Here is a 461,373-nt window from a genome sequence, read left to right as displayed (position 1 = left end):
GAGTTAATTCAGAATACTGAAAAAGCAGTAAAAAAAATTAACGACACTATTGAAGGAGAAGGTTGGAAGACAAAAGGGACAGTTTCACTTTTATTAAATCAATCGAGTTTTAATAACTGGATTGCAGGTGGAGAAGATAGCTTTTCCGGAACTTTGGGAATCAACTATGATTTCAATTACAAAAAAGATGACATAACCTGGGATAACAAAGTATTAGCTTCCTACGGATTATTGCAAACTAAAAACGCTGATTTCGAAAAAAAGACAGATGACCGCTTTGAACTGAATTCAATTGTTGGTAAAAAAGCTTTTGGTCAGTGGTATTACTCTTACTTTCTAAATTTCAGAACCCAATTTACAACTGGTTATGTTTATGGTCAGGATGCAAACGGAAAAGAAATCAGAACAGAAAATACCAAATTTATGTCTCCGGGTTATCTAACTACAGGTCCTGGTATTTACTGGACTAAAGATGCCAATCTTAAAATTAACTTCGCACCATTAACTTCAAAATTTACTTTTGTAGACAATGCCTATACTTCAGGAATCGACCAAAATACTGGTTTACCTTATGTTGATGGAACCTATTTTGGTGTCGATGAAGGCAAAAGTATGCGTTACGAATTAGGTTTCTACGCTTCGGTTTACTACAAGCTAGCGATTATGACCAACGTAACGGCAGAAAACACTTTAAATCTTTACTCTAATTATCTGGAAGATCCTCAAAATGTAGATATTGATTACTCGTTGAATATCATCATGAAAGTAAACAAATATTTATCAGCCAATTTTTCTTTCCAGGCTATTTATGATGACAATGCTTATCAGGGTTTTCAAACCAGAGAAGTTTTTGGTTTAGGTGTTAATTTTGGATTCTAATCTGTCCATTTTACCGTAAAGAGCGTAAAGTTTTTTTTGAAAAACTTAATAAATAAAAAAGTTCGCAAAGCTACATGTTGATTTAGCTTTGCGAACTTTCTGTTTTATGATACCTGAATATAAAAATCTTTGTGCCCTTTGTGGTAAAAGTTTTTATTATTCCTCATCTTGTTCTTCTTCCTTCTCGATTGCATCTTTATAATCCGGATACAAGAATTTATTATAAGGGAATCTGGTAATATGAATTTGACGAACTGCTTCGTAAACCCTTTCTCTAAATTCCTCAAAGTTTTGTTTATTGGTAGCCGAAATGAACAATGCATTTTCTTCTCCCAAACGATGCATCCAGGTTGATTTCCATTCGTCAAGCGTATAATGCCTTGGCGTTTTTTCCGTCATTAAATCATCTTCATCAATCGTTAGATGTTTGTAGGCATCAATTTTATTGAAAACCATGATTACTGGTTTTTCATGTGCCTTAATATCCTGTAACGTCTGATTTACAGATGCAATATGATCTTCAAAATCAGGATGTGAGATATCCACAATATGCAAAAGCAAATCGGCTTCACGAACCTCATCCAATGTACTTTTAAAAGAATCTACCAATTGCGTTGGCAGTTTTCTAATAAAACCTACGGTGTCAGAAAGCAAAAATGGTAAGTTCTTTATCACCACTTTTCTAACTGTTGTATCTAATGTTGCGAACAATTTATTCTCAACAAAAACATCACTTTTACCAACCGCGTTCATCAAAGTCGATTTTCCAACATTGGTATACCCTACCAACGCCACACGTACCATCGCACCACGATTACTACGCTGAACACCCATTTGTTTGTCAATGGTTTTGATTTTCTCTTTCAATAACGAAATTCGGTCACGAACAATACGTCTATCCGTTTCAATCTCCGTCTCTCCAGGTCCACGCATACCAATACCCCCTTTTTGACGCTCAAGGTGTGTCCATAAACCAGAAAGTCGAGGCAATAAATAGATACATTGCGCTAATTCAACCTGAGTTCTTGCATAAGAACTTTCAGCTCTTTGCGCAAAAATATCCAGAATCAAATTGGTTCTGTCTAAGATTTTACAATCAATAATTTTAGAGATATTTTTTTGCTGTGAAGGCGACAATTCATCATCAAAAATTAAAGTCGATATGTCGTTTTCTTTTACAAAAAGATTGATTTCTTCAATTTTACCCGTTCCCATAAATGTCTTAGGATTCGGGCGTTCCATTTTTTGCGAAAAACGTTTGATCACCTCACCACCAGCGGTGAAAGTTAAAAACTCTAATTCGTCAAGATATTCGTTAAGTTTTTCCTCACTTTGATTTTGAGTCACAATACCAACAATGGCTGTTCTCTCAAAATTTATAACTTCTTTTTCTAACATAGCTTTGAATAAGGTGCAAATTTAATGATTTGTAGCACACTAACCCTTATAGAATATTCTTTTTAAGTTCTATTTAAGAGATTGTTGCTTTTTTTAAAAAACAAAACCATTTAGAAATTACTCTAAATGGTTTCATCCAACTGAAGATACAGTTTTTTATTCGTAAATAAATGTTTTTTCCGTTTTTACAATTCCGTTCTCTTCAATCTGAGTACAGAAAATTGGAAAGTTCAATTTGTTGTATTTATACTTTCTGCTTACAGCAACCAAAGCACTAGATGACGGACTAAAATTCAATTCGTTATTATAAGATATTGCTTCAAAGCTAAACTCCTCTTCGTGATAAGAAATCATCGGCACAATTACTTTGTAGTTATCCCCAAACAAACTTTGAACAATAAGTTGATCTACTGATTTCTTATCGTCAAAAGTATAAGTTTTAGAGATTTTATCTCCTACCAAACCTCTGTGTTTTATTACATTATCATTAGTATAAACATATTCAATTTTACCAATAATAGCTTTGTTTCTGTCACGTGAAGTACGTCTTACAATAATACCGTTTTCAACAATATATTCAATGTCATCAACTAAATTTTGATGGTTCGTACTTTTTTTAGTTGTCACTTTTATCCTTGCTCCTTCATATCCAAAAGACACCACTTTTGTAATATAATCAGGGCCTTCCTGATATTTTTTTACAAATTTCGTAATGTTGTTGTCTGCATCATAAGTGTAGTTTACGACTTCTTTCCAGTCGCTTCCCACTTTGTCCTTTACAGTCATATCCAACAATCCTGCTTTGTTATAAAAGAAATGCTGCACAACGTCTGAAGTGGTAATGGTGTGTATTTTACCGTCTTTAAATACTACAGTTTTATTGATAATTTCACCATCTGTAGAATTCTGATAGTTTGTTTTTATAATATTAATTTGCTTTAAACGGACAGGTGCAGTGTTGTCCTGGCTATGCACTAAGCATGGAAGTACCATCATCAGGATGGCGATCAAGTAGGTTTTCATAATTTTTAATTTGTATTTGGGATGACCAAAATACAAAATTCCATCAAATTTTAACAGTTTAAATCTCAAAAAAAATATACTATTAAATTATTCTCCAAAAAATCAATACTTTAAATTACCATCAAAAAAAGTAAACCCTACTTTTCTCCAAAAATTTTAATGTCATCCACCATAAAAGCGCCGTTTAAAGTTTTATCTTTTCCAGACCCGATATATTTAAACGCAATATGAATATTTCCTGAATAAGCTGATAAGTCTACTGCACCCGAACTTATAAATACGCGTGCTGGTGTGGATAAAGAAGGAAATTTTGCTTCTAATTTTGTCCATTTCGCTTTGGCAATATTTGAGCCATCAAAATTTTCTGAAACATACACTTCTAAAGAATTTAATGGCGAATCCATCTTTAAATCATGTTGTGCACTTCTAAAAGATAATATTGCATTTTTATAGCCTGCCATATTAATTTTAGGAGAAACTAACCAGGCAATATTTTCTGCAGCTGTTGTACTGGTCGTATTAAACTCGGCATAACCATTCCCTCCATACACCATACTTTTCCATAATTTTGCAGCCTTTTCAACAATATTACTCCAGCCGGGCAGCGCAAAATTTACATTGTTTTTTACCGTTTGAAAATCTTCAGCAAAAAATGGAGTATTTCTTTTTCCGTTCATGGCAACATCCTGCTCTGAGCGAATCATCATTTGATAATCAGATCCAAACTTTGTTATAATTCCTCTTACTGTTCCGCTTCCTTCGGGTACTAAATGATCTGAAAAACTGGCATAACTGCTGGTTCTAAAAATAATCTGATTTCCTGTTTTATCACGCAAATTCCAGTTTGTTGAACCTCCTACATTATTCGTTTCCTCAAAATAATGACGACCCAATGCTCCTTCGGTAAACTCTACATCGGTTAGCTCTATCAACGTATTTAATTTAGTATCGTCTATTGCTTCTTCAATAGAAATTTTCTTAACCAATAGATTTTCATCAATCACAGTACAGGAAGCGTTCAAAACATTTTTATAATCATTCTGCGAAATCCTGCCAATGGTTGGATCTCCGGCATTACTCACATTTAGACTTCCTATTCGTAATCCACCATAAAATAAATCTGTAAACTGATTTTTTAATTTCACATACACTTTGTTTCCAACACGATAATCAATATAAGTGTTCGACGCATCTACTGGTACACTGAAACCTGTTGCAGGAACTCCCTCTTTCGGTAAAGTTTGAAATGAAATGGTTTTAAAAAAATTCCCGTCTTCATCACTTGATACTACATAGGCTTCTATAATATCATCATAAACATATTGTTTTGCAACAGGACCAGCAAGTTCATGTACCTTTTCGACTGTTTTATTCACTGTCAAATCGGGTTGCGTACATTCTAATTTGGGTGTTTCAACATCATTATTACATCCGTAAATAAGCAATAGAGAAAGTCTAAAAATTGACTTTAAAGCTATTTTTTTCATAACAATTGTATTTTTCAAGTTTATAAACCGATCGTTAGATTTACAAAATAAGTGCGACCGTATCCGTAATAATATTTAGGACCGAACGATGGCGTTTTACTAGAAGTGTCCTGGTTTAAAGCTCTAAAGTTGGCATTTCGTGCCTGTTCAAAGCCACCGGTTTTATATATGGAGTTCAGGACATTATTTACACTTGAAAAAAGTCCGATATATTTTCCGTGAACACGCCAGGATTTTCCTCCCGAAAAATTCACTAATATAATCGGCTTAAATTTTTCTTGTTTTAGCAATGCATCTCCACGTTCTTTTGTTGCTTCCGGAAAAGGAAAACCATTCGCCGGATTAATATAAAATTGTGCCGTTCTGGCAATCGGAGAAATATCAATATAACTATCGGAGAGAGAATTTATGTTTGCACCAATCCACCAAAATTTGGAGTCTCTGTATTCTAAACCAAATGAATAAGCTTGCTGTGGCATTCCGGCCTGTTTGTAGTTTTTAATTAAGGCCTTCCCAAAATCAAAAGAGGTTGGTTTGTTTGCTATTGCAGCATTTGCATCATTTGTGATTAAAACATCAGGATCACTATTGTACGTGTAATTACCATAGGCAAAAGCTAAAGTTGCTTTTAAAGTAGACGAAATTTGATACTCAAAACTCAATTCTGCTCCAACATTTTTCTTGTCTAAATGGGTTAGCGTCTGGCTTACAAATGCGTCTGTTGCATCGTAGCCGGCACCGTTATCAAAGATACCTTCAGCATAAAAAAAGGAAGTTTTGGTACTGTTTTTAATCAAAGTGTAGTAACCGGTCAAACGCATTTTTAGTTTAGGCGAATGATAAACATAATTAGCTTCAGCACTTGAAATATTCTCGCTTTCGATTCCGTTAACAACTGAATTATTTAAGCGTGAATTGGAGAAGGTATTTCGGAGTGAAGGCGCTCTGGTTAAATGTTCTCCATTAAAAAACAAAGATTGTCTGCCCGAAATTTTATAAGTAAATCCGCCTTTAAAGCCAAAATTCTCAAAATTTACTTTTTGACTTTTGCCGAGAGAAGTTGTGGGATAAATTCCGTTTTGATATAAACCTTCCCGTTGATAATTGGATACTGAATAGGATTGTGCTAAATAGAAATCTGTTTTTTTATAAGAAAGCCGAAACTGAGTAAAAGCATCAATTGTGTTGGCTAAAAAATTATAATTGTAACCATAAGCATCCCCGACTCTTACTTTCCGATTTGGATTTTGCAAATCAGATTGCGACTGGTTTCCTTTATAAAATGGATCGATATCTTCAAAATATTCACCTCCAAGTAAGTCTAAAAGATATTGAAAATTATGTGATTTCAGGTTTCGAAAAGTAATTCCTCCATCAAAAAAAATATTCTGTGTCAGCTGTGAATTCAAAATAGAATTTACAGCAAAAGTTTTATCATCGGTTCGATCTTCATATAAAACATAACGGCTTTGAACTGGCTCATAATCGCTAATTGTACTATCGGAATTTGCCATTTGTTTTTGATTGGCACGATACATGGCATTCCAATCTATTTGCGAATGCTCTAGAAATAGGGTTTTGTTTTTTTCTGCATTTTCATAATCGGGAGTAAAAGCACCTGAAAATTCTCCTTTGTCTTTTCCGTAAAGCGAACTGAAATAACTCGGTAATTTTCGGTAGTAAGTTGGATCCGGACTGTCTGCTTTTTGATAATCAATAGAACTGTTTCCAACTTTCCCAAACTGATACATTACACCTGAATTGAGATTTGTTTTTTCATCAATTTTAAAATAATGATTGAGCATCAAGAGTGGTTCTTCCACTTTTTTAATTCTTGCATTTCGCTTTTCTCCGTTCTGAAAACCCCAATACGAATTGTATTTTTCGTTTGTTAATTGTGTTACTTCAGCTGTGTTTGCCGAATTTTTTCCTCGGGAATTGGGTGTATAAAAACCTGTAAAATTCAAGGATTGTTTTGCATTTAGTTTCTTTTCAACACTGATAAAAAGAGACTCCGCCTTGAAATTTGTTCCCTCAAAAAAACCTTCATCTGACCAGCGTTTGCCCGCTGAAATCGCATAGGCCCAACCGGAAGCATTCATTCCGGAAGCATACGTTCCAATGGCGCGCCAGTTATATGAAGTATTGCTTCCAGAAAACATAAGCTGTCCTCCCTTTCTATACATTGAGGCTTGTGTAAAAATTTGCTGTGTCCCTAAAATGCCTCCAAAAGTATAAGTAGAAGCTGCAGTACCAACAGAGAATTCCTGATTTCTGAGTACATTATTCAAACCTCCCCAATTGTTCCATTGCGGTCTTCCATCATAAAGTTTGTTCATGACCATACCATTGAGCATCATGGTTCCGTTTTCGCTATCAAGGCCTCGAACCCTAAATCGGGCCTGACCCCAATTAAAAGCCGAAGCCTGCATAAAAGCATCTTTTGAAGATTGCAAAAGCCCTGAAGTCATTTCAGATGAACTATTATCATCTGTTAGATCACTTTCCAATAGCGATATTAAAGCAGCAGGAGTTTCATCTGAAAAATTATCTTCGAGCTGTAATATGCCGAGGTTCACTTTAAATCCAAAATTGGATTCCAGTTTTAAAAGTAAATCTTTGTAACCCTGACTGTGAATCAAAAGCAGTTGTTCTCCTTTTATTTGAGAATGAAGTTCGAATCTTCCGTTGGCTGATGTAAGTTGTGTTAGGGAAGAATTTTGAATAGAGACCACCACATTCTCAATAGGATTTTGTGTTTTGGCATCAATCACAAAACCAAAAAAGGTCGTTTCTTCTTGTGCAAAGACGTGAATAAAAGGCAGAAAAATAAAAAACAGCAGGTACTTTTTTGTCATAAAACACAATTTACTTTGAATAATGATTTAAATTAAAATGGTTAAACATTTCAATTCTGATTCAAAGGATAAACTGGTTTTGGTTCATTTAAAACCTGTTGAGACAAAAGTTTTAAAATTCAAATATAGACAAAAAATTATATTTATAAGTTATTTCCTATAAATAAATATGTGTTTTTAAAAAGAGTTGAAAGAATTTTTATTGGGTAACTCTAATTTTAGAAACCATAAAAGCAATCAGAACCCCAAAGATTCCGATAAAGGCAAACGAAAATTGAAGTCCAAAATTTTGAGCAATATGCCCAATGACAGGAGGTCCCATTAAGAATCCGAGGAAACTAACACTAGAAACTATCGTCAAAGCTTCTCCCGGCGGAACAGTCGGATTTTTCCCGGCCATGCTATAAACAGTTGGAACAATAGTCGCAACACCCAAACCAACAGCCATAAAAGCAATCGTACACGGAATAATATAAGGAAGAAAAACGGCAGTGAAAAGCCCGGCAGAAATCATAACTCCGCTAATTTGCATCACGCGTTCACGTCCAAATTTGTTGATTAAACCATCCCCTAGAAAACGTCCGCTGGCCATCATAATCATAAAAGAAGTATATCCTAAAATTACCAATGGTCCGGGTGCTTGTACGATATCTTTAAAGTAAACGCCGCTCCAGTCAAACATAACTCCTTCGCTCGCCATACTACAAAAGCCAATTACACCAAGCCAGATTAAAGTGCTGTCTGGCTTGACAAATAACTTTTTGCCTTCAGAGGTTTTATGTTTGATTTTTTCTTTGGCTCTGACCAAAAATTTAAAATTAAAAGCAACCATTATTATTACAATTATGCCAACAATAATAAAATGATGTAATGGAGAAAGATTTAAAGCTAACATTCCCAAGCCAACCAATGCTCCTGTGAATCCGGCGAAACTCCACATGCCATGAAACGAAGACATGATTGTTTTTTTGAAAAGTACTTCTGTATAAACACCTTGCGTATTTACAGCAATATTAGCAAGATTCCCAAATAATCCAAACAAAAACAAACCTACAGACAATTGAAAGGCTGTTGTTGCCAAGCCTAAATTGGCCAAACACAAAACATACATTATTAAGGAGAAAACTAAAATCCTGTGACTACCAAATTTGGTTACCATTTTTCCTGAAAAAGGCATAATGACCAATTGCCCCATTGGGAGCGCAAAAAGTATAGAACCCAAATCACCTTCGGTTAAATGCAAAGCGGTTTTGATATCCGGAATTCGGCTTGCCCAAGTTGCAAAACTTAACCCCATTCCGAAATAAAACATTCCCACGGCAAAACGAATTCGGTTTAAATAAGAAGCTTTTGCTTCTCTGTAGACTTTCTTGATTTTCCCTTTTGTTTGGAATAGTGATAATGGATTGAAGTTGATCAAAATGATGGATTTTTGGATTGCTAGTATAAAAATACAAAAAATGTACTTTACACACTAGCAAAGACTAGTAGTTCCTCAATTTATAACGTTATATGTTTATAAGTTACAACGCTACAAAAGTTTTAAACACATAGAAACATAGATTTATTCTCCAACTATAAAAAAGGCGTTTCACTTGTAAAAAGACACATAGCTATATGTTTTTAAGCAAGTGAAACGCCTTCTATAGACACAGAAAACTATGTCTCTATGTGTTTAAATTTATAAGTTAATTACCCTCTGCTGTGCATTACTCGCAATAGCAGCTTCAATAATCTGCATTACTTTTACGCCATCCTGTGCCGTAACGGGTTCTGGTTTGTTGTTTGCAATGGAATCATAAACGCCATCAAAAAAGGAAAAGTAATTTCCCTGAAGGGTTGGTATTTTTTCACGGATCACTTCGCCGTTGATTTCTGTATGTAAAAGTCCTTGTAAGGCTTCCGATTCAGTTCCCCACGATTCTAAGTTTGGCTTTTTGCCGAGTTTTAATTCGTCTTCCTGAACATCACCGCGCGGTTTTAAGAAAGAACCTTTTATACCGTGAATCGTGTAAGCAGGATTGGCTTCTCTCACAAAGAAACCTGCTTTTAACCTCACTCTCAAATTATCATAAATCAACACCAAATCGATCCAGTCGTCTACTAAAGAATTTTCTCTGGTGTAACGAATATCTCCGAAAACCGACTTTGGAGATCCAAATAAACAAACTGCCTGATCTATTAAATGCGGACCTAAATCTTTCAGGATTCCGGCTCCATCATTGGCTGTTTCTTTATGCGCTTTTACACTTAATAACGGATTGTATCTGTCAAAATGGAATTCGGCTTCGACCAAATCTCCCAAGACACCGTCTTTAATTACTTTCTGAATTGTTTTAAAATCACTGTCCCATCTTCTGTTTTGGAAAACGGCTAATTTTAATCCTTTTTCTTTTGCGATTGAAGCTAGTTCTTCAGCTTCAGCCACAGTTGTAGTAAAAGCTTTTTCGACCACAGCATGTTTTCCGGCTAAAAGTACTTTTTTAGCATATTCATAATGGGTTCCAACCGGTGTGTTTACGATTACCAAATCGACATCGTCTGCTAATAAATCGTCGATTGAGGGATAACTTTTTACATAGGGATAATCTTCCTGAATGAGGTTTTTACTTCTTTCCCAGGAACCTAATAATTCAAATCCGGGATGAATGTCTAAAAATGGAGCGTGAAAAACTTTTCCCGACATTCCGTATGATAATAGTGCTGTTCTTATTTTTTGCATTTTGTATGTTTTTTTACCATTAAGAGATTAAGAAAATTAAGTTTAGCTGCTTAATTTTTTTCTAATTATTAAGAAAAATTAAGTTCAAAGCTTAATGAAACTTAATGTCTTAATGGTTCAAATTAAAAAACCTTATGGTTTATTTTTTTATTTAATTTTAGCGCGTTCGTATTGTTTTGGCCATTGGATGTCTTCGTTCAAGTCTTTGGCGAAATCTAAAGGCAGGTTAGGATTTCTAAGTGATTCTCTGGCGAATAAAACCAAATCGGCCTGGTTGTTATTTAGAATTTCTTCGGCTTGTATGGCGTGTGTTATTAAACCAACCGCTCCCGTTAAAATATTAGCTTCTTTTTTGATTTTTTCTGCAAATGGAACCTGATAGTTGGGGTGCAACGGAATTTGCTGATGTGAAACCAATCCGCCAGACGAAACATCGATTAAATCTACTCCTTTTTCTTTTAAAATTTCCGAAAGTCTTACTGATTCTTCAGGGCTCCATCCGCCTTCTGCCCAATCTGTTGCTGAGATTCGGACAAATAAAGGTAAATCTGAAGGCCATTCGGATTGAACTGCTTCTATAATTTCTAAAGTAAAACGGATTCTGTTTTCAAAACTTCCTCCGTAGGCATCGGTTCTGTTATTCGTTAAAGGAGAAAGAAACTGGTGCAGTAAATAACCATGTGCACCATGAATTTCTACAACCTGATAACCCGCTTCAACTGCTCTTTTGGTTGCAGCTTTGAAATCAGCAATCACTTTTTGTATTCCGTCTTTATCTAAAGCTGTTGGGAGAAAAGGTTCGTCATCGTGGTACGGAATCGCGCTTGAAGAAACCGTCTGCCATCCGCCATGAGCGAAATCTAACTTTTTATTGCCTTCCCACGGAGCAGAAACACTTGCTTTTCGGCCGGCATGCGCCAACTGAATTCCGGGAATTGAATTTTGAGAAACTATAAATTGATTGATTGTTTTTAATTTCTGAATGTGTTCGTCTTTCCAGATTCCTAAATCGGCTGGAGAAATTCTTGCTTCAGGAGAAACGGCTGTAGCCTCCTGAATAATCAGGCCCACGCCTCCGCTGGCACGACTTCCTAAATGAACCAAATGCCAATCGTTTGCAAATCCGTCCACTGCTGAATATTGACACATTGGCGAAATAACGATTCTATTTTTTAAAGTGATTTTTTTTATTGTGAGTGGAGAAAATAATAATGAAGCCATATAATGTAACTTTTAATGGTTTTTGGCTACCAATTAGGTACGATAGCCTATAAAAAAGTAAAGTTACAGCATCTTAATAAAAGGAGAAATCTAAATGTTTATTAATTAACAAACATTTAAAACCTTATGTCTTATATTGCGCTATCAAATTAAAATAGAAACGTTACTTTTGTGCGTTAAATTACGAACTAAAAATACAAAATGGATATAGTTATCAAACTCTCTCAATTTCTATTGAGTTTATCTTTACTTATTATTCTTCACGAATTAGGGCATTTTATCCCTGCTAAATTATTTAAAACCAGAGTCGAAAAATTTTACTTGTTTTTTGATGTTAAATATTCGCTTCTAAAAAAGAAAATTGGCGAAACAGAATACGGAATTGGTTGGTTACCGCTTGGAGGTTATGTAAAAATCTCAGGAATGATCGACGAAAGTATGGACAAAGAACAAATGGCGCTTCCACCTCAACCGTGGGAATTCCGTTCTAAACCGGCCTGGCAACGTTTGATCATTATGTTGGGTGGTGTTACGGTAAACTTTATTCTTGCTTTTATTATATATATAGGAATGGCGTTTGTTTATGGTGATACTTATGTAGCCAATGCTGATCTGAAAGATGGTGTTTGGGTAACCAATCCTGCAATTGAAAATGCGGGGATTAAAACAGGTGATAAAATCATTGCTGTTAACGGTAAAAAAATAGATCGTTACGACGATATCGCTAAAAACCTATTCATGGCTAGCGAAGTTACTGTTGAAAGAAACAACGAAATCAAAACAATTAAGTTTCCTATTAATATTATTAATAAAATCAGTAACTCCGGAGTTAAGCGCTCTTTGGTAGAAATGAGAATTCCTTTTGTGGTTTCTGGCTTCGAAGAAACTTCACCCAATACCAAAGCAGTAAAACCAGGCGATATATTAACTCATATTGATGGAGTTCCTGTTAAATATGCTGATGAAGTAGCCGCTCGATTTAAAAATTTTAGTGGAAAAACGATTCCAATAACTATAAAAAGAGGAGATCAGGTTGTTCAGAGTGCTTTAAAATTCAACAAAGAATCTAAATCGGGAGTAGCTTATGCTTCAAGATTACCCTATTCTAATCTGGAGAAATTAAATCTTTATACGATCAACCGTCAAAAGTTTAGTTTTGCGGAGTCAATTCCGATTGGAATTGAAACTGGTGCTAACGGATTAGTTGAGTACGGAAATCAGCTTAAAACAATCTTCAATCCAAAAACAGAAGCTTATAAAGAAGTTGGTGGATTTGCGGCAATTTTCAACATTTTTCCAAATACCTGGAGTTGGGAAGCGTTCTGGACAATCACTGCTTTATTGTCAATTATGCTTGGAGTTATGAATTTATTGCCAATTCCGGCTCTTGATGGTGGTCATGTGATGTTTTTATTGTACGAAATAATTAGTGGTAAAAAACCAAGTGACAAATTCCTTGAAAACGCCCAAATGGTTGGTTTCGTTCTACTTATAGCACTGCTTTTATTTGCTAACGGAAATGATATTTACAAAGCGATTGTCAAGTAAAAAAAATAATTAAAAAAAGAGTTAAAATATTTTTGGTAAATTAAAAAATCGACTATATTTGCACTCGCTAAAAAGAGCAACAACTTCCTCCTTAGCTCAGTTGGTTAGAGCATCTGACTGTTAATCAGAGGGTCCTTGGTTCGAGCCCAAGAGGGGGAGCAACTTTTTTTAGCAAACATATTTACCTTTAAGGTGATTCCTCCTTAGCTCAGTTGGTTAGAGCATCTGACTGTTAATCAGAGGGTCCTTGGTTCGAGCCCAAGAGGGGGAGCTTATTAAAAGACTATCATTTTCATGATAGTCTTTTTTTTTGCTCAAAAATAAAAAAAAAAACAAAAAGACTACTTTACAAGCCCCATTATAAGAAATTATTTATGCCAAACTATATTTCCTTCTCTAACAAAAAAATGGCTTTTACAACCAACAATCCTATCTATAGATGGAGTTATAGTTATTAAATTATCATGGATTTCATAGTTCCAATATGGATTATAATCATCCATTAAGTTCATATGCAACAAAGAACTACACCCACAAGGACATAACATCACAAATTGCCAATAACACCCTTCCTCACCAATAAAATATAAAATATTTTTTTTGGGTATGTCTGGCAATTCATTTACAAATTGAAACCTATATCGTTTATCTGCATCAAACTCTTTTTTAAAAAAAAGCTTGACAAACCAATTATATATTTTCTGTAACATTTTTTGAAAATTCAGCGTATCCTAATAGCGGTTCTACATCTCCTCTTCCAGCATTTTTTTCAAAAAATAAGCATGGACCTGAGGTTTCTTCTGGAAAAGTTGTGCTTTCAGCAAAATTTACTCGCATTACTTCAAATTCTCCATTTTCAAAATTTCTATATGGATGAATTCTAGCCAATAATTCATTTACAGCTAAGGCTGCCACTTGCATATTAACACTTATAACTGCAGGATTGGATTCATTAACATTAGCTAAATATTGATTCCTACCGTATTCTTCTTCATCTATACGCTTTGTTTCCTCAGCTTTAAGCTTTTCAATACTATACTGCTTTCTACTCAATAAACTAGAACCAAAAGGTTGTACGTAATGAACGGAACCAAAAATACCATTAATACCTCCTATTCCATCAGCATCAAATTTAACCCCAACATCAATAAATGAAATTAAATAATATGAAGAAATAAGATTCAAAACATGCCTCCCTTCCGCACCATCGACACATCCAATTAAGACATCGCAATCCGCCAATTCCTTAACAACATCGACATGAGTTATATGCTTAGAAAAACATGTTGTCTTTGTTCCAATTCCCAACGTGTCAATTCCGTTTTTCATAACATCAACTTTCAAGGTTTTTTTCTTAGAATCGAGATCTGTCGAACCAATAATTCTATTAAGATTTACCGAGTCCACAAAATCAGGATCTACCAAAACAAATTCACCGACCCCTAATCTTTTAAGCTGCTCAATCACTGGACTTCCTGTCCCTGAACAACCTACTATTCCAACTTTTAATCTATTTAAAAGACCTATAGTTTTTTGCCCAAAAGCTTGTTGATTTCTTAGCTGTGAAGCTGATTCTATAGAATTATCACTTTCCATATAATACCAATTCAATATATCATTTCCCGCTATTGAAAAGTGATGAATTGGCTGTTGCGACATATCATCAAAAAAGAATCTACCAAAAAATCTACCATCCGGCAACATTACACAGCTACCATTTGGCAAACCATCATCTAACCAAGAATTAATACTAGTAAACAAAGATTGATCAGATTCATTATCAATTTCTGAAAATTTATCATAACCACCAGGATGACAATGAATTTTCAATACAGCCATCCCTTTTTTTGAAGCCTTTTCTAAAATAGGATTAATAAATTCTGTAGGCCAATGAACAAAATCCTCTCTTCTCTCGAAACACTTCTCATATGGTATTGGATAAACTTCATTTACAAGAAGAGAATAACTTCCTTTATAAAAGCTTCTACCACACAAAGCTATAGCAACAGCTTCTTTACCATCTCCAGGAAATAGATGCTCCTGTAATTGCTGAAAATGTTTTCCCGATATTCTGACTCTATTCATAATTATCGTTTTAAATCGTTAAATAACCAATTATCAACAAGAGATAAATGCGTTGCCAGATTATCAATACCTGGTTTCCAATCTCCTGGCTGTCTATGACGTGACCATCTTTGAAAAATTTTCCCATCTAAAGGCTGATCTGAAATCGCATTTATTGACTTACTGTTATTTTTAACTAATGGAGGAAAAAAATACGCCATATCAATTTCCGTCGCAGGATAACTTGAAGTAATTGTTAAAGCTAGATCTACATTTTTTACATTATAACCATCGGGAATAGGATAATTATAAATCACCAACCACATACTTGGAGACAAAAGAGTCTCCCATTGGAGACTCATTTTTTCTAAAGTTTCAATATCTTCTTCTGGTAAGATGAAATTTTGACGACTACCTCTACCATCTTGCTGTTCTTTTGGTTGCAAAACAAATCTAACTAAACATTTTTCGGTTAAATCAACTGTTTCATCATCCAAAATTTTGATGGGCTTCGGATTATTATTCAAAACCTTGTATGCATCATATATTACCTCCGGCTTACCTTCTAATGCAATAATCTCAGCTTTAGTAATATCCTTCTCTTTTACAATATGATAGTTTTTGTCAATTTTAATTCTAAAGCTCCTAGCAGGAGGGATTAATTCACACTTTTTCCCATATTGTTCTACATCTGCAATATCAAGCCACTCTTTGGTAATAAAAACAAGACCTTTACAATTCATTTCAATTTTTTCATCGTAAGAGTATGCATAATTCTTTTCACTTCCATCCTCAAAGAACTGAATCAAATAGAATTTTTCTGAATCAACCGCCCCAAACTCGAGAATTTCCCTTGCAGTTAATACCTTTTTATCAGTCATTTCATGTTCACCATTTAAAGTGTAAACAAATGTATCCGAATCTTTAGTTATAAAACTTTCAATTCCGGGTTTAGATAGATCAACAGTTTCATCTAAGGAAATTTTTTCAAAGTCATGACCTTTCAACTTCTGGTACAGAACAAAACAATTAGAATTTTCTATTCCTCCTAAAGTAAAAATCTCTTTTCCAGAAACTACCTTTTTATAAGAGGTCAATTTTATCTCATTAAAGGTAAACTTATAGCTTTCTTTAACGAAAAAGTACTCCTTATCCGGTCTTGCCATATTAACCGACTTATCATTCTCAATAAGCTCATCTTTATATGGTTTTGTGATAGAAAGATATAGTTCCGTTTCTAAAGGAATACCTTTGAAATTTTTAAGTTCAGCACCAGTAAGATATTGTTGAAAAGTTTCGAATTCTTGTCCCTCTATTACGAATTTAAGAGGATTTTTTAATTTTTGGGCATCCATAGCCCCATTGTTATTTTCCATGATATATGGGTTTTTAAATTTTTAAAATAAGTAACCTGTATCGCTTATCATTTCAGCGATAATAATTGAAAATCAATACTTTGACTACTAGTAAATTGCTTATTTTAAATTTTTAATTACACAAAACAGAGAGAAAACATTTATTTAAGGTGATTTCATCGAAATTAACTTAAAAAACTTGCATAATAATTTTGAAGAAGTTACTTTTGAATTTCGACATCTAAAGGAAACTCAGGAGCTTAGCAGGCTACTGTATGTTTTCAAAAAAATTAACAAGTCAGGTTTAATCCTGGCTTTTTTTATTTATATAAATTCCTATTTAATAAATAACATTACAAAGATATTAAATTAATTCAAATGTACAATAATACAAACAATAAAAATAGTATAATATCACAAACAGTTTGCGATACTTTACATTATTTTAATTACCTTTGTTTTTTACCATCATAAAAATGACAGAAGACGAACAACAACTTTTCTATATTAAATTAGGAACCATGATAAAAATTGAAAGACTAAAAGCCGAAATCAAACAAGAGGCTTTTGCAAGTTTTTTAAATCTTAGTCGTGCCTCTATAGTAAATATTGAAAAAGGAAGACAGCGCCCTCCAATTCATTTACTTTGGAGCATTGCTAAAATTTTAAACATAGAAGTAACGGAATTATTACCACAATTTAATGCTTCAGATGTTTCTCTTAGTGAATGGAAGAAAAAAATATCTACACAAATAAAATCTAACAAGGAAAATACAAGTAAAATATTAGATTTTATAGAGAAAGCAAAAGATTTAAACACTATTAAACATGTTAAATAAAAGAATTGAAAAGATTACAATTAATATCTTGGAAGAATTTAACATCACAAAATTACCTATACCTTTAGAAAAAATTATAGAAAAAAAAGGGCTAAATATCCAATATGATGACTTAGGAGAAGGAGTTTCTGGAGTCTTATTAATTAATAAAGGTAATGGAGTTATTGGTGTAAATAACAATGATCCATTAGTACGTCAGCGATTTACTATTGCACATGAATTTGGTCATTATGAACTTCATAGAAGCAACAAGGAACTTTTTATAGACAAAGGCTTTTCCGCTCTATATAGAAATAAAAACTCATCTACGGGAGAAATTAAAATTGAGCAAGAAGCAAATGCTTTTGCAGCTGCAATACTTATGCCTGAAAGCTTAATTATCAAAGAAATACGCAAAAACAAGTTTGATCTTTCAGATGATGAAACAGTAAAAAATTTGGCAACTTTATTTGATGTTAGCACTGCTGCGATGACTTATAGAATTGGTAACCTAAATTTATTTTTTAAATACGGCTATTAATTATCTAAATCACCTATCAAAAAAGATCGCCAATCTTATTTACTATTTTTAAGCTTAAAGGTAAATAAGGAAAACGCTTTAATAAATAATCGAGAACTTTTAGAAAGACCATAAAAAAAAGACTATCACTTCCATGATAGTCTTTTTTCTTGCTCTGAGAATACGTGGAACTATTCTTTCGCAATTCTGTTATTCGCGTTTTTACTTTCAAACAGCACCATCATCTCATTGGCTTTTTCTGTTTGGCCGGTTTCCTTCAATGACTGTGCATATCTATAATAATAAGACGCCTCTGAATTTGGAGCCATTTCCAATAACTGCGCATAAAATTTGGCAGCCTCCGTCATGTCGCCATTAAAATAGTGTTTGTCTGCAACCTTTTTGAGCATATCTGCCGAAGCATAACCTTTATCTACTACCTTCATATACGTTTTGGTGAGATCTACCGTAAGGTATTTTGCTTTTTGGGCTGGTGGAATCACCTCAACTTTGACTGGTTTAATAGTCATAACAGTATCTTTAATGGTTTTAGCCAGCATTTTAATTTCTGTTGGTTTTACTTTTGCTTTTCTATATACAGCCGTAACGGTTCGGACGTTATTTGGTCCGAGATCATAGGTATTTACCATATCCAGTTTTGAAACATCGTACTTGGTCACTCTTCTTCCAAAAGACATATTAATGGTTTCTTCTACGTGATAGTAATCCAACACAAGATCATCACCAGATTTGTTGTCAGTTTGTGAATGTGCATTTGCTATTGGCGCAATGACAGGAGCGTTTGAAGTGGCACGCTGTGCAAAACAGCTCAAAGAAAAAACACATGCAATTGTTGTAATTTTAACTGCATAAGTTTTCATGATGATTAGATTAATTTATCAAAGGTACTTATAGTTCTTTTTTTTATTTTATTATACCCATAAACAACCTTAAAAATCGTTAAAGTGCTGTTTTTCAGATAAAAAAACTCGTCAAACGGTAAAGAAATTAAAAATAATAGGAAAAGCTTATGCTTTTATTCTTTTGGCGGCTTTAACTAAAACAAAAAAAGCGCCGCAATTTCTTGCAGCGCTTTTTCTATATTTTTAAAATCGGTCTAAAACTTAAACTCCTAATTTCTTAGCAAGATCCGTTGGAATTCCGCCTTTGTTTACCATTAAGGCAGTTGTTTTATATTTCACAAAATTTTTGGTTACAAACAAGAAACCTTTGTAGTCGTTTGTTTCTCCCCAAGAATTTTTTACGATATAATATTCTCTTCCGGTTTGATCTTTTGCAAGACCAATAATATGCATTCCGTGGTCGTCTGTTGTAGTGTAATTATCAAAAGCAGCCTGACGCATCTCCGGAGTAATTTCCGGCTCTGGTTTCGGTCCGTTGAACATGTCTGCTTTTTCTTCAGCCGTCATCTCATCAAATTTCTTTGTCGGAACATAGGCTACACCATTTTTCCAGCTAAAGCTTTTCTCACTTACGTCAGTTGCCCAGGCTACAGTGTATCCTTTTTTCAATGCATTATCAATAACATCGGTCATGTCATTTACTTTTACGTTGTAAACCTGATCGAATGACCAGTTGTCCGGTACCATCATGGTTGTTTTTTGGTAGTATGGAGCAGTTGTAAACGAAGACATTTCTACATATTCATCAGGATTAATTCCAACAACTTCTTTAGCAAAAGATTGTGGCGTATAATTTTTTCCTTTGTATGTAAAGTTATCCGGCACTTTTCCTAAATAAGAATCGATTACTGCAGCATATGCTTTTTGCCAGTTTGGTGTTAATTCTCCATTTGGATTTTTAACTACCGCAGCCAAAACACCTTCGATAAGCGCTGCCATTTCGCCAAATTTATTTTTATCTGTTCCGTAGTTTAATCCTGTATACACTTCTCTTGGAACGGCTCCGTATTTTTTATACATGTTCGTTACATCGTGCAATGCACCTCCGTCACCTAAAGTTACAGCACCATGCATACGCACATAATTAATCCCTTTTTCTACATACACATTTCTCGCTGAATAAATCTGAGATAATTCTACAGGCTGTTTTCCTAAACGAATCATTTCTGATTCTAAAAATGAGTTTGTAGCATAACTCCAGCACGTTCCTGAAGAACCTTGTGTTTTTACCGAAGTTGTCCCCAGGTTAATTTGCTCTGTGAATTTAAAGTTCTCTTTACTTTTATCACTCGCATTCATTTTTAGTGAATTCACTAAAACGTCTTGTGCAAAACAGCTGCTCACACCAACCAAAAATGCTGATGCTACGAAAACTGATTTCATCGTAATTTTATACATAATCAATGATTTAAATAGTTAACTTATTAGTAACCTTTAATTAATTTTTGTTACAAATCAATTAAATATTAACTAATAAAACTATCCCTTTGCCGTTAATTTTTACACAATATTTTTATTAATCTATAAAACCTTACAAAATGTGCAATATGTTAATTAGATAATGTGTCAATTAGATAATTAGATAATTTGTCAATTAGAAAATGTGTGAATTAGAGAATGAGATAATTAGATAATTCTACTGATTTCAAGTAAACACTCATACTTCTTACTTATTGTTGTACTTATAATCATACCAGTAAATTAACTTCAAACAAAAACCCCGATGCTAATTATTTCATCGGGGTTTTGTTTTTGATTTATTCTAAAGATGTATCACATCCAATTACTTCCAAAAAAAATATAATAAGTCCATTGTTCCGGTCCTTTGACTACATCAACACCATCAGATCTTTCTCTTGTCTCTTTTTTCTATGTTCTATTCTCTATTCTCTATTCTCTATGTTCTATTTTCTATTCTCTTTTCAGCATCTATCGCATCCAGTTACTTCCAAAAACAATATAATAAGCCCATTGTTCTGGTCCTTTTGCTACATCGACTCCCATTCGTAATTTGAATTTGCGGGCTAATAAATATCTAAAACCTGTTCCATAGCTATACACCACCGGTTTTGCAAACGCCTGATCCCAATCGTTAAAGGCACTGGCAAGACCTCCATACCCCATTAAACTCCATCTTCGGTACAAATCCCATCTAAATTCGGCTTCTGTAACTAAACTTGTTTTTCTCATGTACCTGGCAGCCGGAATTCCTCTTAAATTAATTCCCGGTAAAAGATAAAATGGCGGACTCCCAAAAGCCTGTTCACCTTCAATCCTAAGACCTCCGATTAATTTTTTCGAAAGTGGATAATAGCCAATTGCCGATAAATTGACTCGCCAGGCATCATAATCAGATCCGATGGAATTATCAGACCAGAAAAAATCGGATTGTACCCGAATTCCTTTATCGGGAGTAAAGATATTATCGCGACCATCAAACTGAAGCGCACCTCCCAATTGACTCACGGTACTTTTTACATCTTTTGGCTTAACAAAAGAAGGCGGAAGGTTCAGGTTTAAATCAGGTAATGTTATATCTGAGTTTAGAAATAAATATTGCGGCCCGGCGCTCCATTTTGCATTTCTAAATTGTTTTAACCATTGGGTATAAAACATAGTGGATCTAAAATTAAGTTTAAATTCTAAATCTTTTCCATTTGGCATATTTTCATAAAAAGAAAGATTCAAATCGCCATACGCAGCAAATACACGGTATAAAATTTTTGGCTTTATTAAAGTACTGGAACGAAATGCTCCTGCCATCCAGCTTTTATTTCCGGTATACATCCCAAGTCCTCCGGTAATATCAGGATTTATAAATCGTTTTTTACCGTTTTCATCAATTACCGGCGCATGCTTTTTAAGAAAAATAGGGGCTACTGCCCCTCCAATTCCACCCAAAGCAGGTTCCGTTATAATCGTCGGAATCACAATAAAACCATGTGCATAAATGATATAGTCACTTAAATCGACTGCGTGATCTAAAGAATCTCTTAAGCTAATATGCTGTTTTTGTCCCATCATCACATTGAATGATAAAAGAAAAAAAACATTTACGAGAACCATTTTTCGGAAGAGCTTTGTGTTTTTCATATTTAGAATCTCGATATTTAATATTAAACCAACCTTAGATTTTATTCGCATTCGATAAAAAACACTATCAGATTAAAAACAGTTTCAAATTATTTCAACTATTCTTTCTTCAAACTAAACACATGTGCCAGTGTAAGGAAAAAAGTGTTTCCCTGGAATCTGTTAATAGCGTCAACCTCAGCCAGCCATCTAAATCCTGCAGAAGTTTTACAACCAATATGAAAATAGTTGATCTCGGCTCCTATTGCTCCCACACTATCTTTATCGCCTTCAACGATTCCAATTACAGGAACAGGAATTTTATCATCAGTCACTTTATATTGTAAATAGTAAATTAAACCCGCGTTCAATATTCCTGTTGGTGCTGTTTTCTCACTATTCATCATATAAAATGTTTTTCCCAAACCACCTTCAATACTTAAAATATCTCCGGTTTTAATATCAGTATCTTTCTTTTTTCCGTTGATTTCGTAAGAAGCTAAAGTCGCAAAATGAACTGTTTTTTTATCATTAAAATATAATGTGGTTCCTGCTGAAAATTCGTTCATGAACATTCCTAAACCAGTATTATCAGATGCTCCGGCTGTAAATTTTCCGGTTGGCAAATACATTTGGTAACTTGCTACGAAATCCGCTCGTTTGTTGTGCCATCCTAATTGTATCGGCTGAATATAGGAATCTGTCAAAGCAAGATCATTATCGACATTAGCATTGTTTCCCTGAATTGTATTTGAAGCAAAAGCCAACAAAGCAGTTGCTCCGTAATTGGCTCCTAAAATCTTAAAATCACTTACCCACGTCACGCCGGCACCGGTGATAACCATGGTAAGATCCGGATTTGCAAGCGCTTTATCTCCGTTGGCATCTTTTAAGGATGAAGCCGAGTATATGTATCCGGGAATATAAACACTAAGCGTATTTGCCGGAGTTTGAGTTCCGGATTGCAGTCCCATAGCACCCAAAATATGACCGCCTTTGAGCTGTGCTTGCCCTATATGGCAAAAGAAAAAAATAAGTAGCGTAATTATTGATTTTATCGTTTGTCTCTGTTTAAATTTCGTTTTCATTACTACTGCTTTAAAAATTAATAAGACCTAACAAACCGCTCTTCAAACGCTACATTTTTCAGTTTGAAGATTGTTTTAAATAATAAGTAGTTGCTTTTTCAGGATTGATTCTGATTACTTTAAAATACTCTGAAGGCGATTTTCCGGTATGCTTAATAAAAGCTCTGAAGCAGGTCGTTCTTGATTTAAAACCAGAGCCCCATGCCATTCCTTCAAGTGATAAATCTTTCCACTCAGGATCGTTTATTTTTTCTTTGAAATATTCAATTCTTTTCAGGTTTACGTAATCCTGAAAGTGAAGGCTAAATTCTGAATTGATTAAATTGGAAAGATGATGCACCGATATTCCGGTCTCTTCAACAATATCCCGAATCACTAAATCTTTCTTCAGAAAAAGCTCTTTTGTAGCAAATATGCTTTCTAATTGGGCGAGATATAATTGTTTTTTTTCTGTCGTTAATTCTTTCACTACCGGCAGACTATTTTTTGTCTCATTTGTTTTAATGATCACCAGGTGACTTTCTTTCTGATCAAAGTCAAAATTCTCATTTACTTCATTGCTATCATTTACCTCTTCTATTTCATTTGCATCATAGAAAATTTGCGGCTTAAAATAAAGCCATCCCACAGTAAAAACAAGCACTGAAGAAATCAGGATATAACATGAAAAGTCGATACTATCAACACGGTTTACTAAAAAATAATGTACAAAAAGCGTCGAAAACAAAAACAAGATCATCAAATTATAAAGTCGGATCCAGCTTAAAACTTTTATTCTGTTAAAGTGATCTACTTTGAATTTTTTTAAATCATAATTTAAAATCATCATAGTCTGGCAAAAAGCATACATCAGCCAGATTGTTAGACTTAGCATTGAAAAAGGACTTTCTATTCTAACAGCCAAATTATTAATAATAGGAAGATCGAAATAGCTGTCCACCCAAACAATTAGTGTTAAACTAAAATAGAAGACAAAAGGCAGGAAATGCATCCAGTCGTACTTTCTAAATATCCTGTCCGAAAACAAAACACTTCTTACATATAAGAAAGCAGAAGGAGCTACTAAAAACATAAAAGATTTTGTGATCATAAACAGATCTGGAAAGGTCTTGAAAGTATTGGCCGACATGTAAAAATTGTAAACGCTCACAACTGCAAGACTGAACAAAAACAGCCCTAAAAAGAAACTTTTTGAATAGTTTTTCTTTGAAAAAAGAACCATAAATGATGTTGCAAAACCAACTATTGTGGCTACAAAAAAGAAAAGAGAGAGTACTATATCGAGCATATTTTCCGGCTTAAATTTTAAAAGGTATTTCTTTTAATGTCACTTAAAAGAACAGACTTGGGGAGTCATTTAAAAGGCTATACTTATTTGCCGAAACAAATAAGTATAAAGGCCTTTATACATTAAATTTATAGCTATAAACTGGTCAACTATTTTTTGGCTAATCCCGGAGGAAAACCTTCCAATATTTTTTTAATTGCACCATTGATAAATTCTTCCGGATTATCAGGTTTGCTGTCAATTTGAGCATTCCCAATTCCCTGCCAAACCAGTTTGCCTGTTTTAGTAGATACGATATCAATTATCAATGAACCATCAACATAATCGTAAGTATTAAATGTTGTTGAGCCTCCACCCATCATGGCACCACCACCCCAATATCCATAAGGACGGTACATACCGCCATAACCATAGAAATTAGTATCGGCTGTAACTTGTGTTTTATTTTTTAGGATGGATACTGCATTTACTTTTAGATCCGGATTAGAAGATGATTCTGTAAAGCCTTTTGCAGTCATTTCAGCACGAATGGCTTTTGCAACACGATCAACATTAAGTTGATTTACCTGACCTTCCTGAGCTCTCAAATCATAAACAGTGAAAGTTCTGTATTCGCCAAAATTAGCAGAATGGTCATAATCAGTAGTTACTTTAACAGTTGGAGAACAACTGATAAGCAATCCCAATAAAAAAAATGGGATAATACGAAGATTCTTTCTTTTGAAATTCATTTTGTGGTATTTAGATTAATGATTAAATTCGTTTAATGTGACATTATTAAAATCATGATCAAATCTAGTATGAAAGGCAAATCATGTTAAACAGTTATTAAAAAAATACAACTCCTTATATAACAATTACTTACTATACACTCAAAGATAAATCATTTTGTTTAATTAACACAACAGAGTGGATAAAATTCTTACTTATTTTAGCATACTTTATTTTTATTCATTCTAAGTACCCTCAAAGCCTATATCATCATTTTTAGCGTAACAATACTATCTTTAAAGAGATCGTAATGGTATTTCTTATTCATAAATTCAATTTTACTAATTATTGAAAGTTATATATCTTCTGAAATTGGTAATCTTCCTTCTTTAATTGCTTCCAGCATTTTATAGTAGTCTGCCTCATTTTGATTCGCATACGAAACCGAAAATTTTGCAATAGCATTGGCAAATTCATCTCCTTTGCCAAGATAGCCTGATAAGATGGAAGGATCTCCGGTACGTGCATGTGATCTTGCCAGTGCCCAACCGCAAGCTTTTGCATAAGAGGCCATATTTTTGGGCTTCATAATTTCAAGAATCGGTTTTACTTTGGCATCACGAAGCTGACGGATGTAAAAGAACTTATCTTCACTATCATTTGTCCATCCTAAAAACATATCCGAAGCGGATTGCATCAACTTTTGCCCTCTGACAATTCGTTCTCCCTGATGACTGTATTTGCCTTTTGTTTTTACATGAGCTTCTAAAACACTTTGTCTGGCTTCTTTAAACTGCAAAAAGATAGGTTCGGCAGTAGCCGACATCAATAAACTAATACCGCAAAGTGTTCCTACACTTCCTACTCCTACTACTTTAATGGCAAAATCATGCAAAGCATACCGGCTAAGAAGTACTTTTTTCTCATCAGATAATGTTTCCATATACCTTTTATGTATAGTCGTAGCTTCTCTTTCAAGTCGTTGCCATTCTTCTCCTATCGGATGAAAAATTAAAGGCGGTTCATCTTTTATTCTGGCACGGTTACCTTCCATATAAGTCATTTTAGCAAACTCTTTTTCATGGGCTGTAAACTCTGATGCTTTTTTTAATCTCTTTTGCTGAAATTCTTTGAGTTCTTCATCGTCTCCTTTTTCAATTAGTTCGGCAAGATCAATATCAGCATACCAAATTTGAAGTGCCGATAATTGACTATAATCCAACATATTTCTCTTGTAACTATCCGCAACATGCCAGGCAAACTCTTTACAGTTTTTACTGGAGAATTTTCTCGATCGACCGGCAATTACAAAACTTGCCGCCAGTCTTTTAATATCCCACTCCCAAGGTCCCGGAAATGTTTCATCAAAATCATTAATATCAAAAACGATTTTTCGTTCGGGTGTTGCAAATCCTCCAAAATTCATCAGATGACAATCGCCACAAAGCTGAAGTTCAATTCCTGTATTTAGAGTATTTTCTAAATCAGCAGCCATAATTGCAGCGGCACCTCTGAAAAATGTAAACGGGCTTTCCATCATTCGACTGTATCGTAATGGCACTAAATTCTCCATTCTTCCGATACTGGTTTTGATCAAAATTTCAACAGGGTCTTCACGATTTTCAGACGGATTCCATTCAGCATGACTTGAGCGGGGCACCAATTTTCTAATAGCCACGCCTTTATCAAACCGCGCTGCTTTTGATGCTGCGGGATTAAATAAATTGTCGTCTTTATCTGTCGATTTTTCAGCCATAACGGATGATTTATTATTTAATTTTTACAACTGCAGGCGGTGTCCAGTTTCCTTTAATAACTTCCTCTTTTGGCCAATATAATCTCATTGCTAATTGAAATTGGGCATTTGGCGCAGGCAGCCAGTTATTTTCTTTGTCTTTCCCAGGATTATCTTTTTGGATATAAATATCAATTGAACCATCGGCATTTTTTTTCAGTTTATTTCGATCTCCAATTGCAAAACGATTAATTGGATTTGCAACCATAAAATCATCCAGTCCGTACATGGTTAAGCTCCAAAAAGCATTTACCGGAGGCAGTTTACCTGCATCAAAATGAAGAACATATTTATATTTACTGCCATCGTATTTTTCACCTTCGGCATCTGCAGTAGACATTGGGTAAATCGCATCGGCATCTAAATTGGCTCCTAGGCCACCCATAGCGATCACTGCACGCGTCAAATAGTTTGTCTTATAATCTCCTAAACCATGATTTATGTGCCATCCATTTACTGGTTTTGCTGTTTTTGTGGCCATCTCGGCAATATATTTATTTGTAGCGGCAGGCACTGCTTTTAAGGAATCCTCAAGTGGTCCTGAAAATTTTGAAACATCAAAAGGTTTTCCCGGTTCTAATCCTATTTTTTTCATTCTGGCCACTATTTCAGCATCTGCTGGTGCAGCGGGATTTTCTACCATCAATTCATTTAGCTTGGTAAAAAAAGCATCAGCACTCATTTCTTTTACAAATTGTGCAGGAGGTATTTTCGAAACACTTGGATCATTTACCGCTTTAGGCGCTGTATATGCTTTACCATAAGCGCTTAGTGGTGTCAGTGTAATCTTTTCCTGGATTTTTTTTACGGCTGTCGCGCCATCTTCTTTACTGTTTACTTGTGTACGGCCAATCATCCAGGCCATATCAGTAGGCGATTTTAATTGTTCCATTCCGGCTGGTACAGTTCCATTCCAATTTGGTCCTGTGATTAGAAATGTTTTCTCTGCGGTTCCAGTTGTACGTTTACCCGGAGATGCAAAAACATTAGTCCAGGCATCCAATATTGGTAGTAAATAATAACGTCCATTCGTATTTGGCGCTTTAAGCACTAATGGCTCTTTGCCAAGGTCCAACCATGCCATTGAATAATAAGTATCCGCATTGGGTTTTACCACATCATGAAATTTATCATCTGGAAATTCATTCAGACTTTGTATCTGATTTACAGCTGCATTCTTCGAGTTTGTCGTAAATGCATTTGTCATGACTTTTTTAGATGCATCCATCAATACAAGCGGATAACCGTATATATAAGCTTCTTTTGCTATCTGAATAATTTCAGCATCGTTTTCTCCTGTTGCTACGGTTGTAGCATCATCATTTTGTTTTTGCTTTCCACAAGCTACACACAAAAAAATAATCATTAAACTCACTAGATTCTTTTTCATTTTACTAATATTTAAATTAAACATCAAGATTTAATTTCCGGCAACAAGCACTTTAATTATTTAACTTTTACAACTGCAGGCGGTGTCCAAACGTCTTTAATTACGCGATCTTCCGGCCAATAACATCTTACATAAAGAGAAAATGTTTCTTTTGGAGCAGGCAGCCAGTTATTTGTTTTATCCGCTGCTGGTGGTGTATTTTGAACGTAAAGCGTCAATGAACCATCAGCATTATACTTTAGATTTTTATTCTTGGTTCCTAAAGAAAATCGGTTAACCGAATTTGGAGAAAAGAAATGATATTGATTGTATAAGGTAAGCGACCAAAATCCTTTTACGGGAGGAACTTCGCCTTTGGCAAAAGTCACAGTGTATTTGCTGTTACCATGTAATCTTTGTCCTGAAGCATCTTTATCCTGATAGAAATACTTCGTTTCATTAGGTTTATTCACAAAAATATTGGCTTTGGCGCAAGCCGTTCTTGTTAAATAATCCAATCCAAATTGCGCTCCGTTTCCTTGTGTTGTCCAATTATCTTTTAATGGATAACCAACATTCGAAAATTGAAATAAAGGGGTGATCAATTTTTGGTCAGCATCAATTGCAGCCTGTTTTAAGATCGCTTTTATTTTCGGGTCTTTTTGGGCAGCTGCCAAAACAGATTGTATTTGTCCATAAATTGCTTCTTCACCCGGAAGTGGCGGAACTTCTTTTAGAATAGCAGGCAATTCGTCAAAATAAACTTCAGGTTTTACCCATTTTGTTTCTTCATTCCCTTCTTTTTCAGGTGACGGTAAAACAGGGATTTTTGTCCAGTCTTTTGTTTTCATTTTTCCATCAAACTGACTCAACGGATACATTATTATTTGCTGAATAAGTGGCTGAATCGATTTTTTATCTGCAGGATCATCCGTTTGGAAAACTCTTGGAATTACAATTCCTAAATCAGTATCACATTTAAAAACTCCTGTAATTCCATCCGGCACTTTCCCATTCCATTTTGGTCCGGTTAACAAATAAAATCCCGGTTTTGTTCCATACATTTTTCCTAAACCGGCGTATCCATCAGTTCGTTGATTACACACCTGATAAACCCAAAAGCGGTCTCCAAAATCCGGAACCTGAACCACTATTGCATCTTTAGTAAAATCTGTTATACCAAATCCGTAAACTACATCCTGATTCGGACAAGCCACTTCTCTTTCACCTGGTTTAATATAGTCTGTCAGCATACACAATTGATTTGGCGGACTCAATGGTACAATTCCTCCTTTATAACTTGGTTCGGGAAGTTTTTCGAACATTACTTTTCTATTATGAATATTAACCATTGGCCATCCCCATAAAAAAGCCAAAGATCCAATATGCTTCACATATTCTTCGGTCATTATTGTATTGGCCGCCGGACCAGCAGGCAACGCTTTTACCGAAGAAGAATCTCCAGCAGCAACATCATTACCTGAAGTTTCTCTTATAGTGGTTTCTTTTTTACAGCCAACGCTTAACAATAAAGAGACTGAAGCTAAAATTACAAGACATTTATTTTTCATAATATTGTTTTTGGTCATTACGTGCTATTACTTTTTTTCTTCAATTGGAGCAGGAAACCATTGGCCATCCTGAACAATTTTCTTAGGGACATAAGTTCTGAAATTAAGCGAAAAACCTTTTCCCGGTGGTGTTGGCAGCCAGTTGCTTTCAATTGCTCCTTTAGGCAATGATGAAGCCAGCCAGATACTCAAAGAACCATCAGGATTTTTCTTTAGACCGGAAACATTATTTAGATTATAGCGTTTTAATTTATTGTCTACTACCCTGTAATCTGGCACACTATATAAAGTTGTTGACCAAAACGCATCAACTGCAGTATCTGGCAGAGCGTCTTTTGGAAATCTGATTTCATATACTTTATCGCCGCTTAAAGGTTGATTTTTACTGTCTATCAAACCAATAAAATAAACGGCTTCTTCTTTTCGATTAGCCCATAAACCACCATAATTTATAATATCGCGAGCCAGAATATCATCACCAAAATTACCTGCAGCATAAGATACTGACCAGCCTCCTTTTTGAGTACCGAAACCTTTTGCGCCGGCTAGAAATCCCGGAATCGCTTGTGTTTTTACAACTTCATCCACATGTGCTTTTGCCTTATCATCTGTTTTACGATATTGCTCTATTACAATTGCTTTGTCCTGATATTCTTTTGCCTTTGGCATAACGTCAGGATACGAAGCTGCCACTTCTTCTACTTTATCAAAAATTTCTCCGCCAATTGGTGCTTTAGGAGTAAACTCAGGAATGGTTAACGGTGGTGCTATTTTAATTCCGTCAGGAACAGTGAATGTAAATTGCTTTTGTAGTTTTTGAGCAATATCTGGAGTACCTTTTAATTCAACACGAGCCAGCATTTTTGCTTTTTCTGATGGTAATTCGATTTTTACAGCATCTGCAGGAATCGTTGGATTTGTTCCTTTTAGAACTAATGCAAATTTTCCATAAGGTGTTTTAGGAAAATTACGATTGTTGATATTGACAATTACTTCTCCCCAACCGTCTAATAATTCTGCAGTGTAATAACGTCCCTCGATTTTAGGGACATTCAGAATAACAGCGTGGTCTTTATCAACTGCAATCCAAGCTTCAAGATAAGCAACATCCAAATTTGGATTCACAAATTGAGCCGTACCGAGCGGATTGTATTTAATTTTATTATAGCCCACTTTCTCTACATTGATGTCATAATTCTCTTGTTGAATTACCAGATATCTGCCATACAGATAGGTATAAGCATCAACAATATCTTTATCTGTTGGAACTGCATTATTTTCTGTTTTGGACGTTTCAGTTGTCGTTGTTGTTTCTTTTTTACAGCTAACAAATAACGATAGGGCAACCAAAATAAGAAGTGATTTTTTCATCATAATAATTTTAAGTTTGAAATTGATTTACTGAGGAAATATAAAAGCGACAACCGCTCTCAGTCCCCAATCAGGTCTTATGTCTGAGTGGCCCACAATTGGGATTAAAGGCATAACCGCAAATTGCATGGTCTGTCCTCCTAATTTGGTAATCGCTCCAACATTTGGGCTTACTGTAATAAGCGTTGTATTTCCTTGCCAGTTTTGCGTAATTTCTGAAGTAATTCCTAAACTTGCACCACTTTTGTAACTGTGAGTAAGAAATATTTGGGTGTAAAATTGGTTGAAATCTGCCCGATCTGAACTACCAGCTACTGACCAGATTTGATTGGCTAAAAAACCTATAGAAAGTCCTTTTCCCTGATGCATAACCAGGACACTGGGTCCGATACCAAATTTTTCTGTTCCTAAAAATTTTTCGGTAGCAGTTGGAACCAAAAAAGCGGGACCAACTCCCAGAATAATTCCTTTAGTTTTAGGAGCAAAAAAAGCTGTTACAGTAGCATCGCTTAAACCAAATTCATGGGTGTTTTCGCCGGTAACGTCCTGCTGATCTACCACCGGAAGAATATAACGGGTAATTAAATTTAAATTTTCACTTAATTTAAAAGGAACTACGGGCTGTATGTTGATCTGATATTTTGAGCCGTTATAAGGACCAATTCCGTAAGTAAGATTATTTTGCAACGGCACACTAATTAAGCTCGCCACCGGATTTGCCATTTTATCTGCCAGTTCCTGAGCACTTGTTCCGGCTTTTTCTTCTTGTGCAAACACATTAAAATTTAAAAGAAAAACAACTGCAATAAAAAGAGATTGAATTGAAATGGAATACCTTGGAAGTTTCATGGTTATTTTCTTTTAAAAGATTTTTACTCAGCTTAAAATCAAAAAGAAACAACCTTTATAAGTTGAAAGTTGTTTCTTTTTCTAATAACTAACTCAAAATTATTTACTTGGGAAATATGGTTTTCCAATCATCCTTCATGCTTACTACATGATATTTGTATTTCGCAGCAGTATTTAAGGACAAATTATCTTTTTCCTGATAATTGTACTCTCTAATAGAATCGTTATGATTTACGATCATTTGAAAAGAAGGATATTTGCTTCCTGAAGAATATCTTAACATGGCAAGATCTCCTGCTCCACCTTCATTTCCGCAAGCAAAAACAGGTCGTTGACCAATGTGTAATTGTATTCCAACTGGTTTTCCTGCTTTATCATCTAAAAGATCTAAAGCTGGTTCTCTTTTGATGCTATTAGTTGCATCATCAAAGGAGTATTTAAAAGACGTTCCAACAACTTGTTCTTTTGGGATACCGTAAAAATCAGCTGATATTGCTCGTACTAATTCGATCGTTCCACCGGTTACAATGAAAGTTTTGAAACCATTTGCACGCAAATAATTCAAAAGCTCCAATTGTGGCTGGTATCTGATTTGTTTTAGAGGAACATTTTTACCAGGATATTGGGCACCCGCAAAAAACTCTTTTGTGGAAGCTTCAAATTCATCTTCGGTCATACCCGTATGCGTTGCCGCAATCAATTCGATTAAGGCTTTATCGCCTCCTTTTTCAAAAAAAGTTTTGTCTTTTTCTACAACAGCTTTAAAAGGTTGTTTTTGAGCTAAAGCAGGATTTTTTTCAATCATTTTTTTAACTCTGTAAAAAGCAAATAATTCCTGAACATATGGTTTTTCAGCCCAAAGCGTTCCGTCATTATCAAACGTTGCAATTCTGCTTTCAACCGGAATAAAATCGGGACTTCCTTCTTTAGTTACTTTAGTTACATAAGCAATAATATCGCTTTTGAGTACTCCGTCATTCCAGCTTGGTAGTGGGTCTCCGCTAGTTGCTACTGTTGTTGTACTGTCTTTAGGATCTGCAGTAGTGACAGTATCCGATTTTTTACAAGAAACCAGTAATAATAAAAACAGAGGCACTACATATATTTTCTTATACATAATTATAATATTTAAATGAAAAGAAACAGGACTGTTTAAAATCCTGTTTCCTTACAGCATTAATTATTTTTTCTTTTTTGCATCTGCTGCTTCCTCCTCTTTTAACTTAGGAAGAACATTTTTCTCAATATATTTCTGTGCTTTAATATCTTTCATTGCCTCTTCCATAATAGTGTAAGCTGAGAAGCTTGGCGGAATTGATCTTGGAGGATAATCTTTGAATGTTTCTGCAAATACGACCACATCTTGTATGGCTCCATACATTAGCTGAACGTGATTCAACTGCCATTCCCAAAAACTATTAGAAGTAATATCGGCTCTTTCAAAAGGATCCTGGTACAAATTGAATATTTTTTGTAAACGCAGTTTCGTAAATGGTTCTGCCCAAACTCCCATTGTACCGCCCAATCGTTGTTCTGCAAAAACATATTTATAGTCACCTTCTCTCAAACCAACTAATAAGCCATCATCATCTGTATAAAAGAATTTGTCTCTCGCACTTTTTGGTGTTTTACCACGTAAAAAATTACTTTGATCAAAGCCATCTAAATGTACTTTGTAACTTTTTCCATTAGCAGTATATCCTTTTAACAGTTTGTTTGTTAAATCAGGTTCTCCTGCAATTGATGCTAAAGTTGGCATCCAGTCATTATGACTCATTAACTCAGTAGTAACTTGTCCTGGTTTAATTACTCCCGGCCAACGTACTATACAAGGTACGCGGAACGCACCTTCCCAGTTCGTATTTTTTTCTGAGCGGAAAGGTGTCATTGCACCATCAGGCCATGTATTCATATGTGGACCATTATCTGTAGAATAAACTACAATAGTATTATCTGCAATTCCTAAATCATCTAGCGCTTTTAAGATATCTCCAATTGTTAAATCGTGTTCGATCATACCATCAATATATTCACTGTCTCCATGAGTATATCTTCCTCTATGTTCTGCTCTAACGTGCGTACGAAGATGCATACGTGTAGCATTAAACCAACAGAAAAATGGCTTTCCGGCAGAAGTTTGTCTTTTGATAAAATCAATAGCTGCTGCAGATGTTTCATCATCTATAGTTTCCATTCTTTTTTTAGTAAGAGGACCTGTATCTTCTATTCTTTGTTTTCCAACTCTGCCAAAACGAGGGTCAGTAGTTGCATCATCCGAATTGGTTGCCGTACATTTTAATACACCTCTAGGGCCAAATCTTTTCAAATATTCAGGATCTTTAGGATAATCAGGTAATTCTGGTTCTTCTTCAGCATTTAAGTGATACAGATTTCCAAAGAATTCGTCAAAACCATTTACTGTCGGCAAACTTTCGTTACGATCACCAACGTGATTTTTACCAAACTGACCTGTAACATAGCCTAAGTTTTTCATTATACCACCAAGAGAAGGATCTAATTGACTCATTCCCATAGGTGCTCCCGGGAAACCTACTTTTGTAAGACCGGTTCGAAGTCCATGCTGTCCTGTTAATAAAGCAGCGCGTCCGGCAGTACAGCTTTGCTCTCCATAATAATGTAAAAAACGTAACCCTTCGTTTGCCAGACGATCAATATTAGGTGTCGTATATCCCATCACTCCATCACTGTAAGCACTTATATTAGTGGTTCCAATATCATCGCCCCAAAGTATAAGAACATTGGGCTTCTTCGTACTTTGAGCATTCACTTGTATCGTGAAGCATGCAAATGCGGAAAGCATTATTGCATTTTTAAAAACACATTTTAGTCTAACTTGTTTCATGGTAATAAAATTTGTTAATAGTTCTTTGTATAAATGATATGCGTATAGAATATATAAAGCGTATTATTTCATTTTTTCAATAAGAATATTCCCTCCTCTCATGAACATGTTTCAAATTTTAATTTCTTTTTCCGGGGCGAATTTGAAACAAGTTTCTTGTTAACTTTTTTTTAAGTTTCTCAAAATTAACTAATAAAAAACCGAACTATAGTAATTATAAGCCCTGACATTGTTTCATTTTATAAAATGAAACGTTAAAAATGTTTTATTTTGCTCCATGTTGTTTCATTTTATAAAATGAACCATCTAAAAAACATGAAACGAAGGAGTTAGATTTTAAATTTTATTTTATAAAAATGTAATTTTTAGTATAAAATTCTTTTTTTTGGAAGGCATTTTTGCAGAATTATTCAAAAAACGCATTGAATTTAGCATGTAATTCTTTTTGCAGATAACAATTGTTTAATATTTTATGCCAATCAATTAAACAATTCTATATGATGGTACAGAAAAAACCTATTTTATATGTTTATTCAGAGACAGATTTTTTCTAAAAATCTTAAATAAGAGCGGAAAATTTAGGGCAAAAAAAAAGCCGTCAAAAATAATTTTGACGGCTTTTTAATATTGGTAAGTTAAACTATTCTATTTCAGAAACTCTCATGGTGTTAACCATTCCTTTATCTTTAATTGGCATTGCTGCAAGGTTGATCAAATAATCTCCTTTTACAACATACCCTTTTTGTTTTGCAATTTCGTTAACATCAGTTACAGTATCATCTGTACTTTCGTCTTTATCGTAGAAGTATGATTTTACTCCCCATAATAAATTCAATTGTGTTAAGATTCTTTTGTTTGAAGTAAACACCAAAATATGAGAAGATGGTCTCCAAGCCGAAATCTGGAAAGCTGTATAACCACTATTTGTTAAAGTACAAATTGCTTTTGCTTTGATTTCATTTGCCAATAAAGCTGCCTGGTGACAAACTGTTTTAGTAACAAAACGTTTTGTTTTAATTTGTGGTGTGTTTTGTGGAACCTGAATAAGCGGAGAATCCTCAACTGCCTCACAAATTTGAGTCATTTTTTGGATAACTTGTACAGGGTAATTTCCTGTAGCAGTTTCTCCTGACAACATTACAGCATCAGCACCATCCATTACCGAGTTGGCAACGTCATTTACTTCAGCTCTTGTTGGAGTCAGACTTGTAATCATTGTTTCCATCATTTGAGTAGCAACGATAACCGGGATTCTAGCCGTTTTAGCTCTGCGAATCAAATCTTTTTGTACCAATGGTACTTCGTGAGCAGGAAGTTCAACTCCTAAATCTCCACGAGCAACCATTAAACCATCACAATATGCAATAATTTTATCGATGTTTTCAAGAGCTTCCGGCATTTCAATTTTAGCAACGATTGGAATTTTAACATCAGAATGCTTAGCGATCAATTCTTGTAAATCTTGTAAATCGCGAGGTGTTTTTACAAACGAAAGTGCAATCCAATCTACTTTTTGTTCGATAGCAAAAATAGCATCTGCAATATCTTTTTCAGTTAAAGCCGGTAACGAAATTTTTGTATTTGGAAGATTAACTCCTTTTTTAGATTTTAATTCTCCACCCTGAATTACCTTAGCAACAACTTCTGTCTTTTTATCTGTAGAAATAATTTCGAAAATAAGTTTTCCGTCATCAAGCAAAATACGCTCTCCAACATTTACATCATTTGGAAAATTTTGATATTTCATGAATGCTTTTTGAGCTGTTCCGATAATATCTTCTGCAGTTGTAAAAGTTATTAGATCACCATCATTTACTACAGTTCCTTCTTCCATTACACCAACTCTAAGTTTTGGTCCCTGCAAATCTCCAAGGATTGCAGTTGTATAACCAAACTCTTCGTTAAGGCCTCTAATAATATTAATTTTATCTTTTACTCCTTCGTAATCAGCATGCGAAAAATTGATTCTAAACACATTAACCCCTGCTTCGATCATATCCTTGATAATCTCTCTCGTACTACATGCAGGCCCTAGCGTAGCAACAATTTTGGTTTTCTTGTTTGTTAACATTTTTTTTAAAAAATTAGATTGTTTTTTGATTTTATTTTGTTGGTATCCACAGCATATATTGCTGCAATACTTTCTATTGAATTTAGTTGTTGCTGAATTTCTGAAAAATCGACAGCCTCATCGCTATTGTCTATTTTCAGGAAAAAATCTACCTTTTTGAATTCAGGAAGTAAATGAATTGTTGTCGAAACCTCACTTGTTTCGCTGGAAAACAAATTCTGGAAATCATTTGTACTCACAGAAATGATTTCATTTTTATTCTGAATCAAATTCCAGGAAATGGCTTTTTCAGAATCATAGTAATAAAATCTGGAAAAATTTGCCTCGCCTTCCTTAGTCTGAGCATGGATCTCGTTTTTGCTCTTACTTAAGTTAATCGGAAGGTTTTTATTGATAAAATAGGCCAATCTATAATCTTCTAATGAAGTATGAATTGCCATTAAATAATAATCAATCTCGTCAAATTCGTCTAAATCCAATCTATGAATAGCCATATCATGAAAAATCAAGGTGTAAATATACTATTTCTAACGGAGCATCAATAGTTAAGATGTGGATGTTTTTGTTAATTTATAAACGAAAACGTTATAGCTTTAAGAAACTAACCGTATTTTTGTAGTTATTTCTTATCTATTTTTTCCTGAAATGCAAAATAAGCTCTTTGTGAAGCTTTTTCTTCTGCCTTCTTTTTTGAAGTTGCTCGCGCTCTTGCGATTACTTTATCGTCTATACTTAATTTGACACCAAACAAGCGTTGTCCGTCAATACCGTTATCCTCAAAAATGTCATAATGAAAGATCCTCTTCTCTTTCTGACACCATTCGATAACTAAACTTTTATAACTAATTACTTTTCCTTCCAATCGTGCGATATCGACATAAGGAGTAACTACTCTTTTTTGTATAAATTTTTCGCAAAAAGCATATCCTTTATCCAGGTAGATAGCTCCAATAAGCGATTCGAAAATATTACCATGAATATTTTCACCAAAATGCTGAATAGGCACTTTACTTTCTACGAAACGAACTAAATTCAAGTCTTTGCCTAATTCATTCAAATGCTCACGACTTACAATTTTAGAACGCATTTTTGTCAAATAACCTTCGTCGCCATTCGGCGCTTTGTTAAATAGGTGCGCTGCAATAACAGCACTCAACATAGCATCTCCTAAAAACTCCAGTCGTTCATAATTAATTGGGTTTCCAGATTCATCAAGTTTGTTCGAAGACCGGTGCGTAAATGCTTTCTTATAAAAATCAATATTTGCCGGCGGAAAACCAAGTATTTTCTGAATAGTGTCAAAAAAAATCCCGTCTTCTAGAGAACGGGATTTAGAAAATATTTTTTTGATAATATTCATATACAGAAATTAGTCAACTAATTTTTTAAACAATACACAAGCATTGTGACCACCAAAACCAAAAGTGTTACTCATCGCAACATTTACTTCTCTTTTTTGAGGTTTGTTTAATGTAAGGTTTAATGCAGGATCAATTTTTTCATCAACAACAGTATGGTTAATCGTTGGAGGAACAAGACTGTGTTGCATAGCCAAAATCGAAGCAATTGCTTCGATCGCTCCGGCAGCTCCAAGTAAGTGACCTGTCATTGATTTTGTTGAATTGATATTGATATTTTTTGCATGCTCACCAAATACAGCACTAATTGCTTTTAATTCAGCTACATCTCCTAATGGAGTAGAAGTTCCGTGTGTATTGATATGATCAACATCTTCAGGATTCATTCCAGCATCTCTTAGTGTATTTTTCATTACTGCAATAACTCCAATTCCTTCCGGATGTGGGGCAGTTAAATGGTAAGCATCAGATGACATTCCGCCTCCACCAACTTCACAATAAATTTTTGCTCCTCTTGCTTTAGCATGTTCGTAATCTTCAAGAACCAAAGCTCCTGCTCCTTCTCCTAAAACAAAACCGTCTCTGGTTGCATCAAAAGGTCTTGAAGCCGTTTCCGGGCTTTCATTTCTTGTAGATAAAGCGTGCATAGAGTTAAAACCTCCCATACCAGCAATGGTAATAGCAGCTTCTGAACCACCTGATACAATAACATCACACATTCCTAAACGAATGTAGTTGAAAGCATCAATTAATGCATTTGCAGAAGATGCACATGCAGAAACCGTAGTATAATTTGGACCCATATAACCATTACGCATCGAAATATGCGCAGGAGCAATATCGGCAATCATTTTAGGTATAAAAAACGGATTGAATTTTGGAGTTCCGTCACCTTTAGCATAATAAATTACTTCTTCCTGGAAAGTTTCCAAACCACCAATTCCTGCTCCCCAGATAACACCAACTCTTGTTTTATCGATATTATCATTTGTAAGTCCAGCATCTTTAATAGCTTCGTCACTGGCAGCAATAGCATATTGAGCAAATTTATCTAATCTACGAGATTCCTTGCGATCCATGTAGTCTTCAATATTGAAGTTTTTTACTTCGCAGGCAAATTTCGTTTTATGCTTCTCTGTATCATAGTATGTGATAGGAGCGGCTCCGCTAACCCCATTCACAAGTGCATTCCAATAATCCTGGATATTATTCCCGATAGGAGTAAGTGCACCTAATCCTGTTACAACAACTCGCCTTAATGCCATAAATATGTATTTTGTACTTTAAACAAATAAAACCCACGCTTTCTTAACAGTATTGTTACTTAAGAGCCATGGGCATTACAATATAAATATATCTTATTGATTGAAAATCAATCGAAATTTAAATTTTAAAAAAAATAATAACACCCGATCCTTAGAAATTACAAAAATCAAAAGTCAAATTCCAACTGGAATTTGGAATTTCAAAAATTGGTATTTTTAGAAACCGGGTGCAGTATTATTATTTTTTAGCTTCCTCGATATAAGAAATAGCTTGACCAACAGTAGCAATGTTTTCTGCTTGATCGTCTGGAATTTGAATATCAAATTCTTTTTCGAATTCCATAATAAGCTCAACAGTGTCTAATGAGTCAGCTCCTAAATCATTAGTGAAGCTTGCTTCTGTTACAACTTCGTTTTCGTCAACACCTAATTTGTCTACGATAATCGCTTTTACTCTTGATGCAATGTCTGACATAATCTTTAATTTTAGAATTTAATTTGTTGGCAAAAATAAAAAACTTTATTTTAAAACAACTATTTAGTTTATAAATGTGATACTAATTTATAAAATTAATTTCAAGAAAGCCCTTTTAATACTATTTATTTTCGATTTTTATTCCGTTTTTTGCATTCTCAAAATAAAGTCGATTATGAAAAAAATTATTGTTTTTGCCTCAGGATCAGGAACTAATGCGGAAAATATTATAAAATATTTTGCAAAAACTCAAATTGCAAATGTGGTTTCTGTATTTACCAACAATGCTTCGGCAAAAGTCATCGAAAGAGCAAAAAATCATCAAATTCCAGTCGAAATCTTCTCAAAAAACGAACTTTTAGAAAGAAATGTATTACAAAAAATACAAGAAATCGACCCGGATCTAATAGTTTTGGCTGGTTTTCTATTGAAATTTCCAGAAAATATAATCGAGAAATATCCTAATAAAATTATAAACATCCATCCGGCACTTTTACCTAATTATGGAGGAAAAGGAATGTACGGAATGCATATACACAGGGCTATAGTCAATAATAAAGAAAAAGAAACCGGAATTTCAATTCATTATGTAAATGAAAATTATGATGAAGGCGGTATTATTTTCCAGAAAAATGTGGCCCTCACGGAAGATGATACCCCAGAAACCGTAGCCGAAAAGATTCACGAATTGGAACAAAAGTATTTTCCGGAGATAATTCAGGCAGTACTAGAGGATTCAGCAAAAGAAAATTCCAACTAAAAAATTATTAAACCATATAAGTCATATAAGTAAATATAATAGAGGGTGTAAATCTTACTTTATCTTAAAAGAAATATAAGAAACATTACGCAATCCTAGATTATTACGTAATGAACAAAGTTATATAGACAAAGTTTAAAATGAACTTATACAACTTATATGGTGGAAAAATTATTAAACCATATAAGTCATATAAGTAAATATAATAACAGATGTAAATCTTACTTTATCTTAAAAGAAATATAAGAAACATTGCGCAATCTTGCATTACTTATATAAAGAACAAAGTATAGACAAAGTTTAAAATGAACTTATATCACTTATATGGTGAAAAAATTATTAAACCATATAAGTCATATAAGTAAATATAATAACAGATGTAAATCTTACTTTATCTTAAAAGAAATATAAGAAACATTACGCAATCTTACATTACTTATATAACAAACAAAGTATAGACAAAGTTTAAAATGAACTTATATCACTTATATGGTGAAAAAAAAACAACAATGACTCACGAAGTACACATATATACAGATGGCGCTGCAAAAGGAAATCCCGGAAACGGCGGTTATGGTGTGGTAATGGAATTGGTTGGAACGCCTCATAAAAAGGAATTTTACGAAGGTTTTCGTTTGACTACTAATAATAGAATGGAACTTTTGGCCGTAATTGTCGGTTTGGAAAAACTAAAAAACCCGAATATGAAGGTTTTAGTTATTTCAGATTCTAAATATGTTGTCGATTCTGTGGAGAAAAAATGGGTTTTAGGCTGGGAGAAAAAGAAATTCGTTGGAAGAAAAAATGCCGATCTATGGAAACGGTTTTTAATTGTTTACCGCAAACACCAAGTCAATTTTAAATGGATAAAAGGCCACAACAATCATCCTCAAAACGAGCGTTGTGATCAATTGGCAGTTATGGCATCCATGCAACCAAAGCTTTCTATTGATGAATATTACGAAACCATCGGTTCAAAAATGGAATAAAAAATAAAAACGCATCAGGAAAATATTCCTCGATGCGTTTTTTTTAAGTACTGACTTAAAAATCTTATTCCTCTTTATCCAGATCTTTTGCAGTTCTAAATCCAGCCAACAAGCCAATTCCTGCCATAATGAAAATGATAGAAGGAAAAACTGCTTCATCATTTAAAGAAGTATAAGTTGTAATTAATAAAGCGATAAAAATTCCAACCCCACTTCCTATTAATAAGAAAGCCAAATTCACAACAAAAACTTTCCAAGAAGAACTTTTTCCCGCTCCTTTAAAAAAGATACTGGCATCAACGCCTTTTTCTATAAGCGCCATACGCTCTCTGTTTCTGGTTGAGAAAAAAAGATAGACAATCCCGAAGATCATCAAAAACATGCTAATTGGTATTAAAATTTCTGGTCCCATAATAATTTTGTTTTATTTAATTGATTGATACTCCATATGACGACAGGTTTTAAATTCAGGTTACAAGAATTTGAAAATAAATTCCAAATTTTAAATTCCAAACTCCAAATGTTACTGATTATCAGTTAATTTTGAATTTGAAATTGTTTTCATAAAAATGTTTTTAGTCTAGTTTGTCATCTCGACGGAGGAGAGATCACACTAGAAAGTCCGCAAAGCAAAGCGCCAACCGTTGTCGAGTTTCGCGTGTGATCTCTCCTCCGTCGAGATGACAATATTGTGGTTAAACTTGCATTGAAAAATTGGAATTTGGAATTTTTATAAAAATTGAAATTTATTTTCCAATTTCTTGTAACCTAAACACAGAACGTGTCGTCCTATATAATATGAGTGCAATCAGTGATCAACATTATATCGATAAAATCCTACATGGCGAGACCAATGCGTTTGCCGTGCTGGTGGATCGTTATAAGGATATGATTTTTACTTTGGCATTAAAGATGGTTAAAAACCGTGAAGAAGCCGAAGAAGTTGCACAAGATACTTTTATTAAAATTTATAGTTCGCTGAACAAGTTTAAAGGCGATTCTAAATTTTCGACATGGATTTATAAGATTGCCTATAATACCTGTTTGGATCGTTTGAAGAAAAACAAAAAGGAAGAGCTTAATATATCAATAGATGAATTTTCGGCACATTTAATCAAAACAATGGATAATGCTTTGAGTGCTTTAGAAGACAAAGAACGAAAGCAAACGATTCAGAATTGCTTGAATTTGTTACCGAGTGATGAAAATTTCCTGCTAACTTTATTTTATTTTGAAGATCAGAGTTTAGAAGAAATCGGGAAGATTATGAATATTAATGCTAATAATGTCAAAGTAAAGTTATTTAGAAGCCGGCAGAAATTAGCTGTAATTTTAAAAAAGCAATTAGAACCAGAAATAGTAGCGTGTTATGAAATCAGTAAGATTCCAAAACAAAAACAAAATGAAGAGTACCGATAACATATTCCGTTAAAAACAAATATTAGCTACGTATGAAAGAGAGCGATAAAAATATAGAAAATCTTATTGATAAAATGATGGCCGAAGATACTTTGGAAACGCCATCTTTTGACTTTACTTCGAAAATAATGGCTCAGGTTTTAGTGGCTGAAAAAAGCAAAGTTAAAAGCTACCAACCTTTAATTTCTAAAACAACCTGGATCATTATTGGCTTTGGTTTACTTGGCCTGGCTGTTTATGCATCACTTTTTTCCGGAACCGAATACAATCTGGGAATAGACAAATCCTATACAGAAAAGTGCTCTGCACTATTTTCAGGAATTCATATTTCTAAAAACATCTTGTATGCTCTTTTAGTAGTTCCTTTTATGATTTTAATTCAGATTGGATTATTGAAGAATTATTTCGATAAGAAGTATCAGTTATAAAACTAAAATGAAAAACAAAACAGCCATTTTCAAACACATTCTAAGAGCAAAAAAAACATGGAGATATTCTTTATTAATATTATTGTTTTTTGTCACTAGTTATGCATCAGCAATCCCGCCAAACTTTACTACAAAGGAAATAAAATTTGTTAGTGAAGGAATTTCGCTCGCGGGAACTATTTTTACACCTAACAACGTACAGGCAGCCGTTGTGATTGTTCATGGATCTGGACAAGAAAAAAGAATGATGGACTTTGCGACAACCTTGGCGAACAATGGAATTGCAGTTTTAACGTATGACAAACGTGGAGTCGGAGAATCAGCCGGTGTATATGCAGGACCTGAAATAGGAACTAACAATGTTGATTTTTCCAATCTAAATCTTTTGTCTTTAGATGCCAGTGCTGCTGTAAATACTTTATCTAAATATTTATCAAATGATCAAATACGCATAGGTTTAATAGGAGGTAGTCAAGCTGGATGGATAATTCCATTAACTGCAGAGAAAAATGAAAAAGTCAAATTTATGACCATATTTAGCGGAGCTCTTATAACGGTTAAAGAACAATTGAGATTCCAATTTTATACAAATGGAGATATCAATTTTTGGGATAAGCACTCTGAGGAAGATACAAGAAAACATGTTTTCCATGACCCAGACAAATATGAGTTTATTGACACAAATCCCAATGACATTCTTTCTAAATTATCAATTCCAGGAATCTGGATTTTTGGAGGCAAAGACATTCAGGTTCCCGTTAAGCTATCAATCGAATATCTTGATATCTTAAAATCTAAAGGAAAAAATTATAACTATAAATTGTTTCCAAACCTGGGTCACAATACAGCATTTTCAGACTCTGAAGAGCCTATGAAAGATGCGATCAATTGGATTAAAAACATAAAATAAATTAAGGAATTATACGCAAAAGATTCTTCCTGTTTTAATCGGAAAAAGAAAAACCTATTCTTTTAAAGAACTCAGATAAAATTTAGACATTTTTCCAAAATAAAACTTGCAATTTAAAACCAAAAAACATATTTTAAGCACTCCACAAAACAAAATATAATTCATTCATTTACAATATAATTAGACCCGAAATCGATATTGTTTTTTTAAGAAAATTTTGAGAACTTAAACCGTTGCAATATTGCAACTTATGAAGTATCTTTGCACCCTAATTCGAAATTCATAAAATGAATAAATTATTGATTGTTGGAACGGTTGCTTTCGACGCGATTGAAACTCCTTTCGGAAAAACAGATAAAATATTAGGTGGTGCTGCAACGTACATTGGTTTATCAGCATCCTTTTTTAACTTGCAATCGGCCATCGTTTCTGTAGTTGGCGACGATTTTCCTCAAGAACATTTAGATCTTTTAACTTCAAAAAATATTGATATCTCTGGTATCGAAATTGTAAAAGGCGGTAAAACTTTTTTCTGGAGCGGTTTATACCACAACGATTTAAACTCTAGAGACACTCTTGTAACTGAATTAAACGTTTTGGCAGATTTTCAGCCAAAAGTTCCTCAAAATTATAAAGACGCTGATGTTGTGATGTTAGGAAACTTACATCCATTAGTACAAAGCAGTGTTTTAGATCAAATGGAGAAAAAACCAAAATTAGTAGTTTTAGACACTATGAACTTTTGGATGGACTGCGCTCTTCCTGAATTATTGGACGTAATTAAACGTGTAGACGTTATTACTATTAATGATGAAGAAGCAAGACAACTTTCAGGAGAATATTCATTAGTAAAAGCAGCAGCTAAAATCCAGGATATGGGACCAAAATACGTGGTGATCAAAAAAGGAGAACACGGCGCGCTTTTATTCCATAACAGAGAAGTATTCTTTGCTCCGGCATTACCATTAGAAGATGTTTTTGATCCAACAGGAGCTGGAGACACTTTCGCAGGTGGATTCTCAGGATTCATTGCACAAAGTGAAAACATCTCTTTTAACAATATGAAAAATGCCATTATTTACGGATCAAATTTAGCTTCATTTTGTGTGGAGAAATTTGGAACTGAAAGGATGGAAACATTAAGCAAAGCAGAAGTAGCGATTCGATTACAGCAATTTAAGTCGTTAACTCAGTTTGACATAGAAATATAATGCCCGAAAGCCTCGATAACACGGGGCTTTTTTTATTACGTTAATACACACAACTTACAACAACACAAAATACAAAACACAATGAGCGACGCTTTAAAACACGAATGTGGTATAGCCTTAGTTAGACTTCTTAAACCGCTTGAATATTACAAAGAGAAATACGGAACTGCTTTTTACGGGATACAAAAAATGTATCTGATGATGGAGAAGCAGCACAACCGCGGTCAGGACGGTGCCGGATTTGCAAGCATTAAATTAGATGTTGAACCCGGACAACGTTATATCAGCAGAGTTCGTTCGAATCATGCACAACCGATTCAGGATGTTTTCAAACAGATCAACGATCGTATCAATGAAGAATTGACTGCTCGTCCAGAGATTGCTGATGATGTAGCTAAACTTAAATCAGAGATTCCCTATATTGGAGAATTGTTTTTAGGACACGTTCGTTATGGAACTTTCGGAAAAAACAGCATTGAAAGTGTACACCCATTTTTACGTCAAAGTAACTGGATGCACCGTAATTTGATTTTGGCCGGTAACTTCAACATGACAAATGTTAAGGAACTTTTCGAAAATTTAGTAGAACTAGGACAGCATCCAAAAGAAATGGCAGATACTGTTACGGTAATGGAAAAAATTGGTCACTTCTTAGACAAAGAAGTAATGCAGCTTTACCAGGATTGCAAAACTGAAGGCTATTCTAAAAGAGAAGCTTCTCCAGTAATCGCAGATCGTTTGGATATTGCAAAGATATTAGCACGTTCAGCAAAAAATTTAGATGGAGGTTATGCAATGGCAGGTTTACTCGGTCATGGTGATGCTTTCGTATTTAGAGATCCTGCCGGAATTCGTCCCGCTTATTATTATCAGGATGACGAAGTAGTTGTTGTTGCTTCTGAAAGACCCGTTATTCAAACTGTATTTAATGTACCTTTTGAAAGTGTTCAGGAAATTGATCCGGGAAATGCTTTGATCATCAAGAAAAGCGGAAAAGTTTCAATGCAGCAAATTTTGGAACCAACCGTTAAAAAAGCTTGTTCATTTGAGAGAATATATTTCTCAAGAGGAAGTGATGCTGAAATTTATCAGGAACGTAAAGATTTAGGAAAACTAATTTTACCTGCTGTTCTTAAATCAATTGACAGCGATACAGACAATACTGTTTTCTCTTATATCCCGAACACAGCCGAAACATCCTTTTATGGTTTAGTTGAAGCAGCTCAGGATTTCTTAAATCAGAGAAAAAACAATTATATCTTAGAAAACAGAAATACACTTACAGCCGAAACGCTTCAGGAGTTATTGGCGGTAAAAATCCGTACGGAGAAAGTGGCTATTAAAGATGCTAAACTTAGAACCTTTATTACAGAAGACAGCAGCCGTGATGATTTAGTAGCTCACGTTTACGACGTTACTTACGGCGTAATCAAACCAACTGATAATTTAGTTATTATTGACGACAGTATTGTTCGTGGTACAACTCTTAAAATGAGTATCATTAAAATGATGGATCGTTTGAAACCAAAACGTATTGTAATTGTTTCTTCGGCACCACAAATTCGTTATCCTGACTGTTACGGAATTGATATGGCAAAGCTCGAAGGTCTTGTTGCTTTTAGAGCGGCTTTGGCTTTATTAAAAGAAAGAAATCTATATCATATCGTAGACGAAGTTTACGCTAAATGTAAAGCTCAGGAGAACTATTTAGATACTGATGTTGTAAATTATGTAACGGCAATCTACGATCAATTTACACCGGAAGAAATCTCAGATAAAATTGCAGAAATGTTAAGTTCACCTGAAATTAACGCTGAAGTAAAAATAATATTCCAAAAAGTAGAAGATTTACATATTGCATGTCCTAAAAACTTGGGAGACTGGTACTTTACCGGAGATTATCCTACCCCTGGAGGAAATCGTGTAGTGAACCGTGCATTTATGAATTTCTACGAAGGAAAAGACGCAAGAGCATACTAAAAGTATTAACAAAAGGTTAAAATGTGCATTTAATCGGTTTTTTTTGCCGTTCATCCTATATGTTTGGCAAAACCGAAATGCTAAATTACTTTTGGAATACCATAACATTAGTAGGTTAAGTTTATGGTAGATTTGGGGCAAAAAGGGTGGAAGCAATTCCACCTTTTTTATTGGAATAAAGTGAACGCTAGTGCTTTAACAATTTTAACACACTTAATCGGATATATTTACCTTTCGTCTATAAAGTTTTTAAAATAAATATAACTATCCTATATTTACTAAACCATAACATTAGTAGGTTAAGTTTATGGTAGATTTGGGGCAAAAAAGGTGGAAGAGATTCCACCTTTTTTATTTTTATTTCTAGAACAAAGAAAATAGAATATAGAGTAGAGATTGTTGAACATACTTTTATAGACGATAACAAAAGAGAAAAAGAATAGAATAAAGAATATAGATTGTTGAACATACTTTTTATAGACGACAACAAAAGACGGACAGCCTATCAAGCCATCCGTCTTTTTTATTTCCCTATACTCTATCCTTCCATATTCTATCCTCTATATTCTATTCTCTATTCTCTATACTCTATACTCTATACTCTATACTCTATACTCTATACTCTATACTCTATACTCTATACTCTATACTCTATACTCTATACTCTATACTCTTTGCTCTTTGCTCTTTCATCTTTGCTCTTTATTCTATTCTCATACTTACTTAATCGGATTTATTTGCCGTTCGTCTGAAAAATTTTCTATATAAATACAACTGCCATACATTTACAGAACCATTAACATTAGTAGGTTAAGTTTATGGTAGATTTGGGGCAAAAAAGGCGGAAGAGATTCCGCCTTTTTTATTTTTATTTCTAGAGAAAGAGAATAGAATAAAGAGCAAAGAAGCAAGAAGCAAGAGGAAAGAAAATAGAATAAAGATTGTTGCGCATATTTCAACTCTATAACTACAAACAAAAAAGACGGACAACCTATCAGGTCATCCGTCTTTTTTCTTTATTCTTTATTCTATTCTCTCTTAAGACTATTTGTCTAAAGCATATCTTCTTGCCACTTCTGTCCAGTTGATTACACTGAAGAAGGCTTCGATATAATCCGGTCTTCTGTTTTGGTAGTTTAAGTAGTAAGCATGCTCCCAAACGTCCATTCCTAAGATTGGAGTTCCACCGTTACCAGCAACTTCTGGCATTAATGGATTATCTTGATTTGGAGTACCTACAACTTCTAATTTACCTCCTTTTTGCACTGTTAACCAAGCCCATCCTGAACCGAATTGTGTAGCTCCAGCTTTAGCAAATTTTGCTTTAAACTCTTCAAAAGTTCCAAAAGAAGACTCGATTGCAGCTAACAAATCACCTGTTGGCAATCCACCACCGTTTGGAGTCATTACAGTCCAGAATAAATTGTGGTTGTAGAAACCTCCACCATTGTTACGAACTGCAGCGTTTGATTTATCTAAGTTAATTAAGATGTTTTCGATTGTTTTTCCTTCCAAATCTGTTCCTGCAATAGCTGCATTAAGATTTGTAGTATATGCATTATGATGCTTAGTATGGTGAATCTCCATTGTACGTGCATCAATATGTGGTTCTAATGCGTCATATGCATAAGGTAATTGTGGTAGTTCAAAAGCCATGATATTATGATTTTATGGTTTATAATAATTTATTCCAAATTTAAACATTTAACTTTGGAATAGAAAATACTATTTCGTTATTATTCCATTTAATTAATTGATAATCTGATTTTTTAAGTCCTAAATAGTTGTAAATCTTTATTTTCCGTTAAAAGTGGTCATAGTATTTTCTAATCCGGCGGTTCCGAATGTCTTAATAATTTCTGAAGATACTTCTAAACGTTCCGGTAATTTTGCCTTTTCTTCTTCGTCCCAATCACCTAAAACATAGTCAACTTGCTGTCCTTTTTTGAATTGATCACTAATACCAAAACGAAAACGAGTATATTGCTGTGTGTTTAAAACGAGATTGATGTTTTTAAGTCCATTATGGCCGCCATCGCTCCCTTTTGGTTTGATTCTGATGGTTCCGAACGACAAGTTTAAATCATCTGTAATAACCAGAATGTTCTCTAACGGAATATTTTCTTTGTCCATCCAGTATTTTACGGCTTTACCGCTTAAATTCATGTAGGTGTTTGGCTTAAGCAGAAAAAAGGTTCTTCCTTTAAATTTATATTCGGCAAGCGCTCCCAACTTTACGGTTTCGAATGAAAGGCTTTCTTTTTTGGCTAAAAAATCCAGGACTTTAAATCCGATGTTGTGTCTTGTATTTACGTATTCGGCTCCAATATTACCTAGTCCTACGATTAAATATTTTTTACTCACGCTTTTTATATTGTTTTTTGGATGTTCGTGAACCTCCGGTTTCCTATTATCTATGTTCTCTTCTTTTTGTGTTGATGAAAACAGTTTTGTTATCCATTTTATCATGATGCAAAAATAAACTTAATTGGGGAATGTGGCAATTGGTTAATTAGATAATTAGAGAATGTGGCAATTAGATAATTTAATCTTAACCGCAAAGTACACAATCCCGATAGCTATCGGGATACGCAAGGTGCGCTAAGAATGGGACGCGGATGACGCAGATTTGAACTGATCGACGCAGATTTGCTTTGCACCTTTGTCTCTTTGTGCCTTTGAAACTCTTTCTTATAGAAATGAATCATTATTGCTAGCCCTGACAGCAGCGGTATCCTTTTTCTGGCTTCTTTAGCCAGGAAAAGATATAGCGGATGGCAGGAACGTTGCGTCTTGAAAAACCCAAAAGCGTCTGCTTCTAAAAAATTTGAAAATTAGATAATTAGAAAATGTGTCAATTAGATAATTACATCTAACCGCAAAGTTCGCGATGGTTTTACGCAAGGTGCGCTAAGAATGGAACGCCTATGACACGGATTTATTTGCATAGTTTCCCTTTAGTTTGAGTACACCAAAAAGCCCTTTGCACCTATGAACCTTTGTACCTTTGAGCCTTTCCTTAGAACCTCAGCACCTTAGCAACTCAGAACCTTTAAAAGCAAAAAAAAAGCACCAATCTTTCGATTGATGCTTTTTGTATTGATTTGAAAAAAATTATTTTTTCTTTCCTTTTGCAGGAGCTTTTGCAGCTTTTGCAGCTTCTTGAGCAGCTTTCATAGCAGCACGAGAAATTCTTACCTGAGCAACAACAGTGTTGTCTGGGTGCATTACTTTGTATTCTGGTTGTCCAACTTTAGTAACGTACAATTTGTTACCCATTTCAAGTGGAGTAATGTCAGCTTCAACAAAATCAGGAAGATCTTTAGGTAAAGCTTTAACTTTTAATTTACGAGTGTTTAAACGTAAAACACCACCTGCAAGAACACCTTTAGATGTACCAACGATTTTTACAGGAACTTCCATAGTGATTTCTTTATCATCAAATAATTGAAAGAAGTCAATGTGTAAAATTTTATCAGATACCGGGTGAACCTGAATGTCTTGCAAAATTGCATTGAATGATTTTCCTTTTCCAAGCTCAATCACAACTGTGTGTGCGTTTGGAGTGTAAACCAAGTTTTTGAATGCCGCAGCGTCCGCTGAGAAATGTACTGCCTGATTTCCTCCGTATAACACGCAAGGAACCGCTCCAGCATTACGTAAGGCTTTAGTTGACACTTTGCCCACGCTTTCTCTTTCTGATCCTTTAATTGTAATCGATTTCATTGTAAAAAAATATAGTTATTAATAAATATTCTAATTTGCTTTAAGCTGTAGGCCGTAGGCTTTAGGCTTTTTTTGTATTTGCATAGCTTAAGGCTTATAGCCTAAAGCCTACTGCTTCTACATTATAAATTTTCCACTAATGGAATTATTGTGGTGCACCATGTGCATAACTTCAGCAAAAAGAGGCGCACAACTCACTACTCTAATCTTGTTTGATTCTTTCTTTAATGGGATTGAATCGGTAACTATTAATTCGCTCAATTTTGAATTTTCAATTTTTTCGTAAGCGCCACCTGATAAAATAGCGTGTGTACAAATTGCCCTAACGCTTAATGCTCCTTTTTCGATCATTAAATCTGCTGCTTTCGCTAATGTTCCACCTGTATCGATCATGTCGTCTACTAGTATTACGTTACGGCCTTTTACTTCACCAATTAGCTCCATAGTGTCGATAACGTTGGCTGCTTTTCTTTGTTTGTAACAGATTACTACATCTGATTCTAAAAACTTAGAGTAAGCATATGCTCTTTTTGAACCTCCCATGTCTGGTGATGCAATGGTTAAATTCTCTAAATTTAAACTCTGCACGTATGGCAAAAAGATTGTAGATGCAAATAAATGATCTACTGGTTTTTCAAAGAATCCCTGAATTTGATCTGCGTGCAAATCCATTGTCATGATTCTTGTTGCTCCTGCAGCAGTTAGTAAATTAGCTACTAACTTTGCCCCAATCGGAACTCTTGGTTTGTCTTTTCTATCCTGTCTTGCCCAACCAAAATAAGGCATAACAGCTGTAATATGTCTTGCTGATGCGCGTTTTGCTGCATCGATCATTAGTAACAATTCCATCAAATTATCGGCAGATGGAAAAGTTGAACACACGATAAAAACGCGTAATCCTCTTATTGATTCTTCGTAAGATGGTTGAAATTCTCCATCACTATACGTTGACATCGTTACTTTGCCTAACGGAATTCCGTATTGTTCGGCAATTTTTTCTGCAAGATAGACACTTTGTGAACAAGCAAAAATTTTAGCTTCTGGTTCTAGGTGCGACATTATAATTTGTTGTTTTTACTCGCTGCGCTCCGTACAATTCGGCTTGACCATTTTTGGTAAAACAAAACGTGTATAAATGCCTCGGGTGTAGTTAGTTGTGTGTGCGTCGTTTTAACGAGGTGCAAATTTAGAAAATTTATTGGACACTGAAAGGAAAAATTTAAGTATTTTTAGTAGAACATTTAATTTTATTTTTTACATTTGCACCGTGTTAAAGGAATAAGCACAGTTATGGCATCATAATTACTTATTCTATTGCGTTAAAATAACTGATTTATTAGTTGTTTTTTCGTCTGCTAAGCCCGGATGGCGGAATTGGTAGACGCGCTGGTCTCAAACACCTGTGGGAAACCGTGCCGGTTCGACTCCGGCTCCGGGTACTTAAAAAGTCTGTAATCACTTGTTTTTCAAGTATTACAGGCTTTTTTTTATTCAAGTTACCCAACTCTTCCCTTGAAAACAAGTAATAATTATAGCTTACAAAATCCGATTTTAAAAGAAGACCTTTACTTTTATAGCTATACATGTAAAATAAAAAAGCAACTAAAGTATTTAAAAAATCACTTCAGTTGCTTTAAAAATAAAATGGTTTGATTTTACTAAAAAAGAGTATAGCCAAATATAAAATCTATCGCGTTATACTTTACAGAATAAACTTGGTAGTTCATAAGTTCTTTTTTGGTATTAAACCTTGCTTCGACTGTAAATTTGTTTTTAAAACTATAACCTAAACCAAAAGCAAAATTAGTATCAGATTCACTTTCAAACTCTCCTGTTGCAATACTGCCTGGCGCCAAATTCTTATAAGTTATTTTCGTATTACCATTTATCTCGAAAGAATATAAAGCATTTATGAAAATTTTTGAAGTTTGATTTAAAAACATATAATGTCTTATTCCTATTGGCAACTGTACCGAACTGTAATCTATTTTTACATTATAAGGTATTTGAGAACCTCCAACTCCCCCTACATTAGAAACCATATATTCCTTTTCGTTTGTATATTTTTGATATGTTGGATTGGCAAATAGACTCCATTTATTTTTATTAAAAGGAAATACATATTCTAATTCAGCACCTATTTTGAAAATCATTTTATTATCAAAATCAACATTAAGATTTGAATTTCCTGCATTTCTTGCAGATACCGAAACAAGACTTGCTCCTGGCGTTACTTTAACAAAGAATAATTTTTCACTTGTTTTTGCAGCCTTATTTTCACCGGCAGCAGACTGAATGTTATTGTATTTTGTAAAATACTTAATAAGGTCAGACTTTTTGTAATTAAGATTTTTAACATCTTTGTCTGCAATGTTTGATGACTTAACATTGTTTGAAAGCTGCATTATATAGCCACCATTTTCACCATTTTTAAGATAACTGACACGCACTAACTCCTCTGTCGGAACTGTTTGTGTAGAATAGAAGAATTTATTCCCGCTTGTCTCAGTATAACCATATAAAATCGCATCACCTTCTACAAGTACTTTCAAGAATACTGTTTCTTCCTTCCATTCCGGATTTCTTTTTCCTGTAGCTTCTTTTTGATCATCATTTGCGCGATCTATTTTTACTTTTAATCTTTTGTATTTGCATTCGTTATCAATACTAAATTCTTGTGTAGTTTCGATACTTTCTGTTTTAATATCTGAATCGTTTAATTGTAATTTGTACTTGAAATTTGTTGGATTGTTCATCCAATCTAAATTTCGAATATAACAATCGGTTTTCTTTCCGTCATTTGAAATAAAATATCCTTTTTCAAATGAGATTTGAGCATTAATAAAAGTACAATAAAGTAATAATGTAAATAGTAAAATTCTCTTCATAAAATGGGCTTTGTTTTTTTAGATAAAAATAATCAAATGAATTAATCTGCAAATAAAAAGCTACATTTTTATAACTAATCTGACTAATTTTTCACTTAACATTCTGATATTCAAAACACAACATTTTTATCAATCTCAATAACATGTGTATAGCCCTACGTAAAAACCCTTGTTTATTAAATGAACTTGTATCTTTTATATCTTGTTAACCTCACAACTTGCATTATGCAGCACCAGAAAATTGCAGGAATTAGCAATAAAACACAATTGATTTGCTTTAAAATGTAAATCCAAAGCCAATTCTATTTGATCCGGATTTGAAATTTTTACTTTTGGATATAATCTAACCTCAACAAAACGCCCGCTTCCGTCAGGAGTAACTTCTAAAGTGGCTTCGGCATTGTCTGAATATTCTAGAACTTCTATTCCGTTTTGAGAACATACATATAAATAGGACATCATGTGGCAGGAAACTAAGCTGCTCAACAATAAATCTTCGGGATTGTATAATTCAGGATCACCTTTGAAAGCTTTTGCTGCTGAAACATTTAAAACAGGTTTTCCTTCGATTTTGATTTTATGGCTTTTGCTGTAAATTCTCTTCGTTGAATCTTCCTGAATTTGATTTGAAGTCCATTTTGCTTCTGCTTTAAAAAGATGTTTCATTTTGCTAAAGTAAGATTTTCATAAATTCTATAAAATTAATCGCCCAAAGACACGAAGTTGCCCAGAAAATAAAACTTTTATTTACCCCCTTTAGACAAATCTGAATCTGGTCTTTTAAACGGTTCTGATAAAAACTTATTAGCTAATGAATTAAATACTTCGGGACTTGAAGCCGGTGCAAAATGGGTTTCGCCAGGCATAATACATAACTGTGCCTTAGGTAGGTTTTCAAAAATTTCTACCGAATGTTCATTTTTAATAACGTCTTTATCTCCTGCCATTATAAGTACTTTTGCCTTAATTTTTGATAAATCTTTAGTTGCAATGCTAGGTTGATCTACCAAAAGTCCGGTAAGTTGTTTCATTAGATTCCAATTCTCGCTAGTATCTTTTTCTTTAATTTTTGAGATAATCATTTTTCTCATGTTCTGAACATCTTTTATAGCCCACGAATTAACAGCTGTAGAATCAGGTCTTAAATTTGCCCCCATCGCCACGATTTTCTTTATTTTTGATTTACCTGAAATACCCATTTGCAAACCCACAATTCCTCCATCACTCCATCCAATAATACTTATCGAATCTAGTTTCAATCGATTAACTAATTCCTCTGTATCTTTTGCAATCTGAACGTATGTCAACGAATCCGTCTTCAACTCCGATTTACCTTGCCCCCTACTATCAGCAACGATAACTCTATATTTACTTTTAAAGTAATCGATCTGATTTCCCATTGATTCAATATTTCCTCCATTTCCATGAATCAATAACAAAGGTTCCCCTTTTCCATATTCTTCATAATATATTTTAGCTCCATTGATTTCAGCAAATTTTCCAACAGCGGTATTTTTACCATAAGGTGTGTCAAATTTAAAATTCATCTGAACCTGAGCATTTCCTATTTCACATATGAAACAGGTTAATAACAGAAGTAATAATTTAATTGGGTTTTTCATAAGTAAGCGCTTTGTTTTCGATAGTTATCTTCCAAATGTAAGAAAAATTTCCACGAATTAACAAGATCGATTTTCTACTTATTTTCATAATTATTTATAAATAAAAAACCTCGAAAGCATAACTTTCGAGGTTTCTTAGAGAATTACTAAACTAATAAACAAAATCCTAAAACTATTTTTTTACAGAGAATTTAAAAGTAGTTTTAGTTTTATAATTTTCTCCCGGGTTTAAAACCGTTGTTGGGAAATTTTTCTGGTTTGGAGAATCAGGATAATGTTCTGTTTCTAAACACAAACCTGTTCTGTGTGCGTATGTTCCGCCTTTTGGCATTGGTAGAGTTCCGTCAAGGAAATTTCCCGAGTAAAACTGAATTCCAGGTTCATCTGTTGTCATTTCCAAAACTCTTCCACTTGCTGCGTGATACACTTTTGCAATGATTGTTTTTCCTTTTTCAGGATTGTTCAATACCCAGCAGTGATCGTATCCTTTTCCTCTTTCTAATTGTTCGTTTTTAACGTCGATGTCTTTTCCAATTAATTTTGGCGTTCTGAAATCGAAAGGTGTATTAGCAACATCATCTAATTTTCCTGTCGGAATTAAAGTCGCATCAACCGGAACTAATTTATCCGCATTCAAAGTCAATTCGTGATCTAAGATTGTTTTTGTGAAATCTCCGGATAAATTGAAATAAGAATGTTGTGTTAAATTCACAACCGTTTTCTTATCTGTAGTCGCTTCGTATAAAACTTCTAACTGATTATCATTAGTCAATGTATAAGTCACAAAAACCTTCAAATTTCCAGGATAACCTTCTTCCATATCTTTACTTAAGTAAGATAATTTCAAAGATGCCGCATCTCCGGATTTTGCCTCATCCGCTTTCCAAACCACATTAAAATATCCTTGCGGTCCACCGTGCAGAGCATTTGGAGCATTGTTTATGGCCAATTGATATTCTTTTTCATCTAAAGTAAATTTTCCTTTCGCAATTCTGTTTCCGTATCTTCCGATTAAAGCTCCAAAAAATGGATTTTCTTTTTCGTATTGTGCCAAATTATCAAATCCGATAACTACATTTTCAGAAACACCTTCTTTATTAGGCACTTTCAAATCTGTAATTCTTCCACCAAAAGTGATGATATCAACTTCCATCCCATTTTGGTTTTTCAGCTTATAGCTGTCTACTTTTTCTCCTTTTGCGGTTGTTCCATAAGAAGATTTTTCAATTGTAACTGTAGCTTTTTCGTCCGTCGAAACTGTTGTAGCATCCATTTTTTTATCGCTTTTGCATTGAACTGAAATTGCGGCCAAACTCATAAGGCTTATTCCAAAAATACAACGTTTTAATACATTCATAATTGATATTTTTTTGGTTTGTAAAAAGTTAAATGTTAGAAGTAAAATGTTAGACGTGAAATTTAATCATTTTATAAATGTAAAAATTACCTTTTTAAGTTTTTTCACATTTTACATCTTACAAATTACATTTTACCGGTTTAAAGGCCGTGTTGAAACAAATGATAATAAGCTTCATTTGCATTGATTCTATCTTTAAAATCTCTTATGGTAGTTTTTTCGTCAATCACTAATAATTCGATTCCGGCGATATCAGCAAAATCTTCCATATATTCAGTTGTTAGCGACTGGCTGTAAACTGTATGATGCGCGCCACCAGCCAAAATCCACGCTGTTGCAGCAATGTCAAGGTTTGGTTTACAATCCCATAAAACTCTGGCAACCGGTAATTTTGGTAACTCAGCCATTGGTTTAATCGCTGTAACTTCGTTTACGATTAAACGGAAACGCGTTCCCATATCTACCAAAGAAACGTTGATTGCCTCTCCCGCAGGTGAATTAAATACCAAACGAGCCGGATCTTCTTTTCCTCCAATTCCTAAAGGATGTACTTCACAAGAAGGTTTTCCGTCAGCAATTGATGGACAAATTTCCAACATATGAGATCCTAAAACGTATGATTTTTGAGGTGTGAAGTGGTACGTATAATCTTCCATGAAAGAAGTTCCTCCTTCAAGACCCACGTTCATTACTTTTAATGCACGAACCATAGCAGCTGTTTTCCAGTCTCCTTCTCCACCAAAACCGTAACCATCAGCCATTAATCTTTGTGTTGCAATTCCAGGTAATTGTTTCCAAACACCTAAATTTTCAAACGTATCTGTAAAAGCGCCAAAACCTCCTTCTTCAAGGAAAGCTCTCAAACCTAATTCAATTTTTGCCGCTTCCGCTAAAGAACTTCTTTGCGCTCCGCCTTCTTTTAAAGCATCAGTCAAAGTATAAGATTGTTCGTAAACAGCCAATAAATCATTTAATTCTTTGTCTGTAACTTTCTCAATATATTTGGTAACATCTGATGAATCAAAACCATTAACTGACATTCCGAAACGAATTTGAGCTTCTACTTTATCTCCTTCTGTAACGGCAACTTCACGCATATTGTCTCCAATACGAGCCACTTTTAAATTTTGAAGTTCATCCCAACCCAAAGCTACTCTTGTCCAGATACCTAATTTTTTCTGTACTCTTTCGTCTTCCCAATGTCCAACAACAACTTTGCGTTTTTTACGCATTCTAGACATGATGAAACCAAATTCACGATCTCCGTGAGCTGATTGATTTAAGTTCATGAAATCCATGTCGATAGTTCCCCATGGAATTTCAGCGTTGTATTGTGTATGTAAATGACATAATGGTTTTTTCAGAATACTTAATCCGCCGATCCACATTTTTGCAGGTGAAAAAGTGTGCATCCAGGCAATAATTCCGATACAGTTTTTAGCTGAATTTGCCGCTAAACAAACATCTAAAATTTGTGAAGGTGATTTTACCACATCTTTATAAACCACTTTTACCGGAATATTAGACGCTCCATCTAATCCTTTTGCAATTATTTGAGAATGTTCTGCTACTTTTCTTAAAGTTTCTTCACCGTATAATTCCTGGCTTCCTACTACAAACCATACTTCTTTTTGAGATATATCAATCATGTCTTTTATTTTGTTTCAAGTTTTCTTTGTTTCAAGTTTCAAGTTTTGAATCGTGGAAAATCTTTGTTATCTATTGTTTTGTTATTTTTCGTTTCAGGTTTGCTTCGCCTGTTCGAGCATAGCTCTCGAGTCAGGTTGTTGGAATCTGAAAATCTTGAGTTGTTATTTTTGTTTTATTTTTCTTTGTTTGAAGTTTCAGGTTTCACGTTCCAACAACTTGAAACAAAAAAAACCTGAAACCTGAAACAAACCTTCTACTGTCCGTAATACGAATCTTTTCCGTGCTTGCGGTTGTAATGTTTCTTTATTAGGGAATCTTTTAATCTTGGTGCATTCGGGTTTATTTGTAAAGTCAGATACGCCATTTCGGCTACGACTTCTAAAACTTTACTGTTGTAAACCGCTTTTGCGGCATTTTTTCCCCAGGCGAATGGACCGTGGTTTCCTATCAAAATCATTTCTACTTCTTCGTAAGAAAGATTTTTTTCTTTGAAGCAATCCAAAATCTGAATTCCGGTATTGTGTTCGTAGTTACCTTCTATCAGCGAATCTGCCATCGGTGGCGCACACGGAATATCAGCTGTTAAATGGTCTGCGTGTGTTGTTCCGAAAATCGGAATATCCTGTTGCGACTGTGCCCAGGCAACCGAATAAGTCGCGTGCGTATGTGCCACACCACCAATATTTGGCCAGTTTTTATATAAGTATGCGTGAGTCTTTGTATCCGATGACGGACGCATGGTTCCTTCAATAACATTGTTATCAAAATCAACGATAACAATATCTTCTGGTTTTAAATCTTCATAAGGAACGCCGCTTGGCTTGATGGCAAAAACACCGTTTTTTCTATCAACTGCACTTACATTCCCAAAAGTATATACTACCAAATTCAATGCATTTAACTGCATGTTGGCTTCGTAGCATTCTTGCTTTAAATCTTTATAAAGAGAACTCATGTTTTGCTGTTTTTATAGTTGGATCTTCAAAAGCACTTAATTGATCGTAAGCGATTAACAATTTGTTATACGCTGCTACTTTGTCTAATTGAGGGAAATATTCTCCATCAAAATCACTTCCTATTTTTTGGCTTGCTTCAATTACATTTGGATAAATTCCGGCTGCAACTGCTGCATAAATCGCTGCTCCTAAAGCAGGAGTCTGATCTGATGCTGCAATTTTAATTGGCTTATTTAAAACGTTAGCCAAAGTCTGCATGATAAAAGGTGATTTTCTGGCAACGCCTCCAATTCCGATTACGCTATCAATTTTTACTCCCTCTTCTTCAAAACGATCCACGATTTTTTTCGCTCCAAAACAAATAGCGTTTACTAAAGCTTTGAAAATATGTGGTGCTTTTGTTCCTAAAGATAAATTGGATATCGCGCTTTTTAATTCCTGATTGGCATCGGGCGTTCTTCTTCCGTTGATCCAGTCCAATGCAATTGGAAGACTTTCAGAAACGGGTATTTTCTCTGCTTCTTTAGTTAATTCCACAATTAATTTATCGCTGAATTCTTCTCTTAATTGTTCTTTTTGAGTATCATTTAAAACAGCTGAAGAAGTCAATAAATGATCTGTCGGCCACATTAACAATTCTTTGTACCAGGCCAATAAATCTCCAAAAGCAGATTGTCCTGCTTCAAGACCAATAAATCCCGGAATCACAGATCCATCCACTTGCCCGCAGATTCCGCGAACCGTTTTTGTACCTACTTCATCATAAGAACCAACCAGAATATCACAAGTTGAAGTTCCCATAACGCGAACTAAAGTGTTTTCACCAATCTTAGCTCCAACAGCTCCAGAGTGTGCGTCGAATGTTCCAACAGCAATAACTGTATCTGTTGAAAGTCCTAAACGGTCTGCCCATTCTTTGCTTAAATTTCCGGCAACTAAGTCAGAGGTATACGTTTCATCGTATAAATTTCCGCGAAGTTGTGCTAAATACGGATGTAGTTTTTCTAAGAATTCAACTGGTGGAAGTCCGTTCCAGTCTGCATGCCACATCGCTTTGTGACCCGCAGCGCAACGGCTTCTTTTGAAAGTTTTTAAATCTTTATCTTCGATTAATAAATACGTCATTAAATCGCAGTGCTCCATCCAGGTATGCGCTGCATTTCGAACGGCTTCATCTTGTCTGGCAATGTGCAAAATTTTTGCCCAAAACCATTCTGATGAATAAATCCCACCTACATATTTTGTTACGTTTTCTCCGCCCCAGCTTACTGCCAACTCGTTAATCTCGTTTGCTTCGTTTATTGAAGTATGATCTTTCCACAACACCATCATCGCATTTGGATTTTCCTCAAAACCTTTTGTCAAAGCAAGAGGAGTTCCATCTTTTGTAACCGGCACCGGAGAAGATCCGGTTGTATCAATACAAATTCCACGCACTTGCGAAGGATCTACTTTACTTTCTTTTATAACGGTTTGAATCGTAATTTCTAAACCTTCTATATGATCTAAAGGATGCTGACGAAACTGATTTATCGAGGCATCACAATATTGTTTGTTTTTCCATCTTTTGTAATGAGAAACATTTGATGCTAATTCCTGCCCATTTTCAGTATCTATTAGCACCGCTCGAACAGAATCTGTTCCGTAGTCCAATCCTATAACGTAATTTTTCATTCGAAATTCATTTTTAATAATGACAAATATAATTATAATTCATCTATAAGTGTACAATAAACACTTAATAAAAACAGGCACTTGAATTTTTACAAATAATGCATCAAAACAAGGATTTAAGGTCAAAACAAAAAATAAACGTAGCTTTTACATTTATTCTGTTGCGATTATTTCATCTTAATTTTCAAAACCGTAACCGAGTACGCTGGAAAATCATATTGAACTTTGCTTCCGCTTACTTTAAATTCGCTTTCTTTCGGGCTAATTTTAGTTGGAGCATCAAAAGAATTCTCATCATTTATTCCGTCTCCTTTTAAAATTATTGCTGTTCCTTTTGTATCTAATTTTACTCCTTTTACATCAATTGAAACATTTTGAGCTGTTGCAGCAGTGTTCACAATTTTCAGAATTACTTCTTTCGAATTCACATCTTTTACTGCAGATGCAAACAAATCGTTTTGACCTGTAACAGCTTTTCCGTCTTTTGTAATATTGATTAAATCTGTTCCTTTATTGTTAGAAAACAATTTCTGAACATAGTAATTTGGAGTTCCATATGACTGTAAATTGTTGAACCAAATCATATCCGGTGTCCATTGCCAGCCTTCTACGTGTGCCAATAAAGGTGCATAAGAAGTCAGGTGAACAACCTCAGCATTACGCTCCATTCCTGTCATGAAAGCTGCTTCAGAAAACGCACATTCCCAGTTGTTTTTGTTATCCGGACTTGCGATTGCCACACTTTGCGCTGCATATTCTCCAGCAAAAATTTTCGGTCCTTTGCGGTCGTAATTATCGTAACGCGTTACGTTTTTACGGAACCATGCCGGATCTTTATAATAATGTTCGTCAACAATTTCTGCATTCAGTTTTTTAAGTTCTTTCATGCCGTAATCAAAATAATCTCCGTCAGGAAAAGGTCCTGTTCCGGATACAATCGTAATGTTTGGATATTTTGCTTTAATGGCTTTTTGAAACACTTTGAAACGCTCGATATAATCTGGTCCCCATTGCTCGTTTCCAACTCCAATGAATTTTAAATTGAATGGTTTTGGATGTCCCATATCAGCTCTCACTTTCCCCCAAGCAGTAGTTTGATCGCCATTTGCAAATTCAATTAAATCTAAAGCGTCTTGTACATAAGGATCAATTTGATCCATTGGAACCAATTCTCCAGTGTTGAATTGACACGCCATTCCACAGCTTAAAATCGGCAATGGAGAAGCTCCAATATCCTCAGAAAGTTGAAAATATTCATAGAATCCTAAACCAAAACTCTGGAAATAATCGGGTGCTAGTTTATGTGCAAATTCTGTATTCCAACGGTTGATCATCGTTTCTCTGTCCTCAACATTTCCAATCGATTTTTTCCATTGGTAACGTAATGCCAATGTTTTTCCTTCCACAATACATCCACCAGGAAAACGTAAAAATCCCGGTTTCAAATCATATAATAATTGTACTAAATCAGCACGCATTCCATTTTTTCTTCCTTTCCAGGTGTCTTCCGGAAACAGCGAAATCACATCCAAATCGATTACCCCTTTTCCTTCAAAAGTGATTTTAATTTGTCCTTTTGCTTCTGTTGCTGTTGCCGTTAATTGTGCTGTATAATTTGTCCAGTCTTTAGCTGTCGGTGCAATCAAAGTTTCGCCTAAAACCTTTTTATTTTTATCAATGAACTGAATTTTAATCTTCGAAATATCTCCGGATATTTTTGAAGCTCTTAGCGACAAATTATACTTCAGGTCTTTTTTAATTCCCATCCCCCTGAAACCTTCATTGATCAACTCATAACCATTTGCATCGTTGATTGTAACTCTGCAATAATTATGATTGGTTCCTTTTTGAGAATACTGAATAATTTTTGCGATTCCGGATTGCTCGTTTAATTTATGTCGGTCGCTGTTTGGTTCGTTCCAGCCCATCATTGGCATTTCAAATTCAAACGATCTGTTTTTAATCATTTCGGCATACAGACCTCCATCAGCAGCAAAATTGATATCTTCAAAAAATACTCCGTACATCGTCGGTTCAATTTTGGTTACTGTTTTGGCAGCATCAACCTGAAGATTATTTTTTTGTGCCGAAGCATAAAAGCCGTTAAGCAATAAACCGCAAAGGGTAATTTTGGTAATTAAATTGGACTTCATTTTTTTATAATTAATGTGTTTTATGGCCCGCGGATTACACTGATTCATTAAAGTGAAAACGCGGATAAAAACGGATTTTTATTTTTATAAACTTTAACTTTATTTTTTTAAACACATAGAGACATAGAATTTGATAGCTTAAGAAAAGGCATTTCATTTGCTTGAAGACACATAGCTATGTGTTCAAATCTAGATTTGTTTAAAACTCTTTTTATTCATTTTAAATTCTATGATTCTATGTGTTTAATTTTTTTCTCGCAGATTCCGCAGATTGAGGAGATTTAATTCTCTAATCTTAAAATCTGCAGCTAAATCTTGATTCTTTCTTCTTGCCTCTATTTTCTATGTTCTATTCTCTATATTCTATTCTCTATATTCTATTCTCTACTTATAATCCAACCAAACTTTCATTTTTCCAACGCCTCGATTTGACCAGCTGTAATATGGAATTGCTTTGAATTTTGAATTCTCGATTACGTTTACGCCTTGCAACAAATTGGCTTCTTTTTTTACTTGGAAAGTATCTGAAGAACTCACGTTTATTTTATCGAAATTGGTTTTGTTGTCAATTTCTTCGACTGCGTAAACGATTGGACCGTATTCTAAAGAGACTTTATTTTTGTTCGTTTCTACTTTTGAATTGGTTTCTACTTCCTGAACTTCCATTGGGAAATTAAGATTGATTTTATCTCCTTTTTTCCAATTTCTCGTCACAACGAAATAACCATCTTGTGCCTGAATCGCCAAGGTTTCGCCGTTTACATTAATAGTAGCTTTTTGAGTGGATGCTTTTTTATAAGAATATAAATCGCCTGGCAAAACTTCATTTCTTGCCCAACCCGGAACACGAAGTTTAATCGTGAACTGACTGTCTTTTTTCGGATTAACTGAGATTGCTACTTTTCCGTTCCAGGGATATCCGGTTTGTTGCGAAATCTGTAAATCTGTTTTTCCAACTTTGAAAGAGGCATTGTTTGATGCGTATAAATTCACATACAAAACATCATTCGATTTAGAGTAAATCAATCCTGGAATTGAAGGTATAAAACGAATTAAATTCGTTGGACAGCAAGAACAGTCAAACCAGGCCTGACGTGTACAAGAGCCTCTGTTTGATTTAAAAACACCATCAGCTTCTAAGGCATTTGGATAGAAAAATTGTTTTCCGTCTAATGAAATTCCGGAGATTAATCCATTGTACATTGTTCTTTCGATTACATCAAAATATTTCGAATTTCCAGATAAATTATGCAATCTGTGATTCCAATACACATCTCCAATTGCGGCACAAGTTTCATTGTAAGCCGTCAGATTTGGCAATTCGTAATTCGCTCCAAAAGCTTCGCCGTCATGTCTTGATCCGATTCCGCCTGTGATGTACATTTTCTTGTTGACCATATTATTCCATAAATTATTTATGGCATCGGTATAACCTTTGTCTTTGGTCATCGCAGCAACATCGGTCATTCCTGCGTACATGTAAACGGCTCTTACGGCATGGCCTACCACTTCATTTTGCTGTACCACCGGAATATGATCCTGTGCATATTCTCCGTATAATTTATGATTGTTTGGGTTTCCGCGATTGTCTAAAAAGTACTTCGCCAGTTTTAAATAATCTTCTTTTCTAATAATTTGATACAATTTAATCAAACCCGTTTCTACTATCTGATGTCCCGGAACACCTTTTACCTGACCAGGGCCATCTCCAAAAGTTTTCACTAATAAATCGGCATTTTTGATGGCGATGTCAAGGAAATTTCTTTTTCCTGTAGCTTCATAATGTACGACAGCAGCTTCTATTAAATGTCCGGAATTGTAGCATTCGTGACTGATTTGTAACGATTCCCAACGTTTCCCTTCAATAACGGGAACCCAGGTACATGGCGGTTTTGCCGGATTTATAGTTCTCCATGTTGTTAAATAACCGTCTTTTTCCTGACCAATTTTTACAATGGCAATCAACGAATCCAGAACACGTTCTAATTTTGGATTTGGAGCACTGATTAAAGTATTCGATGCGCCTTCAATAATTTTATAAACATCGGTATCGTCAAAAGGCATTTCTCCTCTTACTGTTCCTGTTTTTTGTTTTCCTGCGATTAAAAAGTTTTCAAAACGGCCTTCTTCATTGCATTTTTGAATGGCATAAGCAATCGTAATTTCCTGTACTCTTTTGATAATTGGCAGCCAAAAAGAATCGGATAATTTTACATTTTGAATGTTCACCGGTTCTATTTGATAACCCGCTTTTAAAACTGAAGTTTTATCGCCAGGCTGCACCACCTCGTTTTTGGTTTCTTTACAGGAAATCAAAATCAGAAGTGAAATGAAAATCGTTAGTATCGGAAAATTATATTTTTTCATTGTATTGGTATTCTATTTTAAAACGGGCCATAAATTGGCGTCCCACTGCATTTCTTTAACCACTAATCTTGGTGTTCCGTTGGTTTTCTTTTCGTAAGCATGGTAAAAAATATAATCTTTGCCATCAAACGTGTAAGCGCTGTTGTGGCCTACGCCAAAGTAATTCTCGTCGCCCTGAACGACTAAACTTCCACCACCTTCATTTAATGGTTTTCCGTCTTTATCGACATAAGGTCCGGTTACGTTTTTTGATCTTCCAACGACAACCTTATAAGTGCTTTTTTCTCCGCGACAGCATAAATCCCAAGAAAGAAATTGGTAGTAATAACCGTTTTTCTTGAAAATAAACGGAGCTTCCAATGCACCATCTCCCGGATCAGAATCTGCTAATTCAAAAGTTCTTTTGCGTTTCGAAATCGTATGCCATTCCTGAGGTTGTGCAATCGATTTTAAATCCGGATTTAGTTTTACCAATTTTAATCCTTCCCAAAAAGAACCAAAGGATAACCATGGCGTATTGTTTTCATCAAAAATTAAATTTGGATCTATGGCATTCCACATATCACGGTTGGGTTGTGACTGAATAACAATTCCCTGATCGACCCATTTGTATTTTTTATCTTTTGGATCTAATGTTGTATTGGTCGCTACACCAATTGCCGATGTATTTTTGGCGAAAGCCGAAACGGAATAATACAGATAATACATATTGTTGTGAAACGAAATATCCGGCGCCCAAATATGGTTTTTGAAATCGGCAGCAACACCATCTGCCCAAACTGGCTTATCGGCAAAAACCTGCGGCTGCTTATCCCATTTTTTTAAATCTTTGGAACTAAAAACACTAATTCCGTTACCTGTACAATACAGATAATAAGTGTCTTTTTGTTTGATGACAACCGGATCGTGCACGACAATTTCCTGCGCAAACGAAGCGGAAGCGGTCAGCATCATAATAATATAAAAAGTATAGATTATGTTTTTATGCATGGATTGTGTTTTTTTCACCATATAAGTGATGTAAGTAAATTTAAGTTTGGCTCTTTTAGGAACGTTTTAAGTTCATATAAGTTATAAGTTTTTCTAAGTCCAGTTTTACATGAACTTATATAACTTATATGGTGAAAATTTGTTCCTACTGAATTCCCTCAGATGTCATGACCACTCGTTTCATCGTTCCGTCTTTGTTATAATATAATTTATCGACACAGACTGATCTTCTGAAACTTCCTCCGTCTGGTTGGGTTGCACCGTTGTGATAAATAAAATACGATTGCCCTTTAAATTCAATTATTGACTGATGATTCGTGTTACTGTTTCCGGCAATTTCATTCAAAATTCCTTTGAATTCCCATGGACCCGTAATTGACTTACTCATGGCATAAGCGATTTTCTCCGGAAATTCATAAGCATAGGATAAATAATACCAGTTTTTATGTTTGTGAATCCAGGGTGCTTCTGTAAAATGAGGCAATTCTTTTATATGATGAATCGGTCCATCTAATTCGATCATATTGTCTTTTAATTTAGCATAATGGCAGGCTGTATTTCCCCAAAACAAATAGGCTTGTCCATCTGTGTCGATATAAACTGTCGGATCGATATCGTCCCAGCTTATATCGCTGAATTTGGTCATATCGTTTGTGATCAAGGCTTTTCCTAAAGCATCTTTAAATGGTCCGGTTGGGCTGTCAGAAACTGCAATTCCAATTGATTTTCCATCTATAGATCCGTGATGAACCGTTACATACCAATAAAATTTTCCGTTTTTTTCGATTACTTGCGAAGCCCATGCATCACCTTTTGCCCAAGCAAAATCAGTAACTTTTAATGGCACCGGATGTGATTCCCATTTTTTCATATCTGACGAAGAGTAAACGACCCATTCGTTCATTTTATAAAAATGAAAATCTTTTGGTGCTTCGTCATGACCGGCGTATAAATACACTTTATCCTTGTAAACCAATGCCGCAGGATCTCCTGTATATTGATCTTTTATAATTGGATTATTGAATTTTGCCGGATCAATTTGAGTAGATTGCGCGACAGCTGTCTTGCAGGATGCAATCAAAACTAAAATTGAAAGGCTTGTAATTAGGTTTTTCATTATGATTCTTTTAAAATGCGTTAAATATTTTTTCACGCAGATTCTGCAGATTTGAGCAGATTTATATTTTTAATCCTTTATTCTCTATGTGCTTTTTAATTTTTGGAATTTAAAAATTGGAATTTTCTAATTCACTTTCTTGCCCCAAACAGGTAATCCTCCAGCGGTCAAACCAGAATAACTCAAGGTTACTTTTCGCGTTGCTGATTCCCAATCCCAGGCATCCGTAACGTTGCATTTTACCCCATTTACGGTTAAGATTTTTTTGGCGCTGTTATACGACCAGGTTCCAGTTGCATCTCCACTTACTTTTTTGTCAGCAGTTAAATAAATTGTTCCTGCTTTTTGAATCGTTTTGTATTGGTAATTCATCGTGATCTGTTCCCAGGTTCCAATGAAATTTGCTTCTGAAATAGTCGTTGTTGGTACTCCGGCATAGCGTTCTGCTTCAACAACTGGCCAGCCATCTTCTGTCCATTCGATACCACGAACATGACCCATCATAATCGCATTTGAAGCTGCAATTCCTGGAACTCCTTCCGGTAAACGGGCTTGCGACGCGTAAAACCATTTTTTTGTATCCGGATTTTGAAAAACAGCACAATGTGCAAAACCAACCCAGCCTGTATGATTTTTAAATTGATAGGGATGCGTTAGCATTGGAAAACATTCTGCTCCGGTTGTAATACTCATTCCGGTACTGGTAAGGTATGGGCCTAAAATGCTTTTGGATCTTGCAACACGAGTGTTATACGCCACTGATAATTCGTCATAAGCCAGGAATAAATAGTAATATTGAGTTTCTGGATTATACATGATTTCTGGTCCTTCAAGTGCCTGCCAACGGTTTGAATTGACATTTCCACGACCAGCAATTCTTACTCCGTAATCCTCAATTGTTTTTAATTTATCTGGTTTTCCTGTTGTCGGATTCAGTTTTAAAGCTGCAATTCCGGAATGCCAGGAACCGTAAATTAAATATTGATCACCTTCCGGGGTTTCAATAAAACTTGGATCTATAGCGTTAAATTTAAAATAAGCATCCCAGTCATTTCCTCCATTTCTAACATAACTTTTTACCCCGTCAGGCTCAGAACAAACAACCATTCCTTTATCAACCCAATTATTTGAAGCCAAATCATCTGTTTCGGCTAAGCCAATAAAAGCACGTTCTGACCAGGAAGTATTGGTATCTGTTCCTACAATTGGATTCGTTACAACGATACTGTAATACATTCTGAATTTGTTCCCCACTTTACGAACACATGGTGCCCAATATCCATAATTTGGATTTTCGATTGGAGGCAAAGCCGGAGACATTCTCGCTCTTTTATTGTTCAAAGAATCTTTTACCCAAGCCGGAGCCTGCGTCATTGAAGATCCCATGAATTCCCAATTGATTAAATCTTTTGATCTTCTGTAGAAAAAATGTCCATTACCTTCGTGTGCATTTCCATAAGAAGCATCGGTTTGGTACATATAATAATATTCACCCGATTTTTCTACAGATGGATCGTGCACGTTAGCCAAATTCCATTGCTTTCTGCTGCCCCAACTTGAAATTGAAGTATAATTATCGGCATAAGTTGGCCCTGGAAAAGCAGGTGTAACTACCGGGGGATCAACCACCGGACCCGGATCTGGGGTTACAGGTGTGTCTGGATCACTGGAACAGCTGACAAATGCAATTGACAACAGACCGATGTAGGCAATTTTTAAAATGGAATTGGATTTTTTCATTTTTTCTATATTTTATTTTCCTTCTAAAACAACAACTGAGAAAGGAGGAATAGTAATTTCAAGTTTTCCTTTTTTGTTTTCGAAACCTTTAAAAACTGTTGGTACAATTTTGTTTGGTGTATCAAATGAATTGTAATCTTGTAATTTTGCTGATGTTACAATCGTTCCTGTAAAGTTTTTTACTCCAAGATCTTTAACATCAATTTCTATTTTGTTTTTGTTTTTAGCGTCAACATTTACCAATGAAATATGAACTGCTCCGTTTTTATCTTTTGAAGCTGAAGCTGATACCGCAGGAAGTGTTTCTCCTTTAAAAGTGTACAATGGCGATTGGAAACTTAATGGTAATAATTTAGCATCCTGATGAACGCTGTACATTTTCATTACACTATATGTTGGCGTAGTAATCATTTTTGCTTTATCAGTTAAGATTACGGCTTGCAACACGTTAACACATTGTGCTAAATTTGCCATACGAACTCTGTCTGCGTGATTATTGAAAATATTCAACGTTGCTCCGGCCAAAACAGCATCTCTCATCGTGTTTTGTTGGTATAAAAATCCAGGATTTGTTCCTTGTTCTACTTCGTACCAGCCTCCCCATTCGTCAACAATCATAGCAACTTTTTTCTCTGGATCGTATTTATCCATAATAGCCGAATGTTTGGTAACCAATTCTTCCATTTTCAAAGCAGACTGCATGGTTTTGAAATAACCTTCTTCAGTAAAATTTCTGTCATCTCCTTTTTTGCCCCAGTCGATTACGGCGTAGTGATGCACTCCAACTCCGCCTAACATATTTAGGGGAATGTTTTTCATTAAAACTTCTGTCCAATTATAATCGGCACTATTTGATCCAGATGCGATACGGGTAATTCCTCCGGTATTTTCCCAATCTGACATGAAAGTGGCGAATTTTCTATATTCTCCAGCGTAATATTCCGCTGTCATATTTCCTCCGCATCCCCAGGCTTCATTTCCAATTCCCCAGAATTTAACTTTCCATGGTTCTGTTCTTCCGTTTTTTTTACGTAAATCACTCATCGGACTTTTACCGCTGAAATTGGTATATTGTACCCAGTCAGATAATTCCTGAACCGTTCCGCTTCCAACATTTCCTGACAAGTACGGTTCTGCTCCAAGCAGCTCGCACATATTCAGGAAATCATGGGTTCCGAAACTGTTATCTTCAGTTACACCACCCCACCATTTGTTTACAATAGTTGGTCTTTGTTCCTGAGGGCCAATTCCGTCTTTCCAGTGATACGTATCGGCAAAACATCCGCCAGGCCATCTTAAATTTGGAATTTTTAAATCTTTTAAAGCAGCGACTATATCATTTCTAACTCCTTTTGTATTTGGTATTTTTGAAGTATCTCCCACAAAAAAACCTCCATAAATACAGCGCCCTAAATGTTCCGCAAAATGTCCGTAAATGTTTTTGTCGATTGTTGGCGCATCTGCATTATTTTTTATGGTGACTACTGTCGTTTCGTTTTGAGCGAAACTTGCCTGATTACAAAGGGTAATAAGAAATGTGATTAAAAGTGCTTTTTTCATAATTTGTTGTTTATAAGATTATAAAGAGGAAGGCTTTATGGAACCTTCCTCTCTATATTAAAATTAATAAGAAAGTGTAGGCCATCCTGATGACCATGTAAAATATACAATTTCTAGTTTTGGATTTCCATTGTCAGCTCCATCATAATAATGAACTGCTCCTTTTTGTGTTCCGGTAATTCTGGACAAATGCCCTGGTCCGATATAATTTCCTTGTGTTGCCAAAACTGTTGTTCCGCCTCCACTTTTTAAATTGACTCCATTCTTATCCGTAAAAGGTCCAAACGGACTTGTTGAACGACCCACTACAATATAATAGGTACTGTTTACGCCATTGCAGCAGTTGCCCCTGTTTACGAACATATAGTAATAACTTCCTTCTTTGATTAAACAAGGCGCTTCCCATGAAGCACTGCTTCCTCCGGCAACAATAGTTCTTGTTCCGGTTGGTTTACCTGTTGAAACGTTAATCTGAACTACACCAATACCAGCATGCCAGGAACCATACGCCATATAAACATTACTTCCGTCTACTAAAATAGAAGGGTCAATTGCATTTACATCTGAGGCAGATGAAGAAGCCACAACAAGACCTCTGTCTGTCCAATTTGTTCCGGCACTTTGCGAAATAGAAGGAGCCGTTACCAATCCGATTGCTGAAGTCGCAGATCCAAAAGTCGAGCAGGAATAATACATATTCCATCGATTGTTAAACCATGCTAAATCTGGCGCCCAAAATGTTTTGGTAAAACCCGGAACATAACTTGTAATCCAGCTTGGAGTCGAAGTGAACACTGATGTTCCCCAAGTCCAGCTTGTTAAATTTGTTGAATAGGTCATGGGTATATTATCACCTGTTGTGAACACATAATAATTAACACCACTTTTTATAATTGTGCTAGGGTCGTGTGACGGAACATTACCGCTGACCGTTTTAGCTGTTACATTTTTTACCTGAGAATTTTGAGTTGTCTCAACTGAGACTGCCTCATCATTCGAAGGGATTATAGTATCTTCATTCTGGCAACCTACTAATAATACTGCTAACAAAACCAAACTTGTAATTGTTTTCATTCGTGATAAAATTTTAGTTACGGTAAAAAATTCATTACTCTATAATCGTATTCTTTTTTAAGATAATATCATATGACAGATTTTTTTCCTGCCATATGATATTAGGTATTCTAACTAATTCAATAAATCTTAGTCTCAGTTTTCAGTCACACTGTGAACTGAGACTGAAAACTGTTTTTAATAACTATCATTTTGAGTTACCGGAAATTCGTTCGTGTCGATTTCTAATTGCGGAATTGGAAAAAACTCTCTTCCTTTTGCAAAAGATTCAAATTCAGCATCTCTTGATTTTAACCAAGCTAATTTTGCAGGATCATCCAGCCATCCCCAACGACGAATATCATCAAATCTATGGCCTTCAAGAGCAAACTCCAAGAATCTCTCATGCCCAATTTGTTCTCTCATTCCCTCTTGTGACAACCCGGGTTTTACAGTCGCTAAATTTGGTAAATTAGCTCTGTCTCTTACCATTTGAATATAGGTGTAAGCTCCTGGAGTATTACCTGTTTCGTTTAAACATTCAGCATACATTAAAAGGACATCAGCGTATCTCAACAAACGCTCATTGATTCCGGAACGCCAGTCCATTTCATTTGCAATTGCACCATTTCCGTTTTCATATTTTCTACAATAAATATCATTTAAATCTGCTGGAGAATCTTTATAAGCTATTTCAAATGTAGTTTGATAAAGTGGAGTGGCTCCTCCTGGCTTTCTATAAAAAATAGTAGCATCTAAACGAGGATCAATAGCACCTGTTTTTGTTTTTTCATCTTGAAATTCATTAAATAATACAAATGTTGGCTGCACATCTGTAAAACCAAATGCTCTTGGTCCATAAGTAATAGCTCTTGCTGAAGTTTTTCCCCAATCTGCAACAGGAATACCACCCCAACTTAAACCAACACCTCCGGCTTCTCTAGTAAATTGTACTTCAAAAAGTGATTCAGCATTATTTTCATTTGTGTCGGTAAAATTATCTGCATAATTAGGTACTAACGAATAAACCCCTAAATCAATAACTTTTTTGAAAGTATCCCTTGCATTTGTGAAATCCTTTGTAAACAAATAAGCTTTTCCTAAATAACCTAAAGCAGCTCCTTTAGTTGCACGTCCTAGTCCTTTTCCAACTTCTTCAGTAGTGTCTATACCTGAAATGCCATTATAACTTACAGGCAATAAATCTGCGGCTTGCTTAAAGTCGGAAACAACCTGTGCCCACCCTTCTGCCTGAGTTTTTTGTGCATGATAAACAGACAAATCTAAAGGAACTGGTACATTCTTAAACATATTTACTAAATGAAACAAGTATAATCCTCTTAAGAAATAAGCCTGTCCTAAAATTCTGTTTTTAAGTGCTCCGTCAGCAAAAGCAATATCAGGTACATTTACTAAAACCTGATTTGCTCTATTAATTCCTTGATAGTATTCTCTAAATGCCCAGCCATAAATTGCAGGATCTGAAACATTTGAATTAAAGTACCCTACATTTTTCATAGATCCCCAAGGGCTATTACTGCGTGTATCATCTGCTTTCAGGTCTAATAATAATGGGGAGCTTCTCATGTAGGTTCCCTCATTTAACAAACTGCTGTATGCAGCATTTAAACCTTTTAATGCATCAGCATCCGTTTTCCAAAATGACTCTGATGAGCCTTCGTTTGGATTAACTTGTTCTAAATCTTCATCTTTTACACAACTTATCGTTGTAAAAGCTATGGAAAGAAATAAAATTAAATATTTTATATTTTTATTTTTCATATGTAGATATGTTAAATTTTATTGTATTTATTAAAAATTAGCCTGAACTCCCATTGAGATCGTTCTTGGATTTGGGAAAGACCCACCATCATAACCTCTTGATAACAAACCGTCATTACTATTAAAGTCCGGATCATATCCTCTGTAGTTTGTTATTGTAAATAGGTTTTGTCCGTTTGCATAAAGTCTAATTTTTTGTATTGGGCTAGTTTTGCTTAGTGGCACTGAATACCCAACTTCAAAATTTTGCATTCTGATATAGTCTCCATCTTCTACGAAGCGATTAGAATCTCTTCTGTTTCCATTTGGATCACCAATAATTGGTCTTGGAACATTTGTATTCGTATTGGTTGGCGTCCAGTAATTTAATTCATCAGTGCTATGATTACCATAGTCACCTGCCATCAAATTGCGATACATTCCGTTAAATACTTTATTTCCTCCAGCACCCTGAAATAAGAATGACATATCCCAATTTTTATATTGTGCGTCAAAATTGAAACCGAAATTATATTTAGGTATAGTTACACCTTGGTATACTCTGTCTTTGTCATTAATAATACCATCTGCCTGATCAAATTTGCCATCACCATCAGTATCTACAGTTAATTGATCCTTGAATTTGATATCTCCTACACCTGCATTTGTCTGTGTAGCTGAAGATGCAATTTCACCAGCGTTTTGAAATATTCCAACAGTTTCATAACCATATATTTCTCCGACAGAACGCCCTACTTCTGTTTTAGATGCCGCCCCGTAAATAGGTAAATTAGTTTTACCTAAACTCAACACTTTGTTTTTTAAGAAACTAATATTAGTTGAAATACCATATTTAAATGCATGATCACTATTTCTGTACGATGCAGTAAATTCTAATCCCTTGTTTTCTATAGAAGCTGCATTTGTTTCGATGTCCGGATTAGCAAATCCATTATCTACATATGAAATAGAACCTGTTGAATAGGGAATAGGAAAATTAAGAAGTAAATCAGTTGACTTTTTAATGTAATATTCTCCCGTAAATTGTAATTTATTATCAAAGAAGGCCAGATCTATAGCAACATTTGTTGTTGCTGTTGTTTCCCAACTAATGTCAGGATCCGTCGTTCTTATTGAAGTTGTACCATTTGCCAATTTACCATTAAAATTGTAAGACGAAAAACTATTAAGAGTTGATGCATATGCATACAGACCAATGGTGTTGTTACCTAATTCTCCATAACCTCCTCTTAATTTTATCGTGTTAAACCATGTTGGCAAATGCATGAATTTTTCGTTGCTCAATTTCCATGCTCCTGAAACACCATAAAAATTACCAGTATTGTTTGCTGGTGCAAATTTTGAAGATTTATCTTGTCTGAAATTTCCAGTTATAAAATACAAATCATTGTAGCTATAATTTAATCTGCCAATGTAAGATTTAGCTGTTTCCTTACTTTTATATTCTCCCGCAGAAATACCATTTGTTGCCTGAGCATATTGAATTTCAGGAATTGTTCCGGTTGGATAGCCTACACCTCTTGAATAATGATTATAAAAATCTGTGTTTTGTTGGATATATCCTGCCAAAGCATCTACTTTGTGATTTCCCAGCGTAATATCATAAGTAAGAAGATTGTCTAAGATTGTTTTAGTTAAATTTGAATTTGATACATCTAATGATGCTTCTGCAGCTTCAGTGACATAATACCATCCTAAATCACTTTGAGGTATATATTTTCTGTTTTGAACATCTAATCTGTCAAAACTTCCGGCGATTTTATATTTCAGTCCTTTAAGTATTTCAACCTGAAGCCATAGATTTCCTAGTATATGATTTCTTTTTGTTGTGTTATCTATTAAATTATTATACCCTATAACGTTCATAGATATTGCTCTTTGTGTAGCATTATCTGTTCCTCCATATCCTCCTAATCTATTACTGTCATAAACAGACATAGTAGGTATTGCTCCAAGCAAATCACTAATAGGAGATTGTCCCGCATTATATTCGTTAAAAGATGCCTTGTTTGCTTGCGTGTAAGCAACTTTAGTTCCATAACTTAGTATTCCTTTTTTACCTTGCAAATTCAAATCTGTTGAAATTCGCTCGTAGTCCTGAGGGGTTTGTAAATAACCTTTATTTTTAAAGTAATCAACATTCATACTATAACCCATGCCTTCTGTCCCTCCATTAAGGTTCAGCGCAGTATTCTCAATTGTACCCGTTCTGAAAGCAGCATCTTGCCAATCAGTATCAACATCATTGATGTATGCAGGGCTTGTAGGATCATTTCCGGGAGCCACTGTTAGCCCCAGGTTTTTTTCTGCAGCACTTGTAATTTGTTGATATTGTTCTCTATTTGTTAAAGACCATTTTTTACCTACATTTTGTACACCAAATAGTGATTTAAAACCAATATTCAGTTTCCCTTCCTTACCTTTTTTGGTTGTTATAATTACGACTCCATTGGCACCACGAACTCCATAAATTGCAGCGGCAGAAGCATCCTTCAAAACTTGCATAGTTTCAATATCTCCCGGAGCAAAATCATAAGGATCATCAACAAGAATTCCATCTATAATAAAGAGAGGATTGTTATTTTTGAAAGAAGATATTCCGCGGATTTTAATATTTACAAATCCTCCCGGTTCACCAGATGATTGTACAGTAACTCCAGCAGCCTGACCCTGAAGCATTTTTGCCACATCATAAGAAATCGTTTTTTTAGCGTCATCGACATCTACAACACTAACTGATCCTGTAAGATCCGATTTCTTTTGTGTACCGTAACCCACTACTACTACTTCATTTAACTTATTGGTATCTTCACTTAAAGTAACATTTACTTTTGATTGACCTCCAACTGCGACTTCCTGATTTTGAAATCCGATAAACGAAAAAACTAATACATCATTTGCTGATGCTTTAATAGTATACTCTCCATCAAATCCAGTTACAGCAACTGTTTTTGTTCCTTTTATCATAATGTTCACACCCGGCAATGGTAATTTATCTTGTGCCGAGGTAACAACTCCGCTAATCTCTTTGCCTTGGGCCGACATTTGATTAACGGAAAATAATAGCATCATTAATGCTAATAGCCATTCTTTTTTTGGCAATAAAAAATTGCAATAAAAAAATAATCGTTGGTTTGTTATCATATTGGTTTTTTTAAGGTTGGTTAGTTGTGTAATTATAAGTGTTAATTCTACATTTGTAAATTTAAATAAAAAAAAAGCTTAAAAACAAATTAATATCCCAAAAAAAAGCGATAAAAAAAATACATATCGTAAATTAAGTGTCAAATGAACATTTAAAATTTGGTGTTTCTTTCAAAAAAAGTGTTTTTTTCGAAAGTTAATTGTGTAAAATTTACACTTTTTACAAAAAAGCAACTTTTTAAGCAAAAATTTACACCTTCTAAAAAAAACGAAAACGTTGTAATTTTGAAGAATTTAAACAATAAAAAAAGCTGTTTTTGTAAATAAAATCTTGTTTTTGATTACAGATTTTTGAGTATTTAGATAACATTCTTTCAAAAAACCATCCTGTAACTGCCCTGTTTCGTCTTAAAATATTCTTAAAAGAGAAAAAAGAGTGTTATTTTTTTCTAAAAAGTCTTTTTTTTAACGTTACTTTTGAGTAGTTAATTATATAAGTGTAAAAAACACATTAATAAATTATGAAACATATTAAGAAGTTCATATATTTACCATAAAAAATTTAATATGCTAAACAGTTATAGCTCTGCAGATAAAGTCCTATTAGCAGTAGATTGTATCATTTTTGGATTTGACCATGAGGGGCTAAAAATTCTTTTGATTAAAAGAGATTTTGAGCCTGAAAGAGGAAAATGGTCTTTAATTGGAGGGTTTCTAAAACGTGATGAAGTACTCGACAACGCGGCCATAAGAATATTGCATACCTATACCGGGTTACACGATATTTATATGGAGCAGTTACATGCCTATAGTGAAATTGATCGTGACCCTGTTGAAAGAACTATTTCAGTATCTTATTATGCCTTAATCAATATTGAAAATCACAATACCGAACTTATTCAAAATTATCATGCGCAATGGTTTAGCATAACCGATGCTCCAAACTTGATCTTTGACCACAACGAAATGGTAGATTATGCCATTAAAAGATTACGTTACAGAACTTCAATAAAACCAATTGGGTTTGAATTATTGCCGGAGAAATTTACCATGCGTCAATTATTAGAATTGTATGAAGCAATTTTGAGCAAAGAATTAGACAAACGTAACTTTATCAGTAAAATTAATTCATTAGAAATTCTGAATAAATTAGAAGAAAAAGACATGCAATCCTCCCGAAAAGGTTCGTATTTGTATACTTTCAATAAAGAAAAATATGAAGAAAAATTACTAAATGATTTTGTGCTGAATCTTTAGGATAAAAGTTTCACGCAGATTTTGAAAGATTTAGGCAGATCAAACAGATTTTCTTCATCCTTTTATTCCTTTAATCTGTGACTGTTTTTTTCTTATAAAATAAAAAACCCTGAAAACTAAAAGCTTTCAGGGTTTTTACTTCAATAAAACTACTATTAAAAACTAAACAAATTTTCTTTTTTGAAAAGATAATCTCTCGCAGATCCTGCAGATTCAGCAGATTTTATTTCAATCTTGATCATCTGTTAAATCTGCTCTCGATAGCTCTCGGGACTGCGTGAAAAAAATCTTAGCTATTTCCTTTTTGATAATCTGCTAAAAAGGTGGCTAATCCAATATCCGTTAAAGGATGTTTTAATAAACCTTCAATTGCACTTAATGGTCCCGTAATAACATCTGCTCCGGTTTTGGCACAATTGATAATATGCATTACGTGTCGAACTGATGCTGCCAATATTTGAGTTTCGTAACCATAGTTATTATATATCAATCTGATTTCTTCAATCAAATTCATTCCGTCAGTCGAAATATCATCCAGACGTCCAATAAAAGGTGAAACATAAGTTGCTCCCGCTTTTGCAGCCAACAACGCCTGACCTGACGAAAACACCAAAGTACAATTGGTTTTTATTCCTTTATTAGCAAAATATCTGATTGCTTTTACACCGTCTTTTATCATCGGGATTTTCACAACAATCTGCGGATGCAAAGCTGCCAGTTTTTCTCCTTCAGCAATCATTCCTTCAAAATCAGTTGAAATCACTTCGGCACTAACATCGCCATCAACCAATTCACAAATTTTTATGTAATGATCCAGAATATTCTGCGCTCCTGTAATTCCTTCTTTTGCCATTAATGACGGGTTTGTGGTAACACCATCTAAAACTCCCAAATCATTGGCTTCTTTAATATCTTTTAAATTTGCTGTATCTATAAAAAATTTCATTTTTCTTTTATTTTGAAATGTTATAATTATTCTGCTCTAAATATTTGATAATCTCTTCGCAGGCATTTTTACTTGTAAATCCGAATTTCTGATCCAAAACTGAAGCCGGAGCTGAGTATCCAAAATGATCCAATCCGAAAACTTTTCCTTTGCTTCCCACTAAATTTTCCAGGTTAACCGGAAGTCCTGCCGTAAGGCCGAAAACCAGTTGATTATGCGGAATAACACTTTCCTGATACGCTTTTGGCTGCGATCTGAAAAGTCCTTCTGAAATTATAGAAGCAACATTTATTTTTATTTTAATGATGTGTTCCAACTCTTCTGCAGCTTCAATAAGTGTCGCTACTTCAGATCCATTGGCAACTAAAGTAATCACAGGATCTTCACTTGATTTTACTAAATACCCTCCTTTTTTGGCATTTAACGCATCTTCAAATCTTGAGTTCCCAATTGCTGGAATAGAAGTAATTTCTTGTCTGGAAAGAATTAAACCTGTTGGTGTTTTCTTGTTTTCCAGCGCCATTTGCCAGGCAACAGATGTTTCAATAGCATCAGCAGGACGAAGCGCTAATAAACTTTGATCGCCAGAATGGTTTTTAATTTTTTCTAACAATCGAATTTGTGCTTCCTGCTCAATTGGCTGATGTGTTGGTCCGTCTTCACCAACGCGGAAGGAATCATGTGTCCATACATATTTTACCGGCAATTCCTGAATGGCTGCCAAACGAATAGCCGGCTTCATATAATCAGAAAAAACAAAAAAGGTCGCCACTACCGGAATTACACCACCGTGAAGTGCGATTCCGTTCCCAATTGAAGCCATTGTTAATTCAGCTACTCCTGCCTGTAAAAAGGCTCCGCTAAAATCATTTTTCTTCAAAACGGATGATTTTTTTAGGAAACCATCTGTTTTATCACTGTTGGATAAATCGGCAGAAGAAACAATCATGTTTTCTACATTTTCAGCCAGATATCCTAAAACTGCCGCAGAGGCATCTCTTGTTGCTGCATTTGCTTTTTGAGCAATTGAACCGAAATCTAAAGCTGGCAAATCGCCATTAAAAAACTGTTTTATCTTTTGAGACGCTTCAGGATTTTGAGCTTCCCAAGTCGAAAATTTTGCTTTTCTTTCAGCAGATTCTGCCGTTTTCTGATCTAAAATAGTTTTGTAGTGCGCTTCAACTTCTTTATAAATAGCAAATGAATCTTCAGGATTTGCTCCCAGGTTCAATAATGTTTTTTCAAAATCAGCTTTAGTGCCTCCAATTGGTTTTCCGTGAAGTTCGCATTGTCCTTCGTACATTGTTCCATCAGCAGTTACACAACCTTTCCCCATAATGGTTCTTCCAATAATTAGGGTCGGTTTTTCTGTTTCGTTATGCGCATCAGTCAAAGCTTTACGAATCTGAGCGTGATCATGCCCATCAATTGTAACCACTTTCCAACCCCATGATTCATACTTCATAGCGGTATTTTCTGTCGTTACCTCATCGGTCATAGACGAAAGCTGCACATCATTTGAGTCGTAAAACATGATGAAATTATTCAGTCCCAAATGTCCGGCAATACGTCCGGCACCTTGAGAAATTTCTTCCTGAACACCCCCGTCTGTTATGAATCCGTAAATTTTATGATCGAATAAATTCTCAAATCTTGCCGACAGAAATTTTGCTGCAATTGCCGCTCCAACTCCCATCGCGTGTCCCTGACCCAGTGGTCCGGAAGTATTTTCAATTCCTCTTTTTACATCAACCTCAGGATGTCCTGGAGTTACAGAACCCCATTGTCTGAAGTTTTGAAGATCTGTTTTTTCGAAATTTCCTAACAAATAATATTGGGCATACATTAGTGCCGAAAGGTGGCCAGCATCCATAAAAAAACGATCTCTAAAAATCCAGTGCATATCACTCGGATCGTATTTTAAATATTCAGTATATAAAATATGCATGAAATCAGCACCTCCCATGGCGCCCCCAGGATGGCCTGAATTCGCTTTTTCAACCATCGAAATGGCTAAAGCACGAATATTATTTGCGGCTAATTGATCAATTTTGTTGTTCATTTTTAAATATTCTAAGTGGTTTGTGGTTAACAGCGGTTTTAAAATTTGCTTCGCAGTATTACGAAAAGAAAAAAATCCATTCCATTAAAATCAAAACAAATAATAAGTGTAAAATTTACATTTGCAAATGTAAATAAAAAATGATCAGGAAAACAAAAAATTATATCCTTATTTTTTTTACTAATAAATTATGCATTTAATAACCAAAAATAAGTTTAATTATGATTTGATTAGCGTTTAGTCAAAAAGACAAAAGAAAAACTACAAAGAATTTCGCATAATAAGTGCCGACTTATTTTCGATTTGCACATTGTTTCCTTTAATAACCATCTCGGCTAATATTTTACCCATCATTTCAAAATGGGTTGAAATAGTACTAATACCGTTGGCTACCACTTTTTTCAAAGGTGTTTCGTTATAAGATATGATTCCAAAATCAGTACCTAATTTCAAATTCTGATTTCTTGCATTTTCAATTACACGAACCAGATCACGGTCATTCGGAATAATATATAAATCTCCTAAAGTAATTTCGCGGTCGGTAAATTCGGTTATAATTTCAGACTCAAAATGATACTCGGAACAAAAAGCTTCAAACCCTAATTTCATTCCGAGCGGTTCTCTAAATCCCGGGAAAATTAAAATCAATTTTTTGTATTTGCCTACCCTTGCTTTTCCTTTTACTAATCCTTCAAAAATGTCCTTTTCATGATTTTGATAAATCGCCGGATATGATTTTAAATCAGGATTGGTCTGGTCCAAAATAATAACATCATTCACTGGTAGGGTTTTTATCAAATTGACTATATCGTTTAAATTGGTCGGCATGATAATGTATTTCGTATAATTTCCATTACTGTCATTTATCAGTTTTTGAAATACCTGAAAATTGAAATGATGAAAGAAAATATCGACCTGAACATTTTTTCCAATGTTTTTTAAAAATGAATTATAGATGTCTTCCTTGAAAATATTCAATTCATCAAAAAGCAAAAATATCTTCTGTTTTATAGCAATTTCAGTGCTTTTGACGTAATATCCTTTACCTGGAATTGCGTAAATAATTCCTCTTTTTTTCAATTCGTCGTATCCCAGCAAAACAGTATCGCGCGACAAAGAAAAAGCCAGACAAACTTTATTAACAGATGGAAGTCGGTCACCTTTTACCAATTTACCTTCTTCTATCGCTTTTTCAATTGAAAGAATAATCTGTTTATATTTTGGCAAACCGAGATTATTTTGGATAGAAATTATGTTCATGAAAAATAGATTTTTTGCGCAATATACAAAAAACTGGTAGGTACTGGTATGTAAACGTAAAGAATGTTTCTATTTTTGAATTTCACTTTTGGTAAAAATAATATGGAAATAAAACACATATCGCATTTTGAAGATCAGTCTGATTGCAAATTATTTGGTTTAATGCCTGATAACGAAGAAATTCATTCTTTTGAATTGACAAATAAAATCGGAATGAAAGTGCAGCTTATTAATTATGGTGCAACGGTTACTTCTTTAAAAGTTCCAACATCAAACGGAAAACTGGTAGATGTTGTTTTGGGTTTTGATTCTTTAGAATCTTATTTATCTTCTTATAATTTACCAAGTGCGCCTTATTTCGGAACCACAGTGGGCCGTTACGCAGGAAGAATCAGCAAAGGAACTTTCACTTTAAATGATGAAACATTTCAGCTTGTTGGTAATAATAATGGAAATACTTTACACGGTGGGAATATAGGTTTTGGAAGAAGAGTGTGGAATGTAAATGATATTACTGGTGGAGAAAATCCATCTATAACTTTTGGACTTTTAAGCGAGGATTCAGACGAAAATTTCCCCGGAGAATTACACGTTTATCTGACTTATACTTTAACAGAGAAAAATGAATTAAAGCTGGAATACAAAGCGACTACCACAAAAGATACCGTAATTAATTTAACCCATCACAGTTATTTTAATCTTGACGGACACGATACTGCAGTCTTAGATCAGCAAATGTATATCGATGCTGATAAAATGTTAGAAACAGATGCTGAAGGTATTCCAACAGGGAAATTCACGGATCTTTCTAATCATAATTTCGATTTCAGAACAGCTAAAAACTGTCCTTCTTCTATTGACAATTCTTTTGTAATTGATTCAAAAGATAAGATTGCTGCTCAATTGTTCAGTGAGAAAAATAATTTGAAAATGGAAGTCTATACAGATCAGCCAAGTGTACATATATATGTAGGCGGAAATTGTTTTGATATCCTTCAGGGAAAAGAAAACACAAAATATCATACGACCAGCGGAATTTGTTTTGAAACTCAAAATTTTCCGGACGCACCAAATCAGGCACATTTCCCGAATTCAGTTTTGAAAAAAGGTTCAGAATACCATCAAACAACAGTTTATAAATTTGATCGCATCAATTAATTAGCTTAAACTATATTTTATCTGATTCTTATGATTTTTCATTCGAATTAAAGACAACACTATTACAATTACAAAATAATGAATGACATTTTAATACAAAACACCTCAGCCTTTTTTGAGAAATCGTTCGGATCTGTTCCTCAAAAAATTGTGCTTTCTCCAGGAAGAATCAATATTATTGGAGAACATATTGATTATAACGACGGTTACGTTTTACCGGCCGCAATTGATAAAGTAATTTGCTTTGCTTTTGAGAAAAACAACACTCAAAAATCTAAAATAATCGCCATCGATTTAAATGAAGAATTTGAACTTGATTTAAATGAAACAATTCAACTAAGCGATGTCGTTTGGACCAACTACATTCGTGGCGTTGTAAAACAACTTCAGGACAACGGATTTTCATTTGAAGGTTTCAATTGTGTTTTCAGCAGTAATATTCCGGTTGGTTCTGGTTTGTCTTCTTCGGCAGCTTTGGAGTGCGGAACACTTTTCGGCATCAAAGAGCTTTTCGATTTAAAAATTGAAAAAGTGGATATCGCCTTAATGGGGCAAAAAGCAGAACATTGGGTAGGAATCAATTGCGGAATTATGGATCAGTTTTCAAGCGTTCATGGACTTGAAAACAAAGTAATAAAATTGGATTGCAATACTTTGGAATTTGAATATCACGATGCCGACTTCAAAGATTACTCTGTTATTTTATTTGATAGTAATGTAAAACATTCTCTTTTTACCTCTGAATACAATACAAGAAGATTAGAATGTGAGGAAGGATTATCAATTATAAAGAATCATTTTCCGGAAGTAAAAAGTTTCAGAGATTGTTCTGAAGCACAACTTTTAAGTATTCAGGATCAATTTTCTCCGGTTGTTTTCAAGAGAGTTCATTTTGTGGTTAAAGAAATTAACCGTGTTATTAAGGCATGTGAGGCTTTAGACAATGGAAATATAGAACTTTTAGGACAATTACTTTTTGAGACGCATTACGGTTTATCTCAGGAATATGAGGTAAGTTGTGCCGAGTTAGATATGCTTGTAGATACCGCAAAAGCTGACGATGCCGTTATTGGAGCACGTGTGATGGGTGGAGGATTTGGTGGTTGTACCATAAATTTAGTTAAAAAAGGAAATGAAAATGAGGTAAAACGTAAATTTTCAAAACTTTATTTAGATACATTTGGAATTGAATTAAAATTCTATGATGTAAAAATCTCAAACGGAACAACATTACTTTAATACCTCAACCAGAATACAATGAAAAATTTTGACATTAACGAAGACCCTCACAGACGCTTCAATCCCTTACTTAACGAATGGGTATTAGTTTCACCGCATCGCGCAAAACGCCCTTGGCAGGGACAAAATGAAACAATTGCCACTGAAGCTTTACCAAAATACGATCCAACTTGTTATTTATGTCCAGGGAATGTTCGTGCCAACGGTGTGAATAATCCTAAATATGATAGCAGTTTTGTTTTTGAAAATGATTTTGCCGCCATGAAGCAGGAAGAAATTATTTTTGAAGAAGACATTAAACATACCTTTTTTAAAGCAAAACCAGAACAGGGAATTTCAAGAGTGGTTTGCTTTTCGCCAAGACATGATCTTACGTTACCGGAAATGGATCTTGACGGAATTGAGAACATTATTAGAACCTGGCAAAAAGAATATACTGATTTAGGAAGTATAAAATACATTAATCACGTTCAAATTTTTGAAAACAAAGGAAGCGTTATGGGTTGCAGCAACCCGCATCCACATGGACAAATATGGGCGCAATCATCATTGCCAACACAGGTTGAAAAAACGCATCACAACCTAAAAGCCTATTTTGATAAAAACAAAAGAACGCTTCTTCAAGATTATCTTCAGGCCGAATTAAAAGCAGGAAGCCGTATTGTAATCGAAAACGATGATTTTGTGGCATTAGTTCCTTTCTGGGCAATCTGGCCTTATGAAACGATGATTTTAAGCAAAAGAGCCATCTCAAAAATTACTGATTTTACAGAAGGAGAAGTAAGTTCTTATGCCAAAATCTTAAAGCAGTTAACCATTAAATACGATAATTTATTTAGTACTTCTTTTCCGTATTCATCAGGAATTCATCAGGCACCAACAGATGGTTTAGAACATCCGGAATGGCATTTCCACATGCATTTTTATCCGCCTTTGCTTCGATCTGCAACAGTTAAGAAATTCATGGTTGGTTACGAAATGTTAGGAGAGTCGCAACGTGATATCACACCTGAAAAAAGTGCAGAAATTTTAAGACAACTGCCAGATGTGCATTACAAAAGTAAAGCAGCTGTTAACGAAAAAGTCGAAGCAAAATAAGAGCCTGTTTAAAATTTAACATAATAATTCATTTATAAATGTAAAAAATACATTTGTTCGTGATGTAAATATAGATTTTTATTATACTTTTGGCTTTCGTTCTTATTTTGACAAAAAAATAACACAAATAAAACACATATCCTATTTTTAGTCAGATAAAACCACTAAAAAGCTGATTTTATAATTTATTAAACAATCAATCACCTATACTAATTTTTAAAATACTACTAACAATGAACCAGAACCTTGCTTTCGCAGATTATGCGGTTTTTATTATTTATTTCATCGTAGTCTCGGTCTACGGTTACACAGTTTACCGCAAGCGTAAACAAGACGAACAAGATGCTAAAGCGTACTTTTTGGCTGAAGGAAATTTAACGTGGTGGGCTATTGGAGCTTCGTTAATTGCCTCAAATATTTCAGCTGAGCAATTTATCGGAATGAGCGGTGAAGGTTTCTTCTTAGGAATTGCCGTTGCAGCATACGAATGGCTTGCTGCTATTGCGCTTATTATTGTAGCAGTTTGGTTTATTCCTGTATATCTTAAAAATAAGATTTACACCATGCCTCAATTCTTAAAAACACGTTATAACGAATCTACTGCTTTGATTATGGCAGTTTTCTGGTTGTTTTTATATGTATTTGTAAACTTAACTTCTATCCTTTATTTAGGAGCTGTTGCTATTAATGGTCTTGCCGGTGGAGAATATCTTCACGTTATCATGGTTGGATTGGCTGTATTCGCTTTATTTATCTCTTTAGGAGGAATGAAAGTGGTAGCTTATACTGACGTTATTCAGGTTGCCGTTTTAATCATCGGTGGTTTAGTAACTTCTTATATTGCATTAGTAACTGTTGGAGAAAAGTTAGGAATAAGTAGCAGTGCAATTGAAGGCTTCAAAGTATTAATGACAGAAGCTCCTGAGCATTTCAAAATGATTATTCCAAAACCAACTGCTACTTCATCTCAACTTGAAATCGATAAATATTTGACTTTCCCAGGTTTAATGTCATACCTTGCCGGTATCTGGATTATCAACTTAAACTACTGGGGATGTAACCAATACATTACACAAAGAGCTTTAGGTGCCGACTTGCAAACTGCCCGTACAGGTATTTTATTTGCTGGTATGTTAAAATTATTAATGCCATTAATCGTAATGTTGCCTGGTATTGCTGCTTACGTTTTATATGAAAACGGACATTTACCACAATTAGTTGGAGGAAAAGACGGAGCTTATTCTGCTGTATTGACATTCTTGCCAACTGGTTTAAAAGGACTTTCTGTAGCAGCATTAACTGCTGCAATTGTAGCTTCATTAGCTGGAAAAGTAAACAGTATCTCGACTATTTATACGTTAGATATTCATAAAAAATACATCCAAAAAGAAGCAGGTGAAAAACAACAGGTAAACATTGGTAGAATTGCCGTTTTTGCTGCAATGCTTTTAGCGGTATTATTTACATGGAATGATATTTTAGGAATTGGTGGTGTTGGTGGATTCACTTACATTCAAAAGTATACAGGTTTCATTAGCCCTGGTGTATTTGCTATGTTCTTCCTTGGTATGTTCTGGAAAAGAACTACTGGAACTGCTGCAATTGTGGGTGTAATTTTAGGATTTGTATTGTCAGTATTATTCAATGAATATGCTCCAATCTTATTCGGAAACGAAACATTGTTATACACAGCTTATCCTAACGGAAAAGGTGCATTCGAAATTCCTTTCCACATTTGTATGGGATTATCATTCTTCTTCACTATGTTGGCGATGATCGGAATCAGTTTCGCTGGTCCTAAAGTAAATCCAAAAGCGTTTGAAATTGACGCTGAAATGTTTAAAGTAAAACCACAAACTACAGTTTTAATTGTAATTACATTATTGGTAATTGTGGCTTTATATGTTAAATTCTGGTAGTATAAATTTTTTACTATATTATTTTTTGAAGACAAAAAGAGGATATCAAATTGATATCCTCTTTTTTTTTTCATCGCTTCTCTAGAAAATAAACCTTTCTTGAATGATTAAATTTTTTTCATAATAAATCAATTTCGAAATGAAGCCAAGTAAGTCTTTAAAGAATCTAACCCCACTTCTTTTCTTAATTTCTCAACTTTCTCCGGATATTCTAATTTATAAGGAACCACATCCCAACCACTATATTCCACTTGTGTTCCATAAAATTGAGGCAATCCTTTATTTTTTTTTACTCTATCAAATAAATATGCGTAATTCTGACTTGAAACATCTCCAGCTTTTAATCCCTTCTTCATTTCTTTCAATATTTCTTCTTGAAAATCCACATCATGATCAGAATGCTGGACGATTAACCAAAAATGTTTCCCTGCCACTTCTCCATCCTTTTTATTTCCAGGAAAACCAAAATCTTTATTATACTGTTTAACAACTTCGCAATTTTTTCTTATAACATTATTGAATAAAACATTCATTGAATCAATATATTTCTGATCTTCCAATCTTTTAGGATCCCAATTTTGATATAATTGATCCTTATCAAACATAGCTTTTAATTCTACTTTCATACTATCAGTATATGCTCTGGGAGTAGAGCAAGAACTTAAAACACCTAATAAGCAAACAGAAGCTATAATGCTTTTCATAATTTAGTTTTTTTCATTTAAATATCTTTCTAGTCTGCTAGATTACGATAAAACATATTATTATTCAGCGCTTTGTTCTTTTTGCATATTCAGTAAATAGGCCATATTCTGGATCACATGATCGTGTTTTTTTACAAAAGGATTTTCTTCATTCCAAACATATCCCGCTAATACCGCACAAATTTTTTCTTTTACATCGAGGTTTTCAGGCTGATGAAAAAACAAAGTCTGAAGGTTTCCGGTGTACCATTCTTTCACGTAAGTGGTAAAAACAGCAATTCCCTTTTTCATGTAACCCGTAAATTCGGTTTCCCAATCGACTTCAATTCCCTGCGATTCTTTGATGTATAATTTTGCAGCCAGCATTCCGGATTCGGTCGCAAAAGCAACTCCCGAAGAAAAAACCGGATCTAAGAATTCCGAGCTGTTTCCTGTCAATGCAAAACCATCGCCATACATTCTTTTAACTGCTCTTGAATAATTTTCGAGTTTTACCGGTTCAAATAAAAACTCGGTTCCTTTAAATCTTTTGATATAATAATCCGATTTTTGAATGGCATTTCGCAACGCTTCAGCATTATCTTTATTTTCTGAAAGCGAATTGATGAAATCCGTCGGACCCACAACACCTAAACTGGTGTTTCCATTTGAAAACGGAATAACCCATAACCAAACTTCGGTTTCCAGAATATCAAATGAAATCTGGGTTCCTTCCTCGCCTTCCGGTCTGTTTATATCTTTTACGTGGGTAAATATCGAAGAATGAGGATCTAGTTTTGAAGGCGTATCCAAATCTAAAAGTCTTGGCAAAACACGTCCGTATCCGCTGGAATCAATAATAAACTTAGCGTGAATTTCTTTTAAATTTCCGTCTTTGTCTTTTACAATGGTTTTTGAATTTTTCCCTTCAAAAGAAACTTCCAAAACCTCCGATTCAAATTCTAAGTCAATTCCTTTTCGAACAATCTCCTGCGCCATCGTGTTGTCAAAATCAGCACGTGGTACCTGCCAGGTCCAATCCCAGCCTTCTCCAAATTTCTGACTGAAATCAAAAACACAAATTTCTTCTCCTCTGATAAAGCGAGCGCCCAGTTTTTTCTCAAAATTCATCTCATCAAGACATTCAAAAAGTTCGGCTTCGGCAAAATGATCCATTACCCGCGGAATAAGGCTTTCGCCGACCACAAGTCTTGGAAATTTTGCTTTCTCCACCACCTTTATCTTTATATTATTCTTATGAAGATACGATGCCGAAACGCATCCTGAAGGTCCTGCACCAATCACTAAAACATCAACAAACTCCTTTGTCATAATAAAAATGTTATCGATTATTAACTTACATTTGCCTTCATCAAAATAACTACATTTATTTTGATAAATAAAATTAAATTAGCACAATCAAAACCGATTTGATGAATACAATTAATGAATATTTAAGTTTAGCAGAATTCGAGTCTATCATTTTTGGAAATAATAAAGTCGCGATCAGCGATGTAGTTTTAAATCGAGTAAACGAAAGCTTTAACTTTCTGAAAGAATTTTCAGGAAACAAAGTAATATATGGTGTAAATACTGGTTTTGGACCAATGGCTCAATATAGAATTAAAGAGTCAGACCAAATCCAGCTGCAATATAATTTAATTAGAAGTCACTCTTCAGGAACTGGAAAACCATTAAGTCCCGTTTGTGCAAAAGCGGCAATTTTAGCTCGTTTGAATACGCTTTCCTTAGGAAATTCCGGAGTTCATCCTTCAGTAATCCACTTGATGGCTGAATTAATCAACAGAGATATTACACCTCTTATTTTTGAACACGGCGGCGTTGGTGCGAGCGGCGATTTAGTACAATTATCACACTTGGCTTTGGTCTTAATTGGTGAAGGTGAAGTTTTTTATAAAGGACAAAGAAGACCAACTCCGGAGGTTTTCGAAATTGAAGGTTTAAAACCGATTCAGGTAGAAATCAGAGAAGGTTTGGCTTTGATTAACGGAACTTCGGTTATGACCGGAATTGGTGTTGTCAATGTGCATCACGCCAATAAATTACTAGACTGGTCTTTAAAATGTTCTTGCGCCATCAACGAATTGGTTCAGGCGTATGACGATCATTTTTCTGCAGAATTAAACCAAACCAAACGTCATAAAGGGCAGCAGGAAGTGGCAGAAAGAATGAGAAAAAATCTTTCTGACAGTACTTTAATTCGTAAAAGAGAAGACCATTTATATTCTGGAGAAAACACCGAAGAAATCTTCAAAGAAAAAGTTCAGGAATATTATTCTTTAAGATGTGTACCTCAGATTTTAGGTCCGGTTTTAGAAACAATCAATAATGTAGCTTCTATTTTAGAAGACGAATTTAACTCGGCAAACGACAACCCAATTATCGACGTAAAAAACAAACACGTTTATCACGGAGGTAATTTTCATGGCGATTATATTTCGCTTGAAATGGACAAGTTAAAAATCGTTATTACCAAATTAACGATGCTGGCAGAACGTCAATTGAATTATTTACTGAATTCAAAAATCAACGAAATTCTTCCTCCATTCGTGAATTTAGGAACATTAGGATTTAATTTCGGAATGCAGGGTGTTCAGTTTACTGCAACCTCAACAACGGCCGAAAGCCAAATGTTGTCTAACCCAATGTACGTTCACAGTATTCCGAACAATAATGACAATCAGGATATTGTAAGTATGGGAACAAATGCAGCCGTAATTACATCAAAAGTAATCGAAAATGCATTTGAAGTTTTAAGTATCGAAATGATCACCATTGTTCAGGCAATAGATTATTTAAACCAAAAAGATAAAATTTCATCGGTTACCAAAAAATGGTACGACGATGTTCGCAATATAATTCCGGTATTTAAGGAAGATCAGGTAATGTATCCGTTTGTACAAAAAGTAAAAGATTATCTGATCAACAGTTAAATTTTAATTTTCACATTATTAATATTGAACCTTTAATCATGAAAAAAACACTTATTTTTTTATTTGCATGCTGTATTCAATTTGTTAATAGTCAAGAACTGGCTTTAGTTAAGAAAAATTCTAAAATTGGATATATTTCCAAAAACGGAGATTTTAAAATTGAGCCAAAATACAAATCAGCAAGAAGCTTTTCTGAAGGTTTAGCTGCAGCAGAAGAAAATGGAAAATGGGGATTCATAGATACAAAAGGAACTTTTACAATTCCGGCAACTTTTGATGATGCAAAAGATTTCAACAGCGGTATTGCCATTGTTAAAAAAGGTAAGGAATGGGTTTATATTGATACAAAAGGAGAAATTCAGAAAGCACCAGCTTCTGAAAAATTATTTGATTTTAAAGATGGCGTTGCCTTCTTCAGACAGAATAATAAAGTGGGATTGATAAATCCAAAAATGAACGTAGTTCTGGAACCGAAATACGATCAGATTAAACCTTTTGAAAATGGTTTCGCCAGAGTTGAAAACAATAAAAAATGGGGCATTATTAATACTTCAGGAAAAGAATTAGTAGAGCCTGCTTATGATGAAATAGGCAATTATTTTAAAAATACAACCTGGGCAAGAAAGGATAAAACTTTCGGAATTGTTAGCGAAGGAAAATTTATTCCGGTCGACGGAGCCGAAAAAATCTGGGATTTTGAAACACAGGATTTAACTTTTGCCAAAAAGAACGGAAAAATTGGATTCATTGACTTAAAAGGAAACTGGGTCATTACGCCTATATATGATAAAGCAAAAGCTTTCTCAAAAAATTTAGCTCCGGTTTGCGTGGGTTCAAAATGGGGATACATCAACCCAAAAGCAGAATTTGTAATTGAACCAACTTATAGTGATGCCGAAGTTTTCAGCTCAAACGGACTGGCTCCGGTAAAAGAAAAAAACTGGGGATTCATCAACGAAACTGGAAAAATAATCATCCCCACACAATACGGAATCACGGCAAACGGAATTATAGCCATGTTTGTACAGCAGGATAAAGGATTTATTGGTGGTGTTGCAAGAGTAAAAAACGAAGGAAAATGGGGATTTCTTAACCCTGACGGCACTGTTGTAAGCAATCAATGGTTTGAAAACGCCGAACTATTTTCTCAAACAGAAAAAAAAGAGGCAATCGAAATTGCAGCTGAAAAGCCAAAACAGGAAATAAAACAGGCTAAACCTGCAACCAAAACCGCAGCTAAACCTGCAGTAAAAAAGAAGAAATAACATTTTCTTCAGTAAAAAATAAATTCCATCTATATAATATGAAATGTGTATTAGTAACAGGAGGTTCGAGAGGAATTGGAAGTGCTATTTGTAAAAAACTAGCCGTCGATGCCAATTATCATATTCTGATTAATTATCATTCGAATAAAACAGCTGCCGAAGCAACACTTCAGGAAATACAAAAATTAGGTGCAACCGGAGAAATCTTAGGTTTTGATGTTTCTAATTTTGAAGAAGTTCAAAGCGTTTTAACAAAATGGCAGGAAGCCAATCCTGAAGCACTTGTTGAAGCTATTGTAAATAACGCCGGAATTACAAAAGACGGTCTTTTTATGTGGATGACTCCCGAAGACTGGAACGGAGTGGTAAACACAAGTGTAAACGGGTTTTTTAATGTGACGCAGTTTTTTATTCAAAAAATGCTTCGTAATAAATATGGCAGAATTGTAAATATGGTTTCTGTTTCGGGCGTAAAAGGAACGGCTGGACAAACCAACTATTCAGCTGCAAAAGGCGCCATTGTTGCCGCAACAAAAGCATTAGCTCAGGAAGTTGCTAAACGTAATATTACGGTTAATGCTGTCGCCCCCGGTTTTATCAGAACGGACATGACAAGCCAGCTGGACGAGAAAGAATTATTAAAGCTAATTCCGGTGAATCGTTTTGGCGAAGCCGAAGAAGTAGCAGATTTGGTAAGCTTTTTGATTTCTAAAAAATCAAGCTATATTACCGGCGAAATTATCAATATAAACGGAGGTATTTATTCTTAAAATATAATTCGGAACTAACTTAAAAAGATGAAGATAGCTAAATATGTAATAATCACTTTTTTCTCAATTTTACTTCTATTATTCATTATTACAAGATTAACCAAACCTGAAACGGTAATGATTTTAGGCGAAGAAGTTTCTCTTGAAAATCCCTGGAGAAAAACAACAGAAGATGAAAATTATAAATTTAATCGTTTAACCGATGAATGTGAAGAATTATATATGAAAGATATTGGTCGTGGCGATTTTATTTTAGCATGCCTAAAGAAAAATAAAAGTTGGGATTTTTATTGGGCGATACCCAAAAAGAATGAATTAGTACCTTTGGCTGATGAAATAAAAGAGGAAATTACTCCTCCAAAATAAAATTGATAACGATGGTTTACTATTTCTTAACCAAAAGTTAGATATTAAAAACAATTACACGAGGTTTAAAAAATCACATTAAAAAACGATGAATAAGAGAGTTGTAATTACTGGAATGGGAATTTATTCTTGTATCGGAACTTCTTTAGATGAAGTAAAGGAATCTTTATACAACGGAAAATCTGGTATTCAGTTTGATGCTGATAGAAAAGAATTTGGTTTTCAATCGGCTTTAACGGGCGTTGTTCCAAAGGCAGATTTGAAAAATTTATTGACCCGAAGACAACGTATGAGCATTGGTGAAGAAACCGAGTATGCTTATATGGCAACCATCGAAGCATTGAAAAATGCCAATATCGACGATGCATTTTTTGATGCCCGTGAGGTGGGAATCATGTACGGAAATGATAGTGTTTCTAAAGCCATTATTGATGCTACAGATATTGTTCGTGAGAAAAAAGATACCGCTTTAATAGGATCCGGAGCAATTTTCAAGTCGATGAATTCGACGGTTACAATGAATCTTTCAACCATTTTTAAACTTCGAGGCATCAATTTAACGGTAAGTGCAGCTTGCGCAAGCGGTTCACATTCTATTGGACTAGCTTATTTCTTAATAAAAAGTGGTTTTCAGGATATTATTATTACAGGCGGTGCACAGGAAATCAACAAATATGCGATGAGCAGTTTTGATGGTTTGGGCGTTTTTTCAAACAGAGAAAACGAACCTGCAAAAGCGTCAAGACCTTTTGATTCAGACCGTGATGGGTTAATTCCGTCCGGCGGAGGTGCCACTTTAATTTTGGAAAGTTATGATTCTGCTATTGCCAGAGGTGCCAATATTATTGCAGAAGTAGTAGGTTACGGATTCTCTTCAAACGGCGGCCACATCTCAACACCAAATGTTGAAGGCCCGTCTATAGCCATGCAACGAGCACTTGACGACGCAAAATTAAAAGCAACAGATATCGAATATATTAATGCACATGCCACTTCAACTCCGGTTGGAGACGGAAATGAAGCTAAAGCCATCTTTGAAGTTTTTGGAGAAAAAAATCCGTATGTAAGTTCCACAAAATCAATGACTGGCCACGAATGCTGGATGGCAGGAGCTAGTGAAGTCATTTATTCTATTTTGATGATGCAGCATGATTTCATTGCGCCAAACATCAATTTAGACAATCCGGATGAAGATGCTTCTAAATTAAATTTGGTCAAAACTACTTTAAACAAAAAATTTGACATATTTTTGTCCAATTCTTTCGGTTTCGGAGGAACCAACTCTGCGTTGGTGGTTAAAAAGTTTAAATTGAACAATGAATAAAGAAGAGATTATAACGAGAATTAATGGTTTTTTGGTTGATGAATTTGAAGTAGATAATGATGAAATTGAACCAGATGCTAATTTAAAGGATACACTTGGGTTGGATAGTTTGGATTATGTTGATTTAGTAGTTTCAATTGAATCTAACTTTGGTGTAAAACTAGTTGAAGCTGATTTTGTTGGGATCGCGACTTTTCAAAATTTTTACGACCTTATTGAAACCAAAATAAAAGCAAAAACTGCTTAATGAGTCAATGGGATGGCAAATCAAAAGGAACAGTTTTAGGCTATAGAATATTCGTTTTTTTGATACAAAAAGCGGGTGTAAAGTCTGCTTATGTCTTACTTTATTTTGTTGCTTCTTATTATTTTTTTTTTCTAAAAAAGAGCAATCGCGCTATTTTTTATTATTTTAAAGAAAGGCTCCACTACTCCAATTTCCAGGCAAAAAAAATGGTTTTCAAAAGTTACTACACTTTTGGACAGACTATTATTGACAAAATTTCGATTTCGGCAGGTATGCGAAACAAATTCACTTATGAATTTGACGGCATAGAAATCCTGAAAAAACTTTTGGCCGAGAAAAAAGGCGGGGTTTTAATCAGTGCCCATGTTGGAAATTTTGAAATTGCTGAACACTTTTTAGGCGATATTGATCTTGAATTTCAAATCAATCTGGTTACTACAGACTTAGAACATTCGGCCATTAAAAATTATCTGGAGAGTGTTACCCAAAAACCTACCGTAAAATTCATCATCATCAAAGACGACTTGTCTCATATTTTTGAGATCAACGCCGCACTCGCTAACAACGAATTAGTTTGTTTTACCGGAGATCGTTATTTTGAAGGAACCAAATCGCTTTCAACTGAAATTCTCAGCAAAGAAGCCAACTTCCCCGCAGGACCATTTTTAATTGCTTCAAGATTAAAAGTACCTGTTGTTTTTGTTTATGTAATGAAAGAACCAAATCTTCATTATCATTTGTATGCACGAGAAGCCACCGTAAAACATCGCGATGAAAAAGGATTATTACAGGAATATGTAAAAAGTGTTGAAAGCATTCTGCAAAAATATCCTTTGCAATGGTTTAATTATTTTGATTTTTGGAATGAGTTGAAGTGATAAAAAGGTTGCCACAAATTTCACGAATTTTCACGAATTTTTTTAGCATTAATGCAACATAGCCCGAGGTTTTAACCTTGGGAGACTGATATAGATCGTGGTTACATTTCTTTGCGTCCCAAGGTTAAAACCTCGGGCTATGCTAGATACATTTAATCTAATTTTTTGCACGTTTGATTTTTAATTCGTGAATTACTTCGTCTATTCCCTTAGGTCGGGTCGTGACGAAAAAACATTCCATTAAACAAGAAAATTCGTTTAAATAAATTTACTTATTTTTGTTTGCAACCAAAGCTTCCTAATCAAATGAAAAATGTCCTCGTTATTTTTTATTCTCAATCTGGGCAACTAGAATCGATTGCGCGAAATATTGCGAAACCCTTTTTAAATTCAGAGGATATAAAAGTAACTTTTCACGAAATTCAGTTAGAAAAACCTTTTCCTTTTCCGTGGAATAAAACCACTTTTTTTGATGCTTTTCCGGAATCCTTTTTACAAATTCCCACGGCCTTAAAACCAGTTTCTGAGGAAATTCTAAATACAAAATACGATCTTGTTCTTTTACATTATCAGGTTTGGTATTTATCGCCATCCATCCCGATGAACTCTTTTCTAAAAAGTGCTGAGGCCAAAACCATTCTGAACAACACACCAGTTATTACCATAAACGGATCCCGAAATATGTGGATTATGGCGCAGGAAAAAGTCAAAGTCTTATTACGTGACGTGAATGCAAAATTGGTTGGAAATGTAGCTTTGGTCGATCGTGTTGGAAATTTAATTAGCGTGATTACGATTGTAAACTGGATGTTTTCCGGGGTAAAGAAAAAATATTTAGGCTTTTTTCCATTGCCAGGCGTTTCGGATAAAGACATACAGGAATCGGATAAATTTGGAGAAGTAATGCTTTCCCAATTTAAAGAAAATAATTTAGACGATTTACAGCCAAAATTAGCAGAAATTGGCGCTGTAAAAATCAGTTCATATTTAGTTACCGTAGATAAAACTGCGAATAAAATTTTTAATAAATGGTCTAATATCATTCATAAAAATCAAAAAAACAGAAAAACACTTCTTAAAATATTTTATGTTTATTTATTCTTAGCTATATGGCTAATCTCGCCAATAGTCTATATATTGCATCTTATTACCTATCCATTTAAGTTCAAAAAAATAAAAAAGGAAACTCAATATTATCAGGGAGTTTAGAAGAGGAAATTAAATTATGTTTGACGTATATATTACCAAAGCCGCAAAATATTTACCCAACGATGCTGTTTCAAACGATGAAATGGAAAACTATTTGGGACTTATAAATGATACTGCCTCAAAGGCAAGACGTATTATTTTGCGTAATAATAAAATTACAAGCCGCTATTACGCTGTCGACAAAGAAGGTAAAAGTACACACAGCAATGCCGAATTGACGCGAAATGCCATTGTACAATTATTTGATGAAAAATTCTCAGATCAGGATGTAGAAGTACTTTCCTGCGGAACTTCATCACCTGATCTTTTTGCGCCTTCACACGCCGCAATGGTTCACGGTTTGCTAAAAAATAAATCGGTTGAACTGAATTCTTCAACCGGAATCTGCTGTTCTGGAATGAATGCCCTGAAATATGGCTTTCTTTCAGTACGATCTGGAAATTCTAAAAATGCTATTTGTACAGGATCTGAAAAAGTTTCGACCTGGCTTTCGGCACAAAAATACAATCACGAAATCATCAACCTAAAAAATCTGGAAGCTCAGCCCATTATCGCTTTCAAAAAAGATTTTTTACGTTGGATGTTATCTGACGGAGCTGGTGCTTTTTTATTAGAAAATAAACCAACCGGAGATATTTCTTTAAAAATCGAATGGATGGAATCATATTCCTATGCCTTCGAATTAGAAGCTTGTATGTACGCAGGAGGAGATAAATTAGAAAACGGAGAAATCAAACCGTGGAGCGATTACAAACCAGACGAATGGTTAAACGAATCTGTTTTTGCTGTGAAACAGGATGTAAAATTATTGGATGAATTCATCTTGCCAAAAGGCGTTGAAAGTATGAGCGATGCCATGACAAAGCACAACGTTACAGCAGAAGATGTTGATTATTTTTTACCTCACGTTTCGTCTCACTTTTTTGTTGAAGGATTAAGAAATGGCTTAAACGAAAAAGGAATTGTAATTGCCGATGAAAAATGGTTTATGAACCTTTTGAGAGTTGGAAATGTAGGCTCAGCATCGATTTATATCGCTGTTGAAGAATTAATGAATTCCGGTAAATTAAAAAAAGGCGACCGCATTTTATTGTCTGTTCCTGAAAGTGGAAGATTCTCTTTTGCGTATGCTTATTTAACCGTTTGCTAATGAAAACTACTATACTTTTAGAAAAAGAAGCGGTTGGGAATTTATTACCACAGAAGTTTCCTTTTGTAATGGTAGATCGAATGTTTTCTTATTCTGAAACTTCATTGGTTGCAGGATTGAGAATTGAGAATGACAATATTTTTTTAGAAGAAAATACTTTTCTCGAAGCAGGTTTAATCGAACATATGGCGCAGTCTGTGGCATTGCATACCGGTTATCAGTTTTTTTTGAAAAACGAAATTGCACCAACGGGCTATATCGGTTCGATTAAAGATATCGAAATTAAAAAACTGCCAAAAATCAACGATACGATTCAATCGACAATTACAATTTTACAGGAATTTGGCGGAATCACTTTGGTTGATATTGTGACTTTTTTAAATAATGAAGAAATTGCAAGCGGGCAAATGAAAACCGTTTTAGCCAAATAAACAAGAATATGAAAGTGGGAGTTGACATCCAAAATTACTTGCCTCATCGCGCTCCGATGCTGATGGTCGATTTGATTTTAGATATCGATGCCAATTTCGTAAAAACCATATTTTTGATCAAAGAAGACAATATTTTTGTCGATAAAAACATTTTTACAGAAGCCGGTTTAATCGAAAATACAGCTCAGACTTGTTCGTCAATCGTAGGCAAAAAGTATTTTTTTGAGGATGATGGCACAGAAAATGAGAATATTAACGTTATAGGTTTTATCAGCGCCTTAAAAAATCTAAAAATATATTCATTGCCAAAAGTTAACGACACAATTACAACCAAAGCAACTTTGGTATCAAAATTTGTTGGCGACGATTATACTTTATGCACGATGAGCTGTGAAAGCTTACTCGAAGACCAAATACTTTTAGAATGCGAAATTAATTTGTTTATTCAAAAGACGATTTCTGCAGCAACTTAATGCTAAATCGAAAATAAAATCCCGTCATGGAAAAAGAAAATGTACCTCAGCACGATGGAAATTTAAGCAAAAAGAACCTCAAAGAATTGGTTTATGCTACCGATGAAAACGGCAATTATACAACCGCTTTAAGTACCGGCTGGGAACCGAAAGCCATTGCCCTTTCGAATGCAATTGACGATATAAAAGAACGTGCCGAAGAAGCCAAACTAAAAGTTCAGATTGGAGAATTAAGTCCGATTTGCTATTATATGGAACTCAACAAAATGGACCTTACGATTCTTGCCGGCTACGTAGACATGTGGAAATGGCGCGTAAAAAGACATTTTAAACCAGCTATTTTCGCTAAATTGAACGACAAAACTTTACAAAAATATGCCGACGCTTTTGACATTTCAATAGCCGAATTAAAAAACTTTAAAACAGATTAATGCAAGTTACTTTTACACACCATCAATCTGCTCATTGTGAAAATGGAGTAGCTTCAAATTTGCTAAAAAACAGCGGACTGAATATCAGTGAGCCGATGGTTTTCGGAATTGGTTCCGGACTTTTGTTCGTGTATTTGCCTTTTATAAAAGTAAATCACGCGCCTGCCATCAGTTACAGAACTTTGCCGGGACAGATTTTTAATAAAGTCGCAAGCCGTTTAAATCTTAAAATAAAAAGACAAAAATTTTCTTCTGTTTCAAATGCCACTCAGGCTTTAGACGAAAATTTAAAAAATAATATTCCAACCGGATTACAAGTTGGCGTTTACAACCTTACTTATTTTCCGGATGAATACCGTTTTCATTTCAACGCGCATAATTTAGTCGTTTACGGAAAAACCGAAACCGATTATTTGATCAGTGATCCTGTGATGGAAACCGTTACAACTTTGACGCATAATGAACTAGAGAAAGTACGTTTTGCCAAAGGGGCTTTTGCACCAAGAGGCCAAATGTATTATCCAATTCAGGTTCCGGGTGAAGTTGATTTTAAAAGTGCCATCATCAAAGGAATCAAAGATACGTGTCGCACTATGCTGGCGCCAATGCCAATTGTAGGTGTTCGCGGAATAAAATTTGTTTCCCGCCGAATCAGAAAATGGCCGGCAAAACATGGTGTCAGAAAAGCCAATCATTACCTGGCGCAAATGGTGCGCATGCAGGAAGAAATTGGAACTGGAGGCGGTGGTTTTCGTTTTATTTATGCTGCATTTTTACAAGAAGCTTCCGTTATTTTGGGTAATGAAGAATTGAAAAATCTGTCGAAAGAAATGACCCAAATTGGAGATTCCTGGAGGGATTTTGCTGTTGAAGCTTCCCGAATTTACAAAAACAGAAGCGCCAAAGAAGACGCTTACAATGCCATCGCTGACGAACTTTTGGACATTGCGAATCGCGAAGAAATCTTTTTCAAAAAACTAAAAAAAGCAATCAGCTAACTATATTTTGAATTCCATCATAAAAATAGAATCCCTTTCGAAAAAGTACAAAGACGCAGAAATGTTTTCTTTGAACGACGTTTCGCTGGACATAAACGAAGGTCAGATTTTTGGATTATTAGGTCCGAATGGTGCTGGAAAAACCACTTTAATTTCCATGCTCTGCGGATTGATAAAACCAACTTCAGGACATTTTACCATTAATGATCTCGATTATTCGCACCATTCATCCAAAATCAAAAAAATCATTGGTGTTGTTCCTCAGGAATATGCCTTATATCCAACTTTGACAGCTCGCGAAAATCTGCATTATTTTGGAAGTATGTACGGTTTGAAAGGTTCTGATTTAAAAGATAAAGTAATCGAAACTTTAGATCTTTTGGGACTTTTAAAATTCGCCGACAAACGCATTGAAACCTTTTCGGGTGGAATGAAACGAAGAGTCAATTTGATTGCGGGAATTCTGCACAATCCCAAAGTTTTGTTTTTGGATGAACCAACCGTTGGTGTTGATGTACAATCTAAAAATGCTATTTTGGATTATTTGAAAGTATTAAACCAAAACGGAACTACGATTATTTATACTTCGCACCATTTGGCGGAAGCTGAAGATTTCTGCGACATGATTGCCATTTTAGACCAAGGCCGAATTTACGCCCAAGGCACGCCGTCCATTTTGATTGCGTCTGTTGAAGAAGCGAGAAATCTCGAAGAAGTTTTTATTTCATTAACCGGTAAAGACTTTAGAGATGCTATATAAAATTTGGATGTCGGTCGTAAAAGAATTTTTACTGCTTAAACGCGATTTAGGTGGATTGATTATTCTATTCATCATGCCTTTGATATTGGTAATCACGGTTACTATCATTCAGGATAGTACCTTTAAAACCGTAAGCGACAATAAAATTCAGATTTTATTGGTAGATAACGACAAAGGTTCGGTTTCAAAAACCGTTTTTGATAATCTGCAAAAGAACAATGCATTCGATGTTGTAACACAAATCGACAATCAGCCAATTACAGAAGAAGTTGCCAAAGAAAATGTTTACAAAGGAAAATTTAAACTGGCGATTGTAATTCCGAAAAATCTAAGTGTCGATTTACAAGCCAAAGTAGATCAGAATGTGCAGAACATTGTGAGCAAAATGGGTTTTACAGATTCTGTTGCCGAACCGAAAACTTCGAAAGTTTTACAGCAAAAAGAAGTTAAATTGTATTTTGATCCGGCTGTTCAAATGAGTTTCAAAACTTCGGTTATGAACGCTATTGACAAAATGATTTCTCAGATTGAAACCAAGTCCATTTATACAACTTTTCAAAATCAATTGGGAGAAGAAAATGCGCAATTCGAACAAAAGAGTTTTATCACTTTCAAAGAAATAATTCCAAGAATAAACAACAAAGAAGTATTGCCCAATTCGGTTCAGCACAACGTTCCGGCCTGGACCCTTTTTGCGATATTTTTTATCGTGATTCCGTTGTCCATCAATATTGTAAAAGAAAAATCACAGGGAACATTTGTGCGTTTGTTGACCAATCCAACTTCGAATTTAATTATCATCATCGGAAAAACAATTACGTATTTAATGATCTGTATGATTCAGTTTTATATGATGGTTGCGGTGGCGATTTTCCTTTTTCCGCATATTGGCTTGCCATCTTTAAATGTTGAAGGACATTTGTTTTTAATGAGTGTTGTGGCTTTATTTTCTGGTTTTGGTGCCATTGGTTTCGGAATTTTATTGGGAACTATTGCGAGTACACAAGAACAATCAGCTCCGTTTGGCGCAACAAGTGTAATCATTTTAGCCGCCGTTGGTGGTGTTTGGGTTCCCGTTTTTGCGATGCCAAAAGTCATGCAAATCATCGCCAAATCATCGCCTATGAATTGGGGATTAGAAGCTTTTTATGATGTGTTATTGCGCAACGGATCTTTCGTCGAAATCATCCCAAAAATAAGTTTGCTATTTTTGTTCTTTATAATCACAACTTCCATTGCCCTATTTTATGACAAAAAGAAAAGAACAGTATAACGAAGCCACTTCCCTAACCGTTTCGCACGAAATCAGAATTCGTTTTAACGAAACTGATCCGCTTGGAATCGTTTGGCACGGACATTATATTACCTATTTTGAAGATGGAAGAGAAGCCTTTGGACGAAAACACGGACTTACGTATTTAGATATTGGCAATACCGGTTACACCACACCCATTGTAAAATCAAAATGCGAACACAAATTGTCTTTGCGTTACGGCGATGTTGTAACGATTGAAACCACCGTTGTCGATACACCAGCCGCCAAAATAATTTACCGCTTTAGAATTATTGACGCGCAAGGCGAAGTTGCCTGCACTGGCGAAACTGTTCAGGTGTTTTTAGATAAAGAAGGTAATTTGATGTTGACGAATCCTCCTTTTTATGAGGAATGGAAACGAAAAGTTGGGCTTTTAAAATAAACGCAAAGTTCTCCTGCAAGGTTTTCAAAACCTTGTAGGTGTAAATTCTAGACAGACCTACAAGGTTTTGGAAACCTTGCAGGAAAGAAAAATCACAAAATGACAAGAGAAGTATATATAAATGAAACCAATTGTATCACGCCTTTAGGTTTTGATGTTGCCTCCAACATCGAGGCGATTTTGCGTGGCGATTCCGGAATTCAATTGCATCAGGATATTTCTCTGATGCCGAATCCCTTTTATGCTTCTGTAATTGCTGATGAAAAAATAAACAGTGCTTTTAAAAAAATCAGCACTGACACCAAATATTCCCGTTTAGAGAAAATGATGATTTTGGCTTTAGAGCCGATGATCAAAAATTCCGGAGTTGAATTAAATTCGAAAACCGCTTTTATACTTTCGACTACAAAAGGAAATGTTACGGCTTTAATAGAGCATTCTGAAGTCAATTTTCAAAACGCACATTTAGATGTTTTGGCTCAAAATGTTGCCGATTTCTTCGGATTTGAAACAACACCAATCGTAGTTTCGAATGCCTGTGTTTCCGGAATTTTAGCGATTTCAGTTGCTAAAAGAATGATTCAATCAGAGCTTTATGATACCATTTTTGTTGTGGCCGGCGACGAAGTTTCAGAATTTGTTTTGTCTGGTTTTAATGCTTTTCAGGCGATGAGCGATTTGCCTTGTAAGCCGTATTCTAAAAACAGAACCGGCGTAAGTTTGGGCGAAGCAACAGCGGCAGTTTTAGTTTCGGCGGAAGCCAGAAATGCTAAAATAAAAGTTATTGGAGACAGTTCGATAAACGATGCGAATCATATTTCGGGTCCGTCAAGAACTGGCGAAGGTTTGTTCAGAAGTATTCAGAATGCGATGAAAGAAGCAAAAATCAATTCCAATCAAATCGATTATATTTCAGCGCACGGAACCGCAACTCCGTTTAACGACGAAATGGAAGCAATTGCATTAAATCGTTTGGATTTACAAAACGTTCCGGTCAATAGTTTGAAAGGATTTTATGGCCATACTTTGGGTGCTTCAGGATTATTGGAAACCGTAATCGCAATTGAATCAGCGAATCAAAAGATGCTTTTTGAATCGAAAGGTTTTGATGAAATCGGCGTAAGCGAAAAGATTAATGTTATTGAGAAAAATGAAGAAGCGAGTATTGGAATTTTCCTGAAAACGGCTTCTGGATTTGGAGGTTGTAATACGGCTGTAATTTTTGAAAAAATGAAACACTAATTACACTAATTTTCACGGATTATTTTATCTTAAATAAATGAAACTATCGAAATTCATATTTATAACTCTAATTCTTCTTTCCTTTTTCGGATGCAAAAAGAAAGAAGTGTCCGATTCTGATTTTGAAAAAGATGTTTTAAATAGCGTTTTCCTCGAAATTGTAGATTCAATTTATATGGATCGAAGAACTATGGATCCTCCGCCATTTCCAAGAACAGTTGATTTTAAAACTGGTAGAAGAGATACTGTTGGATATCAAGCAATATTAAAAAAATATTGGCATGATCAAGATAGCATTAAAAAAGATAAACACAGAATTCTAATTGGTGTTCATGATTTTGTAGTAAGCAACGGAATTAATGATAGTAAATTTGATTTAACGCCTTTCAAAAGCAACAAAAAATTTGATTTTCAATATGCCTCAAAATTTCCCGATGAAATATATTGGGACGTAAACGACAAAAAAAGCAAAATGCCTGTTGGAATTATTAAAGTTCACAGAATTTATTTTAATAAAACCAAAACGTTTGGAACTTTGTCTGCCTGGGCTTCTTGCGGAGGAGGAAAATGTGGGCAAGGTTTTACAATTACAATAGAAAATAAATCTGGAGAATGGCATATTAGTAAAATTGATGTGACTTCGATTTCTTAAAAAGAAAAACACAATTACCCTATTTTAACGAATTAATTTATCTTAAATAAATGAAAACATTAAAATCCATATTTATAACTCTAATTCTTCTTTCTCTTTTTGGATGTAAAAAAAAGGAAATTGAGAAGGTAGACGAACTGCGATTCGAAAAAGATGCAATGAAAAGTGTCTTTGTAGAAATTGTAGATTCTATTTATATGGATCGAAGAATTATTACTCCGCCACCGCCACCAAGATTTAATTCGGAAACAAACAAAGTAGATACTACAGGCCGTCATAAAGAATTAAAGGAATATTGGCATTATCGAGACAGCATCAAAAATGATAAAACAAGAATACTTCTTGGTGTTTATACCGATGTAGAGAAAATTAGTTCTTTTGAAACTGAAATGATCGAGAAACAAATTAATACTTCAGCATATACTTATGACATTTCAAAAGAAACAGACAAATACAATTTTGATTTAAAGCCTTTTGAAAATAACAAAAAGTTTAATTTTCAAAACACATCAAAATATCCTCATGAAAAAAATTGGAATTTAAATGATATTAGTAATGTACGATTTCCCGTTGGAACAATTTGGGTATCAAGAATTCAATTCAATAAAACAAAAACAAGAGGAATTTTAACCGCTGGCGCTTCATGCGGTGGCGGAAGATGTGGAAGAGGTTTTTTAATTATAATTGAAAACAAATCTGGAAAATGGAAAATTGCCGAAGTTATTCATACTTGGGAGTCTTAAATTATAAAACTAATTTTCAAAGATTAGTTGGTGTAATTTACAAACCAAAATCAATTTGTGTTAATTAGTGGAATTAGTGTTAAATTAAATAAATGACTCAAAAAACCTACATACAATCCTACCTCACCATCCAAAACAACGAAATTGTTTTGAACGGAACTTCTGTATTCAAAATTGAACCAACCGAATTTGCTGATTTCTCCAAACAAGCCTATCGCAATTTTGACATTCAATATCCGAAATTTTTTAAAATGGATGCTTTGAGTAAATTGGCTTTTTTAGGTGCCGAATTACTTTTGAGTCCGATAACTTCTTCTGAGGAAGAAAATAATATCGCTTTGGTTTTGGCCAATAAATCTTCGAGTTTGGATACCGATGTAAAATATCAGGAATCCATTTCAGACAAAGAAAACTATTATCCGAGTCCGGCGGTTTTTGTTTATACGCTGCCAAATATTTGTTTGGGCGAAATAAGTATCCGCCATCAGTTGAAAAGCGAGAATTCTTTCTTTATATTTGATGTTTTCAACAACGAATTTATGTCGAATTATTCGAATATTTTACTAAATTCAGATAAAGCAGATGTAGTACTTTGCGGTTGGGTAGAATTTTTTAATGACGATTACAAAGCGTTTCTTTGCACGATAAGCAAGGAAGAAAACACAAAATATACGAACGAGACTATCAATACATTATATAATAACTCATCATGGAAGCATTAAAAGAAGAATTAAAAAATAAAATCATAACGACTTTAAACTTGGAAGATATAGCAATCGAAGACATTGCTGATAACGATCCTTTGTTTGGAGACGGTTTAGGTTTAGACTCGATTGATGCACTTGAATTAATCGTGATTTTAGATAAAGATTACGGAATTAAATTGGTGGATCCGAAAGAAGGAAAATCAATTTTCCAGTCAATCGAAACTATGGCGGCTTACATTAGCGCGAACAGAACTAAATAAATTAAAAAGTTATTTTTAACACATAGAAACATAGCTTAGCAAGCTGTTAAAAAAGACATTTCATTTACATCAAGTCACATAGCTATGTGTTTTTAAACAAATGAAATGCCTTCTTTTAAGTTTTCAAAATCTATGTTCCTATGTGTTTAATAATTACAATCAGAGAATCAACTTTGTCAAAGTTGTAAGAATCTAAAATCTAAAATTGCATGAAAGGCATCGCAATAACCGGAATGGGAATTATCTCTTCGATTGGAAATTCAGTCGAAGAAAATTATATTTCGTTGATCGAAAATAAAATTGGTATTTCCAAAATCCAAAATATTCCGACTGTTCATGCTGATGTAATTAAAGTTGGAGAGATCAAAAAAACCAATGAAGAATTGGTTGCCGAATTGCAGCTTTCTGAAAATAATAATTTTTCGAGAACGGCAATGATCGGAACTTTGGCGGCGAAACAAGCAGTTGAAAATGCCGGAATCACATCGATAAACGAATTTAGAACCGGACTTATTTCGGCTACAAGCGTGGGCGGAATGGATATGACCGAAAAACATTATTACGATTATTTCGAAAATCCGGAACTTGTAAAATACATTTCCTGTCATGACGGTGGCGATGTAGCTGAAAAAATCGCTTCAGAATTAGGTTTAAAAGGAATGGTTACGACAATTAGTACCGCCTGTTCATCGGCAGCGAATGCGATTATGCTGGGTGCGAGATTGATCAAAACCGGAAAATTAGATCGTGTAATTGTGGGTGGAACTGATGCATTGGCAAAATTTACCATCAACGGATTTAAGACTTTGATGATTTTATCTGACGATTACAACAAACCTTTTGACAATACCCGAAAAGGATTAAACCTGGGCGAAGCTGCTGCTTTTTTAGTTTTAGAATCAGATGAAATGGTTCAGAAATATGACAAAAAAGTGTTGGCCAGAGTTTCAGGTTACGGAAATGCAAACGACGCTTTTCATCAAACTGCTTCTTCAGAAAATGGAGACGGCGCTTATTTGGCAATGAAAAAAGCTTTTGAAGTTTCGGGTTTAAATCCTTCTGAAATTGACTATATTAACGTTCACGGAACGGCAACTCCCAATAATGATTTATCTGAAGGTAGAGCTTTACTCCGCATTTATGAAGATGGAAAAGTTCCTGATTTCAGTTCGACCAAACCGTTCACAGGACACACATTAGCAGCTGCAGCAGCAATTGAAGCCGTTTACAGTGTTTTGGCGATTCAGAATAGTGTGGTTTATCCCAATTTGAATTTCGAAGTTCCGATGGAAGAATTTGAGTTGCAACCACAGACCTCTTTAAAAATGAAAAATATCGAACACGTTTTATCTAACTCTTTTGGTTTTGGAGGAAATTGTTCAACCCTTATATTTTCTAAAAGCTAATGATAAAAAAAACATATATAAATGGAGTAGGCTGTATTTCGACTCAAAAAACATTTGATACTGTTTTTTTAGAAGAAGCGGTTGTTAATACAAACGAAACAGTACTTTCGATTGTTCCTCCGGTTTACAAAGATTACATTTCTCCCGCTGCAATTCGAAGAATGGCAAAAGGCGTAAAAAACGGAATCGTAGCTTCGGCATTGGCCATGAAAGATGCTAACGTTGAAAATGTAGATGCGATTATTACCGGAACGGGTTTGGGATGCATTGAAGATTCTGAAAAATTCCTAAAAAATATTCTCGATAATAATGAAGAGTTTTTAACTCCAACATCATTCATTCAATCGACGCATAATACCGTTGGTGCTCAAATTGCTTTGTCGTTGCAATGTAAAGGTTATAATTTTACGTATGTAAACGGAGCGGTTTCTTTTGAGTCGGCACTTTTGGATGCTAAAATGCAGATTGAAGAAAACGAAGCCAATTCGATTTTGGTTGGCGGAGTGGATGAAAATGGAGAATATACTTTATCCCTTTTCAAATTGGCTGGAAGAATCAAAAAAGAAAATGATCTTCCCTCCAACATTTTAAATACAACCTCAACTGGAGTTGTTTATGGCGAAGGCGCGAGTTTTTTTGTTTTAGAAAACGAAAGAAAAGATTCGACTTACGCTGAAATTCTGGATGTTGAAATCAGAAATACACTGGAAGAAAACGAAATTGAATCGGAACTAATTGCTTTTTTAAAGAGCAACGATTTAGAAATTTCAGATGTTGATGCTGTCGTTTTTGGACTCGACGGAAATATCGAATCTGATGTGTATTATAAAAATCTGGCTAAAAATGCTTTCGAAGAAACACCTCAATTGTATTACAAACATTTGAGCGGAGAATACGATACTGCTTCGGCTTTTGCTTTGTGGATGGCATCTAAAATTATAAAAACACAGGAAATTCCGGAAGTTATAAAAGTAAATTCGGTAACAAAACCAGCTTATAAGACCATTTTATTATACAATCAGGTAAATGGAAAAAATCATAGTTTTACGTTACTTTCAAAATGATAACGCATAAAAACATTTCGTTATTCTTTCTCATTTTATTGCTTTTACTGCTTCTTCTGAAACTTTATACAGCGATTAATTGGTTATGGTTTATTGGAGTAATTTTAATCTGGATCGGGATAAATGCTTTTGGCTCTGCCCGAATTTCTTCGAACTATCATGTAAAAGCGTTCTGTCATAATCCATCGGAAACAGAAAAAAAAATTGCGCTTACTTTTGATGACGGACCAAGTGTTTTTACTTTGGAAGTTTTAGATCTTCTGAAAAAATACAATGCAAAAGCGACTTTTTTCTGCATTGGGAAAAACATTGAAAAACATCCTGAAATCATCAAAAAAATTATTGCTGAAGGTCATTTGGTTGGAAACCATTCTTATTCTCATTCCAAATTTTTTGATTTTTATAATGCCAACAAAATCACGGAAGAAATTCAGAAAACAGATGAACTTCTTGAAAAATTCACTTCAAAAAAAATAAATTTCTTTCGTCCTCCCTACGGAGTTACCACACCCTCCATTCGCAGAGCTTTAAAAACTACCGGACATACAGTGATTGGCTGGAATATCCGTTCGCTTGACGGCGGTACAAAAGACCTAAATTTAATTTTCAATCGTATAATAAAACGAGTTTCTCCCGGTGGAATCGTACTTTTGCACGACACGGGATTGCACTCTGTTTTAGTATTGGAACAGTTTTTGCAATTTTTACAACAAAACAATTACAAAGTGATTTCTGTGGAAGAACTTTTGAATCTTAAAGCTTATGAAAATTGAACGCGGATGAAACGGATTCGCTAAAGCGAAAACGCGGATAAAAACGGATTTTTTAAATAATCTGTGCAAATCATTTATCCCGATAGCTATCGGGAGTGGCAAAAATTTTAAAAAATATGAAAACTAAAATAGCACTACTAATTCTATTTATTTCAGGCAATTTGTTTGCTCAGGAACAAAAAATGACCGATGCAGAAATTGCTTCATTTAAGCAAGACGTCAATGTGGTTTCTAAAAAAATCAAAACTTTAAGTACGGATTTCGTTCAATATAAACATATGGATTTTTTATCCAAAGACATCGAAACATCTGGAAAAATGATTTTTAAAGAACCGAATCTTTTGCAATGGCAATATAAAAAACCATACAATTACAGCATCGTTTTTAAAAACGGAAAAATCCTGATTAACGACGAAGGAAAGAAAAGCGCCGTTGATATTGGCAATAGCAAAATTTTTGGCCGTATCAATAAATTAATTGTGGGGAGTGTGAGTGGCAATATGTTTGACGATAAAGAATTTGCCATTTCTTACTTCAAATCAAAAGGACAAAATATTGCGAAATTTGTTCCAAAGGATGCAACGCTAAAAAAATACATCAAACAAATCGAATTGACTTTCGATAAAGAAGAAGCAACAGTTGTTCAGGTAAAACTTTTAGAATCATCTGAAGATTATACCCGAATTGTACTTAAAAATAAAGTGATCAATGCAAAAATCGACGATTCCCTTTTTTCTAATTAATTGCTTTCTTGCAATTGTTTTGGTTTCTTGTGGCTCGGTCACTAAAAATTATACGCCTAAAAAATTAAACAAAACAGCTGTAGAAGTTCCTTATTTTTCTGAACCAAAAACCGATTATGTTTACAAAACCAACATCACGGTTTACGGTCATGAAATGTCTGGAATTTTCATTGCCAAGAAAATAAATGATACAACACATCGGGTTGTTTTTACAACCGAATTTGGCAATAAATTGTTCGATTTTGAAATTTCTGAAACGACTTTTAAAGTAAATTCTATTGTATCAGAATTAGATAAAAAAATCCTGATCAATACATTGAAAGAAGATTTTAGACTGCTTCTTAAAAAAGAGTATCTGATTCAGGAGCAATTCGAAAATGAATCGGATAACATTTATAAATCAGCAGACGGGAATCGTGACAATTATCTTTTCGTCTCTAAAAATGAGCATAAATTAGAAAAGCTAGTTCGTTCTTCTAAAACAAAAGAAAAAATAACAATTACTTTTACTTTAGAAAACGATATTTTTGCCAAAAAAGTTGTCATTTTACATCAGAATATCAAATTGAGAATTGAGCTAAATTATTTTAAATCAGAGTAAAATTCACCTTAACTTAAATTAAACCAAAATGAAAAAAATAACCTTAATTGCATTCGCTTTATTTATTGGCCTTGCAACTTCACAAGCACAAATGAAAGTTAGTCCGGGAATTCGTGGCGGTTTGAATCTTTCAACCTTAACGAATATCGACGATAACAGTATGAAATCTGATTTTTATGTGGGTGGTTTAATTGAAATGAAGTTCAATAAATATTTTACACTTCAACCTGAAATAACGTATTCAAGACAGGGCTCTAACGGACGTGAATATTATTTGGGTGCTCCCACTCAAGATGTAAAATATGAATTAAATTATGTAACGCTTGGCGCTGTTGCAAAGTTTAACTTCGGAGGACAAGGTTTTCACGTATTAGCAGGCCCGTCTCTTGACATAAAAACTGATGATAATTTTGGAAGATATGGCTATGATCCAATTGGTACAGACTTATCTTTTGTTGGTGGAATTGGTTACAGCTTGCCAAACGGATTAACATTTGAAGCCCGATTTAAACAAGGATTAATTGATATTTACGGTTACGATGGTATTGATTATGATGACTATTATTATGATCAGGTTATTTTAAATCAGGTGTTGCAGTTTGGTATTAGCTATACATTTAAAGTAAAGTAAGACCCTTGAAGTATAGATCTTTAGTAATCGTTGCACTAGCATTTTTGGGATTCCAGAAAGGGCAGGCACAAACTTCTTTTAAACCAGGTTTGAGAGGAGGTTTTTCGTTTTCAACTATTTCAGAAACGCGCTCCAGTTATAAAACAGATTTTTATATAGGTGCATTTGGAGAAATAAATATTACGAAAATATATGGGCTTCAGCCTGAAATAACGTATAGCAGGCAGGGGTCTGATAATGTTGGCTATTATTTTTATGATAATAATCAAAACGAAATTGTAAAATCTCGTGATTTACAATTGGGCTATTTATCTTTTACGCTTCTTAATAAATTGACATTTGGACCTGGAATTCAAATACAATTTGGACCTGCGGTTGATGTTCTTGTAAATGATAATTTAGACACAGTAGAAATGTATAATGACTTAGCCCTTATAAGTGGCATTGCTTATCGTTTGCCTTCAGGTCTTACGTTTGAAGCCAGACTAAAAAAAGGAATATTAGATGTATTTGATAGTTCTTATTATAATGACCGAAATGATTATTATTTACTAGGAAGTTATAATACCAATGTCAATTTTCAATTAGGACTTTCTTATGCCTTTGGAGGAAAAAAATAAAAAAATGGTTTTAAAAGATTTTTACAAAGTTCTTTCGGAAGAAAAAACAAGCGATTCTAAATATAATATTACGATTTTGGTCAATGAAAAACATGAAGTTTTCAAAGGCCATTTTCCGGGAAACCCAATTATGCCGGGTGTTTGCATGATTCAGATTATTAAAGAACTTACGGAGAAAATTACGAACGAAACTTTAATGATTCAGACGCTGGCCAACGTAAAATTCATGGCGCTTATTAATCCGGAAAACAATCCGGAATTGCGCTTAGAACTTGATATTACAAGGACTGAAGATAATTTGGTAAAAGTAAAAAACACCACTTATTTTAACGAGACTGTTGCTTTGAAACTAAGCAACGTCTATAAAAAATTAGAGATATGAAACTGCTATTAACATTACTTTTATGGGTTAATTTTGCTGGTACGCCAGACTTGGCTGCTATCAGAAAAATGTATACTGGCGTTACAAAATCAGAAAGCAACGCTAAAGAATTCTCAGAAAAATTATCTGGTGTTTCGGATTCAGACGATAAAACTTTAGTGGCTTATAAAGCAGCTTCCATTTTATTGGATTCTAAGTTTGAAAAGAAATTAAATGACAAAATTGCTCGTTTTAAGGAAGGTGCAAAATTGCTTGAATCAACCATCAAAAGCGAACCAAATAATATTGAATTGAGATTGATCCGCTTAAGTATTCAGGAAAATGTCCCTGGAATTACGGGTTACAAAAAGAATATTAAAGAAGACAAAAAATATCTTACGGATCATTATGCTGAACAAAATAGTGCTTTGAAAGAGTACTTAAAAGACTTTATTTTACAATCGAAAAGTTTCTCTGAAAAAGAAAAACAATTCGTTAAGTAAGCGAAAGCAAAACTCCAAATGAAACCTACTTTGTCACAGCAAGATCTTTTAAATTCCACGTCCTTTTGTGTTATTGTACCAACTTACAATAATTACAAAACGCTGCGAAAAGTACTCGATTCCGTTTTAGATTTCACATCAAATGTCATTATCGTTAACGACGGATCTACAGATGAAACTATCGAAATTCTACAATCTTATTCACAGCTTACGCAAATTCATCATCCTAAAAATTTAGGAAAAGGGCGTGCACTAAGAAATGGATTTCGAAAAGCAATCGAAATGAAATTCGAATATGCCATTACAATTGATTCTGATGGACAGCATTTTGCTTCTGATATTCCAGGTTTTATTGAAGAGATTCAAAATGAACCCAATTCATTATTGATTGGAAGCCGCAACATGACACAGGAAAATGTGCCGAAAAAAAGCAGTTTTGGAAATAAATTTTCGAATTTTTGGTTCAAATTTGAGACCGGAATAAAGCTTGACGATACACAATCTGGTTTTAGACTGTATCCTTTAAATTTAATTCCGAAGAAATTTTACACCAATAAATTTGAGTTTGAAATTGAAGTTATAGTTCGTTCAGCATGGAAAGGGATTACAGTAAAAAATATTCCGATTCAGGTTTTATATGATCCGGCAGAACGTGTTTCTCATTTTCGCCCCTTCCGGGATTTTACCCGAATCAGTATCTTAAATACGGTTTTGGTAACGAATGCTCTTTTATACATCAAGCCAAGGGATTTCCTTCGAAGAGCAAAAAAAAAAGGTTTTAAAAAATTCTTTCTTGAAGATATTTTAGAAAGCAAGGATTCCAATTTAAAAAAATCGGCGGCCATTGCTTTGGGCGTTTTCATCGGGATTTCTCCTTTTTGGGGCTTTCAGACTATTTTGCTTTTTACATTTGCTGCCTTGTTTAAGCTTAATAAAGTCATTGCTTACTTATCTTCAAATGTGAGTTTTCCGCCTTTCATTCCTTTTGTCATCTACGGTTCTTTAAAAATGGGAAGTTATTTTGTATCTACTGATGCTCCCTTAATTTTAGATAGTTCGATTACACTTGATGATATTCAAAAAAATGCAACACAATATATCGTCGGAAGTCTTATTTTAGCATCCGTTTCGGCGCTGTTTTTTGGTCTGTTGAGTTATTTGCTTTTAACGGCTTTTACCAAAACACGCGTTGAATAAAAATCTGGAAAGTTTTGCCACGGATTAAAAGGTTAAAAAGGATTTTTTTTCGCCACGACCCGAGCGATAGCGAACTGGCGAAGCAATTCACGAATTATTTTAAGCTAATTCGTGAATTCGTTGCGAACTGACAAAGATTTTAAATCAATTTAATCTCTTAATCTGTGGCAAAAAAACAATAAATAATAATTATGCATCACTATTTCTACGCCATTCATATGTTTGTCAACCGAAGAAAATCTTTGTCGGTTGTATTGGCGCTTTTGATGCTATTTGTATTTGGCTTTTTTGCTTCTCAAATTAAATTTGAAGAAGATATCACGAAACTTATCCCAACAAACGATAAGGCTGATGTCACGGCAAAAGTTTTAAAACAATTAAATTTTGCCGATAAAATTACCGTTATTTTCAAACTCGAAAAAAATGGTTCTGACGAAGATTTAAAAGAAATGGCAACTGCTTTTTCAGATAGCGTTGCAAAATCCTGCAAACCTTACGTAACCGGAATTCAAGGAAAAATTGACGAAGAAAATATTCAGGAAACTATTGATTTTGTTTACGGGAATTTACCTCTTTTTCTGGATAATAAAGATTACGAAACGATTCAGACTAAACTGCAAAAAGACAGTATTGCCGCAACGGTTCAGGGAAATTACAAATCAATCATTTCACCATCCGGATTTGTTACGAAGGATTTTATTCTCCAGGATCCACTTGGACTTTCGTTTATCGCTTTAAAAAAATTACAGCAATTAAATGTTGGTGACGATTTTACGCTCGACAATGGTTTTGTCATGACCAAAGACAAAACAAAATTATTGCTTTTTATAACATCCAATCTTCCGTCGAGCGAAACCGAAAAAAACACCATTTTCGCAACAAAACTCCAATCGATTCAGGAAAATTTAAATCAGCAATTTAAAGGCAAAACATCTATTAGTTATTTCGGTTCGGCTTTGATTGCCGTTGCCAATGCCAATCAAATTAAAAGTGATATTGTTTTAACGACAACAATCGCAATGATTACGCTAATGCTGATTTTGATTTTGTTTTATAGAAAAATATTAATTCCGCTGATTATTTTTCTCCCAACCGTATTTGGTGCTTTGTTTGCCGTTGCGTTTTTGTATTTTGTCAAAGAACAAATCTCCGCCATTTCACTCGGAATTGGTTCTATCCTACTCGGAATTACTATCGACTATTCTCTTCATATTCTCACGCATTACAAGCATAATAGTGACATCAAAACGTTGTACAAAGACATTACAATGCCAGTTATTATGAGCAGCTCCACAACTGCGGTTGCGTTTTTATGTCTGCTTTTTGTGAAATCTGATGCGTTGAATGATCTTGGAATTTTCGCTGCCGTAATCGTTATGGCTTCGGCATTTTTCTCGCTTTTGATTGTTCCTCATCTATACAAACCGAAAGAAAACAATTTTGAACACAAGAAAAATGTGATTGATAAATTGGCGCATTTCTCTTTTCACAACAACAAAATCTCAATTGGTTTTTGTATCTTAATTACGATTATTTGCTTTTTTACTTATAACAATGTCGGCTTCAATAACGATTTATCACAATTAAATTTTGTTCCGAAGGAAATTAAAGCAGCCGAAAAAGAGCTGGAAGAAAGCACAAGTTTAACTTCTAAAACTATTTACGTTGCTTCGTACGGAAAAAGTATGGAGGAAGTTTTGCGAAATAATAGCCAGCTTTTTTCTGATTTATCAAAGGAAAAACAACAAAACAAAATTTTAAATTTCAGTTCCGTTGGCGGAATTATGCTTTCGCAGGCAGCACAGCAGCAGAAAATAGACAAATGGAATTCGTTTTGGAATGCCAATAAAAAACAGTTTTTGAAATCAGAATTAATTGCTGAAGGTTCAAAACTCGGCTTTAAGCCAACCACTTATTCTACTTTTTACGATCATTTAGATTTTAATTTCAAACCGATTTCTGCTCAGGAATATTTAAAAATTCAGGCTTTACAGCTGAAAGAATTTGTAAACGAAAAAAATGGTTTTTACACGATTTCGACTTTGGTAAAAGTGAAACCGGAACAACGGGATGCTTTTGTAAAATCGGCTTCAGTCAAAAATAATCTGATTGCGATTGATCGCCAGCAAATGAACGAAACGTTTTTCAGCACTTTGAAAACCGATTTCAATTCGCTTGTCAATTATTCGTTTGTTGCTGTAATTCTGATTCTGTTTTTCTTTTTCAGAAGAATTGAATTGGTTATTGTCAGCTGTATTCCGATTGCTTTAACCGGAATTGTAACCGCAGGAATTATGGGCATTTTTGGCATTCAGATGAATATTTTCAGCATGATTGTCTGTACTTTGATTTTTGGACACGGTGTAGATTTTAGCATTTTCATGACGAGTGCGCTTCAAAAAGAATATACAACAGGCAAAAACGAAATTGCCATTTACAGAACATCCATTATTCTGGCCGTTATCACAACCATTTTAGGAATTGGGGCGATGATTTTTGCCAAACATCCAGCTTTGCGATCGATTTCATCCGTTTCCTTAATTGGGGTTTTTGCAGCGCTGATTATTACGTTTATTTTCTATCCGATTCTCTTCAAGTTATTTTTATCGAATCGCCCAAAAAACGGAAATGCTCCTTTTGTATTCCGTACTTTTTTACATGGTGTAATTTCTTTTTTTTACTACGGACTTGGCGGAATTGTAATGTCAATTTTCAGTTTAATCATCATGCCAATTCTTCCGATAAAAGCCGAAACAAAAATGAAAGGATTTCGATATGTGATTTCAAAATTCATGAAATCAGTATTGTATTCAAATCCGTTTATTCATAAAAAAGTCATTAATAAATACAACGAAACTTTCGAGAAGCCCGCGATTATTATTGCGAATCATTCCTCTTTCATCGATATTTTGGTGATGGGAATGCTGAGTCCTAAAATTATATTTTTAGTAAATGACTGGGTTTACAACTCCCCTATTTTTGGTGCTACGGTTAGAAAAGCTGGATTCTATCCGGTTTCTGAAGGGCTTGAGGGCGGTGTTGAACATTTACGCCAAAAAGTAAAGGAAGGCTATTCGCTGATGATTTATCCGGAGGGAACCCGCTCAGAAAGTAATCAGATTAAACGTTTCCATAAAGGAGCTTTTTATCTTGCCGAAGAATTTAATTTAGATATTCTCCCAGTTTTGATTCACGGTGCTTCAGAGGCAATTCCGAAAGGTGATTTTGTCATTCACGATACGACGCTTACCGTTTCAATCTTAGAAAGAATTACACTTGAAAATCTTTCGTTTGGAAAAAATTATACAGAAAGAACCAAGTTAATCAGTACCTTCTTTAAAGCTGAATTCCGTAAAATCAGACAGGAATTAGAAGGCCCGGATTATTTCAAAAAAATGCTTCTTCACAGTTACGATTACAAAGAAATTGAAGTCGTAAAAAGCGTCAAACAAAATATCGAAAATCATTTAGAAACTTATTTTAAGCTCAATCACCGCATTTCGGCGAAAGCCAAAATATTTCATCTGGCTAATGATTACGGCCAACTGGATGTTTTACTGACATTGCAGGAACCGCAACGAAAAATACAGTCGTACATCACGGATGAAGAAAAGAGAGATGTTGCCAATACCAATTATTTCCTCAGAAAAAGAAAAATTTCTTATGTTGAAAATCTTGAAGCGATTCACCCAAATCAATATGATGTTGTTTTAATTTCAGATGAAATATATGAAGATGAAATTGAAAAAATTAGTGCTATAACTTCTGTTGTAATTTTAATCGATTGTTCGCGATTAAAGTACACTTTACTTAACTTTGGTTTTGAATCTATTTTAGAGGAAAACGACTTAATCGTGTTTAAGAAAAATTAAAAATGAAGGAGCATTACGATGTAGTAATTGTAGGCAGTGGTCTCGGAGGATTAGTTTCGGCTATTATTCTGGCAAAGGAAGGCTACAGCGTTTGTGTGCTCGAAAAAAACAATCAGTACGGCGGAAATCTGCAGACTTTTGTTCGGGACAAAACTATTTTTGATACTGGCATTCACTATATCGGAGGTCTCGGCGAAGGCCAAAATCTACATCAATATTTTAAATATTTAGGAATAATTGACAAACTAAATCTAAAGCAATTAGATGAAAATGGTTTTGATATTATTTCTTTTGAAGACGATAAAACGGAGTATCCGCATGCGCAGGGTTATGAAAATTTTGTACATCAGCTAGCCAAATCTTTTCCGGAAGAAAAGGAAAATATTGAAAAATACTGCGAAAAATTAAAATCGATTTGTGATTTATTTCCACTTTATAATTTAGAATGGGAAGGAAAATACGACAACGAAATTTTGACTTTAAACGCCAAAGAAACTATTGATGCGTTTACTCAAAATGAAAAACTAAAAGCCGTTTTAGCGGGTTCTAATTTTTTATATGCCGGAATTCCGGACAAGTCCCCTTTCTATGTTCACGCACTAATTGTTAACTCTTATATCCAGAGTTCCTGGCGTTGTATTAATGGCGGAAGTCAAATTACAAAACAGCTTTTAAAACAACTTAAAAAACACGGTGGAGAATTTTACAAACACAAAGAAGTTACTCGTTTTGAGGTTGAAAATCATAAGGTAAATTCGGTTGAAATGAAAGACGGAACCCAGGTTTCCGGAACGTATTTCATTTCGAATATCGAACCAAAGACTACTTTGAAAATGGCCGGTGAAGAAAACTTCAGAAAACCATTTTACAATAGAATTCAGAGTTTAGAGGGCGTGCTTTCTGCTTTCAGTTTGTATATTGTTTTTAAACCGGAAACCTTCAAATATATTAATCACAACTATTATCATTTTAAGAAGAGTAGTGAAGTCTGGACGGCTCACGAATACGATGAAAATTCATGGCCAAAAACCTATATGGCCTCAATGAATGCTTCTAAGGAAGATGAAATCTGGGCCGATGGAATGACTTTTATCACCTACATGAAATTTGATGATGTTTTACCCTGGGCAAATTCGTTTAATACAACGGTCGAAAAAAATGACCGCGGTGAAAGTTATGAAGAATTTAAAGCCAGAAAAGCTGCTAAATTTTTAACCGAAATTGAAATTAAATTTCCCGAAATTAAAGATTGCATTCAATCGATTTATACTTCGACTCCACTCTCTTATCGTGATTATATTGGTGGCGATAATGGCAATATGTACGGTTACGTAAAAGATTCCAACAATCCGATGAAGACTTTGATTCCGTCCAAAACCAAATTAGAAAATTTATATCTGACAGGTCAAAGCATTAATATGCATGGCGTTTTGGGTGTAACGATTGGTGCTGTTGTGACCTGTTCTGAAATTGTTGGAAAAGAATATTTGATTACGAAAATTAATCAGGCAACCGAATAAATGAATCATGAAAAACCGAATTACATATTTTCTCTTCATCGGTTTTTTAGGAATTTTGATTTCCTGTGGTACTTCTAAATCAAAAAATCATCAGCCGGATATTTCCAGTTATAATGCGACAAAACCTGTCGTAACCAAATTTTCTGACAGCGTTTTTATCTCCGGAAAAAATTCACTTTTAAAAAATAAACAAGGCCTTTGGGAATTATATGTTGAAGGCGATCCATTAGAAATTGGTCTCAACACAGGTGCTTTATCTGATTCGCTTTTACAACGGCAACAGCAAATATTTTTCTCAAAAATAAAAGATTTAGTTCCGTCAAAATTCGAACAAAAAATACTGCGGCAATTTTTAAAATGGTACAATCGAAAATTATATTCGAATGTTACGGCAGAATATCAAACCGAGATTTACGGGCTTTCACAATACACTTCACATGATTTTGACAATATTGCACCTCAATATCAACGCGGTCTTTATTTGCATGCAGCACACGACATTGGGCATGCCTTGCAGGATTTGGCTTTGGTTGGCTGTTCGTCTTTTGCGGCCTGGGGAGAAAAATCTGAGGATGGAAATTTAATTCTTGGACGCAATTTTGACTTTTACGTTAATGACGCTTTCGCGGAAAATAAAATCATTGCCTTTATAAAACCGGAACAAGGTTACAATTTTATGATGGTAACCTGGCCTGGCATGATTGGTGCAGTTTCCGGAATGAATCAGCAAGGTTTGACGGTTACAATTAATGCATCAAAATCAGAAATTCCGCTGAGTGCAAAAACGCCTATTTCAATTTTGACCCGTGAAATTTTACAGCATGCTGCAACTATTGAAGAAGCAATTGCAATAGCTAAGAAAAGAAAAGTTTTTGTTTCTGAATCGATTATGGTTGGAAGTGCCCAGGATAACAAAGCCATTTTAATTGAAGTTTCTCCAAAAAAAATAGACGTTTATGATACTCCTAACAGTAATCAATTACTTTGTTCGAATCATTTTCAGAGTGAAGCTTTCAAAAATGATGAACGAAATCAGATTCAAATTAAAGACAGTCATTCACAATATCGCTTTGACAGAATGCAGGAACTTTTAGATGAAAATCCAAAAATGAATCCGAAAATTGCTTCTGAAATTCTACGAAATAAAGAAGGTTTAAAAGATATATCATTGGGTTATGGAAATGAAAAAGCGTTGAATCAATTGCTGGCGCATCACGGAATTATATTTAGACCAAAAGAAAAATTAGTTTGGGTTTCGGCAAACCCGTTTCAACTGGGAGAATTTGTTTGTTATAACTTAGATTCTATTTTTAACAGAAAATCAAATTTTGCTGTTTCATTCGAAGAGGAAAATTTAAATTTTGCTAAAGATCCATTTATAACCACTGAAGCTTTTCAAAATTTTAAAAAATTCAAAGCTGAAAATCATCAATTTGATTTGTATCTGAAAAAGAAAGAAACTATTTCATCTAACTTTATTCAGCATTATCAATCTTTAAACCCGGATTATTGGGTTGTATATTACAAAGCAGGGTTGTACTTTTATCAAAAAAAAGAATTCCGCGCTGCTCAGGTTAATTTTGAAAAAGCCCTGAACAAAGAAATTACTACCGCTCCTGAAAAAGCAAAAATTGAAAAATATTTAAAAAAACTCAAAAGAAAATTACAATGATTCCAGCAATAGAAAAAGATTCTTTAGACGAAATTAAAATTTTTCAGGAACAAAAATTAGCGGAACTTTTAACCTATATCAGTGAGAATTCCCCTTTTTATAAACGTCTTTTTGCCGGAAGAAATATTAATATTTCGATTATAAAAACGCTCGAAGATTTACAATATTTACCCATAACAACAAAAGAAGATTTACAAAAATATAATGATGATTTTTTGTGTGTGCCACAACATAAAATTATTGACTATGCCTCGACTTCAGGGACATTAGGTGATCCGGTCACTTTTGGCTTAACCGATTCTGATTTAGATCGATTGGCTTATAATGAAGCTATTTCGTTTGCCTGCGCCGGAATTGCAGAAGGTGATGTCGTGCAGTTAATGACGACAATCGATAGAAAATTTATGGCGGGTTTGGCATATTTTCTAGGCTTACGAAAATTGAAAGTTGGCGTTATCCGAGTTGGAGCCGGAATTCCGGAATTGCAATGGGATTCAATTCTAAAATACAAACCTTCTTATTTAATTACGGTTCCGTCTTTTCTTTTGAAATTAATTGAATATGCCGAGATCCACGGAATTGATTATAATAATTCAAGCATAAAAGGTGCTATTTGCATTGGAGAATCTTTACGAAATGAAGATTTTTCGATGAATACTTTATCCAAAAAAATCATAGAAAAATGGAATATTAAGTTGTTTTCAACTTATGCTTCAACCGAAATGAGCACTGCATTTACCGAATGCGAACACGGAATTGGCGGTCATCATCATCCGGAATTAATTATTATCGAAGTCCTTGACGAAAATAATATGCCAGTAAAAAATGGCGAAGTTGGCGAATTGACTTTTACCACTTTAGGAATTGAAGCCATGCCCTTATTACGTTTTAAAACAGGCGATATTGTGCAGCTTCACAACGAACCATGCTCCTGCGGAAGAAATACTTTGCGTGTTGGTCCCGTAATTGGTCGCAAAAAGCAAATGATTAAATACAAAGGAACAACACTTTATCCACCAGCGATGAATGATGTCCTGAGTGGCTTTGACAATATCGAAAATCATATTATTGAGATTTCTACCAATGATTTAGGTACAGATGAAATTCTGATAAAAATTGCCGTAAAAAATCAAACACCTGAATTTCTTCAGGAAATCAAAGATCATTTCAGAGCCAAATTACGAGTTACTCCAAAAATAGAATTCGCCTCAAAAGAAACTTTAAATCCCTTAGTTTTTAATCCGATGAGTAGAAAACCAATTCGGTTTTTTGACTATAGAAAAACGACTGTTTAAAAATATTTACATAAAAAAGCCTAGTTTAACAACTAGGCTTTTCATTGATTTTTTTATGACTAAAGAGCTTCTTCTAATACTCCGGTAGATTGAACTACCTGCGGTTGAGTTGAGAATGACTGACCATTAGAATCTACAACTCTCAGATATAAATTATAATAAGTTGATTTTATTGATGTTTTCGTCAATAAATATAATTCAGACCCCGTACCTATTTGAAGATAGAATGAATCTGGATCCTGCTGACGCTTAATCCACCAGCTATAAGTATAAGAACCAGTTCCTCCAGAAGCTGTTCCTGTCCAAGAACCCATCGAAGTTTTTGTTACATAGCTTGAACCTGTAAAACTAGCTGTAGGTGTAATTGAAGCCAGACTAAAGCTATATAAATTAGTAATTTCTTTCGGAAGTGAGGTAGTATTGAATATTACACCTCTTTGATGTGTTGCTTTTAAAGTAACACTATAGCTCTTTGCAACGGCATTAGTTTTCACTTTTAGTGTAATTCCAAATCCAGTTCCCTGATAAGAAACTTGTTCTAAATTGTCATGATCATAATCCCAAGTGTAAATTGTCGGTAATTCTGATGAAAAATGTTTAAGCGAAACAGTAAAAGTTTCATTCCTTTTAGGAGCAACAGCGGGCTTATTCAAATCCATATTTAAAGCATAAGTTCTATGGTAAAGAACTCTGCCTGGTATATAATAATAGTCGATACAATTTCTAAACAGAGCACCACCAGCACCTTGTTTAGAATATACAGTATTTCCACTTGAAATAACTGCTGCGTGCTCAACTCCTACAAAATTTCGATTATTATAATCCGTTACATTATTCCAATAGATAACTTTCGTTGCTTTACTGGAATTATCTTCTTTAAATATACTGTCTTTAATGTATCTGTTATATAGTACATAATTATCTAATTGTTCATTTCCCAGGCCTTCACTTACAGAGAACGCCAGTCCAAAACAATTGTATAAATCATTAGCTACGGCAATTTGGGTAGGTGTACCGCAATCTTCGGATGCTATTTTTTTTGTACTTGCAGTATTTTTTACCACTGCAGTCTCATCATTTTGTTTCATGGTTTCTTCCGAACATGAAAAGAATGTTAAAACAATAAATGACATCATAAAAAGTGTTACTTTTCTCATAGTTTTTGATTAGATTTAGGGTTTTTATAACATATATTGTCAAATATATACATAATTTTAATACAAATACTACATTATTATTTAATCTCGTACTAATATTTTTACTTTATGTCTGTTTGAAAAATTTACTCTCTTTAAAAACACAAAATACCTAAACCACTGCCTTTCTGCTCTTTAAATCTTCGATTGCATAAATTCGATTAAAAAGTTGTAATTTTGCACAAAATATTGAAGATGGTCAAGATTGGCAACATAGAATTACCCGAATTTCCTTTATTACTAGCACCGATGGAAGACGTGAGCGATCCGCCGTTTCGCAGATTATGCAAAACGCATGGCGCTGACCTAATGTATTCTGAATTTATTTCGTCGGAAGGATTAATTCGTGATGCTATCAAAAGTCGAATGAAGCTGGATATTTTTGATTACGAACGTCCGGTTGGAATTCAGATTTTTGGTGGAGATGAAGAAGCAATGGCGCTTTCGTCTAAAATTGTTTCTACCGTAAAACCAGATTTAGTGGATATCAATTTTGGATGTCCGGTAAAAAAAGTAGTTTGTAAAGGAGCCGGAGCCGGCGTTCTGAAAGATGTCGATTTGATGGTGCGTTTAACAAAAGCCGTTATTAGAAGTACCGATTTACCTGTTACTGTAAAAACGCGTTTAGGCTGGGACGATAGCTCTATCAATATTGATGAAGTTGCTGAAAGACTTCAGGATATTGGAGTTCAGGCTTTGACTATTCACGCCAGAACCCGTGCTCAAATGTACAAAGGCCACGCTGATTGGTCGCACATTGCACGTGTAAAAAACAACCCTAGAATTACAATGCCTATTTTTGGAAATGGCGATATCGACAGCCCTGAAAAAGCATTAAAATATAAAAATGAATATGGAATCGATGGTATCATGATTGGTCGTGCTGCAATTGGTTATCCCTGGATTTTTAATGAAATAAAGCATTTCTTTAAAACCGGAGAACACTTACCTGCTCCAACAGTTATTGATCGTGTAGAAGCTGCCAGAAATCATTTAATGTGGTCAATGGAATGGAAAGGCGAACGCTTGGGAATTGTAGAAATGCGCCGTCATTATACCAATTATTTCAAAGGAATTCATTCGTTTAAAGAATACAAACAAAAATTAGTTACAACCGATGCACCTGAAGATTTGTTTGCCGTTATGAAAGAAATCGAACAGGTTTATGCCGGATATGAATTTGCTTAAAAACATAAAAAAAGACCTTCGATTGAAGGTCTTTTTATTTAAGTATTTTTTACTTTACAGCTTCTAGTATTTTGGCGGCAATTTCGTCCTGCCCTTTTTCACTGCTTATGTAATTTCTATCGTTTTGATTAGACAAATATCCTATTTCTAAAGTCACTGCCGGACAATTCGAATTTTTTAGAATATAAAATGGGGCTTCTTTTACTGTTCCTTTTACCAAAAATTCAGTTCCAATTTTTTCCATTATAGCTTCAGCATTTTCTTTTGATTGATTGTAAAATACTGTTTTTGAAGAAATATAGGCATCTACTCCATTTTTAGTCACATCTCTGGAAGCATTAATGTGCACTGAAATCACTAAACTCGGATTTAGATTGTTTATAATTGAAACTCTTTCAGATAATTCCATCGAATGATCTCCATCACGAAGCAAGACAATTTCTAGATTGTCACTCTTATTTTGAGCTTTAATTTTTTTAGCAATTGTCTCTACTATTATTTTCTCCTGCAAACCATTTATAGTTGTGCCATGATCATCTCCACCATGACCGGCATCAATAACGATTAACTTTTTAGTATCTAATGACTTAAAAGCAAAAAGTCCAAACACGGCTGCACTCAAAATTACCAGTACTTTAATCTTAGTTTTCATATCAATTTGTTTTTGGTTATTAATAATCAACGATATTTTTTAAGAAATATTGTACAAAAAAAACCTAGACCTGAATGCGTTTCCATTTTCCTCTCTTATAAAGGACAATCCCTGCTAAAGTAATAGCAGTTTCTGCAACTGGAATCGCAATAAAAACACCTGTTGGTCCCATATGAAAATGCTTTGCCAATACATAAGCTAAAGGAATTTGGAACAACCAAAATCCGAAAAAATTTATTCCTGTTGGTGTCCAGGTATCTCCTGCTCCATTGAATGTATTGATCAAAACCATTCCGATTCCGTAGAAAACAAATCCAACACTCATAATCTGTAATGCTTCAACGGCTACTACTCTTACCATTTCATCATTCGTGAAAAACGATATAATGTACTTTCCAAAAACTAATGTAATAACCATGATGGTCGCCATAAAAATGACATTGTATCTTGCTGTTGTATATACTGATTTTTCAGCACGTTCAATTTGTTTTGCACCTAAATTCTGTCCAACTAAAGTCGCGGCTGCATTACTTAACCCCCATGCCGGAAGGATAAAAAACATCATAATTCTCAATGCGGTCTGGTAACCTGCAGAACCATGATCACCACCCGTAGTAGCAACCAATTGCGCCAGAAAAATCCAACTGCATGACGCTATTACGAATTGTAAAATTCCAGGAGCTGCAATTTTCACCAAAGCTTTTATCTGCTTAAAATCCGGAATAAAGTAAGAGACATAAATTCTCAAAACGCCATTACCAAAAAACAAATGATATACTTGGTATAATACTCCAATGCTTCTTCCCAAGGTTGTTGCCAAAGCAGCACCCACTAATCCAAAAGCCGGAATAGGTCCTAACCCGTTAATCAAAATTGGGCATAAAATAATATTGCAAATGTTGGCTAGCCACAAACTTTTCATTGCAATTGCGGCATTTCCAGCACCTCTGAAAATTCCGTTAATCAGGAACAAAAGCATAATACATAAACTGCTTCCGATCATGATTTGTGTAAATCTGAAACCGTGTTCGGCGGCTTCAACAGATGCTCCCATCAAAATCAGTATATCTTTAGCATAGATAACACCCAGAACACTCATTACGCTATTAACTGCACAAGCAATAATAATAGCCTGCATTCCGGCTTTTGCAGCAGCGATTGGATCTTTTTCGCCAATGCGCCGCGCTACAACAGCTGTCGCTGCCATACTCATTCCGATTGCTAAAGAATATATAATTGTCAAAACCGATTCAGTTAAACCAACGGTTTGAATGGCAAAACTGGAGTGCTTCAAATGGCCAACGAAATATAAATCGACTAAAGCAAAAACCGATTCCATCATCATTTCTAAAACCATCGGAATGGCCAATAGAATAACGGCTTTTTTAATGCTTCCGGCAGTGTAATCAAAAGATTCGTCGCCTTTTATAGCTTGTTTTAAAGTGGTAAAAATTTTAGAAAAAAAACTTTTTTGTATTGTTGTTTCTGTCATGATATATTAGGATAAATGATAAAATTGGTCCAGATTGAATTATCTGAACACGAGAAAAAAACGGAGGTATCCTAATTATTAAAAAAATAAAATAGGATTAGGCAGAAACAATCATATGCTGTAGATTTTTAAGACAATAAATATAGGTAATATTTTTTAAGAAGAAATATTATTCTAACAGCTTTTTACTCACTCTGCTACTGGCAATTAAGGACGCCAGAAAACCAAGTGAAACGATTGTTGCCATCACGATAAGTACGTTTTCTAAAGTAAAAACGACAGGATATGCCAAAGTTGGTGTCAACATAATCAGGTTGTATTTTTGTTGTAAAACAACCATAATAATTCCAAGAGCAAGACCTATAATTCCACCGAAAACACTTAACAAAGTTCCCTGAAGCATGAATATTTTTCGAAGGCTTTTAATTTCTGTACCAAGATTGAAAAGGGTTTTTAGATTTCCTTTTTTATCTAAAATCATCATAATTAAAGCACCAACCAGATTAAAAAGTGCAACAATAATGACCAACGTAAAAATCAAATAAACCGCAATATTTTCAGTGTTGAGCATCTTATATAAGGACTCGTTCAATTGCGCTCTGTTTTTGATTGTGATTTTATTTTTGAAAATACTTTGAAGTTGAGATCTTATAGCATCTTCATTGGCATTTTCTTTTAATTTGAATTCTACTCCCGAAACCTGATTGGGTTTGTACATTAATAATTCTTGTGCCAAACTTAAATCGGCAAAAACATATTTCGAATCTAAATCTTCACTAATCGAATAAATTCCGACAGGCAAAACATCGGTTTTATTAAAAGCTTCTTCCGGATTTTCAAAAGCCCCTTTTCCGGGTTTTGGTGCGAATATCTGCAATGGATTTTCGAAATCTAAAACTCCCATCGAAAAATCTCTGGCAATTCCGTAACCAACGACAACCTGATAAGTATCCGGTTTTACCCATTGACCGTTAAAAAGTTTTTTCCTGATATCGTTTACAACTGGATAAAGACTGTCAACTCCTTTTAGATAAGTAACTTGTTGTTTGTCTTTAAATAAAAACAAAACACGTTCTTCGATAATTTTGGTATACGAAGCAACGCCTTCTATTTTTTTAATTTTACTTTCCTGATCCGGTGTAATGAAAAAAGATTTTCCAAATGTACTCGTAATTTTTAAATCCGGATCAATTTCATTAGTGAAGGAGAGGCTGAATACTTTTAGTCCGCTAAAAACAGACAAAACCACAAACAAAGCCATTGTGCCAACAATAATTCCCATGCTGGCAATGCGATTAATAATATTGATAGCATTGTTTTTACTTCTGCTAAAAATGTAACGTTTGGCTATGTAAAGGGGGAAATTCAACTTATGATTTTCTTCTTTTTTCTAAAAGATCACGGTTTTCAATTGGGTTTTCTCTGTTTGATAAAGCGTTGTCAATTTTTTCGATATAATCTAATGAATCATCGATAAAAAATACCAGGTTTGGTACACGACGCAATTGCAAACGAACACGTTGTGACAAATCGTGTTTAATTAAGGTTGTATTCGATTTGATACCTTCTAACGTTTCCTTTGCTTTTTCTTGTGGAAAAATGCTTAAATATACTGTTGCCACAGATAAATCTGATGTAACGCTAACTTTGGATACGGAAATTACCAAATTATTAATTCCGTTTTTTCGCACTTCACCTTGCAAAATATCAACCAAATCTTTTTGGATGACACCGCCTATTTTTTTCTGTCTATTTGTTTCCATAGTGCAAAAATACTATTTTTAAATTTCACTCGATACAATTTCCATTGAACAATAGAATGATTTTTACATTCTTACCTCTTTTACCTTCAACTTTGGTTCTTTTTTTGATGAAAACCCAAGAAATAAGCTCATTCTTCTGAGGTCCCAATGCTGATAAAAGTCATATTTTTTATTGGAAATATTCTACATATTTGATAGAACCATATTAACAAATCAATTATGAAAAAAAGAGAACCAATCAGTCATATTATGACCAAAACCGTAGTGACTGCAAACGACAATGATGATCTTAAAAAAGTTGTTGAGAAGCTAAAGAAAAATACGATTCGCCACATTCCGATTGTGAAAGGGAAAGAAGTTGTTGGGATTATTAGCCGAACTGATATTAACCGATTGACTTTTGGAGCTTTGTTTGAAGGACAGGAAGGTGCAGATGAAGCCATTCTGGATATGCTGACTATTTCACAAGTCATGACTTCAAAACCCAAGACAGTTTCATCAGATACTATAATTAGAGATCTGGCTGAAATTTTTGCCAAAGAAGATTTTCATGCTTTACCTGTTGTTGACAATGGCGAACTTAAAGGAATTGTAACGACAACCGATGTTGTGAAATATTTTTTAGAGCAATATGACTAAAATAATTTTCAAATTTTAAATTCCAAATTCCAATCTTTGGAGTTCACGAATTAATTAAAGGGAGCTCAAATTGCTCCTTTTTTTATTCAAAAAACTGATTAACAGCTCTCTTTCTTCTTAATTCACATTTTCTTCGCTACGAAATATCAAAAAAACGTACCTCTAAAAAGTCATATTTTCAAAATAAAAACTTCAAAAAATGAATTTTACATAAATTACAAAATTCAAATTGATTGCAAACTTTAAAGAAAAATAAAATCGTATTTTAGATTAAAAAATGAATATTTTTTATTAAAAAGTCTATAATTCAGTTTATTTAATAATTAGAGTATGGCGAAATTAGCACCAAGTTTAAATCATAGTGGATGGGATGAAATGTTTTCCAAAGAAGGTGTTAGGGATTCCTACAGTCAGGTTTTTAAAACTTTACAAAGTTTAAGTCATAAAAATTTAACCAACAAGCAACAACAGGCTTCTGACTTGTTCATGAATCAGGGAATTACCTTTACCGTATATAGTGATGATGATAATGGAATTGAACGAATCTTCCCGTTTGATATTATTCCGAGGATCATTACACAAAAAGACTGGCTCGAAGTAGAGTCAGGGATCAAACAGCGTTTAATGGCTTTGAATTTATTTTTAGAAGATATTTATAACGAACAGAATATTATAAAAGAAGGTATTATTCCAGCAGGTCTAATCGCTTCATGCCCACATTATATACAGGAAGTTCAGGGAATAAAAGTACCTCATAATATCCATGTTCACATTGCGGGAATTGATTTGATTCGAGGATCAAAAGGTGAATTTTATGTTTTGGAAGATAATCTCCGGTGTCCGAGCGGTGTCAGTTATATGCTGGAAAATCGGGAAATTACCAAACGTATTTTTCCGGATATGCTTTCGTCAAACCATGTAAGTATGGTCAGTAATTATCCAATGATTTTTCACAGCATTTTGGTTTCGCTTTCGCCGAGAAATGTTTCTAATCCAAATGTGGTTTTAATGACACCCGGCGTTTATAATTCAGCTTATTACGAACACACTTATTTGGCACGTCAAATGGGAATTCCCTTAGTTGAAGGAAGAGATTTGGTTGTTAATAATAATCGTGTTTATATGAAAACCACTTCTGGTTTACAGCAAGTCGATGTTATTTATCGCCGTTTAGACGATGAATATCTTGATCCTTTGGTTTTTAAACCCGACAGCGCACTTGGTGTTCCGGGATTAATCAGCGCGTATCGACAAGGAAATGTTGCCTTGGTAAATGCTGTCGGAAATGGTGTTGCTGATGATAAAGCCATTTATGCCTACGTTCCGGATATGATTAAATATTACCTAAACGAAGAACCAATTCTGAAAAATGTTCCAACATACAGAATGGAAAATTTAAACGAACGCGAACACGTTTTTGCCAATATGGAAACAATGGTTATTAAAGAAACCAATCAAAGCGGTGGCTACGGAATGATAATGGGCAATAAAGCAACGCAGGAAGAAATGGACGAAGCCAAAATTGCGATTACCAAAACGCCTCGAAATTTTATTGCACAGCCTATAATCCAATTAAGTACTGTTCCATGTTTGATTGATGGTGAACTAAAATTACGTCACGTCGATTTGAGACCTTATGCATTATGCGGACCAAAAGGAATTCAAATTGTTCCCGGAGGATTAACACGAGTTGCCTTAACGGAAGGTTCTTTAGTCGTTAATTCCTCTCAAGGCGGCGGAAGTAAAGACACCTGGATTATAAAATAAATTACTTTTTCTAACCTCAAAAAACATTCAAAAATGGGAGTAAATATGCTTAGCCGGGTTGCCGACGGAATGTTTTGGCTCAACCGATACATGGAACGTACAGATGGAATGTTGCTTACTCTGAACACTTCTTATATTTTATCTTTTGATAAAGAAATTAATGATTCTCAGGGATACAAACCGTTATTGGAATATTATACCAATTTGTCCAAAGATAAAATTCATGCGATACAATATGACACCACTTATGTGCTGAAATATATTATCTGTGACAACCAAAATGATAATTCGGTTAAAAATTTAGTAGTGAAAGCTCGTGAAAATGCCCGCGGTTCTCAGGATAAAATCACCAAAGAATTGTGGGAACATATCAATTCGATGTATCATTATATGAACTCGCCAGATCTTCCAAAAAAACTGGAAACCACTGACGCACTAAAAATTATTACCAAACTCAATAAAGATTTATTGCTTTATAACGGAATCCTTCAGGTTACAATGCCAAGAGGTTTGGGCTGGTGTTTTTCGAGCATTGGCAAACATATCGAAAGATGTTTACAAACCATTTCGATGACACAAGCTTACTTTGCCCCTATTAATTATAATCTCGAAGGCGAAGAAGATTTAATGTATTGGCGCCGTTTATTGCTGTCTCTGTCCGGATATGAATTATATCTCAAAAGTTACAGCAACATTTCGCACAATCGAAAAGTAGTGCATCAGGTTATTTTTAATATGGATTTTGCTCATTCTGTAATTTATACTTTAGACTTTATAAACACCTATTTAAACTGTCTTTTCAAAGATAATGATCTGAGTGAAGCACGTACTTTAATGAACCAGTTTGGCCGATTGAAAAGTTATGTTGCCTATACAGATTATCAACATTTGACTAATCAGGAATTAGAAGAAGTCTTGCGAAATACCAAAAACCAGCTCATTCAATTTTCAACAGATTTTTCAAAATTATTCTTTTCTTATACTTAAAATTATGGCGGTTTTCAAAATAGTTCACCTTACAAAATATCAATATAATCATCCTATAAAAGAAAGTATTAATGAAATCCGGCTATTCCCACATCATTTTGAAAATCAGGAAGTATTGCAATATCAGCTCTTAATTACACACAATCCTGATGTCGAGATTTCTGAAGATTATTATGGAAATCGAGTTGGCAATTTCAATGTTTTGGGGGCTCATACCGAAATGATAATTGAATCCCGAATGTTGGTTCGGGTGAATCATTCTCTTAAAATTCCGGAGATTGATGCCACTTCCGTGGAAGATATTCAGACAGAAAAAGAAAAAAGAATTATGCTACTGCGTCTTTGTTATCTGGATGATATTCAGAAACAAAATGAAATTGAAGCTATATTGAAAAAAATCAAGATTGAAGACAAATCCATAATTGAAATAGCGCAACAATGCAATGCTTACGTTTATGATAATTTCATTTACACTAAAGGAATTACCAATATTGAAACAACCGTTGATGAAATTCTAACGCTAAAAAAAGGAGTCTGTCAGGATTTTGCTCATATTCTTTTACAGCTTTTACGTACCGCCGGAATTCCATCTCGTTATGTTAGTGGTTACATTTGCCCCAATGAAAGCGGACTTCGAGGTGAGGGCGCAACACATGCCTGGGTAGAAATTTATACACCAAAGCAAGGTTGGTTAGGTCTTGATCCGACGAATAATATCTGGACAATGGACAATCATGTTCGTCTTTCTGTTGGAAGAAATTTTAGTGATTGTACACCCATTAAAGGAACTTTTAAAGGATTAGCGAGACAGACTCTTTCCGTTTGTGTTTCGATTGGTTATGAAGACGGAAGACAGTTCGAAGAAATTAATGATGTCAAACTTCAGGAAGTTTCATCACGCGTTCAGGAGCAACTCGATTATATGGATCATTTACAACAGCAACAACAATAAAAAAGGGAGCTCATAGCTCCCTTTTTTATTATCTGTTTTGTAACCATCCTTCCGGATTGTTATTTGATGTATTTTGAAGAATCAAAAACTTAATTACTGTTTTTCCGGTATCACCACTGGTTCTTACTTTTCCGAGACTTTGTTTGATACTTACTTTATCGCCTTTTTCCACAAATACCTGACTTAAGTTTTGATACACAGTGAAATAATCTCCATGCTGAATCATAACTGCTCTGTTAATTGGAGATAAAACAATAACACTTGAAACCGTCCCTTCAAAAACGGCACGTGCTGTTGCACCTTGCTCTGTTGTAATCTCAACTCCAGAATTGTGTACTGTAATTGACGGATGAAGCGGGTGTGGCTGATCACCATATCCTAATGAAATAAATCCTTTTTCAACTGGCCAAGGCAATTTTCCTCGGTTGGCTTTAAAGTCAGCAGCAAGGATTTTTCCTTCTGGTGTTAAAGCAATTTTTGAAGAGGAAACCGGAGCAGTAGATGCCGTCGATCCCGGATTTTCTTTTGCTCTTTCTGCAGCAGCTTTTCTATTTGCTTCGGCAATGGCTTCACGTATCAAACGATCGATTTGTCTGTCGATTCTTTTTGCTTCTGCTTGTTTAGCTCTGGTATCAGCAATAATTTTATTTTTATCTTTTTTGATTGAATTAACCAATTTTTGCTGTTCCTTCTTTTCAATTTCCAAGCTTTGCTTTTCCTTTTGATTTTCAGCAATAATTTTTTTCTTGACCTGTCTTTGCCCATCCAATTTTGCATTGAAATCAACCAACTGAGCTGTTTTAGATTGAATTTCTAAACCTTGGTTTTTTCTGAAATTAGTATATTGTTTTAAATACTGTGCTCTTTTATAAGCTTGCAAAAAACTTTCAGAAGACAAAATAAACATTGCTCTACTTTGCTCTGAACGGCTTTTGTATGATTTCAAGATCATTTTTGCATAATCTTCTTTTAATACTTTCAATTCTTTTTTTAACTTATTAACCTGAACCTGATTAATATACATGTCATTGCTTAAAAGTCTCTCCTGCTTTGCGGTCGTATTGATTAGCTTTTCTTTCAGTTTAATTTTATTTGCCTGAATTAAAAAGACATTTACAGCCGACTTTTCTTTTTTCTTTACAGACTGCAGCATTTTTTCATTGTCTCTAATTTCCTGCTGGATTTGAGCTTTTCGCTGCTCCAGTTTTTCTTGTTGCGAATCCTGCGCCCACATAAAAGTTGTGGCACAAATAAAAATTAGGCTGAGGAGAAATTTTGGCATGTTTCTTTTTTCTTTTTGCAAATTTAATTAATTATAACTTTTTTATACCCACTTGGAACACTATATGGAAAAGAAAGTTCTTCATTAAACGTAATGTTATTATATTCCAAATTAATATCGGTCTTCCCTTTTGGCTGAACAGCATTAATTTCGATTTTGGTTGGTAGTATTCCCTGATCAAAAGTTTTACTATCAGAATATTTTATTGCTAACATTCTGTTTTCTGCAGGTTGCGAAATCTCTTCTTTTTGAATCAGATATTTTTCAGAGTCTAAATAGAATGCCTTTTTTATTTTTGCTTCTTTTTCATCTTCTAACCTGAAAAGATTTTCTACAATTGTCTGTGTGTATTTTCCTTTTCTTAAATCATCTAAAGCTTCTCCAACTAATAAATTTTGAACTTTACTATAATCCAATTCAGTTCCCAGCCATTTGCTTAAACTTGTAAAATCACCTTCGTAATAAGTTCCTTTTATTTTTTCATAGTAACTTACTGTAGTCGGCGTAATCAAGGCCTTTGCCATTGTGATTCCAAGAAAACGAACGCTTACTAAAATTTGCTTGTCTCTTTCAATTTTAATATCTGCAGTTACATTCTGACTTTGTTTTTCATCTTCATATTTAGCACTTGCCTTTATATTTAATGTTTTGAAATCTAATTTATTGTCGTAATGTTTTGAAATTGCTTTTTTATCTTCTTTTGGTGCTTCTACCGTTTTGTCTGTGTTTTGTACTGCGACGGCTTTCGATTTACATGAAATCACAAAAACCGACAGCAATACTAATGCTATATATTTTTTCATTTTCTACTTCTTTTGTTTTAATAACTCATTTGCTCTCAAAAAGTATTCCTCTTTTTTCTTAGCGTCTCCTAACCCATTATATGCCTCTCCAAGCTGAATATTAAAATTTGCTTCAAGTGTTTTATCATCGACCACATAATCGAGTCCCATTTCTAAAACGGTTTTTGCATTCTTAAATTGTTGTAACTTATTGCTTCCCAAGCCTGCATAATAGTAAAATTGAGGCTGGCTGGGATAAACTTCAATCATAGTCATCGCTCTTTTTGTCATCGGCTCAAACTGTTTTGCCTGCGTATAGGCTTCAAGCAAAAGCAAATTGGTTTCGCGATCTGTATCTGAATTTGCCTTTAAATCTTTTTCGTAATATTTAATTGCATTTTCAAACTGACCTTTGCTGTGATAAAATTTCCCTATTTCTTTTGCAACATCAACATTCTGATCGTTGTCAAAATAAGCAATCGCTTTCTCTAAATCAGGAGCATATTGCGGGTTTTTATTCACATAGATCAAAAACTCATTCAGCGTTCGATGTTTTATTTTTGAATCAATTTTTGAACTTGATAAAATCACATTCATCGACTTAATCGCCTGATCCGCTTTATTGGCATCCAAATATCCTTTGAACAAGCTAACTTGTGCCCATTCCGAATTCGGAATTTCTTTCGCCAACTGTTTTGCAACATCCAAAGCTTTATCTGTTTCCTCATTTTTTGAATACAAAAAAATCAGGTCGACATAGTTTGATTCTTCCTTCGGATTTTGCTTAATCTGCGCAATTAAATTTTCAATCTCAGAATTTTGATATTTTCCCTGCGATAAAATCTGTAATTTATATCTCTCTCGATCTTCAGATTTTCCGAATTTATCGTTCATCTCATTGATTGTCGAGAGCGCTTTATCATACTGATTTGTTAACATGTACAACGAAATCAAATCATCCTTGTATTCTTCGTCAAACGGAATAATTTTTTGAATTGTTTCGATTGCCAAAGGGTAGTTCTTGGTTTCATAACTTACATCATAAATTCCAAGCCAATACCATTTATTTTTCGGATCTAGCTGTGTTGCTTTTTCAAACGAACTTTGAGCACTGCTGTATTGTTTCAGGAAAAAGTAATTTTTTCCCAATTCAAAATAAGCTACTGCATCATTAGGTTTTAGCTTAATGCATTTTTCTAATGATACGATGGCTTTATCATAGTTTTCAATTCCTTTTTGTTTTAATGATTCATAAAAAGAGTCTTGGTATTCATCGGTTGCCATAGCAATATCTTCCGGTTCAGTCTGTGCTAAAACCGATGCTGAATTGCCAAGCAAAACGAAAAATAAAATTACAAAAACTCCTCTTTTCATCATTTACATAATTTTATTTTAAACTTCCATTTATTCCAAAACAGAATAGTCGCCAATGCTGATACTTGTAAATTTTCCATCATAACTAACATGGTTTCCAATCATCGCATTATCTAAGTTAGCATTTTTTATTTGAGAAAACGTCTGAACTAAACTGTTTTTTATAGTACTATCTGTTACATGACATCCTTTTCCTAAAGATACGTTTGGTCCTACGGTTGCATTTTTCAACACAACATTCTCTCCAATATAACAAGGAGGAATAATTGTCGAATTCTCTAATGTCACATCATAGTCAACTAAATGCTCTCCATCATTATGCAAAAACCCAAGCATTCTTGAATTGGTTTCAACGGTAACATCTTTATTTCCACAATCCATCCATTCGTCAACACTTCCGGTTTTGAAAACTTTTCCGTTAACCATCATTGCTTTAATACCATCATTGATTTGATATTCTCCACCATTCTGAATATTATTATCCAAAACTCCCTGAAGCTCTTTTTTCAAATCACCAACTTCTTTAAAATAATAGATTCCGATAACAGCTAAATCGCTGACAAATTCTTTTGGTTTCTCAACCAATTCTATAATTTCATTATTGTTATTTAATTTTACAACCCCAAATGCTTCTGGCTGATCTACCTGTTTTACCCAAATTACAGCGTCTGCCGCCGGATCTAATTCGAAATCAGCTCTGATCAATGTATCTGCGTAAGCAATAACTGCAGGCCCAGATAAAGATTCTTTGGCACACATAATTGCATGACCCGTTCCTAATGGTAAATCCTGACGGTAGATCGATGCTTTTGCACCTAATCCTTTTGCTAAATCTTCTAAACTTGCAACAACATCATCTCCAAAAAAAGCTTCATCCCCTAAGATAAAAGCCACTTCCTCAATAGGCTGCTTTAAAATTTTAGCAATGTCTTCGACTAAGCGATGCACGATTGATTTTCCTGCAACCGGAATTAATGGTTTAGGAACAGTTAAAGTATGTGGTCTAAGTCTTGAGCCGCGGCCGGCCATTGGAACTATTATTTTCATTTTTATATTTATTTTTTATGGAAAGATTACAAAAATCTTCCTGAGTTGGTTCTTGATTTAATTTTTAACCGCAAAGAGCGCAAAGAATTTACGCTAAGTTCGCTAAGGTCGCAAAGTTCAAAACTGATTACTTAACTGCGACTGAAAACTTACTTAACGCCTGTACTTCCAAATCCGCCGGCGCCTCTTGAAGTTTCTGATAATTCTTCAACTGCAATCCATTCTGCTCTTTCGTGTTTCGCGATAATTAATTGAGCGATTCGTTCACCGTTTTCGATTACGAATTCTTCATTTGATAAATTTACTAAAATTACCCCTATTTCGCCTCTGTAATCGGCATCAACGGTTCCGGGTGAATTTAAAACGGTTACTCCTTTTTTGGCAGCCAATCCACTTCTTGGTCTAACCTGTGCTTCGTATCCAATTGGTAATTCAATAAAAAGACCGGTTTTTACGATCGTTCTTTCTAAAGGTTTAAGCGTAATTGATTCTGTTAAATTAGCACGTAAATCCATTCCTGCCGAAGCAATTGTTTCGTAGTTTGGTAAATCGTGCTGTGATTTATTTATAATTTGTATTTTCATTTTTATTTAAAAAGCTTAAAAAGTAAGATTACTTTCTATTCATAATTCCTTTGATCGTCTCTTTTTCGTTATGATAAACAAAATACATAAAGCCTAGTAATAACGGAATTCCGACAAAATAATTTTCTCTAAACCCATAAAAAGAAATAGCCGAGAATACTATTGAAATTCCAAGATAAGCTCCAATTTTGTTCATATCATAAGGTATTGGGTAATATTTATTTCCTAAAACATAAGAAATCAACATCATACTTCCGTAAGCAGAAATAGTGGCAATTGCAGAACCGTAGTAACTGTATTTTGGAATTAAAAAATAATTTAAAACCAAAGTTACGATTGCACCAACAATTGAAATATAGGCACCAATTTTTGTTTTGTCTGTCAATTTATACCAGACCGATAAATTGTTGTAAATACCTAAAAAGAAGTTCGCCAAGATAATTAATGGGACCACTTTCATGGCTTCCCAATAGGATTTATTATCAAGCAGCAAAAACTTTAAAATATCTGCAAAAACAATTACTCCTAATAAAATTAAGGATCCTAAAATCACAAAATATTTGGTGATTACGGCATAAGTTTGTGGAGCATTTTCATTTTTAGCATGACTGAAAAAGAAAGGTTCGATTCCTAATCTAAAGGCCGTTGCAAACAAAACCATAAATAAACCCAGTTTATAACAGGCAGAATAAGCTCCAACTTCAGACTTCGCTAAATTCTCAGGTAATAAATATCCTAATAGAATTTTATCGAAATGTTCATTAACGGCAAATGCAAGTCCGGCAACCAAAATTGGCAGACCGTATTTCATCATTTTTTTCCAAAGTACGGGATCGAATTTTCTTCCCAGTGAAAGATAATTCGGAGATAGCACAACAAAAGTGGCCAAACTCGCCAATAGGTTTGCAATGAAAATATAAGCAATCTGGAAATTCTCTACATATAAATTATCCCAAACCGAATTAGGATTTGAAGCGGCCAATTTTGGCAAGTACATTAAAAAGAAAATATTCAGCAATAAATTGATTATAACATTTCCAATTTTAATTGCTGCGTAAACCATTGGTCTCTGATTGGCTCTAAGTTTAGAGAATGGCACTAGTACCAAAGCATCTAAAACTAAAATCCAAACCGAATAGGTAACATATTGTGCGTCTACTTCGGCAAGGCTTGCCAACGTATTTCTAAAAATTAAGGCAACAAACAAGAAAATTATCGAAGACCAAAATATCGAAATTGTAGAAGTAGCAATTACATTTTTCTTGTCCTCTTCAGCGCTGTAAAATCTGAAAAAGGCGGTTTCCATTCCGTAAGAAAGGACAACATTGAAGAAAACCATCCAGGATAAAACAATCGAAACTTCACCGTATTCTGCAGTTGGTAAAATACCGGTATACAATCTTACTAATAAAAAACTCAGCATTCGCGGTAATACCGTTGCTAGTCCGTAAATCGCAGTTTGCTTGAATAGATTTTTATATAATCCCAAAATAATTTAATAATAAGGTTTGTAAAACAAAAATAACCAATTCTTTGGTTTAATACTGATTTTGCAGGTTCAATAAAAAAAGTAAGATACTTTTTTATTGCGTTAGTTTATTTTCATCCAAAATTTTAACAAAATGAAATCCTTTTGGCCCGTAGCCCTGATTGTAGTAAAAACGGTGTGCGGCAAAATTTCCTGTAAAAGCATCCAGAACAATACTGCTACAGTCGAGATCAATGGCTTTTTGTTCAATATAATCTGTCAGTAATTTTCCGATTCCTTTTGAACGTTGTTCTGGATTAACTACAAAATTATCGATCTCAAGATATTTTCCTGTCCATAATTTAGTGGAGGACCAACAGCCTGTTATGCCTAAACAAACGCCCGCTTCAAAAACACCAATCTGAATATAATTGTGCGGAACCATCTCTGAAAGAAATGATTTGTATTTTTCGATAGAAAGTTTTGGATATAGAAAACGCATCGTATCAATTTGAGCCAGCATTTCTTCTATTGTAATCAGTTCCTGAATTTGTAGTCCCATTGTAAAAAGTATAGACTTCAAAAATACTCATTTTTTTTCATTGCCTAAATATTAGTTAAAATAATGGACATGTGAAATCTATAAATAAAAGTTAATAATTATGTAACTATTAATTAATAGTCTGTTCTTAAATTTGTTATCACAGGGATTGAGAAAAGCTAGAAATACAACCCTTATAAAAAAGAAAAGCATTGGGACTAATAAAGCTAGTTTGTTCCCACAAAAGACAAAGCACATAGGGAGTGATTCTGCTGAAATGTAACCCTTAAAAAAACAGAGCATTGGGACTAATAAAGCTAGTTTGTTCCCACAAAAGACAAAGCACAAGGGATTGATTCTGCTGGATTGTAACCCTCAAAAAAACAGAGCACTGGGATTGATAAAGCTAGTTTGTTCCCATAAAAGACAAAGCGCTGCAGATGGATTTCTGCCTGGTAAATTTATAAAATGGTATTGATTCTTGGTTTTTGAGTAATTCCAGGAATCACCATTTTATAACTCAAATAGAAAAAGATAAAAACTACTATATTTTAAAAAGAGCTGACAATTGGGGATGTCAGCTCTTTTTGCTTTTAAGATTCTTTATTTTTCATTTCTAAGTTAACATTTTGCTCCGTTTCCTTTGGTTCCGGGATATCTTCTTCGGTCAATGTTTTCAATACTTTGTTGGTGATTTTTTTTAATTTCACAATTCGGTTTGCCTGATTCTGGACACATTTTTCAAATAGATTCCTAACCACTCTGGCATTTCCAAAACTTTCATTTTTACTTTCGTAGAGTAAATCAAAAGTATCTGCTAGTTTTTCTTTTGCATCATCAGAAATAATAAAATCAGATTTTGAACAAAAGGATTCAAAAATTTGAAATAATTCACTCGGAGTAAAATGATCAAAATGAAAATAGCGATTAAAACGAGAGCGTAATCCAGGATTAGATTCTATAAAAATCTTCATTGGTTCAGTATATCCCGCAACTACAACTGCCAGATCTTCGCGATGATCTTCCATTCTTTTTAAAAGCGTATTTACAGCTTCAGCTCCATAATCATTCCCAAATGCATTTTGCGATAACGCATAAGCTTCGTCCACGAATAAAACTCCTCCAAGACTCGATTCTACAGCATTGTCAACTTTTGTCGCTGTTTGCCCAACATAGCCCGCGACAAGTCCTTCCCGATCTGTCTCATACATTTGACCTTTAGATAAAAAACCCAAATGTTTAAAAATTCGACTTAGAAGTCTCGCTACAGAAGTTTTTCCGGTGCCGGGTGGCCCAAGAAAAACGGTATGCAAAGTTATTTCAACATTCTTTAATCCTTGGGCAGAACGCTTTTTTTGTATTTCAAGTAAATTGATTAGTTCCGAAACGTCTTTTTTTACTTCTGCTAAACCAACTAATTCGTTTAATTCTTTTAGTACTTTTTCGAGCGTATCTTCTTCCGGAAGATGATCTATCTGCTTTTTGTCAATTTTTGATTTGTCTAAATTTAAACCCATATAATTCTGAAAAGCTTTTATGTTTTCAAATTTTCTATCAAATGCAAAATGAATGAAATTTTGGTATTTTAATAAAACTTCTTCTAATTGATTATGCTTTTTTTCAGATAAAACTTCAGGAACTAAATATTGATTTTGATACGCATTTGAAGCTACTATCTTGTTTTCCTTTTTTATTTTTAAAAGGTGATTTTTGAATTCCTGTGTAAAAATCAATTGATTCAATTCATTTGCTGAAGTTGCATCTGCGAAATGTTTGTTGCGTAATACATCATAATAATAGGCCAGAACAAACTCTTGCTTTTCAGTTTTTTTTGCAGGTTCTCTTTCATAAAGATCTAAAATGTCTGAAAGAAAAAAATGTTCTGCTTTAAACAATAAACCTTTTGAGGAAACAGGATTTACAGCCTGATTTATTTTCTGAATAAAATCTGTGTCCTGATTTAATGCATTGCAAATTTCAAGAATGTCTTTTGTTTCTTTTTGCAGATCCATAATAAATGAAGCCGTAAAAACGGCTTCATTAGAATTTATATTTGTTTCTAAATATTTTTTTAGAGACAAAAATGATTCTTCAATAATCGATATCGGATTGTTCTTTTTTGACATACGCTAATTTAAGAAATCATCATTTGATGAATAATTTCTTTTGATAATTTTAAGTGATCGTCACAATAATCTTTCCAGGCCAAGCCCATATCTCTCAGGTCATATTTCGCTACAATTGTTCCGTAGTGTTCCTGTTTTCCATTTATAGTTGGATAACCAATAACGTAAATAGTCTGCGCCAATTCAATAGCCAATTCAATATCATGCGTAGAAAAAATAACAGTATTAAAATCTGATGATTGTCCAAGAAGTTCAAAAGACTTTTTTACTTCCTCAATATTTCCAACATCCAATCCGGAAAAAGGCTCATCCAAAACAATAAATTGATCCGATGAAAATAACTGTTCAATAATCGCCGTTCTTTGTCTTTGCCCGCCAGAAAGTTCGTTAGGATATTTGTCTTTACAGTTTTCCAACCCCCATTCTTTCAGGTATTTTTTTATCTTTTCCTCTTTTTCAGTATTTGACAATGTTGTTTTTCTTAGTGAAAACCGCAAAGCCTGAGTAACTGTTTTATGTCTAAACAAAGTATATTTTTGATCCACAAAACCTATGTCTCCTTCGTTTACCGATTTAGCGGCATTAGGTTCTTTATTTTCAAAATCTCTAATGAGAATTTTTCCAGAATTCGTCGGAATCAAACCAGTCAATGCTTTAAAGAAAGTTGATTTTCCTCTTCCCGATCTTCCAACAAAAGCTACAACTTGTCCAGTACAATGAACTCCATCTCTAACAACGTCTTTTTCTATTAGGGTTATATCTTTTATAATAACAGTATCATCGTAGGCAACACTAAGATTTTCTACATATAAAAGCGTCTCTTTATATTCGTGTTTCATGATTATATTTTTGAATATCTAAATAGTGCTTTTCTTAAGAAGTTTATTCCTGCATCTAAGCCAAGACCTATTAATAAAATGATAATTTGAAGTGCAATGATTCGTCCGGTATTCATGAATTTATCCGAGTTTTTAATTAAAAACCCTAATCCACCAGAAGCTACCACAATCGATTCAACTGTTACCAGCATCATCCATGTGATGGCAAGATTTTGTCTGATGACATCAATTACATAATCTACCCTTCCTAAAATGATAACCTGCCAAAGCACCTCTAACCGAGTACATTTCAGCATTTTTGCATGATCAAATTCTTCCTGTGGAATGTCTTTGATAACGGCAATTAATGAAGTTGTTAAGAAAGTAGTCAGAAAAATGACCAAGATCCAAACCTGCATTGCTCGTGCATCATGAACTACCATTGTAATATAAAATGAAAGTCCGGTAAAAGGCAAAAATCTAAATTTTGTAACAAATTCAGCAACTGGCTTCAATAAAGGAATTGGCCAGGCATAAGCAAATAATAAAGAAATTATCGTGGCTAAAAAAATCGAAATAAAACATAAAGACAACGAATTGAAAATATGTACCACTAAACCTTCTCTATACAAATCAGAAAATCCAGTTAAAACCTGAGCAGGAGATGGGAAAAGATGTTTTTCGCCAGCTGTTGTCGCAAACCAAATAACAATCAAAAGAACTAACCAGCCTATTAAAATAAGCGTTTTGTTCATTTTTGATATTTTTTCAAAGGGAGTTAAAAGTTTTATCATAGTTATTGTAAAAGGCTATCCGTTAAGATAGCCTTTTAATATTTTTTATTTTAATAAAGTGATAACCACACGTCTGTTTGATGCTTTTCCTGAAGCAGTATTATTATCTGCAACCGGATCGCCTTGACCTTTTCCATCTACTAATTGGAAACGGCTTGCAGGAATACCTTTTTGTTTCAGGTAATTTACAACTGCCTCTGCTCTGCTTTTTGATAAAGCCAGGTTAGCATCTGCATTTCCAACATTATCTGTGTGACCAACAACCGTTAATTTTGTATTTTCCGCTTGTATTAAAAGATTGTAGATTTTTTCTACTTCTCTACTAGAAGAGTTTGAAATCTCAGCACTTCCTGTATTAAAATTAATTTTCCATTCTCCAGAAGCTACAACTTCTTTTGCCTCTGAACTATAATCTGCTTTATCAGCTGAAGTAGATTCGATATCATTGATGTTTTTCAAGAAAAACAAGTTTACAGCCTGATCGTAAGGAACTACTGCTCCAACATTTTCATTAAATCCAAACGGATTCAATTCTGTCAAATATCCGGAAACCTGATTATAAACCGATTTGTATCTGTTCACACCGTCTGATAAACCAAAATATTGCATTACGTCAGCATAATTAAATACTTTAGATCCACCCATATTATAAGTCAATCCCGCTTTTGTTCCTTGTTGTCCTTTGAACATTTTGTACCAATATTCAGGAGTTTCAAGTTTATAGGTATCAGCAACCGCTTGTGAAGCTCTCACTTTCCAGTCTTCATAGTTTTTCATTTGATTTGAAGCCGTCAATGCCGATTTCAAAATATTAGAAACAATATCCGGATTTTTCTCAGCCCATTCTTTAACTCCAATAAGAGCAGTTGGCATTTGGTTATTGAATTCTTTTGTAGAAACAATATCAACAAAACCAGTAAGTTTATCAAAAACTGTTTTATCTCCAGGTGTCCATGTCGCACAACCATCGATTTTTCTGTTTACAGATTTTCCTGTTAATTTTCCGTTTACTACTTCTTTCAAAGTAACCGTCCATCCAGTTGTCTGAGATTTGATTAATTCTTCTGCCGATTTAATATAATCATCATTTTCAGATGGATAAATATTCACCGCATCTGCATCATAAGTAGTTGGATCAGGATTTACTTTTAATCCGTTTGCAAAACAATAGTTTACAGTAGTAACCCAGTCACCATCTCCAAGAACTGCAGAAATAACAGAACCTTTCATCGTTTTTGGATCAGACTTCCAGCTTGGTGGCCCGATTAATTTATCTTCACCATAACTCATACCGACAACACCCATAACTTGTAAATGGTATTTATCTTTTCCGTATTTTTCGTCTAATGATTTTTGAACAGAGCTAATGTAAAATGGCGCACCGTCACCCATAATCATAACAGCAAAAACACTTTTATCTGAAGAAGGGAAAGCTTCACCTTTATCAAATTCCTCGATAAATTTCATTTGCATATTACGCAATTCTGAAAGCCAGTCCTGACGAATAATTTCAAGATTAACTCCGTTTTTTTCCATCAATGATCCTTTTGTTGTTTTTGGACCACCATTCGAAACAATAATTCCAGACTGCGCATTCCATGCATAAGCACCAATTTTCACTAAAGGTTTGTCTGCAACTTCTGAAGATATTTCTGTCGAAGGAAGTGCAATTTTTTCGGCATTCGTAACATTATTAACATCTGTCTGGTTCAGCTCAATTCCGTTTAATTGTTTTGAAACTGCAGTCTTAATTCCAGGAGACAAATAATAAACTCCTCCTAAAATTGCACCAATTCCAGCAATAACTATTAATAATTCAGAAAACGTCGTTAACTTTTCTGTTCTTAAAATTTTTCCCATTTTATTTATAAAATTTAATTTATTGTGTTAAAAAATATCTCCAAAACCACCACCAGACATTTTATCATCTTTGGTCATTTTATAATTTGGATTTGTATATTTTGTTGAATCCGGAATTGTATTATCACCTGTTTTAATTTCATCTGCCAATGAATCTAACCTTGAATAAAGTTCGTCGTTATCAACAGAATATTTAGAAGTCAGTGCATCAATGTCAATTAAGTTTTCAGAAGTTTTAGCAATATCCTGAGCAATTGTAGATGTTACAACTTCCAGAGCATACTCTAATTCCCAGTCTTTCGTAAACAACATAGCGCTTTTTGCACTTTCTGTTGCTTCCTTAGCATTCTTTGCAAATTCATATTCTTTTTGAAGCATTTTAACTGTCACATCAAAATCAGCAATTTTAATGTCGATTGCTGTTCCTGCTAAAGTCAATTTACGGTCCATCTTCCCTAATACATTAGCACGAACACCGTATTTTTGAATGAAACTTTTGCTTTGCTCATATTGAGTTGAAACCCTTTGAGAATCGCTAAGCTTTCTGGCCAACTCACTTTGTAGGGCTACATATTCATCAGTATCCTTTGCAGCAACGCCGTTTTGTTTCACCATTTCATCCATCGCAGATTTCAATTTTTCTGACTGACGTTGTAAGCTTAAAACATCTTCCTGAAATTCTTTTGCCTCTTTTTCAGATTTATTGGCTTCTATTTCCATTTCATTTTTAAGACCTTTTAGCTTCGCTTTTGTATTCTTAAAAACTTCACGGTTTTTAATCATTTTTTGTTTTTGCTCTTCTAACTCATTAAAAGGGTTACTCTGAATTAATGCTTTATGAAGATTTTTTGTCGCAAAACGAAGCCCTTTCATAATAACAGGAGCCATCATAACCAAAAAAACCAGAAACACTCCAGTAGCAGACAAAGCAATGGCCTGACCCAACATTGTAAATAATGGCGGAATAATATATGTCCAGATTAAATAACCACCAACTCCTAATAAACCAAGTGCCAAAGCCAAAAATAATGACTTTTCACCTTTTTTAAGCGCGCCTGATTTTAAAGCAATTTCTCCTTTAGACTCGTCAAAGTGTTTTAAAATTGGTAATGTCAAAAGAGTACTTCTTTCTTGTTCGTATTTATCCATTATAAATATTGATTAATTCCTGTTATTACAGTATTGATTGAGGTTAATATTTTTTGTTTTGCTAAATTGTTAGCATCCATTTTTAATTGAATTTCTGAAAGCTGCTCCATATTAACCGGATCAATCTTTTGAAGTTCTATTTTTTTAGCTTCCAATTCTTTTTGAAGCTCGATAATTTTGGCTTCCAGATCAGAAATGCTTTTAGATAAATTATATTTTTCTTTAGTTATCGTATTATCTAGCTCGGCTTTTTTTGTTTTCCCAATTGTATCATATTTGGTATAAACCTTTTCGATTTCAGCAATATAAAAACTACCTTTTTGTAAAAGGAATTCTTTAGTCAGGTCAGATTTGATCGATTTACCCATAGTAAAAGCCATCTGATAACTTTGCGGATTTGTAACTCCAACCGCCATAACAGATTTATAAAGTTCGAAAAAATCAAAGCCAGACTCATTCAATGACTCAAAACCTTTATCGTAAACTTCAAAAATTTCGTTTAAAAAAGGATTTGTCAACGAATTAGTTGGAAATGCTTCTGTAGCTTGATTCGGAAACTTCTTGTCAGTAGTTGTTGAAATGGGTGCTGATGGTTGAGTAGCCGCTGTACCCTCTGAATTATTTGTCTCATCATTAATGAAGAGACTTTTCCAATTGAAACTTTCTTTTGCCATTGTTTTAGGTTAAACTATTTTTAATAACTTTTTGGTTGTTAAATGTTATACGCAGAAAGTGTTAAAAAGTTACTAATTATAAAGGCATAAATATATATATTTTTAAAATCAAATTGTAACTATTTAATTACCAAATAAGTTAATTCTCATAAATTCTCTGAAAACGAAAAAAAAATTTCACGAATTTTATTAATTTATTGGACATCAAAAATAATTGTCAAAAAAAAAGAGCCAACAATAAGTTGGCTCTTTTTAGCTATTTTCTTAAAATACGTCTTATCCATTCAAAGCTTCTGCTCCACCAACGATCTCTAAGATCTCATTAGTAATAGATGCCTGACGTGCTTTATTGTATGTTAATTTCAATTGGTTTCTCAATTCAGTTGCGTTGTCAGTTGCTTTGTGCATAGCTGTCATACGCGCTCCATGTTCTGAAGCAAATGAATCACGAATACCTTTGTATAATTGTGTTTTCAATGATTTAGGAATCAAAGTTAACACGATTTCTTCTTTTGAAGGTTCGAAAATGTAATCTGCAGCTGAAACTGGTACATCAGATTTAATTGGAGCTAACGGTAAAAATTGTTCTGTCTGAACAATTTGAGTCGCAGCATTTTTAAACTGATTGTAGATTAATTCGATTCTGTCATATTCTCCAGATAAGAATTTTTCAGTCAAATTATCTGCAATTCCGGCAACATTTTCAAAAGTCAAATGATCAAAAATGGCATTATGATGACCGTGAACTTTAAAAGTTTTACTTAGCACATCATTTCCTTTTTTACCGATTGGAAAAACATCAACTTGTTTTCCAGCGTAAAAAGCAGCACGATTTTTAATCTCTTTAATTACGTTAGAATTGAATGCACCACATAAACCTCTATTAGAAGTTATAGCTACAAGCAATACTTTTTTTACTTCACGTTGTGTCGTGTAATCACCTCCAACTTCACCATCAAGTGTAGCAGAAAGATTTTGTAACAACTCCGTTAATTTCTCGGCATAAGGGCGCATCGCAGTGATTGCATCTTGTGCTTTCTTAAGCTTTGCAGCAGAAACCATTTTCATAGCCGATGTAATTTGCATCGTCGATGAAACGGAAGTAATTCTATTACGGATTTCCTTTAAATTTGCCATTTGTCGATTAAAAAATGTGACAATTTGATAATTAGATAATTAGAAAGTTTCCTGAGATATTTTCTAATTATCTAATTAACGAATTATCTAATTAGATATATTTTGCTGAAATTTCTTTTGCTGCTTTTTCGATAACATCAGTAATGTTGTCATCTAATTTACCAGCTTTCAACGCATTAAGCGTATCTTTATGTTTACTGTTTAAGTAAGCTAAGAAATCAGCTTCAAATTCTTTTACTTTATTTACAGGAACGTTTTTCAATAAGTTTTTAGAACCAGCGTAAATAATTGCTACTTGATTTTCAACTGTATAAGGATCGTTTAGACCTTGTTTCAAGATTTCAACGTTTCTTCTTCCTTTTTCAATTACGTTTAAAGTAACTGAATCAAGATCAGAACCAAATTTAGCGAAAGCTTCCAATTCACGGAATTGAGCCTGGTCTAATTTTAAAGTTCCAGAAACTTTTTTCATTGATTTAATTTGAGCATTACCTCCAACACGAGATACAGAAATACCTACGTTGATCGCAGGACGAACTCCAGAGTTGAACAAATCTCCATCAAGGAAAATCTGACCATCTGTAATCGAAATTACGTTTGTTGGGATATATGCAGAAACGTCACCAGCCTGAGTTTCGATAATTGGTAAAGCAGTTAATGAACCACCACCTTTTACGATAGACTTGATAGAATCTGGTAAATCGTTCATGTTTTTAGCAATTCCATCATCAGCAATTACTTTACAAGCACGCTCTAATAAACGAGAGTGTAAGTAGAAAACGTCTCCAGGGTAAGCCTCACGTCCTGGTGGTCTTCTTAATAAAAGAGAAACCTCACGGTAAGCAACAGCTTGTTTAGATAAATCATCATACACAATAAGTGCAGGACGACCTGAATCTCTAAAATATTCGCCAATTGCAGCACCTGCGAAAGGAGCGTAAACTTGCATTGGAGCCGGATCAGAAGCGTTAGCTGCAACAATAACTGTATAAGCCATTGCACCTTTTTCTTCTAACATTTTAGCGATTCCTGCTACAGTTGAAGCTTTTTGCCCAATTGCAACATATATACAGAATACAGGTTTTCCTGCATCGTAAAATTCTTTTTGATTTAAGATTGTATCGATACAAACAGTTGATTTACCTGTTTGACGGTCACCAATTACAAGCTCACGTTGTCCACGTCCAACCGGGATCATAGCATCTACTGCTTTTACTCCTGTTTGTAATGGCTCAGTAACTGGCTGACGGAAGATAACTCCAGGAGCTTTTCTTTCTAAAGGCATTTCGTATAAGTCTCCACCAATTGGTCCTTTTCCATCAATTGGAAAACCAAGAGTGTTTACTACACGTCCTACCATTTGCTCACCTACTTTAAGAGAAGCAATACGTTGTGTTCTTTTTGCTGTTGATCCTTCTTTGATTCCAGTTGATGGTCCTAAAAGTACCACACCAACATTGTCTTCTTCAAGGTTCAGTACAATAGCTTCAAGTCCGTTTTCAAATTCAACTAACTCACCATATTGTACATTCGATAGCCCGTAAATACGAGCAATACCATCTCCAACTTGAAGTACCGTTCCTACTTCCTCTAGCGTAGCACCAGATTCAAAACCTTCTACTTGCTTTCTTAATATTGCTGAAATTTCAGCAGGTTTGATTTCCGCCATCTTAATTTATAATTTAGACACTTTTATGTGTAATAAAACTAATTACTTAACTCTCTTTTTAATACTTGTAATCTGTTTGCAACAGAAGCGTTGTATTGTTGATCACCTATTCTTAAAATAAATCCTCCAATAATTGCTGGATCTACTATATTTTCAATTGTTATTTTTTTATCTGATAAAGTTGAAACTTTTGCTAAAACTTTAGCTTCCAAAGCTGCATCCATAGGAATAGCTGTGGTAACTTTTGCTACTTCAATTCCATTACTTTCATCAAAAACTCTACTATATTCTACTGCGATTGCCTCTAGAATTTCGAATCTTTTGTTTTCGAATAATAAATGAAACAACCCTTTAGTTACACCATTTACACTAGCAAAAACTTCTAAAAGAGCACTTTCTTTAACTTCAACTTTTGTAGTTGGGTTTTGAATAAAAGTACTTAATTCTAAATTGCTTTCAATTGTAGAAGCAATTAACTTCATATCGTTATTTACAGCTTCGGCAACACCTTTAGAGTTTGCTAAGTCTAGAATTGCTTTTGCATAACGAATTGCTGCTCTTGTACTTGCCATAATCTTAGTTTAACTTTACGTCACCTAACATTTTCTCAACTAATTTAGTTTGAGATTCTTTGTTAGATAGTTCTTCTTTTAACAATTTTTCAGCAATGCTTAATGATAAAGTCGAAACTTGTAATTTCAATTCAGCCATAGCAGCATTTTTTTCACTTTCGATAGCCGCTTTAGCTTGCTCGATCATTTTTTGACCTTGTGCTTGTGCTTCGTTTTTAGAATCAGCAATCATTTTCTCTTTCATTTCGCGAGCTTCTTTCAACATCGCGTCACGTTCTGCACGAGCTTCGTTCAAAATTCTTAAATTATCAGCTTGCAAATTTTCCATTTCTTTTCTTGCATTTTCAGCCGAAAGTAATGCATCTTTAATACCTTGCTCTCTATCATTTACTGCATCAAGAATTGGTTTCCAAGCGAATTTTTTCAACAAAAGAATTAATCCAACAAATATTAGTATTTGCCAGAAAAACAAACCGAACTCAAACTGATATATTAACTTATCCATTATATATAATTATAAATTTTAAATTATGTCTTTTTAAATTGTTCCTATAAAAAACAATTTTAATGTTTTAATTTTTAAAGAATAGTTGCAACCAACCGTTGCAACTATTTCTTTTTTGTGTTTTAATTAAGCAGCGAATAACGCAGCGAAACCAATACCTTCAATAAGTGCAGCTGCGATAAGCATAGCTGTTTGGATTTTTCCTGAAGCTTCTGGTTGACGAGCAATAGCGTCCATTGCTGAACCACCAATTCTACCAATACCTAATGCAGCTCCGATTACGATTAATCCTGCTCCTATGAAATTTAAACCGTTCATATGTATATATATTAAAAATTAAACATTCAATTTGATTTTAGATTTTTGAATTCAGATTTTTAGATTGACAATCTTTTTACCTGAGATCTTGAATCTAAGTTTTAATGATGAGCTTCCTCTTCATGGTGATGCTCTTCTACAGCAGAACCAAAGTAAAGTGCAGATAACATTGTAAAAATATAGGCTTGTAAAAAGGCAACTAAAATTTCAAGAATAGAAAGTACAAATGATAATCCAAAAGACAAACTGCTTCCAATCCAGCTTTTAAAGATAAACATTAATCCGATGATACTCATTAAAACAATGTGACCTGCAAAGATATTTGCATACAAACGAATCATTAATGAAAATGGTTTGATGAAAACTCCTAACAATTCAATTGGTGCCAAAATAATACGCATTGGTTTTGGCACACCTGGCATCCAGAAAATGTGTCCCCAATAATTTTTATTTGCCGAAAGATTTGTAATTAGAAAAGTAACTAGTGCTAAAGCAAATGTAATTGTTAAATTACCTGTAGCATTAATTCCTAGTGGAGTTAATCCGAAAATATTTAAAAACAATACAAAGAAAAATATCGTCAATAAATAACTCATGTATTTCTTATAATGTTTCTCTCCAATATTTGGAATTGCAACTTCGTCACGAATGTAAACTACTAATGGTTCAAAAATTCTTCCAACTCCTGAAGCAATACCTCCGTTTTTAGCATACGATTTTGCAAGGCTTGAAAACAACCAAAACATTAATAACGCTGCTGCAAAAATAGACACTACAGTTTTTGTAATTGAAAAATCTAAAGGACGAACATTTGTCGGATTTCCTGTCTTTTCATCTTCAGTAATTGTTCCGGCAGCATCTGTTTTGTAGATTTTACCATTGTGGTGATTGATAGCATAGAAGTTTCCGTTAGATTCAGCTACACTATGTCCATGGTTGAATTTTGATGAAGAAAAAATTTGCAAACCATTATCCCAAAGAATTACAGGTAAAGGGAAGCCATAATATTTTCCTGTCTCATCATCCTGAGTCAAAGTAAAATCATGTGAATCTAAAACGTGGTGACCAATAAAGCCTTTAATTTTAGATTTTACATCAGTTGGCTCTGCATGATGGCCTTCTGCAGCAGCTTCATGAGCTACTTCAGTTTGAGTATGTGCAGCGTCTTTTTCCGAATTAGCAAAGCTTATTACCGGAAGACATGCTACTAAAGCTACAAGAATAAATCTGAGTGGTCTGTTTGAAATCACCATATCTGTTGAAAATCTGATTTTTTACGTTTCTAAAATTTGGTGCAAAGGTACATTTTTTATTAATATTCAAAAGGATATGAAAAATTATTTTTGAACCTTGTTTTACAGAATCGTTATTTTAACGCTTTTCATTTAATAATCGGATAGTTAAAAGCGTTTCAAATAACAAAAATAAAATAAATGTTATAAAAAAATTGATTTTCTCAATTGCCATATTTGGGAGCTTATCTGTCAAAATAGGTCTCAAAACAAAATAGAAGAAAAACATTTGAATAAAAGTTCCTCCCATAAAAAGCATTCCGATATTATCAAAATGACTTATTTTGAACTTTAATAATATCATGAAAAAAACAGCTGCAAATGCAAAAAAAATCAAATACAACGATTCTATACTATAATGAAAATTTTGATTTGGGACATCAAAAAAAATAAATACAGCTTTGTGCACTATATAGGATGCTAAAGCAAAAAAGAATAAATGTAAAATTGTTTTGTCTTTAAAAAGCATTTTGAAATAATTTTATGCAAAGATGCAACATTTATTTAAAGCTCTTTTAAAAGTAAAACTACTTTGTTTTATTGATTTCGTTTACCTGGCGGTATACATTATATAAAGCCAGAAAAACACCAACCATGACTAATATCTTATTATAGTAGATTTTTGGACTTGGATGATTTTCATCTAACCAGGTTCCTAAATAAGAAAACAAGAAAATAATAACGCCCATTTGAATGGGGATGTTAATAAGTGCTATCCACTTATTCCTTTGATTTTTGTTCGGCTCCTTTTCCATCTTTCAAAGTTACTTCTTTTGTGTTTGCGAGCATCGAACAGGTTGCAGTAAATTCTGCTCCTGGTTCTATTGACAGTTTCCCTACTAATACTTCTCCCTGAATGTGGGCTGTGGCTTTGATATTAAGGACTTCTAAAACTTTAAGTTTTCCCTGAAACTCACCTTCAATATCGGCATTGTGGCAAATAATTTCGCCCTTTACAATTCCTGATGCTCCTATAACCAGTTTTCCCTGTGAAGTAAAATTCCCTATCAATTCTCCATCTAATCGAAAATCGGCTTTCGAAACAATATCACCTATAATAGAAGTTCCTTCTACTATTCTATTTGTCTTTCCTAAGAGTTCTGTGCCGGTTTTTTTTTCTTTCTCAAACATGGTTTATGGGTTTTTAGGCGCTAAATACACTTCAAGATTTTTTTTGATTTGAATCACTTTGTAATTATCACTTGATATGATAATGGCAGGATGTGTGATTTTGTACTTTTTATCGTCTCTCAAAACTCCCGAAATATCTCTGGCATATGCCTCAGATTTTATTCCATGGATAACTACAAAACTTTCGGTTTTATTGTATTTGTCTAACGAAGTTGTTAGTTTTTCGAAGTTCTCAACTTGTAAAAATACTTTAATCGATTCTTCAATTTGTTTCGCTGTTTTAGTATCTCCTTTTGGAATAGCATAAATGATTTTCCAATTTTTTTCGTCAACTGCCGTAAAATCAAGCTTTTCTAAACCTGGGATTTGTTTTTCTAAAATTTCACGGGCATTTTTACCTTCTTCACTGTTTGGATAATTATCTGCTACTGTTTCTAAGCCTTTTTTATAAGCAGCTAGTCCGTTTACTTTTCCTAAAGTATTGGCTTTCAATAATTCATATTTAGAAACAATTTCCTCTCCGGCATATTGATTAATCAAATTATCAATATTATCTAAAACAACATCAAATTGTTCTTCTTCATATAATTTATACCACTTTTTATATTCTTTATCCGGTGATGTCAAATCGCTTGTATTGGTATTATTTAAAAGTTGGGCATATCTTGAAGTTGGATAATTTCCTATTATATCCGATTTCACTTTTTCTGCCTTAGCCGGATTTGTAATCTGATATATTTTATACAAATTATACATCGACGGCAATACTAATTTTTCTTCAGGATTATTTTTCAGTAATTGCTCCAGTTTGTCACTCGCTAAATTGTATTCCTTGAATTTTTCTTTATAAATAAGACCCAGTTGGTAATAAGCAAAGTTTCTTTCTTTACCAATACTATCCATTACAACCTGACTGGTTGGAAGTTGTTTTTCGTAAAATGCCGTGGTATACTTCTCAACGACAACAGAATCCTGCAAAGCATTAAGAGAATCCTGACGCATACTTAAGGAATCTTTTAGTACCGGATTAACAATTGTTTTTGAAGAAGCCAAACGCCAGTTACCGGCTAAAGATCGATTTCCCCACATTTTTCTGAATTGCAATTTTCCATAAGCAACAGTTGTTGGATTGTAAAAATAGAAAGTACTCGCCTGGTCATTTGCTCCAGGAGGATTCATTGCTCCTCCACCCGGCAAATCAGTAGGTACTGGTGCTTGTGGATTTACAGCAGTTGGTAAGTTCCCGGCATTTGAGTTACGCTCGATATTTGCTAATTTCTCCTGTTCTATTTTTTCCGCAATACGTTTTGCATCGTCTTTCTTTTTAAGCTCAGTAATATAATTTTCGAAATAAGATTTTCGTTCTGTTTCTGGTAAACCATACACCATTATAATACTATCATTGCGTTTTGCAATTGCTTCGTATTTAATGACGTTGTCTAAGTTTTTTCGGTTTTTTTCAATAAACGCAAACTCTCTGCTTTTTGGATCTAATTTTACTAATGTACTATCATAATATTTGGCAGCCATAGTATAATCTGTATTCTTAAAATACATGTTTCCAATGTTTCTGTAGGTCGAAGCTACCAAATAAGGATCTTTAGATTTTCTGGCTAACGATTTATTATAAAATTCAAGTGCGTTTTCCTGTTCTTTATAAGTGTCGAAAAAAACACCCATCTCGTAAAATAGAATATCGTAGTACGGTCTGTTTTCGCGATCATCTACCAATTTATTGTAGGTTTCAATAAACATATCCTGATCGCCATTTTCATAATCAAACATTTGTGCCTTTCTGGCATACGCGTGCATCATGTATTTTCGATCCGCTTTGCGGTTCATGTCGATCACAGCATTATAAAAATAAATCGCGCTGTCTCGTACTCCGATTTCCTGATACATCTGTCCCAAAATAAAACGATAACGCGCTTTGTCTTCATTTATACGCGAAAAATTTTCAGCAATTCTAAGTTTCGCTACAGCACTATCTTTTTTCTCCAGATGCAAAAAAGCCTCTGCCAATAATGCATTTGCATCTGAAAATGTTTGTTTATTTAGATCGGTATTTTTTAATAACAGATTAATGTTTTTTACCACAATGGCATCATTTCCTAAACGCATATTGGTTTTTTCGCGCCAGATTTTTGCTGTGTAAATATTACTGCTGTTTGGGTATTTATACAAGATATAATTGAATGCCTCCAGAGCCGGAATAAAACGCTGATCATAATACCTTGCTTTCCCAAGCATTAAATACGCTTCATCAATCTGAGTGTTTTTTTCTCTTCCGCCAATATTCATGGAGTGTTTCTGAATCGCCTTTGTAGCTTTTGTTTCAGCTAATTCAAAATCGGGATTTTTAGCTTTTTCTTCTCCTGCATAATTTTCGTCAACCTGCATTTTTTCAATAGGCAGCATCTTCCAAAAATTATCCTGATCATTTGCCTGAATAGACTTCAAACCTTTATCAAGACCAATGCCTCCATTGTACAAAATATTATATTTTGTACTTAAAGCATGAGAATTTCTAGACAAAAACGTGTTTTTTTTGGTAGAACAAGCTATCAAAAAAAATAAAAACACGAACGGAAAACAATATTTTAGAGTATTCTTTTTCAATAGAAAAGAGTTTAAATCCATTAACTTCTAAAAAGGCTTTTTAGTATAATGACGTGTAAAAATACGCTTCTTTTTGAAATATAGAAACTTAAACGGCAAAAAACGATTCCAGCTCCTGAAGAGTCTCTTTTGATGTCTGAATATCTTTCACTATTTCCCCTTTGTTTAATGCTACAATTCGGTCGCAAACCTCGACAGTATGCTGCAAATCATGACTTGAAACTAAAACAGTAACATCTGGATTTTCTGCCAAATCTTTAATAATCTTTTTTAATCGGCTAACTGTTGTTGGATCTAAATTTGCAAAAGGTTCATCCAAAATTACAACTTCAGGGTTACCGATAAGTGTCGCAATTATTCCCACTTTTTTCTGGTTTCCTTTTGATAAATCTCTAAGATATTTTTTGTTATTCAGAATCTCTCCGTTAAAAAACTCTTCGTGTTGCGCTAACAATGCATCGATATCAGCTTTATTTTGATGACGCAAATCGCCAATAAAATAAAAGTATTCTTCTGGAGTTAGGTACCCAATAAGGAAACTTTCATCTAAAAATGAACCTGTAAAAGATTTCCAGTTTTCATTCTCATTAACCTGGATATTATTGCTTGTAATATGCCCGGTTGAAGGCTGAATCAAATCTAATAACAAACTGAAAAAAGTTGTTTTTCCCGCTCCGTTATTCCCTACTAAACCAAAACTCTGTCCTTTTGGAATTTCAAGATTGTTAATATTTAAAACTGTAGTTCCGTTATATTTTTTTGAAAGTTGATTTACTTGTATCATGGTAATTTTAGATTTTAGATTGTTGATCTTAGATTTTGCCAATAGAAGTGAATTATCAAATTGACACATTTTCAAATTGACTAATTAATTCTTTTGCTTGTAAGCGCTGATCGTGCTGTATTTCTCTAGCTTATATCTTTTTTCAATAAGAGAAAAAACTTTTTCTTTAAAGATAAATCCTAAAACTCCAGCTCCGGCAACTAAGGCCAACGCAACCGTTTTGTCGGCAAAATGAAGTCCAAGCCAATACAATAATAATGGTAAAAATATCTTTGGTAATGAAAGCAGCATCGCGCTGGCATTAAATGCTTTTTTATCTCCAAAAGCTCCACCGGCATTGCTCAGGTCAATTGGCGTTTTGGTAAATGCACCACCTAAAAGAACTAAATGAGAATTAACTCCAATATTATAAATTGCACCGACAACTATTGTTAAATACACTTCCCAACCATACAAAAGATAAAATGAAGCGATTATTGTTGATATAAAAGTCGCGATAACGATCAGCCACCATTTTGAAGTAATGTAACCACGATACGGAATATTTTGTGTCATCATTAATTGGTAATACGAACTATCCCAACTTGGTACAAATTGTCCGAAAACAAATAAAAACCCACCTGATACAAATATTCCCGCAAAAATATGCATTGCCTCTGGCTGATGCGTGTTTCCAAAAAAGATCAATCCATAAAACAAAAAGACAACACTCATAACAATAGTCGTTTTAGATCTTTTATTTCTTCGGATTAATTTGATGTCATTTTTAAGAAACGTTCCCAGTGTTCCAAATTGATTTAACCAAACTAAATTTTCAGTTTTTGCGACATCTTCTTTTTTAGAAAGTCCTGCATCTAAAAATAAATTTTTCTTAAAGTACTTAAACGTAAATTGATACAGTCCGATCAACACTAAAACCGGAATTAAAAATAATCCCTTCTGCGCATACAGTCCCTGAAAAAAAGGTGTTGTAAAAATGGTAATGTCAAATAATTTATAATATTGGGCAGCACCCAAACCAATTGCAATTCCTACAAAAACAACAAACAATTTATCAATATTACTCAGAATAATATTTAAAAAATTATTGATGTATATTAAAGAGAAAATCGCCAGAAGCCACATTATAATTCCAATAACATCATAACCTTCTAATGCCAGCACGATCGAAAAAGGCACAAAGAAAAGTGCATGAACCCAATTAAAAAAAGACAATGCTGTTTTTCCTAACGAAAAATGAACAATCGTTGGTTTTTTGAAAGGTAAAACCAATAATGGTTTGATGTTTAATACTGGAATTGACTGCATCAGCAAACGAATTACCAAATCAAATAAGAAATAATAAATCAAAAATTTATTAATCGTTACTAATGGTTCAAGATTCATTTCTTTTAATATGTAAAATGCTCCAACTCCTGCTCCAATAAAAATCAGCGAAAAATAAATCATTAAAAAACCTAGTAAAATTTTCATTGCCAGGTTTGCTCCAAATGAAGCCGATCTTGTAAAGGCTTTCCATTCGAGGTAAATAAACTTTTTAATCATGGTTAATTGGTTTTGAGTTTTGTAGTAAGAGATCAAATGTAAGAAAACGTTACAAAAAAAGTTAAAAATAATCGTTTAGTGTCTGTGAATTAACCGCCGTTTGCTACTTTTGCATAAAATATACAATCATGCCTTCATTCTTAAAACTGATAATTAAAGAGGTAAAACGTGAAACCAAAGATGCCGTTTCTGTACTTTTTAATGTTCCCGAGGAACTAAAACCAGACTATAAATTTATTGCGGGACAATATATAAATTTAAAATTAACACTTGACAATCAAGAGATTAGGCGGGCTTATTCTATTTGCTCCGCGCCAGAAAGCGGTGAATTGCGAATTGCTGTAAAAGCGGTTAAAAACGGTTTGTTTTCTCAATTTGCCAATACAAAATTGAAAGCCGGAGATGTTCTTGAAGTAGGTCATCCCGAGGGAAAATTTACCTTTGAACCGGATGCTGAAAGACAAAAAAATTATGCTGCTTTTGTAGCAGGAAGCGGAATTACTCCAGTTCTTTCTATCATAAAATCGGTTTTAAAAAGCGAGCCAAAAAGTTCTTTTGTATTGGTTTACGGAAATAGAACTCCAGAAGAAACTATTTTTCATCAGGAATTACACGATTTACAACTTAAATATGTTGGCCGTTTTTTCGTGCATTATGTATTTAGTCAAGCTAAAGCCGAAAATGCATTGTTTGGAAGAATCGAAAAATCAGCAGTAAATTTTGTGTTGAATAATAAACATAAAGAACTTCAATTCGACAAGTTCTTCCTATGCGGGCCAGAAGAAATGATCAACACCGTTTCTGGTATTTTGAAAGAGAAAAACGTAAAAGATTCGGCTATTAAGTTTGAACTTTTTACTTCTTCATCTCAGGAACATGAAATCAAAACTTCGCTTGAAGGACATACAAAAATTACCGTTTTAGTTGATGATGACGAAGTTTCTTTCGAAATGTCTCAAAAACAAACTATTCTGGATGCAGCTTTAAAACAAGGAATTGACGCTCCTTATTCTTGCCAGGGCGGAATTTGCAGCAGCTGTTTGGCTCGTGTAACTTCTGGAACTGCAGAAATGACAAAAAACTCTATTTTAACAGATAAAGAAATTGCTTCAGGATTAATTTTAACCTGTCAGGCACATCCAACATCAGAATCTATTTATGTGGATTATGATGATGTTTAGAATCTGAAAATTCCAATAAAAAAAATCCAAATCCCACTTGTAAAGATGGAATTTGGATTTTTTTATGGAACTTATCTAAACTTTAATTTAAAAGCTGAGCTTCTATCTTAGCAATTATTTTCTCTGGAGAAATACTTCTCATCGCGTCCTCATACCCTTCTACAATCTTATTTCCGTAAACAGATGTTGGTAACTTTGGATATTGATTTCTGTCTGAAGTTAAAGCATCTTCTAAACTTTGATTGAATGGTAAAAATCCCGCGAACGGATGCGTAGCGCCCCAAAGCGTAATTACTTTTACGCCCAACATAGCCGCAATATGTGCATTTCCTGAATCCATAGAGAGCATGACATCAAGATTGCTTATCAACTGTAATTCTTGCTGAAATTTAATTTTTCCAGCCATATTAATTACATTTTCAAAGGGTTTTGAAAGTGAATCTAAAACATCAATCTCTTTCTTTCCTCCGCCAAAAAGCAATATTTTATAGTTTTGATTTTGCGCTAAAGTTGATACAACTTCAGTCATTAAATCGATCGGATACACTTTAGAATCGTATTGTGCAAAAGGAGCAATTCCAATAAACTTTTGATTTTGACTGCCAATGATTTCTAAAATAGCTGAATCTAATTTTGCTTTCTGTGGAAATTCAGGATTCGATAAATCTAAAGAAAAACCGAGTTCTTCAAACACTTTGGCGTGTCTTTCAAACATGGTTGGTAACTGCTTAAAAATCTTATTTTCCGCACGGGTTAATTCTTTTTTTTCTTCTCTTCCTTTATCAACGGTAGCACGTTTTTTTCCGCTTAAAGCGAAAAGTAAACTCACAATTTTAGATCTTAAAACATTATGAAGATCTGCAAAAGCATCAATTTTGAACTTTTTGACATCTTTATATAATCTTAAAAGTCCCCGAAAACCTTTGTGTCTTTCTTTTTCATCAAATGCAAAAAAGTCCAGATTTGGGATTCCATCAAAAAAAGGTTTAAAAAAAGGGCGGGAAATTACGGTTAGTTTTACTTCTGGATACTGTTTTACAAAAGCGCGTAAAACAGGAACCGTCATGGCGACATCTCCCATTGCGGATAGTCTCATGACGGCTATATGCTTAATTTTATTGGACAATTCTGCCAATTATTTTTTATTTTGATATAAAACAGGATTCAAATCATCGTCGTTGTACATTTTCATTTGTTTGTACACTTTCATGAATTTATCTCCATTTTCAATGTCAGTCAACAAATCATCAATCGCTGTAGACAAATCACTTCTTTGCTCTAAAAGAACATTTAATTTTTCCTGACATTTATCTCTGTGCTCTTGTGAAGCCTCTGCACGAGTTGCTTCTTCATGCATATGATAGATTTTCAAAGCCAAAATTGACAATCTGTCAAAAGCCCATGCAGGACTTTCGGAGTTGATTTTTGCACCGTCTTTTGCTTTTACAGTACTGTATTTTTGCAAAAAGTAGCTGTCGATATATTCAACCATATCCGTACGTTCCTGGTTTGAAGCATCGATTCTTCTTTTTAAAGTCAAAGCTGCAACCGGATCAATTTGTGGATCACGAATAATATCCTCAAAATGCCACTGAACAGTGTCAATCCAGTTTTTTAGATATAATAAATGTTCAAATTTATCTTTTGGATAAGGATTGTTTATAGGCTGATCAACGTTATCAAACTGGTGATAATCTTTGATACTTTGTTCGAAAACAGAATAAGCTAATTTTGAAAACATGTCTTTAATTATTAGAGAGACAAAGATACTTTTTATACTTTTATAGTGTGAAAAAAACGGTTGTTTTTTCATTTTAGTATCGCAAATCATTGATAATTCTAATAACTCCTCATGAAAATTCATTATATATCTGAAAACAACAGCGTATTAAACCACTTTTTAGGTCAAATCAGAAATGTAAATGTTCAGAACGACAGTATGCGTTTTAGAAGAAATATCGAACGTATTGGCGAAATTATGGCCTATGAATTAAGCAAAAATTTATCTTATAAAGATGTTGAAATTCAAACACCACTTGGTGTTAAAAATACTACAGAAATAGAAAGTGATTTGGTTTTATGTTCTATTTTAAGAGCAGGATTACCGCTTCATAATGGCTTTTTAAATTATTTTGATCATGCTGAAAATAGTTTTGTTTCGGCCTGCAGATATCATCCAAATAACGATCATGAATTTGAAATTAGGGTCGAATATCAAGCACTTTCAGATTTAAATGATAAAACGGTTTTGCTTCTGGACCCCATGTTAGCAACTGGTCAGTCTATCGTTGCAGTTCATGAAAAATTAGTTCAGAATGCGGTTCCAAAAGAAATTCATATTGTCGTAGTCATCGCTGCTCCGGAAGGAGTTGCCTATCTTGAACAAAATCTACCTGACAACTGTCACTTATGGGTTGCCGCCTTAGACGAAAAATTAAACGAGAAAAACTACATTGTTCCCGGACTGGGTGATGCCGGTGATCTTGCTTATGGAAGTAAATTATAACTGAGAGAAAAACGTAAATAAACTACAGCAAATAAGTACGTAAAACACTATTTCATTGTTTAGTTTTTGCTGTACGTATTCAACATGACTTGCTGCCATGATGGTTAAAGGCGTAATGCTGAAAATCAATAAATCATTGCTTTTGTTAGGTGAAAGAATAAAAACAAAGACTGCAATAAAAAAACAGGCCACCACTTTTTTATACGATGTGTGTACAATTTGAGGTCTGTTTGATAAGGTTGTTAATATCGAAACCACAAAAAATAAAGCTACTGCGACATATATTGAAAGTGCTCCGTTTTCATAATTGTTCTTAAAATAATCAATCCTTAAATCAATTACGGCTCGTTTTTCAAAAAATTCAATGATATTGAAATGAAAAATTAAGGATACCAAAAAAAAGATGATTGCGACCGCCAGGAGTGCTATAAAGGGTAAAACCCAGTTTCTATAATCTCTCGAAACGTGAAAAACAATGGAGATAAAAACCAAAATAAGGAAAAGAATACACCAAAATTGAAACAAAGAAGCTACTAAAATCCAAAAAGAAGCATCAAATATTTTTTCTTTTGAGGCCTTTAATGACTGAAGTGAAATCAATCTTCGAAGCGCCAATAACAGAAAAAAGTTGGCGTAGATAACGTTTGGGTTATTAAATATCGTCGGGAAAAATAAGATAAATAATAAATAGAAAAATATCGCGTAACCATTGTCTTTACTGAGTCCGTTCTTTTTAACGATAAAGTTTATCAGAAAAAAAGAAGCCGAAATGAAGCATAATAAACTTATTTTTTGAAACGCCAAAAAATAAGAACTCATCCATGATGGTTCCTGAATTTGAAACAGAAAAAAGAAAACCAGTATTAAAATTACGACCAAAGAATAATTTAATGGTGTAGATTTTTTAAAAACACTTGTTATCATAAGGATATTTTATACTTTTGTGATTGTAAATATAATACTTGTTTAAAAGGAAAAACCCAACAAGTTGAAAAAAGATTCTATTACCTGAATTTTGTCTTCAATGCGTTACAAAACAATAAATAACATATAATTTTTTAAATTATGACAGCTTTTTTCGAAGGAATACAATACTTATTCGTTAACATTTTATTTGCTCCACTAGACTTTTTACGTCGTTTGGAACTTGTAACTTGGTTTGGTGCAAACACAATTAACTGGATTTTTATGATCATCTGTTCATGTGCAATCGTTTATTGGATTAAACAATTACGCATTTTTGATGATGCCGGAACAGAAAACCAAGATACAACGGCTCACTCTTTTTTAAAATAAAAAATATCTAACCCTCCGAAAAGGGTTAGAGGATTTATTTATATTAGATCGAATCCAATATCTTTTCTAAAATACATCTTATCAAAGCTTAGTTTATCTATGTTTTGGTAAGATTTTTTTATGGCTTGTTGGAAATCGTCTCCATATGATGTTACAGTTAATACACGTCCTCCATTACTAACGACATTTTCGTTATCTAATTTTGTCCCCGCATGAAAAACGATAGAATCTGTAATATTTTCTAATCCTGTAATTACTTTTCCTTTTTCAAAATCTTCAGGATATCCACCAGAAACAACCATAATTGTAGTCGCACTTCTTGAGTCAACTTCTAATTCAAAAGTGTCTAACTTTTGATCTGCCACAGACTGAAACAATGCTACTAAATCAGATTTTAATCTTGGCACCACAACTTCAGTTTCAGGATCTCCCATTCTTACGTTATATTCAATAACAATTGGTTCGTTTTTTACATTGATCAAGCCAATGAATACAAATCCTTTATATTCGATTCCGTCTTTTTGGAAACCTTCAATAGTTGGTTTAACAATACGGGTTTCGATTTTTTCCATTAAAACAGCATCAACATAAGGAACTGGAGAAACTGCTCCCATTCCACCTGTATTTAATCCTGTATCTCCTTCACCAATTCTCTTGTAATCTTTTGCTGTTGGAAGGATTTTATAACTTTTTCCGTCTGTTAAAACGAAACAGCTTAATTCGATTCCGTCCAAAAATTCTTCAATAACTACTTTTGAACTTGCAGCACCAAATTTTTCATGAACCAACATATTTCTTAATTCCGTTTTAGCTTCTTCAAGATCCTGAATAATCAAAACTCCTTTTCCAGCTGCTAAACCATCTGCTTTTAAAACGTATGGCGGCTGTAAAGTTTCTAAAAAAGCACATCCGTTTTCAACAGTCTCGGCAGTAAAACTGTCATAAGCTGCTGTTGGAATATTGTGTTTCATCAGGAATTCTTTAGCAAATTCTTTACTTCCTTCTAATTGAGCACCCAATTTTGATGGCCCAATTACCGGAATATGATTTAAACTTTCGTCGTTTTTAAAATAATCGTAAATACCTTTTACCAACGGATCCTCAGGTCCAACGACTACCATTTTTACATTTTCTTTTAGTACAAATGCTTTTATGGCATCAAAATCGGTTGGAGACATGTCAACATTTGTAGCAATTCCGGCTGTTCCTGCATTTCCTGGTGCAACAAAAAGTTTTTCGCAAAGCGGACTCTGAATCATTTTCCACGCAAAAGCATGCTCTCTTCCGCCTGATCCCAATAATAAAATTGTCATGGTATAGTTGTATTTAGTTGTGGTGCAAAAATAATTGCTTTTACACGTAAAAAATAATTAAATCTTAAAAAGTTCGTGATTCTTCTCTGTTAGTACTCGGATAATATTATTTTTGATGAAAAATACTCTTCAAAAATGATTTCTCTTTTCGATATTTCGCTTCAATTAAATGGTTTTCCAATAAAGAAAGCAAAAGCCGAATTGGGCCGAATTGTGAATTTATCTGAAGAAGATTATGCTGTTTTCCTTCAAAATAAAAAAGAAGAAATTGTTGCTTTTCATTTGCAAAACAACTCCTTTTATCAGGAATTAGTTGGAAATAAAACGACTCCAACATGGGAAGATTTACCTATTCTGAACAAGCAAAATCTACAGAAACCACTCAAAGAAAGACTTTCAAAAGGATATACTTTAAAGAACGTTTACCTCAACAAAACATCGGGATCCAGTGGAACTCCTTTTGTTTTTGCCAAAGACAAATATTCGCATGCTTTAACCTGGGCTTCGAATATTATGCGTTTTGGTTGGTTTAACATCGATTTTAATCATTCGTATCAAGCTCGTTTTTATGGCATTCCAATGGATTTTGTTGGCTATCAGAAAGAACGTTTTAAAGATTTTTTGAGCCGCCGTTTTCGTTTTCCGGTTTTCGATTTGTCTAATGAAATTCTGGAAAAATTTCTACAGAAATTCAAAACCAAAAAATTCGATTACCTCAACGGTTATACGAGTTCTATTGTTTTGTTTGCTAAATATTTAGAGCAAAAAAATATTATTTTAAAAGAAATTTGCCCGACTTTAAAAGCTTGTTTTGTTACTTCGGAAATGCTTTTTGAATCGGATAAAAAACTCTTAGAAAAACAATTCCGTATTCCTATTATTAATGAATATGGCGCTTCAGAATTGGATTTAATTGCTTTTGAAAATCCAAGAGGCGAATGGCAAGTTAATGCTGAAACTTTATTTGTAGAAATTTTAGATGAAAATAATAAAGTTCTCCCTTACGGAGAAGAGGGCCGAATTGTGATTACTTCTTTATTCAATAAATCAAATCCTTTTATCAGATATGAAATTGGCGACATCGGAATTTTAGATGAAAAAAGCACGCTACAAAAACCAATTTTAAAGAAATTAATTGGAAGAACAAATGACGTTGCGATTTTGCCAAGCGGAAAAAAATCACCAGGATTGACCTTTTATTATGTAACCAAAAGTATAATTGAAGACGATGGAAATGTCAAAGAATTTATCATCAAACAAACTAAATTAGATACTTTCGAAATTGAGTATATTTCTGAAAAAGAACTAGATTCAAATCAAATTCAAAAAATAGAAGACGCAATTTCCTTATATCTTGAACCCAATTTAAACTTCACTTTTACCCGAAAAAAAGTCTTAGAAAGAACCAATCGCGGAAAATTAAAGCAATTCAAATCTTACCTATAATATAAATAAAATCTTACATTTGTTTTACTAATTAAAACTTATGCAAGATCAATCTTTACTTTCAGAAGAAACTATTTCAAACAAAATATATTTTATCCGCAATCAAAAAGTGATGCTTGATCGTGATTTGGCTTTATTATATGGAATAGAAACTAAAAGATTAAAAGAACAAGTAAAAAGAAATATAAATCGTTTTCCCAAAGACTTTATGTTTGAACTTACTAAGGTAGAATTTGAAAATTGGAGGTCGCAATTTGCGACCTCCAAATCTGAAAAGATGAGTTTACGCTATTTACCAATGGCATTTACAGAACATGGCGTTTTAATGTTATCTAGTATTCTAAAAAGCGATAAAGCAATTCAAACCAACATTCAAATTATGCGAATTTTCACGAAAGTGAGACAAATGTTTTTAGATACAACTGAAATCAAGGTTGATATCTTACAGATTCAAAAGAAGTTAGAGAATCACGATAAAAATATTGAATTAGTTTTTTCTTATTTAGATGAATTGACAGAGAAAAAAGAAAACGAGAGTGAAAGAGTAAAAATTGGATATAAAAAATAATTGAAGGTCACAAATTGTGACCTTCAATTTTTAAGTATGATTTGTAAGGTCAAGATTTAACAAGCCATATTAAAATTCTAAGGTCACAAATTGTGACCTTAGAGAATTAAATCGCAATCATGAAGTCGCAAATTGCGACTTCATGATTAAAAAATAAAAATGACTAAATTCTTCAAGGTCACAAATTGCGACCTTGAAGAACACTAAATCTTCTTTATATATCTACGCTTTATAATTAACTGCGTGAATAAAAATCGCACCATCAACAAAACAGAAAACACAAAATTAAATCCGTGAAATTCTCGGTAAACTCCAAAGTTGTGTTTGATCAACTTGAATTTTGATGATGAAATAGAATCTTTTCTAATTCTATAAAAGGCTAAAGGTTCTGGAACTGGTTTTGTAACCTGAATTTGTTTCAAAATCGTAAGCCACAAACGCCAATCTTGTCTTTTTTGTGTGGCTTCAATTACAATTTTACCGAAATAATCTGCGTCGTAAATGGCGGTTAAATTGCCAACGTAATTGCAAAAAAAGAGTTCGTCGTAAGTTAAATTTACTGGTGCTTCTACTCTTCTGTTTAAAGAATTTCCTTCTTCATCAATACAGTCGTAAAAACTGAACGTAAAATGTAAATTATTCTCTTTTAAAAACTCAATCTGTTTTTCTAATTTATTCGGAAACCATAAATCATCAGCATCTAAATAAGCAATATATTTTCCCACTGCTTTTTCTAAAGCTATATTTCGTGCAAAACCGTTTCCTGAATTTTTTTCTAATTTAAACAGTTTTATTCTACTGTCTTTTTCGGCAAAATCAGAAATAATCTTTACAGTTTTATCCGTCGAAGCGTCATCAACCAAAATCATTTCCCAATTCTGGTACGTTTGATTTTGAACTGATTTTAAAGTTTCTGTGATGAACTTTTCAGCATTGTAAGTTGGCGTTATAATCGAAACTAATTCACTCATTAACGCTTGCGGTTATTTTATATAGCTTGAAAAATCTTTGTGTTCTTCTTTTGAAAGTTCTTCGGGCGACAATGATCTGAAATAATCATACGTAATTTTCATTCCTTCAGAACGGCTTACTTTTGCTTCCCAACCTAAAAGTTCTTTCGCTTTTGTAGTATCTGGCTGACGCTGTAAAGGATCATTTATCGGCAATGGATGATACACCACTTTCTGGTTCGTTCCAGTTAATTTGATGATTTCTTCAGCAAAGTCTTTAATCGTAATTTCGTCCGGATTTCCAATGTTCACCGGATATACATAATCAGAATGTAATAATCTGAAAATACCTTCTACCTGATCGTCAACATAACAAAAAGAACGTGTCTGCATTCCATCTCCAAAAATAGTTAAATCTTCTCCACGCAAAGCCTGTCCAATAAAAGCCGGTATTACACGTCCGTCATTTAATCGCATTCTTGGTCCATACGTATTAAAAATACGCACGATTCTGGTTTCTACACCGTGAAAAGTATGATACGCCATTGTGATCGATTCCTGAAAACGCTTGGCTTCGTCGTAAACTCCTCGTGGGCCAATTGTATTTACGTTTCCGTAATATTCTTCCGTTTGTGGATGAACCAATGGATCTCCATAAACTTCAGAAGTTGATGCAATCAGGATTCTTGCTTTTTTAACTCGTGCTAATCCTAATAAATTATGCGTTCCTAACGATCCAACTTTCAAAGTTTGAATTGGAATTTTTAAATAATCAATTGGGCTTGCCGGTGATGCAAAATGCAAAATATAATCTAAATCACCAGGAACGTGAACAAACTTGGTTATATCATGATGGTAAAATTCGAAATTTTCTAACTTAAATAAGTGCTCAATATTTTTAAGATCTCCTGTAATCAGGTTATCCATTCCAATAACAAAATAGCCTTCTTTAATAAATCTGTCACACAAATGCGACCCTAAAAAACCTGCTGCTCCGGTAATAAGTATTCTTTTCATAATTGATTTAATTGGACCTTTCAGGTTTTATTTAATAGTAAAACCTAAGATAGAGGCACAAATGTAATAAATTATCCGTCCTTTGAATTAGACTTGAAATCATATCTTAAAAGAAGTTTCAGGTTTTTAGATAATTTCTAAACACATTTATCTATTTTTACCCCTAATTAAATCCCCTGTTTTGAAAGTTGTACATATTATAGAAGCTCTGGGCGGCGGCGTTTATACTTATTTTCGTGATTTATCGACTTACTTTGGCGATACTGAAATAAACAAAAACACAGAAACCATTATTATTTACAGTGGCAATCGAAAAGAAATCGATCCGGCTAAAATAAAATCTGAATTTTCAGATGGAGTTAATTTAATTGAAATAAATATGGTTCGGGAATTTTCTCCTGTTCAGGATTTAAAATCAACTATCAATTTAATCAGAGCACTTCGAGAAATAAATCCCGATGTTGTTCATCTTCACTCCTCAAAAGCTGGCATTTTGGGTCGCATTGCTTGTTTTTTCTTATTCAAAAAAACAAAACTCTTTTATACACCACACGGTTATTCCTTTTTACGAACAGATATTTCAAAAACGACCTCCAATTTCTATTGGCGAATTGAGAAAACCTTTCAACGTATTTTTGGAGGAACAACTATTGCCTGTGGTGATACAGAACTTGAAATTGCCAGAAAAATTGGCAAGGCTAAATTAGTCCGAAACGGAATAGATATTGAAAATGTCCTTGAACATTTTGTACCTCATCAAAATGAAAAATTAACGATTGGTATAATGGCCAGAATTACGGCTGCAAGAAACCCTGAAATGTTTAATCAAATTGCCTTAAATTTTCCAGATTATAATTTTGTCTGGATTGGAGATGGTGAATTAAGGCCTTTAATTACTGCGCCAAACATCAGAATTACAGGCTGGATTTTAGATCGAAAAACGGTTTTAAAAGAACTGAATAATATTGATATTTATATGCAGGTTTCCCTTTGGGAAGGATTACCAATTGCCGTTCTTGAAGCGATGGCATTACAAAAGCCAGTTATTGCTACAAATATCATTGGAAATAAAGATGCTGTTTTACATAATGAAACAGGGTTTCTTTTTAATGATATAAACGAGCTCGAAAGCTTTTTTGAAATTCTAAAAGATCCACAAATAAGAGATTCTTTCGGAAAAAATGCTTTAGCAAGATGTCGTAATTTATTCGATAAAAATAAAAACTTTAAACAGCTTCTGAAGCTTTATCAATAATAAGTTTTTGCTGTAGCCAATAACTTCCGAAAACAGAAAACCAAAATCCGCTAAAGGCGATTCCATCAAAACGGAGTAAAAAATCATCGGTTAGGTTTGATGTAAAAAAGATTAGAAAAAACGAAAGTATCATCGCATTTTTTAAATCATATCCCAAATAACCGATCGTTAAAATATAAAGGAAAACTACAATGGGTCCCAGTATTCCAAACTTCAATAAAAAATCCAGAAACTGATTGTGCGTAGGGAATTCATATTTGGCTAGAAATTGCTGATTGGTTGCTTTATAATATTTATTTAATTCCGGTTTTCCATCAGAAGCACCAACGCCAAAAGGAAGATTTTTAACAGACAATTCCCAAGCCGATTTCCAGATCGAAACCCTTGTTACCAGTGAATTAAAAACCTTAATTTCAGGATGATCGATTTCGTCTAATTTTCCCACTTTATCCATATAGGCAAAAGTTACTGAAGAATATTTTTCTTTCATGTATGGATTCTTCTGAACAAAGAAAAATGTAATTCCGCCTAATAAAACAAGAACCGCCGCAACAGTCAAACCAATTTTTTTTGTGCTGAATTTTGATCTGACTTCGAAAAAGAAAACAATCAAAAATCCAGCTAAAACATTGATCAACGCCATTCTGGTATTGACAAAAAGCACAAAGAAAAACGACAGTAAAAAAACCATAAGACGCCCCAATTTAAGTACTGCTTTTTCATGATTTCTGAAACTTTCAAATACAAAATATAGCGCACAAACCGATATAAAAGCCAAATGCATGTTTAAAGCCGGGGCATGAATGCCAATACTGTCTGCAAATTGATAACCCATTTCCCATAAATCAATTCCATTCAAATACTTATCCATTAATTCAGGATGAATAATTAGAAATCTCAAAAAGAAAAACAACATAATTATGGTTGTTCCAATTACATAGTTCTGAATTATTTTAAGAAAATTGATGCGCTTATAATTTCCAACAATAAATATTGGAAATATCAATAGTGAAGTACTTTTTTCAATTGCTTTTAGTCCTTTTGCAAAAGAATCATTGTTCCAAAACATTAATAATTCCAATAAAATTGGCGAAGAAATACAAGCGATTAAAATTAAAGCTGTTTTAGTGAATTTTAGCTTTTTAATGAAAATCAAATTAAAAGCGGCAAACAAAATAATCAATAATGAACATGGTTTTCTGAAAATCATCGCAACGGCGATCAAACACAAAAAAACATGAAATATTTTATTGAAGTTCTTTTCGGAAATGTTCATAGTATAATGCAAAATAAATTAAAGGAAAAATGCCTATTTTATGTCGAATTGCCGAACCTAAGTCGGGTTCAAAAACGCCCTGAAGAATGAAAAAGGAAAATAAAATGAACATAATCAAAAGTTCATAACTGTACTTTTTTCTTTCTTTTAAACATTTAGAAAACCGGACTAATAAAATGTAAAACAATAAAAGCTGCCATATTATAAAAACAATAATTTGAGGCGAAAGTATATGTTTTAAACCATTTAATGGAATATTGACCGTGAAAAAACCATAAAAAACACCAACGATTTCCCCATACCAGGTGTCTGTTTTTATTGGCGATGTAATGATCGAATTGGCATCTGAGGAAACCATTCGCGTACTGTTTACCACTTCCCTGCTGATTTCTGAAAAATATTTACCTTTTAAAACACCATAACTTAAAGACAGAAAAACTGCAATAAGTAAACCATAGAAAATCGTCATTACTGTTTTGTTTTTAAAATCAACGAAACTGATCAAATACATTCCGCCGCCAACAACAGGAATTAAAGCAAAATAAGGACGGTATAATGCTCCAAAAACAATTAATAGTAAAGAGGCAATGATTATGGTTTTTCTATAGGTAAAACGTTCGTTTTTACAGAGAAAAACAAGTATTGCAATAAACAAATAAGTAATAAATTCCTTTGATGGCATTGATATGAAAATCGCAATCATAAAAATGCCCAAATACACTAAAAGGTTTTTAATATTTACCTTTTCGAAGTTATCCGGAATTCCTATTTTATATAAAATATAAATTAAGATGGGAAACTGAATCAACGCAATTATCGGGAAAGGGAGATACCTAAACCCGAAGATTTTATAGAACAAAATAGTTAACGGATAACTTCCAAAATAGCCTATTTCATTGTATTTATCATAAATAATTATGGCAGTATCGTAGAAAAACTTAGGCGGTAAAATAAAAAAAGCACAAAATGCCACAACTAAATTAGCCATAGCGATTAACATAAATGTTGCTGTACTTTTTTTAACTAAAATCTGCATAAATTAAAGTATAATGCTTGGAATAATCTATTGTTTTTTGGCTCTATATTTTTTATGTAAAGCAGTTTTAATTCTATATGCATTTAAAAATAAAATCATTGTTCTAAATGGCATAATTTTATAAAACACCATCACTTTATCAACTTTTAAGTTTCGTCCTTTTTTTAATAAATGTTTCCACGAAATAATATCTGCCCATATACTATTTCTTCTTTTAGAAGAAAGTACATAAAAATCCTTTAATACTAATACATAATAACATATCCAGTAATTTTGTATCGCTTGGTTCAAAATTTCCGATTCCAAGTGTGGAGAATTTAAACCATTTCTTACCATTTGGTACACATCGTATATGTGTTTTTCGTTTACTATCGAGGTCGATGAATCCAGTCTTCCTTGTCGGTAGTTATAAAATGACTTAGGATAGATACTAAAAGTCTTTACACGGCTTATCAATTCTCCACACCACTCGATATCTTCTGATTTTTTTCCAACAGGAAAAAATAGTTTATTATCTATTAAAACTGATCTCTTAATAACCTTGTCCCAAGGGCTTGCAACAAATAAGTCATAATAAACCAAATTCAAAACTTCATCTTCGAATTTCCCTGATTTATTAAGAATAAAGCGCTGATTATTTTTATATATTAAATCATTATTCGTAAAAAATCGAGTTTCTTCATGTATAATTAAATCTGGATACGACTCTTGTATTAAATTATTTAACTCCTCTAAAACTTGCTCTCCAGTCCAAAAATCATCAGCATCTGTAAATATAATATAATCTCCCTTGGCTTTTAGTAATCCATAATTTCTTGCCGCAGCTGCTCCTTCATTTTCTTTATCAATAAGTTTTATGGAAGCTGATTTTTCTTGATATTCTAAACAAATTTCTAATGAAGAGTCTTTGGAACCATCATTTATTAAAACAATCTCAAAATTAGAATAGCTTTGACATAAAATACTATCCAAACATTGTTTTAGATAGTTTTCGACATTATAAACAGGAATAATTACACTAAAAAAAACATTTTCTTTTTGAATACTCATATTGATATTATTAATTCAAAAAAATTTTTATTTTATCTTTCTGATAAACAACTATTGCTACGGAAACATTCCAGAAAAAAGAACTTGAAACAAACGTAATGGCTGCTCCCGTCATTCCGTATTGCGGAATTAAAAATCGGTTTAAAACAAAATTAATTACGACGGCCAAAATTAAAATAATCTGAAAAGTATGTTGTCTTCCGGTCATATTCAAATAAACAGATGCAGAACCAAATGCAGAACAAATTCCCTGACCGATAACTAAAATTAGAAAGGCTTCTTTGGCCGCCACATACTGATGTCCAAAAAAAGATAAAATATATTCTGAAAAAATACTGATTAAAATAATTACCGGAAGTGTAATTCCGAAAATTAAACGGGAACAATTTTTTACAATTTTGGTTAACTCTAACTTATTCTGACTTGCAAAGTACTCCGAAATCTTAGCCGAAACCGTTATGTTTATGGTTAAAATTACAACTGAAATAATCGTCATCAACTTGACACCAACTGAATAAAAAGCAACTGTTTCATCATTTCTGTATTTTTTGAGAAACATAATATCAAAACACATTAATAAAAACAAGGCCATACCACTAATTGCGATAGGATAGGATTTTAAGAAAACTTCTTTATGTGAAAACCCTTCAATAGCTTTTACTGTTGCCGTTTTATTGAAATAACTAAAAACTAAAATGGTACTAATTAAAGCAATAAATACAAATCCGATTAAAAATACATCAACCAAATAAGTTTCTTTATGCCAATAAAATAAAGCTATTGAACCAATAATCAGCGGAATATATTTGATGACATTTCTAAATAATTCTGCGATATACAGCTTATCTAAAGCTCTTATAACTTCAACATTTAAAGTTGACAATCCGTAAAAAAATAACGTTACAGCTCCCTTTAAAAAGATGGGATACACTTCAGAATCCCCAAAATACGTATTGATTATTTTTTCATCAATCATCAAAATTATAATCAGGCCCAAAACAGAAGTTGCACAGAGCATTGCAATCATTTTCAGATAGATTTTTTTCAGCTCTTCGAGTGCATTCAGGCTTACTAATTTTCCTTTAAAATATAATATAGACTGATCAAAACCCAACAAACAAACTGTTCCTACAGCTAAAAGAAATGATCTGGCAAAATCATATTGTCCAACTAATTTCGGGCTATAGGATTTTGTTAAAAACACAGTAAAACCAAACAACAAAAGAACTCCTAAGATTCTTAAAAACAAAGTATTAAAACTTTGCCTTAAAAATATATTTTGTGAAAGTCTCTCAAGGATAGAATTGGTTTTCAATTGTTCTACTGTTGATTTGCGTTTGAGATTGCAAGTTGCTTTCTGTAAAATTTACGGAACAAGCTCACCAAAACAAAAAGGAAAATAAAGAAAATCGGTAGCCAGATTTTAAAATTTCCGTTGACTGTTTTGTTTTCATTTATATTCAAAGTTGTATTAATATCTTTAATTGTTTTATCAAAACTTATTAATCTAAATCTGTTTTTTCCTTGTTCTGTAACTAACTTTTGTTTCGTTTTTATAATGTCGTTTAGCTGCAAATTCTCACTGTAGTAAACCAGTTTATCATTTTTTAAACTGTTTTTTGCAGTACTCGAAAGTCCATTTAAAACATGATCGATCTGAGCTATTATGGTGTTATTTTGAGCGATTTCACGTTCCAGGTTTTTATACCCTATCTTTTGAATTGAATTAAAATAAGCCGAATTGTTCAGATATTTCAATAACGGCTCTACAACTTCTTTTTCGTTTATTAATCCATTTGAAAGAAAAGAAATAGTATGATAGGTGTAATTTTTACTAGTAACATTGTCTTCCAAAACCTTTTTTACTTCGCCAACCTCAGCCATTAATTTAATAAGTTCAAAGTTTTGTTCTTTGTCTTCTATAAATTTATAAACATCTGCAATAGGTTTGATTTCAATTTTTCGAATAGCTTTTGGATCTGTAATTCCAACTGTATTTCTAAGGAAATCTACATCTCCGGAAACAATTTTGGCCTGTATCAAATCGACTTTGGCATATAAGTAATCAACACTCTCAAAATTTGGCGTTACAACAACCTGATTGTTATATGATTTTTTACTGGAATCTAAATAAAATCCGAGTACAGCACCAAGTACAACCAAAACCAGTACCACAATCCAGTTTCGAATAAAAAACTGAATCGCTCTAAAAATAGAACTGTTTACACGATCAAAAAAGCTGTTTATGCTTCTTGAAAGCTGAAAAATATCTATTTCCTGATCTGAATTTTGGGGTACTTTTGTACTCATTTATTGTTTTATTTTACGTTGAAAATTTGTTCCAAAATTTTAATGGTAATCAAATAAGTTGGCTTTACACCAGTCGTTCCTAATCCACCTGAAGCTAGTGTACTTCCGGTTTCCAAAGGATTATCTGAGGCATAATACGCATAACGAACCTTAATATCGTGCGGCACACTTTTTCTAATTTTTGATGCTGACTGAATTGCTTTTTGGTAATAAGAACCTTCCATTTCAAGACCAATTACGCCCCACGTTGATTCATGGAAAAATTTCAACAAATCCCTGTTTTGTAATGATGTTCCCAAAACGGTAACCATGGCACCTTCAAAAACAGCAATGTCGTTTCCTTCAAACATAGCGCCTGTTAATTCATTTTCAAAGAAATAATTATCAGCTGTTCCTTCGTTGATATGTGCTGTCGGAATCATGATATCGCCTTTTCCGCCTTCCAGGATTCCGGCTTTTCCCATAATCGAAACCGATCGTACATTCAATAAAGTATCTTTTTTATACGGTTTCAAAAGCTCGTCTATTGTTTCGTAGGCTTGTTCTCCAAACGCATAATCCATAACAATAATAACCGGTGCGGCTTCTTCAATAACCGCTTTTGGAAATCCGGTTTTTGCCCAGTCAATTTTGGCAGTATCAAAAATCTGAACATCGATATTTGTTCCAGATGTATCCGGTAAAGAAATCATTCCGTTTTTTAAAGCTAATTCTTCAACTACACCTCTAATCTCTTTTGCACCAGATTTGCTCAACTCTTCATAAATAAAGAAATCTGATTTGTCTTTGAATTTCGTTTTCAACAAAGGTGTTGCAAAAATCGAATTCATCACACTATGCATGTTAGCACTTATTACGTGAATTGGACGCTTTAAAAGATTGTTAGTCTTTAAAACCTCCTTGATGTTCGTTGCCCAGATTTCACCGTGAATGTGGTGTCCTAAACGCTCTCTTAAAACCGGACTGAACGTAATTGTTCTTTTATTGTTTTCGATTACTTCTTCGATTGCTAATTTTCCTAACCAATAAATCACATGCAGAAAACGATCAGGAGCATTTTCAGATCCGAAAGAATCGTAAATATCCAACACCTCTTCAAAAGTTCTTCCTAAAATATTAGCAACATGCGAGATTGCTTTTTCTTTTTCTATTAAAGCCAGTTTTTTAGTTTGCGTTACCGCTTGTTCCAATTTCAGCCAATCGCGTGAAACCTCTCCTCCGTCATCTAATAAAACCCTGTTTTTAATTTTATGTGATTCGATAAAAATGAAAGTCAAATGCGTCAAAATATCGTAGATGTCAGAACGTCCACGTGTGATTTCAACATTCATTTGTTCTTCATCGATTCTGTAACAGTTTCTTCTTCTTTTTGGAGGAACAATCGCCTGAAAATGTGATTTAGAATATCCTTCGTCTGAAGTTAAATTGATAAAACGGCATTGTTCAATTCCTATCGGAAGACGTTCTATAACGTACAAAAGACCATTTAGTTCTACTTTTTCTTCACCTATATTTCCGTAAATCTCAGGGCGTAATGCCAATAAAGATTCACGTAAACTGTCGCCTGAGACTCCCATTGGTTTATAAAAACCACGGTTGAATAAATGGCGCATTGTAATGTACATTTTTTCAATAGCTGCAGATGATTCCTGCGCTCTTGATCTTGATATATGTTTGGTTTCTTTCATTCTTTTTTATTTTGTAAACTCAAATTTAAGCAAATACAAGGCATACCTTGTATCTACCACATAATTTTTTAAAAAATCATTTTTATTTATCTTCTCCTTTAAACTTATCCTTTGCCCAATTTTCCGGATTTGAAACAATATAATCAGAAATTCTTTGATAATCATTATTGTTTCTAATGATATTGTCATAAAATAATTTTTGCCATTGATGTGGATACCCTAATCTATTAGCATGTTTGGTTACCGCAGATTTATATGACCCAACAATTGACGAAATGGTATTTTTTCCAATATTTTGAAAACGTTGAGAACCTGGTTTTGGTAACGACGGCAACGGTGGTGGTGATGGTAGAGACAGGGCATGCCCTGTATCAACATGCCCTGTATCTACATTATCAACATCTATATTATCTGATTGTTTATCAATAATCAAAATTCCGTGAATATGATTTGGCATGACCACAAAATCACCCAATTCAACGTTTTTATGATGTATTGGAATTTGATGCCACAATATATCAGCAATAATACCAACCTCTGACAAAACCATTTTATCATTTTGAATTTCTCCAAAATAATGTTCTCTGTCTTGTGTACAAATTGTTATAAAATAGGCTCCGTTCCAGCCATAATCCCACCATTGAGCTCTTATAGAAGAAGTACGGTATTTATTTTGAAACTTTCCCTGACTCATTAATTTTAATAACTCTGCATCCTATTCATAGGGATGATAATAATTTAACCTTCGAAATATTTCTTAAGTTATTTCAAATTATCTGCAATCTTTCTGTCATTAGATAACCTCGGCGTTTTATTCTGTCCCCCCAATTTTCCTTGCGATTTCATATACTCCTGAAAACCATTTTTAGAAACTTTGGTTACCACCACTTTTCTTAAAACACTTCCTGTAATCAAATCGTCGTAATAGATGTTTTGTTTTCTCATAGAGTTGTCAATTGCTTCTGCAAAAACTTCCATATTCTCCGGTTCGGTTTCGAATTCTACAAACCATTCATGATACGGCAATCCGCTTGACGGATTAATTTGTGGCGCCACTGTAAATTCGTTGATAACAATTTTGGTTCCTGCAGTGGCTTCTTTCATAGCATTTTCGACTTCATTCGCAATGACATGTTCTCCAAATGCAGAAATATAATGTTTAATTCGGCCCGAAACTATCACACGATGTGGAAACAAAGAAGTAAACTGCACTGTATCACCAATATTATAACGCCAAAGTCCCGCATTTGTAGAAATAATCAAAGCATAATTTATGCCAACCTCAACTTCTCCAATAGTATAGCTTTTTGCATTTGGTTCGAAAAATTCATCTGCTTTAATAAACTCGTAGAAAATTCCGGAATTCAATAACAGCAACATTCCTTTCGTTTTTTGAGAATCCTGATAAGCAAAAAATCCTTCAGAAGCCGGAAACAATTCGATACTATCAACTTTTCGTCCGATCATGTTTTCGAACTTTGCCCGGTATGGTTCGTAATTCACGCCTCCGTAAATAAACAAATTGAAATTTTTAAACAAGTCGCCTATTTTTGTGCCGCCGCTTTTCTCCTGCAAACGCTCAAAATACATTTGAACCCAGGACGGAATTCCGGAAATTATCGTCATATCCTGTTCGATAGTTTCCTCAACAATGGCATCGATTTTGGTTTCCCAATCTTCAATACAATTCGTTTCCCAGGATGGCATTCGGTTTTTTTGGAGATATTTCGGGACGAAATGTGCTCCAATTCCCGAAAGTCGTCCAAATTTGATTCCGTATTTTTCAACTAAAATCGGGCTTCCCTGCAAAAAAATCATTTTTCCATCAACAAAATCGGCATTTCCGGTTTCGTATATATAATGCAGAATCGCATTTCGCGAAGCTTCAATATGAAATGGCATCGATTCTTTCGTCAGGGGAATATATTTTGCTCCCGATGTAGTCCCGGAAGTTTTAGCAAAATAAAGCGGTTTTCCTTTCCACAAAATATTCTTTTCGCCCATTCGAACTTTGTCGATATAAGGCTTTAAATCTTCGTAATCGCGAATAGGAACACGTTTTTTGAAGTCGTGAACTGTTTTTATTTTATCAAAATGATGATCAGCTCCAAACTGAGTTTCTTTTGCGCTGTTTATTAAACCCTTAAAAACTTCTTGTTGTGTTTCTACCGGTTTATTGGCCCAAGCCTGCGTTTTATAATATATTTTGCTGGCAAATAATTTTGCTGCTACAGATTTAATCGACATTTTTTATACTATTATTTCTTGTCACTTTTGTTTTTACCAGATGTTTTTTCGCCAGACTCCTTCTCTATTTTCGCAACCTCTTCTCTTAATTTCATTTCCTCTTCAGTAGCTTTCATATTTACTTCTGAAGGTTCATCAACTTCTGCTAAAATCGAATCCTTATTGAATTTTGCGTAGTCCAGTTCTCCTCTTAAAACTTTTTGAATTCCATGAATATAGGCTTCGTTTTTCTTCAGAGCTGTTTCTAATGAATCTGATTTTATCGCCAATCTGGTCGCGTCTCTTTTTAATTTAGAAGAAGAATATCCCGGAATAAACTCGCGTAAAGGCGTAAAAGCAATTATAAAAGTGGTAATTAAAATTAAGAATATACTTCCTAAAGACAACACAACAAAAACATTCATTAGATTGAGTTTGAGCGAAAACGTTTCTTCAAAAGTGTCTTCATTCAAAATTACCAGTCGGTTTTTAGTGAATAATTTTCTTCTGAAATTATGTTTCTTCTTAGTCATTTCTGTTCTTTATATGAGCAAATATAATAATTAATCGCCTTGTTGATGCCGGTCAGATTTGAACGAATCTGCTTAATTTACGATTTTATAAAATATTTAACGTTGCTAAGGACAAATATTTTAATCCAAAAACACTTCTTCTTCGTATATTTCTATATACCTTTGCGGTACAATTAGAAAAACAATTTGCTTCGGCATTAAATATACAATCATGGGAAGATTAGGTCTTACAGAAATCCTTGTAATAGTAGGTATTGTGATTTTACTTTTTGGAGGTAAAAAAATTCCAGAATTAATGAAAGGTTTAGGAAGCGGAATTAAGGAATTTAAGAACGCTGCCAAAGACGATCAGCCTGCTGCTGCCAAAAAAGAAGAGGAAGAAGTAAAATAATAATTACAACTTTTAAAATTTAAAAATGCCTATTTACGATTGTAGATAGGCATTTTATTTTTTATAGTTTTTGATTTCGAATTTTTATAAAACCATCGTCAACTGTATACGTTTTCTGTCTTCATCAACCTCAGTAACCTTCACATCAACATGTTGATGCAATTTTACAACCTCATTTACATCGCTTACGAATCCTGCTTTTAATTGCGAGATGTGAACCAAACCACTTTCTTTAATTCCGATATCAACAAAACAACCAAAGTTGGTAATATTATTCACAATTCCAGGTAAAATCATTCCGGTTCTTAAATCCTTGATCGATTTTACATTTGCATCAAATTCAAAAACCTTCGCTGACTTCCTTGGGTCTAATCCAGGTTTTTCAAGCTCTTTAATGATGTCTTTTAGCGTAAGTAAACCAATTTCAGGTGTAATATAGTTTTCGGCTTTAATAAGCGCTGTTTTCTCTTTATTGGCAATTAAGTCGTTTACAGACAATTTCAAATCTTTTGCCATTTTCTCCACAACCGGATACGCTTCCGGATGCACTGCTGAATTATCCAACGGATTTTTAGCATTCGAAATTCGGATAAAAGCCGCACCTTGCTGATACGCTTTATCTCCTAAACGAGGTACTTTTTTCAACTGTTTTCTATCCTCAAACGGCCCGTTTTCTGAGCGATACTGAACGATATTTTCGGCCAGCTTCTCTCCGATTCCACTCACATAACTTAGTAAATGTTTACTTGCCGTGTTGATATTGATTCCAACCGAGTTAACACAACGAATTACCGTATTATCTAATTCTTCTTTTAGTTTCGTTTGATCAACATCGTGTTGGTATTGGCCTACGCCAATAGCTTTTGGATCAATTTTAACCAACTCGGCCAAAGGATCTGAAAGTCTTCTTCCAATAGAAACCGATCCACGAACCGTTACATCATAATTAGGAAATTCTTCACGAGCAATTTTTGATGCTGAATAAACCGATGCTCCAGCCTCAGAAACTATGAAAACCTGCAGTGGTTTATCAAATGCGATTTTTTTGATGAAGAATTCCGTTTCTCTCGATGCTGTTCCGTTTCCAATAGAAATAGCATCAATATGATACGCATTTACCATCGAACGGATCTTCTTGATTGCCATTGCTTCCTCATTTTGAGGCGCGTGAGGATAAATGGTTTCGTTGTATAACAAATCGCCTTTTTCATCCAGACAAACTACTTTACAACCGCTTCTAAAGCCGGGATCAATCGCTAAAATTCGTTTTTCTCCGAGAGGCGGAGCCAATAATAATTGTCCTAAATTGTTAGCAAAAACCTGAATCGAGTTCGCATCTGCTTTTGCTTTTGCTTCCTGTAAAGTTTCATTTCCAATCGCCGGATTTAATAATCTTTTATAACTGTCCTCAATCGCTAATTGCAAATGTGCTGTCGTACTGTTTTGTTTTTTAATGATAATTTCATCAATAACATCGTAAGCTTCATCCAAATCAACATCAACTTTCATCTTCACAAAACCTTCATTTTCTGCACGAAGCATCGCTAATAAACGGTGTGATGGTGCTTTTGTCAAAGGCTCTTCCCAATCAAAATACTGACTGAATTTTTGTGCTCCTTCTTCTTCAGCTTTCTTTTTTACAACTTTAGTTCCGATGGTTGCTTTTCGCTGAAATAATCTTCTCAATTGCTTACGAACGTAAATATTCTCGTTGATCCATTCTGCAACAATATCGCGCGCGCCTTGCATGGCAGCTTCTTCATTAATTACATTTTCATTGATATATTGCGTCGAAATAAAATCGACATCAACATTACTTTCAGATATGATAATTTTCGCCAATGGTTCTAAACCAAATTCGCGCGCCACATCTGCTTTTGTTTTTTTCTTCTTTTTGTAGGGAAGGTAAAAATCTTCAATTTCCTGCAAATCAAAACTAAGCTCAATTTTTTGTTTCAAGTCAGGTGTAAGCGCTTTTTGCTCTTCGATAGATTTTAAAACCGCTTCTTTACGTTTTACAATCGTTTCATACTCTTTCTGAAGTTTTGCAATTTGCTCAATTTGAACTTCGTCCAGGTTTCCGGTTGTATCTTTTCGGTAACGGGAAATAAACGGAATCGTACAATCTTCCTCTAATAATTTTACCGTGTTTTGAATGTTGATCGGTGCTGTTTGTACCGACTTGGCAATGAATTGTATGTTAGTCATTTTATTAATGAGATAATGTGTCAATTTGAAAATTAGATAATTATGTTCCTCTTTTGCACTCATATAAAGGGATTAATTATATCGCTAAAATAATATCTTTGTTTCTAATTTTAAGCCAATGGAAATTTTATTATTGTATTTTTTATTAATAAGTATCGTCGTTTTTATTCTTGCTGCCTATGACAAATATTTAGCCCGCAAAAACAAACGAAGAATTCCTGAAAATACATTGTTTTTTCTGGAAGCTATTGGCGGAACTATTGGTTTATTACTCGCCATGCTACTCTTTAAACATAAAACGAGTAAAACCTCTTTTATTGTAAAGTTTTCCGCAATTTTTTTTATTCAGATCCTTTTAGTTTATCTTAAAATAACTGATAAGATTTAAATAATTGGATTGTTAATAACTACACAAATACTTATCTATCAAATAGTTATTTAATAAATTTTACTAACATTAAACAAAAAACCGGATGAATTTAAAAATCCGCCCGGTGTGTTTATTTCTATTGGTGCGAAGCACCCGATTTTTTTGACTTTTTACGAACAGGCGATTTTATTTACTCTGTTTTGGTGTCTTCCACCTTCAAAAGCCGTTGTTAAAAACGTTTCAACAATTTCTACTGCTTGTGGAACCGACGTAAAACGCGCCGGAATACTTACAATGTTTGCATCATTATGTAAACGTGTTAAATACGCAATTTCTTTAGTCCAGCATAAACCAGCTCTTACTTTTGGATGTTTGTTCACTGTCATTGCAATTCCGTTTCCACTTCCGCAGATAACTATTCCAAAATCAGCTTTTCCTTCAGATACATCATTGGCAACCGGATGTCCAAAATCCGGATAATCAACAGAATCTTCAGAATCTGTTCCGTAATTCGTTACTTCATATCCTTTTGCTTTAAGCATGGCAACAATTGCTTTTTTATAATCTGGTCCTGCGTGGTCGTTTCCTATCGAAATTTTCATCGTAAATACTATTTAGTTGTGTTATGCAAATTTAACCAAACAATTACAAACATGTTTAAAAAGGAAATTAAATTTTTTTCGCCACGAATTCACGAATTTTTAGTTTTATAAAATTCGTGAATTCGTGGCGAAAAAACTGCTTATATGCATTAACCTTTGTGAACTTTTGGACACATATTACACATTCATATAGATCCAAACTTTATTAACTTTGTGTAAAAACTTTGTGTTCTTTGTGGTAAAATACAGCGCATTCCCAACAAGCTTTATATCAAAAAGTTAGCGTTATTAACAATTTTAATATCTCTATAATTAGCTGAAGATCAATTAGAAATAAACATATATTTTGTTAAAATTTTAGAATGTTAATACCAAAAGCTAATTCGTTGATATTCAGTTAACTTTAAATTAACATTATTTGTTAATAAGTTCAGATAGAAAATTAGAAGTTTTTTTTGGTCGTGTCATAAAAAAGCCTAATCCAAAACCCGAATCAAAAAACCTAATAAAGTTTGATGAATTTTTAGAAAAGTTATCAATATCAAAAATGCCATTTTCAACAAATATCAACATATGAACTTATCTACAAAATGAATTCATTTTTGGTTGTCAACCGTTGTTAATTAAAATACAAAAAGTCTTATAAATTAATCTTTTAGCTAAATATAAGTATGTTGATAACTCTATATAACTAAGCAAAACTTCATTTCAATACATTTAAAAATAAAATTATTGCACATATTAACAAGCTATAATAACAACCATAAATTAATTTAAATTAAATTTTTCTTTTTGTTGTATTTAATATATGTTGACAACTTTGAAAGTTTGAAAAGAAAAAAAAAATTTGAAATTGAAAAATTAGAACTGTTTAAACGATTTTGAGTGGACTATTGAGATTGTCCAGAATTTGCTGAACTTCTTCGAAATCGTTTGGATGAACTTTGAGTTTGATTCCACCCAATGCTGCCGAATACATTGGAGCCACAGAGAGCGTCATTTCGTTTTCAAAAAAATACGGAATCTCTTCTTGTTCTAGTAAGTGTTTCAGAACAACAGTTTCGTGCTGATAATTGAATATGGCGATGGTTTTAAAGCTTTCCATACAAGGTCTTTTTATAAAGATACGAAAGTTATTTTTTTAATAATTTATTTGTTAAAATCTATAATCTGATATCTTATTTGTAATTTTAACTTTTTAAGAAAAGATATATGAGTAAGAAAATTAGAAAGCCGATAAAAAATGAGAAAGATTTCTCTAGTAAGATAGTAAAAATTTTATCGCAAAGCCCAAATAAAGCATTCAACTACAAACAAATAGGAGCAAAGTTAGAACTTGACGATACAAAAAGCAGAAACCAGATTATAAAAGATTTAAAAATTCTGGCTGCTTCAAAGAAAATTATAGAAACGGAACCTGGTAAATATTTAGTTAAAGCCGAAAGTCAGGATTATTACGAAGGAACAATTGATATGACCAGCAGAAAAACGGCCTATTTTGTTTGTCCGGATTTTACAGAAGACGTTTTTATCCCGACCAATAATTTGAATCGTGCCTTAGACAAAGACAAAGTAAAAGTTTACGTTTATAACAGAAGAAAAGGAAAAAGACCTGAAGGAGAAGTAATTGAAGTTATAGAAAGAAATAAAACAGAGTTTGTTGGTGTAATCGATATTCAGGCTAATTTTGCTTTTGTATCGACAGCAAATCCTAAGATGTATACGGATATTTTTATTCCGAAAGATAAAATTGGAGAAGCAGAAAATGGTGATGTTGTATTGGTTACCATTGAAGATTGGCCTAAAAGAGCTGATAGTCCATTTGGATCTGTGATTAAAGTTTTAGGAAAACCTGGAGAACATAATACTGAGATTCATGCCATTTTAGCCGAATACGGTTTACCGGCAGATTTTCCGGTAGAAGTAGAGGTGTATGCACAAAAAATAGATACTTCAATTCAGGAATCTGAAATTGCAAAACGTCGTGATATGCGAGATACGCTAACGTTTACGATCGATCCAAAAGATGCAAAAGATTTTGATGATGCCTTGTCTTTCAAAAAGTTAGAAAACGGAAATTACGAAATAGGTATTCATATTGCCGATGTTTCTTATTATTTGGAAGAAGGAACAATCCTGGATGATGAAGCTTATCAAAGAGCAACTTCGGTTTATTTGGTAGATAGAGTAGTGCCAATGCTTCCGGAAGTTTTATCTAATTTTGCTTGTTCATTGCGTCCAAATGAAGAGAAATATACATTCTCTGCAGTGTTTGAAGTTTCTCCAACATCGCAGGTTATTAATCAATGGTTTGGTAGAACAGTAATTTATTCAGATCAGCGATTTGCTTATGAAGAAGCACAATATATCATTGAAACAAAAGACAATACGATTCCGGTTGATATTTCAATTACAGGAGAATCTTATGTTGTTTCAGATGAAATTGTGGAAGCAACTTTAAAATTAGATGAGTTAGCGAAAATTCTAAGAAAGAAAAGAATGGCTAATGGTGCTATTTCTTTTGATAAAGTAGAAGTAAAATTCAACTTAGATGCTGAAGGAGAACCAGAAGGAGTATACTTCAAAGTTTCAAAAGATGCCAATCATCTTATTGAAGAATTTATGCTTTTAGCTAATAGAAAAGTGGCGGAATACATTGGAAAACAAAAGAAAACATTTGTTTACAGAATTCACGATGAACCAAATGAAGACAAGTTAATTGCGATGCAAACTGTAATTGCTAAATTTGGTTATAAAATTGATTTCAGAAACAAAGGAGATATTTCGAAATCACTGAACGCTTTGATGGAAGAAGTGAATGGTAAAAAAGAGCAAAACTTAATTGATACTCTTGCTATTAGAAGTATGAGCAAAGCCAAATATTCAACAGAAAATATTGGCCATTATGGTTTAGCTTTTGATTATTACAGCCATTTTACTTCGCCAATTCGTCGTTATCCTGACGTTATGGTACATCGTTTGCTGCAATTTTATTTAGATGGAGGAGCTTCTGTAAATGAAGAAATTTACGAAACAAAGTGTTTGCATTGCTCGAATATGGAAAGTTTAGCAACCAATGCTGAACGCGACAGTATCAAATACATGCAGGTTAAATACATGCAGGATCACCAGGACGAAGAATTTTTGGGAGTTATTTCAGGAGTTACAGAATGGGGAATTTATGTTGAAATCGTTTCGAACAAATGCGAAGGAATGGTGAGAATCAGAGAAATAAAAGATGATTATTATACTTTCGATGAAAAGCAGTATGCGTTGGTTGGAGCTACTTCAAACAGCATATTGCAATTAGGAGATGAAATTTATGTTAAAGTAAAAAATGCCGATTTAGTTAAAAAACAACTTGATTTTCATTTTTTAAGAAGAGCAGAATAGTTATTAAATTAAAATAGAGAGATATGAAAAAGTTATTAATTGGTGTTGCAATTTTATTTGTACAAATGTCATTTGCACAGGTAACGAAAGAAGTAGGAGATTTTGATGAAGTAAAAGTTTTTGATAAACTACATGTTAAATTAGTAGCGTCTTCAGATAATAAAGTGGTCATTAAAGGAGCTCGTGAATCAGAAGTAGAGGTTATCAATAAAAAAGGGATCTTGAAAATAAGAATGACTATGTCTAAATTATTATCTGGAGATGATTTAGATATTACCTTGTACTACAAACACATAGAACTTATTGATGTTAATGAAGGTGCTGTAGTTACGAGTACAGAAGCCGTAAAAGCGACTTCTTTTAAAGTAAGTGCTCAGGAAGGTGGTAAAATTAATGTAGATTTGGATGTTGATAAACTAAAAGTAAGCTCTGTTTCAGGAGGAGAAATTACTTTAACAGGTAAAGCTTCTAACCAAGATGCAAGTCTGGGAGCTGGTGGTTTTTTATTAGCCAGTAAATTAGTTACCTCTCAAACTACAGTAAGCGTTTCTGCGGGAGGAAAAGCAGATGTGAATGCTACTACGCTTGTTGATGCAAAAGTGAGCGCAGGAGGCTCTATTTACATTTACGGAAAACCTAGACAAATTAATCAAAAAACGGTTTTTGGAGGTAAAATCGAAGAAGTGAAATAATAATTCTATTTGAATGATAAATGATATTTTGGCTGGACTGCCATGGGGACTTTTTTTAAGTTTTATGGTAGGTCCAGTATTTTTTATATTACTAGAAACCAGTATTACAAAAGGATTCAGAGCTGCGATAGTCTTTGATTTTGGTGTAGTATTAGGTGATATTTTTTTTATAGCCATTGCGTATTTAGGAAGTTACAGATTAATTCAGAGCTTAAAAGATAAACCCGCACTCTTTATTTTTGGTGGAATTATTATGCTCGCGTATGGTTTAATTTCATTTGTAAAATTAAAGAAAGAAGAAAAAATAAACGATGAAGAAATTGATCGTGATATCATCAAAAGAAACTATGGTAGTTTGTTTGTAAAAGGTTTTTTACTGAACGTTATCAACATTGGAGTATTGGGATTTTGGCTGGCTGTTATCATTTCTGTCGGACCAAAATTAGAAATGCAAAACTCCAGAATGATTACTTTTTTTACATCAGTTATCATAACTTATTTATTGGTTGATTGTCTTAAAATAGTATTAGCCAAACAATTAAAATCTAAAATGACACCCAATAATATTCTTAAAATAAAGAAAATTATAAGTATTGTTTTAATGGTTTTTGGATTTGCTTTAATGATCCAGGGCTGGTTTCCAAAAGAAAAAGAAATGGTTAGAAATGCTTTTGAGAAGATTGAGAAGTAATCAGATGTAATTATATGAAAAGACTTTTACTTATTTTAATTGTGATTTTTGTTAGTTGTAATAACTCTAATAAAACTGAAATTAAAAAGGAAGAAGTTGTAAAGAAGGATCTAGAATCTTTTTTTATTGCAGATAAAATTGATCACTATTATTTAGATATTTCTGATTTTTCGGTTTATGACATTCTCAGAAAAAAGATAGTTGTTGATGATCAAATTAAGTTAAGTAGTTTATTAAGTGGTAATTATCCTCAAACTATTTCAGAACCAAATTTTGAATCTGATTTATTAAAATTTCATTTTGTTAAAACAGAATTAACTAAAGAAAAGAAGAAAGAAGTAGAGGCAATTTTTACACAAAATGATTCTTTATCACCAGATGTAGCAAGCTGCATTCCAAAATATAGGGATATATTTATTTTTAAAAGAAATGATTCTATAATTGGTATTGCCAAGATTTGTAATGGTTGTGGAGAATCTCAATTTTTAGGAACTAAAGTTGACACTCATACTTTTGGTTTACCATCAGAGCTTGAAAAGCTTTATAAAATAGTAAGATAGTAATACTTGAATTATATTTTAAACCTCTCTAAAGCAGAGGTTTTTTTATGTTTAAAAATTAGAAATTAACATTTAGAGAAATGACAAGACTGTGGAAAAAACAAGTATTAAAGCTGTAAATTGCTTTAACGATTTTAAGGCATCGTCCGGATTCGATTATAAACTTTATCTAATTTTTTTTTTTAATTAACCATAAAAAAAAAGATATATATTTCTGTAGGTTTTTAAAGGCATTGTCCGGATTCGAACGTAAACTTTATCTAATTTTTTCTAAAAATTAAACATAAAAAAACCTCTAAATTGCTTTAGAGGTTTTTGAGGCATCGTCCGGATTCGAACCGGAGTAGGAGCTTTTGCAGAGCCCAGCCTAGCCGCTCGGCCACGACGCCATTGCTTGAACGGATGGCAAAAGTAACTAAAATCTTTAAAATTCAAAACTTTAAAAGTAACTATTTTAAAAAATTAGTTTTTATGCTTAAAAGAATTACTTTCTAACTTCCGTCATTTTTATAGTAACTGATTCAACATCACCACCAATAGGAGGATTTATTTTGGAAACCCAAACCGTAGTTTTTTCTATCATTTCAATTTCTGCAAGTACGCGAATATTGATTCTTTTTGCCACATGTTCCAATAAATGTGAGCGAATCGCCATTTCTTCCGTAACAATTTTGTTCAAATGTACATAATCAACAGTGTCAAGAAGATGATCTGTTTGTGCTGATTGCTGTAAATTAGCTTTAATTTTTAGATCAACAGTATAGTCTGATCCAATTTTTCCTTCTTCAATTAAACATCCATGATAGGAAAAAGTGCGGATGTTTTTTAGTTTTATAACTCCCATTTTCTTATTGTTTAAAGTTTAAAGTTTCAGGTTTAATGCCAGTTAAGTAACTTTAAACCTGAAACCTGAAACCTTTTTTTTATCTTTGCTAAAATTACTATAAAATAATGGCATCAGAAGAGAAATCACTCAATTTTATTGAACAAATCATAGAGGAAGATTTAAAATCAGGTCTTTCACAAACTAAACTTCATTTTCGTTTTCCACCAGAACCAAACGGTTATTTGCACATCGGACACGCGAGTTCTATTGCTTTAAATTTTGGTTTAGGAATTGATTATCAGTCACCTGTAAATTTACGTTTTGACGATACAAATCCAGAAAAAGAAGAACAGGAATTTGTTGACGCTATTAAAAAAGATGTAGAGTGGCTAGGGTATACATGGGCAGAAGAACGTTACGCTTCGGATTATTTTCAACAATTGTACGATTGGGCCGTTTTATTAATTAAAAAGGATAAAGCCTATGTTGATAGTCAGTCTTCTGAAGATATGGCAATTCAAAAAGGGACTCCGTCTACTGTTGGAACAGATAGTCCGTACAGAAATCGTTCTGTTGAAGAGAATTTAGATTTATTCGAAAGAATGAAAAATGGTGAATTTGAGGCTGGAACTCATATTCTTCGTGCCAAAATAGACATGAAATCTACCAATATGCTGATGCGTGATCCTATCATGTACAGGATTTTACACAGACATCATCATAGAACCGGAGACGATTGGAAAATTTATCCAATGTACGATTGGGCACACGGACAAAGTGATTATTTAGAAGAAATCTCACACTCCTTTTGTACACTAGAATTTTTGCCGCATCGTGAATTATACGATTGGTTTTTAGACCAGATTATTGATGAAAATCAGATTCGTCCAAAGCAAAGAGAATTTGCAAGACGTAACTTATCACATACTGTTGTTAGTAAAAGAAAATTGCAGCAACTAGTTAAAGAAAAGCATGTTAACGGTTGGGATGATCCTAGAATGTCAACTATTTCCGGATTAAGAAGACGTGGTTATACAGCTGCTTCATTACGTAATTTTGCGAATACAATTGGTATTGCAAAACGTGATAATTTGATCAATGTATCAGTTTTAGAATTCTGTATTCGTGAAGATCTGAACAAAATTGCACCTCGTGTAATGGCTGTTTTAGATCCTGTAAAATTGGTAATTACAAATTATCCTGAAGGAAAAGAGGAGTGGTTGGAAGCAGAGAATAATCAGGAAGATGAGAATGCTGGTTTCAGAAAAGTTCCTTTTTCCCGTGAATTATACATAGAAAGAGAAGACTTTTTAGAAGAAGCTCCGGCAAAGTTTTTCCGTTTGACTTTAGGAAAAGAAGTACGTCTTAAAAATGCATATATCATTAAAGGAGAAAGTGTTATAAAAGATGCGGCAGGAAATATTACAGAAATTCATGTTACTTATGATACCGATTCTTTAAGCGGAAGCGGAACAGAAGCAAGTCAAAGAAAAGTATCTGGAACTCTGCATTGGGTTTCTATTCAGCATGCCGTTGAAGCAGAAGTTCGTATGTACGATCGTTTGTTTACAGATGAAGCTCCGGACAGTTATAAAGACAAGAATTTCTTAGATTTTGTGAATCCAAATTCATTAGAAATCATCAAAGGATTTGTAGAACCAAGTTTGGCAACTGCTCAAAATGAAGATAAATTTCAATTTCAACGTTTAGGTTATTTTACTGTTGATAAAGATTCAACTGCTTCAAAATTAGTATTTAATAAAACTGTTGGATTGAAAGATGCCTGGGAAGAAAAAGGTAAAAAGGAAGAAAATAGTATCAATAATTCTTTAAAAGATATTAATAAATATTTTAAAGTTGAAACTAAGCCGGAACGTATTGCAATTGAAAGTGCAATAGGGGAGAGCATCAAAAATGTTTCAAGTTTTTCGTTGTTACAAAATTCATTAAAGAAAAATATTAACAATAATAAAGCTTCGTTGTTATTTGCTCAGTTTATTTTGAAATATTCTCATTTGAAATCTGCTGATTTTGAAGAAGAGGATATCAAAAAATTATATACAATGTCATTAAGAAGTGAATCAACTTATGTTCGATCAAAAGCACTTTTGAATTTAAGAGATTTAGAAAATCAAAGTTTAAAAAGTCAGTTTGAAGATGAAATTTTAAAATTATATTCAAATCCTCCAAAAAATGCTTCAGAGAGAGAAATTGAAATTCTTTCTGAAATGGTAAAGAAATAACATCATTAAAATCTATTGAAAAGCGCTTTTTATAAGCGCTTTTTTTATTATTTATATTTTCTATTTAAAATTAAATTTTTATAAATATTTTATATTAAAAGTGACCTATATAAATTGCTTTTAAACGCTTTTTTTACTTCTTCCCATACAGAATTCATCTTTTAAAAAATAATTAAAATAAGCGTCTTATTTTAGTTTTAGGTCTCGTTTTAGCCTTCTTTAGAGCTTATTAACAACGAAATGTTTATAAAGTTGTTATTTTAAATAAAGTTTTTAGAAATCTATGAATTTCTTCAAAATTAAAAATGAAATTTCATTAAATCAATTTTAATGATCATTTTTAATAATTTAAAAGTTTATAATTATTATATATAAAATCTATTGTATTTCATTTTTTAATAGATAATTTAAACTAAAAGTGACCTCTATAATTTAATTTTAAGGCCTTTTTTTACTTCTTCCATCTCTTAACTCATCTTTTGAATAATTGTTGATTTTTAAGCTTTATTTAAGTTTTAGACATCATTTTTGTGAGTTTAACGGGTTATTAACATACAATTGTTTATAAAGTTGCTATTTTTATCCAAAGGTCAAATCTGAAATTTTTTAATTTTAAAAATGATACTTGAGGAATCAAATCTGAGTTTATCTGAAAATTCAAAAATTACGTTTTTTGTTTTTAGATTTTATTCTAAGCCTGCATTCCGAAAATTGGTTTTATGGTCAATTCTAATTGTGTTTGTGTTTTGATAATACTTCAGTAAAAGTATTTTTCGATTTATTTCATAATTTTCAAATTTCATGAAATTGGTTTTGTGATTTATAAATTTTGATTTTCATTTTTGATCAAAGAAATTTTTTAAACCTTAAATTTAATTATCATGAAAAATGTATTTTTTACTCTGGCTATTTTATTTGCAAACATTGCAATTTCTCAAACACATCAAATCTCAAAACACAATGGAGAAGAATTGGATGCTAATTTTATCAAACAAGAAAACGGTTTAATTTATTACTCTTTAAACGGAAGTGCTGAAGAACATAAAATCACCAAGTATGCTGTTTCAAAAATTACCAATAAACAGACGAATCAAACTAAAAAAATATCTGATAGAGTAGTAGTAGATTCTAAATCAGATTACAAAATGGTAACTGTTTTATCTCAGGAAAAGACAATAGGTTTAAAACAAGCTGCTAATTTTTCTGGAATATCGACGAAGACAAAAGGAGAGCCGCCAATTGCAAATCAAAACCAAACTGCTTTAAGGATCAAAACGCAGTCAGCTTCAAAGGGTTATCCGTTTGTAAGCATAGTTGAAAATGATGGTAAATACGAAGCAGTAGCTTACATGTATTAATTGTATTGTTAAATTACAGTAAATATCATTTAATCAATATATTATATTTCAAAAAAGCAGTACCTTTATTAATCATTTAAATTTTAACATTATGTCAAAGAACTTAAATACTATTGCGGCAATATTAGCTGGCGCCGCTGCAGGTGCAGCAATTGGAATTTTATTTGCTCCGGATAAAGGATCAAAAACCCGAGCGAAATTGAAAGAAGGTATAGATGATGCAGCACATAATTTGAAGGATTCATTATCAGCAAGCTCTGAAGTTCTTCGTGAAAAATTCACAGGAGCTACTCAAGGTCTTGACGGTACTTTTGATGAATTGCTTTCGAATGTAAGTCATAAAACAGAAGAAGTAATTACGTTTTTAGAATCTAAATTAGCCGATTTAAAAGCACAGAACGCTAAACTTCAAAAATAATAAATACAAGAAGCACAAAATTTGATTACTTTTAAAAGTAATTTTTTGTGCTTCTTTTTTTTAATTTAAACTACAATTATGGCTTTTGAAGAGTTAAAAGAAAATACTGAAAACATTCAGGATCAGGCTAAAGTATATTTAGACAGTCACTTAGCGTATTACAAACTTTGGGGATTTAAAGTTGCCATGAAATCGACCACTTTAATTTTCAAGTTTACTCTGATTTTATTGTGTTTTAGTATGGTTTTAATTTTCGGATCTTTTGCTGCAGCTTATGCTTTTGGTGCATTATTTGAAAGTACAGCACTTGGATTTTTAGCAGTAGGAGGGATCTACCTTTTGTTTACCATTTTACTTTTCTTTATTAAAGATAAGTTTGTTGAAGGTCCAATTTTAGAAAAATTCTCAGAAATCTTTTTTAACGACTAATTTATGGAACCAAAAAAATACGCATCATACGCTGAAATCGAAAGAGATTTGGAAATTCTGAAATTAGAAAAGGAGATTAATTATCAGAAATTGGTCTTAAGTTTTCAGAGAACCAAAGAAGGAATTACACCGCAGAAAATTGTTAATGGATTCTTTTCTTCTTATAAAGATTATTTTTCCAACAACTATCCTAAGATTTTGCAATCCATTTTACCACATATTATCAGTTGGTTATTCAATAAAAAAAGAGGCAATTAAGCCTCTTTTTATTTGTATTATTCTTTTATTTCGGGTTGAATATCATCTTCATAACCAGATTGAAGTGGTTCAATCTTTTTAGGTTTTTCTAATTTTTTATTATTTTTCTTCATCATTTCTCCAACCTGATTCGATGCTGAGAACGATGCAACCATATTATTCAGCATATCACTTCCGGCTTGCGGAGAATTCGGTAACAAAATTAAATTTGAATTGGCGTCTGCACCAATTGCCTGTAATGTATCATAATGCTGTGTAACTACAATTAACGCAGAAGCTTCTTGTGAATTGATTCCCACACTGTTCAAAACTTCAACACTTTCTACTAAACCTCTTGCAATTTCACGACGTTGATCTGCAATACCCTGACCTTGTAAACGTTTACTTTCAGCTTCTGCTTTTGCTTTTGCAACGATTCTGATTCTTGAACTTTCAGCTTCAAATTCGGCAGCCGTTTTTTCTCTGTCTGCGGCGTTGATTCTGTTCATAGCATTTTTTACCTGGATATCCGGGTCAATATCTGTTACCAAAGTATTGATAATATCATAACCGTAAGTGGTCATGGCTTCGTTTAATTCTCTTTTTACTGCAATTGCGATATCATCTTTTCTTTCAAAAACATCATCTAATTTTAGTTTTGGAACTTCGGCACGAACAACATCAAATACATAAGCCGTAATCTGATCGTGTGGATATTCCAGTTTATAAAAAGCATCGTATACTTTTTCCTGAATCACTTTAAACTGAACTGAAACTTTCATTTTAATAAAAACGTTGTCTTTCGTTTTGGTTTCAATGATAACATCTAACTGTTGAATTTTAAGATTTACACGTCCGGCAATTCTGTCGACGATCGGAATTTTTAGTTGTAAACCTGAATTTCTTACGCTTAAAAATTTACCAAATCTTTCGATTACAACAGACGATTGTTGTTTGACGGTAAAAAAAGAAGACATGAAAATAAAGAATCCGAAGACTAAAAGGATAATTAATGCTGTGTTCATGGTGATATAGTTTAGTTTTTATGATTGGGTAAATTACGAATATTCTTCCAATTTAAATTTTTTAGACATTAAAAAAACGCTAAGAACATTTTATAGATGTTTCTTAGCGTTTGATATTTTAAAGTAAATTATTTTATAATGTACTTATGGCTTTCTGAATTCTCGAAATTGTTTCTTCTTTTCCGATGATTTCAACAATGTCAAATAGGTGAGGACCTTTTAAAGCGCCAACCAAACTCAAACGGAAAGGCTGCATTACTTTACCCATTCCAATTTCATTTTTAGTTAACCAATCTTTTACGATGGCTTCGATATTTGCTGAATCAAATCCATCAATATATTCAAGAGTCGAAATCAATTCCTGCATTAAAGCCGGAGTTTCTTCCTTCCAGTTTTTGCTTGCTTTTTCATCATACGATGTTGGAGCCTGGAAAAAGAAATCAGTTAAATCCCAAAATTCAGAAACGAAATGCGCTCTTTCTTTAATCAGGGAAACGATTCTTGTGACATCATATTTAGAAACATCAACGCCTTTTTCAACTAAAATAGGAGTGAAGTCCTTCGCTAAATCAGCATCATTTTGTTTGATTAAATATTGGTGATTGAACCATTTGTTTTTCTCAGGATCAAATTTTGCTCCCGATTTATGAACTCTGTTCAGATCAAAAGATTCCACTAATTCTTCTAAAGAAAATAATTCCTTATCCGTTCCGTCATTCCAACCTAACAAGGCTAGGAAGTTGATAACAGCTTCCGGGAAAAATCCTTTTTCTCTGTAACCAGATGAAACACCTTCTTCGGTTTTCCATTCTAGTGGAAACACAGGAAACCCTAATTTGTCACCATCTCTTTTTGATAATTTTCCGTTTCCAACCGGTTTTAAAATCAAAGGTAAATGTGCAAATTCCGGAGCATCCCAACCAAAAGCTCTGTACAATAAAACGTGAAGTGGCATCGATGGCAACCATTCTTCTCCACGAATTACGTGTGAAGTTTCCATCAAATGATCATCAACAATATTGGCCAAATGGTAGGTTGGCATTCCGTCACTTTTAAATAAAACTTTATCATCAAGTAAATTCGTTTCAAATTTTACATCGCCACGAATGATATCTTTTAAATGCAAAGTTTCATCAACCGGAGTTTTAAAACGGATTACATAATGTTCTCCATTAGCAATTCTTTTAGCAACTTCTTCTGCGGAAATTACGAATGACGTATCTAACTTTTCACGGTTGTGATGATTATAAATAAAAGTTTTTCCTTCTGCTTCGTGCTGTTTTCTATGAGCATCTAAAGCTTCCGGAGTATCAAAAGCATAATACGCCCAACCCGAATTGATCAATTGATCGGCATAAGATTGGTATAAATCTTTACGATCACTTTGTCTGTACGGACCAAATTTTTCATTTTTACCAACGGTTTCTTCAGGAGCAATTCCCAACCATTCTAATGCTTCCATAATATAAGCTTCAGCACCAGGAACAAAACGAGTCTGATCTGTATCTTCAATTCTTAAATAGAAAACACCATTGTTTTTTTTGGCAAATAAATAATTAAATAGGGCAGTACGAACTCCGCCAATATGTAAAGGTCCTGTTGGACTTGGTGCAAAACGCACGCGAACTTGCTTTGACATTTGTTTAAATTTTGATGCAAAGATACAATTCTAATTAGAGAATTAGAAAATGAGTTTTAATTAGATAATGCCTTGCTTGTAGCTTAATTGACTAATTTTCTCATTGAGAATTATCTAATTAAAATTACTACTTTTATAGGTTATAATCAAAAGAGATTTTATTTTGAAAACGACATCTGCTATATATCAAAAGTTAGAAGCTTTTATAAAGAAATATTACACGAACGAATTGATAAAAGGAGCACTTCTTTTTATTGGTTTTGGATTATTGTATTTTCTGTTTACGCTTTTTATTGAGTATTTTCTTTGGTTAAAACCAGTAGGAAGAACGGTTTTATTTTGGTTATTTATTGGAGTAGAAGTTTTCCTTTTGTTCCGATTTATCTTGTTTCCAATTTTCAAGTTGTTCAAACTTCAAAAAGGAATTGATTATAATGAGGCTTCTAAAATTATTGGAAACCATTTTACAGAAGTAAGTGATAAACTAACGAATTTTTTACAATTATCTTCTTCTGAAAATTCAGCAGAAAGTTCTGAATTAATGTTGGCTTCGATAGAACAAAAAGCGAATTCGTTGCAGCCAGTTCCATTTGGGAATGCCATCAATTTTAAAGCGAATAAGAAATATTTGCCATTGGCTTTGGTTCCAGTTTTACTTTTTGCCGTGTTTTATATTTCTGGAAATAGCAATATCATTTCTCAAAGTTTAAATAGAGTGGTGCATTTCAATGCTACGTTTTTACCACCAGCTCCTTTCAAATTTGTGGTTTTAAATTCGAATTTGCAAACAGAACAAAACAAAGATTTTGTTATCAAAATGGAATCGGTCGGAAAGGTAGTTCCGGAGAATGTCATGATTCATATTGGAGATGAAAGTTATTTTATGGAATCATCTCAACCGGGAAAGTTTGAATTCAAGATTGAAAAACCAGTTGATAATGTTCCCTTTTCTTTTGAAGGAAATTCAGTTTCATCTGATGAATATGAATTAAAAGTTATTACAGTTCCATCAATTGCGAACTTTGAAATGGTGTTGAATTTCCCATCTTATTTAAAAAAGAAATCAGAAACTATCCAGGGAACAGGAAATGCAATTGTCCCGGAAGGAACTTTGGTAACCTGGAAAATGAATACACAATCGACTCAGGAGATTGTTTGGAAGGATGAGAATGCAGTTTTTAAGTTCAATAAGGCTGAAAACGAGTTTAAACTAGCTAAAAATATCAGTCAAAATACAGAATATCAAATTCTTACTTCAAATAATAAGGTCAAAAACTACGAAAAATTGGATTACCAGCTGTCTGTTATCAAAGATCAGCATCCAACGATTACCGTTTCGCCTGCACCGGACAGTTTAAAGTTGGATAAGAATTATGTGTTGGGAAGATTGGGTGATGATTATGGTTTGTCGAAATTGCAGATTGTATACTACGAACGTAACAAGCCAAACACGGCTAAGCGTGGAACCATTCCTGTAAAACAAGCTGTATTTGATCAGTTCGTTTTTAACTTTCCAAGTAATCTTGCTGTAGAAGAAGGAGTATCTTATGAATACTATTTTGAGGTTTTCGATAACGATGCGCCTCATCATTTTAAGAGTACAAAGTCTTCTGTTTTTTCAGACAGAGTTTCTACTACAGATGAAGTTCAGGATATGGAATTGCAACAACAAAACCAGAATATAAATAGTCTTGAAAAATCTTTAAAGAATCAGAATAAACAATTTTCTGAAATGGATAAGATTCAAAATACCGGAAAAGAAAAGGATAATTTAGAGTTTAAAGATCAGCAAAAAATCAATGATTTTATCAAACGTCAAAAGCAGCAAGACGAATTAATGAAACAGTTTGCTGAGAAAATGAATCATAATTTAGACAAGTTCAAAGACGAGAAGAAAGATAAAACAGCTGAAGATTTACAAAAGCGTTTAGATAATGCAGAGAAAGATTTGGAGAAAAACCAAAAACTTTTGGATGAACTAAAGAACCTGAATGATAAATTGAATAGTGAAGATTTGTTTGATAAGATGGAAAAATTCAAACAGATCAGTAAGAACCAATCTCGCAACTTAGAACAATTGGTTGAGCTGACAAAACGTTTTTATGTTGAGAAGAAAGCAGATCAGGTTGCGGAAAAATTAAATAAGTTAGCAGACCAACAAGAGAAGCTTTCGAATAAAGACAGTGAAAACACAAAAGACAAACAAGATGAAATCAATAAATCTTTTGACAAAATTCAGGAAGATTTAAAGGATTTAAAAGAAGAAAATAAAACATTAAAAGCTCCTTTAGATATTCCTTCTGATGCTTCAAAAGAAAAAGATGTTGATTCTGATTTACAAAAAGCTTCTGAGGAATTAGCTAAAAAGAATACTTCTTCGGCTAAGCCAAAACAAAAAAGTGCTGCTCAAAAAATGAAAAGTATGGCACAACAAATGGAGTCGAGTATGGAGGGTGGCGATCAGGAACAATTAGAAGAAGATGTTGCAATGCTTCGTCAGGTACTAGATAATCTTTTAGCTTATTCTTTATCTCAGGAAGATGTGATGAAACAATTTAAATCAATGAAATTAGGTTCTTCGGCTTATACTAAAAACATTAAAGTACAACAGAATTTGAAACAACAGTTCAAACATGTAGATGATAGTTTGTTTGCTTTGTCTTTGAGAAACCCAAAAGTAGCTGAAGATGTAACGAAGGAAATTGGTAACGTACAATATAATGTAGACAAAGCTATTGAATCTTTGACAGACGTTCAGGTTCCAAAAGGAGTTTCACATCAGCAATATGCTGTTTCGTCTGCCAATAAATTAGCTGACTTTTTGAGTGACTTATTAAATAATATGCAAATGTCAATGTCGAAACCAGGATCTGGAAAACCAAAACCGGGAGAAGGACAAGGAATGCAATTGCCAGATATTATTCAAAAGCAAAAAGGGTTGGGTGATAAAATGAAAGAAGGAATGAAGGAAGGAAAGAAACCCGGAGAAGGAAAGGATAGTAAAAGTGGTGAAGGTAAACAGCAGGGTAAAGAAGGACAAGGTAAAGACGGGCAGGGAAATAAAAATGGTGGAAAAGGAAATGAGAATAAAGAAGGTAATGATGGAGAAGGAGATGCTGAAGCGATTATGGAAATATATAAGGAGCAGGTAAAACTTCGTGAAGCTTTGCAAAAAGAGTTAGCAAAACAAGGTTTGGATTCTCAGGGTAAATCTGTAATTGATCAAATGAAACAATCTGAAAAGCAACTTTTGAATAAAGGTTTTAAGAATGAAAACCTTCAAAGGATTTTAAATATTCAACAAGAATTATTAAAATTAAACAACGCAGTTCAGCAACAAGGCCAAGATACAAAGCGTCAATCTGAAACAAATAAAGCTGAATTTTCTAATCGTTCGAATGCTTTACCAAGTTCGCTTTTGGAATATTTAAACAGTGTAGAGATTTTAAATAGACAATCACTACCTTTGCGCTCGAATTTTAATCAAAAGGTTCAAGAATATTTTAATACAAAATGATCAATTTTAATTACGAAACTGAATTCACTTTAGATAACGAACAAGCCTTTTCTGATTGGTTAAGTGCTGTAATCGTTTCTGAAAATAAAAACGAAGGAGAGATAAATTATATTTTTTGTGATGATGAATATCTTCATAAGATAAATGTAGAATATCTGGATCACGACACGCTAACAGATATTATCAGTTTTGATTATACAGTTGGGAACGAATTAAACGGAGATATATTTGTTTCTGTAGAAAGAGTAGAAGATAACGCAAAAGACTTTAATGTTTCTTTCGAAGAAGAATTGAAGCGTGTCTTGGCTCACGGTATATTACATTACTGTGGTTATAAAGATAAGTCAGATAAAGATGCTGAATTAATGCGTTCCAAAGAAGACGAAAAAATCGCAATGTTTCACGTGGAACTGTAGAGGAATTGTTTTAAGTTTTTTTTGGTTTCAAGTTTCAGGTTAAGAAAGTGAATTAAATGTTCCACGTGAAACACGTTTAGATTTTGTAATAAGAAACTTAAACGTTCCACGTGAAACATTTTTTAACAAGGAAAATTAAAACGTTCCACGTGGAACGATTGGTTTGAAGTTTTATTTTGAAGTTTTAAGCAGGGATTAAGATGTTCCACGTGGAACTTTTGTAAAGCGTAAACATGAAACCTGAAACTCGAAACTTTTAACACGTTCCACGTGGAACAAAGGGATAAAGAATTTAATTCTGAGAGCCAACTTAAACGGTTTCCCAGAGAATAGAAAATAAAATGTTTTTAGAAGAATACGATGTTATAGTAGTTGGTGCAGGTCATGCCGGATCTGAAGCCGCGGCAGCGGCCGCAAATTTGGGATCGAAAACCTTATTGGTTACGATGAGCCTGCAGAACATTGCGCAGATGTCTTGCAATCCAGCGATGGGTGGAATTGCAAAAGGACAAATCGTGCGTGAGATTGATGCGTTGGGAGGATACTCTGGAATTGTTTCAGACCGAACCGCGATTCAATTTAAGATGTTGAACAAATCAAAGGGGCCTGCAATGTGGTCGCCGAGAGTTCAAAGTGACCGAATGCGTTTTGCTGAAGAATGGAGAATGATGTTGGAGGGAACTCCAAATTTGGATTTCTACCAGGAGATGGTAAAAGGTTTGATTATCGAGAACGGAAAAATAAAAGGAATCAGAACTTCGTTGGGAGTAGAGATTCGATCTAAATCTGTTGTCCTGACAAACGGAACTTTTTTGAATGGTTTGATTCATATTGGAGAAAAACAATTTGGAGGAGGAAGAGCAGGAGAAAGTGCCGCAACCGGAATTACCGAAGATTTGGTGAAAGCAGGTTTTGAAGCTGGAAGAATGAAAACAGGAACGCCTCCGAGAGTGGATGGACGTTCTTTGGATTATTCTAAAATGAATGAAGAAAAAGGAGATGCAAAGCCGGATAAGTTTTCTTATTCTGATTTGACAACTCCATTGACGCATCAAAGATCTTGTCACATGACGTACACGTCTTTGGATGTTCATGATATTTTGAGAGAAGGTTTTGATCGTTCGCCAATGTTCAACGGAAGAATAAAAAGTCTTGGTCCAAGATATTGCCCTTCGATTGAAGATAAAATTAATCGTTTCGCTGATAAGGAGCGTCACCAACTTTTTGTTGAACCGGAAGGTTGGAATACTTGTGAAGTTTATGTGAATGGATTTTCAACTTCGCTTCCGGAGGATATTCAATTTAAAGCGTTGAGTTCTGTTGCTGGTTTCGAGAAAGTGAAATTTTTCCGTCCAGGTTATGCGATCGAATATGATTACTTTCCACCAACGCAATTGAAACATACTTTGGAAACAAAGTTAGTGGAAGGTTTATATTTTGCCGGACAAATAAATGGAACGACAGGATATGAAGAAGCAGCTTCGCAAGGATTGATGGCTGGAATAAATGCGCATTTAAAAGTGCATGAAAAAGCGCCATTAATTTTAAAACGTGATGAAGCGTATATTGGAGTATTAATTGACGACCTAATTACGAAAGGAACGGAAGAGCCTTATCGTATGTTTACGTCAAGAGCAGAATATAGAACATTGTTGCGTCAAGATAATGCGGATTTCAGATTGACTCCAATGTCACATGAAATTGGTTTGGCTTCTGAGGCTCGTTTGCGCCGAATGGAAAAGAAATTAAATGAGTCTGAAAAAATGGTTGCCTTCTTCAAAGAGACTAGTGTTTCGGTTGCTGAAACAAATCCAATTTTAGAAGCAAAAGAAACGGCTCCAATTACACAAGGTGATAAAATGTTCAAAGTTTTTTCTCGTCCGCAAATTGATTTAGAGGATATGATGAAATTTGAAAAAGTAAAGGAGTATATCGAAGCAAATGACGTTGATCAGGAAATTCTGGAACAAGCAGAAATTCAGGTCAAGTATTCTGGTTATATAGAAAAGGAAAGAAACAACGCTGATAAGCTTACTCGTTTAGAAGAAGTGAAAATTCCAGAGAATTTCGATTACGATAAAATCAAATCAATGTCAATTGAAGCAAAACAAAAATTGAGCAGAATTCGTCCTGTCACAATTTCACAAGCTTCAAGAATCAGCGGAGTTTCTCCGAGTGATATTTCGGTGCTTTTGATTTACATGGGAAGATAAATGTAGAGACGTACTTTAGTGCGTCTTGATCTGTTTCAGATTTCAGGTTGTTGGAACTCGAAACTGGGAGGGAATTTTAGTTTGAGGATTTAACCTGAAACTTGAAACAAGAAAAACTTGAAACAAAAACGAATTGTTCCACGTGAAACTATTTTAGTAATCTAAAATCTAAACTCTGAAATCTAAAATTTCGTTATATGAAGATTGTAGAAAAGGAAATTCTGTCTTTGGAAGAAAAAGAAGTTTTACGTGAACTTTGGAACGAGGAATATCCCGCGAGATTGCATTTAGAAAATAGCGAGGATTTTGATTTGTACTTAAACGGACTTTCAAATACAAAACATTATTTGCTGTTTGATGATTCAAATAAAATTAATGGCTGGGCATTTACTTTTCTGAGAGAAGGAGAAGATTGGTTTGCTATAATTTTGGACCATCAAATACAAGGAAAAGGAAATGGTTCACTTTTGATAAATGAATTAAAAAAGAACAATACGAGTTTGAATGGTTGGGTTATTGATCATGAAAATGAAATAAAACAGAATACAAAACATTATAGATTTCCAATGCCGTTTTATATAAAAAACGGTTTTACAATCTTGGCAGATATAAGAATTGAAAATGAAAAGATGTCGGGTGTGAAAATAAATTGGAAACATTAAAGAATATATATTAAAGCCTAAAATTAAACCCAAATACCTACTAATTATAAAATGGACGTTTTAAACAAAAAACATTTTCTTACTGTTAAAGATCATTCTGTTTCGAAAGAAATTTTCGAATTGTACCACGATGAAACTTTAGACATGTTGATTACATCTCCGCAACCATCTTTGGAGAATCTTGGAAGATATTACGAAAGCGAAGATTATATTTCGCATACAGACAACAAACGATCTTTATTTGAAAAAGCATATCATTTTGTAAAAAATATTGCTTTAAAGAATAAACTGAATTTAATCAATTTAGAGCAATCTCAAAAAGGAAGAATTTTAGACATTGGTGCCGGAACAGGAGATTTTTTGTTGACCGCAAAAAATGACGGTTGGGAAACTGTTGGAGTGGAACCAAGCGAGCGAGCAAAAAATATTGCGATACAAAAAGGAATTTCTTTTGTGAACGAAATTGACGCTCTTGAAAATAATTCGTTTGACGTGATTACAATGTGGCACGTTTTGGAACATGTTCCAAATTTAGAACTTCAAATTCAGGAATTGAAGCGTTTACTAAAACCAACTGGAACATTAATTGTTGCGGTTCCAAATTTTAAATCATACGACGCAAAATATTATAATGAATTTTGGGCAGCTTATGATGTACCAATTCATTTTTGGCATTTCTCAAAAAAGGCCATTCAATCACTTTTTGAAAAAGTAGATATGAGATTGGAAAAAGTGCTTCCAATGAAATTTGATTCTTTTTACGTGAGTTTATTATCCGAAAAATACAAAACTGGAAAAATGAATTATATTAGTGCTTTTTTCGTCGGATTAAAATCAAATTTAAAAGCGAGCAGTACAAAAGAGTATTCATCCCACATTTATGTCTTAAAAAACAAGTAAAACGCAATTTAAGCGCATTTCTGCGGCTTTTTCGGCTTTACTGATGGTAATTTATGTCTTTTTTGAGAAAACGTTTCTAATGAAAGCTATTAAAGCCGGTTTTAATAGTGTTGAATTATTGACATTTTTCTTTCCATAAATAAAAACAATATCATAAAATTATAGCATTTTTTAAACTTTATGTTGGTGCTATTTATTTTTTTATATTTTTGTCTTCAATACATTAAAAAAATAGAAATTTAGAAAATGAAAAAAGCATTAGTAATTATCGCACTTTCAATTTTGGTTGTTTCGTGTAATAAAGCAACAGAGGTTAAGGAAGTAAAAACAGCTTACGTTGATACTTCAGTTTTAATGAAGGAGTACACTGAAGCGAAAGATCTTGAAGCAAAATACAAAGCTCAGGCAGAAGAAAAAGGAAGACAGCTACAAGCGGAAATTACTCGTTTTAAACAAGACGCTGCTAATTTTCAAAGTCAGGCACAAGCAAACGGACAAGCTTGGGCACAACAAAGAGGAGCTGAATTGCAAAAAAGAGAGCAACAACTGGGTTATGCTCAACAAGCATTATCTCAACAATTGCAACAAGAAAGTGGTGTTGAAATGGATTCTCTAATCAATGGAGTTAAAAAATTCATCAAAGATTACGGTAAGAAAAACGGTTATTCTTATATCTACGGTACAGGAGATGCAGCATCAATTTTATACGCTGAAGAGAAATATGACATCACGAAAGATATCATTAAAGCTTTAAACGATAAATATAAAGCTGAACCTAAAACGGAAGCTCCGGCTAAAGAAGAAGCTAAAAAATAATACCAAACAAACTAACTAAATTAAAAACCTAAATCTGTCAAGATTTAGGTTTTTTCTTTTATAAAAACGCGATACTTTTGGTATTTCAATACACGCCCAATGCAAAACGTTTCAGAAGCTGCTGCTTACACCTTACAATTCATTAATCAAACGCAAAAATCTATCTTTCTGACCGGTAAAGCAGGTACAGGAAAGACGACTTTATTGCGTGAAATCATTGCGACTACACATAAAAACACGGTTGTGGTGGCACCTACCGGAATTGCAGCACTAAACGCTGGCGGTGTGACCATTCATTCGATGTTTCAGCTTCCATTTTCAGCTTTTTTACCGACTTATGAAGAGAGTTCACAGTTTACAGAAACGGTAAAATTCGAAAATAAAGAGTCGCTGCGCAGGCATTTCAAAATGAACAATGTTAAGCGTAACGTCATCAGAAACATGGAGTTGCTGATTATTGATGAAGTGAGTATGCTACGTGCCGATTTGCTTGATGCGATTGATTTTATGATGCAGACGGTTCGCCGAAATACACGTGCTTTTGGAGGTGTTCAGGTGCTGTTTATTGGCGATTTATTGCAATTGCCACCCGTAATTCGGGATGAAGAATGGCGCACTTTGCGTAATTATTACAAAGGAAAATTCTTTTTCCATTCGCATGTAATTCAGCAAAATCCGCCCTTATACATTGAATTATCTAAGATTTATCGCCAGAGTGATGATAAATTCATTTCGGTTTTGAACAATCTTCGAAACAATCAGATTACCCCCCAGGATATTCAGATTTTGAACGAATATGTAAAACCGGATTTCGATTTAAAGAATAATCCGGGTTATATAACATTGACCACCCATAACGCAAAAGCCGATTCGATGAACGAGCAGGCGATAGGCGATTTGGCTGGAAATGAGCATGCTTATCAGCCTTTTGTGGTTGGGGATTTCCCTGAAAAAATCTTTCCGGTGGAGGAAAATCTAAAGTTGAAGGTTGGTGCACAAGTCATGTTTGTAAAGAACGATTTGTCATTTGAAAAGCGCTATTTCAACGGAAAAATGGGCGTTATCAAATCCCTTTCTCCGGAGGAAATTTTTGTTCATTTTCCAGAAGAGAATAAAACCATTGAAGTTGAGAAGTACGAATGGAAAAACATTCGCTACAAAGTAAACGAGCTTACAAAAGAGATTGAAGAAGAAGTTTTAGGCACATTTGCGCATTATCCGCTAAAATTGGCCTGGGCAATTACGGTGCATAAAAGCCAGGGACTAACTTTTGAGAAAGCTGCGCTCGATGTATCGCAAGTTTTTGTTCCCGGACAAGCATATGTAGCATTATCGCGTTTAACGTCTTTAAACGGTCTTATTTTGCTTTCTCCGTTGCAAATGAATGGTATTTCGAACGACCAGGATGTAATGGACTATGCTTTGAATAAAGCAACAGAAGAAGTACTGAAAAATTCATTGCACTTTGAAACCAAAAACTTTATTCATAACTATTTGATTAACAGTTTTAATTGGACAGATTTAGCACAAGAATGGCGAAATCATCGTTTTAGTTATAATGAAAATGCGGTTAATTCAGAAAAAGCGAAACATTCCGTTTGGGCGCACAAGCGTTTAGAAACGATTGATTCGTTGGTTGATCCCTCTCAAAAATTCGTTCAGCAGCTTAATAAGATTTTCAGTAAAGAAACTGTCGATTTGGTTTTTGTGCAGGAAAGAGTAGTGGCGGCTTATGATTACTTTTTCAAACCGATGGATAAGCTGGTAACCGATCTTTTGCAGAAAATGGCTGAAATTCAGAAGTTTAAAAAAGTAAAGGAATTTTATGAAGAACTGGCTCTTTTAGACGATTTGCAGACCAAAGCCGTTTTACGCTTAATGAAGGCCAAATTGCTCATCGAAATCGTCGTGGCAGGTGAAACCATCTGTAAAGAGAAATTGACGTCTACAGCGATTAAAAACTATAAAACAGACAAGGTTAATAAGATCCGTGAGGAATTTAATATGTCGAATACTGATATTTTTAAATTGGATGAACCTACAGTGCGTTATACAGCCAGAAAATTAGATAAAAGCGCGCCAAAAGAAGTAAAGAAAACTACGGTGGAAGAAACGCATGATTTGTGGTTGGAAAAAAACTCCATTCAGGACATCGCCAGAATCAGAAAACTTAATGTTCAAACTATTGAATTGCATTTGGTTAAATTAATTCAGGCGAAGAAAGTTGATATATCTGATGTTTTACCATACGACAAAATCCTGGCGTTGCGTGAGGCTTTTCAGTTTTACCAGGAAGAATCTCTGAATGGATTGAAAGAAAAACACGGGGATGAATTTACCTGGGATGAACTTAAAATGTTCAAAGCCAGCATTAATTGATTTTGTATTTTGTAACTTAGTGTTTGAAATGGACTTAACTATTCAAACATTATGTAAAATAGAAAATTATGAGAAAGATAATTTGCGTTATATTTATTGCGTTGTGCATTCAGAATATTTCTGGTCAGGATTTAAAACCAGCCTATCAAAAATTCGTCAAAAGCTTTATTGCCAATGTAAAAAGCAACAACAAAGAAGGAGTGGCGGCCCTTATTTCTTTTCCAATTGGAAGAGAATATCCAATTCCCACTGTCAAAAATAAAGCAGATTTTATAAAGCGGTATGATCAAATTTTCGATGCTACTTTGAAAAACGAAATCATAAAATCAAATCCTGCAAAAGATTGGACCGAAATGGGTTATCAAGGAATTATGCTCGGTCAGGGAGATATTTGGATGGATACAACCGGGAAAGTAATCACAATCAATTATCAATCGCAGGCGGAGAAAGATCTTAAAAACAAATTAATTGCAGGCGAAAAAGGAAAACTTCATCCTTCAATTGCCACTTTTAAAGCTCCGGTTTATGTTTTGGAAACTTCAAAATTCAGAATCAGAATTGACGATTTAGGTAACGATAATTACAGATACGCTTCCTGGTCGATTAAAAACCCGATGAGTCAAAAGCCAGATTTAATAATCACTAATGGAAAATGGATCTCTGATGGAAGCGGAGGGAACAGCCATTATGAATTTAAAAAAGACGCTTATTTGTATGAATGTTATATCATCGTAATCGGTACAGATGACTCTCCGCCAGCTTATTTATCAATCTCTCAGAATGGAAAAGAGATTCTCAATCAGAATGCAAAAATAGTGACCAAATAAGAAAAACCTGTTTCATGTGGAACAGGTTTTTTGGTTTTTATCAAAATAATAATGAGATGAATTAATGCGTTATAAACTTAAAGTTTTTATCTGAAAGCATAAATTAATTACTTTTATATTTAGAACTTAATAATCAGATTAATAATCAATTAAAGTGTTTTTAATGAAAAAAGTAAATCTGTTTTTGGTTTTACTACTGTTTGTGGGCCCTTTCGTTTCGGCTCAGACTGTAAAACCTGAGTATCAAAAATGTATCAAAAGTTTTATTGATACGATTAAAAGCGACAAGAAAGAGGCGATCGCTGAAATGGTTGCTTACCCTCTAAAACGCGAATATCCAATACTTGATGTTGCAGACAAATCTGATTTTATCAAACGGTATGATGAAATTTTCGATGCCACTTTAAAAAATGAAATTACTAAGTCAGATCCCGCAAAAGACTGGTCTGATATGGGTTGGCGTGGAATAATGCTGAATCAGGGAAATGTCTGGATGGATTTTGAAGGCCGTTTAACCAGCGTAAATTACCAGTCACAAGCAGAGATTGATCTCAAAAAGAAACTGATTGCCGATCAAAAAAAGGAATTAGATTCAAGTATTGCCTTTTTTCTAAAACCGGTCTGTGTTCTGGAAACGGAAAAATTCAGAATCAGAATCGATAATTTGGGAAATGAAAATTATCGTTATGTTTCCTGGCCAATTGAGAAGGCGATGAGTGAAAAACCTGATGTGATAATTTATAGAGGAAATTTTGTGGTAGAAGGCAATGGAGGAAACCATCAGTATGAATTTAAGAAGGAAAATTATACGTATGAATGCGCCTTTATAGTTGCTGGTGAAAAAAATGCGCCTCCGGCGAAACTAACTATTTATCAGGGAGGTAAAGTGATCCTTTCACAAAACGCTAAAATAATTGCTAAATAAAAACCTGTTCCACATGAAACAGGTTTTTTATTTTTAAATCTGAGCTTGTGCTTTTTCTAAAGCTTTTTGCTGATTGATTTGCTTTACTTTAAGTTTTTGAATTTCAAGTTCATTTTTTTTCATTTTGACTTGTTGTTTCTGAGATTCTTCTGTAGTAAGAGAACTCAATTTTGAATTAATCTTTTGATTTTCAGATTCTAATTTAGCTATTTTATTTTTGCTCTTTTGTAAATCTTTTTCTGAATTTTTCAAATCTTTTTGATGTTTCTCAACCGTTTTTTGCTCTTTTTTTAGTTTGTCCTGATTCTGTTTCAGTTTAGCATGTTCGTCATTTAGCTTTTTATGATAATCATCGGAGGATTTTTTAGCTTTTTTTTCTAAAGCAATTTGCGCTTTTGATGTCGTAGTAATTTGCTGAGCATAAAAGTATTGTGAACTTAATACTAAAAGAAAAGCAAAGAATAATTTTAATTTGTAACACATAATTTTTTATAGATTTATTTGAATCTAAAGTATGTGCTGCTGAGGATGTATATTAACGTAAAAGGCTTTTTTAAGAATAAAATAGGCCAAAAAAAAAGCCTAATCGAGAGATCAGGCTTTTAAGTTTTATAGATTTTCGACTAGAATCCAGGCATCTGGATTTTCACCTTTTTGTATTTCTTTTTGTGCTTTTGCAGCTTCAGCCATTGTGGCATAACTTCCGTATAAAACCGGGAATAAGCCATGTTTGTTTTCGCCAAGCATTCGCGCTTCGTAACCATCTTTAACCAATTGGTTATAAGCTTTTCTTGCATTTGCCTCACTTCTGTATGCACCTGCCATGATATGATAAGGCATTACTTTTACAGCTTCTGTTTTTGCTGAATCTACAGATAAAGTTACTGCAGGTAGCGGATTCTCAATAAAGAATGTAGCTTCCTGAATTTTGTTCTCTACTTTTTTCTGAACCGCATTTTCTACTACAAGCGTTTTTGTAGTGATCTGATTTTGGTATAAAGGATAACCAATGCTTCCTGTAATGCCAAGACCTAAAACAAAAATGGCTGCATATTTTAAGAAAGAATTTGAAGATTTTGATTCTTCTTCAGAATCGTGTAATTGATATACTTTCGATTCTTCGATTTCCTGTAATTTCTTCTCAAAAATTTCTCTTTTTACCATTGGAGCAACAAACGGACTAAGACCGAAAGAACTCGTTAGATAATTAGTTTGATCACTTGGAGTGAAAACCATGTTATTATCGGCATTAAGACGAATATCACCGATGTTTTTGATATTTAAAACACCAGATTCCTCTAACGTCTTTTGCCAGCTTAAAACTTGAAATGCAATAGCACTTACAGCAAATCCATAGGATGTTTTTTCTGTTAGCGCGATATGATTTGCCAACAAACCATCATTGTTTTTCAAAAGACTGTTAAATGCGATCGTTTTTCTCGGTGGAGTAAACGAATTTGTACTTGAATTAAGCTGCGCCGATTGAATTTCGGTTAAAAATGCTCCAAACCCTGGAACCGTTACACACTGATAACGATACAATAACTGTGCTATATAAGTTTCGATTTTCATAGTAACAAAGTTATACATCCAATATAGTTATCAAAATTTTATTCACAATTTTTATTAACAATTCTGATAATTTTATAGACAATTCGTTTTCAGTTAGTTAAATAAAATTAGCTTTTTGACTAAAGTAGTGCGAAATCTTTACTATTTATTTTTTTATAAGAATTTACTTCTAATTTATATATTTGTGCCACTTTTAATTGTACAAAAATTTGTTTTAAAAGATATTTTTTATCCTCTCAAATAACTGTTTTCGAAGCCATGTCAGACCAGGAATTATTTTATTTATTAGCCTTATTAAAAGTAGATGGCATTGGTGATATTATGGCCAAAAAATTGTTGACCCATTTTGGAAATCCTGAAGCCATTTTCAAAGTAAAAAGTAATCAAATTGCTGGCATCGATGGCGTTGGTTCGGTTTTGTTGCGGAATCTAAAAGCCAAGACGGTTTTTGAAAAGGCCAACAAGGAATTAGAATTTATTAAATCAAACGCTATAAATGTTTCTTTTTTTCAAGACGAAAGTTATCCGGATCGTCTCAAACATTGTATCGACTCGCCAGTTTTGATTTTTACTTCGGGAAATATTAATTTAAAAAACAAAAAATTAATTAGTATTGTCGGGACGCGGCAGATTACCTCATATGGAATGGAATTCTGCAAAAAGTTTATTGAGGATCTGGCACCGCTTGATCCCGTGATTGTTAGTGGTTTTGCGTACGGAGTCGATATTGTAGCGCATCAATTGGCGATGGATAATAACTTACAGACGATTGGAGTTTTGGCTCATGGCCTGAATCAGATTTATCCGAAAACACATAAAAAATACATCGCCAGAATGGAAGAAAATGGTGGTTTCATAACGGAGTTTTGGAGTTCATCAAATCCAGACAAAGAGAAATTTGTACGCCGAAACAGAATTGTGGCGGGAATGACCGAAGCAACTATTGTAATAGAATCTGCAGATAAAGGGGGATCTTTGATCACAGCCAATTTAGCCAACGATTATAACCGAGATGTTTTTGCCGTTCCCGGTCGCGTTACAGACAAATACAGTCAGGGCTGTAATGATTTGATTAAAACACAAAAAGCAAACGTCCTGACAAGCGCTGCTGATTTGGTTTATGTGTTGAATTGGGACATTGAAAACAAGTCAAAACCTGTACAGAAACAATTGTTTGTAGAATTAGAAGTGGAAGAGCAAAAGATTTATGATTTCCTGCTCAAGAACGGAAAGGAATTGCTTGATGTAATTGCGCTTCAATGTGATTTCCCCATTTATAAAATCTCGGGAATGCTTTTGAATATGGAGCTTAAAGGTGTTATTAGACCTTTGCCTGGGAAACTGTTTGAGGCGATTTGAAGTTATATGGTCTTATAACTTTTAAAAATAATTATAAAAAACAACGGTATCGATACCAAATAGAAAAGATTACTAATTGCATAATAGCAAACTAAAGTTCCTGTAATTGATAATATAATCAAACTAAAATGAGTAATGGAAAGCAAGTAATTTGTTTTCCTTCGCAGTATCATTAGTAATAAATATCCAACCAGAAAAAGGATAAGGCAAAACGGAAAAAGTATTGCATTATAATACATCTGGTTTGAAATATCGTATGCCCATCCAACAGTTTTATTTACCCCATAAGTACTTGTGTCTTCAAAATTAATTAGGTAAGTAAAAGAAACTAGGATTAGACCGTATGATGCAAGGAGCACCACAAACATGTATTGTGTAAATATTTTTTTCAATTTTAAATATGAATTAAAGCTATATTAAAAAAAGCGAAAGTTTTTTAAAATCTCTCGCTTTTAAATTATTTACTTTCCAAATCCAAGAATTTCGCGAACTTTGGCTAAGACACCATCCGCAACAACAGAAGCTTTTTCAGCACCTTTTTTTAATAAGGCATCGACTTCTTCAAGGTTGTTAATGTAGTAATTGTATTTTTCTCTTTCTGTTTTAAATTTTTCGGTAATCAACTCAAACAAAGCTTGTTTGGCATGACCATAACCATAATTTCCGCCTAAATAATTCGCTCTCATTTCCGCAATTTGTTCTTCAGTTGCTAATAATGAATAAATGGCAAAAGCATTACAGGTATCTGGATTTTTTGGTTCTTCAAGTGGCGTACTATCGGTTTCAATACTCATTACCTGCTTGCGTAACACTTTATCATCAAGGAAAATATTGATAATATTATTGGCTGATTTACTCATTTTTCCGCCGTTAGTTCCCGGAATCAACATACTGTCCTCCTGAATTTTAGCTTCTGGAATTACAAAAGTTTCTCCCATCTGATGGTTGAAACGCGAAGCAACATCACGCGTGATTTCTAAATGCTGTAATTGGTCTTTTCCAACAGGAACAAATTCAGCATCATAAAGCAAAATATCTGCAGCCATTAACATCGGATAAGTAAAAAGTCCGGCGTTAACATCGTCTAAACGATCTGATTTATCTTTGAAAGAATGGGCTAAAGTCAATCTTTGAAATGGAAAAAAACAGCTTAAGTACCAGGTTAATTCGGCTGTCTGCGTCACATCTGATTGTCTGTAAAAAGTAACTTTATCTGGATTTAAACCACAGGCAAGCCATGCCGCTGCGGTGCTATAAGTGTTTTCTCTTAATGTTTTTCCGTCTTTAATTTGCGTAATCGAATGTAAATCAGCGATAAACAAATAAGATTCATTTGCAGGATTATTCGATAATTCAATTGCAGGTATGATTGCTCCTAATAGATTTCCCAAGTGTGGCGTTCCAGTACTCTGAACACCAGTTAGTATTTTTGCCATTCTAGTTTTTATTTCTAAACGCAAAGTTCGTTTTTTTACCTCAAAGAGCATAAGTTTTTGTAAAGTTTTAGAACGTAAGTGTTCTATGTTAATGTTTTTTTACCACAGAGTGCACGAAGTTTTTCACAGAGATCCGAAGTTTTCACTGTTGTCTATAAAGTAAAACGTCGCTTAGATCACTGAGGGATTGTGTTAGTTGATTACTCTCCTAATTCCATTTTTTAGTAGAATTTCGTTGAAATTTATTAATAAACCAAGTTTATATTTTCCGAGTTTTAAGTAAGTTAGGGTTTGGGCTAAATGAATTTCATTTAGTGATTCAACACTTTTAATTTCTACAATAATTTTATTTTCTACTAACAAATCAAGACGATATCCACAATCGAGTTTTATTTCTTCGAAAATTACAGGCATACTCTTTTCTTTTTCTACTAATAAATTTCGTTGAACCATTTTATAAAACAAACATTGTTTATAAACATTTTCTAATAAGCCCGGACCAAGTGCCTTATGAACTTCGATAGCTAATCCAATTATGATTTTGGATAAATCATTTTCCGTCATTTTACTTTTATTTAATATAAGCGAATCTAAAATTAATAATTAATTTCTTATAAAATTTTAACTTAAAAAAGATCTTTTTTATATGACATAACGCTTAGTGAACTTCAATGCGTGCATTTTTGAAATTCTAACTCCTTTACTTTGTGAAATAACTTTGAGCCCTTTGTGGTAAAAAATCTTTCCACGCAGGTAATTCTTTATTAATATTCATTTCTGTTTTCTTACATTTGAAGCTATGAAAGGAATTAAGATTATTTTTTGGATTTTGTGGCGCATATGGTTTTACGTTGTGATGGCCATTCCGATATTGATTATGCTGCCGTTTCTGTTGATTTCTATTATATCGGAAAGCGGTTATCCCTATTTCTTTAAAATGGCCCGCATTTGGGCTAAATTCATCCTTTTTGGGATGGGTTTCTATTACTTAGTCGAGCGTCAACAAAAACTTGAAAAAGGAAAGAGCTATATGATTGTTGCCAATCATACTTCCATGACAGATATTATGCTGACATTGGCGGTGGTTAGAAATCCATTTGTTTTTGTGGGAAAGAAGGAACTCGTTAAGATTCCGTTGTTTGGATTTTTCTATAAAAGAACCTGTATTTTGGTGGATAGAAATTCTTCAAGGAGTAAAAATGAAGTTTTCAAAAGGGCACAAAGCCGACTTAATCAAGGACTTAGTATTTGCATATTTCCTGAAGGAGGAGTTCCGGACGATGAAAGTATTTTATTGGATGAGTTTAAAGACGGTGCTTTTCGATTAGCGATTGATCATCAAATTCCGATTGTTCCGATTGTTTATCCGGACAACAAGGAAAGATTCTCCTATACCTTTTTAAGTGGTAGTCCGGGGAAAATGAGAGTAAAGATATTCCCTTTTATAGAAACTAAAGGATTAACCGGAGAAAGTAGAAAAGAACTTCGGGATAGGGTCAGACAAGTGATCTACAAAGGCTTGCTTGAGTTTCAAAAAGTAAAAAATAAAGAATAGTTTAAAATTTAAAAGCCGGCTAATTACTAGAATTAGTCGGCTTTTCTTTTGAATTAAAACCCCCCATTTTATATTCAAAAAGTTATCTATGGATAATTTTTTCTGAAATAAAGCGTAATACTTTTTTAAATTTTAGTTTGGTTTTTTTACGGTTTTTATTCAACAACACTTCTAATTTTTCTTTCATAGTAAAAGACTTTAAGAGTTGATAATAAAGAGTTTGGTTAGAACTCAAGTTAACGTCATAATACTATAGAGAGCGAAAAATAAAAAAGGTTGCGTCGAAATGAAATATTTCTTTTAAAAAAAGAATAAAAACCCGTCAGCACCAAACAAGCCAACGGATTTTTATTTAAAACAAATCAACCAAATTTATTCTAAAAACCTTCGAATTGGATACTTATAACGATACCCAATTCTTATGTCTCTCTATAAGATGGAATTGTTTTAAAAAGGTTGCGTCATTTTTATTATTATTTTTAAAATAAAAAACCCGACAAGTTTTAAATCTTGTCAGGTTGTATGTAAAGCCTTGTTTTAAGGATATTTATATAAGATTTAAGCGTTTGCTAATTCTTTGATATGTGCTTTAATTTTAGCTTCTAATTCGTCAGCCAATTCTGGATTGTCTTTGATTAAAGCTTTTACAGCATCACGACCCTGACCTAATTTAGTATCGCCATAACTGAACCATGATCCTGCTTTTTTAACGATCTCAAATTCAACAGCCAAATCAAGAATTTCTCCTGTTTTAGAAACACCTTCTCCGTACATAATGTCGAATTCGGCAGTTTTAAAAGGTGGAGCCACTTTGTTTTTTACAACCTTCACTTTAGTTCTGTTTCCAATTACGTTTTCTCCATCTTTAATTTGAGAAGAACGACGAATATCTAAACGTACTGAAGCGTAGAATTTTAAGGCGTTACCACCCGTTGTAGTTTCAGGATTTCCAAACATAACACCAATTTTCTCTCTCAACTGGTTGATAAAGAAAACAGTACAATTTGTTTTACTGATTGTTCCTGTTAATTTTCTCAAAGCCTGAGACATCAAACGTGCATGAAGACCCATTTTAGAATCTCCCATTTCACCTTCGATTTCACTTTTTGGCGTCAAAGCAGCAACCGAGTCAATAACCACAATATCAATTGCTCCTGAACGAATTAAGTTTTCAGCAATTTCTAAAGCTTGCTCCCCATTGTCTGGTTGAGAAATGATTAAGTTTTCGATATCAACGCCTAATTTTTCAGCATAGTTTCTATCAAAAGCGTGTTCAGCATCTATAAAAGCAGCAATTCCGCCCGCTTTTTGAGCTTCGGCAATCGCGTGTAAAGTTAAAGTTGTTTTACCAGAAGATTCTGGTCCGTATATTTCGATAATTCTTCCTTTTGGATAACCGTTTACCCCAAGAGCTAAATCGACACCAAGAGAACCTGAAGAAATAGTTTCAACTTCTACAATGGCTTTATCGCCCATTTTCATTACGGTACCTTTTCCGTATGTTTTATCTAGTTTGTCAAGCGTAAGTTGTAACGCTTTTAATTTGGCATCTTTCTCTGAACTCATCTCTTTTTTTTCTTTTTCTTTCATCTAAATTTTTATAATTCTTTCATTCTCAAAATAAATCAGAAATTAAATAACGTACTGACTTAGATTTGTATCAGGCTTGTAATTTTGTAAAAATACTTCTTTTTTTTGAAGTTTATTGTTCCAAATTGTATCAAAATGTACTATAAAAATAAAGCCTTTAATTCTGTAGCTTCTTCTGGTTTTATTTTCCCTGCAAGCAGTAAACTCAACTGTTTACGACGTAAAGCAGCATCAAAACGCTGAATTTCTAAGTCGGTTTGTGGTATAATTGCCGGAACTTCGACAGGTCTTCCGCTATCATCCACCGCAACAAAAGTATAAATTGCTTCGTTGGCTTTTGTTCTGCTTCCGGATTCACGGTCTTCTACCCAAACATCAATAAAAGCTTCCATAGAACTTTTAAAAGATCTGGAAACCTTTGCTTCTATTGTCACTACGGCTCCAAGGGGAATGGCTCTGTTAAAAGCTACGTGATTTACAGAAGCTGTTACTACAATTCGGCGTGAATGTCTGCGGGCAGCAATACTGGCGGCGCGATCCATACGGGCTAATAATTCACCACCAAAAAGGTTGTTTAAAGGATTTGTTTCGCTCGGTAAAACTAAATCAGTTAATATAGTCAGCGATTCTGAAGGATGTTTTGGATTCATTTTTTTTGAAGTTTAATTGCTGTTTGCTATAGCAAACAATTTATTTTTTGCCACTGATTAAAAGATTTCAATGATTTTTTCAAATCTTTTTAATTTGTGAAATCTGTGGCATATTTTTTAATTCAACCAATAAACAGCCATAACGGCCGGAATAAAATAAATTACAATGGTTCTTGCGCCATCGTAATCTTTGGCCAAACGCTGACCAAAAAGCATCATTAACAAAGAAATACATGAAAAAATAGCGCCGTAAAAACCAAATTCACGACCACTATTTGTTAATAATTGTATCGCGCCAACAACACATAAAATTCCGGAAATTAATTCTAAAACTAAAAGATGTGCAAGGGCAAGCGGTACTTGGTTTTTTAATGGTGTTTTGGCAAAATGTCCTTTGAGCCATTCAACATTATCTTTCCAGTAAAAAATTTTTTCATAGCCTGATTGTAAAAAAGTTAAGGCTAAAAAAGCTAACAGTAAAATGGAGGCAACATTATTCATTTGGAAACTATTTTTTATGAATTAAACGAGTCAGTTTTATAGATAAATCAGTTAAAATTATTTTGGCATTTCCGTTTCTTTCAATGTGATACATCGCATCTGAAAGTTCTTTAAAAATGTCATGAATGTTGTTCCCGTTTACAAAAGGAGCAAAATTTTCTAGTTTGAATTTGTCAACTCTTGGTTCAATGTAAACTAAACTCGGAGCTTCATAATTTAGCAAAAGCGCCTGTCTGAACATTTCGATACAAAACTGAATGAATTTTTTCTGGCTTTCACGACCTAAACCTGCAATTTCTTCACTCCAGGTAATTAAGTCCTGAATCGCGGCTGCATTTCCTTTTGCCCTAAATGCGGCCCGTACCCAATTGACAAACCATTGCTCAAAAGGATACTCTGAATCGTCTTCTTTTAATAAAGAAAGTGCTTTGTTGAAATTTCCCTGAGCCTGGTGCGCAATTTTTTTGGCTTGGTTTGAATCGATATTTTCCTGAGAAACGAGTGCTTCAGTAATTACTTTCTCAGGTAAACCATTAAAGTGAATTACCTGACAACGAGATCGAATGGTTTGTATAATATCTTCTTCGTTTTCAGAAATTAGAATAAAAATAGTTTTATCTGATGGTTCCTCTAAGAGTTTCAATAATTTGTTTGAAGCGGCGATATTCATTTTATCGGCCATCCAGATAATCATAATTTTATAACCGCCCTCGTATGATTTAAGCGAAAGTGATTTTAAAACTTCCTGAGCATCTTCTACCCGAATTTCTCCTTGTTTGTTTTGAACGCCCAACATTTTATACCAGTCAAATAAACCTCCGTAAGGCATTTCCTGAATAAAAGTGCGCCAGTCCTGAATGAAATCCAGACTCTTTGGTTTTGTTTTTACATCTTCAGTGGTAACTGTCGGATAGATAAAATGCAAATCGGGATGTGAAATGTTTTGAAACTTGAGATTGCAGGAATCGTTGCCGTTTTCGTTTTCATTACCAGTGTTGTTGCATAAAATATACTGCGCGTAAGCAATGGCGGTAGATAATGTACCACTTCCTTCTGGTCCAATGAATAATTGTGCATGCGGAATTCGTCCTGAAGCAGCACTTTTTATCAAGTGACTTTTGATGTAATCCTGACCTAAAATTTGTGAAAATTGCATGAAGCAAAGATATAAGAAAATGATATAGTCAAAAATTTTCGTGAAAAAGTTTATTAGGCTACTTTTTATTTCTGTTTTTTATTTAGGTTTTTAACTTAATTTTTTTCGTTTTTGATGTTAGCTTTTGTTAATACAGGGATTAATTGAGAGAGATATTAAGAATATTTTGTTAATAGTTTTTTTGAAAAAGCGATAATTATGGTTTTTTTTTGGTTATAATTTTGTAAAAACCAATAATTGTTATGTGTAATATCTTACAGTTTTGGTTTTAACTATTTTAACAAAAAGCTCGTTAAAACGCAGATTTTCTCGACATAAGACTAGATTTTAAGTTTTTTTTAAGGATTTTTTTTGAAAAAAGAAATCAATAAAGTTGCAATTTAAGTTAATTTATATATTTTTGTTTTCATCAATAACAACTATAAATAAGAATCTATGAAAGGGAAAATTATTTTATTTAGTGCACTTTTTTTATTGACAACCGGAGGCATTTCTGCGCAGGCAAAAAATGCTCCGAGAAGTATAATTAGTACAACAGCTATCATCCGTAAATACCATGATCAAAAAGAACTGAGTGGTATGCAGAAAGGTGAGCTTTTGGAATTATACATTGAGCGTATAAAAGTTTTAGTGAAAACTCTCCCTTACATTGCTTTGGTGACTAAACCAGGCGTTACGATGGCCGACTTAGGTATTCCGGATGATTCTGAACACAAAAAAGTGTTAGACGGACAAGCAGTTGGTACAACAGCATTCTTAGATACAACAGTAGAATTTCAGAGAAAAATGATGCCTTATTCAGACAAAGGAAATTTGATCGCTGCTATTTTATTTTACGAAAGCACATTGAAATCTTTACATGAGTTCAACGATTTGAACGAAATGTAATAAAAAAATATTTTTTAAAACCTTTTTCAAAGTTTTTACGTAGATGAGCTAGATTTCATAAAACGTTATTTTGAAAGAGATATAAAAAACAACTCGTTCTCGATGTGTTCTGCGTAATATCAGAAAACCCGGGATGAGTTTTTATCATTTACGCATACCCAAATTTATTATTAACCGTAATACCCCCTTATCATGAAAAAAATTACTCAAATGATCTGCGTGCTTTTGACAGTTACTGCTATGAGTGCTCAACAAGAGAAAGGAATTATGGGCTACACTAATTGGTTGAATAACTGGACCGAATTTAAGCCTAACAAAGTAGAGTATGGAGAAGCAAACCAAATTTTAGCAGGAAACATTTCTGTTAATACTAAATTGCTGAAGAGGAATATTTATGTTTTGCAAGGAAACGTTTATGTTACAAACAACGCTGTTTTAACAATCGAGCCTGGAACTTTAATTATTGGTGATTTCGAAACAAAAGGAACATTGGTAGTTACAAAAGGTGCTCAAATTATTGCAGACGGTTTAGAAACTGACCCAATCGTATTTACATCAAACCGCAGCCAGAAAAAAGCTGGAGACTGGGGAGGTCTTGTAATTCTTGGTGATGCTCCAATCAATAAATTTGGAAATGTAGGTTCTTATAACTTAGATCTTGATCCAACGCTTACTACTTACGGTGGTGACAATGCTGCAGGAAACTCAGGGATTTTAAGATATGTAAGAGTAGAATTTGCTGGAAAAAAAGTAAAAGGAGCTGATACTTTCAATGGCTTAACACTTGCTGGTGTTGGAAGTAAAACTATTGTTGAAAACATAATGGTTAGCTATTCTGGTGGTGACTCATTCGCTTTCTTTGGAGGTGATTTTAACGCTACTAAATTAGTTTCATATAAATCAATCAACGACGATTACAAATTTACTCAAGGTGTACAATGTCGTTTATATAACTCTTTAGCAGTAAGATCTTCTTATTTATCAAGTAATAAAGACGGATCTCGTTGTATGGAAGTAAAATCATTCGAAAAGAAAAATGAAACTGATTTTACAAAAAAACAAACTTTAGTTGTAGCCACAAATATTACAATGCTTAACGACAGTGAGAACATCAAAGCTGATATTCAGGCTGGTTTAGTAAAAGAGGCAATTTATGTTGCTGAAACTGCTTCACTAGAAATGAAAAGAAGCGTAATCTCTGGATTTAATCCTGCTGTTTTATTAGACAGCAAAACAGAGATTAACGATGCTAATCTTAAGAAAATCAAAATTGAAGAAATGTATTTAAACCTATGTAATGGAAACATCTTTACAGAATACAATTCTAACAATGAAGATTTAGAAAGCTGGTACGGAAACCCTGTGTTTTTCAATGTTATGTCACAAAGTGATAACAAAGAAACATTCATTGACATCTACAATGCTAAAAAGCCGGATTTCAGATTACAATTAGGAAAAATCACAGCGTCGAGCGGCAACAAATAATTGATTTCGATTTTTATTTTAGAGCGTAAATTTTATTAATAAAGTCCCCAGACACAATTTATGTATCGTCTAATACCGGACTAAATAAAGATCAAAACATAATGGCCCCAACTATAAAAAAGTATTTTATTTATACAATATTTTTGGTATCTCCTATTGCTTTAAGTTTACATGCACAAAGTACAGAAGCCAGCAAAACTGCTTCTTTTGCTACTAAATGCAATACAACAGCGTCAATAGTTTTAAACCAAAATAATGATATAGCTGATAAACGTTTCAGCAAATTAGATGATAATTCTAATCAGTTAATAGCAGGGCTATCCATCCCCAAGGATAGCCTTTCTATAGCGACTGAAACGAACAATCAGTCTACTACAAATTGTCAGGAGAATTCATCGATTACAGCTTCTTATTCTGTTCTTGCAAAGGATATTATTGAGAACTATAAATATGACTTTTCTGAAACATTTATCGATATTCTGTTTTTTGAAGATATAGACTTAGCAAGAACTCGTACTATATGATTCAAAAAACTACTTTAACTTTTACTAATTTTTTCCTTTTATTTAGTATCCTTTTCTGTGCTAAATCAACTTTGCATGCCCAATCTATAACGCCAAGTATTTTAACTTTTGACAGAATTTGTGCTGGAGGTTCTACTAATCCAACGTACAAAGCATCATTTACTTACTCAGGTTATGCCGCAGGGACAACATTCGAAGTTGAATTATCAGACAAAACAGGAAGCTTCACGACACCTACGCCTGTAGTTTTTGTAGGTGAAATTGATGATGCGCCAGATAAGAAGACAATTACGTTCTCAATTCCATCAGATATTGTTGGATCAGATACGTACAGTTTAAGAGTTAAAAGTTCAGGAGGACAGCCTGCGAGCAGCAGTTTCTTTTCTTCAACAGCAAAAAGACAGTTCCCTGTTTATTATAAAATTCATGATAAACAATACACAATTAATAATTTTATTGGGGATGCTACTTTTTGTTCAGGAGGTAGTCTTGTATTGTCTATCGACCCGGATCGTACTAGTCCCGAAAATGATTCCCCTTTAAAGTACTCATCTTTATCATACAATTGGTATAAAGACAATGGACCTACTGTACTGCCAACTCTAATGGCCGGAGCTAGTGGACCATCATTTACTGTTACTGCTCCAGGAACGTATTATGTCGAAACTAATTACGGTACTTGTACATCTCTTTCTTATTCAAATCGTGTAATTGTTACTACTTCGGGATCTGGCTCTGCAGTAACTATCAATTCTAGTTTAGGAAACCCTTTTTGTGCTAGTGGATCAGGAACAGTCTTAACAGCTACTTCTGGAAATAGTTATGTATGGAAGAAAGATGGTGTAACTATTAACGGAGTTAGTACTCGTACTTATACAACTAATGAATCAGGAACATATTCTGTAGAAGTTGATTTTGGTGGTTGTAAAGCTTCAGGATCTATAAATCTAAGCAGTAATGGTTTTAATGCCAGTATTGATGTTGCAGATACGGTTTCACTTGATGAAGGTGAAACGATAAACGTTACTGTTACTACTGACGCAACAAGTCCGTCTTACGAATGGTATTTAAATAACAATCTTATTGACGGTGCAACGACAAATACCTATCTGGTAGCCGCAGTAGGTAATTATAAAGCTAAAATTTCTCAGGCCTCAGGATGTATTGCTACAAAGGAGTTTTCTTTTAAAGTTACCGGACCAGCCCCACCGACATCGGTAATTCCTAACATAGTAAATTTAAGTGGAAGTTATCCATATTGGAACATTCCTGATGCATATAGAACAGCGACTACCAAGTTGATAATTATTAGCTCAAACGGAGAAATCATGTTTGATGATGTTGGAAGTAATTATGATCCCCAGGTCAATTCGTTTATTAAAGATTTTAAAAATGTAAATCCAGTTTACTACTATGTCATTCAAGCAGACACAGGTGAAAAAAAAGGATCAATAACTGTGATAAAATAATATGAAGAAAATCCTACTATTCATAACTTTATTTTACGGTTTTTCAAATTCACTCTATTCCCAGGAAACTTCTGAGAATGGAGTTGTTTCGTTTTCATTACCTATCAGAAATTCATTAAAGTTTAATAGATATTTAATCAATCCAACATTTAGTTTTGTTCGCGAATCAAATCCTTATGTAAGTTTTTATAACAAAAGACAATGGGTTCAGTTTGATGATGCGCCAAATACTTATTTATTCAATTACTCCGGTCGTTTCAGAGAAAACGAAGCTTTTGCAGTTGGCTTATTTCAGCAAAATTATGGTCTTATGACCGTTTTTGGCGGAGTAGTCAATTTTGCTCATAACATCGTTTTACAGGAAGATAGTAACCTAACATTTGGACTAAACGCAGGAGTATATAAAAGTGGTTTAGACAAGGGAAAAATAGTTTCTGACGACCCAACTATTCTAAACGGTGATTATCCTTCAAATACATTACTTACAGTAAATCCGGGTATCAATTACGGTACTGCTCTTCTTGATTTCGGATTATCGGTAAACAATCTTATTCTTTACAATTTTGGTACAGGAGTAGTAAAAGATGATCCGGAAAGAGCGATCGAATTACACGCTATGTATACTGGATATCTTGATAGCTATGGCTTTTTTGACAGAAGTAAATTTTCAGGAATCATAAAAACAGAAATTAAAAAAGATAAAACAGTTCTTTCAGGACTTGCCATGATTGCTATTCCGCAGGGAGTATGGGCTCAGGCAGGATACAATACATTATACGGAATTTCAGCAGGGCTTGGTGTAAATATTTCACCAAGCATTGCTGTTGAATACAACTACGAAAGAGGAATGGGTGATTTGACAAATTTAGGGGGTTCCCATGAATTTGTAATTGCGTATAAATTCAAAAGTAAAAATTACTATTATGGAGATGATGATGAAGGTTCACTTATCGATCCTACTAAATCAAAACCTGTAATGGCCAAAAAAACGACTGCGCCAGTTACCAGAGTTGACGGAGCAGAGAAAGCAAAATTAGCTGCTGAAGCAAAAGCCGTGGCAGATGCAGAAGCAAAACAAGTAAGACTAGCCGCTGCTGAAAAAGCAAAAGCAGACGCTGAGGCTGCAAGAGTAAAATTATTAGCAGATAATAAAGCTAAAGTTGATGCTGCAGAAGCACAAAAATTAAAATTAGCTGCAGATGCTAAAGCGAAAGCCGATGCTGTAGCTGCTGCGAGAGCGCAAACAGCAAATGCGAATAAAGCAGTTTCAACAGAACAAAAGACACAAGCTCAATTAGCGGCCGATAAAGCCAGAGCCGATGCTGAAGCACGCAGAATAAAATTAGCTGCAGATAATAAAGCAAAAGTAGATGCTGCTGCTGCTGCGAGAGCACAAGCATTAACTGCAAGCAAAACAGCAACTGGAGAACAAAAAACAGCGGCACAATTAGCTGCAGACAAATCTAAAGCAGATGCTGAAGCCGCAAGAGCGAAAGCGGCCGCTGCTAAGCAAGAGCCACAAAAAACGGAGGCACAATTAGCTGCTGACAAATCTAAAGCTGACGCAGAAGCATTAAAAACAAAATTAGCGGCAGATGCTAAGGCTAAGGCCGATGCTGAAAATGCAGCGAAAGCAAAAGCAGCAAGTGTAGCGGTTACACCACAAAAAACAGCTGCACAATTAGCTGCAGACAAAGCAAAAGCGGATGCTGAAACACTACAGATTAAGTTAGCTGCCGACGCAAAAGCAAAAGCGGATGCTGCAGAAGCGAAAAGAAAAGCGGATATAAAAGCAAAAGCGGAAGCTGCAGATCTTCAATCCATTTTAGCCGCAGATGCAAAAGCAAAAGCAGATTCAGATGCGTATCAGGCAAAATTAGCTGCTGAAGCAAAAGCAAAAGCTGCTGCTGATTCAAAAACTAAAGCAAATATTGATGCTGCAAATAAGGCAAAGTTAGCTGCTGATGCAAAAGCAAAAGCCGCTGAAGAAGCTGCACTAAAAGAAAAATTAGCTGCTGATGCCAAAGCGAAAGCTGATGCAGAAGCAAGACAAGCGTTAATCGCTGCGGAAGCAAAAGCAAAAGCGGATGCCGAAGCATTGAAAATAAAACTAGCTGCTGATGCCAAAGCAAAGGCTGACGCAGAAGCACTACAAGCAAAATTAGCTGCCGATGCTAAAGTGAAGGCCGATGCTGATGCGCTACAAGCAAAACTTGTTGCTGATGCCAAAGCAAAAGCTGACGCAGAAGCATTACAAGCAAAACTTGCAGCAGATGCTAAAGCCAAAGCTGACGCAGAAGCATTACAAGCAAAAGCGGATGCAGAAGCACTACAAGCAAAATTAGCTGCCGATGCTAAAGCAAAAGCGGATGCAGAAGCATTACAAGCGAAACTAGTTGCTGACGCGAAAGCGAAAGCTGATATGGAAGCATTGCAGGCAAAATTAATTGCTGATGCAAGAGTTAAGGCAGATGCTGAAGCTACTGCAAAAGCAAAAGCTGAAGCAGAAGCAAAAAAATTACAAGAAGCTGAAGATGCGCGTCTGGCAAAACTTGCAGCTGATGCTAAAGCGAAAGCAGATGCAGAAGCACTACAGGCAAAATTAGCTGCCGATGCCAAAGCAAAAGCGGATGCAGAAGCATTACAAGCAAAACTTGCAGCCGATGCTAAAGCTAAAGCCGATGCGGAAGCACTACAAGCAAAATTAGCTGCCGATGCTAAAGCCAAAGCAGATGCAGAAGCATTACAAGCGAAACTTGTAGCCGATGCTAAAGCTAAAGCCGATGCGGAAGCATTACAAGCAAAATTAGCTGCCGATGCTAAAGCTAAAGCCGATGCGGAAGCACTACAAGCAAAATTAGCTGCCGATGCTAAAGCCAAAGCAGATGCAGAAGCATTACAAGCGAAACTTGCAGCAGATGCAAAAGCGAAAGCCGATGCGGAAGCACTACAAGCGAAATTAGCAGCCGATGCTAAAGCGAAAGCGGATGCAGAAGTACTACAGGCAAAATTAGCTGCTGATGCCAAAGCAAAAGCGGATGCAGAAGCATTACAAGCGAAACTTGCAGCAGATGCAAAAGCGAAAGCCGATGCAGAAGCTCTTAGAGTAAAACAAGAGGCTGATGCCAAAGCAAAAGTGGAAGAAGAAGCATTACAAGCGAAATTAGCTGCTGATGCAAAAGCCAAAGCAGATATGGAAGCTTTACAAGCTAAACTGCTTGCCGACGCTAAAGTAAAAGCGGATGCGGAAGCTACTGCAAAATTGCAAGCTGAAGCGGAAGCAAAACAATTACAATTAGCAGAAGAAGCTCGTTTAGCAAAATTAGCAGCCGATGAAAAAGCCAAAGCTGATGCAGAAGCCCTTCAGGCAAAACTTGCGGCAGATGCTAAAGCCAAAGCGGATGCAGAAGCATTAAAAATAAAACAAGCAGCTGATGCGAAAGCGAAAGCTGAGGAAGATGCTGTGAGAGCTAAACTTGAAGCTGAGGAAAAAGCAAAAGCCGATGCAGACGCTCTTCAATTAAAATTGGCTGCCGACGCTAAAGCAAAAGCTGATGCGGAAGCATTACAAGCCAGACTAGCTGAAGAAGCAGAATTGAAAGCTAAGTTAGCAGCAGATGCAGCAGCAGCAGCAGCAGCGTCAGCTCCAAAAGATGATTCGGCAAAAGAAATCGAGGCTTTATCAAAAGCTATAGATGCAGCAATTACATCACAAAAAGAGCTTTATGCACAGTTTACAACAACAGTGGCCAAAAAGCAAAAAGACCTGGATGATCTTAGGGAAGAAAATGATTTAAGTGAAAAAGGAATCTACAGAGAACCTAAGCCGTTTAAAAGTGTTGCTGCAGAAAATAGTCAGTTAGAGGCTTTCAAAGTACAGCTTGCTGATGCAAACAGAACATCAAAAGATGAGCTTATCAAGCTTACCAATTTATATAACCAAAGATTAAGAAAAGTTCCAAATAAAAATGATGCTTTAAACAAAGCTTATCTTGAAAAGATAAACCAATTAAAAGCGGCTCAATTACAAATGGAACAAGATAGTGCTGCGTTACTGGCGAATTTAGAACGTATCAAAGCGGAAACTGAGATCGAGAAAAAACGTAGAATTAAGCGTGCAGCTTATGAAAATGATGAAGGAAGATACAATCAGGATGTTGCAGCTCTTAAACGTATTAAGGAAAATACAAAAGTAAGTAGTACACCATTAACGGCAAGTGATTTTGATTTTGGTGAAGATCAGTCAAATATGCAGATCATCAAGAACATCAAAAATTCTGAAAATGGTTATTATATGATTATTGCAGTTCACAGCAGTGTTGAAAAAAGAGATGAATTCCTGACTAAAGCAGTTGCTGCAGGAAGATCAGATGTTAATTTCTTTTACAATATAGCGACAAGTAAATATTATATCTATTACGAGAAATTTGACGGTTTATCAGAAGCAACTAAAGCATTAGAAGCAAAAGGTAACAAGCCATATAACGGGAAAATGGCTATCGTTAAAGTGGAGAATTAATAAATAAGTTTAAAGAGTTGGTCCTTCTTAATTGTTAAGAAGGACACATTAAAATAAATATTTTAGAATACTAATTTTTTTATTGTCTAATGCCCCTTAGAGGATGAAATGTAAGTAAACAAAAAGATGACTATGGAAAAACCTACTACTTTTAAATCAGTTAAGACTGTTTTTACTTTTATCAAAAACCTGGTTTCTGATACCCAAAATCAGTTTGAAATGCCAGAGGCACCGTTTGTTAAAAAACAAATGTTGCAGCCGTTATTTTTGAAAGCAATACAAAACAGGAAAGCCTTTTTGGGTCTTGTGCTGTTTTTGTGTTTTAGTACTGCAAATGCACAGGTAGGAACAGCGTTTTCTCAAAGGCTTCCTGGCGGAAGCGTAAAGGTGAAAGGAGATATTATTTTAATTGGTAACACTGCTATCAATAAAGTAAATAATCGACCTTATTCAGGTAATAAACCACCGTCCGGTTATGTTGAAAATCCAGCAAATTTCAGTACACCACTTCAAGACGGTGTAAAATATACCGGAACAGTTACCAATTTGGCTGCTTTAACAACAGAGGCAAATCTGGATTTTAACGGTACAGGAAATAACAATGATTTTTATGTTGAGTACTCTGACATCGATAATGACAATAGTACCTTTAACTCCACTTCTGCTAACTTGTTCATAAACAATTCTTGTAAAAGTATTGTATTTGCTGGTCTGTATTGGTCTGCTATTTATCCTTATGAAAGAAGTACTGATACAGGGCAAAAGTATGCAGGTTCTTTAAGAGAAGATGACTGGAATAAAGTAAAGTTTAAAGTTCCAAATGGGAGTTATGTAGAGCTTACGGCTAGTAAAACAGATACCAAAGAAGTAATTTTTGACGGTTACAAAAAGAATGGATCAAACGTATCAGACTCGTTTAAAGACTCTCCTTATGTTTGTTTTAAGGATGTAACTAGTTTGTTGCAAAATGTAAAAAATGCTGCTGGCCAATTAGACGCTGATGGTACTTATACAGTTGCAAACGTTAGAGCAGCAAGAGGAAAACGTAATGGAGGAGGGGCCGGAGGATGGACGCTTGTTGTAATCTATGAAAGTCCAAGTCTTCCAAGCAAATATATTTCTGTTTTTGATGGATATGTAGGAGTTGATCCAGGTTCTACTGCAACAAAAACGGTTGATTATTCTGTTAGTGGTTTTCAAACTTTGCCTGTCGGTTTCCCTGTAACAGCAAAAATTGGCGTTGGAGCATTAGAAGGTGATAATCAGCTTAAAGGTGATGATTTTCAAATTAAAGCAAATACAGTAGCGACTTATACTAAAATAACTGATGCAGTAAATTTAGAAGGAAATTTCTTTGATGCTTCAATTACAAATAATGGTGCCAGTGTTCAAAATCGATCTCCCAAGAGTATCAATACGATGGGAATGGATATTGACAACGTTCTTATCAAAAATACAAATAATGCTGTTGTACCTAACAATGAAACAGGTGCTACATTAAGACTTAGTACAGACGGAGATGGTTATGGTGCCTTTGTTACCACTTTTGCAGTAGATATTATCGAACCAAAAATTATTTTAACAAAAGTTGCCAAAGGTGTCCGTATAGAAAACGGTGCTGAAGTAGAATATGATTTAGAAGGGAAACCTGTAACTTTAGGTCAGGAAATTAGATATATTCTTGGTTTCAGAAATCAAGGTAACGATGATGCAAAAAGCTTTACAATTACAGATGTGTTGCCTCAGAATGTAATTTTTGATATAGCAGATGTTTCATTACCAACTGGAGTTGAAATTGATTCTTATAATCCTGCAACAAGAACAATTGTATTTAAAATTGTTAATGAATTAGTTATAAAATCTGGGCCGTTAACTACTTTAAAATTTAAAGTTAGAGTGGTAAAAGATTGTAACGAATTGATCGATGCCTGTTCTAATATAATTAAAAACACGGCAACATCAAGATACTTTGGAGATAAGAGTCCTACCAATAATGGTCAGCCTTATGGGGATGGAAGTTATTCGTTTGACACTGGTTGTATCGTAGGTGACCCAAGTTCTACAAACTTTTTGGTGGGAATTGAGGACTGTCTTTTTAACAGAGAAGTATTCTTATGTGGAAGCGCACAACTTAAAGCTGCAAATGGATATACAACTTATGAGTGGAAAGATCCTAACGGAGTTGTCTTTGGTGGAAATAACCAAATAGTTACCGTTACAAAAGCAGGAAAGTACACTGTACAAACTGGAGGTAATCCGGATTGTAAGGGAATTTTGCAAACTTTTGACGTTAAGGATTCGGTTGCAGGAGCTAATGTTAATCCTATTAGTGAATATGCAAATAATATTGACCCTCTTACTAATCGACCTTATACCTGTACGAGAGATAATATTGAGTTTCCGAAGATCTTTTTATGTGGAAAAAATGATACAAGAGTACTAGACACCAAAATTACTCAGGCTATCAGTATTATTTGGCAGGAAACAACAGATGTTCCTCCAACAGGTTTCCCGTCTAGCTGTCCGTATGATACGGCGCCAAACTGGACCAATGTTGGTACTCCTGGAAGAACTTTTACAGCAAACAGACCAGGAGCATTTAGAGTTGTGATTACTTATGGTAATAACTGTGTAAACACATTTTATTTTAGTGTTTTCCAAAATCCATTAGAGCCAAAGGCAGATGTACAAAATATAGTTTGTGATACAAAAGGAAGTATAACGGTAACTACGCCTCCAATTAACTCAGATTACACTTATAGTCTAGATAATGTTAATGGAACTTATCAGGCTTCAAATGTATTTGCTAATGTTAGCGAAGGAGCTCACACAGTATACATCAAACAAAATCCTGCAGCAGGTGAAACTTCATTTTGTCCATTTCATGTTGATGTGACAGTTTATAAAGAAGTATTTAGTGGAAGAGTTGAGAAAACAGATCCTTTATGTTCACCTGGTTTAGGTTCGATGAGTGTTTTTGCTGAAGGCTTAACAAAAGGCGATTATCAGTTTATTGTTAAAAAAGCGGGAACAAATACCATAGTTGCAGATTCTGGAGTAATGACTTTTCCTGGTTATATTGTTTTTGACCAAAAATTTGCGCCAGGACTTTATGATGTAGAAATATTATCTCCTAAAAACGGCTGTAAAATAGTAAAAGAAGATATTGAAATACTTGATAAAGTATTAAAAGCTAACGCTACTGTTACCAAAACATTATCTTGTGGTGATGGTGAAATTACGGTTCAAACATCTGGAGGAACACCTATTCCAGGAGTAACACCATCTTACTATTATAGTCTGAATGGTGTAGATTTGGGACAACTTACAGAGCCTGTTATAATTCCTATAAAAAGACCATTACCTCCATTGGGAGAATATAAAATTGTAGTTACAGATTACAATTCATGTAAGGTTACTTTACCAACAATTAAAGTTGTTGATATACAAAAACCAACAGTAACTATCAACCATAAAAATGTAAGATGTTACAATTCCAGAGAAGGCGAGATTTCAATGACGGTTGCGCCAACAAATTCAGGATATGGAGTTTCTTATAGTGTAAATAATGGTGCTTATACAACGTTGCCAACTACTGGTTTAAACCCTGGAGAGTATTCTGTTGTTGTAAAATATACCTATGGTACAGAGGAATGTTTAGATGAAGCGAAAAAAATCACCATTACAGGACCAACAGATCCATTATCTGCTTCTGGTGGAGTTGCCGAATTATCGGGTTGCGGACCAACAGGTAATGAAGATCAGGGATTAGTAAGAATCACCAACCCTCAGGGTGGTGTGCCATTTCCTGCACCAAACTTGTACAGATATAGTTTTGATGGAATAACATATGGTATTTCTAATCAGGCGTATCTAAGCCCTAGAGCAACGCCATATACTTTGTATATTAAAGATGCTGCCGATTGTGTTTTTGAAATGCCAGGTATTGTTTTAAAACAAAGACCTACTGATCCTGTTTTTACGGTTTCTACACCAGCTTATACTTGTGATGGAAAAGGAACGGTAAACGTAACAGTACAAACGGATCCAAATGTTAATTACGCCTATAAGTATTTCTTAGGTAAATTTAATGGTACAACTTACGTATATACAGAAAATACAAATACACCGGCATCCACTTTTAAAGATATTCCGGTTGGCGATTATAAAATTAAAGTTGAGTATGATTTATTAAGTGCTGCAACGTATAGTAATTTATTAAAAGAAGATTTTGGAATCGATACTTTTACCTATACTGACACAGCATCTCCAGACGGCCAATCGCCGGGTATTAATCCTGCTTTTTGTTGGGAAAGACAAATAGATGCTACGATGTGTGGTCCTAATAGAAAATTTGATAATGGTGAGTATACCGTTACAAGTAGTTTACGAAATAATCCTTATAGTGGATGGCATAATCCAATAGATCATACGAGTGGTAGTAGAACAGGTGGTAGATATTTGGCGGTAGATGCAGGTACTGCAATTCCAAATAATGCAGTTCTATATAGAAAAACAATTAAAGACATTATTCCGAACCAGCCTATTCAGGTTCGATTCTTTGGTACAAACTTATTAAAAGTTGGAAATACGCAACCAGATGCTTCTCTTACTGTTGAATTGCAGAACAGTGCTGGAAGACCATTGTCATCACAATCTACCGGCGGAATCCCTAAAACCGATGGTTGGGTAGAATACAACAGAGAGATCAACCCGGGAACTAATACAACGTTAGATTTTGTATTGCGATTGGAAATTGCTCAGGTGAACGGAATAGATTTTGCCGTTGATGACATACAAGTATATCAAATACCAAAATCTTGTTTGGCTGATAAAATATTAGATCTTAAAGTAGAAGATAAAAAAGCATTTACAGCAAGAGTTGATAATATCAATGGCGTTAAATGTAAAGGTGATACAAATGGTTCTTTCAACATTGTTGCTGAAAATTTTGACACTAACAATGGATTCTTCTATACATTAAATGGGTCTGCGAACCCAGTTGTTTGGCAAAACTCTAAAGTTTCTCCTGTACTAGTTGATAATAGAGGTGAAGGAACATACGATATTCGAGTTCGTTATGCTAACGATGCAACGTCTTGTAATTTTACTATTGCACCAAAAGTTACTGCGCCTGAAGCTTTTATTGTAAATGCTATTGCTACGACAGCAACTTGTAAGGTTGGTGCTACGGTTACAGCATCAGCAGTTGGTGGAACTGGTGCTTATACTTTTACAATTAAAGATAAAAATTCAGCGTTTACTAAAACTTTCCCAAGCGATGGAATCTTAAAGGATATTCCGCCGGGAACCTATACTGTATCTGGAGTTGATGCAAACGGATGTAAGGATGCCAAAGATACTGATCTGATTATAGATAAACCTGAAAACCCTACAGCAGAAGTTGTTAAAGACGCAGGTTTATGTTTTGGTACAAATGCTAAAATCACTGTGAAAATCACAGGTGGAGTAGGTAAATATACGTATCAGGTAAGTACAAATGGAGGTGTTACCTATAGTAATCCTAGTGCACCTTTTGATGGGCCTACATTTACGTATATCGCAACGGCATCTGGTATTACATATGACTTTTTAATTACCGACAGCAATAATTGTGAGGCTGCAGCGGTAAGTCAAAAAATTGATAAAGCAATAACAGCTAAGGCAGATGTTACTGCTCCATTAACTTGTAAATCTGGAAATGCTGCAAATGCAACTATCGAAGTTACGATTGATGGAGGAACAAGTCCTTATACTTACACGGTTAAAAATAAAGCAACAAATGCTGTTTTATTTACAAGTGGATCTATTACAGGACCAAAATTTACATATTCTGCAGCAACAGCAGCAACTTATGTTTTTGATATTAAAGACGCAAACGACTGTTCTTTCCCTGTAGAAAAAACAGTTAGTACAAAAGCGGAACCAACGGCAACATATAAAGTAGAAAACGTTACTTGTTTTAATGCAGGTAATGGTTATATTGATATTACAGCAGAAAATGGTACTGCGCCATTTACATACCAGTTTAATGGTACAGGTGCTTTTACAGCTACAACACATTATGGTTCTTTAGCAGGATCTGTTGCAGGAATTGAGTATTCATTTATTGTAAAAGATGCTACACAATGTACTAAGGAATACAAATTCAAAGTATATCAGCCGACAGATATTACGGCTTCGGCTTCGATTACAACTCCATACACTTGTGAGACGAAAGCAACTATTACAGCATCAGCATCTGGTGGAAATGGAGGCTTTACTTATGTATTAAAAAATGGAACGACAACTGTAGCTACAAATACAGATGGTATATTTCCAAATTTAATTGCAGCAGGAACCTATACAGTTGAAATTACGGATAGCAAAGACTGTTCTAAAACAGTTTCTGCGGGAACAATTGTAGCATTGAATTCTCCGGCAGGAATGACACTTACTCCTACTGCAGTTACTTGTCCAAGTAATACAGCGAGCGTAACAATCACGAATGTTGTGAATGCTGCGGGAGTTGCAGTACCAACGGCAGGTCTTGAATACAGAATTAAATCTCCGACACCTCCTGGTACAACTACGTATCAGACCAGTAATCAATTTAATGGTTTAGCTGCAGGAAAGACGTACACTTTTGAAGTAAGAGATGCTAAAAAATGCGTTTACGAAAAAGACCTTGAGATAAAGGCATTATCTATTATTTCTATTGCAGTTAAATCTAAAATCAGTATTTCATGTTTAGGATCAGCTGATGGAAGTGCAATCTTCACAGTTTCAGGAATGGGTAATAATGTTGCTTACTCTTACAAAGTTGATGCATTAGCGGCTGTAACAGGAACATCTCCTGCAATAGGAGCTACATTTGATATTTCGGTACCAAACTTAAGTTCAGGAACACATACTATCGTAGTAACAAATACAGCTACAACTTGTTCTGATTCAGAACCTGTTACAATTGCTGCGCCAACTGCAGTATTGAAATTAAATGCTACAGATGTAACACATGTTACTTGTGATAAAAAAGGAACAGCAACTATTAACGCAGTTGGTGGTTGGGGATCTTTTACCTATACGGTAAAACCTGCAACAGGAGCAGCGATTGTTCAGACAACTAAATTGTTTGAGAATTTAGAAGCGGGAGATTATACTTTTACTGTTGAAGATTTAAGAGGCTGTAAAGTTGATGGAAATTTTACAATTAACGATAAAGTTTACCCGATTGCTGATATAGATGCTACTGCAACTGATTTATGTGCGGGATCAACAGGAGGAGCAACAATTAGAGTAACGCCAAACATTAAAACTAATTATGTGTACAGCATTAATGGCAGTACAACTACTCAAAATAACGGAACTTTTACAGGATTAATTCCTGGTGATTATATTGTTACGGTTAAAGATCTTTCTACGGGATGTTCTATTGATTTAGCGAAACAAATAGTTGCTAAACCAGTAGTAGTTTCGCAGCATAAAATAACTAAAATCTTAGATTGTAGTTCTAGTACAGATGCTACTATTGAAGTTACAATCGCTGACGGATATCCGGATTATAAATACAGAGTAAACATTAACAGTGCAGGCTTTCCAACTACTTACACAGCAGTGGGAGTAGGAGTAAAAACATTTACTTATCCGGCTAGTGTATCTGGTTCTTATGTGTTTGAAATTTTAGACAGTAAAGGGTGTATAACTGGTTTCACTGAAACTATTGCACCAAAAGTAACACCTGACTTTACAACTAATGTTACACACGTTAAATGTTTTGGAGACACTACTGGAAAAATTACGGTAAATGCTACTCCAGTTTCCGGAACTTACGAATACAGTAAAGATAATGGAGGTAACTGGCAATCATCTAATGAATTTACTGGTTTAGGTGTAGCTTCTTACTCTATAGTAGTTAGAGATACTAAGACTAAATGTATTATTAGCAAATCAGTACCAGTTAATGGACCAGCTGTTAAATTGGCGGCTTCAGCTAAAGTAACAGTTAAATTAACTTGTGGAACTAACAATGCGCCACAAGCTGCTACTATTACTGTAACCGCTACTGACGGAACTCCTTTTTCAGGAACAAATAAATACAGATATACTTATACACAGGGTGCTACCGTAGTTGGTCCAATCACTTCTAAAACTTTTTCAACAGACCAGCCGGGATTGGTAAGTATTGTTGTTACAGATGCAAATGGTTGTACTGTTCCTACTTCAGTGTCGATAGATGCACTAGACGCTCCATCGGCTTTAGCTTTTTCAGCTCCGGCTATTACTTGTGATGCTACGAAATTAAGAACTAATTTAAAAGTGGATGTTACCGGTGGTGTGTTGCCACTAAAATATGAAATTACAAGTCATACAGCTGCAGCTGCACCAACAGGAACTTTAGTTGCTATAAATCAAAATTCTAGTACTTATACCTTTACAGGTCTACTTCCTGGAACATATTACTTTAAAATTACAGATGCTAATGGTTGTACTAAAACAGGTGAGTATACTATAGCTCCTGTCGATCCAATTCAGGAATCAGGTTCAATCACTAAGAATGTTTCTTGTAAAGATTTAGCAGACGGAAAACTTGAATTCACAATTTCTGGTAATACCAACGGAACGAATGGTTATTCTTATAGCTTAACAGGTGCCGTTTCCGGATTAATTACGACAGGTATTTCAAAAGTTGGAGATGTTATAACATACTCAGGCTTAAAAGGAGATTCATATACTTTTACTGTAACAAATAATCTTACAACATGTAAAGATTCTGAAACTATAGTACTTGATAATCCTACTGCAGTTACCATTGTAAGCGCAAGTGGCCCAAAGGTTTTCTGTAGCAGAAATAACAGTGTGATCACTGTAAACGCGAGTGGTGGAACAGGAACATTATATTACGCTGTGGTAAAATTAGGAGCTGCTGCACCAACTTACCCTGCAGGATATACTACTGATAACAAATTTGACAAAAATACAGTTGCTGATGGTCTTGATTATGTTGCATACGTAAGAGATGCTAATGGATGTCCAATAACAAAAGATGTTAAAATTACCAGAGATGCTGTACCAACAGTTGATCCAATAGCAACTACTTGTTATACAGGTGGAAATCTTACTATTATCATGTCTGGAACTGTTTTTGCAGGTTCAGCAAAACAATACGGAGTAGATGGTAATTACAGTTCGAATGCAACTAAAACGATCAATGGACCAGGTATATATAAATTAACGGTTAAAGATGATAATGGTTGTATATCTGCTGCTTTTGATTTAGTTATAACAAACCAATTAAAATTAACAGTTACTCCAGTTAAAGATGTAACGTGTACAGTGATTCCTCCATTTACAAAAATAGATGCAAAAGTTACTTTGACTGCTGGAGGAGGAAATAGCACTTATACATACGAATATAAATTAGGAATAGGAGGAACATATGCTCCAATAGTTCCGGCAGGAAATGTTTTTGAGACGACAACCCCTGGAAGTTATTATTTTAGAGTTTCGTCTGCGGGATGTTCAGTAGAATCTACTGTTCCTTTTGTAGTGACAACTCCTGAAAAACCAGCGGCAAACGCTAATGTTACTGATTTAAGTTGTTATCAATCTGCCGATGGTGTTGTAACAATTGTTCCAACAGCCGGAGTAGGTCCGTTTACTTATACTTTTAATGGTGGTGCGTCAACGAGCACGCCTACATTTACTAATTTACCGGCTTCTACAGGTTTAGGATACCCATATACAATTACTGACAGTAAAGGTTGTATATCTGATATTGCTTACGCTATTGTGAAACAACCAGCTGAAATTCAGTTTACATATACTTCAGAAGACATGAAATGCCCTGGCCCATCTTTAGGATCTGTTACGGTTAGTACAGTTACCAATGGAGTTGGTCCGTATACATATGAATTAAGAAATATTGTTACAGGTACTAAAATTGTTGATAATCAGAATGGAATTACACCATATACATTTGATGATTTAAGTTATGGAGATTTCATATTGACAGTTTATGATAGTAACGGCTGTCCTAGTATTAAAAAAGATGTTAAAATTGTTGCTCCTCCAAGTGATTTAAATATTGATTTAACTATACCAGTAGCGACATGTGCTTCTGGTGCAACTATTATTGTGGATTTAAATCCACTTGTTTACCCAGCAAATCCTAATTATAAGTTTGGAATTGCTGATACTGAAGGTATACCATTTGCAAGTGTATTATTGCCGGCAGATCCAGGATTTCCGTTAAGACATACTTTTACTGGTTTAACTCCAGGTGTGGTTTATACTTTTGTTATTTATGATCCAATTACTGATTGTTATTACTTTAAGACAGCCAATGGCGTAGTTCCCCCGATAACTTCTTTAACTAGTGTAGCTACTACAATTCCAGTTGCTTGTAAAAATACGCCAACAGGAGGAGTATCTATTTCTCTAAATGGTACATCAGCTTCACAAGTTAAATATGAAATCTTTTTTAATAATTCAGATAAGAGTGCAGGTATTAGTGGTACGATAACAATGCCTACACCTATTCCTGTTGAAGTAAGAGGACTTAATCCTGGAACTTACTATGTGAAATTCACAGAACTAGATGGTTCAAGTATAGGTTGTACATCAGCGTCACTTCCTTTTGTTGTAACGGAATCATCTGTTGACCTTACTGTAACTGCAAATTCTCCTAAAAATGACAATTGTAAAAACAATGCTGGACAGGTAGTTGCTACTCCACACGGAGGAACAGGTCCGTTCAAGTATATTATTAATCAATCTGCAACACCACCGTTAGTAACTGCAGCGTGGGGTGCAAATAATGCTAATATATTTAATGTAGAAGCAGGCTCTTACTATGTTTGGGTTAAAGACGCCAACAATTGTATCAAATTTACTACTGTTAACGTTAATGCAGATCCAACTCCGGTAATTAATACTTTATCAATTGTAAACAAATGTGCTGCTGAAGGTGCGTTTGAAGTTACTGTTGCAATGACAACGCAAGGTGTTGCTCCATATTACATAAGTGTAAATGGTGGTGGTTTCACTGAAATTACAGATGCTGTACCTTTCCCTTATACTATTAAAGGATTAAGTTCTGGTCCAGTTAATGTCATTGTAAAAGATTTTAATAGTTGTCAGGATACAGATAATATTACAATTACACCTACACCTACAGCAACAGCTACGGTAACTAAAGTGTTAAACTGTTCTCCTGGTACTACTATTGTAAATGCTACGATAACAGTTAAAATAGAAAAAGGAACATTACCTTATGCTAAATATGAAGTTAAGAAAGGAACTGCTACTTATGCGGTTATTACACCTGCAACTACTGTAGCAGCCGGTGTAACGACATTTACTTACTCAGTTGCTGCTGCGAATGCAGATGTATATAAATTCAGAATAACAGATGCGAATGGTTGTCAAATTGAAACTACTGAAGTTACTGTTGACCCAATTAAACCAATCATAGTTTCATCTCTGGATGTTCAGCCAAAATGTTTTGGTGGAACAGGTTCTGTAGAGTTAGTTGCAAGTGGTGGTCAGGGACCTTATACTTATAAGTTTAATACCTCGGCATTTACTTCAACAACTATATATCCTGTAGCTGCAGGTCCTTATACCTATATAGTTAAAGATGCCTTAGGTTGCGAAGCATCTGGTTCAGGAACTTTATTACAGCCTTCAGCATTGGCTTTGGTTGCACCAGTTATAACGCCGCTTCAATGTGGTACTGGAAATGTGGCACAATCTGCAACGGTTGTTTTAGGAGCGACTGGCGGTACAAAAGACTATTTATATAGCTTTAAAGGAAGTGCTTTTACAAAGAAAACTACCTATACTGTTGATGATACTAAAAATGACCAGACTATTGCATATACCATTCAGGATGCTAATGGCTGTTCAGTTAGTAGTACGGTTACTATCTTGAAACTAGTACCTCCTACAAATTTCACAATTACGCAAGGAGCGGTGATCACTTGTACAACATTAAATACAAGTGCTACTATTTCAAATGTAATAGGTGGTATTGGTACGAAAACGTATCAGATGATTTCTCCAGCATTCTCAGATCAGGGAATTAATGCAACATTTACAGGCTTATTGCCAGATGTTGATTATGTATTCCAGGTAACAGATGCTAATAAATGTACGGTTCAAAAACCATTTAGAATTGCTAATGTTATCAATATTAAAGCAGTAGAGCAGTATACTACAGGTATTACATGTTCAACAGCAACAGATGGAAAAGCAAGTTTCCTTGTTTCTGGTTTCGCAGGTACATATCGTTATGTGCTTGATGGAGTAGCTTTTGCAGGCCCGTTTACTAGTTCAACGATTAATTTAACTGGATTAGCAAAAGGAGCTCATACAATTCAAATATTTGATAATGTAACAAATTGCTTTACGCCTGTAATAACATTTAATATTGCATCGCCAGCTTCAGCGTTAATTTTAGCAACACCTGTTGTTACACCATTAGGTTGTACAACTTCTGGTGCTGTAACGTTAACGGCAACCGGTGGATGGGGTGATTATACTTATACATTAATACAGCCAAATGGAACTACTTTGACTAATAATGATGGTATTTTCGTAAATCTTACACAAACAGGACCATATACTGTTTCAGTAAAAGATTCTAATAATTGTACGGTAGCGGTAGCAGCTGCATTTACTTTAGTAACTGCGCCTCTACCTGTGGCAACAATTGCAGCGATATCTGACTATTGTTATTATAATACAAATTCTACGACATTGGTTGTAACTGCAACAAAAGCAGTTCCATATCCGGTAACGTTCGAATATTCGATCAATAATGGTCAATCATGGCAATCAACAAATACATTCCCTAATTTAACTCCAGGCGCCTATTCAGTTATGGTGAGAGATAATTTCGGTTGTGTTTCGACTGCAGTAAGTACTACAATTAATGGACGTCTTTTTGCTTCAGCAGAAAACACAAAAGACATTTATTGTACAGGTATTCTTAACGGAACAATTAGAGTAAGTGCACTTGGAGGTTACCCAGATTACAGCTATACCGTTCAGATTGGTGCTGGTCCGGTTTCTGCTAAAATTCCATTTGCACCGAGCGCTACTTTTGTAGATTACAGTGTTAATGCTGCAACTCCTGGAACTTATACATTCGTAGTATATGATTCAAAAGGATGTTCTTATCCAGTACCTGCTGTTATAATGACAGCTCCAACTCCGGTTGTATATACTGCAGATCCGACATCTCCATATTGTTCTCCTTCACAAGGAAACGTAAACAATGGTTCGATCTTATTCACGTTAGCACCATCAAATGATAACCCTAAATATACGTACTCGATTCAGCGTACTATACCTGCGGGCGGTGCTCTAATAACTCAGGACACTCCATTATTTAGTAATTTATCTGCGGGTACTTATGCAGTAAATGTTACATCAGGAAGAAATTGTGGTGCTCCAACTACGGTGGTTATTGATAGCCCATCGTTAGTAGTGGCTAGTGCTTCTGCAAGTCCATTTACATGTTCAAGTCCGGCAAATACTTTAAATGTAACTGTAGTTACCGTTACTGGTGCTGGAGGTGCAGGTACAGGTGCAGTGGGTGATTACACTTATAGTGAAAATGGAACAGTTTGGGAAACAACAAATAAATTTAATGTGATTGATAACGGATCTGCGCAAAACTTAACCTATTATGTTAAGGATGCTAACGGATGTATTGATGATGTTATAGTACCAATTAGCCCTTTCCCAAGATTAATTTCTGCAAAAACAGCTTTAGTAACTAAAGCAGCTTGTAATAATGCTGGTGAAGTTATCAGAGTAACTATTGCAGGAGGATCGGTTCCTTATAATTTTGAATATCAGGTTTCAGTTGATGGCGCTGCCTATAGTACAACTGTAACTCCTGTGGCTGCCGGAACAAATACGTTCGATTATACAGCTACAGTACCTGGACATCTTTATCAGTTTAAAATAACGGATAAAACAACAGGATGTTTCATTATTTCTGATGCATACAAAGTGCCATTGTTCAATATAGCAGAAGTTGTGGCTACTGCTTCTTCAATGGTAAAATGTTTTGGAAGCAATGAAGGAAAAATCGCGATCAATATTACAGATTACAAAGGTCCATATACTTACCAAATTTTAAATGGTGGTGTTGCCATACCTGGTGCTTCCGGAACAGGAAATTCTAGCACGGTTAATCCGTTTATAATTCCTTTTGATTTGGTTGAAGGAAAAGCTTATACAGTGAGTATTACTGAAACAGCTTACCCATTCTGTACAATAGTTTCAGGTAATGTTATTATTACACAGCCTCCGGTATTAGATTTATCTGCTTTGGTAATTGCTAACGTAAACCAAAACTGTAAAACTGCAGGTGCGGTATTGACAATTGATGAAACAACTATTATTGGCGGAACTCCTGATTATACTTATGCTTTTGTTCCTGCCGGAACGACTCCAACAGCTGGAGATTATCAGGACGAGAATACTAAAACAATTCCGACGACGAAAATAGCTCCGGCTTTTGATGCTTGGGATGTTTATGTAAAAGATGCAAACGGATGTTTCCAACATGTTACGGTAAATATTTCATTAGACCCAATGCCAGCAATTACAAATGTTAGCGTTGCTAGTCAATGTTATAGTACAGCCGGATACAGAATAGACGTTGCTGCAACGGGTGTTGCTCCGTTACAATATAGTTTAGATGGAGTAGAATTCCAGGACGATAATTTCTTTATAGTTTCTTCTCCTGGAGATTACACAGTAACGGTGAGAGATAAAAACAAGTGTGAAGTTAAAGCAACTGCTCCTGTTACAATCTTAGAGCCATTAACATTACTTGCAGAGGTTACTAAAACACCAACGTGTACAGCTGCTGATGGAACAGTTACCTTAACTGCTGGCGGCGGAACAGTTGCTCCTGTAAGTTATGTTTATACGAGAGATAACTGGACAACAACTAGTGTGTCTCCAATATTTAGTGGTTTAGCTCCTGGTACTTATATCTTTAAGGTAAGAGATACTGGAACAACACCATCTTGTGAAAAAGAAGTTACGGTTATAATTGAAGATCCAAGACCTGTAACAGGAATTGTGGCAACACCTTCACCTGTATCTTGTAATGGAGGAACAGACGGAAGTATTGCTGTGATTTTAACAGGTACAAATGATAATCCGACTTACATGTACAGTCTTGCTGGACCTGTAAACAGAGTAGCTCAGGAATCGCCAATTTTCAATGATTTACCTTTCGGTACTTATACTGTAACGGTAACTTCAGGAAAAGGATGTTCTAACACTGCAACTGCTGTAGTAGCGCAGCCAAACCCTATTGCAGTTGGTGCACCAACTGTTACTCAATATCTTTGTAATGTTGGAACTAATACACCATTAAGTGCAACTATTACTGTAGCTCCTGGCTCTGTAACAGGCGGTTCTAACAATTATATTATCTATGAATTTGTAAGAGATGGTAAAACAGTTCAAAAAGATGATAGAAATACTTATACTGAAGTTGATAATTTAGGTGGAAGTTATGTGGTAAATGTATTTGACACTAACAATTGTCAAGGTTCATCTGTTGCTGCTATAATTAATCCATACGTAGGTATTGCGGATCTTGATCTTGATGTTACACTTATTAACTGTAGAAATGGTGAATCAGTTCAGGTTACGGCAATCGCTACAAGCGGAACATTGCCAGCCTTAACATACACAATTGAAGGAGTTAGTCCAACTGTTTATCCGCTTACATCTAGTCCAACAGGATTATTTGCAGGATTACAAATCGGTAGTTATAAAATTATTGTAACAAATACTGTAACAGGATGTAGTGTTGAAAGATTCCATACTGTTAATAATCCAAATACTTTTGATATAGTAGCTTCAGATGTGAAAAACATAACTTGTTTTAATGCTGCAAACGGAAGTATTACATTAACATTGGTAGATCAAATTATACCAGCAGACAACGCGGGTATATTTGATTACGTAATTACAGATCAATTAGGTAACGTACGTAGTGGCCGTTCAACATCTGTTGAATTAAAACTTGCGAATCTTACAGCTGGTAAATATGCTGTAGTTATGAATTTAGTTGGCGTACCATATTGTGAAGTTACAACTGAGTTCACAATTGAAGGACCTTCAACTGAATTAGATGTTAAAGGCGCTAAACAAGAAATTACTTGTGTGGCAAACAACAATGGTGAAATTACAGCATTAGCAACTGGAGGATGGATCGGTGACTATGAATATAAATTAGAAGGTCCGGTTTCTGTTCCATATGGTGCAGCAAATAATTTCAAGAATTTAATAGCTGGAACTTATAAAGTTTGGGTTAAGGATGTTAGTGGATGTGAAGATTTCGACACAGTAATCTTGAATAACCCAACACCAATAACTGCGACGATTGTTGCTGATAAAACGCTTCTTACTTGTTATAACAATCAGGATGCGACGATAACAGTAACTACTGTTGCTGGAGGTTCAGCGAATTATAAGTATACATTGCATGGAGTTTTAGCAGATGGTACTGTTATTACAAGAGATGCACAGCTTGATAAAGTATTTACAGATTTAGCTGCTGGAACATACTATGTAACAGTTTCAGATGACTGGACTTGTTCAGGTGATTCTAACAAAATTACAATTGGTCAGCCAGATGTAGTTAAAGTGTTATTAGCAATAGAGAGAAGCGAGACTTGTCAAATTTTACCTGTACTTAGATTAGAAGCTTCAGGTGGAACTGGTCCTTACTTCTATAGTGTTGACGGAATTACATATAACCCAGTATCATTTGCTAGTTATGTTGATATTCAATTACCACAAACAACAGTAGACCGTGATTATCAATATTACGTTAAGGATTCAAACAATTGTGCAAGTGTACTTTCTGGTAAAGTTCCTATGTTTGTGGTTCCTGCTTTAGAATTTGAGAAATTAGAGTCTAACGACGTTCCTTGTAAAGGAGGAGCAACTGGTTCAATCTATGCTGCTGCAAAAGGCGGATTTGGAAACTATGTGTATGTATTGCTAAATGAAGCTAAACTACCATTTACTCCAACTCCAACGCAGTTGACACCTGGAACTTTCTCTAATCTTCCGGTTGGTAAGTACTATGTTGAAGTAACTAGTGGAGATTGTGAGAAGATTTCTGAGTTAATTGAAATTACAGAGCCAGAATTGAATCTAACTGCAGTGGTTACACCATTTGATGTTACATGTGCTGGATTTAATAACGGAAGAATAACAATCGTTGCCAGCGGTGGTGGTGATGGTGAATATACTTATGCCATAACGCCTGAAATTGAGCAATTCTTTGATGTGCCTCTTTTCGAGAACTTGAAACCAGGACCATACACAGTAAGAGTTCAAAAAGGTTTATGTTATGAAGATTATCCTGTAGTAATTAATGATGCTATTCCTTTGGTAGCTCAGGAAATTACAGCATCACAAGTTCCGGAATTATGTTTTGGAGACAAAGATGGAGCGGCTTATGTTGAAGTAGAAGGAGGTAAAGGTCCTTATACTGCAAGTATAGTTGGTAACGGAGTTACTATAGATTTCAGAGCTCCGGATATTGATGCTAATACATTTAGTTTCTTAGGTCTTTCAGGAGGTGTTGAATACGTAGTAACAGTGAAAGATGCCAACGATTGTACGCAGGAAGTGTATATTAATCTACCGGAACCAGTTAAAGTGATTCCAACGATAGTAGAGAATTATACTTGTGAGAATGATCTTCCGGTAAATTCAATTACAGTATCTCTTGAAGGTAATATCGACGAGGCAAATTATCCTCAGGTTGTTTATACATTGTTTTTAGATGGTGTGTCAACCGGAATTACTCAAACAGGAAACCCTGTATTCAGAAACCTTCCTTCTGGTAATTACTCAGTAGAGGTGACATATGCAGGTTGTACAAAACCTTCTAACACAATTAATATCATTGCAGTGGAGCCTTTAGTAGCAGTTGATGCTACTCTTGAAAGCAAAGAGATCAACACAATTGTTGTGAAAGCTTCTGGTGGTGTGAAACCTTACGAATACAGTTTCAACGGTGAAGCATTTACATCTTCTAATAGTTATCAGATCTATAAAACAGATGTTTATAAAGTAATTGTTAGAGATAAAAATGGATGTCAAGTCTATTTAGATGTACCAGGAGAATATGTTAACATTTGTATGCCAAATTATTTCACCCCTGGTGGAGCTAATCCTGAAATTGGTCCGGATTGTGGTGCATTAGCATACAAAGACCTGACATTTAAAATCTTTGACAGATACGGTAGAGCTGTTGCTACTTACAGAGTAGGTCAAAAATGGGATGGAAAATACAACGGTGAAGAATTGCCATCTGGTGATTACTGGTATGTTCTTAAACTAAATGACGAGAAAGATGCAAGAGAGTTTGTTGGACATTTCACTTTATACAGATAACAAAATAATAGCCCCTTATGATGTTGTCTAAAAAAATTATTACAATGAAAAAATTAATTTTATCCTTAGTACTCATGGCTGTAACATCAGGTTACAGCCAAGAGTTAAACCTACCAGTGTTTACTCAGTATTTGGCTGATAACCCTTTCATAATTTCCCCTGCATACGCGGGTATTGGTGATAATCTTAGAATTAGAGCCAATGGACTGACCCAGTGGGTTGGAATCAAGGATGCACCGGAAAATCAATCGCTTTATGCTGATTTTAGAATTTTAGACCGTTCTGGGGTTGGAATCTCAGTTTATAACGATAAGAACGGTTATACAAGACAAACAGGTGCTAAGGTTTCGTTTGCGCATCACTTAATTCTTAATTATTATACAAAGCAATATTTATCTTTTGGTCTTTCGTATAACTTCAACAGTTTCAGAATTGATACGGATGAATTTAGAAACGATTCGCAGACCGGTGTTGGTGGAAATATAGATCCTGCTGTTGCTGATAATCGCTACAATGCTAATAATAACTTTGATATTAGTGCCTTGTACCGTAACAGGAATTTCTATGTTAGTTTTAATGCGAATAACGTTTTAAAGAAAAACACAGATAAATACCGTGGTGTAGAACCTAACTTGCTTTCAAATTATCAGGTTTATACCGGAATGATTTTTAAAGATGGAGAAAACAGTCGTATCGAATACGAACCGTCAGTTTTCTACCAGTATTTTGCTAGTGATAAACGTTCATCAACGGATATAAACTTTAAGTACAGACGCTATAATCGTTACGAAGATTATTACTGGATAGGAGTTTCCTATCGTATGTTAAACGATCAGTTTCCAAAACCATTATCTGTAAGCCCAATGGCTGGTTTCATGAAATCTAAATTTTACTTTGCATATTCTTATCAGGTAATGTTTAATGATATTGCTGCTTATAATAGCGGTACACACATGATTACTATCGGATTCGATTTCTTACAGTCTATTAGTAACTGTCCTTGTACGCAAGGTCCTGTTCACGACTAATAATTTGCAGTTAAATTACTGCAGTTTGGATTTCATTTTATTTTGAAGAAAATAAAGAAGATTTTTACTGCAGTATGTTTAACTTCATAATGGTATAAGCAACCATTTTTCTCTTTTTTAATTATTAATTTGTTTTTTTTCATAAATTACATCGTTTTCGTTGTTATTGATAGGTTATTTTTACATATTTCAAATTTAATACTACTCTAAAAGTTCTATATTTGTTATTCTTTCAAAAAATTAAAAAATTATCAAATGAAAACTTTAAACGATTTCGATTTTAAAAATAAAAAAGCGATCATCCGTGTTGACTTCAATGTGCCATTGGATGAGAATTTTAATGTAACAGATGCAACTCGTATCGAAGCTGCAAAACCAACAATTGACGCGATCTTAGCTCAGGGCGGAAGTGTTATTTTAATGTCGCATTTAGGAAGACCAAAAGGTGCTGAAGAGAAATATTCATTAAAGCATATTTTAAAAACAGCTTCTGAAATTTTAGGTGTTGAAGTTAAATTTGCTGCTGATTGTGTTGGTGAACCAGCTCAAACTGCTGCAGCAGCATTAAAGCCAGGTGAAGTTTTATTGCTTGAAAATTTACGTTTTCATGCCGAAGAAGAAGCTGGAGATGTCGCTTTCGCAAAAGAATTAGCGTCTCTTGGAGATATTTATGTAAATGATGCTTTTGGAACAGCTCACAGAGCACATGCTTCAACAACAATTATTGCACAATTTTTCCCAACTGAAAAATGTTTCGGGACATTATTGGCAAAAGAAATTGAGAGTTTAAATAAAGTTCTTAAAAATAGCGAGAAACCAGTTACTGCTGTTCTTGGAGGTTCTAAAGTTTCTTCAAAAATCACGGTTATCGAAAATATCTTAGATAAAGTAGATCACATGATTATAGGTGGAGGTATGACTTTTACTTTCGTTAAAGCTCTTGGTGGTAAAATTGGTGATTCTATTTGTGAAGATGATAAACAAGAATTAGCACTTGAAATTTTAAGATTAGCTAAAGAAAAAGGAGTTCAGATTCATATTCCGGTTGACGTTATTGCTGCAGATGATTTCTCAAATACAGCAAATACACAAGTGGTAGATGTAAAAGAAATTCCTGATGGATGGCAAGGTCTTGATGCAGGTCCTAAATCATTGGAAAATTTCAAAAAAGTAATTTTAGAATCTAAAACTATTTTATGGAACGGTCCTCTGGGTGTTTTTGAAATGGAAACATTTTCAAAAGGAACTATCGCTTTAGGCGATTATATTGCGGAATCTACGCAAAATGGTGCTTTTTCATTAGTAGGTGGTGGTGACTCAGTTGCTGCTGTAAAACAGTTCGGTTTTGAAGACAAAATGAGCTACGTTTCTACTGGTGGTGGAGCTATGCTTGAAATGTTAGAAGGAAAAATTTTACCTGGAATCGCTGCGATTTTAGACTAAAAAATCACAATTAACATTTTTTTGCATATTTTTCATTGGTAATCTATTTAAGTTTGCAAAAATACGATTACTATAATTGTTTGAATTATAGGATTTTAAAAAAATGTTATATGATTGTAAAGAAAATCTCCTTAGCGGTTACAGCTCTTTTTTCAATAACGATGTTTGCGCAGGAAACTGCAACAACTTCGCTGGATATTAAGCCAGAAGTAAAGCTGTCGTACTTAGATTCTGTAAAGAGTTCTTTTAAGAAGGACGAGGTGGCTACAAAAGTAGACAGTCTCTGGATGAAGGAATGTTTAAGTCTAGATATCTACAATGATTTTTCAACAGATATTCAGACCGTAAATACAGATCAGGATGTTAATGCCGAATTGCCAACCGAGCTTTTAAAACAGCGTTTGCAGGCAATGAATGAGAAATCTCCTTTTAATATTGAATACAATCAGGGATTAGAAAACATAATAAAATCATTTCTTAAGAACCGAAAAAAATCGATTTCCCGATTAATGGCTTTATCAGAATATTATTTCCCAATTTTTGAAGAAACTTTTGCCAAACAAAATATTCCTTTAGAAATTAAATATTTAGCTATTGTAGAATCTGCTTTAAATCCTAAAGCAGTTTCTAGAATGGGCGCCACAGGTCTCTGGCAATTTATGTACGGAACCGGAAAACAATACGCACTTAAAATCGATTCTTATATCGATGAACGCAGTGATCCATTAAAATCTACTGCTGCAGCTTCAGACTATTTTTCTAAAATGTATACTATTTTTGGTGATTGGGAGCTTGTTTTGGCTTCTTATAATTCAGGTCCCGGAAATGTAACCAAAGCGATTCGTCGCTCTGGAGGTCAAACAAAATATTGGGATATTCGTAGTAATCTTCCAAAAGAAACTCAGGGTTATGTACCGGCATTTTATGCAACAATGTATCTTTTTGAATACCACAAAGAACACGGAATCAATCCTGAAAGAGCTGTCGTTAAAAACTTCGAAACGGACACAGTTAATGTTAAAAGCGAAATGTCATTCAAACAAATTGCCGATTTGTTAGACATGCCACAATCTCAAATTCAGCTTTTAAATCCTTCTTATAAATTAAATGTTGTTCCTTTTTATCAGGGAGAAAATCATTTTATTCGGTTGCCAAAAGATAAAATCGCAACTTTTGTTAGCAACGAAGACAAAATTTATGCTTACGTGAGACACGAGGCTGAAAATAAAACAATGTCAAGTCGTTTGGCTTTAAAAGTAACGCCAAAGGCAAAAGTACAATTGAATAAAACAATTGATACAGATGTTCAGTTGTATAAAATTCAAAAGGGAGATAATTTAGGTGCTATTGCTGAGAAGTATGATGTAAGTATTAGTGATATAAAAAAATGGAATCATCTTAGATCTAATTCAGTTGCACTTGGAAGAACGTTAAAAATCAGATCTAATATTGATCCGCTTAAAGTTTCAAAAGAAGCTAAAACAAACGTTGCAATAGAGAAAAAAGCAGAAGAAGCTATTGCTGCAGTTGATGATAAAGAGAAAACTGTTGGTCAGGAGGCAAAAGAATATGTTGTAGTAGCCGGAGACAATTTAGGAAGCATTGCTAAAAAATTCGGTACGACTATTGCTGACCTAAAAGAGCTTAATAATCTAACATCAAATAATATTGGTTTAGGGAAAACTTTAGTGATTTCTAAAGAGATTCCGGCGATCGAAGAAACTGCTACAGTTAATACTGCCATTGCTTCAAATGCTTCAGTTGATTCTTTCAAAAAGAAGACTGCTTCTGCAAAAAGCATGGGTGAAGATTATTACGTGAAAAAAGGAGATTCTTTATATAGTATTTCAAAAAAATATCCTGGAGTTACAATTTCAGATATTAAAAAATGGAATGGTATTAAAAATGAAGATTTAAAACCGGGAATGAAGCTCAAAATAAACGGATAAAAAAAAATCATTTAAATTTGGGTTTTATTTCATAAATTAATAAAATGAATAAAACCCATTTTTTATTGGTACTAATCCCGTTTCTGTTGTTTTCGTGTTTAAAAACCGAAAAGCAACCTGAACCTGTTTCGGGTAAAACCAATACCATTTCTGTGATTATAGATGATCAGTTATGGTACGGAGAAGTGGGCGATAGCATTCGAAATAAATTTGCCTCGCCAGTTTGGGGTCTTACTCAGGAAGAACCTCTTTTTACAATCAATCAATATCCCGCCAGATTACTCGAAGGTTTTGTTACCGATAGCCGAAGTATTATTGTAGTGAAAAAAGCAGCTACAGATAAGTTCGAGATTATCCGCAGCAAAGCACTACCTCATAACACCTTTCGTATCTACGGAAAATCGGTGGAGGATATTATTTGTAGTCTCGAAATGAACGGATCGCAAATTATCAAAATGATTCGCGACGCCGAAATCGAAAAAATTCAGCAGGACAATAGTGAATCTTTATTAAATCCTGCCGTACTTAAAAACAAATTTCATATCGGGGTTCAAATACCGGTTGGATATGAATATATGCTGCATAAAAAGAATTTTATTTGGCTGAAAAAAGAGATTATTAGCGGTAATACAAGTCTTCTTATTTATCAGGTTCCCATTAAACAACTGACTAAAAGTTCAGACATTGTTGGGAACATTGTTAAAATGCGTGATTCAGTCGGACGCTATATCAAAGGTCGTGAACCCAATACACAAATGATTACCGGTGAAGCTTATGCGCCGTATTTTTCGACTATTACTTTAGACGGAAAAAAAACATTTGAAACCAAAGGAACCTGGGAACTGAGGAACGATTTCATGACCGGACCCTTTATCAATTACGCAATTGTCGATGAAGCTTATAATCGAATTTTAGTCATTGAAGGTTTTTGTTATTCCCCATCCAATCAGGAAAGAGATCTAATGCTGGAGTTAGAAGCTATTATAAAATCTGTCAAAATTGATAAAAGATAGTCTGCAATAATTTCATACTTTTGTTTTAACAAACATTAAATCAGTTAATTATGAAAAGTTTTTATGTAGGATTATCAATGTTGGTGCTGTGTTTTGTTTCTTGTAAAAAAGAAGTGAAACCAGAAACGGAAGCCGTTACAGTGACGGATAGCGTTAAAACTGAAGAGCCAATTGCCGAGCAGCCTTTAGATTCTGCAACGCAAATGAAATTGTGGATGGAATATGCTACACCCGGAAAAGCCCATAAAATGATGGCAGACGAAACCGGAACCTGGAAATGTGATATGACTTTTTGGGAAGAACCAAATGGCAAACCTAGTAACGCTACATCTACAGCAAATGTTAAAATGATCTATGGCGGACGCTATCAGGAAACCGATTATAAGGGAACTATGATGGGAGAACCATTTGAAGGAAAAGCTACGTTGGCGTATAACAATGCAAGTAAAGAATTTACCACCACTTTTATCGATAATATGGGTACCGGAATGATGGTTGCGACAGGGAAATACGATGAGGCAACCAAGAAGGTAGAATTAAAAGGTGAAATGGTTAGCCCATTGAATGGTAAAAAAACACCTTATCGAGAAGTATATACTTTTGTTGACGCCAATACCCGTAAGATGGAAATGTATGATACTAAAAATGGTACGGAATACAAGAGTATGGAAATTACAATGACAAGGAAATAAAAAGCCCTAATTACAATTAGAGATTAACGATATAAATCCCGATTGCATTTTGTAATCGGGATTTCTTTTTTACATGGCAGTAGTTTTGAATTTTAAATTTAATTTTGCTCTTACAAATTAAAATTGTTTGCAATGGAATTAAAATGGAAAATAAAGCCGTTTGAGGCACTAACTGTTCATGAGTTATATGATTTGCTTAAAGTTAGAAGCGAGATCTTTGTAGTGGAGCAAAATTGTGTTTATTTGGATATCGACGGCAAAGACAAGAAAGCATTACACTTAATTGGCGAATACGATGGGAAAGTTGTAGCGTATTCACGTTTATTCGATGCCGGAATTAGTTTTGATAATGCTTCCATCGGAAGAGTTGTTGTGGATGCCAATTACCGCGATAAAAAATGGGGTCACGATTTAATGCGTGAAGCTATCGCTGGAATAAAAGCAAATTTCGGAAAAGATAAAATCACTATTGGAGCTCAATTATATTTGAAGAAATTCTACGAAAGCCATGGATTTGTTCAATCAAGCGAAATGTATCTGGAAGATGATATTCCGCATATTGAAATGGTTAAGGAATAATTAGATTTTTATAATAATTCTAGTTTTTTCTAGACTTTAAAATTAAAAATATTAAGTTTTTTTCATTTTTATATATTATGTATAAATATATTATAAGTAATGAAGTGCCTAAATAATAGTTTTCTCTAAAACAATAGAACGAAATTATAGAAAACACTATAGATATGCTTAAATAAGATAATATTTTTTTCTTATCGTATGGTATAGGATAATATTTGTTTCCCAAATAATATGAGATGTACATCATGCTTCCATACGCAACTAAGGTAGCGATTGCAGATCCATAATAACTCATAGTTGGAATTAGTGCAAAATTTATAATTAATGTTAATATAGCTCCAATTATTGATATGTAAGCTCCGATATGTGTTTTATTAATGAGTTTATACCAAACGGAGAGATTAGTATAAATACCAAGAAAGAAGTTTGCTAAAATTATTAATGGAACCACTCCCATGGCTTCCCAATAAGAGGAGTTTTGTATCATTATAGTTTTTAAAATATCTATAAATACTATTACAAATAATAATATGAAAGAACCAAAAATGACAAAATATTTAGTTATTAATGCATATGTTTGAGGTGCATTTTCATTAGATGCATAGCTAAAAAAGAAAGGCTCGATTCCAAGAGTATAGGCTGTTCTGTATAAAACCATAAATAGTCCCAATTTATAACAAGCTGCATAAATACCTACTTGAGATTCCGCAATATTTATAGGTAATAATTTTGCCAATAGTATTTTATCAAATTGATCATTTATCGCAAAAGCTATTCCAGCAATTAATATTGGAAATCCATAACGCATCATTTTTTTCCATAAATTAAAATCAAAATTCCAATTAAGATTAAAATAATTCGGTATAAGTATTAGAAATGTAATGATACTAGATATTATATTTGATAAGAGAATGTAACCTATTTGAAAATTATCAAAATAAAAATTGCTTAAAATTCCATTAGAATGTGAACTAGAAATTTTTGGAAGATATTTTAGAAAAAAAACATTAAAAATTAGATTCATAATAACACTTCCTATTTTAATTATAGAATAAATTTTTGCTTTTTGATTAGCCCTAAGTTTCGAAAATGGAATTATTGATAACGTATCAAAAGTTAAAATCCAAATGGCATAGGTAATATATTCTACATCAATATCAAATATTTGAGAAATTGTATTTCGAAATAATAAAGCTGAAAATAAAAAGCATATAGTAGTCCAAAAAATTGAAACCATGCTTGTTTCAATAACATTATTTTTATCTGTTTCAGTATTATAAAATCTAAAAAAAACAGTCTCCATACCATAAGATAGAATAATATTAAAAAAAATCATATAGGCAAAAATTTCCGTTACTTCCCCATAAGAAGACTTAGGAAGGAGATCAGTGTATAACGGAACTAACATGAAACTGAACATTTTAGGAAGGACTGTAGCCAATCCATAAATTGCTGTTTGCTTGAATAATTTTTTATATAAACTCATTAAAATATAGTACTTGTTTTTATTATCGATAAAAATTTTAGTTACTTCAGTTTTCTTAATTTCTCTCTAAGATTTTTATTTTCTTTTTTTAATAATTCCATATGTTCCATGATAAAATCCGGAATATCAAAGTGATACATGTTTGTTGTGTTATTTAGTATTTGGCTTACTTCGTCAGGTTCATAAATAGCATCAATTTCTACTCCTAATGCTTTTGCAATTCTATTCCATTCGATGTCGGAAATGTTTTTTCGACTACTTTCTCTTCTGCTATAATTGGATTGTGTCATTCCAATTACATCTGCCAATTCCTCCTGTGAAAATCCTTTCGAAAGCCTTGTTTGTATAAGTTTTGTTTTGCTCATAATTAACATTTTTTCCTTACAATATTAAAAAATTTATATTTATAAAACAATATTTTGTAAGATATTATAACTTATTATTATTTAATATATATGTAAATTCGCATAAAAACGCATAAGGAATATTTTGATAAGTTAATAGTTTTGGCAAATAGATTCCTAAGTAGTTTATGTAGATACTAGGTCGACATAGTGGTTCTTACTAAATTATGATTAGAGGAAATAAATCAATGTATAACCATAAAAAATTTTAATTATGAAATTAAGTTTAGACGAATTAAAGGAAAAAGCAGAATTAGCTGTTTCAGAAGAATTATTAACTAGTATTTCGGGAGGAATGGCTCAATGCCATGAAGGTTCTTGTGGATACGCTAATGAATGGGCTGATAGATTCTGGCATTGGGTCGGATTTAGTTACTAAAATTATCATTTAGAATTTAGAGACTGCTATATAAGCAGTCTCTATTAAATTGAGTTTTAATTAGCACTTTTCATACATAATTTTATATACAAATGATGAGATTTAGTATTATAAACACCGAAATTATAAACACCATTAAAATGCTTATCTACAAGGAAGATCCTTTACTTTTAGAAAAGATTGATTTTGATGATGAGAATGTTTTTTTAGAACCGTTGTTTTTTGCTTATTTTAATTTGCCAAAATCAAGGCAAGCAAATTCTTCTTTAGAAGAAATTATGCAAGGTTATTTTTTATCACCTCAAAAAATATTTATAAATTATTCTTTTAATAATGATGGGATTGCTTATATAGCAAAAAAAGGATATTACAAAAAAGACCAAAGTGAGATTTTTGAGAAAATATGTCTTATTGAAAATACTGAGATAGAAATTTTAAAATATGAGATTAAATTTCTACAACATATTTATATAAATTATGATAATGAAGAAATTGTATCTAATGAAATTGAAATTAATGGAGCATATGAAAAAAATATATCCTTTTTAAGTAAGGCTTTTAAATTAATTAGAGAAAATGCTCCTGAACAATTTCAATTAATCGAATCAAACTGTAAAAAATGTGTAATTTTTAAATCGGATCCTAAACTTACTAATTCCTTCGCTGCGATTTCTGCTCACGGAATCGCATTTTTTAATGCTTATCAAGATGATTATGATGAAGTTTTTTTTGTAGATGATATTGCACATCAGACAGGTCATATAATTTTAAGTGCTTTGTTTTTTAACAGAAAAGATTTTTTTAAGATTAACGAAGAACAAAGTATTGGTAAGATATTATTAAATGAAGATAGTAGAACCATTTATGTATTAATTCATGCGTTCTATACCTATTATACAATTTTTACATGTTTGGATGCTTGTTTAAAAAATAATTCGTTTAGCGTAGAACAAAAAAATGAAGCTATTGCCAGAATTGGTTTTTATATTAATAAATGTAAAAAAGATATTCAGAATTGTAATAAAATAATAAATTATTTTGAATGTATTGAAAATGTTTTGACTCCAAGTGGTATTGAAATATATAGAAATATTCAAGATAAATATTTTAAAATTTTTGGCATATGGGAACCAATAACAAAAGGGTTTAAGTATATAAATCAACCATATAATTTCACATATTCAAAATTTACTGAATTAAATAAATCGATCACGATATGATTATTAAATCGAAGATAAATACCGTAAAAAGAATTTCAGTTGTATTCTTGTTGATGTTTCTAAAATCTTACAGCCAAGCTACTGAAGTAATTGATAAAACAAATCAACAAGAGAGTATAGTAAAGGAATTTGTTACTAACTGTGCAGAGAAGCATAATTATAATTATGAAATGACTGAATGGTAAAATTGTCTTGATAAAGGACTTCAAATAGATAGTACTATTGCTAATTTATGGCAAAAAAATCAATGCCGTATTTTAAGGCAAGAAAATACGAAGTTGGAATGAGTACATTAATAAGGCTGTGATATACGCTCCACAAGAATGGCAACCTTATAGGGCATTTATTAAATGTGTTTTTGCTAAAACATACAAAGAAGCCATAATTGATTTTGAAGATTATATCAAAAAATTTGGTAACATGTTATGGATCACACCTATAATTTTTACATTGGGTTGTGCTATTTGCAATTGAATGAATATGCGAAAGCAGATAAACTATTCAAAGAATATATTGATGACATTTTTAAAAATAGGGAAAGTTTGGAACATCCTACAGCTTTGTTTATTATGGTATAGCATTATATGAACAACAAATATGGAAAGAAGCTTTTGCTGAATTTGAGAAGGCATTAAAAATATATCCTAATTTTTCGGATGCAAAATATTTTAAATCAATATGTATGGCTAGATTAGGTACTAAACAGGAGATGTTAAGGCTTTATATATGCAAGCCAAAGAAGATGCGAAAATAGGTTATACAATAAATGAAGATAATACTATTTATGAAACTTACCCATATCAAGTAAGATGGAAGTTTTAATATTAAATAATTAATAAGAAATAAAATAATTATTAGCATTAGCTAAAAGAACATAATAATGATAAAAAAAGATTTTCCACATTTTAAACAATTGGACATAAAAGACTGTGGGCCTACTTGTTTAAGGATGATTGCTAAATATCATGGTAAAACTTTTTCAAGAGAATTTTTAAGAGATAAGGCAAGTATTACAAAGCTTGGTGTAACAATGGCAGGAATTGCAGAAGCTGCAGAAGCCATAGAAATGAGAACACTTGGGATGCGTCTTTCTATAGAAAGTTTAGTAAATGAAGCTCCAACTCCATTTATTGTTCCTTGGCGTCAAAAACATTTTGTGGTAGTATATAAAACCTCTAAAACAAAAATTTGGATCGCAGATCCAGCTGAGGGTTTGCTTACCTATTCAGTTGAAGATTTCAGAACTGCTTGGACAGACTCAATAGACGCAACAGGATTTGTTTTAATATTAGAGCCTAATACAAAATTTAATGAACAAAACGATGACATTGAAAGGTCTAAAGGGTTTTCATTTCTATATCCATATTTTAAACCTTATAAAAAGCTGGTTTATCAAATATTTATAGGTTTGTTTGTTGCCACAGTTATTCAGTTTATTTTGCCTTTTTTAATGCAGTCAGTAGTTGATATTGGTGTTAATAATCAGGATATTCCTTTTATTTATTTAATACTTATTTCTCAGTTTGTCCTCATTCTTTCACAAACTTTAGTAAGTGTTTTTAGAGAATGGATTTTAATCCATATAACCAGCAGGTTCAATATAAAAATGATCTCTGATTTTTTATATAAAATGCTCAAATTACCCGTAAATTATTTTGAGACACGAAACTCAGGAGAACATTTACAAAGAATTTCAGATCATACCCGTATTCAAAATTTCATATCTTCTTCAAGTTTGAATATGATTTTTTCAATGGTAACTTTCGTAATATTTGATGCGATTCTGGCTTATTATGATCTTACCATTTTTCTCGTTTTTTTAGTTGCAGCTTTTTTGTATGTTGGCTGGACTTTTTTCTTTTTGAAGAAAAGGGCTGAATTAGATTTTAAAAGATTCGATCAGCTATCACAAAACCAAACATCCTTAATTCAAATTATTAATGGAGTTAAAGAAATTAAAATAAATAATTCACAAAGAAAAAATCGCTGGAAATGGGAATTTAATCAAATTAGCTTATTTAAAACCTCCTTAAGCACATTAAAATTGGCTCAATATCAAACTATTGGAGCAAATTTTATTAATGAATTTAAAAATATTATAATCACATTTCTTTCAGCCAAAGCAGTGGTCGATGGTAATTTAACCTTGGGAATGATGACTTCAATACAATTCATCGTTGGACAACTTAATATGCCTCTAGGAAACTTTGTTTTATTTATTCAGTCTTGGCAAGATGCGAAAATAAGTTTGGAACGACTAGCACAAGTACATTTACAAGAAGATGAAGATATTCAATCAGCTCATAAAACAAAAGAATTGCCTGCTGATAAATCTATTGTTTTAAAAGATTTGACTTATAGATATGGTGGAAAATCTTCTCCTGTAGTTTTAAAAGATATTAATTGTAAAATTCCTGAAGGTAAAACTACAGCGATTGTTGGTGCCAGTGGTAGTGGCAAGACCACTTTAATGAAATTATTATTAAAATTTTACAATCCTACAGAAGGAAGTATAAACATTGGCCCCCTTAATTTAAATGACATTCACAATGATTTTTGGCGTTTAAATTGTGGAGCTGTCATGCAGGATACTTTTATGTTTAATGATACAATTGGTGGAAATATATCTGAGTCTGAACAAAATGAAATTATTAATAGGGAAAAACTAAACAATGCTGCATTTGTAGCGAATATTGAAGATTTTATTGAAAAACTACCGAATAAATACAATACAGAACTGGGAACTTCAGGCATACGTTTAAGCGGAGGTCAGGAACAGCGAATTATGATTGCGAGAGCCGTTTATAAAGACCCTCTTTATTTATTTTTTGATGAGGCAACAAGCGCACTTGACGCTAATAATGAAAAAGTAATCATGGAAAACCTGAATAATTTTATATATGGAAAAACCGCAATAATTGTAGCTCATAGATTAAGCACGGTAAAAAATGCAGATAATATAATTGTTCTTGAAAATGGAGAAATTGTAGAAGAGGGCAATCATAATGATTTGACCAAATTAAAAGGAAAATATTATGAATTGGTAAAAAATCAATTAGAATTAGGGAATTAAGATGGAAGAACAAAATGACGGACTAAAAATATATAGTGAAGAAGTTAGAGATGTTCTATCAGACCCTCCAAAAGCTATTCAAAAATGGGGTAACACTATTTTATTACTATTTATTATAATTTTATTTGCAATATCTTGGTTTGTAAAATACCCAGACATCATAATTTCACAAATTATAATAACGACTAATACGCCTCCTCAAAAAATAATTAGTAAGACTTCTGGGAGAATTGAAGCTATTTTGGTTAAAGACAAAAGCTTTGTTAAACAAAATACAGTATTAGCTGTTTTAGAAAATTCAGCTAAATATCAAGATGTACTAAATCTAAAAGACATTTTGAATACTATTAATCCAAATGATATTCAGTTTCCATTTGAGAAATTAAAGTCAGCACAATTTGGAGAGGTAGAAAGTGCATTTGCAAACTTTAGGAAAGAATATATTGCAGAGCAACTCAATACTAAATTTCAGCCTTATTATATTGAGGGAAAAGCGCAAGTTTATGAAGCAACCCAACTTCAAGAAAGATTAAACCTTTTGGAATCACAAAAAGAAATTAACCAGAATGAATTAATTCTTCAAAAAAATGAATTAGACAGATATGAAACTTTATTTCAAAAAGGCATTTATGCTTCTCAAGAGGTAGAGAAACAAAGATTGCTTTATTTACAAGCTCAAAAAGGCTATAAAGGTTTACTAAGTACGATTTCTCAATTAAAATCTTCATTAAATGAGTTAAGCCGAAATAATAAAACTACGCATATAAATGAAACCAAGGAATCCATCAATTTAGAAAACAATAAAATTCAGGCTTTCTATCAATTAAAGAAAGTTATAAAAGATTGGGAGCTAAATTATATTTTGAAATCCTCTGTGAGTGGAAAAATAAGCTTTATTCAAATCTGGTCTAAAAACCAATCAGTCGAGGCTGGTTCCACTATTTTTGTTATAGTCCCTAGTAAGGAAAATGGTTATATCTGTAAAGTGAAGGCTCCTTTACTAAATTCTGGAAAAATTAAGCCAGGGCAAACAGTTAATATTAAGCTTGCAAATTTTCCTGATCGAGAATTCGGTATTATAAAAGGAATGGTAAAAACAATTTCGTTAACTCCCGATAAAGATGGCAATTTACCAATTGATGTTTCGCTTCCAAATGGATTAATAACTTCTTATAGAAAACAGATTCCATTTCAGCAAGAAATGCAAGGAAATGCAGATATTATAACAGAAGATTTAAGATTAATTGAACGCCTATTATATCAATTTAGAGATGTTTTTACAAGGAATGCTAAATCTTCTTAATCACAAATTCAACACGGCGATCAAAATCATCACCACGTCCTAAAGGATATTTATTTCCACAGCCTTGATAAGACATTCTGTTCTTGGAGACTTTTTTAGTAGAAAGATAATTAAAAACGGTTTTGGCACGATTCCAGGAAAGTCGTCTTTCTTTGGTGTCTTTGTCAATTCCGTCGCTATATATCTCAGGAGTGCAGCAAACGTGACCTCTAATTTCAAACTGAATTTTTTTGTCCGTTTGAAGTTTTACGGCGATTTTATCCAGTTCTTTTTTTGAAGCAGGAGTAAGTTTTGAACTCCCAATTTCAAATAATATGTTGTCTAAGTAGATCTTATCGCCAACCTTTAAGTTGTCTTTAAAGGAGGTATAAATACCTTTTCCAAAACTATTACGTTTTACAACAATCAAATCAACCCGCCGATTTTTTGTTCGGGTTTCATGAAGATTGTCTACGGTGTCCGGTTTTACAACAACTCGTCCTTTTCCTTCTAAAATAACAATTTTGCTTTGATTAAAGCCGGCAGAAACCAAGAGGTTCTGAATCGTATTAGCACGATTATTTGATAATCTAAAATTATAGTCGTCGTTACCGCGGTCATCGCAGTAGCCGTAAATCTGTACAGACTCCACTTTTGTAGTATCTATACTTTTAATAAATTTAGTTACAACTTCGGTTTGTTTGGGAGTAAGATCATATTTATCAAACTCAAAATAAATGGTTTCAATAGGTTTTTGCTGCGCCGATAAATTGTAAATGAAAAAGAAAAACAGGAGTCTGCAAATTTTCATTTTTTTAAATTTTTAAAATCGTCTTGTACTCGGTTTGATTATTTAAAACGTTGACCGCTTTTTTAATTTCTGAATTGTTTTTAATATAAAATTGATATAAACCTTCCTGATATTGGTATCTTTTGATAAGCTCTTCCTGAATTAAACCTTTAATTTCTTTTTGGTTTTTATCCAATAAGGTAGTTTCACTTTTTTCAAGTGCGGCTAATAATTGCTGATATTCCGGAGCAATGGTTTCGTCTATTTTTTCCGTTTTGGCTGCTGCCAAAGTGTTTTTCAAAGCCACTTCGGTCTCCGTATCAAAACTGATTTTATTCGCTTTTAAATATTGTTTAAAGCTAGCATAATCTGCATCTGTCAATACCGGAATCTTATCTCCTAAATTTGGATTTTTGTAATAATAAGTTGTGGCGTAATCAAAGATCCCGTCGTTCTTCAATAATGCTGTCGTAATCGGACTCATTTTAGTTTCGTCTAATTCAATATCTGGCAAGACACCTCCACCATCATAAACCGTTCTTCCTTTTCTGGTTTTAAACGCATTGAAATTTTTAGCATCGATTTTTTGAACGACACCGTTTTTGTCTTTATGCGCATAATCTAAAGCCTGAATACAACGACCAGACGGTGTATAATAACGTGATATAGTAACTTTTAATTGAGTTCCGTAAGTCAGGTCAACAGAACGCTGAACCAAACCTTTTCCAAAACTGCGGCTTCCTAAAATAACAGCGCGATCTAAATCCTGCAAAGCTCCGGAAACAATTTCCGATGCCGAGGCACTTCTTCCATTCACTAAAATCGCTAGTGGAATTTGTGTATCAACTGGTTCTTTGGTGGTTTTATAAGTGTTATTGTGTTTTTCAATTCGTGATTTTGTTGTTACGATAACTTCGTTTTTCGGAACAAATAAATTACAAATATCAATTGCTTCATTTAGTAAACCGCCTGGGTTTCCTCTTAAATCCAAGACAATTTGCGTTGCTCCGTCAGCTTTCAGTTTTTCCAAAGCTTCTTTTACTTCTGCAGCCGCTTTTCTGCTGAAATGTGCCAAAACAATATAGCCTGTTTTATCATCAATTTTTCCGTAAAACGGAACCGATTTGATATCAACTTCGTTCAAAACCAACTCAGTTGTTAAGGTTTTTCCCTGACGAAGGTACTTGATCTGGATTTTGGTATTTTTTGTTCCTTTCAATAATTGCGAAGCATCGTCTTTAAAATCGGCAATCAAAACATCACCAATCTGAATAATTTCATCACCCGCTTTTAATCCGGCTTTATCAGCTGGATAGTTTTTATAAGGCTCGCGAACAATCAAGCGGTCTTTTTTACGGGAAATCAAAGCACCAATTCCGGTATATTCTCCGGTATTGTTGATTTTGAAGTTGACAACATCTTGCTCGTTAAAGTAAACTGTGTACGGATCTAAACTTCCTAACATGCTTTTAATGGCTTTGTCCATCAAATCACCCGGATTCGTTTCGTCGACATAATTGGTATTGACAGCTTTAAATAAAGTTGTGAAGATTTCGATTTGCTTGGCGATCTCAAAGAAATCATCTTTGAAACTGGTTCCAATAAATAAAAATCCTGCGGCAACCGCTGGTATAACGAACTTCTTTTTGAGATAAGGATACATGATTTATGCTTTTTTTCTTTTTAATCTTCTTCTAATAAAATAGGCTACTAAACAAAATAAGATAACAAACGGCCAAACGCTTAATAATGAAATAAATAAATCAGATAAACTAAAGAATCCTGATTTAATCGCTGTCCACAGTTTGGAGCCATACGATATTTTAACGCCTTCTTTTTCGGCAATTGTTTTGTAAAACTCAATAGTAATAGTGCTTTCAGAAACGCGGCTTTCCAAATATTTCAGTTGGCCTTCTTTGGCGTCGATCTCTTCGCGAATAGCCGAAATTTGTTCTTCAATCTCTAAAATCTCACTTACTTTATTTGCCTTCTTTAAGATTTCTAGATAACGTTCTTCTAGTTTTTTCTTGGTTTTTAATCTGGAAGTTAGGTCAATAAATTGTTCCGTAACATCTTCGGCAGATATACTTTTAACTTCAAAATAAGAAACCCCTTTAGAAATATCACTTATAAAACGATCAAAATTCTGACTTGGAACTTTTACTGTAAGATTTCTAAAAACAGTTGCAAAATCTTTTCCTTCAGAATCGTTTATTATTCTTGCTTTATTGGTCGTCGCTGCGTTTTGAATTCGATTGAAAGTAGTTTCAAGATCATCGGTTTCAAATCTTAAAGTCGCTTCTTTTATGATTTTCTGTTCAATTTTTTCTTTGATTGATGGAGCTGCCGGAGCCGACTGATCTAAACTTTTGTCATAAGCAGCTGACTCGTTTTTAGGAGGAAGTTTTACCGTTTGAACGGCCATAACTGTATCTTTGGAATCGTACGATTTTTTACAACCAGAAAGAATTAAAACAAAACAGAAAAAACAGAAAATATATCTCATAAAGTTCCAATTTAGAGTTAAAACTACAATTTTTTTATAATTTTTTCTCTAATTTGACAAACAAAGTTGTTTTTTGAGATTTAGATCTCTGTTTTGGTTTCAGAATCTGTCGTTTTGTTTATTTGTTGCAGAAATTTCTCAAACAACTGAATTGTCTTAGTATTGATTTCTTCGTACGATAATTTGTCTTTCGTTTGATAAAAAAACATCAGAGAATAAGGCTGTTCCACATTATCCCAAAGCAAATGTTTGTTCAATCGATACGTTTCTCTAAGAACGCGTTTAAAATAATTACGGTCAACGGCTCTTTTAAAATATTTCTTAGAAACCGAAACGCCCATTTTAATTTTTTCTTCAGAATCAGCTTCCGCCTGACGGTAAACCAAACGCAACGGATATTTTGAAACTGATTTTCCTTCGGAAAACAATAATCCAATTGTCGTTTTGCTCTTTAAGCGTTCATTTTTGGGGTAAGTGAAGTTCATTTAATTCAGAAAAAATTTGCAATTTCAGGTACAAAGGTAATTTTTTTATTTTCGGTTTAAAGTGGTTGATGGGTTTTATGAAATGAATTGGCACTTTTTTTATAATGTATAATAGTCCCACAGCGCTTAAATTTGTAAAATCCAATTATTAATGTAAATATAATTCGTACAAATTGGTGTAGTTTTTAGAGCATTTTTTCTTTTAAGTACCGTATATGCTGATACTTGTATAATTTTTATACCGCTAAAAATTTATTTATTACTTTTGGCAATTAATTTTTTAAAGCATGCAAAAGATAATTTCGTATCCCATATCCGTAATTTACTATTTATGTTTTGGATTGTGTCTGGTTGTTTTTCATCCGATACAATGGATTTGCCTAAATGTTTTTGGCTATCAGGCTCATAAAATTAGCGTTGATTATTTAAATTTTTTCCTTTTAAGATGCACCAATCTTGTGGGAACCAGATATACAATCGAGAATAGAGAGACAATTCCCACGGGAGTTCCGTTGATTTTTGTGTCAAATCACCAAAGTATGTACGATATCGTCGCAATGATTTGGTATTTTAGACGATTTCATTGTAAATTTGTAAGTAAGAAGGAGTTAGGTAGCGGAATCCCAAGTGTATCTTTCAATTTACGCCGTGGAGGATCTGTACTAATTGACCGTAAAGATCCTAAACAAGCGATTCCTGTAATCAAAGGCTTGTCTGAATATATTGAAAAGAATACAAGATCTGCAGTAATTTTCCCCGAAGGCACAAGAAGTAAAACTGGTAAACCAAAAGAATTCGCCCAAAGCGGTTTGAAAATTCTTTGTAAATATGCGCCATCAGCGTATGTGGTTCCGGTAAGTATCAACAATTCATGGAAAATGGTAAAATATGGCTTTTTCCCGGTTGGTTTAGGAAATCATCTTACCTTTACCGCACATAAAGCAATGGCTGTAAAAGATTATGATTTTGCCGAGTTGATGAAGTTGACAGAAAAGGCAGTTGTTGAAGGAGTAAACGAGTATAAATAGATTTTTGTTTTCAGAAATAAAACTGAAACAGAAATCGCAATCTTAAATAAGTAATGTCTATAAAAAACATTAGATTAGAAGTTATGCAGTTTTTGGAAAAAAACGTGGATAGCTTCGTAGAACAGTATTTAATTCCAGTAGAAAAGATTTGGCAGCCGTCAGATTTTCTACCTAATTCTGAAGGAGATAATTTCTTTGAGGAGGTTAGAGAATTACGCGAAATTGCCAAAGAATTACCATATGATTTCTGGGTAACTTTAGTAGGTGATACTATCACTGAAGAGGCTTTACCAACTTATGAATCATGGTTGATGGATGTTGAAGGAATAAATCAGGTTGAAAACGGTGGAAACGGTTGGTCTAAATGGATCCGTCAATGGACCGGAGAAGAAAACCGTCACGGTGATTTGCTAAATAAATACTTGTATTTGTCTGGTCGTGTGAACATGCGTGAAATCGAAATGACAACACAGCATTTAATCAACGACGGTTTTGATATCGGAACTGGATCTGACCCATACAAAAACTTTGTATATACTAGTTTCCAGGAATTAGCAACTTATGTTTCGCATAATAGAGTAGCTCAAATGGCTAAGAAATTTGGCGATAACAAGTTGTCTAAAATGTGTAAAATGATTGCGGGTGACGAAATGCGTCATCACCATGCATACAGCGAATTCGTTACACGTATTTTTGCAGTTGATCCAAGTGAAATGATGTTGGCGTTTCAATACATGATGAAACAAAAAATCGTTATGCCGGCTCACTTTTTGAGAGAATCAGGTCAAAAGATCAGTTCTGCTTTCGAACAATTCTCTGACTCAGCACAACGTATTGGGGTTTATACTGCCAATGATTATGTAGATATTATGCAGAAATTAATGGATAAGTGGGAAATTGATAAAATGTCTGGTTTAACAGATGAAGCTGAAAAAGCCCGTGATTACTTAATGAAATTACCAGCTCGTATGGCAAGAATCTCTGAAAGATTAGTAATCCCGCAGGAATCTCACATTTTTAAATGGGTTGAGCCTGCTAGATTGTAGATTTTAGAATTTAGATTTCAGACTGATATTGCAATTGAATTTTGATATTGTAATTGACATTGAAAATATATTGTTGATTGTTGAAGTGTAAGCTTTGACAATCAACATTTTTATTTAAAATAGAAAAAAGCCAGTGCTAATCCGTACAAATCCATTTCATCCGCGTGCCATTCTCAAAGCAAAATAAAACTATGAATAATCCCAACTTAATAAATAAAACAATTGCGTTCGTAAAAGAAAAACTAAACGATGCCGAAGGTGGACACGATTGGTTTCATATCGAGCGCGTTTATAAAAATGCCCTTTTAATTGCAAAAGACACTGATTGCGATTTGGTTGTTGTTCAGCTTGGCGCTTTACTTCATGATATTGCCGACAGTAAATTTCATAATGGAGATGAAACCATCGGGCCAAAAACGGCCAGATTGTTTTTGGAATCTGAGAATGTTTCTGAAGATACCATTCAACACGTGGTAAACATCATCGAAAACATCTCTTATAAGGGCGGAAATTTCGAAAAGAACTTCTCGTCTGTAGAATTGGATATCGTTCAGGATGCGGATCGTTTAGATGCGATAGGGGCAATTGGAGTAGCAAGAGCGTTCAATTATGGCGGATTTAAAAATCGTGCCTTACATGACCCTGAAATTGCGCCTGTAACAAACATGAGCAAGGAAGAATACAAAAAGAACAATGCACCAACGATAAATCACTTCTACGAAAAACTTTTACTCTTAAAAGATAAAATGAATACGGAAACAGGAAAACAAATCGCTGCAGAAAGACATAAATTCATGGAAACGTTCCTGGCGCAGTTTTATGCAGAGTGGGAAGGAGTGAAGTAGATATTATTTCCACAGAGATTCGCCAAGGAAACACAGAGCTTCATAAAGAAATTTAACTCTTCGTGAAGCTCTGTGTTTTTTTATTCTGTGTATCTCTGTGAAATTACTTTCCTTCATAATTTTATTCCCCAAAGACTCGCCAAGAAACCACAAAGCTTCACAAAGAAATTTAAATCTCTGTGAAGCTTTGTGTTTTACTCTGTGTATCTCTGTGAAATGTTTTTTTTAAATCCTAGGTTGGTGTATACGCGAAACCCAATCTAGTTGAGTTATTGTTGTCATTATAAAAAGGAGATAAATTAAAAATCCTTTTTCAATAAATATATATATACATTTATTGAAAAAATTTAGAGAACTTATCTTTGTCTCCATTTTTTTTAATATATAATTATTTAAGTAAAACCAGAATATTAGAGTAATACTAAAAGCGCATATTTTTCGGAAATCGAATGGGTTTATTTGATGTGAGAAGAAATTTAATTGATGTGTTATATAGATAACTATAAAAATTGCTGCTATAATAAAAGTAACAAAACGATTTAAAAGATTCTTTTTGGAAAGAAATAAGAATAAAAATAGATTTAAGAATATGAAAAATGCATAATAAATAAAGTTCGCCATATTCTTAAGTTAATTTTTTACTGCTTTGTGTTTTTACTCTGTGTATCTCTGTGAATTGTTTCCAAAACCTTAGCATCTTAGAACCTCAGTACCTTAGAACCTTTCCTCTACGAACACCCACAATTCCCATCACCGCAGTCTTTTTTCTTTTTAGATTTCCAAAAGAACTTCTTAATCAAAAAAGCGACAGCGATTAATAATATTCCAAAGGCAATAATTTCTTGTATCATAGCCGTTTATTTTAAAAGTTGATAAGCCAGAAGCGCAACAAAATAAGCTAATCCGCTCATTAAAAAGAGTTGCATGGCTGGCCATTTCCACGAATTGGTTTCTTTTTTGGTAATCGCCAATGTACTGGCACATTGCATCGCAAAAGCATAAAATAGCAATAGTGAAATTCCAGAAGCAAAATTAAAGATTTTCTCGCCCGTTTGCGGATTTACTTCTTTCTGCATTTTACTTTTAATTGTGGCTTCATTATCACTATCTCCAACGCTATAAATCGTAGCTAAAGTTCCAACAAACACTTCACGTGCAGCAAACGAACTGATAATCGCAATTCCGATTTTCCAGTCATAGCCTAAAGGCGAAATGGCAGGTTCAATGGCTTTACCCATAATCCCGATATAAGAGTTCTCTAATTTTTGAGAAGCGACCTCATTTTCAAACTGAACTTCATTTAAAGTTGTATTGGCAAATCTTTCTTTTACGATAGTTTCGGCTTCATTAAAATCTCTTCCGGGTCCAAAAGAAGCTAAAAACCATAAAATAACAGATATCGCTAATATAATTTTACCCGCACCAACAACAAACGCTTTGGTTTTCTCTACCACGTTAATCCCAACATTCTTTAAAAGCGGCATTTTATAGCTCGGCATTTCGACTACAAAATAGGTTTTAGAATTGAATTTTAGAATTTTATTTAAGATATAAGCAGATAAAATGGCGGTTCCAAATCCTAGTAAATAAAGGAACATCAACGATAATCCCTGTAAATTTAAGATTCCTAAAACACGTTGATCGGGAATGACTAGCGAAATAATAATCGTATAAACCGGTAATCTTGCTGAACAAGTTGTGAATGGTGTTACCAAAATGGTAATTAATCGTTCTTTCCAGTTTTCGATATTTCTAGTAGCCATAATTGCCGGTATAGCACAGGCGGTTCCTGAAATTAAAGGCACAACACTTTTTCCGGAAAGCCCAAACTTTCGCATGATTTTATCCATCAAAAACACAACACGACTCATGTATCCGCTTTCTTCCAAAATGGAAATAAACAGAAACAAAAAGGCAATTTGTGGAATGAAAATCAGAATCCCACCAATTCCCGGAATAATTCCCTGCGAAAGCAAATCAGTTAAAATGCCGCTTGGTAATTCTGAGGCTGTCCAACTGCTTAAAGAAGCAAAAGTGCTGTCAATGAAATCCATAGGAATTGTTGACCAGCTAAATATCGATTGGAAAATCAAAAATAAAATAGCAAGGAAAATCACATAACCCCAAACTTTGTGCGTTAACACACGGTCAAGTTTGGCTCTAATGTCTTTTGCCATCGATTCATCAACCTGTAAACCTTCTTTTAGAACATCGTTGATAAATTGATATCTTTTGATGGTTTCTTTTTGCTGTAAACGCTTTAATTCTGAATGCGATTTGGTAAAAGTGCTTCGGATTTCATTACGCTCTAAATTCAAAAAATTCACATCTTGCGTAATAACCAGCCATAATTTGTATAATAATTGGTTCGGAAAAGCATGTTGAAGTTTTTCAAAATAGACAGCATCAATAACTGATGCATTTAAACAAGGTTCATGTGGAATCGTTTTGTATGAAACTATTAGTTCTTTTAGCTCTTCAATTCCATGACCTTTACGAGAACTTACTAAAGCAATTTTGGTTTTTAGTTTTTCTTCTAAGTAGGGAATATCAAGTGTAATTCCTTTGCTTTCCATACGATCAGACATATTGATGACTAAAATCGTCGGAATTTCAAGGTCTTTTATTTGAGTGTAAATCAGTAAGTTTCGTTTCAGATTTTCAACATCGGTTACCACTACTGCAACATCCGGATATAATTTGTCGTTTTTGTTAAGCAAAAGTTCAATCACAACACTTTCATCCATTGAACTGGCATTCAGACTATATGTTCCCGGTAAATCAAGAATATTAGCTTTGATGTTATGAGGAAGTTTACAGAAACCCATTTTTTTCTCAACCGTAATTCCTGGATAATTTCCAACTTGCTGATTTAAACCGGTAAGTTGATTAAAAACAGAGGTTTTTCCAGTATTCGGATTCCCGATAAGGGCAACATTTATATTTTGAATGCTCATTACAAATTGGTTTTGATAAGTTCAACTTCAATTTCACGAGCGGTTTCTATACGAATGGCAACATGTGAGCCATTAATATCCAAATATAAGGGATCTCCAAAAGGAGCAATTTGAAGTAATTCGACCAAGCTGCCCGGCAAACAACCCATTTCTAATAACTTTAGAGGAATAAGATCGATATCAAAATCTTTGATAATGGCTTTTTCGCCTTTTTTCAGAGTGTGAATTGTATTTTGCAAGCTTATTTAGATTGAATTTAGATTGCAAAAATAGGCAATAATTCTTTATTTCAAGGCAATTAACAGTTTTGATTGTGCCAAAATTTACTTAAATAAGCCAATTTTACTCTTGCGATAAGAAATCGATGTCTTCCAGAAGTCGTTTGATTTCTTCTTTGTTTGTTCCGTCATAAAATCCACGAACACGACGTTTTTGATCCACCAAAACAAAGTTCTCCGTATGAACCATATCGTACAATTGATCGGGGCGACCTAATTTTACTGCTAAGTATGATTTTCTGGCCATAGTGTAGATTTCTTTTTTATCTCCCGTAACTAAATTCCATTTGCTGTCTACAACTCCGTATTTAACAGCATAAGCTTTTAAAACAGAAACACTATCTACTTCAGGAAAGACAGTATGAGAAAGGAGCATTACTTTAGGATTGTTCAGAACTGCTTTTTGAACTTCTGATAAATTGGTCGACATCTTTGGACAAATAGATCCGCAGGTTGTGAAGAAAAAGTCAGCTACATAAATCTTTCCTTCGTAGTTTTTTTGAGTAATGGTATCTCCATTCTGATTTACAAAAGAGAAGTCAGCAATGGTATGGTATTTACTTTTGTATTGAATCGTACTATCAACCAATTCAGGATTTACGTCAGCCGGATTGTAAATGGGTAATGTTTTTTGTGGCTTTAAAGCCGAATAAAATAGGGATATAGTAACTACCGAAAATACAATTAAAACAATAAAGAATTTGCGGTATTTGTATAGTAAAGATTTCATAAACAGAATTTGGCGCAAAAATACGAAAAGCAGTTTTCAAAAAACTAATTCTGTATTGCTTTTAACACCGTTTTAATCGCCACGACCCGAGTGATAGCAAACGGGCGAAGCAATTCACGAATTATTATTATTATTTAATTCGTGAATTCTTGGCGATTAATTTAAACTTTAGTCTTTCTAATTGATTTATTAACAAGATACAATCCAGTTAAAGTTACGGCTGCGCCAATTGCAATGGCCTGAGTAAGTGTTTCCCCAAAAATAAATGATCCTAAAACCATTGCTACAATCGGGTTTATATAGACATAAATACTACTGATTTCCGTTGGAAGATGTTGTAACGTATAGATAAAAGCGATAAAAGTTAAGACTGAACCAATGATGATTAAGTAAACAATCGCCCACCAGGAATTTAGTGAAATTTCACTCAAAGGAATATTAGTTCCAGCGGCTTCTGTGATTCCAAATAAAAACACACTCGAAATTAACATCTGCAAACCTAAACTGAAATAGGGATTAAAACTAGCCGCTTTTTTCTTGGTTTCTAATATTCCGAAAGCCCAGGTAATAGTTGAAATGATGGTTAAAAGGATTCCGAATTGAAAATCAGGTCGTAGAAAATCAGATAAGTAATCCATGAAGATGATACAGATCCCACCAAAACTAATAAGCATTCCGAATAAAGCCACTTTGGCGATTTTTATACCATTAAAAAAATTGATAATAATAATCCAAATTGGAAAAAGAGCACTAATAATGGCACCTAATCCGCTACTGATATATTTTACTCCCCAAGTACTCAAACCGTTGCTTAAAGCAAAATTCAAAATAGATAAAATAATAATCGTTTTCCATTGTTTCCCTCTTGGCCAGGGCTCTTTTTTGATTAGAAAATAACCAACATAAAGAAGGCCGCCCAAAAACTGACGAATAGTGGCTACCTGTAGCCCGGGCATATTTCTAACCGCTTCTTTAGATGCTAACCAGGTTGTTCCCCAAAAGAAACTCACCCAGCATAAAGCTAAAATTGGAAATCCGATAGCTTCAATTTTTCCTGAAAAGGCATTCTGAATTTTTGCTCTCACTTTAATAAATTGTTTTGACAAATATTCCAAAAACAATTTGAATTAATGGCTTATAATCAAACATATATTCATGAAATGTTTTGCTGCTTATGATCGATTTTTTGCATTAAAAATCGCATTTGAAATTATGCAGGAATTTTAACATAAAGTTCGGAATAATAACAATATGTTTGTATATATACTAAAACTATAAAGAAAAATGATTAAACAGCTTACTAAACCTATGTTTTGTGTCGTTTCTGCAATGTTTACATTCAGCGCAGTTGAGGCTCAGGACGCAAAACCAAAAGAACCGGGTATCAATGTTTCTTACATGAATACGAAGGTTAGTCCAAGTCAGGATTTTTTTCAATATGTAAATGGAACCTGGTTAGATAAAACCGAAATTCCAAGTGATCGTACAACTTGGGGAAGCTTTAATGAATTGATCAAAAAGACAGATAAAGATGCAATGGCAATTTTGAAGGAAGCTTCGAAAAATCCAAAGTATAAATCGGATACTGATCAGGGTAAAGCAGTAAATTTATTTAATACTGTTTTAGATACAGTAGGAAGAAACAAAAGAGGAATAGAACCTTTGAAACCTTACCTGAAAAAAATTGACGCTATTAAAAATGTAGCTGATCTTCAAAAGTATTTGGTAGAAATGGAACCTCAGGGAGGAAATGATTTCTTCGGAATTTATATTGGAGCTGATGAAAAAAACAGTTCAAAAAATTCGGTAAGTCTTGGCGTAAGCCGATTGGGTTTATCTGATAAAGATTATTACACTTCTGAAGATAAAGATTCAAAGGAAAAACGTGCGAAATATGAGCTTCATGTGGCGAGAATGATGCAGTTTATTGGAGAATCTCCTGAAAAAGCAAAACAGAGCGCAGCAGAAATACTGGCTTTGGAAACTGCTTTGTCAAGCCCAAGATTAAATCGTGTTGAGAGTAGAGACAGTCGTCTTCAATATAATCCAATGACTGTTGCTGAACTTCAAAAGTTAACTCCGGCGATTAAATGGGATGCTTATTTTACAGGACTTGGTTTGGCTAAACTGGACACAGTTGTAGTTATTGAACCACGATATATGAAAGCTTTGCAAACAGTTTTTACTGAAAACAAAGTACCACAATGGAAAGAATATTTAAAATGGACTTTATTGAATCGTTCAACTTCATATTTAACAACTGAAATTGAAACGGCAAATTTTGACTTTTACAGTAAAACGTTAAGAGGAGCAATTAAACAATTACCTCGTGAAGAAACGGCTTTGCAAGTGGTGAACAGAAGTATTGGAGAAGCACTTGGTAAGCTTTATGTAGAGAAAGTTTTTCCTGCTGAAGCAAAAACCAAAGCGATTGATATGATCCACAATGTTATTACGGCTTACCAAAACCGTATTAATAATTTGGCTTGGATGTCTCACGCTACAAAAGTAAAAGCAATTGAGAAATTGAACAAAATCACCATAAAAGTGGGGTATCCGGACAAATGGAAAGATTATTCTGCTTTAGAAATTAAAAGTGTAGCCGAAGGTGGAAGTTATTTTGAGAATGCACACAATTTATCAAAATGGAATTTCAAGAAAGATTTAGAAAAATTAAATAAACCAGTGGATAAAACAGAGTGGGGAATGTCACCACAAACTGTTAATGCTTATTACAACCCATCTTATAATGAAATTGTTTTCCCTGCCGCGATTTTACAACCACCTTTTTACAATTACCAGGCTGATGAAGCAGTAAATTATGGTGGAATTGGAGCTGTAATTGGTCATGAAATTTCACATGGTTTTGATGATTCAGGAGCGCGTTATAATGCAGATGGAAATCTTGTAGACTGGTGGACTGCCGACGATTTAAAACAATTTACAACTTTAGGTAATGAACTTGCAGATCAATATAGTGCTTTAGAGCCATTGCCGGGAATTCACGTAGATGGTAAATTTACTTTGGGAGAAAACATTGGAGATTTAGGCGGAATTAATGCTGCTTACGACGGATTGCAATTGTACTTAAAAGCACATGGAAATCCAGGTTTAATTGACGGATTTACTCCTGAGCAACGTTTCTTTATTTCCTGGGCTACCGTTTGGAGAACAAAAAGCAGAGATGAGGCAATTAAAAGTCAGGTAAAAACAGATCCACACTCTCCGGGAATGTACAGAGCTTATGTGCCGATTCAGAATGTAGATGCTTTCTATCAGGCATTCGGAATTAAAGCAGGAGATAAAATGTACATAGAACCAGCGAAAAGAGTAAAAATCTGGTAATCTTAGAATCATAAAAAAACGGCGCTTATTTAGCGCCGTTTTTGTTTTCTCTATTTAATTGCAATAAAAATATCAACTTCTGCAGTTTCAGGATTTTGTGCTTTATCTCCGTAAATTTCAAAATCTGAGGTAAAACTTCTGTCTAAATCTGAATTCCAAATTTTCATCCATTCATTAAAAACAATATTCTCCTGAAGATTTCCCTTTGCGGTGAATTTTTCATAAGTTGCTTTTTCAATAGTTTTTCCTGTCATTTCTTCAGGAATAAAATTTAAAGAGCTTACAAGACATCCTAAAATTGTTGTATAAGGCTTAGTATGATCTTTTTCGTATTCGGTATAAACACAATAAAGAGCATTGTCGATTTTATTCGGAATTTTTTCAGCAATTCCTTCTTCCATAAATTTGTTCCAAAGAGCAGGAATATCTGTGCCCGATTGACCATTTTCATTGGTTGTTCGTACTGAAATTCCAATAATACTAAATTTTTGAATATCCATTTTAGTTAAATTATTTTGTTTGATTTCAAATGTACGATGACCTTGCGACAACAGTTTGTCAGCAGGAAATTGTTTATTTCAGATTGCTATAAATGTAAGCCTCTATCGCCTTTAATTCTTCATCAGACATTGCCTGTGTTATCGGGAAATTAGTTTTCATAACTGAAAATTGACTTGGATCAACAATTGGATCTGCATTTCCTTTAAGGAACGTAACAATATCACCTTTTTTGTCTTTGTAAATTTTTCCGATTTCCTGAATACTTGGGCCAATAACTTTTTGATCAACCTGATGACAGGAAACACAATTTCCTTTTCCTTCAAAAATTGATTTTCCTAAAGCTTCGGGTGTTTTTACTTCCGCCGATTCTCCTTCTGAATAAGATTCAGTGGTAGTTTCTGTTGGTTTTCCAAAAGGCTCCTGCTCTTTTTTGCAAGATGCTAAAGCTAAAACGGCAGTTAAGAATAATATTTTTTTCATGCTTTTTATTTCTTTAATAATATTGCTGCCTCTTTAGCGAAATAGGTTGAAATCAAACTTGCTCCAGCTCTTTTAATGCACATTAACTGCTCCATCATAATTTTATCATTATCCAGCCAGCCCCTTTCAGCAGCAGCTTTAATCATGGCATATTCTCCTGAAACGTGAAAAACCGTTACCGGAACATTCACTGCATTTTTTACTTCTCGTACAATGTCAAGATAAGCAATTCCTGGTTTTACCATTACCATATCGGCACCTTCTTCCACGTCCATAAGGGTTTCTCTGATCGCTTCGATACGATTGGCATAATCCATTTGGTATGTTTTTTTGTCTTTCGGAACAACTACATCAGCTTCTCTCGGTGCACTGTCCAAAGCATCACGAAACGGACCATAAAATGCAGAAGCATATTTAGCAGAATAACTCATGATACCTACATTATGAAAACCTGCAGCATCCAATCCCTGGCGCAAACGCAAAATACGTCCGTCCATCATGTCGCTTGGTGCTACAAAATCGGCTCCGGCTTGTGCATGCGAAACGGCCATTTTTACTAATGCATCATTTGTGGCATCATTGGCAACATCTCCATTTTCGATAATTCCGTCATGACCATAAATAGAGTAAGGATCAAGAGCCACGTCTGGCATTACCACCATTTCAGGACAAGCTGCTTTTATAGCTTTAATAGCGTTTTGCATTAATCCGTTTGGATTCCAGGCTTCTTTTCCAGTATTGTCTTTTAATGATTCGTCTACTTTTACATAAATGTTAACGGCGCGAATTCCTAAAGCAAAAATTTCTTTTACTTCTTGAACTGTTAAGTCGATCGAACGACGGAAAATTCCCGGCATGGATGGAATTTCAACTTTATAATTTTCGCCTTCTGCAATGAACATTGGAAACATAAAATCACTTGGACTTAATGTCGTTTCGCGAACTAAACTACGGATAGATTCATTTACTCGTAGTCTTCTGCCTCTTTGTAATGGGAACATAACTATTTTAGATTTTTGATTGCTGATTTTAGATTTTTGATTGTGGGTATTCAGATATTAGAAATCACAGATCTTAATCCTTAATTGACAATCCAATTTATTAGAATTTTAATGTTTTATTTTATGTAATTGAAGCGGTATAAATCGCTTTTATTGTTTTGTCAAGTTTTTGGTTAAATTCAGCATCAGACTGACCTGCAGAAAGACCTTCGGAAAGTGCTCGTGAAAAACTGGCAATCAATCCATGGTTTTGCGTCAGTTTAGCATTGGCTTCTTCTTCTGAATATCCTCCGGATAATGCTACAACGCGCACAACATGCGGATCAGACATTAATTCTTTATAAAAATCGTTCACCGTTGGAATAGATAATTTCAACATCACTTTAACCTCTTTATCCAACAAGTTTAGTTGTTTCTGTATTTCTTCTTTCAGAATTGCTTCCGATTTTTCTTTATCAGCACTGTAAATATCAACTTCCGGTTCAATTATCGGAACAAGTCCTTTTTGAAAGATTTGTAAACCAACTTCAAATTGCTGTTCAACAACTTCACGAATTCCTTCAGCATTTGCTTCTTTGATAACAGAGCGCATTTTAGTTCCAAAAACATTTTTTTCTACAGCTCTATCTAGTAATTCATCTAAATTGGAAATAGGTTTCATCAACTGTACACCATTGGCAAGATCAGCAAGTCCTTTGTCTACTTTTAAAAACGGAACTATGTTTTTCTTTTCCCATAAATAATCGGCAGTCCATTGTCCGTCGATTTTGCGATCCATAGTGTTTTCAAACAAAATAGCTCCCAGAATATAGTCGCTTTTAAATGCAGGACTTTTAATAATACGGGTTCTCATTTCATGTACAAGAGTGTACATTTCTTCATCATTCGTGAAACTGCTTTCTTGTACTCCATATTGAGCCAAGGCTTTTGGTGTGCTTCCGCCACTTTGATCTAAGGCGGCAATAAATCCTTTTCCGGAATGCATTTGATCTAATTGTGCAATGTTCATTTCTCTTTCCATAATATTTAGATTTTAGATTGAAGATTTTAGAGTAAATTACAATTTAAATTTTTGATTACAAAGAAGTTAAATGAATATTGGGTTCAATTTATGAAATCCATTCACGAGGGTTTTCCAACACATTTACCAATTTTTCTTCTTCACTTCCCGCTTCTGCATGATGATCGTAAACCCATTGTACATGTGGAGGCAGACTCATTAAAATACTTTCGATTCTTCCGTTGGTTCTTAAACCGAACAAAGTGCCTTTGTCATGAACCAAATTGAATTCGACATAACGACCACGACGGATTTCCTGCCAATTTCTGTTTTCAGGAGTAAAGGCTAAATTTTTTCTTTTCTCCACAATAGGAACATAGGCTTCTAAGAAACTATTCCCAACTTCGGATACAAAATTGAACCAGTCTTCCATAGACATTTGCTCATTTGCTTTGCAATAATCAAAGAACAAACCGCCAATTCCGCGGGCTTCGTTTCGGTGCGCATTCCAGAAATAAGCGTCACATTGTTTTTTATATTTTGGATAAAACTCCGGATTGTGTTTGTTACAAGCCGTTCTACACGTTTGATGAAAGTGAATTGCGTCTTCTTCAAACAGATAGTAAGGTGTTAAATCCTGTCCACCGCCAAACCATTGTTCGATTACTTTTCCGTGTTCGTCGTACATTTCAAAATAGCGCCAATTCGCGTGAACCGTTGGTGTCATTGGATTTTTTGGATGTAAAACCAAACTTAATCCGCAGGCAAAGAAATCGGCTTCGCCTACGCCAAACATTTTCTGCATTGCTTCAGGCAATTTTCCATGAACGGCTGAAATGTTTACACCACCTTTTTCAAAAACATTTCCGTTTTCAATAACGCGTGTTCTTCCGCCTCCGCCTTCCGGACGTTTCCAAAGATCTTCACGGAATTTTGCCGTTCCGTCAACAGCTTCTAATCCAGCACAGATCTGGTCTTGTAGATTTTGTAAGTATGCGTAAAATTTATCTTTCATGAGTATTATATTCTGATTTAAGCAATCCGAAATAAACAGTGTTTTGCAATTCGCCATCACCATTTCTAAATTCGTCCCGTAAAAGCCCTTCTTGTTTGAAATTGTGTTTTAATGCAACGCGCTGACTTGCAAAGTTAATTTCTGATGTACAAATAAAAACCTTGTTCAGCTTCAATTCATTGAAAGAAAAATCAAGTGCATCTGAAACCATTTTTGATGTGATTCCCTTTCCCTGAAAATCTTCATCGGTAAAATAACCTAATTCACATTTTGAAATGCGGTAATCTATAGTTTTTACGCATAAATAGCCAATTAGATCATTGGTTTTAATATCTCTAGCGAAAAAATAAAAGCCTTCGTTGTTTTTTTCTTTTTCAAGATTGACAGCCATAAAACCTTCTGCTTTTTTTAAAGAATCAGAATTGGCCAGCGTTACTGGAAAAGTTTTTTGAATGTGATTTTTATTTTTATTGACTAGCGTGAAAAATTCTTCAGCAGTAACATTTTCAATGCGATCTATTTTCCAATCTGTAAAACTCATGTTTATTTGTTTTTAGCCGAGGCGATTTTGGCATTTATTCCGAAGGAGAAGACTTTGCTTTCTCGCTGGATGTATTGGTAAATAGCAAGTGCTTTACCTAAGAAATCAAATTGTTTTTCTTGAGATAAGTGAATCAAAATATCAGCAAATTTCTCTTGTTGATTCCAATCTAAATGGCATTTCTGAAGTAGAATAATTAATTCTTCTTCCGGTATTTCAATTGTTCGTTCTAAACTTAAACCAAAACTCTTCAGTTGCTCATCTACCAGGCTAATATCTTCAGCGTTCCAAAACCTTGGCACAAAAATAAGTGCGTGTAAAGTTCGGAGCGTATTCTCTATTCTGATACTTTCTTCGTCTCTAAGGCCTTTGTTGAGCATTATTTTTTGAGTTTTCAGTCGCAGTGACAGTTTTCAGCTTTGAAGTTAAATGAAAACTGTCACTGCACACTGTAATACTATTGCCCGTATTCCTTCACAGCGTCAATAAACGCTTTAGCGTGATCTACAGGGATATTTGGTAAAATTCCGTGACCTAAATTTACAACATATTTATCTTTTCCGAATTCGTCGATCATTTCGTGAACCATTTTTTTGATGGTTGGAATTGGAGAAAGTAATCTTGAAGGATCAAAATTTCCTTGTAAAGTAATGTTTCCACCAGACAAGTAACGCGCATTTCTAGCCGAACAAGTCCAGTCTACACCAAGGGCAGATGCTCTACTTTTACCCATTTCACCAAGAGCAAACCAACATCCTTTTCCGAAAACAATAACCGGAGCGTGGTCAGCCAAAGCTTCAACGATCTGGTTGATATATTTCCATGAAAATTCCTGATAATCAACAGGAGAAAGCATTCCTCCCCAAGAATCAAAAATCTGAACGGCATCAACTCCTGCTTTTACTTTTTCTTTTAAGTATAAAATAGTCGTATCTGTAATTTTTTGTAATAATGTATGTGCTGCAGCAGGGTTTGAAAAACAGAAACCTTTTGCAGTATCAAAACTTTTAGAGCCTTTTCCTTCAACGGCATAACAAAAGATTGTCCAAGGTGAACCTGCGAAACCAATTAACGGCACTTCGTCATTCAGCATTTCCTTAGTCAATTTAATGGCATCCATTACATAACCTAAACTTTCCTGAATATCCGGAACGTAAACGCGGTGAACATCAGCCAATGAACGAATAGGATTTGGTAAAAACGGACCGAAATTTTCTTTCATTAAAACTTCAATTCCCATTGCTTGAGGTACAACCAAAATATCCGAGAATAAAATCGCTGCATCTGGTGCAATTCTGCGAATTGGCTGAACCGTAATTTCTGCAGCTAATTCCGGAGTCTGACAACGGGTAAAGAAATCATATTTATCACGCAAAGCGATGAATTCTGGTAAATATCTTCCGGCTTGACGCATCATCCATACTGGCGGACGTTGAACAGTTTCTCCTTTTAATGCTTTTAAAAATAGGTCGTTTTTTAACATGTTTTTTATTTTAGGTGCAAAGTCACAAAGGGACAAAGTTGCAAAGGTTTATTTATATTCTTCAATTACGTCTTCAATCACATCTTCAACCGTTGGCTGGTCTGCGATGATGATGTTTTTGGTAATTTTATGTAAAGCGTCTGCAGTGGTTTCTCCAATGCAAAAACACGTTTCTTTTTTGATGGTATTGTCTTTCAAATAACTTTCAACACCAGACGGACTGAAAAATAAGATCGCGTCAACGGCTGTTTTTATTTTTTGAGGCGTTAATGATGTATCGTAAACCTGAATTTCATTGAACTTAACTTCGGCATCTTTCAATGCTTTTGGCAACGTTTCTCTTCGAAGATTTCCACTAAAAAAAGTAAAGGTTTCAGAACGATAGATCAAAGTGATAATTTCAGATAAATCTGAAGCGTAACCAGTGTAAGCTACCACATTAAAGCCACTTTCAGATAAAAGAATCTTAGTTTTTAAACCAACGCAAAAAACGTTTTTACTTTTTAATTCTTCCGCTTTTGGATGTGATAAAATACTATGAACCGCATTTTGACTAGTGAAAATCAAATTTTCGTTGAGGTCTTTTAGCTCGAAAGATTTATTTTGAGTCTGAATGAAATCGGTATCAATAACCTCTAAACCAGCATTTGTTAACGCTTGTTTTTGTTCGCCCGATAGCTTTTTTGTAGATAATATCTGAATTGATTTTGCCATTATTTTTTTAAAGATTCTTTAATAGATTGCATCAATTCGGTTCCGCCATTGTTTAGAATTTCCTGTGCAGCGAAGAATCCTAGTTTTTTCCATTCTGAAATATCGACCGTTTTGTCGATTTCCAGTTTTTGTTTTCCATCGACAGAAAGCAAAACGCCCTGAAAATGTAAAGTGTCTTCGTCTTCATTATAAGTGACCAAAGCACCAATTGGTGCCGTACAGCCACCTTCCAGGGTTCTCAAAAACTGACGTTCTATATAAGTACAGATTTCCGTTTCAATATGATTTAACTGCGAAAGTGCGTCCAAAGTATAATTGTCATTTTCCATTGCCACAACAAGCATCGCTCCTTGTGCCGGCGCAGGAATCATCCAATCTAAATTGATATAATTTTCTGGTTTTATGTTGATGCGCTCCAAACCTGCAGCGGCAAAAACAGCTCCATCCCAGCTATTGTCTTGTAGTTTTTGCATACGGGTGTTTACGTTTCCGCGTAAATCAACCACCGTATGGTTGGGATATTTATTGAACCATAATGCCTGACGACGCAAACTTCCGGTTGCTATTGTACTTGGCTGATCAAAATTTGGATTTCCTTTGTGCACTAAAATGTCTAAAACATTTGCTCTCTCTAAAACCGCAGCCTGAACAATACCTTGCGGTAATGCCGTTGGAACATCTTTCATAGAATGAACTGCAATATCGCAATCGCCATTTATCATGGCAACATCCAGCGTTTTAGTAAAAATTCCGGTAATGCCAAGTTCGTAAAGCGGTTTGTCTAAAATAATATCGCCGGTAGATTTTACTGCAACAATTTCGGTTTTATAACCCAAATCATTTAGTTTTTTCTCGACAGTATGTGCTTGCCAAAGTGCCAATTCGCTATCGCGAGTCCCTATTCTGATTGTTTTTTCAGCCATGTTTTAATTTTTTCCCACCATATAAGTCATATAAGTAAATTTAAGCATTGCGTAAATAACTATATTAAATGAACTTATATGACTTATATGGTGGAAAATTATGTTTTAAGATGCTTTTATTTTGAAGACTTTTTCGATCCATTCGATGCTTTCATCGACCATGGTGTCGTCGTCTTTTAAGTGGTTTGCGAAATGTGTGGTGATTTTTTGAATGATTCTGTTGCTGATGATTTCAGCCTGAGCTTCATTGAAATCAGTGATTTTTTTGCTTTGAAAATTTAATTCTGAATCTTTAATGGCGTTCAGTTTTTCTTTTAAAGCATTGATAGTTGGGGCAAATTTTCTGCCTTTCATCCAAACCACAAATTCTTCTTTGATTTCTTCAATAATAGCTTCAGCAGCCGGAATGTGTAATTTTCTGTTTTCCAATGTTTCATCTGTCAATTGCGACAAATAATCCATGTGAATCAGGGTTACGCCTTCTAATTCCTCTACGTTTTCATGAACGTTTTTCGGAATAGACAAATCTAAAATCAATAAAGGTTTTTTAAGATTTAAGATGGCTTTGTCAACTGTTGGGTTTTGTGCGCCTGTAGCGACAACTACAACATCAGCTTTTTGAAGTTCTAAATGAAGTTCCGAATAATCTTTAACAATCAAATTTAATTTTCCGGCCAATTTCTCAGCTTTGTCTTTCGTTCGGTTGATTAAAGTAATATGTTCGTTTTTAGTATGTTTTACAAGATTCTCGCAAGTATTTCTTCCGATTTTTCCTGTTCCGAAAAGTAAAATGTTTTTATTTCCGATGTCTTCTACATTTTTCATAATGTATTGTACCGATGCAAAAGAAACCGAAGTCGCTCCGGAACTAATTTCTGTTTCGTTCTTGATTTTTTTGCTAGCCTGAATCACAGCGTTTACCAGTCTTTCCATAAAAGTATTGGCTAAACCCATTGATTTAGAATGGGTGAAACTGGTTTTGATTTGAGATATAATTTCAAAATCGCCCAGAATTTGACTGTCTAAACCAGTTCCTACGCGAAACAAATGATTTATAGCTTCCTGATTTTTATAAACGAATCCCACTTTTTGGAAAGCATCTACAGATCCGTTACTATTATCGCAAATAAGTTTTATTAATTGAAATGGGTGTTCAGCAAAACCGTAGATTTCGGTTCTGTTGCAAGTCGAAGTGACAATTAAACTTTCTATTCCTTCTGTTTTAGCTTGTTCCAGTAAACGAGTCTTCGCAACTGCATCCAAACTAAATTGACCTCTTACCTCAGCATCAGCTTTTTTATAACTCAGACCAACTGAATAAAAATATAGGTGTTTCGGTACATTATTGTTTTCCATAAATTCACTTTCATAAAAGTGCAACAAAATTATTATTATAGTGGTTATAAAAGTAACGCTCAAAGTACTATTTGTATCGCTACATGTTTTTTTGTTTCTAATCCTCTGTTTTTGTGCAAAAAAGATTATTTTTGTAGCAAAATCAAGTCGTTTGAAATGATTTGTTTAGAGTGATTCTAAATAAGATGTTCCAATTGCTATGATTTTCGTTTCAAAAAAATATCGCTATGAGTTCTCAGGAAATTATAAAAATTGAAGACGATTTTACGCTTATCCGTTTTCAAAACGACAGTTTAGAACCGTTTTTTGGGCAGCACGAAGTTGGTAGTGGTCTGATACAGTTTCACTTCGGGATAAAAGGCAATGCCAAATTCCTGTTCAATCAAGGCTCTTATGCTCTTGATTTGAAGGAAGAAAAATCGTTGCTTTTGTACAATCCACAGAAAGAATTACCCCTGAATTTAGAACTCGCTCCAAATTCGTGGGTCATTTCAGTTATTGTATCCATCAAGAAATTTCACGCGTTGTTTTCTGCGGAAGCAGATTATATTACTTTTTTAAGTCCTGATAATAAGGACAAAAAGTATTATAACGAAGGAAATATCAGTCCTTCTATGGCTATTGTGTTGAGTCAGTTGTTTCATTATAACCTTCATCCGTCGATAAAAAACCTTTATTATAAAGGAAAAGGATACGAATTGTTGAGTTTGTATTTCAACAGAACCGAAGATCCCAATGCAGAACAATGTCCATTTTTGATTGATGAAGATAACGTTCTAAAAATTCGAAAAGCCAAAGAAATCATCATTGCCAATATGGCCGAACCGCCAGGATTACAAGAATTGGCAGATGAAATTGGTTTGAATTTGAAGAAACTCAAAATGGGCTTCAAACAAATTTACGGCGATACGGTCTATGGTTTCCTATTTGACTATAAAATGGATTTCGCCAGAAAATTACTTGACAGCGGTTCTTATAATGTTAACGAAGTGGGATTGAAGATCGGCTATAGCACCGGAAGTCACTTTATAGCGGCATTCAAGAAAAAGTTTGCTACAACTCCAAAGAAATATTTGATGTCGATTAATACGAATGTTTAGATTTTCAACACGAATTTCACGAATTAGCACGAACTAAAAGATCTGCCAGATTTGCGAAATCTGCGAGAGAATTTTTCTTAATATCAATTACAGCATCAATTTTACATATCAAATCATAATCAAAAAGTAATAATTATCATATTTCTAAAAAGTAGCAAGATCTACTTTTGCCGAAAATTAAAACAAAAACAAAGCTTAAAGCCTAATGCTTAAAGCCTAAAGCAAAAAAATAATGAAAGGCGTATTATTAGTAAACTTAGGATCTCCAGAAAGTCCAACTACAAAAGATGTAAAACCGTACTTAGACGAATTTTTAATGGATAAATACGTGATCGATGTTCCGTATTTGTTGAGAGCTTTTTTAGTTCGTGGTATTATCCTAAGAAAAAGACCAGAAGAATCAGCACATGCGTACGCTAAAATCTGGTGGGAAGAAGGTTCTCCGTTAGTGGTGCTGTCTGAAAGAATGCAGAAAAAAGTACAGCCTTTAGTAAACGTTCCTGTTTCTTTGGCAATGCGCTACGGAAGTATGACTATCGAAAAAGGACTGCAGGAATTGCACGATAAAGGAGTTACTGAAGTAATGCTTTTTCCGTTATATCCACAGTATGCAATGGCCTCGACTTTGACGATCTTAGTTAAAGCGGAAGAAATTCGCAAGAAGAAATTCCCACACATGACTTTTACTGATGTTCCTGCGTTTTACAACAAACCAGATTACATCAAGAATTTAGCTGATTCTATTCAGAAACATTTAATTGGTTTTGATTACGATCATTTATTATTCTCTTATCACGGAATTCCGGAGCGTCATATTCGTAAAACAGATGTTACCAAATCACATTGTAAAATTGATGGTTCTTGTTGTAACACGCCTTCGCCGGCACACAATTTCTGTTACCGTCACCAATGTTATGAAACAACGAGACAAGTGATAAAATTATTAGGAATTCCTGCAGATAAATACAGTCTTACTTTTCAATCGCGTTTAGCCGGTGACAAATGGTTAGAGCCTTATACGGATGTTGAAATTGATAACATGCCAGCAAAAGGAATCAAAAAATTAGCAGTTGTAACGCCAGCTTTCGTTTCAGATTGTTTAGAAACTTTAGAAGAAATTGCCATGCGCGCCAAAGAAGATTTTGAAGCAAAAGGAGGCGAAGAATTCTTAGCAATTCCGTGTTTGAATGATGATGATGAATGGTGTCAGACTGTGAGTAACTGGATTAACGAGTGGGCTAAATAGAAAATAGAGTAAAGAGCAAAGAAGAAAGATTGTTGCGTGAAAATCAACTTTAAAAAAACTTGAAATCTGAAACAAAAAGCATGGAATATTATAATTATCTAAAATCACTGCATCTTATATTTGTAATAACCTGGTTCGCAGGATTGTTTTATATTGTACGTTTATTCGTTTACCAAATTGAAGCGAACGAAAAACCATCTCCTGAAAAGGAAATTTTACAGGCGCAATACAAAATAATGGCCTACCGTTTGTGGTACATTATCACTTGGCCATCAGCAATTTTGGCCAGTATTTTTGCTTTTTGGATGTTATTTTTTACCGATTTAGGAAACGCCTGGCTCAAAATGCCGTGGATGCACGTAAAATTGTGTTTCGTTTTCTTGCTGTATTTGTATCATTTAAAATGCCATCAAATTTTCAAACAATTGCAAAACGATGAGGTAAAATATTCCAATAACTTCATGCGTTTATGGAATGAAGGCGCTACAATCATACTATTTGCTGTAGTATTTCTGGTAGTTTTAAAAAGCGCTGTCAACTGGATTTTTGGCGTTATCGGAATTGTTTTATTCTCGGTTTTAATTATGCTGGGATTCCGTTTTTATAAAAGAATTCGCGAAAGAAAATAGTTTTTTTAGTTTCAAGTTTCAGGTTTCAAGTTGCCACCCGTAACGAACCTGAAACTTGAAACCTGAAACAAAAGAAACAAAAACAAATGCTAAACAACTTCAAAATGTCAATGCTTTCTCTTCGTGTAAGGATATTCCTGTCGATGATTGTATTGATTGTTGTGGCATCTTTTTTATTGGCTTCAATTTCGATTATTCAGTTTAAGAATGAAGCCAAAGAATACCATCAGGAACGATTAGAACGTAAAGAAAATGCGGTAAAAGAGCACATAAATTACGTGCTTTCTACTACAACATATCCGCTTAAAACTTCTAATTTAGATTTGATTTTTAAGGATAAAATCCACGAATTGGCTCAGATTCACAAAATCGAAATCAATATTTACAGCCTTGATGGAAAACTGCTAAAATCATCAAAAGAATCTTTTGCGGTTGATAAAGTAGCGCCTCCGGTTCCGGATTATATTTTGAAATTGGTAAAATCTTCCATCGAAAAGCGTTTTGTAGACATTAAAACCATCGATGGAGTTAAAAACAGATCGTCTTATAGTTTGATTAAAGATGAAAAATTCAAACCATTAGGAATTCTGAATCTTCCCTATTTAGAAGATGACGGTTATTACGACAATGAGTTGAATACTTTCCTGATCCGCTTAAGTCAGGTATATTCTTTTATGCTGATTGTGGCTTTTGCATTAGCTTATTTCCTTTCAACATACATTACAAAATCGCTTAAAACAATTTCAGATAAATTAGAAGAAACCAATCTGGATCAGAAAAACGAAAAGATTGTATTAGAAGCCAATAGTAAAGAAGTGAACTTCCTGATCAAAGCTTATAACGGAATGGTGGATAAATTGGAAACCAGCGCCATAAAACTGGCCCAAGGCGAGCGTGAAGAAGCCTGGCGCGAAATGGCAAAACAAGTCGCTCACGAAATCAAAAATCCGCTTACGCCGATGAGGTTGACGGTACAGAGTTATCAACGAAAGTTTGATCCTACAGATCCAGATGCCAAGCAGAAATTAAACGATTATTCTGAAACTTTAATCCAACAAATTGATACGATGACCGCCGTGGCTTCGGCTTTTTCGAATTTTGCTTCGATGCCGGCACAGCAAAACGAAACGTTGAATGTTGTTGAGGTTGTAGAATTGGCATTGGATATTTTTAACGAAGATTATATCGTTTTTGAAAGTGAAGAAGAGGAAATCATCTCTAAAATGGACCGTACACAACTAATCCGTGTAATTACGAATCTGGTTAAGAATGCAACACAGGCGATTCCGGAAAGTCAGTTTCATAAATCTATTTTGGTCACCGTTAAACGTATCAACAATACAGTGGAAATTGCCGTTAAAGACAATGGAATCGGAATTCAGAAACAAGATACTAGTCGAATTTTCGAACCGAAATTTACGACCAAAACTAGCGGAATGGGTCTTGGACTCGGAATTATAAAAAACATCATCGAAAATTACAAAGGAACAATTACCTTTGAATCAACTTACGGAAAAGGAACCACATTCATCGTTTCTTTGCCTATCACAAACTCATAAAACCACGACCATGAACTACGAAAATCTTTTAATTTCTATTGAAGAAAAAATTGCTACCGTAACCATAAATAGACCTACAAAACTGAATGCTTTAAACAAAGCTACTATAAGTGACCTGAATAAAGCCATCAAATTATTGGGCAAAAATGATGAGGTTCGCGTTATTATTTTAACCGGAAGTGGTGAAAAAGCTTTTGTGGCTGGAGCCGATATTTCCGAATTTGCCAATTATACAGTGATTGAAGGCGCACAATTAGCTGCCGAAGGACAAGAATCCCTTTTTGATTATATCGAAAATTTAAAGAAACCGGTAATTGCAGCTGTAAATGGTTTTGCACTTGGAGGTGGATTAGAATTAGCAATGGCATGTCATTTCAGAGTAGCTTCAGACAATGCAAAAATGGGATTGCCAGAAGTAACTCTAGGATTGATTCCAGGTTATGGAGGAACGCAGCGTTTACCACAGTTAGTAGGGAAAGGCCGTGCGATGGAAATGATTATGACTGCTGCGATGGTTTCTGCCGAAGAAGCAAAACAATATGGTTTAGTAAATCATGTAGTTTCTCAGGCTGAACTTCTTGAATTTACAAACGGAATCGCTCAAAAAATCATTAAAAACGCACCGTTTGCTATCGGAAAAGCGATAAAAGCCATCAATGCAAACTTTAAAGATGGAAAAGACGGTTTTGAAACCGAAATAAAATCATTCGGAAAATGTTTTGGAACTCAGGATTTTAAAGAAGGAACTGCAGCATTTTTAGAAAAAAGAAAAGCTGAATTTACAGGGAAATAGAATTATACCACAGAGTTGCACAAAGTTTTACACAGAGACACACAAAGAATTTAATCTTAGAATCTCAGCAACTTAGAACCTTAGAAACTTAAAAAAAATGTACGAACCAATATTTGCTCTTTTTTGCGAACGCGTTAAAGAAAGTATTCAAGCCGGCACTTTTGCCAAACTTACACTGGCCAAAACGATTGGCGATACCGAGATTAAAAACATTTATTTCCGATTGGTTTTAAATGAAGATAATACCTATTCCATTTCATTGACTTCGCGTTACAAAACCGAAGAAATCGAAAGCATTCATACTTTAGATGAAGCTTTAATGGTTTTAGGAACTTATATCAAAAATCCGTTTTTGACGGCACTTTTGTTCACGACTGATAACGACGTAACATTCAAAGTAAATAAGAAAAACGCCGGAAGTATTATCGAACAAGAACCGACATTTAAAAATGCTTCGCCGGTAATGTTAGAAATGATTGAAAAAGGGATTGTTTAGGTTTTACTAATATTGAAGCTATAGCATTCAGTTTGTCAGGCTGAGCGAAGTCGAAGCCCGGTTCGCTGAATCACTTTGCGAGACTTCGACTTCGCCCAGTCTGACAAACGAAAAAAATCAGTCCTTCGCGTTCCTCTGTGAAAAACCTTCGCGAATCTCTGCGGAATAACTACCCTAAATAAGCTTCACAAACAAATTAGAGGCAATTTTATTCGAAATAGATAATTCCCTTCCATCAACTTTAATTTTAACGGATAAATCGAAAGATTCTTTAGAAAGAAATTCGATTTTAGATCCTAAAGCGATTTCCTGTTTGTCCAGATATTTCAAAAACTCCGAAGAAGTATCTTTCACGCCGACACAAACGCCAACTTGATGTACTGATAATTCAGCAAGAAGTTGTTTTTCGATCTTAACGATTCGGCCATTTGCATCCGGAATCGGGTCGCCATGTGGATCTTCCGTCGGATTTCCAAGAAAATCATCTAAACGGTTAATCAATTGTTCCGATTTAATGTGTTCTAGTTGTTCTGCGATATCGTGAACCTCATCCCAGCTAAAATTTAATTTCTCCACTAAAAAAACTTCCCATAAACGATGTTTTCGAACAATCATTTTAGCAGCTAATTTTCCGTTTTCGGTTAAGGAAACACCCTGATATTTTTTATAATTTACTAAATCTTTATCTGCCAGCTTTTTAAGCATATCCGTAACCGATGAAGCTTTGGTTTCCATCATTTCGGCAATAGCGTTGGTGCTCACTTCAGTTTCCAAAGAAGCCGTAAGGTGGTATATCGATTTAAGATAGTTTTCTTCTGAAAAAGTCATTCTTTTAAGGTTCTGAGGTTCTAAGGTTCTGAGGTTCTAAGTTTTTGTTCTGAAGAAAACCTCAGAACCTTAGCATCTCAGCGACTTAGCACCTTATTTAACAATCAACAAAGGTATCGAAATTTTATGTCTCAATTTGTCTACGGTTGTACCAAATAAAATGTCTTTTAATCCAGTGTGGCCATGAGTTCCCATTACTAAAATATCAAAATTTCCTTCGTTTATGATTTTCGGAATGACGCTGTTAGGTTTTCCAAAACCAAGTTCGGTTTTGATGTTGAAGCCTTTCTGCGAAAGCATTTCTTTATATTGCAGCAATAATTTCTCATCGACAGTGGTTTCATGATCATCAACATGACGACCGTACATTAAGGCACCAACGGTTTCTACAATGTGGATTAAAGTGTATTGCGTGTCGATTCCGCCTAATTCAAAAGCTCTGTTTAGTGCAGATTCATCAGCGTTTGAGAAATCTACTGAAATCGCGATGTTCTTGTAGCTATGGCTTTCTTTTGGAGAAAAGTGAAGCTTTAAATTGTGCGGAGAATGATTGACAAATTTGGCCTGTGCTCTTACGATAAAAGGTTTTGCAATGATATAAAGCAGTAAAGCCAGAAATGCTAAAGCAAGAGGAATAACTGTAAACCACAATACTATTGGATTGCTGGAGCTTGCCAGCCAAGAAGTTATTTCATCATAAACCAATTTGGCATTTAAAGAAACAATGATGGAGGCAATAATCCAGGAAACAACCTGAGTGGTTTTTGAAATATGAAAACCATTCATTTTCGATTTGTCACTCACAAAATGAATCAGCGGAATAATCGCAAAACCCAATTGTAAACTCAAAATAACCTGACTCAGAATCAGTAGTTTTCCAGTGACGCTTTCGCCATAAATATAGATTACAATTAAAGCGGGAACAATGGCAATCAAACGCGTAATGATACGTCGAACCCAAGGCTGAATGCGTAAATGAAGATAACCTTCCATTACAATTTGTCCAGCTAAAGTTCCGGTTATTGTCGAGCTTTGTCCCGCGGCAATTAGGGCTACAGCAAAGAGAATTGGTGCCCATTTGGTTCCTAATAAAGGTTCCAGAAATTTATGTGCATCCTGAATTTCGGCCACTTCAAACATTCCGTTTTTATGAAAGGTTGCTGCGGCGAGGATTAAGATCGCAGCATTTACGAAAAAGGCAAGATTTAGCGCTATCGTCGAGTCAATTAAATTGTATTTTAAAGCTTGTTTGATTCCGGCTGGACTTCTGTCGAATTTCCTGGTTTGCACCAGAGAAGAATGCAGGTAAAGGTTGTGTGGCATTACGGTCGCTCCGATAATTCCGATTGCAATATATAAGGCCGCCGAATTTGGTATTGAAGGAACAAGACCGGCAATTATTTTAGAAACTTCCGGTTCGGCAAAAATCATTTCGAAAATAAAAGAAAACCCAATAATAGCAACCAAAGCAATTATAAAGGCTTCCATTTTTCGAATTCCTTTATTGATTAGGAATAATAAAAGAAAAGTATCTAAAACGGTAATTAAAACGCCTTCCATCAGCGGAATGTCAAATAGAAGATTGATTCCGATCGCCATTCCCAAAACTTCGGCCAAATCACAGGCAGCAATGGCAATTTCTGCCAGAAAATATAAAATGTAGTTGATGAATTTAGAATAGGTTTCTCGGGAAGCCTGTGCAAGATCGCGCTGTGTTACGATTCCAAGACGGGCACTTAAACTTTGCAGCAGCAAAGCCATTAAGTTACTCATTAACAAAACCCACACTAAAGTGTAGCCAAACTGACTTCCGCCGGCAATATCTGTTGCCCAGTTTCCTGGATCCATATAACCAACACTTACTAAGTATGCGGGACCTAAAAAGGCTAATATTTTACGAAAACCGGTCTTTTTATGCTCGGTCGCAACCGATTGGTTAACTTCTTCTAAAGATTTGGTCATTTTAATAATGTTGTTTTAACAAATGTATATAAAAATTACATTCGCTCAACAATATTTTTAGACGAGTCTAAATCTTAAATGTTAGAATTGGAACAATTGGGACATATTCCTGACAGTGTAAAGTTTATATCGTTTACTTTATAATTGTGTGGAATAATATAACTCGGCTTTACGCTTTCAAGGCAAGTTATTTCAAGACACTTTTCACAACTGAAATGAGCATGGTTATGAATGTGAACTCGCTGCGCATTATGATGGCATTTTGCATATTTAACGGTTCCGTCAAGGTCAACAATTTTATGGACAACATCATCATTAACGAGGCGATCTAAAATTCTATAAACAGTTACGCGATCGCATAAAGTTTCGATTTGTTTGTAAATTTCTGTATGTGACAGCGCGGTCTTAGATTTTCCAAAAATCTCTAAAACGGCCGTCTTTGCTGTGGTGTTTCTTGTTGTTTTCATTTTTTTTAAAATAAAAAATAATAACGCAACATTGTTGCGTTTGATTTTTATGTGTATATTTGCAACAAAATTGCATTAAGCAAATGTACACGAAATGAAGAAAACTACAACACCTTTTTACGATATTTTAGGAATTTCAAGCGCGACGATTTGTTTGGTACATTGTCTGATTTTTCCGCTTCTGACTGTTTTGCCTTTAGGCTTGAGTCATAATCCATTTATTGATTTGCTCTTTGCATCGATCGGACTTTTTGCAATCTTTAAAATTATAAAAAAATCAGGACTATTAATAGCGACAATTTTAATTGTTTCGATGCTGCTGATTTGGATGAGTGTTTTAAGTGAAATCATTCTGAATATTCATCTCGATATGATTTTTATTGGCGGAATCGGAATGATAATTGGCCATTTGTTGAATTATAAAACGCACAAAAGTAAAAATCATTAAAAGATAGCGTTATGGAACAGAAACATTTTGAAGTGATTATTGTAGGCGGAAGCTATAGCGGACTTTCAGCGGCGATGAGTTTAGGGCGTTCTTTACGTCAGGTTTTGGTTATTGACAGCGGTTTGCCTTGTAACAGACAAACGCCACATTCACATAATTTCATTACACAAGACGGCGAAGTGCCTGCTGTGATTTCGGCGAAAGCCAAATTGCAAGTGGACTTTTATAAAACTGTTCAGTTTTACAAAGGACTTGCTGTTCAGGCAACAAAAACAAAAGAAGGTTTCGAAATCAAAACTGATTCAGGAGAAACTTTTACATCTAAAAAAGTGTTATTCGCAACCGGAGTAAAAGATTTGCTCCCCGAAATTAAAGGTCTGGCAGAATGCTGGGGAATTTCGGTTTTGCACTGTCCATACTGTCATGGTTATGAAGTAAAAACAGAGAAAACGGCTATCATCGCCAACGGAGAAATGGCTTTTGAATATGCAAAACTGATTTCGAACTGGACAAAAGATTTAAGATTGCTTACCAATGGAAAATCAACCTTAACATTAGAACAAACAGAAATTCTTCAAAAGCATCAAATCGAAATCATTGAAGAGGAGATTGAATCTTTAGAACATGAAAAAGGAAATATTAAACAGGTAATCTTTAAAAGCCAATCCAAAGCAACAGTAAAAGCGATTTATTTCAGACCGCCTTTTGAACAACATTGTTCTTTACCCGAAAGTTTAGGTTGTGAATTAACGGAACAAGGTTTGATCAAAGTTGATATGATGCAGAAAACGACTCTTCCTGGAGTTTATGCAAGTGGAGATTGTGTTATTCAGGCAAGATCTGTGGCAATGGCGGTTTCTTCGGGATCCTTCGCCGGCGCTTCTATTAATAAAGAACTTATTGATGAAAGGTTTAGTTGATATTCTGGTCGATATTTTTAAACACATAGAAACATAGTTTTTGTAGTCGGTAAAAGGCGTTTCACTTGCATGTAAACATCCCAGCTTCGGGACTATTTGTGAAAGCTAGCTTTTTAAATTAATTTTCAATCTCAAACAAAATACTATGTTTCTATGTGTTTAAACAAAATTATAACATATTGATTTAAATAGAATTAAAAATTTTAGTTTCAGAATCATTATTTGTCAAATTTAATTTTTAGTTTTGTCTAAATTTAATTTTATAATAATGAAAAACTCAATAGTAATATTGATTCTGTTTACTTTACAATTTTCTTTTGCGCAGGAAACCACTACTGTTTCTGGTTTTATAACTGGCGAAGGAAATAAAATACAAGCCGCGAACGTACATTTACTGGGCACAAAACAAAAAACAGTTACGGATAGTTTGGGATATTATACTTTGGAAAATGTGACGTTTGGAAATTATACCATTCAGATTTCTCAAATGGGTTTTCAGACTTTGAAAAAGAAAATTCAGGTTATAAAAGATTCCATTCAATCTTATGATTTTGAACTGAACGATAATGAAAATCAACTTAACGAAGTTGTGGTTTCCGGAACTTTAAAAGCAGTCAAACGATTAGAGAGTGCTGTTCCGGTTGAGGTTTATTCGCCAGTTTTCTTCAAGAAAAACCCAACTCCAAGTATTTACGAAGCGCTTCAAAACATCAATGGCGTTCGGCCGCAGCTTAATTGTGGTGTTTGCAATACGGGCGATATTCATATCAATGGTTTAGAAGGTCCTTACACTTTGGTATTGATTGACGGAATGCCAATCGTGAGCAGTCTCTCGACAGTTTACGGTTTATCCGGAATTCCGAATTCTTTGGTAGAACGAATTGAGATCGTAAAAGGTCCGGCTTCGTCTTTGTATGGAAGTGAAGCGGTTGGCGGTCTGATCAATATTATCACTAAAAATCCAACAAATGCGCCGGTCTTTGCAGCTGATGTTTTTACGACAACCTATTTAGAAACCAATGTCGATTTAGGAATGAAATTCAGTCCGACTAAAAAATCAATGACGCTTTTGGGAATCAATTACTTTAATTACAATGAAGTTGTGGATAAAGACAAAGACAATTTTACGGATGTGACTTTGTCTGAACGGATTTCGGTTTTCAATAAATGGAGTTTTTTGAGAAATGAAAATAGACTTTTTACGATCGCGGCCCGCGGAATGTACGAAGATCGCTGGGGTGGAGATGTGCGCTGGGAGAAAAAATACCGAGGCGGCGACGAAATTTACGGCGAAAGTATTTATACCAAAAGAGGTGAATTAATAGGAAGTTATCAATTGCCATTTGAAGAAAAACTGATGCTTTCGTTCTCCGGAAATGTGCATTATCAGGACAGTCGTTACGGAACAACATCGTATATCGCGAATCAGAAAATTGGTTTTTTGCAATTGACCTGGGATAAAAAGCTGGGAAGGAATGATTTACTTGCCGGAATTGCGAATCGCTATTCGTATTACGACGACAATACTACTGCCACAAAAGAAGCTGAAAGCACTTGGTTGCCGGGAATTTTTGTTCAGGATGAAATTACGCTTTCGCCGAAAAGTCAGGTTTTATTTGGAATGCGATACGACTATAACTCAATTCACGGTTCTATTTTCACGCCAAGAGTGGCATATCGCTGGAAGAAAAATGAAAATACAATTTTCAGATTGAATGCCGGAACCGGATTTCGCGTTGTGAATTTATTTACCGAAGATCACGCCGCATTAACCGGTTCGCGCGATGTTGTGATTCAGAATGATTTGAAACCGGAACAATCTGTGAATGCGAATCTGAATTACATTCAAAAAATAAATTTCGAAAACGGCACTTTTATCGGAATTGAAACAACGGCTTTTTATACCCGTTTCAGCAATAAAATCATATCTGATTACGAAACAGATCCGAATAAAATCATCTACGACAATATCAACGGGTATGCTATCAGCCAGGGAATCAGTACGAATGTTGATGTTAATTTTCCTTCGGGCTTAAAAATGATTTTGGGTGCTACAGTTTTAGATAACAAAAATGTGGAAAACGGGGTTTCTGAAAGACCTTTTTTAACGGAGAACTTTACAGCAACCTGGAGCGTTTCATATAAAATAGAATCCTTAAATTTATTGTTGGATTATACCGGAAATGTTTACAGTCCGATGAAGTTGCCTTTACTGAGCGATTTAGATCCTAGAGATCCAAACTCGCCTTGGTATAGTATTCAGAATATTCAGTTTACGTATTCTGGATGGAAGAATTTTGAACTTTATGGCGGAATAAAGAACCTTTTGAATTTCACACCAATGCAGAAAAATCCGTTTTTGATTTCAAGAGCAAACGATCCTTTTGATAAAAACGTGCAATATGATTCGGCCGGGAAAGTTTTGGTAACACCGGATAATCCATACGGTTTGACTTTTGATACGACGTATGTTTACGGGCAAAATCAGTCGATTCGTGGGTTTTTTGGGTTGCGATATACTTTGAGATAAATTTATTTTTAAACACATAGAGACATAGTTTTGCAGTGGTCAAAAGGCGTTTCACTAATCTTAAAACACATAGCTATGTGTAGAAACGTGTTTCTTTTCGCATCCTTTTTCAAGGTATAAAAATCTATGGTCCTATGTGTTTTAATAACCTTTGAGCAATTAGAATTTATATGAAAAAGCTAGCGATAATAATCATCTTCTTAGGAATAACTTCAACGGGATTCTGCCAACTTCAGAGCAGGTCTTTTGAGGCGATTGATAGTCTGCAGCAAATTCAAAAGCGAAAAATTATCGTTTTTATTCATACCGATTGGTGTCAGTATTGCCAAAAAATGAAAAGTACGACTTTCAAAAATCAGGAAATTATCCAAAGTTTAAATTCAGATTTCTATTTTATTGATTTTAATGCTGAGGAGAAAAAGGATATTTCATTTAATAATCAAACATTTAAATACCAACCAACAGGCAATAACGTTGGTGTCCATGAACTTGCTTTGCAACTCGGAACGATGAACAATCAAATTGTATATCCGGTTTTGTGTGTTTTGAATGAGAAAAATGAAATCATACTACAGTATAACAATTACCTCAGCCCAAAAGATTTTAAAGTGCTTTTAGAAAAATTGAAAGAATAAAATTCCTTATTTTTGAGAATGCATTCTTCACAAATAAAACATTTCAACTACATATTTACAGGAACAGGTTTATCGACTTTGATGACCGTTTATAAAATGGTTTTGTCTGGAAAATTCAATGACAAGTCGATTTTGTTATTAGATGAAAGTCAAAAGAAAAGCAATGACAGAACCTGGTGTTTTTGGACAGAGAAGGAAACAATGTGGGATTCGATTATCTCCAAAAAATGGGATTCGGCTTTGTTTGCCAATGAAGATTTCAGAAGAGATCTGGAGCTGAAACCTTATCAATACAATCAAATTCGGGGAATTGATTTTTATAATTTTGTTTTTGAAACGATTTCTAAACAATCAAATATTACTTTTTTAAAGGAGAAAGTAACCGATATCAATGAACTCGAAACCCATGTTTTTGTGGGAACCGAAGAAAATAGATATACCTGCGATTACTTATTAAATAGTATTTATACGAAGGGCTTTGTTCAAAGTCAAACCAAATATCCGGTTTTGCAACAGCATTTTGTGGGTTGGTTTGTGAAAACTGAAGCTAAAGTTTTCAATCCGGAACAGGCTACTTTCATGGATTTTGCGGTTGAACAAAAAGGAAATACACGATTTATGTATGTTTTGCCAACTTCTAAAACCGAAGCTTTGGTGGAGTATACGTTGTTTTCAGAAAATTTGCTTGAAAAAGAAGAATATGAAAACGAGATTAGACTTTACCTGCAGAAACTCGGAGCGGATAAATTTGAAATTATAGAAAAGGAGCAGGGGAGTATTCCGATGACTTGTTATCCTTTTTGGAAAAAGAATACCAAACGAGTTTTAAATATCGGAACTGCAGGTGGATGGACCAAAGCGAGCACCGGTTTTACTTTTAGAAACTCAGATAAAAAATCATCTGAATTGGTTGAGTTTCTTCATTCTTCGACTCCGCTCAGAATGACAACAGAATCACTCAAAATATCATCATTTCGTAAAAAAAGCCGATTTTGGTTTTATGATTTACTGCTTTTGGATATTCTGTACCGTCATAACGAATTAGGAAGCCCTATTTTTTCCTCTTTATTTAAAAAAGGTAATGCAGCAATAGTATTTAAGTTTTTGGACGAAGAAACAAGTTTAATACAGGATGTTAAAGTTATTTTAAAGTGTCCCAAAATGCCGTTTATAAAAGCGTTATTTAGAGTTATTTTTCTTTCAAAATAAATTTAACCAAAAAACTCTAATCTTGAAAAAAACTATTTTAGGAATTTGCTTCTTTTTTACCGTTCTATCCTTTGCGCAAGTATCAACAAACAAAGCGCATGACGCAATTGTCGAAGAATTTTTAACCAACTGTGCCGAAAAACATAATTATGTCTTTGAAATGACCGAATGGCAGGATTGCCTTGATCAGGGTTTGAAAAAAGACAGTACCGTTGCCTACTTGTGGCAACAAAAAGCAATGCCTTATTTTAAATGCAAAAAGTATGAAGTTGGAATGCAGTATTTAGACAAAGCTGTATTTTATAACAAAGAACGTTGGTTGTCGTACAGGGCTTTTATAAAATGCATTTTTGCACATACTTATAAAGATGCCATTAAAGATTTTGAAGAATGTATTAAACTTTATGGGAATAGCTATGTAATGGATCATACCTATAGTTTTTATATGGGAATTTGCTATTTACAATTGAATGAATACGAAAAAGCAGAAAAACTTTTTGACGATTATGTCGCTGATATTTATAAAAACAGACAGAATTTAGAACATCCAACAGCCTATTTTTATCAGGGCATCGCAAAGTATGAATTGAAAAAATGGGATGAAGCAATTGCGATTTTTGATAAGGCGATTAAAATCTATCCTGAATTTTCGGATGCAAAATATTACAAGGCAATTTGTTGGCTTAAACAAGGTAAACCAAGAGAAGAAGTTGTGGCTTTAGTTGGTGTTGCAAGAGAAGATGCTGCAAAAGGATTTTCGATTAATGAAGACAATACGATTTATGAAACATATCCGTATCAAAAGAAGTTTACCAAGTAATTAATTTACTTCTTAGAGTATTAAGTTAAAAAGTTGTTTCACGCAGATTTTGCAGATTTAGGCAGATTAGCTTTGATCTTTTCTTATTTGCAATCTTAAATAAAATCTGCGTTTATCTGCCTAAATCTGTGAAATCTGCGTGAAATTTCACTCCCAATATTATATCAATTCAACTATAACAAAACTTTATACTTCAAATTAAGTAGTTGCGCTTAAACTTTGTAACTTTGCAAAATCAAAAGTAAAATTTAAAAATAAACAATATGTATCCAGAAGAAATGGTAAAACCAATGCAAGCTGAATTAACGGCTGCTGGTTTTCAAGATTTACATAGTGCTGAAGCTGTAGATAATGCTATCAAAGCTGAAGGTACCACTTTAGTTGTTGTAAACTCTGTTTGTGGTTGTGCTGCAAGAAATGCGCGTCCAGGAGCAAAAATGAGTTTAGAAGGTGCTAAAAAACCAGATCACTTAATTACAGTTTTCGCTGGTGTTGACAAAGAAGCGGTTGATGCTGCAAGACAACATATGTTTCCTTTTCCTCCATCATCGCCTTCTATGGCTTTGTTCAAAAACGGAGAATTGGTTCACATGTTAGAGCGTCACCACATCGAAGGACGTCCGGCTGAATTAATCGCTGAGAATTTGCAAGATGCGTTTAACGAGTTTTGCTAATTAAGGCTCAAAGAAACAAAGGTACAGAGGTACAAAGGTTAAAAACAAAAAGCACTATGAAAATAGTGCTTTTTGTTTTTTATGTGTCAAATATAAAACCTTTGTACCTTTGCAACTCTGGACCTTTGTCCCTCTCCTTAATTCCATCCCCCGCCTAAAGCTCTATAAAGCTGAATCATAGAAGCCAACTGGCTTTGCGTTAAATCTGAAAGGCTTAATTCAGCATCAAAGAGAGAGCGTTGTACTTCAAGCACTTCCAGATAGGATACGTAACCGTTGTAATATCTGGCTTGAGATAATTCTAAATTTTTTCGTGCTGCAATTACCTGTCTGTCTCGTGCTGCCCATTCTTCTTTGTATGTTTTTACGTTTTGTAATGATTGTTCTACTTCGGCAAGAGCGACAATACAAGTTTTTTGGTAGGAGAGTCTGGACTCTTCGGCAATTTGTTTATAGATTTCTACTCTTCTTTTATTTTTTCCAAAATTAAATATAGGACCAACAACTGAACCGCTTGCATTTTGTAAATAAGAAGAACCGTTAAATAAATTGCTTACATCCTGACTTGCGAATCCTGCAAGTGCTGCAATATTAAAAGAAGGGAAACGCATTGCCTGCGCTACACCAATTCTTTCATTAGAAGCCATATAATACATTTCAGCTTGTCGTACATCTGGTCTGTTTCTTAACAAAACGGAAGGAATCGAAACAGGTATAGTATTAGCTACCTGAAGTTCTATAACCGTTTTTCCTCTTTCAATTGGCCCGGGTGCCTGACCCGTTAATATTGAAATGGTATTTTCTCTCATCGTAATTTGTCTTTGAATGGATGGTAAAACTGCTTCAGCAATTGCCACCTGCTGTTCTATTTGAACTTTGTCTACTTCAGAAACATATCCGGCCAAAAATCTTGCATTGATGATATCGAAGGCTTTTCTTCTGGTTTCGAGTGTTTGATTGGTAATGATTAATTGATTGTCAAAATTACGAAGCTCAAAATAAGCAACTGCAATATCACTTACCAGATTAGAGAGAATCACTTTTCGACCTTCTTCGCTGGCAATTAATTCGTCCTGAACCGCTCTGTTTTCATGGCGAATTTTTCCCCAGAAATCCAACTCCCAGGATAAATTAGCCGATGCATTTGAAGGCATAAAAGCTTTTTCATTACTATTAATCGTGGCACTGTAACCAACAGCAGGCAGTAAATCGGCTTTTGTATATCCTAATTCTGCTCTGGTTTGTTCGATACGGGCCATCGCAATTTTCATATCATAGTTGTTTTCTAAACCTTTATTGATGAGTCCTTTTAAAACGTCATCGTTAAAAAGATCAAACCATTTTACATTGACTACAGAAGCAAGCGTATCAGCATATCCAGGTCCGTAACGGAAATTAGCCGCTTGAGGGTCTTCTGGCTTTTGATATTTTGGCCCTACCAGACAAGCTGTAGGTAATACTGCCAGAGTAAGAATAACGATTACTATTTTTACTTTATTCATGATCTGTAGTTTTTGAATCCGTACTAATTTCAGTTGCTACAACCTCATCTTTCTTTTTCCCGATATTCTCAATCATTACAAACAATCCAGGAACAATTAATACCCCAAGAACTGTTGCAATTAACATTCCGCTAAATACGGCCATTCCCATAACGATACGCGCCTGCGAACCTGCACCTGTTGCAGTAAGCAGCGGAACAACACCAAGAATAAAAGCAAAGGCCGTCATCAAAATTGGCCTAAAGCGGAGTTTGGCTGCAATCATTGCGGATTCATAAAGTGGTCTCCCTTTTTCATATTCTTCTTTGGCAAATTCCACAATCAAAATTGCGTTTTTGGCGACTAATCCAATTAATAGAACCAGTCCAATTTGTGCAAATACATTGTTTACATAAGCATCACTTCCAATTCTTGCCAGGAACAATCCCAGAAAGGCTCCGAAAACCGCAAATGGTGCACCAAGTAATACGCTGAAAGGTAATTTCCAGCTTTCATATTGTGCGGCAAGAATTAAGAATACAAAGACCAATGCCATTAAGAATACAGTTCCACCACCAGGTGAATGTTTTTCCTGATACGAAAGGTTGATGTAATCATAACTCATATCTGCTGGGAGTGTTTCTTTGGCTACTTCTTCTAAAGCGTCGAGCGCTTGTGCACTACTAAAGCCGTCATTCGGACTTCCTCCAATTTCAGCCGACCTAAATAAATTAAGACGGTTGGTAAAATCAGGTCCTGCAACTTTTGTGGCGGTAACCAAAGTTGAAATTGGCAGCATTTCACCGGCATTATTTCTTACATAGATTTTATTTAAGTTTTCTGGTCTTAATCGGTCAACAGCTTCGCCTTGTAAATACACTTTGTATTGACGGCCAAAACGGTTGAAATCATTCACATAAGTTCCACCTAAAAAGGCACCGAGTACTTCAGTAACTCTGGAAACCGGAACGCCTAACTTCATTGCTTTTTCGTTGTCAATATCCAGCTTTATTTGAGGTGTACCGGCATTAAAAGTGGTATAAATTCGTTTTATTTCAGGTCTTTTTTGCGCTGCTGCAATAAAAGCTTGTGTTTGCTGTGCGAGATATTGTGGTGTATTTCCGCCTCGGTCCTGTAACATTAAACTAAAACCGGCAGATGCTCCTAGACCCTGAATTGCGGGTGGACCAAACGCGAAAGCGGTGGCTGTGGTAATTTGTGTCGTAAGTTTTTTATTTAATCGATCTACCAGTTGTTTAGCTGTTTCAGCTCGTTCTTCCCAAGGTTTTAACGAGATGAAAATAAATGCGTTATTGGGTTGGTAAGAGTTGGTAAGCATACTAAATCCATTGATGGTAGTATAAGAAAGTATTGATTCTTCCTGTTTTAAAAAGCCATCTACTTTTCTTGAAATTTCATCTGTACGCTGAAGCGAAGAGGCAGGAGGCAATGCAATATTAATCAGCACATATCCCTGATCTTCTTCCGGAATAAACCCTAATGGAATTTTTTTGCCTAATAAAACTACCGCTAGTATTACTACTCCTAGCAGCGCTACAATTCGCAATGATTTTTTGGCAAAAAAAGTAGCCCCTTTTATGTAACCGCCAGTAACTTTTTCAAAAATTTTGTTGAAACCTGTGAAAAATTTAGCCAGCCATCCTGTTTGCTCGTCAATTGGTTTTGTGGGCTTCAGCAACATAGCACAGAGCGCGGGACTTAAGGACAACGCACTAAAGGCCGAGAAGGCGACCGAGACCGCAATCGTTATGGCAAATTGCTGATAAAAACGGCCCGTGATTCCGGGTGTCATCGCTACTGGCACAAATACCGCAATAAGGATTAACGCAATGGCAATTACCGGACCGGAAACCTCCCGCATCGCTTGTATAGTGGCATCTTTAGGAGATTTGCCATGTTCAATATGATGCATTACAGCTTCTACAACCACGATGGCATCATCGACAACAATACCAATAGCCAGTACTAATCCTAATAAAGATAATGTGTTTATTGAAAATCCCAGCAATGGGAAAACGGCTATAGTACCAATTAAAGATACTGGAACTGTGATTAACGGAATCAAGGTGGCACGCCAGTTTTGAAGAAATATAAATACAACCAGAATTACCAGAATTACTGCCTCAAACAGCGTGTGAACGATATCTTCAACACCGGCTGTAATGGCAAGCGTTGTATCTAATGATTCCTGATAAACAACATCTTTAGGTAATTTTTCAGACATCTTTTTCATTGCTTCTTTGGCAAGAGTAGCTACTTCAAGAGCGTTACTTCCCGGCATTTGGAATACGGTGATTGCGGCTGTAGCATTACCATTTCTTCGGGCATTTGAACTATAGTTTTCTGTACCTAATTCAATTCTGGAGATGTCGCTTAAGAGTACCTGAGCTCCATCTGTTTTGCTTTTAACCACAATTTGGCCAAATTGCTTTTCAGTAACCAAACGATCCTGAAGTGTAACGCCATAAGTAAAATCTGTTCCGGGCGGAGTTGGTTCTGCACCAAACTTTCCTCCAGGGCTAATCATGTTTTGGGCATTCAGGGCATTTTTTACATCATCAACGGTAACGCCGAGTTTACTCATAACATCGGCTTTGAGCCAAACTCTCATCGAATAGTCACTTCCACCAAAAAGAGAAGCTTCACCAACTCCTTTGATACGCGCCAATTGATCTACAATGTTGATATTGGCGTAGTTATTCAGGAATTTTGAATCATATTTTGGATTTGTTGAGGTAAGGGTGAATAGCATCATCGGGAAAGACAATGATTTTTTTACGACAACTCCTTGTTGTTTTACACTTGGCGGCATAAAAGGAGCCGACTGTGCCTGACGGTTTTGGGTAAGCATGTTAGCGTTATCCAGATTGGTTCCAACATCAAAAGTTACTTCAATAGTACAAGCTCCGTCAGAGGTGTTTGTCGATTTTATGTAAAGCATCTGTTCAACTCCATTTACCTTTTGTTCAATTGGTGTTGCAACAGCCTGTTCAACATTTAAGGCGTTTGCACCTGTAAAAGAAGTTGTGATTTTTACAACAGGCGGATTGATGTCAGGATACTGTGAAATTGGCGTTTTTTGTAATGCGAGTAATCCAAGTATCACGATTATGATACTGATTACCATGGCTACGATCGGTCTTCTAACAAAAAATTCTCCCATAATGATGTTTCTAAATTATTGAGTTAGCTCGAAATTAATTAACTGCTTGTCCTGGAGTCCAATCTTTAATTTGTGGAGTGATTACACTTCCGCTTTTTAATAATGAGGTTCCTCCAAGCGCTACTTTATCATTAGCGGTTAATCCATCAGTAACGATATAGGAGTCTTTGAATGACGGCCCAATTTGTATTGCTTTCATCTCTACTTTGTTATTACTGCCTAAAACATAGACTTGAGAGATTCCCTGCATTTCAATAACGGAACGCTGAGGTATGATTAATGCATTTTTGCGAACATCAGTAACGACATGAATTTTAACATATTGGCCTGGGCGAATCAATTTGTCAGGATTAGAGAATGCAGCTTCAAAAGTTACAGCGCCAGTTGTAGGGTCAATTTGTCTGTCGGCAAAACTGATTTGTCCTTTCTGAGGATAATCAGAACCATCTGATAATTGGATAGAAATTGATTTTCCAGCTCCTTTTAAGTCGGAATTTTTCTTTGATATTTCTCGGAAAATACGAAGATATTCTTGTTCACTCATAGTAAATCTAACTCTAATATCCCCAAGATCTGAAACTGTATTTAAGACGGATGCCGCACCAGGACGGACATAATCGCCTGCTCTCACTTTTGATATTCCTATCAATCCCGAAATTGGCGCAACAATATTGCAATAGGATAATTCTATTTTTGAATTTTTAAGATTGGCCGATGCCGCTTTAATACCCGCTTGAGAAGCATTGTAAGCTGATCTTGCAGCAATTAACTCCCTTTGACTAACTGCGTTCATTTTGGCTAATGGCTCCATCATTTCATAGTCTGATTTGGTTTTGGATAATCTGGCCTGCATTTCGGCTAATTTTCCCTCTGCCTCACTTACTTTATTCTGAAAAGGCAAGGGATCAATTGTGTATAACAATTGCCCTTTGGTTACGAAACTGCCTTCTTTGAAGTTTAAGCTTTCAATAACACCATCAACTCTGGGGTTAATTTGAATATCAGATTGCCCAAATGTTTCACCGGTAAATTCCGATTCAAGATTTACATCTTGCTGCAGCACTTTTACAATTTGAATTTCGAGAGGCTTGGGCGCTGGTGGAGTTTCTTTTTTACAGGATAATAATAAAAAAAGTAAGAAAATTGCTGGAGAGTAAATTCTGTTCATTTTTAATTTTATATTAAATTCTATTAAAACTCAACTAACTAAAAACCAAATAATTCATTAGCTAAGTTAACATTTTTTTATTAAGATTTGAAATATTATTTTTCATTCCTATTTTTTCTTAAATTTATATTTAATTGATCTTCAATTATTAATAAAATCGACTAAAAGCTATAAATCACCGCCAAACTGCATTTTTTGTAAGAATCTATTTTTAATTTTTCTAATTATAATTTTAAAAATTCCTGTTATGTCAAAAAAAAATAAAGTAAAATCGAAGAATTTAGATGGCGCTTCAGGCAATCTAAAAGCGTTAAGTAAAAAAGAATTACTGCATAAGGCAAAAAAGTTTTCAGAGCAATATTGTGTGGGTGAGGATAAAAGTTTTATGTTAAAGGACAGACCCACTTCTTATTTTGGAAATGAATCAAAATCAGCAATTAAAGAAACTTTGCAAATAGGAGTAAAAGCATTGGCTGCCATGCAGGACATTCTATATGCACAGGATAAATGGTCGGTTTTGCTTATTTTTCAGGCTATGGATGCAGCTGGAAAAGACGGTGCAATTAAGCACGTTATGTCTGGAATAAATCCACAAGGCTGTCAAGTGTCTTCTTTTAAAGGACCAAGTTCTGAAGAATTAGATCATGATTATTTGTGGCGTTGTCAAAAACATTTACCCGAAAGAGGAAGAATTGGTATTTTTAATCGTTCGTATTATGAAGAAGTTTTGGTGGTTCGCGTTCACGAACAGATTCTGAAAAGTCAAAAAATACCAGAAAAATTGATTACTGAAAATATTTGGGAAAATCGTTTTGAAGACATAAGAAATTTTGAAAGGTACCTTAACAGGAACGGAACTGTCGTAATCAAGTTTTTTCTTAATGTTTCAAAAGAAGAACAAAAAAGAAGGTTTATAGAACGAGTAGATAACCCGGATAAAAACTGGAAATTTAGTCCCACAGATGCAAAAGAACGTGGCTATTGGAATGATTATATGCATGCGTATGAAGAATTAATAAAGAATACATCGACTAAAAAATCTCCCTGGTATGTTATTCCTGCGGATAACAAATCGTATGCGAGAATTGCAATTGCGTCGGCAATAATTCATGCCTTAGACGAAATGGATTTAGAATATCCGAAAGTAAGCGAAGCTAAGATTGCTGAATTAAATGCGGTCAAACAGGCATTGTTGGATGAGGAAGATTAATATGGGAAAAAATCGCAACTTTAGTTTTTCGCTTTAAAAAAAACCTTAGTACCTCAGAACCTTTGTAACTTAGAACCTTTTTCCCTACTTTTGCACCTCAAAAAAATTCTCAACTTAAATTAGTTTATAGCATGCAACTGTACAACACTTTAAGCGCAGAAGAAAGAGCCATCATGATCGATGATGCAGGTAAACAACGACTTACGTTGTCTTTCTATGCGTACGCCAAAATTGAAGATCCCAAAAAATTTCGCGATGATTTATTTTTAGCCTGGAATAAGCTCGATGCTTTAGGTCGAATCTATGTTGCCACCGAAGGAATTAATGCTCAAATGAGTATTCCCGAAGAAAATTTGGAGGCTTTTAGAGCAACTCTCGAAGTTTACGATTTCATGAAAGGCATACGATTGAATGAAGCTGTACAACATGATGATCATTCCTTTTTAAAATTGACTATTAAAGTTCGTGATAAAATCGTTGCTGACGGTTTGAACGATGAAACTTTTGATGTTACCAATATAGGCGTTCACTTGAAAGCCAAAGAATTCAACGAGATTCTGGACGATCCAAATACGATTGTAGTTGATTTTAGAAATCATTACGAAAGTGAAGTAGGGCATTTTAAAGGTGCCATAACTCCGGACGTTGAAACTTTCAGAGAAAGTCTACCCATTATTAACGAACAACTTCAAAATCACAAAGAAGATAAAAAACTGGTAATGTATTGCACTGGTGGAATTCGTTGTGAAAAAGCAAGTGCTTATTTTAAACACCAGGGTTTTAAAAATGTATATCAATTAGAAGGCGGAATCATTAATTACGCTAAACAAATTGAGGCAGAAGGTTTAGAAAGCAAATTCATTGGGAAAAACTTTGTATTCGATAATCGTCTGGGTGAAAGAATTACCGATGATATAATTTCGCAATGCCACCAATGTGGAAAACCTTGCGACAATCATACCAATTGCGAAAATGATGGATGCCATTTGTTATTCATACAATGTGATGAATGTAAGTCAGCAATGGAAAACTGTTGTTCTACAGAATGTCTTGAAATTATTCACATGCCTTTAGTTGATCAGGTTCGTTTGAGAACTGGTAAACAAGTTGGAAATAAAGTTTTTAGAAAAGGAAAATCTGAAAATTTAAAATTCAAACATTCAGGAGAGTTAGCTGATACTGCTTTGGCCGCGGCCGAAAAGCCAGTTGATATTCGACAAAAAATAAAAGTAAAAAAAGTACTGGTTGGAAAAGCGGAGCATTATTATGTGAAAGCACAAGTAGGACAATTTACTGTTGAAAACCAAGAATTGCACCTTGGGGATAAAATTTTAATTTCTGGGCCTACTACTGGTAATCAGGAATTGGTTTTAGAGAAAATGATTGTCGACGGAGTAGCAAGTACAACTGCTAAAATTGGTGATATTGTTACTTTTGAAGTGCCATTTCGTATTCGTTTGTCAGATAAATTGTATAAAATTGTAAATTAGCCAAAAATTTGAGCTAATTTATTTATGTCACAATCCTTTACCAAATTATGGAGTCATGCAATTGGGCAACCAAAAACCGTCAGGAATTAATCGATTTCTCAATTGAGAAAAAACTGTACGATTTCATTTGGCAAGAGTTAACTGAACTAGGATGTCCCGTTAGAATCATAAATGGAATGCATGATCATGTGCACGTTTTATTTTTGCAAAATCCATAAAAAACTATTTCAGACATTGTAAAGCAAATAAAAGGAAGTTCTTCTCACTTTATAAATAGAGAAGAACTTATCCTTGAAAAATTTGCGTGGCAAACCGGCTATGCGGTTTTTTCTGTCAGCGAGTCCCAGTTAGATGCCACTTACAATTATATTAAAAATCAAAAACAACATCATCTTAAAAAAAACGGACAAGATGAATTTGATGATTTTGTAAAACTGCATGAATTAGATAAAAAATGAATGTCCAACGATACGTCTCCTGTGGTTGAAACCACCGGCTATATTGAAATACCACACACAGAAGCAAAACATAGCCTGCGGTTTCAACCGCAGGGACCCGATGGATATCCGCAACAATAATACGTCTCCGTGGTTGAAACCACGGGCTATATTGAAAAAATACACAAAAAACATTGACAATGATTTTTAATCATTGGGGATAATACCAACAAAAATGAAATCACATAAGAAAATTGAACTCATGGCTCCCGCAGGGAGCTTTGAGTCACTTCAGGCTGCGCTCGATAATGGCGCAGATTCTATTTACTTTGGCGTAGAACAACTCAACATGCGTGCGCGTTCAACAGTAAATTTCACAATGGATGATCTGCCTGAAATTTCAAATCGCTGTAAAGTCAAAAATGTTAGAAGTTATTTGACGCTGAACACGATAATTTACGATCATGATTTATCTGTTGTAAAAACACTTTTGAACAAAGCCAAAGAAGCTAATATTACGGCTGTAATTGCTTCTGACCAAGCTGTAATTGCCATGGCAAGAAGCATCTCGATGGAAGTTCATATTTCAACGCAATTGAATGTGACCAACATCGAAACCATAAAATTCTATAGTTTATTTGCGGACACAATGGTTTTAAGCCGTGAATTAAGCTTGCGCCAAGTAAAGAAAATTACCGATCAAATTGAGAAGGAACAAATTAAAGGTCCAAGTGGAAATTTAGTTGAAATCGAAATTTTCGGACACGGTGCTTTGTGTATGGCGGTTTCAGGAAAATGTTATTTGAGTTTGCACTCGCATAATTCTTCTGCAAATCGTGGAGCTTGTAAACAAAATTGCCGTAAAAAATATACAGTTATCGATCAGGAAACTGGTTTTGAAATTGAGTTGGACAACGAATATATGATGTCGCCGAAAGATTTATGTACCCTTGATTTTCTGGATCAGGTTATTGATTCTGGAATTCAGGTTTTAAAAATTGAAGGTCGTGGCCGTGCGCCGGAATATGTGGCAACCGTAATTAAAACATATAGAGAAGCAATTGATGCTTATTACGAAAAAACATTTGCCAAAGAAAAAGTCGAAGTTTGGATGGAAGCTTTGAATACTGTTTACAATCGCGGTTTTTGGTCGGGCTATTATTTGGGCCAGGAATTAGGAGACTGGAGTGATATTCCGGGATCTGCTGCAACTCAAAAGAAAGTTTATGTTGGAAAAGGCACCCATTATTTTCCAAAAGCAGAAGTAGGACAATTCAAAATTGAAGCTTACGACATTAAAATCGGAGATAAAATTTTAGTAACCGGACCAAGCACGGGAGCTAAAGAAATGATTATTGATGAAATGTTTGTGGGTGATATTGCTGCCGAAAAAGCAACAAAAGGTGACGATTGTACATTCAAATTGCCTTTCAGAATCAGAATTTCCGATAAATTATATAAAATTGTAGAAGCATAGTGGTAATCGTAACACTTCAAAGAGACAAATGCATCGGCTGCAATTATTGCGTCGAAATGGATCCGGTTCATTTTCAAATGTCAAAAAAAGACGGAAAATCGGTTTTACTTCATTCGCAGAATGCAAAAGGATTTTTTACTTTGAAATCTCCCAATCATACCATTGTTGAAAGTTGCGAATTGGCGGCGAAAGCTTGTCCGGTGAAGATTATTACGGTTAAAGAAACTTAAAAATGATGGATTAAAAAAAGCCTATTTTGTGGGGGCAAAATAGACTTTTTAGTGCATGTTATTTATGATTAATAGTGTATTGGACTTTGCGTGCAAGGACAATTACTTATTCCCTGAAAGAAATCCAGACCAATCGTTATAACATGTGTCCCTGAATTATAGGCTGAAATTTGATTTAGTGATGCCTGATAAGAGTAGCCAAAATAAAAATTAGATTTTTTAAATCCAGCCATTGGACCCAATGCATTAGGTTCTAAAATCTGATCGTTAAGAAAACGATAAGAAACCCCAATCCAAAAATAATCATCGTATCGATTAAATTGACGATACTTAAAATTTAAGTCAGTACTAGAACGTTTATCACTAGCAAAATATTGATAAAAAACAGAAGGTTCATATTCAACTCGATTTTGTGTGTTTTCTTTAAAAATATATCCTGTATATAATTGATAGTTGCGTAATAAAACAGGTTCTTCATGATAGAATTTGTCAATATTCTTATTCAAAAGATTGCCCACATTGAGGCTCACATAGAATTCTTTATATCGATATAAAACCCCTATGTCAAAATTATTATTAGCAATTTTTCGATTGTCTGTTACACCTGGATCTACACCTCCAAAAGTCCCTGTTTCAAAATTAAATTTGTCAATATCAATTTTAAAAGTGTTGACATTATATGAAATACCAAAGGATAAATATTGTTTTGAGTAATAATCTAACGTTAAATGATGTGCAAAAGAAATCTTCGTTCCAGTCTGTCTGGTATTTCCATTTTTATCATTATACAAAGAAATTCCAATTCCTGAACGATCCAGAATTCTCATATCAGCATAAATTGATTGATTGTCTGGTGCATCTTTGATGCCAACCCACTGTGTTAAACCATTTGCTCTTATTCGTAGATTATCGCCTATACCCGCATATGTTGGAGATACAACAAACGGATTATCGGCTAGATATTGAGTAAATACAGGTAAGTTTAATTCCTGACCGTAACTTGAAGTCACTGCTGTTAGCAGTATTAATATTATTTTTTTCATTATTTGTTATTTTAATAACAAGCATTTTATGCAGTTATCTGTAAAGTGTAAAGTGTCCAACAAATTCTCTGTGATCTTTAGGATCGTTAAGTTTTACGATGTACCAATAATCACCAGATGTTAATTCTTTTCCATTGTATTTCCCGTCCCACTTTTGTCCGTAATGATAATTTGCTATTTCACGACCATATCTATCAATAATCGTATAGGTTAGGTTTCTGTAATTTACTGTGCAATCAGGTCCCCATTCATCATTAACACCATCTGCATTTGGCGTAAAATAATTTGGAATACATACATCTATGTATGCAAAATATTGGGTAACAGTAGTAGAGCAGCCATTTTTATCAGTAACAGTAACTTTGTAGTTTCCAGATTTGTAAATGATGAATTTATTGTTTTTAGTAAAGAATTGATCTTCAAGTGAATATTGATATTCTCCACTACCACCTTTAACAGTAGCAACAATTTCATTTAGTTCACCATCAGTCAAGGACAATTCTAATGGTTCAAAATGCATAATATTAAAAGGTTTGGTAGATTGAGAACATCCGTTAGTATGTCTTGCAGTTATGGTATGTAATCCTGCAGATAAGTTTGTAAATAGGTTATCTTTTTGATAGTTACCATTATCAAGGGCATAATCTACATCATCAAGATTTGTACTTGCGTCAACTGAAATTTTGACAGAATTAACGGAGCATCCATAATTAACGGTAGCCACAGGATTAAGTGCAACCGATTCTGGCATATTTACTTGTAATTCAAAAGTACATTCTAAAGCATCTTTGATATAAACAATTTGTCTATTGCCAGAAATGTTGCTAAAAGAATGTTCGGTTCCTATTACTTGTTCATATATACCGTAGATGTTGTTTAAGCTTACCATATAAGGTTCAATACCTCCTGTGATTTCAATACTAAATGCACCATTATTATCTCCAGAGCAAAATTCTGGCATTATACTATTAGTGATAACTGAAGAGTTCAATGGTAAAGCAACAATGAGGTTCAATACCTGATCTGCAGTACATCCGTCATTATTGATTCTAAGTGCGCTTTGTGAGGCAGAATATTCAATTCCATTTGCTGGCCATGTATAAGTTTTTCCTGAACAGATTGATTGTGTGGTCACAACATCCGAAGGTTTTGTTCCGACAGTTAGATTCAATACCTGATCAGCGGTACATCCGTCATATGTGATTCTAAGCCCTATTTGTGAAGCAGAATATGCAATTCCATTTACAGGCCATGTGTAAGTTTCTCCTGAACAGATTGATTTTGTTGTTACAATATCTGTTGGTTTTGGAGTGACAGTCAGGTTTAATACTTGATCAGCCGTACAACCATCATTATTGATTCTAAGTGCGCTTTGTGAAGTAGAATATAAAATTCCATTTACAGGCCATGTGTAAGTTTCTCCTGAACAGATTGATTGTGTTGTTACAATATCCGAAGGTTTTGGAGTAACGGTCAGGTTTAGAATTTGATCTGCCGTACAACCATCATTACTGATTCTAAGTCCGCTTTGCGAGGCAGAATATTCAATTCCATTTGCAGGCCATGTATAAGTTTCTCCTGAACAGATTGATTCTGTGGTCACAATATCCGAAGGTTTTGTTCCAACAGCCAGGTCCAATACCTGATCAGCCGTACATCCATCATTGCTGATTCTAAGTCCGCTTTGCGAGGCAGAATATTCAATTCCATTTGCAGGCCATGTATAAGTTTCTCCTGAACAGATTGATTCTGTGGTCACAATATCCGAAGGTTTTGTTCCAACAGCCAGGTTCAATACCTGATCAGCCGTACATCCATCATTGCTGATTCTAATTCCTGTCTGTGATGTAGAATATTTACTGCCATTTGCTGGCCATGTGTAAGTTTCTCCTGAACAGATTGATTGTGTCGTCACAACATCGGAAGGTTTTGTTCCAACAGTCAGATTCAAGACCTGATCAGCAGTACATCCGTCATTACTGATTCTAAGTTTGCTTTGTGAAGTGGAATATAGAATTCCGTTTGCAGGCCATGTGTAAGTCTGTCCGGAACAGATTGATATTGTTGTGATAATATCAGTAGGTTTGGCTCCGACAGTCAGGTTCAATATCTGATCCGCTGTACATCCGTAATTGTTTTGAGTATAAGTTCCCGATGTTATGTAAGTCACGCCTGTTACATCCCAGGTAAAACTATCTCCAAAGCAGATGTTTTCATTTTTTATAATATCCGCAGGTTTTGGGGTAACAGTTAGATTCAAAATTTGATCAGCGCTACAACCATCATTGCTAATTTTAAGTCCACTTTGCGAGTCAGAATATGCAATACTGTTTGCAGGCCATGTATAAGTTTCTCCGGCACAGATTGATTGTGTTGTGACAACATCCGAAGGTTTTGGAGTAACGGCCAGATTTAAAATTTGATCAGCGGTACAACCATCATTACTGATTCTAAGTCCGCTTTGCGAGGCAGAATATTCAATTCCATTTGCAGGCCACGTATAAGTTTCTCCTGAACAGATTGATTCTGTTGTCACAATATCCGAAGGTTTTGGAGTAACGGCCAAATTTAAAATTTGATCAGCGGTACATCCGTCATTTGTTTTAGTATACGTTCCAGAAGTTGAATATACAATTCCGTTTGCAGACCATGTAAAGGTTTCTCCTGAACATATTGACTCTGTTGTCACAATATCTGCGGGTTTTGGAGTAACGGTCAGATTCAAAATTTGATCGGCAGTGCATCCGTCATTTGTGATTCTAAGTCCGCTTTGTGAGGCAGTATATACAATTCCATTTGCAGACCAGATGTAACTTTCTCCCGAACAGATTGATTCTGTTGTTACAATATCTGCGGGTTTTGGAGTAACGGTCAGATTCAAAATTTGATCGGCCGTACATCCGTCATTGTTTTGGGTATAAGTTCCCGCTGCTGTGTAAGTCATGCCTGTTACATCCCAGGTAAAACTATCTCCAAAGCAGATGTTTTCATTCTTTACAATATCCGCAGGTTTTGTTCCAACAGTCAGGTTCAATACCTGATCAGCGGTACATCCGTTATTTGTTTTAGTATAGGTTCCTGCCGTTGTATACGTAATTCCTGTTGCATCCCAAGTGTAGCTTTCTCCAAAGCATACATTTTCATTCTTTACAACAGTTGCCGGTTTTGCAGTAACAGTCAGGTTCAATACTTGATCAGCGGTACATCCGTCATTGCTAATTCTGAGTCCCGTCTGAGATGTTGTATAAGTAACATTATCAATCCACTTATAAGATTCTCCTGAACAGATTGATTCTGTGGTCACAATATCCGAAGGTTTTGTTCCAACAGCCAGGTTCAATACCTGATCAGCCGTACATCCATCATTGCTGATTCTAATTCCTGTCTGAGATTCAGAATATGTAATGCTATTTGCCGGCCACGTATAAGTTTTTCCTGAACAGATTGATTTTGTTGTCACAATATCAGAAGGTTTTGGAGTAACGGTCAGGTTTAGAATTTGATCTGCCGTACAACCATCATTATTGATTCTAAGTCCGCTTTGCGAGGCAGAATATTCAATTCCATTTGCCGGCCACGTATAAGTTTCTCCTGAACAGATTGATTTTGTTGTCACAATATCAGAAGGTTTTGGAGTAACGGTCAGGTTTAGAATTTGATCTGCCGTACAACCATCATTATTGATTCTAAGTCCGCTTTGCGAGGCAGAATATTCAATTCCATTTGCCGGCCACGTATAAGTTTCTCCTGAACAGATTGATTTTGTTGTTACAATATCTGTTGGTTTTGGAGTAACAGTCAGGTTTAATACCTGATCAGCGGTACATCCGTCATTGTTAATACTGAGTCCCGTCTGTGATGTAGAATATGTACTGCCATTTGCTGGCCATGTATAAATTTCTCCTGAACAAATCGATTGTGTTGTTACAATATCAGCAGGTTTTGGAGTAAGAGTCAGGTTTAATACCTGATCAGCCGTACATCCGTCATTATTGATTCTAAGTCCGCTTTGTGAAGTAGAATATACAATTCCGTTTGCAGCCCAAGTGTAATTTTCTCCTGAACAGATTGATTCTGTGGTCACAATATCCGAAGGTTTTGTTCCAACAGCCAGTTTCAATACCTGATCAGCGGTACATCCATCATTGCTGATTCTAATTCCTGTCTGAGATTCAGAATATGTAATGCCATTTGCCGGCCACGTATAAGTTTCTCCTGAACATATTGATTGTGTTGTCACAATATCAGCAGGTTTTGGAGTAAGAGTCAGGTTTAATACCTGATCAGCCGTACATCCATCATTGCTGATTCTAATTCCTGTCTGAGATTCAGAATATGTAATTCCATTTGCCGGCCACGTATAAGTTTCTCCTGAACATATTGAGTGTGTTGTCACAATATCAGCAGGTTTTGAAGTAACAGTCAGGTTTAATACCTGATCAGCGGTACATCCGTCATTGTTAATACTGAGTCCCGTCTGTGATGTAGAATATGTACTGCCATTTGCTGGCCATGTATAAATTTCTCCTGAACAAATCGATTGTGTTGTTACAATATCAGCAGGTTTTGGAGTAAGAGTCAGGTTTAATACCCGATCAGCCGTACATCCGTCATTATTGATTCTAAGTCCGCTTTGTGAAGTAGAATATACAATTCCGTTTGCAGCCCAAGTGTAATTTTCTCCCGAACAGATTGATTTTGTTGTTATAATATCAGCAGGTTTTGGAGTAACAGTCAGATTCAATACCTGATCAGCCGTACATCCATCATTACTGATTCTAAGTCCACTTTGTGAAGTGTTGTATACAAATCCATTTGCAGGCCATATGTAAGACTGCCCGGAACAGATTGTTTGGGTTGTAATTATGTCATTACTTTTTGGTGTGACTACTATTCTTGCAGTTGCGGAAGTAACTCCGCAATCTCCAGTTAAAGGTATGTTGTAATTAAAAGCACCTAAGACTGTCGGAGTTCCACTAATTGTAATTAAATTCGATCCCCAAGTTGCAGTTACTCCAGAAGGCAAGCCAATAGGTGTTCCGATTCCTTTAGCATTTGTGGTAGTATGTGTTATAGTAACTAAATTTGTGTTGATACAAAGTGTTGGGGTAGATGACGCCATTCCAACATTCATATTCTCATTTATAGTGAAAGAAACTGGAATTCGAGGTGCATTAGTTTCATCACCGACATAATAAATAGTTGTGCCTGCTGTATTTGTGTTATCTAAGCCAGATCCGGGAACTCCAACTGGATTAAATGAATTTCCCCACCCAATAGGTGTCCCGCCAGAAGCTGAGGTATACCAATAATTTAAAGTAGTTAACAGAAATTGTCCTCCGGCCGGCGGCGTAACTGTCCATGTGTAATCTCCAACGTAAGTTCCGGCATTGGTAGCCCAAAGTGTTGATATTAATGTATATGTAACACCTTGTTCTAAATAAACAATCAATCTGGGTTCTTTCTCCGTTCCGTCATAATCATCATCTCCTACAATCCATCTTCCACCTCCATTACATTTTCCAGGAACAAAATTACCAGAATAGATATATGCCATACCGTCGTAATCATTAGTGTCGGTCATTTTAAAGGTGTACATTCCTGATTGGCTGACCGTAAATTGAGTTGCCGTGTAATTTCTTGAAGCACTGGTTGAAAAAGAACAGTTTGTGTTGTTTTTCATTGGAGAGCCCGGCATACTAGTTGGTATAAAAGCTTTTGGATCTGTAACAGCATTCCAATGCCCAGAAAAAGTGGTTACTGATTTTGTACCATCATAATCTATCATTAAAGAACCCTCGCCTCCTTTACAGACGTTAACTTCTTTAACTGTAATAGCATTATATGTTATGGTACTCGTATTTGAAGTTTTTCCATAGGTATCATTAAATGTGTACTCGATTTGAACTGATCCCTCTATGGTATTATTTAAAGGTATAAATGTGACTTTGCCTGTAGCTGAATCGTAAATAAATGTTCCTTTCCCGGCAACTATCTTAGTATGTTGCACACCTGGTGTTTCCAAATCTAAGTCTACTGATGTTTTATCTAAAGTGGCTGGTGCATTTACTGTTCCGTTGTCATTGGCGGTTATGTCGGCAGAAGTAGCTGTCAAACCCACTATTCCTGAAAAAAAATCTGAATTTGCTATAGGCTGCGATAAGGAGGAAATATTTAAATTTCGTATTTCATGAAAATTAGTAGATACTCCCGTTGAAGCGGTAATCGCAAATTTTAAATTTTGAGGCGCTACGTTGGTATAAGGATAGCTATCAATTATCAAAGTTTTACTATTTCCGTGGGTTAAATAAACAGTAATAAAAAAACCTCCTCCATTGCGAGGTTTTAAGAGTATATCAATTTTTCGGAAACCTGGTTTGCCAGGGTCAGTAGCTGTTCTGTCATTCCCTGCTACATTAAAAGAATAGGGTGGCCACATTGTCTGAACACCGGTTAAATAAGGATATCCCGAAGTTCCCGAACCCTGACCTCTCAAAACAATTGCACTTGGCATGTTTGTTGGCCCGCCATTTCTGCCTTCATCACTTGATGAAAAATTTCCATATTCATCAATTCCGATACCTAAATATCCATTCGTAAAGCCGTTTCTTCCATTGGCTTGAGCATATCCCAAAGACCCGCCAAATTCACCTGGCGAAACGATATAAGTGTTTTCATCAAATAGAATAAAAGCGATTCCATCGCCGCCATTTCCTCCATATATGTAATATTCAAATGAGATATCAATCTCTTTTGTTGATGAAAACGATGATGTTGACCATACAATTCCTTTTTGGTTTGAAGCTGTATTGGTTAATCTAAGATAGCCGTTCCCGTTTAAGTCGTTATATCCATCCCTTGATCCTGCACCTCCTGTTAAAAAAGCAGATGGAACTCCTTGAAGAAAAACAGAAGAAGGAACACTATTGTACTTAAAACTTTCAACAAAATTTTGAGCCTTAATCTGAGCGAATGGAAAAAATAAAAATAGAAAGGAAATAAGAGAAATGAATTTTTTAATAGTAGAATTTGGCATAGATATTCAATTTATTGGCAGTGAAATTTTAGTTTTTACTAAAACATATTGAGCGAATCAAAATGTAAATTTGTTTATTAGTAAATCTGATTTTAAATAATTAGGAATCGAAAATGTTTTTGTTTTATGCTTTACAAAAGCATAAAAGACTAATTGTTAATAGATTATATTCTTAATAAAAAAGTTTTTAATTTGAAATAATCAATCCGTAAAAGTCAGTTGTTATTTAACTTGTGGGTGGACATTTAAGACGAAATGGTAACAGAATAGGACAAATTTGAACCGATCAAAAAAAGCTTTTGTTTAAAAATTAGCTTCCTTATTTATTTAACAAGCATTTAGTTTTAATGCATAAAAAGCAAACTAAAAAAAATACTATCTTTACCGATTAAACGTTTATGAACTTAAGTTGCTTTTTGCAACACTACATATATAATTATGGCATGTACAAGTTGTTCAACCTCAGATGGTGGTGCACCAAAGGGTTGTAAAAATAATGGGACTTGCGGCACCGATAGCTGCAATAAATTGACGGTTTTTGACTGGCTTTCAAATATGAGTCCGTCTAATGGAGAGGCTATTTTTGATTGTGTTGAGGTTCGTTTTAAAAACGGCCGCAAAGAATTTTTTAGAAATTCAGAGAAATTAACTTTAAGTATTGGTGATATTGTGGCAACTGTTGCATCACCAGGACATGATATCGGAATTGTGACTTTGACAGGAGAATTGGTAAAAATTCAAATGAAAAAGAAAGGTGTAAACCACGAAAGCAATGAAGTTCCAAAAATTTATAGAAAAGCATCTCAAAAAGATATCGATATTTGGTCAGTAGCGCGTGATCGCGAGGAACCAATGAAAGTTCGTGCCCGAGAATTAGCGATTCAGCATAAATTAGAAATGAAAATTTCTGATATTGAATTTCAGGGAGACGGATCAAAAGCGACTTTTTATTATACCGCAAACGACAGAGTCGATTTTAGGCTTTTGATTAAAGATTTTGCTAAAGAATTTAGTACAAGAGTTGAAATGAAGCAAGTTGGTTTTCGTCAGGAAGCGGCTCGTTTAGGTGGAATTGGTTCTTGTGGACGTGAACTTTGCTGTTCAACCTGGTTGACAGATTTTAGAAGTGTCAATACATCTGCAGCGCGTTACCAACAACTTTCATTGAATCCTCAAAAATTAGCCGGACAATGCGGAAAATTAAAGTGTTGCTTAAATTATGAGCTTGATACTTATATGGATGCATTGAAAGATTTCCCGGATTATGATACTAAATTAGTAACTGAAAAGGGAGATGCAATCTGTCAAAAACAAGATATTTTTAAAGGATTAATGTGGTTTGCTTACACCAATAATTTTGCAAACTGGCACGTTTTGAAAATTGATCAGGTAAAAGAGATTATTGCTGAAAACAAACAGAAAAACAAAGTGTCTTCACTAGAAGATTTTGCTATAGAAGTTGTTTCAGAGCCTGAAAAAGACTTTAATAATGCAATGGGTCAGGAGAGTTTAACTCGTTTTGATCAGCCGAAGAAAAAGAAAAAACCAAACCGTAAACGCAAACCAAATGCGGAAGGTGCGGTTGTGGCAGCTCCAGCTCCAAACAAACCTCAACAAGGAAATAATAATAACAATAATAAACCAGCTGGCGGTAATCCGAATAAATCGAATAAACCGCACAACAAGCAAAATCAGTCGAGTAAGCCAAATAATTCGAATGACAATAAGCCAGCTGAGCCAAGAAAACCTATAATTATTACTAAAAATGAGAATAAAAAGTAGCGGAATTCTTCTTTTGGCAGCAATTCTTCTTTTTTCTTGTGATAAGAAAAGAGTGTTTGATGAGTACAAATCTGTTGGAAGTGCCTGGCATAAAGACAGCGTTGTAACTTTTGATTTGCCCGTTTTAGATTCCACCAAAAAATACAATTTATTTGTAAATTTGAGAGACAATAACAATTATCCATTCAATAATTTGTTTTTAATTGTATCTCTTGAAATGCCAAATGGTTTTACAAAAGTTGATACGTTAGAATATCAAATGGCAAATCCGGACGGAACTTTATTAGGAAACGGTTTTACAGATATTAAAGAAAGTAAACTGTATTATAGAGAGGGCGTTAAGTTTAGAGGAAAATACAAAGTACACATCAAACAAGCGGTGAGACAATCTGGAAAAATTCCGGGCGTTCAGGAGTTAGATGGTATTACAGATGTAGGTTTTAGAATAGAACAAAAAGATTAGAAAATAGTTATTTATGGCCACCAAAAAAAACAATCAACCTAATAGTAATAAAGATATTAACTATTATAAAAAGAAATTCTGGAGAGTTTTTGCTTATACGTTGCTCGGAGTTTTAGCTTTCTTCTTATTTGCTTCATGGGGATTATTCGGTTCCATGCCTTCTTTTGAAGATTTAGAGAATCCGGATTCTAACTTGGCAACAGAAATCATTTCTTCTGATGGAGTTGTGCTTGGTAAATATTTTAAAACCAACAGATCTCAGCTTAAATATTCAGATTTACCAAAAAATTTAGTTGAAGCGCTGGTAGCGACTGAAGATGCCCGTTTTTATGAGCATTCAGGAATCGATGGACGTGGTACTTTACGAGCTGTTTTTACTTTAGGAACCAACGGTGGAGCGAGTACTTTAACGCAGCAATTAGCAAAACAATTATTTCACGGTGAGGGATCAAAATTCCTTCCTTTCCGAATTGTACAAAAAATAAAAGAATGGATTATTGCCATTCGTCTGGAAAGGCAATATACTAAAAATGAAATCTTAGCGATGTATTGCAACGTTTATGATTTCGGAAATTATTCGGTTGGAGTTAGTTCTGCAGCGCAGACCTATTTTTCTAAGGAACCAAAAGATTTAACGATGGACGAATCGGCGATTTTAGTCGGAATGTTCAAGAATTCAGGTTTGTACAATCCGGTTCGTAATCCACAAGGCGTGAAAAATCGTAGAAATGTGGTGCTTGGGCAAATGGAAAAAGCAAAAATGATCACTACTGCTGAAAAGGAAAGATTACAGGCCTTACCAATTACCTTAAAATTCAAATTAGAAAGTCACCGCGAAGGAACGGCAACTTATTTCAGAGAATACCTTCGTGATTACATGAAAAAATGGGTTGCTGAAAACAAAAAACCAGACGGTTCTGATTACGACATCTACAAAGATGGTTTGAAAATCTATACAACTATTGATTCGAGAATGCAGTCTTATGCTGAAGAAGCGGTTACTGAACACATGAAAAATTTACAACAACAATTCTTCATTGATCAGAAAGGCAATAAAAATGCACCTTTCGTAAATATCACTCAGGCAGAAACTGATAAGCTTATGATGCAGGCGATGAAAAATTCTACGCGTTGGGCTATCATGAAAGATATGGATAAAAGCGAAGATGATATTATTGCTTCATTCAAAGTAAAAACGCAAATGCGCATCTTTACCTGGAAAGGGGAACGTGATACCATTATGACTCCGTTGGATTCTATTCGTTATTACAAACACTTTTTGCAATCTGGTTTAATGGCAATGGAGCCTCAAACCGGAAATATCAAAGCATGGGTAGGTGGAATCAATTACAAATATTTCCAATACGATCACGTAGGACAGGGAGCAAGACAAGTTGGTTCGACTTTTAAACCATTTGTTTATGCAACAGCTATCGAACAGTTAAATATGTCTCCTTGTGATTCTATTTTAGATGGACCATTTGTGATTCGCAAAGGACGTCATCACGTAACAGAAGATTGGGAGCCAAGAAACTCAAACCATACCTACCGTGGGATGGTAACTTTAAAACAAGCTTTAGCGGGTTCCATCAATACCGTTTCAGCTAAATTAATTGACAGAACGGGCCCTGAAGCTGTTGTTGAATTGACACAAAAATTAGGAGTGAAAACAGAAATTCCGGTACAACCGTCAATTGCATTAGGTGCTGTTGATATTACGGTTGAAGATATGGTTGCTGCCTATAGCACATTTGCTAATCAGGGAGTTTATGTTAAACCTCAGTTTTTAAGCCGTATTGAGAATAAAAGCGGAGAGGTTATTTACGAACCAATTCCGGAATCGCATGATGTTTTAAATAAAGATATTGCTTTTGCGGTAATCAAATTACTAGAAGGAGTTACCGAAACCGGTTCTGGGGCGCGTTTGCGTACAGAAGGCGGAGGAAGCGGAGACAACCGCTGGACAGGTTATCCTTATATGTTCAGAAACCCAATTGCTGGAAAGACAGGAACAACGCAAAACCAGTCAGACGGTTGGTTTATGGGAATGGTTCCGAATTTAGTAACCGGAGTTTGGGTTGGTTGTGAAGATCGTTCAGCACGTTTCAAAAGTTTGACTTACGGACAGGGAGCTACAGCAGCATTGCCTGTTTGGGCTTATTTTATGAAACTTTGTTATAAAGATGAAGCGCTTCAGATTTCTAAATCCGAATTTGAGCGTCCGTCAAATCTTTCTATAAAAGTAGATTGTTATCAAAGACCTGCTGTGGTAAAAGACACTACTCAAACAGAACAAAATACAGACGAATTCGAGTTGTAAATTCAGTTCTCTCTAAATAAAAAATATCCTTTTGTGGCTTCTGAAATTCAGAAGAATACAAAAGGATATTTTTTTTGCATTGTGTTGACTTTATTTTTTACGAAATCGTTATAAATTAATCGGAAAATCTTATTTTTATCAAAAATATTACGCTAATAAAGACAGTTTGTTATGATAACAAAAAAAGTAAATAATGTTCAGGAGGCGATAGAAGGAATCGAAAGCAATATGACCATCATGTTTGGAGGTTTCGGATTATGCGGAATTCCTGAGAATACAATTGCGGCCTTAGTAAATACCACAATTTCAGATTTGACTTGTATTTCAAATAATGCAGGAGTTGATGATTTTGGCTTGGGATTACTTTTGCAAAAGAAACAGATTAAAAAAATGATTTCATCGTATGTTGGTGAAAATGCAGAGTTCGAACGTCAGATGCTTTCTGGGGAATTGGAAGTGGAATTGACTCCGCAAGGAACTTTGGCTGAACGTTGTCGTGCAGCACAAGCGGGAATTCCAGCTTTCTTTACACCTGCAGGCTATGGAACCGAAGTTGCAGAAGGAAAAGAAGTACGTGAATTCAATGGAAAAATGCACATCATGGAACAAGCCTTCAAAGCCGATTTTGCCATTGTAAAAGCATGGAAAGGTGATGAAGCTGGAAATCTTATTTTTAAAGGAACCGCCAGAAACTTCAATGCTTGTATGGCCGGAGCCGGAAAAATTACAATTGCCGAAGTTGAAGAATTAGTTCCTGTTGGAACTTTAGATCCAAATCAAATCCATATTCCGGGAATCATGGTGCAGCGCATTTTTCAGGGAGAAAAATTTGAAAAGAGAATTGAGCAACGAACTGTAAGGCAGAGAGCGTAATTAGAGAATTGAGATAATTAGTCAATTAGATAATGAATTAGATTGCACAGAGACAAGCATTATCTCATTATCAAATTTTCTAATTGGCACATTAAAAAATGAGAGAATTGAGATAATTAGTCAATTAGATAATGAATTAGATTGCGCAAAGCCCAGCATTATCTAATTATCAAATTTTCTAATTGGCACATTTAAAAAATTAGATAATTAGTCATTTTGATAATGAATTAGATTGCACAGAGACAAGCATTATCTCATTATCAAATTTTCTAATTGGCACATTCACAAAAGGCCTTATAAAAATAAAATAATGAATCGTATTTCTATACTTCTAATTTCTTTTCTCTCGTTTCAGAGTTTTTCGCAAACCACGTCTGATCTTAGAAAAGAACTAAATCAGATTATTGCAACTAAAAATGCGACAATCGGAATTTCTATTAAAGGTATTGAAGACAAAGATACTCTAAGCATTAATGGAAATTTGAAAGCACCAATGATGAGTGTTTTTAAATTCCATATTGCTTTAACTGTTCTAAACCAAGTTGACGAAGGAAAGCTTTCATTGGATCAAAAAATCTTTATTAAGAAGAAGGACTTGCATGAAAATACCTGGAGCCCAATGAGGGAAGATTATCCGGAGGGAAATATAGATTTAACGTTGGACAAAGTGTTGCGATATACGGTTTCGCATAGTGACAATAACGGATGTGACATATTGATCGATTTAGTTGGAGGTACAAAAGTCATTCAGAAGTTTATAAACAAACAAGGAATTAAAGATTTCTTGATCAAGTTCAACGAAAAACAAATGGAAACGTGGAAAAACCTTTATGTAAATACAACGACACCACTGGCCACGACGGAATTGCTGGAGAAATTCTATAGAGGAAAAGTTCTAAAAGAAAGTACAACTCAATATTTATATCAAATAATGGTAGAAACTTCAAGAGGACTTACCTGGATGAAAGCCGGTCTTCCGGAAGGAACAGAATTGGCACACAGAACTGGAATTTCAGGAACAAACGATAACAATCTGAGAGTTGCCATGAATGATATTGGAATGGTAAAACTTCCAAACGGAAAACACTTTATTCTTTCGGTTTATTTAAAAGAGATTACTGAAAGCAAAGAAGACACAGAGAAGATAATCGCAGATATTGCAAAAGCAACCTGGGATTATTTTAGCAAAAAGAATTAGATAATGAGATAATTTGTCAATTAGATAATTATTGTAGAGTGCTAAAAGCATTATCTAATTATCAAATTTTCTAATTGACACATTTAATAAAGACACATTAAGAGATATGTTAACAAAAGAAGACATCGCAAAACGTATTGCAAAAGAAGTAAAAGACAGGTATTTCGTTAATCTTGGAATTGGGATTCCGACATTAGTTGCGAATTATGTGCGTGAAGATATTGCAGTTGAATTTCAAAGTGAAAACGGAGTTCTTGGTATGGGACCTTTTCCGTTTGCCGGAGAAGAAGATGCTGATATTATCAACGCTGGAAAACAAACAATTACAACACTTCCGGGAGCGAGTTTCTTTGATTCGGCTTTTAGTTTCGGAATGATTCGAAGCCAAAAAGTAGATTTAACGATTTTAGGTGCAATGGAAGTTTCAGAAAATGGAGATATTGCCAACTGGAAAATTCCGGGGAAAATGGTAAAAGGAATGGGAGGAGCAATGGATCTGGTGGCTTCCGCCGAAAATATAATCGTTGCGATGATGCACGTGAATAAAGCAGGAGAATCAAAAATACTTAAAAAATGTACTTTGCCATTAACAGGCGTAGGTTGCGTTAAAAAGGTTGTAACTGAACTTGCGGTTCTCGAAGTAACAGAAAAAGGTTTTAAGCTCTTAGAAAGAGCCCCAGGAGTATCTGTTGAGCATATCATTGCATCAACTGAAGCGGATTTAATTATTGAAGGTGAAATTCCGGAAATGAATATTTAATTTATTTTTTTAGAATTAAAAATATAAGGCTAGCTTTTAAAGGCTAGCCTTTTTTTGTGGCATAATTTAAAAAGTTATTGTGTTTATTGGGGTTTTCAGGCGGAATAAGATTTGTAAGGCTAAATAGGTGTAATTAGTTATAATTCAGTGGTATAATTACTTTTTCGATCTCTTTATTGTAAGATTCTTACAGTTTGTTAAATAAAAGTAAATTTAGTATAAAAAATGTTGCATTTTATCGATTAAAGGCAAATTACATCGATTATCTAACAAATTTAAAATACTTTTAACCAAAAATAAAGTATTTACTTACTTTAAATATTTTATTTGTAATCCATTTAACCAAACTTTAACCAAACTTATTATGGAAAAAAAATTACCCGGAATTTTAGCATTAACAACTGTTTTTTTTGCGTTTTCGATGACTGTATCTGCGCAAAATACCGACAAAAGAGTTAGTAAAAAAGATCTATCTGAAAATGGCTTGCCAAGTTCAATTAGTTTTACTGACAAATCAACCTACAGAGGATCTGATTCTCAAAAAGTCTTTAAAGAACAATTAGGTTTAAAAGACAATCAGTCTTTTTCAAAAATTAGAGTAGAATCTGATAAAGAAGGTTTTACTCATGAAAAGTTTCAATTGTATGAACAAGGGATTAAAGTGGAGTTTGCTAATTATACTTTACATTCAAAAGGTGGAAAATTAGTTTCGATGAACGGAGAATTTTATGCTTTTGAAAATGTAAATACAACTCCAAAATTATCAAGTCAGGCAGCTTTTGATAAAGCTATTGCTTACACCGGTGCAAAACAATATTTATGGGAGAAACCTGAAGATGCCGCTGCAATGGATTATAAAAAGCCTGAAGGTGAGCTGGTTTTATTACCATCTATGGAGGATCAGGGACAATTGAGAAAAAGCGACAAAGTAAGATTGGCTTATAAATTTGATATTTACGCAACGAATCCTTTAAGCCGAGGTGATCTTTATATTGATGCTGAAACTGGAAAAGCATTATTTTATAACGCAACCATAAAACATCTTGGAGAATTTAGTCATGGGCGATCAAACGGCTTAGGAGCTAAAGAGCAAAAAAAGAATACAGCTTCCAAACTTACAGTTGTTGCTGCCAATGCGGCAACTCGATATAGCGGTACGCAAACAATTCAAACAAGTTTAAGCGGTTCATCTTATATATTATCAGATGTTACGCGTGGAAATGGGATTCAAACCTATAATTCTGCAAGAACGGCAACATATCCAACAACAAACTTCACAGATGCAGATAATAACTGGACAGCTGCCGAATATAATAATACTAATAAAGACAATGGTGCATTGGATGCACATTGGGGAGCTGAAATGACGTATGATTATTGGTCAGCTGTTCATGGTAGAAATAGTTATGATAATGCCGGAGCGAAAATTAAAAGTTATGTGCATTATAATTTAGTTGCCGCAGGTTATCCAAATAATAACAATGCTTTCTGGAACGGAAGTGTGATGACCTATGGTGACGGAACGGGAACTGGAGGTTTTGATATCTTAACTGCAATGGATGTTGCCGGACACGAAATAGGTCATGCGGTATGTACTTATACGGCAAACTTAGCCTACCAAAAAGAATCAGGAGCAATGAATGAAGCTTTCTCAGATATTTGGGGAGCTTGTATCGAATATCGTGCGGCGCCTACAAAATCAACCTGGTTGGTGGGTGAAGATATTGAAAGAAGGTCCGGGCATTTGGCTTTGCGCTCTATGAGTGATCCAAATTCTGAAGGTCAGCCGGATACGTACGGAGGAACTTATTGGATTAATGTAAATTGTACGCCAACAAATAATAATGATTATTGTGGTGTTCATACAAATTCAGGCGTCTTAAACCATTGGTTTTATATCCTTTCAGTTGGTAAATCGGGAACAAATGACATCGGAAGCGTTTATAATGTTAGCGGAATTACAATCGATAAAGCTGCAAAAATTGCTTATCGATTAGAAAGTGTTTATTTAACTGCAAATTCAACTTACGCAAATGCAAGAACTTCAGGTATACAATCAGCGATTGATTTGTATGGTGCTGGTTCTGCTGAAGTTATTGCTACAACAAATGCATTTTATGCCGTTGGAGTAGGAGCTGCTTATTCGGGATCTACAGATACAGTTGCGCCAACTGCACCCACAGCTCTTGCGGCATCTGGTACAACCGGAACAACAACCAATTTAGCATGGACTGCTTCTACAGATAATGTAGCGGTAACAGGATACGACATTTATCAGGGTACCACTTTAAAAGGTTCGTCTACAACGACAACGTATACAGTTACCGGATTAACAGCATCAACAGCATATACTTTTACAGTAAAAGCCAAAGACGCAGCAGGAAATATTTCAGCATCGAGCAACGCTGTAAATGTTACAACTACAACAACAACTTTAACCTACTGCATGTCTAAAGGAAATAGTGCGGCTGACGAAAGAATTGGTAAAGTAGTTTTTGGTACGATCAATAATACTTCTACAGGAACAACGGGTTATGAAAATTATACAGCTATTGCTACAAATGCAACTCGAGGAACAGCGTATACCATTACAATTACACCTAGTTGGACTTCCTCTGTTTACAGTGAAGGATATGCGGTATTCATAGATTATAACCAAGATGGAGATTTTACAGATTCTGGTGAAACGGCCTGGACAAAAGCTACATCAACAACTACTCCGGTAACGGGTTCAATTACAATTCCGGCAACAGCAACGGTTGGAACAACAAGAGTAAGAGTTTCTATGAAGTACAACGGAATTCCAACAGCTTGTGAGTCTTTCTCATACGGTCAGGTAGAAGATTATTCTATAAATATTACAGCTTCTGGTGCAGTTGCTGTGGAGGAAATAAATGCAGGATTAATTGAGACTACTGAAACTGGAAGATTTGCATTATATCCAAATCCAGTTGAAAATGAATTAAATGTTTCTTTTTCAAATAGTAACGGATATTCATTTAAAGTTTTAAATACAATTGGTCAGCAACTTATTGCAGGAGAAGTTTCTGGTAATGCTATCGACGTAAGTAAACTGGCTGCAGGATTTTACATCATCGAATTAAATAATGGGGATAAAAAAATCGTTAAGAAATTTATTAAGAAGTAAAAATTGTAATTTGATTAAAATGAAAAGCCTCGCAAATGCGAGGCTTTTTTATGAAAATCTAAAAGACTTATTGCAAATTAAAAGAGGCTCCTAAGCTAAAAGTTGCCTGATTGTTTAAGTGATCAAAGATGTCATTGTTGTCGCTATATTTAGCAATTGGAAATCCAATTTCTGTGAAAACACCGAAACCGTCAGTAAAAAAATAACGACCACCAACATGTCCTCCAAAATTATGTAATCCAAGGCTCAAACCAGGATAAATGTCTAATTGCTCAACACCAATAACACTGCTTAAATTTGCATTTATTCTTGCTTTTGCGTCAAAACGATCTTGAAATTCTGGTTTTTCATCAGTGTATGGCGTTGGATTATTATGGTAAAACCCGGTGAAATTATCAACTCCTAATAGGTAAGTTGAAACAAATCCGAAAGAGAAGTTTTCTCCTAAACCAAAATCAACAGAACCCTGAATTCCTGAACCACCATCTTGTAGATTAGCACCAACGTTAACTCTAACATCGCCTTTTCCGGTAAAAGCCTGTTGTGCTTGTGTTAAGCTGAATGATACTAACAACAAAAATGTAATAACTTTTTTCATAAACTTAAATATTAATTATTTCGGATTGCAAATTTAGTTTTTTATAGATTAATTCCTGCCTTTTTCGTTAGAATACAATTCGTTTAACGGATCACTTTGCCAGAATTCTTTAGTGTCAACATTCATAATCGTTAACGGACCTTTAAAAGCTGCGCCTGTATCCACATTCCAAACACAGGCTCTATTAACTGGAACGGTTTGTCCAATTCGGGTCACGGGAGTATGGCCGATAAATATTTCTTTGTAGACAGTAAAACGTTTTGGATAGAAAAGATCGTCAGGATTTAGATTAGGATCTAAGGCAAGAGCTGACTCCCAAAGGGTTCTGTCCCAATAAAATAATTTTGGGAAATATTCCCAGACAACACCATTCAAATTAGTAAAACCGGCATGAACAAATAATCGATTTTGATCGTCATGGTAGTAATCCTGTAAAGATTCTAAGAAAACAATATGCTCTTTTTTTCTTTCTTCCGATAATTTCGCATAACCTTCAACAGTAGCTCTGCCGCCATGTTTGTACCACATTTCTTCATCAAATTCTTCATGCCTGTTTTCAAGCCAATCCAATGCAAGCTGATCGTGATTTCCTCTAATGCAAATACAGTTTTGCTTGCTTTTTAGGTCAATCAAATATTCGATTACCTCGGCCGATTGACTCCAGCCATCAACATAATCACCTAAAAAAATTAGAGTATCTTCAGTAGTAACTTCGGCTTTTTTCAACACTTGCTCAAGTGCGAGTAATCCTCCGTGTATGTCGCCTATAACAAATGTTCGCATTTTATTTTATTTCGAGTAGCATACAAAAATAAATAAAATGATTTGTTTGTGATCATTTAGTTGTTAATCTTTGCGTGCCTAAAAATGTTTTTAATTAGAAAGATCTTTTTAGAAAAATGGAAAACTAACACAACCTCAAAAACCAAATTACAACATGAAACAAAACCTAACTATTTTATTTTTACTTCTAACACTGGCAGGCTATTCTCAACAACTTACTTACAGAAGTGGTGGAACAGTTTATAATTCTGAAAATAAAAAACTCAAGCCAGATGAAGTTCGATTATTATTGGCAAATAATTCTGAGGCACTTGCACTTTATAATTCAGGAAGAAATAAAAAAACATGGGGGAATGTTCTTTTTTACGGAGGATTAGGACTTGTTGCTACAAATTTGGTTGTCGGAATGAATAGTGATAATATCACGGCAACGTACTCAGGTAATGGATATTATGCATCTCCACAGTCAGAGCGTACTAATATGACCGCTGCTATTATTGGCGGCGCGCTCTTGATTGCATCAATTCCGATTAAAATAGGATATCCTAAAAAAATTAAATCGGCACTAGAAAAACACAATGTTGGTTTGGCTGATAGTTATAAATCACAGCCGAAAACTACTTTACTGGCAAGTGCTAATCAAATTGGTTTTAGAATTGAATTTTAATTATTTAGACTAAAATTAAGAAAAGCTATAGTTGTAAAATTGTAGCTTTTTTTCATTTCATTTTCAAGCTTCCTGTTTAAATTTGCAGTATGTCTGAAGCACCTACATATCGTAAAATTATCCATATTGATATGGATGCTTTTTATGCTTCTGTTGAGCAAATGGATAACCCTGCTTTACGCGGAAAACCTGTTGCTGTTGGAGGTTCAGAGAATAGAGGAGTAGTTTCCGCGGCAAGTTATGAAGCTCGTAAATTTGGTGTTAGAAGTGCGATAAGTGGAGTTTTAGCCAAAAAATATTGTCCTGAAATAATTTTTGTCCGGCCGAGATTTGATCGGTACAAAGAAATTTCAGGTAAAATTCATAAAATTTTTCATGAATACACCGATTTGGTAGAACCACTTTCGCTGGACGAAGCTTATTTAGACGTAACTCAGAATAAAAAAGGGAATCCGAGTGCCAGTTTATTAGCTCAGGAAATTCGATTAAGAATTCTAAATGAAGTTGGATTGACAGCTTCGGCTGGAATTTCAGTTAATAAATTTGTAGCTAAAATTGCCAGTGATATCAATAAACCAAACGGACAAAAAACAGTCAATCCGGATGAGATTTTATCTTTTTTGGAAGAATTGCCTATTCGGAAGTTTTATGGGGTGGGAAAAGTAACTACCGAGAAAATGTATCAACTGGGAATTTTTACCGGCGCCGATTTAAAAACAAAGTCGGAAGAATTTCTGGAAAAGCACTTCGGAAAATCAGGTGCTTTTTATTATAAAGTAGTGCGGGGAATCCATAATAGTGAAGTAAAATCATCTCGGATCACAAAATCCGTGGCAGCAGAACATACCTTTGATGTGAATTTGTCTTCGGAGATTTTTATGTTGGAGCAACTGGAAAGAATTGCCACTTCACTTGAAAAACGATTAAAAAAACATAGTATTTCAGGTAAAACAGTTACTCTGAAAATCAAATACAGTGATTTTACACAGCAAACACGTAGCAAAACATTGCTTTATTTTATTGCTGATAAAAGCCTAATCCTTGAAACGGTAGAAGAATTATTGTACCAGGAAAAAATGAAAGATTCTGTTCGCTTACTCGGAATCTCTTTAAGCAATTTGAATACAGAAGAGAAGAAAGCGGTTGTTGTTCAGTTAAAGTTTGCTTTTTGATAAACAAACTAGCGTTAAAAACTTAGAAATCTAGCTTTTATGATGAATTTTCTCTCTATCTTTACTGTAGAAAGTTTTTCAATACCACTTCAAAAATGAAAAATACTAAAGAAGAAATCCCGCAACGGAATACCGTTCCCATTTTATCCTGGGATTTTCACTATGAATATCTAAATGAACTACGGGCAATTTTTGTGGATTTAAAAAAAGTAAATAAAATTTCAAACCGGTTTAAGTGGAATGATAAAAACCTGGAGATCAAAAACCGAATTTTAGACGAAGTGATTTTAGTTACTGATGCGAATTTGAAAATCGTTTTTGCCTCAAACGGAATCAAAAAAATGACAGGCTATACAGAAAGCGAAATTCTCGGGAAGACACCAAAGATGTTTCAAGGGCCAAAAACGTCTGAAATCGCCTTAAAAGAGATGAAAATAGCTATTCAATCACAAGTTCCATTTGAAAAAACAATCGAGAATTATAAAAAAGATGGCGAAATCTATAAATGCAAAATAAATAGCATCCCTATTTTTAATTTAAAAGGTGAGCTGTCGCATTTTATAGCTTTTGAAAGCGTTGATAAAAGCGCTTGAGGGTATTTGCCACAAAGTCACTAAGACACGAAAAATAATTTCCTGCGATAGTATAAAAACAAAAAACCGCCCAAAAAGGCGGTTTTTAAATATAAAATTTTGTGTCTTAGTGTCTTTGTAGCAAATCTCTTTAAAGGTTTTCAAAGAAATCATTCCCTTTATCATCTGTAATAATAAATGCAGGAAAATCTTTAACAGTGATTTTACGAACAGCTTCCATTCCTAATTCTTCAAAGTCAACAACTTCAACTTTTAAGATATTATCCTGAGCCAAAATAGCTGCCGGACCTCCAATAGAACCCAAATAGAATCCACCGTATTTGTTACAAGCATCGGTAACTTGTTTGGTACGGTTACCTTTTGCCAGCATAATCATACTTCCGCCATGTTTTTGGAATTCATCTACATAAACGTCCATACGTCCTGCGGTTGTTGGTCCAAAACTTCCTGAAGCCATTCCTTCCGGAGTTTTTGCCGGGCCAGCGTAATAAACAGGGTGATTTTTAAAGTATTCTGGCATCGGTTGACCCGCTTCCAGCATTTCCATAATTTTTGCGTGAGCGATGTCACGGGCAACAATTACGGTTCCGTTTAGTTTTAAACGTGTTTTTATTGGGTACTGAGATAGTTTTGCCAACATATCTTTCATCGGCATATTTAAATCAATTTCAACCGGAGCTTCTAAATGTGGAGCTGTTTCTGGTAAAAATTGTTTCGGATTTACTTCTAATTGCTCTACGTAAATACCGTCTTTCGTAATTTTTCCTTTGATATTTCTGTCAGCAGAACATGAAACTCCCAATCCAACCGGACAAGAAGCGGCGTGACGAGGCAAACGAATTACACGAACATCATGTGTGAAATATTTTCCACCAAACTGTGCCCCAATAGCACTTTCCTGGCAAATTTGCTGCACTTTTTGTTCCCATTCATGATCACGAAAAGCCTGACCAGCCATGTTTCCGGTAGTTGGTAGATTGTCGTAATATCCGGCAGATGCTTTTTTAACCGCGCTTAAGTTCGCTTCCGCAGAAGTTCCGCCAATAACCAAAGCTAAATGATATGGAGGACAAGCCGAAGTTCCTAAATCCTTAATTTTTGCACGAACAAAAGCATCCATAGACTTTTCATTCAATAAAGATTTAGTCTGCTGATATAAATACGTTTTATTAGCAGATCCACCACCTTTTGCCATGAATAAAAATTCATATGAATTCCCTTTTTTAGCATAAATATCAATCTGTGCCGGAAGATTCGAACCTGAGTTTTTCTCCTCAAACATCGAAATCGGAACAATTTGAGAATAACGTAAATTACGTTTTTGGTACGTATTGAAAATTCCTCTGCTCAACCATTCTGCATCATCAACGCCGGTAAAAATGCTTTCGCCTTTTTTGGCCATAACAATTGCAGTTCCGGTATCCTGGCAGCTTGGTAACTGACCTTCTGCAGCGACAGAAGCATTTTGCAGTAAATTGTAAGCTACAAAACGATCGTTATCTGTAGCTTCCGGATCATCAAGAATTTTTCTTAATTTTTGTAAATGACTCGTTCTCAACATGAACGAAACATCTGTTAACGCTTCTTCGGCTAATAATTCTAATCCTTTTGGATCAACTGTCAGAACTTCACGTTCTCCAAATTTTTCAACTTTTACAAAATCAGAAGTAATTTTGCGATATTGTGTATCATCCTTTAAAATAGGATAGGGGTCCTGGTATATAAAATCAATCATTTCTTTGTTTTTGACAAAGTTAAAAATTATTTCTCTAAGAAAGAATTTGAATTAGGGGTGTTATGTAGGTTTTTATTCTTGTTTATGAAAGTCATCAAAACTCATTTTCTTCTCAAAATAAGTCTTGTCTTTTGCCGAGAGCAATTGCTTTTTCCATTGATTTCCGCTTAAGCGAAAAACAATTGAATCAGAATGTTTTTCAGTTCCCATGTTTTCATCATTATCATCAGGTTCAAAAGAAACCGTTTTGCAGTAGAACGATTCAGGATTGGCTTTCGCCGAAGGATTTTCGAACTCGACCCAGCTTCCCCAACCACTATCAGACATTGTGTACCAATCATAAACCAATTGTATATCATTATTTTTTAAATAATATAGATAATGGCTTTGATTGTAACCACAAGCCGGATACCCAAAACTAATTTGTATAAATAGGGAATTTTTGGCACTTTCTGTTCCTAATCCGTAGATAGCGGTCCATTCGGAACCTTTATTGACTCCCTTAATGGTGATTTTTGAAGTAGTAGTTTTGGTTTTATTCTGATAAAAATCAAGTTGGTATTTTGCCGTAACAATACTGTCTTTGTCCGCTTTTTGCTCTAAAAGATTTGCCAGAATATAATTGTCCTTTGATGTCTCTTCATAATCAGCAATAGAAATTGTGTCTGTTTTTAAGAAGTTTTCTTTCACTGCAATGGTTTCGGTTTTATTTTTCGGAGTTGCTGCGATTGCCTGATCGACTGGTTTTGGTTTTTGGCAAGCTATTAAAAGGCATGTGATAAAAAGATATTGTGGTTTCATTACTGTGTGGTATTTTATTAATTCAATGAATTGAAATTTGGTTTTATTTTTAAACCGGATTAAAATTTCTTGATTCATATTTTTAAACCGGATTAAAATCCGGCCCTACAATATAATCCGTTCCTCATGAACTCTAAAAAAAAGAGCCGTAGGCTTGCCCTATATTGTAGGGCTGGACTTCAGTCCAGTTTAGATAAAATAATAATGTTTTAAAAAAACCAGCTAGCCACAAAAATTGCAGTAATTACGCAAATTACATCCACCAAAAGCATGGTTCCCAAAGCGTAACGCGTATTTTTAATGTTTACGGAACCAAAGTATACCGCAATCACATAAAAAGTACTTTCAGCACTACATTGGAAAATACTGCTCAACCTTCCTGTTAAGGAATCAGCGCCGAAAGTATTCATCGAGTCAATCAAAAATCCTCTTGATCCTGCTGAGCTAAAAGGTCTAAGCATGGCAACCGGCAAGGCATCTGTGATTTGTTTGTTGACACCCATATTCGAGAAAACAAAGGCAATACCATCACTGATAATTTCAAATAAACCGCTGTTTCTAAATAATGAAATGGCAACCAACATCCCTAAAACGTAAGGAAAAATAGTAACTCCCGTTTTGACTCCATTATTTGCCCCTACTACGAAAGATTCAAAAACAGTTGTATTGGCATCGGTAAATTTCTTTTCATGTATGAAGGAGAAAATCAAAGTAGCAAGAACGATCACCATCAGTATCAATGCAGAAAGATTAGTGGTAAAGTAGTTTTTACCAATTAAATCTAAATGGTTTACATACATTAATAAACCAATGATAGCGGCAATTAACACCATTAAGCCAATAACCAGAGAAGCACTTTTGAAATTGATTTTTTGTTTGATTCCGACAATTAAAAAAGCAGCAATAGTTCCAATAAAAGAAGTAATGATACACGGAAGCATAACATCTGCGGGATTACTCGCACCTGCTGCAGCGCGGTAACCGATAATTGAAGTTGCAATTAAGGTTAAACCTGAAGCATGAAGACACATAAACATAATCTGCGCGTCACTAGCCTTGTCTTTGTCAGGGTTTATTTCTTGTAAACTTTCCATTGCCTTAAGACCAAACGGAGTTGCAGCCGAATCTAATCCTAAGAAATTGGCAGCAAAGTTTAACGTCATATACGAGATAGAAGGGTGGTTTTTTGGAATACTTGGAAACACTTTTACAAAAACCGGACTTAATACTTTTGCCAGTTTTCCTGATACTCCTGAAATGATTAAAAGCTCCATTAATCCGCAGAAAAAAGCCAAATAAGCCATTAATGGTAAAATTAAATCGAGTAAGGTAGTTTTACAAGTTGGTAATAAACCATCAGATTTTTGAACACCGCTAAAAATTTTTACGGTTTTGTTTTTATAAACGTAAGTGGTGTCAGCATTAAGCGTATCACGATTGATGATCATGGTTTGCTCCGGCGCTTTTTTGATGCTGTCTTTGATGAAAGCAGGAAGTTGTTCAGCGTATTTTTCGGAAATAAGAATAGGATCGTCTTTTTTGCCATTCAGAACATAATCAATGGTATAAGTGTTGGCAGTAAACAAACTGAATATAACAAAGATAATCGACGAAATAAAAATAGTTAACCAAAATCTACTTAATACCATAGCACTGTTTTTTTTGTAAATGTAATTATTTAGCAATAAAATGCACAAAGATTTTAATGTTGAAACGGGAAGAATTTAAGGGGAATTGTAATTTTTCGATATGGAAGTTTGATTTTTGATGGGTATTTTGATCAAAAAGTTATTTCTTATAAGAACCTAAAGTCTTGATAATATTGGGTTTTTATAAATAGGATATTGCTTTTATGAGCTATTCTCACCCTCACATGGTGAAAAATTTATAATAAGTATTGTTTTAATTTGAAACAGTTCCTCCGTAGTTCCTCAAGTATTCTATTCTATAACAATTTTGGTTTCCAAATAGTTTTCAAAAGCCTTAATGCCTTCAAACAGCACAGCTTTTTTGTGATTTTCGGTTTCATTAAAAAATTGTGTTTCTATTTTGGCATGATCTTTTGCCATAGTTCTTTTCCAGATCCCAATTACTTTACTGTTTTCAAGAATAACAGGTTTAAAAATGCCATTGTTGGTAAATGCTTTCGATTGATGTTCGACTAAAATGGAAGCTTCTCTGGTTTTATATGAAATCAAAATCTCATCAAATGCCGGAAGAAAATGTACGCTTTCGCGGAAGTTGTTTTCATTTGAAATATCTGTTCCAAACCAATACATTTGGCCATTAATTTCAACAGAATTCAATCGCAACTTTATTGCATTAATAATCTTTTGACAAATTGTGGGAGAAAAACCAGACCACCACGAAAAGTCAAGAAGCGAGGCAGGGCCGTGACTCACGAAGTATTTGAGGGCTAGTTTTGAGAGGCCTTCTTCTTTGGTTAATTTTGATTTCGGCTTTGCAACTCGTTCTTCAAGTAGAGCATAAGTGATTTGTTTTCCTTTCATTCTGCCATTGCAAACCAAACCATCCAACTCCGCATTCATCATAATGGCAGCACTCAGGAAATCTTCCTTGGAAGTTTTTTTGATGCCGAGTTCCTGCATGATTTCATCACGGGTCAAGTGATTGCTTCCGGAAAGCAGTTTTTCGATTTTAGAATTGGTTTGATCGAATTTTTTGGCATCATAACCATATTTTTTACCAGCCGAAGCCGTGAATCTTTTTACCTGAGGCGCCGATACATCCAACATCCAATAAATATCATCAGCAGAAACAAAATGCCAGGTTGGTCGCAAAATATGAGTTCGGATAATTTGTGCAGAATTTATAGCTTCTTCAATTGCTGACTCAGTAGCATCACATCGCGAACCAATCGCCCATTTAGCCATCGAATAGTCCTGAGCTTGCATGGCACCAAGATGCTTTACAATTTCTTGCGGAGAGTTTGCATTAGTTTCGAGAAGCTTTTGCGAAACAAGCCTATAATGAGAGATTTCGTGATAAGTCATTTTATAAATCTTTAATAGCTAATAGTCAAAAACCTTTGTAACTCTGTGCCTTTGCAACTTTGAACCTTCAAAAAAAATCATACATGAATAATTTCCTCATCAATTAACAAATCTTCACGTCTCAAACGAAGGAAAATCTGGGCGACAGCTATTGTATCTTTTTCGCAATACGTTACAATTCGGTCAATGTCTTTTTCAACATAGAAAACATGCGCAACCTGACTTCCGTCAATATCGCCTTTTGGAGAAGGAACTCCCAAAATTTTAGTCAGTAATTTTAAAGAAGTGAAATGTTTGTAATCGCCAAATTTCCATAATTCTAAAGTATCTAAATGTGGAATCTCCCAAGGTTTTTTCCCGAATAAATTCAGTTTGTCCGGAATGGCAATTTGGTTGATAATCATTCTTCTGGCAATAAACGGGATGTCAAATTCCTTTGCATTATGTCCGCATAAAAGATGATACGGCTGATTAAAATGATTATTCAACAGATTATTAAAGTCTTTCAAAATCTTCTTTTCGTCTCCAAAAAAGGACGTCACTCTAAAATTTCGAATATCGCCTTTGATGGTAAAATACCCAACTGAGATACAAACAATTTTTCCGAACTCAGCCCAAATTCCGGCTCGATCGTAAAATTCTTCAGGAGTAAAATCATCTTTGCGCTGATATTGTGTTTTATGATCCCAAAGTGCTTGCATTTCCGCGTCAAGCGAATTGAAATTCTCTTCTTCAGGAACAGTTTCTATATCTAAGAAAAGGATATTATTAAGATTTATTTTTTCAATCATAATTATAATTTAAACACGAATTTCACGTATTATCACGAAAAGAACTGGTTTTAAAGAATTGCACAAACTTTAATATTTGTAAAGATAAAGCTATAAAATTAATTTGTGTAAATCTGTGAAATTTGTGTTTTAAAACAAACTTTGTTGAGTGGAAGGATTTTCGTGTTCCAATAACCATTTCTTGCGGGACAAACCGCCAGCGTAACCGGTTAAAGATCCGTTTGTACCAATAACGCGATGACAGGGAACAACAATCCAAAGCGGGTTTTTTCCATTGGCCGATGCAACGGCGCGGATTGCTTTTATATCACCCAGTTTTTTGGTTTGATCCATGTAACTTATGGTTTTTCCGTATGGAATTTCTAATAAAGCTTTCCATACTTTTTGCTGAAAGTCGGTTCCTTTCGGATTTAATTTCAAATCAAAGTCCGTTCTTTTTCCTTGGAAATATTCATCAAGTTGTGAAACGGCCTCTTTTAAAACCTCTGGTATTGCTATGGAAACTTCATTTGAACCAACATCAGAAACGGAGATTACAGCAATACCATTTTCATCTCCAATGATTTTGGTGATTCCTAATGGCGAATTGATATAAGCTGTTTCCATGATTTTTTACCGCAAAGGCGCTAAGGTTTACGCAAAGTTCGCAAAGTTTTTTTGTTTTTTTACCACAAAGGGCACTAAGGTTTTTCACAAAGTTCGCAAAGTTTTTTCTTTGTCAATATTTTTTTAAACGCTTTGTTTGAGATCACAAAGTATTGAACTTTTATATGAACTTATATGACTTATATGGTTTAATATTCGTTCAATTTGAATTGGTAATTTAGAATGTTTTCGATTTTTTCGCTTGAAATAATCTTTTTAATATTCGATTTTTCAGTGCTGAATTTTGGTAAAATAAGGTTTTGCTCTTTTGCTTTTTGCGTATAATAGTCTTCCCTAGTTGGATGAAAAGGCGCAACCGCATTGAAAACTTCATTCCATTTTGATTGAAGGATAATTTGTTCGATGATATTGATGCAGTCATTTTGATGAATCAAATTAACAGGGGCATCAGTATTTTCAAGGTTTTCTTTTCCGGCAAGAAATTTTACAGGATGACGGTCTTCACCAATTAATCCGCCAAAACGCAGAATGGTAGTTTCGAAGTTTTGATTTTCCTGCAGTATTGCTTCAGCTAAAAGCAATTGTTTGCCGCTTTCCGTTTCCGGATTTGGGTTCGTTTCTTCTGTAATTAAATCATTTTGATCTCCGTAAACAGACGTTGAACTCACAAAAAGTACTTTTTTGATGGTTGATTTCGCTATAAACGGAATCAGGTTTTCGATTTTCTCCAAGAAGACTTTTCTTGTAGAATGTGAAGTTTCGACATTATTTCCTCTTAATTTAGGCGGAATATCAATAATTAGAATTTCGCTTTCTGCTAAAAAATCAATTATAGCTTCTGAAATACTTTCGCTTTCAAGCGCCACTAAAAATGGTTTTATTCCGACATCTTTCAGAATTGAAAGTTTATTTTCAGAAGTTGTAGATCCGTTGACCGAATTTCCTTTCTCGATTAATTTTTTTGCTAAAGGCAAACCCAGCCAGCCACAACCTAAAATACTTATTTTCTTCATTTTCTTTAAAGGTGCAAAGATTCAGAGTTGCAAAGGTACAAAGGTTATTCAGAATCTTGTCACGAAAGATCACGCAAGAAATTCTACATGTAAATCGCCAATTTTTGTCGAGTTTCGAGTGTGATCCTTCGTTCCTCAGGATGACAAAAATGGCAAAAAAACTTTGCGTCTTCGCGACTTTGCGAGATTAAATTAAAACGTAAGTATTACAAATCCAGAAAAAAGCAAATTTTGTCTTTTCCTTTTGCACCCATCCGATGGTAAAATTTTATAGCTCTTTCGTTGAATTGTGGTGTTCGCCATTGCATGTTGACACATTTTTGTGCTTTTCCTATTTCTTTTAATTTATTGATTAGAACTTCCCCGATGCCATAATTTCTCGCTTCTTCTTCCAAAAACAAACAATCCATATAAATGAAATCTCCAGCACTCCAGGTTGAGTAGGTGAAATTATAAGAAACGTAACCTACAATGTCATTTTCAGTAGCAACCACTAAGCAATGCAATTTCGGATTTTCACTGAATAGTGCTTCTTTTAATCCTTCTTCTTTTCCTATCGGATCATAGTCGGCTTTTTCAAATTCGGTATGTTTTTGACATAAGATGACCAGTTTTGGTAAATCGGCTATTTCACAGGTTCTTATTGTATATTCCATTGCAGGTTGATTTCGGTTTGTAGAAAGGTTATAAAATGATGAAAATAGGCGGGGTATTCCTGATTGTCCCGAATGGCGATAAAATGCTTTCTTTTTAAGCCGTTTTTTCCAATTTTGATGGCTTTGATAGGATTGTTCTTTAAATGTGGTAATAAAGCCCATTTTGCCATCGACATGACGCCCATATCAGCCTTTACCATTTCAAGAGAAGCTTCGGTCAAAGGCAAAGCTGTAATCTTCTTCGGAGTCACTTTGGCTGGAGCCAAAATAAACTGATGAATCGTAACGGTTTCCATCGGAAGGGAATGAATCAAAAGATGTTCGTTGACAAAATCTTCGGCAACAACATATTTTTTATTCGCCCAGGCATGGTTTTCAGAAACGGCCATGACAACTTCATCCTGAAAAAGTTCCAGATACTTAATGTTATTGTCATTGATCTGATCACTGATGATGGCAATATCAATAGTATTGTCGAGCAATTTTTGAAGAGGAATATGTGTGGCTTCGGTTACAATTTTCAAATCTACATTCGGATAAAGTAAATGAAATTGTTTCATTACCGATGGCAGCCAGTGATAACTTGAGAAACACTCTGTGCTAATTCGGATTTCGCCATATTCTCCAAAAACCATTTGTTTGATTTGAGTTTGGGTTTGCGAGAGTTTGTCCAGAATTTCATTGGCCAATTCGTAGATTTTCTCGCCGGCTTTGGTCAAAACTAATTTTTTGTTTGTTCTCAAAAAAATGGCAGTCCCTAATTGATACTCAGCTTCTTTAAGTTGATGACTCAGGGCAGATTGTGTCAAATGAAGTTTGTCTATGGCCTTAGTGATGCTTCCTTCTTCGACAATTGCTTTTATCAATCGTAAGTGACGTATTTCCATTTTTTTGAGAATTTATACAAAGAAACAAAATTTTCGAACGGCTTTTTCATGAAAAAAAGTAATCAACTTGATGAATTCTTTTCGTTTTTATGGTATATAATGTTCTTCTACTTTTGAAAAAACAAAATCATAAAAACTAAAAAAATGGAAGCACAAATTAAACATTATGAAAACAAACTGGCGTTCGAAATGGATCCTTCTGATTTGTTTGATGCCTTGAATAATGGAGAAAAAGTAGTGGTTATCGATGCCCGAAAAGCATTTGGATTTGAAGCAGAACATATTCCGACAGCAATTAACATCCCGCATCGCGAAATGACAATTGAAAGTACCCAACATTTAGATAAAGAAGTTTTGTACGTGACCTATTGCGACGGAATTGGTTGCAACGCTTCGACAAGAGGCGCACTGAATATGGCAAAAATGGGTTTTAAAGTAAAAGAATTAATTGGCGGAATAGAGTGGTGGAAGTTTGACGGATATGCCACCGAAGGAACAAATGGTGTGAAGGCAGGATTGAAAATTGAATGTGCCTGTTAAAGAAAAAAGGGCAAACTCCAAATTAGAAGTTTGCCCTTTTTATTTTTTTTAAATAAATATTACTCAATTTTTACATTATTTTTCTCTGCAATTTTTTTGAATAAATCTTCTTTATTTTCAGATTTCATTTTTTGATAAATAGCCCCCAAAAGCTGTTCAGAATCTTTTACATATTCTGATTTTTCATTGGAGTAGATAATATGTGCCATGAAAATATTGTCAAGCGCTTTTTCATCATCATTTAAAACAAAATAATTCTTTCCGGCACCAAAGTATCCTTCTGCATTATTAGGCTGAAATTTGATTAGTTTTTCATAATATTCAATAGCGGTCTTAAAATCGGATTTTAGGGTATAAACAACTCCAATATTCATTAATGCTAAATCGCCTTCAGGAAAAATATCAAGTGATTTTTTATAATATTTTATAGCATTGTCAAAATCATTCTGTTGTCTGTAACAAACGGCGATGTCATCTAGAGCCAAAACAAAATTAGGATCTTCTTTCAACGAAAGCTGTAAAGCCTCAATAGCTAATTTATAGTTATTGGCTTTCATGAAATCCTTTGCAATGATATACGAGTTCTGCGCCTTTTCATTTTTTGAGTCGGCATAAAAAATAGTCGTTTTGTCTTCAGGTTCCTGAGGCAATAATTTTGGACATTTTTTAATTACAGCATCACTCACTTTTTGAATCATGCTTTTAATTCCGTCAACGGTATTGATTGATTCCCTGACTTTTTGATCTTTATCCGTCATTATGGTTTCAGACATTGTACTGGTCAAACAGTCTCTAAAAACAGTCTCTGTAATTCCCGAACTTTTACCTAAACACTCACACGTTTTTGTTGCTATTTTTTCTTCTACAGCTTGCGCATAAATAGTAGGAAAGCTTGCAAATGCCATAAAAATCAGGATTGTTTTCTTCATATAAACTGTTTCTATTTTATAAACTATTATTTGGTTGCGGTTTAATAACTGGTTTTAAACTGTCTTTCACAACAGTCAAACTATCTGCAACTGGTGCGGCCTCTATTACCGGGACTGGTGCAGTGTATCTTTTTATTTTTTGCTGAATTAAAACGGCATCGTTCAAAACAAAAGGTGTCGGCATCATCCAGTCTGCTCTGGGTTTTACTTTGAATAACGGATTGGTCATCAAATCAAAAGAACTTTCAATTAAATCCATATCAAAAATAGAAGATTTATTGATGTAGAATTCCATTATAAGTGGTTCATTACCTACAACATAATAACATAAAATTTTCATTCCATCTCTTTCCAGACGATTTCCTTTTTGGTCTGAAGTTGAAACTCCATTTGCTTTAAAGTTAAAGAAAGTCATTTTAGGATGAGCGAAAATATCGTAACGATTTACTTTTCGATTCGGTGTAATTTGAATTTTCATATAACGATTGTTACCCACAACACTGTCCTTAAGGAAAGTGATTGTTGGTTTTGGAACATCAACGACTGGCGCGATAGCGCTATAAGTAAAGCCTGAATCGTATTTGCTGGCAAGTGGTAGTGCATTTAAACCAACTGCTTTTTGATTTTTTTCGCCTAAATACGTTTTTGTCCATTCGTCAAGTTTTACATCATATGTAGTCCAAACAGCAGAATTTGTATTGGCGTTGTAAACATAAACTAAACTGTTCGATTTTGCTTTTCCGTGCTCGTAGCCAGAATGGTACCCTGCGTAAATAAAAAAGCCAATTGATACAATAAAAAAGAATGCAGCCCATGCCCCTTTTCGAATAAAGCCTCCGAAAATTGGAAGTAATAACCCAAAAAGTAAAACGGTAAGAATGGCACTTCCAAAAAGAATTTTTAAACCTAAGCCAATTGGAAACATTACAATAAATGGCGCTACAATTATAAGTGCCGGAAGTGTAAATAGTAAATTTAAACCTAAGCTATAATGCTGTGTAATAACGAAAATTCCAAATAAGAAGATTCCAAAATAAACCGGAATAATCAGAAACCCTGCGCCGGTCAAACTATTCGCCAAAAACATATTGATAATAATCCATAGTAGCAAAGGCGCTACAAAATGATTCATCGCAGTTTTTGTTTCTGAAAAATTATGATAAAAAGCAAAACAGATAGCAATGCTTAAAGTTACAAAAGCTCCAATGTAAGCATGTCCATTGTAGGTAAAGCCATTAAGTAAATCCGAATATTGCGGGTAGATCTGTAAAACAATTTTCCATCCTAAAAAAGTTACCAAACCTGCAATGATTAAAGCCCCTAAGAATGGAACAAAACCTTTAAAAATTTCTCTGAAAGTGATTACTCGTTTGGCTTTTCCAATAAAAATAAAAAGAATTAGTAATCCGAGAGCTATTACAGTCATTGGGAAAACCCAGGTAAACGGATAGCTTATAAAGGAGAACGGAATGCTAAAATAAACATCGTCTTCCGTTGAATTTGTTGCATTTAAATCGATGTTTGAAAAATATTTTAATAAAGGCATCAAATATGTTCCCTGATGCGCTAAGGTCATTTTGTTTAAATGCTGAACATCATCTTGTTGGGTATGATAATTATAATGTCCGTCTATAAAAGCAAAATTAAAGCCCTGAATGTTTCCTTGTTCTCTAAAAACAGTTAGATCAGTATCATTTGGGAGCATTTTGTAAATGCTGTACATCAATGAATTTGAAACCGGATATTTGGTTTTTGCGTTTGAAAATTCTCTTACTAGCGCTTCATTTCCTTTGTTGGTTTCCATCAGCATATAACTTGGCCCTGATGATCCTCTGGCTTCAAAATTAATAACCAGTCCTACGTCTTTTGCCCACGGATGTTTGTTTACAAAAAGTGCAGCACCGTTTAATCCCAATTCTTCAGCATCTGAAAAAAGAATTATAATATCGTTTTTTTGTGGTTGCTTTGAGTACATAAAGGCACGAATACCTTCGAGAATCGTTGCTACGCCTGAAGCATCATCACTTGCTCCTTTTGAAAAGGAATGCGGCGCACTGTCATAATGGGATAATAATAAAAGAGCTTTGGAGTTGTTGGTTCCCTTTAGACGGGCCAGAATATTTTTAGACTTTACTAGAAGCCCCTTATCGTTTAGTGTAAATCCTTCCTGAACAGAAGTCTCCAAACCAATTCGGTTCAATTCAAGTTTAAGGTAGTTTGCTACTAATTCGTGATTAGTTGATCCCACATAATGTGGTTTTTGAGCAATAATTTCGACTTGGTTTAATGCCCTTTCGGTCGAAAATTCAGCAAGAGCTTCCTCTTCTTTCGAACTCCATTGCGGCATCATGGTAGCGTAAATAATACCAAGAATTGCTAAGATGCAGACTACGGCAAGAATTGAGGTGGGGTTTTTTTTCATGATGAATAAGTACTAAATTTCTTTTTTAACAAGCATAAAATAATCATTGTCCAAAGATCTGTATCCCTGGTCATACAGGAAATAGTAGGTATTGCCTGTTTTGGTGTGCAAGATATTGGTAAAGAAATCAAAATCAAAACCTTTATTGATCATTTTATCCCTTGTTGCTTTTGATTTTCCTTCCGTGTTTAACTCGGCCAAAATACGGTAATTTTTCCGTAATTTGTTGTTTACATTTCGCATGAAATTAGTGCTGTCCTTATTTATTTTATTGTTGAAGGCATTGCGACAGCTATCTGAACAAAATTTTTTGTCTTCACGACCTACAATTTTTTCAGAACATTCGAGGCAGGTTTTCATTGTTCAATTTTTTTAATTTCATATAAATCGTGTCGTCTGTCTTTTAAAATTCGTACACTTCCATGTTCGTGAAGTTGTTTTAACAGGTTCAAATCAACATCCACAATAAGTGTCATTTCGGTGTTTGGGGTTGCTTCGGCTTTAATTCCATTGCTTGGAAAAGCAAAATCAGATGGTGTAAAAACAGATGCCTGTGCATACTGAATATCCATATTGTTCACTTTTGGTAAATTACCCACACATCCGGCAATAGCAACATAACATTCGTTTTCTATTGCACGTGCCTGTGAACAATGCTTTACGCGTGTATAGGCATTTTGAGTATCGGTTAAAAAAGGAACAAAGAGAATATTCATACCTTCATTTGCCATAATTCTGGAAAGCTCAGGAAACTCAACATCGTAGCAAATCAGGATTCCAATTTTACCGCAATCGGTATCAAAGGTTTTAAACTGCGATCCGCCTTTCATTCCCCAATGTTGCACTTCGTTTGGAGTAACATGAATTTTGGTATACATTTCTGAAGTTCCGTCTCGTTTACATAAAAAGCCAACATTAAAGAGATTATTGTTGTCTAAATAAGGCATACTTCCGGTAATGATATTGATGTTGTACGAAATAGCAAATTCCTGAAAACGTTTTCTGATAGGATCAGAATAGCGTGCCAATTCACGAATGGCTTCGGCTTCTGATAAATGATTATAATCTGCCATCAGGGGAGCGATGAAAAGCTCTGGAAAGAGAGCAAAATCGGCACCATAACCAGAAACAACATCTATAAAAAATTCTGCCTGCTCAAAAAATTCTTCAATATTATTCAATTGACGCATTTGCCACTGAATTAATCCTAATCTGATTACACTTTTTTCCAGATTGATTAGTTTCGGACTTTCGTCATAATAGACGTTATTCCATTCAAGTAAAACCGCAAATTCTTTAGATTCTTCATCGCCTTCCAGGTAATTTTTGATAATTCTCAAAACGTGAAAGTCATTGCTCAACTGAAAAGAAAGTACAGGATCATGCAATTCTTTATGTTTGACCTTATCAATATAGTTTTTTGGAGTAAGTTTTTTGGAGTGTTGTGCATAATTCGGAATTCTGCCGGCAAAAACAATAGCTTTTAAGTTTAGCTGCTCACAAAGTTCTTTACGAGCATCATATAAACGGCGTCCCAATCGCAAACCACGATAATGCGGATGAATGAAAACGTCTATACCGTACAAAATTTCGCCATCTGGATTATGGGTTGAAAAAGTATAGTCTCCGATGATTTGTCTGTAATTATGTCTTTTGTCTACCAATTTTTCATCAACGATTAACGATAATGCTGATCCGACAACAATTCCATCTACTAAAATAACCAATTGACCTTCTGGAAATATAGAAAGTAATTTTTCGATATCATTTTCTTGCCAATATGAATTCGCCATTTCAGGATAGGAAACAATCATAGAGTTTTTTAACTGTTTATAATCGTCTAATTCTAAATTTCGTAATTCAACTTTATTAATTTGTGCCTGCATATAAGTAAGATTTATCTCAAATATACGAAAACATTTCCATTTACAAACGTTTACAAATAGTTACAACCGAAAGTAAATAGTTGCCAACCGACTATTTGTGAAAGCTGTTCCATCTTTGCACTGTTGAATTTGATAAACGAATTCAATTTTATAAGAACATTTAAAAAATATACGCCATGAATGCAATGAAAAACAGAGTACAATTAATTGGTAACGTAGGAAACGACCCTGAAATCAAAACCTTAGAAAATGGAAAAAAATTAGCACATTTAACTGTTGCCACAAACGATCGTTACACCAACGATAAAGGTGAAAAAGTAGAGCAAACAGAATGGCATCGTGTAACAGCCTGGGGAAAGACAGCTGAAATTATCGAAAAATATGTGGTAAAAGGCAAAGAGGTTGCCATTGAAGGAAAACTAACCCACAGAAGTTATGATGATAAAAACGGAGAGAAGAAGTATATAACCGAAGTTGTTGTAAATGAAATATTGTTGTTAAGCAAGTAATACTACTTGCTCTGTGTAGTAAACCCGACAAGTTTTAAACCTGTCGGGTTTTGTATATAATTATAAAACCGAACTTCCATTTATATCTGTGGTTAGTATTTCGCTCATATAATCAAAAAAGGGTCTCATGTTTTTGAAGGTTTCCAGAGCCTGTTCTAAAAAATGCGGACTTAATACCTCATCATCTGTAAAACGTTTCATGACCAAAAATTGCTTGTAACGAAGTAAATCAATAGCTTCATGATTTACATCAAAGCCTTTTGGAGCTGTTTTGAGCTGTTCGCCCTGTAGGGGCCCGAAAGTATTGATGAAAGATTTTGAGTTTACTATTTTTTTCATCGATTCAGGATCATGGGCAAATTCGCTTCTTATGCGTTTTAAATCTGCAGCATTTGGTCCCCAAAATCCACCGGCTACAAAACTGTTTCCTTGTTCCAGATGAAAATAGTAACCACCACGTCTTGCCGCAGTCGCTCTGGTGTAACTTCCTCCCCAAAAAGTTTTAAAAGGCGTTTTATCTTTTGAGAATCGAATGTCGCGGTAAATCCTGTAAACACTTTTCTTTCCGGAAGCGGTTTCCAAAACATCGGTTTTAGAAAGTTCCTGAAGCAAAGCGCCTGCAAAGTTTTCAATATGATTGAGTTCTTTTAAGTAAGTGGGCTTATTGTCTTCAAACCAGGGTTTGTTATTATTTGTTTTAAGCTGGGACAAAAAATCAAGAGAGGATTTAGGTATCGTAATCTGGTTTTCCATAGTTAAATTTTGAAACGTTTTAATATCAAAAGAGGGGATCAACGCTAAATGTTGTGGAAAAACATAAAGAATAAATCTACTAATTATTTTTTACCACAGAGAACACAAAGATTTTATGTACGAATGCCGTAGAAAACACAGAGTTCACAAGGCTAGATCAATCCAAAGCTTTGCGGTAAATTTTTTTTGCTGATCCACAGCTTTCGTGTTGGTCCCAAAAGGGATCCGCAATTTAAACAAAAAACCCACCAAATTGTTGGTGGGTTTTGAATATATTGTTTAAGCAGTTTTTTTGAATAAATCAAACATAGGACAACGCGAGCAGCGTTTCTTTTCGCTCTTTTTGTATTTTTCACAACAAGAAGATTTACAGTTTTCTAACTTCTTAATGTTCTCAAGGATAGCTTTATTCTTCTTTTTCTTTTTATCCTTTTTTTTGTCCTTGTCTTTTTCTTTCTTGCTCAATTTTCCTCGGTATTATAAAACAGAGGCAAATATAAAAGAAATTTGTTATTTTTAAGTATTCTAAATAAACTTTAACTTTTTTATTTTGGATTGATAGCGATTGAACTCGTAACCGTTAACTGTTGAATATCACGATCAAACAAGTAAAGTCCACCTTTGTCATCGCCAATTAAGTTAATTTTATCTAAGATTGATTTAGCAGTAGCCTCTTCTTCGATTTGTTCCGATACATACCATTGTAAGAAATTATGTGTTGCATAATCTTTTTCTTCAAAAGTGATGTGAACCAATTCGTTAATAGATTCTGAAACAAAAATTTCATGGCTATAAAGCGCTTCAAACATTTCTTTAAATGTAGTATAGCTTGTTTTAGGTGCTTTTAGATCTGTAATTGTTGCATGTCCGCCACGCTCGTTAACATATTTAACCAGTTTCAGCATGTGCGCGCGCTCTTCGTCTGACTGTGTGTACATAAATTGAGCAATTCCCTCTAATCCGTGTACTTCAGCCCAACAAGCCATAGAAAGGTAGGTTTGCGAAGATTCTGCCTCTATGCGTATTTGCTTGTTTAAAGCTGATTCAATATTTTTCTTTAGCATAATATGTGTCTTTTTTGTAAAGTTAAAAAAAATAATCCATTCCGTTTTTTTGAAACCGCGAAACCTAAGACATTTGGATTAATTCTCAATAAATTTAAGGCGTTTTTAGAAAAGGCCTTTTGAAGGAGGATGGAGTTTTTATCTCATTTAGAAATGGGTCATCTGCATTAAATCCATCTTTGAATTTACGCATTATATATTGCTTAGAAGCACTATCATAATAACCAAGAATATAAAAATCTTTATATTTTATAATATTATTTAGAGTTATTTTTTTATTTGTGTTTAAAAAATAAAAGATATTATCCATGGCCAAAGGCTCAAGGTTTTCTTGCTTTATAAAACTGTAATTGGAATCAAAAACACTTTCAAAATAGACACTTTCAGTATGCATGCTACCAAAAGAATTATAAACAGCCGGAATAAGTGCTGCTATGTCAGGATCTAAATAGTCAAAATTCGGAAAGGCGTCCATTTCATTTATTTTTGGTGTTCCGCCAATTGTAAAGTAGGTCTTTTGATTATTTTTAAACACAGACAACCCAGGATCTAAGTAAGTAAGATGTTTTAGAAATTTTTTAGTCGTCTTCAACTCGCTTGGTTTTCGGCCTTCTCGCTGAATGAATAAAGGTGAGATTTTAAATTTAATAGTATCATTTTTTGATACTCTGATATTCTTCAGGTTCTCCCATGTATTATAATCTTTTACATCAAAGGAAAGTTCTTCTTCATTGGCTGTAACTTGATATAGTTTATCATCCTGAAAAAAAGAATTACTAAGCTTTCTGCCTTTTTCACTAATAGCTTGTGTGAAGTTTTTTTCTTTTATTTCCTCGGTCTCAATATTAAAGTCAAATATTTGCGTGCTTTTTGGATTATAGTCCAAGGTGAAGATCATTCGATTGGGTAATACGTATAGTTTCGTTTTTGCGGTACTCGTATACAAAGGATTGTATTCCGTTTCATCCATTTTTTCAATAGGATTTTCTCTGATAATCTCGGTAAAAGTTCGCAATTTTCCGTTTTTATCCTGAAAACGAAAAGCTGAAAAATCAAGTAACTTTTCTGCGACAGTTCCATTTTTAAAGGAATAGAGCATTAGTGCCTGATCATCAAGATCTTTAGTGAGTATGTTGAAAGAGTCATTCTCCTGAAATTCTGAAACAACATATTGTCTTGACGAGGCAAATTTGAAATATAAAATCCTGGATGTTTTGCTCTCCAGAAAGAATTTAACCGCTAAAATAATCTCAAAGTCTGGCGTTGACCAATAAAGGGTCGGGTTTCCGTCTTCACTGAAACTGTAACCAATTAAGGACTTATTATCTATGTTTTTTAATGGAGTAGTATACTTATCCTTTAAAAATAAGGAATTGCTGTATTGTAAAATGGAAAGGTTTTCATTGTTAGCAGCAAAAACAAATACCTCATGTGTTGCTTTATTTTCAACAGTTAATAATTGATTGGATCTGTTTGATTCTCTTATTTCCAATGGAGTAGAGTTCAGTACTGTCTGGCTGAACAATACCGATGTAGAGAAGAGAACAAATAAGAATATAATTTTTTTCACAAGTCTTTTAACCACAAAAAACATTCCAATTAATAAGGCAGATTATTTTGAATGATGAAAAGTACAAATTATTTCTGATAGATTCTAAGCTGATATATTGGCAAAATAAAATAAGCCCTAAATTTCTTCAGGGCTAAATTTTAAAAAAAAAGTAACGTTTATTTTACTTTGAAAGTAACTCTTCTAGCTAATCTTCTAGCTTCTTCCGAATCTTTTTGGATAGAAGTATCGGCACCTTCTGCAACTACATTTAATCTTGATGATGCAATTCCGGCTTTTTCAAAAATGGTTTTAACATTCGTAGCGCGTGCATTTGATAATTTACTATTATATTCTGAAGAACCAACCTGATCAGCATAACCAAGGATATCAAGAGTAGCCGATGGATTTTTTCTTAAATAAGATAAAACAACATCAATAGCAGCAGTTGAATTTTCGATTGGAGTTGATTTATTGAAATCAAAATAAACACTATAGTATTTGTCGTTGATCATTTCTTTGACAACATCTTTGTCATTAACTATCGTAGTGGTTACTGGTTTTTCTACAATTACTTGTTTTTCAGGTATTGTTTTAACTAATGTTTCCAGATCGGCTACTTTACTTTCTAATGCAGCGATATCAGCATTTTCTGAAATTACGATCCAGTCGGCATGTTTTGCATTTTTTCCTAAGTAAACATTTAAACCAATTGTACCATTAAAAAGAATTCCTGAAAATCCTCTATTGCCAGGAGCAGCAGCACCATCAAAAGTAAGGTCTTGTGAAGCATTGAAAATAGTAGAAAAATCTGCTGTTAAGGCAATTCTGTTGGATAGTTTTATTTGTCCGGTAATACCCGTAATAAAGTTCCCCATTCTGTCTTTTACATGCAGATCTTTATTTTCTAACTGCGCAACACCAAAACCAGCATGTCCTAATAAACCAATTATATTGGTCCAGGTTTCAAAATTCATGATGCGGCCTAAATTAGCGACTGCCTGCAAATCTGCTCTATAATATTTTGAATCAAAATCTAAAGAGTTGTTTTTATTGGTTAAGCTATTATAACCAAAATCAGCTTTTAAACCGAATTTGTTGTTAAACATATAACGAACTCCAAGATCACCAACCCATGGACTTGGTGTACTTGTAAAATAATTATCCGAAAATGGTTTTTGAGGTTTGTTTACACCTCCGGCTAATTCCACAGACCATTTATTATACTTGGTTGTAGTGTTTTCTGTTTGTGCTTTTGCATGAAGTATACTTAATGCAAATGCCAGAGTAATTACAATTTTTTTCATTGTATTTGAGATTTTAAATTTTTCCCAAACCAACAATTATTTGTAAGAATTACTTTCTGCTAAAAGTTCAAAACGTATTAAAATAAGGTTTATTAGGTAAGATGAACATTAAGAATTCATTAGCTCTTGAAAAGTGTCAACGAATTGCCCAACGTGTAAACCATCCATTAAACCATGATGCACATGCACTGACATAACAATGGTTCTTTTACCGGATTCAGAAGTCATCATTTTGCCAAATGAAATTTTAGGACAGCTATCCGGGAAAGTATAACTTCTTGCATGAGAAAGCGATGTGAAATTTAGCCACGGAATAGCAGAAAAATGAATCACATTGTCATCGTCAAAAGATCTTGTAAAAAGGCCTGTTGTATTTTGAATACGCTCTATTTCTGCTAAAGCCGTTTTTTCAAAAAATTTAAAATCAGCATTGTATTCAATTAAAGAAAATCCAAAAGTACCATCTTCACGACCAATTGTTGCCGAGGCATCAACACGATCGTTAATGTAGATTTTGCCATCTGAAATCCGATATTTAAAATTCTCAATTGTGTTTACAGCAACTAATGTTTTATGTAAATAGTAAATGAAAAAAGAAGCCTTAAGACTTTTTGCCGTTTGATAGGCTTTGGTACAATCAATTTCAACGGTTGCGCCAAAAAAAGGCTCTTCCATTCGGCTAAAATGCGCGAAATGTTCTTTTTTATTCCAGTTTTCTAAGTCTAAAAGTGTTTTCATTACAATAAATTAGGGAGCACTTCAGATATTTTTTCGAAAGAACTAAAATGATTATGCTCTACTTTATGATTAATTTTCTCGTGTTCCCAGGTAGTATGAAACGGAATATGAACGGCGTAACCACCAATTTCTAAAACCGGTAATACATCGGATTTTAAAGAATTCCCAATCATTAAAAATTCACTAGCCTGAATGTCTAAACGACCCAATAATTTTTCATAATCAATCGTCTGTTTGTCAGACATCACTTCGATATGGTGAAAATAATGACCTAAACCCGAACGATGTAATTTACTGTGTTGATCTTTTAAATCGCCTTTTGTAGCCACAACCAATTTGTATTTTCCATGTAAAGCCTGTAAAGTTTCTTCAATTCCGTCAAGAAGTTCAATAGGTTTTTCAAGTAATTCTTTTCCATATTGAATGATTTTTTCAATGACTTCTATCGGAATCGTATTGTTAGAAATATTCATTGCCGCTTCAATCATCGATAGAATATAACCTTTGATTCCGTAACCATACAAAGGTAAATTGGCAATTTCAATTTTGAATAATTCCTGCGAAATACCCTGATGCGAAAGATAATCTTCCATCAAAGCACAAAATTTATGCTCCGTTTCCTGAAAATAAGGTTCGTTTACAAATAAGGTATCATCTGCATCAAATGCAATTACTTTTAAATTGGGTATTTTGTTTTTATCTAACATGGTTTTTTGTTTCAGGTTTATTTTTTGTTTCAGGTTTCAGGTTTTTTGCCACAGATTAAAATGATTTTAAAGATTCTTTTAAAATCTGCGAAGATCTGCTTTAATCCGTGTCATCCGTGTGCCATTTCTTAGCCCTTAGAAAATAGTCTTTTTGACGAAATAGTCTTGTCGTAAAAAGTAATTCTAATTCCGAAAAGCAAAATGATCCCACCGAAAACCATCTGTAAAGTTATTTGTTCTTCTAAAAACAACCAAGCTAATATTGAAGTTATTACAGCCTGACTTAATAAACTCAGCGAAACTCTGGTCGCGCGCATGTGTTGCGTCGCATAACTGATCGACAGCCAGGCACACAATTGACAAATTACAGCTTGTAAAACCAACACAAACCAACCGGTATTTGAGAATCCGGTAAAAGGCTGATTCAGCGAATAACAAAGAATTCCCAAATAAACACTAGAGGCCAATAAACTAATGGTCATAAAAGATAAGACATCAGCTTCTGAAAGTACATTTTTGCTGACCAAAAGATAAATTGAATATAGAATTCCGGATAAAACCGCAAACAAGAAAGCCTGATCAAAATTCAATTCCATAAAAAAGCTAAAGCCAACCAAAGTTACCATTCCGAATAAAGAAACAATTGTTCCAATCCAGAAATTAGTCGCCGGTCTCACTTTCAAAAAGAAGAAAGAACCAATTCCGACCCAAAGCGGTGATAAATTCGTCAGCAAAGAAGCCTGAGTCGCGCTAGAATCCTGAATGGCGATATTCCAAACCGCAACATCAGAAGAAAATAAAACACCGCAAAGGATTGCCAAAAGAAGCATTTTAGTTTTTGGAAGTTTAAAGCTTTTGGTAATCAGTACATACGGCAAAAGCAAAATGACCGCAAAAAACATGCGATAAAAAGCCGAGATTAATCCCGGTGCTAATTTCAGTTTAACCAATATCGGGAAGATGGAAATACAAAGTATCCCGCAAATTAAGGCTAATCTTGGTTTGGTGAGTTTCATTGTTTATCTGTTTTTCGTGCCTGATCGGTTACAATTTACTGAATCTAAAGCAATTTTTAAAAGAAAAAAATCCCGAGTTTTAAGTCGGGAAGTGATTTTTTAATCAGCAAATTTTCTGATGACATACTCTTTGGCCTTATTGTCGTAATAACCTAAATAGTAATTAGCATCCATTTTAAATAATGTCTGCGATGAAACATCAGTATTGTCATCAAAAAAGGTTCTGATTTTGTCGAAGGCCAAAGGCTTCAGCTCTTTTTCGACGTGATTATTATCCTCATCAAACAGACATTCTATTTTGACCACTTTTCGGTTTGAATAGGAATTAAAACTTTCCATTGTTGGATTATAATAAGTAATTGCAATTGCTGCGGCAGCACCAACTAGACCAAAGGCACTTAACGCGACTTGCGGGCCAGATTGCTTTATTTCAGAAACACTACCAAGTGTAATCAGAGTATTTTCTCCAATATGATAACAAGAAATTCCAGAATATAAATTGTTTATTTTTCGAATAAATTGTGAACTGTTTTCTAAAATTCTTTTTCCGCCAAAACTGCCACCTTCCTGATAGATTTCTGAGTTTTTAAAAGCAATTGCTGTATCTGGAGTAACATGATATTCTTTAATTGTATTTCCGTCAAGATCTTTTATGGTAAAGAAAAAGGAGTCTGATGAGCTTTTTATCTGATATAATTTATTATCAAAGTAAAATGAATTTGAGTTCAGACTAGATCGATAAACAATTGGAATTGTCGGTTTGTTGATGATTTTTTCTGAAGCGACGAATTTTTTTAAATCAATTATAAGCATTTGAGTATAGTCAATATTACTATCAAGCGTTATGATTAATTCATTTTCTTTAAAATAACATTTTCTCTTTTTAGCACCATCGGCAATAGACGTTGGGTTTTCAATTCGAATATTTTGTAAAGAAAATGATGGTTCAAAAAAAGGAAGATTCTCTTCAAAAACACCATAAAGATTTGTTTTTGTATAATAACCTTTGAAGAAATGGAAATTGTTTAAATCAACTGTTTTTGTTTCGTATTTACCATTCTGATCGAAAATATGAAGATTAAAAATATTACTCTCCTTGAAAACCGTTAGGAGGTAGAATTTGTCTTTTGAACTAAAAGATTGCAGGTATTTTTCATTTTTCAGAGGAAGAGTATATTGACTTATAATAACTTTTCGAGAGTTAAAATCGTATAATTGAGAGAAAATTTGTTTGTGATCGCTAGAGGACCAGTATAATCTTGTATTAGCAGCATTGGTATTGTAACCAATCATGTCATCATATTTATTTTTATCAGGTCTTTCGCTGGAGATGCTATCGATAATGTGCATTTTTTCATTTAGCAATACGGCTTTGACTTTTTCCTTGTCACTAATGAATAATGTGGTTTCTTTTTTATCATTATTTACGATTTGAAAAACATCTCTGTTTTTTTTTAATGCAACAGAAGTATAATTTACTACTTCTTGTGAAAATGAGATGAAACTACTTAAGGATAGAGCGATTATGAGTGCTTTTTTTAACATTTTAGGGCTGATCAATTTTATTTTAATTGGTGAATGTTTTATTTTTCTTTTAGTAGAAAAAATAAGAATGTTATTTTAAATCAAAAAGCGTGAATCAATTAAATTCTTAATCGATTCACGCCATTTTATAGTAGTATAAAACTTTAGTTTACCGTTTCTCCATTAGGAGCATCAGCATCCGGATTGATAAAAACCAATTTCCCTTCAGCATTTGTAGTCATCAAGATCATTCCCTGACTTTCTACACCACGTAAAGCTCTTGGAGCTAAGTTTGCTAATACAGAAACACGTTTTCCGATAATTTCTTCCGGAGAAAAGCTTTCAGCAATTCCAGAAACGATAGTACGAATGTCAATTCCGGTGTCTACTTTAAGAACTAAGAGTTTATTCGCTTTTGGCATTTTTTCTGCTTCCAGAATAGTTCCAACACGAATGTCCATTTTAGCGAAATCCTCAAACTGAATCAAGTCTTTTTGTGGTTCCGGTTGTTTGCTTTCTGCAAGATTGGCTGTTTTTGTAGCTTCCAATTTATCTATTTGTTTTTGTATTTCTTCGTCTTCTATTTTAGCGAAAAGCAATTCTGCTTCACCAATTTTGTGTCCTGCCGGAATTAAATCTGAATTTTCAGCAATATCATTCCAACCTAGTACTTTATCAATAATGATGTCTTTTGCATCACGATTCTTCTCTTTAAGAAATTTACTAAATCCTTCAAAATGCTCTTTAAGATCACTTAAATTCAGGATTTTAGAAAGTTTAGCCGATGTAAAAGGTAAAAACGGTTCAGCCAAAACGCTCAAAGCAGTAGCAATTTGCAAGGCTACATACATTTGCGTTTTTACACGCTCCGGATTGTCTTTCATTACTTTCCATGGCTCTTCGTCTGCCAAATACTTATTACCTAAACGGGCCACATTCATTAATTCTCCCAAAGCTTCGCGGAATCTATAACGTTCCACTGAACTTGAAATTACAGCCGGATATGCTTTTAATTCGGCTAAAGTTTGTTCGTCAACTTCTGAAAATTCATTTGGCGTCGGAATAACTCCTTCGTAATATTTGTTGGTTAAAACCACAACACGATTAATGAAGTTCCCGAAAATCGCAACTAATTCGTTGTTATTTCTTGCCTGGAAATCTTTCCACGTAAAGTCGTTATCCTTGGTTTCTGGAGCGTTTGAAGTTAATGCATAACGCAAAACGTCTTGTTTCTCTGGAAATTCTTCTAAATATTCGTGTAACCAAACCGCCCAGTTTTTAGAAGTCGAAAGTTTGTTTCCTTCCAGATTCAAAAACTCATTTGCCGGAACATTGTCAGGTAAAATATAGCTTCCTTCGGCTTTTAACATCGCAGGGAAAATAATACAGTGAAAAACGATATTGTCTTTCCCTATAAAGTGAACCAATTTCGTTTCTTCATCTTTCCAGTATGGTTCCCAGTCTTTTCCTTCGCGTGCCGCCCATTCTTTCGTAGACGAAATGTATCCGATAGGCGCATCAAACCAAACGTATAATTTTTTTCCTTCGGCACCTTCAACGGGAACATCAATTCCCCAGTCAAGGTCACGCGTTACCGCACGAGGCTCTAATCCGCCGTCAACCCAAGATTTAACTTGTCCGTAAACATTCGGTTTCCAGTCGTTTTTATGTCCAACCAAAATCCATTCTGTTAGGAAATCAGTGTATCTGTCTAAAGGTAAAAACCAGTGTTTTGTTTCTTTTAAAATTGGAGTTTCTCCCGTAATCGTCGATTTTGGATTGATCAAATCGGTAGCATTCAAAGTCGATCCGCAATTTTCGCACTGATCTCCATAAGCTCCGTCATTGCCACATTTTGGACAAGTTCCCACAACAAAACGATCCGCTAAAAACTGATCTGCTTTTGCATCATACAATTGCTCTGTTGTTTCTTCAATAAAATCGCCATTATCATACAAAGTCCTGAAGAATTCCTGAGCCGTATCATGATGAATTTTAGCCGAAGTACGAGAATAATTATCAAATGAAATTCCGAAATCAGCAAATGATTTTCTTATAATTCCATCGTATTTATCAATAACTTCTTGTGGTGTAATTCCTTCTTTTTTGGCTTTCATCGAAATTGCAACGCCATGTTCATCGCTTCCGCAGATAAATGCAACATCTTTTCCTTGTAATCTTAAATATCTAGAATATATATCTGCAGGCACGTAAACCCCCGCCAAATGCCCAATATGAATAGGTCCGTTGGTGTAAGGCAAGGCTGCCGTAATAGTATATCTCTTTGGATTCTGTATCATAACTCAATTTTATTGAGTGCAAAAATAAGCAATAGAATTGAGATTTTGTTATTACACTGAGATTCGCAAGCAATTTCACAGAGATTCGAGGAATTTTTTTAATCTCGCAAAGTCGCGAAGGCGCAAAGTTTAATTTAAAGCCAACGATTAATCGCATTGTTTGTCATTTCGACGAAGGAGAAATCCTCGCAAGTAACTCCGCATCGAGAATCGAATCTTTGTCGAGCTTCTAACGAGGATTTCTCCTTCGTCGAAATGACAAGGTTCTGTAAATACAATTATTTTTCTTTTAGAAAAATGCTCAATTCGTCCGATAATCAGGCTTAGTTATTCGATTTATTTGAAATAATTTTCAAACTCAGCAGGCAGTTTGTTTATTGGTTTTATTTTGATGTCTTTATAGTAAACTTCACCCGCTTCGCTTTGCAATTGTATTTTTCCTTCGGTTAAAGGCATAAATTTTTCACCATCAAAATAACGGGAATTTTGCAAAACCATGACTACTTTTCCGTTGATGATATGAAGACTTTTTCCTTCAAAACAAACTAATTCTATTTCTGTCCAACCGTTATTTGGTGTTTCAGCTCGCATTTTTCGCAAGCAAAACCCTGTATTTTCAGTATGTGTCCCAAACGGAATAAATTGCTGATCCTCATCGGCTACGGCACTCATGCTTCCTTCCGGAATATAAGCTTTGATGTCAATAGCCGAATTAGCAATATTCCAGTAATCGCCAAAATGGCCTTCCATTATTTGAAATTCTTGTGACAACATCCAGGCACGCCAGTAATCTACGCCCGCTTTTCCCTGCGAATGATACAGCACACCGGCATCCATCAATTTTTCGGTTCTGGGTTCCCATTTTTTAGTTCCAAACTTAACTTTTAGCTTCAGGCGATAGTTTTTAAAATCTTCTTTGGTAAAGACACAACCATAATATTCCCCGGAAACTTTAAGTACAGGTTCATTGTTTTCCTGAATCACCGTGAACATATTGTTTACATTTTTATTGTAACCAATAGGCTCTATTTCTTTTCCATTAGCATCCGTTGGGATTTTGCCGGAATATCCGTTCTGGTGTTTGTAACTTAGATACATATCCCATTTGCTAAGGCCGTTGTCCAGTAAATTTATCCAGCCGTCTTCAAATGAGTTTGTTTTGATCGTTGCAGAGGTGAGGCTAAAAAGAAAAGCAAATGCTATTAGAATGGAATATTTTTTCATAAGTGGTTGATAGTTTGGATAAAATGATTTCTCAAATCTACAAAATAATGTCTCAATGATATTGTTCTAATTAATTCAAAATCAGATGCCATTTCTTCAAGATGTCTTTCTGAAATAACCTCATTGTCGGTAAATCGTATGTGTCTAAAATTGAAAAAACTTGGTTTAAATAGAACCAGTTTAAACTACGTTTACCGCTTATAAATAAAGATATATTTTGCAACCTTTGCCCAAGAAAAAAACAAAGACAATCTTATGAGCAAGACAAAACTTATCATCAATAAAAACGGATCAATCAAAATCGAAGGTGATTTTGAAATCATGGATTCAGAAGGAACAGTTTACGGACTTCAGGGAAGATCTGCATTAGGACTTTGCCGTTGCGGATTATCTGCAAATAAGCCATTTTGCGATGGCGGACATAGAAATAACTTCGAACACGATTCTGTTGCGTTTGATTTACCACCAATGAAAACGAACTAATTTCTGGTTGAGATATAAAAAAAGCTGCATTATTTAATGCAGCTTTTTTTATGATTCATATTCTTTGGTTATAAATCTAAGAACATCTTCCAGATATGCTTTGAAATTTTCAAATGGATGTTCGCCAGGATACCAATTCGCAAATTTCCAATATTTCCATTCTTCATTTTTCGATTCTGGAGGTAGTAATAAAAAACACTGTTCTTCTTCTATGCCTGCAACGAGTATAGCATTTTCTAATTCAGGCAAACCATATGCTTCAATTGTAAAAGGATCAATATTTTTTAAAAAGTCAATATTTTCAATTGCTTCAAAAGTTGGTTCAATATCATTTGGAGCTGAAAAGCCATTAGTTATTTTTATAAACTCGATGTAATCTTTGGGTAATTTTATGCCGAGTTTATTTTCAGCTTCAATTATTTGTTTTTCTAAAGCAGGAATAGTTCCCAACCAATTACTTTCAATTTGTTCAGGGGTGAAATTCAAATTTTCATACTTAATTGCTTTTTCAGAAATTGAAATCAGTAAGTTTTTCATCATCTTTTACAAGTAAAGTTCACCTTTCATCGTAATAATCGAAGAACCACCAACCAAAATATCCTCTTCACGATTCATAACTTCAATCATGGAGGCCTGTTTTAGTTTTACCCCTTGAAGAATTTTGTATTCTTTCTCTGATTTGGTGAATTTTTTTTGTGTTAAAAAGCCAATCAGTGGTCCTGCAGCAGTTCCCGTGGCTGGATCTTCATATATTCCAATTATGGGATTGAAGAATCTTGTTTCGACTATGTGTTCCTGATTTTCATCGGCAAGGGTGAAACAATAAAATCCTTCAAATTGATATTCTTTTGAGATTTCGATTAAAAGCTGGTTATCAGGTACAATACTATTGAGTAACTGACTATTTTTTATCGGCACCATCGTATGGGCAACTTCTGTCTTAACGATTGTTGGAACAAAAGCATTTACATCTAAATCTTCTATTTTTAGACCCAATGCCACTGCAATTCTATAAGTTGGAATTTCCTGTTTAATGACCGCCGATTTTTGATGCATTTGCACTACAGGATAATTTGTAACCGAATCAAAACTTACCGTTAATGGAATAGGAGCGTTTTTCATGATTACAAAACGTTCGCTTTCATTCTGTTCCTCAAAAATGGGCAATCTTTTTAGCAAAGCACCACAGACCGCACCCAATAAATTATGTCCGGCACCGTCTATTTCAAAACCTGTTGGCGTAAAAGAACGAACGTTAAGTGCTTTTTGCTTTATAGAATAATAAACAAACGAAGTTTCAGAATAGCCAAATTCTTTTGAGATATTCTGATAGGTTTCTAATTCTAAATCACCATTTGTAAAAACAACTGACAATGGGTTTCCTTTATAACTTTTATTTGAGAATACATCTAAAACGTAGTATTGTAAGGTGGTTCTGTTTTCCATTGTTTATCTTTTTTTTGATAATAAAAAGCTTTTGCAATTTTAGTATTGCCTGTAATATTTTATAAAAGTACTATAAAGAAAACAAACAAAAATGAAGCGTTAATTACTTTTTTGTTTAATTCTTGTTAGAAAAGAAGAACCAAAATATACAATTAAAAGATAGGGAAGATAAAAAGGATAAAACATAAAAGCCTTCAATGGCCAACCAATTCCCATTGTACTTATTCTTAATTTTTTTACTTTATCTAAGTTTTCAGATGCAACATTTTGAAATCTTTGAATGTCGTTCATAGCTTCGAAATCATAACCCAAATGGGAAAGAAGAAGCTTATTGGAGAAATTAGTCCACCAGGCAATAATCAAAATGAGAATAAAAGTGATTATAAGACTGATAATGAGGTAAAGAATGAAAACGTTCTTAGTTTTCCTTTTTTTTAATTGTTTTAAGATAAAAATAGGCAAAATGACTAAGGAAACTAGTAAGACGAACGATATAATTTTGAGTAAAATCTCCATATAAATTTTAGTTGTTTTTTAATTCTCTATAACATTCGTTTCTGCTCTTCGCTAAATTTTATTGCTTTCTCCAATCTTGAAAGTCTGGTTTTTTCTTGTTTGGCGCTCATAATTACGTGAATTATTACTTTTTTGTACGATGGCGCCTGATTGTTGAAATATTCCCACGCTATTTTATTGGCTTTAAATTGCTTTTCGAACTCAGGGTCGAGAATATACGCTTCATTTTCATGTGAGTAAATTTTAGATCTTTCGTCAGATTTTAATTCGAAAGCTTTTATTCCGGCTTCTTTCATCAACCCGGCTTTTGTGAGAACTTCGACTTTTTTAATATTGATTACACTCCAGATACTAGATTTCTTTCTCGGCGTAAACCGAATCGTATAACTTTCTTCGTCAATTGACTTACGAACGCCATCAATCCAGCCAAAACAAAGCGCCTGATCTACAGATTCTGACCAGGTCATACATGGTTTTTTGGTGCTCACTCTATAGAAACCAACGATAAGTTCGGTTTCAGTTTCGTAGTGCTTTTCTAACCATGCTCTGAATTTTTCCTGGGTTGCGAAGAAGGTTGGGGTCATTTTTGTTCAGTTTGTTTTATTGGAGGTGGGGGTGGCAAAATTGAACCTAAGTCTCCAAAGTCAATTATTTGTTTTGTTGGTAAAAAAATTAAATTCTTTTTAAAAGTGCCTACTGAATCCACGAAATTGTAAAGTTCTTTAGGAGCAATACCGCCGTATATTAAAATTGACTTACTTTTTCCATTATTTAAAACATCTATCAAATATGTTCCGCCATCACATAAATGTTCTTGCGAATATTCAGACTTAAACTTTTTAAAGTTTAAACTTTGAAGGTATTTATTCAATTTAATTTTTTCATCATTTTGAATTAGAGCATAAAAATTTTCAGTAGGTCCAGGAAATCTCCGTTGAAGAAATACAGTATCACTACTAGTAAATTTAAATGAGTTGTCGTGATGTAAACCGGCAGATGAAACAATTAAACTATCAAATGGAAATTTATTCACTTCTTCTTTTTTGCATCCGAAGAGAGTAAATACGATCGCAACTAATAAAACTCCTTTTCTCATCATTTAAAATAATTACAAATTCGCAATCGCTCTAATAATCCATAAAAATATGATAAATCCCATAAAAGAGAATTGCACTTTATTCACTTTTTGATTGCCAAACTTTCGGACTAAAAACCGATCGATCAATATAACTAACAAAACGGGAATCAGGCAAAACAGAATGTAAATTCCCATTAAGCCGTCTTCTGCGGAGTTGCCGTTTATTAGTAGTATCGCATAAATTATTCCTACTATAATGGAAAGAATTCCTGAGACGTAGAATAGAGTTAGGTTTTTTGAGAGGTTGGCCATAAGCAAAAAATTACTTTATAATAAGCAAAACTAATTTTTCTTTATTTATTTCTGCAATTTTAAATTTAGTTAGATTTCCTTTAATTGCTAAAGATGTGGTTAATACAGAGTCTTCTAAAGTCCAGTTTCCAACTTGTTTTCTTTCTTGAAAACCAGCATCATTTGCGGTTGGTTCCATATGCATGGTTTCAATTTTACCATCTTCATGAAGTATAATTTTTACGGCCATAGAGAAAGCTTCGGGGGGTACACTTCTTTTAAAGGTTAATGAATTGGATTTAAACCAATCATGATTGTTTACCATTTTCCATACTACGTTTGTCAATTCTTTATGAGGATCTGAAATTTGAGCTGAAAGATTCAGAGTTGTGAAAAATAGGAATAATATTACTGTTTTCATGTTTTTTGTATTTTAAGATTGCGGACAAGAATCGCAAGTCCATCCTTTGGGAGCAGGAGAAAGAATCATTTTATTAAATTCATTTAAATCAAATTTTTTATTGATTTTAATAAAATTGTGCTGATTTTTTATTGCTTCTAATGATTTTCCAAATAGCCAAAATTGATTTGGGCCTTTGTGGCCATGGATTTTAAGTTGTTTTGATTGTTTTTCGTTTTTTAATTCAAAAGCAAAAGTTTCTCCGTCATCAACTAAACTAGTAAACTCTTTTTCTTTTGGAAAAGATATAGTATCTAAAGTGCTTTGGATTTTCTCTTTTTCTTCTTCGTTTAAAATAGTAAAAGAAGTTTGTTCTTCTAATGGATAAGTATTGATGAAATAAAGTGTGTCAGATGAATTGAATTTTAAATAATAAGATTGATGAATATTCCATTTGAAAAAGGTAAAATCATGATTCTTCTTTGATGATTGGCAACTTAATAATACTGTTAGAAGTAAAAGATGAAGAGTTAATTTCATGATTGTAATGTGGTTAATTTTCAAGAATTTCTTCTTTTTTTAATTCTGAAATATCTATTATTTTTTCGCAAAGAGTTACAAAATTTGATAACCCTCTTTCCTTTATGTTGTAGTTAGGTGACCAAAATCGGTAGCTTTTATTTTTTCCTTTTGAGCCGAATTTTATTTCCCAAGTGCTTCCGTCTTTCCCATCTAAAAAAGCTTTCCCAATATTTATTCGATCCAGAGATACTGCTTGATTAACAAGTTTATTAAAAGTTTTAAGATCAATAGTTATAGATTTTCTTATTTTGCTATAGTTCCATTGAGGGTCATAATCCCCAGGCCTGCTTTCAATAAATATTATTGCGCGATTAGTTGTAGACATTCTTGAAATATTGATTTTTACCTCATTATAAGGAATTCTGCGACTATTTATATAGGTAAATTCAATTTCATCAATTTTCGGAGATGTTTGTGCGATACTTTTTTGATAACTTAACATAATGATTATCATCATCGCACATAAAAAGTATTTTTTGATCATAACTATCTAAGGATTTACTAAAGCTAAAATACTCATTTTAATAGTACAAAATAATCTCACAAAACTAAATCTTCTAATGAAACCGTGAGCGTTAGGGATAGCAGCGGAAAGCCCACAGCCTGACGAAGGAAGTGCGAGGACTTGAAGCGAATAGCCCGACCGGAGGGAACGCCAAAAAAAATATTCCCAATCGTATCATTATTTCACCGAAATTTGCAGAACAAAGTACTAAACCATAGAAATCATGGCAAAAGGACCTGAAAAGAATACGAAAAACAAGGCTTTACATACCAAATTGCTCAATCGGAAGAAAGCCAAACTTCAGGAAGAAAAGAGAGAACGCGCCTTGCGTTTGAAAGCTTTAGTGGCAAAAATGAACGAAAAAAATAATACGGACGGAGCTGAGGGCATATAAATTCAGATTGTATTTCTTTTCTGTTTTTATTTAACTGAAATTTGCAAATCAATCTCAAAACAAAAATTAAATGGAGGAATTCGGTAGAATAATAGTTTCTGAAACGGCAATGAATAGTGAAAATCTTCATGATGTTATTCATTCTAATATTTCGGTTATCAATTTAATGCGCGAAGAAGGTGTCGATGACGAATTTATTCACCCAGATGCTTTGATGAGTTATTATCTGGATTATTACTGGTCGCAATATGCCGAAGGGAATTTTGCGCAGTTTGTTTATAAATCAGGTTGGAATAAAGAACTAAACGAATTGATCGAAGAAGGTCTGACTTTACTTGGTGCTGAAAAACACCTGGAATTATTTCAACAACAGAGCAAGAAAGTCAAATTAATGAGCAGCGTTAAGCTGAATAAATTTGTAAGCGGTAAATTCGAAGGGGTAAACCCGGTTCGTGATTCTTTGAACAATGATACTTTTTATGAATTGGAAGAAAACTTAGTGACGCTAAATGCTAATTTCCTGAAAAACCACCCTGATTTCGAAGTGCTTTCGGTAGATGATATGTTTGCTACTTTGGAGGAATATGTTGGGCATGAGATTAAGAGAGCTTAAGGTTTTTTAAACCGCAAAAAGGTTTTACCACAGAGTATCGCAAAGGTTTCACAGAGATTCACAAAGTTTTTATTTAATCTGGTAAAGCCGTAAAGTTTAATTTTCTTTGTGTAACTCTGTGAAAATTCTTTGTGTAACTCTGTGGTAAAATGCTTAATTTTAGTTCTTTATGAAATAGTATTTTATGGAAGAACTAACGCACATCAAATCAATTATCGGGATTATTCTCGGGTTGAGTTTAACACATCTTATTAAAGGATCGGTACTTTTTATTCAGCATCCGGGACGGAAGAAAATCTATTTTGTACACTCGCTTTGGGTGTTTTATGTTTTTTTGCTGATTATTCATTTCTGGTGGTGGGAGTTTAATCTCAAGTTGATAACCGAATGGTATTTTATAGATTACTTCTTCATTATCTGTTATATTCTGATTTATTACCTGCTCTGCGCGATTTTGTATCCGGACGATCTTGTGGATTATACGGGTTATGAAGATTATTTTTATTCCCGTAAAAACTGGTTTTTCGCCATTCTGGCCATTAGTTTTATTGCCGATATTATTGATACAGCTATCAAAGGCGGGAATTACTTTTTATACAATCAAACCGAATATTATGTTAGGATTGCAACACACGTTGCACTTTGTTTAGTGGCAATAAAAGTTCATAATAAAACTTTTCATACCGTTTTAGTAATACTTTTTATCGTTTATGAGCTGTCCTATATCTTAAGATTGTTTAATATTGAGTAAAAATGACTTTTTGATGATAATAATTTAAAAATGTAAGTATAATATTATTTATATTTGTATGAATACATTTTTAAAAAATACCTAAAAACTAAAGTCATGAAAAAAACGGCTACAATTTTGTGTTTTGTTGCATTATTAACTTTAAATCTCTCTTGCGGGAAAGATGATATAGAAAAAGGAATTGACTGTGTTGCTGAATCAATCTATGAAAAAGTGAAACATACAGCCGATGCTACAGATCCTAAAAAGATCAATTTTTCAGTTGAATATACGGGAGATAAAACATTAAAATCCGTAAAATGGACATTTGGTGACGGAACGCCGTCTGTAGAAGGAGTAACGGTTTCTCATACGTATAGTGCTGCAGGAACTTATTCAGTAAAAGCAGAGATCACTGTTCAGGAAGGAAAAGGTACTTGTACATCCTCTCCTGTAAAAAGTGTTACTGTAAATTAAACTATTCTGAACCCATTAAAATGTAAGCTTTGCATTTAATGGGTTCAGTTTTTGATAAGTAATTTTCTGCCGGTCCTTAATTTTGCTTGTAATGATTTTAGTTATTTAAAATAGATTCAAAATGAGATATAAATACGTGCAGATATTGCTTTTTCTTCTTGTTGAAACAGGCTTTTCTCAAAATAAAATCAATCTTTTCTCGGAGATTAATTATAGTTCTATTCCGGCTGTTTCTTTAAATGACTACAAATCGGTTCAGGAGCGTAATACCAGATTTCAAAATCCCAATATTGCTTTAGGAATTGCCATTTCGGGTGGTGGTTCGAGGGCGCAGTTTTTTAGTATGGGCGTTCTTTTGGGATTAGAGGAAATTCAGGAAAACAACCAGCAACGTAACTTCTTAAATGAAATTGATTATTTCTCAACCGTTTCCGGAGGCTGTTATTCGGCAGGATATTATTTGACGATTCTAAAAAACAGACTCAATCACGACAATTGTACCTTTAATGAGTTTTATTTCTCGAAAGCCGATGCCTTTAAAGATTATGTAGATAAATCGGCAACGATTTTGTCTCTTTTAAACAATAGCCGAAACGAAAAAGGTGATAAAATTTCGATGGCACAGCGATTGGATTCGGAGATTCTGCAATACGACAATACGAATCCTGATAACCCAAATAAGTTTTCAACCCAAATGTTGATGTCTGATTTTTTTGTTCCAAAGGAAAGTAAAAACACGCCGAGTTTACCCATGATGGTAGCTAACGGAACAGCATATAACAACGGAGAGCGTATTCCGTTTATGCCTCACATTATTCATGGTTTAAATTTGAATTCTTCTTTAGCACCAAATAAAGCTTCAATTCCATTAAATCATAATGAAGTAAATGATGGTTTTAATTTTCCGGTTACCTATGCTATTACAGCGAGTTCTGCTTTTCCGGGTGTTTTGCCAAAAGTGAAATTTGGTGTAAAAAATCACGATAAAATATTATGTATTATTGATGGCGGTGCATCGGATAATATGGGATATAAAACCCTGGTGGAATTACTTAATAACGATTCTAAAGTAGATAATAAAAACAAACGGGCTCTTTTCATTGATTGTTTAGGGCAAGGAAAAAAGGAACCTTATATCAGCGATCAAAAAATTAAGCTGATTTCGCTTTTTGAAACCGCATCGCTATACACAGTTCAAACCCGCTACATCACTTTTGACAGAGATGTCGAAAATTTAATGGACCGTTATAAAATTCCGGTTTCGAATTATCAGGTTATTGGTTTTACAACGCTTCGGGATTACTTATTAAAGATGGAGAAAGATCAGAAGTATGAAGACTTGGTAACCGAGTTAAAAAACTCAGATGATGATTATTCAACCTGGCTTAGATTTTATACCAACTTCAAAAAAGAATTAATTGATCAGTTTGGGGAACTCAGTTTTACAAAAGACAAAGACGGCGAAGTGATTCTGGCTACTTTGAGCCGTGAGAAATTCGATGAATTAACAGCCAGTGAAATTCTTATCTTATATGAATTTGCCTCGCATGTTCAAACCAAATTACGAATTGCTCCCGAGGAGAGAGAGGTCTTATTACTTTCGGGACGACTGGCAAGCTACTTAAAAGCAAACCAGCTTAAGGAATTATTAGTGGAGCGCAAGTAAAACGATTTAGATAGATTCATTAAGAAAATACTTAAATATTTTGTCCCCATGTTGTGGTATCGTATATTATTTTTGCGTAACTTTATGAAATAACTTACGAATTTCTAGAAATTATGTAAATCATCGATGAATTTGTGTAACACATCGGGAATGCTTTAAAATTAATTTAGCATTATTAATTTTAAAGAAATCAAACATGAAAACTAGAAGCTTATTACTCGCCTTAATACTTAGTATTGGATTATTTTCAACATCTTGCAGCAATGATGATAATGAGGGGGAAACACTAATTCCATTAGAAGGAAAATGGGATCTTAGCAAAACAGGAACTGTTGTTGGCGGAACCGAACAATTAATTGATGCGCCAGAGAATCAAAGTGGATGTAACAAAGATTATTTGGAACTAAAATTAGATAATACAGCACATATTGGAGATTACAATACAACTGCTTGTGCATTAACAGTTCAATCAGGAATTTATTCCAGATCACACAATAATTTAACTACAGTTATTAATGGTGTAACTAAAACTCAGGATATCGTAAATCTAACACTTAAAGAATTAAAAGTGAAAGATGCAGCTGGTATTATAACGGTTTATACAAGATAAATTATTTATCCCATTTTGCTAAATCTCTTTATAGAAGATTTAGCTAACGGAAACAGCTTGGGGGCTGTTTCCGTTTTTTTTTTGTTTTATTAGGTGTTTCACAGAGATACGCAAAAATTACACGGAGTTTCGCAAAGATTTGTAAAAAAGACTTTGTGTCCCTCTGTGTAATTTTTGCGTATCTCTGTGGAATAACTTTTTAGGCTAAACTTTGTCGTATTCTTAGCAAACATTTCCTTAAATTTGCTTCCTTTATATAAAAATACTAGTTATAAACACAAAGCTATGTTACAAATCGCATTTATTAGAGAGAATCAGGAGAAAGTAATCAAGGCTTTAGCAAAACGAAATATCGATGCTAAAAGCGTTGTTGAAGAGGTGGTGCAATTAGACGAAAATCGTCGCGCAACACAAGTTGAATTAGACAACACTTTAGCTGAATCTAATAAATTATCCAAAGATATAGGGGAATTGATGAAAGCAGGAGAGAAATCTAAAGCTGCAATCTTAAAAGAAAAAACAGTTTCCTTAAAAGAAAAAAGTAAAGAATTAGGTGAAAAAGCTGAAGCTTTGGCAGCCGAATTGACCAATAAATTATACACTTTGCCAAACCTTCCGGCAGATATTGTTCCTGAAGGAAAAACTCCGGACGACAATTTAAATGTTTTCGAGGAAGGTGATATTCCGGTTTTACACGAAGGTGCACAACCTCACTGGGAATTGGTAAAGAAATACGATATCATCGATTTTGAATTGGGTGTAAAGATTACAGGTGCAGGTTTTCCGGTTTACAAAGGAAAAGGTGCTCGTTTGCAACGTGCCTTAATCAATTATTTCTTAGATAAAAATACAGCTGCAGGATACAATGAAGTGCAGGTGCCGCATTTGGTAAACGAAGCTTCAGGTTACGGAACAGGACAATTGCCAGACAAAGAAGGACAAATGTATCATTCAACAATTGATGATTTATATTTGATTCCAACTGCTGAGGTTCCGGTTACGAATTTATACCGTGATGTTATTTTAAACGAAAGTGAATTGCCGGTTTTAAACACTGCTTATACGCCATGTTTCCGTCGTGAAGCAGGTTCTTACGGAGCGCACGTTCGTGGATTAAACCGTTTGCACCAATTTGATAAAGTAGAAATTGTGCGTATCGAACATCCGGATAACTCTTATGCAGCATTGGACGGAATGGTCGAGCATGTAAAAGATATTTTGAAAGAATTGAAATTGCCGTATAGAGTTTTACGCTTATGCGGAGGTGATATGGGCTTTACATCAGCTTTGACTTACGATTTTGAAGTGTTTTCTACAGCGCAGGATCGTTGGTTAGAAATTAGTTCAGTTTCTAACTTTGAAACTTTCCAGGCCAATCGCTTGAAATTACGTTTCAAAGACAAAGACGGAAAAAACCAATTGGCGCACACGCTTAACGGAAGTTCATTGGCTTTGCCAAGAGTTTTAGCCGGAATTTTAGAAAATTACCAAACGCCGGAAGGAATCGTAATTCCAGAAGTTTTACGCCCATACTGCGGATTTGATATTATAAATTAAGTTTATAGTTCTTAAGACTAGACCTAACAGGTTTTTAAAACTTGTTAGGTTTTCTCAGTTTTAAATAGGAACTTTAATAAAAAAATACCAAGAGATGGACGGAATTTTAAATTGGAATGTGGATCCGGTTATTGTTATGATAACAGATAGTTTTCCTTTGAAATATTATGGTGCCCTTTTTGCTTCCGGACTTTTACTTGGATATTATATTGTCAGAAATATTTATAAAAAAGAGCAGCTGCCCTTAGATAATCTGGATAGTTTATTGGTTTATGTAATCGTCGGTACGATTTTAGGAGCGCGATTAGGACATTGTTTGTTTTATGAACCTGAGTATTTTTTTAAACATCCAATAGAAATACTTTTGCCCATTCAGAAGATTGCCGGGGTTTATAAGTTTGTTGGTTTCCAGGGTTTAGCCAGTCATGGCGGTACAATCGGTGTTTTAATTGCTATTGTTTTATATTGTAAAAAATATAAAGTGAATTTTTTAGGACTGTTGGACAGAATGGCAATTGGGGTTCCCGTGACAGCGGCTTTTATCAGACTTGGTAATTTTATGAATTCTGAGATCTACGGAAAACCTACAAATGGAAATTGGGGAGTTGTTTTTCAAAGAGACGATTTGATTCCGAGGCATCCAACACAATTATATGAAGCGTTTTCATACTTACTGATTTTTGCCCTTTTATTTTGGATGTATAAAGCAGAAAAAATAAAACAAGCAAACGGTTTATTATTTGGAACTTTTCTGGCACTGCTATTTTTAGCGCGATTTTTAATTGAATTTTTTAAAGAAAATCAAGAGAGTTTTGAGAATAACATGCTGATCAATATGGGACAAATTTTAAGTATCCCTTTTATTTTAATTGGCTTAACTTTGGTTATTTGGAAATCTAAAGAAAGAAAAGAATACACTGAAATTTGATATTTTTGAGTTCAGTTTTAAACTGCGCACAAACTACAACTTAAAAAAACTGAAATATGAAAAACATCTTTATCTATATCGTTTTGTTGTGGTCCGGTTTTGCATTTTCTCAAAATGAACAGCTGGCGCAATATTACTATGATAAAGGCGATTTCGAAAAAGCGAAGATCAGTTACGAAGAGCTTTTAAACAGCGCACCCTCCAATACGCAATATTTTTTAAGAACGGTTGACTGTTATCAGCAATTGCAGCAATTTTCTTTGGCTGAAAAAATGATTCAGGAGCGTTACAATAGATACAAACAAGGTGTTTTTTTAGTGGAACTGGGGTATAATTTCCAACTTCAGAAAAACGATTCAAAAGCCAAAAATTACTACGATCAGGCTATAGAGAAAATCAAAACGAATGCTAATGATGTTTATGGAATTGGAAATTCTTTTGAGAAAAAAGTATTGTTGGAATATGCTTTAAAAGCCTATCAAACGGCAATGCAGGTTCAGCCGAATTACAATTTTAATTTTCAAATCGGAATGTTGTACGGACAGTTGGGCAAAACGGATCAAATGATTGATCTTTTGTTGACAGAATCGTATCAAAATCCGCAGAATGCCAATTTGATTCAGACACAATTATCCCGTTTCATGAACGGCGAAACAGATAATACTGCTTTTAAAGATGCCATGCGAAAAGCTTTAATTCTGAAAACGCAAAAAGATCAGGATGTATTCTGGAATCACTATTTAAGTTGGTTTTATGTACAGCAGAAGGAATTCGGCAAAGCTTTTATTCAGGAAAAAGCCATTTACAAGCGCGAACCGGAGTCACTTTCGAGCATTGTCAATTTGAGTCAGTTTGCACTGAATGAGGATGACACGGAGACGGCGGCTGAAATCCTGAACTTTATTCTTCTTAATACCAAAGATTTAGATTTACTGGTGCAGACCAATTCCTATTTAATGCAAATTAAAATTGATAAAGCACAGGAAAAAGATTATCCAATAATTGATGCTGAGTTACAACAATTGCTTACAACCTATGAAATAACTCCTTTTACCTTATCTTTGCAATTAATTCAGGCGCATTTTAAAGCTTTTAATTTAAAAAAACCAGAAGAAGGTATCGCAATTGTCAAAAGAGCTTTAGAACTCAATTTGAATGATTATCAGGAAGCCGATGCTAAGATGGAGTTGGGCGATATTTTGCTCTTGCAGGAAAAATTCAATCAGGCATTAATTTATTATTCGCAGATTCAATTGGATTTAAAGAATGATGTGATGTCGCATGAAGCGAGTTTAAAGGCGGCGAAAACAAGTTATTATAAAACCGATTTTGAATGGGCTTTAAAACAGTTCAAAGAATTGAAGTCGGCCAACACGCAGTTGATAGCAAATGATGCGCTGGAATATTTTTTATTGATAAATGACAACACCGTTGCCGATTCGACACAAACGGCATTGAAACAATTTGCAAAAGGTGATTTTCTACTTTATCAGAATAAAAAAACAGAAGCAATTACGCAGTTTCAAAGCATCCTGAAAACCTATAAAGGACAGGAAATCGAAGCTGTAACAATGTTGCGTTTAGGTAAAATTTATGAAAGTCAGAAGGATTTTACTTCGGCTTTAAGCCAATACCAGCAGATCATTGACCATCATAGTGACGGAATTTATGTAGATGAAGCGCTGTTTTTTTCGGCAGAAATTTACAACGACGAATTAAAAGATACAGAAAAGGCAAAACCTTTGTATGAAAAGGTAATTTTTAACCATCAGGATAGTATTTACTTTGTTGATGCGAGAAAAAAATACCGCGAGTTGAGAGGAGACAAGAATTTATAATTCAGATTGTAGGTTTCAGATTTTAGATTTTTATTGGAATCTAAAATCTAAAATCTAAAATCTAAAATCAAGAAAAATGATAATTTACAACGTTACCACAAATATACACGAGAGCGTTCATGACCAATGGTTAAAATGGATGCAGGAAAAACACATACCTGAAATTCTGGCAACAGAAAAATTTTCGTCTGCAAGAATTGTGAGGGTTTTAATTGAAGAAGAAATGGGCGGAATTACGTATTCAGTTCAATATACAACAGATAGTAAGGAAACATTAGAGGAGTATTATTTGGAAGAACAGCCGAAATTTGACAGAGAAGCTTTAGAATTATTCGCAGACAAAATGCTTTCTTTCAGAACCGAATTAGAAGTTATTTCGGAACATTAATTTTTGAGTTTTCAGTCTCAGTTTTCAGTTAACAAATAAAGCAAGGCATTAAATTTATGAATCATAAAAAACTATCTGATTACGATGTGTCTTTAAGAGGACAGCTTACAGTTAATTTACCTGTAATTTTAATTATTCTTATAATTGGATTTGGTTTGAGTATGTATTTTGATGTGCATTTTAAAATTGCAATGTTAATTGGTGTTGTTTTAGGCTGGATTTACTGGGGTTTTTCAGTAAAGAAATGGATTCAATGGGCAGTTGAAAATAACGTGGATGAAGAGAGGCTAGTAAAAATAGGAAAAAAGGGATTATTGGTTTGGAGTAAAAATACAGTTGAAACAGTGACCAAAAGGAACAAAATACCTTTCATCTAAATTTTATGTCACCATGGAAATTCGATTTCAAACAAAAGAAGAAAGTAATAGACAACGACAGGAGGACTTTTTGAAGTTGTCGAAAGTTGAAAGGATTTATAGTTTTTTTGCGTTTAAGTGAGCGAATAAGTAAATTTCCTGTGAAGAATAAAATAGATAAAAACAAAGATAATTTCCAGATTGTAATTGATCGGAATACTAAAAAGTAGAACTTTGTAGCTTTGAGCCTTCGTGGCAAAGAAAAATAAAAAATAAAGGCTTTGCGTCTTAGCGCCTTCGTGGCAAGGCAAAACAAAAAGATAAAATGGAAAAAGTAAAAGCCAAAAAACATTTAGGACAACACTTCTTAAAAGACGAAAGTATCGCCAAAGCAATTGCTGATACTTTGAGTTTAGAAGGATACGATGAGGTTCTGGAAATAGGACCAGGAATGGGTGTGTTGACTAAGTATTTGCTTGACAAACCAATTAATACGCACGTAATCGAAATCGATACCGAATCTGTGACGTATTTGGGTGAAAATTATCCGAAATTAAAAGATCAGATTATCTCTCAGGATTTTCTGAAATACAATATCAATGAGGTTTACAAAGACAAACAATTCGCTATAATTGGTAACTTCCCATATAATATCTCAACCCAGATTGTTTTTAGGACGTTAGAGTTCAGAGATCAGATTCCGGAGTTTTCCGGAATGTTTCAAAAAGAAGTTGCAGAGCGAATCTGCGAGAAAAAAGGCTCAAAGGCTTACGGAATCTTATCCGTATTAGCCCAGGCTTTCTATATTACTGAGTACTTGTTTACTGTTGACGAAAATGTTTTTATTCCTCCGCCCAAGGTGAAATCGGGTGTGATGAAAATGACCCGAAAGGAAGATTATAGTCTTCCATGTGGTGAAAAGTTGTTCTTTACTGTGGTGAAAACTGCTTTTCAGCAAAGACGAAAAACATTACGTAACAGTTTGAAAACATTAAATTTAACTGATGATTTGCGATTAGACACTATCTTTGATAAACGTCCTGAGCAACTTAGTGTAGAAGAATTTATTGAACTGACTCAAAAAATAGAAGCCGATGGAGTTCAAAGTTAGCAAAGATTTAATCCACCAATTAGAAGAGCACATTGTTAATAAAAACGACAAGGAACTTGAAGTTTTATTAAACGATTTGCACCACGCAGATATTGCCGAAATCCTGGATGAGCTCGATTTTGACGAAGCAACTTATATTTTCAGGGTTTTAGATAGTGATAAAACAGCAGAAATTCTTCTTGAACTAGAGGACGATTTGCGTGAAAACATCTTAAGCCGACTTTCACCTAAAGAGATTGCAGAAGAGCTTGATGAGCTTGAAACCAATGATGCGGCCGATATTATCGGGGAACTTTCGCAGGAAATCAAAGCGGAGGTAATCTCAGAATTAAATGACGTTGAGCACGCAAAGGATATTGTCGAATTATTGCGTTACGACGAAAATTCTGCCGGTGGTTTGATGGGGAAAGAGTTAGTAAAAGTCAATGAAAATTGGAATGTACTGACTTGCGTGAAAGAAATGCGTATTCAGGCAGAAAACGTTTCCAGAGTACATTCGATTTATGTTGTTGATGATGAAAACCGATTAAAAGGCAGATTGTCATTAAAAGATTTATTGACGACTTCAACCAAAACTCAGATTGGTGATATTTATATTAGAAAATTAAATTTTGTAAACGTAGATACCGAAGATGTTGAGGTAGCACGTATCATGCAAAAATACGATTTAGAGGCCATTCCGGTTGTGGATGAATTGGGTCGTTTGGTGGGAAGAATTACTATTGATGATATCGTAGATGTAATCAAGGACGAAGCTGATAAAGATTACCAGTTAGCGGCGGGTATTACACAGGACGTTGAATCAAATGATAGTGTTTTGGAGTTAACCAAAGCACGTTTGCCATGGCTTTTAATTGGAATGGTAATCGAAATTGTGGCTTCCTTTGTTTTGAAAGGAAACGAGGATGTGTTCAAAATCCATTCTACCTTAATCATTTTTGTGCCATTGCTTTCGGCGACTGCCGGAAATATAGGGGTTCAGGCATCAGCAATCGTTGTTCAGGGTTTAGCAAACGGAACTTTAAAAGAATTTAGTCGTGGTTATTTTACTAAAGAAATTACCGTATCGATGATTTCCGGAACTATTATTTCATTGCTTTTATTAGGATATCATTCTATTATGTATCAGCAATATTTAGTAGGATTTGCCATTTCAATTTCGATGATAGTAGTGATTTTATTCGCTGCGACTTTGGGAACTTTGGTACCACTTTTTCTTCATAAAAATAAAATTGATCCCGCTATTGCGACAGGTCCGTTTATCACGACAACCAATGACGTTTTTGGAATTATGCTCTACTTTGGAGTAGCCAAATTGATTCTTGGATTTTAGATTTTTGCCACAAAATAGTAGCTTACAGTGATTTAAGATCCTTAAAATCTGCGTAATTTGCGAAACTAAATATGCTATTAACCAGCCAATACACAAGCAATGAAAGTACATATAATTGGGGGAGGGAATCTTGGGGTTTCTATTGCCTTGGGAATTGCCAAATTCTCCAAAAACAACCAGGTTACAGTAACAAGAAGAAACACAGCCAGTATTCAGTATTTAGCTGAATACGGAATCACGGTTTCTAACGATAATAAACACAATATTCAGGAAGCTGATGTAGTGATTTTAACCATAAAACCGTATCAGGTTGATACTGTTTTTGCTGAAATCTTACCCGTAATTAAAGGAAAAACGATTGCTTCTGCAGTAAGCGGTTTGTCTTTGGATATGCTTCAATCCAAAACAAATAATGAATTTCCGGTAATTAGAATTATGCCGAATATCGCAGCGCAGTTTGGAGAATCGGCAACTTGTATTTCTTTTCCTGAAACAGATCGTGAAGAAGCGATGCCAATTGTAGATTTGTTCCAAGATTTGGGAACTGCTCCGATTATCGATGAAAAATTAATGGATGCAGCAACAGTTCTTGGAGCATGCGGAACAGCTTATGCCTTAAGATATATACGTGCCTCAATGCAAGCCGGAATCGAAATTGGTTTTGATTCACAGACAGCTTTAGCAATTGCAGCACAAACCGTAAAAGGAGCTGCAAAAATGTTATTAGAGGAAAAAGTACATCCGGAACAATTAATCGACCGTGTAACGACGCCTCAGGGATGTACAATCGTTGGTCTGAATGAAATGGAACATAATGGGTTTAGTTCGTCTTTGATTAAGGGGATTAAAACTTCGTTGAAACAAATCAAAGGTTAGATTTTTAAAGAAATTCCAATATAGAAAATTCCAAATTCCAATTTTTGTTGGGTTTGGAATTTTTGTTTTAAGAAATAGTCGGTTTTTTGTCATTTCGACGAAGGAGAAATCGTACAAGTAGCTCCGCAATCAAAATCTTCAATCTTTGGCGAGTCACGTGTGTGATCCTTCCTCTGTCAGGATGACCAGTTTGCGAATAATTGGAATTTGGATTTTTTTAATTTGGAATTTCAGGATGAAAAAACCTCAAAATGCTCCACCTTCTCTTCAAATTCTAAAAGAAAATAATCATCTTCAGAATAATACTTTGCTTTTTCAAAATCTTCTCCGGCAAAATTTTTAATGACTTCGAGATTCTCCCAATACGTGATCAAAGTAAAATGACCCTCGTTGTTTTTGATGTTTCTTAAAAAGGATAATTTTATAAAACCAACTGTTTTTGAATAATCAGGAATAGCAGTCTTTTGTAAAAACTCAGTGTAAACATCATAATCTTCAACCTTTGTTTTTCCGTGCCATATTCTTGCGATCATAATAATAAGTTTTAAAGTTAGTTATCATGCGATGTTGGAATTTGGACCCGAGCGTTAGCGAACAGGCGTAGCAGTTCCTTTTTTGGGATTTTTCTTTAAAACATACTTCAAATAAACAAATCCGAAAATTCCCGAAAGTACAGAAGCAATCAAAATAGCAATTTTAGAAAAAACAATGGTTTCGGGATCTTTGAAAGCCAAAATGGTAATGAAAATCGACATAGTAAAACCAATTCCGCCTAACATTCCAGCGCCTAAAATATGTGGCCATTTTAACTTCTTCGGCAGAGCACAAAGTCCGGCAGTTACTCCCAAAAAAGAAAAAAGCAGAATCCCTAAAGGTTTTCCGACTACCAATCCTAAAACAATCCCAAATGTATTAGGATGATTTAATCCTTCATGCCAGTCCGATTCTATGGCAATACAAGTATTAGCAATAGCAAATAATGGCAAAATGAGGAACGCAACGGGTTGATGTAAAAAATGTTGTAGTTTATAAGAAACTGATTTTTCTCCACCATCTCCAAACGGAATGACAAATGCCAGAATCACACCTGTAATGGTTGCATGGACACCAGAATTCAACATAAAATACCACATAAAAACACCACCAACTAAATACGGAATAATATTATTGACTTTCTTTCTGTTTAAAATAAACAAGAATACCCAAATAGATAATGCAATGCTAAGGTTTATAAAGGAGATTGAAGTGGTATAAAATATAGCAATAACAATAATGGCGCCTAAATCGTCAATAACTGCAAGTGCAGTTAGAAACACTTTTAACGAAGCAGGAACTTTATTTCCTAACAATGACAAAATTCCAATCGCAAAGGCAATGTCTGTCGCCATCGGAATTCCCGCTCCGTTTTGTGTGGCCGTTCCAAAATTTAAGGCTAAAAATATTCCGGCAGGGACCAGCATTCCGCCTAAAGCAGCCATTAAAGGTAAAGAAGCATTCTTTATACTTGATAATTCTCCGTGGTAAATTTCACGTTCTAATTCTAAACCAATTAACAAAAAGAAAATCGTCATTAATCCGTCATTAATCCAATGTGTGATCGAATGTCCGCCTAAATCTTTTTCCCAAAAAGCTATATATTCAGTCTGAAAGGGTGAATTAGCAAGATAAAGCGAAATAATAGTAACGAAAAGCAATAACAGCCCTCCGGATTTTTCGTTTTCAAAAAAAGTTTTAAAAGTTTTGGTCAATATCATTTGTGAGAATTTTTGCTGATTTGAAGATGAATATCGGATAGAATTCTCAGCGTTGTTATTTCAAAGTTAAAAAAAATATAGGCAATAAAAAATTCTGGAACGACTATGGGCTTAAAGTTTGGTGTCAATTGATCTCACAACAGATTAATTGACAAAGTTTTGAGCCTGAAACCTGAAACTTGAAACTTTCTAATATTTAGTAATAAATAATAAGCTGTATTTTTGTTTTTCTTTAGTATAAAAATATTAGTTATGAGCACGAAAATTCTACATATCGACAGCAACAATCCAATCCTTTGGCAGCAACTTGAAGACGCCGGTTTTGAAAACCATGCCGATTTCAAATCTTCGAAAGAAGAAATTGAAGCAAAAATTCAGGATTATAATGGAATCGTAATCAGAAGCCGCTTTAAAATTGATAAAACTTTTATAGATAAGGCTGTCAATTTACAGTTTATTGCCAGAGTTGGCGCGGGTTTAGAAAGTATCGATTGTGATTATGCTGAAACAAGAAACATACACCTAATTGCCGCTCCGGAAGGTAATCGCAACGCTGTTGCAGAACATTCTTTGGGTGTAATTTTATCACTTTTCAATAATTTGAATCAGGCTGATGCTGAAATAAGAGCCGGGCATTGGAATCGTGAAAGTAATCGCGGCCATGAACTTGACGGAAAAACGGTCGGTATTATTGGGTACGGAAACATGGGGAAAGCATTTGCCAAAAAACTTCGTGGTTTTGACGTTGTTGTTTTGTTTCATGATATTTTAGAAAACATTGGTGATGAAAATGCCAAACAAGTTTCATTAAGTGAATTACAAACTCAAGCCGATGTTTTGAGTTTACATCTTCCATGGACGCCAGATACAGATAAAATGGTAAATGCGGACTTTATAAATGCATTTGCGAAGCCATTTTGGATTATTAATACTTCGCGTGGTAAAAATATCGTTACAGCAGATTTAGTTGAAGCTATGAAGTCTAAAAAGATTCTGGGAGCAGGTCTGGATGTTTTGGAGTATGAGAAATTATCTTTTGAAACACTTTTTCAGGATAAAAATACTCCGGAAGCTTTTCAATATTTACTACAAGCCAAAAATGTTTTGTTAACGCCGCATATTGCAGGCTGGACTTTTGAAAGTCATGAAAGATTGGCGCAGGTTATTGTAGACAAAATCAAGGCAGTTTATGCTTAATAATGCAATATAGCTAAGACTTAAAGAGTTGTGTTTTTTCTCTAAAATCAATTTAGTTTTTTATAACAAGTCTTTTCTTTAAAAGTAACATTCAGAATTAGTTTTTAAGATTATTTTTTTCTAATATTGTTCGGAAAATTTTTAACAAAATTTTGGACAGGAGCAGCCGAAAATCCTAAACAGAGTAGGATTTAACTAACTAATTTTTATTAATTATGATTGAATGGTACAAAAAAGTAGTTTTTGAGAACTATGCAAATTTCAAAGGTAGAGCAAGAAGAAGCGAATATTGGTATTACCGTTTGGCTAGTACAATTATCTTTTTATTGTTTGTTGTTTTAGGAGTTGTTGTATATGCAGCTACTGATAATGGCCCTTTGGCTCTTGGTTTAGGTTATGGCTTGCTTATGCTTTATGCATTAGGAACAATGGTTCCATCGTTGGCAGTTTCAGTTCGAAGAATGCATGATATCGGTAAAAGTGGCTGGACTATTTTTGTTGCTATGATTCCATTAGTTGGTCCTATTTGGATATTGGTTTTGTTATTCACTGAAGGAGATTCTGGTGAAAATTATTATGGAACTGATCCAAAAAATGAAATTGAAGAAATCAATGAAATCGGAAACGTTGAATTACAATAATTTAAAATAGATAAAAATGGAAAATACTAAACCAGAAGCTTGGAATACACCATCAAATCCAAGAGAAGAAAATAAAAAAGTTGTATCAGGAATTTTTGCAATATTATTAGGTTACTTGGGAGTTCATAAATTTTATTTAGGATATACCAAAGAAGGAATTATTCAGATTCTTTTAACTTGTCTGTGCGGAGTAGGTGCTTTAATTGGTCTTATCGAAGGGATTATTTACCTGACAAAATCGGATGAAGAATTTTATCAAATGTATCAGGTTGGCAGAAAACCCTGGTTCTAAAATATAAAAAAACCGTTAGTAAGTACTAACGGTTTTTTTATATTGATTTGCAATTAATCTTCTTTCTCAGATAATTTACGCTCTAATTCTATTTGAAATTCTTCAATTACGGGTTTCATTGTGCTCTCCGGAATATCGGCAATCCTGATGTACATTAGGCCGTCAATTGCATTGTTGAATAAAGGATCGACGTTGAAAGCTACAACACGCGCATTTTGCTTGATGTACTTCTTAATTAAAACAGGCAAACGTAAATTTCCTGGTTCTAACTCGTCAATAATTTTATCAAATTTATTTAAGTCTGATTCGGCTTCATCAAATATAAAGTCTTTATCAGCATCTTTCAGTTTTACTTTATAGGCTTTCTTCGGATGAATATATTGCGCAATATAAGGATCGTAGTAATTCGACTTCATAAACTCAATCATTAACGATTTAGAGAAGTCTGAGAATTGATTACTGATACTCACGCCACCTAATAAATATTTATGTTCAGGATAACGCAGTGTAGTATGAATAATACCTTTCCATAACAAGAATAAAGGCATTGGTTTTTGCTGATAATCTTTGATGATAAAAGCACGACCCATTTCGATCGATTTATGCATCATATCGTGCAATTCTGGCTCGAATCTAAAAAGATCATTCAGATAAAAACCTTCAATTCCATATTTAGGATAAATTTCAGAACCCAATCCCATACGGTAGGCACCTGCAATTTTTTTGGTTTCATCATCCCATAAAAACATGTGGTGATAATACTGGTCAAATTTATCTAAATCGATAGATTCATTTGTCCCTTCGCCAACTTCACGGAAAGTAATTTCGCGTAGACGACCAATTTCATGTAAAATATTCGGAACAGATTTCGCCGTAGCAAAAAATACTTCGTAGTTTTTACTTTGTAATAAACGACAATCACTGTTTCTTAAAGCATCTACTTCGGCAATCATTTTTGACTCGCTTGCCGGCGTTACGATTTTTTTAGGTGCTTTCGGTATTTTTAAGCTTGCCGTATCAATTAATTTGCTGTCCTTTTCAAAAGGATTGGCAAGCATATAGGTTTTCTTTCTTAAGAATTCTGAATACTCTTCAAACGATTCAATTTCATTTTGTTCGTTTACCGAAATCGGTTTACCAATACGAACTTTAATGACACGATCTTTTTGAGTTAACAATTCAGACGGCAATTTTGCAGTACGCAAAGTATCGTCGATTTTAGAAAGCCAGTAGAATAATTTGCTGTTTTTAGCATGAAAATAAATGGGTACAACCGGAACTTTTGCTTTTCTGATTAACTTCAAAGCGCCTTCTTCCCAAGGTTTGTCAACTACTAATTTTCCATCTTTATAAGTGGAAACTTCCCCGGCAGGAAAAATCCCTAACGGTTTTCCATCGCTTAAATGACGCAAAGTTTCTTTAATTCCCACCACGCTCGATTTGGCATCCTTATGATTTTCAAAAGGATTAACCGGCATGATATATTTTTTAAGCGGAACAATTCGGTGTAATAAAAAGTTGGCGATGATTTTGAAATTTGGTTCTCTTTCCAACATTAATTTCAAAAGCAAAATACCATCAATCCCTCCAAGCGGATGATTTGAGATGGTAATATAGGCACCGTCTTTAGGTAAACGTTTCAAATCTTCTTCAGGAATTTCGAATTTAATCTCCATCTCATCCAAAATACCGTTCAAAAACGCAACATCCTCTAAGTGTTTATTGTGATCGTAAATTTTATTAAGGGTAGAGATCTTAAGAACCTTCATAAGAATCCAGCCAGAAAAAGTACCGAAAACTCCGTACTTATCAACATTTATTGCCTTTGCAACTTCTTTCGCGGTAACTAAACCCATGTACTATTTTTAATTTATTAGAGCAGCGAACAAAGATAACAAAAAACTCTACTTTTCGTTGATTCAAACGCAAACTTTCCACTTTTTTATTACATTTGGAATCCTAAAAAAAAATACACTGATGAAAATTATTTCTTATAATGTTAACGGAATTCGTGCAGCAATTACTAAAGGTTTTATCGAATGGCTGCAGCAGGCAAACCCTGATGTAATTTGCCTTCAGGAAATAAAAGCGACTCAGGAGCAAATTCCGGTAGACGATATCACGGCGGCAGGCTATCCGTTTCAATATTATTATCCCGCAACAAAAAAGGGATATAGCGGTGTAGCTATACTTTCTAAAATAAAACCCAATAATGTCGTTTTCGGAACCGGAATCCACCATATGGATTTTGAAGGTCGTAACCTTCGCGCCGATTTTGACGATTGTTCCGTAATGAGTTTATACCTTCCGTCAGGAACAAATATTGAAAGATTAGATCATAAATTTATGTTTATGGATGACTTTCAAAACTACATTAACGAATTAAAAGTAACCATTCCGAATCTGATAATTTGCGGGGATTACAACATTTGCCACGAAGCGATTGATATTCATGATCCGGTCCGTAATAAAACTGTTTCAGGATTCTTACCTGCAGAACGCGCCTGGCTCGATGCTTTCATGAAATCTGGTTTTATTGATAGTTTCCGTCATTTCAACAAAGATCCGCATCATTATTCTTGGTGGAGTTATCGCGCTGGAGCCCGCGGGAATAACAAAGGCTGGCGTATCGATTACAATTTGGTAAGCGATTCTATGGAGCACAGATTAAAACGTGCCGTAATTCTTCCAGATGCCGTTCACTCAGATCACTGTCCGGTTTTAGTCGAAATTGAATAAAGTTTGGTATTGTTCTTGTTGAAAGAATAGCGGTTTAAAGCGAGTTTTTGGAATTTCAAGGAGCTATTTCCTGCTGTCCTTCCAAATCTTTTATGGTGAACCCCACCATAAAAGGATTTTCCCTCCCATCAGGGCTAGGGGTCTCCGTTAAACAAGAAATTTCGAATTTATTAATACCCTCCAAATAAAAACAGAAAGTAAAATGATTAAAAAGGCCTCAGTCGGATTACTAGTTGTAGCCATGTCTATGACTTCATGTGTGTCCAAGAAAATTTACAACGATCTTGAAACTAAATATTCAGATCTTAAAAAAGAAAATCGTTCCATTGCTGATGAAAATGCAGAATTGCAAAAATCAAAAAATCAGCTAGAATTAGATCGTGATAAACTAACCAAAGATTTAGCCAGCACAAAAGATGATCTTGCGAAACAAAAAGCAGATTTAGCTGCTGAGCAAAAAAAGTTCAAAGTATTACAGGATTCTTATAATGCATTAGAGAAAAATAGCAACGATGCATTGGAAAGCAACATGGCCAAAAACCGTGAATTGTTAGCTCAACTAGAAGCAAAATCTAAAAAATTAGCCGAAGAACAAGCGCGTTTAGATAAAACAGCAAGTCGCCTAAACGAATTGGAGGCGATGATTGCTGCCAAAGAAGCGGCAATGAAAAAACTGAAAGAAACGTTGTCTAAAGCCCTAAACGGTTTTGAAGGAAAAGGTTTGACTGTAGAACAGAAAAACGGAAAAGTATATGTTTCTATGGAAAACAAATTGCTTTTCAATTCAGGAAGCTGGGCTGTTGGAGTAGAGGGAAGAAAGGCAGTTGTTGAATTAGGAAAAGTTTTAGGAGATAATCCAGATCTTTCTGTTCTTATTGAAGGACATACCGATGATGATCCATACGCTGGTTCTGGACCAATTGCAAACAACTGGGATTTATCAACAAAAAGAGCAACTGCAATTGTAAATATTTTAAGTGAAAACACTAAAATCAACAAACAAAAATTAACGGCAGCTGGTCGTAGTGAATTTTCTCCATTGGCAAGCAACGCCACTCCGGAAGGAAAAGCTAAAAACAGAAGAATCGAAATCATCCTGACACCAAGATTAGATGAAATCGCTGAGATGCTTAATAGTATAAATTAAGGTACAGAGGTTCAAAGATGCAAAGGCTCAGAGTTTTTAACTTTGAGCCTTTTTTGATTTCTATAATGAAATTTACTTTCTTATTATTTTGTAACTTTGAAATTCTAAATCAACATAATTATGGGACTTCCGGAATTAAAAGATAAAATACGAAATCAGTTGGATTTAGCCGATGAAAGAGTTTTGCGAATTGTTTCTTCCGTTTTTGACAATTATTTGAATGAAGTTGTTTCGTATGATTCAGAAGGAAATCCTTTGACACTATCGGAATATCATAATAGAGTTGAAGAAGGTTTGGAGGATATAAAATACAATCGAATAATTTCAAAAGAAGATTTGTCGAAAGAAATGCAAGATTGGGATAATGAGTAATGCTAAATTCGAAATTTTTTGGACAGCAAATGCAAAAGAAGATTTAAAAGAAATTTATATTTCATTAAAAAATAAAATCTCAAAAGAAACAGCACTTAGAATTAGAGATGAATTGTTTAATTGTGCAGATGAGATTGTTTTTGCAGAACAGTTTCAATTAGATGAATACAGATTAGATTGTAGACGAATTATAATAAGAAATTTTAAAGTTCTTTATCAAATTCAGGAAAATTCAATTTTTGTGGTTAGGGTATTCAATTCGTTTCAAAACCCCATCAAAAGTTTAAAATAATTTAAGGGCTCAGAGTTTTTAACTTTGGGCCTTTTTATTTTTTTTGAAAGGTTTCCAAAACCTTATTCTTTTTTTAACTTCTGTAGAATTTTCATTTGAATATTACCTTTGTACCTTTGAACCTCTGCAACTTTGAACCTTAAAAAGAAAAAAATGATCTACACAACTTTGCCCAACACCGATATAAAAGTTAGTAAAATATGTCTCGGAACCATGACTTTCGGACAGCAAAATACAGAAGCAGAAGGCCATGCCCAAATGGATTATGCGCTTGAAAGAGGTGTGAACTTTTTTGATACAGCCGAAATGTATTCCGTTCCGGCAAGTGAGGCAACTTACGGAAGTACTGAAAAAATTGTTGGTACCTGGTTTAAAAAATCAGGAAATCGCGAAAAAGTGGTTTTGGCTTCAAAAATCGCTGGTCCAAATGCCAATTTTGGCTATATGCGCGAAAAATTAGATTTCTCTCCGGCAAGTATTAAATATGCTTTAGATAATAGCTTAAAACGCCTTCAGACAGATTATATCGACTTGTATCAGATGCATTGGCCGGAGCGCAAGACCAATACTTTTGGACAACGTGCTTTTAAAGTTCAGAATGATCCTTGGGAAGATAATTTTAGAGCAGTTTTAGAAACTTTTGATGGTTTAATCAAAGAGGGAAAAATAAAACATATTGGCGTTTCAAACGAAAATGCCTGGGGGATGATGCGTTTTCTTGAAGAAAGTAAATATCAAAACCTGCCAAGAATCAAAACAATTCAAAATCCATACAACTTACTTAACCGTCTTTTTGAAGTGGGTTCTGCCGAAGTTTCGATGCATGAAAATGTTGGTTTACTAGGATATTCCCCATTAGGATTTGGAACTTTGACTGGTAAATTCTTAACCGGAGAAGAACACCCAAATGCAAGAATTAAACTTTTCCCGCAATATACACGTTACGCTAGCGAGCAATGTACACAAGCGACAATATTGTATCAGGAAATTGCTAAAAAACACGGATTAACATTGACAGAATTGGCAATGGGTTTCGTATTGCAACAGCCATTTCTAACAAGTGCTATTATCGGTGCTACAACATTGGAACAATTAAAAGAAAATATCGATACAATTGATATTGTGCTTTCAAAAGAGATCTTAAATGAGATCGAGAAAGTTCAGGCTATTATTCCTGATCCGGCACCGTAAGGAGTTATTGCCACAAAGCTAAGAAGTCGCAAAGTTTTTTATTTAAAAATGAAAAACTTTGCGACTTCTTAGCTTTTATGATATTAAAATAAACACTTCGCGTCTTAGTGCCTTCGTGTCAAATCTTTAAAGATCAAATTCATCACTAATAGACAAAGAATCTGCTGGTACTGCTGTTGAATCCGGTGCTTTAATTCTGATTAAAGAACGTGCACTTCCAGAAATGTAAACGGGTAATTGTCCAATTGTATCTTCAGGAACTAAAAGCCCTCTTCTAAACATTAAGTTCTTTAGGAATTTCTGATTCTTTAAAGCATAATCTTTCAAATTTCCTTCTTCATTAAATTGATACATGAACTTTCGGGGCTTTGGAATGATAGTGGCTAAATACAAGCATTCGTCTACATTTAAGGCTGAGGGGCTTTTTTGGAAGTAAAAATGACTTGCTTCTCCAATTCCGTAAACATTTGGTCCCCATTCGATAATGTTGAAGTATACTTCCAACATTCTTTCTTTACTGGCAATTCGGTTGTTTTCCAAGATATAAACCAAGAGAATTTCTTCCAGCTTTCGCGAAAGCGTTTTTTCCCTTGTCAGGAAAACGTTTTTAATCAACTGCATGCTGATGGTACTGGCACCGCGCGAGAACTTTTTCGTCCTAATATTCTTCAGAATTGATTGTTTGAAAGCTTCATTTATAAATCCGCGATGCGAAAAGAAAGATGGATCTTCGGTTGTCAAAACAGATTTTCTCAAATAAGGTGATATCTGGTCTAAAGGCGTGTAATTCGGATTGGCATTTCCAACCAAAATCGGGCGTTGTTGAACATTTTGAATAATGGCGCGATAGACAAACTCTCCATTTAATTTGTTTAGATTGGCTTCTCCATATTTCGTGATTCTTAAATCTTCCTTATTCATTTTGCTGTCAAAAACCAGCGTATTCGGTTTGTTTTTATTGAATTTGAAATCCAATTTATAATCGAAATTCCCGGTTGCTTCCATCCCTTGAAAATGGGTAAACAATCCATCAGGCAAGGAAACAATAAAATCCTGTGCCTTCATTTTCGGAATAGTTACTTTCAACGTATAAACCGTATCTTTTTCGGTATTATAAGAAATATAAGGTTTTACTTTTATTTTATTCAATTGCATGGTGGAAGTGCTGTCAATCGAAATAAAATCATCTCCTAATAAAAAGCGATAATCAAAACGAGCATTTTTGATCACAACATCTTTGCTGGCGATTTTTGGATGATTGATTTTTAAATTGGTAATCGAAGTATAGCCATCAATATGTAATTCGCTTCCGTCTTTATCAATGTTTTCAACGTTTAAACGAATAGAATCGAAGCTCGCTTTTAGATTATAACGTTCATCTAAATAAGGAACGCGAATGGCGCCGGTATCCAGGTTAAAGAATCTGATATCTGCTTTTTTGTTTCTCGGATCGGCAAAACCTTTTATGTTCCAGCGCTGATCAAAATCCTTGCTTTGCACATGAAGATTGGTTTCGAGTTGTTTGTTGTCTAAAACGAGTTTGCTAATCGCAATTGAGGCTTTTTTGCCATTGTCATCAATTCTGAAATTCAGGTTTTCCAAATTCATGTCGGTCGGAACCAAATTCAGTAGTTGGGAGATTATGCGATAGGCGAAAGTCGCATATTTTCGTTTTTCATTAGTATCCGACTCTGATTTGTCTCTTTTCAGGAAAGCATCAAAATTTCGAACTTTTCCCTTTTTTACAAATTGCACATAACCATTGTTAATTTTCAAAGTTCCAACCTGAACATCGCCAATTAATAAATTAGACAAGCTGATACTGGTTTCAATTTTATGAATGTGAAAAAGTGTATCTGCATTTTTTGGAACCAAAATAACATCTGATAATTTAATAGTAGACAAGCCGTCAAACGAAGCCGACTTTACTGAAAAAGTACTGTTATAATCGACATTCATTTTGTGGGTTACTTTGGCAATAGCTTGTTTTAACAGCGAATTACGAAAAAAGTAAAGTCCTGAAAAAAGCACTGCTAATACCAGGGCAAGTATTAAGAGTGCTTTATATATTTTTTGTTTTGGAAAATTCATAAAGTAGGTTGCTTCTTGAAATTGTTCATTTTTGAAATCTAGCGTAAATTTAAATTTAAATTTATCAGGTTATAAAGTTTTTCTTTTAAATTTTAAATAATGTTCTAAAGTTTTGATTTTGTTATTGTTGTGTTTTGTGTTTTCTTTTTTGTAAAAAAAAGAATTCGTGGTTTAGTTTCTCAATTGAGGAAAGCCGTAAAGTTTTGTAATTTATCCTGTATACATTTATCTTATTAAAAATATTAAAACCAATTAAATGAAAATCTTTAAAAAAATTATGTTTTTGTCTTTTGCCCTATGTGCATTGGCTTTGTCGTCATGTAGTAGTAATGATTCTGATGATAATAGTGATCCGGTAGACCAAGAGGAATTTATTAAATTTACATACAATGGTACTGTGTACAATTTCGAACCAAGTGTAATGACATCATTAAATATGAACATTATGGGAAGTACAGGAGTTGATAATACATACAAAAAAATCTCATTATGGACACCTTTGAATGTTACAAAAGGGAGTCATGACATCGTGTACGATTTATCTAATATGGAGACAACTTATCAAGTGTCTTTTAGTTTTATGCCGACAATAAATAATGCCGATGCTAAATCTGGAACAATGAATATCACCGCTGTAGATGATAAAAAAATTGAAGGAACTTTTACTTTTTCAGGAACTTCAGCAGGACAAGCATTTACTGTTACAGAAGGAAGTTTTAGAATCTTAAAATAGAGAACTTGCTTTTTAAATAAATGTGCTCATGGAAGATATAATCTTTCATGAGCACATTTTTTATATAGAAATTCGTTGTTTATTAACCAAATAAAATACTGGCTACATCTTCAATTTTAGCCACAAGCTCAATTTTGATTCCGGTATTTTTTAGGGCAATTTTATTGTACTTGGATACAAAGATGGTATTGAATCCTAATTTTTCAGCTTCCTGAATGCGTTGATCGACGCGATTTACAGGACGAATTTCGCCAGAAAGTCCAACTTCGCCGGCAAAACAAAAACCTTTGGTTACCGGAATATCTTCATTTGAGGATAAAATAGCGGCAACAACGGCTAAATCAATTGCAGGGTCATCCACAGAAATTCCACCTGTTACGTTTAGGAAAACGTCTTTGGCGCCTAAACGAAATCCGGCTCTTTTTTCTAAAACAGCCAAAATCATATTTAGTCTTTTGGCGTTATAACCTGTTGTGCTTCGTTGTGGTGTTCCGTAAACCGCTGTACTTACAAGCGATTGTATTTCGATCATTAACGGACGCATGCCTTCCATCGTGGTGGCAATTGCAGTCCCGGACATTTCCTCGTCCTTGTGCGAAATTAAGATCTCTGATGGATTGCTGACTTCTCTCAAACCGCTTCCTAACATTTCGTAAATACCCAATTCAGCAGTTGAGCCAAAACGGTTTTTTAAGGAACGTAAAATGCGGTAAACGTGATTTCGATCACCTTCAAATTGCAAAACGGTATCGACCATATGTTCCAGAATCTTTGGTCCGGCGATATTTCCGTCTTTTGTAATGTGTCCAATCAAAATAACCGGAATATTGGTTTCTTTAGCAAACTTGATCAGTTCAGCGGTAGTTTCTCTAATTTGAGAAATACTTCCGGCAGTCGATTCAATATAATCCGTGTGTAAAGTCTGAATGGAATCAATAATGACAATTTCAGGCTGAATGGCTTCAATCTGTTTGAAGATATTTTGTGTTTTGGTTTCTGTTAAAATATAACAATTGTCGCTGTTTGGTGTGATTCTTTCAGCACGCATTTTTATCTGCTTTTGACTTTCTTCACCAGAAACATATAAAGTTTTATAAGGTAGTTTTAATGAAATTTGAAGCAAGAGTGTACTTTTTCCTATTCCCGGTTCTCCGCCTAAAAGCGTTAAAGAACCCGGAACAATTCCTCCTCCTAAAACACGATTCAATTCACCATCAGTGGTATCCATTCGGATTTCCTGAGCCGAGTCAATTTCGTTGATTTTTAAAGGGCGTGGAGCTTTGGTGCTGGAAGTTGGTTCGCTTTTCCAGGCCACTTTTTCCTGCTTCTGAATGATTTCTTCGGCAATAGTATTCCATTCTTTGCAGGCATTACATTGCCCTTGCCATTTGGCGTATTGGGTTCCGCAATTCTGACAAAAAAAGGAAGTTTTAACTTTTGACATTATTTGGTTTTTTTGGCAAGTGTATTCATTTCATCAATTTTCTCATACATCAAATCCTTATTTAAGTCACCAATTGGTTCCATTTGCGAAGCATTTTGATATTTTTTTGAAGCATGTTTAGGATCTCCCATTTTTTCATACATCAATCCTAATTCATATTCTCCCAACATAGCTTTTGGATAATTTACATTTCCAATTTCGGCCATTTTTCCTAATTCATCATAAGCGTTCTTTTTTAATATAAGAGTCTCTATAATTTTGAAATCACTAATTCTTACCGGAATTTGAACTCCTAAAACTTTAGACATGACATTATATTTATTCTCCAGATAATCAGCATAACCTGATTCAAGAACAGCGATTTTGTCATTGTATTCTGCAGAATTTATAGGCCTGTAAACTTCAAAAATTTGATATAAAGCGCTTGGTATGGCATGTAATACCTGAGTGTAATGTGTAGTTCCTTTGAATAAATCATATTTATAATTTACTAACGGATTATTGGCTATTTTAATATTGCTGTCTAATTTTTCAATAGGTTCTTTGATTTTTTTATTGTCTCCATCAGCTGCGGATAAATAGTAAAACAAAGGCTCAGTTACTTTAGCAAATTTTTCAGGAACCCTAATTTCCATTTTATTGGCAAGTTCAGGACTGAAAGCAATGTAGGCATTAAAAAGAGGCTGCTCCTTATATAAATAGAAATTAATGAAACTTGCAGTTACATCATGTCCTGCAATAATTCTAAAAGGTGCTGTTCTGTATTTTTTTTCAATGTAAGGAAGTAATTCGGCACCTATAAATTCATAAAATTCTGCTCCTTTTTCAAAAGGAAGTCCAGTATTCTGGTCAATTGTTGTATCGTCTTCGCGTTCATCATTTTTATTTTGATGAACCCCAATAATGATCATTTCTGGTATGTCTCCCCAGTAATTACCGTAACTTATAGCTCCAGAGAAGGGATCAAATAAATAATCACCGTCTAATAGATACAGAACAGGATATTTTTTTTCAGGATTAGCTTCGTAAGAAGCGGGAAGTCCGATGGTTATTCTCCTTTCTTCTCCCAATTTTTCAGATTGAATGTTGTCGAATTTTTTCTGGGCAAAAGAAGAAATTGAGACTAAAATAAACAGTAGGTAAGCTTTTTTCATGATTTGTGGCATTTCAGTAAATTAAAAAGTATTGAAATAAGGTAGCAATATAATACTTTATTTGCTTTTTTCTTACAGTAGGATTTTAAAAAGCAAGGAACTTTTGGGTCTGAATCTGTTTTGATTTTAGGCCAAAGAAATACTGTTTGAACAAAAATAAATTTGTCAAATAATTGGTAAGATAAAGTGTAAAAGGGTTACTTAGGTTAACGAATTATCGTTTTCATTAGGGAAAATGATCCACGGTTTGAAGGTTTTGGCTTCTTCAAAATCCAGGGTAGCATAGGATATAATGATGATAATGTCGTCTTTTTGAACTTTTCTTGCAGCAGGGCCATTCAGTGTAATATCTCCTGAATTTTTTTCTCCTTTAATAGCATAAGTTTCAAAACGTTCGCCATTATTGATGTTTACAATAGATACTTTTTCACCTTCAATAATATTTGAGGCTTCCAGTAATGTTTCGTCAATAGTAATACTGCCGATGTAATTTAAATCAGCTCCAGTTACTTTTACACGATGAATTTTAGATTTTATAACTTGAATTTGCATGCTGCAAAGGTAAATTAATTTAATGAAATGGTGTCAATCAGTCTTATAGAATTAACAAATACTGCTATAAACGCGCGGTAATTTTTGTCTTTACTTTTGTTTTCTATAGGTAATAATGTTGATTCATCAGCAATAACGAAATATTCAAGGTCAAACCTTGGGTTGTCTTTGAAAGAATTTTCTACAAATTCTACAGTTTCCTCAGGACTTTTGGTTTTGAATATTTCTCTGGCTTCCGTTAAAGTTTTATAAATAATAGCCGCTTCTTTTCGTTCTTCAGCAGTTAAACGTTCATTGCGAGAACTCATAGCAAGCTGATTGTCTTCTCTAAAAATAGGGCAGCCAACAACATTTACCGGCATATGATTTTTTTCGACCATCTTTTTAACGATTTGCAGTTGCTGAAAATCCTTCTCACCAAAATAAGCATTGGTTGGAGTAACAATTTCAAATAAGCGTTTTACAATGGTTCCGACTCCGTTAAAATGTCCGGGTCTGAATTTTCCTTCCATTTGATTTTCCAGTCCGTCAAAATCAAAATCCTGTGATATTGTCTTTCCTTCGTAAATATCTTCTACAGAAGGAGCGTATAAAATCATTTTGTCACTTAAACCTCGCATTTTTTTAACGTCTTCTTCAAGTGTTCTTGGGTACTTTGCAAGATCTTCAGGATTGTTAAATTGAGTAGGATTTACGAAAATACTTACAACAGTATCGTCGTTTTCTTTAAGAGATCGTTGCATTAAAGCCAGATGCCCTTGATGTAAAGCGCCCATTGTTGGTACAAATCCGATAGTTGAATTTGTGGTTTTGATAGTTTTTAAATAGGCTATCAAAGCTACTTTACCGTAGAAAATATGCATGGCGGTATTATTAAAATTTAGTGCAAACATAATATATTAGTTATAAACTGCATAAATTTTTGTAATTTTGCAACGTTTTTATTACCAAAAATTAAGTAAAATACTATTATGAAAGATAAGAGGATATTATATGTATCATCTGAAGTCGTGCCTTATTTGGCTGAAAATGAGGTTTCTTTAATGTCTTACGACGTTCCGAAAATGATTAATGATCAAGGAGGTCAGATAAGAATTTTCATGCCAAGATATGGAAATATCAACGAACGAAGACACCAGTTACACGAAGTAATTAGACTTTCAGGAATGAATTTGGTAGTGAATGACTTAGATATGCCATTGATTATTAAAGTAGCTTCAATTCCGAAAGAAAGAATTCAGGTTTATTTTATCGATAATGATGAATATTTTAAGCGTAAAGCAACTTTTGCTGACGAGGAGGGAGTTTTGTATCCTGATAATGACGAAAGAGCAATATTTTTTGCAAAGGGAGTTGTTGAAACGGTAAAAAAATTAAATTGGGTTCCGGATATTATTCACGTTCATGGTTGGTTGGCTGCTATGTTGCCAATTTATATGAAACATTATTATAAAAATGAAGCGTTGTTTTCTGAAACTAAAATCGTGACGTCTGTTTACGGACAATCTTTTGATGAGAATTTAGATTTAGAAATGATTAATAAGGTGAAATTTGACGGTGTTCCACACGAGTCTGTTGCTGATTTAGAAACGCCTAATTATGAAAATGTCTTAAAGGCCAGTATATTGCATTCTGATGCTGTTATTATTGCATCTGAAAACGTATCCCCAAGTTTAACAAAATTTATAGAATCTTCAGGAAAACCTTTTTTACCTTTCGCCACGAAAGATGCATTCGCTGAAGCGTATACAAATTTCTATAAAAGTATGGGTCTTTAAATTTTAACTTTATTATTAAACATGTATAATACTTCTTTTATTAAGAAAACTCTATTAGTTGCAACGGTTGTTCTTTTATATTCTTGCGATAAAGATTTTAATGCGATTGGTGATGATTTGATTGGAGATAATCATTTTGACCTTCAAGGTGAAAAATATGATGTGTTGGCTTATAATCAGGAAGTAACACCAGTACAATCAAATGCATTGGCAGTTAATGGTTTAGGTATTTATGATAATCCTGTTTTGGGTACGACTACTGGTAATTTTGCGACTCAGCTTACATTGGCTGCTTACGCACCAACTATTGGTGAAGAAGCTGTTGTTGATAGTGTAATGCTTAGTATTCCTTATTTTAAGCATGTAAAAAGTACAGAACCAGATGGAGGTACTATTTATGAATTAGATTCTATTTTTGGATCATCTGAAGGGAAGCTTAAGTTAAGTATTTACGAATCCGGAGTTCAGATGCGTACTTCTTTTTATGATAATGGGTCGCAAATGGCACAATTATATTATACAGATCAAAATGCTGATTTTGATAATTTTAAGAAAGGAGATCGTTTGAATGATAACAACGAAAATAAGAATGAGCAAAATGATAAGTTCGGTTTTAGTGCTAAAGAGATTATTCAAGTAACAAAAGACGAAGCAGACAAAAAAGTAATTACAAGAGTTGCGCCTGAAATGCATTTGAAATTAAATAATGCTTTTTTTCAGGATAAAATTTTAAAAGCCCCAGCCTCTAAACTTGCAAATGCTGGTGTTTTTCAGGAATATTTCAGAGGGTTATATTTTAAAGTAGAAAAATCTGAAAGTAGCCCAAGTAATATGGCATTGTTAGATTTTGCGAAAGGTAAAATAACGATTTATTATAAGGCCAAAACAGCTATTACAACCGACTTAGAGACTGTTAAGGAGAATAAAACTCTTGACATTAGCTTAGGTGGGGGTGCAACTGCCAGTTTATTGAATGATGTTAAGAATGTCAATTATGATACTGCAATAAAGAATCCTGACAATGTAAATGGAGATGAAAAACTTTATTTAAAAGGAGGGCAGGGATCAGTTGCAGTTATTGATCTTTCAGATTTTGGTTCTAAGTTGGCTGAAATCAGAAAAAATAAGTGGATGGTTAACGAGGCAAATCTGGTATTTTATATCGACGGTGCTAAAATGACCGGTGCAGATGAACCAAAAAGAGTGTATTTGTATGATTTAACAAATAATACTCCGGTGATTGATTATGCTGATGGGACTAGCGGGTTTTTGGGTAGTGATCCTAAAGGAACAAGATATGTTTTTGGAGGAATTTTAGAAACGGATGCTAGTACCAAACGTGGAAAATCATATAAGGTTAGAATTACAAATCATATAAGAAATCTTATAAAAGATGCTACTGCTACTAATGTAAAGTTAGGTTTGGCTGTAACTGAGGATATTAATATTGTCTCTTCAAACAAACTTAAAGCAAAAAATACTGTAATTTCAGAGGTGCCTAAAGGATCAGTTACGAGTCCGGTAGGAACGATTTTGTATGGAAGCAAAGCATCTGTTCCCGAAGCGCAAAGATTGAGACTTGAAATTTACTACACGAAACCAAATTAATAAATATATATGTGTGGAATTGTTGGATATATCGGCCATCGAGAGGCGTATCCTATTGTTATAAAAGGATTAAAGCGACTCGAATACAGAGGATATGATAGCGCAGGTGTTATGTTGTATGATAACACAGACGTTAAACTTTGTAAAACAAAAGGTAAAGTTTCGGATCTTGAAGCTAAAGCAAAAGATGGTTTTACTACAAACGGAACTATTGGAATTGGACATACGCGTTGGGCAACTCATGGAGTTCCGAATGATGTAAATTCGCATCCACATCTTTCTAATTCTGGTGAATTAGTGATTATTCACAATGGAATTATAGAAAATTATGCACCTCTTAAAGAAGAACTAATAAAAAGAGGTTACACTTTTAAATCAGATACTGATACTGAAGTTTTAGTGAACTTAATTGAAGAAGTTCAAAAAAATGAAGGTATAAAATTAGGTAAAGCAGTACAAATTGCTTTGAATCAAGTTGTGGGAGCCTATGCTATCGCTGTTTTTGATAAGAAAAATCCTAACGAAATTGTTGCTGCAAGATTAGGAAGTCCTTTGGCAATTGGTGTTGGAGAAGGAGAGTATTTTATTGCTTCTGATGCCTCGCCTTTTATTGAATACACTTCAAATGCAATTTATCTTGAAGATGGTGAAATGGCAAATATTAGATTGCACAAGCCTCTTAAGGTTAGAAAAATTAAAGATGACTCTTTAGTTGATCCTTATATTCAGGAACTTCAAATGAATTTGGAGCAAATTGAAAAAGGTGGTTACGACCATTTTATGCTTAAGGAAATATATGAGCAGCCAAGTGTTATAAAAGATACTTACAGAGGAAGACTTCATGCAAATGAGGGAATTGTTCAAATGGCAGGTGTTGAAGATAATCTTGAAAAATTCTTAAATGCTAAACGAATTCTGATTGTTGCTTGTGGTACTTCATGGCATGCAGGATTAGTTGCAGAATATATTTTTGAAGAGTTTACACGTATTCCTGTAGAAGTAGAATATGCTTCTGAATTCAGATATAGAAACCCAATTATAAATAAGGATGATGTTGTAATCGCTATTTCTCAATCTGGAGAAACTGCAGATACAATGGCGGCTATTAAATTGGCTAAAGAAAACGGAGCTTTCGTTTTTGGAGTTTGTAATGTTGTAGGTTCTTCTATTTCAAGAGAAAGTCATGCTGGAGCTTATACACACGCAGGACCAGAAATTGGAGTAGCATCTACTAAAGCTTTTACCACTCAAATCACAGTTTTAACTATGATTGCCTTGAGATTAGGTAAGGCGAAAGGAACGTTGTCAAATCCTGATTTTCATGCATATTTGCAAGAATTAGAATTGATTCCGGAAAAAGTTGCAGAAGCTTTAGAAACAAATGATAGAGCAAAAGAAATTGCAGCTGCTTTTAAAGATGCACCAAACTGCTTGTATTTAGGACGTGGATATAACTTCCCCGTTGCGCTTGAAGGAGCTTTGAAATTAAAAGAGATATCTTATATCCATGCTGAAGGTTATCCTGCTGCTGAAATGAAACACGGGCCAATTGCTTTAATTGATGAGCATATGCCTGTTATTGTAATTGCTCCTAAACAGGGACATTATGATAAAATTGTAAGTAACATTCAGGAGATAAAATCAAGAAGTGGAAAAATAATTGCTGTAGTTACTAAGGGAGATACTCAAGTTCGTGAATTAGCGGATTATGTTATTGAGATTCCGGAAACTTCAGATGCATTGTCGCCACTAATTACCACAATACCATTGCAGTTACTTTCTTATTATATTGCTGTAATGAGAGGTTGTAATGTTGATCAGCCACGTAACTTAGCTAAATCAGTTACAGTAGAATAAAGATTATAATTCATTATATGTTAAAAAAGCGAGATTTATGTCTCGCTTTTTTTTATTATCAAATTTTTTTTCTAACCCCTCTATTTTTATTATATCCTCATTTTTTTTCTTAATTTTTATATGTATGCATACTATTTAATATTTGAACACCTTTGTTGTTGCTGTTAATTTAATAAAACACAATATGGAAAAGTTAAAATAGTTGCTAAAAAGATGCGTTATATTAATTTTTTTTAACGTTTTTTTATTAATATTAAAAATATTTGTATTTTGGCTAGATAAACTAACCAAAAAACTAACCCACATGAGAGTGTATTTGCTAATTATGTTGTTTTTCTGCGGAGCGTCCTTTGCGCAGAATACAATTACTGGTTCTGTTACTGATCGTAATAAGCAACCTATTCCTGGAGTCAATGTTGTTATTGAAGGAGAGCGCACTGGTGTCTCGACTGATTTCGATGGCTCTTTTAAATTAACTACATCGGAAAAATTGCCTTTTACTATTAAGTTATCAGCCGTAGGGTTTACAACAAAAACCGTTAATATTACCTCGGCAAGCCAAAAGATCAGTGTAGTTTTAAATGACGAAGAGAATAAGCTTGATGAGATTGTTGTTTCGGCTTCAAGAACTCCGGAACGTGTTTTAGAATCACCGGTTACCATCGAAAGAATGGGAATCCAGGATATAAAAAAAACGGCCTCGCCTTCTTTTTATGATGGATTGGAGAATATGAAAGAAGTACAGATGAATACCAGTAGTATGTCTTTTAAATCAATAAATACCAGGGGGTTTGCTACCGTTGCCAATACTCGTTTTATGCAATTGGTTGATGGAATGGATAATTCCTCTCCTTTGTTGAATTTCGTTTTAGGAAATATGATTGGTGTTTCGGAGATCGATGTACAGAGTGTCGAGTTGCTTCCTGGAGCATCTTCTGCTTTATATGGTGCAAATGCTTTTAATGGGATTTTATTCATGAACAGTAAAAGTCCTTTTACAAATCAGGGAATCTCTGCTTATTTAAAATATGGTGTGACTTCACAAAAAGCTGCAGGGACAAATGGTTACTATGATTTTGGTGTTAGATTTGCTAAATCTTTTAATAAATATATAGCTGCTAAAGCAAACTTTACTTATATGCAGGCTACGGACTGGTATGCTACAAATTATAATGACAAAACAATTGATGGTATAGACAGGACAAGTCCAAACTATGATGGTATAAATGTTTATGGTGATGAAGCTTCGACTAATATTAAGGGTGTGGGACAAAAATTAGAGGCTATGGGGCTAATCCCTGCGGGTGCATCTAATTTATTGCCGAATTCAAATGTTAGTAGAACAGGTTATAATGAGACCGATCTTACAGATAACAAAGCAGGGAATCTTAAAATTGATTTCTCGATTCATGGAAGACCTTTTGGGGATGAGAGATTGGAAATTATTTGGCAGAGTAAATTTGGTTTTGGAAATGCCGTATACCAAGGTGCTAACAGGTATTATCTAAACGATTTTTTTATGCAGCAGCATAAACTAGAGTTGAAAGGAAAGAATTTTTTCGTGAGAGGATATACAACAACTGAGGATGGCGGGCATTCTTATGATATGGTATTTACAGGTATTAATGTGAATAGAAAATGGAAAGATGATAATACTTGGTTTGGTCAATATGCAGGGGCTTATATTCAGGGGACTTTAGGTGGTATGACACCACAACAGGCGCATGCCGCAGGAAGAGCGACGGCAGATACAGGTCGCTTTATGCCAGGAACACAACAATTTAAAAATGCATTCAATCAGGTTATTGATGATGAAAGTGTATTGACTGGTTCAAAGCTTGTTGATAATTCAAGAATATACCACTCTGATGCTAACTATAATTTTAAAGATATTATCGAATTTGCTGAAATTCAGGTTGGAGGATCTTTTAGATTATATGAGTTAAATTCTCATGGAAGGATTTATACAGATGCAGATGGTCCAATTAATTATAATGAATATGGAGCCTATACGCAGTTAATGAAAAAATTCATGGATGACCGTTTCAAATTTACCGGATCTATTCGTTATGATAAATCTAAAAATTTCGACGGGAATATTTCTCCAAGATTGTCTCTGGTTTATTCTGGAGGAGAAAAGAGAAATCATAATTTCAGAGGATCTTTTCAGACAGGTTTTAGAAACCCGTCTACACAAGATCAATATATTGGTTTTAATATTGGAAACGCAGTGTTAATCGGATCTGCACCTGATAACTTAACGAGATTCAGTGAGACTTTTAATTTAAGTGCAGAAGGTCAGTTGTATAGTGATGGAAGAACAACAAAAAATATGACAGGTGTTGATGCGTATAACAACTCTTATATTGCAAGTTCTGTAAGTGCTTTTGCTGCTATGGCGGGGACTAATCCATATGCTGCGGCTACATTGTTAAAAAAAGCAAGAGCAAATTACGTAAAACCAGAGCAAGTTAAAGCTTTTGAATTAGGATATCGTTCGGTTTTTGAAGGGTTTTCTATAGATCTTAATGGTTATTACAATATCTACAATGATTTTATTGGTAATCTTAATGTAATTTCTACTTATTATGGAGAAGCTCAGGATAGCCCTAATTTAGGTACGCCGGGTAACCCTCCGCCAACAACAGATCCTGGTTTTCAATCGGTTCGTGCAATCCAAAATGGTGAATATAGAACGTATCAATTGTATACCAATTCAGATGTAGAGATTCATTCGCTTGGATTTGGAGCAGGATTGTCTAAAAAAGTTTATGCTGGTTATGAGGTAGGATTAAACTACAACTATGCTCAGTTTGATTTTGATCAGACAAAAGATCCAAGTTTCGAGGCAGGATTTAATACACCTAAACATAGAATTAAAGGATCTATTGGAAACGAAAAAGTATTTGAAAACTTTGGATTCAATGTTAGTGCAAGATGGAATAGCGAATATTTGTGGCAAGCTGGTTTTGCTGACGGTATTATTGAATCAGCTACTGTGATTGATGCACAAATCAATTATGGTTTGCCAAAACTAAAATCAGTTTTAAAATTAGGGGCGGCAAATATTGGCGGTAAAGAGTACTATCAGGTTATTGGTGCAGGTTTAATCGGTCAGCAGTATTTTGTTTCCTGGACAATCAATCCATAATTAGAAATTTCAAATAAAACAAATATGTTATTCGTCTTTCTTAAGTAAAATTAGAAAGGAGTAATTTTAAAATATATAAATTATGATAAAAAATTTCAAATGGCTTTTATTGGTTTCGTTGACCTTTGCAGCCTGTAATAGTGATGATAATACCACGACAGAAGTTATTGATTCGTCTGATGGTTTACCTTTAACTTCTGGTTCTGCTGATTTTACCAATTATGTTGCTTTAGGTGATTCCTTCGCGGCTGGTTTTAGTGATAATGCTTTGTTTATTAAAGGACAGCAAGGAGCGTATACCAATATTATTGCTCAGCAATTTTCTTTAATAACCAATGCTACTTTTAAAACCCCTTTGACAAACGACAATATAGGAGGGTTGTTGTTGGGTGGAAATGTTATTAGTGGGCCACGTTTGTATTTCAATGGAAAGGCTCCTGTTCCTGTCGAGGGAGTGCCAACAACAGAAGTTACTGCGCATCTTACGGGTACTTTTAATAATTTAGGAGTTCCGGGTGCCAGAAGTTATCATTTAGTTGCGCCTGGTTATGGTAATGTTGCGGGAGTAGCAACGGGGAAGGCAAATCCTTATTTTGCAAGATTTGCAAGTGCACCAAATACAACAGTTTTAGCTGATGCAATTGCGCAATCACCTACTTTTTTCTCTTTATGGATTGGGGGAAATGATGTTTTAGGGTATGCAACCTCAGGCGGATCAGGTAAAGATCAAACCGGTAATATGGATCCATCAACTTATTCAGGAAGCGATATTACAGATCCGATAGTATTTAAAACGGTTTATACCAATATCATAAATGGATTAACAGCTAAAGGAGCAAAAGGTGTAATTGCAAATTTGCCAAATATTACATCTTTGCCTTATTTTACAACTGTGCCTTATAATCCTGTAGCCTTACCAGCAGATAAAGCGGCTCAATTGAATGCGGGATATGCGACTTATAATGGAGGTTTACAGCAAATGAAAGCCCTAGGTTTGTTAACTGCAGATGAAGTTGCAAAAAGAACAGTAAATTTTGTGGCCGGGAACAATGCTGTAGTAGTTGAGGATAGTTATTTAACGAATCTTTCTGCTTATGGACTTCCTTCTTACAGACAAGCTACAAAAGATGATTTAGTAGTTTTAACAGCTATGAACTTTATCGGGACACTTGTAAATGAAGATCCGACAAAAGTAAATGGAGTTTCAGTGCCTTTGGCAGATAAATGGGTGTTGACAAAAGATGAAGTTGGTGAAGTAGCAAAAGCAACCAAGTCCTATAATGAAACTATTAAAGAAGTAGCTACGGCAAAAAACTTAGCTATATTAGATACAGAAATTCTTATGACACAAATAGCGGGTGCGGGGATTACGGCTAATGGATTTACAATGAAATCTACATTTGTAACAGGAGGAACTTTTTCTTTGGATGGAGTTCATCCATCGCCAAGAGGATATGCTTTGATTGCTAATAAATTTATAGAGGCTATCAATGCTAAGTACGGATCAAACTTAAAGGGAGTTAATATAGGTAATTACCCGATTATGTTTCCTAAAGTATTATAATAAAGCCAATTTTTTTTAGTAAGAAAGTCACTCATTTCTAAAATGCAGTGGCTTTTTTTATTTCCATAAAAAAATGCCATTTTAGATATTTTTGGCCTGTCTTTTAGGAATCAAACAAAATCATAGTATTTTTTATGAAAAAAAAATTGATTTTATATTTTAAAAAATTATCTTTGCGCTCTGAAAAAAGAGGTATTTTCGATAAACCTAAATAGCTATTTAATAAATACATAAGTAATGTCAAAAGTAATAGGAAAAGTTGCTCAAATCATTGGACCAGTAGTTGACGTAGTTTTCAACGGTAAGGATGTTGAACTTCCAAAAATTTATGATTCACTAGAAGTCACTAAAAAAGATGGAACTTTATTAGTTCTAGAAGTACAATCTCACATTGGAGAAAACACTGTTCGTACAATCTCTATGGACTCTACAGACGGTTTGTCTAGAGGATATGAAGTAGTTGGAACTGGTAATCCAATCCAAATGCCAATCGGTCCAGACGTATATGGAAGATTATTCAATGTAATTGGAGATGCAATTGATGGTTTAGGAAACTTGCCAAAAACAGGAGAAAATGGTTTGTCTATTCACAGACAAGCTCCTAAATTCGAAGATTTATCAACTTCATCAGAAGTTTTATTCACAGGTATTAAAGTAATCGATTTGATTGAGCCTTATGCAAAAGGAGGAAAAATTGGATTGTTTGGTGGTGCTGGTGTTGGTAAAACAGTATTGATTCAGGAGTTGATTAACAATATCGCAAAAGGTCACGGTGGACTTTCAGTATTCGCAGGAGTAGGAGAAAGAACACGTGAAGGAAATGACTTACTTCGTGAGATGTTAGAGTCAGGAATTATTAAATACGGTGATGATTTCATGCACTCTATGGAAAATGGAGGATGGGATTTGTCTAAAGTAGATATGCCAGGAATGAGAGAGTCTAAAGCTACTTTCGTTTTCGGACAAATGAATGAGCCTCCTGGAGCTCGTGCACGTGTGGCACTTTCAGGATTATCTATCGCTGAATATTTCCGTGATGGAGCTGGATCAGACCAAGGTAAAGATGTATTATTCTTCGTTGATAATATCTTCCGTTTTACACAAGCAGGTTCTGAAGTATCAGCACTTTTAGGTCGTATGCCTTCTGCAGTAGGATACCAACCAACTCTGGCAACAGAGATGGGAGCTATGCAAGAGCGTATTACATCTACAAACAAAGGATCTATTACATCTGTACAGGCGGTTTACGTTCCTGCGGATGACTTAACTGACCCGGCACCAGCAACAACGTTTGCTCACTTAGATGCTACTACTGTATTGTCTCGTAAAATTGCTGAGTTAGGTATTTATCCTGCGGTTGACCCGTTAGATTCTACTTCAAGAATTTTGACTCCTCAAATTTTAGGAAATGAGCACTACGACTGTGCACAAAGAGTAAAAGAGATTCTTCAAAAATACAAACAATTGCAAGATATTATTGCGATCCTTGGTATGGAAGAGTTATCTGAAGAAGATAAATTATCTGTATCCAGAGCACGTCGTGTTCAACGTTTCTTATCTCAACCTTTCCACGTAGCGGAGCAATTTACAGGTATTCCTGGAGTTTTGGTTGACATTAAAGATACTATCAAAGGATTTAACATGATTATCGACGGTGAGTTGGATCATCTTCCTGAAGCAGCTTTCAACTTGAAAGGTTCTATTCAGGATGCTATCGAAGCTGGAGAAAAAATGTTAGCTGAAGCATAATAATCAAGCAGAGCTTGATAAAATCAAAAAAATAAAAATTCCAAATTCCAAGATTGGGATTTGGAATTTTATAATTTGGAATTTAAAAAACAGTTATGATTTTAGAAATAGTATCACCAGAAGCAAAATTATTTTCGGGAGAAGTAACATCAGTTACGTTACCTGGAGTTGATGGAAGCTTTCAAATATTGAACAATCACGCTCCTATTGTTTCTATTTTAGAAAAAGGAACTATTAAAATTGCAGCGTCAAGTTTCAATTTTTCTAAAGAGGTAGCGGATAAATTCACGAAAGTAAATGACCAAACCTATACATTAGAGATTACGTCAGGTACTATCGAGATGAAAGACAATAAAGTAATTGTTTTAGTTGACTAAGATAATTTCAAAATAAATGAAGAAGCCAAACAGTATTGTTTGGCTTTTTTTATGTTTATGTTTTTGATGATTTTAGTATTAAGAGAATATTCCCCAAAAACCAGTTGAAATATATCTGTTTATTGTGAATCCGGAAACAATTCCCCAGGAAATGATTCCAAAGAGACTTATTCCAAAGGCTTTTACGAATTGAAGTTTAGTGTTTTTGTCTAGAAACTTGTAATAGAAAACAGTAAAATAAGCCAGTTGAAAAAGTAGAAAGAATATGGTATTGTAATTAGAGGAAAGGTTAAGTAAAAGTGATATAGGGAGAATTAATAATGTATTAACTAAAATGCAAAAACCTAACATATACATACCGGCCACTAGATGCTCAGTATAGTTATAATTTTCTTTTTTATAAAACAGCCAGAAAAAAAATGCAGTAAGAGGTAAGGCCATCATAGCCATTAGATTAGAATATTTTTTAATGAAATGCATCGTTTTTTCTTTTCGTTCGTAAAGATGGGTCATTTTCTCTTTTTGAACAGGATTGGAAATATTGTTCAGTTCTGATTTTTCTTTCTTAATGTCGATAGTAGATACTTCTTTTGGAATATTGGAAATAAAAACAAATATCGCAGCAACCAGAAGGAAAAAATTAAGCGGAGGAAAATATTTTTTTCTTTTTCCGTTTATATATTCTTTGGCTACAACACCACTTTTTAGAGTTAAGTCTCGTATTAGTTGAAAAATGCCCTTGTCTGCATGCGTAAAGTAATGAACAGCTTCATGAAAGACTTCGTGTGGACTTATTCGATGCAAATCAATTTTCTGACTGCATTGAGGGCAATAATTAAAATCTGGATAATTAGGTGTTTCGCAGTTTTTGCAAATGGTCTTCATTTTTTTGTTTTTTAATAAAATAAGTTAATTACTAGGTAGTTAGTTTGGGGTTTAAAATTAAACAAAAAAATAATCGGCAATTGTTTAAAAGCTAAATAAAGAACAGCTGATGATTACAAACCCGCCGTTTATTTAGTTTAACTTCAATTTCATAACTTTGCTTTTATGAAATTACCTGAAAATCTTATTCAAAAGCTAGAAACACGAAAGCAAAACAATGCGTTAAGACAATTGCCAAGTTTTAATAATCTTGTCGATTTTTCTTCAAACGACTATATTGGATTTTCAAGATCTGAAGCTATTTTCAAATTGGCGCATCATTATCTAATCGAAAACGAGATTATTCAAAATGGTGCGACAGGCTCCCGTTTAATTTCGGGGAATCATTCTTTATATCAAATTGCAGAGACTTTCATTGCTGAATTTCATGACGCTGAATCGGCTTTAATTTTTAATTCGGGTTACGATGTCAATGTTGGGTTTTTTAGCACTGTACCGCAGCGAAATGATGTTATTTTGTATGATGAGCTAAGTCATGCTTCAATTAGGGACGGAATCACAATGTCGAATGCGAAATCATACAAATTCAATCACAATGATTTTGAAGATCTAGAGCATCTGATTCAGAAATTCCCTGATACAAATATCTATATCGTTACTGAAACCGTTTTTTCTATGGATGGTGATAGTCCAAATTTGGAAGAACTTGTACTACTTTCAGAAAAGTACAATTGTTATTTGGTTGTTGATGAAGCCCACACTTTAGGTGTTTTTGGAGATAAAGGTGAAGGTTTAATACAATATCTGAACCTGCACAATAGAATTTTTGCCCGCATTATGACTTTCGGAAAAGGTTTAGGATGTCACGGAGCAGTAGTTTTGGGAAGCATTGCTCTTAAAGAATATCTTGTAAACTTCGCCCGAAGTTTTATTTATACGACAGGTTTGTCACCCCATTCTGTCGCCACCATTTTAGTGGCGTATCAGCATTTAGAAATTGAAAAGGAGAACATTAAAAAACTGCGGCAAAACATTGTATTCTTTAATCAGCAGAAAAATTTATTAGGCTTAAAGCCAATGTTTGTTAGAAGTAAATCGGCGATACAATCTGCTATTGTTCCAGGTAATGAAAAAGTTAAGCAATTAGCACAACAATTACAAGATAAAGGTTTTGATGTAAAACCAATTCTGTCACCAACCGTTCCGGAAGGTCAGGAACGTCTTCGTTTTTGCATTCATAGCTATAATTCTGAAGAAGAAATTAATCAGGTTTTAGAGTTTCTGAGAGATTTTGTTTTTTAAGATTATTTCGCAGAGATTAACAAAGTATACACAGAGATTCACAAAGTAAAAATTTTGCGGATCTCTGTTTTTTTCTTTGCGAATCTCTGTGAAATAAAATAATAGTCTTTCTTATCTCTTGTATTTCCTCACTTTTAAATAAATTTTTAAATTTTTTGTAACGTTTTGATTATTCGATTACTTACGAGTTGTAATCAAATAATAGGGTTTTAATCATCAACTTAAATCAAATAATCAAATGAAAAATTTATTCAAATCTGCAGTTACAGCTATCGTACTTATTTTTAGTCTTTCAAGTCAGGCACAAATAAAATCTCCAAATCTTGAAAATTCGCTTTTATGGGAAGTTTCAGGAAACGGATTATCGAAACCTTCTTATTTGTATGGAACCATTCATATGATTTGTGGAAGTGATTATCTTCTGTCAGAAAAAGCAAAAAAGGCATTCGAATCTTCAAATAAATTAGTTTTAGAAATCAATTTTGCAGATCCCAATGAAATGAGTGATATCCAAAAAATGGCAATGGGAAAAGAACCCTTAAGTAAAAAGTTAAGCCCGGAACAATTGTCCCGATTAGATACTATTTTGAAAAAGGAAACAGGAATGACGGTACAGCAAGTTGACGCTTTTAGTCTGATGACCGTAATGAGTTTGATCTCTATGAAGAGTTTTGGGTGTACTGATTTGAAATTTTACGAAATGGAATTTATTGAACAAGCTAAAAAAAGAAATATTGAAGTAGGCGGCCTTGAAACTGTTAAGTCGCAATTTTCAATTCTTGAAAATGCATATTCTAATGATGAAATGATTGATTTGCTAAGCGAGTCAACTCCGGAAGAAACGACTAAATTAGTGTCGCTTTATAAAGCGGAGAATTTGAATGGAGCCTATGCGCTTGCCACAGATTTAAAATTTACCAGCGAGAAAACTAAAAAAGCGATTCTTGATGATCGAAATAAAAATTGGGTAAAAGATATGCCCGAAGTAATGAAAAAAGAAAGTGTATTTTTTGCCGTTGGAGCAGCGCATTTAGGAGGGGAAGAAGGAGTAATTAATTTGTTAAGAAAAGCGGGATATAAAGTAAAACCAATATTGAAATAGGATTGTTTTGAAAGAAAAAGAGCAAGAATTTTTAAACCGGATAGAAAACCACAAGGGAATTTTGTACAAAGTCTCTAAGATGTACATGGATAATCATGATGATCAACAGGACTTATTTCAGGAAATTGTTTGTCAGCTTTGGAAATCCTATGATTCGTTCAGAAATGAAAGTCAGTTTTCGACCTGGATGTATCGGGTTGCAGTAAATACGGCTATCGTTTTCCTTAGAAAAGAAAAACGTAAAGTTGATAAATATGAAATTGCTTCGGAGAATATTAAAGATGATGAGGGCGATTCCCATATCAAAGAAAGCCAGTTGGATCATTTTTATAAAGCAGTTCAGAAATTGGAAAAAATTGACAAAGCGATTATTTTCTATCAGTTGGAAGGGTTTTCTCATAAGGAAATTGGAGAGAATCTTGGAATTTCTGAAGGGAATGCCCGCGTGAAACTAAACAGAGCAAAAGAAAAATTAAAAGAAATTATTAAAAATCAAGGATATGGATTTTAACGATATACAAAACGCATGGAAAAACGAACAAACTGAAAATGTTGTTCTTCCAAATAATTTAGAAAAAATACAATCGGCCAAGACACCGTTGGATAAAATCAGGAAAAACTTAAAGAACGAATTTATTTATCAAATCATTTCAATTGTTTTGATTGGACTAGCGCCTTTGTTATTGCATTTTCCAGCTAAAGGTGTGATTTTGTTTTACTTGCTATTTAGCCTTTTTGTGGCAGTTTGTGTTTACTATTTTATCAAGTTTTACTTTTTTTATAAAAGACTGAACACAATTACGTTAAAAACAAAAGATAGTTTATATGAAACTTATTTTGATATCAGGTTGAACATGGAATTATATAAAACCTTCGGATTTGCCTTGACCCCTTTTTTAATTTTATATTTCATTGGGTTTTTTTACTATGAACTTTCTAAAATTCCAGGTTTTTTTACTGATGGATTTACGAATTATCAATTAATAGGGTTATTTTCCGTTGTCGTTTTTTGTATGCTTTTTATGGGAATTTCACTGGAGTGGTGGGTTCATAAGTTTTACGGAAAATATGCCAAAGAAATTAGAAAAGTGATCGACGAATTAAAAGAAGAATAAAACACAACCCATCGTAATTGATGGGTTTGTTGTTTTTATTGGTATTTTTGCGGAGAATATTACACAAAGATTCACAGAGTAAACTCAGAGATTCACAAAACTTTTATTCTTTGTGTTGCTTTGCGGTTTCTTTTCGAATCTTGGCGAAACAACAATCTATGAAAATATTTATAACAGGAATTTCAACTGATGTTGGTAAAACAGTAACATCAGCAATAGTAGTTGAAGCTTTAGAAGCTGATTATTGGAAACCCATTCAAGCTGGAGATTTAGACAATTCAGATAGTCATAAAGTAAAATCTCAGGTTTCAAATTCCAAATCTCAATTTTACCCAAACGCTTACCAATTAAATACACCAGCAAGTCCACATTTGGCGGCTGAAATTGATGGTGTTACAATTGATTTGAAACAAATCCTGCCGCCAGAAACGGATAATCATTTGGTTATCGAAGGCGCGGGAGGCATATTTGTTCCGTTGAATGAAAAAGATACAATTATCGATTTAATTCAGTCCGATTATAAAGTGATTGTGGTTTCAAGACATTATTTAGGCAGCATCAATCATACTTTGTTGACTATTGAAGCTATTCAAAATCGCGGTTATGAAGTGGCTGGAATTATCTTCAGCGGAAGCGAAAACAAATCGACCGAAAGTTTGATTCTGAATAAAACCGGAATAAAATGCATCGGAAGAATTGACGAAGAACCGTATTTCGATCAAAATGTAATTCGGGAATACGCCAATTTGTTTCGAGACAATCTGTTGAATTTATAGAGCAAAGAGTATAGAATAAAGAGTAAAGAGTATAGAATTAAGAAAATGGACTTTCTTATCTTTGTCAAAACGATAGCAGCCTAGTCTTTTTTCTATGCTCTATACTCTATTTTCTAAAAAAAATGACTTTAACAGAAAAAGACAGCCAATACCTTTGGCATCCTTATACCCAGCACAAAACATCACAAACACCAATCGCCATTTCCAGAGGAGAAGGTGCATTGCTTTGGGACGAAAACAATAAAGAATATATTGATGCAATCGCATCCTGGTGGGTCAACCCATTTGGACACAGCAATAAATTTATTGCCGATGCGATTTACAAACAATTAACCACTTTAGAACATGTTTTGTTTGGTGGTTTTACACATGAACCCGCAATAAAAGTAGCAGAAAAGCTGATTGAAATTCTGCCAAAAAACCAACAGAAAATCTTCTTTTCAGATAATGGTTCAACTGCTGTTGAAGTGGCTATAAAAGTAGCTTTACAGTATTTCTTCAATAAAAATGAAAAACGCACAACAATAATTGCTTTTGAAAATGCCTTTCACGGAGATACTTTTGCGGCAATGGCGGCAAGCGGAATTTCGTTTTATACACAGGCTTTTCAGGGAATGTTTATTGATGTAGTTCGGATTCCGGTTCCGGTAAAAGGGCAGGAAGAGGCAAGTTTTGAAGCATTGAAAAATGTGATTAAGACTCATAATTGCGCCGGATTTATTTTTGAACCTTTGGTACAAGGTGCGGCCGGAATGGTAATGTACGAGCCGGAAGCGTTGGCAAAACTGATTCAGATTTGTAAAGAGAATATAGTCCTGACAATTGCCGATGAAGTAATGACGGGTTTTGGAAAAACAGGAAAGACCTTTGCAATGGATTATGTTGCCGAAGATCCGGATATGATTTGTTTGTCTAAAGCTTTGACCGGTGGAACAATCCCGATGGCTATTACGACTTTCACGCAAGATGTTTTTGATGCTTTTTATGATGATGATATCAATAAAGCATTATTCCATGGGCATACTTTTACAGCGAACCCAACAGGCTGTGCAGCAGCTTTAGCTAGTATTGATTTATTACAAACTGATGAAATGCAGGTAAATATTGAAAGAATCAATAAAAGCCATTTAGCATTTCAGAAGAAGATTGAAAATCATTCAAAAGTAATTACAGCCAGAACATTAGGGGTTATTTTTGCAGTTGAAATCAAATCAGATGCTGAAGAAAGTTACTACGGCTCCATGCGTACGAAATTGTATAATTTCTTTATTGATAAAGGAGTTATTTTGAGACCAGTTGGAAACATCGTTTACATTCTTCCTCCATACATAATGACAGACGAACAGCTTCAAAAAGTTTATAAAACAATTGAAGAAGCTATAGAAATGGTCTAATTTTGGCCACAGATTTGACGGATTAAACAGATTTACGCAGATTAATAATTAAAATCAGTGTAAATCTGTTTCATCCGCGTTATCCGCGTTCCATGTTTCCGAAAAGCTTAGCGAACTTTATACGCAATTAATTAAGACATTTTGTAAACTTTTGCGACCTTTGTGGTTAAATGCAACTGGCATAAAAACAATATTTTGAATACACAAAAAATCTCCATAACGGCTTTTTCTTCTATTTCTCCTTTAGGAAATAATATCGATGAAGTTTGGAAAAAATACCTCAATAATCAACATTGTTTTTCGAAACAATTTTTGGATCAGCAGGAAACATCTGTTGCCGCCTTAAGTGCTGAATCCAAACAAATTGTTGCTGAAATTCGTGAATCAGATCCTAAATATAAATTTTTAGATGATTCGGTTTTGTTTGCTTTGGCCGCTTCAAGAAAAGCAGTTGCACAGGCAGGCTGGAAGTCAGAGGATATTTTTGGAATAAATATCGGATCTTCCCGTGGTGCTACTGATTTGTTTGAAAAACATTACAAAGAATACATTGATACCGGAAAAGCGCAGACTCTGGCTTCTCCAACAACCACTTTAGGAAATATTTCTTCCTGGATTGCACACGATTTGCAAAGCGTAGGTCCCGAAATTTCACATTCTATTACTTGTTCAACTGCACTTCACGCTTTATTAAATGGTGTTGCTTGGTTGAAATCTGGAATGGCAGATAAATTTTTAGTAGGAGGAAGCGAAGCTCCATTGACTGATTTTACGATTGCTCAAATGAGAGCGTTAAAAATTTATTCCCGCATTAATCAGGAAGAAGAAGCTTGGCCAAATCTTGCTTTTGATTTTGAAAAAACGCAAAACACCATGATTTTGGGTGAAGGTGCTGCGGTTTGTTGTTTAGAGGCGGGAGAAAAAGAAAATGCGATCGCTTATATTACCGGAGTTGGTTATGCAACCGAGATTCTGGAGCATAATATTTCTATTTCTGCGGAAGCAGAGTGTTTCCAGAAATCGATGAAGATGGCTTTGAAAGATGAAAACTTAGAAGATATAGATGCTATTGTAATGCATGCTCCCGGAACTATAAAAGGAGATTTAACAGAATTACGTGCCATCGAAAAAGTATTTGGTTCAAAACTGCCTCTACTGACTACAAACAAGTGGAAAATTGGTCATACGTTTGGGGCTTCTGGAATATTAAGTTTAGAATTAGCTCTTTTAATGATGAAGCATGATGAGTTTATCGGAGTGCCGTTTGGAGAAAAGCAAATACAAACGAAACCAATTAAGAAGATAATGATTAATGCGGTAGGTTTTGGAGGAAACGCAGTCAGTATTTTGATTGAAAAGAGATAATTAGATTTTAGATTTTAGATTTTAGATTTTAGATTTTAGATTTTAGATTTTAGATTTTACAAAAAAGCTCCATTTGCTATGCAAATGGAGCTTTTTTGTATTCTTGTATTTTATTTATTGAAAAATAATTTTCTTGGTTACGACAAATTCATTTTCTAAAGTCACTTTTACCAATAGAACCTGATTTGCTGCTTGTAGATTTAATATCTGCAATTCAGTTGAGCCAATTTTGTTTTTGTTTTGAAGCTGTTTTCCGTTAATATCAAAAATCGTTACTTCTTTAATGTTTTCTTTTGCTGATATAACTTTTATCGCTTTATCTTTTACAGAAACCAGAAGTCCATTTTCGATATTTTCGAAGTCACCAGTTCCAAGTGTTTTATCGGCATATTTAAGTACAAAACGGTCTTCAAAAGTTCCTTTCGCAGTTGTAAACGTATAATCTGCAGCACGTAAATCGACTGTTTTTCCTGTTGTTTTATCTTCTAAATAAACAGCTTGGGCATCAAAGAATCCATCAGTGTGATCGATAGAGATGGTGAAATCTCCAGTAATATTGCTCACATATCCTAACGGAATAAGGTCAGTATCACTAAAAGGCAGTCCACGACCCTGAATACTTAATTTATCCGTTTCATTAATACTATAAAAATCTAAATAAGTGTTGCCGTCAAGCGTTGGTCCGTCATAATTAATGTCCCAGCTATTTGATGCTCCATCAAGATATCCAATCAACGTTTGCTTAAAAGCGCCTTGTTCATTTGTTAGATTCAGCCATAAACGGTTTTTATCTTTGTCTTCTGAATCGGTAGTCTTGAAAAACTGACTGTTATTACCACCAATTCGCATGTCGTTTGTAAATCTAATGGGGTTAGTTGTACTCCCAGTTATAAAGAAAGCCTGGCCTGAGGCAATCTTTCCGGTCGGACCAGTTTTGTATCCTTCTGTTGTTGCTCCTTTTGATGTTGCAACACCTCCTGTTAAGCTATAAACAGCATAATCTGAAGTAGTATAGTTGTATTTGGCATCTCCGTCAACATTACTGCTTGGAGGCGAATTATGAGTCCAGAAATACAACGCACCTACATCTGCATTTGCATTATGATTAATTTTAATGAATTCGGCAGCATCTAATGCTGAAGGATAAGGATTACCTATTAAGATACTTTTATCTGGCACAGGAGTAATAAAATAATCACCATTATTAGGTTTTCCAGTAAATGTAGCTGGATAAACTTTGGCTTTTTTTATATCGTAAGTTTGAGGTGCTCTGACAATATAACCCATCCCCGGTTCCATTGGCAGTTCTCCTCTATAACTAACTTTCCATCCTGTTTCCGGGAGATAACTGTAATATTTGTCGCCCAAAGTTTCTGGTGATAAGTCATGAAGCGTAAAGCCGGGAGTGCGGTTTATAGGCGCTGACCAAAAAGTAAAGTCATAGCGACGCACTGCAGCTGTATTTCTTTCCACCACAAACGAATCAAAATCTCCGGTAAAGGCATCTGCAGCTACACTTTTCTGTAGTAGCGACGCATTATTTTGAAGTAAAAGTTTACCGCCGGTACCAACTGTTATATTCTCATTTACCGTTAATGTTTTGTCGGCAGGAACTGTTAAAGTAATTCCCGGGTTAATTGTACACGAACAAACTTCAAGATTAGCATTTAGGGTTGTATTTGTTTCTATTTTGATAGAAGTAGAATTTGGTAAAAAAGTTCCTGTCCCGTCATAAGTAGTTGGTGTATCAATAAATTTAACAGCGATATTGGCGTCTCCTCCGTTTTCTCTCAGAATTATATCTACTGTAGAAGTTGAATTTAAGAAGTATAATTGGCCACTGTTGATTTGATTTGGGGTATTTGTATCAGTATTTTGAGTAAAAACTTTTGTTCCATCAACATAAATTTCTCCAACATCATCACAATTTACAAGTTCAATTTTATATTTTCCACAAGGGAAACCTTGACGTTTATAAATTAGGGCGAAATTATCTATACCCATAGGTGCTCCTTGCCAACCGGCATAGGATGATGGAGATTTGCCTTTCGGCCAAAAGGTTTGGGTGTCTATGTTTATTAATGGATTTGAATCAACATAAGTTCCTGCATAACTTGCTTGTGGTAGTGATACGTCAGGCACTGTAAAACCATAGACATTCCATTTATAAGCACCATATGAAAGTTGAACATTATTTGTTGCTATTTGACCATATGAAAAAGAAACGCGTGCTGAACCAGCTTTTTCGTAATATTCTAAAACAAAATCATGACTTCCGGCTGCAAATGTATACTGCGCAGCATAGCTGTTATAATTATGATCACTCCATGAATTCGTAGGACTAACAGGTACTAAAACTCCGTCAATATAGAGTCTGACACCATCGTCTCCACTTATCGTTATATTATATTTTTCTGCCGCTGTTGTAGCTTTCATTAAATAACGTACATAAAATCGATCGTTTGGAATAGTTCCGCAAAAATTATCTGCTCCCGCCGCTACGTCACCGGTAATATTACCAGTACCTACATTTCGATCAAAGACCGGATTTTCAAAAACAGATCCAACATAAGTTGTAGTTACTGGAGTATCTCCTGTGTAAGTATAAACATATCCGTTCCATTTATTTATTCCTGCTGTTTCTACTGCAACGCAAGGTGGCGTTGTAACATTGACTGTAACAGTTGCCGATGCGTAACTGGTTCCGTTAAATAGTGTATAAGTAAATGAAGCTGTTCCTATAAATCCAGCAGTTGGAGTAAACGTTACATTAGTTGTACCATTAACCTGAACCGATCCACCAGTAGTAGGTTGTGTTGTGGTTATTGAAGTTAATGGGCTATAATTCTCATCGTTTGCTAAAATAGCAATAGGAATAGCAGTTTTTGAATCTGTAGTTGCTGTGTCAGGATTTGCTGTAAATAAATTTGAAGAATCAACAATTCCTGTAAGCGTAGGCCCCACATCTCCTCCTGAATCATGTTTGATTTTAAAGTAACCGTTATATGCATCAGTTACTCCATAGGGATATATTCTAATATAAAACGTTTGATTGGTAAGACTTGTTGCCGAGGTGTTAGCTGGAAAGTTTAGTGTTACTTGGGTATCAGTACCTTGGACTGCTGTGGTTTCTGCCTGAAGAATTGTACCTCCTCCTGTAAAATTTGCATCTGTTGAATATCTTACCTGATATTTAGTTGGTCCCGTGCTTCCAGTTGGAGAATTATAAATAAAACTAAATTGTGTAAAAATAGTTTTATAATTTGGTTTAGGTTTAGCACTTACCTGAATATACTTACTCAGGTTTAATGCATTAGTATTTTGAAGATTGCTAATATTGAAATAGTTAGGATTGCTATTTGTAATCAAATTAATACCAGAAGCTGCAATGTCGTTACCAATTACATTAGGATCTGTAACAACAGCTTTTGGTTGATCAATTGCACCATTCCAAATAATAAAACGAGATACTATTTCAGTAACTATTACCGAAACTGTTGCTGTAGAGTTTTTTCCTCCCTTTGTAAGTGTATAAGTAAATGAAGTATTTCCTTTAAAATTTGCCGCGGGTGTAAAAGTTAAAATGTCATTAGTATTTGTAACAGTCCCGGCACTCGCAGGTGGTTGTGTATAGGTCAGATTTGCCCCTGAATATTTATTATCATTGGCCAAGGGATCAAATGCTATTGCTCTTTTTTCCCGTGTAGTTATAATGTCATCATTTGCATTCAAATCATTTTTATCATATGGTAAAACTGTACCAGTGATCGTTGGAGTTGTATTTCCTGTTGAGGCAGTATTTGAATTGTCCAGGAATAGGGGAGAATTTGAATCACTATTTGATTTTAATTTATAGCCATAAATGCGAAGTGTAATTGTTTCGCCCGGATAAAGTGTTACAGCCGATAAATCCAACGATTTGTTTATTTTTCCGGAACTTGTTGTTTCATCTATTAGTAAAGTGCTAGTTGCAAAATTATCCTTGGAATAACGAACCTGATACCTGTTAACATACAAATTAGAATCTCCTCTGTAAGTAAAATTAAAAGCACTTAACTTTAGCTTATAACCTGTTTTTGCTGATGCTGTAACCTGAAAATATCGATTTTCGTCTATAGTAAAATTAGTAGGCCACCCCGTTCCTTTAAATCCTTCCCATTCTAAAGGAGTTAAAGTTGATCCTGAACCGGATGTAATGTTTTCTGCTGAAACTGCTGCAGTAGATGCAAGAATTGTTGGCCCGGAAGTACCTGGCCCGTTCCATTTCACTAATGGGGTTTGTGCAAATCCGAAAAAAGGTAATAATAAAAATAAAAGTAAAGTTTTCTTCATGTTATGTGTTTTCTATCAGAATGTTATGCCAGCATATTAAAATTTGCCGGCTCAAAGATAGATACATATACGATTTAGAAATATAGAGGGTTTTTAGAAAGGTTAAATACTCGATAAAGTGTTTAGAATAGTCGTTAAAATACATATAAAAACATGTGTTTTCATGTTATTTCCTATAAAAGCGAGTTTTAAAATATAAGAAAAATCGTAAAATACAGAGATTTACCACATGTTTTTTAGATTTATAATCACAAAAACGCGAGTTTAGGTAAATATTTCGCAATAAAATTAAAATACTACTTAATGACTTTTCTGATAAATTTGAGGATTTTATGAGGTAATTGTTAAAGAGAAAATGCAATCTGCTTTTTAAGAAATTGAGAGACTAATTGTTTTCTAAATCTTTTACCTTGTCGTAAACCAGATTACTTTCATATCCTCTGCGCAGCATATAGTCGCAGAATTTTTTTCTTTTTTTTAAGCTGTTTTTTTCCTGAATGCCATTCCAACATCTTTCAGCAAGATTATTGAAGGTAGTTTCGTACTCATCAGCTGAAATTTCTTTAAGTGCAAGTGTAATATTTGTCGAAGAAATTTGTCTGGCTTTGAGTTCGTTTGTAATTCTAATTTTTCCCCACGACTTCATACGATGTTTTCCTCTGGCAAAGGTGCAGGCAAATCTCGTTTCATTTAAAAAATTCCCCTCAATTAGCTGAACAACAATTGAATCAATTTCATCGGTAGTCATTTTTAAGCTGTATAATTTCGAAACCACTTCGGAATGACAGCGTTCCTGATACGCGCAAAAGTGTTCTAATTTCTGTAAAGCTTCTTTTGGAGTGCAAATTGAATTCATGGGTTTTTTGTCTTTTGACTATAAAATTCAAAAGTAGTTATTAAGCTGTAAATTATTTGAATTTTCTGTGGTATAAAACGAAGGCATGTAGTTATGTAGCGTTAAGGTTTCTTCTGAATAAATGGAAAAACTTTTGATGCTATCAAAACGTCTTTTTGTTAGTCGAGAAAAGAAATGCTAAAACTTTAATTTTTTAAAGAAATATGAAAAGATCTTATTTTTACTTTTTAGAGAAAAACTCCCTTAACTCGCTTTTTTCTAATTTTAAAACGAAAAATTAAGATTTTTTTAAGAAAAAAATATGATTTTTCTTAGTTTTTAACAATCTGATTTATAAGAAATAACTTTAAAACTTGATTTTAGCGATGTATTTCATCGATTATTTCATACACTTTAACGATTATATACTTATTATAAACTGCTATTAAATAGAAACTCGCATATAAATTTATATTTGTACAGCAAAAAAGCCACAACTGCAACAACCTTAATAGATGATATTTAGTATGAAAAAAACTTTACTTTCTAATTCGTTTTATTCTTCTTCAAAACTATTTTCTTGCACAGAGGTAAATTTTTCTACTAATTACAAATTGTACTAAAGCTTTCAATACAGCCCATTGATTGTAGTGCAAAACTAGCGCAATTCATTTGCAGTCAAAAACATCAGATCGATTTTTTCAAAAACCATTATACCCCAAAACAATCTTATTTCTAAAACCTACTATATGGATAAAAAACTACTTTATTTTGTTCGTTCTTTATTTTTAAATTTTACTTTTTCTTCTGAGAGAAAGTCTCTTACTCCAAATTTAAGAATGCTTTGTTTGGGGATGTTTTTTGTTGTTAATTTCGGATTTGGCCAAGATATATGGGTCGGAGGGAATGGAAGTAACGCTGGACAAAGAACTAATTGGAATAGAAATGGAAATTGGCTTGATGGATCAGTTCCAACATCATCTGATAACGTTTTGATTCCTAATACTGTTAATAAACCGGTAATATCTTCTGCAGCAGCGAATTGTGCAAATTTAACTATAGAAGCTAATGGGAGTTTAACAGTTTCCGAGGCTTTAACAGTTGGCGGAGCAACCTCTATTTCAGGAACATTAAATATTGGGTCTGTAACGGGTACAAAACGATTTACAGGCTTGGTAACTATCAATACTGGAGGATCATGGGGTAATTCAGGAGATTCACCAGTTAATTTTAGAGGAGGGATTGCTAATAGTGCTACATTTACATCTGGAACGGGTTTACAAACTTTTGATGGTAATGCACAATCTTTGAGTGGCAATATAATAATTAATAGTTCTGCAGTTAATGGAGTGGTTTTGACCAACAATGGTGTTTTTACAGTTTCAACTGCATTGTCAGGAACTGGTACATTAACAAATGCAACAACAAGAACTCTTAATATTGGAGGCTCTTCATCAATTACAAATCTAAATAATGGGGGAACTGCAAGTGTTGGGGGAAGCGGAGCAATTAGTACAGCGGCAGCAAATTTTATTAATACGGGAACACTTAATCTTAACGGTTCGGGTACTATAACAGGTATTACTAACAACACAGGTGGTACGGTAAATTTAACTAGTTCAGGTACGATCACTACTTTTAATAATGCTACTTCTAGCAGTGTATTACAAATTACAGCCACTTCACCAAATATAACAACTCTTACAGCCACGGCAACGGGGAATATTGTTAATTATAGCGGCACAGCACAGAACATAAAAGCGACATCTTACGCAATTCTTACATTATCGAATTCAGGGACTAAAACATTTCCTTCTTCAGTGATTGCCATTTCTGGGGATCTAAACATTAACTCTGGTGTAATTGCAAATTTAAATACATTTACACATACAGCAGGAAGACTTTATTTAGGAGGAGCGACCACATCTGCAGGATCTTGGGGAAGTACAACTTCAACCGCTAATAATAAAAATGATACTTTTTTTGCTGCAACAACAGGACTAATAAATGTAAGCTCTCCATCTTGCACTGCGCCACAAATTTTTGCTATAACAGGAACAGACAATGTGGCCTATTGTAGTACTGATGCGGGAACAACAATTGGTTTAGCAGGTTCAGAATCTAATGTTAACTATCAATTATACAGAGGAACCGTTGCTGTAGGGTCACCTGTCGCAGGTACAGGTTCGGCTATTAGTTTTGGCGCATTTAATACTACAGGAAAGTATACCGTTAAAGCAATCAGAACGTCATTATGTACGGCAACAATGTCGGGCGGTCCAATCACCGTTTATAAATACAGTTCACCACCAACAATAACAGGAACAGTAACTGATGTTGGCTGTCCAACTAGTGCAACGGGAAAAATTGATATAACAAATGCTTCAAATCCTGCTTCTTTGGGTTTTGTGAGAGCTAGTACGGATGCAACTACTCAAGGAGTAAATCTTGGTCAGACAATTTTATCTAACAGAGCTGCATTTACAGTAGAGGGCTGGATTAAATTTGATAATTTGAATTATGTTACGAGAATGTCAATTTTTGGACAAAATAATGCTATTGAAATTGCCTTTGAAGATGATAATTTAAGATGTTATACTGCCGGTGGAGGTACGGTGGACATACCAAAATCAGAAATTTCTGCTGGCCTTTGGTACCATATTGCAGCTACTGGAGATGGTTCAAATTTGAGACTTTATTTGAATGGAGTACTAAGAAAAACAACGATAGCATCAACAACAAACTATGGATCTAGTGGTGATTCAGCAAAAATAGGATATGCAGTAATGGATGCTGCGGGCAATGGCTTAACAGGGGAAATTTTTAAAGTTGGTTTTTGGAGTACAGCACTTTCAGGTGCAGATATTGCTAAATTGGCAACAGGATTTGTAGATTATGATGCTTCTTTTAGCAACTTGATAGCGGGTTATAGCTTTAATGATGGTCCTTCAGCTACATCACTTACAGGAGTAGGGAGTTTAGCGCCTGTTGGAACTTTTGTTAACCTCACTACTGCTGCGTGGAAAGATCCTTATGTTTATTCATGGGTTTCTGTTCCGGCAGGATATACATCTACAGGAAAAAATTTAACAGGTTTATTGCCTGGAACATATAATGTTACAACATCGCTAAGAAGTTGTACAAGTTTTGCCTCATTTGTAGTTAATGCTACAAATACGGTTCCATCAATTACAACTCAACCAAGCTCAACAAGTACATGTGTAACAAATAATGCTTCATTTACTATTGTTGGCGCTGGGACTGGTGTAAATTATCAATGGCAATTGAGTACAGGAGGAGCTTTTGCAAATCTGATAAATAATACTGTTTATAGTAATGTGACTACGGCAACGTTGAATATTACAGGTGCTACTGCTGTTATGAGTGGTTATCAGTATCGTTGTATTGTAGGAGGCACATGTACTCCGGCGGTTACATCGACTGCAGCAGTTCTTACTGTTAATACACCATCTGTTGCACCGGCCAGCATAGGCGGAACAACAACAATCTGTAATGGAGGTTCGACAACCCTAACAGCAGTTGGTGGAACATTGGGAACAGGAGCAACTTATCAATGGGGAACAGGATCTGTAGTTGGAACAAATCCAATTTCAGGAGCCACCTCAATTTCATATGCGACAGGTGCTCTTAGTAGTAACACAACGTATTGGGTTAGAATAGAGAATACTACTTCACCATGTACTGCTAACACAGGCGGTGTTTCACAAACAGTAACGGTTAACACACCATCTGTTGCACCAACAAGCATAAGCGGAACAACAACAATCTGTAGCGGAGGTTCGACAACCTTAACAGCGGTTGGTGGAACATTGGGAACAGGAGCAACCTATCAATGGGGAACAGGATCTGTAGTTGGAACAAATCCAATTTCAGGAGCTACCTCAATTACATATGCGACAGGTACGCTTAATGCTAATGCAACCTATTGGGTAGAAATAGTCAATACTACTTCACCTTGTACTGCTACAACAGGCGGAGTTTCTCAATTGGTAACGGTAAACCAAAAATCAGCTGATCCATCATCTGCTTCAGCAGGTTCACCAACAATATGTAATGGAGTAAGCACTACTTTAACGCTTAACGGCGGTGGTGGCGGAACAGGTGCAACCATAAAATGGTACACAGGTTCTTGCGGAGGAACTGCAGTGGGTACAGGTAATGGTCTTTCAGTTAGTCCATCTGTTACCACTACATATTATGGACGCTATGAAGACGGAACTCCATGTAATAATTCAGCCTGTTCTTCAGTAACAGTAACAGTAAACACAGTAACAGTTGCACCAACCATAACAATCAAACAACCAACATGTACAGTATTAACAGGACTCATTACAGTTACATCGCCGGCAGCAGGAACAGGATATAATTATAGTATTAACGGAAGTGATTATACAAATACAACAGGAATTTTTACTGTCGCTGAAAATACTACTTATAATGTTACTACTAAAAATTCATCGGGATGTATTTCACCAGCGGAACCAGCTATAATACTTCCTTCTTCTGACAGAGTATGGAATGGTTCTATAGATACTGATTGGACAAAAGCAGGAAACTGGACACCAAATATAGTTCCGGGAAATACTGATTGCGTCGTAATACCAATAAATACTAAAAAACCTGAAATCGCAGCTGGTACAAGTGCCGATGCTTATTCTCTTACAATAGGCAGTCAAGGTTTATTAACAGTAAATTCTAAAGCAATTTTAACGGTCGTTACTGGAATAACAGTTGCATCGGATGGAAATTTAGTATTCGAAGATGATTCTAGTTTATTGCAAAAGACAGAGAATGCTGTCAACACTGGAAATATAACATACAAACGTATTACTGCGAAAGTGAGTCGTTATGACTTTACTTTTTGGTCATCGCCTGTAACGCGTACACCATTAGCATATACACTTGCTGATGTATCACCACTTACTTTGGCAGATAAGTTTTATAGTTATATTCCTGCAGTAGGATGGAAAGTTAGTTATAGAGGAGAACTGCCAATGGAGCCGGGAATGGGTTATATCATCAGGGCCCCTCAAACTTATGCAGTTGCTAAAGCACTTGCTCAAACCTATGAAGCATCATTTATTGGAAAACCAAATAATGGAACTATAGAAATAACTCCTGTAAAAGATGAAAGTATTATGGTAGGAAATCCATATCCTTCAGCTCTGAATGCTAGGGAATTTATTGAGTATAATGAGCTTGTTAGGAATGTGCAAGTAGGTTCCCTTTATTTTTGGACACACAATAGCCCTCCAAGTACTTCTACTCCGGGAGATTATAAATATAATTATACTACTTCAGATTATGCAGTGTATAATTTAACAGGTAGCACTACAGGGGCAAGTACTTTACCAAACAATGATCCGCCTTCAGGATTTATTGCAGCAGGTGCAGCTTTCTTTATGACACCCAATTCAAGTGATAAAATTGCTTTTACCAACGACATGAGGGTCGGTACTGATAATGATCAGTTTTTTAAAACTGCGAAAGCAAAGGATGAAGGGAAAAATCGACTTTGGTTAAACCTGATCAATAACCAAGGAGCTTTCAAGCAATTATTAGTTGGTTATCTTGATGGTGCAACCAATAATTTTGATTACAATTATGATGGTGAAACTCTTGATGGCAATACTTATGTCGATTTTTATAGTATTAATGATACAGATAAATTAACTATTCAGGGGCGCGCATTACCTTTTAGTGATGCTGATCTGATTCCGTTGGGATATGTAAGCAGTATAGTTGGAGATTTTACTATCTCTATAGATCACGCCGACGGACTTTTTGATAGCCAGGCTGTTTATTTAGAAGATAAAAATACTGGAAAAACGGTCGATTTGCGTGCTGCAAATTATACGTTTACAACTGCGAAAGGAACTTTTGAAGATCGTTTTGTACTTAAATATGCTGATAAAACACTTGGAACTGGTGACTTCGAAAATATTGAAAACGGACTTTTAGTTTCAGTTAAAGACAAGACTGTCAAAATTACCTCGGCCATAGAACCAATAAAAGAAGTTACTATTTTTGATATTAACGGAAAACTGCTTTACGATAAAAAGAAAGTTGGTTCAACTGAATTACAGATTTCAAATTTACAAGCAGCTAATCAGGTTTTATTAGTGAAAGTGATGTTGGAAAATGGCTTTACAACTACCAGAAAAATTATTTTTCAATAGTTAAAAATAATGATCAATTTAAGGAGAGACGTACAAATGTACGTCTCTTTTTTTTGTACTAATCAGACTTTTAAATATCACTAAAAGTGGGTATTGTCTGTTTTTGCAAAGCAGTATAAATTTCAGGCTATTCTTATAATTAATAACCCGAAATTTTAGATTGTGATTAAAAACTTAATTTTTTCGCTAGTTTTAGTTTGTCTCATTGATAAGACTAAAGTTTATGCACAGCAAGGAAAAGTAGATGTTACTTTTAATACTTATGATGATGGTTCTATTGGAGATGGCTTTGACAACACAGTACGGACCTTGTTTTTACAGCCCGATCAAAATCTAATTGTCGGCGGCGATTATTTAAATCTCAACGGAATTCCGTCTTCCTATTTAACTCGTTTGAAACCTGATGGAACTTTAGATGAAAATTTTTATATCGGAACTGGTTTCAATGGTAAAATTTATGCCTCGTATGTTCAGTCAGATGGTAAAATAATTGTAGGAGGCAGTTTTACTTCTTTTAGACGAATAAGTTCCGGACGATTAATTCGTTTAAATGCTGATGGTTCTTACGATGCTTCTTTTAATACTTCAATAGCAGCGACAACAGGAATTATTTATGAAATTTCTCCGCAACCCGACGGAAAAATTATAGTTGTTGGGAGTTTTACCAAGTATAATAATGTTACTGTAAATCGTATTGCCCGCATTCTTCCTTCGGGTGATTTAGACACCTCTTTTGGGACGGGATCAGGTTCAGCATCAAATATTACTAATGTAAGTGTTTTAGCAGATGGCAAAATTTTGCTGACGGGAAATTTTACTTCTTTTAATGGTGTTCCTGCCAATAGAATTGTTCGACTGTATTCTGATGGTCGTATTGATACAGATTTCAATAATGGAACTGGTTTCGACGACGATGTAAGTGCAATGGCTGTTCAACAAGATGGGAAAATTATCCTGGGAGGGAAATTTACAAGCTATAACGGAATTGCCGCCAACAGAATTATTCGGATTAATTATGATGGAAGTATTGATACTAGTTTTTTGTCTGGAACAGGATTTAGTGCCGGGGTAGTGCAGAAAATTAAAAGCGATGGTTCAGGCAATATTATGATCGGCGGATCTTTTACAGGCAATTATAATGGAAATGATGTCAACAGAGTTTGTATTTTGAATTCTAATGGAGTTCTTAATTCCGATCTCGATTTTGGATCAGGACCGGCTTCTGCGTCGGTTTTAGCGTTGGAGAATGACGCAGAAGGTTCTTGGTATATTGGTGGTTCGTTTTCGGTTTTTGATGGATTAAATCAGGGTAGACTTGCCAAAATTAATGCCGAAGGAGAATATGATACTGGATATTTATCAGCAGGAGTTGGTTTCGATAATTCCGTTTTAAAAGTGCTGCCTTTAGAAAACAAAAAAACAATGGTTTTTGGAAATTTTAAAAAATTCAATGGTGTTTTTGCTTCGAGAATAGCCCGACTTTTAGAAGATGGATCACTAGATACCGGTTTTAACGCATTACAAACTGGAGCCAATAATTTAATAAAAAATGCAGTTTTACAATCAGATGGAAAAATCATTTGTGGAGGGAATTTTATAAAATACAATGAAACGCTTATCAACAGGATTGTTCGAATTCTGCCAGATGGAACAGTTGATGACACCTTTAATGTTGGTACAGGTTTTAATAGTCAGATTTATGCGATGGCGATTCAATCTGATCAGAAAATACTTGTTGGAGGGAATTTTACTAAATATAACGATACGCCTTCTGCCAGATTAATTCGATTATTACCAAATGGTGCACGTGACACGAGTTTTAATATTGGCCTTGGTGCCGATGCGATTATAGAAGCTATCGTAATTCAGTCTGATCAAAAAATTTTAGTTGGTGGACATTTCTCTACTTTTAACGGACAGTCAATTTCCCGTTTGGTTCGATTAAATGCTGATGGAAGCATTGATTCTGGTTTCAATATCGGAAATGGTTTTGATAAATATATCTATTCAATCGCATTACAATCGGATGGGAAAATAATCTTGGGAGGGAATTTCCTAACTTATAATGGAACTGCACAAAAACGAATAGTTCGATTAAACGCTAATGGCAGTTTAGATTTTACTTTTCAATCCGGTTCAGGTTTCAGTAAAGGAGATGTTAGAAGTGTCTTGGTACAGCCTGACGATCGTATTTTAGTTGGAGGCACTTTTTCTGGTACGTACAAAAATATAGGGGCATTGCGATTGATTCGGTTGCTGAAGTCCGGCGATTTTGATACTTCTTTTGATGCACGTCTCAATAATAAACTCTACACAATGGGTTTTACTGCAAATCAACGATTAATGATTGGTGGTGACTTTAATTCTGTTTCGGGGATATCAAAGCATAGGTTAGCAAGATTAAAACTCTGTTTAGAGTCAACTTTTTGGAACGGATCAAATTGGTCAAATGGTTTTCCTTCAGGCGGTAAAGATATCTCTTTTCAGGAAGATTATTCTTCTATGACTGCTGCAAATGTATGCAGCTGTTCGATCGCTGAAGGTAAAGTAGTCACACTTTTAAGTGGTAATACGTTAGAAATTGAGTTTTCTTATTTGGGTCAGGGTACATTGGTTTTGGAGGATTCGGCAAATTTGTTTCAATCTGACGATGATATAATCAATACAGGAATAATCAACCTTAAAAGAAAATCTTCGCCAATACTAAAGTATGATTATACATTTTGGTCATCACCGGTTGATAATCAAAAATTAATTGATGTTTCTCCACAGACCTTAGCCGATAAATTCTATTCTTATAACTGCCTCATTGGTAATTGGACGCTGGAAAGACCGTCAAACAATATGATCCCCGGAAGAGGTTACATTATCAGAGGTCCACAGTATTTTTCTACGACGATTCCAGCTGTATATGAGGCTGTATTTAAAGGAATTCCAAACAATGGTAAAATTGAGGTTGCTTTAGGGGATAATGAGAATCTTAGTTTAGTTGGTAATCCGTATCCATCCACCTTAAGTGCAGATGTTTTTCTGAAAAAGAACGCGTCGAAAATTAAAGGAACACTTTACTTCTGGACACATAATACTCCAATTACCGCTTATGAGTATAATACCGACGATTATGCAGTCTATAATTTACTTGGAGGAGTAGGAACTCGGGGAGCTTTATCAACTGGGATTAATGAAAATATACCTGATAAAACAATTGCTTCAGGACAATCTTTTTTTGTCATTAGTAAAGATATAGGAACTGTAGAGTTTAATAATAGTATGAGATTGGTTGATAAAAGCTTTACTTTTTTTAAACCTGGTAGTAGTGGAAAAACGAATGTGGAAAATGAAATTGAGAAACATCGTATCTGGTTAAACCTAAAAAATGAAAAAGGGATTTTTAAACAGATTCTTATAGGTTATACTGAAGGGGCAACCAATTTTTATGACGCAGATTTTGATGCAGAATCTTTAGAAGGCAATCAGTTTGCGGATTTTTACAGTACCGTTGAAAAGAAAAAATTAGTTATTCAGGGCAGATCACTGCCTTTTGAAGAGACGGATTCAATTCCACTTGGTTATACAACTACTATTGAAGGAAGATTTAATATTAGTATCGATCATGCTGATGGATTGTTTTCCATTCCAAGAGATATTTTTATCGAAGATAAGGATTTAAAAATAATACATAATCTGAAGGATGAACCTTATTTTTTTAATACGACAAAAGGAACGTTTGATGATCGTTTCATACTTAGTTTTGTTAATCGAAGTTTAAAAACAGAAAATTTTGAGGCAGAAGCAGATAAAATATTGGTTGCTGTAAACAAACAAAACATTCTCATAAATAGCACTAAAAATGACATAAGAAATATTGGAATTTTTGATATTACAGGCAAGCAGATTTACGAAAAAAGCGACATTAAAAACAGCAAATTATCTATTCAAAATTTTCCTTCAAAAAATCAAATTTTATTGATTAAAATAACATTAGAAAATGAATATATTAAGACGTTTAAAATTATTTTTTAGTAGGTTTTTTCTCCTTTTGTTGGGAAAATTCCTCGACAAAAGGAACGGCATATTTTTGAAAGAAATTTTAGCTCAATTTGCTTTTGCTGACGTTTTTTTTTGTGTTAAAATTAATTTTAACATAATTTTTTTTCAAATCATCATATTTATTATTTAATAACTAAAAAAAGTGTATTTGATTTATCAGGTGACTTGCATTTTTTAAATGATGAATTACATGAAAATTTTTTTTTTATGAGAAATAACTTAAAATAATAAAACTGCCGTTTTTTGGCCGAAATATAAGGGTCTGATTTAGATTTGGTTAGATGAAAATTGTACATTGTTTAAGGCATTTTAGTGATAAAATGGGGTTGTAAAAGCAGCTCAAATAATCGATAAAATGCAAACTCAAAAAAAGCTGATTTTTTAGTGCTTTTTTTTGAAAATAATTTGCTCAAAAAATCTATTGTTAAATTTAAATATCACTTAAAATGGACAAAAAATTACTTATTATTTTTTCGATGTTATTTTGTTTTGGATTAGCAAATGGTGCCACTATCACAAGTACCGGAACAGGAAATTGGTCTAGTACAACTTCGTGGGTTGGCGGAATAATACCAACAGCAAATGATGATGTTATTATAGCTGCTGGATCAACGATAACAATTAACTCAAATGTTTCTGCAAAAACTTTAACCATAAATGGTACATTATTGGTTTCTGGTGATCGAACTGTAACAACCGCAGCAGGGAATACTCTTAGTGTAATTATTAATGGTACGCTTGGTTTTTCATCAAATCAAAGTGACATAAGATTTCCCGATGGAACTACCTTAAATATTAATAAACCTTCAGGAAAAATCGATGAGTCAGGAGGTTGCTCTAATAATGTTGCTCTATACATTGGTTCGCTGAAATTTGCAGTTTGTGTTGGAAGTGGAAATGGAAATAATGCCACTTATACTTTTGAACAACTCAATGATTTAGGAGGAACTATACAGTCTAATCCTACTAGTAATGCACCGATTTGTGAAGGTAATACTCTTGATTTCACTGCAGCAAAGCTAGGTGTCGATGGGACTGGATTAAATTGGCATTGGTCCATAAAGGCTCCTGGGGCAGGATCTTTTACAACCTACCCTGACAAACAAACAGTAGTATCTTTTTCAAATGCCGTATCAGGAATTTACGAGGCTAATCTTACTTATACAACTACTTATGGAGGATCAACTTATACTAGTTCCAAAACTATTTTTGCAACTGTTAATCCTAAACCTGCAACTCCAACAATCACTCCAAGCGGGGCAACAACATTTTGCGATGGAGATAGTGTTACTTTAACTTCCAGTACGGGTTCGGGTTATTTGTGGTCAACAGGGGCGACAACACCAAGTATCGTTGTGACAACATCAGGAAATTATTCTGTTCAGGTGACAAATGCATCTGGATGTCAAAGTTTACCATCTGCTAATACTGCAGTTACAATGAAACCTTTGTTAGCGCTGCCAAGTGTTTTTAGTAATATTAGTGCCACCTGCGCTACATTGACAGGAAGTATAGTGTTAAATAATTTACCAATGACAACACCGACAATACCGAATTGGGTTATTCATCAGACTGGTACCGTGCCACAATCGTATACTGGAGGTGGTGGTGCAGATCCGACTACATTTACAATCTCAAATTTAATTCCGGGTTTTTATAATTTTACAATTGAATTTGGAGGTTATTGTCCGGTATCAATTAATAATGTAGAAGTTAAAACCGCCGGAACTAATATATGGCAAGGTCCGATTTTAGGATGGTCCAAAGGCAGTGCACCATCAAGCACCGGAACCGAAAGTATTGAATTTGCTGCAGATTATCAATCAGCAGGGGATTTGGCAAGTTGTTCCTGCAAGATAGATGCCGGAAAAATTGTAACTATAAATGCAGGCCATACATTGTATGTGGAAAATCAGGTAGTTGTAGAGTCTGCTACCGGAGCAAAATTAATATTTGAAAATAACGCAAGTTTAGTCCAGCTTAACGATGTGATCAATACTGGAGATATTACTTATAAACGAAATACAACAGCAGTTCGTCGTTATGATTTTACATTTTGGTCATCGCCAGTTACTCGTACACCAGCTTTTATGTTAAAAGACTTGTCACCAGATACTCTGGGTGACAAATATTATAAATACCATCCAGTGAATGGTTGGGTTATTATTGGAAGGGGATTGGCAGAAATGGAAAGAGGGGTAGGATATATTATTAGAGCACCACAATACTACAGTATAACTATACCTGCTGTATATAGCGGTTCTTTTATAGGAGTTCCAAATAATGGACCAATTTCTGTTCCTTTAATTGCGGCTGAAAAATCAAATCTACTTGGGAATCCATACCCTTCGGCAATATATGCAGATGAGTTTATCTTTGATAATTCAAGTAATTTGTATGGGACCTTGTATTTCTGGACACATAACAGTCCTCCAAGTAAACTTGTTGATGGTGACGCCACTTACAATTATACCGTTGATGATTATGCAGTTTATAATTTAACAGGCAGTGTCGAAGTCGGAAATCTTATTGGCAGTGGCGCTACTACGAGCCCAAACACAACAAGTCCAAAAGGTTATATCGCAGCGGGACAATCCTTTTTTGTAACGTCAAAAACTAATCTTAGTGCAATTTTTACCAATTCAATGCGGGTTAATGGTAACAATGCTCAGTTTTTTAAAACAAAAAGTAAGTCTACTATCGAAGCGCATAAAGTATGGATCAATTTTAGTAATGTAAAAGGAGCTTTTAAACAAGTATTAATTGGGTATGTTGAGGGAGCAACTAATGCATGGGATGATAATTATGATGGTCCAACTATAGATGGTAATAAGTTTGTGGATTTTTACAGCGTAAATGAAGGTGAAAAGCTGATAGTTCAGGGACGCGCCTTGCCTTTTGAGGATACAGATTTTGTTCCTCTTGGATACAAATCGGCAATTGCAGGCGAGTTTACGATTTCTATTGATCATGCTACAGGAGTTTTAGATACACATGCTATTTATCTCGAAGATAAACTGACTAATACGCTTCATGATTTGAGAAGTAGTGATTATAAATTCACAACGGCTATAGGAACTTTTAATGATCGTTTTGTATTACGTTATGCTGGTAAAAATTTAGCAAAACAAGAATTTCAAGATTCAGAACAAGCTCTTTTGGTTTCAACAAAAGATAAAATTATCAAAGTGACATCAACGAAAGAAATAATTGATGAAATAACTATTTTTGATCTTACAGGAAAAGTTATCTACAATAAAGATAAGATTGATGTTACAGAGTTTCAGATAGCCAATATACAGTCCGGAAATCAGGTTTTATTGGTGAAAGTTTCGCTGGAAAATGACGCGACATCCACAATCAAGATCGTTTTCTAGATCATAAAATAAAAAAAGAAAAAACCCATTCCATAAAAACGGAATGGGTTTTTTTATGTCCGGGATTTATTTTTTTATCATTAATTACTACTTAAAAATGTTAAAGTGCTGTTTTTCAGGTTAAATTATTTGATGTGTTGTAAATAAAATCGTACCTTGTTGTTGTTTCCTTTCGATGAAACACATAAAAGCCCGTTATACTGCATTTTTTATTACTTCTTCGTTTAAAAACTGAATACAGATTTTAGTTTTTTACCCGCCTAAAATACAGATTGTTAATTTGAATACCCATTTACTAGCATAAGAAATTTAGATTCTCTTCGTGTGTTTTTATGTGCCTGAAGAGCTTGTTTATGATTCTATTTAAAATAGGGTATTTGAAATTTTGAAATGATTTTCATTTGAGTTTGAATCTGATTTTTTAATTGTTAAAATGCCACAGTATGAAAGAATATTTACTTCCAGTATTGATTTTTTTTAGGTTTTTAATATTATCTATTTTTAGTAGGAAGCAGAAAAGAAAAATAGTTTTGTTTACAAAACTACGGCTGGCTTCTTTCTTATGCTTTGTCTCTCTTTCTTTGTGGGCGCAACCTCCACCCCATACTTTTGGTAGTAGTGGTACTTTGGTTGTTCCTGCGGGAATTACTGAAATGACAGTTCAGGCATGGGGCGGTGGTGGTGCTGGTGGCGGTGCGTCAGGGGCTACACTTCTATCTTTAACTGGCCGTGGTGGAGCAGGCGGTGGTGGTGGTGCATATGCTACTGCTAATATTACAGTGGTGCCGGGAACAACTTTAAGTGTGATTGTCGCGGGCCAGGTCGCAGGAGCAACTACTGGCATTGGAGCAACTGGGGGAACTTCGACTATTACAGGTTTTGAAAATATTATAAAAGCAGTTGGAGGATCTGGTGGCGGAGCAAATACTACCGGCGCAATTCCCACAGGTGGCGCAGGTGGCTTGGCCTCAGCTTCATTTGGAACTACAACAGTTAATGGTAGTCCCGGTCTAATTGGAGCTACGGCAGCACTGTCATTAGGGCTTAACTCGGGAGCCGGAGGGAAAGGTGGTATTCCCGGTGGAGGAGATGGAGGAGCGGCCGTTGCTGGTACTCTTGAAAATCATGCCGGGTATGTTGGTATTGCTCCCGGAGGTGGTGGTAGTGGAGGAGTTCAATCTCTCTCTACTGCTGCTCAATTAGGCGGAGCCGGAGCTGCTGGTCAGGTCATTGTTGCTTATACTTGTCCATCCTATGGTATTTCAGGAGTTTCAGCTTCAGGTGTTTGTACGACAGCTGGAACCTCAACAATAACCCTGACAGGAAGTGCAGCATCTTTACCAGTTGGTGTTTATACCGTAAACTATAATCTCACGAATCCAGCTCAAAGTTTAACTATTACAATGACCGTTACAACGGCAGGTCTGGGTACTTTTGTGCTATCGGGTCTTACTGCTGTTGGTACAAGAGATATCACAATTACAAAATTAACCTCTGGAGCTTGTTTTGCCAATATAAATTCTGCTAATGTGGCCAGTATTATCACTTCCGCGGTTACAAGTGGTGGAACAATAAGTGGTGCAGCAGCCGTTTGCAACGGTTCGACTAGTGGTACACTTTCATTGATTGGAAGTACTGGTTCTGTTTTGAATTGGGAATCCTCAGTGAGTCCATTTACTACATGGGTTCCTATAACAAATACAACATTAACAAGTTATGTTTCGGGGGCATTAACAGAAACTACACGATTTAGAGCAGTCGTGCAAAGTGGAGCTTGTGCTGTTGTGCGTTCCAGTGAAGCAATTGTAGTTGTTAATCCATTACCACAGGGAAGCTTAACGGGCAATGGGCCATTTTGTGCCGGTGGATCGCCACAGTTACTCTTTACCTCCACATCAGGTGTGGGACCCTATACCATAGTGTATAAAGAAAATGGAGGAGCAGACCGCACGGTGACAAACATAACCAGTGGGATAGCTTTTGCTGCTTTTACATCGCCAGTAAACAACTCCGTAAATTATACGCTGGTTTCTGTAACAGATGCTAATAACTGTACAAGGAATACAGGGTTTACAGTTTCTGCTGCAACTATAACGGTTAATGCACGATCATCAACGCCAATAGTAGGGACTGTTATTCAGCCTACCTGTGTTATTTCAACAGGAAGCCTGCCTTTAAGCGGATTGATCGCAGGGTCATGGACACTTATTCAAACAGGAACAGTTAATAAAATTTACTATGGTACAGGAACTAGTTTTACAGTTCCTGATTTGGTGCCAGGAAACTATATTTTTACAATACAGGACATTACAGGTTGTCCTTCATTGGCTACTTCCAATGTTACTATTCTAGCTCCTGTTACCAATATCTGGGACGGGGATAGCTGGTCTGAGGGAAGCCCGCCAACAAATGATAATGACATTGTGATATTCTCCGGAGATTATCAAATCAACCAGGATTTAAATGGATGTTCCTGCATTATAAGTTCAGGTGCAAATGTTGTGGTTAATTCTGATCATACTTTAACAATTGTAAATTCTGTAAATAATAATGGTGGAACATTAACATTCGAAAATAATGCAAGTTTATTACAAACGAATGAGGCTGTTAACACTGGGAATATTATTTATAAACGATATACAGCACCTGTACGACGCTATGATTTTACTTTTTGGTCATCACCTATTAAAGAAAGTACTTCTTTTAAATTACATGATTTATCGCCCGATACGCTAGGGGATAAATATTATAAATACGATCCGGTAATAGGCTGGATTGTAATTTACAGAGGTGATGAAGCTATGGAAGCAGGAAGAGGTTATATCATAAGAGCACCGCAAAATTATGACATAAGTGAGCCATCCGTTTTTAATGGAAGATTTATCGGAATTCCTAATAATGGTACGATTCCTATACCGTTGGCCGCTGCTGAAAAATCATATTTACTGGGAAATCCTTACCCTTCGGCAATATATGCAGATCGGTTTATAGCTGATAATGCGGCTAATTTATATGGTACCTTATATTTTTGGACGCATAATAGCCCTCCAAGTGATGATGTTGATGGAGATGCAAAATATAATTACACGCTCGATGATTATGCTATTTATAATTTAACAGGCAGCACTACTGTTGGTGATATGGAAGGAGATGGGGCCGATACACCTGGTTATCAGGACCCACCATATGGCTATATTGCCGCAGGGCAGTCCTTTTTTGTGACATCAAAAACAGCATTAAATGCAGTGTTTACGAATTCAATGCGTGTCCCGGGTAATAATAGCCAGTTTTTTAAAAATAATGCTGTCCGAAAAGTAAATGATACCGGTCACAGAGTTTGGCTCAATCTTACTAATACGCAGGGAGCTTTTAAGCAATTATTAATTGGCTATGTGGAAGGAGCAACCAATTCATGGGATAATAATTATGACGGACTTACAATGGACGGCAATAAATATTTAGACTTTTACAGTATTAACGAACTGATGAAATTAGTAATTCAGGGGCGTAGCCTTCCTTTTCTCGAAACTGATGTTGTTCCGTTGGGTTATAGATCAATAATCGTGGGTGAATTTACGATCTCTATTGATCATGCCAATGGTGATTTGAGTACCCATGATATTTATTTAGAAGATAAATTAGCTAAAAGTGTACATAATTTAAAAACTAGTAATTATAATTTTAGCACTACCATCGGAACTTTTGATGACCGTTTTGTATTACATTATGTCAATAAATCTTTGGGCACAGAGGATATTGTGGGCACTGAACAAACCGTTGTGATTTCTGTAAAAGATAAAATTATCAAAGTGAATTCAGCGAAGGAAAATATCAAAGAGGTTTCTGTCTTTGATGTTACCGGAAAGCTTCTTTATAATAAAACAAAAATTAATGCAACAGAATTGCAAATGGCTAATTTGCAATCAACAAATCAGGTTTTACTAGTAAAAACGACATTAGAAAATGGATATAGTACTTTGAAGAAAGTGGTTTTTTAATAGTAATTCAGTAAATAAAAAAGCGGTTGAAATTTCAGTTTTAACCGCTTTTCTAATTCTATTAAGCAGATTTTGCTAAATTCTCATGGGTATTCTCAATAGCCTTTTGATTTTTATAATCAATCCATTTTTGGCCTTTAAATTTCCGCATCATAATATCAAAATGACGCATGATGAAAACATTGTAGGCGGCCTTGGATAAATTGGTAATGTTTTTTGGAAACGCTCGTAAACTCATAGAAAATCCCGGAGTTAAATATTTCATATAATGCCAATATCCTTCCGGCATGTATAACATTTCACCATGTTTCAGATTGGTTATATAACCTTCCGCATTTTTTAAGGCCGGAAATTTTTCATAATCAGGATTATCAAAATCAATATCTTCTCTTGAAATCAATGCATGAGGTACTTTATACATATATTTTGACTGATCAGGAGGAAAGATCATACATTGTTTTTCTCCATGAAAATGAAAATGCAGAATATTGGAATAATCAATATCAAAATGCATAAAGACTCTTGAATTTTCTCCGCCAAAAAACAACATCGGCATTTGCTTTACAAGCTTTAGTCCAATATCGGGCCATAAAAAGTCATTTTTTAGCACTGGGACTTCCTTCATTAGATTATAAAGAAAAATACGATAGTTAGTGGGTTTGGATTGTAAAAGAGTGATATAATCGCTCATTTTCATTTTAGTATGTGCCTCGTTAAAGCCATCTTCGTGATTTACAGGTCTGTCATCGTATAAAGGAACGGTAACATCACCGGCTATTTCGTTGATATAGGATAATTTCCATTTGTGGTAAGCTGGCCAGTCTTCGGTCAGTTCTTCAATAACAACGGGAATTTGTTTTTTGACATATTGGGAAATAAAATCAGATTTTGAGATTTTTTTTACCCTTTCGATTTGTTTTAACTTCATCTTTGATAAATAAAAAAATTGCTTCTGACACTAAGTCAAGAAGCAATTTAAAAATATTTATTGAGATTTATTAACTCTTTTGCTTAAATTTTTGATTTGATCGAAGCCTCCAGATTTCTTTCAATTGTATGTCCTGGTCTGGACCATTTTGGTTTTTCGCCTAATGGAGCGAACTGAGAATCTTCTGCTTCAACTGTCTGAGGCTGTGAAACTTTAACAAATGGTTTTTGTGGAATCAATCCTAACATCTCAAACATTTTCATGTCTTCGTGTACATCCGGATTTGGAGTTGTAAGCAATTTATCTCCTGCAAAAATAGAATTGGCACCTGCAAAGAAACATATGGCCTGTCCTTCACGACTCATGTTCGTTCTTCCTGCAGATAAACGTACCTGTGTATCCGGCATAACAATTCTGGTAGTGGCTACCATACGAATCATTTCCCAGATTTCAACTGGTTTTTCTTCTTCCATCGGAGTTCCTTCAACAGCAACCAAGGCATTAATCGGCACTGATTCTGGTTGTGGATTTAAAGTAGAAAGGGCAACAAGCATTCCTGCTCTGTCCTCAACACTTTCTCCCATTCCAATGATTCCTCCACTACAAACCGTAACATTCGTTTTACGAACATTTTCGATAGTTTGCAAACGGTCTTCGAAGCCACGAGTAGAAATTACATCTTTATAATATTCTTCAGACGTATCTAAATTGTGATTGTAAGCATATAAACCTGCTTCTGCCAAACGTTGAGCCTGGTTTTCAGTAATCATACCCAATGTACAACAAACTTCCATGTCAAGTTTATTGATAGTTCGCACCATTTCTAAAACCTGATCAAATTCTTCACCATCTTTTACGTTTCTCCAGGCAGCTCCCATACAAACACGAGAAGATCCGCTTGATTTAGCACGCAAAGCCTGAGCTTTTACCTGACTAACGCTCATTAAGTCATTTCCTTCAACACCAGTGTTGTAACGTGCGGCTTGTGGGCAATAACCGCAATCTTCAGGACAGCCTCCGGTTTTAATAGATAGTAAAGTTGATACCTGAACTACGTTCGGATCGTGTTTTGTTCTATGAATTGTGGCTGCCTCATAAAGCAGGTCCATCATAGGTTTGTTATATATGGCGATTATTTCGTCTTTTGTCCAATTGTGTTTTGTAATGCTCATCGATGCAATTTTTTGATGCTTCAAAAGTAGTTAAATTGTTCTAATCAACCAATGTGTATTTCTGTAAATGAATATTTGACAGGTATTTTCAAAAAAGAAACACTCTAAAATCATAGAATTATACTTTTTCATGATTTTAGAGTGCTTAAATTAGAGATTTATTTAAAAAAAATTAATCAGCTGCATATTTGTTATTCCAATATAACATCATCATCAAGGTCACAATTACGGAGGATGCAATTCCTTCAAAAAGCAAACAGATGCAATAAGTTGGTACAGAAGGATTTCCTCCAAACATAAATGTTTCTGATAAGCCTTGCACATAAGCGTCTCCTCCTCTTGCATAACTGTAAACTAATAATCCGAAGACACTCATGCATACACCAACCACAGAGGTTGTCATCGCTGATACAGCATTAGATACAAAGTTGGTTTCACCCTCGCGAAGATTCATTTGCATGGTTCTGTTTACGCCATAAAATATAAAGAATACATTTAGTGTACGCAGATAAAACAAGTCTGCAAGTCCTAATAGATTCATCAATAAAAAATAAATTCCTATTCCGAGGAAAATCAAAAAACCGTTGGTAATTTCTTTAGGTAAATTCATAGTGGTTATTTTTAAAGAAGTTAATAGCAAATGATTGACAAACAGAGTTGTATATCAAATTTACTAAAAAAATAACTACGATGATTTAAATTTGGTGAAAAGTATGTTTGAAAGCTTTCTAAAGCTGAGAAACAAAAGCTAAAGCATCAATTTTATCTTGATTTAATTGCGCTTTTAGCAAATCAACTGAGCCAAATTTTTGTTCGTCACGAAGATAGTGTAGTAATGAAACTTCGATTTTTTCGCCGTAAATGTCAGCATCAAAATCAAAAAGATGCACTTCGATTGTTTGTTTTTCACCGTTTACCGTCGGATTAAAACCAATATTCATCATTCCGAAAACTTCTTTTTGACCAATTAAGGCTTTGGCCACATAAACACCATTCTTCGGAATTAATTTATAATCTTCCTCAATTTGAATGTTGGCTGTTGGGAAACCAATAGTTCGTCCTAATTGTTTTCCTTTTACAACTTCACCGGTTAAAAAATAATTATAACCCAAATAATCGTTTGCCAATTTCATATTTCCTTCATTTAAGGCTTTTCTGATTTTGGTAGAACTAACTGAAACATCCTGGATTTCCTGTGCTGAAATTTGCTCGACTTCAAAACCATATTCAGCTCCAAAAGCAATAAGGTCATCAATGTTGGCTGTTCTGTTTCTTCCAAAACGATGATCATGGCCAATAATTATTTTTTGAATGTGAAATTGATCGACTAAAATAGAATGCACAAATTCTTCGGCAGTTAATCTTGAAAAACTCTCATTAAAAGGATGAATTACTAAATTTTCGATTCCTGTTTGTTCTAGAAGTTTTGATTTTTCAGAAATTGTATTTAAAAGTCTTATTTCTGATTTCTCTTGTAACACCATTCTGGGATGCGGAAAAAATGTAAGAACCAGACTCTCGTATTTTCCGTTTTCAGTGTTTTGAGTGATTCGTTCCAATATTTTTTTATGACCAATATGCACACCGTCAAAGGTGCCAAGAGTTAAAATAGTTTTCTTGGTCGAATGGAAATCGTTTATAGAATGAAAGAGCTTCAAAACAAATAATTTAAGATGGTGCAAATTTATACTATCTATTTGAAATTTTACACTACCCACAATTGATTTTTTGAAGAGATTTGGCTTCTTTTTGTGAATAATGGTTAACTGGTCGACTAAAAAGGATTAAATGTCTTTTATATGTAAGAATTTGATTTAATTCTCTTAATTTTGATTTTTCAAATACCGTTGAGTATGAAAAAACTACTACTTTTTTTATTTGTTATTTTTGGCTGTGTTGAAATTCACGCTCAAAATGATGATTTATGGCAAAGAAAAACCTCAAGTTCTATTTTAAATAAGAGGGCAAATTCCTCTGATTCCGGAAGGTTATATTATAAACTGAATTCGGATTTCTTAAAAAGCAAACTTGCTGCCACAACTGGAAAGACTTCAAAAGAAATTGTTTCAGAAATTACAATTCCAAATTCGGATGGTGTTTTAGAACGCTTTACAGTTTGGGAATCATCTAATTTCGAACCGGAATTACAAGCAAAATACCCTGATATTAGAGCTTATGAAGGAAGTGGTTTAGATGATAAATCTGCAAAAATTCATTTTAGTGTTTCGCCATCAGGAATACAAACTATGGTTTTTCGTGCTGATAAAATAACTGAATTTATTGAAGCGAATCCTGATGACAAAACCGAATATGTGCTATTTGCTAAAAATGGGTTGAGTTCTAAAAAGTTGATTTGCGCGACAACTAATGATATCGCAAGTACTAAGGCGACAGCGAAAACAGCCAGAGTACAATCAAATACAAAAGTTTTTAAAACAATGCGCCTGGCATTATCATGTACAGCAGAGTATACTACTTATTTTGGAGGCACAAAAGCAGCTGCATTAGCGGGAATGAATGCAACGCTAACAAGAGTAAACGGTGTTTTTAATAAAGACCTGGCAGTAAAATTGGTGTTAATTGCCAATACTGAAGCTTTAATTTATACAGATGCCGCAACAGATCCATATGCAAATGCGAAAGAAGGAGTTGATGACGGCGAGTGGAACGAAGATTTGCAAGAGAATTTGACAGCTGTCATTGGTAATGCTAATTATGATATTGGGCATTTATTTGGTGCTTCGGGTGGTGGTGGAAATGCTGGGTGTATTGGTTGTGTCTGTACAAATCCAACAAGTGATGAACCTCTTGGTAAGGGAAGTGCTTATACTTCACCTTCAAATGAAAGACCTGAGGGAGATACATTTGATATTGATTTTGTTGCCCATGAAATGGGGCATCAATTAGGTGCGACACATACCTTTTCTTCTGAAGAACTTGAGGGATCGGGGACTCATGTCGAACCGGGAAGCGGATCAACTATTATGGGATATGCGGGAATAACAAATTTTGATGTTCAGAATAATTCGGATGATTATTTTGCGTATGCCAGTATAATTCAAATTCAAAATAATCTTGCCACAAAGAGTTGTCCGGTAAATACAGCAATAATAAATAACCCACCTACAGTTGATGCTGGCAAAGATTTCACCATACCAATAAGTACAGCTTTTGTACTAAAAGGGACAGGCTCTGATCCTGAAGGTGATTCCGTAACGTATAATTGGGAGCAATATGATAGTGCTACAACAACTACAGGTGGAAACAGTATAGCTTACGCTACAAAACCAGACGGGCCTTTGTTTAGATCAGTAATTCCTAATTCAAGTCCGGTCCGTTATATGCCGGAACTGAATTCTGTTATTCAGAATCAATTAACGACAAAATGGGAATCCGTTTCTTCTATAGCAAGGACATTGCATTTTACATTAACAGCAAGAGACAATGCAGCTTTAGGGAAAGCCCAGACTAATACAGCTGAAAAGATTGTAACTGTTGCTTCTTTTGCCGGCCCATTTACCGTAACATCACACCTAAATGATAATGTAAGCTGGTGGCAGGGATTTAGTGAAACGGTAACATGGAGTGTTAATAACACCAATACACTGGAGGGTTCAACAGCGGTTAATATTAAATTATCTACAGATGGTGGTTTGACTTTTCCGATAGTTCTGGCATCAAATACACCAAATGATGGTTCTGAAGTGATTACACTTCCAACAAGTGTTCCTTCTTCTAAAAATTGCAGAATCCTGATCGAACCAACTGGTAATATCTATTATGCATTAAACCTTAAGCCTTTTGCGGTAGGATATACTTCGACAACAACTTGTGATTCCTATAGTTTTGGAAGTTCTTTTTCTATTCCAAACACCACGACATTTGTTACAAAAACCATTACAGTTCCAGCAACTACGGCAACAGTTTCAGATGTAAATGTTTCGGTTAATGTAACACATGCCAGATTTTCTGATATTGAAATTCAAATTGTAAATCCACAAGGTACTATTGTGCGATTGTTTAATAAAAACTGTGGATCAACAAATTCAACTTTAGCCATGCAATTTGATGATGCCGGTAATGCTTTAGATTGTAATAAAACAACAGAGCAAATCGTTTTGCCAGTTGATTTGTTAAGTGTTTTTAATGGTCAGAGTCCTGAGGGAACCTGGACCTTAAGAGTTCGTGATGCTGTGACGGGAATGTTCGGGACTGTAAATTCAGCTTCTATAAATATTTGTGGCCAAAATTATACTTTAGGAACGCCTGATTTTGAAAATATTGATTTTGTATTGTCTCCAAATCCAAATAAGGGGAGTTTTATTATTCAATTTGAAAGTAAATCTAATACCGGAGTTAAAGTTTTTGTGCATGATATCTTAGGGAAGAAAGTTTATGAAAACACTTTTGAAAGTACATCAAACTTTAATCAAAATATTCAATTGCAAAATGTTTCTGCCGGAATCTATCTGGTAACGGTTATTGATGGAGAAAGAAGAACGGTTAAAAAGATCGTAGTAAATTAAAATTTATAAAAAAAATCAATTTTAAAATTCCAAATTCCAAAGCTCCGAGACAGTTTTGGAATTTGGAATTTTTTTATTGGAATTTAATTTATTACGAGTTTGCCATCGCCATACAAACAATACTAATTTTTGCTCCCGGAATTTTTAATAATGCCCGTGAACAGGCTTCTAGCGTAGCGCCGGTTGTAAGTACATCATCGACAATTAGAAAATGTTTATTTTGATTTTCTTCGGAAAAATGAACGTCAAATATATTTTCGATGTTTTCAGATCTTCCTAGAAGGTTCTTTTTAGATTGCGTTTTGGAATATTTCTTTCGATATAAAACAGTATCATCAAAAGTGATATTTAAGCCTTCCGCCAAAGCTTTTCCAAAAGTAGTAACTTGATTGTAACCGCGTTCCCTGAATTTTCTTTTATGCAGCGGGACAGGAATGACAACATCAAAAGGAATTTCTAAATTCAATTCTTTTAGATCTTCTACATACCAATTTCCTAAAAGGAAACCAATTTCTTCATGACCCTTGTATTTTAGGTTGTGAATGAGTTCCTGAACCATTCCTCTTTTATTGAAATATAAAAAAGCTGAAGCATGTTGAATTTCAATTTTACCATAGAATTTCTTTAAAGCTTCATTTTTGGTGTCCAAATGATATTGAGTGAGAGGCATTTCATGACGACAATACGAACAGATAACAGATTCATTTGACATTAAAAGCGCATGGCAAGCGGCGCAAACTTTGGGGAAAAACAGGTTAAGAAGATAATTAATCACAAATAGAAGGAATTTGGTTACAAAAATAACAAAATCAATCCCTCAATCTTTATATTTTTTCTTTTTTTTAAACGTACTTTTTATATTTTTGCATCACTATGGCAAAACAAGAAGATATATTTAAGAATGTGGTTTCGCACGCAAAAGAGTACGGATTTATTTTTCCCTCTAGCGAAGTATACGATGGATTGAGTGCAGTGTATGATTATGCACAAAATGGTGTCGAGTTAAAAAAGAATATCCGTGAATATTGGTGGAAATCAATGGTTCAGATGAATGATAATATTGTAGGTTTAGATGCTGCAATATTAATGCATCCAACAACCTGGAAAGCTTCAGGCCACGTTGATGCTTTCAATGATCCGTTAATTGATAATAAAGATTCTAAAAAAAGATATAGAGCTGATGTTTTAGTGGAAGATTTCGCTGAAAAGATCAATCAAAAAGCTCAAAAAGAAATTGAAAAAGCAAGGGCTCGTTTTGGTGATGCTTTTAATGAAGAAGAATTTGTTACCACAAACGCCCGCGTTGTAGAATATCTTGCGAAATACAAAGAAATTTTATCAAGGCTTGCAAAAGGTATGACTGATAATCTACCCGATGTAAAAGCGCTAATCGAAGAATTAGAAATTGCTGACCCTGAAACAGGTTCAAAAAACTGGACAGATGTAAAGCAATTCAACTTAATGTTCGGAACAAAATTAGGTGCTTCTGCAGATTCTGCAATGGATTTATATTTACGTCCGGAAACAGCTCAGGGTATTTTTGTTAATTTCCTGAATGTTCAGAAGTCTGGCCGTATGAAAGTTCCTTTTGGAATTGCTCAAACGGGTAAAGCTTTCAGAAATGAGATTGTTGCAAGACAATTTATTTTCCGTATGCGTGAATTCGAACAAATGGAAATGCAGTTTTTTGTGCGTCCGGGTGAAGAAATGCAATGGTACCACCACTGGAAAGAAACACGTTTAAAATGGCACTTGTCATTAGGATTAGGAAAAGAAAACTATCGTTTTCATGATCACGAAAAATTAGCGCATTATGCAAACGCTGCTGCAGATATTGAATTCAACTTCCCATTCGGATTTAAAGAATTAGAAGGAATTCATTCTCGTACCGATTTTGACTTAAAAGCACACGAACAATATTCTGGTAGAAAACTACAATATTTTGATCCGGAATTGAATGAAAATTACGTTCCTTACGTTGTAGAGACCTCTGTAGGTTTAGATCGTATGTTTTTAGCTGTTTTTGCAACATCATTGCAAGAAGAAACTCTTGAAGATGGATCTACAAGAACAGTATTGAAATTACCAGCTGTTTTAGCGCCAACAAAAGCGGCCGTTTTACCATTAGTTAAGAAAGACGGTTTACCAGATATCGCTAAAAAAATCATTGATGATTTAAGATGGGATTTCAATGTGGCGTATGATGAAAAAGATGCTGTTGGGCGTCGTTACAGAAGACAGGATGCTCTTGGAACTCCGTTTTGTATCACAGTAGATCACCAAACAATCGAAGACGAAACAGTAACTATTCGTCATAGAGATACAATGAAACAGGATCGTGTAAAAATTAGCGAATTGAGAGCTATTATTGAAAACGAAGTTTCGATGAAAAACTGGTTGATGAAAATGTAATTTTTTTATTTAACACTATATAAATCCCAAATTCCTTAGGTGGAGTTTGGGATTTTTTTACTTTTGGAAAGTGCATTTCGTCGATTTTTTTTGCATTTCATCTTTATGTATTAACATTTTGTTGTAATGTGTTAACAATGAAATATTTAGAAAATAGAAATGCGTAAATTTAATTGGGCATAAAATACAAAAGTTAAACTTGAAAAAGTACTCCTATATTATAATTGATGATAATGCTGAAAGTATTTTGAGAACCAAAACAATTGCAGAAGGTTTCTCAGAATTAACTTTTGTGGCATCGGCTACAAATTACCAAGACGGTTTGCATTTGGTTTTGGAATATAGACCCTCTTTTGTTTTTTTAGAAATCGATCCTGAAGACTTATCCAGTAATTTATCACTTGCCTTTGTAAATGAATTGTATAGATATTTAGCCCTGATACCTAGAATAATAGTTACAACAACAAAAAAAGTATTGGCTTTTGACGCTATTCAATATGGTGCTTTTGATTATTTACTAAAGCCTCTTACACATGTTGATTTGCTTAAAACGATTTTGAAATTAGAAAAGGTGTTTTCGGAGATCAATACTGTAGAAATGATGAACGAAGTTGTTTCTGTTGAAATTCCTGGTACAGAAGTTTCGTATGCCTCGAATGTTATAGAAAAACCATTAATTATTTGTATTAAATCATATGGTGATTATCGTTATCTAAATGCAGCTGATATCGCCTATTTTCAAGCCGATAATAACTCAACAGACATTTACCTTAGTACTGGCGAAATGATAACGGCTTTTAAAACATTAAAGCATTTTGAGAGTATTTTATCCCATCCGTTTATTCGAATTCATAACAGTTATATCATTAATCAAAATTATATAGCAAGAATTCATAACGGAAACTCAGTTTGTTACATAAAAAACTCTCCCAAAAAGATTCCATTTTCGAAGACCTATAAATCAAATGTCGATCTAATTATTGCTAATTTTTCAGCAGGAAACTACTTAGAGGTCTAAAAATTAGACATTTACACTGAATTAACGCTCATTGACTATCATTTGGGCATGTTCTACCATAAACTGCATTTTTCGTATACATTTTTTTTGATTCCGTACCTAGTTTTACATCATCGTTTTGCCAAAAGCATTCGACTCCCAAAAACAAAAATCAAACAAAATACCTCAAGATTATGAAAAAGACAGCTCTAACATTAGGATTATTTTCTTTAGTAATGGTAGCAACTTCATTTGCTAACCCATCAACTCCAAATACATCGTCAAACGAAAAATTAAGTATAGTTCCGCCATATGATGGAAGTATTGTTGGAGGAAACAAAAAACGTGATTTTCACGCAGTAACAGCAAAATTTGATATTAACGGAAGTATCGTTAGAGGAAATAAAAAATTAGATTTGTAATAAATTTTATATTATAAAAAAAAAGGTTGTCAATCTATTGGCAACCTTTTTTTTGTGTCAATAGTTTTGCTATTTTTGGTAAAATTGTAAAACATCATTGAGAAAAAATTACTTCATATTGTTTTTTTCCATATTGTCTTTTCTTAGTTGTACTGAGAAAATAAACAAGAATGATGACTCTTCATCCGTACAGGATAGTCTTAAAATTTATCTGGCATTAGCTGAAGATGATAAGCTGCCTCTGGATTATAAAATCAAATACAGTGAAAGGGCCTATGAGTTAGTATCGAATCAGACTAATGATTCTTTAAACAGGGTAAATCTTTTTAAAGTTGCGAACCGATTCTATAATAATAATCACTGGAATAGCTTTAAAAGAACAGTTCTTGTTGCTTTAAACAGATCGCAAGTGGCCAAAGATTCTGTTTTTATTGCAAAATCATATACCTATCTTGGTGATTATTACAGCAGTCGTGCAATTTCTGACAGCGCCTATATGTTTTACTTTAAAGCTGAAAAAATTTATTTTCAGTTGAAAGATAATTCGAACTTGGCGACAACACGCTTAAGCAAGGCTTATCTGCAATATGCAGAAGGGGATCTTTTAGGAAGTGAAAAAGCGGTTTTTAATGTGCTGAAAGTTTTAGACACCGCGAAGAATGCTGAAATTGTGTACGAATCTTATAATTTACTCGGTGCGATTTATAACGATTTGGAGGAATATGATAAAGCGTTGGAATTTCATAATAAAGCACTTTCGAGTGTTAACCAGAAAGTAATACCTGCTGAATTTCAATCAAAAGCAACTTCATTAAATAATATTGGCTATGTATATAATAATATTAAAAACTACAGAAAAGCCAAGGAGTTTTATGAAAACGCTTTAAAAGAGAAGAATTTAAAAACAGATAAGCCATCTTTATATGCCATGCTGATTGATAATTTGGCGTATGCCAAATTCAAGCTCTTAGAAAAAAAAGATCTTCCAGACATGTTTTACAGATCGCTTAAATTTAAAGACAGTCTAAAACTTACCACCGGATTGATTTCTAATAAGCTTCATCTTTCTGAATTCTATGCTTTTAATAAAGATACGGCCAGAGCAATGGAATTTTCTGTCGAATCTCTGCGAGAATCCAAAAAAATGAATAATTCGAGAAATGTTCTGCAGTCGTTGAAACACCTGGCTCTTATTGATCCAAAAAAAGCATCTCTCTATTCTAAGGAATATATTCGCATTAATGACAGTCTACAGAAAGGAGAACGCCAAATAGGAGATAAGTTTACCCGTATCGAGTATGAGACAAATGAAATAAAGGATCAAAATTCGAATCTGCAGGAGAAAAATAGAGCCTTGGTGTATGTTTTTAGTATTTGTACTTTGTTAGGTTTATTTTTCTATGTTTACAAAACGCAACAAGCAAAACACAGGGAGTTACTTTTTAAGCAAGAGCAGCAAATTGCAAATGAAAATATTTACAATTTGATGATTTCTCAGCAAAATGATATTGAGATGACCCGAATTAAAGAAAAGAAGCGAGTTGCACAGGAACTGCATGACGGTGTCTTAGGGAGAATGTTTGGAGTAAGAATTAGTCTGGACAGCCTTGATAGCATGGAAAATAAAGATGAAGCACAGGCGGCACAGAAAAGAAAAAAATATTTAACAGAGCTAAAACATATAGAAGAAGATATTCGTGAAATTTCGCATGATTTAAATCGTGAAAAATCAGAATTAATTAATAATTTTATTGCGATTTTAAACAAATTGTTTGAAAATCAACAAAACACTTACGATTCTAAACTAATTACTTCTTTTGATCCGCATATTAAGTGGGAGTTAGTTAGTAATATTGTTAAGATTAATTTGTACAGAATTGTTCAGGAAGCCTTACAGAATTGTAATAAATATGCTGATGCTGATACAATTACGGTAGATTTTAAAAGTGAGATCGATTATTTGATTTTGTCCATTGCAGATGACGGAAAAGGTTTTAATACAAAAAGAGCGAAAAACGGAATAGGATTGCATAATATTCACTACCGTGCAAAAGAGTGTAAGGGTACAGTTACGATAAAATCTGCCAAAGGAGAAGGAACCATTCTCCTGATCAAAGTCCCAATAGACCAAAAACTAAACCTAAAAAAGAATGACATTTAACCTAACAACCCCGATTTCGCCTTTAATCAGCCGAAATATTTTAATTGTTGATGATCATCCTTTTATAATTGAAGGATATAAAAACGCAATTACACGTTACAATCCCAAGGAATATGATTTTGCTATTTCGCAGGCTTATGACTGCAGGTCAGCTTATGATTTGATTGAAGACGAAGCAACACCAAATTTTGAAGTGGCTTTTTTAGATATAAGTATGCCGGCGTATGAAGAAAAGGAGATTTTTTCAGGTGAAGATCTGGCTATTTTAATCATGAAAAAAATGCCTCATTGCAAGATTATTTTGCTAACGATGTATACTGAATTGCTAAAAATAAAGACAATTATCAGAACTATAAACCCAAATGGACTGGTAATTAAAAATGATCTTACTTTTGATGAACTTCTTTTTGCTTTTGATAAAGTCATGAAAAATGAGAAGTATTACAGTCAGTCTGTTGTAAAGATGCTCAATCAGTCGGCGCATAATTCAATCGAGATTGATGAGTTCGATAAGCAGATTCTGTTTCATTTGTCAAAGAAAACTCCGGTAGCGGAAATGCCGCATTACATTCCCATTTCTTTGAATGCCATTGAAAAACGAAAAGTCAACTTAAAAGAATTGCTTAAAATAAAGTCTGGTTCAGATGAAGACTTAATTAAAGAAGCAAAAAGTAAAGGGCTTTTCTAAAAATAAAATTCCAAATAAAAAATTCCAAATTCCAATAGCATGAATCGCATTGGAATTTGGAATTTTTTATTTGGAATTTTTTAAAAATTACTCGCTTAAGGCATCCCAACCACGGGCTTTTAAAGGAATTTGAGTGTTGGCACGTGTAACTAAATTTATTCCTTCGCTTTCATCAGCCATATGGCCGATAATCGAAAAGTTTGGATTCCCTTTTATTTTATCAAAGTCGTTAATGTCAATTGTGAAAAGAAGTTCATAATCTTCTCCACCATTAATAGCAACTGTTGTACTGTCTATATTAAATTCCTCGCAAGTCGAAATAAACTGAGGATCTAACGGTAATTTATCTTCATATAAATTACAACCCACTTTTGACTGTTTGCACAAATGAATGATTTCTGACGATAATCCGTCTGAAATATCAATCATCGAAGTTGGTTTTATTTCAAGCGCGTGCAATAAAGTACGAACATCTTTTCGAGCTTCAGGTTTTAATTGGCGTTCAATTAAATAGCTGTACATGTCTAAATCAGGCTGGCTGTTTGGGTTTACCTGAAAAACTTGCTTTTCACGTTCTAAAACCTGTAGCCCCATATAAGCAGCACCAATATCGCCGGTTACAACAAGTAAGTCGGTTTGTTTGGCTCCGTTTCTGTAAACGATTTCTTCTTCATTGGCTTCACCAATTGCAGTAATGCTAATAATTAATCCTTTTTGCGATGAGGTTGTGTCACCGCCAATAACATCTACTTTATATTCTTTTGCAGCGTGTGTAATGCCTTCAAATAATTCTTCCAGGGCTTCTAGTGGAAAACGGTTAGAAACTGCAACAGAAACCGTAATTTGAGTTGGTCTGGCATTCATAGCACAAATGTCAGAGATATTTACAACTACTGATTTGTATCCTAAATGTTTTAATGGCATGTAAGCCAAATCAAAATGTACGCCTTCGATTAATAAATCAGTAGAAACAACTACTTTTTTATCCTTAAAATCAAGAACTGCGGCGTCATCGCCTATACTTTTTAAAGTTGACTCCTGAGTAACATCAAAATTTTTGGTTAAATGTTGTATTAAACCAAACTCGCCTAATTGCGCTATACTGGTACGTTGTGGGTTTTTATCTTCGATCATTTTGTCTCTTTATTATTTTTTTGGTTTTTACCAAGGTTGCAAAGGTACAATCCCAAGGCTTCGGAACAAAGATTTTGTCTAATTTTAATGATAATCAGTTCTTTTCTGTTGAATTAAAAAGTGAAAATCGGTTTTTTTTCAGACCTTTAAAGTGATATAAAAACAAAAAACATGAAAGCATTTGATATAGTTACCTTAACAGTAAATCCGGCTTTAGACAAAAGCACTCATTTTAAAGGGTTGGTTGCCGAACAAAAAATACGTTGCTCAGAACCCAGATTCGATGCTGGCGGCGGCGGAATCAATGTTTCTAAAGCGATATCCAGATTGGGTGGAAAATCTTTGGCTGTATTTACCTCTGGCGGGCCTATGGGGAAAATGCTGGAAGAATTGGTGACAAAAGAAACCATAGAATTTCAGGCGATTCCCATTCAAACCTGGACAAGAGAAAGTTTTGTGGCTGTTGATGAAAATACCAATTCACAATATCGTTTTGGTTTCACCGGAGGAGAAATTACAGGTGATGAAGAAAAAGCGGTTTTAGAAGCGCTGAGCAAGTCAAAACCAAAGTTTTTAGTGGCAAGCGGCAGTTTGAATGAAGGACTATCTTCAGATTTTTATCAGAAAGTAGCCGAAATTGCCAAAGCATCTAATTCAAAACTAATTGTGGATACTTCAGGTGAGGCCTTAAAGAAAGTTCTGAAAACCGGAGCTTATCTAATTAAACCAAATGTTGGTGAATTGGCAAAATTAATAGGAGTGGAACGCCTCGAAATGGAAGAAGTAAATGAGGCTGCTAAAAGAATCATTGCTAAAGGCGCGGCTGAAATTGTTGTCGTTTCGCTTGGTCCTCAAGGAGCTGTTTTAGTAACGAAAGATGAATATGAATATGTTCCTGCACCAAATGTTGCTAAAAAGAGTACTGTTGGGGCAGGAGATAGTATGGTTGGTGGAATGGTTTGGGCTTTATCTCAAAATAAAAGCCTGAAAGAAGTTATTCGTTGGGGAGTTGCCTGCGGATCTGCCGCCACCATGAACGAAGGAACACAGTTGTTTAAATTTGAAGATGCGAATCGTTTATTTGAATGGCTGAGAAACAAGTAAAGCTCTATAAATAAAGGCTTCCGACTGTTTTTTTGATAAACGGAATAATTAATTAACACTATTTATAAAAAATAATTTTTCCTGCTGACAAACTGTTGTCACCGACCCTCAATAATTTTGAAGTATTAAATAATTAAAACTTTAAAATCATGAAAACATTAGCAGCCCAAGTAATTACTCCTGAAGATTTATTGAATCATTGGCAAGGACACCGCGCACTTACACGTCGTGTAATTGAAGCTTTTCCTGAAAAAGATTTCTTCGAATTTTCAATCGGTGGAATGCGTCCTTTTTCTAAGTTAGCCGATGAACTTTTGGCTATTGCAGTTCCTGGTCTTACTGGAATAGTAAATAAAGAAACGAAACCTTTTACCGAAGATTCTGAGAAATTGATTTTTAAAGCGCAATACCTTGAAAAATGGGACGAAGCAACCGCAATAATCAATGAATATTGGCAAAAATTAAGTATTGAAGATTTTAATGAAACTTTTAATCTTTTTGGTCAGTATGAATTTCCAGTTATACAGAATATTTTGTATTTTATTGATAATGAGGTACATCATCGTGGACAAGGTTATGTATATTTAAGAGCTTTAAATATTGAACCGCCTTTTTTCTGGGAAAGATAAAGAGAAGCAAATTATTTCAAACCTAAATCACTTTATTCGAAGTATAATTTAAATCAAACATTATGGGTCTAAAAAAAATAATGACAAATTATGCCGCTTACAACTTATGGGTTAACCAGCAATTTGTAAACTGGCTTTCTACAAAATCAGATGAGTTACTAAATGCTGAAGTAGCTTCGAGTTACACAAGTATTATTAAAACCCTCAATCATATTTGGGAAACGGAACAATATTGGTACTCGATTATAGCAGAAACTGGTCCGTTTGAAAAAAAAGAAAGCGTTGATTTGAATAAGAAGGAAGTCTTTGAGGGTTTGCTTAGTACATCTGTGAAACTAGCTGATTTTATCGCATCACTATCAGACGAGCAATTGGATAAAACAATTAAAATTGAAAATCCGTGGTTTCAATGCGAATTGCCACTTAGTGAATATTTACTGCAAGTAGTAAATCATGGCACTTATCACAGGGGACAAATTGTTACGATTGGCCGAAATGTTGGTATAACCGATGCTTCCAATACTGATTATAATTTTTACAATGTTGTAAAAGCACAATAACTAGCTAAAAAAAACTCCAAAAGAAAACTTAGTTCTTTTGGAGTTTTTTTATAAGAGTCTTTTTTTGTTGATTTCAAGCAATTCTAAGGCGCGAATTTTAAGACGTTCCGGTTCCAGGATTTCGGCATAATCTCCAAACATTAGAAACCAGCGCGGAAAACCACTTTCGATGTCGCGGCACATAAAGGTCATTTCGATTTTACCATCTACTTCTTTTTCTGAAATATAACCGTGGTATTTTCGTTCGCTTTCGAGATATCGGGCTATTTTCTTTTCAATCAAAAGTCTGACTTTTATAGTAGGAATTGTTTCTGTTTTAGTTAGATAGGTCTCTAAAGAGTCATGTTCTATTGTAAAACCACTTTCTGTTTTCTGAATTCCCTGAATTCTGTCGGTTCTAAATTGTCGGTAATCTTTTCTCAAATGGCAATATCCCAGAAAATACCAATTATTATGATCATGAAAAACACCAACAGGTTCAATGTTTCTTTGGGTCTTTTCGTCTTTTTCGACGGTTTTATAGGAAAGTAAAATTTGTTTTTTCTCTGCAATACTTTCAAATAGAACAGCCAAAGTATTAGGAGAATTATCATTAAACATAGGTTCTGCAGTCTGCATAACCACTTTCGACTCAATATTCGAAAGCCAGTCTTTATCTGTACTTCGCAAAACCGACTTTAGTTTAAACATCGCCGATGCATAATGACTTCCTAACGAAGGATCCGTAAATTTCTGCATCAGTTTTTCTGCCGCAATAAAACTGCTTACCTCTTCACGCGTAAACATAACGGGAGGTAATCGGTAACCGTCCATTAAGGCATAACCTACGCCAGCTTCACTGTAAATTGGAACTCCGGATGCTTCCAATGTCCGAATATCTCTGTAAATAGTTCGTAAACTAACGTCAAAGCGATTGGCCAATTCCTGTGCTTTTACAACTTTTTTTGATTGTAACTGAATGAGGATCGCGACAATACGGTCAAAACGTTTTGGAGATTCGTCCATTTTTTTTGAAGGTTCTAAGGTTCTGAGTTGCTGAGGTTCTAAGATTTTAAGATTCAAAGATACAAAGGTTGATAGAAACAATAAACCCGATAACAAAAGTTATCGGGTTATATTACTTTGCGGTTAACTGTCAAAGTATGGCAACCTGAAACCTGAAACCTGAAACCTGAAATCTGAAACCTGAAACTTGAAACAAATTAAAACTTGTACAATAGTCCAAATTTAGGCTGTGCAAAGATGTTATTGAATAAATTAATATTTAATTCAAAGCTGTTTGATGATGAGCCATCTTCCGGATTTGCATTGTTATAAGTTAAAATGTCAGCCAAAACAAAAGTTGCCGCGAATTTTTTGCTGAAGAAATAGTTTAATCCGACTGTAATGTTGGCTTTAATTCCGTTAGTAGTATTATCATATCGCACGGGATTACCTACAATGTTGTATTCAGCTTTTGCATGGCTATAACCCAGTCCCGCATCCGCAAATGCTTTGAAACGTCTTGAATCAGCTTCAAAAAAGTAATATCTGGCAAAAGCACCAATACCAAAAAAACTTGTTTTACCATCGTTTACATCAGTTTTACCACCTCCAAAATCTAAATCTCCTCCAACGGCAAAGTTGTCTGCGATTAAATATCCAAATTTTGGATTGATAGAATAAGCGTTGGCATCGTCACTTGTACTAACTGAAATACCACCTTCAATAAACATATCTCCTTTTTGAAATCTTACACCTTTTGCTGAATGCATTTCTTCTTCAGCTTCTTGTTGTTGTGCATTTACGAATGAAAAAGTAAACAATGCTGCGATAATTAAAAATCTCGTTTTCATAATATTTATTTTAAAGTTGTAGGATTAAAGTTATATTTTTTGTGTTAAAATTTATTTTAATCTCGATGAAATGCACTAAAAACTAGATGATTAAAGTTCTTTTTTTATTTTTATAAGTATTTACCTATATTTTTTAAAGATGATATTTTAAAGAGTCTGTAAATACAGGCCTTCACAAAATGTAAAAATAAATTGTTACTTATTGGTGAAAATTATTCATACAATTAAGATTGTTAATTCAATTATTTACTATTTTTAATCCCCTGGTGTACGGTAATTTTAGAACCAGAAAACCTACAAATCTGACTCTTATAATTGCTGTAGTACGTTCTTTTGAATTTGCACTTTTACCAAAACATACATTATCGAATGATGTATCCCGCTGAAGATTAATTTTTAAATTTTAAACCCCAAATAAAATGATTAGAAATTACACCTTTGACGAGGCTTATAAGAGATTTGAGCCTCACGATCACCGATGCGCCTACTGCAGACAGGCTGAAATGGAAAATATTAATGATTGTTATTTTTTACCGCTTATTGTGGAAGACGATAAAACCAATATCGTTATTTACAAATCTGTAGAATATTCCAAAATCTTAATCGGAATACCCAGATGCCGGTCTTGCAAAGACATTCACTCCGATGCAAAAAATAAAGCAATTAGCATTTCGATGGTTTCCGTTATATTATTACTAGGACTTTTGCTTTATAATTTTGTGAATTTAAACACATTCGTATTTATGCTCGGAATTTTTACCGTACTCTTCGGAGGTATCTACATATCTGCAAAACTGTCAGAAAGATATGTTGCCAATAAAGGAATTTATACGGTACAATACGGAGCCGAAACAAACGAAGTAGTTCGTGATCTCGTAATATCAGGATGGACATTTAATAACTCAATTGCATAAAAACAAAAAACCCGATAACGAAGTTATCGGGTTTTTCTATATTCTATATTCTATATTCTTTGCTCTTGCCTCTTGCCTCTTGCCTCTTTTTTCTAAAACAAGAACTAGTCGTTCAATTTCAAAACAGCCATAAAAGCTTCTTGTGGAATCTCAACGTTTCCAACCTGTCTCATACGTTTTTTACCTTTTTTCTGTTTTTCAAGAAGTTTACGTTTACGAGAAATATCTCCACCATAACATTTTGCGGTAACGTCTTTACGAAGTGCCTTAATGGTTTCACGAGCAATAATTTTTGCCCCAATTGCAGCCTGAATCGGAATATCAAATTGCTGTCTCGGAATCAATTCGCGTAACTTCTCGGTCATTTTTTTACCGATGTTATAAGCGTTGTCTTCGTGAATCAAAGCAGAAAGTGCATCAACCGTTTGGGCATTCAAAAGAACGTCCAGTTTAACTAATTTTGAAGTTCTCATTCCGATAGGAGAGTAGTCAAAAGAAGCGTAACCTTTAGAAACTGTTTTTAAACGATCGTAAAAATCAAATACAATCTCGGCCAAAGGCATATCAAAATTCAATTCCACTCTTTCAGTAGTCAAATACGTTTGGTTGGTAATTTGACCACGTTTTTCGATACACAAACTCATTACGTTTCCAACGAAATCCGATTTTGTAATGATAGTTGCTTTAATATAAGGTTCTTCCACTCTGTCTAAACGAGATGGTTCAGGTAAGTCAGAAGGGTTGTTTACTACGAATGGAGTTTCAGGATCTTTTTTAGTGTAAGCCAAATACGAAACATTAGGAACTGTAGTAATTACAGTCATATCGAACTCACGTTCTAAACGTTCCTGGATAATCTCCATATGCAACATTCCTAAGAATCCGCAACGGAAACCAAATCCTAACGCTGCAGAGCTTTCAGGTGTAAAAACTAACGAAGCATCATTCAATTGCAATTTCTCCATAGAAGAACGCAAATCTTCATAATCTTCTGTATCAACAGGATAAATTCCCGCAAATACCATTGGTTTTACATCCTCAAAACCAGTAATCATATTAGTAGTTGGTGTTTTTGCATCTGTCAATGTATCACCAACTTTTACTTCTTTTGCTTCTTTAATTCCAGAAATCAAATAACCAACATCTCCTGTAGAAATCACATTTTTAGGAACTTGGTTCAATTTTAAAGTACCAACTTCATCAGCAAAATATTCATTGCCG

Annotated in this window: 381 protein-coding genes, 4 tRNA genes and 1 pseudogene (2 of these 386 running past the window's edge); 190 read left to right on the top strand and 196 right to left on the bottom strand. The window is 34.4% G+C overall.

The window, feature by feature from the left end:
• Positions 1 to 879: the 3' portion of a DUF3078 domain-containing protein gene (locus AC3ITQ_RS05915; RefSeq protein ID WP_375030811.1), read on the top strand. 72 nt of this gene lie to the left of the window's left edge; the window shows 879 of its 951 coding nt (coding positions 73–951); its start codon lies off the left edge, out of view; it ends in the stop codon at positions 877 to 879.
• Between the two features lie 156 nt (positions 880 to 1,035).
• Here AC3ITQ_RS05915 and hflX read toward each other — a convergent pair whose 3' ends face one another.
• From hflX to AC3ITQ_RS05880, 7 genes are all read right to left on the bottom strand, one after another.
• Complete coding sequence (gene hflX / locus AC3ITQ_RS05910) at positions 1,036 to 2,277, bottom strand: GTPase HflX (protein ID WP_194656286.1); 1,242 nt, start codon at positions 2,275 to 2,277, stop codon at positions 1,036 to 1,038.
• Positions 2,278 to 2,433: 156 nt separating this feature from the next.
• Positions 2,434 to 3,300, bottom strand: a complete 867-nt coding sequence (locus AC3ITQ_RS05905) for a hypothetical protein (protein WP_489237266.1) — start codon at positions 3,298 to 3,300, stop codon at positions 2,434 to 2,436.
• Between the two features lie 137 nt (positions 3,301 to 3,437).
• Positions 3,438 to 4,787 (bottom strand): DUF5689 domain-containing protein, encoded by a 1,350-nt coding sequence (locus AC3ITQ_RS05900; protein ID WP_489237264.1) that lies wholly within the window; start codon positions 4,785 to 4,787, stop codon positions 3,438 to 3,440.
• Between the two features lie 20 nt (positions 4,788 to 4,807).
• Entirely contained in the window at positions 4,808 to 7,645 is a 2,838-nt protein-coding gene (locus AC3ITQ_RS05895; RefSeq protein ID WP_489237262.1) for a carboxypeptidase-like regulatory domain-containing protein, read from the bottom strand.
• Positions 7,646 to 7,844: 199 nt separating this feature from the next.
• Complete coding sequence (locus AC3ITQ_RS05890; RefSeq protein ID WP_489237260.1) at positions 7,845 to 9,065, bottom strand: MFS transporter; 1,221 nt, start codon at positions 9,063 to 9,065, stop codon at positions 7,845 to 7,847.
• 261 nt (positions 9,066 to 9,326) lie between these two features.
• Positions 9,327 to 10,367: a Gfo/Idh/MocA family oxidoreductase gene (locus tag AC3ITQ_RS05885; RefSeq protein ID WP_489237258.1), complete on the bottom strand. Its 1,041-nt coding sequence runs from the start codon at positions 10,365 to 10,367 to the stop codon at positions 9,327 to 9,329.
• A 147-nt stretch (positions 10,368 to 10,514) separates the two neighbouring features.
• Positions 10,515 to 11,588 (bottom strand): NADH:flavin oxidoreductase/NADH oxidase, encoded by a 1,074-nt coding sequence (locus AC3ITQ_RS05880; RefSeq protein WP_489237256.1) that lies wholly within the window; start codon positions 11,586 to 11,588, stop codon positions 10,515 to 10,517.
• Between the two features lie 201 nt (positions 11,589 to 11,789).
• On the opposite strand from AC3ITQ_RS05880, the gene rseP reads away from it, so the two are divergent.
• From rseP to AC3ITQ_RS05865, 3 genes are all read left to right on the top strand, one after another.
• Positions 11,790 to 13,136, top strand: a complete 1,347-nt coding sequence (gene rseP, locus AC3ITQ_RS05875; protein WP_489237254.1) for an RIP metalloprotease RseP — start codon at positions 11,790 to 11,792, stop codon at positions 13,134 to 13,136.
• A gap of 85 nt (positions 13,137 to 13,221) precedes the next feature.
• Positions 13,222 to 13,295 (top strand) — tRNA-Asn (locus tag AC3ITQ_RS05870).
• A gap of 38 nt (positions 13,296 to 13,333) precedes the next feature.
• A tRNA-Asn gene (locus AC3ITQ_RS05865) sits at positions 13,334 to 13,407 on the top strand.
• 97 nt (positions 13,408 to 13,504) lie between these two features.
• On the opposite strand, the gene AC3ITQ_RS05860 is transcribed toward AC3ITQ_RS05865, so the two are convergent.
• The 3 genes from AC3ITQ_RS05860 to AC3ITQ_RS05850 are packed head-to-tail and all read right to left on the bottom strand — an operon-like array spanning position 13,505 to position 16,576.
• Positions 13,505 to 13,846 (bottom strand): ubiquitination-like system serine protease family protein, encoded by a 342-nt coding sequence (locus AC3ITQ_RS05860; RefSeq protein ID WP_489237252.1) that lies wholly within the window; start codon positions 13,844 to 13,846, stop codon positions 13,505 to 13,507.
• Positions 13,827 to 15,221 carry a HesA/MoeB/ThiF family protein gene (locus tag AC3ITQ_RS05855; RefSeq protein WP_489237250.1) on the bottom strand — a complete coding sequence of 465 codons (1,395 nt, stop codon included), beginning with the start codon at positions 15,219 to 15,221 and terminating at the stop codon, positions 13,827 to 13,829. Before AC3ITQ_RS05855 ends, AC3ITQ_RS05860 begins: the two co-directional genes overlap by 20 nt.
• Before the next feature lie 2 nt (positions 15,222 to 15,223).
• The gene (locus AC3ITQ_RS05850; protein ID WP_489237248.1) at positions 15,224 to 16,576 is read right to left on the bottom strand and encodes a multiubiquitin domain-containing protein; all 1,353 of its coding nucleotides are present in this window, start codon (positions 16,574 to 16,576) and stop codon (positions 15,224 to 15,226) included.
• A 455-nt stretch (positions 16,577 to 17,031) separates the two neighbouring features.
• Between AC3ITQ_RS05850 and AC3ITQ_RS05845 the strand changes: the two genes are divergently transcribed.
• Together AC3ITQ_RS05845 and AC3ITQ_RS05840 are read left to right on the top strand one after the other, a co-directional pair.
• Entirely contained in the window at positions 17,032 to 17,394 is a 363-nt protein-coding gene (locus AC3ITQ_RS05845) for a helix-turn-helix domain-containing protein (RefSeq protein ID WP_489237246.1), read from the top strand.
• Positions 17,384 to 17,914 carry an ImmA/IrrE family metallo-endopeptidase gene (locus AC3ITQ_RS05840; RefSeq protein ID WP_489237244.1) on the top strand — a complete coding sequence of 177 codons (531 nt, stop codon included), beginning with the start codon at positions 17,384 to 17,386 and terminating at the stop codon, positions 17,912 to 17,914. Before AC3ITQ_RS05845 ends, AC3ITQ_RS05840 begins: the two co-directional genes overlap by 11 nt.
• A gap of 170 nt (positions 17,915 to 18,084) precedes the next feature.
• Here the strand turns inward: AC3ITQ_RS05840 and AC3ITQ_RS05835 are convergent, their stop codons facing one another.
• From AC3ITQ_RS05835 to AC3ITQ_RS05750, 18 genes are all read right to left on the bottom strand, one after another.
• Entirely contained in the window at positions 18,085 to 18,774 is a 690-nt protein-coding gene (locus AC3ITQ_RS05835; protein ID WP_489237242.1) for a hypothetical protein, read from the bottom strand.
• 243 nt (positions 18,775 to 19,017) lie between these two features.
• The gene (locus tag AC3ITQ_RS05830; protein ID WP_489237240.1) at positions 19,018 to 20,214 is read right to left on the bottom strand and encodes a C1 family peptidase; all 1,197 of its coding nucleotides are present in this window, start codon (positions 20,212 to 20,214) and stop codon (positions 19,018 to 19,020) included.
• Between the two features lie 531 nt (positions 20,215 to 20,745).
• Positions 20,746 to 21,909 carry a BamA/TamA family outer membrane protein gene (locus AC3ITQ_RS05825; RefSeq protein WP_489237239.1) on the bottom strand — a complete coding sequence of 388 codons (1,164 nt, stop codon included), beginning with the start codon at positions 21,907 to 21,909 and terminating at the stop codon, positions 20,746 to 20,748.
• Between the two features lie 98 nt (positions 21,910 to 22,007).
• On the bottom strand, positions 22,008 to 22,976 hold the full coding sequence (locus AC3ITQ_RS05820) for a SphA family protein (protein ID WP_489237237.1): 969 nt from the start codon (positions 22,974 to 22,976) through the stop codon (positions 22,008 to 22,010).
• A 58-nt stretch (positions 22,977 to 23,034) separates the two neighbouring features.
• Entirely contained in the window at positions 23,035 to 24,264 is a 1,230-nt protein-coding gene (locus AC3ITQ_RS05815; RefSeq protein ID WP_489237235.1) for a helix-turn-helix domain-containing protein, read from the bottom strand.
• Between the two features lie 149 nt (positions 24,265 to 24,413).
• A complete protein-coding gene (locus tag AC3ITQ_RS05810) occupies positions 24,414 to 24,995 on the bottom strand; it encodes a DUF4136 domain-containing protein (protein WP_489237234.1) in 582 nt (193 codons plus the stop codon).
• A 335-nt stretch (positions 24,996 to 25,330) separates the two neighbouring features.
• Complete coding sequence (locus AC3ITQ_RS05805) at positions 25,331 to 26,731, bottom strand: DUF2252 domain-containing protein (RefSeq protein WP_489237232.1); 1,401 nt, start codon at positions 26,729 to 26,731, stop codon at positions 25,331 to 25,333.
• A gap of 13 nt (positions 26,732 to 26,744) precedes the next feature.
• Positions 26,745 to 28,160, bottom strand: a complete 1,416-nt coding sequence (locus AC3ITQ_RS05800) for a DUF1254 domain-containing protein (RefSeq protein ID WP_489237230.1) — start codon at positions 28,158 to 28,160, stop codon at positions 26,745 to 26,747.
• Between the two features lie 56 nt (positions 28,161 to 28,216).
• Positions 28,217 to 29,710: a DUF1254 domain-containing protein gene (locus AC3ITQ_RS05795; protein WP_489237228.1), complete on the bottom strand. Its 1,494-nt coding sequence runs from the start codon at positions 29,708 to 29,710 to the stop codon at positions 28,217 to 28,219.
• A gap of 27 nt (positions 29,711 to 29,737) precedes the next feature.
• The gene (locus AC3ITQ_RS05790) at positions 29,738 to 31,081 is read right to left on the bottom strand and encodes a DUF1214 domain-containing protein (protein ID WP_489237227.1); all 1,344 of its coding nucleotides are present in this window, start codon (positions 31,079 to 31,081) and stop codon (positions 29,738 to 29,740) included.
• A gap of 27 nt (positions 31,082 to 31,108) precedes the next feature.
• Positions 31,109 to 31,930, bottom strand: a complete 822-nt coding sequence (locus AC3ITQ_RS05785) for a hypothetical protein (RefSeq protein ID WP_489237225.1) — start codon at positions 31,928 to 31,930, stop codon at positions 31,109 to 31,111.
• Positions 31,931 to 32,033: 103 nt separating this feature from the next.
• On the bottom strand, positions 32,034 to 33,047 hold the full coding sequence (locus AC3ITQ_RS05780) for an HAD family hydrolase (protein WP_489237223.1): 1,014 nt from the start codon (positions 33,045 to 33,047) through the stop codon (positions 32,034 to 32,036).
• Positions 33,048 to 33,110: 63 nt separating this feature from the next.
• Positions 33,111 to 34,793, bottom strand: a complete 1,683-nt coding sequence (locus AC3ITQ_RS05775; protein ID WP_489237221.1) for an arylsulfatase — start codon at positions 34,791 to 34,793, stop codon at positions 33,111 to 33,113.
• A 640-nt stretch (positions 34,794 to 35,433) separates the two neighbouring features.
• Positions 35,434 to 36,864: a pyruvate kinase gene (gene pyk / locus AC3ITQ_RS05770; protein WP_489237219.1), complete on the bottom strand. Its 1,431-nt coding sequence runs from the start codon at positions 36,862 to 36,864 to the stop codon at positions 35,434 to 35,436.
• A 5-nt stretch (positions 36,865 to 36,869) separates the two neighbouring features.
• Positions 36,870 to 37,358 (bottom strand): IPExxxVDY family protein, encoded by a 489-nt coding sequence (locus AC3ITQ_RS05765; protein ID WP_072970137.1) that lies wholly within the window; start codon positions 37,356 to 37,358, stop codon positions 36,870 to 36,872.
• Positions 37,359 to 37,483: 125 nt separating this feature from the next.
• A complete protein-coding gene (rnc, locus tag AC3ITQ_RS05760; protein WP_194656309.1) occupies positions 37,484 to 38,224 on the bottom strand; it encodes a ribonuclease III in 741 nt (246 codons plus the stop codon).
• 9 nt (positions 38,225 to 38,233) lie between these two features.
• Positions 38,234 to 39,487 (bottom strand): beta-ketoacyl-ACP synthase II, encoded by a 1,254-nt coding sequence (gene fabF, locus AC3ITQ_RS05755; RefSeq protein ID WP_489237216.1) that lies wholly within the window; start codon positions 39,485 to 39,487, stop codon positions 38,234 to 38,236.
• A 238-nt stretch (positions 39,488 to 39,725) separates the two neighbouring features.
• On the bottom strand, positions 39,726 to 39,962 hold the full coding sequence (locus tag AC3ITQ_RS05750) for an acyl carrier protein (protein WP_007137004.1): 237 nt from the start codon (positions 39,960 to 39,962) through the stop codon (positions 39,726 to 39,728).
• Positions 39,963 to 40,137: 175 nt separating this feature from the next.
• Between AC3ITQ_RS05750 and purN the strand changes: the two genes are divergently transcribed.
• Together purN and rnhA are read left to right on the top strand one after the other, a co-directional pair.
• Positions 40,138 to 40,722, top strand: a complete 585-nt coding sequence (gene purN / locus AC3ITQ_RS05745) for a phosphoribosylglycinamide formyltransferase (RefSeq protein ID WP_194656311.1) — start codon at positions 40,138 to 40,140, stop codon at positions 40,720 to 40,722.
• A gap of 509 nt (positions 40,723 to 41,231) precedes the next feature.
• Positions 41,232 to 41,711: a ribonuclease HI gene (gene rnhA, locus AC3ITQ_RS05740; RefSeq protein WP_489238899.1), complete on the top strand. Its 480-nt coding sequence runs from the start codon at positions 41,232 to 41,234 to the stop codon at positions 41,709 to 41,711.
• Positions 41,712 to 41,775: 64 nt separating this feature from the next.
• On the opposite strand, the gene AC3ITQ_RS05735 is transcribed toward rnhA, so the two are convergent.
• Positions 41,776 to 42,123: a DUF6249 domain-containing protein gene (locus AC3ITQ_RS05735; RefSeq protein ID WP_375030834.1), complete on the bottom strand. Its 348-nt coding sequence runs from the start codon at positions 42,121 to 42,123 to the stop codon at positions 41,776 to 41,778.
• A 386-nt stretch (positions 42,124 to 42,509) separates the two neighbouring features.
• Between AC3ITQ_RS05735 and AC3ITQ_RS05730 the strand changes: the two genes are divergently transcribed.
• The 5 genes from AC3ITQ_RS05730 to AC3ITQ_RS05710 all read left to right on the top strand — a co-directional run bounded on the left by AC3ITQ_RS05730 (position 42,510) and on the right by AC3ITQ_RS05710 (position 47,659).
• Positions 42,510 to 43,130 carry an RNA polymerase sigma factor gene (locus AC3ITQ_RS05730; protein ID WP_489237213.1) on the top strand — a complete coding sequence of 207 codons (621 nt, stop codon included), beginning with the start codon at positions 42,510 to 42,512 and terminating at the stop codon, positions 43,128 to 43,130.
• Between the two features lie 32 nt (positions 43,131 to 43,162).
• The gene (locus AC3ITQ_RS05725) at positions 43,163 to 43,558 is read left to right on the top strand and encodes a hypothetical protein (protein ID WP_489237211.1); all 396 of its coding nucleotides are present in this window, start codon (positions 43,163 to 43,165) and stop codon (positions 43,556 to 43,558) included.
• Positions 43,559 to 43,565: 7 nt separating this feature from the next.
• Entirely contained in the window at positions 43,566 to 44,468 is a 903-nt protein-coding gene (locus AC3ITQ_RS05720) for an alpha/beta hydrolase family protein (protein WP_489237210.1), read from the top strand.
• 287 nt (positions 44,469 to 44,755) lie between these two features.
• Positions 44,756 to 45,679 (top strand): PfkB family carbohydrate kinase, encoded by a 924-nt coding sequence (locus tag AC3ITQ_RS05715; protein ID WP_194656315.1) that lies wholly within the window; start codon positions 44,756 to 44,758, stop codon positions 45,677 to 45,679.
• 81 nt (positions 45,680 to 45,760) lie between these two features.
• Positions 45,761 to 47,659, top strand: a complete 1,899-nt coding sequence (locus AC3ITQ_RS05710; protein WP_489237208.1) for an amidophosphoribosyltransferase — start codon at positions 45,761 to 45,763, stop codon at positions 47,657 to 47,659.
• A 1,044-nt stretch (positions 47,660 to 48,703) separates the two neighbouring features.
• Here AC3ITQ_RS05710 and AC3ITQ_RS05705 read toward each other — a convergent pair.
• From AC3ITQ_RS05705 to AC3ITQ_RS05690, 4 genes are all read right to left on the bottom strand, one after another.
• Positions 48,704 to 49,315, bottom strand: coding sequence for a superoxide dismutase (locus AC3ITQ_RS05705; protein ID WP_072970126.1), 612 nt, complete (start codon positions 49,313 to 49,315; stop codon positions 48,704 to 48,706).
• Between the two features lie 138 nt (positions 49,316 to 49,453).
• Positions 49,454 to 50,128, bottom strand: coding sequence for an aminoacyl-tRNA hydrolase (gene pth / locus AC3ITQ_RS05700; protein ID WP_072970125.1), 675 nt, complete (start codon positions 50,126 to 50,128; stop codon positions 49,454 to 49,456).
• A gap of 645 nt (positions 50,129 to 50,773) precedes the next feature.
• Positions 50,774 to 51,385, bottom strand: a complete 612-nt coding sequence (locus tag AC3ITQ_RS05695) for a 50S ribosomal protein L25/general stress protein Ctc (RefSeq protein ID WP_489237205.1) — start codon at positions 51,383 to 51,385, stop codon at positions 50,774 to 50,776.
• Between the two features lie 117 nt (positions 51,386 to 51,502).
• On the bottom strand, positions 51,503 to 52,444 hold the full coding sequence (locus tag AC3ITQ_RS05690) for a ribose-phosphate pyrophosphokinase (protein ID WP_026982505.1): 942 nt from the start codon (positions 52,442 to 52,444) through the stop codon (positions 51,503 to 51,505).
• A 300-nt stretch (positions 52,445 to 52,744) separates the two neighbouring features.
• On the opposite strand from AC3ITQ_RS05690, the gene AC3ITQ_RS05685 reads away from it, so the two are divergent.
• Positions 52,745 to 52,824, top strand: a tRNA-Leu gene (locus AC3ITQ_RS05685).
• A gap of 219 nt (positions 52,825 to 53,043) precedes the next feature.
• On the opposite strand, the gene AC3ITQ_RS05680 is transcribed toward AC3ITQ_RS05685, so the two are convergent.
• The 16 genes from AC3ITQ_RS05680 to AC3ITQ_RS05605 all read right to left on the bottom strand — a co-directional run bounded on the left by AC3ITQ_RS05680 (position 53,044) and on the right by AC3ITQ_RS05605 (position 77,438).
• Positions 53,044 to 54,273 carry a tRNA modification GTPase gene (locus AC3ITQ_RS05680; protein ID WP_489237203.1) on the bottom strand — a complete coding sequence of 410 codons (1,230 nt, stop codon included), beginning with the start codon at positions 54,271 to 54,273 and terminating at the stop codon, positions 53,044 to 53,046.
• Positions 54,274 to 54,468: 195 nt separating this feature from the next.
• On the bottom strand, positions 54,469 to 54,939 hold the full coding sequence (locus AC3ITQ_RS05675; protein ID WP_489237202.1) for an OsmC family protein: 471 nt from the start codon (positions 54,937 to 54,939) through the stop codon (positions 54,469 to 54,471).
• A gap of 77 nt (positions 54,940 to 55,016) precedes the next feature.
• On the bottom strand, positions 55,017 to 55,895 hold the full coding sequence (locus AC3ITQ_RS05670) for an alpha/beta fold hydrolase (protein WP_489237200.1): 879 nt from the start codon (positions 55,893 to 55,895) through the stop codon (positions 55,017 to 55,019).
• A gap of 172 nt (positions 55,896 to 56,067) precedes the next feature.
• The gene (locus AC3ITQ_RS05665) at positions 56,068 to 57,252 is read right to left on the bottom strand and encodes an aldose epimerase family protein (RefSeq protein WP_489237198.1); all 1,185 of its coding nucleotides are present in this window, start codon (positions 57,250 to 57,252) and stop codon (positions 56,068 to 56,070) included.
• A 140-nt stretch (positions 57,253 to 57,392) separates the two neighbouring features.
• A complete protein-coding gene (araA, locus tag AC3ITQ_RS05660) occupies positions 57,393 to 58,901 on the bottom strand; it encodes an L-arabinose isomerase (protein ID WP_489237196.1) in 1,509 nt (502 codons plus the stop codon).
• Between the two features lie 254 nt (positions 58,902 to 59,155).
• Positions 59,156 to 59,857: an L-ribulose-5-phosphate 4-epimerase gene (locus AC3ITQ_RS05655; protein ID WP_026982501.1), complete on the bottom strand. Its 702-nt coding sequence runs from the start codon at positions 59,855 to 59,857 to the stop codon at positions 59,156 to 59,158.
• Entirely contained in the window at positions 59,841 to 61,532 is a 1,692-nt protein-coding gene (locus AC3ITQ_RS05650; RefSeq protein ID WP_489237194.1) for a ribulokinase, read from the bottom strand. The genes AC3ITQ_RS05655 and AC3ITQ_RS05650 overlap by 17 nt, the downstream gene beginning before the upstream one ends.
• A gap of 167 nt (positions 61,533 to 61,699) precedes the next feature.
• Entirely contained in the window at positions 61,700 to 63,685 is a 1,986-nt protein-coding gene (locus AC3ITQ_RS05645; RefSeq protein WP_489237192.1) for an alpha-L-arabinofuranosidase C-terminal domain-containing protein, read from the bottom strand.
• A 384-nt stretch (positions 63,686 to 64,069) separates the two neighbouring features.
• The gene (locus tag AC3ITQ_RS05640; protein ID WP_489237190.1) at positions 64,070 to 66,052 is read right to left on the bottom strand and encodes a glycoside hydrolase family 127 protein; all 1,983 of its coding nucleotides are present in this window, start codon (positions 66,050 to 66,052) and stop codon (positions 64,070 to 64,072) included.
• 12 nt (positions 66,053 to 66,064) lie between these two features.
• Positions 66,065 to 67,042 (bottom strand): arabinan endo-1,5-alpha-L-arabinosidase, encoded by a 978-nt coding sequence (locus tag AC3ITQ_RS05635; RefSeq protein WP_489237188.1) that lies wholly within the window; start codon positions 67,040 to 67,042, stop codon positions 66,065 to 66,067.
• Positions 67,043 to 67,187: 145 nt separating this feature from the next.
• Positions 67,188 to 68,159 (bottom strand): glycoside hydrolase family 43 protein, encoded by a 972-nt coding sequence (locus tag AC3ITQ_RS05630; RefSeq protein ID WP_489237186.1) that lies wholly within the window; start codon positions 68,157 to 68,159, stop codon positions 67,188 to 67,190.
• A gap of 126 nt (positions 68,160 to 68,285) precedes the next feature.
• On the bottom strand, positions 68,286 to 69,899 hold the full coding sequence (locus AC3ITQ_RS05625; RefSeq protein WP_489237184.1) for an arabinan endo-1,5-alpha-L-arabinosidase: 1,614 nt from the start codon (positions 69,897 to 69,899) through the stop codon (positions 68,286 to 68,288).
• Between the two features lie 12 nt (positions 69,900 to 69,911).
• Positions 69,912 to 71,459 carry an alpha-N-arabinofuranosidase gene (locus tag AC3ITQ_RS05620; RefSeq protein ID WP_489237182.1) on the bottom strand — a complete coding sequence of 516 codons (1,548 nt, stop codon included), beginning with the start codon at positions 71,457 to 71,459 and terminating at the stop codon, positions 69,912 to 69,914.
• A gap of 63 nt (positions 71,460 to 71,522) precedes the next feature.
• Positions 71,523 to 72,533: an arabinan endo-1,5-alpha-L-arabinosidase gene (locus AC3ITQ_RS05615; protein WP_489237180.1), complete on the bottom strand. Its 1,011-nt coding sequence runs from the start codon at positions 72,531 to 72,533 to the stop codon at positions 71,523 to 71,525.
• Positions 72,534 to 72,710: 177 nt separating this feature from the next.
• On the bottom strand, positions 72,711 to 74,294 hold the full coding sequence (locus AC3ITQ_RS05610; RefSeq protein WP_489237177.1) for a RagB/SusD family nutrient uptake outer membrane protein: 1,584 nt from the start codon (positions 74,292 to 74,294) through the stop codon (positions 72,711 to 72,713).
• 30 nt (positions 74,295 to 74,324) lie between these two features.
• Entirely contained in the window at positions 74,325 to 77,438 is a 3,114-nt protein-coding gene (locus tag AC3ITQ_RS05605) for a SusC/RagA family TonB-linked outer membrane protein (protein ID WP_489237175.1), read from the bottom strand.
• Between the two features lie 567 nt (positions 77,439 to 78,005).
• Between AC3ITQ_RS05605 and AC3ITQ_RS05600 the strand changes: the two genes are divergently transcribed.
• Positions 78,006 to 78,695 carry an NUDIX hydrolase gene (locus AC3ITQ_RS05600; RefSeq protein ID WP_072970111.1) on the top strand — a complete coding sequence of 230 codons (690 nt, stop codon included), beginning with the start codon at positions 78,006 to 78,008 and terminating at the stop codon, positions 78,693 to 78,695.
• Between the two features lie 289 nt (positions 78,696 to 78,984).
• Here AC3ITQ_RS05600 and fsa read toward each other — a convergent pair whose 3' ends face one another.
• The 3 genes from fsa to AC3ITQ_RS05585 form a co-directional block, all read right to left on the bottom strand.
• Positions 78,985 to 79,641, bottom strand: coding sequence for a fructose-6-phosphate aldolase (gene fsa / locus AC3ITQ_RS05595; protein WP_072970110.1), 657 nt, complete (start codon positions 79,639 to 79,641; stop codon positions 78,985 to 78,987).
• A 7-nt stretch (positions 79,642 to 79,648) separates the two neighbouring features.
• The gene (locus tag AC3ITQ_RS05590; RefSeq protein ID WP_489237172.1) at positions 79,649 to 81,703 is read right to left on the bottom strand and encodes a transketolase family protein; all 2,055 of its coding nucleotides are present in this window, start codon (positions 81,701 to 81,703) and stop codon (positions 79,649 to 79,651) included.
• Positions 81,704 to 81,964: 261 nt separating this feature from the next.
• Positions 81,965 to 82,963 carry a GntR family transcriptional regulator gene (locus tag AC3ITQ_RS05585; protein WP_489237170.1) on the bottom strand — a complete coding sequence of 333 codons (999 nt, stop codon included), beginning with the start codon at positions 82,961 to 82,963 and terminating at the stop codon, positions 81,965 to 81,967.
• Positions 82,964 to 83,065: 102 nt separating this feature from the next.
• Here AC3ITQ_RS05585 and AC3ITQ_RS05580 point away from each other — a divergent pair, with 102 nt between their 5' ends.
• The 4 genes from AC3ITQ_RS05580 (at position 83,066) to AC3ITQ_RS05565 (ending at position 88,377) form a co-directional block, all read left to right on the top strand.
• Positions 83,066 to 84,121: an aldose epimerase family protein gene (locus tag AC3ITQ_RS05580; RefSeq protein ID WP_489237168.1), complete on the top strand. Its 1,056-nt coding sequence runs from the start codon at positions 83,066 to 83,068 to the stop codon at positions 84,119 to 84,121.
• Positions 84,122 to 84,199: 78 nt separating this feature from the next.
• The gene (gene galK / locus AC3ITQ_RS05575; RefSeq protein ID WP_489237166.1) at positions 84,200 to 85,360 is read left to right on the top strand and encodes a galactokinase; all 1,161 of its coding nucleotides are present in this window, start codon (positions 84,200 to 84,202) and stop codon (positions 85,358 to 85,360) included.
• An 18-nt stretch (positions 85,361 to 85,378) separates the two neighbouring features.
• Positions 85,379 to 86,458: a UDP-glucose--hexose-1-phosphate uridylyltransferase gene (locus AC3ITQ_RS05570; protein WP_489237163.1), complete on the top strand. Its 1,080-nt coding sequence runs from the start codon at positions 85,379 to 85,381 to the stop codon at positions 86,456 to 86,458.
• A gap of 233 nt (positions 86,459 to 86,691) precedes the next feature.
• Complete coding sequence (locus AC3ITQ_RS05565) at positions 86,692 to 88,377, top strand: sodium/sugar symporter (RefSeq protein ID WP_489237161.1); 1,686 nt, start codon at positions 86,692 to 86,694, stop codon at positions 88,375 to 88,377.
• Between the two features lie 128 nt (positions 88,378 to 88,505).
• Here AC3ITQ_RS05565 and AC3ITQ_RS05560 read toward each other — a convergent pair whose 3' ends face one another.
• A complete protein-coding gene (locus AC3ITQ_RS05560; RefSeq protein WP_139256987.1) occupies positions 88,506 to 89,081 on the bottom strand; it encodes a DUF6624 domain-containing protein in 576 nt (191 codons plus the stop codon).
• Positions 89,082 to 89,141: 60 nt separating this feature from the next.
• Positions 89,142 to 90,392: an NAD(P)/FAD-dependent oxidoreductase gene (locus tag AC3ITQ_RS05555; RefSeq protein WP_489237158.1), complete on the bottom strand. Its 1,251-nt coding sequence runs from the start codon at positions 90,390 to 90,392 to the stop codon at positions 89,142 to 89,144.
• 101 nt (positions 90,393 to 90,493) lie between these two features.
• Here AC3ITQ_RS05555 and flxA point away from each other — a divergent pair, with 101 nt between their 5' ends.
• The 35 genes from flxA (at position 90,494) to flxY (ending at position 123,875) form a co-directional block, all read left to right on the top strand.
• Positions 90,494 to 92,014: a flexirubin biosynthesis tyrosine ammonia-lyase FlxA gene (flxA, locus tag AC3ITQ_RS05550; RefSeq protein ID WP_489237156.1), complete on the top strand. Its 1,521-nt coding sequence runs from the start codon at positions 90,494 to 90,496 to the stop codon at positions 92,012 to 92,014.
• A 38-nt stretch (positions 92,015 to 92,052) separates the two neighbouring features.
• On the top strand, positions 92,053 to 93,279 hold the full coding sequence (locus AC3ITQ_RS05545; protein WP_489237154.1) for a WG repeat-containing protein: 1,227 nt from the start codon (positions 92,053 to 92,055) through the stop codon (positions 93,277 to 93,279).
• 38 nt (positions 93,280 to 93,317) lie between these two features.
• A complete protein-coding gene (gene flxB, locus AC3ITQ_RS05540) occupies positions 93,318 to 94,049 on the top strand; it encodes a flexirubin biosynthesis SDR family reductase FlxB (protein ID WP_489237153.1) in 732 nt (243 codons plus the stop codon).
• Between the two features lie 27 nt (positions 94,050 to 94,076).
• A complete protein-coding gene (locus AC3ITQ_RS05535) occupies positions 94,077 to 94,415 on the top strand; it encodes a hypothetical protein (RefSeq protein WP_489237151.1) in 339 nt (112 codons plus the stop codon).
• An 88-nt stretch (positions 94,416 to 94,503) separates the two neighbouring features.
• Positions 94,504 to 95,739 (top strand): beta-ketoacyl-[acyl-carrier-protein] synthase family protein, encoded by a 1,236-nt coding sequence (locus tag AC3ITQ_RS05530; protein WP_489237150.1) that lies wholly within the window; start codon positions 94,504 to 94,506, stop codon positions 95,737 to 95,739.
• Positions 95,732 to 95,986 carry an acyl carrier protein gene (locus tag AC3ITQ_RS05525; RefSeq protein ID WP_026982485.1) on the top strand — a complete coding sequence of 85 codons (255 nt, stop codon included), beginning with the start codon at positions 95,732 to 95,734 and terminating at the stop codon, positions 95,984 to 95,986. Before AC3ITQ_RS05530 ends, AC3ITQ_RS05525 begins: the two co-directional genes overlap by 8 nt.
• Positions 95,986 to 96,864, top strand: coding sequence for a lysophospholipid acyltransferase family protein (locus AC3ITQ_RS05520; protein ID WP_489237149.1), 879 nt, complete (start codon positions 95,986 to 95,988; stop codon positions 96,862 to 96,864). Before AC3ITQ_RS05525 ends, AC3ITQ_RS05520 begins: the two co-directional genes overlap by 1 nt.
• Positions 96,865 to 97,170: 306 nt before the next feature.
• A complete protein-coding gene (locus tag AC3ITQ_RS05515; protein ID WP_489237148.1) occupies positions 97,171 to 98,073 on the top strand; it encodes an NADPH-dependent FMN reductase family protein in 903 nt (300 codons plus the stop codon).
• Positions 98,074 to 98,089: 16 nt separating this feature from the next.
• Positions 98,090 to 99,223 carry a dialkylresorcinol biosynthesis protein DarB gene (gene darB / locus AC3ITQ_RS05510; RefSeq protein WP_489237147.1) on the top strand — a complete coding sequence of 378 codons (1,134 nt, stop codon included), beginning with the start codon at positions 98,090 to 98,092 and terminating at the stop codon, positions 99,221 to 99,223.
• Complete coding sequence (locus AC3ITQ_RS05505) at positions 99,223 to 99,654, top strand: hotdog family protein (RefSeq protein WP_489237146.1); 432 nt, start codon at positions 99,223 to 99,225, stop codon at positions 99,652 to 99,654. The genes darB and AC3ITQ_RS05505 overlap by 1 nt, the downstream gene beginning before the upstream one ends.
• 8 nt (positions 99,655 to 99,662) lie before the next feature.
• Entirely contained in the window at positions 99,663 to 100,127 is a 465-nt protein-coding gene (locus tag AC3ITQ_RS05500) for a hotdog family protein (protein ID WP_489237145.1), read from the top strand.
• A 26-nt stretch (positions 100,128 to 100,153) separates the two neighbouring features.
• Positions 100,154 to 100,558 (top strand): flexirubin biosynthesis protein DarG, encoded by a 405-nt coding sequence (gene DarG / locus AC3ITQ_RS05495; protein ID WP_489237144.1) that lies wholly within the window; start codon positions 100,154 to 100,156, stop codon positions 100,556 to 100,558.
• Positions 100,558 to 101,556 carry a BtrH-related acyltransferase DarH gene (gene darH, locus AC3ITQ_RS05490; RefSeq protein ID WP_375030875.1) on the top strand — a complete coding sequence of 333 codons (999 nt, stop codon included), beginning with the start codon at positions 100,558 to 100,560 and terminating at the stop codon, positions 101,554 to 101,556. The genes DarG and darH overlap by 1 nt, the downstream gene beginning before the upstream one ends.
• A gap of 61 nt (positions 101,557 to 101,617) precedes the next feature.
• Positions 101,618 to 102,316 carry an ABC transporter ATP-binding protein gene (locus tag AC3ITQ_RS05485; RefSeq protein WP_489237143.1) on the top strand — a complete coding sequence of 233 codons (699 nt, stop codon included), beginning with the start codon at positions 101,618 to 101,620 and terminating at the stop codon, positions 102,314 to 102,316.
• Positions 102,306 to 103,589: an ABC transporter permease gene (locus AC3ITQ_RS05480; protein ID WP_489237142.1), complete on the top strand. Its 1,284-nt coding sequence runs from the start codon at positions 102,306 to 102,308 to the stop codon at positions 103,587 to 103,589. The genes AC3ITQ_RS05485 and AC3ITQ_RS05480 overlap by 11 nt, the downstream gene beginning before the upstream one ends.
• Positions 103,564 to 104,013: an acyl-CoA thioesterase gene (locus AC3ITQ_RS05475; RefSeq protein WP_072970089.1), complete on the top strand. Its 450-nt coding sequence runs from the start codon at positions 103,564 to 103,566 to the stop codon at positions 104,011 to 104,013. The genes AC3ITQ_RS05480 and AC3ITQ_RS05475 overlap by 26 nt, the downstream gene beginning before the upstream one ends.
• A 99-nt stretch (positions 104,014 to 104,112) precedes the next feature.
• Positions 104,113 to 105,255: a beta-ketoacyl synthase N-terminal-like domain-containing protein gene (locus tag AC3ITQ_RS05470; RefSeq protein WP_489237141.1), complete on the top strand. Its 1,143-nt coding sequence runs from the start codon at positions 104,113 to 104,115 to the stop codon at positions 105,253 to 105,255.
• 37 nt (positions 105,256 to 105,292) lie between these two features.
• Positions 105,293 to 105,907 carry a hypothetical protein gene (locus AC3ITQ_RS05465; protein ID WP_489237140.1) on the top strand — a complete coding sequence of 205 codons (615 nt, stop codon included), beginning with the start codon at positions 105,293 to 105,295 and terminating at the stop codon, positions 105,905 to 105,907.
• 50 nt (positions 105,908 to 105,957) lie between these two features.
• On the top strand, positions 105,958 to 106,650 hold the full coding sequence (locus AC3ITQ_RS05460; RefSeq protein WP_489237139.1) for a hypothetical protein: 693 nt from the start codon (positions 105,958 to 105,960) through the stop codon (positions 106,648 to 106,650).
• Between the two features lie 92 nt (positions 106,651 to 106,742).
• A complete protein-coding gene (locus AC3ITQ_RS05455) occupies positions 106,743 to 107,372 on the top strand; it encodes a 3-oxoacyl-ACP synthase (RefSeq protein ID WP_489237138.1) in 630 nt (209 codons plus the stop codon).
• On the top strand, positions 107,360 to 107,617 hold the full coding sequence (locus tag AC3ITQ_RS05450; protein WP_026727250.1) for a phosphopantetheine-binding protein: 258 nt from the start codon (positions 107,360 to 107,362) through the stop codon (positions 107,615 to 107,617). Before AC3ITQ_RS05455 ends, AC3ITQ_RS05450 begins: the two co-directional genes overlap by 13 nt.
• A 209-nt stretch (positions 107,618 to 107,826) precedes the next feature.
• Positions 107,827 to 109,023: a beta-ketoacyl-[acyl-carrier-protein] synthase family protein gene (locus AC3ITQ_RS05445; protein WP_489237137.1), complete on the top strand. Its 1,197-nt coding sequence runs from the start codon at positions 107,827 to 107,829 to the stop codon at positions 109,021 to 109,023.
• Positions 109,023 to 110,087 carry a beta-ketoacyl synthase N-terminal-like domain-containing protein gene (locus tag AC3ITQ_RS05440; protein ID WP_489237136.1) on the top strand — a complete coding sequence of 355 codons (1,065 nt, stop codon included), beginning with the start codon at positions 109,023 to 109,025 and terminating at the stop codon, positions 110,085 to 110,087. The genes AC3ITQ_RS05445 and AC3ITQ_RS05440 overlap by 1 nt, the downstream gene beginning before the upstream one ends.
• Positions 110,084 to 110,860 carry a polysaccharide deacetylase family protein gene (locus tag AC3ITQ_RS05435; protein WP_489237135.1) on the top strand — a complete coding sequence of 259 codons (777 nt, stop codon included), beginning with the start codon at positions 110,084 to 110,086 and terminating at the stop codon, positions 110,858 to 110,860. Before AC3ITQ_RS05440 ends, AC3ITQ_RS05435 begins: the two co-directional genes overlap by 4 nt.
• 116 nt (positions 110,861 to 110,976) lie before the next feature.
• Positions 110,977 to 111,603 carry a flexirubin biosynthesis/transport protein LolA2 gene (lolA2, locus tag AC3ITQ_RS05430; protein WP_194656361.1) on the top strand — a complete coding sequence of 209 codons (627 nt, stop codon included), beginning with the start codon at positions 110,977 to 110,979 and terminating at the stop codon, positions 111,601 to 111,603.
• Positions 111,569 to 112,204: a flexirubin biosynthesis protein LolB2 gene (lolB2, locus tag AC3ITQ_RS05425; protein WP_489237134.1), complete on the top strand. Its 636-nt coding sequence runs from the start codon at positions 111,569 to 111,571 to the stop codon at positions 112,202 to 112,204. Before lolA2 ends, lolB2 begins: the two co-directional genes overlap by 35 nt.
• 28 nt (positions 112,205 to 112,232) lie before the next feature.
• A complete protein-coding gene (locus tag AC3ITQ_RS05420) occupies positions 112,233 to 112,835 on the top strand; it encodes a porin family protein (RefSeq protein ID WP_489237133.1) in 603 nt (200 codons plus the stop codon).
• Positions 112,836 to 112,840: 5 nt separating this feature from the next.
• The gene (locus tag AC3ITQ_RS05415; RefSeq protein ID WP_489237132.1) at positions 112,841 to 113,455 is read left to right on the top strand and encodes an outer membrane beta-barrel protein; all 615 of its coding nucleotides are present in this window, start codon (positions 112,841 to 112,843) and stop codon (positions 113,453 to 113,455) included.
• A 4-nt stretch (positions 113,456 to 113,459) separates the two neighbouring features.
• On the top strand, positions 113,460 to 113,837 hold the full coding sequence (locus AC3ITQ_RS05410) for an ApeI family dehydratase (protein WP_489237131.1): 378 nt from the start codon (positions 113,460 to 113,462) through the stop codon (positions 113,835 to 113,837).
• Positions 113,834 to 114,319, top strand: coding sequence for a hypothetical protein (locus AC3ITQ_RS05405; RefSeq protein ID WP_489237130.1), 486 nt, complete (start codon positions 113,834 to 113,836; stop codon positions 114,317 to 114,319). The genes AC3ITQ_RS05410 and AC3ITQ_RS05405 overlap by 4 nt, the downstream gene beginning before the upstream one ends.
• 18 nt (positions 114,320 to 114,337) lie before the next feature.
• A complete protein-coding gene (locus AC3ITQ_RS05400; RefSeq protein ID WP_489237129.1) occupies positions 114,338 to 115,516 on the top strand; it encodes a DUF2062 domain-containing protein in 1,179 nt (392 codons plus the stop codon).
• A 191-nt stretch (positions 115,517 to 115,707) separates the two neighbouring features.
• On the top strand, positions 115,708 to 119,388 hold the full coding sequence (locus AC3ITQ_RS05395; RefSeq protein WP_489237128.1) for an MMPL family transporter: 3,681 nt from the start codon (positions 115,708 to 115,710) through the stop codon (positions 119,386 to 119,388).
• A 2-nt stretch (positions 119,389 to 119,390) separates the two neighbouring features.
• On the top strand, positions 119,391 to 120,908 hold the full coding sequence (locus tag AC3ITQ_RS05390; protein WP_489237127.1) for a phytoene desaturase family protein: 1,518 nt from the start codon (positions 119,391 to 119,393) through the stop codon (positions 120,906 to 120,908).
• 7 nt (positions 120,909 to 120,915) lie between these two features.
• The gene (locus tag AC3ITQ_RS05385; RefSeq protein WP_489237126.1) at positions 120,916 to 122,580 is read left to right on the top strand and encodes a C45 family autoproteolytic acyltransferase/hydrolase; all 1,665 of its coding nucleotides are present in this window, start codon (positions 120,916 to 120,918) and stop codon (positions 122,578 to 122,580) included.
• On the top strand, positions 122,577 to 123,875 hold the full coding sequence (flxY, locus tag AC3ITQ_RS05380; protein ID WP_489237125.1) for a flexirubin biosynthesis putative acyl-CoA ligase FlxY: 1,299 nt from the start codon (positions 122,577 to 122,579) through the stop codon (positions 123,873 to 123,875). Before AC3ITQ_RS05385 ends, flxY begins: the two co-directional genes overlap by 4 nt.
• Before the next feature lie 59 nt (positions 123,876 to 123,934).
• On the opposite strand, the gene AC3ITQ_RS05375 is transcribed toward flxY, so the two are convergent.
• Positions 123,935 to 125,032 carry a hypothetical protein gene (locus AC3ITQ_RS05375; protein ID WP_489237124.1) on the bottom strand — a complete coding sequence of 366 codons (1,098 nt, stop codon included), beginning with the start codon at positions 125,030 to 125,032 and terminating at the stop codon, positions 123,935 to 123,937.
• Positions 125,033 to 125,266: 234 nt separating this feature from the next.
• Between AC3ITQ_RS05375 and dusB the strand changes: the two genes are divergently transcribed.
• Positions 125,267 to 126,259, top strand: coding sequence for a tRNA dihydrouridine synthase DusB (gene dusB / locus AC3ITQ_RS05370; protein WP_489237123.1), 993 nt, complete (start codon positions 125,267 to 125,269; stop codon positions 126,257 to 126,259).
• A gap of 49 nt (positions 126,260 to 126,308) precedes the next feature.
• On the opposite strand, the gene AC3ITQ_RS05365 is transcribed toward dusB, so the two are convergent.
• The 4 genes from AC3ITQ_RS05365 to rbfA form a co-directional block, all read right to left on the bottom strand.
• A complete protein-coding gene (locus AC3ITQ_RS05365; RefSeq protein WP_489237122.1) occupies positions 126,309 to 126,911 on the bottom strand; it encodes an N-acetylmuramoyl-L-alanine amidase family protein in 603 nt (200 codons plus the stop codon).
• Between the two features lie 64 nt (positions 126,912 to 126,975).
• Positions 126,976 to 128,403 (bottom strand): MATE family efflux transporter, encoded by a 1,428-nt coding sequence (locus AC3ITQ_RS05360; RefSeq protein ID WP_489237121.1) that lies wholly within the window; start codon positions 128,401 to 128,403, stop codon positions 126,976 to 126,978.
• A 169-nt stretch (positions 128,404 to 128,572) separates the two neighbouring features.
• A complete protein-coding gene (locus AC3ITQ_RS05355) occupies positions 128,573 to 129,772 on the bottom strand; it encodes an ABC transporter permease (RefSeq protein WP_489237120.1) in 1,200 nt (399 codons plus the stop codon).
• Between the two features lies 1 nt (position 129,773).
• Complete coding sequence (rbfA, locus tag AC3ITQ_RS05350; RefSeq protein WP_007808467.1) at positions 129,774 to 130,166, bottom strand: 30S ribosome-binding factor RbfA; 393 nt, start codon at positions 130,164 to 130,166, stop codon at positions 129,774 to 129,776.
• 219 nt (positions 130,167 to 130,385) lie between these two features.
• Between rbfA and AC3ITQ_RS05345 the strand changes: the two genes are divergently transcribed.
• The 4 genes from AC3ITQ_RS05345 (at position 130,386) to AC3ITQ_RS05330 (ending at position 134,511) form a co-directional block, all read left to right on the top strand.
• Positions 130,386 to 130,805 (top strand): CBS domain-containing protein, encoded by a 420-nt coding sequence (locus tag AC3ITQ_RS05345; protein WP_489237119.1) that lies wholly within the window; start codon positions 130,386 to 130,388, stop codon positions 130,803 to 130,805.
• Positions 130,806 to 131,135: 330 nt separating this feature from the next.
• The gene (locus tag AC3ITQ_RS05340) at positions 131,136 to 132,572 is read left to right on the top strand and encodes a circularly permuted type 2 ATP-grasp protein (RefSeq protein WP_489237118.1); all 1,437 of its coding nucleotides are present in this window, start codon (positions 131,136 to 131,138) and stop codon (positions 132,570 to 132,572) included.
• Positions 132,573 to 132,605: 33 nt separating this feature from the next.
• A complete protein-coding gene (locus AC3ITQ_RS05335) occupies positions 132,606 to 133,559 on the top strand; it encodes an alpha-E domain-containing protein (RefSeq protein WP_375030902.1) in 954 nt (317 codons plus the stop codon).
• A 4-nt stretch (positions 133,560 to 133,563) separates the two neighbouring features.
• A complete protein-coding gene (locus AC3ITQ_RS05330) occupies positions 133,564 to 134,511 on the top strand; it encodes a transglutaminase family protein (protein WP_489237117.1) in 948 nt (315 codons plus the stop codon).
• A 28-nt stretch (positions 134,512 to 134,539) separates the two neighbouring features.
• On the opposite strand, the gene AC3ITQ_RS05325 is transcribed toward AC3ITQ_RS05330, so the two are convergent.
• From AC3ITQ_RS05325 to AC3ITQ_RS05210, 24 genes are all read right to left on the bottom strand, one after another.
• On the bottom strand, positions 134,540 to 135,793 hold the full coding sequence (locus AC3ITQ_RS05325; RefSeq protein ID WP_489237116.1) for a murein hydrolase activator EnvC family protein: 1,254 nt from the start codon (positions 135,791 to 135,793) through the stop codon (positions 134,540 to 134,542).
• 23 nt (positions 135,794 to 135,816) lie between these two features.
• Positions 135,817 to 136,596 carry a lipoprotein insertase outer membrane protein LolB1 gene (gene lolB1 / locus AC3ITQ_RS05320; RefSeq protein ID WP_489237115.1) on the bottom strand — a complete coding sequence of 260 codons (780 nt, stop codon included), beginning with the start codon at positions 136,594 to 136,596 and terminating at the stop codon, positions 135,817 to 135,819.
• Positions 136,597 to 136,599: 3 nt separating this feature from the next.
• Positions 136,600 to 137,949 (bottom strand): tetratricopeptide repeat protein, encoded by a 1,350-nt coding sequence (locus AC3ITQ_RS05315; RefSeq protein ID WP_489238897.1) that lies wholly within the window; start codon positions 137,947 to 137,949, stop codon positions 136,600 to 136,602.
• A gap of 30 nt (positions 137,950 to 137,979) precedes the next feature.
• The gene (locus AC3ITQ_RS05310) at positions 137,980 to 138,996 is read right to left on the bottom strand and encodes a sugar phosphate nucleotidyltransferase (RefSeq protein WP_489237114.1); all 1,017 of its coding nucleotides are present in this window, start codon (positions 138,994 to 138,996) and stop codon (positions 137,980 to 137,982) included.
• A gap of 149 nt (positions 138,997 to 139,145) precedes the next feature.
• Positions 139,146 to 139,580, bottom strand: coding sequence for a dUTP diphosphatase (gene dut / locus AC3ITQ_RS05305; RefSeq protein ID WP_489237113.1), 435 nt, complete (start codon positions 139,578 to 139,580; stop codon positions 139,146 to 139,148).
• A gap of 28 nt (positions 139,581 to 139,608) precedes the next feature.
• The gene (locus AC3ITQ_RS05300; protein WP_375030908.1) at positions 139,609 to 141,069 is read right to left on the bottom strand and encodes a lipopolysaccharide biosynthesis protein; all 1,461 of its coding nucleotides are present in this window, start codon (positions 141,067 to 141,069) and stop codon (positions 139,609 to 139,611) included.
• A 94-nt stretch (positions 141,070 to 141,163) separates the two neighbouring features.
• Entirely contained in the window at positions 141,164 to 141,610 is a 447-nt protein-coding gene (locus tag AC3ITQ_RS05295; protein WP_489238895.1) for a GNAT family N-acetyltransferase, read from the bottom strand.
• A 572-nt stretch (positions 141,611 to 142,182) separates the two neighbouring features.
• Positions 142,183 to 143,715: an AAA family ATPase gene (locus AC3ITQ_RS05290; protein WP_489237112.1), complete on the bottom strand. Its 1,533-nt coding sequence runs from the start codon at positions 143,713 to 143,715 to the stop codon at positions 142,183 to 142,185.
• Between the two features lie 8 nt (positions 143,716 to 143,723).
• Positions 143,724 to 144,554: an ATP-binding cassette domain-containing protein gene (locus AC3ITQ_RS05285; protein WP_489237111.1), complete on the bottom strand. Its 831-nt coding sequence runs from the start codon at positions 144,552 to 144,554 to the stop codon at positions 143,724 to 143,726.
• A 2-nt stretch (positions 144,555 to 144,556) separates the two neighbouring features.
• Positions 144,557 to 145,288 (bottom strand): ABC transporter permease, encoded by a 732-nt coding sequence (locus AC3ITQ_RS05280; RefSeq protein ID WP_489237110.1) that lies wholly within the window; start codon positions 145,286 to 145,288, stop codon positions 144,557 to 144,559.
• Positions 145,289 to 145,372: 84 nt separating this feature from the next.
• Positions 145,373 to 147,187, bottom strand: a complete 1,815-nt coding sequence (locus AC3ITQ_RS05275) for a phosphate ABC transporter substrate-binding/OmpA family protein (protein WP_194656385.1) — start codon at positions 147,185 to 147,187, stop codon at positions 145,373 to 145,375.
• A gap of 27 nt (positions 147,188 to 147,214) precedes the next feature.
• Entirely contained in the window at positions 147,215 to 148,336 is a 1,122-nt protein-coding gene (locus tag AC3ITQ_RS05270) for a hypothetical protein (protein WP_489237109.1), read from the bottom strand.
• On the bottom strand, positions 148,336 to 149,010 hold the full coding sequence (locus AC3ITQ_RS05265; protein WP_489237108.1) for a hypothetical protein: 675 nt from the start codon (positions 149,008 to 149,010) through the stop codon (positions 148,336 to 148,338). Before AC3ITQ_RS05265 ends, AC3ITQ_RS05270 begins: the two co-directional genes overlap by 1 nt.
• A gap of 276 nt (positions 149,011 to 149,286) precedes the next feature.
• Complete coding sequence (gene atpG / locus AC3ITQ_RS05260) at positions 149,287 to 150,147, bottom strand: ATP synthase F1 subunit gamma (protein WP_489237107.1); 861 nt, start codon at positions 150,145 to 150,147, stop codon at positions 149,287 to 149,289.
• A gap of 91 nt (positions 150,148 to 150,238) precedes the next feature.
• Positions 150,239 to 151,816, bottom strand: a complete 1,578-nt coding sequence (gene atpA, locus AC3ITQ_RS05255) for a F0F1 ATP synthase subunit alpha (RefSeq protein ID WP_194656389.1) — start codon at positions 151,814 to 151,816, stop codon at positions 150,239 to 150,241.
• A gap of 38 nt (positions 151,817 to 151,854) precedes the next feature.
• Positions 151,855 to 152,388 (bottom strand): ATP synthase F1 subunit delta, encoded by a 534-nt coding sequence (gene atpH / locus AC3ITQ_RS05250; protein ID WP_489237106.1) that lies wholly within the window; start codon positions 152,386 to 152,388, stop codon positions 151,855 to 151,857.
• Between the two features lie 4 nt (positions 152,389 to 152,392).
• On the bottom strand, positions 152,393 to 152,893 hold the full coding sequence (locus tag AC3ITQ_RS05245; RefSeq protein WP_489237105.1) for a F0F1 ATP synthase subunit B: 501 nt from the start codon (positions 152,891 to 152,893) through the stop codon (positions 152,393 to 152,395).
• 126 nt (positions 152,894 to 153,019) lie between these two features.
• A complete protein-coding gene (gene atpE, locus AC3ITQ_RS05240; RefSeq protein ID WP_053472986.1) occupies positions 153,020 to 153,211 on the bottom strand; it encodes an ATP synthase F0 subunit C in 192 nt (63 codons plus the stop codon).
• 101 nt (positions 153,212 to 153,312) lie between these two features.
• Positions 153,313 to 154,464, bottom strand: coding sequence for a F0F1 ATP synthase subunit A (gene atpB, locus AC3ITQ_RS05235; RefSeq protein ID WP_489237104.1), 1,152 nt, complete (start codon positions 154,462 to 154,464; stop codon positions 153,313 to 153,315).
• Between the two features lie 566 nt (positions 154,465 to 155,030).
• On the bottom strand, positions 155,031 to 155,258 hold the full coding sequence (locus AC3ITQ_RS05230) for an AtpZ/AtpI family protein (protein ID WP_489237103.1): 228 nt from the start codon (positions 155,256 to 155,258) through the stop codon (positions 155,031 to 155,033).
• A complete protein-coding gene (locus AC3ITQ_RS05225; protein WP_489237102.1) occupies positions 155,224 to 155,634 on the bottom strand; it encodes a bactofilin family protein in 411 nt (136 codons plus the stop codon). Before AC3ITQ_RS05225 ends, AC3ITQ_RS05230 begins: the two co-directional genes overlap by 35 nt.
• Before the next feature lie 3 nt (positions 155,635 to 155,637).
• On the bottom strand, positions 155,638 to 158,274 hold the full coding sequence (gene porW, locus AC3ITQ_RS05220) for a type IX secretion system periplasmic lipoprotein PorW/SprE (protein WP_489237101.1): 2,637 nt from the start codon (positions 158,272 to 158,274) through the stop codon (positions 155,638 to 155,640).
• A gap of 67 nt (positions 158,275 to 158,341) precedes the next feature.
• Entirely contained in the window at positions 158,342 to 159,037 is a 696-nt protein-coding gene (locus tag AC3ITQ_RS05215; RefSeq protein ID WP_375030921.1) for an ABC transporter ATP-binding protein, read from the bottom strand.
• A gap of 84 nt (positions 159,038 to 159,121) precedes the next feature.
• Positions 159,122 to 160,582 carry a DUF5687 family protein gene (locus tag AC3ITQ_RS05210; RefSeq protein ID WP_489237100.1) on the bottom strand — a complete coding sequence of 487 codons (1,461 nt, stop codon included), beginning with the start codon at positions 160,580 to 160,582 and terminating at the stop codon, positions 159,122 to 159,124.
• A gap of 128 nt (positions 160,583 to 160,710) precedes the next feature.
• On the opposite strand from AC3ITQ_RS05210, the gene AC3ITQ_RS05205 reads away from it, so the two are divergent.
• Positions 160,711 to 161,763, top strand: coding sequence for a 2Fe-2S iron-sulfur cluster-binding protein (locus AC3ITQ_RS05205; protein ID WP_375030923.1), 1,053 nt, complete (start codon positions 160,711 to 160,713; stop codon positions 161,761 to 161,763).
• A gap of 82 nt (positions 161,764 to 161,845) precedes the next feature.
• On the opposite strand, the gene AC3ITQ_RS05200 is transcribed toward AC3ITQ_RS05205, so the two are convergent.
• Together AC3ITQ_RS05200 and AC3ITQ_RS05195 are read right to left on the bottom strand one after the other, a co-directional pair.
• Positions 161,846 to 162,859: a glycosyltransferase family 9 protein gene (locus tag AC3ITQ_RS05200; protein WP_489237099.1), complete on the bottom strand. Its 1,014-nt coding sequence runs from the start codon at positions 162,857 to 162,859 to the stop codon at positions 161,846 to 161,848.
• 39 nt (positions 162,860 to 162,898) lie between these two features.
• Positions 162,899 to 163,504, bottom strand: coding sequence for a DUF4254 domain-containing protein (locus tag AC3ITQ_RS05195; RefSeq protein ID WP_489237098.1), 606 nt, complete (start codon positions 163,502 to 163,504; stop codon positions 162,899 to 162,901).
• A gap of 111 nt (positions 163,505 to 163,615) precedes the next feature.
• Here AC3ITQ_RS05195 and upp point away from each other — a divergent pair, with 111 nt between their 5' ends.
• Positions 163,616 to 164,269 (top strand): uracil phosphoribosyltransferase, encoded by a 654-nt coding sequence (upp, locus tag AC3ITQ_RS05190; protein WP_489237097.1) that lies wholly within the window; start codon positions 163,616 to 163,618, stop codon positions 164,267 to 164,269.
• Here the strand turns inward: upp and AC3ITQ_RS05185 are convergent.
• Positions 164,264 to 165,193 (bottom strand): DUF6427 family protein, encoded by a 930-nt coding sequence (locus tag AC3ITQ_RS05185; protein WP_489237096.1) that lies wholly within the window; start codon positions 165,191 to 165,193, stop codon positions 164,264 to 164,266. The two genes, upp and AC3ITQ_RS05185, sit on opposite strands and share 6 nt — an antisense overlap.
• Positions 165,194 to 165,334: 141 nt before the next feature.
• Between AC3ITQ_RS05185 and AC3ITQ_RS05180 the strand changes: the two genes are divergently transcribed.
• On the top strand, positions 165,335 to 165,565 hold the full coding sequence (locus AC3ITQ_RS05180) for a DUF6341 family protein (RefSeq protein WP_017496855.1): 231 nt from the start codon (positions 165,335 to 165,337) through the stop codon (positions 165,563 to 165,565).
• A 38-nt stretch (positions 165,566 to 165,603) separates the two neighbouring features.
• On the opposite strand, the gene purD is transcribed toward AC3ITQ_RS05180, so the two are convergent.
• Positions 165,604 to 166,878, bottom strand: a complete 1,275-nt coding sequence (gene purD, locus AC3ITQ_RS05175) for a phosphoribosylamine--glycine ligase (RefSeq protein ID WP_489237095.1) — start codon at positions 166,876 to 166,878, stop codon at positions 165,604 to 165,606.
• 135 nt (positions 166,879 to 167,013) lie between these two features.
• Between purD and AC3ITQ_RS05170 the strand changes: the two genes are divergently transcribed.
• Entirely contained in the window at positions 167,014 to 168,324 is a 1,311-nt protein-coding gene (locus AC3ITQ_RS05170; RefSeq protein ID WP_489237094.1) for a phenylacetate--CoA ligase family protein, read from the top strand.
• 40 nt (positions 168,325 to 168,364) lie between these two features.
• Positions 168,365 to 168,892 carry an ORF6N domain-containing protein gene (locus tag AC3ITQ_RS05165; protein ID WP_489237093.1) on the top strand — a complete coding sequence of 176 codons (528 nt, stop codon included), beginning with the start codon at positions 168,365 to 168,367 and terminating at the stop codon, positions 168,890 to 168,892.
• A 203-nt stretch (positions 168,893 to 169,095) separates the two neighbouring features.
• Here the strand turns inward: AC3ITQ_RS05165 and AC3ITQ_RS05160 are convergent, their stop codons facing one another.
• Both AC3ITQ_RS05160 and AC3ITQ_RS05155 read right to left on the bottom strand, forming a co-directional pair.
• A complete protein-coding gene (locus tag AC3ITQ_RS05160) occupies positions 169,096 to 169,863 on the bottom strand; it encodes a glycosyltransferase family 2 protein (protein WP_489237092.1) in 768 nt (255 codons plus the stop codon).
• Positions 169,864 to 169,875: 12 nt separating this feature from the next.
• On the bottom strand, positions 169,876 to 170,859 hold the full coding sequence (locus tag AC3ITQ_RS05155; protein ID WP_347051453.1) for a UDP-glucuronic acid decarboxylase family protein: 984 nt from the start codon (positions 170,857 to 170,859) through the stop codon (positions 169,876 to 169,878).
• Between the two features lie 181 nt (positions 170,860 to 171,040).
• Here AC3ITQ_RS05155 and AC3ITQ_RS05150 point away from each other — a divergent pair, with 181 nt between their 5' ends.
• Positions 171,041 to 172,114, top strand: a complete 1,074-nt coding sequence (locus AC3ITQ_RS05150) for a glycosyltransferase (protein WP_489237091.1) — start codon at positions 171,041 to 171,043, stop codon at positions 172,112 to 172,114.
• Here AC3ITQ_RS05150 and AC3ITQ_RS05145 read toward each other — a convergent pair.
• The 9 genes from AC3ITQ_RS05145 to AC3ITQ_RS05105 all read right to left on the bottom strand — a co-directional run bounded on the left by AC3ITQ_RS05145 (position 172,086) and on the right by AC3ITQ_RS05105 (position 182,233).
• The gene (locus tag AC3ITQ_RS05145) at positions 172,086 to 173,390 is read right to left on the bottom strand and encodes an O-antigen ligase family protein (RefSeq protein ID WP_489237090.1); all 1,305 of its coding nucleotides are present in this window, start codon (positions 173,388 to 173,390) and stop codon (positions 172,086 to 172,088) included. The two genes, AC3ITQ_RS05150 and AC3ITQ_RS05145, sit on opposite strands and share 29 nt — an antisense overlap.
• On the bottom strand, positions 173,362 to 174,426 hold the full coding sequence (locus AC3ITQ_RS05140; RefSeq protein ID WP_489237089.1) for a hypothetical protein: 1,065 nt from the start codon (positions 174,424 to 174,426) through the stop codon (positions 173,362 to 173,364). The genes AC3ITQ_RS05145 and AC3ITQ_RS05140 overlap by 29 nt, the downstream gene beginning before the upstream one ends.
• A 27-nt stretch (positions 174,427 to 174,453) precedes the next feature.
• On the bottom strand, positions 174,454 to 175,476 hold the full coding sequence (locus tag AC3ITQ_RS05135) for a glycosyltransferase family 2 protein (RefSeq protein WP_489237088.1): 1,023 nt from the start codon (positions 175,474 to 175,476) through the stop codon (positions 174,454 to 174,456).
• 10 nt (positions 175,477 to 175,486) lie between these two features.
• Positions 175,487 to 176,791 (bottom strand): MATE family efflux transporter, encoded by a 1,305-nt coding sequence (locus tag AC3ITQ_RS05130; protein ID WP_489237087.1) that lies wholly within the window; start codon positions 176,789 to 176,791, stop codon positions 175,487 to 175,489.
• Between the two features lie 5 nt (positions 176,792 to 176,796).
• A complete protein-coding gene (locus tag AC3ITQ_RS05125; protein WP_489237086.1) occupies positions 176,797 to 177,786 on the bottom strand; it encodes a hypothetical protein in 990 nt (329 codons plus the stop codon).
• Positions 177,787 to 177,794: 8 nt separating this feature from the next.
• Complete coding sequence (locus AC3ITQ_RS05120; RefSeq protein ID WP_489237085.1) at positions 177,795 to 179,474, bottom strand: DUF6909 family protein; 1,680 nt, start codon at positions 179,472 to 179,474, stop codon at positions 177,795 to 177,797.
• A gap of 82 nt (positions 179,475 to 179,556) precedes the next feature.
• Positions 179,557 to 180,168 carry a transposase gene (locus tag AC3ITQ_RS05115; RefSeq protein WP_489237084.1) on the bottom strand — a complete coding sequence of 204 codons (612 nt, stop codon included), beginning with the start codon at positions 180,166 to 180,168 and terminating at the stop codon, positions 179,557 to 179,559.
• 68 nt (positions 180,169 to 180,236) lie between these two features.
• A complete protein-coding gene (locus AC3ITQ_RS05110; protein ID WP_489237083.1) occupies positions 180,237 to 181,721 on the bottom strand; it encodes a GH3 auxin-responsive promoter family protein in 1,485 nt (494 codons plus the stop codon).
• Positions 181,722 to 181,732: 11 nt separating this feature from the next.
• Positions 181,733 to 182,233, bottom strand: a complete 501-nt coding sequence (locus tag AC3ITQ_RS05105) for a peptidase (protein ID WP_489237082.1) — start codon at positions 182,231 to 182,233, stop codon at positions 181,733 to 181,735.
• Between the two features lie 211 nt (positions 182,234 to 182,444).
• Here AC3ITQ_RS05105 and AC3ITQ_RS05100 point away from each other — a divergent pair, with 211 nt between their 5' ends.
• Positions 182,445 to 182,624, top strand: coding sequence for a Sec-independent protein translocase subunit TatA/TatB (locus AC3ITQ_RS05100; RefSeq protein ID WP_026982407.1), 180 nt, complete (start codon positions 182,445 to 182,447; stop codon positions 182,622 to 182,624).
• 84 nt (positions 182,625 to 182,708) lie between these two features.
• Here the strand turns inward: AC3ITQ_RS05100 and AC3ITQ_RS05095 are convergent, their stop codons facing one another.
• A complete protein-coding gene (locus AC3ITQ_RS05095; protein ID WP_489237081.1) occupies positions 182,709 to 184,832 on the bottom strand; it encodes a Tex family protein in 2,124 nt (707 codons plus the stop codon).
• A 118-nt stretch (positions 184,833 to 184,950) separates the two neighbouring features.
• Between AC3ITQ_RS05095 and AC3ITQ_RS05090 the strand changes: the two genes are divergently transcribed.
• The gene (locus AC3ITQ_RS05090) at positions 184,951 to 185,220 is read left to right on the top strand and encodes a DUF1294 domain-containing protein (RefSeq protein WP_489237080.1); all 270 of its coding nucleotides are present in this window, start codon (positions 184,951 to 184,953) and stop codon (positions 185,218 to 185,220) included.
• A 152-nt stretch (positions 185,221 to 185,372) separates the two neighbouring features.
• On the opposite strand, the gene rpiB is transcribed toward AC3ITQ_RS05090, so the two are convergent.
• Complete coding sequence (gene rpiB, locus AC3ITQ_RS05085; RefSeq protein WP_489237079.1) at positions 185,373 to 185,804, bottom strand: ribose 5-phosphate isomerase B; 432 nt, start codon at positions 185,802 to 185,804, stop codon at positions 185,373 to 185,375.
• A gap of 871 nt (positions 185,805 to 186,675) precedes the next feature.
• Positions 186,676 to 186,909: a putative signal transducing protein gene (locus AC3ITQ_RS05080; protein WP_026982402.1), complete on the bottom strand. Its 234-nt coding sequence runs from the start codon at positions 186,907 to 186,909 to the stop codon at positions 186,676 to 186,678.
• Positions 186,910 to 187,016: 107 nt separating this feature from the next.
• On the opposite strand from AC3ITQ_RS05080, the gene rnr reads away from it, so the two are divergent.
• Genes rnr through AC3ITQ_RS05060 form a run of 4 tightly spaced genes read left to right on the top strand, consistent with a single transcriptional unit; the run spans position 187,017 to position 191,140 of the window.
• The gene (rnr, locus tag AC3ITQ_RS05075) at positions 187,017 to 189,197 is read left to right on the top strand and encodes a ribonuclease R (protein WP_489237078.1); all 2,181 of its coding nucleotides are present in this window, start codon (positions 187,017 to 187,019) and stop codon (positions 189,195 to 189,197) included.
• Between the two features lie 23 nt (positions 189,198 to 189,220).
• On the top strand, positions 189,221 to 189,889 hold the full coding sequence (locus AC3ITQ_RS05070) for a head GIN domain-containing protein (protein WP_489237077.1): 669 nt from the start codon (positions 189,221 to 189,223) through the stop codon (positions 189,887 to 189,889).
• 13 nt (positions 189,890 to 189,902) lie between these two features.
• Entirely contained in the window at positions 189,903 to 190,580 is a 678-nt protein-coding gene (locus AC3ITQ_RS05065; RefSeq protein ID WP_489237076.1) for a LysE family translocator, read from the top strand.
• Between the two features lie 14 nt (positions 190,581 to 190,594).
• Positions 190,595 to 191,140 (top strand): hypothetical protein, encoded by a 546-nt coding sequence (locus AC3ITQ_RS05060; RefSeq protein WP_489237075.1) that lies wholly within the window; start codon positions 190,595 to 190,597, stop codon positions 191,138 to 191,140.
• 318 nt (positions 191,141 to 191,458) lie between these two features.
• Here the strand turns inward: AC3ITQ_RS05060 and AC3ITQ_RS05055 are convergent.
• Positions 191,459 to 191,529 (bottom strand) — tRNA-Cys (locus AC3ITQ_RS05055).
• 95 nt (positions 191,530 to 191,624) lie between these two features.
• Positions 191,625 to 191,984 (bottom strand): dihydroneopterin aldolase, encoded by a 360-nt coding sequence (gene folB / locus AC3ITQ_RS05050; RefSeq protein ID WP_489237074.1) that lies wholly within the window; start codon positions 191,982 to 191,984, stop codon positions 191,625 to 191,627.
• 107 nt (positions 191,985 to 192,091) lie between these two features.
• On the opposite strand from folB, the gene AC3ITQ_RS05045 reads away from it, so the two are divergent.
• The 5 genes from AC3ITQ_RS05045 (at position 192,092) to AC3ITQ_RS05025 (ending at position 196,672) form a co-directional block, all read left to right on the top strand.
• Positions 192,092 to 194,209, top strand: coding sequence for a glutamine--tRNA ligase/YqeY domain fusion protein (locus tag AC3ITQ_RS05045; protein ID WP_489237073.1), 2,118 nt, complete (start codon positions 192,092 to 192,094; stop codon positions 194,207 to 194,209).
• Positions 194,210 to 195,090: 881 nt separating this feature from the next.
• Positions 195,091 to 195,567, top strand: coding sequence for a hypothetical protein (locus AC3ITQ_RS05040; protein WP_489237072.1), 477 nt, complete (start codon positions 195,091 to 195,093; stop codon positions 195,565 to 195,567).
• A 91-nt stretch (positions 195,568 to 195,658) separates the two neighbouring features.
• Positions 195,659 to 195,985 carry a YtxH domain-containing protein gene (locus AC3ITQ_RS05035; RefSeq protein WP_489237071.1) on the top strand — a complete coding sequence of 109 codons (327 nt, stop codon included), beginning with the start codon at positions 195,659 to 195,661 and terminating at the stop codon, positions 195,983 to 195,985.
• A 78-nt stretch (positions 195,986 to 196,063) separates the two neighbouring features.
• Positions 196,064 to 196,414 (top strand): competence protein, encoded by a 351-nt coding sequence (locus tag AC3ITQ_RS05030; protein WP_489237070.1) that lies wholly within the window; start codon positions 196,064 to 196,066, stop codon positions 196,412 to 196,414.
• Between the two features lie 3 nt (positions 196,415 to 196,417).
• Positions 196,418 to 196,672 (top strand): DUF6327 family protein, encoded by a 255-nt coding sequence (locus tag AC3ITQ_RS05025; RefSeq protein ID WP_072970013.1) that lies wholly within the window; start codon positions 196,418 to 196,420, stop codon positions 196,670 to 196,672.
• 17 nt (positions 196,673 to 196,689) lie between these two features.
• On the opposite strand, the gene AC3ITQ_RS05020 is transcribed toward AC3ITQ_RS05025, so the two are convergent.
• On the bottom strand, positions 196,690 to 197,676 hold the full coding sequence (locus AC3ITQ_RS05020; protein ID WP_194656431.1) for an SPFH domain-containing protein: 987 nt from the start codon (positions 197,674 to 197,676) through the stop codon (positions 196,690 to 196,692).
• A 133-nt stretch (positions 197,677 to 197,809) separates the two neighbouring features.
• A complete protein-coding gene (gene gltX, locus AC3ITQ_RS05015) occupies positions 197,810 to 199,315 on the bottom strand; it encodes a glutamate--tRNA ligase (RefSeq protein ID WP_489237069.1) in 1,506 nt (501 codons plus the stop codon).
• Between the two features lie 163 nt (positions 199,316 to 199,478).
• On the opposite strand from gltX, the gene AC3ITQ_RS05010 reads away from it, so the two are divergent.
• The 9 genes from AC3ITQ_RS05010 (at position 199,479) to AC3ITQ_RS04970 (ending at position 211,970) form a co-directional block, all read left to right on the top strand.
• Positions 199,479 to 202,832 (top strand): coiled-coil domain-containing protein, encoded by a 3,354-nt coding sequence (locus tag AC3ITQ_RS05010; protein ID WP_489237068.1) that lies wholly within the window; start codon positions 199,479 to 199,481, stop codon positions 202,830 to 202,832.
• Positions 202,829 to 203,248 (top strand): rRNA maturation RNase YbeY, encoded by a 420-nt coding sequence (gene ybeY / locus AC3ITQ_RS05005; RefSeq protein ID WP_489237067.1) that lies wholly within the window; start codon positions 202,829 to 202,831, stop codon positions 203,246 to 203,248. The genes AC3ITQ_RS05010 and ybeY overlap by 4 nt, the downstream gene beginning before the upstream one ends.
• A 341-nt stretch (positions 203,249 to 203,589) precedes the next feature.
• Positions 203,590 to 205,461: a tRNA uridine-5-carboxymethylaminomethyl(34) synthesis enzyme MnmG gene (gene mnmG, locus AC3ITQ_RS05000; RefSeq protein WP_489237066.1), complete on the top strand. Its 1,872-nt coding sequence runs from the start codon at positions 203,590 to 203,592 to the stop codon at positions 205,459 to 205,461.
• A 197-nt stretch (positions 205,462 to 205,658) separates the two neighbouring features.
• A complete protein-coding gene (locus AC3ITQ_RS04995) occupies positions 205,659 to 206,123 on the top strand; it encodes a hypothetical protein (RefSeq protein WP_489237065.1) in 465 nt (154 codons plus the stop codon).
• 51 nt (positions 206,124 to 206,174) lie between these two features.
• Positions 206,175 to 207,023 (top strand): class I SAM-dependent methyltransferase, encoded by an 849-nt coding sequence (locus AC3ITQ_RS04990; RefSeq protein ID WP_489237064.1) that lies wholly within the window; start codon positions 206,175 to 206,177, stop codon positions 207,021 to 207,023.
• A gap of 246 nt (positions 207,024 to 207,269) precedes the next feature.
• Positions 207,270 to 207,839, top strand: coding sequence for an OmpH/Skp family outer membrane protein (locus AC3ITQ_RS04985; protein WP_375030959.1), 570 nt, complete (start codon positions 207,270 to 207,272; stop codon positions 207,837 to 207,839).
• Between the two features lie 99 nt (positions 207,840 to 207,938).
• Complete coding sequence (locus tag AC3ITQ_RS04980; protein WP_489237063.1) at positions 207,939 to 210,218, top strand: helix-turn-helix domain-containing protein; 2,280 nt, start codon at positions 207,939 to 207,941, stop codon at positions 210,216 to 210,218.
• 68 nt (positions 210,219 to 210,286) lie between these two features.
• Positions 210,287 to 211,045, top strand: a complete 759-nt coding sequence (locus AC3ITQ_RS04975) for a hypothetical protein (RefSeq protein ID WP_489237062.1) — start codon at positions 210,287 to 210,289, stop codon at positions 211,043 to 211,045.
• Between the two features lie 163 nt (positions 211,046 to 211,208).
• Positions 211,209 to 211,970 carry a hypothetical protein gene (locus tag AC3ITQ_RS04970; protein ID WP_489237061.1) on the top strand — a complete coding sequence of 254 codons (762 nt, stop codon included), beginning with the start codon at positions 211,209 to 211,211 and terminating at the stop codon, positions 211,968 to 211,970.
• Positions 211,971 to 212,003: 33 nt separating this feature from the next.
• Here the strand turns inward: AC3ITQ_RS04970 and AC3ITQ_RS04965 are convergent, their stop codons facing one another.
• A complete protein-coding gene (locus AC3ITQ_RS04965; protein WP_489237060.1) occupies positions 212,004 to 212,453 on the bottom strand; it encodes a hypothetical protein in 450 nt (149 codons plus the stop codon).
• Positions 212,454 to 212,579: 126 nt separating this feature from the next.
• Positions 212,580 to 213,542, bottom strand: coding sequence for an HU domain-containing protein (locus AC3ITQ_RS04960; protein WP_489237059.1), 963 nt, complete (start codon positions 213,540 to 213,542; stop codon positions 212,580 to 212,582).
• A 258-nt stretch (positions 213,543 to 213,800) separates the two neighbouring features.
• Between AC3ITQ_RS04960 and dprA the strand changes: the two genes are divergently transcribed.
• Complete coding sequence (gene dprA / locus AC3ITQ_RS04955; protein WP_489237058.1) at positions 213,801 to 214,901, top strand: DNA-processing protein DprA; 1,101 nt, start codon at positions 213,801 to 213,803, stop codon at positions 214,899 to 214,901.
• A 461-nt stretch (positions 214,902 to 215,362) separates the two neighbouring features.
• Here dprA and trpS read toward each other — a convergent pair whose 3' ends face one another.
• Together trpS and AC3ITQ_RS04945 are read right to left on the bottom strand one after the other, a co-directional pair.
• Entirely contained in the window at positions 215,363 to 216,337 is a 975-nt protein-coding gene (gene trpS, locus AC3ITQ_RS04950; protein WP_489237057.1) for a tryptophan--tRNA ligase, read from the bottom strand.
• Positions 216,338 to 216,529: 192 nt separating this feature from the next.
• Entirely contained in the window at positions 216,530 to 216,901 is a 372-nt protein-coding gene (locus AC3ITQ_RS04945; RefSeq protein WP_489237056.1) for a GxxExxY protein, read from the bottom strand.
• A gap of 235 nt (positions 216,902 to 217,136) precedes the next feature.
• On the opposite strand from AC3ITQ_RS04945, the gene AC3ITQ_RS04940 reads away from it, so the two are divergent.
• Positions 217,137 to 217,892: a lysophospholipid acyltransferase family protein gene (locus AC3ITQ_RS04940; RefSeq protein ID WP_489237055.1), complete on the top strand. Its 756-nt coding sequence runs from the start codon at positions 217,137 to 217,139 to the stop codon at positions 217,890 to 217,892.
• A gap of 558 nt (positions 217,893 to 218,450) precedes the next feature.
• Here the strand turns inward: AC3ITQ_RS04940 and recA are convergent.
• The 4 genes from recA to AC3ITQ_RS04920 form a co-directional block, all read right to left on the bottom strand.
• Entirely contained in the window at positions 218,451 to 219,458 is a 1,008-nt protein-coding gene (gene recA / locus AC3ITQ_RS04935; RefSeq protein WP_029271301.1) for a recombinase RecA, read from the bottom strand.
• Positions 219,459 to 219,622: 164 nt separating this feature from the next.
• Positions 219,623 to 220,132, bottom strand: coding sequence for an acyl-CoA thioesterase (locus tag AC3ITQ_RS04930; protein ID WP_194656448.1), 510 nt, complete (start codon positions 220,130 to 220,132; stop codon positions 219,623 to 219,625).
• Positions 220,133 to 220,249: 117 nt separating this feature from the next.
• Positions 220,250 to 220,633, bottom strand: coding sequence for a DoxX family membrane protein (locus tag AC3ITQ_RS04925; RefSeq protein ID WP_026982373.1), 384 nt, complete (start codon positions 220,631 to 220,633; stop codon positions 220,250 to 220,252).
• Between the two features lie 7 nt (positions 220,634 to 220,640).
• Positions 220,641 to 221,789 carry a DNA polymerase III subunit gene (locus tag AC3ITQ_RS04920; RefSeq protein WP_375030967.1) on the bottom strand — a complete coding sequence of 383 codons (1,149 nt, stop codon included), beginning with the start codon at positions 221,787 to 221,789 and terminating at the stop codon, positions 220,641 to 220,643.
• Positions 221,790 to 222,224: 435 nt separating this feature from the next.
• On the opposite strand from AC3ITQ_RS04920, the gene AC3ITQ_RS04915 reads away from it, so the two are divergent.
• The 12 genes from AC3ITQ_RS04915 (at position 222,225) to AC3ITQ_RS04860 (ending at position 255,810) form a co-directional block, all read left to right on the top strand.
• Entirely contained in the window at positions 222,225 to 222,677 is a 453-nt protein-coding gene (locus AC3ITQ_RS04915) for a hypothetical protein (protein ID WP_194656450.1), read from the top strand.
• Between the two features lie 192 nt (positions 222,678 to 222,869).
• Entirely contained in the window at positions 222,870 to 224,162 is a 1,293-nt protein-coding gene (locus AC3ITQ_RS04910) for a hypothetical protein (RefSeq protein ID WP_489237054.1), read from the top strand.
• A 101-nt stretch (positions 224,163 to 224,263) separates the two neighbouring features.
• Complete coding sequence (locus tag AC3ITQ_RS04905; protein WP_489237053.1) at positions 224,264 to 224,686, top strand: hypothetical protein; 423 nt, start codon at positions 224,264 to 224,266, stop codon at positions 224,684 to 224,686.
• Positions 224,683 to 226,155 (top strand): gliding motility protein SprC, encoded by a 1,473-nt coding sequence (sprC, locus tag AC3ITQ_RS04900; RefSeq protein ID WP_489237052.1) that lies wholly within the window; start codon positions 224,683 to 224,685, stop codon positions 226,153 to 226,155. The genes AC3ITQ_RS04905 and sprC overlap by 4 nt, the downstream gene beginning before the upstream one ends.
• 1 nt (position 226,156) lies before the next feature.
• Positions 226,157 to 230,674 carry a PorP/SprF family type IX secretion system membrane protein gene (locus AC3ITQ_RS04895; protein WP_489237051.1) on the top strand — a complete coding sequence of 1,506 codons (4,518 nt, stop codon included), beginning with the start codon at positions 226,157 to 226,159 and terminating at the stop codon, positions 230,672 to 230,674.
• A 132-nt stretch (positions 230,675 to 230,806) separates the two neighbouring features.
• On the top strand, positions 230,807 to 249,106 hold the full coding sequence (locus AC3ITQ_RS04890; protein WP_489237050.1) for a T9SS type B sorting domain-containing protein: 18,300 nt from the start codon (positions 230,807 to 230,809) through the stop codon (positions 249,104 to 249,106).
• A gap of 44 nt (positions 249,107 to 249,150) precedes the next feature.
• Positions 249,151 to 250,134: a PorP/SprF family type IX secretion system membrane protein gene (locus AC3ITQ_RS04885; RefSeq protein WP_489237049.1), complete on the top strand. Its 984-nt coding sequence runs from the start codon at positions 249,151 to 249,153 to the stop codon at positions 250,132 to 250,134.
• Positions 250,135 to 250,389: 255 nt separating this feature from the next.
• Complete coding sequence (locus AC3ITQ_RS04880; protein ID WP_375030975.1) at positions 250,390 to 251,577, top strand: phosphoglycerate kinase; 1,188 nt, start codon at positions 250,390 to 250,392, stop codon at positions 251,575 to 251,577.
• 110 nt (positions 251,578 to 251,687) lie between these two features.
• A complete protein-coding gene (locus tag AC3ITQ_RS04875; protein WP_489237048.1) occupies positions 251,688 to 253,526 on the top strand; it encodes a LysM peptidoglycan-binding domain-containing protein in 1,839 nt (612 codons plus the stop codon).
• Positions 253,527 to 253,570: 44 nt separating this feature from the next.
• Complete coding sequence (locus AC3ITQ_RS04870) at positions 253,571 to 254,539, top strand: DUF4837 family protein (RefSeq protein WP_489237047.1); 969 nt, start codon at positions 253,571 to 253,573, stop codon at positions 254,537 to 254,539.
• Between the two features lie 50 nt (positions 254,540 to 254,589).
• Positions 254,590 to 255,231 (top strand): DUF1579 domain-containing protein, encoded by a 642-nt coding sequence (locus tag AC3ITQ_RS04865; RefSeq protein WP_489237046.1) that lies wholly within the window; start codon positions 254,590 to 254,592, stop codon positions 255,229 to 255,231.
• 132 nt (positions 255,232 to 255,363) lie between these two features.
• The gene (locus AC3ITQ_RS04860; RefSeq protein ID WP_489237045.1) at positions 255,364 to 255,810 is read left to right on the top strand and encodes a GNAT family N-acetyltransferase; all 447 of its coding nucleotides are present in this window, start codon (positions 255,364 to 255,366) and stop codon (positions 255,808 to 255,810) included.
• Positions 255,811 to 255,829: 19 nt separating this feature from the next.
• Here the strand turns inward: AC3ITQ_RS04860 and AC3ITQ_RS04855 are convergent, their stop codons facing one another.
• On the bottom strand, positions 255,830 to 257,296 hold the full coding sequence (locus tag AC3ITQ_RS04855) for a lipopolysaccharide biosynthesis protein (protein ID WP_489237044.1): 1,467 nt from the start codon (positions 257,294 to 257,296) through the stop codon (positions 255,830 to 255,832).
• A 41-nt stretch (positions 257,297 to 257,337) separates the two neighbouring features.
• Complete coding sequence (locus AC3ITQ_RS04850; protein ID WP_489237043.1) at positions 257,338 to 257,661, bottom strand: helix-turn-helix transcriptional regulator; 324 nt, start codon at positions 257,659 to 257,661, stop codon at positions 257,338 to 257,340.
• A gap of 253 nt (positions 257,662 to 257,914) precedes the next feature.
• Between AC3ITQ_RS04850 and AC3ITQ_RS04845 the strand changes: the two genes are divergently transcribed.
• The 5 genes from AC3ITQ_RS04845 to AC3ITQ_RS04825 all read left to right on the top strand — a co-directional run bounded on the left by AC3ITQ_RS04845 (position 257,915) and on the right by AC3ITQ_RS04825 (position 263,675).
• Positions 257,915 to 258,079: a hypothetical protein gene (locus AC3ITQ_RS04845; RefSeq protein ID WP_489237042.1), complete on the top strand. Its 165-nt coding sequence runs from the start codon at positions 257,915 to 257,917 to the stop codon at positions 258,077 to 258,079.
• Between the two features lie 92 nt (positions 258,080 to 258,171).
• Positions 258,172 to 259,299: a hypothetical protein gene (locus AC3ITQ_RS04840; RefSeq protein WP_489237041.1), complete on the top strand. Its 1,128-nt coding sequence runs from the start codon at positions 258,172 to 258,174 to the stop codon at positions 259,297 to 259,299.
• Positions 259,300 to 259,873: 574 nt separating this feature from the next.
• On the top strand, positions 259,874 to 260,053 hold the full coding sequence (locus AC3ITQ_RS04835; protein WP_489238893.1) for a hypothetical protein: 180 nt from the start codon (positions 259,874 to 259,876) through the stop codon (positions 260,051 to 260,053).
• 126 nt (positions 260,054 to 260,179) lie between these two features.
• The gene (locus AC3ITQ_RS04830; protein WP_489237040.1) at positions 260,180 to 262,372 is read left to right on the top strand and encodes a peptidase domain-containing ABC transporter; all 2,193 of its coding nucleotides are present in this window, start codon (positions 260,180 to 260,182) and stop codon (positions 262,370 to 262,372) included.
• A gap of 1 nt (position 262,373) precedes the next feature.
• Positions 262,374 to 263,675: an HlyD family secretion protein gene (locus tag AC3ITQ_RS04825; RefSeq protein WP_489237039.1), complete on the top strand. Its 1,302-nt coding sequence runs from the start codon at positions 262,374 to 262,376 to the stop codon at positions 263,673 to 263,675.
• Here the strand turns inward: AC3ITQ_RS04825 and AC3ITQ_RS04820 are convergent.
• The 4 genes from AC3ITQ_RS04820 to rnpA all read right to left on the bottom strand — a co-directional run bounded on the left by AC3ITQ_RS04820 (position 263,662) and on the right by rnpA (position 267,435).
• Positions 263,662 to 264,465, bottom strand: a complete 804-nt coding sequence (locus tag AC3ITQ_RS04820; protein WP_489237038.1) for an OmpA family protein — start codon at positions 264,463 to 264,465, stop codon at positions 263,662 to 263,664. The two genes, AC3ITQ_RS04825 and AC3ITQ_RS04820, sit on opposite strands and share 14 nt — an antisense overlap.
• A 4-nt stretch (positions 264,466 to 264,469) precedes the next feature.
• Positions 264,470 to 266,107, bottom strand: a complete 1,638-nt coding sequence (locus AC3ITQ_RS04815) for a S41 family peptidase (protein ID WP_489237037.1) — start codon at positions 266,105 to 266,107, stop codon at positions 264,470 to 264,472.
• A 3-nt stretch (positions 266,108 to 266,110) separates the two neighbouring features.
• Positions 266,111 to 266,950 carry a DUF4349 domain-containing protein gene (locus AC3ITQ_RS04810; protein WP_489237036.1) on the bottom strand — a complete coding sequence of 280 codons (840 nt, stop codon included), beginning with the start codon at positions 266,948 to 266,950 and terminating at the stop codon, positions 266,111 to 266,113.
• Positions 266,951 to 267,030: 80 nt separating this feature from the next.
• The gene (rnpA, locus tag AC3ITQ_RS04805; protein ID WP_194656464.1) at positions 267,031 to 267,435 is read right to left on the bottom strand and encodes a ribonuclease P protein component; all 405 of its coding nucleotides are present in this window, start codon (positions 267,433 to 267,435) and stop codon (positions 267,031 to 267,033) included.
• Positions 267,436 to 267,722: 287 nt separating this feature from the next.
• Here rnpA and AC3ITQ_RS04800 point away from each other — a divergent pair, with 287 nt between their 5' ends.
• From AC3ITQ_RS04800 to AC3ITQ_RS04790, 3 genes are all read left to right on the top strand, one after another.
• Positions 267,723 to 268,463 (top strand): lysophospholipid acyltransferase family protein, encoded by a 741-nt coding sequence (locus AC3ITQ_RS04800; RefSeq protein WP_489237035.1) that lies wholly within the window; start codon positions 267,723 to 267,725, stop codon positions 268,461 to 268,463.
• A gap of 53 nt (positions 268,464 to 268,516) precedes the next feature.
• Positions 268,517 to 269,509: an acyl-ACP desaturase gene (locus AC3ITQ_RS04795; RefSeq protein WP_489237034.1), complete on the top strand. Its 993-nt coding sequence runs from the start codon at positions 268,517 to 268,519 to the stop codon at positions 269,507 to 269,509.
• Positions 269,510 to 269,700: 191 nt separating this feature from the next.
• Positions 269,701 to 270,354 (top strand): HD domain-containing protein, encoded by a 654-nt coding sequence (locus AC3ITQ_RS04790; protein WP_489237033.1) that lies wholly within the window; start codon positions 269,701 to 269,703, stop codon positions 270,352 to 270,354.
• Between the two features lie 728 nt (positions 270,355 to 271,082).
• Here AC3ITQ_RS04790 and AC3ITQ_RS04785 read toward each other — a convergent pair.
• From AC3ITQ_RS04785 to AC3ITQ_RS04765, 5 genes are all read right to left on the bottom strand, one after another.
• Positions 271,083 to 271,205 carry a FeoB-associated Cys-rich membrane protein gene (locus tag AC3ITQ_RS04785; protein WP_072969975.1) on the bottom strand — a complete coding sequence of 41 codons (123 nt, stop codon included), beginning with the start codon at positions 271,203 to 271,205 and terminating at the stop codon, positions 271,083 to 271,085.
• Between the two features lie 6 nt (positions 271,206 to 271,211).
• Positions 271,212 to 273,311 (bottom strand): ferrous iron transport protein B, encoded by a 2,100-nt coding sequence (gene feoB / locus AC3ITQ_RS04780; protein ID WP_489237032.1) that lies wholly within the window; start codon positions 273,309 to 273,311, stop codon positions 271,212 to 271,214.
• Positions 273,311 to 273,550 (bottom strand): FeoA family protein, encoded by a 240-nt coding sequence (locus AC3ITQ_RS04775; RefSeq protein ID WP_026982352.1) that lies wholly within the window; start codon positions 273,548 to 273,550, stop codon positions 273,311 to 273,313. The genes feoB and AC3ITQ_RS04775 overlap by 1 nt, the downstream gene beginning before the upstream one ends.
• 103 nt (positions 273,551 to 273,653) lie before the next feature.
• Positions 273,654 to 274,319, bottom strand: a complete 666-nt coding sequence (locus AC3ITQ_RS04770) for an SCO family protein (protein WP_375030989.1) — start codon at positions 274,317 to 274,319, stop codon at positions 273,654 to 273,656.
• A 161-nt stretch (positions 274,320 to 274,480) separates the two neighbouring features.
• Positions 274,481 to 275,404, bottom strand: a complete 924-nt coding sequence (locus AC3ITQ_RS04765; protein WP_489237031.1) for a DMT family transporter — start codon at positions 275,402 to 275,404, stop codon at positions 274,481 to 274,483.
• A gap of 199 nt (positions 275,405 to 275,603) precedes the next feature.
• On the opposite strand from AC3ITQ_RS04765, the gene AC3ITQ_RS04760 reads away from it, so the two are divergent.
• Positions 275,604 to 277,664, top strand: coding sequence for a M13 family metallopeptidase (locus AC3ITQ_RS04760; protein WP_489237030.1), 2,061 nt, complete (start codon positions 275,604 to 275,606; stop codon positions 277,662 to 277,664).
• Between the two features lie 50 nt (positions 277,665 to 277,714).
• On the opposite strand, the gene AC3ITQ_RS04755 is transcribed toward AC3ITQ_RS04760, so the two are convergent.
• From AC3ITQ_RS04755 to hemA, 11 genes are all read right to left on the bottom strand, one after another.
• Positions 277,715 to 278,164, bottom strand: a complete 450-nt coding sequence (locus tag AC3ITQ_RS04755) for a GyrI-like domain-containing protein (RefSeq protein ID WP_489237029.1) — start codon at positions 278,162 to 278,164, stop codon at positions 277,715 to 277,717.
• Positions 278,165 to 278,237: 73 nt separating this feature from the next.
• On the bottom strand, positions 278,238 to 278,645 hold the full coding sequence (locus AC3ITQ_RS04750) for a c-type cytochrome (protein WP_489237028.1): 408 nt from the start codon (positions 278,643 to 278,645) through the stop codon (positions 278,238 to 278,240).
• Between the two features lie 5 nt (positions 278,646 to 278,650).
• Positions 278,651 to 279,646, bottom strand: coding sequence for a porphobilinogen synthase (gene hemB / locus AC3ITQ_RS04745; protein ID WP_489237027.1), 996 nt, complete (start codon positions 279,644 to 279,646; stop codon positions 278,651 to 278,653).
• 121 nt (positions 279,647 to 279,767) lie between these two features.
• Positions 279,768 to 280,655, bottom strand: coding sequence for a fructose bisphosphate aldolase (locus tag AC3ITQ_RS04740; RefSeq protein ID WP_489238891.1), 888 nt, complete (start codon positions 280,653 to 280,655; stop codon positions 279,768 to 279,770).
• Between the two features lie 100 nt (positions 280,656 to 280,755).
• A complete protein-coding gene (hemF, locus tag AC3ITQ_RS04735) occupies positions 280,756 to 281,661 on the bottom strand; it encodes an oxygen-dependent coproporphyrinogen oxidase (protein ID WP_489237026.1) in 906 nt (301 codons plus the stop codon).
• Positions 281,651 to 282,202: a GNAT family N-acetyltransferase gene (locus AC3ITQ_RS04730; RefSeq protein WP_489237025.1), complete on the bottom strand. Its 552-nt coding sequence runs from the start codon at positions 282,200 to 282,202 to the stop codon at positions 281,651 to 281,653. Before AC3ITQ_RS04730 ends, hemF begins: the two co-directional genes overlap by 11 nt.
• A 2-nt stretch (positions 282,203 to 282,204) precedes the next feature.
• A complete protein-coding gene (locus AC3ITQ_RS04725; RefSeq protein WP_489237024.1) occupies positions 282,205 to 282,582 on the bottom strand; it encodes a hypothetical protein in 378 nt (125 codons plus the stop codon).
• A gap of 77 nt (positions 282,583 to 282,659) precedes the next feature.
• Positions 282,660 to 283,685 (bottom strand): uroporphyrinogen decarboxylase, encoded by a 1,026-nt coding sequence (gene hemE / locus AC3ITQ_RS04720; protein ID WP_192186598.1) that lies wholly within the window; start codon positions 283,683 to 283,685, stop codon positions 282,660 to 282,662.
• A 48-nt stretch (positions 283,686 to 283,733) separates the two neighbouring features.
• Positions 283,734 to 284,399 (bottom strand): uroporphyrinogen-III synthase, encoded by a 666-nt coding sequence (locus tag AC3ITQ_RS04715; RefSeq protein WP_489237023.1) that lies wholly within the window; start codon positions 284,397 to 284,399, stop codon positions 283,734 to 283,736.
• Positions 284,399 to 285,322, bottom strand: coding sequence for a hydroxymethylbilane synthase (hemC, locus tag AC3ITQ_RS04710; protein ID WP_489237022.1), 924 nt, complete (start codon positions 285,320 to 285,322; stop codon positions 284,399 to 284,401). Before hemC ends, AC3ITQ_RS04715 begins: the two co-directional genes overlap by 1 nt.
• Positions 285,323 to 285,427: 105 nt before the next feature.
• Positions 285,428 to 286,678 (bottom strand): glutamyl-tRNA reductase, encoded by a 1,251-nt coding sequence (gene hemA, locus AC3ITQ_RS04705; RefSeq protein WP_072969961.1) that lies wholly within the window; start codon positions 286,676 to 286,678, stop codon positions 285,428 to 285,430.
• A 227-nt stretch (positions 286,679 to 286,905) separates the two neighbouring features.
• On the opposite strand from hemA, the gene AC3ITQ_RS04700 reads away from it, so the two are divergent.
• The 6 genes from AC3ITQ_RS04700 (at position 286,906) to AC3ITQ_RS04675 (ending at position 292,501) form a co-directional block, all read left to right on the top strand.
• Positions 286,906 to 287,778 (top strand): helix-turn-helix domain-containing protein, encoded by an 873-nt coding sequence (locus AC3ITQ_RS04700; protein WP_026982335.1) that lies wholly within the window; start codon positions 286,906 to 286,908, stop codon positions 287,776 to 287,778.
• 232 nt (positions 287,779 to 288,010) lie between these two features.
• Positions 288,011 to 289,024, top strand: coding sequence for a ferrochelatase (gene hemH / locus AC3ITQ_RS04695; protein ID WP_489237021.1), 1,014 nt, complete (start codon positions 288,011 to 288,013; stop codon positions 289,022 to 289,024).
• 80 nt (positions 289,025 to 289,104) lie between these two features.
• Positions 289,105 to 289,653 carry a CopD family protein gene (locus AC3ITQ_RS04690; protein WP_489237020.1) on the top strand — a complete coding sequence of 183 codons (549 nt, stop codon included), beginning with the start codon at positions 289,105 to 289,107 and terminating at the stop codon, positions 289,651 to 289,653.
• 143 nt (positions 289,654 to 289,796) lie between these two features.
• Entirely contained in the window at positions 289,797 to 291,212 is a 1,416-nt protein-coding gene (locus AC3ITQ_RS04685; protein ID WP_489238889.1) for an ATP-binding protein, read from the top strand.
• A 10-nt stretch (positions 291,213 to 291,222) separates the two neighbouring features.
• Positions 291,223 to 292,005 carry an enoyl-CoA hydratase/isomerase family protein gene (locus tag AC3ITQ_RS04680; RefSeq protein WP_489237019.1) on the top strand — a complete coding sequence of 261 codons (783 nt, stop codon included), beginning with the start codon at positions 291,223 to 291,225 and terminating at the stop codon, positions 292,003 to 292,005.
• Positions 292,006 to 292,102: 97 nt separating this feature from the next.
• Positions 292,103 to 292,501: a hypothetical protein gene (locus AC3ITQ_RS04675; protein WP_026982330.1), complete on the top strand. Its 399-nt coding sequence runs from the start codon at positions 292,103 to 292,105 to the stop codon at positions 292,499 to 292,501.
• 174 nt (positions 292,502 to 292,675) lie between these two features.
• Here AC3ITQ_RS04675 and AC3ITQ_RS04670 read toward each other — a convergent pair whose 3' ends face one another.
• The 3 genes from AC3ITQ_RS04670 to AC3ITQ_RS04660 form a co-directional block, all read right to left on the bottom strand.
• A complete protein-coding gene (locus AC3ITQ_RS04670) occupies positions 292,676 to 293,329 on the bottom strand; it encodes a metal-dependent transcriptional regulator (RefSeq protein ID WP_072969954.1) in 654 nt (217 codons plus the stop codon).
• Positions 293,330 to 293,422: 93 nt separating this feature from the next.
• Positions 293,423 to 295,291 (bottom strand): Nramp family divalent metal transporter, encoded by a 1,869-nt coding sequence (locus tag AC3ITQ_RS04665; RefSeq protein ID WP_489237018.1) that lies wholly within the window; start codon positions 295,289 to 295,291, stop codon positions 293,423 to 293,425.
• A gap of 74 nt (positions 295,292 to 295,365) precedes the next feature.
• Positions 295,366 to 295,758 (bottom strand): Fur family transcriptional regulator, encoded by a 393-nt coding sequence (locus AC3ITQ_RS04660; protein ID WP_489237017.1) that lies wholly within the window; start codon positions 295,756 to 295,758, stop codon positions 295,366 to 295,368.
• A gap of 94 nt (positions 295,759 to 295,852) precedes the next feature.
• Here AC3ITQ_RS04660 and AC3ITQ_RS04655 point away from each other — a divergent pair, with 94 nt between their 5' ends.
• The 7 genes from AC3ITQ_RS04655 (at position 295,853) to AC3ITQ_RS04625 (ending at position 302,994) form a co-directional block, all read left to right on the top strand.
• On the top strand, positions 295,853 to 296,206 hold the full coding sequence (locus AC3ITQ_RS04655) for a MerC family mercury resistance protein (protein WP_489237016.1): 354 nt from the start codon (positions 295,853 to 295,855) through the stop codon (positions 296,204 to 296,206).
• 11 nt (positions 296,207 to 296,217) lie between these two features.
• On the top strand, positions 296,218 to 297,126 hold the full coding sequence (locus AC3ITQ_RS04650; protein WP_489237015.1) for an NAD(P)/FAD-dependent oxidoreductase: 909 nt from the start codon (positions 296,218 to 296,220) through the stop codon (positions 297,124 to 297,126).
• Positions 297,127 to 297,394: 268 nt separating this feature from the next.
• Positions 297,395 to 299,656, top strand: a complete 2,262-nt coding sequence (locus AC3ITQ_RS04645; protein WP_489237014.1) for a TonB-dependent receptor — start codon at positions 297,395 to 297,397, stop codon at positions 299,654 to 299,656.
• 170 nt (positions 299,657 to 299,826) lie between these two features.
• On the top strand, positions 299,827 to 300,291 hold the full coding sequence (locus AC3ITQ_RS04640; protein ID WP_489237013.1) for a thioredoxin family protein: 465 nt from the start codon (positions 299,827 to 299,829) through the stop codon (positions 300,289 to 300,291).
• An 18-nt stretch (positions 300,292 to 300,309) separates the two neighbouring features.
• On the top strand, positions 300,310 to 301,500 hold the full coding sequence (locus tag AC3ITQ_RS04635) for a lycopene cyclase family protein (RefSeq protein ID WP_489238887.1): 1,191 nt from the start codon (positions 300,310 to 300,312) through the stop codon (positions 301,498 to 301,500).
• Positions 301,501 to 301,522: 22 nt separating this feature from the next.
• Positions 301,523 to 302,320 carry a tetratricopeptide repeat protein gene (locus tag AC3ITQ_RS04630; RefSeq protein ID WP_489237012.1) on the top strand — a complete coding sequence of 266 codons (798 nt, stop codon included), beginning with the start codon at positions 301,523 to 301,525 and terminating at the stop codon, positions 302,318 to 302,320.
• A 263-nt stretch (positions 302,321 to 302,583) separates the two neighbouring features.
• Positions 302,584 to 302,994, top strand: a complete 411-nt coding sequence (locus AC3ITQ_RS04625; protein ID WP_041520378.1) for a BrxA/BrxB family bacilliredoxin — start codon at positions 302,584 to 302,586, stop codon at positions 302,992 to 302,994.
• Between the two features lie 137 nt (positions 302,995 to 303,131).
• On the opposite strand, the gene AC3ITQ_RS04620 is transcribed toward AC3ITQ_RS04625, so the two are convergent.
• The 3 genes from AC3ITQ_RS04620 to AC3ITQ_RS04610 are packed head-to-tail and all read right to left on the bottom strand — an operon-like array spanning position 303,132 to position 308,827.
• Entirely contained in the window at positions 303,132 to 304,496 is a 1,365-nt protein-coding gene (locus AC3ITQ_RS04620; protein ID WP_489237011.1) for an efflux transporter outer membrane subunit, read from the bottom strand.
• Positions 304,489 to 307,659, bottom strand: a complete 3,171-nt coding sequence (locus tag AC3ITQ_RS04615) for an efflux RND transporter permease subunit (RefSeq protein WP_489237010.1) — start codon at positions 307,657 to 307,659, stop codon at positions 304,489 to 304,491. Before AC3ITQ_RS04615 ends, AC3ITQ_RS04620 begins: the two co-directional genes overlap by 8 nt.
• A gap of 34 nt (positions 307,660 to 307,693) precedes the next feature.
• Positions 307,694 to 308,827, bottom strand: coding sequence for an efflux RND transporter periplasmic adaptor subunit (locus AC3ITQ_RS04610; protein ID WP_489237009.1), 1,134 nt, complete (start codon positions 308,825 to 308,827; stop codon positions 307,694 to 307,696).
• A 247-nt stretch (positions 308,828 to 309,074) separates the two neighbouring features.
• On the opposite strand from AC3ITQ_RS04610, the gene AC3ITQ_RS04605 reads away from it, so the two are divergent.
• The 5 genes and pseudogenes from AC3ITQ_RS04605 (at position 309,075) to AC3ITQ_RS04585 (ending at position 313,671) form a co-directional block, all read left to right on the top strand.
• The gene (locus AC3ITQ_RS04605; protein WP_489237008.1) at positions 309,075 to 310,037 is read left to right on the top strand and encodes a polyphosphate kinase 2 family protein; all 963 of its coding nucleotides are present in this window, start codon (positions 309,075 to 309,077) and stop codon (positions 310,035 to 310,037) included.
• Between the two features lie 131 nt (positions 310,038 to 310,168).
• Positions 310,169 to 311,527, top strand: a complete 1,359-nt coding sequence (trhO, locus tag AC3ITQ_RS04600; RefSeq protein WP_489237007.1) for an oxygen-dependent tRNA uridine(34) hydroxylase TrhO — start codon at positions 310,169 to 310,171, stop codon at positions 311,525 to 311,527.
• Between the two features lie 24 nt (positions 311,528 to 311,551).
• Positions 311,552 to 311,985, top strand: a pseudogene (tnpA, locus tag AC3ITQ_RS04595) (IS200/IS605 family transposase).
• Positions 311,986 to 312,199: 214 nt separating this feature from the next.
• Complete coding sequence (locus tag AC3ITQ_RS04590) at positions 312,200 to 313,441, top strand: peptidase U32 family protein (RefSeq protein ID WP_489237006.1); 1,242 nt, start codon at positions 312,200 to 312,202, stop codon at positions 313,439 to 313,441.
• Positions 313,441 to 313,671 carry a ferredoxin gene (locus tag AC3ITQ_RS04585; protein WP_144216592.1) on the top strand — a complete coding sequence of 77 codons (231 nt, stop codon included), beginning with the start codon at positions 313,441 to 313,443 and terminating at the stop codon, positions 313,669 to 313,671. The genes AC3ITQ_RS04590 and AC3ITQ_RS04585 overlap by 1 nt, the downstream gene beginning before the upstream one ends.
• A gap of 68 nt (positions 313,672 to 313,739) precedes the next feature.
• Here AC3ITQ_RS04585 and AC3ITQ_RS04580 read toward each other — a convergent pair whose 3' ends face one another.
• Entirely contained in the window at positions 313,740 to 314,714 is a 975-nt protein-coding gene (locus AC3ITQ_RS04580) for a PorP/SprF family type IX secretion system membrane protein (protein ID WP_489237005.1), read from the bottom strand.
• A 34-nt stretch (positions 314,715 to 314,748) separates the two neighbouring features.
• Complete coding sequence (locus AC3ITQ_RS04575; protein ID WP_489237004.1) at positions 314,749 to 321,750, bottom strand: T9SS type B sorting domain-containing protein; 7,002 nt, start codon at positions 321,748 to 321,750, stop codon at positions 314,749 to 314,751.
• 438 nt (positions 321,751 to 322,188) lie between these two features.
• Between AC3ITQ_RS04575 and AC3ITQ_RS04570 the strand changes: the two genes are divergently transcribed.
• The 7 genes from AC3ITQ_RS04570 (at position 322,189) to AC3ITQ_RS04540 (ending at position 332,294) form a co-directional block, all read left to right on the top strand.
• Positions 322,189 to 323,532, top strand: coding sequence for a PSP1 domain-containing protein (locus AC3ITQ_RS04570; protein WP_489237003.1), 1,344 nt, complete (start codon positions 322,189 to 322,191; stop codon positions 323,530 to 323,532).
• On the top strand, positions 323,516 to 323,995 hold the full coding sequence (locus tag AC3ITQ_RS04565) for a gliding motility lipoprotein GldH (protein ID WP_489237002.1): 480 nt from the start codon (positions 323,516 to 323,518) through the stop codon (positions 323,993 to 323,995). Before AC3ITQ_RS04570 ends, AC3ITQ_RS04565 begins: the two co-directional genes overlap by 17 nt.
• Positions 323,996 to 324,008: 13 nt before the next feature.
• Positions 324,009 to 326,315 (top strand): penicillin-binding protein 1A, encoded by a 2,307-nt coding sequence (locus AC3ITQ_RS04560; RefSeq protein ID WP_489237001.1) that lies wholly within the window; start codon positions 324,009 to 324,011, stop codon positions 326,313 to 326,315.
• A gap of 171 nt (positions 326,316 to 326,486) precedes the next feature.
• Complete coding sequence (locus AC3ITQ_RS04555; RefSeq protein WP_375031019.1) at positions 326,487 to 327,188, top strand: CoA transferase subunit A; 702 nt, start codon at positions 326,487 to 326,489, stop codon at positions 327,186 to 327,188.
• Positions 327,189 to 327,498: 310 nt separating this feature from the next.
• Positions 327,499 to 328,386, top strand: coding sequence for a class A beta-lactamase, subclass A2 (gene bla, locus AC3ITQ_RS04550; protein ID WP_489237000.1), 888 nt, complete (start codon positions 327,499 to 327,501; stop codon positions 328,384 to 328,386).
• 106 nt (positions 328,387 to 328,492) lie between these two features.
• Entirely contained in the window at positions 328,493 to 329,146 is a 654-nt protein-coding gene (locus AC3ITQ_RS04545; RefSeq protein ID WP_192186624.1) for a CoA transferase subunit B, read from the top strand.
• Between the two features lie 364 nt (positions 329,147 to 329,510).
• Positions 329,511 to 332,294: a M4 family metallopeptidase gene (locus AC3ITQ_RS04540; RefSeq protein WP_489236999.1), complete on the top strand. Its 2,784-nt coding sequence runs from the start codon at positions 329,511 to 329,513 to the stop codon at positions 332,292 to 332,294.
• A 67-nt stretch (positions 332,295 to 332,361) separates the two neighbouring features.
• Here the strand turns inward: AC3ITQ_RS04540 and AC3ITQ_RS04535 are convergent, their stop codons facing one another.
• On the bottom strand, positions 332,362 to 332,892 hold the full coding sequence (locus AC3ITQ_RS04535) for a DUF6646 family protein (RefSeq protein ID WP_489236998.1): 531 nt from the start codon (positions 332,890 to 332,892) through the stop codon (positions 332,362 to 332,364).
• A 48-nt stretch (positions 332,893 to 332,940) separates the two neighbouring features.
• On the bottom strand, positions 332,941 to 333,675 hold the full coding sequence (locus tag AC3ITQ_RS04530; protein WP_489236997.1) for a metallophosphoesterase family protein: 735 nt from the start codon (positions 333,673 to 333,675) through the stop codon (positions 332,941 to 332,943).
• A gap of 154 nt (positions 333,676 to 333,829) precedes the next feature.
• Here AC3ITQ_RS04530 and AC3ITQ_RS04525 point away from each other — a divergent pair, with 154 nt between their 5' ends.
• The 3 genes from AC3ITQ_RS04525 (at position 333,830) to AC3ITQ_RS04515 (ending at position 336,107) form a co-directional block, all read left to right on the top strand.
• Complete coding sequence (locus AC3ITQ_RS04525; RefSeq protein ID WP_489236996.1) at positions 333,830 to 334,342, top strand: hypothetical protein; 513 nt, start codon at positions 333,830 to 333,832, stop codon at positions 334,340 to 334,342.
• Between the two features lie 89 nt (positions 334,343 to 334,431).
• Positions 334,432 to 335,514: a DNA polymerase IV gene (dinB, locus tag AC3ITQ_RS04520; protein WP_489236995.1), complete on the top strand. Its 1,083-nt coding sequence runs from the start codon at positions 334,432 to 334,434 to the stop codon at positions 335,512 to 335,514.
• A 95-nt stretch (positions 335,515 to 335,609) separates the two neighbouring features.
• The gene (locus AC3ITQ_RS04515; protein WP_489236994.1) at positions 335,610 to 336,107 is read left to right on the top strand and encodes a PAS domain-containing protein; all 498 of its coding nucleotides are present in this window, start codon (positions 335,610 to 335,612) and stop codon (positions 336,105 to 336,107) included.
• 130 nt (positions 336,108 to 336,237) lie between these two features.
• On the opposite strand, the gene AC3ITQ_RS04510 is transcribed toward AC3ITQ_RS04515, so the two are convergent.
• From AC3ITQ_RS04510 to AC3ITQ_RS04470, 9 genes are all read right to left on the bottom strand, one after another.
• Positions 336,238 to 337,842 (bottom strand): fumarate hydratase, encoded by a 1,605-nt coding sequence (locus AC3ITQ_RS04510; RefSeq protein ID WP_489236993.1) that lies wholly within the window; start codon positions 337,840 to 337,842, stop codon positions 336,238 to 336,240.
• A 72-nt stretch (positions 337,843 to 337,914) separates the two neighbouring features.
• Positions 337,915 to 338,643 carry a hypothetical protein gene (locus AC3ITQ_RS04505; protein WP_489236992.1) on the bottom strand — a complete coding sequence of 243 codons (729 nt, stop codon included), beginning with the start codon at positions 338,641 to 338,643 and terminating at the stop codon, positions 337,915 to 337,917.
• 209 nt (positions 338,644 to 338,852) lie between these two features.
• A complete protein-coding gene (locus AC3ITQ_RS04500; protein WP_489236991.1) occupies positions 338,853 to 340,292 on the bottom strand; it encodes a nucleoside recognition domain-containing protein in 1,440 nt (479 codons plus the stop codon).
• Between the two features lie 291 nt (positions 340,293 to 340,583).
• Entirely contained in the window at positions 340,584 to 341,657 is a 1,074-nt protein-coding gene (locus AC3ITQ_RS04495) for a winged helix DNA-binding domain-containing protein (protein ID WP_489236990.1), read from the bottom strand.
• A gap of 77 nt (positions 341,658 to 341,734) precedes the next feature.
• The gene (locus tag AC3ITQ_RS04490; protein ID WP_489236989.1) at positions 341,735 to 342,448 is read right to left on the bottom strand and encodes a 3'-5' exonuclease; all 714 of its coding nucleotides are present in this window, start codon (positions 342,446 to 342,448) and stop codon (positions 341,735 to 341,737) included.
• Between the two features lie 129 nt (positions 342,449 to 342,577).
• A complete protein-coding gene (locus AC3ITQ_RS04485) occupies positions 342,578 to 343,054 on the bottom strand; it encodes a methylated-DNA--[protein]-cysteine S-methyltransferase (protein WP_489236988.1) in 477 nt (158 codons plus the stop codon).
• A 188-nt stretch (positions 343,055 to 343,242) separates the two neighbouring features.
• The gene (locus tag AC3ITQ_RS04480; protein WP_489236987.1) at positions 343,243 to 344,067 is read right to left on the bottom strand and encodes an SDR family oxidoreductase; all 825 of its coding nucleotides are present in this window, start codon (positions 344,065 to 344,067) and stop codon (positions 343,243 to 343,245) included.
• Positions 344,068 to 344,273: 206 nt separating this feature from the next.
• Positions 344,274 to 344,723, bottom strand: coding sequence for a GNAT family N-acetyltransferase (locus AC3ITQ_RS04475; protein WP_489236986.1), 450 nt, complete (start codon positions 344,721 to 344,723; stop codon positions 344,274 to 344,276).
• Complete coding sequence (locus AC3ITQ_RS04470) at positions 344,708 to 345,610, bottom strand: LysR family transcriptional regulator (RefSeq protein WP_489236985.1); 903 nt, start codon at positions 345,608 to 345,610, stop codon at positions 344,708 to 344,710. Before AC3ITQ_RS04470 ends, AC3ITQ_RS04475 begins: the two co-directional genes overlap by 16 nt.
• Before the next feature lie 144 nt (positions 345,611 to 345,754).
• Here AC3ITQ_RS04470 and AC3ITQ_RS04465 point away from each other — a divergent pair, with 144 nt between their 5' ends.
• On the top strand, positions 345,755 to 346,150 hold the full coding sequence (locus AC3ITQ_RS04465) for a rhodanese-like domain-containing protein (RefSeq protein WP_489236984.1): 396 nt from the start codon (positions 345,755 to 345,757) through the stop codon (positions 346,148 to 346,150).
• A 59-nt stretch (positions 346,151 to 346,209) separates the two neighbouring features.
• On the opposite strand, the gene AC3ITQ_RS04460 is transcribed toward AC3ITQ_RS04465, so the two are convergent.
• The 4 genes from AC3ITQ_RS04460 to AC3ITQ_RS04445 are packed head-to-tail and all read right to left on the bottom strand — an operon-like array spanning position 346,210 to position 351,387.
• The gene (locus AC3ITQ_RS04460; protein WP_489236983.1) at positions 346,210 to 347,079 is read right to left on the bottom strand and encodes a tetratricopeptide repeat protein; all 870 of its coding nucleotides are present in this window, start codon (positions 347,077 to 347,079) and stop codon (positions 346,210 to 346,212) included.
• 16 nt (positions 347,080 to 347,095) lie between these two features.
• Positions 347,096 to 349,501 carry a M28 family peptidase gene (locus AC3ITQ_RS04455; protein WP_489236982.1) on the bottom strand — a complete coding sequence of 802 codons (2,406 nt, stop codon included), beginning with the start codon at positions 349,499 to 349,501 and terminating at the stop codon, positions 347,096 to 347,098.
• 12 nt (positions 349,502 to 349,513) lie between these two features.
• On the bottom strand, positions 349,514 to 349,861 hold the full coding sequence (locus tag AC3ITQ_RS04450; protein WP_026984200.1) for a hypothetical protein: 348 nt from the start codon (positions 349,859 to 349,861) through the stop codon (positions 349,514 to 349,516).
• A complete protein-coding gene (locus tag AC3ITQ_RS04445; RefSeq protein ID WP_489236981.1) occupies positions 349,858 to 351,387 on the bottom strand; it encodes a carbon-nitrogen hydrolase family protein in 1,530 nt (509 codons plus the stop codon). The genes AC3ITQ_RS04450 and AC3ITQ_RS04445 overlap by 4 nt, the downstream gene beginning before the upstream one ends.
• A gap of 176 nt (positions 351,388 to 351,563) precedes the next feature.
• Here AC3ITQ_RS04445 and AC3ITQ_RS04440 point away from each other — a divergent pair, with 176 nt between their 5' ends.
• Entirely contained in the window at positions 351,564 to 351,896 is a 333-nt protein-coding gene (locus AC3ITQ_RS04440; protein ID WP_489236980.1) for a single-stranded DNA-binding protein, read from the top strand.
• 60 nt (positions 351,897 to 351,956) lie between these two features.
• On the opposite strand, the gene AC3ITQ_RS04435 is transcribed toward AC3ITQ_RS04440, so the two are convergent.
• The 11 genes from AC3ITQ_RS04435 to AC3ITQ_RS04385 form a co-directional block, all read right to left on the bottom strand.
• Positions 351,957 to 352,649, bottom strand: coding sequence for a DUF2461 domain-containing protein (locus AC3ITQ_RS04435; protein WP_489236979.1), 693 nt, complete (start codon positions 352,647 to 352,649; stop codon positions 351,957 to 351,959).
• 279 nt (positions 352,650 to 352,928) lie between these two features.
• On the bottom strand, positions 352,929 to 353,114 hold the full coding sequence (locus AC3ITQ_RS04430) for a hypothetical protein (RefSeq protein WP_026984196.1): 186 nt from the start codon (positions 353,112 to 353,114) through the stop codon (positions 352,929 to 352,931).
• Positions 353,115 to 353,194: 80 nt separating this feature from the next.
• Entirely contained in the window at positions 353,195 to 353,713 is a 519-nt protein-coding gene (locus AC3ITQ_RS04425; protein ID WP_056188711.1) for a ferritin, read from the bottom strand.
• 94 nt (positions 353,714 to 353,807) lie between these two features.
• Entirely contained in the window at positions 353,808 to 355,283 is a 1,476-nt protein-coding gene (locus AC3ITQ_RS04420; RefSeq protein WP_489236978.1) for a hypothetical protein, read from the bottom strand.
• Between the two features lie 158 nt (positions 355,284 to 355,441).
• Entirely contained in the window at positions 355,442 to 356,569 is a 1,128-nt protein-coding gene (locus tag AC3ITQ_RS04415) for an OmpA family protein (protein WP_489236977.1), read from the bottom strand.
• A gap of 108 nt (positions 356,570 to 356,677) precedes the next feature.
• A complete protein-coding gene (locus AC3ITQ_RS04410; RefSeq protein WP_489236976.1) occupies positions 356,678 to 357,307 on the bottom strand; it encodes a CatA-like O-acetyltransferase in 630 nt (209 codons plus the stop codon).
• The gene (locus tag AC3ITQ_RS04405) at positions 357,307 to 358,014 is read right to left on the bottom strand and encodes an HAD family hydrolase (protein ID WP_489236975.1); all 708 of its coding nucleotides are present in this window, start codon (positions 358,012 to 358,014) and stop codon (positions 357,307 to 357,309) included. The genes AC3ITQ_RS04410 and AC3ITQ_RS04405 overlap by 1 nt, the downstream gene beginning before the upstream one ends.
• 128 nt (positions 358,015 to 358,142) lie before the next feature.
• Complete coding sequence (locus AC3ITQ_RS04400) at positions 358,143 to 359,030, bottom strand: DMT family transporter (RefSeq protein ID WP_489236974.1); 888 nt, start codon at positions 359,028 to 359,030, stop codon at positions 358,143 to 358,145.
• Positions 359,031 to 359,129: 99 nt separating this feature from the next.
• On the bottom strand, positions 359,130 to 360,575 hold the full coding sequence (locus AC3ITQ_RS04395; protein WP_489236973.1) for a hypothetical protein: 1,446 nt from the start codon (positions 360,573 to 360,575) through the stop codon (positions 359,130 to 359,132).
• A gap of 143 nt (positions 360,576 to 360,718) precedes the next feature.
• A complete protein-coding gene (gene metG, locus AC3ITQ_RS04390; RefSeq protein WP_489236972.1) occupies positions 360,719 to 362,854 on the bottom strand; it encodes a methionine--tRNA ligase in 2,136 nt (711 codons plus the stop codon).
• Positions 362,855 to 363,190: 336 nt separating this feature from the next.
• Positions 363,191 to 364,078, bottom strand: a complete 888-nt coding sequence (locus AC3ITQ_RS04385; RefSeq protein WP_489236971.1) for a 3-keto-disaccharide hydrolase — start codon at positions 364,076 to 364,078, stop codon at positions 363,191 to 363,193.
• A 255-nt stretch (positions 364,079 to 364,333) separates the two neighbouring features.
• Between AC3ITQ_RS04385 and AC3ITQ_RS04380 the strand changes: the two genes are divergently transcribed.
• Positions 364,334 to 364,561: a CDGSH iron-sulfur domain-containing protein gene (locus AC3ITQ_RS04380; RefSeq protein ID WP_026984188.1), complete on the top strand. Its 228-nt coding sequence runs from the start codon at positions 364,334 to 364,336 to the stop codon at positions 364,559 to 364,561.
• Positions 364,562 to 364,609: 48 nt separating this feature from the next.
• Here AC3ITQ_RS04380 and AC3ITQ_RS04375 read toward each other — a convergent pair whose 3' ends face one another.
• The 7 genes from AC3ITQ_RS04375 to AC3ITQ_RS04345 form a co-directional block, all read right to left on the bottom strand.
• Positions 364,610 to 365,101 (bottom strand): SMI1/KNR4 family protein, encoded by a 492-nt coding sequence (locus tag AC3ITQ_RS04375; RefSeq protein WP_489236970.1) that lies wholly within the window; start codon positions 365,099 to 365,101, stop codon positions 364,610 to 364,612.
• A gap of 3 nt (positions 365,102 to 365,104) precedes the next feature.
• Positions 365,105 to 366,007, bottom strand: coding sequence for a PhzF family phenazine biosynthesis protein (locus tag AC3ITQ_RS04370; RefSeq protein ID WP_489236969.1), 903 nt, complete (start codon positions 366,005 to 366,007; stop codon positions 365,105 to 365,107).
• Between the two features lie 542 nt (positions 366,008 to 366,549).
• Complete coding sequence (locus AC3ITQ_RS04365) at positions 366,550 to 367,107, bottom strand: YdeI/OmpD-associated family protein (protein WP_489236968.1); 558 nt, start codon at positions 367,105 to 367,107, stop codon at positions 366,550 to 366,552.
• Entirely contained in the window at positions 367,104 to 367,622 is a 519-nt protein-coding gene (locus tag AC3ITQ_RS04360; RefSeq protein ID WP_489236967.1) for a hypothetical protein, read from the bottom strand. Before AC3ITQ_RS04360 ends, AC3ITQ_RS04365 begins: the two co-directional genes overlap by 4 nt.
• 301 nt (positions 367,623 to 367,923) lie before the next feature.
• The gene (locus tag AC3ITQ_RS04355) at positions 367,924 to 368,313 is read right to left on the bottom strand and encodes a hypothetical protein (protein ID WP_489236966.1); all 390 of its coding nucleotides are present in this window, start codon (positions 368,311 to 368,313) and stop codon (positions 367,924 to 367,926) included.
• A gap of 12 nt (positions 368,314 to 368,325) precedes the next feature.
• Complete coding sequence (locus tag AC3ITQ_RS04350; RefSeq protein WP_489236965.1) at positions 368,326 to 368,832, bottom strand: hypothetical protein; 507 nt, start codon at positions 368,830 to 368,832, stop codon at positions 368,326 to 368,328.
• Between the two features lie 13 nt (positions 368,833 to 368,845).
• On the bottom strand, positions 368,846 to 369,358 hold the full coding sequence (locus tag AC3ITQ_RS04345) for a hypothetical protein (RefSeq protein WP_489236964.1): 513 nt from the start codon (positions 369,356 to 369,358) through the stop codon (positions 368,846 to 368,848).
• 244 nt (positions 369,359 to 369,602) lie between these two features.
• Here AC3ITQ_RS04345 and AC3ITQ_RS04340 point away from each other — a divergent pair, with 244 nt between their 5' ends.
• The 14 genes from AC3ITQ_RS04340 (at position 369,603) to proC (ending at position 382,256) form a co-directional block, all read left to right on the top strand.
• The gene (locus tag AC3ITQ_RS04340) at positions 369,603 to 369,773 is read left to right on the top strand and encodes a hypothetical protein (RefSeq protein WP_167547708.1); all 171 of its coding nucleotides are present in this window, start codon (positions 369,603 to 369,605) and stop codon (positions 369,771 to 369,773) included.
• A 70-nt stretch (positions 369,774 to 369,843) separates the two neighbouring features.
• Positions 369,844 to 370,386: a DMP19 family protein gene (locus AC3ITQ_RS04335; protein ID WP_194659168.1), complete on the top strand. Its 543-nt coding sequence runs from the start codon at positions 369,844 to 369,846 to the stop codon at positions 370,384 to 370,386.
• A 184-nt stretch (positions 370,387 to 370,570) separates the two neighbouring features.
• Entirely contained in the window at positions 370,571 to 371,137 is a 567-nt protein-coding gene (locus tag AC3ITQ_RS04330; protein WP_489236963.1) for a hypothetical protein, read from the top strand.
• Positions 371,138 to 371,233: 96 nt separating this feature from the next.
• Positions 371,234 to 371,593 carry a PKD domain-containing protein gene (locus AC3ITQ_RS04325; protein ID WP_489236962.1) on the top strand — a complete coding sequence of 120 codons (360 nt, stop codon included), beginning with the start codon at positions 371,234 to 371,236 and terminating at the stop codon, positions 371,591 to 371,593.
• 121 nt (positions 371,594 to 371,714) lie between these two features.
• The gene (locus AC3ITQ_RS04320; protein WP_489236961.1) at positions 371,715 to 373,259 is read left to right on the top strand and encodes a patatin-like phospholipase family protein; all 1,545 of its coding nucleotides are present in this window, start codon (positions 371,715 to 371,717) and stop codon (positions 373,257 to 373,259) included.
• Positions 373,260 to 373,455: 196 nt separating this feature from the next.
• Positions 373,456 to 373,869: a lipocalin family protein gene (locus AC3ITQ_RS04315; RefSeq protein WP_489236960.1), complete on the top strand. Its 414-nt coding sequence runs from the start codon at positions 373,456 to 373,458 to the stop codon at positions 373,867 to 373,869.
• 285 nt (positions 373,870 to 374,154) lie between these two features.
• Positions 374,155 to 375,426 (top strand): serine--tRNA ligase, encoded by a 1,272-nt coding sequence (gene serS / locus AC3ITQ_RS04310; protein WP_489236959.1) that lies wholly within the window; start codon positions 374,155 to 374,157, stop codon positions 375,424 to 375,426.
• Positions 375,427 to 375,520: 94 nt separating this feature from the next.
• Positions 375,521 to 376,354, top strand: a complete 834-nt coding sequence (gene lgt, locus AC3ITQ_RS04305; RefSeq protein ID WP_489236958.1) for a prolipoprotein diacylglyceryl transferase — start codon at positions 375,521 to 375,523, stop codon at positions 376,352 to 376,354.
• 56 nt (positions 376,355 to 376,410) lie between these two features.
• Positions 376,411 to 378,192, top strand: a complete 1,782-nt coding sequence (locus AC3ITQ_RS04300; RefSeq protein WP_489236957.1) for a tetratricopeptide repeat protein — start codon at positions 376,411 to 376,413, stop codon at positions 378,190 to 378,192.
• Between the two features lie 76 nt (positions 378,193 to 378,268).
• Positions 378,269 to 378,580, top strand: coding sequence for a DUF4286 family protein (locus AC3ITQ_RS04295; RefSeq protein WP_194659175.1), 312 nt, complete (start codon positions 378,269 to 378,271; stop codon positions 378,578 to 378,580).
• A 56-nt stretch (positions 378,581 to 378,636) separates the two neighbouring features.
• Positions 378,637 to 378,957, top strand: coding sequence for a hypothetical protein (locus AC3ITQ_RS04290; protein ID WP_489236956.1), 321 nt, complete (start codon positions 378,637 to 378,639; stop codon positions 378,955 to 378,957).
• Between the two features lie 304 nt (positions 378,958 to 379,261).
• On the top strand, positions 379,262 to 380,047 hold the full coding sequence (gene rsmA, locus AC3ITQ_RS04285) for a 16S rRNA (adenine(1518)-N(6)/adenine(1519)-N(6))-dimethyltransferase RsmA (protein ID WP_194659176.1): 786 nt from the start codon (positions 379,262 to 379,264) through the stop codon (positions 380,045 to 380,047).
• Positions 380,031 to 381,380 carry a magnesium transporter gene (gene mgtE, locus AC3ITQ_RS04280; protein ID WP_194659177.1) on the top strand — a complete coding sequence of 450 codons (1,350 nt, stop codon included), beginning with the start codon at positions 380,031 to 380,033 and terminating at the stop codon, positions 381,378 to 381,380. The genes rsmA and mgtE overlap by 17 nt, the downstream gene beginning before the upstream one ends.
• Before the next feature lie 99 nt (positions 381,381 to 381,479).
• A complete protein-coding gene (proC, locus tag AC3ITQ_RS04275; protein ID WP_489236955.1) occupies positions 381,480 to 382,256 on the top strand; it encodes a pyrroline-5-carboxylate reductase in 777 nt (258 codons plus the stop codon).
• Between the two features lie 230 nt (positions 382,257 to 382,486).
• On the opposite strand, the gene AC3ITQ_RS04270 is transcribed toward proC, so the two are convergent.
• Together AC3ITQ_RS04270 and nhaA are read right to left on the bottom strand one after the other, a co-directional pair.
• Positions 382,487 to 382,789 (bottom strand): antibiotic biosynthesis monooxygenase family protein, encoded by a 303-nt coding sequence (locus AC3ITQ_RS04270; protein WP_489236954.1) that lies wholly within the window; start codon positions 382,787 to 382,789, stop codon positions 382,487 to 382,489.
• 54 nt (positions 382,790 to 382,843) lie between these two features.
• Positions 382,844 to 384,010, bottom strand: a complete 1,167-nt coding sequence (nhaA, locus tag AC3ITQ_RS04265; RefSeq protein ID WP_489236953.1) for a Na+/H+ antiporter NhaA — start codon at positions 384,008 to 384,010, stop codon at positions 382,844 to 382,846.
• Between the two features lie 252 nt (positions 384,011 to 384,262).
• On the opposite strand from nhaA, the gene AC3ITQ_RS04260 reads away from it, so the two are divergent.
• The 3 genes from AC3ITQ_RS04260 to AC3ITQ_RS04250 all read left to right on the top strand — a co-directional run bounded on the left by AC3ITQ_RS04260 (position 384,263) and on the right by AC3ITQ_RS04250 (position 386,140).
• Positions 384,263 to 385,207 (top strand): 2-hydroxyacid dehydrogenase, encoded by a 945-nt coding sequence (locus AC3ITQ_RS04260; RefSeq protein ID WP_489236952.1) that lies wholly within the window; start codon positions 384,263 to 384,265, stop codon positions 385,205 to 385,207.
• 215 nt (positions 385,208 to 385,422) lie between these two features.
• Complete coding sequence (locus AC3ITQ_RS04255; RefSeq protein WP_489236951.1) at positions 385,423 to 385,848, top strand: DUF805 domain-containing protein; 426 nt, start codon at positions 385,423 to 385,425, stop codon at positions 385,846 to 385,848.
• A gap of 16 nt (positions 385,849 to 385,864) precedes the next feature.
• The gene (locus AC3ITQ_RS04250; RefSeq protein WP_489236950.1) at positions 385,865 to 386,140 is read left to right on the top strand and encodes a TM2 domain-containing protein; all 276 of its coding nucleotides are present in this window, start codon (positions 385,865 to 385,867) and stop codon (positions 386,138 to 386,140) included.
• Between the two features lie 53 nt (positions 386,141 to 386,193).
• On the opposite strand, the gene AC3ITQ_RS04245 is transcribed toward AC3ITQ_RS04250, so the two are convergent.
• Positions 386,194 to 387,996, bottom strand: a complete 1,803-nt coding sequence (locus AC3ITQ_RS04245) for a GNAT family N-acyltransferase (protein WP_375031078.1) — start codon at positions 387,994 to 387,996, stop codon at positions 386,194 to 386,196.
• Between the two features lie 121 nt (positions 387,997 to 388,117).
• Between AC3ITQ_RS04245 and AC3ITQ_RS04240 the strand changes: the two genes are divergently transcribed.
• From AC3ITQ_RS04240 to AC3ITQ_RS04220, 5 genes are all read left to right on the top strand, one after another.
• Complete coding sequence (locus AC3ITQ_RS04240) at positions 388,118 to 388,879, top strand: exodeoxyribonuclease III (RefSeq protein WP_489236949.1); 762 nt, start codon at positions 388,118 to 388,120, stop codon at positions 388,877 to 388,879.
• Positions 388,880 to 389,081: 202 nt separating this feature from the next.
• On the top strand, positions 389,082 to 390,026 hold the full coding sequence (locus tag AC3ITQ_RS04235) for an OmpA family protein (RefSeq protein ID WP_489236948.1): 945 nt from the start codon (positions 389,082 to 389,084) through the stop codon (positions 390,024 to 390,026).
• 120 nt (positions 390,027 to 390,146) lie between these two features.
• Positions 390,147 to 390,398, top strand: a complete 252-nt coding sequence (locus AC3ITQ_RS04230; protein ID WP_194659186.1) for a hypothetical protein — start codon at positions 390,147 to 390,149, stop codon at positions 390,396 to 390,398.
• Positions 390,391 to 390,690 carry a type II toxin-antitoxin system RelE/ParE family toxin gene (locus tag AC3ITQ_RS04225; protein WP_489236947.1) on the top strand — a complete coding sequence of 100 codons (300 nt, stop codon included), beginning with the start codon at positions 390,391 to 390,393 and terminating at the stop codon, positions 390,688 to 390,690. Before AC3ITQ_RS04230 ends, AC3ITQ_RS04225 begins: the two co-directional genes overlap by 8 nt.
• A 153-nt stretch (positions 390,691 to 390,843) precedes the next feature.
• Positions 390,844 to 391,881, top strand: coding sequence for an aldo/keto reductase (locus tag AC3ITQ_RS04220; RefSeq protein ID WP_489236946.1), 1,038 nt, complete (start codon positions 390,844 to 390,846; stop codon positions 391,879 to 391,881).
• A 126-nt stretch (positions 391,882 to 392,007) separates the two neighbouring features.
• Here AC3ITQ_RS04220 and AC3ITQ_RS04215 read toward each other — a convergent pair whose 3' ends face one another.
• Entirely contained in the window at positions 392,008 to 393,972 is a 1,965-nt protein-coding gene (locus AC3ITQ_RS04215) for a transglycosylase domain-containing protein (protein ID WP_489236945.1), read from the bottom strand.
• A 256-nt stretch (positions 393,973 to 394,228) separates the two neighbouring features.
• Here AC3ITQ_RS04215 and AC3ITQ_RS04210 point away from each other — a divergent pair, with 256 nt between their 5' ends.
• Positions 394,229 to 394,705: a hypothetical protein gene (locus AC3ITQ_RS04210; RefSeq protein ID WP_489236944.1), complete on the top strand. Its 477-nt coding sequence runs from the start codon at positions 394,229 to 394,231 to the stop codon at positions 394,703 to 394,705.
• Between the two features lie 82 nt (positions 394,706 to 394,787).
• Here the strand turns inward: AC3ITQ_RS04210 and radA are convergent, their stop codons facing one another.
• The 4 genes from radA to panC all read right to left on the bottom strand — a co-directional run bounded on the left by radA (position 394,788) and on the right by panC (position 398,748).
• A complete protein-coding gene (radA, locus tag AC3ITQ_RS04205; RefSeq protein WP_026984157.1) occupies positions 394,788 to 396,149 on the bottom strand; it encodes a DNA repair protein RadA in 1,362 nt (453 codons plus the stop codon).
• Complete coding sequence (locus tag AC3ITQ_RS04200; protein WP_489236943.1) at positions 396,149 to 397,303, bottom strand: alpha/beta hydrolase; 1,155 nt, start codon at positions 397,301 to 397,303, stop codon at positions 396,149 to 396,151. The genes radA and AC3ITQ_RS04200 overlap by 1 nt, the downstream gene beginning before the upstream one ends.
• A gap of 201 nt (positions 397,304 to 397,504) precedes the next feature.
• Complete coding sequence (panD, locus tag AC3ITQ_RS04195) at positions 397,505 to 397,855, bottom strand: aspartate 1-decarboxylase (protein WP_026984155.1); 351 nt, start codon at positions 397,853 to 397,855, stop codon at positions 397,505 to 397,507.
• A gap of 14 nt (positions 397,856 to 397,869) precedes the next feature.
• Entirely contained in the window at positions 397,870 to 398,748 is an 879-nt protein-coding gene (gene panC, locus AC3ITQ_RS04190; protein ID WP_375031085.1) for a pantoate--beta-alanine ligase, read from the bottom strand.
• Between the two features lie 78 nt (positions 398,749 to 398,826).
• Here panC and AC3ITQ_RS04185 point away from each other — a divergent pair, with 78 nt between their 5' ends.
• The 7 genes from AC3ITQ_RS04185 (at position 398,827) to AC3ITQ_RS04155 (ending at position 409,939) form a co-directional block, all read left to right on the top strand.
• The gene (locus tag AC3ITQ_RS04185) at positions 398,827 to 399,633 is read left to right on the top strand and encodes a glycogen/starch synthase (protein ID WP_489236942.1); all 807 of its coding nucleotides are present in this window, start codon (positions 398,827 to 398,829) and stop codon (positions 399,631 to 399,633) included.
• Positions 399,634 to 399,654: 21 nt separating this feature from the next.
• Positions 399,655 to 401,241 carry a BamH family beta-barrel-assembly machinery protein gene (bamH, locus tag AC3ITQ_RS04180; RefSeq protein ID WP_489236941.1) on the top strand — a complete coding sequence of 529 codons (1,587 nt, stop codon included), beginning with the start codon at positions 399,655 to 399,657 and terminating at the stop codon, positions 401,239 to 401,241.
• 9 nt (positions 401,242 to 401,250) lie between these two features.
• Positions 401,251 to 403,098: a glutamine--fructose-6-phosphate transaminase (isomerizing) gene (gene glmS / locus AC3ITQ_RS04175; RefSeq protein WP_375031087.1), complete on the top strand. Its 1,848-nt coding sequence runs from the start codon at positions 401,251 to 401,253 to the stop codon at positions 403,096 to 403,098.
• 304 nt (positions 403,099 to 403,402) lie between these two features.
• Entirely contained in the window at positions 403,403 to 406,249 is a 2,847-nt protein-coding gene (locus AC3ITQ_RS04170; protein ID WP_489236940.1) for a TonB-dependent receptor domain-containing protein, read from the top strand.
• Between the two features lie 82 nt (positions 406,250 to 406,331).
• Positions 406,332 to 407,813, top strand: coding sequence for a G-D-S-L family lipolytic protein (locus AC3ITQ_RS04165; protein ID WP_489236939.1), 1,482 nt, complete (start codon positions 406,332 to 406,334; stop codon positions 407,811 to 407,813).
• Between the two features lie 237 nt (positions 407,814 to 408,050).
• Positions 408,051 to 409,562, top strand: a complete 1,512-nt coding sequence (gene atpD / locus AC3ITQ_RS04160) for a F0F1 ATP synthase subunit beta (RefSeq protein WP_072969875.1) — start codon at positions 408,051 to 408,053, stop codon at positions 409,560 to 409,562.
• 95 nt (positions 409,563 to 409,657) lie between these two features.
• On the top strand, positions 409,658 to 409,939 hold the full coding sequence (locus AC3ITQ_RS04155; protein WP_192186695.1) for a F0F1 ATP synthase subunit delta/epsilon: 282 nt from the start codon (positions 409,658 to 409,660) through the stop codon (positions 409,937 to 409,939).
• A 78-nt stretch (positions 409,940 to 410,017) separates the two neighbouring features.
• Here the strand turns inward: AC3ITQ_RS04155 and AC3ITQ_RS04150 are convergent, their stop codons facing one another.
• Positions 410,018 to 410,824, bottom strand: a complete 807-nt coding sequence (locus AC3ITQ_RS04150; protein WP_489236938.1) for a DUF3667 domain-containing protein — start codon at positions 410,822 to 410,824, stop codon at positions 410,018 to 410,020.
• Between the two features lie 165 nt (positions 410,825 to 410,989).
• On the opposite strand from AC3ITQ_RS04150, the gene AC3ITQ_RS04145 reads away from it, so the two are divergent.
• The 7 genes from AC3ITQ_RS04145 (at position 410,990) to AC3ITQ_RS04115 (ending at position 417,878) form a co-directional block, all read left to right on the top strand.
• Positions 410,990 to 412,126 carry an aminotransferase class I/II-fold pyridoxal phosphate-dependent enzyme gene (locus AC3ITQ_RS04145; RefSeq protein WP_489236937.1) on the top strand — a complete coding sequence of 379 codons (1,137 nt, stop codon included), beginning with the start codon at positions 410,990 to 410,992 and terminating at the stop codon, positions 412,124 to 412,126.
• Between the two features lie 238 nt (positions 412,127 to 412,364).
• Positions 412,365 to 413,228, top strand: a complete 864-nt coding sequence (locus AC3ITQ_RS04140; protein ID WP_489236936.1) for a TraB/GumN family protein — start codon at positions 412,365 to 412,367, stop codon at positions 413,226 to 413,228.
• Positions 413,229 to 413,235: 7 nt separating this feature from the next.
• Entirely contained in the window at positions 413,236 to 413,739 is a 504-nt protein-coding gene (locus tag AC3ITQ_RS04135; protein WP_489236935.1) for an RNA polymerase sigma factor, read from the top strand.
• On the top strand, positions 413,729 to 414,343 hold the full coding sequence (locus tag AC3ITQ_RS04130; RefSeq protein WP_489236934.1) for a hypothetical protein: 615 nt from the start codon (positions 413,729 to 413,731) through the stop codon (positions 414,341 to 414,343). The genes AC3ITQ_RS04135 and AC3ITQ_RS04130 overlap by 11 nt, the downstream gene beginning before the upstream one ends.
• A 158-nt stretch (positions 414,344 to 414,501) precedes the next feature.
• Positions 414,502 to 415,119: a dethiobiotin synthase gene (bioD, locus tag AC3ITQ_RS04125; RefSeq protein ID WP_489236933.1), complete on the top strand. Its 618-nt coding sequence runs from the start codon at positions 414,502 to 414,504 to the stop codon at positions 415,117 to 415,119.
• Positions 415,120 to 415,241: 122 nt separating this feature from the next.
• Positions 415,242 to 416,513 (top strand): adenosylmethionine--8-amino-7-oxononanoate transaminase, encoded by a 1,272-nt coding sequence (gene bioA / locus AC3ITQ_RS04120; RefSeq protein ID WP_489236932.1) that lies wholly within the window; start codon positions 415,242 to 415,244, stop codon positions 416,511 to 416,513.
• A gap of 195 nt (positions 416,514 to 416,708) precedes the next feature.
• A complete protein-coding gene (locus AC3ITQ_RS04115) occupies positions 416,709 to 417,878 on the top strand; it encodes a beta-ketoacyl synthase N-terminal-like domain-containing protein (RefSeq protein WP_489236931.1) in 1,170 nt (389 codons plus the stop codon).
• A 114-nt stretch (positions 417,879 to 417,992) separates the two neighbouring features.
• On the opposite strand, the gene AC3ITQ_RS04110 is transcribed toward AC3ITQ_RS04115, so the two are convergent.
• Positions 417,993 to 422,210, bottom strand: a complete 4,218-nt coding sequence (locus AC3ITQ_RS04110) for a DUF8693 domain-containing protein (protein ID WP_489236930.1) — start codon at positions 422,208 to 422,210, stop codon at positions 417,993 to 417,995.
• Between the two features lie 385 nt (positions 422,211 to 422,595).
• Positions 422,596 to 423,066: a regulatory protein RecX gene (locus AC3ITQ_RS04105; RefSeq protein ID WP_489236929.1), complete on the bottom strand. Its 471-nt coding sequence runs from the start codon at positions 423,064 to 423,066 to the stop codon at positions 422,596 to 422,598.
• Between the two features lie 728 nt (positions 423,067 to 423,794).
• Between AC3ITQ_RS04105 and AC3ITQ_RS04100 the strand changes: the two genes are divergently transcribed.
• From AC3ITQ_RS04100 to AC3ITQ_RS04085, 4 genes are all read left to right on the top strand, one after another.
• Positions 423,795 to 429,245: a DUF8693 domain-containing protein gene (locus AC3ITQ_RS04100; RefSeq protein ID WP_489236928.1), complete on the top strand. Its 5,451-nt coding sequence runs from the start codon at positions 423,795 to 423,797 to the stop codon at positions 429,243 to 429,245.
• Between the two features lie 162 nt (positions 429,246 to 429,407).
• Entirely contained in the window at positions 429,408 to 433,268 is a 3,861-nt protein-coding gene (locus AC3ITQ_RS04095) for a DUF8693 domain-containing protein (RefSeq protein WP_489236927.1), read from the top strand.
• 473 nt (positions 433,269 to 433,741) lie between these two features.
• Positions 433,742 to 436,672: a DUF8693 domain-containing protein gene (locus tag AC3ITQ_RS04090; RefSeq protein ID WP_489236926.1), complete on the top strand. Its 2,931-nt coding sequence runs from the start codon at positions 433,742 to 433,744 to the stop codon at positions 436,670 to 436,672.
• A gap of 443 nt (positions 436,673 to 437,115) precedes the next feature.
• The gene (locus AC3ITQ_RS04085) at positions 437,116 to 440,670 is read left to right on the top strand and encodes a DUF8693 domain-containing protein (RefSeq protein ID WP_489236925.1); all 3,555 of its coding nucleotides are present in this window, start codon (positions 437,116 to 437,118) and stop codon (positions 440,668 to 440,670) included.
• A gap of 61 nt (positions 440,671 to 440,731) precedes the next feature.
• Here AC3ITQ_RS04085 and AC3ITQ_RS04080 read toward each other — a convergent pair whose 3' ends face one another.
• The 4 genes from AC3ITQ_RS04080 to AC3ITQ_RS04065 all read right to left on the bottom strand — a co-directional run bounded on the left by AC3ITQ_RS04080 (position 440,732) and on the right by AC3ITQ_RS04065 (position 444,428).
• Positions 440,732 to 441,598: a cupin-like domain-containing protein gene (locus tag AC3ITQ_RS04080; protein WP_489236924.1), complete on the bottom strand. Its 867-nt coding sequence runs from the start codon at positions 441,596 to 441,598 to the stop codon at positions 440,732 to 440,734.
• A gap of 83 nt (positions 441,599 to 441,681) precedes the next feature.
• Entirely contained in the window at positions 441,682 to 442,770 is a 1,089-nt protein-coding gene (gene bioB, locus AC3ITQ_RS04075) for a biotin synthase BioB (RefSeq protein ID WP_489236923.1), read from the bottom strand.
• Between the two features lie 172 nt (positions 442,771 to 442,942).
• Positions 442,943 to 443,380, bottom strand: a complete 438-nt coding sequence (locus AC3ITQ_RS04070) for a hypothetical protein (RefSeq protein WP_375031104.1) — start codon at positions 443,378 to 443,380, stop codon at positions 442,943 to 442,945.
• Between the two features lie 118 nt (positions 443,381 to 443,498).
• On the bottom strand, positions 443,499 to 444,428 hold the full coding sequence (locus AC3ITQ_RS04065; RefSeq protein ID WP_489236922.1) for a bifunctional riboflavin kinase/FAD synthetase: 930 nt from the start codon (positions 444,426 to 444,428) through the stop codon (positions 443,499 to 443,501).
• A gap of 195 nt (positions 444,429 to 444,623) precedes the next feature.
• On the opposite strand from AC3ITQ_RS04065, the gene AC3ITQ_RS04060 reads away from it, so the two are divergent.
• A complete protein-coding gene (locus AC3ITQ_RS04060; protein WP_489236921.1) occupies positions 444,624 to 447,296 on the top strand; it encodes a zinc-dependent metalloprotease in 2,673 nt (890 codons plus the stop codon).
• A 91-nt stretch (positions 447,297 to 447,387) separates the two neighbouring features.
• On the opposite strand, the gene AC3ITQ_RS04055 is transcribed toward AC3ITQ_RS04060, so the two are convergent.
• Positions 447,388 to 448,008 carry a ComF family protein gene (locus AC3ITQ_RS04055; RefSeq protein ID WP_489236920.1) on the bottom strand — a complete coding sequence of 207 codons (621 nt, stop codon included), beginning with the start codon at positions 448,006 to 448,008 and terminating at the stop codon, positions 447,388 to 447,390.
• A gap of 161 nt (positions 448,009 to 448,169) precedes the next feature.
• Between AC3ITQ_RS04055 and AC3ITQ_RS04050 the strand changes: the two genes are divergently transcribed.
• The 5 genes from AC3ITQ_RS04050 to AC3ITQ_RS04030 all read left to right on the top strand — a co-directional run bounded on the left by AC3ITQ_RS04050 (position 448,170) and on the right by AC3ITQ_RS04030 (position 453,976).
• Positions 448,170 to 449,708 (top strand): glycine--tRNA ligase, encoded by a 1,539-nt coding sequence (locus tag AC3ITQ_RS04050; RefSeq protein WP_489236919.1) that lies wholly within the window; start codon positions 448,170 to 448,172, stop codon positions 449,706 to 449,708.
• A 199-nt stretch (positions 449,709 to 449,907) separates the two neighbouring features.
• Entirely contained in the window at positions 449,908 to 450,726 is an 819-nt protein-coding gene (locus AC3ITQ_RS04045; protein WP_489236918.1) for a LytR/AlgR family response regulator transcription factor, read from the top strand.
• Between the two features lie 173 nt (positions 450,727 to 450,899).
• Positions 450,900 to 451,127 (top strand): hypothetical protein, encoded by a 228-nt coding sequence (locus AC3ITQ_RS04040; protein WP_489236917.1) that lies wholly within the window; start codon positions 450,900 to 450,902, stop codon positions 451,125 to 451,127.
• 118 nt (positions 451,128 to 451,245) lie between these two features.
• A complete protein-coding gene (locus AC3ITQ_RS04035) occupies positions 451,246 to 453,288 on the top strand; it encodes an ATP-binding protein (protein ID WP_489236916.1) in 2,043 nt (680 codons plus the stop codon).
• Complete coding sequence (locus AC3ITQ_RS04030; RefSeq protein ID WP_489236915.1) at positions 453,278 to 453,976, top strand: response regulator; 699 nt, start codon at positions 453,278 to 453,280, stop codon at positions 453,974 to 453,976. Before AC3ITQ_RS04035 ends, AC3ITQ_RS04030 begins: the two co-directional genes overlap by 11 nt.
• Positions 453,977 to 454,063: 87 nt before the next feature.
• Here AC3ITQ_RS04030 and thiL read toward each other — a convergent pair whose 3' ends face one another.
• Positions 454,064 to 455,110 (bottom strand): thiamine-phosphate kinase, encoded by a 1,047-nt coding sequence (gene thiL, locus AC3ITQ_RS04025; protein WP_489236914.1) that lies wholly within the window; start codon positions 455,108 to 455,110, stop codon positions 454,064 to 454,066.
• 171 nt (positions 455,111 to 455,281) lie between these two features.
• On the opposite strand from thiL, the gene AC3ITQ_RS04020 reads away from it, so the two are divergent.
• The 3 genes from AC3ITQ_RS04020 (at position 455,282) to AC3ITQ_RS04010 (ending at position 457,403) form a co-directional block, all read left to right on the top strand.
• Complete coding sequence (locus AC3ITQ_RS04020; protein WP_489236913.1) at positions 455,282 to 456,214, top strand: 1-phosphofructokinase family hexose kinase; 933 nt, start codon at positions 455,282 to 455,284, stop codon at positions 456,212 to 456,214.
• Positions 456,215 to 456,363: 149 nt separating this feature from the next.
• The gene (locus AC3ITQ_RS04015) at positions 456,364 to 456,843 is read left to right on the top strand and encodes a DinB family protein (protein ID WP_489236912.1); all 480 of its coding nucleotides are present in this window, start codon (positions 456,364 to 456,366) and stop codon (positions 456,841 to 456,843) included.
• A 62-nt stretch (positions 456,844 to 456,905) separates the two neighbouring features.
• Complete coding sequence (locus AC3ITQ_RS04010; RefSeq protein ID WP_489236911.1) at positions 456,906 to 457,403, top strand: DinB family protein; 498 nt, start codon at positions 456,906 to 456,908, stop codon at positions 457,401 to 457,403.
• A gap of 48 nt (positions 457,404 to 457,451) precedes the next feature.
• Here the strand turns inward: AC3ITQ_RS04010 and AC3ITQ_RS04005 are convergent, their stop codons facing one another.
• Both AC3ITQ_RS04005 and AC3ITQ_RS04000 read right to left on the bottom strand, forming a co-directional pair.
• Complete coding sequence (locus AC3ITQ_RS04005) at positions 457,452 to 458,408, bottom strand: helix-turn-helix transcriptional regulator (protein WP_489236910.1); 957 nt, start codon at positions 458,406 to 458,408, stop codon at positions 457,452 to 457,454.
• A gap of 197 nt (positions 458,409 to 458,605) precedes the next feature.
• Positions 458,606 to 459,238 carry an outer membrane beta-barrel protein gene (locus tag AC3ITQ_RS04000; protein ID WP_489236909.1) on the bottom strand — a complete coding sequence of 211 codons (633 nt, stop codon included), beginning with the start codon at positions 459,236 to 459,238 and terminating at the stop codon, positions 458,606 to 458,608.
• A 419-nt stretch (positions 459,239 to 459,657) separates the two neighbouring features.
• Here AC3ITQ_RS04000 and AC3ITQ_RS03995 point away from each other — a divergent pair, with 419 nt between their 5' ends.
• Complete coding sequence (locus AC3ITQ_RS03995) at positions 459,658 to 460,152, top strand: hypothetical protein (RefSeq protein ID WP_489236908.1); 495 nt, start codon at positions 459,658 to 459,660, stop codon at positions 460,150 to 460,152.
• A 104-nt stretch (positions 460,153 to 460,256) separates the two neighbouring features.
• Here AC3ITQ_RS03995 and lepA read toward each other — a convergent pair whose 3' ends face one another.
• A protein-coding gene (gene lepA, locus AC3ITQ_RS03990; RefSeq protein ID WP_310300617.1) for a translation elongation factor 4 crosses the window boundary here: on the bottom strand, positions 460,257 to 461,373 show its 3' portion. The gene runs 680 nt beyond the window's last position; the window shows 1,117 of its 1,797 coding nt (coding positions 681–1,797); its start codon lies off the right edge, out of view — the gene reads right to left on this strand; it ends in the stop codon at positions 460,257 to 460,259.

This window comes from Flavobacterium sp. KH_001, from assembly GCF_057840745.1.
This window is presented reverse-complemented; position numbering and strand designations above follow the sequence as displayed.

What these genes read in the sequence shown, in the direction of transcription:
- hflX (WP_194656286.1), bottom strand. Translation starts at nt 2,277, where the DNA reads ATGTTAGAAAAAGAAGTTATAAATTTTGAGAGAACAGCCATTGTTGGT.
- AC3ITQ_RS05905 (WP_489237266.1), bottom strand. Translation starts at nt 3,300, where the DNA reads ATGAAAACCTACTTGATCGCCATCCTGATGATGGTACTTCCATGCTTA.
- AC3ITQ_RS05900 (WP_489237264.1), bottom strand. Translation starts at nt 4,787, where the DNA reads ATGAAAAAAATAGCTTTAAAGTCAATTTTTAGACTTTCTCTATTGCTT.
- AC3ITQ_RS05895 (WP_489237262.1), bottom strand. Translation starts at nt 7,645, where the DNA reads ATGACAAAAAAGTACCTGCTGTTTTTTATTTTTCTGCCTTTTATTCAC.
- AC3ITQ_RS05885 (WP_489237258.1), bottom strand. Translation starts at nt 10,367, where the DNA reads ATGCAAAAAATAAGAACAGCACTATTATCATACGGAATGTCGGGAAAA.
- AC3ITQ_RS05880 (WP_489237256.1), bottom strand. Translation starts at nt 11,588, where the DNA reads ATGGCTTCATTATTATTTTCTCCACTCACAATAAAAAAAATCACTTTA.
- rseP (WP_489237254.1), top strand. Translation starts at nt 11,790, where the DNA reads ATGGATATAGTTATCAAACTCTCTCAATTTCTATTGAGTTTATCTTTA.
- AC3ITQ_RS05860 (WP_489237252.1), bottom strand. Translation starts at nt 13,846, where the DNA reads ATGTTACAGAAAATATATAATTGGTTTGTCAAGCTTTTTTTTAAAAAA.
- AC3ITQ_RS05855 (WP_489237250.1), bottom strand. Translation starts at nt 15,221, where the DNA reads ATGAATAGAGTCAGAATATCGGGAAAACATTTTCAGCAATTACAGGAG.
- AC3ITQ_RS05850 (WP_489237248.1), bottom strand. Translation starts at nt 16,576, where the DNA reads ATGGAAAATAACAATGGGGCTATGGATGCCCAAAAATTAAAAAATCCT.
- AC3ITQ_RS05845 (WP_489237246.1), top strand. Translation starts at nt 17,032, where the DNA reads ATGACAGAAGACGAACAACAACTTTTCTATATTAAATTAGGAACCATG.
- AC3ITQ_RS05840 (WP_489237244.1), top strand. Translation starts at nt 17,384, where the DNA reads ATGTTAAATAAAAGAATTGAAAAGATTACAATTAATATCTTGGAAGAA.
- AC3ITQ_RS05835 (WP_489237242.1), bottom strand. Translation starts at nt 18,774, where the DNA reads ATGAAAACTTATGCAGTTAAAATTACAACAATTGCATGTGTTTTTTCT.
- AC3ITQ_RS05830 (WP_489237240.1), bottom strand. Translation starts at nt 20,214, where the DNA reads ATGTATAAAATTACGATGAAATCAGTTTTCGTAGCATCAGCATTTTTG.
- AC3ITQ_RS05825 (WP_489237239.1), bottom strand. Translation starts at nt 21,909, where the DNA reads ATGAAAAACACAAAGCTCTTCCGAAAAATGGTTCTCGTAAATGTTTTT.
- AC3ITQ_RS05820 (WP_489237237.1), bottom strand. Translation starts at nt 22,976, where the DNA reads ATGAAAACGAAATTTAAACAGAGACAAACGATAAAATCAATAATTACG.
- AC3ITQ_RS05815 (WP_489237235.1), bottom strand. Translation starts at nt 24,264, where the DNA reads ATGCTCGATATAGTACTCTCTCTTTTCTTTTTTGTAGCCACAATAGTT.
- AC3ITQ_RS05810 (WP_489237234.1), bottom strand. Translation starts at nt 24,995, where the DNA reads ATGAATTTCAAAAGAAAGAATCTTCGTATTATCCCATTTTTTTTATTG.
- AC3ITQ_RS05805 (WP_489237232.1), bottom strand. Translation starts at nt 26,731, where the DNA reads ATGGCTGAAAAATCGACAGATAAAGACGACAATTTATTTAATCCCGCA.
- AC3ITQ_RS05800 (WP_489237230.1), bottom strand. Translation starts at nt 28,160, where the DNA reads ATGAAAAAGAATCTAGTGAGTTTAATGATTATTTTTTTGTGTGTAGCT.
- AC3ITQ_RS05795 (WP_489237228.1), bottom strand. Translation starts at nt 29,710, where the DNA reads ATGAAAAATAAATGTCTTGTAATTTTAGCTTCAGTCTCTTTATTGTTA.
- AC3ITQ_RS05790 (WP_489237227.1), bottom strand. Translation starts at nt 31,081, where the DNA reads ATGAAAAAATCACTTCTTATTTTGGTTGCCCTATCGTTATTTGTTAGC.
- AC3ITQ_RS05785 (WP_489237225.1), bottom strand. Translation starts at nt 31,930, where the DNA reads ATGAAACTTCCAAGGTATTCCATTTCAATTCAATCTCTTTTTATTGCA.
- AC3ITQ_RS05780 (WP_489237223.1), bottom strand. Translation starts at nt 33,047, where the DNA reads ATGTATAAGAAAATATATGTAGTGCCTCTGTTTTTATTATTACTGGTT.
- AC3ITQ_RS05775 (WP_489237221.1), bottom strand. Translation starts at nt 34,793, where the DNA reads ATGAAACAAGTTAGACTAAAATGTGTTTTTAAAAATGCAATAATGCTT.
- pyk (WP_489237219.1), bottom strand. Translation starts at nt 36,864, where the DNA reads ATGTTAACAAACAAGAAAACCAAAATTGTTGCTACGCTAGGGCCTGCA.
- AC3ITQ_RS05765 (WP_072970137.1), bottom strand. Translation starts at nt 37,358, where the DNA reads ATGGCTATTCATAGATTGGATTTAGACGAATTTGACGAGATTGATTAT.
- rnc (WP_194656309.1), bottom strand. Translation starts at nt 38,224, where the DNA reads ATGAATATTATCAAAAAAATATTTTCTAAATCCCGTTCTCTAGAAGAC.
- fabF (WP_489237216.1), bottom strand. Translation starts at nt 39,487, where the DNA reads ATGGCATTAAGGCGAGTTGTTGTAACAGGATTAGGTGCACTTACTCCT.
- AC3ITQ_RS05750 (WP_007137004.1), bottom strand. Translation starts at nt 39,962, where the DNA reads ATGTCAGACATTGCATCAAGAGTAAAAGCGATTATCGTAGACAAATTA.
- purN (WP_194656311.1), top strand. Translation starts at nt 40,138, where the DNA reads ATGAAAAAAATTATTGTTTTTGCCTCAGGATCAGGAACTAATGCGGAA.
- rnhA (WP_489238899.1), top strand. Translation starts at nt 41,232, where the DNA reads ATGACTCACGAAGTACACATATATACAGATGGCGCTGCAAAAGGAAAT.
- AC3ITQ_RS05735 (WP_375030834.1), bottom strand. Translation starts at nt 42,123, where the DNA reads ATGGGACCAGAAATTTTAATACCAATTAGCATGTTTTTGATGATCTTC.
- AC3ITQ_RS05730 (WP_489237213.1), top strand. Translation starts at nt 42,510, where the DNA reads ATGAGTGCAATCAGTGATCAACATTATATCGATAAAATCCTACATGGC.
- AC3ITQ_RS05725 (WP_489237211.1), top strand. Translation starts at nt 43,163, where the DNA reads ATGAAAGAGAGCGATAAAAATATAGAAAATCTTATTGATAAAATGATG.
- AC3ITQ_RS05720 (WP_489237210.1), top strand. Translation starts at nt 43,566, where the DNA reads ATGAAAAACAAAACAGCCATTTTCAAACACATTCTAAGAGCAAAAAAA.
- AC3ITQ_RS05715 (WP_194656315.1), top strand. Translation starts at nt 44,756, where the DNA reads ATGAATAAATTATTGATTGTTGGAACGGTTGCTTTCGACGCGATTGAA.
- AC3ITQ_RS05710 (WP_489237208.1), top strand. Translation starts at nt 45,761, where the DNA reads ATGAGCGACGCTTTAAAACACGAATGTGGTATAGCCTTAGTTAGACTT.
- AC3ITQ_RS05705 (WP_072970126.1), bottom strand. Translation starts at nt 49,315, where the DNA reads ATGGCTTTTGAACTACCACAATTACCTTATGCATATGACGCATTAGAA.
- pth (WP_072970125.1), bottom strand. Translation starts at nt 50,128, where the DNA reads ATGATAAAATGGATAACAAAACTGTTTTCATCAACACAAAAAGAAGAG.
- AC3ITQ_RS05695 (WP_489237205.1), bottom strand. Translation starts at nt 51,385, where the DNA reads ATGAAATCGATTACAATTAAAGGATCAGAAAGAGAAAGCGTGGGCAAA.
- AC3ITQ_RS05690 (WP_026982505.1), bottom strand. Translation starts at nt 52,444, where the DNA reads ATGTCGCACCTAGAACCAGAAGCTAAAATTTTTGCTTGTTCACAAAGT.
- AC3ITQ_RS05680 (WP_489237203.1), bottom strand. Translation starts at nt 54,273, where the DNA reads ATGAAGAGAATTTTACTATTTACATTATTACTTTATTGTACTTTTATT.
- AC3ITQ_RS05675 (WP_489237202.1), bottom strand. Translation starts at nt 54,939, where the DNA reads ATGAAACATCTTTTTAAAGCAGAAGCAAAATGGACTTCAAATCAAATT.
- AC3ITQ_RS05670 (WP_489237200.1), bottom strand. Translation starts at nt 55,895, where the DNA reads ATGAAAAACCCAATTAAATTATTACTTCTGTTATTAACCTGTTTCATA.
- AC3ITQ_RS05665 (WP_489237198.1), bottom strand. Translation starts at nt 57,252, where the DNA reads ATGAATGTATTAAAACGTTGTATTTTTGGAATAAGCCTTATGAGTTTG.
- araA (WP_489237196.1), bottom strand. Translation starts at nt 58,901, where the DNA reads ATGATTGATATATCTCAAAAAGAAGTATGGTTTGTAGTAGGAAGCCAG.
- AC3ITQ_RS05655 (WP_026982501.1), bottom strand. Translation starts at nt 59,857, where the DNA reads ATGAGTTCTCTTTATAAAGATTTAAAGCAAGAATGCTACGAAGCCAAC.
- AC3ITQ_RS05650 (WP_489237194.1), bottom strand. Translation starts at nt 61,532, where the DNA reads ATGAAAAATTACGTTATAGGATTGGACTACGGAACAGATTCTGTTCGA.
- AC3ITQ_RS05645 (WP_489237192.1), bottom strand. Translation starts at nt 63,685, where the DNA reads ATGAAGTCCAATTTAATTACCAAAATTACCCTTTGCGGTTTATTGCTT.
- AC3ITQ_RS05640 (WP_489237190.1), bottom strand. Translation starts at nt 66,052, where the DNA reads ATGAAAAAATATAATTTTCCGATACTAACGATTTTCATTTCACTTCTG.
- AC3ITQ_RS05635 (WP_489237188.1), bottom strand. Translation starts at nt 67,042, where the DNA reads ATGCATAAAAACATAATCTATACTTTTTATATTATTATGATGCTGACC.
- AC3ITQ_RS05630 (WP_489237186.1), bottom strand. Translation starts at nt 68,159, where the DNA reads ATGAAAAACCTAATTACAAGCCTTTCAATTTTAGTTTTGATTGCATCC.
- AC3ITQ_RS05625 (WP_489237184.1), bottom strand. Translation starts at nt 69,899, where the DNA reads ATGAAAAAATCCAATTCCATTTTAAAAATTGCCTACATCGGTCTGTTG.
- AC3ITQ_RS05620 (WP_489237182.1), bottom strand. Translation starts at nt 71,459, where the DNA reads ATGAAAAAAGCACTTTTAATCACATTTCTTATTACCCTTTGTAATCAG.
- AC3ITQ_RS05615 (WP_489237180.1), bottom strand. Translation starts at nt 72,533, where the DNA reads ATGAAAACAATTACAAGTTTGGTTTTGTTAGCAGTATTATTAGTAGGT.
- AC3ITQ_RS05610 (WP_489237177.1), bottom strand. Translation starts at nt 74,294, where the DNA reads ATGAAAAATAAAAATATAAAATATTTAATTTTATTTCTTTCCATAGCT.
- AC3ITQ_RS05605 (WP_489237175.1), bottom strand. Translation starts at nt 77,438, where the DNA reads ATGATAACAAACCAACGATTATTTTTTTATTGCAATTTTTTATTGCCA.
- AC3ITQ_RS05600 (WP_072970111.1), top strand. Translation starts at nt 78,006, where the DNA reads ATGCTAAACAGTTATAGCTCTGCAGATAAAGTCCTATTAGCAGTAGAT.
- fsa (WP_072970110.1), bottom strand. Translation starts at nt 79,641, where the DNA reads ATGAAATTTTTTATAGATACAGCAAATTTAAAAGATATTAAAGAAGCC.
- AC3ITQ_RS05590 (WP_489237172.1), bottom strand. Translation starts at nt 81,703, where the DNA reads ATGAACAACAAAATTGATCAATTAGCCGCAAATAATATTCGTGCTTTA.
- AC3ITQ_RS05585 (WP_489237170.1), bottom strand. Translation starts at nt 82,963, where the DNA reads ATGAACATAATTTCTATCCAAAATAATCTCGGTTTGCCAAAATATAAA.
- AC3ITQ_RS05580 (WP_489237168.1), top strand. Translation starts at nt 83,066, where the DNA reads ATGGAAATAAAACACATATCGCATTTTGAAGATCAGTCTGATTGCAAA.
- galK (WP_489237166.1), top strand. Translation starts at nt 84,200, where the DNA reads ATGAATGACATTTTAATACAAAACACCTCAGCCTTTTTTGAGAAATCG.
- AC3ITQ_RS05570 (WP_489237163.1), top strand. Translation starts at nt 85,379, where the DNA reads ATGAAAAATTTTGACATTAACGAAGACCCTCACAGACGCTTCAATCCC.
- AC3ITQ_RS05565 (WP_489237161.1), top strand. Translation starts at nt 86,692, where the DNA reads ATGAACCAGAACCTTGCTTTCGCAGATTATGCGGTTTTTATTATTTAT.
- AC3ITQ_RS05560 (WP_139256987.1), bottom strand. Translation starts at nt 89,081, where the DNA reads ATGAAAAGCATTATAGCTTCTGTTTGCTTATTAGGTGTTTTAAGTTCT.
- AC3ITQ_RS05555 (WP_489237158.1), bottom strand. Translation starts at nt 90,392, where the DNA reads ATGACAAAGGAGTTTGTTGATGTTTTAGTGATTGGTGCAGGACCTTCA.
- flxA (WP_489237156.1), top strand. Translation starts at nt 90,494, where the DNA reads ATGAATACAATTAATGAATATTTAAGTTTAGCAGAATTCGAGTCTATC.
- AC3ITQ_RS05545 (WP_489237154.1), top strand. Translation starts at nt 92,053, where the DNA reads ATGAAAAAAACACTTATTTTTTTATTTGCATGCTGTATTCAATTTGTT.
- flxB (WP_489237153.1), top strand. Translation starts at nt 93,318, where the DNA reads ATGAAATGTGTATTAGTAACAGGAGGTTCGAGAGGAATTGGAAGTGCT.
- AC3ITQ_RS05535 (WP_489237151.1), top strand. Translation starts at nt 94,077, where the DNA reads ATGAAGATAGCTAAATATGTAATAATCACTTTTTTCTCAATTTTACTT.
- AC3ITQ_RS05530 (WP_489237150.1), top strand. Translation starts at nt 94,504, where the DNA reads ATGAATAAGAGAGTTGTAATTACTGGAATGGGAATTTATTCTTGTATC.
- AC3ITQ_RS05525 (WP_026982485.1), top strand. Translation starts at nt 95,732, where the DNA reads ATGAATAAAGAAGAGATTATAACGAGAATTAATGGTTTTTTGGTTGAT.
- AC3ITQ_RS05520 (WP_489237149.1), top strand. Translation starts at nt 95,986, where the DNA reads ATGAGTCAATGGGATGGCAAATCAAAAGGAACAGTTTTAGGCTATAGA.
- AC3ITQ_RS05515 (WP_489237148.1), top strand. Translation starts at nt 97,171, where the DNA reads ATGAAAAATGTCCTCGTTATTTTTTATTCTCAATCTGGGCAACTAGAA.
- darB (WP_489237147.1), top strand. Translation starts at nt 98,090, where the DNA reads ATGTTTGACGTATATATTACCAAAGCCGCAAAATATTTACCCAACGAT.
- AC3ITQ_RS05505 (WP_489237146.1), top strand. Translation starts at nt 99,223, where the DNA reads ATGAAAACTACTATACTTTTAGAAAAAGAAGCGGTTGGGAATTTATTA.
- AC3ITQ_RS05500 (WP_489237145.1), top strand. Translation starts at nt 99,663, where the DNA reads ATGAAAGTGGGAGTTGACATCCAAAATTACTTGCCTCATCGCGCTCCG.
- DarG (WP_489237144.1), top strand. Translation starts at nt 100,154, where the DNA reads ATGGAAAAAGAAAATGTACCTCAGCACGATGGAAATTTAAGCAAAAAG.
- darH (WP_375030875.1), top strand. Translation starts at nt 100,558, where the DNA reads ATGCAAGTTACTTTTACACACCATCAATCTGCTCATTGTGAAAATGGA.
- AC3ITQ_RS05485 (WP_489237143.1), top strand. Translation starts at nt 101,618, where the DNA reads ATGTTTTCTTTGAACGACGTTTCGCTGGACATAAACGAAGGTCAGATT.
- AC3ITQ_RS05480 (WP_489237142.1), top strand. Translation starts at nt 102,306, where the DNA reads ATGCTATATAAAATTTGGATGTCGGTCGTAAAAGAATTTTTACTGCTT.
- AC3ITQ_RS05475 (WP_072970089.1), top strand. Translation starts at nt 103,564, where the DNA reads ATGACAAAAAGAAAAGAACAGTATAACGAAGCCACTTCCCTAACCGTT.
- AC3ITQ_RS05470 (WP_489237141.1), top strand. Translation starts at nt 104,113, where the DNA reads ATGACAAGAGAAGTATATATAAATGAAACCAATTGTATCACGCCTTTA.
- AC3ITQ_RS05465 (WP_489237140.1), top strand. Translation starts at nt 105,293, where the DNA reads ATGAAACTATCGAAATTCATATTTATAACTCTAATTCTTCTTTCCTTT.
- AC3ITQ_RS05460 (WP_489237139.1), top strand. Translation starts at nt 105,958, where the DNA reads ATGAAAACATTAAAATCCATATTTATAACTCTAATTCTTCTTTCTCTT.
- AC3ITQ_RS05455 (WP_489237138.1), top strand. Translation starts at nt 106,743, where the DNA reads ATGACTCAAAAAACCTACATACAATCCTACCTCACCATCCAAAACAAC.
- AC3ITQ_RS05450 (WP_026727250.1), top strand. Translation starts at nt 107,360, where the DNA reads ATGGAAGCATTAAAAGAAGAATTAAAAAATAAAATCATAACGACTTTA.
- AC3ITQ_RS05445 (WP_489237137.1), top strand. Translation starts at nt 107,827, where the DNA reads ATGAAAGGCATCGCAATAACCGGAATGGGAATTATCTCTTCGATTGGA.
- AC3ITQ_RS05440 (WP_489237136.1), top strand. Translation starts at nt 109,023, where the DNA reads ATGATAAAAAAAACATATATAAATGGAGTAGGCTGTATTTCGACTCAA.
- AC3ITQ_RS05435 (WP_489237135.1), top strand. Translation starts at nt 110,084, where the DNA reads ATGATAACGCATAAAAACATTTCGTTATTCTTTCTCATTTTATTGCTT.
- lolA2 (WP_194656361.1), top strand. Translation starts at nt 110,977, where the DNA reads ATGAAAACTAAAATAGCACTACTAATTCTATTTATTTCAGGCAATTTG.
- lolB2 (WP_489237134.1), top strand. Translation starts at nt 111,569, where the DNA reads ATGCAAAAATCGACGATTCCCTTTTTTCTAATTAATTGCTTTCTTGCA.
- AC3ITQ_RS05420 (WP_489237133.1), top strand. Translation starts at nt 112,233, where the DNA reads ATGAAAAAAATAACCTTAATTGCATTCGCTTTATTTATTGGCCTTGCA.
- AC3ITQ_RS05410 (WP_489237131.1), top strand. Translation starts at nt 113,460, where the DNA reads ATGGTTTTAAAAGATTTTTACAAAGTTCTTTCGGAAGAAAAAACAAGC.
- AC3ITQ_RS05405 (WP_489237130.1), top strand. Translation starts at nt 113,834, where the DNA reads ATGAAACTGCTATTAACATTACTTTTATGGGTTAATTTTGCTGGTACG.
- AC3ITQ_RS05400 (WP_489237129.1), top strand. Translation starts at nt 114,338, where the DNA reads ATGAAACCTACTTTGTCACAGCAAGATCTTTTAAATTCCACGTCCTTT.
- AC3ITQ_RS05395 (WP_489237128.1), top strand. Translation starts at nt 115,708, where the DNA reads ATGCATCACTATTTCTACGCCATTCATATGTTTGTCAACCGAAGAAAA.
- AC3ITQ_RS05390 (WP_489237127.1), top strand. Translation starts at nt 119,391, where the DNA reads ATGAAGGAGCATTACGATGTAGTAATTGTAGGCAGTGGTCTCGGAGGA.
- AC3ITQ_RS05385 (WP_489237126.1), top strand. Translation starts at nt 120,916, where the DNA reads ATGAAAAACCGAATTACATATTTTCTCTTCATCGGTTTTTTAGGAATT.
- flxY (WP_489237125.1), top strand. Translation starts at nt 122,577, where the DNA reads ATGATTCCAGCAATAGAAAAAGATTCTTTAGACGAAATTAAAATTTTT.
- AC3ITQ_RS05375 (WP_489237124.1), bottom strand. Translation starts at nt 125,032, where the DNA reads ATGAGAAAAGTAACACTTTTTATGATGTCATTTATTGTTTTAACATTC.
- dusB (WP_489237123.1), top strand. Translation starts at nt 125,267, where the DNA reads ATGGTCAAGATTGGCAACATAGAATTACCCGAATTTCCTTTATTACTA.
- AC3ITQ_RS05365 (WP_489237122.1), bottom strand. Translation starts at nt 126,911, where the DNA reads ATGAAAACTAAGATTAAAGTACTGGTAATTTTGAGTGCAGCCGTGTTT.
- AC3ITQ_RS05360 (WP_489237121.1), bottom strand. Translation starts at nt 128,403, where the DNA reads ATGACAGAAACAACAATACAAAAAAGTTTTTTTTCTAAAATTTTTACC.
- rbfA (WP_007808467.1), bottom strand. Translation starts at nt 130,166, where the DNA reads ATGGAAACAAATAGACAGAAAAAAATAGGCGGTGTCATCCAAAAAGAT.
- AC3ITQ_RS05345 (WP_489237119.1), top strand. Translation starts at nt 130,386, where the DNA reads ATGAAAAAAAGAGAACCAATCAGTCATATTATGACCAAAACCGTAGTG.
- AC3ITQ_RS05340 (WP_489237118.1), top strand. Translation starts at nt 131,136, where the DNA reads ATGGCGAAATTAGCACCAAGTTTAAATCATAGTGGATGGGATGAAATG.
- AC3ITQ_RS05335 (WP_375030902.1), top strand. Translation starts at nt 132,606, where the DNA reads ATGGGAGTAAATATGCTTAGCCGGGTTGCCGACGGAATGTTTTGGCTC.
- AC3ITQ_RS05330 (WP_489237117.1), top strand. Translation starts at nt 133,564, where the DNA reads ATGGCGGTTTTCAAAATAGTTCACCTTACAAAATATCAATATAATCAT.
- AC3ITQ_RS05325 (WP_489237116.1), bottom strand. Translation starts at nt 135,793, where the DNA reads ATGCCAAAATTTCTCCTCAGCCTAATTTTTATTTGTGCCACAACTTTT.
- lolB1 (WP_489237115.1), bottom strand. Translation starts at nt 136,596, where the DNA reads ATGAAAAAATATATAGCATTAGTATTGCTGTCGGTTTTTGTGATTTCA.
- AC3ITQ_RS05315 (WP_489238897.1), bottom strand. Translation starts at nt 137,949, where the DNA reads ATGAAAAGAGGAGTTTTTGTAATTTTATTTTTCGTTTTGCTTGGCAAT.
- AC3ITQ_RS05310 (WP_489237114.1), bottom strand. Translation starts at nt 138,996, where the DNA reads ATGAAAATAATAGTTCCAATGGCCGGCCGCGGCTCAAGACTTAGACCA.
- dut (WP_489237113.1), bottom strand. Translation starts at nt 139,580, where the DNA reads ATGAAAATACAAATTATAAATAAATCACAGCACGATTTACCAAACTAC.
- AC3ITQ_RS05295 (WP_489238895.1), bottom strand. Translation starts at nt 141,610, where the DNA reads ATGGGACTACAAATTCAGGAACTGATTACAATAGAAGAAATGCTGGCT.
- AC3ITQ_RS05290 (WP_489237112.1), bottom strand. Translation starts at nt 143,715, where the DNA reads ATGTCAAAAAAGAACAATCCGATATCGATTATTGAAGAATCATTTTTG.
- AC3ITQ_RS05285 (WP_489237111.1), bottom strand. Translation starts at nt 144,554, where the DNA reads ATGAAACACGAATATAAAGAGACGCTTTTATATGTAGAAAATCTTAGT.
- AC3ITQ_RS05280 (WP_489237110.1), bottom strand. Translation starts at nt 145,288, where the DNA reads ATGAACAAAACGCTTATTTTAATAGGCTGGTTAGTTCTTTTGATTGTT.
- AC3ITQ_RS05275 (WP_194656385.1), bottom strand. Translation starts at nt 147,187, where the DNA reads ATGGGAAAAATTTTAAGAACAGAAAAGTTAACGACGTTTTCTGAATTA.
- AC3ITQ_RS05270 (WP_489237109.1), bottom strand. Translation starts at nt 148,336, where the DNA reads ATGGATAAATACGAACAAGAAAGAAGTACTCTTTTGACATTACCAATT.
- AC3ITQ_RS05265 (WP_489237108.1), bottom strand. Translation starts at nt 149,010, where the DNA reads ATGGCAAAAGAAAGTTTCAATTGGAAAAGTCTCTTCATTAATGATGAG.
- atpG (WP_489237107.1), bottom strand. Translation starts at nt 150,147, where the DNA reads ATGGCAAATTTAAAGGAAATCCGTAATAGAATTACTTCCGTTTCATCG.
- atpA (WP_194656389.1), bottom strand. Translation starts at nt 151,816, where the DNA reads ATGGCGGAAATCAAACCTGCTGAAATTTCAGCAATATTAAGAAAGCAA.
- atpH (WP_489237106.1), bottom strand. Translation starts at nt 152,388, where the DNA reads ATGGCAAGTACAAGAGCAGCAATTCGTTATGCAAAAGCAATTCTAGAC.
- AC3ITQ_RS05245 (WP_489237105.1), bottom strand. Translation starts at nt 152,893, where the DNA reads ATGGATAAGTTAATATATCAGTTTGAGTTCGGTTTGTTTTTCTGGCAA.
- atpE (WP_053472986.1), bottom strand. Translation starts at nt 153,211, where the DNA reads ATGAACGGTTTAAATTTCATAGGAGCAGGATTAATCGTAATCGGAGCT.
- atpB (WP_489237104.1), bottom strand. Translation starts at nt 154,464, where the DNA reads ATGGTGATTTCAAACAGACCACTCAGATTTATTCTTGTAGCTTTAGTA.
- AC3ITQ_RS05230 (WP_489237103.1), bottom strand. Translation starts at nt 155,258, where the DNA reads ATGGAAAAGGAGCCGAACAAAAATCAAAGGAATAAGTGGATAGCACTT.
- AC3ITQ_RS05225 (WP_489237102.1), bottom strand. Translation starts at nt 155,634, where the DNA reads ATGTTTGAGAAAGAAAAAAAAACCGGCACAGAACTCTTAGGAAAGACA.
- porW (WP_489237101.1), bottom strand. Translation starts at nt 158,274, where the DNA reads ATGGATTTAAACTCTTTTCTATTGAAAAAGAATACTCTAAAATATTGT.
- AC3ITQ_RS05215 (WP_375030921.1), bottom strand. Translation starts at nt 159,037, where the DNA reads ATGATACAAGTAAATCAACTTTCAAAAAAATATAACGGAACTACAGTT.
- AC3ITQ_RS05210 (WP_489237100.1), bottom strand. Translation starts at nt 160,582, where the DNA reads ATGATTAAAAAGTTTATTTACCTCGAATGGAAAGCCTTTACAAGATCG.
- AC3ITQ_RS05205 (WP_375030923.1), top strand. Translation starts at nt 160,711, where the DNA reads ATGCCTTCATTCTTAAAACTGATAATTAAAGAGGTAAAACGTGAAACC.
- AC3ITQ_RS05200 (WP_489237099.1), bottom strand. Translation starts at nt 162,859, where the DNA reads ATGAGACTATCCGCAATGGGAGATGTCGCCATGACGGTTCCTGTTTTA.
- AC3ITQ_RS05195 (WP_489237098.1), bottom strand. Translation starts at nt 163,504, where the DNA reads ATGTTTTCAAAATTAGCTTATTCTGTTTTCGAACAAAGTATCAAAGAT.
- upp (WP_489237097.1), top strand. Translation starts at nt 163,616, where the DNA reads ATGAAAATTCATTATATATCTGAAAACAACAGCGTATTAAACCACTTT.
- AC3ITQ_RS05185 (WP_489237096.1), bottom strand. Translation starts at nt 165,193, where the DNA reads ATGATAACAAGTGTTTTTAAAAAATCTACACCATTAAATTATTCTTTG.
- AC3ITQ_RS05180 (WP_017496855.1), top strand. Translation starts at nt 165,335, where the DNA reads ATGACAGCTTTTTTCGAAGGAATACAATACTTATTCGTTAACATTTTA.
- purD (WP_489237095.1), bottom strand. Translation starts at nt 166,878, where the DNA reads ATGACAATTTTATTATTGGGATCAGGCGGAAGAGAGCATGCTTTTGCG.
- AC3ITQ_RS05170 (WP_489237094.1), top strand. Translation starts at nt 167,014, where the DNA reads ATGATTTCTCTTTTCGATATTTCGCTTCAATTAAATGGTTTTCCAATA.
- AC3ITQ_RS05165 (WP_489237093.1), top strand. Translation starts at nt 168,365, where the DNA reads ATGCAAGATCAATCTTTACTTTCAGAAGAAACTATTTCAAACAAAATA.
- AC3ITQ_RS05160 (WP_489237092.1), bottom strand. Translation starts at nt 169,863, where the DNA reads ATGAGTGAATTAGTTTCGATTATAACGCCAACTTACAATGCTGAAAAG.
- AC3ITQ_RS05155 (WP_347051453.1), bottom strand. Translation starts at nt 170,859, where the DNA reads ATGAAAAGAATACTTATTACCGGAGCAGCAGGTTTTTTAGGGTCGCAT.
- AC3ITQ_RS05145 (WP_489237090.1), bottom strand. Translation starts at nt 173,390, where the DNA reads ATGAACATTTCCGAAAAGAACTTCAATAAAATATTTCATGTTTTTTTG.
- AC3ITQ_RS05140 (WP_489237089.1), bottom strand. Translation starts at nt 174,426, where the DNA reads ATGCAGATTTTAGTTAAAAAAAGTACAGCAACATTTATGTTAATCGCT.
- AC3ITQ_RS05135 (WP_489237088.1), bottom strand. Translation starts at nt 175,476, where the DNA reads ATGAGTATTCAAAAAGAAAATGTTTTTTTTAGTGTAATTATTCCTGTT.
- AC3ITQ_RS05125 (WP_489237086.1), bottom strand. Translation starts at nt 177,786, where the DNA reads ATGAGTACAAAAGTACCCCAAAATTCAGATCAGGAAATAGATATTTTT.
- AC3ITQ_RS05120 (WP_489237085.1), bottom strand. Translation starts at nt 179,474, where the DNA reads ATGAAAGAAACCAAACATATATCAAGATCAAGAGCGCAGGAATCATCT.
- AC3ITQ_RS05115 (WP_489237084.1), bottom strand. Translation starts at nt 180,168, where the DNA reads ATGAGTCAGGGAAAGTTTCAAAATAAATACCGTACTTCTTCTATAAGA.
- AC3ITQ_RS05110 (WP_489237083.1), bottom strand. Translation starts at nt 181,721, where the DNA reads ATGTCGATTAAATCTGTAGCAGCAAAATTATTTGCCAGCAAAATATAT.
- AC3ITQ_RS05105 (WP_489237082.1), bottom strand. Translation starts at nt 182,233, where the DNA reads ATGACTAAGAAGAAACATAATTTCAGAAGAAAATTATTCACTAAAAAC.
- AC3ITQ_RS05100 (WP_026982407.1), top strand. Translation starts at nt 182,445, where the DNA reads ATGGGAAGATTAGGTCTTACAGAAATCCTTGTAATAGTAGGTATTGTG.
- AC3ITQ_RS05095 (WP_489237081.1), bottom strand. Translation starts at nt 184,832, where the DNA reads ATGACTAACATACAATTCATTGCCAAGTCGGTACAAACAGCACCGATC.
- AC3ITQ_RS05090 (WP_489237080.1), top strand. Translation starts at nt 184,951, where the DNA reads ATGGAAATTTTATTATTGTATTTTTTATTAATAAGTATCGTCGTTTTT.
- rpiB (WP_489237079.1), bottom strand. Translation starts at nt 185,804, where the DNA reads ATGAAAATTTCGATAGGAAACGACCACGCAGGACCAGATTATAAAAAA.
- AC3ITQ_RS05080 (WP_026982402.1), bottom strand. Translation starts at nt 186,909, where the DNA reads ATGGAAAGCTTTAAAACCATCGCCATATTCAATTATCAGCACGAAACT.
- rnr (WP_489237078.1), top strand. Translation starts at nt 187,017, where the DNA reads ATGAGTAAGAAAATTAGAAAGCCGATAAAAAATGAGAAAGATTTCTCT.
- AC3ITQ_RS05070 (WP_489237077.1), top strand. Translation starts at nt 189,221, where the DNA reads ATGAAAAAGTTATTAATTGGTGTTGCAATTTTATTTGTACAAATGTCA.
- AC3ITQ_RS05065 (WP_489237076.1), top strand. Translation starts at nt 189,903, where the DNA reads ATGATAAATGATATTTTGGCTGGACTGCCATGGGGACTTTTTTTAAGT.
- AC3ITQ_RS05060 (WP_489237075.1), top strand. Translation starts at nt 190,595, where the DNA reads ATGAAAAGACTTTTACTTATTTTAATTGTGATTTTTGTTAGTTGTAAT.
- folB (WP_489237074.1), bottom strand. Translation starts at nt 191,984, where the DNA reads ATGGGAGTTATAAAACTAAAAAACATCCGCACTTTTTCCTATCATGGA.
- AC3ITQ_RS05045 (WP_489237073.1), top strand. Translation starts at nt 192,092, where the DNA reads ATGGCATCAGAAGAGAAATCACTCAATTTTATTGAACAAATCATAGAG.
- AC3ITQ_RS05040 (WP_489237072.1), top strand. Translation starts at nt 195,091, where the DNA reads ATGAAAAATGTATTTTTTACTCTGGCTATTTTATTTGCAAACATTGCA.
- AC3ITQ_RS05035 (WP_489237071.1), top strand. Translation starts at nt 195,659, where the DNA reads ATGTCAAAGAACTTAAATACTATTGCGGCAATATTAGCTGGCGCCGCT.
- AC3ITQ_RS05030 (WP_489237070.1), top strand. Translation starts at nt 196,064, where the DNA reads ATGGCTTTTGAAGAGTTAAAAGAAAATACTGAAAACATTCAGGATCAG.
- AC3ITQ_RS05025 (WP_072970013.1), top strand. Translation starts at nt 196,418, where the DNA reads ATGGAACCAAAAAAATACGCATCATACGCTGAAATCGAAAGAGATTTG.
- AC3ITQ_RS05020 (WP_194656431.1), bottom strand. Translation starts at nt 197,676, where the DNA reads ATGAACACAGCATTAATTATCCTTTTAGTCTTCGGATTCTTTATTTTC.
- gltX (WP_489237069.1), bottom strand. Translation starts at nt 199,315, where the DNA reads ATGTCAAAGCAAGTTCGCGTGCGTTTTGCACCAAGTCCAACAGGACCT.
- ybeY (WP_489237067.1), top strand. Translation starts at nt 202,829, where the DNA reads ATGATCAATTTTAATTACGAAACTGAATTCACTTTAGATAACGAACAA.
- mnmG (WP_489237066.1), top strand. Translation starts at nt 203,590, where the DNA reads ATGTTTTTAGAAGAATACGATGTTATAGTAGTTGGTGCAGGTCATGCC.
- AC3ITQ_RS04995 (WP_489237065.1), top strand. Translation starts at nt 205,659, where the DNA reads ATGAAGATTGTAGAAAAGGAAATTCTGTCTTTGGAAGAAAAAGAAGTT.
- AC3ITQ_RS04990 (WP_489237064.1), top strand. Translation starts at nt 206,175, where the DNA reads ATGGACGTTTTAAACAAAAAACATTTTCTTACTGTTAAAGATCATTCT.
- AC3ITQ_RS04985 (WP_375030959.1), top strand. Translation starts at nt 207,270, where the DNA reads ATGAAAAAAGCATTAGTAATTATCGCACTTTCAATTTTGGTTGTTTCG.
- AC3ITQ_RS04980 (WP_489237063.1), top strand. Translation starts at nt 207,939, where the DNA reads ATGCAAAACGTTTCAGAAGCTGCTGCTTACACCTTACAATTCATTAAT.
- AC3ITQ_RS04975 (WP_489237062.1), top strand. Translation starts at nt 210,287, where the DNA reads ATGAGAAAGATAATTTGCGTTATATTTATTGCGTTGTGCATTCAGAAT.
- AC3ITQ_RS04970 (WP_489237061.1), top strand. Translation starts at nt 211,209, where the DNA reads ATGAAAAAAGTAAATCTGTTTTTGGTTTTACTACTGTTTGTGGGCCCT.
- AC3ITQ_RS04965 (WP_489237060.1), bottom strand. Translation starts at nt 212,453, where the DNA reads ATGTGTTACAAATTAAAATTATTCTTTGCTTTTCTTTTAGTATTAAGT.
- AC3ITQ_RS04960 (WP_489237059.1), bottom strand. Translation starts at nt 213,542, where the DNA reads ATGAAAATCGAAACTTATATAGCACAGTTATTGTATCGTTATCAGTGT.
- dprA (WP_489237058.1), top strand. Translation starts at nt 213,801, where the DNA reads ATGTCAGACCAGGAATTATTTTATTTATTAGCCTTATTAAAAGTAGAT.
- trpS (WP_489237057.1), bottom strand. Translation starts at nt 216,337, where the DNA reads ATGGCAAAAATACTAACTGGTGTTCAGAGTACTGGAACGCCACACTTG.
- AC3ITQ_RS04945 (WP_489237056.1), bottom strand. Translation starts at nt 216,901, where the DNA reads ATGACGGAAAATGATTTATCCAAAATCATAATTGGATTAGCTATCGAA.
- AC3ITQ_RS04940 (WP_489237055.1), top strand. Translation starts at nt 217,137, where the DNA reads ATGAAAGGAATTAAGATTATTTTTTGGATTTTGTGGCGCATATGGTTT.
- recA (WP_029271301.1), bottom strand. Translation starts at nt 219,458, where the DNA reads ATGAGTTCAGAGAAAGATGCCAAATTAAAAGCGTTACAACTTACGCTT.
- AC3ITQ_RS04930 (WP_194656448.1), bottom strand. Translation starts at nt 220,132, where the DNA reads ATGAATCCAAAACATCCTTCAGAATCGCTGACTATATTAACTGATTTA.
- AC3ITQ_RS04925 (WP_026982373.1), bottom strand. Translation starts at nt 220,633, where the DNA reads ATGAATAATGTTGCCTCCATTTTACTGTTAGCTTTTTTAGCCTTAACT.
- AC3ITQ_RS04920 (WP_375030967.1), bottom strand. Translation starts at nt 221,789, where the DNA reads ATGCAATTTTCACAAATTTTAGGTCAGGATTACATCAAAAGTCACTTG.
- AC3ITQ_RS04915 (WP_194656450.1), top strand. Translation starts at nt 222,225, where the DNA reads ATGAAAGGGAAAATTATTTTATTTAGTGCACTTTTTTTATTGACAACC.
- AC3ITQ_RS04910 (WP_489237054.1), top strand. Translation starts at nt 222,870, where the DNA reads ATGAAAAAAATTACTCAAATGATCTGCGTGCTTTTGACAGTTACTGCT.
- AC3ITQ_RS04905 (WP_489237053.1), top strand. Translation starts at nt 224,264, where the DNA reads ATGGCCCCAACTATAAAAAAGTATTTTATTTATACAATATTTTTGGTA.
- sprC (WP_489237052.1), top strand. Translation starts at nt 224,683, where the DNA reads ATGATTCAAAAAACTACTTTAACTTTTACTAATTTTTTCCTTTTATTT.
- AC3ITQ_RS04895 (WP_489237051.1), top strand. Translation starts at nt 226,157, where the DNA reads ATGAAGAAAATCCTACTATTCATAACTTTATTTTACGGTTTTTCAAAT.
- AC3ITQ_RS04890 (WP_489237050.1), top strand. Translation starts at nt 230,807, where the DNA reads ATGGAAAAACCTACTACTTTTAAATCAGTTAAGACTGTTTTTACTTTT.
- AC3ITQ_RS04885 (WP_489237049.1), top strand. Translation starts at nt 249,151, where the DNA reads ATGAAAAAATTAATTTTATCCTTAGTACTCATGGCTGTAACATCAGGT.
- AC3ITQ_RS04880 (WP_375030975.1), top strand. Translation starts at nt 250,390, where the DNA reads ATGAAAACTTTAAACGATTTCGATTTTAAAAATAAAAAAGCGATCATC.
- AC3ITQ_RS04875 (WP_489237048.1), top strand. Translation starts at nt 251,688, where the DNA reads ATGATTGTAAAGAAAATCTCCTTAGCGGTTACAGCTCTTTTTTCAATA.
- AC3ITQ_RS04870 (WP_489237047.1), top strand. Translation starts at nt 253,571, where the DNA reads ATGAATAAAACCCATTTTTTATTGGTACTAATCCCGTTTCTGTTGTTT.
- AC3ITQ_RS04865 (WP_489237046.1), top strand. Translation starts at nt 254,590, where the DNA reads ATGAAAAGTTTTTATGTAGGATTATCAATGTTGGTGCTGTGTTTTGTT.
- AC3ITQ_RS04860 (WP_489237045.1), top strand. Translation starts at nt 255,364, where the DNA reads ATGGAATTAAAATGGAAAATAAAGCCGTTTGAGGCACTAACTGTTCAT.
- AC3ITQ_RS04855 (WP_489237044.1), bottom strand. Translation starts at nt 257,296, where the DNA reads ATGAGTTTATATAAAAAATTATTCAAGCAAACAGCAATTTATGGATTG.
- AC3ITQ_RS04850 (WP_489237043.1), bottom strand. Translation starts at nt 257,661, where the DNA reads ATGAGCAAAACAAAACTTATACAAACAAGGCTTTCGAAAGGATTTTCA.
- AC3ITQ_RS04845 (WP_489237042.1), top strand. Translation starts at nt 257,915, where the DNA reads ATGAAATTAAGTTTAGACGAATTAAAGGAAAAAGCAGAATTAGCTGTT.
- AC3ITQ_RS04840 (WP_489237041.1), top strand. Translation starts at nt 258,172, where the DNA reads ATGATGAGATTTAGTATTATAAACACCGAAATTATAAACACCATTAAA.
- AC3ITQ_RS04830 (WP_489237040.1), top strand. Translation starts at nt 260,180, where the DNA reads ATGATAAAAAAAGATTTTCCACATTTTAAACAATTGGACATAAAAGAC.
- AC3ITQ_RS04825 (WP_489237039.1), top strand. Translation starts at nt 262,374, where the DNA reads ATGGAAGAACAAAATGACGGACTAAAAATATATAGTGAAGAAGTTAGA.
- AC3ITQ_RS04820 (WP_489237038.1), bottom strand. Translation starts at nt 264,465, where the DNA reads ATGAAAATTTGCAGACTCCTGTTTTTCTTTTTCATTTACAATTTATCG.
- AC3ITQ_RS04815 (WP_489237037.1), bottom strand. Translation starts at nt 266,107, where the DNA reads ATGTATCCTTATCTCAAAAAGAAGTTCGTTATACCAGCGGTTGCCGCA.
- AC3ITQ_RS04810 (WP_489237036.1), bottom strand. Translation starts at nt 266,950, where the DNA reads ATGAGATATATTTTCTGTTTTTTCTGTTTTGTTTTAATTCTTTCTGGT.
- rnpA (WP_194656464.1), bottom strand. Translation starts at nt 267,435, where the DNA reads ATGAACTTCACTTACCCCAAAAATGAACGCTTAAAGAGCAAAACGACA.
- AC3ITQ_RS04800 (WP_489237035.1), top strand. Translation starts at nt 267,723, where the DNA reads ATGCAAAAGATAATTTCGTATCCCATATCCGTAATTTACTATTTATGT.
- AC3ITQ_RS04795 (WP_489237034.1), top strand. Translation starts at nt 268,517, where the DNA reads ATGTCTATAAAAAACATTAGATTAGAAGTTATGCAGTTTTTGGAAAAA.
- AC3ITQ_RS04790 (WP_489237033.1), top strand. Translation starts at nt 269,701, where the DNA reads ATGAATAATCCCAACTTAATAAATAAAACAATTGCGTTCGTAAAAGAA.
- AC3ITQ_RS04785 (WP_072969975.1), bottom strand. Translation starts at nt 271,205, where the DNA reads ATGATACAAGAAATTATTGCCTTTGGAATATTATTAATCGCTGTCGCT.
- feoB (WP_489237032.1), bottom strand. Translation starts at nt 273,311, where the DNA reads ATGAGCATTCAAAATATAAATGTTGCCCTTATCGGGAATCCGAATACT.
- AC3ITQ_RS04770 (WP_375030989.1), bottom strand. Translation starts at nt 274,319, where the DNA reads ATGAAATCTTTACTATACAAATACCGCAAATTCTTTATTGTTTTAATT.
- AC3ITQ_RS04760 (WP_489237030.1), top strand. Translation starts at nt 275,604, where the DNA reads ATGATTAAACAGCTTACTAAACCTATGTTTTGTGTCGTTTCTGCAATG.
- AC3ITQ_RS04755 (WP_489237029.1), bottom strand. Translation starts at nt 278,164, where the DNA reads ATGGATATTCAAAAATTTAGTATTATTGGAATTTCAGTACGAACAACC.
- AC3ITQ_RS04750 (WP_489237028.1), bottom strand. Translation starts at nt 278,645, where the DNA reads ATGAAAAAAATATTATTCTTAACTGCCGTTTTAGCTTTAGCATCTTGC.
- hemB (WP_489237027.1), bottom strand. Translation starts at nt 279,646, where the DNA reads ATGTTCCCATTACAAAGAGGCAGAAGACTACGAGTAAATGAATCTATC.
- AC3ITQ_RS04740 (WP_489238891.1), bottom strand. Translation starts at nt 280,655, where the DNA reads ATGAACATTGCACAATTAGATCAAATGCATTCCGGAAAAGGATTTATT.
- hemF (WP_489237026.1), bottom strand. Translation starts at nt 281,661, where the DNA reads ATGAAAGATAAATTTTACGCATACTTACAAAATCTACAAGACCAGATC.
- AC3ITQ_RS04730 (WP_489237025.1), bottom strand. Translation starts at nt 282,202, where the DNA reads ATGAGTTTTACAGATTGGAAAATAGATCGCATTGAAAATGTTACTGCT.
- AC3ITQ_RS04725 (WP_489237024.1), bottom strand. Translation starts at nt 282,582, where the DNA reads ATGCTCAACAAAGGCCTTAGAGACGAAGAAAGTATCAGAATAGAGAAT.
- hemE (WP_192186598.1), bottom strand. Translation starts at nt 283,685, where the DNA reads ATGTTAAAAAACGACCTATTTTTAAAAGCATTAAAAGGAGAAACTGTT.
- AC3ITQ_RS04715 (WP_489237023.1), bottom strand. Translation starts at nt 284,399, where the DNA reads ATGGCAAAATCAATTCAGATATTATCTACAAAAAAGCTATCGGGCGAA.
- hemC (WP_489237022.1), bottom strand. Translation starts at nt 285,322, where the DNA reads ATGGCTGAAAAAACAATCAGAATAGGGACTCGCGATAGCGAATTGGCA.
- hemA (WP_072969961.1), bottom strand. Translation starts at nt 286,678, where the DNA reads ATGGAAAACAATAATGTACCGAAACACCTATATTTTTATTCAGTTGGT.
- AC3ITQ_RS04700 (WP_026982335.1), top strand. Translation starts at nt 286,906, where the DNA reads ATGAGTTCTCAGGAAATTATAAAAATTGAAGACGATTTTACGCTTATC.
- hemH (WP_489237021.1), top strand. Translation starts at nt 288,011, where the DNA reads ATGAAAGGCGTATTATTAGTAAACTTAGGATCTCCAGAAAGTCCAACT.
- AC3ITQ_RS04690 (WP_489237020.1), top strand. Translation starts at nt 289,105, where the DNA reads ATGGAATATTATAATTATCTAAAATCACTGCATCTTATATTTGTAATA.
- AC3ITQ_RS04685 (WP_489238889.1), top strand. Translation starts at nt 289,797, where the DNA reads ATGATTGTATTGATTGTTGTGGCATCTTTTTTATTGGCTTCAATTTCG.
- AC3ITQ_RS04680 (WP_489237019.1), top strand. Translation starts at nt 291,223, where the DNA reads ATGAACTACGAAAATCTTTTAATTTCTATTGAAGAAAAAATTGCTACC.
- AC3ITQ_RS04675 (WP_026982330.1), top strand. Translation starts at nt 292,103, where the DNA reads ATGTACGAACCAATATTTGCTCTTTTTTGCGAACGCGTTAAAGAAAGT.
- AC3ITQ_RS04670 (WP_072969954.1), bottom strand. Translation starts at nt 293,329, where the DNA reads ATGACTTTTTCAGAAGAAAACTATCTTAAATCGATATACCACCTTACG.
- AC3ITQ_RS04665 (WP_489237018.1), bottom strand. Translation starts at nt 295,291, where the DNA reads ATGACCAAATCTTTAGAAGAAGTTAACCAATCGGTTGCGACCGAGCAT.
- AC3ITQ_RS04660 (WP_489237017.1), bottom strand. Translation starts at nt 295,758, where the DNA reads ATGAAAACAACAAGAAACACCACAGCAAAGACGGCCGTTTTAGAGATT.
- AC3ITQ_RS04655 (WP_489237016.1), top strand. Translation starts at nt 295,853, where the DNA reads ATGAAGAAAACTACAACACCTTTTTACGATATTTTAGGAATTTCAAGC.
- AC3ITQ_RS04650 (WP_489237015.1), top strand. Translation starts at nt 296,218, where the DNA reads ATGGAACAGAAACATTTTGAAGTGATTATTGTAGGCGGAAGCTATAGC.
- AC3ITQ_RS04645 (WP_489237014.1), top strand. Translation starts at nt 297,395, where the DNA reads ATGAAAAACTCAATAGTAATATTGATTCTGTTTACTTTACAATTTTCT.
- AC3ITQ_RS04640 (WP_489237013.1), top strand. Translation starts at nt 299,827, where the DNA reads ATGAAAAAGCTAGCGATAATAATCATCTTCTTAGGAATAACTTCAACG.
- AC3ITQ_RS04635 (WP_489238887.1), top strand. Translation starts at nt 300,310, where the DNA reads ATGCATTCTTCACAAATAAAACATTTCAACTACATATTTACAGGAACA.
- AC3ITQ_RS04625 (WP_041520378.1), top strand. Translation starts at nt 302,584, where the DNA reads ATGTATCCAGAAGAAATGGTAAAACCAATGCAAGCTGAATTAACGGCT.
- AC3ITQ_RS04620 (WP_489237011.1), bottom strand. Translation starts at nt 304,496, where the DNA reads ATGAATAAAGTAAAAATAGTAATCGTTATTCTTACTCTGGCAGTATTA.
- AC3ITQ_RS04615 (WP_489237010.1), bottom strand. Translation starts at nt 307,659, where the DNA reads ATGGGAGAATTTTTTGTTAGAAGACCGATCGTAGCCATGGTAATCAGT.
- AC3ITQ_RS04610 (WP_489237009.1), bottom strand. Translation starts at nt 308,827, where the DNA reads ATGAACAGAATTTACTCTCCAGCAATTTTCTTACTTTTTTTATTATTA.
- AC3ITQ_RS04605 (WP_489237008.1), top strand. Translation starts at nt 309,075, where the DNA reads ATGTCAAAAAAAAATAAAGTAAAATCGAAGAATTTAGATGGCGCTTCA.
- trhO (WP_489237007.1), top strand. Translation starts at nt 310,169, where the DNA reads ATGCAACTGTACAACACTTTAAGCGCAGAAGAAAGAGCCATCATGATC.
- AC3ITQ_RS04590 (WP_489237006.1), top strand. Translation starts at nt 312,200, where the DNA reads ATGAAATCACATAAGAAAATTGAACTCATGGCTCCCGCAGGGAGCTTT.
- AC3ITQ_RS04580 (WP_489237005.1), bottom strand. Translation starts at nt 314,714, where the DNA reads ATGAAAAAAATAATATTAATACTGCTAACAGCAGTGACTTCAAGTTAC.
- AC3ITQ_RS04575 (WP_489237004.1), bottom strand. Translation starts at nt 321,750, where the DNA reads ATGCCAAATTCTACTATTAAAAAATTCATTTCTCTTATTTCCTTTCTA.
- AC3ITQ_RS04570 (WP_489237003.1), top strand. Translation starts at nt 322,189, where the DNA reads ATGGCATGTACAAGTTGTTCAACCTCAGATGGTGGTGCACCAAAGGGT.
- AC3ITQ_RS04565 (WP_489237002.1), top strand. Translation starts at nt 323,516, where the DNA reads ATGAGAATAAAAAGTAGCGGAATTCTTCTTTTGGCAGCAATTCTTCTT.
- AC3ITQ_RS04560 (WP_489237001.1), top strand. Translation starts at nt 324,009, where the DNA reads ATGGCCACCAAAAAAAACAATCAACCTAATAGTAATAAAGATATTAAC.
- AC3ITQ_RS04555 (WP_375031019.1), top strand. Translation starts at nt 326,487, where the DNA reads ATGATAACAAAAAAAGTAAATAATGTTCAGGAGGCGATAGAAGGAATC.
- bla (WP_489237000.1), top strand. Translation starts at nt 327,499, where the DNA reads ATGAATCGTATTTCTATACTTCTAATTTCTTTTCTCTCGTTTCAGAGT.
- AC3ITQ_RS04545 (WP_192186624.1), top strand. Translation starts at nt 328,493, where the DNA reads ATGTTAACAAAAGAAGACATCGCAAAACGTATTGCAAAAGAAGTAAAA.
- AC3ITQ_RS04540 (WP_489236999.1), top strand. Translation starts at nt 329,511, where the DNA reads ATGGAAAAAAAATTACCCGGAATTTTAGCATTAACAACTGTTTTTTTT.
- AC3ITQ_RS04535 (WP_489236998.1), bottom strand. Translation starts at nt 332,892, where the DNA reads ATGAAAAAAGTTATTACATTTTTGTTGTTAGTATCATTCAGCTTAACA.
- AC3ITQ_RS04530 (WP_489236997.1), bottom strand. Translation starts at nt 333,675, where the DNA reads ATGCGAACATTTGTTATAGGCGACATACACGGAGGATTACTCGCACTT.
- AC3ITQ_RS04525 (WP_489236996.1), top strand. Translation starts at nt 333,830, where the DNA reads ATGAAACAAAACCTAACTATTTTATTTTTACTTCTAACACTGGCAGGC.
- dinB (WP_489236995.1), top strand. Translation starts at nt 334,432, where the DNA reads ATGTCTGAAGCACCTACATATCGTAAAATTATCCATATTGATATGGAT.
- AC3ITQ_RS04515 (WP_489236994.1), top strand. Translation starts at nt 335,610, where the DNA reads ATGAAAAATACTAAAGAAGAAATCCCGCAACGGAATACCGTTCCCATT.
- AC3ITQ_RS04510 (WP_489236993.1), bottom strand. Translation starts at nt 337,842, where the DNA reads ATGATTGATTTTATATACCAGGACCCCTATCCTATTTTAAAGGATGAT.
- AC3ITQ_RS04505 (WP_489236992.1), bottom strand. Translation starts at nt 338,643, where the DNA reads ATGAAACCACAATATCTTTTTATCACATGCCTTTTAATAGCTTGCCAA.
- AC3ITQ_RS04500 (WP_489236991.1), bottom strand. Translation starts at nt 340,292, where the DNA reads ATGGTATTAAGTAGATTTTGGTTAACTATTTTTATTTCGTCGATTATC.
- AC3ITQ_RS04495 (WP_489236990.1), bottom strand. Translation starts at nt 341,657, where the DNA reads ATGACTTATCACGAAATCTCTCATTATAGGCTTGTTTCGCAAAAGCTT.
- AC3ITQ_RS04490 (WP_489236989.1), bottom strand. Translation starts at nt 342,448, where the DNA reads ATGATTGAAAAAATAAATCTTAATAATATCCTTTTCTTAGATATAGAA.
- AC3ITQ_RS04485 (WP_489236988.1), bottom strand. Translation starts at nt 343,054, where the DNA reads ATGGAAACAGCTTATATCAATTCGCCATTAGGAATCACCAAAATCATT.
- AC3ITQ_RS04480 (WP_489236987.1), bottom strand. Translation starts at nt 344,067, where the DNA reads ATGAAGAAAATAAGTATTTTAGGTTGTGGCTGGCTGGGTTTGCCTTTA.
- AC3ITQ_RS04475 (WP_489236986.1), bottom strand. Translation starts at nt 344,723, where the DNA reads ATGGAATATACAATAAGAACCTGTGAAATAGCCGATTTACCAAAACTG.
- AC3ITQ_RS04470 (WP_489236985.1), bottom strand. Translation starts at nt 345,610, where the DNA reads ATGGAAATACGTCACTTACGATTGATAAAAGCAATTGTCGAAGAAGGA.
- AC3ITQ_RS04465 (WP_489236984.1), top strand. Translation starts at nt 345,755, where the DNA reads ATGGAAGCACAAATTAAACATTATGAAAACAAACTGGCGTTCGAAATG.
- AC3ITQ_RS04460 (WP_489236983.1), bottom strand. Translation starts at nt 347,079, where the DNA reads ATGAAGAAAACAATCCTGATTTTTATGGCATTTGCAAGCTTTCCTACT.
- AC3ITQ_RS04455 (WP_489236982.1), bottom strand. Translation starts at nt 349,501, where the DNA reads ATGAAAAAAAACCCCACCTCAATTCTTGCCGTAGTCTGCATCTTAGCA.
- AC3ITQ_RS04450 (WP_026984200.1), bottom strand. Translation starts at nt 349,861, where the DNA reads ATGAAAACCTGCCTCGAATGTTCTGAAAAAATTGTAGGTCGTGAAGAC.
- AC3ITQ_RS04445 (WP_489236981.1), bottom strand. Translation starts at nt 351,387, where the DNA reads ATGCAGGCACAAATTAATAAAGTTGAATTACGAAATTTAGAATTAGAC.
- AC3ITQ_RS04440 (WP_489236980.1), top strand. Translation starts at nt 351,564, where the DNA reads ATGAATGCAATGAAAAACAGAGTACAATTAATTGGTAACGTAGGAAAC.
- AC3ITQ_RS04435 (WP_489236979.1), bottom strand. Translation starts at nt 352,649, where the DNA reads ATGGAAAACCAGATTACGATACCTAAATCCTCTCTTGATTTTTTGTCC.
- AC3ITQ_RS04425 (WP_056188711.1), bottom strand. Translation starts at nt 353,713, where the DNA reads ATGCTAAAGAAAAATATTGAATCAGCTTTAAACAAGCAAATACGCATA.
- AC3ITQ_RS04415 (WP_489236977.1), bottom strand. Translation starts at nt 356,569, where the DNA reads ATGAAAAAAATTGTAATTACTCTGGCATTTGCATTAAGTATACTTCAT.
- AC3ITQ_RS04410 (WP_489236976.1), bottom strand. Translation starts at nt 357,307, where the DNA reads ATGAAAACACTTTTAGACTTAGAAAACTGGAATAAAAAAGAACATTTC.
- AC3ITQ_RS04405 (WP_489236975.1), bottom strand. Translation starts at nt 358,014, where the DNA reads ATGTTAGATAAAAACAAAATACCCAATTTAAAAGTAATTGCATTTGAT.
- AC3ITQ_RS04400 (WP_489236974.1), bottom strand. Translation starts at nt 359,030, where the DNA reads ATGAAACTCACCAAACCAAGATTAGCCTTAATTTGCGGGATACTTTGT.
- AC3ITQ_RS04395 (WP_489236973.1), bottom strand. Translation starts at nt 360,575, where the DNA reads ATGTTAAAAAAAGCACTCATAATCGCTCTATCCTTAAGTAGTTTCATC.
- metG (WP_489236972.1), bottom strand. Translation starts at nt 362,854, where the DNA reads ATGATACAGAATCCAAAGAGATATACTATTACGGCAGCCTTGCCTTAC.
- AC3ITQ_RS04385 (WP_489236971.1), bottom strand. Translation starts at nt 364,078, where the DNA reads ATGAAAAAATATTCCATTCTAATAGCATTTGCTTTTCTTTTTAGCCTC.
- AC3ITQ_RS04380 (WP_026984188.1), top strand. Translation starts at nt 364,334, where the DNA reads ATGAGCAAGACAAAACTTATCATCAATAAAAACGGATCAATCAAAATC.
- AC3ITQ_RS04375 (WP_489236970.1), bottom strand. Translation starts at nt 365,101, where the DNA reads ATGATGAAAAACTTACTGATTTCAATTTCTGAAAAAGCAATTAAGTAT.
- AC3ITQ_RS04370 (WP_489236969.1), bottom strand. Translation starts at nt 366,007, where the DNA reads ATGGAAAACAGAACCACCTTACAATACTACGTTTTAGATGTATTCTCA.
- AC3ITQ_RS04365 (WP_489236968.1), bottom strand. Translation starts at nt 367,107, where the DNA reads ATGACCCCAACCTTCTTCGCAACCCAGGAAAAATTCAGAGCATGGTTA.
- AC3ITQ_RS04360 (WP_489236967.1), bottom strand. Translation starts at nt 367,622, where the DNA reads ATGATGAGAAAAGGAGTTTTATTAGTTGCGATCGTATTTACTCTCTTC.
- AC3ITQ_RS04355 (WP_489236966.1), bottom strand. Translation starts at nt 368,313, where the DNA reads ATGAAAACAGTAATATTATTCCTATTTTTCACAACTCTGAATCTTTCA.
- AC3ITQ_RS04350 (WP_489236965.1), bottom strand. Translation starts at nt 368,832, where the DNA reads ATGAAATTAACTCTTCATCTTTTACTTCTAACAGTATTATTAAGTTGC.
- AC3ITQ_RS04345 (WP_489236964.1), bottom strand. Translation starts at nt 369,358, where the DNA reads ATGATCAAAAAATACTTTTTATGTGCGATGATGATAATCATTATGTTA.
- AC3ITQ_RS04340 (WP_167547708.1), top strand. Translation starts at nt 369,603, where the DNA reads ATGGCAAAAGGACCTGAAAAGAATACGAAAAACAAGGCTTTACATACC.
- AC3ITQ_RS04335 (WP_194659168.1), top strand. Translation starts at nt 369,844, where the DNA reads ATGGAGGAATTCGGTAGAATAATAGTTTCTGAAACGGCAATGAATAGT.
- AC3ITQ_RS04330 (WP_489236963.1), top strand. Translation starts at nt 370,571, where the DNA reads ATGGAAGAACTAACGCACATCAAATCAATTATCGGGATTATTCTCGGG.
- AC3ITQ_RS04325 (WP_489236962.1), top strand. Translation starts at nt 371,234, where the DNA reads ATGAAAAAAACGGCTACAATTTTGTGTTTTGTTGCATTATTAACTTTA.
- AC3ITQ_RS04320 (WP_489236961.1), top strand. Translation starts at nt 371,715, where the DNA reads ATGAGATATAAATACGTGCAGATATTGCTTTTTCTTCTTGTTGAAACA.
- AC3ITQ_RS04315 (WP_489236960.1), top strand. Translation starts at nt 373,456, where the DNA reads ATGAAAACTAGAAGCTTATTACTCGCCTTAATACTTAGTATTGGATTA.
- serS (WP_489236959.1), top strand. Translation starts at nt 374,155, where the DNA reads ATGTTACAAATCGCATTTATTAGAGAGAATCAGGAGAAAGTAATCAAG.
- lgt (WP_489236958.1), top strand. Translation starts at nt 375,521, where the DNA reads ATGGACGGAATTTTAAATTGGAATGTGGATCCGGTTATTGTTATGATA.
- AC3ITQ_RS04300 (WP_489236957.1), top strand. Translation starts at nt 376,411, where the DNA reads ATGAAAAACATCTTTATCTATATCGTTTTGTTGTGGTCCGGTTTTGCA.
- AC3ITQ_RS04295 (WP_194659175.1), top strand. Translation starts at nt 378,269, where the DNA reads ATGATAATTTACAACGTTACCACAAATATACACGAGAGCGTTCATGAC.
- AC3ITQ_RS04290 (WP_489236956.1), top strand. Translation starts at nt 378,637, where the DNA reads ATGAATCATAAAAAACTATCTGATTACGATGTGTCTTTAAGAGGACAG.
- rsmA (WP_194659176.1), top strand. Translation starts at nt 379,262, where the DNA reads ATGGAAAAAGTAAAAGCCAAAAAACATTTAGGACAACACTTCTTAAAA.
- mgtE (WP_194659177.1), top strand. Translation starts at nt 380,031, where the DNA reads ATGGAGTTCAAAGTTAGCAAAGATTTAATCCACCAATTAGAAGAGCAC.
- proC (WP_489236955.1), top strand. Translation starts at nt 381,480, where the DNA reads ATGAAAGTACATATAATTGGGGGAGGGAATCTTGGGGTTTCTATTGCC.
- AC3ITQ_RS04270 (WP_489236954.1), bottom strand. Translation starts at nt 382,789, where the DNA reads ATGATCGCAAGAATATGGCACGGAAAAACAAAGGTTGAAGATTATGAT.
- nhaA (WP_489236953.1), bottom strand. Translation starts at nt 384,010, where the DNA reads ATGATATTGACCAAAACTTTTAAAACTTTTTTTGAAAACGAAAAATCC.
- AC3ITQ_RS04260 (WP_489236952.1), top strand. Translation starts at nt 384,263, where the DNA reads ATGAGCACGAAAATTCTACATATCGACAGCAACAATCCAATCCTTTGG.
- AC3ITQ_RS04255 (WP_489236951.1), top strand. Translation starts at nt 385,423, where the DNA reads ATGATTGAATGGTACAAAAAAGTAGTTTTTGAGAACTATGCAAATTTC.
- AC3ITQ_RS04250 (WP_489236950.1), top strand. Translation starts at nt 385,865, where the DNA reads ATGGAAAATACTAAACCAGAAGCTTGGAATACACCATCAAATCCAAGA.
- AC3ITQ_RS04245 (WP_375031078.1), bottom strand. Translation starts at nt 387,996, where the DNA reads ATGGGTTTAGTTACCGCGAAAGAAGTTGCAAAGGCAATAAATGTTGAT.
- AC3ITQ_RS04240 (WP_489236949.1), top strand. Translation starts at nt 388,118, where the DNA reads ATGAAAATTATTTCTTATAATGTTAACGGAATTCGTGCAGCAATTACT.
- AC3ITQ_RS04235 (WP_489236948.1), top strand. Translation starts at nt 389,082, where the DNA reads ATGATTAAAAAGGCCTCAGTCGGATTACTAGTTGTAGCCATGTCTATG.
- AC3ITQ_RS04230 (WP_194659186.1), top strand. Translation starts at nt 390,147, where the DNA reads ATGGGACTTCCGGAATTAAAAGATAAAATACGAAATCAGTTGGATTTA.
- AC3ITQ_RS04225 (WP_489236947.1), top strand. Translation starts at nt 390,391, where the DNA reads ATGAGTAATGCTAAATTCGAAATTTTTTGGACAGCAAATGCAAAAGAA.
- AC3ITQ_RS04220 (WP_489236946.1), top strand. Translation starts at nt 390,844, where the DNA reads ATGATCTACACAACTTTGCCCAACACCGATATAAAAGTTAGTAAAATA.
- AC3ITQ_RS04215 (WP_489236945.1), bottom strand. Translation starts at nt 393,972, where the DNA reads ATGAATTTTCCAAAACAAAAAATATATAAAGCACTCTTAATACTTGCC.
- AC3ITQ_RS04210 (WP_489236944.1), top strand. Translation starts at nt 394,229, where the DNA reads ATGAAAATCTTTAAAAAAATTATGTTTTTGTCTTTTGCCCTATGTGCA.
- radA (WP_026984157.1), bottom strand. Translation starts at nt 396,149, where the DNA reads ATGTCAAAAGTTAAAACTTCCTTTTTTTGTCAGAATTGCGGAACCCAA.
- AC3ITQ_RS04200 (WP_489236943.1), bottom strand. Translation starts at nt 397,303, where the DNA reads ATGAAAAAAGCTTACCTACTGTTTATTTTAGTCTCAATTTCTTCTTTT.
- panD (WP_026984155.1), bottom strand. Translation starts at nt 397,855, where the DNA reads ATGCAAATTCAAGTTATAAAATCTAAAATTCATCGTGTAAAAGTAACT.
- panC (WP_375031085.1), bottom strand. Translation starts at nt 398,748, where the DNA reads ATGTTTGCACTAAATTTTAATAATACCGCCATGCATATTTTCTACGGT.
- AC3ITQ_RS04185 (WP_489236942.1), top strand. Translation starts at nt 398,827, where the DNA reads ATGAAAGATAAGAGGATATTATATGTATCATCTGAAGTCGTGCCTTAT.
- bamH (WP_489236941.1), top strand. Translation starts at nt 399,655, where the DNA reads ATGTATAATACTTCTTTTATTAAGAAAACTCTATTAGTTGCAACGGTT.
- glmS (WP_375031087.1), top strand. Translation starts at nt 401,251, where the DNA reads ATGTGTGGAATTGTTGGATATATCGGCCATCGAGAGGCGTATCCTATT.
- AC3ITQ_RS04170 (WP_489236940.1), top strand. Translation starts at nt 403,403, where the DNA reads ATGAGAGTGTATTTGCTAATTATGTTGTTTTTCTGCGGAGCGTCCTTT.
- AC3ITQ_RS04165 (WP_489236939.1), top strand. Translation starts at nt 406,332, where the DNA reads ATGATAAAAAATTTCAAATGGCTTTTATTGGTTTCGTTGACCTTTGCA.
- atpD (WP_072969875.1), top strand. Translation starts at nt 408,051, where the DNA reads ATGTCAAAAGTAATAGGAAAAGTTGCTCAAATCATTGGACCAGTAGTT.
- AC3ITQ_RS04155 (WP_192186695.1), top strand. Translation starts at nt 409,658, where the DNA reads ATGATTTTAGAAATAGTATCACCAGAAGCAAAATTATTTTCGGGAGAA.
- AC3ITQ_RS04150 (WP_489236938.1), bottom strand. Translation starts at nt 410,824, where the DNA reads ATGAAGACCATTTGCAAAAACTGCGAAACACCTAATTATCCAGATTTT.
- AC3ITQ_RS04145 (WP_489236937.1), top strand. Translation starts at nt 410,990, where the DNA reads ATGAAATTACCTGAAAATCTTATTCAAAAGCTAGAAACACGAAAGCAA.
- AC3ITQ_RS04140 (WP_489236936.1), top strand. Translation starts at nt 412,365, where the DNA reads ATGAAAAATTTATTCAAATCTGCAGTTACAGCTATCGTACTTATTTTT.
- AC3ITQ_RS04130 (WP_489236934.1), top strand. Translation starts at nt 413,729, where the DNA reads ATGGATTTTAACGATATACAAAACGCATGGAAAAACGAACAAACTGAA.
- bioD (WP_489236933.1), top strand. Translation starts at nt 414,502, where the DNA reads ATGAAAATATTTATAACAGGAATTTCAACTGATGTTGGTAAAACAGTA.
- bioA (WP_489236932.1), top strand. Translation starts at nt 415,242, where the DNA reads ATGACTTTAACAGAAAAAGACAGCCAATACCTTTGGCATCCTTATACC.
- AC3ITQ_RS04110 (WP_489236930.1), bottom strand. Translation starts at nt 422,210, where the DNA reads ATGAAGAAAACTTTACTTTTATTTTTATTATTACCTTTTTTCGGATTT.
- AC3ITQ_RS04105 (WP_489236929.1), bottom strand. Translation starts at nt 423,066, where the DNA reads ATGAATTCAATTTGCACTCCAAAAGAAGCTTTACAGAAATTAGAACAC.
- AC3ITQ_RS04100 (WP_489236928.1), top strand. Translation starts at nt 423,795, where the DNA reads ATGGATAAAAAACTACTTTATTTTGTTCGTTCTTTATTTTTAAATTTT.
- AC3ITQ_RS04090 (WP_489236926.1), top strand. Translation starts at nt 433,742, where the DNA reads ATGGACAAAAAATTACTTATTATTTTTTCGATGTTATTTTGTTTTGGA.
- AC3ITQ_RS04085 (WP_489236925.1), top strand. Translation starts at nt 437,116, where the DNA reads ATGAAAGAATATTTACTTCCAGTATTGATTTTTTTTAGGTTTTTAATA.
- AC3ITQ_RS04080 (WP_489236924.1), bottom strand. Translation starts at nt 441,598, where the DNA reads ATGAAGTTAAAACAAATCGAAAGGGTAAAAAAAATCTCAAAATCTGAT.
- bioB (WP_489236923.1), bottom strand. Translation starts at nt 442,770, where the DNA reads ATGAGCATTACAAAACACAATTGGACAAAAGACGAAATAATCGCCATA.
- AC3ITQ_RS04070 (WP_375031104.1), bottom strand. Translation starts at nt 443,380, where the DNA reads ATGAATTTACCTAAAGAAATTACCAACGGTTTTTTGATTTTCCTCGGA.
- AC3ITQ_RS04060 (WP_489236921.1), top strand. Translation starts at nt 444,624, where the DNA reads ATGAAAAAACTACTACTTTTTTTATTTGTTATTTTTGGCTGTGTTGAA.
- AC3ITQ_RS04055 (WP_489236920.1), bottom strand. Translation starts at nt 448,008, where the DNA reads ATGTCAAATGAATCTGTTATCTGTTCGTATTGTCGTCATGAAATGCCT.
- AC3ITQ_RS04050 (WP_489236919.1), top strand. Translation starts at nt 448,170, where the DNA reads ATGGCAAAACAAGAAGATATATTTAAGAATGTGGTTTCGCACGCAAAA.
- AC3ITQ_RS04040 (WP_489236917.1), top strand. Translation starts at nt 450,900, where the DNA reads ATGAAAAAGACAGCTCTAACATTAGGATTATTTTCTTTAGTAATGGTA.
- AC3ITQ_RS04030 (WP_489236915.1), top strand. Translation starts at nt 453,278, where the DNA reads ATGACATTTAACCTAACAACCCCGATTTCGCCTTTAATCAGCCGAAAT.
- thiL (WP_489236914.1), bottom strand. Translation starts at nt 455,110, where the DNA reads ATGATCGAAGATAAAAACCCACAACGTACCAGTATAGCGCAATTAGGC.
- AC3ITQ_RS04020 (WP_489236913.1), top strand. Translation starts at nt 455,282, where the DNA reads ATGAAAGCATTTGATATAGTTACCTTAACAGTAAATCCGGCTTTAGAC.
- AC3ITQ_RS04015 (WP_489236912.1), top strand. Translation starts at nt 456,364, where the DNA reads ATGAAAACATTAGCAGCCCAAGTAATTACTCCTGAAGATTTATTGAAT.
- AC3ITQ_RS04010 (WP_489236911.1), top strand. Translation starts at nt 456,906, where the DNA reads ATGGGTCTAAAAAAAATAATGACAAATTATGCCGCTTACAACTTATGG.
- AC3ITQ_RS04005 (WP_489236910.1), bottom strand. Translation starts at nt 458,408, where the DNA reads ATGGACGAATCTCCAAAACGTTTTGACCGTATTGTCGCGATCCTCATT.
- AC3ITQ_RS04000 (WP_489236909.1), bottom strand. Translation starts at nt 459,238, where the DNA reads ATGAAAACGAGATTTTTAATTATCGCAGCATTGTTTACTTTTTCATTC.
- AC3ITQ_RS03995 (WP_489236908.1), top strand. Translation starts at nt 459,658, where the DNA reads ATGATTAGAAATTACACCTTTGACGAGGCTTATAAGAGATTTGAGCCT.